This is a genomic window from Mycoplasmopsis canis PG 14, from assembly GCF_001553195.1.
Classification (GTDB): domain Bacteria; phylum Bacillota_I; class Bacilli_A; order Mycoplasmatales; family Metamycoplasmataceae; genus Mycoplasmopsis; species Mycoplasmopsis canis.
Genome location: NZ_CP014281.1, coordinates 57,672 through 519,044 on the forward strand (window position 1 = coordinate 57,672; position 461,373 = coordinate 519,044).

At 26.8% G+C, this 461,373-nt stretch carries 338 protein-coding genes, 20 tRNA genes, 2 rRNA genes, 3 other RNA genes, 1 pseudogene, 1 CRISPR repeat array and 2 riboswitches (2 of these 367 running past the window's edge); of the genes and pseudogenes, 152 read left to right on the forward strand and 212 right to left on the reverse strand.

Annotated features, from left to right (window positions below):
• From glpK to AXW82_RS00235, 5 genes are all read left to right on the forward strand, one after another.
• Positions 1–232, forward strand: partial view of a glycerol kinase GlpK gene (glpK, locus tag AXW82_RS00215; protein WP_004794209.1) — the 3' end only. 1,286 nt of this gene lie to the left of the window's left edge; only the last 232 of its 1,518 coding nucleotides appear in the window; its start codon lies beyond the left edge, outside the window; it ends in the stop codon at positions 230–232.
• An 11-nt stretch (positions 233–243) separates the two neighbouring features.
• Positions 244–984, forward strand: a complete 741-nt coding sequence (locus AXW82_RS00220) for an MIP/aquaporin family protein (protein WP_004794211.1) — start codon at positions 244–246, stop codon at positions 982–984.
• A gap of 62 nt (positions 985–1,046) precedes the next feature.
• The gene (gene dhaK, locus AXW82_RS00225) at positions 1,047–2,030 is read left to right on the forward strand and encodes a dihydroxyacetone kinase subunit DhaK (protein ID WP_004794213.1); all 984 of its coding nucleotides are present in this window, start codon (positions 1,047–1,049) and stop codon (positions 2,028–2,030) included.
• On the forward strand, positions 2,021–2,632 hold the full coding sequence (dhaL, locus tag AXW82_RS00230; protein WP_004794215.1) for a dihydroxyacetone kinase subunit DhaL: 612 nt from the start codon (positions 2,021–2,023) through the stop codon (positions 2,630–2,632). Before dhaK ends, dhaL begins: the two co-directional genes overlap by 10 nt.
• Positions 2,632–3,024, forward strand: coding sequence for a PTS-dependent dihydroxyacetone kinase phosphotransferase subunit DhaM (locus AXW82_RS00235; RefSeq protein ID WP_004794217.1), 393 nt, complete (start codon positions 2,632–2,634; stop codon positions 3,022–3,024). Before dhaL ends, AXW82_RS00235 begins: the two co-directional genes overlap by 1 nt.
• Before the next feature lie 58 nt (positions 3,025–3,082).
• Here the strand turns inward: AXW82_RS00235 and AXW82_RS00240 are convergent.
• The 3 genes from AXW82_RS00240 to tpiA form a co-directional block, all read right to left on the reverse strand.
• Positions 3,083–3,158 (reverse strand) — tRNA-His (locus tag AXW82_RS00240).
• A gap of 202 nt (positions 3,159–3,360) precedes the next feature.
• Positions 3,361–3,445, reverse strand: a tRNA-Leu gene (locus AXW82_RS00245).
• Between the two features lie 90 nt (positions 3,446–3,535).
• Positions 3,536–4,270 carry a triose-phosphate isomerase gene (tpiA, locus tag AXW82_RS00250; protein WP_004794220.1) on the reverse strand — a complete coding sequence of 245 codons (735 nt, stop codon included), beginning with the start codon at positions 4,268–4,270 and terminating at the stop codon, positions 3,536–3,538.
• Positions 4,271–4,355: 85 nt separating this feature from the next.
• Here tpiA and recU point away from each other — a divergent pair, with 85 nt between their 5' ends.
• The gene (gene recU, locus AXW82_RS00255; RefSeq protein ID WP_004794222.1) at positions 4,356–4,841 is read left to right on the forward strand and encodes a Holliday junction resolvase RecU; all 486 of its coding nucleotides are present in this window, start codon (positions 4,356–4,358) and stop codon (positions 4,839–4,841) included.
• 3 nt (positions 4,842–4,844) lie between these two features.
• Here the strand turns inward: recU and AXW82_RS00260 are convergent, their stop codons facing one another.
• Both AXW82_RS00260 and rsmG read right to left on the reverse strand, forming a co-directional pair.
• Entirely contained in the window at positions 4,845–5,135 is a 291-nt protein-coding gene (locus AXW82_RS00260; protein WP_004794224.1) for an HU family DNA-binding protein, read from the reverse strand.
• 132 nt (positions 5,136–5,267) lie between these two features.
• Positions 5,268–5,972: a 16S rRNA (guanine(527)-N(7))-methyltransferase RsmG gene (gene rsmG / locus AXW82_RS00265; RefSeq protein WP_004794226.1), complete on the reverse strand. Its 705-nt coding sequence runs from the start codon at positions 5,970–5,972 to the stop codon at positions 5,268–5,270.
• Between the two features lie 163 nt (positions 5,973–6,135).
• Here rsmG and rplU point away from each other — a divergent pair, with 163 nt between their 5' ends.
• On the forward strand, positions 6,136–6,447 hold the full coding sequence (gene rplU / locus AXW82_RS00270) for a 50S ribosomal protein L21 (protein WP_004794228.1): 312 nt from the start codon (positions 6,136–6,138) through the stop codon (positions 6,445–6,447).
• A 10-nt stretch (positions 6,448–6,457) separates the two neighbouring features.
• Positions 6,458–6,718, forward strand: a complete 261-nt coding sequence (gene rpmA / locus AXW82_RS00275; protein WP_004794230.1) for a 50S ribosomal protein L27 — start codon at positions 6,458–6,460, stop codon at positions 6,716–6,718.
• Between the two features lie 23 nt (positions 6,719–6,741).
• Here rpmA and AXW82_RS00280 read toward each other — a convergent pair whose 3' ends face one another.
• The 7 genes from AXW82_RS00280 to AXW82_RS00310 form a co-directional block, all read right to left on the reverse strand.
• Entirely contained in the window at positions 6,742–7,479 is a 738-nt protein-coding gene (locus AXW82_RS00280; RefSeq protein WP_004794233.1) for an LOG family protein, read from the reverse strand.
• A gap of 79 nt (positions 7,480–7,558) precedes the next feature.
• Positions 7,559–8,137 carry an SMC-Scp complex subunit ScpB gene (gene scpB / locus AXW82_RS00285; protein ID WP_004794236.1) on the reverse strand — a complete coding sequence of 193 codons (579 nt, stop codon included), beginning with the start codon at positions 8,135–8,137 and terminating at the stop codon, positions 7,559–7,561.
• Positions 8,127–8,891 carry a segregation/condensation protein A gene (locus tag AXW82_RS00290; protein ID WP_004794238.1) on the reverse strand — a complete coding sequence of 255 codons (765 nt, stop codon included), beginning with the start codon at positions 8,889–8,891 and terminating at the stop codon, positions 8,127–8,129. Before AXW82_RS00290 ends, scpB begins: the two co-directional genes overlap by 11 nt.
• A gap of 1 nt (position 8,892) precedes the next feature.
• A complete protein-coding gene (locus tag AXW82_RS00295; protein WP_004794240.1) occupies positions 8,893–9,648 on the reverse strand; it encodes a lysophospholipid acyltransferase family protein in 756 nt (251 codons plus the stop codon).
• A gap of 15 nt (positions 9,649–9,663) precedes the next feature.
• Positions 9,664–9,978 (reverse strand): 4'-phosphopantetheinyl transferase superfamily protein, encoded by a 315-nt coding sequence (locus tag AXW82_RS00300; protein WP_004794242.1) that lies wholly within the window; start codon positions 9,976–9,978, stop codon positions 9,664–9,666.
• Positions 9,979–10,049: 71 nt separating this feature from the next.
• Positions 10,050–11,318, reverse strand: coding sequence for a hypothetical protein (locus tag AXW82_RS00305; RefSeq protein WP_004794243.1), 1,269 nt, complete (start codon positions 11,316–11,318; stop codon positions 10,050–10,052).
• Positions 11,319–11,332: 14 nt separating this feature from the next.
• Positions 11,333–11,680 carry a S1 domain-containing protein gene (locus tag AXW82_RS00310; RefSeq protein WP_004794245.1) on the reverse strand — a complete coding sequence of 116 codons (348 nt, stop codon included), beginning with the start codon at positions 11,678–11,680 and terminating at the stop codon, positions 11,333–11,335.
• A gap of 120 nt (positions 11,681–11,800) precedes the next feature.
• Between AXW82_RS00310 and AXW82_RS00315 the strand changes: the two genes are divergently transcribed.
• From AXW82_RS00315 to pfkA, 3 genes are read left to right on the forward strand one after another with little or no spacing between them, the layout of a single operon-like run.
• The gene (locus AXW82_RS00315; protein ID WP_004794246.1) at positions 11,801–14,290 is read left to right on the forward strand and encodes a valine--tRNA ligase; all 2,490 of its coding nucleotides are present in this window, start codon (positions 11,801–11,803) and stop codon (positions 14,288–14,290) included.
• Positions 14,278–15,111 (forward strand): bifunctional 5,10-methylenetetrahydrofolate dehydrogenase/5,10-methenyltetrahydrofolate cyclohydrolase, encoded by an 834-nt coding sequence (locus AXW82_RS00320; RefSeq protein ID WP_004794250.1) that lies wholly within the window; start codon positions 14,278–14,280, stop codon positions 15,109–15,111. The genes AXW82_RS00315 and AXW82_RS00320 overlap by 13 nt, the downstream gene beginning before the upstream one ends.
• Positions 15,112–15,124: 13 nt before the next feature.
• Positions 15,125–16,102: a 6-phosphofructokinase gene (pfkA, locus tag AXW82_RS00325; protein WP_004794251.1), complete on the forward strand. Its 978-nt coding sequence runs from the start codon at positions 15,125–15,127 to the stop codon at positions 16,100–16,102.
• Positions 16,103–16,330: 228 nt separating this feature from the next.
• Here pfkA and AXW82_RS00330 read toward each other — a convergent pair whose 3' ends face one another.
• The 3 genes from AXW82_RS00330 to AXW82_RS00340 form a co-directional block, all read right to left on the reverse strand.
• On the reverse strand, positions 16,331–17,374 hold the full coding sequence (locus AXW82_RS00330; RefSeq protein WP_004794253.1) for an LLM class flavin-dependent oxidoreductase: 1,044 nt from the start codon (positions 17,372–17,374) through the stop codon (positions 16,331–16,333).
• 14 nt (positions 17,375–17,388) lie between these two features.
• The gene (locus tag AXW82_RS00335) at positions 17,389–18,429 is read right to left on the reverse strand and encodes an LLM class flavin-dependent oxidoreductase (RefSeq protein ID WP_060913302.1); all 1,041 of its coding nucleotides are present in this window, start codon (positions 18,427–18,429) and stop codon (positions 17,389–17,391) included.
• Between the two features lie 254 nt (positions 18,430–18,683).
• Positions 18,684–18,774: transfer RNA gene (locus AXW82_RS00340), tRNA-Ser, on the reverse strand.
• A gap of 177 nt (positions 18,775–18,951) precedes the next feature.
• On the opposite strand from AXW82_RS00340, the gene AXW82_RS00345 reads away from it, so the two are divergent.
• Entirely contained in the window at positions 18,952–23,820 is a 4,869-nt protein-coding gene (locus AXW82_RS00345; protein ID WP_004795103.1) for a hypothetical protein, read from the forward strand.
• Between the two features lie 39 nt (positions 23,821–23,859).
• Here the strand turns inward: AXW82_RS00345 and AXW82_RS00350 are convergent, their stop codons facing one another.
• From AXW82_RS00350 to AXW82_RS00360, 3 genes are all read right to left on the reverse strand, one after another.
• A complete protein-coding gene (locus AXW82_RS00350) occupies positions 23,860–28,479 on the reverse strand; it encodes a hypothetical protein (protein ID WP_004795101.1) in 4,620 nt (1,539 codons plus the stop codon).
• A gap of 402 nt (positions 28,480–28,881) precedes the next feature.
• Positions 28,882–30,240 carry an asparagine--tRNA ligase gene (gene asnS / locus AXW82_RS00355; protein ID WP_004795099.1) on the reverse strand — a complete coding sequence of 453 codons (1,359 nt, stop codon included), beginning with the start codon at positions 30,238–30,240 and terminating at the stop codon, positions 28,882–28,884.
• A gap of 9 nt (positions 30,241–30,249) precedes the next feature.
• The gene (locus AXW82_RS00360) at positions 30,250–30,714 is read right to left on the reverse strand and encodes a YhcH/YjgK/YiaL family protein (protein ID WP_004795097.1); all 465 of its coding nucleotides are present in this window, start codon (positions 30,712–30,714) and stop codon (positions 30,250–30,252) included.
• A gap of 103 nt (positions 30,715–30,817) precedes the next feature.
• Between AXW82_RS00360 and prfA the strand changes: the two genes are divergently transcribed.
• Both prfA and prmC read left to right on the forward strand, forming a co-directional pair.
• On the forward strand, positions 30,818–31,897 hold the full coding sequence (gene prfA / locus AXW82_RS00365; RefSeq protein ID WP_004795094.1) for a peptide chain release factor 1: 1,080 nt from the start codon (positions 30,818–30,820) through the stop codon (positions 31,895–31,897).
• Complete coding sequence (prmC, locus tag AXW82_RS00370) at positions 31,897–32,610, forward strand: peptide chain release factor N(5)-glutamine methyltransferase (RefSeq protein WP_004795092.1); 714 nt, start codon at positions 31,897–31,899, stop codon at positions 32,608–32,610. Before prfA ends, prmC begins: the two co-directional genes overlap by 1 nt.
• A gap of 18 nt (positions 32,611–32,628) precedes the next feature.
• Here the strand turns inward: prmC and AXW82_RS00375 are convergent, their stop codons facing one another.
• Complete coding sequence (locus AXW82_RS00375) at positions 32,629–32,829, reverse strand: hypothetical protein (RefSeq protein ID WP_004795090.1); 201 nt, start codon at positions 32,827–32,829, stop codon at positions 32,629–32,631.
• Positions 32,829–33,686 carry a DegV family protein gene (locus tag AXW82_RS00380; RefSeq protein WP_004795089.1) on the reverse strand — a complete coding sequence of 286 codons (858 nt, stop codon included), beginning with the start codon at positions 33,684–33,686 and terminating at the stop codon, positions 32,829–32,831. Before AXW82_RS00380 ends, AXW82_RS00375 begins: the two co-directional genes overlap by 1 nt.
• 118 nt (positions 33,687–33,804) lie before the next feature.
• On the opposite strand from AXW82_RS00380, the gene AXW82_RS00385 reads away from it, so the two are divergent.
• The 5 genes from AXW82_RS00385 to AXW82_RS00405 are packed head-to-tail and all read left to right on the forward strand — an operon-like array spanning position 33,805 to position 42,280.
• Positions 33,805–34,149, forward strand: coding sequence for a PTS sugar transporter subunit IIABC (locus AXW82_RS00385; protein WP_004795087.1), 345 nt, complete (start codon positions 33,805–33,807; stop codon positions 34,147–34,149).
• Positions 34,150–34,165: 16 nt separating this feature from the next.
• Complete coding sequence (locus AXW82_RS00390; RefSeq protein ID WP_004795085.1) at positions 34,166–38,332, forward strand: DEAD/DEAH box helicase; 4,167 nt, start codon at positions 34,166–34,168, stop codon at positions 38,330–38,332.
• Entirely contained in the window at positions 38,316–38,669 is a 354-nt protein-coding gene (locus AXW82_RS00395; protein WP_223212173.1) for a helix-turn-helix domain-containing protein, read from the forward strand. The genes AXW82_RS00390 and AXW82_RS00395 overlap by 17 nt, the downstream gene beginning before the upstream one ends.
• Complete coding sequence (locus AXW82_RS00400) at positions 38,650–40,434, forward strand: ABC transporter ATP-binding protein (RefSeq protein WP_004795081.1); 1,785 nt, start codon at positions 38,650–38,652, stop codon at positions 40,432–40,434. The genes AXW82_RS00395 and AXW82_RS00400 overlap by 20 nt, the downstream gene beginning before the upstream one ends.
• 1 nt (position 40,435) lies before the next feature.
• Positions 40,436–42,280 carry an ABC transporter ATP-binding protein gene (locus AXW82_RS00405; RefSeq protein WP_004795080.1) on the forward strand — a complete coding sequence of 615 codons (1,845 nt, stop codon included), beginning with the start codon at positions 40,436–40,438 and terminating at the stop codon, positions 42,278–42,280.
• A 36-nt stretch (positions 42,281–42,316) separates the two neighbouring features.
• On the opposite strand, the gene ychF is transcribed toward AXW82_RS00405, so the two are convergent.
• Positions 42,317–43,417 carry a redox-regulated ATPase YchF gene (ychF, locus tag AXW82_RS00410; protein ID WP_004795078.1) on the reverse strand — a complete coding sequence of 367 codons (1,101 nt, stop codon included), beginning with the start codon at positions 43,415–43,417 and terminating at the stop codon, positions 42,317–42,319.
• A 74-nt stretch (positions 43,418–43,491) separates the two neighbouring features.
• Between ychF and AXW82_RS00415 the strand changes: the two genes are divergently transcribed.
• From AXW82_RS00415 to AXW82_RS00470, 12 genes are all read left to right on the forward strand, one after another.
• Positions 43,492–45,141, forward strand: a complete 1,650-nt coding sequence (locus tag AXW82_RS00415) for an MAG5620 family putative phospho-sugar mutase (RefSeq protein WP_223212175.1) — start codon at positions 43,492–43,494, stop codon at positions 45,139–45,141.
• Positions 45,131–45,607: a hypothetical protein gene (locus tag AXW82_RS00420; RefSeq protein ID WP_004795075.1), complete on the forward strand. Its 477-nt coding sequence runs from the start codon at positions 45,131–45,133 to the stop codon at positions 45,605–45,607. Before AXW82_RS00415 ends, AXW82_RS00420 begins: the two co-directional genes overlap by 11 nt.
• Before the next feature lie 66 nt (positions 45,608–45,673).
• Entirely contained in the window at positions 45,674–47,035 is a 1,362-nt protein-coding gene (locus tag AXW82_RS00425) for a glycine--tRNA ligase (RefSeq protein WP_318023602.1), read from the forward strand.
• A gap of 7 nt (positions 47,036–47,042) precedes the next feature.
• Positions 47,043–48,923 carry a DNA primase gene (dnaG, locus tag AXW82_RS00430; RefSeq protein WP_223212176.1) on the forward strand — a complete coding sequence of 627 codons (1,881 nt, stop codon included), beginning with the start codon at positions 47,043–47,045 and terminating at the stop codon, positions 48,921–48,923.
• A gap of 10 nt (positions 48,924–48,933) precedes the next feature.
• Positions 48,934–50,424 (forward strand): RNA polymerase sigma factor, encoded by a 1,491-nt coding sequence (locus tag AXW82_RS00435; protein ID WP_004795068.1) that lies wholly within the window; start codon positions 48,934–48,936, stop codon positions 50,422–50,424.
• Between the two features lie 2 nt (positions 50,425–50,426).
• Positions 50,427–51,209 carry a Nif3-like dinuclear metal center hexameric protein gene (locus AXW82_RS00440; protein WP_004795066.1) on the forward strand — a complete coding sequence of 261 codons (783 nt, stop codon included), beginning with the start codon at positions 50,427–50,429 and terminating at the stop codon, positions 51,207–51,209.
• Positions 51,210–51,223: 14 nt separating this feature from the next.
• The gene (locus AXW82_RS00445) at positions 51,224–52,735 is read left to right on the forward strand and encodes a phospholipase D-like domain-containing protein (RefSeq protein WP_004795065.1); all 1,512 of its coding nucleotides are present in this window, start codon (positions 51,224–51,226) and stop codon (positions 52,733–52,735) included.
• A 51-nt stretch (positions 52,736–52,786) separates the two neighbouring features.
• Complete coding sequence (locus AXW82_RS00450) at positions 52,787–53,050, forward strand: HPr family phosphocarrier protein (protein ID WP_004795063.1); 264 nt, start codon at positions 52,787–52,789, stop codon at positions 53,048–53,050.
• A gap of 758 nt (positions 53,051–53,808) precedes the next feature.
• Complete coding sequence (locus tag AXW82_RS00455; protein ID WP_052746216.1) at positions 53,809–54,981, forward strand: IS30 family transposase; 1,173 nt, start codon at positions 53,809–53,811, stop codon at positions 54,979–54,981.
• A gap of 333 nt (positions 54,982–55,314) precedes the next feature.
• Complete coding sequence (locus AXW82_RS00460; RefSeq protein WP_060913303.1) at positions 55,315–57,105, forward strand: class III lanthionine synthetase LanKC N-terminal domain-containing protein; 1,791 nt, start codon at positions 55,315–55,317, stop codon at positions 57,103–57,105.
• On the forward strand, positions 57,086–58,672 hold the full coding sequence (locus AXW82_RS00465) for an ATP-binding cassette domain-containing protein (protein ID WP_060913304.1): 1,587 nt from the start codon (positions 57,086–57,088) through the stop codon (positions 58,670–58,672). The genes AXW82_RS00460 and AXW82_RS00465 overlap by 20 nt, the downstream gene beginning before the upstream one ends.
• The gene (locus AXW82_RS00470) at positions 58,647–60,266 is read left to right on the forward strand and encodes an ATP-binding cassette domain-containing protein (RefSeq protein ID WP_060913305.1); all 1,620 of its coding nucleotides are present in this window, start codon (positions 58,647–58,649) and stop codon (positions 60,264–60,266) included. Before AXW82_RS00465 ends, AXW82_RS00470 begins: the two co-directional genes overlap by 26 nt.
• 55 nt (positions 60,267–60,321) lie before the next feature.
• Here AXW82_RS00470 and AXW82_RS00475 read toward each other — a convergent pair whose 3' ends face one another.
• On the reverse strand, positions 60,322–61,506 hold the full coding sequence (locus tag AXW82_RS00475; RefSeq protein WP_004795056.1) for a phosphoglycerate kinase: 1,185 nt from the start codon (positions 61,504–61,506) through the stop codon (positions 60,322–60,324).
• A gap of 235 nt (positions 61,507–61,741) precedes the next feature.
• Between AXW82_RS00475 and AXW82_RS00480 the strand changes: the two genes are divergently transcribed.
• The 18 genes from AXW82_RS00480 (at position 61,742) to AXW82_RS00560 (ending at position 80,404) form a co-directional block, all read left to right on the forward strand.
• A complete protein-coding gene (locus tag AXW82_RS00480; RefSeq protein ID WP_004795054.1) occupies positions 61,742–62,764 on the forward strand; it encodes a glycosyltransferase in 1,023 nt (340 codons plus the stop codon).
• A gap of 2 nt (positions 62,765–62,766) precedes the next feature.
• On the forward strand, positions 62,767–63,411 hold the full coding sequence (locus AXW82_RS00485; protein ID WP_004795053.1) for an RDD family protein: 645 nt from the start codon (positions 62,767–62,769) through the stop codon (positions 63,409–63,411).
• On the forward strand, positions 63,411–65,633 hold the full coding sequence (locus tag AXW82_RS00490) for an ATP-dependent helicase (RefSeq protein ID WP_004795050.1): 2,223 nt from the start codon (positions 63,411–63,413) through the stop codon (positions 65,631–65,633). The genes AXW82_RS00485 and AXW82_RS00490 overlap by 1 nt, the downstream gene beginning before the upstream one ends.
• Before the next feature lie 2 nt (positions 65,634–65,635).
• Positions 65,636–67,264 (forward strand): MHO_4530 family protein, encoded by a 1,629-nt coding sequence (locus tag AXW82_RS00495; protein ID WP_004795048.1) that lies wholly within the window; start codon positions 65,636–65,638, stop codon positions 67,262–67,264.
• A gap of 76 nt (positions 67,265–67,340) precedes the next feature.
• The gene (gene dnaE, locus AXW82_RS00500) at positions 67,341–70,277 is read left to right on the forward strand and encodes a DNA polymerase III subunit alpha (protein WP_004795046.1); all 2,937 of its coding nucleotides are present in this window, start codon (positions 67,341–67,343) and stop codon (positions 70,275–70,277) included.
• Positions 70,270–71,169, forward strand: a complete 900-nt coding sequence (locus tag AXW82_RS00505) for a 5'-3' exonuclease (RefSeq protein WP_004795043.1) — start codon at positions 70,270–70,272, stop codon at positions 71,167–71,169. Before dnaE ends, AXW82_RS00505 begins: the two co-directional genes overlap by 8 nt.
• Position 71,170: 1 nt before the next feature.
• The gene (locus AXW82_RS00510) at positions 71,171–71,740 is read left to right on the forward strand and encodes a nucleoside/nucleotide kinase family protein (RefSeq protein WP_004795041.1); all 570 of its coding nucleotides are present in this window, start codon (positions 71,171–71,173) and stop codon (positions 71,738–71,740) included.
• Between the two features lie 33 nt (positions 71,741–71,773).
• On the forward strand, positions 71,774–72,757 hold the full coding sequence (locus AXW82_RS00515) for a replication initiation and membrane attachment family protein (protein ID WP_004795039.1): 984 nt from the start codon (positions 71,774–71,776) through the stop codon (positions 72,755–72,757).
• Positions 72,750–73,649 (forward strand): hypothetical protein, encoded by a 900-nt coding sequence (locus AXW82_RS00520; protein ID WP_004795037.1) that lies wholly within the window; start codon positions 72,750–72,752, stop codon positions 73,647–73,649. Before AXW82_RS00515 ends, AXW82_RS00520 begins: the two co-directional genes overlap by 8 nt.
• The gene (gene fmt, locus AXW82_RS00525) at positions 73,642–74,496 is read left to right on the forward strand and encodes a methionyl-tRNA formyltransferase (protein ID WP_004795036.1); all 855 of its coding nucleotides are present in this window, start codon (positions 73,642–73,644) and stop codon (positions 74,494–74,496) included. The genes AXW82_RS00520 and fmt overlap by 8 nt, the downstream gene beginning before the upstream one ends.
• Positions 74,497–74,662: 166 nt before the next feature.
• Complete coding sequence (gene gap / locus AXW82_RS00530) at positions 74,663–75,664, forward strand: type I glyceraldehyde-3-phosphate dehydrogenase (protein ID WP_004795034.1); 1,002 nt, start codon at positions 74,663–74,665, stop codon at positions 75,662–75,664.
• 132 nt (positions 75,665–75,796) lie between these two features.
• On the forward strand, positions 75,797–76,402 hold the full coding sequence (locus tag AXW82_RS00535) for an FMN-dependent NADH-azoreductase (RefSeq protein ID WP_004795032.1): 606 nt from the start codon (positions 75,797–75,799) through the stop codon (positions 76,400–76,402).
• Positions 76,403–76,534: 132 nt separating this feature from the next.
• Positions 76,535–76,687, forward strand: coding sequence for a 50S ribosomal protein L33 (gene rpmG / locus AXW82_RS03515; RefSeq protein ID WP_004795030.1), 153 nt, complete (start codon positions 76,535–76,537; stop codon positions 76,685–76,687).
• A 2-nt stretch (positions 76,688–76,689) separates the two neighbouring features.
• Positions 76,690–76,926 carry a preprotein translocase subunit SecE gene (secE, locus tag AXW82_RS00540; protein WP_004795028.1) on the forward strand — a complete coding sequence of 79 codons (237 nt, stop codon included), beginning with the start codon at positions 76,690–76,692 and terminating at the stop codon, positions 76,924–76,926.
• Positions 76,927–76,945: 19 nt separating this feature from the next.
• On the forward strand, positions 76,946–77,548 hold the full coding sequence (nusG, locus tag AXW82_RS00545; protein WP_004795026.1) for a transcription termination/antitermination protein NusG: 603 nt from the start codon (positions 76,946–76,948) through the stop codon (positions 77,546–77,548).
• A 48-nt stretch (positions 77,549–77,596) separates the two neighbouring features.
• Positions 77,597–78,142 (forward strand): 16S rRNA (guanine(966)-N(2))-methyltransferase RsmD, encoded by a 546-nt coding sequence (gene rsmD, locus AXW82_RS00550; RefSeq protein ID WP_004795024.1) that lies wholly within the window; start codon positions 77,597–77,599, stop codon positions 78,140–78,142.
• The gene (gene rlmD / locus AXW82_RS00555) at positions 78,114–79,463 is read left to right on the forward strand and encodes a 23S rRNA (uracil(1939)-C(5))-methyltransferase RlmD (RefSeq protein WP_060913306.1); all 1,350 of its coding nucleotides are present in this window, start codon (positions 78,114–78,116) and stop codon (positions 79,461–79,463) included. The genes rsmD and rlmD overlap by 29 nt, the downstream gene beginning before the upstream one ends.
• Before the next feature lie 92 nt (positions 79,464–79,555).
• Positions 79,556–80,404, forward strand: coding sequence for a GIY-YIG nuclease family protein (locus AXW82_RS00560; protein ID WP_060913307.1), 849 nt, complete (start codon positions 79,556–79,558; stop codon positions 80,402–80,404).
• Positions 80,405–80,468: 64 nt separating this feature from the next.
• On the opposite strand, the gene AXW82_RS00565 is transcribed toward AXW82_RS00560, so the two are convergent.
• Complete coding sequence (locus tag AXW82_RS00565) at positions 80,469–82,205, reverse strand: GIY-YIG nuclease family protein (protein WP_004795022.1); 1,737 nt, start codon at positions 82,203–82,205, stop codon at positions 80,469–80,471.
• Between the two features lie 146 nt (positions 82,206–82,351).
• Between AXW82_RS00565 and AXW82_RS00570 the strand changes: the two genes are divergently transcribed.
• Positions 82,352–85,201 (forward strand): HsdR family type I site-specific deoxyribonuclease, encoded by a 2,850-nt coding sequence (locus AXW82_RS00570; protein WP_223212177.1) that lies wholly within the window; start codon positions 82,352–82,354, stop codon positions 85,199–85,201.
• 207 nt (positions 85,202–85,408) lie between these two features.
• Here the strand turns inward: AXW82_RS00570 and AXW82_RS03605 are convergent, their stop codons facing one another.
• The gene (locus AXW82_RS03605) at positions 85,409–86,938 is read right to left on the reverse strand and encodes a DDE-type integrase/transposase/recombinase (protein WP_060913308.1); all 1,530 of its coding nucleotides are present in this window, start codon (positions 86,936–86,938) and stop codon (positions 85,409–85,411) included.
• 53 nt (positions 86,939–86,991) lie between these two features.
• Here AXW82_RS03605 and AXW82_RS00580 point away from each other — a divergent pair, with 53 nt between their 5' ends.
• Genes AXW82_RS00580 through AXW82_RS00590 form a run of 3 tightly spaced genes read left to right on the forward strand, consistent with a single transcriptional unit; the run spans position 86,992 to position 89,540 of the window.
• Positions 86,992–87,354, forward strand: a complete 363-nt coding sequence (locus tag AXW82_RS00580; protein WP_060913309.1) for a hypothetical protein — start codon at positions 86,992–86,994, stop codon at positions 87,352–87,354.
• 16 nt (positions 87,355–87,370) lie between these two features.
• A complete protein-coding gene (locus AXW82_RS00585; protein ID WP_044084312.1) occupies positions 87,371–89,020 on the forward strand; it encodes an HsdM family class I SAM-dependent methyltransferase in 1,650 nt (549 codons plus the stop codon).
• Positions 89,007–89,540, forward strand: coding sequence for a restriction endonuclease subunit S (locus AXW82_RS00590; RefSeq protein WP_060913310.1), 534 nt, complete (start codon positions 89,007–89,009; stop codon positions 89,538–89,540). The genes AXW82_RS00585 and AXW82_RS00590 overlap by 14 nt, the downstream gene beginning before the upstream one ends.
• Here AXW82_RS00590 and AXW82_RS00595 read toward each other — a convergent pair.
• Positions 89,509–90,270 carry a restriction endonuclease subunit S gene (locus AXW82_RS00595; protein WP_223212178.1) on the reverse strand — a complete coding sequence of 254 codons (762 nt, stop codon included), beginning with the start codon at positions 90,268–90,270 and terminating at the stop codon, positions 89,509–89,511. The two genes, AXW82_RS00590 and AXW82_RS00595, sit on opposite strands and share 32 nt — an antisense overlap.
• Before the next feature lie 64 nt (positions 90,271–90,334).
• Between AXW82_RS00595 and xerA the strand changes: the two genes are divergently transcribed.
• The 6 genes from xerA to AXW82_RS00625 all read left to right on the forward strand — a co-directional run bounded on the left by xerA (position 90,335) and on the right by AXW82_RS00625 (position 96,217).
• On the forward strand, positions 90,335–91,312 hold the full coding sequence (xerA, locus tag AXW82_RS00600) for a site-specific tyrosine recombinase/integron integrase (protein ID WP_004795013.1): 978 nt from the start codon (positions 90,335–90,337) through the stop codon (positions 91,310–91,312).
• 8 nt (positions 91,313–91,320) lie between these two features.
• Entirely contained in the window at positions 91,321–92,427 is a 1,107-nt protein-coding gene (locus tag AXW82_RS03660) for a restriction endonuclease subunit S (protein ID WP_220096403.1), read from the forward strand.
• Positions 92,428–92,500: 73 nt separating this feature from the next.
• On the forward strand, positions 92,501–93,394 hold the full coding sequence (locus tag AXW82_RS00610) for an SMODS domain-containing nucleotidyltransferase (RefSeq protein WP_004795008.1): 894 nt from the start codon (positions 92,501–92,503) through the stop codon (positions 93,392–93,394).
• Positions 93,366–93,887 carry an SLATT domain-containing protein gene (locus tag AXW82_RS00615; RefSeq protein ID WP_004795006.1) on the forward strand — a complete coding sequence of 174 codons (522 nt, stop codon included), beginning with the start codon at positions 93,366–93,368 and terminating at the stop codon, positions 93,885–93,887. Before AXW82_RS00610 ends, AXW82_RS00615 begins: the two co-directional genes overlap by 29 nt.
• Before the next feature lie 82 nt (positions 93,888–93,969).
• Positions 93,970–95,718: a DUF262 domain-containing protein gene (locus tag AXW82_RS00620; RefSeq protein WP_060913311.1), complete on the forward strand. Its 1,749-nt coding sequence runs from the start codon at positions 93,970–93,972 to the stop codon at positions 95,716–95,718.
• Positions 95,719–95,758: 40 nt separating this feature from the next.
• Positions 95,759–96,217: a hypothetical protein gene (locus tag AXW82_RS00625; protein ID WP_155637803.1), complete on the forward strand. Its 459-nt coding sequence runs from the start codon at positions 95,759–95,761 to the stop codon at positions 96,215–96,217.
• A 91-nt stretch (positions 96,218–96,308) separates the two neighbouring features.
• Here AXW82_RS00625 and obgE read toward each other — a convergent pair whose 3' ends face one another.
• Positions 96,309–97,574, reverse strand: coding sequence for a GTPase ObgE (obgE, locus tag AXW82_RS00630; RefSeq protein WP_004795005.1), 1,266 nt, complete (start codon positions 97,572–97,574; stop codon positions 96,309–96,311).
• A gap of 225 nt (positions 97,575–97,799) precedes the next feature.
• Here obgE and leuS point away from each other — a divergent pair, with 225 nt between their 5' ends.
• From leuS to AXW82_RS00645, 3 genes are all read left to right on the forward strand, one after another.
• Positions 97,800–100,187, forward strand: coding sequence for a leucine--tRNA ligase (gene leuS / locus AXW82_RS00635; RefSeq protein WP_004795002.1), 2,388 nt, complete (start codon positions 97,800–97,802; stop codon positions 100,185–100,187).
• Between the two features lie 41 nt (positions 100,188–100,228).
• Positions 100,229–100,612, forward strand: a complete 384-nt coding sequence (locus AXW82_RS00640; protein WP_060913313.1) for a hypothetical protein — start codon at positions 100,229–100,231, stop codon at positions 100,610–100,612.
• An 83-nt stretch (positions 100,613–100,695) separates the two neighbouring features.
• Positions 100,696–101,559: a hypothetical protein gene (locus tag AXW82_RS00645; RefSeq protein WP_060913314.1), complete on the forward strand. Its 864-nt coding sequence runs from the start codon at positions 100,696–100,698 to the stop codon at positions 101,557–101,559.
• A 167-nt stretch (positions 101,560–101,726) separates the two neighbouring features.
• Here the strand turns inward: AXW82_RS00645 and AXW82_RS00650 are convergent, their stop codons facing one another.
• The 6 genes from AXW82_RS00650 to AXW82_RS00670 form a co-directional block, all read right to left on the reverse strand.
• A complete protein-coding gene (locus tag AXW82_RS00650) occupies positions 101,727–101,951 on the reverse strand; it encodes a hypothetical protein (protein WP_060913315.1) in 225 nt (74 codons plus the stop codon).
• Positions 101,952–101,982: 31 nt separating this feature from the next.
• The gene (locus AXW82_RS00655; RefSeq protein WP_004794996.1) at positions 101,983–103,014 is read right to left on the reverse strand and encodes a DUF4116 domain-containing protein; all 1,032 of its coding nucleotides are present in this window, start codon (positions 103,012–103,014) and stop codon (positions 101,983–101,985) included.
• A 99-nt stretch (positions 103,015–103,113) separates the two neighbouring features.
• A riboswitch (SAM riboswitch) is annotated at positions 103,114–103,203 on the reverse strand.
• A 136-nt stretch (positions 103,204–103,339) separates the two neighbouring features.
• Positions 103,340–103,636, reverse strand: coding sequence for a hypothetical protein (locus AXW82_RS03665; RefSeq protein WP_004794994.1), 297 nt, complete (start codon positions 103,634–103,636; stop codon positions 103,340–103,342).
• A 303-nt stretch (positions 103,637–103,939) separates the two neighbouring features.
• The gene (locus tag AXW82_RS03670; protein WP_004794992.1) at positions 103,940–104,962 is read right to left on the reverse strand and encodes a hypothetical protein; all 1,023 of its coding nucleotides are present in this window, start codon (positions 104,960–104,962) and stop codon (positions 103,940–103,942) included.
• 1 nt (position 104,963) lies between these two features.
• A complete protein-coding gene (locus AXW82_RS00665) occupies positions 104,964–105,410 on the reverse strand; it encodes a hypothetical protein (RefSeq protein WP_004794989.1) in 447 nt (148 codons plus the stop codon).
• A 1-nt stretch (position 105,411) separates the two neighbouring features.
• Positions 105,412–105,768, reverse strand: a complete 357-nt coding sequence (locus AXW82_RS00670) for a hypothetical protein (RefSeq protein WP_004794987.1) — start codon at positions 105,766–105,768, stop codon at positions 105,412–105,414.
• A gap of 250 nt (positions 105,769–106,018) precedes the next feature.
• On the opposite strand from AXW82_RS00670, the gene AXW82_RS00675 reads away from it, so the two are divergent.
• A complete protein-coding gene (locus AXW82_RS00675; RefSeq protein WP_004794985.1) occupies positions 106,019–121,669 on the forward strand; it encodes a DUF1410 domain-containing protein in 15,651 nt (5,216 codons plus the stop codon).
• 35 nt (positions 121,670–121,704) lie between these two features.
• Positions 121,705–128,913 (forward strand): hypothetical protein, encoded by a 7,209-nt coding sequence (locus AXW82_RS03675; RefSeq protein WP_237076669.1) that lies wholly within the window; start codon positions 121,705–121,707, stop codon positions 128,911–128,913.
• 56 nt (positions 128,914–128,969) lie between these two features.
• On the opposite strand, the gene AXW82_RS00680 is transcribed toward AXW82_RS03675, so the two are convergent.
• The 6 genes from AXW82_RS00680 to pnuC form a co-directional block, all read right to left on the reverse strand.
• Entirely contained in the window at positions 128,970–129,716 is a 747-nt protein-coding gene (locus AXW82_RS00680; RefSeq protein WP_004794978.1) for a phosphotransferase, read from the reverse strand.
• A gap of 371 nt (positions 129,717–130,087) precedes the next feature.
• Positions 130,088–130,164: transfer RNA gene (locus AXW82_RS00685), tRNA-Arg, on the reverse strand.
• A gap of 12 nt (positions 130,165–130,176) precedes the next feature.
• Positions 130,177–130,251: transfer RNA gene (locus tag AXW82_RS00690), tRNA-Cys, on the reverse strand.
• A gap of 130 nt (positions 130,252–130,381) precedes the next feature.
• Positions 130,382–130,654: a hypothetical protein gene (locus AXW82_RS00695; RefSeq protein ID WP_004794975.1), complete on the reverse strand. Its 273-nt coding sequence runs from the start codon at positions 130,652–130,654 to the stop codon at positions 130,382–130,384.
• A 53-nt stretch (positions 130,655–130,707) separates the two neighbouring features.
• Positions 130,708–131,415 carry a YgjP-like metallopeptidase domain-containing protein gene (locus tag AXW82_RS00700; protein ID WP_004794974.1) on the reverse strand — a complete coding sequence of 236 codons (708 nt, stop codon included), beginning with the start codon at positions 131,413–131,415 and terminating at the stop codon, positions 130,708–130,710.
• Positions 131,416–131,490: 75 nt separating this feature from the next.
• Positions 131,491–132,792 (reverse strand): nicotinamide riboside transporter PnuC, encoded by a 1,302-nt coding sequence (gene pnuC, locus AXW82_RS00705; RefSeq protein ID WP_004794971.1) that lies wholly within the window; start codon positions 132,790–132,792, stop codon positions 131,491–131,493.
• 67 nt (positions 132,793–132,859) lie between these two features.
• Here pnuC and rnpB point away from each other — a divergent pair.
• The 6 genes from rnpB to AXW82_RS00730 all read left to right on the forward strand — a co-directional run bounded on the left by rnpB (position 132,860) and on the right by AXW82_RS00730 (position 137,208).
• Positions 132,860–133,130: RNase P RNA component class B (gene rnpB / locus AXW82_RS00710), an RNA gene on the forward strand.
• A gap of 94 nt (positions 133,131–133,224) precedes the next feature.
• Complete coding sequence (locus AXW82_RS03680; protein WP_223212179.1) at positions 133,225–134,259, forward strand: type 2 periplasmic-binding domain-containing protein; 1,035 nt, start codon at positions 133,225–133,227, stop codon at positions 134,257–134,259.
• Positions 134,260–134,367: 108 nt separating this feature from the next.
• Positions 134,368–135,036, forward strand: coding sequence for a hypothetical protein (locus AXW82_RS03685; RefSeq protein ID WP_223212180.1), 669 nt, complete (start codon positions 134,368–134,370; stop codon positions 135,034–135,036).
• 209 nt (positions 135,037–135,245) lie between these two features.
• On the forward strand, positions 135,246–135,773 hold the full coding sequence (locus AXW82_RS00720) for a hypothetical protein (protein WP_004794969.1): 528 nt from the start codon (positions 135,246–135,248) through the stop codon (positions 135,771–135,773).
• Positions 135,774–135,800: 27 nt separating this feature from the next.
• Entirely contained in the window at positions 135,801–136,298 is a 498-nt protein-coding gene (locus AXW82_RS00725) for an NfeD family protein (protein ID WP_004794966.1), read from the forward strand.
• Positions 136,285–137,208, forward strand: coding sequence for an SPFH domain-containing protein (locus AXW82_RS00730; protein WP_004794965.1), 924 nt, complete (start codon positions 136,285–136,287; stop codon positions 137,206–137,208). Before AXW82_RS00725 ends, AXW82_RS00730 begins: the two co-directional genes overlap by 14 nt.
• Before the next feature lie 131 nt (positions 137,209–137,339).
• Here the strand turns inward: AXW82_RS00730 and AXW82_RS00735 are convergent, their stop codons facing one another.
• Complete coding sequence (locus tag AXW82_RS00735) at positions 137,340–138,005, reverse strand: deoxynucleoside kinase (protein ID WP_004794956.1); 666 nt, start codon at positions 138,003–138,005, stop codon at positions 137,340–137,342.
• Between the two features lies 1 nt (position 138,006).
• The gene (locus tag AXW82_RS00740) at positions 138,007–138,669 is read right to left on the reverse strand and encodes a deoxynucleoside kinase (RefSeq protein ID WP_004794954.1); all 663 of its coding nucleotides are present in this window, start codon (positions 138,667–138,669) and stop codon (positions 138,007–138,009) included.
• Between the two features lie 187 nt (positions 138,670–138,856).
• Between AXW82_RS00740 and AXW82_RS00745 the strand changes: the two genes are divergently transcribed.
• Entirely contained in the window at positions 138,857–139,438 is a 582-nt protein-coding gene (locus tag AXW82_RS00745; RefSeq protein WP_004794952.1) for a thymidine kinase, read from the forward strand.
• A 329-nt stretch (positions 139,439–139,767) separates the two neighbouring features.
• Here the strand turns inward: AXW82_RS00745 and AXW82_RS03610 are convergent, their stop codons facing one another.
• A complete protein-coding gene (locus AXW82_RS03610) occupies positions 139,768–141,297 on the reverse strand; it encodes a DDE-type integrase/transposase/recombinase (RefSeq protein ID WP_060913316.1) in 1,530 nt (509 codons plus the stop codon).
• A 161-nt stretch (positions 141,298–141,458) separates the two neighbouring features.
• On the opposite strand from AXW82_RS03610, the gene AXW82_RS00755 reads away from it, so the two are divergent.
• On the forward strand, positions 141,459–142,754 hold the full coding sequence (locus AXW82_RS00755) for a glucose-6-phosphate isomerase (RefSeq protein ID WP_004794951.1): 1,296 nt from the start codon (positions 141,459–141,461) through the stop codon (positions 142,752–142,754).
• 71 nt (positions 142,755–142,825) lie between these two features.
• Here AXW82_RS00755 and AXW82_RS00760 read toward each other — a convergent pair whose 3' ends face one another.
• Complete coding sequence (locus AXW82_RS00760) at positions 142,826–143,404, reverse strand: hypothetical protein (protein WP_004794945.1); 579 nt, start codon at positions 143,402–143,404, stop codon at positions 142,826–142,828.
• Positions 143,405–143,418: 14 nt separating this feature from the next.
• Entirely contained in the window at positions 143,419–143,580 is a 162-nt protein-coding gene (locus tag AXW82_RS03585; RefSeq protein ID WP_155637804.1) for a hypothetical protein, read from the reverse strand.
• Positions 143,581–143,660: 80 nt separating this feature from the next.
• On the opposite strand from AXW82_RS03585, the gene AXW82_RS00765 reads away from it, so the two are divergent.
• The 13 genes from AXW82_RS00765 to tsf all read left to right on the forward strand — a co-directional run bounded on the left by AXW82_RS00765 (position 143,661) and on the right by tsf (position 153,964).
• A complete protein-coding gene (locus AXW82_RS00765) occupies positions 143,661–145,553 on the forward strand; it encodes a ribonuclease J (protein ID WP_004794938.1) in 1,893 nt (630 codons plus the stop codon).
• Positions 145,554–145,555: 2 nt separating this feature from the next.
• A complete protein-coding gene (locus AXW82_RS00770) occupies positions 145,556–145,786 on the forward strand; it encodes a hypothetical protein (RefSeq protein WP_004794937.1) in 231 nt (76 codons plus the stop codon).
• A 1-nt stretch (position 145,787) separates the two neighbouring features.
• A complete protein-coding gene (locus tag AXW82_RS00775; RefSeq protein ID WP_004794936.1) occupies positions 145,788–146,378 on the forward strand; it encodes a diadenylate cyclase in 591 nt (196 codons plus the stop codon).
• Between the two features lie 2 nt (positions 146,379–146,380).
• Positions 146,381–147,955, forward strand: coding sequence for a magnesium transporter (gene mgtE, locus AXW82_RS00780; protein WP_004794934.1), 1,575 nt, complete (start codon positions 146,381–146,383; stop codon positions 147,953–147,955).
• Between the two features lie 7 nt (positions 147,956–147,962).
• Positions 147,963–148,316, forward strand: coding sequence for a hypothetical protein (locus AXW82_RS00785; protein ID WP_004794932.1), 354 nt, complete (start codon positions 147,963–147,965; stop codon positions 148,314–148,316).
• A 10-nt stretch (positions 148,317–148,326) separates the two neighbouring features.
• Positions 148,327–148,836 carry a dihydrofolate reductase gene (locus AXW82_RS00790; protein ID WP_044084310.1) on the forward strand — a complete coding sequence of 170 codons (510 nt, stop codon included), beginning with the start codon at positions 148,327–148,329 and terminating at the stop codon, positions 148,834–148,836.
• A 10-nt stretch (positions 148,837–148,846) separates the two neighbouring features.
• The gene (locus AXW82_RS00795; RefSeq protein WP_004794929.1) at positions 148,847–149,488 is read left to right on the forward strand and encodes an MHJ_0274 family protein; all 642 of its coding nucleotides are present in this window, start codon (positions 148,847–148,849) and stop codon (positions 149,486–149,488) included.
• Positions 149,475–150,089, forward strand: coding sequence for a CDP-diacylglycerol--glycerol-3-phosphate 3-phosphatidyltransferase (gene pgsA / locus AXW82_RS00800; protein WP_004794926.1), 615 nt, complete (start codon positions 149,475–149,477; stop codon positions 150,087–150,089). The genes AXW82_RS00795 and pgsA overlap by 14 nt, the downstream gene beginning before the upstream one ends.
• Positions 150,090–150,177: 88 nt before the next feature.
• Positions 150,178–150,636, forward strand: a complete 459-nt coding sequence (locus AXW82_RS00805) for a hypothetical protein (RefSeq protein WP_060913317.1) — start codon at positions 150,178–150,180, stop codon at positions 150,634–150,636.
• Between the two features lie 264 nt (positions 150,637–150,900).
• Positions 150,901–151,200, forward strand: coding sequence for a hypothetical protein (locus AXW82_RS00810; RefSeq protein ID WP_060913318.1), 300 nt, complete (start codon positions 150,901–150,903; stop codon positions 151,198–151,200).
• A 280-nt stretch (positions 151,201–151,480) separates the two neighbouring features.
• Complete coding sequence (locus AXW82_RS00815; protein WP_129721220.1) at positions 151,481–151,867, forward strand: IS30 family transposase; 387 nt, start codon at positions 151,481–151,483, stop codon at positions 151,865–151,867.
• 354 nt (positions 151,868–152,221) lie between these two features.
• Positions 152,222–153,055: a 30S ribosomal protein S2 gene (rpsB, locus tag AXW82_RS00820; RefSeq protein WP_004794922.1), complete on the forward strand. Its 834-nt coding sequence runs from the start codon at positions 152,222–152,224 to the stop codon at positions 153,053–153,055.
• Between the two features lie 27 nt (positions 153,056–153,082).
• Entirely contained in the window at positions 153,083–153,964 is an 882-nt protein-coding gene (gene tsf, locus AXW82_RS00825; protein WP_004794920.1) for a translation elongation factor Ts, read from the forward strand.
• A gap of 83 nt (positions 153,965–154,047) precedes the next feature.
• Here the strand turns inward: tsf and glyA are convergent, their stop codons facing one another.
• From glyA to dcm, 7 genes are all read right to left on the reverse strand, one after another.
• Positions 154,048–155,319, reverse strand: a complete 1,272-nt coding sequence (glyA, locus tag AXW82_RS00830) for a serine hydroxymethyltransferase (RefSeq protein WP_004794917.1) — start codon at positions 155,317–155,319, stop codon at positions 154,048–154,050.
• Positions 155,320–155,327: 8 nt separating this feature from the next.
• The gene (locus tag AXW82_RS00835) at positions 155,328–157,484 is read right to left on the reverse strand and encodes a phenylalanine--tRNA ligase subunit beta (protein WP_004794915.1); all 2,157 of its coding nucleotides are present in this window, start codon (positions 157,482–157,484) and stop codon (positions 155,328–155,330) included.
• Between the two features lie 9 nt (positions 157,485–157,493).
• Positions 157,494–158,162 carry a uracil-DNA glycosylase gene (locus AXW82_RS00840; RefSeq protein ID WP_004794913.1) on the reverse strand — a complete coding sequence of 223 codons (669 nt, stop codon included), beginning with the start codon at positions 158,160–158,162 and terminating at the stop codon, positions 157,494–157,496.
• Positions 158,152–159,102 (reverse strand): phenylalanine--tRNA ligase subunit alpha, encoded by a 951-nt coding sequence (locus AXW82_RS00845; protein ID WP_044084309.1) that lies wholly within the window; start codon positions 159,100–159,102, stop codon positions 158,152–158,154. The genes AXW82_RS00840 and AXW82_RS00845 overlap by 11 nt, the downstream gene beginning before the upstream one ends.
• A gap of 11 nt (positions 159,103–159,113) precedes the next feature.
• Positions 159,114–160,343 carry a replication-associated recombination protein A gene (locus tag AXW82_RS00850; RefSeq protein WP_004794909.1) on the reverse strand — a complete coding sequence of 410 codons (1,230 nt, stop codon included), beginning with the start codon at positions 160,341–160,343 and terminating at the stop codon, positions 159,114–159,116.
• Positions 160,344–160,443: 100 nt separating this feature from the next.
• Positions 160,444–163,323, reverse strand: a complete 2,880-nt coding sequence (locus AXW82_RS00855; RefSeq protein ID WP_004794907.1) for a DUF262 domain-containing protein — start codon at positions 163,321–163,323, stop codon at positions 160,444–160,446.
• The gene (gene dcm, locus AXW82_RS00860; RefSeq protein ID WP_004794905.1) at positions 163,310–164,545 is read right to left on the reverse strand and encodes a DNA (cytosine-5-)-methyltransferase; all 1,236 of its coding nucleotides are present in this window, start codon (positions 164,543–164,545) and stop codon (positions 163,310–163,312) included. The genes AXW82_RS00855 and dcm overlap by 14 nt, the downstream gene beginning before the upstream one ends.
• Positions 164,546–164,837: 292 nt before the next feature.
• Here dcm and AXW82_RS00865 point away from each other — a divergent pair, with 292 nt between their 5' ends.
• From AXW82_RS00865 to AXW82_RS00900, 8 genes are all read left to right on the forward strand, one after another.
• The gene (locus tag AXW82_RS00865; RefSeq protein WP_004794904.1) at positions 164,838–167,543 is read left to right on the forward strand and encodes a hypothetical protein; all 2,706 of its coding nucleotides are present in this window, start codon (positions 164,838–164,840) and stop codon (positions 167,541–167,543) included.
• Between the two features lie 90 nt (positions 167,544–167,633).
• Positions 167,634–168,995 carry a hypothetical protein gene (locus AXW82_RS00870; protein WP_060913320.1) on the forward strand — a complete coding sequence of 454 codons (1,362 nt, stop codon included), beginning with the start codon at positions 167,634–167,636 and terminating at the stop codon, positions 168,993–168,995.
• 114 nt (positions 168,996–169,109) lie between these two features.
• Entirely contained in the window at positions 169,110–171,023 is a 1,914-nt protein-coding gene (locus AXW82_RS00875; protein WP_004794900.1) for an ABC transporter permease, read from the forward strand.
• Positions 171,023–171,733, forward strand: coding sequence for an ABC transporter ATP-binding protein (locus AXW82_RS00880; RefSeq protein WP_004794899.1), 711 nt, complete (start codon positions 171,023–171,025; stop codon positions 171,731–171,733). The genes AXW82_RS00875 and AXW82_RS00880 overlap by 1 nt, the downstream gene beginning before the upstream one ends.
• On the forward strand, positions 171,711–172,766 hold the full coding sequence (locus AXW82_RS00885) for an aromatic motif membrane protein (protein WP_004794897.1): 1,056 nt from the start codon (positions 171,711–171,713) through the stop codon (positions 172,764–172,766). Before AXW82_RS00880 ends, AXW82_RS00885 begins: the two co-directional genes overlap by 23 nt.
• On the forward strand, positions 172,756–173,595 hold the full coding sequence (locus AXW82_RS00890) for an aromatic motif membrane protein (protein WP_004794896.1): 840 nt from the start codon (positions 172,756–172,758) through the stop codon (positions 173,593–173,595). The genes AXW82_RS00885 and AXW82_RS00890 overlap by 11 nt, the downstream gene beginning before the upstream one ends.
• Positions 173,596–173,607: 12 nt before the next feature.
• Positions 173,608–174,552 (forward strand): aromatic motif membrane protein, encoded by a 945-nt coding sequence (locus AXW82_RS00895; protein WP_004794894.1) that lies wholly within the window; start codon positions 173,608–173,610, stop codon positions 174,550–174,552.
• Positions 174,553–174,554: 2 nt separating this feature from the next.
• Positions 174,555–175,343 (forward strand): hypothetical protein, encoded by a 789-nt coding sequence (locus AXW82_RS00900; protein ID WP_004794892.1) that lies wholly within the window; start codon positions 174,555–174,557, stop codon positions 175,341–175,343.
• Between the two features lie 43 nt (positions 175,344–175,386).
• On the opposite strand, the gene AXW82_RS00905 is transcribed toward AXW82_RS00900, so the two are convergent.
• The 13 genes from AXW82_RS00905 to AXW82_RS00965 form a co-directional block, all read right to left on the reverse strand.
• Positions 175,387–185,427, reverse strand: a complete 10,041-nt coding sequence (locus tag AXW82_RS00905) for an SGNH/GDSL hydrolase family protein (protein WP_004794890.1) — start codon at positions 185,425–185,427, stop codon at positions 175,387–175,389.
• Between the two features lie 186 nt (positions 185,428–185,613).
• A complete protein-coding gene (locus tag AXW82_RS00910; protein WP_004794888.1) occupies positions 185,614–186,834 on the reverse strand; it encodes an MAG3720 family protein in 1,221 nt (406 codons plus the stop codon).
• 21 nt (positions 186,835–186,855) lie between these two features.
• Positions 186,856–187,758 carry a 16S rRNA (cytosine(1402)-N(4))-methyltransferase RsmH gene (gene rsmH, locus AXW82_RS00915; RefSeq protein ID WP_004794886.1) on the reverse strand — a complete coding sequence of 301 codons (903 nt, stop codon included), beginning with the start codon at positions 187,756–187,758 and terminating at the stop codon, positions 186,856–186,858.
• A gap of 3 nt (positions 187,759–187,761) precedes the next feature.
• On the reverse strand, positions 187,762–188,202 hold the full coding sequence (locus AXW82_RS00920) for a division/cell wall cluster transcriptional repressor MraZ (RefSeq protein ID WP_004794884.1): 441 nt from the start codon (positions 188,200–188,202) through the stop codon (positions 187,762–187,764).
• Between the two features lie 118 nt (positions 188,203–188,320).
• Positions 188,321–188,995 (reverse strand): potassium channel family protein, encoded by a 675-nt coding sequence (locus tag AXW82_RS00925; protein ID WP_004794882.1) that lies wholly within the window; start codon positions 188,993–188,995, stop codon positions 188,321–188,323.
• 8 nt (positions 188,996–189,003) lie between these two features.
• Entirely contained in the window at positions 189,004–190,812 is a 1,809-nt protein-coding gene (locus AXW82_RS00930; protein WP_004794880.1) for a potassium transporter TrkG, read from the reverse strand.
• A 64-nt stretch (positions 190,813–190,876) separates the two neighbouring features.
• Positions 190,877–191,119 carry a YneF family protein gene (locus AXW82_RS00935; protein ID WP_004794878.1) on the reverse strand — a complete coding sequence of 81 codons (243 nt, stop codon included), beginning with the start codon at positions 191,117–191,119 and terminating at the stop codon, positions 190,877–190,879.
• Between the two features lie 91 nt (positions 191,120–191,210).
• The gene (locus AXW82_RS00940; RefSeq protein ID WP_004794877.1) at positions 191,211–192,290 is read right to left on the reverse strand and encodes a M42 family metallopeptidase; all 1,080 of its coding nucleotides are present in this window, start codon (positions 192,288–192,290) and stop codon (positions 191,211–191,213) included.
• Positions 192,291–192,298: 8 nt separating this feature from the next.
• On the reverse strand, positions 192,299–192,910 hold the full coding sequence (gene trmB, locus AXW82_RS00945) for a tRNA (guanosine(46)-N7)-methyltransferase TrmB (RefSeq protein WP_004794876.1): 612 nt from the start codon (positions 192,908–192,910) through the stop codon (positions 192,299–192,301).
• Between the two features lie 82 nt (positions 192,911–192,992).
• Entirely contained in the window at positions 192,993–195,650 is a 2,658-nt protein-coding gene (gyrA, locus tag AXW82_RS00950; protein WP_004794874.1) for a DNA gyrase subunit A, read from the reverse strand.
• A gap of 121 nt (positions 195,651–195,771) precedes the next feature.
• Positions 195,772–196,467 carry a 50S ribosomal protein L1 gene (rplA, locus tag AXW82_RS00955; protein WP_004794872.1) on the reverse strand — a complete coding sequence of 232 codons (696 nt, stop codon included), beginning with the start codon at positions 196,465–196,467 and terminating at the stop codon, positions 195,772–195,774.
• Positions 196,467–197,060 (reverse strand): 50S ribosomal protein L11, encoded by a 594-nt coding sequence (rplK, locus tag AXW82_RS00960; protein ID WP_004794870.1) that lies wholly within the window; start codon positions 197,058–197,060, stop codon positions 196,467–196,469. The genes rplA and rplK overlap by 1 nt, the downstream gene beginning before the upstream one ends.
• A gap of 191 nt (positions 197,061–197,251) precedes the next feature.
• A complete protein-coding gene (locus AXW82_RS00965; RefSeq protein WP_060913321.1) occupies positions 197,252–202,684 on the reverse strand; it encodes an MGA_1079 family surface serine endopeptidase in 5,433 nt (1,810 codons plus the stop codon).
• A 133-nt stretch (positions 202,685–202,817) separates the two neighbouring features.
• On the opposite strand from AXW82_RS00965, the gene ybeY reads away from it, so the two are divergent.
• The 3 genes from ybeY to era are packed head-to-tail and all read left to right on the forward strand — an operon-like array spanning position 202,818 to position 204,584.
• Entirely contained in the window at positions 202,818–203,309 is a 492-nt protein-coding gene (gene ybeY / locus AXW82_RS00970; protein WP_004794868.1) for an rRNA maturation RNase YbeY, read from the forward strand.
• A 4-nt stretch (positions 203,310–203,313) separates the two neighbouring features.
• The gene (gene cdd, locus AXW82_RS00975) at positions 203,314–203,706 is read left to right on the forward strand and encodes a cytidine deaminase (RefSeq protein ID WP_004794865.1); all 393 of its coding nucleotides are present in this window, start codon (positions 203,314–203,316) and stop codon (positions 203,704–203,706) included.
• Positions 203,706–204,584, forward strand: a complete 879-nt coding sequence (gene era / locus AXW82_RS00980) for a GTPase Era (RefSeq protein ID WP_004794859.1) — start codon at positions 203,706–203,708, stop codon at positions 204,582–204,584. Before cdd ends, era begins: the two co-directional genes overlap by 1 nt.
• 20 nt (positions 204,585–204,604) lie before the next feature.
• Here era and AXW82_RS00985 read toward each other — a convergent pair whose 3' ends face one another.
• From AXW82_RS00985 to trpS, 11 genes are all read right to left on the reverse strand, one after another.
• Positions 204,605–206,935: a DEAD/DEAH box helicase family protein gene (locus AXW82_RS00985; protein ID WP_004794857.1), complete on the reverse strand. Its 2,331-nt coding sequence runs from the start codon at positions 206,933–206,935 to the stop codon at positions 204,605–204,607.
• Positions 206,922–208,259 carry a site-specific DNA-methyltransferase gene (locus AXW82_RS00990; protein ID WP_060913322.1) on the reverse strand — a complete coding sequence of 446 codons (1,338 nt, stop codon included), beginning with the start codon at positions 208,257–208,259 and terminating at the stop codon, positions 206,922–206,924. Before AXW82_RS00990 ends, AXW82_RS00985 begins: the two co-directional genes overlap by 14 nt.
• A 7-nt stretch (positions 208,260–208,266) precedes the next feature.
• Entirely contained in the window at positions 208,267–208,614 is a 348-nt protein-coding gene (locus AXW82_RS03690) for a hypothetical protein (protein ID WP_004794853.1), read from the reverse strand.
• 64 nt (positions 208,615–208,678) lie between these two features.
• The gene (locus AXW82_RS01000; protein ID WP_060913323.1) at positions 208,679–209,614 is read right to left on the reverse strand and encodes a restriction endonuclease; all 936 of its coding nucleotides are present in this window, start codon (positions 209,612–209,614) and stop codon (positions 208,679–208,681) included.
• A 375-nt stretch (positions 209,615–209,989) separates the two neighbouring features.
• Entirely contained in the window at positions 209,990–210,271 is a 282-nt protein-coding gene (locus AXW82_RS03695; protein ID WP_223212181.1) for a hypothetical protein, read from the reverse strand.
• 56 nt (positions 210,272–210,327) lie between these two features.
• On the reverse strand, positions 210,328–210,690 hold the full coding sequence (locus AXW82_RS03700; protein WP_223212182.1) for a BRO family protein: 363 nt from the start codon (positions 210,688–210,690) through the stop codon (positions 210,328–210,330).
• A gap of 461 nt (positions 210,691–211,151) precedes the next feature.
• A complete protein-coding gene (locus tag AXW82_RS01010; protein WP_060913324.1) occupies positions 211,152–212,501 on the reverse strand; it encodes an ATP-binding protein in 1,350 nt (449 codons plus the stop codon).
• A 512-nt stretch (positions 212,502–213,013) separates the two neighbouring features.
• On the reverse strand, positions 213,014–217,699 hold the full coding sequence (locus AXW82_RS01015) for a DUF4011 domain-containing protein (RefSeq protein WP_004794847.1): 4,686 nt from the start codon (positions 217,697–217,699) through the stop codon (positions 213,014–213,016).
• A gap of 129 nt (positions 217,700–217,828) precedes the next feature.
• Positions 217,829–218,299: a hypothetical protein gene (locus AXW82_RS01020; RefSeq protein WP_004794845.1), complete on the reverse strand. Its 471-nt coding sequence runs from the start codon at positions 218,297–218,299 to the stop codon at positions 217,829–217,831.
• Entirely contained in the window at positions 218,299–220,044 is a 1,746-nt protein-coding gene (gene thrS, locus AXW82_RS01025) for a threonine--tRNA ligase (protein WP_004794844.1), read from the reverse strand. Before thrS ends, AXW82_RS01020 begins: the two co-directional genes overlap by 1 nt.
• Positions 220,031–221,041 (reverse strand): tryptophan--tRNA ligase, encoded by a 1,011-nt coding sequence (trpS, locus tag AXW82_RS01030; protein WP_004794842.1) that lies wholly within the window; start codon positions 221,039–221,041, stop codon positions 220,031–220,033. The genes thrS and trpS overlap by 14 nt, the downstream gene beginning before the upstream one ends.
• A gap of 94 nt (positions 221,042–221,135) precedes the next feature.
• On the opposite strand from trpS, the gene ffs reads away from it, so the two are divergent.
• Both ffs and AXW82_RS01040 read left to right on the forward strand, forming a co-directional pair.
• Positions 221,136–221,232, forward strand: an RNA gene (ffs, locus tag AXW82_RS01035) — signal recognition particle sRNA small type.
• 19 nt (positions 221,233–221,251) lie between these two features.
• A complete protein-coding gene (locus tag AXW82_RS01040) occupies positions 221,252–221,728 on the forward strand; it encodes an NUDIX hydrolase (protein WP_004794840.1) in 477 nt (158 codons plus the stop codon).
• 35 nt (positions 221,729–221,763) lie between these two features.
• Here AXW82_RS01040 and AXW82_RS01045 read toward each other — a convergent pair whose 3' ends face one another.
• Positions 221,764–226,206, reverse strand: a complete 4,443-nt coding sequence (locus AXW82_RS01045; protein WP_044084304.1) for a DNA-directed RNA polymerase subunit beta' — start codon at positions 226,204–226,206, stop codon at positions 221,764–221,766.
• A complete protein-coding gene (rpoB, locus tag AXW82_RS01050; RefSeq protein ID WP_004794836.1) occupies positions 226,196–229,825 on the reverse strand; it encodes a DNA-directed RNA polymerase subunit beta in 3,630 nt (1,209 codons plus the stop codon). The genes AXW82_RS01045 and rpoB overlap by 11 nt, the downstream gene beginning before the upstream one ends.
• Before the next feature lie 212 nt (positions 229,826–230,037).
• Between rpoB and AXW82_RS01055 the strand changes: the two genes are divergently transcribed.
• The 5 genes from AXW82_RS01055 to AXW82_RS01075 all read left to right on the forward strand — a co-directional run bounded on the left by AXW82_RS01055 (position 230,038) and on the right by AXW82_RS01075 (position 236,269).
• Positions 230,038–231,645 carry an LppA-related lipoprotein gene (locus AXW82_RS01055; RefSeq protein ID WP_235732103.1) on the forward strand — a complete coding sequence of 536 codons (1,608 nt, stop codon included), beginning with the start codon at positions 230,038–230,040 and terminating at the stop codon, positions 231,643–231,645.
• A gap of 3 nt (positions 231,646–231,648) precedes the next feature.
• The gene (locus AXW82_RS01060) at positions 231,649–232,374 is read left to right on the forward strand and encodes a class I SAM-dependent methyltransferase (protein WP_004794832.1); all 726 of its coding nucleotides are present in this window, start codon (positions 231,649–231,651) and stop codon (positions 232,372–232,374) included.
• 43 nt (positions 232,375–232,417) lie between these two features.
• Complete coding sequence (locus AXW82_RS01065) at positions 232,418–233,908, forward strand: LppA-related lipoprotein (protein ID WP_004794829.1); 1,491 nt, start codon at positions 232,418–232,420, stop codon at positions 233,906–233,908.
• A gap of 94 nt (positions 233,909–234,002) precedes the next feature.
• The gene (gene mnmG / locus AXW82_RS01070; protein ID WP_004794827.1) at positions 234,003–235,835 is read left to right on the forward strand and encodes a tRNA uridine-5-carboxymethylaminomethyl(34) synthesis enzyme MnmG; all 1,833 of its coding nucleotides are present in this window, start codon (positions 234,003–234,005) and stop codon (positions 235,833–235,835) included.
• Positions 235,835–236,269, forward strand: a complete 435-nt coding sequence (locus tag AXW82_RS01075) for a 23S rRNA (pseudouridine(1915)-N(3))-methyltransferase RlmH (protein ID WP_004794825.1) — start codon at positions 235,835–235,837, stop codon at positions 236,267–236,269. The genes mnmG and AXW82_RS01075 overlap by 1 nt, the downstream gene beginning before the upstream one ends.
• Before the next feature lie 74 nt (positions 236,270–236,343).
• On the opposite strand, the gene AXW82_RS01080 is transcribed toward AXW82_RS01075, so the two are convergent.
• The 19 genes from AXW82_RS01080 to upp form a co-directional block, all read right to left on the reverse strand.
• Positions 236,344–237,084, reverse strand: a complete 741-nt coding sequence (locus AXW82_RS01080; protein WP_060913325.1) for a hypothetical protein — start codon at positions 237,082–237,084, stop codon at positions 236,344–236,346.
• A 117-nt stretch (positions 237,085–237,201) separates the two neighbouring features.
• Positions 237,202–245,067, reverse strand: coding sequence for a GA module-containing protein (locus AXW82_RS01085; RefSeq protein ID WP_223212183.1), 7,866 nt, complete (start codon positions 245,065–245,067; stop codon positions 237,202–237,204).
• 93 nt (positions 245,068–245,160) lie between these two features.
• Entirely contained in the window at positions 245,161–247,296 is a 2,136-nt protein-coding gene (locus AXW82_RS01090) for a helix-hairpin-helix domain-containing protein (protein WP_004794813.1), read from the reverse strand.
• Positions 247,297–247,298: 2 nt separating this feature from the next.
• A complete protein-coding gene (locus AXW82_RS01095; RefSeq protein ID WP_004794810.1) occupies positions 247,299–247,997 on the reverse strand; it encodes a nuclease-related domain-containing protein in 699 nt (232 codons plus the stop codon).
• 53 nt (positions 247,998–248,050) lie between these two features.
• Positions 248,051–249,094, reverse strand: coding sequence for an aquaporin (locus tag AXW82_RS01100; protein WP_004794808.1), 1,044 nt, complete (start codon positions 249,092–249,094; stop codon positions 248,051–248,053).
• Positions 249,087–250,124, reverse strand: coding sequence for a 2-hydroxyacid dehydrogenase (locus AXW82_RS01105; RefSeq protein ID WP_004794806.1), 1,038 nt, complete (start codon positions 250,122–250,124; stop codon positions 249,087–249,089). The genes AXW82_RS01100 and AXW82_RS01105 overlap by 8 nt, the downstream gene beginning before the upstream one ends.
• 420 nt (positions 250,125–250,544) lie before the next feature.
• Positions 250,545–252,074 carry a DDE-type integrase/transposase/recombinase gene (locus AXW82_RS03615; protein WP_060913326.1) on the reverse strand — a complete coding sequence of 510 codons (1,530 nt, stop codon included), beginning with the start codon at positions 252,072–252,074 and terminating at the stop codon, positions 250,545–250,547.
• Positions 252,075–252,270: 196 nt separating this feature from the next.
• Positions 252,271–254,250: a leucine-rich repeat protein gene (locus tag AXW82_RS01115; protein ID WP_004794804.1), complete on the reverse strand. Its 1,980-nt coding sequence runs from the start codon at positions 254,248–254,250 to the stop codon at positions 252,271–252,273.
• Between the two features lie 80 nt (positions 254,251–254,330).
• Positions 254,331–256,985 (reverse strand): Ig-specific serine endopeptidase MIP, encoded by a 2,655-nt coding sequence (mip, locus tag AXW82_RS01120; RefSeq protein WP_004794802.1) that lies wholly within the window; start codon positions 256,983–256,985, stop codon positions 254,331–254,333.
• A gap of 4 nt (positions 256,986–256,989) precedes the next feature.
• The gene (locus AXW82_RS01125) at positions 256,990–258,384 is read right to left on the reverse strand and encodes an MSC_0618 family F1-like ATPase beta subunit (RefSeq protein WP_004794800.1); all 1,395 of its coding nucleotides are present in this window, start codon (positions 258,382–258,384) and stop codon (positions 256,990–256,992) included.
• The gene (locus tag AXW82_RS01130) at positions 258,384–259,913 is read right to left on the reverse strand and encodes an MSC_0619 family F1-like ATPase alpha subunit (RefSeq protein ID WP_004794798.1); all 1,530 of its coding nucleotides are present in this window, start codon (positions 259,911–259,913) and stop codon (positions 258,384–258,386) included. Before AXW82_RS01130 ends, AXW82_RS01125 begins: the two co-directional genes overlap by 1 nt.
• Position 259,914: 1 nt before the next feature.
• Positions 259,915–262,104 carry an MSC_0620 family F1-like ATPase-associated subunit gene (locus tag AXW82_RS01135; protein WP_004794797.1) on the reverse strand — a complete coding sequence of 730 codons (2,190 nt, stop codon included), beginning with the start codon at positions 262,102–262,104 and terminating at the stop codon, positions 259,915–259,917.
• Positions 262,097–262,555: an MSC_0621 family F1-like ATPase epsilon subunit gene (locus tag AXW82_RS01140; protein WP_004794795.1), complete on the reverse strand. Its 459-nt coding sequence runs from the start codon at positions 262,553–262,555 to the stop codon at positions 262,097–262,099. The genes AXW82_RS01135 and AXW82_RS01140 overlap by 8 nt, the downstream gene beginning before the upstream one ends.
• Positions 262,555–263,448 (reverse strand): MSC_0622 family F1-like ATPase gamma subunit, encoded by an 894-nt coding sequence (locus tag AXW82_RS01145; protein WP_004794793.1) that lies wholly within the window; start codon positions 263,446–263,448, stop codon positions 262,555–262,557. The genes AXW82_RS01140 and AXW82_RS01145 overlap by 1 nt, the downstream gene beginning before the upstream one ends.
• Positions 263,448–263,963 (reverse strand): MSC_0623 family F1-like ATPase-associated protein, encoded by a 516-nt coding sequence (locus AXW82_RS01150; RefSeq protein ID WP_004794792.1) that lies wholly within the window; start codon positions 263,961–263,963, stop codon positions 263,448–263,450. The genes AXW82_RS01145 and AXW82_RS01150 overlap by 1 nt, the downstream gene beginning before the upstream one ends.
• A 1-nt stretch (position 263,964) precedes the next feature.
• Positions 263,965–265,476, reverse strand: a complete 1,512-nt coding sequence (locus AXW82_RS01155; RefSeq protein ID WP_044084303.1) for an MSC_0624 family F1-like ATPase-associated membrane protein — start codon at positions 265,474–265,476, stop codon at positions 263,965–263,967.
• Positions 265,477–265,750: 274 nt separating this feature from the next.
• Complete coding sequence (locus AXW82_RS01160; protein ID WP_004794789.1) at positions 265,751–267,211, reverse strand: amino acid permease; 1,461 nt, start codon at positions 267,209–267,211, stop codon at positions 265,751–265,753.
• Positions 267,212–267,214: 3 nt separating this feature from the next.
• Positions 267,215–269,860, reverse strand: coding sequence for an endopeptidase La (gene lon, locus AXW82_RS01165; RefSeq protein WP_004794787.1), 2,646 nt, complete (start codon positions 269,858–269,860; stop codon positions 267,215–267,217).
• A gap of 9 nt (positions 269,861–269,869) precedes the next feature.
• Positions 269,870–270,496 (reverse strand): uracil phosphoribosyltransferase, encoded by a 627-nt coding sequence (upp, locus tag AXW82_RS01170; RefSeq protein ID WP_004794785.1) that lies wholly within the window; start codon positions 270,494–270,496, stop codon positions 269,870–269,872.
• Positions 270,497–270,671: 175 nt separating this feature from the next.
• Between upp and nadE the strand changes: the two genes are divergently transcribed.
• The 7 genes from nadE (at position 270,672) to AXW82_RS01205 (ending at position 278,595) form a co-directional block, all read left to right on the forward strand.
• On the forward strand, positions 270,672–271,463 hold the full coding sequence (nadE, locus tag AXW82_RS01175) for an NAD(+) synthase (RefSeq protein ID WP_004794782.1): 792 nt from the start codon (positions 270,672–270,674) through the stop codon (positions 271,461–271,463).
• Between the two features lie 9 nt (positions 271,464–271,472).
• On the forward strand, positions 271,473–272,207 hold the full coding sequence (locus AXW82_RS01180) for a YebC/PmpR family DNA-binding transcriptional regulator (protein WP_004794781.1): 735 nt from the start codon (positions 271,473–271,475) through the stop codon (positions 272,205–272,207).
• Positions 272,208–272,209: 2 nt separating this feature from the next.
• Positions 272,210–273,253, forward strand: coding sequence for a ZIP family metal transporter (locus AXW82_RS01185; protein WP_004794779.1), 1,044 nt, complete (start codon positions 272,210–272,212; stop codon positions 273,251–273,253).
• Between the two features lie 131 nt (positions 273,254–273,384).
• Positions 273,385–275,385 (forward strand): GGDEF domain-containing protein, encoded by a 2,001-nt coding sequence (locus tag AXW82_RS01190; protein ID WP_004794776.1) that lies wholly within the window; start codon positions 273,385–273,387, stop codon positions 275,383–275,385.
• Entirely contained in the window at positions 275,366–275,827 is a 462-nt protein-coding gene (gene rplI / locus AXW82_RS01195) for a 50S ribosomal protein L9 (RefSeq protein WP_004794774.1), read from the forward strand. Before AXW82_RS01190 ends, rplI begins: the two co-directional genes overlap by 20 nt.
• Positions 275,814–277,283, forward strand: a complete 1,470-nt coding sequence (locus AXW82_RS01200; protein WP_004794772.1) for a DnaB-like helicase C-terminal domain-containing protein — start codon at positions 275,814–275,816, stop codon at positions 277,281–277,283. Before rplI ends, AXW82_RS01200 begins: the two co-directional genes overlap by 14 nt.
• Positions 277,284–277,296: 13 nt before the next feature.
• Complete coding sequence (locus AXW82_RS01205; protein WP_004794771.1) at positions 277,297–278,595, forward strand: CNNM domain-containing protein; 1,299 nt, start codon at positions 277,297–277,299, stop codon at positions 278,593–278,595.
• Between the two features lie 41 nt (positions 278,596–278,636).
• On the opposite strand, the gene AXW82_RS01210 is transcribed toward AXW82_RS01205, so the two are convergent.
• Positions 278,637–281,114: an MAG1360 family OppF-related protein gene (locus tag AXW82_RS01210; RefSeq protein ID WP_004794769.1), complete on the reverse strand. Its 2,478-nt coding sequence runs from the start codon at positions 281,112–281,114 to the stop codon at positions 278,637–278,639.
• Between the two features lie 7 nt (positions 281,115–281,121).
• Positions 281,122–282,123 (reverse strand): ECF transporter S component, encoded by a 1,002-nt coding sequence (locus tag AXW82_RS01215; protein WP_004794767.1) that lies wholly within the window; start codon positions 282,121–282,123, stop codon positions 281,122–281,124.
• A gap of 181 nt (positions 282,124–282,304) precedes the next feature.
• Between AXW82_RS01215 and AXW82_RS01220 the strand changes: the two genes are divergently transcribed.
• Entirely contained in the window at positions 282,305–283,477 is a 1,173-nt protein-coding gene (locus tag AXW82_RS01220) for an IS30 family transposase (protein WP_052746216.1), read from the forward strand.
• Between the two features lie 246 nt (positions 283,478–283,723).
• Positions 283,724–283,797 (forward strand) — tRNA-Trp (locus AXW82_RS01225).
• Positions 283,798–283,849: 52 nt separating this feature from the next.
• On the opposite strand, the gene AXW82_RS01230 is transcribed toward AXW82_RS01225, so the two are convergent.
• The 10 genes from AXW82_RS01230 to pepF all read right to left on the reverse strand — a co-directional run bounded on the left by AXW82_RS01230 (position 283,850) and on the right by pepF (position 302,367).
• Complete coding sequence (locus AXW82_RS01230; RefSeq protein WP_004794765.1) at positions 283,850–285,469, reverse strand: CTP synthase; 1,620 nt, start codon at positions 285,467–285,469, stop codon at positions 283,850–283,852.
• A 55-nt stretch (positions 285,470–285,524) separates the two neighbouring features.
• The gene (gene gpmI / locus AXW82_RS01235) at positions 285,525–287,030 is read right to left on the reverse strand and encodes a 2,3-bisphosphoglycerate-independent phosphoglycerate mutase (RefSeq protein ID WP_004794763.1); all 1,506 of its coding nucleotides are present in this window, start codon (positions 287,028–287,030) and stop codon (positions 285,525–285,527) included.
• A 108-nt stretch (positions 287,031–287,138) separates the two neighbouring features.
• A complete protein-coding gene (locus AXW82_RS01240; protein WP_004794761.1) occupies positions 287,139–290,726 on the reverse strand; it encodes a family 20 glycosylhydrolase in 3,588 nt (1,195 codons plus the stop codon).
• Positions 290,727–291,198: 472 nt separating this feature from the next.
• Positions 291,199–291,654, reverse strand: a complete 456-nt coding sequence (locus tag AXW82_RS01245) for a hypothetical protein (RefSeq protein ID WP_044084307.1) — start codon at positions 291,652–291,654, stop codon at positions 291,199–291,201.
• Positions 291,647–294,097, reverse strand: coding sequence for an ATP-binding cassette domain-containing protein (locus tag AXW82_RS01250; protein WP_004794758.1), 2,451 nt, complete (start codon positions 294,095–294,097; stop codon positions 291,647–291,649). Before AXW82_RS01250 ends, AXW82_RS01245 begins: the two co-directional genes overlap by 8 nt.
• Entirely contained in the window at positions 294,090–295,154 is a 1,065-nt protein-coding gene (locus AXW82_RS01255; RefSeq protein ID WP_004794756.1) for an ABC transporter ATP-binding protein, read from the reverse strand. Before AXW82_RS01255 ends, AXW82_RS01250 begins: the two co-directional genes overlap by 8 nt.
• Before the next feature lie 9 nt (positions 295,155–295,163).
• Positions 295,164–296,477, reverse strand: a complete 1,314-nt coding sequence (locus tag AXW82_RS01260) for an ABC transporter permease (RefSeq protein ID WP_004794755.1) — start codon at positions 296,475–296,477, stop codon at positions 295,164–295,166.
• A complete protein-coding gene (locus tag AXW82_RS01265) occupies positions 296,458–297,642 on the reverse strand; it encodes an ABC transporter permease (RefSeq protein ID WP_004794752.1) in 1,185 nt (394 codons plus the stop codon). The genes AXW82_RS01260 and AXW82_RS01265 overlap by 20 nt, the downstream gene beginning before the upstream one ends.
• Before the next feature lie 64 nt (positions 297,643–297,706).
• A complete protein-coding gene (locus AXW82_RS01270; protein WP_004794751.1) occupies positions 297,707–300,517 on the reverse strand; it encodes an OppA family ABC transporter substrate-binding lipoprotein in 2,811 nt (936 codons plus the stop codon).
• Between the two features lie 23 nt (positions 300,518–300,540).
• A complete protein-coding gene (pepF, locus tag AXW82_RS01275; RefSeq protein WP_004794748.1) occupies positions 300,541–302,367 on the reverse strand; it encodes an oligoendopeptidase F in 1,827 nt (608 codons plus the stop codon).
• 119 nt (positions 302,368–302,486) lie between these two features.
• Positions 302,487–302,652, reverse strand: a riboswitch (Lysine riboswitch).
• A gap of 188 nt (positions 302,653–302,840) precedes the next feature.
• Here pepF and secA point away from each other — a divergent pair.
• The 4 genes from secA (at position 302,841) to AXW82_RS01295 (ending at position 308,200) form a co-directional block, all read left to right on the forward strand.
• Positions 302,841–305,372 carry a preprotein translocase subunit SecA gene (secA, locus tag AXW82_RS01280; RefSeq protein ID WP_004794747.1) on the forward strand — a complete coding sequence of 844 codons (2,532 nt, stop codon included), beginning with the start codon at positions 302,841–302,843 and terminating at the stop codon, positions 305,370–305,372.
• Positions 305,373–305,442: 70 nt separating this feature from the next.
• Positions 305,443–305,838, forward strand: a complete 396-nt coding sequence (locus AXW82_RS01285) for a hypothetical protein (RefSeq protein ID WP_004794744.1) — start codon at positions 305,443–305,445, stop codon at positions 305,836–305,838.
• Positions 305,839–305,903: 65 nt separating this feature from the next.
• Complete coding sequence (locus AXW82_RS01290) at positions 305,904–307,523, forward strand: ABC-F family ATP-binding cassette domain-containing protein (RefSeq protein WP_004794741.1); 1,620 nt, start codon at positions 305,904–305,906, stop codon at positions 307,521–307,523.
• Entirely contained in the window at positions 307,523–308,200 is a 678-nt protein-coding gene (locus AXW82_RS01295) for a 16S rRNA (uracil(1498)-N(3))-methyltransferase (RefSeq protein WP_004794738.1), read from the forward strand. Before AXW82_RS01290 ends, AXW82_RS01295 begins: the two co-directional genes overlap by 1 nt.
• Positions 308,201–308,236: 36 nt before the next feature.
• Positions 308,237–308,734: direct repeats of the CRISPR family, unit length 36 nt; unit sequence GTTATTGTTTACCCAAATATTGTACAACACTAAAAC.
• Between the two features lie 15 nt (positions 308,735–308,749).
• Here AXW82_RS01295 and AXW82_RS01300 read toward each other — a convergent pair.
• From AXW82_RS01300 to cas9, 4 genes are all read right to left on the reverse strand, one after another.
• Positions 308,750–309,505, reverse strand: coding sequence for a hypothetical protein (locus AXW82_RS01300; RefSeq protein WP_004794735.1), 756 nt, complete (start codon positions 309,503–309,505; stop codon positions 308,750–308,752).
• Between the two features lie 2 nt (positions 309,506–309,507).
• Positions 309,508–309,798, reverse strand: a complete 291-nt coding sequence (cas2, locus tag AXW82_RS01305; protein ID WP_081091221.1) for a CRISPR-associated endonuclease Cas2 — start codon at positions 309,796–309,798, stop codon at positions 309,508–309,510.
• Positions 309,799–309,823: 25 nt separating this feature from the next.
• Positions 309,824–310,702 (reverse strand): type II CRISPR-associated endonuclease Cas1, encoded by an 879-nt coding sequence (cas1, locus tag AXW82_RS01310; RefSeq protein ID WP_004794731.1) that lies wholly within the window; start codon positions 310,700–310,702, stop codon positions 309,824–309,826.
• A gap of 131 nt (positions 310,703–310,833) precedes the next feature.
• Positions 310,834–314,535 (reverse strand): type II CRISPR RNA-guided endonuclease Cas9, encoded by a 3,702-nt coding sequence (gene cas9 / locus AXW82_RS01315; protein ID WP_004794730.1) that lies wholly within the window; start codon positions 314,533–314,535, stop codon positions 310,834–310,836.
• A 130-nt stretch (positions 314,536–314,665) separates the two neighbouring features.
• Here cas9 and AXW82_RS01320 point away from each other — a divergent pair, with 130 nt between their 5' ends.
• Entirely contained in the window at positions 314,666–315,217 is a 552-nt protein-coding gene (locus AXW82_RS01320; protein ID WP_004794728.1) for an inorganic diphosphatase, read from the forward strand.
• Between the two features lie 88 nt (positions 315,218–315,305).
• Positions 315,306–316,370, forward strand: a complete 1,065-nt coding sequence (locus AXW82_RS01325) for a hypothetical protein (RefSeq protein WP_004794727.1) — start codon at positions 315,306–315,308, stop codon at positions 316,368–316,370.
• 29 nt (positions 316,371–316,399) lie between these two features.
• Here AXW82_RS01325 and AXW82_RS01330 read toward each other — a convergent pair whose 3' ends face one another.
• The 5 genes from AXW82_RS01330 to AXW82_RS01350 form a co-directional block, all read right to left on the reverse strand.
• Positions 316,400–317,227, reverse strand: coding sequence for a deoxyribonuclease IV (locus AXW82_RS01330; RefSeq protein ID WP_004794725.1), 828 nt, complete (start codon positions 317,225–317,227; stop codon positions 316,400–316,402).
• On the reverse strand, positions 317,220–318,320 hold the full coding sequence (locus AXW82_RS01335) for a potassium channel family protein (RefSeq protein WP_004794723.1): 1,101 nt from the start codon (positions 318,318–318,320) through the stop codon (positions 317,220–317,222). Before AXW82_RS01335 ends, AXW82_RS01330 begins: the two co-directional genes overlap by 8 nt.
• Positions 318,321–318,366: 46 nt before the next feature.
• Complete coding sequence (locus tag AXW82_RS01340; protein WP_004794721.1) at positions 318,367–319,338, reverse strand: LacI family DNA-binding transcriptional regulator; 972 nt, start codon at positions 319,336–319,338, stop codon at positions 318,367–318,369.
• A 221-nt stretch (positions 319,339–319,559) separates the two neighbouring features.
• Positions 319,560–319,748: a hypothetical protein gene (locus tag AXW82_RS01345; protein ID WP_004794720.1), complete on the reverse strand. Its 189-nt coding sequence runs from the start codon at positions 319,746–319,748 to the stop codon at positions 319,560–319,562.
• 117 nt (positions 319,749–319,865) lie between these two features.
• Positions 319,866–320,603, reverse strand: a complete 738-nt coding sequence (locus AXW82_RS01350; RefSeq protein WP_004794718.1) for an MAGa3780 family membrane protein — start codon at positions 320,601–320,603, stop codon at positions 319,866–319,868.
• A gap of 111 nt (positions 320,604–320,714) precedes the next feature.
• Between AXW82_RS01350 and lepA the strand changes: the two genes are divergently transcribed.
• From lepA to AXW82_RS01395, 9 genes are all read left to right on the forward strand, one after another.
• Positions 320,715–322,523 (forward strand): translation elongation factor 4, encoded by a 1,809-nt coding sequence (gene lepA, locus AXW82_RS01355; protein WP_004794716.1) that lies wholly within the window; start codon positions 320,715–320,717, stop codon positions 322,521–322,523.
• 9 nt (positions 322,524–322,532) lie between these two features.
• A complete protein-coding gene (locus AXW82_RS01360; protein ID WP_004794713.1) occupies positions 322,533–324,440 on the forward strand; it encodes a M13 family metallopeptidase in 1,908 nt (635 codons plus the stop codon).
• 56 nt (positions 324,441–324,496) lie between these two features.
• Entirely contained in the window at positions 324,497–325,318 is an 822-nt protein-coding gene (locus AXW82_RS01365; protein WP_004794710.1) for a hypothetical protein, read from the forward strand.
• Between the two features lie 73 nt (positions 325,319–325,391).
• Positions 325,392–326,273, forward strand: coding sequence for a MurR/RpiR family transcriptional regulator (locus AXW82_RS01370; RefSeq protein WP_004794709.1), 882 nt, complete (start codon positions 325,392–325,394; stop codon positions 326,271–326,273).
• 148 nt (positions 326,274–326,421) lie between these two features.
• Positions 326,422–326,496 (forward strand) — tRNA-Asn (locus tag AXW82_RS01375).
• A 7-nt stretch (positions 326,497–326,503) separates the two neighbouring features.
• A tRNA-Glu gene (locus AXW82_RS01380) sits at positions 326,504–326,579 on the forward strand.
• A gap of 5 nt (positions 326,580–326,584) precedes the next feature.
• A tRNA-Val gene (locus AXW82_RS01385) sits at positions 326,585–326,660 on the forward strand.
• A 1-nt stretch (position 326,661) separates the two neighbouring features.
• A tRNA-Thr gene (locus tag AXW82_RS01390) sits at positions 326,662–326,737 on the forward strand.
• A gap of 37 nt (positions 326,738–326,774) precedes the next feature.
• Positions 326,775–326,859, forward strand: a tRNA-Leu gene (locus AXW82_RS01395).
• A 446-nt stretch (positions 326,860–327,305) separates the two neighbouring features.
• Here AXW82_RS01395 and AXW82_RS01400 read toward each other — a convergent pair.
• Positions 327,306–328,028 carry an MAG0110 family membrane protein gene (locus AXW82_RS01400; RefSeq protein ID WP_044084302.1) on the reverse strand — a complete coding sequence of 241 codons (723 nt, stop codon included), beginning with the start codon at positions 328,026–328,028 and terminating at the stop codon, positions 327,306–327,308.
• Between the two features lie 143 nt (positions 328,029–328,171).
• Between AXW82_RS01400 and AXW82_RS01405 the strand changes: the two genes are divergently transcribed.
• From AXW82_RS01405 to AXW82_RS01415, 3 genes are all read left to right on the forward strand, one after another.
• Positions 328,172–329,017: a PTS glucose transporter subunit IIA gene (locus AXW82_RS01405; protein WP_004794707.1), complete on the forward strand. Its 846-nt coding sequence runs from the start codon at positions 328,172–328,174 to the stop codon at positions 329,015–329,017.
• A gap of 160 nt (positions 329,018–329,177) precedes the next feature.
• Positions 329,178–329,834 (forward strand): hypothetical protein, encoded by a 657-nt coding sequence (locus AXW82_RS01410; protein WP_004794705.1) that lies wholly within the window; start codon positions 329,178–329,180, stop codon positions 329,832–329,834.
• Entirely contained in the window at positions 329,818–330,690 is an 873-nt protein-coding gene (locus AXW82_RS01415; RefSeq protein WP_004794703.1) for an MAGa7180 family putative nuclease, read from the forward strand. Before AXW82_RS01410 ends, AXW82_RS01415 begins: the two co-directional genes overlap by 17 nt.
• A 51-nt stretch (positions 330,691–330,741) precedes the next feature.
• Here AXW82_RS01415 and AXW82_RS01420 read toward each other — a convergent pair whose 3' ends face one another.
• Positions 330,742–330,969 (reverse strand): DUF2188 domain-containing protein, encoded by a 228-nt coding sequence (locus AXW82_RS01420; RefSeq protein ID WP_004794702.1) that lies wholly within the window; start codon positions 330,967–330,969, stop codon positions 330,742–330,744.
• Positions 330,970–330,971: 2 nt separating this feature from the next.
• A complete protein-coding gene (locus AXW82_RS01425; RefSeq protein ID WP_004794700.1) occupies positions 330,972–331,418 on the reverse strand; it encodes an RpiB/LacA/LacB family sugar-phosphate isomerase in 447 nt (148 codons plus the stop codon).
• Between the two features lie 81 nt (positions 331,419–331,499).
• Here AXW82_RS01425 and AXW82_RS01430 point away from each other — a divergent pair, with 81 nt between their 5' ends.
• The gene (locus AXW82_RS01430; RefSeq protein WP_004794698.1) at positions 331,500–332,216 is read left to right on the forward strand and encodes a pseudouridine synthase; all 717 of its coding nucleotides are present in this window, start codon (positions 331,500–331,502) and stop codon (positions 332,214–332,216) included.
• A 32-nt stretch (positions 332,217–332,248) separates the two neighbouring features.
• Here the strand turns inward: AXW82_RS01430 and AXW82_RS01435 are convergent, their stop codons facing one another.
• Both AXW82_RS01435 and AXW82_RS01440 read right to left on the reverse strand, forming a co-directional pair.
• Complete coding sequence (locus AXW82_RS01435) at positions 332,249–333,946, reverse strand: PTS transporter subunit EIIC (protein ID WP_004794697.1); 1,698 nt, start codon at positions 333,944–333,946, stop codon at positions 332,249–332,251.
• Positions 333,946–334,251 carry a hypothetical protein gene (locus tag AXW82_RS01440; protein WP_237076670.1) on the reverse strand — a complete coding sequence of 102 codons (306 nt, stop codon included), beginning with the start codon at positions 334,249–334,251 and terminating at the stop codon, positions 333,946–333,948. Before AXW82_RS01440 ends, AXW82_RS01435 begins: the two co-directional genes overlap by 1 nt.
• A gap of 198 nt (positions 334,252–334,449) precedes the next feature.
• Here AXW82_RS01440 and AXW82_RS01445 point away from each other — a divergent pair, with 198 nt between their 5' ends.
• From AXW82_RS01445 to ptsP, 4 genes are all read left to right on the forward strand, one after another.
• Positions 334,450–335,310: an N-acetylmuramic acid 6-phosphate etherase gene (locus AXW82_RS01445; protein ID WP_004794693.1), complete on the forward strand. Its 861-nt coding sequence runs from the start codon at positions 334,450–334,452 to the stop codon at positions 335,308–335,310.
• Positions 335,294–336,403: an N-acetylglucosamine-6-phosphate deacetylase gene (nagA, locus tag AXW82_RS01450; protein WP_004794691.1), complete on the forward strand. Its 1,110-nt coding sequence runs from the start codon at positions 335,294–335,296 to the stop codon at positions 336,401–336,403. Before AXW82_RS01445 ends, nagA begins: the two co-directional genes overlap by 17 nt.
• A 1-nt stretch (position 336,404) precedes the next feature.
• On the forward strand, positions 336,405–337,133 hold the full coding sequence (nagB, locus tag AXW82_RS01455; RefSeq protein WP_004794689.1) for a glucosamine-6-phosphate deaminase: 729 nt from the start codon (positions 336,405–336,407) through the stop codon (positions 337,131–337,133).
• Positions 337,134–337,242: 109 nt separating this feature from the next.
• Positions 337,243–338,943, forward strand: coding sequence for a phosphoenolpyruvate--protein phosphotransferase (ptsP, locus tag AXW82_RS01460; RefSeq protein ID WP_004794686.1), 1,701 nt, complete (start codon positions 337,243–337,245; stop codon positions 338,941–338,943).
• Positions 338,944–338,965: 22 nt separating this feature from the next.
• On the opposite strand, the gene AXW82_RS01465 is transcribed toward ptsP, so the two are convergent.
• The 25 genes from AXW82_RS01465 to AXW82_RS01585 form a co-directional block, all read right to left on the reverse strand.
• On the reverse strand, positions 338,966–339,205 hold the full coding sequence (locus tag AXW82_RS01465; protein ID WP_004794685.1) for a hypothetical protein: 240 nt from the start codon (positions 339,203–339,205) through the stop codon (positions 338,966–338,968).
• A 67-nt stretch (positions 339,206–339,272) separates the two neighbouring features.
• Positions 339,273–340,556, reverse strand: coding sequence for a YitT family protein (locus AXW82_RS01470; protein WP_004794682.1), 1,284 nt, complete (start codon positions 340,554–340,556; stop codon positions 339,273–339,275).
• Between the two features lie 92 nt (positions 340,557–340,648).
• Positions 340,649–341,293, reverse strand: a complete 645-nt coding sequence (locus AXW82_RS01475) for a signal peptidase II (protein WP_004794681.1) — start codon at positions 341,291–341,293, stop codon at positions 340,649–340,651.
• Positions 341,265–343,937 carry an isoleucine--tRNA ligase gene (ileS, locus tag AXW82_RS01480; protein ID WP_004794679.1) on the reverse strand — a complete coding sequence of 891 codons (2,673 nt, stop codon included), beginning with the start codon at positions 343,935–343,937 and terminating at the stop codon, positions 341,265–341,267. The genes AXW82_RS01475 and ileS overlap by 29 nt, the downstream gene beginning before the upstream one ends.
• A 137-nt stretch (positions 343,938–344,074) precedes the next feature.
• Positions 344,075–344,150: transfer RNA gene (locus AXW82_RS01485), tRNA-Phe, on the reverse strand.
• Positions 344,151–344,154: 4 nt separating this feature from the next.
• Positions 344,155–344,231 (reverse strand) — tRNA-Asp (locus AXW82_RS01490).
• A 4-nt stretch (positions 344,232–344,235) separates the two neighbouring features.
• Positions 344,236–344,312, reverse strand: a tRNA-Met gene (locus AXW82_RS01495).
• A gap of 29 nt (positions 344,313–344,341) precedes the next feature.
• Positions 344,342–344,434, reverse strand: a tRNA-Ser gene (locus AXW82_RS01500).
• Between the two features lie 9 nt (positions 344,435–344,443).
• Positions 344,444–344,519, reverse strand: a tRNA-Ile gene (locus AXW82_RS01505).
• Between the two features lie 18 nt (positions 344,520–344,537).
• Positions 344,538–344,614, reverse strand: a tRNA-Met gene (locus AXW82_RS01510).
• 6 nt (positions 344,615–344,620) lie between these two features.
• Positions 344,621–344,697 (reverse strand) — tRNA-Ala (locus AXW82_RS01515).
• Positions 344,698–344,702: 5 nt separating this feature from the next.
• Positions 344,703–344,779: transfer RNA gene (locus tag AXW82_RS01520), tRNA-Pro, on the reverse strand.
• A gap of 210 nt (positions 344,780–344,989) precedes the next feature.
• A 23S ribosomal RNA gene (locus tag AXW82_RS01525) occupies positions 344,990–347,881 on the reverse strand.
• Positions 347,882–348,170: 289 nt separating this feature from the next.
• Positions 348,171–349,679, reverse strand: a 16S ribosomal RNA gene (locus AXW82_RS01530).
• The 16S and 23S rRNA genes sit together here with 8 tRNA genes alongside, the layout of an rRNA operon.
• Before the next feature lie 215 nt (positions 349,680–349,894).
• Positions 349,895–350,881: a DHH family phosphoesterase gene (locus AXW82_RS01535; protein ID WP_004794660.1), complete on the reverse strand. Its 987-nt coding sequence runs from the start codon at positions 350,879–350,881 to the stop codon at positions 349,895–349,897.
• A 1-nt stretch (position 350,882) separates the two neighbouring features.
• On the reverse strand, positions 350,883–351,848 hold the full coding sequence (locus tag AXW82_RS01540; protein ID WP_004794659.1) for a DHH family phosphoesterase: 966 nt from the start codon (positions 351,846–351,848) through the stop codon (positions 350,883–350,885).
• Positions 351,839–352,813, reverse strand: a complete 975-nt coding sequence (locus AXW82_RS01545; protein ID WP_004794657.1) for a DHH family phosphoesterase — start codon at positions 352,811–352,813, stop codon at positions 351,839–351,841. The genes AXW82_RS01540 and AXW82_RS01545 overlap by 10 nt, the downstream gene beginning before the upstream one ends.
• Complete coding sequence (locus AXW82_RS01550; protein ID WP_004794655.1) at positions 352,800–354,011, reverse strand: hypothetical protein; 1,212 nt, start codon at positions 354,009–354,011, stop codon at positions 352,800–352,802. The genes AXW82_RS01545 and AXW82_RS01550 overlap by 14 nt, the downstream gene beginning before the upstream one ends.
• Before the next feature lie 74 nt (positions 354,012–354,085).
• Positions 354,086–355,996: a hypothetical protein gene (locus tag AXW82_RS01555; protein ID WP_060913328.1), complete on the reverse strand. Its 1,911-nt coding sequence runs from the start codon at positions 355,994–355,996 to the stop codon at positions 354,086–354,088.
• A gap of 1 nt (position 355,997) precedes the next feature.
• On the reverse strand, positions 355,998–356,273 hold the full coding sequence (locus AXW82_RS01560; protein WP_004794646.1) for a hypothetical protein: 276 nt from the start codon (positions 356,271–356,273) through the stop codon (positions 355,998–356,000).
• Between the two features lie 2 nt (positions 356,274–356,275).
• Complete coding sequence (locus AXW82_RS01565) at positions 356,276–357,316, reverse strand: carbohydrate ABC transporter permease (protein WP_004794644.1); 1,041 nt, start codon at positions 357,314–357,316, stop codon at positions 356,276–356,278.
• On the reverse strand, positions 357,273–358,310 hold the full coding sequence (locus AXW82_RS01570; RefSeq protein WP_004794643.1) for a carbohydrate ABC transporter permease: 1,038 nt from the start codon (positions 358,308–358,310) through the stop codon (positions 357,273–357,275). The genes AXW82_RS01565 and AXW82_RS01570 overlap by 44 nt, the downstream gene beginning before the upstream one ends.
• Positions 358,294–360,381: an ATP-binding cassette domain-containing protein gene (locus AXW82_RS01575; protein WP_060913329.1), complete on the reverse strand. Its 2,088-nt coding sequence runs from the start codon at positions 360,379–360,381 to the stop codon at positions 358,294–358,296. Before AXW82_RS01575 ends, AXW82_RS01570 begins: the two co-directional genes overlap by 17 nt.
• A gap of 14 nt (positions 360,382–360,395) precedes the next feature.
• Complete coding sequence (locus tag AXW82_RS01580) at positions 360,396–361,772, reverse strand: thermonuclease family protein (RefSeq protein WP_060913330.1); 1,377 nt, start codon at positions 361,770–361,772, stop codon at positions 360,396–360,398.
• Between the two features lie 58 nt (positions 361,773–361,830).
• On the reverse strand, positions 361,831–364,299 hold the full coding sequence (locus tag AXW82_RS01585; RefSeq protein ID WP_060913331.1) for a P68 family surface lipoprotein: 2,469 nt from the start codon (positions 364,297–364,299) through the stop codon (positions 361,831–361,833).
• A gap of 234 nt (positions 364,300–364,533) precedes the next feature.
• Here AXW82_RS01585 and AXW82_RS03620 point away from each other — a divergent pair, with 234 nt between their 5' ends.
• Entirely contained in the window at positions 364,534–366,063 is a 1,530-nt protein-coding gene (locus AXW82_RS03620; protein WP_060913308.1) for a DDE-type integrase/transposase/recombinase, read from the forward strand.
• A gap of 381 nt (positions 366,064–366,444) precedes the next feature.
• Here the strand turns inward: AXW82_RS03620 and AXW82_RS01595 are convergent, their stop codons facing one another.
• Genes AXW82_RS01595 through secG form a run of 5 tightly spaced genes read right to left on the reverse strand, consistent with a single transcriptional unit; the run spans position 366,445 to position 371,518 of the window.
• The gene (locus tag AXW82_RS01595) at positions 366,445–366,729 is read right to left on the reverse strand and encodes a hypothetical protein (RefSeq protein WP_004794633.1); all 285 of its coding nucleotides are present in this window, start codon (positions 366,727–366,729) and stop codon (positions 366,445–366,447) included.
• Positions 366,730–366,733: 4 nt separating this feature from the next.
• On the reverse strand, positions 366,734–368,281 hold the full coding sequence (metG, locus tag AXW82_RS01600) for a methionine--tRNA ligase (protein ID WP_004794632.1): 1,548 nt from the start codon (positions 368,279–368,281) through the stop codon (positions 366,734–366,736).
• Positions 368,281–369,078, reverse strand: coding sequence for a tRNA1(Val) (adenine(37)-N6)-methyltransferase (locus AXW82_RS01605; RefSeq protein ID WP_004794630.1), 798 nt, complete (start codon positions 369,076–369,078; stop codon positions 368,281–368,283). Before AXW82_RS01605 ends, metG begins: the two co-directional genes overlap by 1 nt.
• Entirely contained in the window at positions 369,065–371,281 is a 2,217-nt protein-coding gene (gene rnr / locus AXW82_RS01610) for a ribonuclease R (protein ID WP_004794628.1), read from the reverse strand. The genes AXW82_RS01605 and rnr overlap by 14 nt, the downstream gene beginning before the upstream one ends.
• Positions 371,282–371,287: 6 nt before the next feature.
• Entirely contained in the window at positions 371,288–371,518 is a 231-nt protein-coding gene (gene secG / locus AXW82_RS01615; protein ID WP_004794627.1) for a preprotein translocase subunit SecG, read from the reverse strand.
• Positions 371,519–371,609: 91 nt separating this feature from the next.
• Here secG and AXW82_RS01620 point away from each other — a divergent pair, with 91 nt between their 5' ends.
• A complete protein-coding gene (locus AXW82_RS01620) occupies positions 371,610–373,448 on the forward strand; it encodes a hypothetical protein (protein ID WP_004794626.1) in 1,839 nt (612 codons plus the stop codon).
• A 19-nt stretch (positions 373,449–373,467) separates the two neighbouring features.
• Here the strand turns inward: AXW82_RS01620 and AXW82_RS01625 are convergent, their stop codons facing one another.
• Complete coding sequence (locus tag AXW82_RS01625) at positions 373,468–374,652, reverse strand: YitT family protein (RefSeq protein WP_004794624.1); 1,185 nt, start codon at positions 374,650–374,652, stop codon at positions 373,468–373,470.
• A 103-nt stretch (positions 374,653–374,755) separates the two neighbouring features.
• A complete protein-coding gene (locus tag AXW82_RS01630) occupies positions 374,756–377,476 on the reverse strand; it encodes a cation-translocating P-type ATPase (RefSeq protein WP_004794623.1) in 2,721 nt (906 codons plus the stop codon).
• A 197-nt stretch (positions 377,477–377,673) separates the two neighbouring features.
• Here AXW82_RS01630 and AXW82_RS03800 point away from each other — a divergent pair.
• Positions 377,674–380,315 (forward strand): annotated as a pseudogene (locus AXW82_RS03800) (MAG2960 family serine endopeptidase lipoprotein).
• Between the two features lie 65 nt (positions 380,316–380,380).
• On the opposite strand, the gene deoC reads toward AXW82_RS03800, so the two are convergent.
• From deoC to deoD, 3 genes are read right to left on the reverse strand one after another with little or no spacing between them, the layout of a single operon-like run.
• A complete protein-coding gene (deoC, locus tag AXW82_RS01640; RefSeq protein ID WP_004794619.1) occupies positions 380,381–381,043 on the reverse strand; it encodes a deoxyribose-phosphate aldolase in 663 nt (220 codons plus the stop codon).
• A gap of 23 nt (positions 381,044–381,066) precedes the next feature.
• Entirely contained in the window at positions 381,067–382,362 is a 1,296-nt protein-coding gene (locus tag AXW82_RS01645; RefSeq protein WP_004794618.1) for a pyrimidine-nucleoside phosphorylase, read from the reverse strand.
• A gap of 4 nt (positions 382,363–382,366) precedes the next feature.
• Positions 382,367–383,071 carry a purine-nucleoside phosphorylase gene (gene deoD / locus AXW82_RS01650; RefSeq protein WP_004794616.1) on the reverse strand — a complete coding sequence of 235 codons (705 nt, stop codon included), beginning with the start codon at positions 383,069–383,071 and terminating at the stop codon, positions 382,367–382,369.
• A gap of 185 nt (positions 383,072–383,256) precedes the next feature.
• Here deoD and mutM point away from each other — a divergent pair, with 185 nt between their 5' ends.
• Genes mutM through AXW82_RS01665 form a run of 3 tightly spaced genes read left to right on the forward strand, consistent with a single transcriptional unit; the run spans position 383,257 to position 384,972 of the window.
• Complete coding sequence (gene mutM / locus AXW82_RS01655; RefSeq protein WP_004794614.1) at positions 383,257–384,111, forward strand: bifunctional DNA-formamidopyrimidine glycosylase/DNA-(apurinic or apyrimidinic site) lyase; 855 nt, start codon at positions 383,257–383,259, stop codon at positions 384,109–384,111.
• Positions 384,104–384,649, forward strand: coding sequence for an isochorismatase family cysteine hydrolase (locus AXW82_RS01660; protein ID WP_004794613.1), 546 nt, complete (start codon positions 384,104–384,106; stop codon positions 384,647–384,649). The genes mutM and AXW82_RS01660 overlap by 8 nt, the downstream gene beginning before the upstream one ends.
• Complete coding sequence (locus AXW82_RS01665; RefSeq protein WP_004794611.1) at positions 384,640–384,972, forward strand: Smr/MutS family protein; 333 nt, start codon at positions 384,640–384,642, stop codon at positions 384,970–384,972. Before AXW82_RS01660 ends, AXW82_RS01665 begins: the two co-directional genes overlap by 10 nt.
• Before the next feature lie 37 nt (positions 384,973–385,009).
• Here the strand turns inward: AXW82_RS01665 and secDF are convergent, their stop codons facing one another.
• The 4 genes from secDF to rpmF form a co-directional block, all read right to left on the reverse strand.
• Positions 385,010–387,565 carry a protein translocase subunit SecDF gene (secDF, locus tag AXW82_RS01670; RefSeq protein WP_004794610.1) on the reverse strand — a complete coding sequence of 852 codons (2,556 nt, stop codon included), beginning with the start codon at positions 387,563–387,565 and terminating at the stop codon, positions 385,010–385,012.
• 58 nt (positions 387,566–387,623) lie between these two features.
• Positions 387,624–388,592: a Holliday junction branch migration DNA helicase RuvB gene (gene ruvB, locus AXW82_RS01675; RefSeq protein ID WP_004794609.1), complete on the reverse strand. Its 969-nt coding sequence runs from the start codon at positions 388,590–388,592 to the stop codon at positions 387,624–387,626.
• Positions 388,555–389,151: a Holliday junction branch migration protein RuvA gene (gene ruvA / locus AXW82_RS01680; RefSeq protein ID WP_004794607.1), complete on the reverse strand. Its 597-nt coding sequence runs from the start codon at positions 389,149–389,151 to the stop codon at positions 388,555–388,557. The genes ruvB and ruvA overlap by 38 nt, the downstream gene beginning before the upstream one ends.
• Positions 389,152–389,249: 98 nt before the next feature.
• A complete protein-coding gene (gene rpmF / locus AXW82_RS01685) occupies positions 389,250–389,456 on the reverse strand; it encodes a 50S ribosomal protein L32 (protein WP_004794606.1) in 207 nt (68 codons plus the stop codon).
• 159 nt (positions 389,457–389,615) lie between these two features.
• On the opposite strand from rpmF, the gene AXW82_RS01690 reads away from it, so the two are divergent.
• Positions 389,616–390,533, forward strand: a complete 918-nt coding sequence (locus AXW82_RS01690) for a nucleotidyltransferase (protein ID WP_004794605.1) — start codon at positions 389,616–389,618, stop codon at positions 390,531–390,533.
• 3 nt (positions 390,534–390,536) lie between these two features.
• Here AXW82_RS01690 and AXW82_RS01695 read toward each other — a convergent pair whose 3' ends face one another.
• The 20 genes from AXW82_RS01695 to AXW82_RS01795 form a co-directional block, all read right to left on the reverse strand.
• A complete protein-coding gene (locus AXW82_RS01695) occupies positions 390,537–391,679 on the reverse strand; it encodes a hypothetical protein (RefSeq protein WP_223212171.1) in 1,143 nt (380 codons plus the stop codon).
• A gap of 43 nt (positions 391,680–391,722) precedes the next feature.
• Positions 391,723–392,655, reverse strand: a complete 933-nt coding sequence (gene holA / locus AXW82_RS01700) for a DNA polymerase III subunit delta (RefSeq protein WP_004794601.1) — start codon at positions 392,653–392,655, stop codon at positions 391,723–391,725.
• 1,204 nt (positions 392,656–393,859) lie between these two features.
• Entirely contained in the window at positions 393,860–394,360 is a 501-nt protein-coding gene (locus AXW82_RS01710) for an MAG0490 family ComEA-like DNA-binding protein (protein ID WP_004794598.1), read from the reverse strand.
• Positions 394,361–394,424: 64 nt separating this feature from the next.
• Positions 394,425–395,546 (reverse strand): YhjD/YihY/BrkB family envelope integrity protein, encoded by a 1,122-nt coding sequence (locus AXW82_RS01715; protein ID WP_004794597.1) that lies wholly within the window; start codon positions 395,544–395,546, stop codon positions 394,425–394,427.
• Entirely contained in the window at positions 395,527–396,951 is a 1,425-nt protein-coding gene (gatB, locus tag AXW82_RS01720) for an Asp-tRNA(Asn)/Glu-tRNA(Gln) amidotransferase subunit GatB (protein WP_004794595.1), read from the reverse strand. Before gatB ends, AXW82_RS01715 begins: the two co-directional genes overlap by 20 nt.
• Positions 396,944–398,272 (reverse strand): amidase family protein, encoded by a 1,329-nt coding sequence (locus AXW82_RS01725; RefSeq protein WP_004794593.1) that lies wholly within the window; start codon positions 398,270–398,272, stop codon positions 396,944–396,946. Before AXW82_RS01725 ends, gatB begins: the two co-directional genes overlap by 8 nt.
• Positions 398,272–398,574, reverse strand: coding sequence for an Asp-tRNA(Asn)/Glu-tRNA(Gln) amidotransferase subunit GatC (locus AXW82_RS01730; RefSeq protein WP_004794592.1), 303 nt, complete (start codon positions 398,572–398,574; stop codon positions 398,272–398,274). Before AXW82_RS01730 ends, AXW82_RS01725 begins: the two co-directional genes overlap by 1 nt.
• Before the next feature lie 9 nt (positions 398,575–398,583).
• Positions 398,584–399,435 (reverse strand): pseudouridine synthase, encoded by an 852-nt coding sequence (locus AXW82_RS01735; protein ID WP_004794589.1) that lies wholly within the window; start codon positions 399,433–399,435, stop codon positions 398,584–398,586.
• A 61-nt stretch (positions 399,436–399,496) separates the two neighbouring features.
• Entirely contained in the window at positions 399,497–399,898 is a 402-nt protein-coding gene (locus AXW82_RS01740) for an MAG1140 family protein (RefSeq protein WP_004794587.1), read from the reverse strand.
• Positions 399,879–401,957, reverse strand: a complete 2,079-nt coding sequence (locus AXW82_RS01745) for an Mbov_0121 family peptidase domain-containing ABC transporter (RefSeq protein ID WP_004794585.1) — start codon at positions 401,955–401,957, stop codon at positions 399,879–399,881. Before AXW82_RS01745 ends, AXW82_RS01740 begins: the two co-directional genes overlap by 20 nt.
• A 68-nt stretch (positions 401,958–402,025) precedes the next feature.
• Positions 402,026–402,679 (reverse strand): LemA family protein, encoded by a 654-nt coding sequence (locus tag AXW82_RS01750; RefSeq protein WP_004794583.1) that lies wholly within the window; start codon positions 402,677–402,679, stop codon positions 402,026–402,028.
• 32 nt (positions 402,680–402,711) lie between these two features.
• Positions 402,712–403,134: an ATP synthase F1 subunit epsilon gene (gene atpC / locus AXW82_RS01755; RefSeq protein ID WP_004794582.1), complete on the reverse strand. Its 423-nt coding sequence runs from the start codon at positions 403,132–403,134 to the stop codon at positions 402,712–402,714.
• Entirely contained in the window at positions 403,134–404,537 is a 1,404-nt protein-coding gene (gene atpD / locus AXW82_RS01760; protein ID WP_004794579.1) for a F0F1 ATP synthase subunit beta, read from the reverse strand. The genes atpC and atpD overlap by 1 nt, the downstream gene beginning before the upstream one ends.
• A gap of 22 nt (positions 404,538–404,559) precedes the next feature.
• Positions 404,560–405,414: an ATP synthase F1 subunit gamma gene (gene atpG / locus AXW82_RS01765; RefSeq protein ID WP_004794577.1), complete on the reverse strand. Its 855-nt coding sequence runs from the start codon at positions 405,412–405,414 to the stop codon at positions 404,560–404,562.
• Positions 405,407–406,990 (reverse strand): F0F1 ATP synthase subunit alpha, encoded by a 1,584-nt coding sequence (atpA, locus tag AXW82_RS01770; protein ID WP_004794575.1) that lies wholly within the window; start codon positions 406,988–406,990, stop codon positions 405,407–405,409. Before atpA ends, atpG begins: the two co-directional genes overlap by 8 nt.
• Positions 406,990–407,538, reverse strand: coding sequence for an ATP synthase F1 subunit delta (gene atpH, locus AXW82_RS01775; protein ID WP_004794573.1), 549 nt, complete (start codon positions 407,536–407,538; stop codon positions 406,990–406,992). Before atpH ends, atpA begins: the two co-directional genes overlap by 1 nt.
• A complete protein-coding gene (gene atpF, locus AXW82_RS01780) occupies positions 407,538–408,110 on the reverse strand; it encodes a F0F1 ATP synthase subunit B (RefSeq protein ID WP_004794571.1) in 573 nt (190 codons plus the stop codon). Before atpF ends, atpH begins: the two co-directional genes overlap by 1 nt.
• 14 nt (positions 408,111–408,124) lie before the next feature.
• Positions 408,125–408,337, reverse strand: a complete 213-nt coding sequence (atpE, locus tag AXW82_RS01785) for an ATP synthase F0 subunit C (RefSeq protein ID WP_174259473.1) — start codon at positions 408,335–408,337, stop codon at positions 408,125–408,127.
• Between the two features lie 102 nt (positions 408,338–408,439).
• Positions 408,440–409,210: a F0F1 ATP synthase subunit A gene (locus AXW82_RS01790; RefSeq protein ID WP_004794567.1), complete on the reverse strand. Its 771-nt coding sequence runs from the start codon at positions 409,208–409,210 to the stop codon at positions 408,440–408,442.
• The gene (locus AXW82_RS01795; protein WP_237076665.1) at positions 409,197–409,562 is read right to left on the reverse strand and encodes a hypothetical protein; all 366 of its coding nucleotides are present in this window, start codon (positions 409,560–409,562) and stop codon (positions 409,197–409,199) included. The genes AXW82_RS01790 and AXW82_RS01795 overlap by 14 nt, the downstream gene beginning before the upstream one ends.
• 207 nt (positions 409,563–409,769) lie before the next feature.
• Between AXW82_RS01795 and rbfA the strand changes: the two genes are divergently transcribed.
• Positions 409,770–410,117, forward strand: a complete 348-nt coding sequence (rbfA, locus tag AXW82_RS01800) for a 30S ribosome-binding factor RbfA (RefSeq protein ID WP_004794564.1) — start codon at positions 409,770–409,772, stop codon at positions 410,115–410,117.
• An 11-nt stretch (positions 410,118–410,128) separates the two neighbouring features.
• On the opposite strand, the gene AXW82_RS01805 is transcribed toward rbfA, so the two are convergent.
• The 17 genes from AXW82_RS01805 to AXW82_RS01880 form a co-directional block, all read right to left on the reverse strand.
• On the reverse strand, positions 410,129–410,803 hold the full coding sequence (locus AXW82_RS01805) for a hypothetical protein (RefSeq protein ID WP_004794562.1): 675 nt from the start codon (positions 410,801–410,803) through the stop codon (positions 410,129–410,131).
• Between the two features lie 184 nt (positions 410,804–410,987).
• A complete protein-coding gene (locus tag AXW82_RS01810) occupies positions 410,988–412,364 on the reverse strand; it encodes a dihydrolipoyl dehydrogenase (protein WP_004794559.1) in 1,377 nt (458 codons plus the stop codon).
• A 160-nt stretch (positions 412,365–412,524) separates the two neighbouring features.
• Complete coding sequence (locus tag AXW82_RS01815) at positions 412,525–413,616, reverse strand: M42 family metallopeptidase (protein WP_004794558.1); 1,092 nt, start codon at positions 413,614–413,616, stop codon at positions 412,525–412,527.
• Between the two features lie 118 nt (positions 413,617–413,734).
• Positions 413,735–413,818: transfer RNA gene (locus tag AXW82_RS01820), tRNA-Leu, on the reverse strand.
• 15 nt (positions 413,819–413,833) lie between these two features.
• On the reverse strand, positions 413,834–414,334 hold the full coding sequence (locus tag AXW82_RS01825; protein ID WP_004794556.1) for a dUTP diphosphatase: 501 nt from the start codon (positions 414,332–414,334) through the stop codon (positions 413,834–413,836).
• 252 nt (positions 414,335–414,586) lie between these two features.
• Positions 414,587–416,380: a molecular chaperone DnaK gene (dnaK, locus tag AXW82_RS01830; protein WP_004794554.1), complete on the reverse strand. Its 1,794-nt coding sequence runs from the start codon at positions 416,378–416,380 to the stop codon at positions 414,587–414,589.
• Positions 416,381–416,480: 100 nt separating this feature from the next.
• A complete protein-coding gene (gene grpE / locus AXW82_RS01835) occupies positions 416,481–417,305 on the reverse strand; it encodes a nucleotide exchange factor GrpE (RefSeq protein ID WP_004794553.1) in 825 nt (274 codons plus the stop codon).
• A gap of 8 nt (positions 417,306–417,313) precedes the next feature.
• Positions 417,314–418,321, reverse strand: a complete 1,008-nt coding sequence (locus AXW82_RS01840) for a heat-inducible transcriptional repressor HrcA (protein ID WP_004794552.1) — start codon at positions 418,319–418,321, stop codon at positions 417,314–417,316.
• Between the two features lie 61 nt (positions 418,322–418,382).
• Positions 418,383–418,850 (reverse strand): hypothetical protein, encoded by a 468-nt coding sequence (locus AXW82_RS03715; RefSeq protein ID WP_004794550.1) that lies wholly within the window; start codon positions 418,848–418,850, stop codon positions 418,383–418,385.
• A gap of 15 nt (positions 418,851–418,865) precedes the next feature.
• Positions 418,866–419,483, reverse strand: a complete 618-nt coding sequence (locus tag AXW82_RS03720; protein WP_223212170.1) for a transporter — start codon at positions 419,481–419,483, stop codon at positions 418,866–418,868.
• Positions 419,484–419,498: 15 nt separating this feature from the next.
• Positions 419,499–420,866, reverse strand: coding sequence for a V-type ATP synthase subunit I domain-containing protein (locus AXW82_RS01850; RefSeq protein WP_004794545.1), 1,368 nt, complete (start codon positions 420,864–420,866; stop codon positions 419,499–419,501).
• 11 nt (positions 420,867–420,877) lie between these two features.
• Positions 420,878–422,203 (reverse strand): ABC transporter ATP-binding protein, encoded by a 1,326-nt coding sequence (locus AXW82_RS01855; RefSeq protein WP_004794544.1) that lies wholly within the window; start codon positions 422,201–422,203, stop codon positions 420,878–420,880.
• Positions 422,190–423,344: an ABC transporter ATP-binding protein gene (locus AXW82_RS03790; RefSeq protein ID WP_408633543.1), complete on the reverse strand. Its 1,155-nt coding sequence runs from the start codon at positions 423,342–423,344 to the stop codon at positions 422,190–422,192. The genes AXW82_RS01855 and AXW82_RS03790 overlap by 14 nt, the downstream gene beginning before the upstream one ends.
• A gap of 853 nt (positions 423,345–424,197) precedes the next feature.
• Positions 424,198–425,232: an ABC transporter permease gene (locus tag AXW82_RS01865; RefSeq protein WP_004794539.1), complete on the reverse strand. Its 1,035-nt coding sequence runs from the start codon at positions 425,230–425,232 to the stop codon at positions 424,198–424,200.
• Positions 425,232–426,263, reverse strand: coding sequence for an ABC transporter permease (locus tag AXW82_RS01870; protein WP_004794537.1), 1,032 nt, complete (start codon positions 426,261–426,263; stop codon positions 425,232–425,234). The genes AXW82_RS01865 and AXW82_RS01870 overlap by 1 nt, the downstream gene beginning before the upstream one ends.
• Positions 426,264–426,266: 3 nt before the next feature.
• On the reverse strand, positions 426,267–429,278 hold the full coding sequence (locus AXW82_RS01875) for an ABC transporter substrate-binding protein (protein WP_004794536.1): 3,012 nt from the start codon (positions 429,276–429,278) through the stop codon (positions 426,267–426,269).
• A gap of 7 nt (positions 429,279–429,285) precedes the next feature.
• Positions 429,286–434,721, reverse strand: a complete 5,436-nt coding sequence (locus tag AXW82_RS01880) for a PDxFFG protein (RefSeq protein WP_004794535.1) — start codon at positions 434,719–434,721, stop codon at positions 429,286–429,288.
• 163 nt (positions 434,722–434,884) lie between these two features.
• Between AXW82_RS01880 and AXW82_RS01885 the strand changes: the two genes are divergently transcribed.
• On the forward strand, positions 434,885–437,398 hold the full coding sequence (locus AXW82_RS01885) for a hypothetical protein (RefSeq protein WP_004794532.1): 2,514 nt from the start codon (positions 434,885–434,887) through the stop codon (positions 437,396–437,398).
• Between the two features lie 27 nt (positions 437,399–437,425).
• Here AXW82_RS01885 and AXW82_RS01890 read toward each other — a convergent pair whose 3' ends face one another.
• The 8 genes from AXW82_RS01890 to rpsF form a co-directional block, all read right to left on the reverse strand.
• Positions 437,426–439,495: a type 2 periplasmic-binding domain-containing protein gene (locus tag AXW82_RS01890; RefSeq protein WP_004794530.1), complete on the reverse strand. Its 2,070-nt coding sequence runs from the start codon at positions 439,493–439,495 to the stop codon at positions 437,426–437,428.
• The gene (locus tag AXW82_RS01895; protein WP_004794528.1) at positions 439,495–440,280 is read right to left on the reverse strand and encodes an ABC transporter permease; all 786 of its coding nucleotides are present in this window, start codon (positions 440,278–440,280) and stop codon (positions 439,495–439,497) included. Before AXW82_RS01895 ends, AXW82_RS01890 begins: the two co-directional genes overlap by 1 nt.
• Positions 440,273–441,106 (reverse strand): ABC transporter permease, encoded by an 834-nt coding sequence (locus AXW82_RS01900; protein WP_004794526.1) that lies wholly within the window; start codon positions 441,104–441,106, stop codon positions 440,273–440,275. Before AXW82_RS01900 ends, AXW82_RS01895 begins: the two co-directional genes overlap by 8 nt.
• A complete protein-coding gene (locus AXW82_RS01905) occupies positions 441,090–442,469 on the reverse strand; it encodes an ABC transporter ATP-binding protein (protein ID WP_004794524.1) in 1,380 nt (459 codons plus the stop codon). The genes AXW82_RS01900 and AXW82_RS01905 overlap by 17 nt, the downstream gene beginning before the upstream one ends.
• Complete coding sequence (locus tag AXW82_RS03595; protein WP_155103275.1) at positions 442,470–442,640, reverse strand: hypothetical protein; 171 nt, start codon at positions 442,638–442,640, stop codon at positions 442,470–442,472. It lies immediately after the preceding gene.
• 91 nt (positions 442,641–442,731) lie between these two features.
• Entirely contained in the window at positions 442,732–442,992 is a 261-nt protein-coding gene (gene rpsR, locus AXW82_RS01910; protein WP_004794522.1) for a 30S ribosomal protein S18, read from the reverse strand.
• Positions 442,993–443,010: 18 nt separating this feature from the next.
• The gene (locus AXW82_RS01915; protein ID WP_004794520.1) at positions 443,011–443,538 is read right to left on the reverse strand and encodes a single-stranded DNA-binding protein; all 528 of its coding nucleotides are present in this window, start codon (positions 443,536–443,538) and stop codon (positions 443,011–443,013) included.
• Between the two features lie 35 nt (positions 443,539–443,573).
• Complete coding sequence (gene rpsF / locus AXW82_RS01920) at positions 443,574–443,993, reverse strand: 30S ribosomal protein S6 (RefSeq protein WP_004794518.1); 420 nt, start codon at positions 443,991–443,993, stop codon at positions 443,574–443,576.
• A 241-nt stretch (positions 443,994–444,234) separates the two neighbouring features.
• Between rpsF and topA the strand changes: the two genes are divergently transcribed.
• Positions 444,235–446,067, forward strand: coding sequence for a type I DNA topoisomerase (topA, locus tag AXW82_RS01925; protein WP_004794516.1), 1,833 nt, complete (start codon positions 444,235–444,237; stop codon positions 446,065–446,067).
• Between the two features lie 135 nt (positions 446,068–446,202).
• Here topA and AXW82_RS01930 read toward each other — a convergent pair whose 3' ends face one another.
• From AXW82_RS01930 to AXW82_RS01950, 5 genes are all read right to left on the reverse strand, one after another.
• A complete protein-coding gene (locus AXW82_RS01930; RefSeq protein WP_004794515.1) occupies positions 446,203–447,789 on the reverse strand; it encodes a DUF2130 domain-containing protein in 1,587 nt (528 codons plus the stop codon).
• Between the two features lie 312 nt (positions 447,790–448,101).
• Positions 448,102–449,289, reverse strand: coding sequence for a phosphopentomutase (locus AXW82_RS01935; RefSeq protein ID WP_004794513.1), 1,188 nt, complete (start codon positions 449,287–449,289; stop codon positions 448,102–448,104).
• A 106-nt stretch (positions 449,290–449,395) separates the two neighbouring features.
• Positions 449,396–449,977: a hypothetical protein gene (locus AXW82_RS01940; protein ID WP_004794511.1), complete on the reverse strand. Its 582-nt coding sequence runs from the start codon at positions 449,975–449,977 to the stop codon at positions 449,396–449,398.
• Complete coding sequence (gene rlmB, locus AXW82_RS01945) at positions 449,967–450,668, reverse strand: 23S rRNA (guanosine(2251)-2'-O)-methyltransferase RlmB (RefSeq protein WP_004794509.1); 702 nt, start codon at positions 450,666–450,668, stop codon at positions 449,967–449,969. The genes AXW82_RS01940 and rlmB overlap by 11 nt, the downstream gene beginning before the upstream one ends.
• Positions 450,669–450,702: 34 nt before the next feature.
• On the reverse strand, positions 450,703–451,923 hold the full coding sequence (locus AXW82_RS01950) for a cysteine--tRNA ligase (RefSeq protein WP_004794508.1): 1,221 nt from the start codon (positions 451,921–451,923) through the stop codon (positions 450,703–450,705).
• Between the two features lie 68 nt (positions 451,924–451,991).
• Here AXW82_RS01950 and argS point away from each other — a divergent pair, with 68 nt between their 5' ends.
• From argS to AXW82_RS01975, 5 genes are all read left to right on the forward strand, one after another.
• Entirely contained in the window at positions 451,992–453,644 is a 1,653-nt protein-coding gene (gene argS, locus AXW82_RS01955; protein ID WP_004794506.1) for an arginine--tRNA ligase, read from the forward strand.
• A gap of 74 nt (positions 453,645–453,718) precedes the next feature.
• The gene (gene rpoE / locus AXW82_RS01960) at positions 453,719–453,982 is read left to right on the forward strand and encodes a DNA-directed RNA polymerase subunit delta (RefSeq protein ID WP_004794504.1); all 264 of its coding nucleotides are present in this window, start codon (positions 453,719–453,721) and stop codon (positions 453,980–453,982) included.
• A gap of 9 nt (positions 453,983–453,991) precedes the next feature.
• Positions 453,992–454,858, forward strand: coding sequence for a class II fructose-1,6-bisphosphate aldolase (gene fba, locus AXW82_RS01965; RefSeq protein WP_004794503.1), 867 nt, complete (start codon positions 453,992–453,994; stop codon positions 454,856–454,858).
• A gap of 55 nt (positions 454,859–454,913) precedes the next feature.
• On the forward strand, positions 454,914–455,501 hold the full coding sequence (locus AXW82_RS01970; RefSeq protein WP_044084301.1) for a thermonuclease family protein: 588 nt from the start codon (positions 454,914–454,916) through the stop codon (positions 455,499–455,501).
• Positions 455,502–455,582: 81 nt separating this feature from the next.
• Complete coding sequence (locus AXW82_RS01975; RefSeq protein ID WP_004794499.1) at positions 455,583–457,529, forward strand: DNA topoisomerase subunit B; 1,947 nt, start codon at positions 455,583–455,585, stop codon at positions 457,527–457,529.
• Between the two features lie 43 nt (positions 457,530–457,572).
• On the opposite strand, the gene AXW82_RS01980 is transcribed toward AXW82_RS01975, so the two are convergent.
• Positions 457,573–459,021 carry an MAG3090 family protein gene (locus AXW82_RS01980; RefSeq protein WP_004794497.1) on the reverse strand — a complete coding sequence of 483 codons (1,449 nt, stop codon included), beginning with the start codon at positions 459,019–459,021 and terminating at the stop codon, positions 457,573–457,575.
• Positions 459,022–459,312: 291 nt separating this feature from the next.
• Here AXW82_RS01980 and smpB point away from each other — a divergent pair, with 291 nt between their 5' ends.
• Positions 459,313–459,750: an SsrA-binding protein gene (gene smpB / locus AXW82_RS01985; RefSeq protein ID WP_004794495.1), complete on the forward strand. Its 438-nt coding sequence runs from the start codon at positions 459,313–459,315 to the stop codon at positions 459,748–459,750.
• Positions 459,750–460,113, forward strand: a transfer-messenger RNA (tmRNA) gene (ssrA, locus tag AXW82_RS01990). The genes smpB and ssrA overlap by 1 nt, the downstream gene beginning before the upstream one ends.
• An 85-nt stretch (positions 460,114–460,198) precedes the next feature.
• Here the strand turns inward: ssrA and AXW82_RS01995 are convergent.
• On the reverse strand, positions 460,199–461,373 hold the 3' portion of the coding sequence (locus tag AXW82_RS01995) for a hypothetical protein (RefSeq protein WP_004794493.1). Its footprint extends 745 nt past the window's final position; the window shows 1,175 of its 1,920 coding nt (coding positions 746–1,920); its start codon lies off the right edge, out of view; it ends in the stop codon at positions 460,199–460,201.

The window sequence follows — 461,373 nt, forward strand, 5'->3', positions numbered from 1 at the left end:
AGCTAATTTAAAAGTTGAAAGACCAAGAATCATCGAAACAACAGGTTTAGGTGCTTCATATTTAGCTGGATTAGCTGTTGGTTATTGAAAAGATCTTGAAGAGATTAAAACACTAAATAAAGCAGAAAAAGTTTTTGAACCAAAGTTTTCACAAGAACAAATTGACAAACTTCTAAAGGGTTGAGATTTATCAGTTAAGAAAACTTTAAACTGAACAAAAGATTTAGAATAGAAAGGTATAATATGATTTATTTATCAGAATTTATAGGAACATTATTACTTGTTTTACTAGGTAATGGTGTTGTATACAGTGTATCTGCAAAAAAAATGTTTGCAAATCAACCTGGAAAATGAGCAGTTATTGCTATAGGTTGAGGTTTAGCTGTACTTGTTGGTGTTATTGTTGCTGTTGCTTTAGGTGGACCAGCTCACTTAAATCCAGCTGTTACAGTATTTTCACTTGTTTCAAATAGTTTTAAAAATTACAGTGAATTAGCATTTATTCCGCTTCAATTTGCTGGAGCAATAGTTGCTCAACTTGTATTAAACTTCATTAATTGAAGACACATTCAAGAAACTGATTTAGGATCTGTACGTGGTTCACATGCTACAGGACCAGCTTACGATAATTTTAAAGAAAAAGGACTTTTATTTAACTTTTCATATGAATTAGTTGGAACATTAGTTCTTATCGGAGTTATCTTTGCGTTAGGAAAAACTTCATTTGGTAATTTAGGGCCTATTCCTGTTGCATTACTAGTTATGTCAATAGGTATGTCACTTGGTTCATCAACTGGTTATGCAATTAATCCGGCTAGAGATCTTGGCCCTAGAGTTGTTTATTACTTAATGGAATTAACCGTTTTATCAAACAGAAAATCAGAACATGTTGGAGCTAATTGATCATATTCATGAGTACCAGTTATTGCTCCTTTATTAGGTGGTGCTTTAATTGGTGCATTAGCACACATTCCTGCATTTTAATAAATATTAAAAATTTGTGCACTGCACAAATTTATTCATATAAAAATAATATAGAGGTAACCATGAAAAAATTTATTAACAAAAAAGAAAATATCGTAGAAGAAATGTTACAAGGTTTAGCTAAAACCAACGCTAATTTAAAAAGAGTTGAAGGATTTAATGTTTTAGTAAACAAACACTTTGATCAAAATAAAGTTGCGCTTATTTCTGGTGGTGGTTCAGGACATGAACCTGCTCACATGGGATTCATAGGTAATGGTATGTTATCAGGGGCAGTCGCTGGAGAAGTATTTACTTCACCAACTCCTGATCAAGTTGAAGCGGCTATTAATGCTTTAGACTCTAAAGCGGGTACATTACTAATAATCAAAAATTATACAGGAGATAAATTAAATTTTGAAATAGCTCAACAATTAGCACAAGCTAATGGTAAAGAAGTAGAAACAGTCTTAGTTAATGATGATGTTGCGGTTGAAAATTCAACATGAACAATCGGAAGAAGGGGTATTGCTGGTACTGTTTATGTACATAAGATTGCTGGTGCATTAGCTCATAAAGGTGCAACATTGCAAGAAGTAAAAAGAGTTGCTCAAAAAGTTATTGACAATGTGAGATCTTTTGGAGTTTCATTAAATTCAATTTATATCCCAACAACAGGTAAAAAATCTTTCGAACTGGATGAAAAAGAAATTGAATTTGGATTAGGAATTCATGGTGAACCCGGAATTAAAAGAGAAACAATTAAGTCATCAAAAGAAATTGTTCAAGAAATGATTGATTTAATTCTTAAAGACTATGATTATAATAATTCAGAAGTTGCATTAATGATTAATGGTTTAGGCGGAACTCCAGAAATGGAATTATATATCGTAGCAAATGATGCACATAACTATCTTGCTTCTAAAAATATAAAAGTTTACCAAAGTAATGTAGGAAACTTTATGACATCATTAGAAATGCAAGGTGTTTCTATTTCCCTTCTAAAACTTGATAACGAATTAAAAGAACTATTAGATGAAAAAACAGAGGTTAAATCTTGAAAATAAATATAAATAAAGCTCATGATATTGTAAAAAATATTTATGAAGAACTTAAAATAAATGAAGATTATATTTCAAGTTTAGATCAAGCAATTGGTGATGGTGATCATGGTTTTAATATTGTAAGAGGTTTTGCTGCAGTAACCGAAATTAATGTAGATAACTTAACTTTAGAATCATTCTTTTCTCAAATTGGGAGAATTCTTATGGCTAAAGTTGGTGGTGCATCAGGACCATTATATGGTATGGCATTTATGAAAGGTTCAAGTGCTTTTAAGGGCGAAGAATTTATTACATTTGACGGACTAAAAAACTTTGTTTCTAATTTTGCAGGTAGCCTAGAAATGTTGGGTAAAGTAACTTTAGGTGAAAAAACAATGTATGATGTCTGAAAACCTTTGAGTGAAAAGTTAAATTCACTTCCAGAAATATCAGAAAATACCAAAAAAGAATTAATTAATTATATTGACGAGTTAGTTAAAAAAACAGAAAATATGGTGGCAACAAAAGGCAGAGCATCATATTTAAAAGAACGTTCATTAGGTACTATTGACCCAGGTTCATTTACATCTTCAGTTATTCTTAAACATTTAATAAAGGAATTATAATGAATAAAAAGCTTTTTATTTTAATTAGCCATTATTATGAATTAGCAAAATCGGTTTCTGAATATTTGAATAAAATGTTACCAATTAACGAAGATAATGTAAAGATAGTTTTTTTAGGTGGTGTAAATAACGGACAAGAAATTGGAACTGAGCCTATGAAAATTTTAGAAACAATAGAAAGCAACCCTGAAATTAATGAAATTTTTATTTTTTCAGATTTAGGTTCAGCTTCATTAGCTGCTGAATCAATAGCATCTATGGTAGTTGATAAAAAAGTACATGTTTCTAAAGGTTCATTTGTAGAAAATACTTTCTCAGGATATGTTTTAGCCAATGCTGGTGCTTCATTCGAAGAAGTTGTTAATGCATCTGAAGAAAAGATTTTTAAATAAAATTTAAAAAATAACTTGGCTATCCAAGTTATTTTTTACTAAAAAAAGTATAAAAAAATGGGGCGGTCGACGGGATTCGAACCCGCGAATGACGGGACCACAACCCGCTGTGTTAGCCACTTCACCACGACCGCCATATAAGCTTGATTATTATATAATATTTATAGTTATTCCAAAGAAAATATATTATTTTTTATCGAATTGAAAAACCAGGTTATTTAACCTGGTTTTTCATAGTGAAACACTATGCATTACATGTGCAACTTGTACATGTACAATTGCTGCATGAACATTTTTTGTTTTTGTTTTTATCCATAAAAACTCCAATATTTTTTTTGGTGCCCAAGACAGGACTTGAACCTGCACGGATTGCTCCACTAGATCCTTAGTCTAGCGTGTCTGCCAATTTCACCACTCGGGCATGTGATAATATTTTACCACAATAAAAAAATATCAATAACATATTGAAATTGTTTTCTTTTGACTAATAAAAAAATCACATAAAGTGATTTTATTTACCAAGAGTTAATAATTGCACAAAGCTTTCTGGTTCTAATGATGCTCCACCAACTAAAAAACCATTAATATCTTTTTGAGATGATAATTCAGCTATATTTTTAGGTGAAACACTTCCTCCATATTGTACAACTAAATCACTAGATGTAATTTCGTGTATAAATTTACATACTTCTTGTGCTATTTCTGGAGTAGCGACTTTACCTGTACCTATAGCTCATACTGGTTCATAAGCAATAATAACTTTTGAATGATCTAGATCATTTAAAGAACCCTTAATTTGTTCTTCAACAACTTTTTTTGTAATCCCTTTTTCATATTCTTCTAATGTTTCACCAACACAAATAACAGGTGTTAATCCGTTGCTAAGTGCTAATTTAGCTTTTTCATAAACTAATTCATTTGATTCATTGTGGTAAGCTCTACGTTCTGAGTGGCCTAATATAACATATTGAACATCTAAGTCTTTTAACATTTCTACTGATACTTCACCAGTATAAGCACCTTTAACTTGTTTAGACATGTCTTGAGCAGCTAATTTAAGTTCTTTAACTTTGTTTTCTTTAAATGCTGCTAAATTTGTAAAAGGTGCAGCAATTCCGAATTTAATACCACTTTCAATAAGATCTCTTTTTTGATTAAATAAATTTGAAAAGTCTGATAAAAAACTTAAAGTTTCATTAAAGTTTTTGTTCATTTTTCAATTTCCAATAATAACTTGTTTTTTCATTCTTGATCCTCCGTTTTAATAATATTAATTTTATCAAAAAAAGTTTTCTTTTTGTACTTTTTTAATAAAAGAATATTAACTAAATATGATTAAAAATAGAGGAATGTTTTTAGAAAAAATTATTAATAAAACTATTAGTTATTTTTGAACCAATAATTATGCTTTCATAGAGAAAAAAACTTTAGATATAAGTTTTAACAAAGTGATACATCAGAAAAATCATTTAATAATAAATAAAGGCTATATTTCTAAAAAGTCAACAGTTGATTATATCGGAATGTTTAATGGAGCATTTGTTTGTTTTGAAGCAAAAAGTTGCAATGAAAATAGGTTTGATTTAAGTAACATAAAAGAACACCAAATACAATATCTAAACTTAATAAATAAAAATGGAGGCACAGCTTTTGTTGTACTATTTTTTAGTACTAATAATACATTTTTTAAATTGAATCTTCAATTTTTGAATAGTTGCATTAGCAAGGGTTTTAAAAGTATAAGTTATGAAGAAATAAAAAAGAATTCTAAGCAATTATTCTTAGAATTCCCTGGAATTTTAAATATTTTTGAATAAAAATTATTTAAAATCTAATAAATCACGTAAGTATTTTGAAGGTTTGTATTTAATAACACGTTTTTGTGGAACAACTTGTTCTTGTTTTGAAAATCTGTTAATAATTGTACGTTGTGGTTTAACAACAGTTGTAAAAATACCAAAGTGTGATAATCTAACTGAATCTTCAGCTAATAATTGTTCTTTAAGAACAAATAACATTGTATCAAGAACTTGGTCAACTTGTTTTGGTGATAATTTTAATGTATCTTCAGTCATTTCTGAAACTTGAGTAACAAACTCTTTTTTTGTCATATTCATCTCCTATGTATTTTATTTTAATATAACATAATTATAGTTTATTTTTTATCATATCCAAGTAAAAACACCTATAAAATAGCATTAAAAGTATAATTTGTCTATTTAATATTTAAATAATTCATTTTTTTATTTTATTTTTTCTACTTTTTTAATTTCTTTTCATTCAAAAGGAAACATTGGCGGTGTACTTCTTAATTTTTTAATTATAACAATTTTATCTTCTCTTGTTGAAAAATCTTCTTGGAATTCTTCAATATTTATAGAATGATCTATAAGTTTTAAAATAGGTTGTGCCTCTTCAATTTCTTCATAAACTTTTTTGCTTTTTAATAAAGACATTTCCCCATTTAGTTTTACTAAATGAAAGGATGACATAAGAAGCCCTCTTACACTTGAAACCGCTCTTGCTGTAACTATATCAAAAAGATTTTTATCTTCAACTTCTTCAACTCTAGTTCTTTTTATTTCAACATAATTATTTAAATTTAACTCATTTACTACTAGCTCTAAAAATAAAACTCTTTTTTGTAATGGTTCATAAATAAAAATCTTATTTTCAGGTTTTGTTAATGCATAAGGGATAGAAGGGAATCCAGCACCAGCACCAATATCTAATATGTTCAATCCATTTCTGTCTTTAACAATTTGCAACATAAAAATTAATGATTCTCAAATTCCTTCTTCTCACAATCTTTCCCCTGAGAACCCGGTTAGATTCATTACTTTGTTTTTTTCTTCAATTAAGTTAACATACTTCTCAAATAAAGAAAAGTCTCATTTATTTTTTTTACATAATGATTTCAAAATGTCTTTTTTAGAACTATTTTTCATAAAAAAATTATATCATTTAAAAGATCAATAAAATTAAAATTTTATATTATTCATTTCATATATTTTTTGTATAATATGAAAGTTACTCTTATAGTAACCGTTCCAAAAAGGTTTAAGTAGCTATGTCTCACCTCAAGGACGAGCCACTAATTGGAGGTATTGCATGTTAGCAATTATCGAAACAGGTGGGAAACAACTTCTAGTTAAAGAAGGTCAAACAATCTATATTGAAAAAGTTGAAGGACAAGAAGGATCTGAAGTTAAATTCGATAAAGTTTTACTTGTTGTTTCAGAAAAAAGTTCAAAGGTTGGTTCACCTTTAGTTAAAAATGCTGTCGTATCAGGTGTTATTGAAAAACAAGGTAGAGCGAAAAAAATCGTTGTTTACCGTCACAATGCAAAGTCTACACACAAAAGAAAACTTGGACACCGTCAACCATATACACGTGTTAAAATTACATCAATTCAAGGATAATATTTAGAAAATGGCAAAGACAAAAGCCGGTGGTTCTACCAGAAATGGTCGTGACTCCCATTCAAAACGTCTAGGTGCTAAGTTAGGTGATGGACAATTTGCAACAGCTGGTTCAATTATTTATCGTCAAAGAGGAACAAAAATTCACGCTGGCGAAAATGTTGGACGTGGTTCAGATGACACTTTATTTACATTAATCGATGGTTATGTAAAATACGAAAGCAAAAGAAATAGAAAGTATGTTTCTGTTTACACTGAAAGAAAAAATTAATAAAAACAAGCTAAGGCTTGTTTTTATATTGCAATTGTTTCTGATATATAGGTTATTAATTTAGCACCAGATTTTATTAATTCGTTATTACCGTCTCTAATGCTTGTGCCAGGAAAGCATGAAATATCTTTTCCGACGTCCAAAAAGTAATTAACTAAGTTGTGAGTTTTAGATTTTTCAGATGAAGAAAAATATATAAGTTGATCTGCAATTATTGATGCTAAATGATTATCGCTTTTAAAATAGTATTTTCTAGCATGAGTTTCGATTGGATATTGACTAATGACAACTTCATTCGCAAAATCGAAATCTTTAAAATTAAAATCATCAATTCCTGATTTAGCAATGTGAATTATTTTTCCTTTTAAATTTCTATATTCATCTATGAATTCTCTTTCAGTATCCTTATAACCGTTAGTTACTAATACGGTATTTTTAACTAATTGAGATATATTTTCTCTTACATTTTTTTGTGTATCTAAATTATGTATTTCGTTAACTAAATATACCTTATTAAAATGGTTTAAATTATCTATGTTACCTTTATAATAGATTACAAATGGTGGTTTTGAATTCATTAATAATGTAGTTGGATATTCATTATCAAGCATAGTGATAAATTTAATGCCAATCTCTTCATATTTCCTTTCTAACTCATTCATTTTATTTTCATCAACTTTATCTGTATTTTTTATTGACGTATAGATTTTATAATTCTCTCCTTTATGCAGGTTTGAAAAATAAAATAAAGTTTTATTCATTTTTACCTCCAATTATTAAATACAAAAATCATCAAAGTGAACTATAAAAAAACAATTAAATAAAAAAACTCTTTCGAGTTTAATTATCTTCACGTTGACTTGAAAATAAATCAAAGTCACTATGTTCATTTTCCAATCCATCAACATAATTAAAGTCATCCATTTTAGGTAGATCTCTTAACGAAGAGATTCTAAAGTGGTCATAAAACTTACTTGTTACACCATATAAAACTGGTCTACCTGGTGTAGGAGAAATACCTACTTCCTCGATAACCCCTTTAACTAACAAGGTATTAATAACTTGATCAGAAGCTGCGCCGCCTCTTATTTTTGTTATTTGTGATCTAGTTATTGGTTGTTTGTAAGCTATAATACCAGCAACTTCTATGGCTGCATTTGATAATCTATTTGGTCTAACTATTGTAACTAGCTTAGAAACATATTCCCTTACTGTTTCACGAGTCGCTAACTTATATATTTCATCATATACAACGACTTTAATTCCTCTATCTTCTTCATTAAATGATTTATGAAAATCTTGCATTACTTTTTTAGCTTCTGAAGTATTATTTAAATTAAATACTTGTTTAACTTGTTCAAGTGTTAACCCTTCGTCACCTTGAACATAGAGTAAAGCTTCTAAAATTTTATTTTTCATTATAATATTCCCCTCTAGTTATATAAATTGTATCAAATTGTTCATTCTGATTGATGATAAGATATTGTTGTCTTGCTAAATCAAGTAGTGCAATTAAAGTTATAACGAAATGTTGTATTGTTGGTTGATTAAACACCTCCTCAAACTCAACTCTCTCTTTTTGTGCAAGCAAACCTTTTATAAACGGAAACATCTCAGATGGCGTGATATTAAATTTTTCTAATTTAGTTTTTCTTAACTCTTTTGCATAAACTCTTTCAAACATTCTTCTTAGAGTAGTTATTAAAGTCATAGGATTTGAGTGTCCATCTAACTTAGTATCATTATTATCTTGAATGAATTCCAAAATATCGCTTTGTTTTTTTATATAAATATTATTCCTATTGTCTTGAAAGGTTTTCAAAGCTGATTGAATATTTTTGAATTGTTGATATTCAATAAGGTCTTGTAAAAAAACCTTTTTTTCTTCCTCTACCTCTTCATCAATGTTATCTGGTTCTTGAAGAATCATCTTTGCCTTTAAATTTATAAGAGTAGAAGCCATCAGAAGGTAGTCACCTGCTATATCAATTTCTGATTCTTTTATTTTATTGATTATCTCGATATATTGATTAGCTAACTCTATTAAATTTACGTCCATAATATCAATTTTTTTCTCTTTTATTAACGAAAGAAGTAAATCTAAAGGTCCATCAAATTCATTTATTCTAAAAACATAATCTGAGGAATAATCTATAGTTTGTTTTTTTGCCATTTTATTTTATTCCTTTTAATTCATTGTCTATTTTATTTTTCACCCTTTCAGCTATGGAAGCAGGTTCTTGGGTAATAACTTCCTTTGCTTTTATAATAGGCAAGAAAGAAACAATAACCTTACTTCTTCCTTTTTTAGATGATTTAAAAGAATTTAAAGTACCTTGTATAGCTACCGGAACTATAGGTAAGTATGATTGTAAAGCTATTTTAAATGCTCCTGGTTTGAATTCCCCTAAATCTTCTGTTTCAATTCTGTGTGCTTCTGGAAACACAATTCCGAATGTTTTATTTTGTCTTATAAATTCTGAAAAGTTATTCATTGCTTTTAAACTATTTCTAAAGTCATTAGGATCGATAAGAAATGTATCTAAAAGTGCTAAAGCATGTTTTGTAGTAAATGATTTATCCAAATCTTTCTTTGCGATAAAAGTAGGGATTCTTTGTTCGATTTTATCATGGTGTTCGCTTTTTTCTAAAGCCACGATTAAAGCAAGAACATCAGTGTATGATTTATGATTCGGCACTATTAAAACAGGTCCATTTTTAGGTAAGTTATCAATTCCCCTTACCTCTAAATCGATATTGTACATCTTTAAAAGTTTTTTTGAAAGTCTTAATAATTTATTGTATCTTTCAAAGTCAGGAACAAGTTCTGGAGTTTTTTTGTATTTTTTAGCAAGTTTCCTCAATGACAGAAATCTAAATAGTCACGGAATACTTAAAAAAACTTGTTTTAGTTTTATGTTTATTGTCATTTATGCCCCCTTAATTTATTTAACTAATTTTGTTACAAATGCTATTAATAAGTCGCCTTCGTGACTTATAGAAATTGAAAAATCTTTAAAAGTTCACCTTTTATTAATTTTAATAAGGTCAATAGAAGAAAAGTTAAAGTATTGATTATCAGCCTTAAAAATAGCTTCCTTTATTGCTCATGATCTTGCTAGAAATAATGATTTAGAATCAATATCACTAAGCTTTTGAAATTCTTGAAATTCATTTACTGATAAAATTTTTTTAGCAAAACTCAAAGATTTATCTTTAAACCTCGAAATTCTCGTTAGATCAACCCCATTTAATAACATATGTTTATAATTATATCATAATTATTTTTATAAATTTTTAGCAAAAACATGATAAAAAAAGTAAGAGAAACTTACTTTGTTTTGAATGGGTTGATATTATTGATTATGCCGTAAAAAATTTTAGATCAATATAGTATTGAAATAAACTCTCCAAAAACTTCCTCGCTTTGATTCTCGAAATCAATTCTTAATACGTCAGTTGCTTCGTTAAATGAAAGTAAATAATCATTAAAAGCATTTAAACTCGCATTCTTTATTTGATTCAAAGTAACGTGCTCAAAATTAGAAAGAAGATCGTCTTCATCTATAATTGATGAAGATTGAAAATCAAAATTATTTTGTTTAAATGTTAAGTATATTATTAATTTAGGTATTTTATTAGAGAGAACGGATTGACCTATTTTTGATATGTCGGTCGGAAAAAACGCATAATCTGAAAAAGTATTTTGTTTGATTGTTAAAGGATTGTAAAGATGCGAAAAAAGATTACTAGATATATTAAGAGAAGAGTCATACGAAACAAAGAGATTAATGTTTCGTAATGCATTTATTTTTCCGTTTTTACTTTTTGATATATCTTGATTTAAATAAAATGCAAGCTTTAATGCTGAATTAAAGTATAAATCATGATTTAAAACTTTTGTTGAATTGCTTTTATAACCATCAACTAATTTTTTTATATTTATCCCTTGTGTTGCTAAAATTATCAGAGAAATTTCTGAAAAAAAGGAATAATTTTCATTAATATCAGAGGATACAATAAAAATATTATTATTTGGTATTTTGTGCTTTTTCAAATGTTGAAATCATTCGTTCTTACCTATGAAATAAATCATTTTTTTAATCAAAAAGTCACTAGATTTTTCGCTAAACTTAGATAATATTAAGTTAATCATTTGATTGATTTTGCCTTCGTTTAGCTCAATGAACCCATCTAGAAAAATAATGGCTATTTTATTATTTTTATCTTCCTTGAAATACTTATCTAATTTTTGTTTTGTTATAGTTAACTTATCGTATCCATCAATAAAGTGCAATTTTATTTTGTTTTCATTATGAAAATTATTTTTTCCTAAAACAAAATCAAGACAACTATTAATTAATTTTTGAGTCGTTTGAGATGCTCATACAATTAAATGCTCTACCCCGTTTTTATATATATTGTTACAATACTTTATGATATCAACAATACCGTTTATAGAATAATTAATAGCTATGTCATCAAAATATAAGTTTTCTGAACCTTCAAAATTTAAAGATCTAATTTTTTCTATTATTTCTTTGTTTTTTAAAGGGTCATTGAAATTCTCTTCATTTCAATTAATAAAAATTTTACTCATTTTTATTCTTTCTTCTATTTATCTTCGGAATTAAACATTTTTTGAGAATGTTCATAAATATTTTTGAAGCCATTGGGCGTTTCTTTTAACCTAGTTGATATATTTTCTTTAAGTTCATTAGGGTGATTTTTTTTAAAACTTCCATATCCAATTTTTTGGTTATTTTCGGTTGTAACTTTCAATGCGATAAAATTAATAGTTTCACCAATAGAAAACATTTCATAAATATTTTTCTTTGAGAAATCAGATATTTCTCTTTTGTCAATAAAAAATGTAAAACCATCTTTTGTCTTTGTGGTAATAAACTTATTACCAGTTTTAATTACTTTTGCAATTACTACGTCTCCAATATTGTAAATCATAAATAATATTATACATTAAAACACTCTTTTTCGAATGTTATAAACACATATATGTATGAAAAAGCGAAAAACTTGATATAATTTAAACATTATTTTATTACGCTATAAGAAAGGGTTAAAATGAATAAAAATTATGATCATTTAGAAGTGGAAAAAGGAATTGAACAAAAATGAAAAGATAAAAAATATTTTATGACACATGACGAAAAATCTAAACCTTTTTCAATTTTGCTTCCACCCCCAAATGTTACTGGAAAATTACATTTAGGCCACGCATTAGATGTATATATACCCGATACAATTATCAGATACAAAAAACTAAAAGGATATGATGTGATGTGGATCCCGGGTATGGATCACGCTGGTATAGCTACGCAGTCAAAAGTTGAAGATGTTTTGTATAAAAGTACAGGACAAACAAGACACGATTTGGGTAGAGAAAAGTTTTTGGAAAAAATTTGGGAATGAAAAGAAGAATATGCATCATTATTTAGAAAGCAATGAGCTAAAGTTGGGTTAGCTCTTGATTATAGTAAAGAAAGATTTACTCTTGACGATGAAGCTAATAAAGCTGTTCAAAAAGTTTTTATAGATTTATATAACAAAGGATATATTTATAAAGATGTTAAAGCAGTGAGTTGAGATGTAAAATTGCAAACTGCAATTTCGAATATTGAAGTTAATAATGAACCAACAACTCAACTCATGTATTACATTAAATATAAGGTACAAGAAACTAATGAAGATTTAATAGTTGCAACAGTAAGAACAGAAACGCTATTAAGTGACGTGGCTATTGTTTATAACCCGAAAGATAAAAAATACTTAAAATACAAAGGCATGCATGTTATTCATCCTTTGACTAAAAAAGTTTTACCAATAATAGCTGATGAATATGTTGACCCAAATTTTGGTACTGGATTAATGAAACTTTCTGCTCATGCGGAAGCGGATATCGATATAATAAAAAAATTAGGATTAGAAATTAATGAGTCAATATCTAAGGATGGCTTAATTAACTGACCAAATTCAGAATTTCATGGTCTTGAAAGATTTGAAGCAAGAAAAAAGATTGGCGAATTTTTAAAAGAAAAGAATTTATTAGAAAAAATAGAAGAAGTGACATCAAACGTTTCTATTTCTGATAGATCAAAAACACCTGTGGAAATTTTGGTTTTACCACAATGATTTGTTAAAATGGATGATTTTAAACAACATATTTTAAATGATATGAGATCAAAGGAAAGTGTTAAATTTTATCCTAAACGCTTAAAGTTAACAATGAAACAATGGATGGATAAATTACATGATTGAAATATTTCAAGACAATTATGATGAGGTCACAGGATTCCTGCTTGATATAAAGACAATGAAATAAAGGTTCAGATAGAATCACCTGGTGAAGGATGAAAACAAGATGATGATGTTTTAGACACATGATTCTCATCAGGAATTGCTCCGTTTGTCTTTATGGGATGACCTAAAAAAACAAGCATGCTTAAACGTTATTATCCAACAAGTTTATTAGTTACTGGTTATGATATTATTTTCTTTTGAGTAGCAAGAATGTACTTTTTTGGTATTGAATTTATGAAAGAAGCTCCTTTTAAAGAACTTTTATTCCATGGCCTTATAAGGGATTCAAAGGGTGTTAAAATGTCTAAATCATTCAACAATGGTGTTGACCCAATGGATTTAATTGATCAATATGGTTCTGATTCTTTAAGATGATTTTTATTAACAAATACATCCCCTGGAATGGATATTAGATTTTCAACTGAGAAAGTAGAAACAGCTTGAAGATTAAATAATAAATTATGAAATGTGGCTAATTTTATAAATGAAATGCCAAATTATAATGTTAATACCAAAAAAACACCTTATGATTATTGAATTCTTGATAAATTGAGTAATTTAAGTAAGCAAATTACTAAATTAATGAAAAAGTATGAATTTGCAGTAATTGGTTCAGAAATATATAAATTTTTATTTAATGACTTAAGTAGTTGATATATAGAGTTTTTAAAAACAACACAAAACAAAAAAGGCGCTCTTGATGTATTGAAAAAAACTTTAATAGTATTACACCCATTTTTACCTTTTATAACAGATAGAATTTTTAAAGATGTTTTTGGTGAAGAATTATTAGAAAATAAAATGCCTAAGTTAATGAGTTATAAAAACACAAATAAAATTGATGAAATCATTAATATAATCACCGAAATCAGAAAATATCGTGAGGATATGAAAATCTCAAAGAAAATTGAAATTGAATATTTTTATACTGGTAACATAGACGAGGAATTAATTAATATCATTAAGAGAATGAGTAATTCTGCTATTTCGAAAAATAATGATTTCTTAATTTCTTTAAACACAGAAAGTTTATTTATAAAACAGTCCGATGAATTAAGGGAACAAAACAAAAAAGAATTGTTACAAAAAATAGAGCAAATAAAATTTGAAATATCAAGAGCTCAAAAAATTCTTTCAAACGAGAGATTTATCCAATCTGCCCCTGCTAATAAGGTTCAAGAAGAACGCGACAAACTTGAGAAATATACTAAAGATCTAGAAAAATATACCGAGGAGTTAAAATGAAAATACTAAGCGGAAAAGAATTAGCAAAAATCGAAACAGAAAAATTAAAAAAAGAACTTGAAGATATGCAATTGGTAAGAAAACCTATTTTATCGATTGTGCAAGTAGGAGATAATCCTGCTTCAAACAAGTATATCGCCGCAAAACTAAGGAAATGTGAAGAAGTCGGTATCGAAGGAAGGTTGCATAAATTCAAAGAAACTATTTCTCAAAATGGTCTTCTTAAAAAGTTAGATATAATCAATGAAGAGTCAGATGGAATAATAATTCAATTACCCTTACCTGATCACATTCCTACTCAAGTTATATTGGATGCAGTCCCATTTGAAAAAGATGTTGATGGTTTAACATCAAGAAATGAATTTAAATTATATAATGATTCTGATCAAAAGTATTTTGTACCCGCAACAGCGAGAGCAGTATTGGAAATAATGGATCATTACAATGTTAATTACAAAGAAAATGTTAAAGTTTGTGTTGTGGGAAGAAGTCATGTTGTTGGTAAACCGCTTGCACATATTATCAAAAAGCAAGGTGCAGACGTAGCAACTTTTAACGAAAGAACAGGTGTTAAAGGCGTTGAGTCTGGAGATGTTGTTATTGTTGCTATAGGCGTTGCAAATCACATTAAAGCCGAAAATATAAAAGAAGGCGCAGTAGTAATTGATGTAGGAACAAATCTAGATGGGAACTTATCAAAAGAACTTTATGGAGATGTTGATTTTGAGTCTGTTAAAGAAAAAGCCTCTGCAATAACGCCTGTTCCAGGCGGAGTAGGACCTATGACAGTTGTTTGTTTATTAAAAAACTTGGTAGATGCTATCAAATAAAAAAGGAGTACTTATGAAAAAAATCGCTATTTTAACTTCAGGTGGTGATGCCCCTGGTATGAATAATGCAGTACGTGCAGTAGCTAAGCATGCTAAAGCAAACGGTATTGAAGCTTTCTTAGTTTATGAAGGATACAAAGGATTATACAATGATCAAATTATACCTGCTGATTCAGTAGATTTAGATGCTTATATAAATCAAGGTGGAACATTTATTTATTCAGCACGTTTTCCAGAATTTAAAGATGAGAATATACGTAAGGTAGCTATTGATAATTTACAAAAAAGAAATATAGAAGCTCTAGTTGTAATTGGTGGAGACGGAAGTTATAAAGGTGCTCAACTACTACATGAAGCCGGAGTAAAAACAATTGGTTTACCAGGTACTATTGATAATGATATTGCTGCAAGTGATTATACAATTGGTTATGATACAGCTTTAAATACAATAGTAGATGCTATTGATAAAATAAGAGACACAGCTAAAAGTCATCAAAGAATAATGATAGTTGAAGTTATGGGTAATGGTTGTGGTGACTTGGCATTGTATTCAGGTCTTGCAACTGGTGCAGAAATTATTGCTACAAACCAATACAAATTATCAAACGAAGAAATTGTAGAAAAATCAAAAGAATTAACAAAACAACCAGGCAGAAGAAGTATTATAATAGTAGTCTCAGAGAAATGTTATGATATCAAAGAACTCGAAAAACAAATTCAAGAAGGGACAGGTTGAGATACAAGAAGCAACCCTCTTAACCATATTCAAAGAGGCGGAAGACCATCAGCTCAAGAAAGAATCTTGGCTTCATTACTTGGACAAAAAGCTGTCGACTTTTTACTAGAAGGGAAATCAGGTCTTGCTGTTGGTATTATAAAAAACGATATTGTTGGAGTACCTATTTTAGAAGCTTTATCAATGGAAAATGCATCTAAAAATAAATTTATTCAAAAAGCAATTAAATTTAATAAATTAAATCAAGCAAAATAAATAACAAAAAAACAAGAAGCTATAAAACCCTCTTGTTTTTTTGTTGCTCTTGCAATTTTTTAAAAGAATTTTGACCAAAATATGAAAATTTCCACATTTTTTTATCTTTATTATTTAGAAAGTAATTAATTTACTCAACATACAAAACATCTAATGTTTAAACAAAAAAATCATCCGGAATTGCGGAATGATTTTTTTAGTCTATTTTGATTGTTTTGCATTAATATTTTATTTATTAGCAAAATATTCTCTAACAATAGGAGCAACTTCTTCACCATAAAGTTTAATAGCTTTTAATAAATCTTCATGAGGAACTGACCCTGTTGGTAAGTGCAACATAAATCTATCAAGTTGCAATTCTTCTACAAGTTTAATAATTTTCTTAGCAACTAGTTTCGGATCACCAACTATCATTGCTCCTTGATCTGAAACCATGTACTCGTATGATCTTCTATCCATTTCTGTTCAACTTTCTCTTGTTCTTGCTATGTTATCAACAAGTTGTTTAGTAGGTCAGAAGAAATCGTTCTTAGCTTTTTCTGTTGTTTCAGCAATGTATCCTCATGAGTGAGCACCAACTTTAAGCTTGTCTTCGCTGTGACCAGCTTCTTTCCCTACTTGTTTATAAGCATTAACTAATGGTTTAAAAGCATATGGGTTACCACCAATGACAGCATAAACAATTGGAAGTCCTTTTAAAGCAATATTAATAGTTGAATGAATATTACCACCTGTAGCAACTCAGATTGGTAAATCTATAGCTCTAGGGTATACTCCCTTAGCATCTATTGATTGTGTTAATTTTCCTTTTCAAGTAACAATTTCATTATCTTTAATATGTAATAACATATCTAATTTTTCTGTAAATAATTGTTCATAATCTTTTAAATCATACCCAAAAAGAGGGAATGATTCGATAAATGATCCTCTACCAACCATAATTTCTGCGCGACCATTTGATAAAGCATCAACGTGAGCGAAGTTTTGATACACTCTAACTGGGTCATTTGATGAGAGAACTGTTACAGCACTTGTAAGTTTAATCTTTTTTGTATTTACAGCACCTGCTGCTAACATCATTTCAGGGCTAGAAATAGCAAAGTCTTCTCTGTGGTGTTCACCAACTGCATAAATATCCAATCCAACTTTATCCGCTAATTCAACTTCTTCAATCATATTTCTGATACGTTCATCATGAGAAATGGCTTTCCCTGTTTTTTCTAGTATTGTTGTTTCCCCAAATGTTGAAATTCCTAATTCAATTTTTTTCATAATTTTCTCCTAATTTATTTATTTTTAAAATATTCTCTAACTATTGGTGCTACTTTTTCACCAAATAATTTTATAGCATTTAAAACATCTTCGTGTGGTATTGAACCCACTGGTAAATGTATTAAAAATCTATCAATTCCCAATGTATCCATAACTCTAATTATTTTTTGAGCTACTGTTTCGGGATCTCCTACAAACATTGAACCATTTGGACCAATCATTTCTAAATATCTTTCACGATCTAACTCTCTTCAATGAGGTCTTTCCTGAGCTATTCTATCAACAAGTAACTTTGTTGGATAAAAGAATTGATCAATTGCTTTTTGATTATCTTCAGCAATGTATCCTCATGAGTGTGAAGCAACTTTTAATTGTTCATCACTATGCCCAGCTTCTTTTCCGATCATTCTGTACCCTTGAATTAAGCGTTTAAATCCTAGAGGATTACCACCTATAATTGCGTATGCTATTGGTAAACCTTTTTGGGCAATTGATATTGTTGACTCTATATTACCACCTGTAGCAACTCAAATCGGCATATCGATAGCTCTAGGGTATACTCCCTTAGCATCTATTGATTGTGTTAATTTTCCTTTTCAAGTAACAATTTCGTTATCTTTAATATGCAACAACATATCTAGCTTTTCGGTAAATAATTCATTATAATCTTTTAAATCATACCCAAAAAGAGGGAATGATTCGATAAATGATCCTCTACCAACCATAATTTCTGCACGACCATTTGATAAAGCATCAACGTGAGCGAAGTTTTGATACACTCTAACTGGGTCATTTGATGAGAGAACTGTTACAGCACTAGAGAGTTTAATGTTTTTTGTATTTACAGCACCTGCTGCCAAAATGATTTCAGGGCTAGAAACAGCAAAGTCGTCTCTATGGTGTTCACCAACTGCATAAACATCTAATCCAACTTTATCAGCAAGTTCAATTTCTTCAATCATATTTCTAATACGTTCATCATGTGAAATAGCTTTTCCTGTTTTTTCCAATTTTGTTGTTTCTCCGAAAGAAGAAATACCTAACTCTATTTTCATATTTTATCCTTATTGCGTTTTGTTTGCTTAATTATTATATATCAATATTCATTTTAATATTTTTTTTCAAAAAAGTTTGTAAAGTAGACAAAATTATTCGAAATAGACTTTTTTTCCTTAAATTTGATTAAAAAATACCTTTAAATTTTTGAAATTTTTTAATATCAGAACAAAAAATAAAAATACTAAAAACAAAATATAAAAAAATTAGCAATTTTATGATTAAATTGCTAATTAAAAAAGTTATAAAAAAATGGCGGAACAGAGAGGATTTGAACCTCCGCGGGAGTTGCCTCCCCTACAGTCTTAGCAGGACCGCCTCTTCAGCCTCTTGAGTACTGTTCCAATTGCTATAGAATTATACCACTTTCTTTTTTAAAACTAAAAAAAGTAAGAAAAAATGTTTTCGAATTTTTGTTATAAACATAATAGCTAATCACAAAAATAACTATAATTAAAAAACTATAACTATATTTTAGCAATTTTTAGTGGTATAATTAATATTATAAGAAGGAAGTTAAAATGAAGAATATTAAAAAAATAACATTTTTAGGAACTTTATCTTCACTTTGTTTTATTAATGTTGCTTGTGCAACAAATCAACAAACAACAATAAGTAAAGAAGCTCAGGTAACTAAAATTGATTACAACTTTGATGATGAATCAAAAACCCAAATTATATTAACAATAACAAATATTAGCACCTTTAAAAATTTAAATGATGTCCAATTAGAAGTTTCTAATATTGAAGGTATAAAAACGATTTCAAATGGCATTTTCATTAGTAAGAATAAAATTTTATTTAATTTTAATGATTTAGTAAATAATGTTGAATATCAGATTCAATCATTAACAATTAATAATAATGCTATATATTTCTCTAATAAAGTTTCAAATAAAAGTTTTATTGCTAAATTAAAAAAAGAAAAAAAGCCGGATTCTAGCGTTTTAAATATATCTAAAATTTCTATAAGTAATATTACAAGTAATTCAGCAACAATAAGTCTTGATGTTACAAATTGAGATTTTAAAAATATAATTTATTTAGTAATTGATGATAAAAAATATGATTTATATAATTTGAATGACAATACTATAACATTTAAATTAAGTAATTTAAAAAGTGATACTTTTTATGATAATTACAAAATTTTTGTGAATGAAGACTTAATTAATGTGGATAAAAATACTTTTAAACCCTTTCGCACTTTAAAAGATTCATTTCAAAAAGAACAAGGAACAGTAGTAGTTAACTCTATTGTTTTGAGCTCTTTAAGTGAAAATGCAGCAAAAATAAGGATCAATCTAAGTAAGAATGGTTTCAAAAAAGTAGATATCAAGTTTAATGATATAGATAATATCGTTGAATTTAATATCGATAATAAAAACTATATTGATATTGATTTAGTAAATTTAGTATCAAACAAAAAATATACTTTAGAAAAACTAAAGATTGATAATCAAGAAATCTTATTAACAAATGTATTTAGTTTCAATACAAATCTTGATAGATATTATATTGATGACCTTTATTTTTACAATGTAACAAAAAGTAGCGCAATTTTAAAATTTAGATTAAATGACTCAAATAATATTGATGAAAATAATGTCTCATTTACTCTCTCGAATAATAAAGAATATAAGGGTCTAATTAAAGAAAATAATTATTTCCTTTTTCACATTAAAAACCTAGAAAAAAATACAACATTCTCTATTTTAAATATTAAGTTTGGCGACAAAAATATAGAAATTTCTAAGGAATATAAAAAAGAATTTACAACTAAAAATGATGACTTATCAGATGATGAGCCTAGCAATAATTCTGGAGGAAGGTATGATTCAAGAATTAATGAAACATCTAACTTTATAGAATTTATTAACGAGGATAGAAATATTGAAATCTCTGAAAATTTTAGCGATACTTTTATAAAGTCTAAAAGTGAATGACAAGGGTATTTTAACTTTATAAATAAACAAAAAGTTGAACATTATAATGAAGATTTTGAGAAAACCAACCAAGATAATAGCTCTGAAAAGTATGCTAGAATCATTGATGTAAATATAAAAAATGATCTAATTGAATATGATATAGAAATTAACGATGAAGAAAGTTCAAGTTATAGTTTAAGAATAGAGAAAAACACAAATAATACTAAAAAAGAGGAAATAATAAATTCACAAAGTTTAGGAAATTCAAAATATCGATTTATTGTTAATAATTTAAATTCCAATGTTTTGGTAAGGGCTATTGAACTAATGAAGGGCGCAAACACAAAACTTGGTATAACGAATTTAACAACTACACCTTATAAAGTGTATGATGTTCACACTAATTCAAATGGTTTCATTTTTGAACCGACATACAATTGAGAGCTATATAGCTCTAATAGTAATTACTACTCAATAGCTTTTAATGTTTCATTAAAAAATGAAAATATAAATTGGCCAACAAGGTTTGAATTAGAATACTTTGATAATAATTTTAATATTCATAACCAACCGTTTACACTTCAAGGAAGAAATACAGAAAATAGAAGAAAAATAGAATTCTATGACCTTCCTAAAACAAAAGTTAATAAAATTTTGGGTATTAGCTTTACTAAAAATGGCAAAAAATATATTATTACAGGAATAAATCAAATTAACAAGCCTTCAGAAGATCTTAGAGATAATAATAGCAATAGTTTAGTGGTAATCAATTCAATTACAAAGGATGATAACTTTGTGACCGTTAATTTAGTTAAAAGCTTGCCGCTAAATATTTCTCATATAGATTTTAAAATAAAGAGCTTAAACCCTTTTGAGCCTTATTCAAAAATAATGGAAGCTAATATAAGTAGTGATAGATTAAGTGCTAATATTCCTATAGATTTGTTGCCTAAAAATATTAATAATTTTATTATTGTTGGAAGTAAAGTGAACAATAAAATTGAAAAATTCGGATTTCAAAATAGATTTAAATTTAGTATTAATAATTTAGAATCCAAAAATATAAGGTTAGAAAAGATTGATTTTATTAAAAATGAACACAACAAGAGGTTATTTGCTTCTGCAAGATTCAATTTTGAACAAGAAGATTTTGCTTTCTTTAAAGATAAATGGTTTCAATTTACTTTTGAACCAGAAGTCGATAAAGGTTCAAAAGAATATTATGGATTTAATTTTGTTACGGAATATAAAATTTACGTTCCATTTGAAAAAATTTGAAAATTTGGATTAAATGGTTTCTATGAAAATGTTCGGTATAAATTAAAATCAGTAAAAGTCGTTGATCCATACACATTAAATTCTTATTTTGATAATATAAGTATTTCGAGCACAATTAATAATTCGTTTGTTTATAAATTTAATTATAATGAGAATGAAAATAAATTAATTAGCCCAGAGGTTGAAGAATCTATTGATTATGAAGATAATTCGGAATTTATAAGCAGAAGAAAGGATCTTACTTTTGATGATTTAATAAATTATTGATTATCTCCTAGTGAGAAAAATAAAATACCTTATTCTCTTCAAAACCATTATGCACTTATGGAATATGAAAAATTTTATTTTTACAAAAAAGTATTAACAAATGGATTAAAAGAAAAGAAAAAATTTATTATGGTAGATGACAATGGTGAACATATAAACTACAGATTCTTAGCACCTAGAGAAATTATAGACAAAACATTTTTTAATTTTAATGCAGAAAGAACAGAGGCTACATTAACAAAAGATCTTTCTGAATATAAAAATCTCGAAAATCATGAGGAATCATTTTTTGTTCTTAGATTAGAATTAGATACTAAGAAAAGAATTCTTTCAGAACTCAGTTCAATAATACAAACTGAGTCAAAAAATGCTAAAGCTTTTGTTCAAATAGCTATCCCATATATGTTATTAAAAGAACAAGGTGAAATAGATAGTGCCACCTTCACATTTTTCCAAGCAAGGGGAAACAGAAAGATTCATGAGGTTTTAGAAAAGGAAATTGCTGATAAGTTTAAGTTCAATATTAAGTTAGATGAAAATAATAAAATGTCAATAAGGATACTATCTAAGGATAATCAAACTAGGCTTTTTGATTATCTACCAGATCATTATTTCTCATTAGAGAATTCTGCATTTATTGGTAATTCAACCTTTTTTGTTCACTGGATTCATAAAAAAGAGTCTCAAGATATCACTTTTGAAGGAAAGCCTTTGAAAAACAATTTATCAATTGACACAGATAAGTTATATATAGATAGTGAATCCAATACCGATAGATCATTATTTGATAAATATATTGATTTTTCTAAAAAAGATGGAACTAGAAGGCTATTTAAACAAGACTCAGCTCCTACAATAAATGACATAAGAAAAAGAACATTTACATTTGGAGAATACTACGGAACTTGAAGTGTTCTTGGGAAAGTTAAGCCAAGTGACGAAGAGGATCATAGATTTTATGTAATTACAAATCAACATGTTTGAGTAGATTTGAATCGTAGTGATATAAGTGAAGATGGCAATTTAACAAAATATATTAATGATGCTTCATTATTAGTGCCCATACTAGTTGATAAACCAAGTAACAATGAAACTAGTGTTATAAACCCAATATATACCTCAGAAAATAAATGAAGAGCCAAAGATATCAGGTTTTCATTAGAACTTATAACTGACTTTAATACTGAAACGAGCTTTCCTAGTCCTAAAGACATCAAAGATGGTTATGGTAATACGCTTGATCCTAAATTTGAAGTAGAAGGAAGAGCCGATATGGCTATTGCTATATTAGATTTAAGTTTCTTTTACAATAATTTTAAATCGAAGGACGAAAATAGTTGAAGTTATAATGGAAATGAATTGACAGAATACGAAAAAAGTGTAGTTAAATTCTTTTTAGGTTGAGAAAAGTTATCTATGGTCAAAGCAAGCAGAATGGTATTACACTTAAATGAATCTGTTAATCTAAACTGATATTATGGTGCTTATCCATATAATGCTTCATTTAATAAAGATAGTAGCAATGCAGATATAAAAAGATATAGAGAATATTTATTAGGTAACATACCTTCTTCTATAGGGCGTGTATCTTACTTAGGTAGCACTGTAAATAATCTTGCTATTTCATATAGTACAGAATTTGTTGATTTAGGAACAGGAGCATCTGGAACAAGTATTTATGATTCACAAGGTAATATTGTTGGATTACATGTCCAAGGAGGGAATGCTGGCGCACATCAACCAGGTTTTGGAAGCTTTTTCGTCGTTGATGGACATAAAATATCATTTATTGGTAGAGGTGATACACCACAAAACCAAGGTTCATTTTATGAGAGAATGAGACTATTGTCATATCTATATCCCGAAAAATATGACCCAATAAATTTTGCTGAAGTAAAGAAAAATTATTTTGATTAGAATTTAGAAAAAATATACACAATGCATTGTGTATATTTTTTAATCTTCATCTATATTGTAAATTTTAGGAGTTTTTAGGAAATTGGTATTTTCGTATCTTTCGGGGTATAAATAAGATAATAATCTTACCCTTTCATAGAAAGAAGCAGGGTTTTGTGGTGTTGTACCATCACCTATAAACTTATATTTATGTCCATCAACAACAAATATACCGGATACACCTTTTTCATCTTTTTTAGCACCTTTTGTTGCTTCAACTACAAACCCGGCTATTTTATTTTTTGAGTCATATACTGTTGTTCCAGATGCTCCACCAGCTATATCTACAACATCTGTGTCAAATTGCACCAAAAGATTTTTAGATGTTGCACCTAAATAACTTACAACACTAAATACATTATTTGTGTTGCCTAGTAAGTATTCACGATAACGCTTCCCTTTACGAGAATCTTTATTATTTGATGCTAAACCTGGATATGGTGCTGTAAATCAATTAAGATTGTAGTATTCACTTAAATGATGATTGAAAGAGCTGATCTCAACAAATGGTAAGTTTTTTCAGTTTAAGAAGAATTTAATAATTTCTTTTTGTCTTTCATTTAACGGAATCCCATTATATGTTGCTTGATCCAAAGTTTCTAAACTAAAGTTCTTAAAAAAGAAGCTCATATCAACTTTTGCAACAATTAAATCGGCTCTACCTAGTAGTCAAGGGTCTTTCTTGTTATTTGTTTTGATAGATTCGGCATATGTATCTTTGAAATTACTTGGATGAGGATAATAAGAGTCATCATCGAAGTCTACTATTGATTCGATTTTGAATTCAACACCATTAAGATTTCAAACATTTGAATTATCGAAATAAGGTGTAGGATTTGAATCATTTATGTTTTCAGGTTTTTCAGTAATAATAGGAACCTTGAATCAGGTATTATTTAAAATTTTATATTCATTACCATCTATAGAAACACCTGATTTTTTCGCAAAAACTTTTCAAACATGAGAATTGCTAACAACATAATAGTTGTAGTCCAAATCATCATGTGGTTTTACTTTACCCATAACACTTCATGTTCCGTTAGGTACATTTTGAAAACTAAACGAACGACTTCTGATATGTTCTGTACTTGATGTTTTATCTTCTTTATACAAACGTTTTGTGCTTTCTTGTTTGTTTTTTAAAGTTATATTTTTTTCAAATAATTTATCGTTTGCCTTGTTTTCGTTATTGATAAAAGTTTCGTTTAAACTTGTAGAAAGATTATCTTTTAAAGGAGTTGCACTAAAACTTATTTCATGATTATTATTAATTGTTTTGATTCAATGTAATGTTGTTGATACATTACCTATAAAAGTGGAATTAGCTAGCGAAAAGTAATGATCTGAAAGTTTATCAAATATTAGAACATTATCATATTTAGGTATAATTTCAAGTTTCAAGTTATTATCAACTAAACTAACTTTAAATTGAAAACGATCTTTAATTTGTTTAGAAATAACTTCATGGATTCTAATATCTCCTCGAGTTTGTAAAAATGTAAATGTCGCATCATCAATAACTTGTTTTTGTTTTATATCCTTATAACTAATAGGTATACTTATAAATGATTTAGCAGTAGTAGAAGCAGGATCTAATGGAGTTGTTTCAGATAACTTACGTTTATGATTATCTAGCTCTAGTCTAAAAATAAATATAGCCTCATTTTCTATTGAGCTTAATCCCTTATATTGATCGATGTTTTCTGTAATTGTAACTTTTTTATGGTTATCATCCAAAATAGGTACAGCATTATCTAAGATTTTACGACCAGCAATCACTCTTAGATTTACTTCATTACCTTCCTCATTAATCATTATAAAGTTCTTTCTTGGTTTAATAGAACCGGTAGCATTTTTATAAAAATGATAACGCTCATATTCAATTAATGCGTAGTGATTTTGGATAGAATATGGTATTTTAGATTTGGTTTCATTCGATAGTCAAATATTTATTAAGTCTTGTTTTTGTAAATTTAGATTTTTAGTTATTAAATCTGAATCATTAAAATTGAATTCAGAATGGACTTTATCACTTTTTATCACATAATTATTTAAAGTGTTAGGATAGTTAAACTTATAAATAAAATCCTTTTTAATATTATTCGAAATACTAATGTTTTCATAATAAGGATCTTGAGTAAATGGTTCAATAACTTTAATTGATTTTAAACTATACTTGGTATTTTCATAAAAACCATTTAGCCCGAATTTTCATAAATTTTTAAATGGCACATTAATTTTATATTTTGTAACAAAATTGAATCCATAATATTCTTTTGAACTTTCATCGACTTCTGGCTCAAAAGCAAATTGAAACCATTTATCTTCAAAGAAAGCAAAATCTTCTTGTTCAAAATTGAATCTTGCAGAAGCTAATAATTGTTTTTTGTTTTCATCTTTAATTATTCTAAAATCAAGTAAATTAAACTCTTTTTGATTATTATTAACCGCAAATTTATATTTTTCATTCAACCCATAGTCAATAACTTCGTTTTGTAATTTTGTAGCAACAATAATATACTTTGAAATATTTTTGGGAAGCATTTCTGTATTAAATGAACTAATTTTTTGATTATGGTCTACATTTGCTCTGATTATTTTTGATCAAGGTTGAAATGGATTAGTACTTTTGACTAAAAAATCAACATAATTAATTGATGATTGAATATCATTTGTATAGTTAACATTAACTATATTGTTTGTTACACTAACTGAATTAATATTAAAATTAGAAATTTTATCACCATCGTTAGCATTTGGTTTTTCTATAACATGATCAAAATTTGTTAAATCATAATATTCATTCCCATTCTTTAAAACCAAATTTAAAACTTTATTGACCTTTGATCTTTCAAAATATGCCTCAACTCTTCTTGGTTCTGCTTCGCTTCTTTTATTTACATAGTTTAAATCAATATATTCGATTTTATTTTGGTTATTTATTATTCTTAAAGCAAATGCATTGGGTCAATCTATATTAGAAACCGATCTTCATACATCTATAGCAAAACTATATTGTGATGAAGATGCCTCTCAAAGTTTTCATTCAGTTAAATTTTGAAAAGTAAATGCTCCAGATTGCTCATTTACTTTTTTATTTGATATAGAAAAGTTTTTATTTTTGAAATTATTTATTTCTTCATTATTTTGAAATAGTCCTATAATATTAATATTTTCACCGTTTTGGATATTTTGTATTTCAAACTCAGCAATATTATTTTTATTATTCTTTTGATCGATAAAACTTATATTTCCTTTTCTTTCTATTTTTAATTTTAGGTGATCATAATTGCTGTTTATTTTTATTTTAACTTTGAGTATATTGTTTGTGATTTTTAAGTCAATAATTTCACTTTGCTCTTTTCGTTCAAATTTTTCATTTGGAATATTAGACTTAGATTTTTTTATAAAATTAAAGTAATTATTAAGTTTTGGGTTGTTTTTGATATTTTCGAAATTTTGGCTATCTTTTTCAACCACATTTAACTCATCATTGTAAAAAGTTGTGTAAGAAGAAATCGATGGTTCATTTTTTTCTATATTTTGATGATCATTATTATGATTATTGTTATTATTATATTCTCTTGTAACAAAGCCAAATTGTTTTTGTATTGATAATTTGTTGCTATTCAATTTTATTTCAAGCACTCTATAATTTGTATTAGGTTTTAGGTTATTAATAACAAAATCTACATAATTTTGATCATAATTAACAACATTACTTGATTGATATTTGCCATCTGATAAAGTAATTTCAAGAAAATTTCTTTGACTTTTATCAAATAATTTTGAAAAGTACACACGTATTGTTGTTGATGTTTCAGTATCATTAATTAATTCAAAATCATTCACAAAAATATTTTTATTATCTGAATCACTTGTTGTAGGTTTATCTTGTTTGTTGTTCTGATTTTTTAAATTTTCTGGAGTTATGAATGAAACATTGTTAGAGTTATATAGAATTTCATTATTATCTAATTTAACGCCTTTTAACATGTATTTAGTTTTTGGTTTTAAATTAGTTATATTATATATTGCATAATCATCCTGGTATGACACCATTTTATATTCTAAATTAGGTTCGAACTGGAATTTAATTTTAGAAAGCAATGAATCATTTTTTGAACTATAGTTTATTTTTAATTTAGCGTTCGAATGATCAATATCATATACTTCTATATTTTTTATCAATAATTTATCATTATTAGAAATTGTTTGAAAATCCGTTTTAATTCAATTAGGTATTTCGGCTTTTTCATTATTAATTGTTAGACTCTTGATAAAGTAGCGAGAATCTTGTTGTAAGTTATTAACTGTGAAGATAATTTTATTATTATTAATACCTTCTGGTTTTGAATATATATCATAAGAATCTATAAGTCCACTAACATTAATATATGATTCTTCAGCACTAACATTAATATTATTTTTCAGTTCAATTATTATTGTCACTTTGTTTTTTGAAACTTTAAAAAACTCAATTTTTTTAACTTCATTTTTTTGAATTTTTGTTTCAGCCTTTTTGTCATAACTGCATGATGCCAGGAATGGTGTAGTTAAACCTAGAAAGGGAATTAAATTTATTTTTTTAAATATATTTTTCTTTACAGATTTTTTCATCAATACCCCGCTTTTATAAAATAAATATACTCTTCTTATTTTATATTTTACACCTTTATCAATAAGATGACTTGTTTTTTGTAATAATAAACAAATTTATGCGGGAAGAATGTTTTTAATTCAATTACATATAATTTTAATGTTTTTTAATACTAAGGTTAAAGGTGTTGGTTTTTTGTATTAATAAAATTTAATTGTAAATTTTTACATGAATTTTTCATTACTCATAATACAGTTCTTAAAAGAGGTTTGTTGAGTTTTGTTGGTTTCTCAATAATTTTTTGATTAATATTTTTCTGTTTTTTATTTTATTACTTTTTTTCTTCATACCCTTTAAATATTAATGAAATAACAAAATTTTACTTAAAATTGTAAAATATAAAAAAATAAGGCATCATTGCCCTACATTCTTATATTTCCAGTTGTTCTTGGGTATGGAATAGAATCTCTAATATTATCCATTCCAGTAACATACATAACTAATCTTTCAAAACCTATTCCGAATCCTGAAGACATCATTTGACCAAATCTACGAAGGTCTAAATATCATTGTAAATCATCTTGATCAATTTTTAGTTCATTTACTCTTTTTACAATTTTATTGTAATCGGTTTCCCTTTGACTTCCACCAATTAATTCACCGATTCCAGGAACTAATAAATCAAATGAAGCAACAGATTTATTATCATCGTTTTGCTTCATGTAAAAAGCTTTAAAATCTTTAGGGAAATTAATAACAGCTATAGGTGCATTGTACACTTTTTCTGTCAAGTATTTTTCGTGTTCGCTACCTAAATCTAAACCATATTTAATATCTTTGTTTTCAAAAATATCTTTAACTTCAGCTAATTTTTCTAATGCTTCTGTGTATTCTACTATTTTTAAAGGTGTTTCTGTGAAATGTTTTAATCTTTCAATAAGACCATTATTTGTGTATGAATCAAGAAATTCTAATTCTTTTTTGTGCTTTGCCATAGTATTTCTTATAACAACTTTTAACATATCGTCAGCTAAATTTATTGTATCTTTAAGATCATAGAAAGCCATTTCTGGTTCAATCATTCAAAACTCGGCTAAATGTCTTTTGGTATTTGATCTTTCAGCTCTAAATGTTGGCCCAAAAGTATAAATTCTATTCATACCTAATGCATAACTTTCACCATGAAGTTGTCCAGTTACCCCTAAAGTAGCTTTTTTGCCTTTTCCGAAAAATTCATCTGTAGATGAAGAATCCGCAACATTAAATGTTTCTCCGGCACCTTCCCCATCGTTACTTGTAATAATTGGACTATTTAAATAATGGAAATCATTGTTAATGAAGTATTTATGAACTTCTTGTGCAAGTGTTGATCTAATAAGCATAACAGCTCTTAATAAGGTTGTTCTATGTCTTAAATGTGGTAAATCTCTAAGAGTTTCAAGTTTCATTTCTTGAGATTGAATCGGGTAATCATCATCAACATTTTTGTATGAAACTAACTCATCTACTGACATCTCAATAGGCTGAGGTGAATTAGGTGTAGCAATTAAAGTTCCTTTTACTATAATAGCTGCTCCTGGTTTTAATTGGTCCAAAACTTCAGTATCAAATTTTTCACCTTTAAATACTGTTTGAAGATTAGAAATTGTTGAACCATCATTTATTTCTATAAAACGAATTTTTTTATTACCTCTATTTGATGCTATTCAACCCTTTATTTCAACATTTGTTCATGTGTCATAAAAATTTGGTTTTAATAAGATAGATTTAATTGAATTCATTATCGCTCCTTATGAAATTTTTACTTTAATTATAACTTTGGTAATTTCTTTTAGATTTTTATCCATTATAAGTGGACAGTGTAACTCACCAGGGAAAAACAAAGCAAACTTACCTTCATCTAAAACAATATAATTATTAGGTTTTTTTGTTTTAACAAAGATAACATCATTTTGAATACTTTCTTCTAAAATATCTTCTTTTTTTCAAATCGGATCTTCTTCAAAATGGAATAATTCATTGCTTTGACCAGCATAAATATGAATATCTACATGATCTTTATGTATTTCTCCAAAATCGATATTTTGAAACTTTTCAATGTAATTTCTTTTAACTATTTTAATTGATTCATTAATGTTGGTGATACCTAACTTCAATGAATCAAAATTGTAATTTTCAAGAATTTCAAGTGCTTTATTTAGCTCAGGATATTTAGTTCTGTACTTGTTTGCATTTTTTATTTTATCAAAAATCATTTAGTCATTCCTTAGTTTAATTTTTAAAATATTTAAATAAATTATATACATTTATTAACATCACAAGAAATATTTTTTTAATTTATGGTAAAATAAAGTAACTATGGAAAATACTATGTACAAGTCATTAACTCAGATTAAAGATAAATATGAAGAACTTGAAAAAGACTTACTAAACCCTGAGGTTATTGGAGATATTAAAAAATATACAAAAATAAATAAAGAGATAAATTCTATTAAAGATATTGTTGAAACATTTTACAAATATTTGAATGCAGAATCAAATTTAAAATCAGCTAAAGAAGTGCTTTCTAACGAGAAAGATGAGGAATTAATAGAGTTAGCAAAAATTGAAGTTCAGGAAAATGAAGACATTTTAGAAAAGTTATCTGAAGAGCTAAAAATTTTAATTTTACCAAAAGATGAAAACGATGAAAAAGATGTTATTGTAGAAATAAGAGGTGCTGCCGGCGGAGATGAAGCAAATATTTTTGCTGGAGATCTTTTTAGAATGTACAATAAATGAGCTGCTCAAAATTCTATGAAAATAACTTTATTAGATTCTACTGCTGCGGAAGCGGGAGGATTTACACTAGTTACTTTTTCGGTTAAAGGAGATAAACCGTATTCAAAATTAAAATTTGAATCAGGAGTACATAGAGTTCAACGTGTTCCAGTTACCGAAACAAAAGGAAGAGTACATACTTCAACAGCAACAGTAACTGTTATGCCTGAAATTGATGAAGATATTGATGTAGAGATAAAATCAGAAGATATAAGAATCGATGTTTTCCGTTCAAGTGGTAATGGTGGTCAATCAGTTAACACAACTGATTCAGCTGTTCGTATAACTCATTTTCCTTCAGGAATAGTTGTAAGCTGTCAAGAAGGGAAAAGTCAAATTCAAAACAAAGAAATCGCAATGAGAATTCTTAAATCAAAATTATATGACATTGAATTACAGAAAAAGCAAGAGGAAGAATCAGGGTATAGAAAACTTGCAGGTTCAGGTGCTCGTTCAGAAAAAATTAGAACATATAATTATCCACAAGATAGAGTTACAGACCATAGAATAGGACATTCAACTACACTTTCTCCTGTTATGGAAGGTAAATTAAATTCTATAATTGATGCATTACTTGTTGAAGAACAAAATGAAAAAATTAAAGAAGCCGGGATTTAATGCCAACAGTTAAAGATTTATTATTAGAAAAAAGAAGATACGGACTTGAAGAAACTGTATCTTTTTTTGAAGAAGAACAACTAAAACAAGGGATGCCAGTTCAAAAAATTATTGGTTATATAGAAATGAGAAACGTAATTATTGATATTTCTAAAAAAGTATTAATACCAAGATACGAAACAGAAGAATTAATTATTAAGGTGTTAGATGACAATAATTACAACAAAAAATTAAAAGTTTTAGATTTATGTACTGGTTCAGGATTTATTGGTTTAGCTTTAAAAAAAGCAAGACCAAATTGAGATATTTATATGAGTGACATTTCTGATGATGCCATTGAGCAAAGTAAAATAAACGCACAAAAAAACAATCTTCATGTGAACGTAATTAAAAGTGATATTTTTAGGGAAATCAAGGAAAACGACTTTGATATTTTAGTTTCAAATCCTCCTTATATTTCGTATGAAGAAACTTTATCAAATTCGGTACTAGATTTTGAGCCTCATGATGCACTATTTGCTAAAGATAATGGATTATTTTTTTATAAGCAAATTTTAAAAGATGCTAAAAAAATTATGAAGAAAAATGGATTAATATATTTTGAAATTAATCCACTTCATTTCGAGTGGTGAAATTCACTAAAAAAAGATTATAACTTAGAAATTATAAAAGATATAAATGGCAAAAATAGGATTGTTAAAATTGAATTATAAAACTACCATCAGGTAGTTTTAATTTTTAAATAAAAAGACAAATATAACTACAGTTAATACTATAATGATAAAAATAGATATTATTGCAAAAGCATATATAATACTATTTTTATAATAACTTTTTTTAGACTCTCCAGTAGTTTTGTTTTCGGTTATTATATTATTTACTAATCTTGTATATTGTTGATTTCCGGCTTTTTTTTCTTTATTATTTTTCATTATTTAATTTTTAATTCAGGCATAACTGAAAGAGCTAAAGCTTCAGGGCCTGTGTGTACAGCTACGACAGAAGGTGTTAAAAATGTTGAAGTTGGTTTAAAGTATTTATTATTTTTTACAATATTTGTCATTTCGTCTTTTATACCATGTATAAAAGTAATTACGAATTTAGAATCTTTAAGATCATTTTTTCTTTCTTCACAAAACTCAACAATATTTTCTACTGCTCATTCAACAGCTTTAGATACCGTTCTTTTTAAACTTATAGACTTAACAGTTCCATCCTCTTCATATGAAAGTACTGGTAACATTGGTATTTTTGTTAATAAAAACTTTTTAAAACTTGAAAGTCTTCCACCCTTTATCATGTAATCAATATTTTCTGGAACTATTGTTGTTATAGAAGATTCATTTATTCAGTTTAATTCTTCAAATAATTGGTCAATAGAATAATTTTTTTGCTCATATAGTTCTTTAAAGTACTCTGCTGTTCTTGTTATTTGATCACCAATTAAATGATTTTCCATAACGAACACATTACCAAGATCGGCACCTATTGTACGCACTGAATTAGCTGTGCTTGAAAGTTTAGATGAGATACCTAAAAATATAACTTCATCATATTCTTTTGACGCTTCTGTAACAACTTTTTCAATAGTTTCTAATTTAGGTAGAGAACTTAAAATTTTATTAGCCTTTGCAATTTTTTCTAAAATTTCTTTTCTATCATCTATACCATCTAAATAAACTGTGCCATCAATTTCCACCTGTAAAGGCAAGAATTTATAACCCAAGTTTTCAGCTTCTAATTTTGTTAAACATGAGAATGAGTCTACTATTATTCCTAATTTTTTCATAGGTTTATTATAACAAAAAATATTTTTAATAATAAAAATAAAATTGTGATGAGCTTGACCACTATAGATTAAAAGTTATATATTTAAGAAATATTCAAAATATTGTATCATATATAATATGATAAATAATAAGTTCAAAGTAGTTTTCCTATCTATAATTACATTTGGTTTAATTTGATTAAAATGAAGAAAAAAAATCAATCATGAAAAAAATAAAATATATCAAATTGATAGTTTACCATTTAAGATTAATGACTTGGTAGAAAACTTAGGAAAAGATAACTTTATAATAAAAAAATTAAGACCTTCTAGCGTAGAATTTGAAATAAAAGAAATTTCTATAGTTAAGTTAGAGGAAATTAAAAAAATGAAGGGAGTTAGTGGAATATTTGTAAAAAGTTCTGTTATATCCATTGTTTTTGGGGTATATTCAAGAGCTGTATATAATTTGTTAAAAAAATAAAATAAGGGGTAAATTTATGTCAAATAAACACGATAAATATAACACAATATTAAATAATTTGCTAGATGTTCAACCTAACGATTCATCTATTTTTACAAAAATTGATAATAACAATTTTTTTGACTTAAAGAATATGCTTTCAGATGATGAGTTTGAAAGCATATTAAATAACGAAAAATTCGAAATAACTTTATTAGACGGAGTTCTTTTACAATTTAAAAAACAAATCGAAAATTCATCTTCAATAGAAGAATTAAGAGATATTGTTTTTAATAAAAATACAAGAAAAATACCTCTAAAAAGATTTATTGAATCTAAAAATGATTTTCCTGAAATCAAAAGAAATATTTTAAATATTGTAGAACATAAAATCCAAAACTCTGTATCACAGTGAAAGAGTCTTGACTCAAATGCTAACTCAATATTAGAAGAAACAAACATTTGACCTTTATACATTGGTTTTATTTTTACTAGTTTGAAAATTGAAGAAAAAATAATTTATGCTCCTTTATTTTTAAAGGAAGTTTTCATTAAGTTTAAAAATGGTAAGCCATTTCTAACGAGTGAAGGTGAAATCAAGATAAATGAAAAAATAATGTTTTTCTTAAAAAACAACGGAATAGACCTACATATTGATAGTAATCTTAATGAACAAAAGATGAAATCTATTGTTGAAATACTAAAAAGTGACTGAGAAAACCTATACAGACTACCAGAAGATGTTTTTTCTGATTTTCAAGTAAAAGGTTCTGGAGAAATTGATAACGAAAATATTGTTTTCCATTCTGGGGCTGTTTTGGGTATTTTTCAACCAACTGGTGGGTACTCTAGAAATAGAATGAAAGAAATCATTGAAAAAGATGAAATTGACACAATAATAAATGTTGAAATCAATAAAAATGTTTATTGAGATACAATTAAGAAACATATTAATAACCCTAAAATTTCAATATTTAAAATAACTCCTTCAAACCTTTCTCAAGATAAAGCGGTTATATCTGCATTAAATCAACATACCATAATTTGAGGTCCACCTGGAACAGGTAAATCACAAACAATAGTTAACTTAATCACAAACATTCTTGTTTATAATAAAACAGCAATTATTGCTTCACAAAAAAAAGCAGCATTAGATGTTATTAAGGATAGACTTGGTTCATTAAGAGATTTTTGTTTATTTATGCTTAAATCAAAGAATGTTAATAAAAAAAGATTTTATGAACCTATAAGAAATTACTTAGATTTACTAGAAGGATTCAATGATCCAGTTAAATCTCAAAGCACACCTATAATAAGTTCTAATGAAATAAAATATCTTGAATTAGTAAATGATATCCTAAACAATGATAGTATACAAAACATTTTGAGAGCTTACTACTATTTATCAAAATATAGAAAGAACCCAAATTATTCTGGTGATATTGAGTTTTTAATCAATCTACCATCCGATATTTCTTACCCTGAAAATAAATTAAGTGATGAAGATATTGTTAAAGCCATGATTAAAGAAAATGGATTAAAATTTATGATATTTTTATCAAAATATAGAAAAGTTAAAAAAGTAGGTGAAGATATTAAAAATAATTTTGCTCAATTTGATGGTAACTTTTCAGATTTAGTTTCATTCTTTCATGAAATTGCTAAAAACGAGTTTAATGGTGAAATAATTAATAAAATAAATAAACTCATTGAACTATCAAATGAAATTGATTTTCAACAAATGATTTCAGATGAGAAAATTATTCACAAAATAATTTTAGAGAGAATTAACGATAAATTCAAACAAATGACTGAAGCTGAAAAGAAAGAGTATCAAGACTTTGCTCAGCATGTTAGAATTGAAAATCTTGAACCTTATAGATTTGTTAAGAAGTTTGCTAAAATAATAAAAATAATTTTCCCAATTATTGTCGCTACACCTGACACAGATTTATCACCATGATCAAAAGAAGAACTAGATTATGCTATTATGGATGAATCAAGTCAGATCTTTATTGAAAAAGGACTCCCAATTCTTTATCTTGCTAAGAAAAAAGTTCTTGCAGGAGATCCTGAACAAATGAGACCTAGTAACTGATTTGGTACAAGAAGTACCGATGACACAATATTTGGGCAAGTTGATTCGCTTTTGGATTATGCATCTTCGTTAAATGTTACGCAAATTTTATTAGATAAAAACTATCGTTCAAACCACGCTGCTTTAATGTCCTTCTCTTCAAAGCATTTTTATAAATCGCAACTAGATGTTGTCGATGCTAACGAAGAATTCGGAAGTGAACCATTAGAAGTTTTTGAAGTTGATGGCGTATGAAAAGACAGCAAAAACGAAGCAGAAGCATTAAAGGCTATAGAATTACTACAACAAAATCTTGATAAGTATAAGAAAATTATTTTGCTCGCTTTTAACATTTCACAAAGTGAATATATTAATTCCTTAATTTTAAACAAGTACCCTGACTTAGAAGAAGCGATACATTCTAAAAAACTCCTTATAAAAAATATAGAAAATATTCAAGGTGATGAAGCTGACCTTGTTATAGCAACTATATCTTATGATAAACAAACAAAATTATCTTCAACATATATTTGTAGACCCGGTGGTAGAAATGCGTTAAATGTAGCTGTATCTAGAGCGAAAGATAAAATGATAGTTATAAAAACTATTAACTCATCCGATATTCAGCTTTCTGGCACACATGCTGATGATCTTGAAACCTTTAAAGAATGATTAAGATTCCTTGAAAAATCAAATGAAGAAAAGAGAAAAGAGGTCTATGATTCATTTAATAAAACAGGAGAGTCAGTTGATGATAAAAAATTATTTAGTTTTAAAACATTTGATAAGAGCGATTATAATTTCGATCAAAACTCAATATGATTTAGAGATCTTGTTAAGAAAATTATTTTAAATTCAATTAAAAATAAAGATGGTTTTGAACTTTTTGAAAATTATAATGTAGGTTCTATTAATATTGATTTAGTTGTTACTAAAAATCAAAAACCATATAAATCATTTATCTTTGATATGCTTAGTTATGATTCTAATGAAAAATATATGAAAATAAGGGATAGATATAGATTTTTAGTATCTAAAAAATACGATGTAGAAATAATTACACCAATTTCATGAATTACACAACAAAATAAAATCAATGATTGATTTGGTGTTCTTGAAAATGAATCAAAAAACATTGCTAGTTTTCAACCTACATCTTCATACATTTTAAACAAATCAAATAACGAACAATTTCACAATAAAGAAAATCTTACTGGAATAAATGAGTTAGAAAACATAAAAGAAAATGCTGAAAAAAATATTTCTAAAGTATTAAATAATTCAGAAGAAACTTCAACAATAACTTCTAACCAACAATACAAGACTACACACGTTACCACAAAAACGCAAGTATCAAGTTTCTTTGGTTTTGATAGTAATGACAAAAATGAATTAGATAGCAAAATTGAAGAAGTTGTGATTCAAGAAAATATCAAAGATGAAGAAGTGATTCAAGAAAATTACTTTAGTGAAAACGAGAATAACGTTGCTGATAGCGACGAAGAAAAAGAGAGCGAAATTAAAATTGAGAATCTACAGGATGAAATTAGTGAAGTGGATGAAGAATTAGAAGATGTTTCTTCTTTAGTCTATCCATCAAAAATAACTTCAGATATAGAGGATGAATATTTGTTCGAAGAAAAAGATGAAGAAGATGATTCACAAGTATCGACTAACATACAAAATCGTGAACATGAATATTTTGATTTTAACTATGAAAACCAAGAGAATAAAAAAGATGTTTCACAAAATAATGATTTATTAAATGATGAAGAATTAAACGAAATAGGACATTCAACAGATTCGTTAATTAATAAAGATGATTTAATGAGTGAACTTAAAAATATTATTAAGAATCACGATGATAATGAATTTAATGATGATTTACTTAATCAAGAAGAAGATCTTGAATCAAATAGCGAAGAACTTAGCGAAAACAGTGAAGAAGATAAAAGATCTATAGATATGGAAATAACAAAATACGAAACTGATGAATTGGATCAGAATGAAGTAGAAGAAGAATATGAAATTCCTAATTTTAAAATATATGAGAATAAGAATGAGTTTACTTCAACCTGACTACTTAATGATGAGGACTTTACGGAGATAAATGATGAGGAAAAGTAGAAAGAAAGAAATTGAATTAGAAGAGACTTTATCTTTTTTATCTAAGAAGGTAAAGAAAAATATAATTATGCACTTATATACATGTCACGAGATTGAGTGTGATGTAACAGCGTTAGTTAACGTATTAAATGAAAAACAGGCAAATGTTTCTAAACATTTAAATGACTTAAAAAAGGCAAATATAATAGATGCTAATAAAGAGGGTTTATTTTCATATTACTATTTAACAGATGATTTTAAAAACAAATTTTATTTATTACTTGAAACAATTTATAAAATTGATGAGCAAAAAATTTATGAATGTAACTGCATAAATGATGGACACAAAATTAATTAAAAATAAAACAAAAAAAATAAGAATTTGAGACTTCACAAAAGGCCTAAAATTTCTTATTTTACTAACAATTTTATTAATTGCAATTCAAATATTTTTAGAAGTAATGACTCCAAGATTTGTTCAAGAAATTATCAATATTATTTCAAATGATTCGAAAGATTACACGTTGTATACCCAATCAGAAAAAGAGAATTTAGTTTATAAGAATGGTGGAATTTTATTCTTATTAATATTTTCATCCATGTCAATATCATTATTTATTCAAATCTTTCTAATATCAAAAATTACAACACAGTTCTCCGCAAATATAAAAAACAAAATTTTTGAGAAACTTCAAGAATTTTCACCTCAAGATCTAAATAAATTTACTATTGGATCCATAATGAATAGGTTAAATTCCGATGTATCAAGTATGGAAAGAACACTATCCATGATTGTTGTTTCTATTGTTAGATCAATATTTACATTTGCTAGTGCATTATACTTTGCGTTAAGCGAATCATATGAATTATCTTATATTTTTTTAGTAACTATACCACTAAGCGTAATTATGTTTATGGTTATGCTCTATGTTAAAAAAGTTATAAAAAAATTATTTAAATTTAATGATGAATTTAACCACAAATTACAAGAAAATCTAAATTCATTAAAAACAATAAAAGCAAATACGAATGAAGTTCATGAGTTAAATTCAATAAAGTCACACACTCAAAGATTAACAAAATCAAATTTAAAAATCGTACTAGCAAACTCAATTGGTGAATCATTTTTTATGACAATCATTTTTATGTCTTTAATACTTTTAGCCACAATAGGTGTAAACTTATTTTTGAGTGAAAAAATTAAGGTGGGACATATAGTTTTATTCGGTACTTACATTTGAATGATAACATCATCTTTTCTAGGTATATTAAATATTGGTTTCAATTTATTCATAGCAGTTCCTAGTTCAAAAAGATTAAAAGAACTTTTGAACCATGAAACAGAAATCAAAAACTCACATAACCCTATTACTGTTTTTGATATTGACACAATTGAATTTAGAAATGTATGATTTAAATACCCTTCAAATACACAGTTTACATTAAAAAATCTTAATTTTAAAGTTTCTAAGGATTCATCTTTCGGAATAATTTCAAAAACTGGAGAAGGTAAATCAACAATGCTTAAGTTATTTGCAAGGTTTTATGATGTTTCAGATGGTGAAGTTTTGATTAATAATATAAATATTAAAGAATATGATGTTGCCAAATTAAGGGAAAAAATTGGAATAGTCTTTCAAGAAAATATTTTATTTAACGGAACTATAGAATCAAACTTTAAACTAATGGATCCAAAAATTACTGATGAAGAAATATGAGATTCCTTAAAAAAAGCGGACATGTACGAATTTGTTCAATCTCACCCTGACAAACTAGGAATGAAGATTAACCCTAAAGGAAGCAATTTTTCAGGCGGGCAAAGACAAAGATTATCAATAGCAAGAGCTTTATTAAAGAAACCAAAACTGCTTATTCTCGATGATGCAACAAGTGCTGTCGACAGCAAGACTGAGAAATCATTAAAAACAACAATAAACAATATTGAACAATGCATAAAAATTATTGTATCCCAAAAAATTTCCACATTAAAAGACTCAGATAAAATTTTAGTTTTAGAAAATGGTGAAATATCTGATATTGATAATCACGAAAATTTACTAAAGAATAATAAGTTCTATAAAGATATTTTTGATTCACAAAATTCGGTAATAGAGGCAGATTAATATGAATAAAAAAGAAACAAGCAATTCATTAAAAAGAATTTTTGGATATTTATGAAACAACAATAAATTACTTTTAATTTCTGGTCTTATACTTTACGTTTTAGCTATTTCAGGAATGCTTTACAATCAAGTTTTTATTGGTAAAGTTATAGTCGATACAGTCCTAAAGGATTACATTTCAGAAAACAGTAGTAAAAATATTAATGATTTTGATTGGCAATTCTTCACTCTTGTTATTGTTTTATCTGCTCTTTTATTTATGCTTTCAATAATTTTTAAGTTTATTGGTAACTTTATTTTAAGTTTAATAACTTTTAGGACTATGAAAAAAATTCAAGATGATTTATATCACAAGATTCAGAATTTACCTTTAGATTATTTAAATAAAGAACTAAAAGGTTCAATAATGTCTGCTTTTAATTCCGACATAGAAACCCTAAAAAATTTCTTTAGAGATATAATACCTAATACTATTAATGCTATATTAACTTTATCAATATCATTAGTAATGATGTTTTTACTTAACTGACAACTAACATTTATAATGATTGGATTTATGTTGGTTATATTAGGAGTTTCATACTTTTTAATGAAAAAAAGTAGATCATTTTTTAAGAATGAGAGAAAAATTAATGCTGATATATCAGGATATACAGAAGAAATTTTATCAGGGTTTGAGACTACAAGAATTTTTGCAAATCCACAAGAAATTATCAATGAATATAGAAAATTAAATGAAGAGTATAGAAAAACAAACAGAAAAGTTTACACTATATCAGGACTATTTTTCCCCCTCTCTTTTAATATAGGATTAATAGGTTATGGGACAATTGCATTATTTGGTGCTATATTGTTTTTAAAAGGCGAAACAGCAGGAATCGGATTAACAATCGGTACATTAATTTCATTCACACAATTTTCTAAGAGTTTTTCAAATCCTATTTCGATTTTGATGCTAAATGCTAATGATATTTTAAGAGCAATAGCAGGTTCAAAAAGAATTTTTGGAATACTTGATGAAGAAGACGAGTTGGATGAAGGTAATATCTTCTTATTTAAAAATAGTGATGGTACTTTTGTTTGAAAAAATAGTAATAACGAAATTATCAAGAAATATGAAGGAAAAATAGATTTTAAAAACGTTTCTTTTTCATATAATAATCAACAAACTTTAAGTAATGTTAGTTTTGAAATTAAACCTGGACAAAAAGTTGCTTTAGTCGGAAAAACAGGAGCAGGAAAAACTACAATAATTAACTTATTAGGAAGGTTTTTCGAAATTTCTGAAGGCGAAATTTTGATTGATAATATTAATATCAAAGAAATAAAAAAAGCGTCATTAAGACATATGTTAGGTTATGTTTTACAAGAAGTTCAAATTTTTTCCGATACTCTTGAGAACAACATTAAATACGGTATAAATGGCACTTATGAAGAGCAAAGACTTCAAAAAGCTATAAATGATGCTAATTTACTTAAATACGTAAATAAGCTAGAGAACGGTCTTGATACTTTATTACATAATTCAGGAAGCATTTTATCACAAGGTGAAAAACAACTTGTTTCAATTGCGAGAATTAGTTATAGACAACCTCAAATCATTATTTTTGATGAAGCAACATCTAATATTGACTCATTGACAGAAAGAGAAATTCAAGATTCAATGAACCAACTTTCTAAAAAAGCAACATCTATTGTTATTGCTCATAGACTTAGCACTATAACTAATTCCGATTTAATCATTGTTATTGATAAGGGTCAAATAATAGAAAAAGGTACCCACACTGAATTAATGAATAATAAAAGTAAGTACTATGAATTAATAAACGCTTCAAAAACTAATTAAAAAAATATTCAGACATTATTCTGAATATTTTTTTAATTACTTACCAAATTTAAAGTGACAAACATCCCCATCTTTCATGATATATGTTTTACCTTCTTGACGCATTTTTCCGGCATTTTTTGCGCCCAATTCCCCGCCATATGTGACGTAATCTTCAAAACTTATTACTTCAGCTTTAATAAATTTCTTCTCAAAATCTGTATGTATAACTCCAGCACACTTTGGTGCTTCTCATCCTTTATGATAAACTCAAGCTCTAGCCTCTATTTTACCGGCTGTAAAATAAGTTTCTAAATTCAATAAGTCAAAAGCTTCTTTTGTAAGAACATCTAATCCACTTACTTCAATTCCATACATAGTTAAAAGTTCAGATTTTTCATTTTCATCATCAATTTGCGAAAGTTCTGATTCTACTTGTGCTGAAATTGGGATAATTTTTTCGTAGTCTTTAAGAGAATCTTTTAAATAATTAAATAATTTATCTTCCTTGTAGTTAGTGAATTGTTCAGCACTTAAATTAGCAACATAAATAATTGGTTTAAATGTTAATAAATGATAACCCTTAATAAATTTTAGTTCATTTTCATCTAATGAAACTTCTCTTACTGGAATATTGTTTTCTAATGCTTCTTTAACTTTTAAAGCAGCATTTTGCTCAATTATCCCATTTTTATCGCCTGATTTAGCTTTTTTAGCAACTCTATTAAGAACATTAGTAACTGTTTCTAAGTCTGCCAACATTAACTCATAATTTATAACATCTTTATCTCTTACCGGATCAACAGAATTAGCAACATGCATTATATTTTTATCTTCGAAGCATCTAACGACATGTATTATGGCATCAACTTCTCTTATGTTAGCTAAAAACTTATTACCAAGACCTTCACCTTTAGAAGCGCCTTGCACTAAGCCTGCTATATCTACGAAATCAAAGGTAGCTCAAACAATTTTGTCCGGATTAATTAAATCCGCAATTTGTTTTAATCTTGGATCAATTAATGGAACAGATGAAATATTTGGCTCAATAGTTGTGAAAGCATAGTTAGAAGCTTCTACTTGTTTTTTTGTAAGTGCACTAAATAAGGTACTCTTACCAACGTTTGGTAAACCAACAATTCCTGCTTTTAATGACATATTCCTCCTATTAATATCTTTACATTAATAATAAAATTAATTTTACTTGAAATTTGATAAAATTTTAAAAAATAATGAAAGGTTTTTTGATGAATATAGAAACATTAAAGATATGATTTAGTTTTTATAAAAATGAATCCATTTTTAGCGGCTCATTCGAAGAATTTGTAACTAATGTTAAGAAAACTTTTGTAGAAGCAGTAATTGAAAATAACAAAATATCGCCAAGTATTTATGGAATTAAATTTAAAGGTGATAATATGTACAATTTTAACCATTTAAATCCATTTACAGCAATTAGCTTGTTGAATAGTTTTTTGAAAAATTCTGGTTTAACAAAAAATTCAAAAATATTAATAGGTAGTGATTTCGATTCTGTACAGATAAATCAAATAAAAGAATATTTTTCAAGATTTCTAAATAGATACAAGATTGAAACATATGTTCATAATTCAACAATCATTAATGATTTTTTATTTTTTGAATCAATTAAAGCTTCAGGAATTCATAATGGTATTTTTGTTAGTTATGATAAAGAGAGTCAAGAGTTTTACATTAAGTTTTATAATAAAAAAAATGAAATATCAATAGAAGAACAAAGAAAAATAATATCTGATTTTCAATATATCAAAAATCCTATTATACTTTCCAAAAGTTCTCAGTCAACAGTTATTAATTTGGATAAAGTTATACAAAACTATTCGGATAAATTTCTTAAACCCTATTTATCTAGATTAGAAACGTTATCAAAGAAACCTACATTTAATGTTTATACGATAATATCAGATCCGGAAGCTGAGTATATTTTGAGTAAATTACTAGCGAAATCAGGATTTAAAGTTCATAGAATTAATTCAGCTTATAACAAAAACGCTTATTTTGAGAAATTTAATTTCAAATTTATGAAAAGTTTAAGTTTAAATTACCAAAGAGCCGACATGTTGATCATCATAAATTCAGCACATGAGATAAAAATATATGTTTGAACCAAAAATAAATACATTTTACTAACAGAAGATCAACTTATCTATTTATTTATAAATAATTATTATTTAACCTGGAAAAAGTCTGGTATCTTAGAAAAAAATAAATTGTTTATACCTTTTTATACTTCAAAAAACATTTTAAAACTTTTATCCACTTTCAAAATTCCTTTTGACTGAAATAAAAATATTTCAAGAAATCAAAACATATTATTAAGTTTTACAGATAACAAGTTTTCATCAAATATTGATAATAATTTAAATTATGTAAATTATCCGTTTATCATAAAATTATGTTTTATGCTATACAACTATAAAATTAATAACAACTTGTTTGATTATAAATATAAAAAGATGATTGAAAGCAATTCAAATATACTTTTAACAAGTAATGATATAAAAATTAGTTATAAAAACTCTCTTGAAATACTCAATTTTTATCACATAGGAGAGAGAATTCATAAAAAAATTAAGGTCTTAGAAATAAATAAAGTTGATAACGTTTCTCGTGAACAACATGATTATTTGACTATTAAATTTAGTTTTAAGAAAAAAACTTTTTACTCTTATATTTTCTACAATTTTAAAAAAAATAGCCTAGTTTTTAAGAATGAACTTGAATTAGATAATTCATTAAATAAAATAAAAATTTACTTAATAAACTTCATCTTTAAAAGGATTTCAAGAAAAATAGTGAGATATTCGAAACAATTAAAAAAAGTGGGATCTGATGAAAAATAAAAATGAATTGACTAAAAAACAAATGTGAAAATTATATTTTAGTTTTCAATTTAAATCTAAAAAAACATACCTTATACTTTTATCATTTTTATTATTATTTTGTCTAGTTATTTTATTAGATTTTTTAATAAGAAATAAGTGCGAAAATTATAAGTTTATTGATACGCTAGGAACCTCTGTTATAGTAACCTTTATATCCTCTTTACTTTTTTTGGGTATAAAAATCGGATTACTTAATAATACTATAAGTAAATTCAAAAATAATTCTTCTTCATATAGACAAAATAAAGAAGAAAAGTTGCTTAAAAATTTAAATAGTAATGAAAAAATGATTTATGAAAATAAGAAAAAACTTAACGAAGAATACAGAAATAGTTTTTATTTTAAAACCTCATTTCCTCATGTTTTAAACCTGGTTATTTGGTTCATTTTTTTCTTAATCATGATCATAATTAGCTATTCTTAAAATATTTATCTATAATCTACTTTTATTTATAAAATAAAAGTGGATTTTTTGATATAATAAAAACCTATGCAAAATAATAAGAATTTTATGGAAAACATTGTTAATCATTTAAAAAACTCAGGATTTGTTTATCAAGGTAGCGAAATTTATGGAGGTCTTTCAAATACTTGAGATTATGGTCCATTAGGAGCGCTTTTAAAAGATAATATCCGTGATTTTTGAAAAAAAGAATTTATTTTAAAAGAATCAAGTAACTTTTTAATTGATTCTAAAATTTTAATGAATCCACAAGTTTGAGTAACAAGTGGACATGTTTCGAATTTTAGTGACCCGCTAATCGAAAATAAAAAGAACGGAAAAAGATATAGAGCAGATAAGTTAATTCAAGAAATTGATGAAAATATAATACCGGAAAAAATGTCAAATAAAGAAATGGTAGATTTTCTTATTAATAATCTTCCAGAATATGATGGTTCAAAAACGGAGTGAAGTGAAATAAAACAATTTAATTTAATGTTTGAAACACATCAAGGAGTTGTTGAGGGTTCTAAGTCGAAAGTTTTCTTACGTCCAGAAACTGCGCAAGGTATCTTTGTGAACTTTAAAAACGTTTTAAGAACATCAAGACCAAAATTACCTTTCGGGATAGGACAAGTTGGAAAAAGTTTTAGAAACGAAGTTACCCCAGGAAACTTTATTTTTAGAACCAGAGAATTTGAACAAATGGAATTAGAGTTCTTTACGAAGCCAGAAGAGGCTAATCAATGATTTGATTATTATGTAAACAAATCATATGAATTTGTTCAGAAATTAGGTCTTAAAAAAGAAAATGTAAAATTAAGAAAACACGAGAAAGAAGAATTATCACATTATTCAGCCGGTACAACAGATATTGAATTTAAATTCCCGTTTGGTTGAGGTGAATTATTGGGTGTTGCTAATAGAACTGATTATGATTTAAGTTCTCACTCTAAAGCAACTGGTGAGAATCTTGATTACTTAGATCCGGAAACAAATAACAAAATAATCCCTTATGTAATTGAACCAAGTATAGGATTAGATCGTTTAATGCTTGCTGTCTTATCAGATGCATACGACGAAGAAGAAATAAGTGAAGATGATAAAAGAGTAGTTTTAAGATTACCTCTTGAAATTGCGCCTTATAAAGTAGCAATTCTTCCTTTAGTGAAAAAACTTAGTGATAAGTCAAAAGAAATTTTTGAATCCCTAATAGATAAAGGTATTTCAGTGTTGTATGATGAATCTGGTTCTATAGGAAAAAGATATAGAAGACAAGATGCTATTGGTACATATTGATGTTTAACAGTAGATTACGATACATTAGAAAATAATACTGTTACATTAAGAAATAGAGACACTATGGCACAAGTAAGAATAAATATTGACGACTTACATAAATACATTTAACCAAATTATGAATGAAATTGATTTTAAAAAAATAAATGATGATATTTTAAACAAAGCGGATATCGTTAGTATAATTTCAAATTACGTATCATTAGAGAAGAAAGGCAATAATTATATTGGGTTATGCCCCTTTCATCAAGATAATACTCCTAGTTTTACAGTTTCTCCTAGCAAAAAAATATATAAGTGTTTTGCTTGTTCAGAAAGCGGTAATGTTATTACATTTATTAAAAATCATCTGGGAAAAAATTATCTAGAAACATTGGATTATTTTTCAAAAGAATTATCACTAGATTTTGATTTAAGTCAAATGAATAAGAAGGCGGAAACAAGAAGTGAAGAGGAATTAGAAATTTTAGAAGTTTTAAAAATAACTAATTCTTTTTATAAAGTTAAAGTTTTCAACAATAAAGATGCGCAAGAATATCTTAAAAAGAGAAATTTATTGGATACCGAATTGAGAAAAACATTTAATATAGGTTTTGCTCCAGGTAATGAGCTTTACAAATATTTATCAGAATCTTCTAAATTCTCAGACGATTTAATTTATAAATCAGGTTTAATAACAAGTGATTTTAAGGAACTCTTTTGAAATAGAATAACTTTTGGAATAAAAAATTCACAAGGTGAAATAGTGGGTTTTAGCGCAAGAGCTCTTAATAATGAAATAAAACCAAAATACATCAATTCACCTGAAACTAGATTATTTAACAAATCTAAAATACTTTATAACTATGATAATGCAAGAAACTCCATCGAAAAAAACAAAGAAGTATATATTGTGGAAGGTTTCATGGATGTTATTGCACTATACAAAGCAGGTATAGAAAATGCTGTTGCATTAATGGGAACTGCTCTTACTAATGACCATGTAAGGTTGATTAATAAATATTCTGTTATTTTGTTCTTAGATAAGGATTCAGCTGGTATTAGCGCTACAATTAAGTCTATAAAAACATTGTTAGCAAATAATGTTTCAAATATATTTGTTTCAGCTAATAGTTTTGAAAAGGATGCGGATGAAATATTAGAAAAAGAAGGAAAAGAAGCATTATTTTATACTTTAAATAATAGAAAATCCTTCATTGATTTCATATATGATTTTTATACTAATACACACAATTTAAAAACTGATTTCAACTACATAAACATTAAAAAGTTCGAGAACGATCTATCTTCATTTTTGAGTTTGCTAGATTATGATCAAAAATTTTATATCTTCAATAAATTTAAATCAGACTTTGGTTATGATTTAAGTTCATTATCAAACTCAAGTAATCAACAAAATGCACAAAAGCTAAGTGATGTTAAGCAATTTATCAACACAAATTTTGAAGAATACTATGATAACCATTTAAATATTAATAAAAATATTTTTACTTATAAAGACTTTACTGATTTGATCGCAACTAATATAAGAATTAAATTTTTAATGTATTTTATTTTAAAACCTGATTTTGCTAAAAGATTTTACAGTTTAGATAACTCAAATATTCTTTATAGCAAACCAACTCAATTAGAAAAGGTTTATGAAGATATAAAAGATAAATCGTTTGGTTATTTTGATCTTTTAGGTCACCAAAAAGAACCGACAGTCAAAGAAGCCATAATTAAAATAAAAAAAGATATGCATACCAGAATTTTTGAATTAATTGCTTCGATTAAAAAAGAAGTAAATGAACAAGAATTAAGAGATTTTTATGTTAGATATATTAATGATATTATCAAGACAATTAATGATAACGGTCAAATATCTCTCAATCCAATAGTGCAAGAATTAATTGATGCTTATAAAGAGGAAAATGAGAGATTAAAGATCACACCAAATCCAAAACAAAACTCATATCTAATGAAAGAATTAAAAAGATTTAAAAACAAAAAAATATAAAAGGAGATTTATGAAAAAAGAATTTGAACCATTTATAACATTTCTAAAAAAAGAAATGAAAAGAATGAAAAGAAGCAAACTGACTCAAGAAGAAGTTATGGAAGCTTTATTAAAAAACCGTTTAGAAGTTGAAGATGAACAAATGGATGATCTATTATTTGAATTAGTTGATCTTGGCATATTGGATAATGAATTAGATTCAGGGGATACTGATGATGTAAATTTAGATGAATTACAAGAAGAAGTTTTCAAATCTCCTAAAACAACTAAGAAATCAAAAGAGCATTTTGATGATGATGATTTTGAATCAAATAATAATTCTAATTTAGATGATTTAGATGATGCTCACATGACAGATATTGATGACGATGATGATGAAGATTATGACGATAGTCTTGAAGGACTTGGTGATTGAGATGATGATTTAACTTCTCCTGAAAAATTTACCTACGATGAAAAAGATGAAGAAGATGATGAAGAAGAAGAGGAAGAAGAACAAGAAGATAGCATTTATCAGGACTTTGACGATGATGAATTCGGTATAGGTGAGGATATAAATGTTAATGATCATAATTCATCCTTATTGCTCTCTGCTGAAGATAAAAAACCAGAAAATTTATCAAATAAATTGACCGAAACAAATGACATTGTAAAATGATACATGAGATGAATAGGTAAGTATGGTAAACTTCTTACTGAAAGTGAAGAACGAGAACTTGCAAGTAGAATGATTAAAGGTGGATTTAGAGGAAAAAAAGCTAGAGATACATTAATCAATAGAAATCTTCGTTTAGTTATTAATAATGCAAAGAAATATAAAAATAGAGGTCTTTCGTTTATCGATTTAATTTCTGAAGGTAACGCAGGTATAATGAAAGCTGTTCAAAAATATGATGTTTCAAGAGGTTTTAAATTCTCTACATATGCCACATGATGAATTAGACAAGCAATAACAAGAGCCGTTGCTGATCAAGCGAGAACAATTAGAGTTCCTGTACATATGGTTGAAACAATTAATAAGGTTTCTAAAGTTGAACGTGAGTTACATCAAGAATTAGGCTACGAACCTTCAGATGAAGAGATAGCAAAGAGAATAGGGAATTCTTTTACACCTGAAAAAGTTAGATATATTAGAAAAATTAATACAGATCCTATTTCTTTAGATAAGCAAGTGGGGAAAGAGAACGATTCACAATTTAGTGATTTTGTTAAAGATGATAATATTGTTAACCCTGTAGACCACTCATCTAAAGAAGAATTAAGTGTAATTTTAAAAGAAATGCTTGCTTGATTAGAACCTGATGAAAGAGAATTGATTTGCAAGAGATTCGGTGTTGGGGAAGACGAAAATGGTAATCCATACGAAATTCATAGCCTTGAAGAATTAGCTAAAGCCAGAAATAATGTTTCAAAAGAAAGAATTAGACAAATAGAGAATAAAATTCTTAAGAAATTAAGAAACCACCCTAAATATGGTCCTATTTTAAAAAACTTTTCATAATCATGACAGTTAAAACATTTATTGAGAATCTTAAAAAATTATATCCTGAAAATAATGCTGAAATTTGGGATTATACTGGTTATAATGTAAAAAGTCAGCAAAATAAGAAGTTTTCTGGAGCTATTTTAGCTATTGACTTAACTAAAGAAGTTTTAGAAGAAGCTATTAAAAGAAAATTTAATGTAATATTAACTCACCATCCTTTTATATTTAATAAAACATGAAAAGAAGAATTTGTGCAAGCACCTTATAAAAGAGAAATTTATAAAAAATTAAAGGAACATCAAATTACATCATATTCGCTACATACAAACTTCGATTACGATTTGCATGGTACTTCATATCAAATATTTAATTTTTTAGGATTAGATAAAAAACTATTATCAAATAATTCACCAACTTATAGTGTTGTTTTTGAAAATGACCCAAGAATAAATCTTATTAGTTTAATAGAAGAAAAATTTGGGTATTCAAACGCTTTAAGACTTAATTTTAATGATCAAGAGTTATCTAAATTTAAAAAAATAGCTATCTTAAGCGGTTCAGGTTCTGTTTTACAAATCAATGAAATGCACTCAGAAATGAATATAGATTTATTTATAACAAGTGACATTAAATGAAATGAATGGATAAATTATAATCAAACAGGTATTAAAATTCTAGAAATACCACATTTAAGCGAAGATGTATTCGCGTGATCGCTTTTGCAAAAATTAAAGGATATTTATCCTTCTGAAAACTTTTATTTCAAAAAAATACAATTACCTTTTATAAACAAAAAATAAAGTAAAGGAAAAAAATGACAGTAAAATTTTCTATTAAAAGAATGATTTTATTTATACTGCAATTACTAATATCGATCGGTATTTTTAGCGGTATCATTTTTTCTACTTTATTTTTTAATTATCTTTTAATTTGGTTATTGTTAGTAGTTATTTATTTATTGAATGTTATTGTAACACTAATTATTTATAGCCAAAACAGAAATAATCAAGCTAAATTTAGTTGAATTTATTTGGTTTTATTTATTCCGGTCATTGGCCACATCCTATTTTTTATATTCGGATTAGATATTAAGAAAAAAGCTGAACTAAAATTAGATTTACTTCCTGATTACAAGATTTCTTATTATTTAGACAGTATCAAAAGTTCTGGGAAAGAAACTAAAAATCCTGTTATTCAAAAAATGATTAGAAAGAAAAGTTCTTTAACTTATGATGTAAATATTGAGCTTGAAAAAGAAGGATACAATTTTTATCAGAAGTTAATTAAGGAGCTTAAAAAAGCTAGAAAATCCATTTTTATTGTTACTTACATAATAAAAAATAGCGAGATTTCCAGAGAAATAATTAGTATATTGAAGAAAAAACAAAAAGAAGGTGTTGAAGTAAAGTGACTAATTGATGATTTTGGAGCAATTGGTAAACAAAGAAAATATTTGAAAAATCTTGTTAAGTCAAAGTCATTTAAGATTAAAATGATTGGTAAAATTTATTATCCTTTCATCAATTACTCATCATTTAGTAGAAACCACCAAAAATTCTTTATTATAGATTCCAGCAAAGTATTTTCAGGCGGGAATAATATTTCTGACGAATATGCATCACTTTCCCCTAAATATGGACATTGAATAGATATTAACTATATTATGCAAGGGCCATATATCAACGAATATATATTGCATTTCTTTAAATTGTGAAAACTTATTGCAAAAGAATCGATAGATGTTAAAAATTATCTAAATTATAGTAATCATAATTTACTAACTAATTCCCAAGCAATTTTATTAACAGACTCTCCATCATATAATCACTCAACAATAGAAGATTTCTTATTAATTGCATTTGCTAACGCAAGAAAAAGTATAAAAATAGCAACGCCTTATTTTACGATAACAAAATCACTAGAAAAACAATTAATAATTGCACTAAAAAGTGGGGTTGAAGTTACAATTTATTTTCCAGGACTTCCTGATAAACCTATGGTTTATAAAGTTGGTTTAAGTCAGTTGAACAAATTTATTCAATTTGGATTAAAGGTAAAAATTTATGACAATCACTTTTTACATTCTAAAATGGGTGTAATTGATGATGAAGTAGCTTGATTAGGTACTAACAACCTTGACCCAAGAAGTATGTTTTCTCAATACGAAACTGTAGATATACTGCAAGGAAATGTAGTTTCTGAGATAAATAATATTTTCGAAGACTACGATAAACATTCTTCTAATTTTCATAAAAAACCTTATTATGAGAGAAAATATAATAAATTTGAGAACTTCTTTTATGATTGAGTAAAAACATTAATTTAAAATTATGATATAATTTGTAAATATAGATCTATTTACACAGAAAGGCAAAATATGAAAGAATTTACATGTAAAATTATTGATCCAATCGGATTACACGCTCGTCCTACTTCATTAGTGACGGCTATTGCTGCAAAATATAAATCAGAGGCAAAATTATCATACAATGGACGTGAAGGTAATTTAAAATCAATCACGAACATTATGGCACTTGGGATTAAATATGGTGCAGAGATTACAATTAAAACATCTGGTGAAGATGAACAAGAAGCTATTGATGCTATTAGAAAGTCATTAGAAGACCACCAATTAATTTAAATTTAAAAAAATATATTAATTAGAAAAGTCATATGCAAGTTAAACGTGCATATGACTTTGTTTTTATGTATCCTTTAATAAAATAATTGTAGTGAAATAAGAAAGGATACATTAATATTATAATAAAAAATTTAGGAAAATGAATATCAATCAAAGAAAGAAAATAAATATACTCATTATGAAATTGCAAAAAATATCGATACTATTTGGAAATTCTAAAGAAAACTAGAACTAACTAGAAATTTACAGAAAAAACAAATGGATATTGACTAAATTTATAATGCATTATTTGAAATTAGTTTTACTTTTTTAAAAAAAGTAAGCAAAAAACAATGAGAAAACTTTAAAATTTTTCTATTTTCCTATATCTTTTTGTGCATTTAAAATTTAATAAAATTATTTTACAATTTCTTATTACATCCTTGCAAATAACTTTTGGAATATTCACAAAAACTTTTCTCAAGAAGCATACTATTATATTTCGGTAATATATGTTATAATAATTGACTTACTTATTAAATTAAGTAAGTAAAATTGAAAGTAGGGCAATATGTTTGAATTATATAATTACAATATGGTTGACGCCCAAACACTTCAAACATTTTCTATTTTAGAAAATAAAAATGAAGTTATGGAAGCTAAAAAAACATATTAATTAGAAAAGTCATATGCAAGTTGAACATGCATATGACTTTGTTTTTATGTATCCTGTAATAAAATAAATGTGCAAAAACAAGAAAGGATACATTAATATTATAATGAAAAATTTAGGAAAATGAATTTGTATTTTTGATCAATCAAAGAAAGAAAATAAATATACTCATTATGAAATTGCAGAAAATATTGATACTATTTGAAAGTTTCAAGGAAAATTAGAACTAACTAGAAATTTACAGAAAAAACAAATGGATATTGATTCAATTTATAATGCTTTATTTGAAATTAGCCAAGGTATATCAATTCAAAAAGCCTCTAGAAAAATAAAAAGAGATGTGAGAACAATAAAAAACAAAATTGATCTTATGACTAGTAAACATTCTAAAGATTTATTAAAATATCAAAGATTTCAATGTAACAATTGTTTTAAAAGAGTCACTAAGGTTAAAGTTATTCATTTTTCTAAAATATACGATCATTTATTGGATTATAGATACTCAAGATTGTTTTTCAGAAATACTAAGTTACAAGAAAAATGAGAACCATTTAAAGAGTATTGAAATGATATTAGACATAAATATAATAAATACAAAATCAAAAGAAATATTAAAGAAAAGATGCCAAAAACTTCTGTAAAGTTTTTGGTAAATTCTTTTAAGAAATCTCACATTGGCTTTAGCCCTTCTGTTAGTTCAGTGTATAAAAAGATGCAATCCTTACCATTTTATCTAGATTATGAACATATAATTAGAAAATCAGAAGGTAAATATATTAGGAAAACAACCAAGAAGACTAAATTAGTAACATTGAATAACGCTACCGAAATAACTAAGAGACCAAATTATATTAACGATAGATCAGAAATGGGCCATTACGAACTTGATACTGTAATGGGCAAAATTGATGATAAAAAGTGTTTAGTAACTTTGTTAGAAAGACAAACTAGAAAGTCATATGCTACAATAACCAAAAGAGGTTCAAAATATATTCATCAAGCTTTAAATAATATGATTAAAAAGTTTGGTTTAAATATTAAATCCTTAACTGTCGATAATGGTAAGGAAAATGTTTTATTACACAAAATCATTCCTAAAGACAGATTGTTCAAATGTCTTCCATATAGTTCATGGCAAAAAGGCTCCATTGAAAATATGCATAGATTAATAAGGTATTTTATTCCTAAAGGTAAAAGTCTTGACAATTATACTCAAGAAGAAATTGATTTTATGATGGAATGAATAAATAACTATAGAAAAATTATTAATCAACCTTAGATTATTTTAACCCCCCGCCCTTGATTTCAGACAAGGGAGCCTTACTTTTTGAAAAAGTAAGCAAAAGCGGCGAGAAAACTTTTAAAGTTTTCTATTTTCCTATACCTTTTTGTAAATTTAAAATTTGATAAAATTATTTTACAGTTTTTTTATTACATCCTTGCAAATGACTTTTAGAATATTCAAGCTAAAAAAACAACCATTTTATGTAAAATAATTACAGTGATTTGCTTATAATGTTTAATGTTTTTGATTTAAATCTAGAAATAAATGAAAACGATTGGAAAATAAAGGAAGATAAACACTTTACTTATTACATATACAAAAAAGAGTGTGCTTCCTATTATCGGGTGAAAAATTCACTTATCTGCTCAAAAAAATAATTACCTAAAAATACTTAAAATTGTTTTTCCATTTTTTGTAAAGCATAATATATCTTTTAAATTTATTTCGAATTATAAAACATTTAAACAAAGCATTGATTCGATAGAAATACAAAATTTGACAGGAAAATTTATAACAATTTATCCAGAAAATGAAAAAAAATCTTTTTTTATTATAAGTCAATTATTTAATTTATTAAAGACGTTCAAAGGGCCAATAACATATTCTGATAGACGATATAAAAAATCTATAATAAGTTATAGGTATGGACATTTTTTAAAACTAGACAAAATTTCTGAGAAATTTATTATTAAAAAATATAAACCAGATAATATTAAAGATCCCTTCCAAAAGGAGCAAAAGATTTCTAATAGTATTAAAGGCTTTTCTATTTTAGGATTGATTAGTTTTGATGCGTTCTCAAATATATGACTTGTTTCTGATAAAAAGAATAAATATGTAATGAAAGAAAGTAAAAAATTTTTTCTTGATAATATACCTGTTAATAATAGAAAAAATGAATATTCGATATCTTCAAAATTTATAAGCAGATTTATTCCTAAAGCAATATTTAAATTTTGAAATGATAATAGTTTTTTCTTTTTATTTGAGTTTAAAGAAGGAATATCGTTAAACAAAGTTAAAAACTTATTTAATATTTTTTTAAACAAAGATAATTCAAACGAAGATTTAATATTTTCCTTTTTAAATGAATTTAAGTTATTTATTGATTTTATACACAATGATAAAAAAATAATATTAAATGATGTTAAGTTAGACAATTTTATTTTTGATACAGAAAATAAAAAAATAAGCTTTATTGATTTAGAAAATTCTTTTTTACTTGGTAGTAAAAAAATAACAAAAGTAAAAAGTGAATATGATAATCATTTTAAAAATCATATTAAAAATGATAAAGAAAAAGTATTTTTAATGTTGCTAGATATATTTTTCGATTTTAATAAAGGTTCTAAAATAAGCTGACAAAACTACATAAATATTTTGTTTTCAGTAAAGTATAATGAATTTTATTTTAAAATACTAAATTATATACTTCAGATATTTGATAAAAAAATAAAATTAGACAAAATTAAGCTGATTACTAATTTTGAATACTTGAATTCAAAATTAGTTAAAATGTCTTCAAAAATTAAATACACAAAATGATCTGAGATTATTTATTTAATCTCAAAAGATTTAAATAAAAATAATTTTTTATTTTTCGACACTTTAGAATTGATTTTAAAATGTAATGATTTGCATATCGGCGAAGAGTTAATTCGTGAATTATTAAATATTCATGAGAAAAAAATAGATATAAATGGAGCGTATTTTAATGGACAAAATTATTCATATTATTTATTAAACGGTACAATTGGAATATTATATATAGTAATTTTATTTAGCGTGAGATTTGCTTCAAATAAATTTAAATATATTTTAGATAAATATTTCAATCATATTAAAGATGTTTATACGCGAAAAAATACTATTGGATTAGGGATGTCAGGAATTTATTTAGTAGAGTATTTTTATTATAAATTATTTTATGGTTTAAATTCAATAAATGATGAAAAACTTTATATTTTTTTATTAGGCTTTAACAAGAATAAATTTTATGATTTCAAAGGTAAAGAATTATTTAATGATTTGATAAATGGTTCCTTGGGGCTATCTATATTATTTAAAATAAATAACGACGAAAAGAAAGGGGTAATTAATGAAAAAATACTTTTCTAAAAAATTTTTACTTATTTGAATTTCGTTTTTTTATATTGTTTCAGTCTTATCATCTACATTTTTAGTTTTTTTTACAACTGAATTAATAACAAAAATCGAAAACCAAAAAACAAATATAAATATTTATTTCATTATAGTTTCATTATTGACGATAACCTTTTTATTATCCACATTATTAAGTCAATTATTAAAGAATAAATGAAATTATTATATTAATAAACAGTTGAGTAGTGATATTTTTAATAAAATATCCACAGAAAGTGCTTTAGATATTAAATTAAATAAAGAAGGTAAATATTTATCTTGAATTAAGTATAGACTTCCGGAAATTAGACAACTTATATTTAATTCTTTATTTTCGATATCTCTAAATTTCCTTATAAATATATTTACAGTTATTGCACTATTATTTATAAGTTGAAAAATTACTTTAATAGGATTATTTATATTTATAATAAGTTTTCTAACACCTTTATTTTTAAGTATATTAGCAGGAAAGATAAATCAAAAATATAATTATAATCAAGAAAAGATTATGTCATCATTATTTAATGTTTTTAAAAGTTTTAGAATGTTATATTACTTGAGTGAAGAAGAAAAAATAATAAACTTTATAGATAGAGAAATTGATGATTGAATTAGAAAGATAAATCAAACAAAGTCAAAAGTTATTGTTTTAGAAATAATAAGTAGTTCATTTCAATTATTCGCTAATGTAATATTTTTCTTTATTATAGGTGTTTTTATCTTTTATTATAATGAGCCAATTGGTATTATATTTGTAATACCAGGATTATTTATTGGGTTTGGTACTAACTTAAGAGAAATGATTTTTTTAATTCAAAATTTAGTTTCATATAAAGAATATATTAAGGAATTTTTTAAAAATGATAAATTTGAAGTTAATTCAAATTCTATTGTTATAAATGAAATTACAATTAAAAACTTATCTTTTAAATATGATGATGTTGAAATTTTCAGTAATTTTAATTTCAAATTTACAAAAGGTAAAAAATATGCAATAGTAGCACCATCTGGATTTGGTAAATCAACCTTTGCGAAAATATTAATGAAACAAATAACCGATTATGGAGGGACTATTTTAATAAATCATGAAAATTTAAATAAAATCGAAAATCACGTCTTATTCAATTCAATAACTTTTTTAGATAATAGCGAAAATTTATTTAATGATACAGTAGCAAATAATATTAGTTTATGAGAAGATGTTAATAAATCGATTATTAAAAATTGTTTAGAAAAAGCCGATTTAGAAAATTTAAAACCAGAATTTATAATAAATGATAATAATTCATTGTCAACAGGTCAAAGACAAAAAATAAATATTGCTAGACATTTTTATAGAAATAATAATGTTTTGATATGTGATGAAGCATTTTCTAATATTGATTCAGATAGTGTTAAAAAAATCTTTAATAACATTGATTTAAATGATAATATTCTATTCATCAATATTACGCATCATTTAAATGATTTAAATTACTATGATGAAGTTATAAATTTATCAGAAAGAGAAAATTATGCTAAAAATTCTAAAGAAAATTAAGGGTAAGTTTATTTGATTTATAGTATTATCCATTTTGATATCGGTATTTAATTCATTAATATCAATTACAGAATCTATTGCAATAGATTCTGTAAGTCAAACATTTTCTATAATCAATAAGAATTATTTTTTATCTTTTTCAATATTGGTTATTTTCATTTTTATTTCATATCTCATTACGTTAGTTATTAATTATTTTTACTACATGCTATATAATAAATTTATTCTTTATACAAGTAAATCAGTTGCTAATAATTTTTTTCAACAATATTTTAATGCTACATATAAAAATTTTGAAAACTACAATCCAGAAACCCCCTTTAATAATATAATCAATAATGCTAGTAATATTTATGAAATGTCTTTAGTTCCTTTGGTGAGCGTAATATCAACAGCTATTAATTTTGTGTTTATATTTAGTTACTTTAGCTATAGAAATTGAGTGCTTGGATTAATTATTTTTGGTATTCTAATTTTAAGTTCTTTTTCGAAAATATTATTTTTTAGAAAAGTTAAATTTTATACCGAAGAAAACCAAAAAAGTTTTAATAAGCTCACAAAAGAAGTTGCTTACATATTAGATAGATATTCAGTTTTATATTTTGCAAATAAACAAAAACACTTATTAGTTTTTCTGGAAGAAACTGTTAATAAATATTGCCAAGTAAATTATAAACAAATTAATATTAATATTTATGACTCAGAACTCTCATCGTCTATTTTAGAGATATTCAAAATCTTGGGATTAATATTGCTCTCGTTATTTTATTTGAATAACATGTTTTCAATATCGCTAGGATTAATATATTTATTTATCAAATTATTGTCAGAATTAAAATCTGAATTCAGTTCTCTTGTAACAGACATTCAAAAATTTTTAGCATCACTGAATTTATATAATTTACTTAACTTAAATTTAGAAAAAGAAGAAAATGGTAATTTCTTAGGTGACATTAAAGAAATTGAATTTAAAAATGTATCGATCCTTAGAGAAGACAAAAGGTTAATAGAAAACTTTTCTTTTAAATTTCTAAAAGGTAAAAAATACTTATTAATCGGTGAATCAGGCTCTGGTAAATCTACCCTTGTAAAAAGTATCATTAATTCTAAGTTAATTTCTTTTGGTGAAATTTTATTTGACTCAAAACAATCTTCATCTTTTTCTTCGAGAGAAATTGTTAAAAAAATTAATTACTTAGAACCAGAAGTTTTTGTTTTAAATAAAGGTATCAACGAAAACATAGGTTTATTAGATGAAGACAAAATTAAAATCAATGAACTATTGAGATTTGTGGAAGTATTTAACGATGTTGAAAAAGAACTTAATAACGTGAACTTTGAAGCAGATAACCAATTATCTTTGGGTCAAAAACAAAGAATTTCATTAGCAAGAACATTGTTTTCTAATAAAGACATTTTAATACTGGATGAGTCTTTATCTAATTTAGATTCTATAACAGCTAATAAAATTCTTGATAAACTACTAAAAACAGAAAAAACTATTATTTATATTTCTCATCATATAGAAAGTGACTTTGTAAAGAAATTTGATAGAGTGCTCGAATTTACTGATAAAGGAATTAAATTGCATTAATTGTTTTTGCCAAATAGTAATAAAAAATCCAGGTTAATTTAACCTAGATTTTTTATTATTTATCTTGAATAGAAGTAACACCAGGCAATTCGACACCTTGTAATAACTCTAAACTAGCACCACCACCTGTTGATACGTGTGAGAATTTGCTTTCCATTCCTAATTTTTCGACAGCAGCAACACTATCACCACCACCAACAACTGTGTATGTATCCTTTAATTCTGCTATTGATGTACATACAGCTAATGTACCGTGTTTGTAGTTTTCAAATTCCGCAACTCCCATAGGCCCATTTCAAACAACTGTTTTTGCATTTGCTAATGTTTTGTGAATTGCTTCAATTGACTTAGGACCAAGGTCTAATGCCATGTAACCATCTTTAATTGCGCCAACTTGAATTTCTGGTTTAACATCTTTAAATTCTTTTGCAACTGCATGGTCTACTGGTAAAACAACTTTATCTTTGTATTTTGCTAAGAAGTTTTTAGCTAACTCAATAAAATCGTTTTCAACCAATGAGTTACCAACGTTAATTCCTTGAGCTTTTAAGAAAGTGTAAGCCATTCCACCACCGATAATCATTTTATCAGCTATTTTTACTAAGTTTTCTAAAACTTGAATTTTATCAGATACTTTTGCACCACCAATAATAGCTACATATGGGTGTTTTGGGTTTTTAATAGCTTTTTCTAATGAAGAAACTTCTTTTTCCATTAAGTATCCTAGCGCTGATTCTTTAATGTTTTTAGCTATCCCGACATTTGAAGCATGAGCTCTATGAGCTGTACCAAAAGCATCGTTTACAAAAACATCTGCTAATGAAGCTCAATATTTTCCTAATTCATCATTATTCTTGCTTTCTGCTTTATTATTTAGGTCTTCGTAACGTGTGTTTTGCACTAAAACAACATCACCTTGTTTCATTGAGTTAACAACACTTTCTAAAATTGCTCCTCTTGTTTCTTCAACAAATTGAACAGGTTTTTGTAGTTGTCTTGCAAGTTCAATGGCAACAGGTTTTAAAGAACCTTTAGCTAAATCAGCTTCTTCTTTAACTCTTCCTAAGTGTGAAAGTAAAATAACTTTTCCACCTTCAGCAATAATCTTATTTATTGTTGGTAATGCTGCACTAATTCTTTTTGTTGAACTAATAACACCATTTTTTACTGGAACATTAAAATCAACTCTGACTAAAACTTTTTTATTATTGAATTTTAAATCGTTTATAGTTTTTTTCATTATTTCTCCTATTTTTTATTTTTTTTAATTATAAAGTATTTTTTACTATTTGTCAATAAAATTAGATTATATTCATCTTTATTCAATTTAATGCAAAATGAATTTGATTTTATAAAATTTTTTAAATATTTTTTGATAATTTAACAAATGATTTTAACTTGTAATTTTAGCTATATTAAGCCAAAAAATACAAAATTGTGGTACAATAATATTATATCAATATAGGTGGTGAATAATGAAGTTATCATTAATATCTTTAGAAACAAAAAATGTTGAAAATGTAAAAAATTATCTTGATAGTTTATTAGAACAAAATAGCGTTGATTTCGAAATTATTTTATGTTTAAATGGTAAGGAAAGTGAAAATAAACAAGTCTTAAATATTTTACCTAAGTATTATGAATTATTTGGGAATAGACTAGTTGTTGTTTATAATTCAAAAATTAATAGTTATCAGCACAATCTCTTAAGCGCCTTTAGAATTATGAGAGGTGATTATGCAGTAACTTTTAATTCAGATATTAGTTCAATTAAATATAACTATGTTGAAAAAATGATTGAAGCATCAAGCTCAAATGACGTTGAAATACTAGAGTTTAAACCAAGATTAACAGGTTCAATTTCTTGAAAACCATTAGCTAGAATAGTTGAAAGAGAAAAAATAGATTTAACTAAGAACCCGCTTCCATTTGCTTATGTATATCCTTTTATTTTTAATAAAATAATTAAAAAATCAGTTGCTCAAAGAGTGCTTAAATATAAAACAAAAAATTTAAATGATACAAAAATGAGTGTTGAAATAAATTACATTTTAATGTTAGAAGCAAAATCATACACATATTTAGATTACAGAATTTTTAGAGAAAATTTCCCTTCAGATATGTGATTAAGTTCTAAGAAAAGTTTAAATATGTTTGAAGATATTGAAAAATATTTAGTTATATCAAATAGAAAGCTCTTTGAAGAGATTAGATATGCAAAATATTATTTTATAAAATTATTAATGACGGCATTTTTGAAAGAAACCAATTTTACATATAAAAATATTTTTAAAACTAAAGATGATATTTCTGAAAAGAGAGGATTAATAACCTTCCAAAAACATGTTGAAATTTTAGGTAAATTAGAATCAATATACAAAACTGAAAACTATTTTTTAACAAATCCTTACTTTTTGAGAAATAATGAAGAAGTAACATTAATGTCAATGCCTATATCTAAACTAAAAAACACAAAAATTCTAAAAAGACTAGATTAATTATGTATAAAAACTCAGGATTCTTTAAAAGATTCATAGCTAATATTATTGATTTGTCAATAGCAATTTCATTAATATTGCTTATTTTTTATTTACTAACCAAAAACATAAATAAAGTTGCATTACCATCGGCAAGTGTTTTTTATTTTTCAAGCCTTTCTGCTATTATTGTTTCTTTATTAGTTTATTTATTCATACCTGTTTTTTTTGAGGGTAAAACAATTGGATTAATTATTTTAAAATTAAAAATAATTAATTCACATACAAAGAACTATTCATTTAGTTCAATCATAAAAAGGAATTTATTTACTTCTATATACTTTAGTGCTGTAATAATTTTTATAATGTTATTTTTGGCGCCTAATAGTTTTGTTGTTTTGGATAAAAATGGTCAAAATATATTAAGTATAAAAGACGACATTTATCACTTAATAATCATGAGAATTATTACTGTATTTTTGTCAATTGGATTTTTTATATCAATGGTTGGTTATCTTTTTGTAATTTTTAAACCTAATAGGTTGTCAATAGTTGATTGGCTTTCAGAAACAAGAATTGTTGAAAATACACTAATAGTATCTAAAGATAAAGAAATAATTTTATTTCCAGAAAATGATGATAGAAGAAAATTTATATTTAAAAAATAATGGAGGTTGTTTTTATGTTGATTAGAAAAGTTGATTTATTGAGTGATTTGAACGAAAAGCAAAAACAAGCAGTTGTTTATTTTGATAAACCGTTGCGTATAATAGCAGGAGCAGGAACTGGAAAAACAAAGGTTTTAACAAGAAAAGTGGCTTATTTAATTAATGACTTAGGTATATCACCACATTCTATATTGGCTGTTACTTTTACTAATAAAGCCGCAAAAGAAATGATTAGTCGTATTGAAAAATATTGCCAAAATAACAAAGATACCCTTAATGTGCAAACATTTCATGCATTTTGTACAAGTATTTTACGCCAAGATATTCGCCAACTCGGATATAGAAAAGATTTTTATATTATAGATGAACATGATAAAGAGCAAATTTTTAAGAAAATTTATAATAAATTAGAAATAACAGCTCATGAAATAAGTTATAAAACAACTGCTCAGTATATATCTTGAGCAAAAAATTATTCAGAAGATCCAAATGAATTTGCCAAGATATTGAATGAAGAAAATAAGCCTACAATTTTAGCTAAAATTTATCTTGAGTATTTAAATGAATTAGCGCTGCAAGGTAGTTTAGACTTTGATGATTTAATTATTCAAACACATAGATTATTCACTTTAAGACCTGATATTCTTGAAAAATATAAAAAACAATTTAAATTTATTTTAATTGATGAGTTTCAAGACACCGCCGGATTACAGTATGAAATAATAAAAATGCTTTATACAGAAAACACACATATAACAATAGTTGGTGATCCAGACCAAACAATTTATAACTGACGTGGGGCTAATGTTAATTTGATTCTTGATTTTGAAAAAGACTTTCCGGAGGCGAGAACAGTTATATTAGATATTAACTATAGGTCAACTAAGAAAATCCTAGAGGCCGCTAATAAGTTGATTAAATATAATAAAATCCGTTTTAGTAAGGATTTAGTTACCGAAAACGAAGAAGGACAAGAACCAGAATTTTTCCACAGTTTCAATGAAGAAGGTGAAGCTAGATGAGTTGTAAATAAAATAAATGAACTCAAGAAACAAAAAAACCAATTAAAATCAATTGCCATTTTGTTTAGATCAAATTATTATTCACGTGTTTTTGAGCAAACATTAATAGAGGAAAATATTCCACACAAACTAATTAATGGAGTAAAGTTTTACCAACGTTCAGAAATTAAAGATGCTATTGCATTTTTAAGAGTTTTATTTGACGGGCACGAAATTTCTTTAGAAAGAATAATAAATGTTCCAAATAGAGGTGTTGGTGAAGTTAGATTAGAGAAAATAAGAGAGTTTGCAAGAAAACACAAAAAAACAATGTTTTACGCTTTAAAAGATCACTTTAAACAATTAAATGTTAAAGAGTTAGGTAAAGAATTCATTATTAATAAACTACACCCATTTATGTTCTTGCTTATTAAATACCAAAAAATGCTTCACGCAAAGAAAAATAGAATAAGTAGATTGCTTGATTCATTTTTACAAGAAGTTGGTTTTTATGAAAGTATAGAAAATAATAAAAATTTAAGAGGAACCGCGAAAGAGAATGTAAAAGAATTAATTAAGGCTATAGAGGTTTGAGAAAAAGCTAACCCATCCGGAAATGTAGAAGATTACCTTAATATGGTAAGTTTATTAACTGTTACAGATGAATACCATAATGAAACAAATTATGTTACACTAATGACAATACACTCAGCAAAAGGTCTTGAATACGATAATGTCTTTCTTGTGGGGTTAAACAAAGGTGTTTTCCCTTCTTTAAGAATTTTTGAAAAAGGCGATTTTATAAATAATTCAAAAGATAAAAATCCAGAAGAATTAATTGAAGAGGAAAGAAGACTAGCATACGTTGCTGTAACTAGAGCAAAGAAGAATTTATTTTTATCTTCTTCAAGAGGGAAAATTATAGGAACAAATACTCCAAAAGAACCTTCGCAATTTTTAGAAGAAATGGGTATTAACACAAAAGAAAGAATTTTATTGGATGATCAATCAAAATTCGTCCCTACAACTGAAGATGACCCAGATGCATTATATAAAAATTCAAAAATAATTGTCGGAGACATTATTTCACACGTTATTTTCGGTGAAGGAGAAGTGATAGAGGTAAAATCCGCTAATGATATTATTGTTAAATTTCATAATGATGGCAAAGAAAGAACTCTTAATAAAATGCACCCATCAATAAGATTGTTGAGTAGATAACTATGAATATTTTTCATTATTTAATAATTCTTTTACTTTTTGCTTTCCTCATAGTAATATTAGTTGGTTTTCTTATTATTTCTTATTTATATTACAGATCATCATCCGGTATTATAAATTTTAAAGTTGATAAGAACAACAATAGAGTAATCAGAATAAGTAACAAATACCATTTTCTTTCTACTATTTTCGATAGTCAAAACTCTAATTTTAAAGAGTTCAACTTTCTTAGTTTAAATGATTTTTTGGATTACTTCAAAGAGGATTCAAGAGATAAAATTAGTAAACAATTTGAAGGTTTTATCCCGGAAGGAAAATCAGAAGTATTAGAAGTTTATATTAATAGTAAATATAGAAAAAACTTTTCTTTAATAGATAGAATATTAGTTGTTTTAGATAAAACTATAACAAGAACCCCTTCTTACACATTAACAATACATCAAGATAGTGCAAGTGATTATATTTGTTCTTTAAAATGATCTAAAATATCTCATAGAGTGCAAAAGTTTAGAATAAAAGAACATTCGAAAAATGCTAAATTTGAGATAAAAGAAAAAAACACCGTTGTAATAGGTGCATTAATAAAGCCTGAGTTTTATTTAAAAAACTTAAGAGTTGCTGATATTTATGAAATTTATAGCATTTTTAATTTTGCTCCTAAAAAAACATTTTATTTTAAAGAAGAAGGTATGGTTTATTTTGTTTTAAAAAACATTAAACAAAATAAGTATAAAGAGTATGTAACTATAATAAATGACCTAAATCAAAGTTCTAATATTAATAAAGTTTTTTCTACATTAACTATTTTTAAATTTCACGAAATAGTTGATGAAAAAAATAAATTAGACTTAAAAAATGTTTTAAAGTATTCTCTTTATAACATTTATTGCAGACCGCAGGAAATAGATTTATTTATTAATTTTGATCACAAAATTCTTCAAGAGAAAAAATTCATTGAATTTTCTGATATGTTAAATAAATATGATGTTTTAAACAATAGTAGCGAAAATGATTTTTTTATAAGAAAATCAGTCATTGTAAAATATAATAAAAACGAAAAAGGTAATTTGTATTTATATGAATGCCAAATAAAAAATTTAGCAATTAGTGATAGCTGGATTAGATTTTTCAAACAAATACCATATTTAGAATATAAGTATCAAAAAATTTGATACAACTATATCGCAGATTATTCAAGAGATAACACACAAAATCCAATGGTTAAAATTTCTCAAGAAGTTTTTCTTGATAAACAATTTAATGTTTCCATTGATAAACCTTTATGTTTAGTATACGCAAACAATAATGCTTTTATGTCGGAATTACTTAAAGAAAAGATATTAAAGAATTCAGAAAATAAAATATATACTGCCTTATATATCGAAACAATAGACAGAGCTCTAATAAACATTATAAATACAGTTGATAAGTTAAAAGTAATAATTATTGGAGAGAAAATTTCACAAAACCTTTCCGATTGATCAGTGGCTTATGATTGTTTAAGCATTATTTCTTTAGCGAAAACAAAAAACATACAAGTTGTTTTCGAAAATCCAAAAAAAGATTTAGATGAGTTAATAGTAGAAAAATTAAATATAAAATATGCTTTTGACTCTTCGTTAAATAATTAACTCATTAGTAAAATGAGTTTTTATTTTTTGTTTTTATTTTTTATGCATAAACATTAAATAATATAAAATTGATTTTATGAAAGAAAATATTTATTTGCACACAAATACAGAATATTCATTTTTACATTCAACAATTAGGTTAGAAGAATTATTTAAATTAGCAAAGCAAAAAAAAGTTAAATATTTAACTTTAACAGATATAGAAAATTTTCATGCGTTGCAATTTTTCTGGAATTTTAGTGAAGAATATAACTTCAAACTTATAATTGGGGTTGAATTAAAATTAATTGAAAAATTTAAAGTAATAGCAATAGCAAAAAATGATAATGGATTTTTATTTTTAAAAAAGCTAGTTCTTGAAAAAAGTTATGGCAAAGAGATATCTTATTATGATTTAGAAAATGAAGACATATATTTAATAGATCATTTTGAGGAAGGTTTTTTTAGAAATAATATAAATTTAAAAAAGATGCTTAACAACTTTTATATAAACAGCAAAGAACCCCAATTTCATCAAACTGTTTTTGCACCAACAAAAAGAATTTTAAGTTTTGATGACAATGAGTTATTACCTGTTTTAGAAAATATAGCCACAGGGAAAAGCGAAGTTAAAAAAATTTATAACGAATATTTTGATGATTCGGAATTTGAAGGATTAAATGATTCTGTATATCAAAATATGATAAACATTGTTGAAAGCATCAATATAACAAAGCCATCAAAGGAAATAAAATTAGCTAAATTTAATGAAAATTCTATAGAACTATTTCAAAAACTAATTACCGGTACAAGATACCATAATTTATTAAAAAAATATGATAAAAACTTAGTTAATGAAAGAATCAAGAAAGAATATAAAGTAATTACTAAATTAGGTTTTGTGGATTATTTCCTTATAATACATGATGTACTAGATTTCGCATCTAAAAACAATATTTTAATAGGTCCTGGAAGAGGATCTGCCGCTGGTTCGCTGATATCATATTTATTAAATATAACTTCAGTAAATCCTCTTGAATTTAATTTACTTTTTGAAAGATTTTTAAACGAAGACAGAATTAGTTTGCCAGATATAGATATTGATATTCAAGATAATAGAAGGGATGAGATATTTAGATATTTACAGGAAAAATATGGGGCTGAAAAAGTAGCATTTATTTCCACTTTCCAAACTTTAGCTTCAAAAAACTCGATAAGGGACGTTGGAAGATATTTAGATATACCAAGAACGGAAATAGATAACATATCTTCAAGCATATCTATAAAAGATGAAAATCTATTATATTCATATGCTAATAATAAAAAATATAATCTTTATGCAAATAAATACCCTAAACTACACTCTCTTGCATCAAGAATAGAAGGTTTACCAAGACAAATAGGAGTGCATGCAGCAGGGTTTATTATATCTGATCGTGATTTGAGTGAAGTTGTCCCAATGCAAGCAAGTAGTTTTGGTTTAAACCAAGTGCAAATGACCATGAATAATTTAGAAAAATATGGTTTAATTAAAATAGATTTTTTAGGACTAAAAAATTTAACCTTTATAAGTGAAATAGAAAAACTTATACCATATGAATCTAGATTTGACCAAGTAACCAATGATTCAATTTCTCTTTTTAATGATAAACGAACATTTGACTTGCTTAACTCATTAAAAACAGATGGTATTTTTCAACTTGAATCACCAGGAATGAGAAATGCTATAAAACAAGTTTCGATCGATTCATTTGATGATATTTATGCAATACTTTCTCTATTTAGACCCGGCCCAAGTGTTTATATTCCTGTTTATGCTAAAGGAAAGAAAAACCCTCTGTTAGTAGAAAAAGTGCATCCCAAATATGATGCTATCGTAAAAAATACTTTTGGTATTATCGTTTATCAAGAGCAAATTATGCAAATTGTGCAAGATGTAGCGGGTATGCCTTTTTCAAAAGCTGATTTATTCAGAAGAGCAATCTCTAAGAAAAATGAAGAAGAATTACATAAATATAAGTCAGATTTTTTTGAAGGTGGACTTAAAAATGGACTCTCAAAAGCTGATTTAGAAAAGATTTATGCAAATATCGAAAAATTCGCCGATTACGGATTTAATAAATCGCATGCAGTAGCATATGCTATAGTTAGTTATAAATTAGCGTACTATAAAGCAAGATTTCCTATGATTTTTTACAAGGTTCTTTTATCAAATGGAGCTGCAGATCAACAAAATATTAAGCTTTATGCAGAAGAAGCGGCTCTATCTGAAATAAAAATTAAAGTCCCTAATATTAATATATCTTCAAATGAGGCAGAAATATTTTTTGATGAAATATTTTTACCATTTAACACAATAAAAGGAATAGGTCACTCTGCCGTAGAAAAAATCATACAAGAAAGAAAAAGAGCAGGCGGATTTATTGATTTTGTTTCCGCTTGAATGAGATTAAGAGTCGCTGGTGTCGGAGAAAGTGTAATTGAAACATTAATAAAAGCAGGTAGTTTCAGTGACTTTGGTAACATTAACACCCTTTTAACGGCAACAGATATGTGCTTAGATTTTTATGAACTATTTAAATCAGAGACAAAAAAATCTAATAATCCTATTGAATTTTTAGATGACTTTATAGAAAAACAAAATTTTGAGAAAATCGAATTTATAAAACAAGAAGACGATATGGACTTACAAGATCAATGAGAAATTAAATTATTGGGCAGCAGATACACAAATGAAAAATGAGTTACAGAAAACAGCAAGGATGTTTTTGAAGGAAGAATTTCATTAGCAAATCTTGGCGAAGAACCATTGTGACTTAAAATTGAAATATTGGAAGCTAAAAAAGGTACAAAAGATAGACAAACAAACCTGAAAATTAAGGACGAAACAAAAGTGGTTACAGCCTATGGATGAACAAATAAAATCATGGAGCTAATTAATAGCGAAATGCCTAGAAAAATTGTTATATTAGTAGTTAAAAAAGACAATAAGTTCTATAACATTAAAGACTTTAAGGAGATCATAAATGAATAATAAAAAAAGTTTGGTAATTGATGGAAACTATATGATGTTCCAATCATTTTATGCAACATATAGAGGTGATATAAGTTCAATATTAAAAACTTCAAAAGGAATTCCAACAAATGCAGTTTCGGTTTTTTTGTCACAACTAGTTAAATTAATTAAATTTATAAATCCTGATAATTTAATGATTGCCTTTGATGCTAATTCAAAAACTAAAAGACATGAAATATTTCCGGAGTATAAATCTGGAAGAACTAAAGCACCAGTAGAGATTTTTGAACAATTTGACATAATAAAAAAACTGCTTAGCTTATTAAATATAAAATGGATTGAAAAAGCTGGGGATGAAGCAGATGATATAATCGGGACTTATTGCAAGAAAATGATTGGGAAAAAATTTATTTTTTCATCTGATAAAGATCTCTTGCAACTTGTTGATGAAGACACTTCATATATTGTAAAAAAAGGTATTGAAATATCATTAATTGATAATGATAATTTTCACAGTATTTATGAAATAAATCCTAGTCAGATAACTACTTATAAAGGTTTAAAAGGTGATTCAAGCGATAACTTACCTGGAGTCAAAGGGATTGGTGATAAAACTGCTATAAAATTAATAAATACATATGGTTATTTTGAAAATATTTATAAAAATTTAGACGAAGGAACTTTAAAAGAAACAAAAGGAACTCTAGAAAAACTAATTAAAGGTAGAAGTGAAGGTTTTTTATCTTATGAATTATCAAAAATTAACACAAACGTTTTAGAGTTACCGCTTGAAAATGATTTTTATCAAATAAACTTAAATTATGATGACGCAAAATCATATATAAAAGAGTTAGAATTACAAAAATTTGAAAAAGACTTAATAAATCTTTTAAAGAAATATAGCAAATAAAATGATAGCCATTGTAGGAAAGATATCAGCTGGTAAAACAACATTGCTGAATTGACTTGCTGACAAAGGGCACAAAACTTTAGAAGTAGATAAATTTGTTATTAATCTTTATAAAGATGCAAGTTTCGTTGAGTATGTCAAAAATAACTTAGATTATGATTTAATCACAAACAACTATGTTGACAAAGAAAAAATTAAAAAATGAATTATAGAAGACTCAAGTAATCTTAATTTAATAGGGTTTATAGTAGAAAAATTTCTTTTTCACCACTTAAAAAACAGTGATTATCATTTTGTTGAGTTTCCAACAATTTTTAAAGCATCAGAAAAAACCTTAAATTTATTTACAAAAATTTGAAATGTGGAAATAGATGAAAATTTAAGAAAAAATTATATGTGAAAAAAGTATGGGGATAACTCAATAATAAAAATACTAGATAGTGAAAATAACTATAATTGGGGATTAAAAGATCAGTTACACAACTTAAAAATTGTGAATATCTCAAGTTTAAATATAGACATTTTATATGAAAATGAAAAATATAATTGTAATTGCTCAATAAAAATTTAAAATATTTTATACAAGAAAAGCGAAGGGGAAATTATGAAACAATATTTAGAATTCGAGCATTTTGCAATCACAAGAAATGACATTATATCAAGCGATGATCTTACAAACTTGAGAAAATTATACGGGCCTATAGTTGGTGGTCTAGGTATTTTGTTATACGAGTATTTGATTGATCTTTCAAGAAATTCTGATTTTGTTGAAGTTCCTTTTAATTTTTCTTCATTAAATTTATTTCTGAATTCACATGAACATGAATTAAATAAAAGTCGTGAAGAATTGGAAGCTCTAGGATTGATCAACACTTATAAAGACGATTCAAAAGCTTTAACAATATTTGAGTTGCAAAGACCATTAAGTTCTAATGAAATAGCTAAAAATCCTTTTATTTCTAAATTACTAACTAAGAAAGTTGGTAAAACAAATTATGATAAATTGATAAAAGTTAACAATTTATTTAAGAAGAGTACTAATTTATTTGGTTTTAAAGAAATTTCTGCTAATTTCTTTAACATTTTTAGTAACACACTAAAAGATAATGATGATGTTTTAAAAACTTTTTATTTAGAAGAAGGAAGCAAAGAAATTGCGAAACCTGAATTGAAAGTTATTGCTAAAACAAAAATGATTTATACTCCGCTTGCTATTGGGAACATAAAATATTCAAATGTTTATCAAGCTATTTTAAACTTAGACAATATATCATTCTTGAAGCAAATATTGAATAAAAGCGAACTAAACGAAGAAGAAAACATGATTGCCGTTTGATCAAAGAGTATAAAAGATCAAAAAGCACTTAATATGATAATATTCTATAGTGTTAAAAGAAAGAATACTGAAAACTGATTCAAATATGTAAATAGTTTAATTTCAGAAGTTCTTTCAAAAAATATTTCTAATTTTGATGATGTTGAGAAATATCTTGATGGAAAATTTAAAAGCAATATTAGAACTAAATCTATTTATGACGAAAAAGTTTTATTGAAATCTTCATACTTATCAAATTTAAAAAATGATTAGTGTTAAAAAACCTGATTTAAGTTCTAATAAAGATTTTAATAAAATTATTAACGTTCAAATAGATGAAGAAAAAATCGTTTATAAAATAAAGAGAAATGAATTTTTAAATAGCATTATAAATAAAACTAAAATGACAGATGAAGAAATATTTTATTTTGCCCCACAGTTAATTAATCTTGTGAAAGAAAATTCTTCAAAAGAAAAGATGATTTGAGAAACTGTTGTGCTTCGTGAAAATGGAAAAATTAAATTTTTAAAAAAAATAAGAAATAATGAATTAACAAATGAATATAAAATCAAACATAATATTATTTTTCAAAATATCTCTAAACCAATCTCTACTTTTTCGTTTGATGCATCACATTTTTTAGAAAATAATGATCATCTTGAAATTTATGATTATCTTCTGGAGTTCAAAAATAATCCCTTAAATGCACATTCATTGTTTTTGAGCGGTTCTATTGAATCAAACAGAAGTTTAATACTTTCTTTAATTGCAAATGAATATGCTATCAGGGACAAGAAAGTAAGTTATATCGATATAAATAATTTAGATGATAAGATAAAAAGAAGTTTAAGCAAAGGTGATATTGATCTTGACTTTCTTATTGAAGAGTTATCTAATGTAGATATTTTGATTTTTGATGAAATTGGATACAAACAACTTTCTTTATGATTTTTAGAAAGTATTTTTGTACCAATATTGTCATATAGATACCAAAACAATTTAAAAACTTTTTTTGGTTCTTATTTTAATTTTGATGAGCTTCACATACAGTTATTTAAAAAAAATAGTAGTGAAAACTCGTTCGCTGATAGTCCGATAGCTAAAAAAATGATTTTTTTAATAAATAAAATTTCAGAAGAGAAAGCGTGGGTTGGGAATGAATAAACCGAAGGAAAAGATTGTTTTAGTGGGTACCCCAGAATTTTCGGTTCCTGTTTTTGAAGAAATTATAAGAAACTTTAATGTAGTGGCGATTATTTCACAGCCTGATAAACCGGCAAATAGAGGATACAAAATTGAACCAACACCTACTAAATTATTAGCTCAAAAATACAATATAAAAGTTTTTCAACCAGATAAAATAGGTGAGATTTACGAAGAATTAAAAGAGTTAGAGTATGATATTATGATAAGTTGTGCCTTTGGTCAATATATTCCTATGAAGGTGCTTGAATTAGCAAAAATTGCTTCAATAAATATTCATGGCTCATTGCTCCCTAAATATAGAGGAGCCGCCCCAATTCAATACAGTTTATTAAACGGTGATTCTGAAACTGGAATAACATTGATATACATGACTAAAGCCATGGATGCAGGTGATATGATATTTAGTGAAAGGATAAAAATTAGTGAATTCGACACTTCTGATTCATTATTTCAAAAAATATCTATTTTAGCAAAGAATGTTATTTCAGATTGGATTAATAGATTTATAAAAAATGATTTTATAGCTCAAAAACAAAATGAATCTGCAGTGATATTATCTCCTAAATTATTAAAAGAAGATGCATTATTAATTGATTCACTAACCACCTTCGAAGCTTTTAATAAAATAAGGGCATTTTCTTCTAATCCTGGTGCATACATTATTTTAAATGGTAAGAGAGTTAAAATTTATTATGCAACTAGAAATAAAGTTCCCAATTCAATTGAAATAAAGTTTGCTGATGGTTCTTTGTATGCAACTGACTATCAATACGAATCTAAAAAAAGAATTAACTTGCTTAAATAGCAAGTTTTTTACATGAAAATATTATCATATTTTTAGATCATATTTTTAAAATACTTATAGTATAAAATTGAAAAATTTATTATAATTATGTTGTAAAAAATCGATTTTACAAAATTTAAATATATATTTATAAATATAACTTTTTAGTTATAAATGAAAGGAAATTATGAAAAAAGTAGCAATCAACGGATTCGGTAGAATTGGTAGATTATTCTTCCGTAGACTATTAGAATCAGGATCAAACTTAGAGGTAGTTGCTGTTAATGATTTAACAGATGCAAAAACATTAGCTCACTTATTAAAATTCGATACAGCATTTGGAAGATTAAATGCAACAGTAGAAGCTAAAGAAGGCGCTATTATTGTTAATGGTAAAGAAATTAAAGTTACAGCTGAAAGAGACCCAGAAAACTTACCATGAGCAGAATTAGGAATTGACTTAGTTGTTGAATCAACAGGGTTCTTTACAAAACGTGAAGGTGCAGAAAAACACTTAAAAGCTGGTGCTAAAAAAGTTGTTGTTTCAGCTCCATCAGATAAAGATGTTAAAACAGTTGTTTACAACGTTAACCACGACATTTTAGACGGAAATGATACAGTTATTTCAGCTGCTTCATGTACAACAAACAGCTTAGCTCCTATGGTTAAAGTTTTAGTTGATGAATTCGGAATTAAATCAGGATACATGACAACAATTCACGCATACACAGGAGACCAAAGATTACAAGATGCTCCACACAAAGACTTACGTAGAGCTCGTGCAGCAGCATCAAACATGGTTCCTACATCTACAGGAGCTGCAAAAGCTATTGGATTAGTAGTTCCAGAAGCTAGCGGAAAATTAGATGGTATTGCAGTTCGTGTTCCATTATTAACAGGATCATTAGTTGACTTATCAGTATTCTTAGAAAAACAACCAACAGTTGAAGAAATTAATGCAGCTATGAAAAAAGCAGCAAACGAAACAATGAAATATGAAACAGACGAAATTGTTTCTTCAGATATTATTAATTCTACACACGGATCAATTTTCGACTCAGCATTAACAACAGTTAAACCTACACCAGAAGGAAACTTATACAAATTATTCTCATGATACGATAATGAAATGTCATACGTTTCACAATTAGTTAGAATAGTTGTTTACTTCGCTAACTTAGAAAAATAATTTCAAAAAAATAAAGCTTTTGGCTTTATTTTTTTGTTTCTAAAAATATAAAAATAGTCGTTAGTATTTGTTTATTTTAGTTTATAATTAAAACACATAAAAATTAAAAAACTTAGAAAAGGAGCTATTTTTATGAAAAAAATACTATTTTTAGATGGTTCACTAAATAATTCAGAAATTTCTTATACTACAGCTACAATGAATTACCTTGAAACATTATTTGATAAAAACGAATATTCAGTAGAAAGAGTAAATTTAAATGAATCAAAATTCGCTGATTACAGTTTAAGTGCTAAAACAAGCGGTGATTTTTGAACAAATGTTGAAAGTGATAAATGAATTAATAAACTAAAAGAAACAGATTTATTAGTTATTTCTATGTCAATGGTTAATTACGGGCCAACAGCCGTTGTTAAAAACTTCATGGATGGGGTTGCGGTAGCAAATAAAACATTCTCATACAAATATTCAACAACACAAGATGCGGTAGGTTTCTTAACAAATTTAAATGTTTTAGTAGTTGCATCACAAGGAGCTAATTTCGGTACATATCCATGAGGTGATCATATTAAATGATTAAAAGGAACATTTAAATTCTTAGGGGCTAAAACAACTCAAAGCTTTGATATTCTAGGTACAAAAGTTTCTGAAATTTCAAAACAAACTGCTTCAGAATTTGTAGAATCAAAAAAATCTGAATTAAACGAATTAATAAGTGAAATTAAATCATCATTATAATAATTATGAAATTTTAAAAAATATCTCAGCCAATTGAGATATTTTTTAATAATCAAATTAAACAACTTAATGTGTTTTTAATCCTATTTTTAGCAACTTTAAAAAATCATTTTTTATGGTAAAATAAAAACTATGAAAAATACAAATAAAGTAGCCTTATCTTGCGAAATATGTAGAAGAAAAAATTATTACACAAATAAAAGCGCAGGGAACCAAAAACGTTTACAAGTTAAAAAGTTTTGCATTCATTGTGGAATTCATTCATTACATAAAGAAGAGGTTTAATAATGGAAAATAATTTAGAAGCCAAAAATAACCAAATTAAACTTGGAAAAGAAAAAAGACCCAAGAAATATTGATTAAGAAAAGTTGTCAAAGAAATAAAAAGAGTTCGTTGACCTGACTTTAAAACTAATAAAAGAAACTTTTTAATGACTATTTTATTTGCATTTTTATTTACTGTATTTGTATCATTAGTAACCTACGGTTTCACACAACTCTGAACAGTATTAGGATTAAGTTAAAGAACAATTGGAGAATTTTATGACAAAATTAATTAGATGATATATGATTTCAACCATTAGAGGTAAAGAAGATCAAGTTCTTGAATCTTTAAACAACCGTATTCAAGCAGAAAATATGTTGCATGATTTTGATTTAAATGCAAATGATGGTTCAGCTTTTAAAATTTTTAAAAAACCAACATTATCTCAAAAAGAATTTCAAAAGAAAAATGAAGGATTGGAATATAAAGTAAAATACGTTAACCTTTACCCAGGGTATATATTTGCTAAAATGCACATGTCAGATGAGGCATGATTCTTGATACGTAACACACAATATGTTACTGGACTTATCGGGTCATCAGGAAAAGGGGCAAAACCTACTCCTTTAAGTAGTTTAGAAATTAAAAAGATGAAACAACAAGAAGAAGAATTCCAACGTTCATTCGATGCTGGGGAAAATGTTTTTGGTTACTCAGTTGGTGATGTTGTTGAAATTATTGATGGAATTTACATTGGAAAAGACGGAGAAATTCTTTCAATTAATAGCAAGGAAAATACTGTAACTTTAAAGAGTGAAGGTTATGGTAAACAAATTGAAATTATTGTTTCAATGGAAATTATTAGAAGAATAGAAGAATAATAAATAAAACACAAATTGAATAAATTTGTGTTTTATTAAGGAGAAAAAATGTTAAGAATTATAAGTGGTATTTATAGAAATAGAAAAATACAAGAACCCGATTTAAAAATTACACGCCCAACTACAGATAAAGTTAGGGAGGCGATATTTTCATCGCTTCAGTTTAAAATACAAGGTAAAAAAGTTTTAGATTTATTTTCAGGTTCAGGAGCTTTATCGATCGAAGCTGTTAGTAGAGGAGCTAGTGATGCTTACGCAATAGAAAAAAACCGTGAAGTTTTTAAAGTTTTATCTAAAAATATTTCTTCATTAAATATTACTAATATAAATACTATTAATATAGATGCTTTAGCATTTCTAGATAAAACAAGTGATAGTTTTGATTTTATTTTTATTGATGCTCCATATAATGAATATGAGTTAGTCAACCAATCTTTAGATAAAATTTTTAATAAAAATATGTTATTGGAAGATGGTGAAATTATTCTTGAAACAAATGATCCTTCAAAAATAATTATTCCTTCAGGTTTTAAAGTTTATAAAGAAAAAAGATACGGAAGGATAGATGTTTTATACATCTGTAAAGATGAATAATTTAAAAGAAAACCAAATTTTAGAAGTTGCTTGTCAAGAATTAAGTTATGAAGGTTTGGGTGTTAGCAGAATTGATAATTTTCCAATTGTTGTAAAAGACTTTTTTCCAGGAGAACTAGCTAAGGTTAAAATAGAAAAGATTTTTTCTAAGTATGCAAAAGCAACTGTTTTAGAGTATGTAAAAAAAGCTGACTATAGAAACAGCCTTGATATAAAAAATATTGATGCAATGCCACTTATAAACATGGACTATTCATGACAAATAAAATTTAAACAAAAGTATTTGGAACAGCAATTTAAAAGAAACTTTAATGATTTAAATATAAACATCAAAGATTATCAACGAAGCGATAAAATTTACAATTATAGAAATAAATCTAGATACCCACTTAGCGTTATTGATAATGTTTTAACCTTGTCAACATTTATAAGAGATAGTGATGAAATCACTGATGAAGTTTCAAATGAATTATTAAATAATGAATCAATAAATCTTTTTATAAATGAAATTTTAGAAATTATTAATGAATATTATAAAAATTCTAAAAAACAAAGTAACTTAAAATTATTTAAAAGTATTGTAGCTAGAGTTAATGAACTAAATGAAATTCAATTTGCTTTAGAAATACATTCTGATTTCGATATTCCAAAGGAATTGGAAAAACGTTTTTATTTAATAACAAACTTAGTTGAGATTTACATTATTAAAAAACATAGAACATCATTGGTATTTTCTAAAAAACCTTTCTATATTAAATTATTAGATAAAAGTTTTAAAATTAACTTAAATTCTTTTTTTCAAATAAATAGAGATGTTGCAAAAGAAATATTTAATTCAATTAAAGATTATGCTTATAATTCTAAAAAACATAAAATTTTAGATCTTTTCTGTGGTGTAGGTGTAATTTCTAACTTAATTTATTCAAAAGGACAAAAGGTGCTGGGTATTGATATTGTAAAAGATGCCATTGATGATGCTAAAAATAATTCTGCAACAAACAAAATTGATAATTTTGAATTTCATGCAATAGATGTATTTAAGTCATCTTCTATTTTAAAAAAATTCATTGATAAAGATACATTGACTATTATAGATCCTCCGCGTTCAGGTTTAAATAATCAAATAATAAAATTTATCTCTGACAATAATATTGATAATTTAGTCTATCTATCATGTAACCCAAGAACATTGATAAGAGATCTTAAAGAATTTGTTCAACAAGGTTATGATATTAATTATGTCAAAGGTTATGATATGTTTCCTAATACAAATCATATTGAAGCTTTAGTAATACTGCACAAAAACAAGTTTGATAAATAATATATTTTTCCGATATAAACAGCAAGAATCGAATTTTTATAAATAAATTTTTTTGATTAAATCTTTTATTTAAGATCAAAAAGGAGAAGCATATGATTCAATTTAAAAAATTCTTTAAAGAATTAAAAGAGCCGGAAAATACCAAGGTAAAATTCAATATGAACGCAGGCGATGACAATTTAAAAGCTTGAAATTTTTTGCGTAATGGGGAAGATGACCCTGATTGGATAAAAATGAATGCTTGAAAAAAAGTGCAAGCAAATAATAACTTGAATAAAGCAAAATATTTGTTGGCGTTTGCACAATATTATCCTTATGGTCCTGACTTTTATATTTTTGGTGGTATGTATAAGGTTGAAAAGATAGAACCAGAAGTATTTAATGGCGTAGGTTATAAATTAAAATTATTGCCAAAATTTAAAGATTATAGTAGAAGATTAATAATAAAATTGAATAAACCAATTGGTAGAGACATATATAATAAACCGTTCAAAAAAGTTCAAGAAGACTTTGACCCAATAATCTATGAATTATTGCCTGAAACAAGATTGGAATCATTTCCTGGTTATAATAATGTTTCGCTTTCTCATAGTGATCTAAAATCTGTTATTGATCAACCAGAGTGAAAAGAAGCATTGTCAAATGTTAAAGGGATCTATTGCATTACCGATAGAGCTACAGGAAAGTTATATATCGGATCTGCGTACGGGCAAGAAGGTATATTTCAAAGATGAAAATCATATAGTGATTCTAATAATTTAACTGGTGGTAATAAAACTTTTGAAGAAATAAAAAACAAAAATAAAGACTATATTAAGGAAAATTTCTTATATTCTATATTAGAAATTTTTGATGTTAAGACAAAAACAGAAGAAATTATTCGTAGAGAAGAATTTTGAAAAAAGGTATTTCAAACAGTTAAACATGGAATGAATAATTAAAATTCAAAAACTATCTATTATGAGCGTTTATTAATAGATAATCAAAAAAATAACCAATAATTGGTTATTTTTTTGTGCTTATTGCATTAAAATAGTTATGTATTTTAGTTGCTAAATCTTTATTAACTACCCTGAAAAGCTCTTCAAGAGAAGCGTTTTTTATATTTTGGATGTCATTAAAATGATTAAGAAGTTTTATTTCGGTTTTCTCACCAAGTCCTTGTATATTAAGTAATTCTGATTTCATAAGCTTATTATTTCTAGTTTTATTTAAATACTTTTTAGCATTTTTATCAACATCATGTTGGATATTTTCAAAGAATTTAAAAACCATATCACTAAAAGTTATTGAGTTATTATTGATATCAATAACTTTTTGCGTTTTATGAAATTCATTTTTAACTAAACCAATAACTTTGTTGTTAAATCCATAATTTTTTAGACCTTCGTAAATTTCTTTAATTTGGTTAACTGAACCATCAGCAATAAATAAATCTTGTTCATTAATTTTTTTCTCATGTAGTTTTAAAAATTTATGAATATTAAAATACATATATTTTAAATCATCTTCTTTATCAAAATTAGAAATTTCTTTTTCCAGAGTCCATTTATATAAAATTGGTTTTTTATAGTTTAATGAATTAATTTCTAAAACAACACCAACACCATCTTTCTTCTTTTCAAAAGAATTATCAAAAATATAAATATTTCTTAGGTTTTTAATATTTAATGTTTTTGATAATTCATCAAATATTTCATAACCTTTTTCTATGTTTAGTGATTTATACTTTTCATTTATATTTAATTCTAGATTATTAATAATAAGTGCATTAGTTCCAATTTTAGGGAATGAAATTATTTTATTTAATTCATCACTAAATTCGAGTTCTAATTCAGATATCTCTTGATTTATATATATTTGTTTAGGAATTATTTTTCCTTGATAATATGATTCTAAAAATTGTTCAATAAATTCATTAAGTAAACCATTTCATTTAAAACTTTTTAGAATAACATTAGTTACTATTCCATAGTTATATGTTTTGATTGCTATGTAAACCAATTCTTTGAATTGTTTTACATATATATAATCAACTAAAAAATATTTTTGAATATCGGTAACTTGAGGTTCTTTAGTTTTTCTAAGAAATTCTTGAGCTTTTTGATATTTTTCCGCGTTCTTGAAGTCAGTTTTAAGAGCAAAATTGACTTCTTGTTCATATAATTTATTTATAAAGTCGTTATTTTTATATTTAAAAATTTCTTTAATTTCACTAAAGATATTTAATGCTTCTTGGTAAGTTTGTTCTGTTATTAACAAACCATTTTTATATGTATAAAAACTTTTTAATACATCTATAAAGTTTTTATGAGCGTCATTATAGAATAAAGGACCGTAATAAAACTCGTTTATACTTTCTTTTTTACTAACTTTTTCACTAAAACTGAATTGTATTAAGTTCTTTTTATTTATTGAAACCTTTATATATGGACTTTTTTGGGTATTAATAAGTTTTATGTTATAAGGCGGCATATACTCTTTAATCATTTTTTCTTCAAGATGTAATGCATCTCTTTCACTTAAAGTATAAACAATATCAAAATCAGTAATTTCTAATACCATTTTTGATGTTTTATAGGAGTTTATACTCCCTGCAAAATATTGCTTCATTCTTTTTTTAAGATTTTTTGCTTTCCCGATATAAATAACCTTATTTTCTTTATTTTTTCATAAATAAATACCAGGTTTATTCGCAACAGTTTCAATTTTTAATGCTAGTATTTCGTTTTGATTATGCATATAAAAATTATATAGTATCTTTTAAAAGAGTTTTTATATTAAATATTTTGAGTTCTGCTTTATTTTGAGCCTAATAACTTAACAATTGAACAGCTTTCAATGGTATAATTTAAATATAAATATTTAAAAAATAAAAAGGGGTGGTAATGTCTTATAAAAATAACACAGAAAAAACAAGAGTACAACTGCCTGCAATGATTCATCTTTTAAGATTGGGGTATACATATTTATCGATTTCAAACAATTCTAAGAATAATATTAACATTGATAAAGAAACAAATATTGAAGTTAACATTTTCAAAAATCAATTCGAAAAATTAAACCCTAATTCAGACTTAACTACTGAAAAAATATTAAGAGATATAAAATGAAGTTTGAACAATGATGATTTAGGTAGAGATTTTTATAATAATCTTATTTCTCAAAATATTAAATTAGTTGATTTTGAAAACATAAATAATAATGTTTTTCATTTCGCAGCAGAACTCGAGTATTCTCATGATAATGAATCATTTAGGCCAGATATAACTATTTTTATTAATGGGTTACCTCTAGCGTTTATTGAGGTAAAAATTCCTAACAATAAAGATGGACAATTAGCAGAAGAAAAGAGAATGAATGACTTAAGGATTTCGAATAAGAAATTTAAAAGATTCTTTAATCTCACTCAATTAATGATATTTTCTAATAATATGGAATATTCGGATAATGGCAGCAAATCTTCTGGTTCTTTTTACTGCACAGGAGCTAACAAAAAAGTGTTTTTTAATAGATTTATAGAAGAGCCAATTAAAAACGATCCCAATTATTTTTATAATAATTTTGTATATAACGATATTCCGGTTGATATTGAAAAATCAATTCTTTCAGATTTTAATTCTAAAAATATTTTAAATACAAGTGAATACGAAACTAATAAAAGTTATTTAACAAATACAAATAAAATATTAACTTCATTATGTAGTAAGGAAAGAATTTTATTTTTTATTAAATACGGAATAGCATACTTAAACTCCGAAAGAGAAGAAGATGGCAAAAAAATAACTATTAACCAAAAACATATAGCTAGATATCAACAATTATTTGCTTGTTTAGCAGTTAAGGAAAAATTAGATAAAGGAATAAAATCAGGGATTATTTGGCATACTCAAGGAAGTGGTAAAACGGCTTTATCATATTATCTTGTTAAATTTTTAACAAATTACTTTTCAAAAAAGAATAAAGTCGCAAAATTTTACTTTATAGTAGATAGAATTGATCTATTAGAACAGGCGAAACAAGAGTTTGAAACCAGGGGATTGAGCGTTAAAACAGCTGAAAATAAAAAAGAATTGCTAGAACAATTTAGTAATTATAATGCTAGTGAAGGTAATGCTGGAAGAACCGAAATTGTTGTTGTTAATATTCAAAGGTTTAGTGAGCATGATAAAGATATAAAATTACCTCCTTATTCAACGAATTTACAAAGAGTTTTAATAATTGATGAAGCCCATAGAAGCTATAACATAAAAGGAAGTTTTTTGGCCAATTTAATAAATATTGATAAAGACTCAATAAAAATAGCATTAACAGGAACACCACTTTTAAAAGATGAATGAACTTCTATGCAAATCTTTGGTGATTATATACACACTTACTATTATGATAAATCCATTAATGATGGATATACTTTAAAAATAATTAGAGAAGATATAGATACATATTACAAAAATAACCTAAAAGAAATAAGTAAAGAATCATCTTTATATGTACAAAAGAACGAATTTAAAAAGTCTTTTTTAAAAGAAAACGACAATTATGTTAACGAACTTTTAAGGTATATAATCAAAGATTTTTATAGATTTAGAAAAGTTAACAATGATAACACATTAGGAGCAATGATAATTTGTGACTCTAGTGGGCAAGCGAAAAAAATAAATGATAAATTTGATGAAATTCAAAAAGAAATCAGTAATGAAATAGATGAAGAAGTTAATTTTAAAAAAGGACTAATTTTACACGACGTAGATGACAAAGAAACAAGAAAGAAAGTCGTTGCAGATTTTAAAAAGAATTTTAAAATTGATATATTAATTGTTTATAACATGTTATTAACTGGTTTTGATGCTCCTAGATTAAAAAGATTGTATTTTGGTAGAAAGTTAAAAGCACATAATTTGTTGCAAGCAATAACGAGAGTAAATAGACCATATAAAGATATGAAATATGGTTATGTAATAGATTTTGTTGATATAAAAGAAAATTTCGATGAAACAAATGAAAAATATTTAAATGAACTCAAAAGATTTAATACAGGATTGTCCGATGAATATAGTAATAAGTTTCAAAATATTTTTTTAAGCAAAGAGGAAATCCAGGAAAAAGTTAAAAGAGCAGAAAATGCAATATTTCCAATATACCATGGTAATTTAGAAGAGTTCAATAATTCTATATATAGAAAAGACAAAAAAGAATTGTTGGAAATAAAAGACATTTTAGAAGACGCAAAAGGATGTTATAACATAGCGAGAAGTTTTTTTGATTCTTCATTTAGAAATGAATTTAAAAATTTAGAAATAGAAGAGATTTCTCAAATGATATCACTTTTATATAAAAGAATTTCATTTATAAATTTTCAGGAAACAGAAAATAAAGGTCAAGAAATTAAACTTATAACAAATGAAATTTTATCAAATATCAAATTTAATTTTGTTTTAGCTTCGAAAGAGGAAATGAAAATTATTTCTAATGAACTAAACGATAAGATTCAAGAAATAGAAAGGTCATTATCAAATCAAGTTGATAAAAATGAACCAACGTTTATTTCGTTACAAGAATTAATCTTTTCTAAGCTTAATGAATACAAGTATAAAGAAATAAATAGTGTTCATGAATACGAAAAAATATTGAAAGATATAAGTGCATTAAACGAGAAACTAAATGATGTACAAAAGAAAGAGGAAAATTTATTAAAGTGTAGAATAACATGTATTTTGAGCTTATTTTTGAACATTTAACTCCTTATTTAGGAGTTAAATGTTTTTTCATTTTTTATTTATAGAAGTCTGCACTTTTTTGAAAAAAAGTGGCAAAAAACTTAAGCAAAAAAATTTTTTTATTTTTTTGCTTTTTTAAATTTATAAATTTACGCATTTTTTCTAAATTTCCCTACATCAAAAGAGCAATTTTTATTTTTAAAATTTTCATAAAAAATATTAAAATTATTATGCATCAATTCTTATATCATCATTGATGCTTCTGTGCAATGCTCGGAGTATGCTTAAGTATTCGGACATGATTTTATTAGCTTCAAGATTACTATCTTGCGCATTCACGGAAATACTATTAAATTTTGAGATATATAATTCAAGAGTTTTAAAAAATGAATTTGTTTTATTATAGATAAATGCTAGTTTCCCTACGGCTGGAATAGAGTAATCTAATCCTTTCTCTAAAGCTCACATTTCTGTTAAACTTAGATATTTTCCGTTAGGTTCCTTAGCAAAGTATTTTTTATCATTATATTTAAAATACAAATTATCATCCGAAGAATGCACTAATAAAACGTCAGAATTATAAGGGAAGATAATTCTTTTGTTATACATATCAAAGGCTGCGTAATTTTTACCTTGGTATCTAACAACACCATTTAAAACTTTTCTATTAATCTCTAAATCAACGGCTCAATTGCCGTTTTTCTTTCCCTCTTTTTGAAAAACATTTTGTTTAGAAATTATTTTTTTATTCCTGATATTGTAATAATTTTGAAATACTTCATTATTTTTCTTCAAATCATCAATATTTTTATATCCGTTTTCGTGAATAAGTAACGGATATTGGTCTAGTGATGTCCTAAAAGATCTTTCAACATGTGGTTTATGTTTTGGATTTGATGAACTTAGTACTTCTATTCCCTTTTTATTTAAAACTTTTTCAAAGACTGTTTGTGTGTTTTCGCTTCCTCAAAAACTTCTTCTTTTATCAGTATAGATTTTCTTTGGGAATCCATACTTTTTAAATACAATTTCTAGTAGTCTTTGATATCCTAATGTTGTTTCTTGTTCTTCGAATCATGCTGCTAACAATGTTCCTGTTGCTACATCTATTGCATGATAAAGATATAATGGTTTATCATTTTTCAAGTATGGTTCAAGTTGTGCATCAATCTCAACAATTTCGCCGAATTTTAGATTTTTCTTTAGATTTAAAACTTGTCTTTGTTTTTCGTTTTGTTTAATCTGTTGATAATAATTTTTTAATATCAATGTTATATCTTCTGAGGTTTTTTTCTTTGATAATCTTGCAACCCTTCTTCCTCTCTTGGTTGTATGTATATTAAATAAACCTAATTGATTAAATCTCTTAACTAAAGTTTTGTAAGAAATTTTTTCTCTTATAAAAGAACCATACTCAGAATTGAAGTATGTTTTAATTGAAAGTTGATTATTTGTTAGATCTCTATTCAAAATAAACTGACATGTTTCTAAATAATTTTTAAAGACTAATTCTATTTCTGCATCAGTTATTTTGTAATTTCTTTGATGATATTTATTTTTATGTGAGACAACAATTTCTTTTTTGCTTTTAATAACTTTTTTATATCTTTTTACAGTTGATAAACTAAGGTTTGTAATCAAGCTAAGATAAGATAAAGATTTTTCGATATTTTCAGCAATCAATTTTAAAGATTGTTGTTTTTTTATTTCAAATTTTGTTAAATTTTTATACTTAAATAAGTTGTGTGTTATTTTCATAAATAACTTATACCACTTTCTTGTTAAATAGGCTCATTTTATATGAGATTAATATGTGGCTCAAAATATATGTTATTACACAAAATGATGTACAAAAGAAAGAGGAAAATTTATTAAAGCGTTATGATAATGACCCAAAAATGACTTATATGCACAAATGAGTCAAGGATATTAACTCTAAAATAAATTTAGGTGAACTCATAATATCAAAAAATGATAGCGAAATTGAAGAAACCCTACTTTTAATCAAAAATTATATAGATACAAAATTAAACAATAATAATTCGCTTTTAAATCAAAGAAACGTTTTAAAAAAGATAATTATTCAGGTGATAACACGGGAAGAAATAAAAATACCTCAAGCATACAAAGAAAAGTTTGTAAATGAAATAATTGAACAATATAAGAAAAACTAAAAATAAGGAAATAAACATGAATATAGAAATTAAAAACAAGACAATAAAACTTATTGATGAACTAAAGGCTATTTGTCAGGTCTTTGGACTCGGGAATGATGGTAATGAATATAAAATAATTACTCAAATATTCTTATATAAATTTATAAATGATAAATTTGGATATGAATTAAAAAAAGAGGATGAAAATATAAGAAATGCAGAAAAATGAGATGAAGCATTTATTAATATGGATAAAAGTTCAAGAGATAAGTTATTGAATAAGCTTAATCCAGAAATACCTACACTTGAACCTGAGCACCTTATTTCTTCATTATGAAATCAACAAGATAAAGGTGACTTTTCTTCAATATTTGATAAAGTTATGTTAGAAATTTCAAGAAAAAACGAAGATATTTTTGTAACTAGAACATCACAAGGTACAAAAATACCGATTTTTGAAGAACTAACAATATACATAACTGACAGAAATGAACGTTCAAATTTTGCGAAAGCATTGATTGGTAAATTGCATAATTTTTCATTTGAAAAAGTTTTCGAAGAAAAATACGATTTCTTTTCAACAATATTCGAATATTTAATTAAAGACTATAACACAAATGGGGGCGGTAAGTATGCCGAGTATTATACCCCTCATTCAATTGCTTCCATAATGGCAAAACTTCTTGTTGGCAATGAAAAAGATTTAAAAAGCATGAATATTTATGACCCATCAGCTGGTACAGGTACATTGCTAATGGCCTTAGCCAACGAAATCGGAAATGAGAAGTGTACAATATTTGCTCAAGATATTTCTCAACGTAGTAACAAAATGTTGAAACTAAATCTTATTTTAAATGGATCAACACTTTCATTAGAAAATGTTATCCAAGGAGATACTTTAACATCTCCTAATTATTTGTGGTTTGACAAAGATGAGGAAAATGACAGAATTGAAGAATTTGACTTTGTTGTTTCTAACCCGCCTTTTAAAATGGATTTTTCAGAAACTAGAGAAAAATTAGCTAGTATGCCTTCAAGGTTTTGAGCTGGTGTGCCTAAAATACCTGCTAAGAAAAAAGAGAGCATGGCCATTTATACATTATTTATTCAACATGTAATTAATTCTATAAAAAAAGATACTGGAAAAGGTGCTATTGTTATACCTACAGGTTTTATTACATCTAAATCAGGTGTTGAAAGAAAAATATTAGAAAAAATTGTAGACGACAAAATAGTTTATGGATGTATAAGTATGCCTTCAAATGTTTTTGCTAACACTGGTACAAATGTTTCTGTTTTGTTCTTTGATAAAAAACAAAAACATGACAAAGTTATATTAATAGATGCATCTAAACTTGGCGAAGAGTACCAAGAAGGTAAAAATAAGAAAAAAAGACTAACTAACGATGATATTGATTTAATAATAAAAACTTTTAATGGTAAAGAAGTTGTTGATAATTTTTCGGTAGCCGTTACCTATGATGAAATTAAAGAAAAAAACTACTCATTATCAGCTGGTCAGTATTTTGAAATCAAAATAGACTACATAGATATGAGTGAAGAAGAATTTGAAAACAAGATGTCTGAGTATAAAAATGAATTATTATCCCTTTTCGAAGAAGGAGATAAATTACAAAAAGAGATAATGGAGCAATTAAGTAAAATAAAATATGAAAAAAGCTAAGATAATAAAATTAAAAGATATAGCAACATTTACTCCAGGTCAGTCACCGGAGTCTAAATATTATTCTGACAATAAAATGTTCACACCTTTTTTGCAGGGAAGTAGAACTTTTGGGAGATTATTTCCTGAAATACACACTTATACTTCTAAAATAACTAAAATTGCAAAAAAAGGAGATATTTTAATGAGTGTCAGAGCTCCAATTGGCGACTTAAACTTAGCTCCTATCGATTTATGCATCGGTAGAGGATTAGGAGCTATAAAAGGGATAGATATTCCTAATGAATATATTTTTTTTATTTTAAAGAATAATATCAATAATTTAATAAAAAATGCTTCCGGAACCACGTTTTCTTCTGTATCAGCAGATGAAGTATTAAATATGGATTTATTAGTTCCGATTAAAAATTTAAAAAAAATTGGAGATTTTTTATGAAAAATAGAAAGTAAAATAGAGATAAATAACAAGATAAACGATAATTTAGATGTTAATCATATATCTCGGCTTGTCCGTTTATAAGGAGTATGGTTAAAAAATCACGTAATTTTGTTAGTCTTTGATTTTCTGATAAATTCTTAACAATATTTTTTATAATTGGTTTTGTTAAGTTAGCGAACTTAATAGCTATTTCATTATTAAAGGGTATTAATAGTTCTTCTGCTTCAGTAGTGCTTAAATTAGATTGCGATGAACCGTTTGATATATTCTGTAACTTATTTCTTATTCATTCGCTTTTTAACATACAATATATGTATGAATTTAGGTTAGGGTCACTCGGTTTAACAAGAGCTACTCGTTGATTTAAAAGACAACCTTTACTATAGATAATACCTGAACGCCCAACGTTTCCTGTTAAAGATAATAATATATCATAAGGCTTTAAGTTGCAATAATCTTGCATGCCTTTTGGAGTATTGTTTATGTAATTATCAACATTTAAATTAATACCGTTCTCTTGCACATTCTTTATGGTTATTAATTTATATCTCCCTTCTTTAACATAGTCACTTTTAGAAAAAGGATATCCAGATAAAAATGATGCAATTTTAGATAAGGGTATAATTTCGAAATTTTCTGGTAAATAAGTTCTTAAAATCTCATTTTTAACCATGTTTGAACCAGAAGATTTGTAAGGTTTTTTGTTTTTATTAGGGAAATCAAATTGAAAAAACCAATATTTATAAATAAAACTCATTTGTTTCTCTAAATTATCGTTTAGTGAAATAAATAGTAAAAAAACTTCAATCAAGGGTGAAGTTATATTTTGAAAGAACATCCCTTGAATATCGTTCTTTATTAATTAGGAGAATGATATGACAAAAGAAAAAACAATAAAAAACATAATTCAAAAAATGCAAAATATTTTGAATAACAAACAATTAAAAGTGCTAGGGCATGTTCTTGAGGCTGAATTTCACACTTATTTTGGTGATAATGAAGAAAATAAAACTAACAATGAATTACTAAATATGTTTATTAGTTCCAAGAAATTAGAAGGTTGTTCAGATAACACTATAAACTATTATAAATCAACAATTGAAATGATGTTGAAATCAGTAAATAAAGAAATTGCAGAAATCGAAACTAATGATTTAAGAAATTATTTATCTAACCAACAAGAAAAAAATAATTCTAGCAAGGTCACAATAGATAATATACGAAGAATACTATCTAGCTTTTTCTCATGACTAGAAGATGAAAACTATATTGTCAAAAGTCCTGTGAGAAGAATAAAAAAAGTAAAATCACCTATTATCATTAAAGAAACATATTCAGATGAAGAATTGGAAATTATGCGGGATTATGTAGAAAATTATAGGGATATTGCTCTAATAGATATATTAGCTTCTACAGGTATGAGGGTAGGAGAATTAGTAAAATTAAACATAGAAGATATCAATTTTAACGAGAGGGAATGTATAGTGACCGGAAAAGGAAATAAAGAAAGAATGGTTTATTTTGATGCAAAAACAAAAATACATTTAAAAAACTATCTCATGTCCAGAAAAGATACTAATAAAGCTTTGTTCGTTTCTTTAAAATTTCCTTACAATAGAATTAGCATAAACGGAATCGAAACCAGGTTAAGAAAAATAGGAAAAAGTTTAAATATAAAAAAAGTTCATCCACATAAATTTAGGAGAACTCTTGCTACTATCGCAATAGATAAAGGTATGCCTATTGAACAAGTCCAAAAACTATTAGGACACGAAAAGATAGATACTACTTTAAAATATGCGATGGTTAAACAAAATAATGTAAAAACATCACACCAAAAATATATAAGTTAAGAGGTAAAATGAAAAAACTTAGGTTAAGAGATATAGCAGAAATAAATTCTCTTCTATTATTAAAAAAGGATAGAATTTTAGAAGTTAAGTATCTTGATACAAGCAATTTAACAAATAATGTAATTGAAAACTTCCAGCATTTTAATTCTGAAGAAAAAAAACTTCCTTCTAGAGCTAAAAGAAAGGTTAAGCAAAATACTATATTGTATTCAATGGTTAGACCAAATCAAAGGCACTTCGGAATACTTAAGAATTTAGATTTTTTAAAAATATTGGTTTCTACCGGATTTTGTACTATAGATGTAAATGAAAATATTGCTGATCCAGATTTTATTTACTATTTTATTACTCAAGATTTTATGATAGATAAAATGCAGAATTTAGCTGAACAAAGTACAACATCATACCCATCAATTACACCAAATGATATCAAAAATATAGAGATAAATTTACCGAATTCAGAAACACAAAAGAAGATCGGGAAATTTTTAAGTGATATAGAAAACAAAATAAAAATCAATAACAAGATAAACGATAATTTAGAAATGTACCTAAAAGCAATTTTTAATACAATTATTAGTAGTAATTCTAATAAAAAACGAATAAGACTAATAGATATAGCCGATTTATATCAACCCAATTCTTTAAATGCCAAAAATCTTGATAATAATTATCCATACTTTGTTTTTGGTGCAAATGGTATTATTGGAAAATATAAAGAATATAATCACGAAGAAAATGAGGTTGCAGTATCATGTAGGGGTACTTGCGGATTAGTTTACATGTCATTACCTAAGTCTTGAATAACGAGTAACGCCATGGTTGTAAAACCTAAAAACTTTTTTCCATATAAAGAATTTATATTTAAAACATTACAAACAAAATCTGCTTCATATCTTGCTACGGGTTCGGTCCAACCTCAGCTTACAAAAGAAAATTTATCTTTATATGAGGTTATTTTACCCGAAGAAGAAAAAATTATTTACTTCGAAAACATTGCAAAAAAAGTCAGATTAATAATTAACAAGAATATTAATGAGAATCTCAAGTTATCTAATTTACAAAAATTTTTACTTCCTTTACTTATGAACGGACAGGCTGAGATAGATGATTAACATCTAAATTATCGTTTATATTCCTGCTTTGTATAAGAAAATAAAAATTAAAATATTAAAAAAGAGGCAAAACATGAATAGAATATTTAAAATTTTTCACGACAATATTTATATGAATAAAGATGTTCGTGAAAAAATACAATTAAGAAGAGAAGAAATTACAAAAATCATAGACAATGAATATTACGAGTTTGAATTAAACTCTGCGATTTCATTTTTTTCTGGTTCATATGGACGAAATACAGAAATAAAAAGTAGTGATATTGATTTAATAGTTATACTTCCAAATAGTGTTAAGGAAAGATTTGATAAACGAATTGGAAATATACAATCTCAATTTTTGACAGAAGTTAAGGAAAAAATTGTTAAAAAATTTCCTAGATCTGAAATATCTTCAGACGGACAGGTCATAGTTATTAATTTTTCAGACAATATTAAATTTGAAGTTGTTCCTTGTTTCAAAAATGAGTTTGGTGACTTTTTATACTACGCCAACACAAATTATGGAGGGAAATGAGAAACCATGGTACCTAAAAAAGAAATTGACGCATTCAACAAAGGCCATAAGGAGAGTAATTTCATTATAAAAAAATTTTGTAGAATGATAAGATCATGAAAAGAATCTAACAATGTTCCAATAAAAGGGGAACTAATTGATGCCATGGTATTTGATTTTTTTGAAAATTACAAAGGTTTAAAATTGGAACCATTTAGCTGTTTTGATGAATATACAAAAGATTTTTTTGAATACATATATAAAAATATTGATTATAAAAGTTGATTTGTCCCAGGCAGCTATAGAATACTTAAAGTAGAAAATAAAGAATTGTTAAAGAAAAAAATATATCAAGCATTTATATATGCTAAAAAAGCAATTTCATTACCGGTAATTCTTACTAATAGTTATTATAGTAGAGAATATTTTTGAAGGGAAATATATGGAGAAAGATTTTGAAAAGTTAAATAACGATATAATTAATAATATTAATGAAATTCATGATAATGTAATTTATTCCCAGGTAACCCATGAAAAAGAGGTTGAAAGATTAATGCGGTGATGACATACGCTCAAAATTACATTAATTATTTTATCAGCCATTATTTCTAGTGCAGTTATAACTAGTATTCTTGGAAAAACCCAAATTTCAAATATTATAACAGTTATTATAGCTGCATTATCTTTAGTGTTTCACTCTATAAGCTATAATTTTGATTTAAATTCTAAAATTTCTGAGCATAAGAAAAGTGCTGATGAACTTAGATATATAAGGGACCAAATTCAAATCTTATTAGCCGAACAAAATATATGAGATTTAGAAAAAATAAGAAATGAACGAATTTTAATAATAGAAAAGCTTAATCTAATTTACTCATATGCACCAAAAACTTCCAAGAAAAGTTATAAGCTAGCAAAAATAGCATTAGAGAAAAAAAGGCAACAAAAACTATTGCAAAATTAATAATATTTAATTCAAGAGACAAACTATTTGCTTGTCTTTTTTTTTTTTTTGATTTAATTAGTAATAAATAAAGGAGATAAAAATGCCTAAAGAAAAAAGTATTTATGCAACAAATAAAAATATTGAAGAATTATTTGGTGATTTAAAAAATTCTTATTTTTTAATACCCGATTACCAAAGACCTTACTCATGAAGTGAAGATGAAGTGATTACTTTGTTTAATGATCTATGAGAATATTATATTTTTAATAACGAAAGCAATGAACGTGACCCTTACTTTTTGGGTAATATTGTTATTTTTAAAAATAGCAACAATGAATATGAAGTAATAGATGGTCAACAAAGAATAACAACCATATCACTTTTGATTAGAGCTATGTATTTTATGCTAGAAAAAAATGTTGATAGTAATAATAGAGATGTTACTATTTTGAAGCAAAAATTGGAAACTATTTTATGACAGCAAAAAGATTCGTCATATAATCCTGATTTTTCAAAATTTAAACTTTATTCTAAAGTTATAAATGATAAAAATAAATTAATATTCGAAGAAATTCTCAAAAACGGTATATATAACGAAAAATCTAAAGATAATTATTCAAAAAATTACAATGTCATTCTAGATTTAATAAAAGAAAAATCAGAAGAAACAACAACAGGCATTATAAATTTTTATAGATTTATAATAGAAAGAGTTTTAATATTAAAAATAGAATTAAATAATTTTGATACTGCTTTAAATATATTTTCTACTTTAAATAATAGAGGGTTACAACTTTCTGATGCCGATATATTTAAATCAATAATATACTCAAAAATTAAAGGATCAAATGAAAAAGATGATTTTATTAAAAATTGAAAATCTTTAGATTTAGAAATTAATGATAATAATGAAACAATGCAAAAAATATTTACTTATTGTATGTTTTATATAAGATCTTTAAATAACGACACTTCTTCAACAACCCCTAAGATAAGAGATTACTTTTTAAAACAACACGGTTCATCGTTCTTAGAATATCCTGACAAATTATTAGAATTATTAAGTAATATAAATGATTTTATGGGAGTTGTAAATAAAAGAAATACCATAGAAAATCAAGAATGATCAAAGGATATTGGCATAATTCAGAAACTTGATATTTTAAGATCTTATCCAAACGAATTTTGAAAATATCCTGTTATTAATTATTATATGTCGCATCATAAGAAAGTTGACTTTGTTTACCATTTTGATTTTTTCTTAAAAAAACTCATTATTTCTTTAATAACAAAATATATAGAAATACCTTCAGTAAATGGTATTAAAGGATCTATCTTACAAATAAATGCTAATTCTATTAATAATTTGAGCCCAAAAATGGATTTTAAAAGAAAAATAACAATCGAAAACTTAAGAAATGAATTAAAAGAACCTCATCCTAATATTTTAAAAATGATTTTAAAGTTGATTTCTTATAATGTTGAAGATGAAATGAATTTATTGCCAGAAAAGTGGGAAATAGAACATATACTCCCTAAAAATTGAGAAAAGATTTATCACACAAATGATGATATTAATTTAATTAATAAGAGTATAGAAGAACTAGGGAATAAAATACCACTAGAGAAAAAAGCGAATATATTATCCGGTGATAATTTTTTAAAAAAGAAATTAGATGAATACAAAAAATCTAATATAAAAATAGTAAAAATATTTGTTCAAGAACATAATGATCAAATTTATTGAGGAATAAATGATATCAAGAAGAGAAACGAGAAATTGATTGAAGAAATTTTAAATGTATTTGAAAAATGAAACAGTGAATATAATGTATTAAAGGAGAATTAAAATGAAACTTAGCTTCAAAATAATAATATTTATCTTAAATATGTATTGTTTAGTGATTATTCCATCATTTGTGATATTTATAATCTATAAAAAATTTAGTGAAATTTTCGAAGACACAACATCAACAATATTAGTATTGACTTCTCTTTTTGCTTATTTAATATCCGTCATCTTATCAATAAGGGTTGCTGTAATAGAGAAAAAAGAAGGGGAAAATTTATGGATATTTTTTGCAATATGTAATATTACAATAATATTATTTATTCCTTCTATGTTGATTTATTTGTTTATACTATTTGTTAATCAGATTGATCTAACTTCTTTTAAAAATCGAAATTCTTATTCAAATATTAATAGTAGAATTAACCACATAAAAAGCACAAGCAAAAGATCAGCTGCCTTATTATTGTTAAATAAAAAAAATGACAAAGAAGAAGATTTAGATCAAATCGGTAAATTGGTTGATGACATGATAAATGAAGAACGAAAAAGAAAATAAATATAAAAATTTAATAATTTCTATTTAGACTTTTTGATTAATAAATTTGCAAAGTATAAAAACTATCTATATTTAAATAGATAGTTTTTTACTATTGTTCATCTTCTCATTCGAATTCGAATCCATAGATAGAAACAGTATCTCCTCTTTGGATATCCTGTCTAATTAATTCTTCTCATACACCAATTTTCTTAAGAATATTGTTAAAACGTACTAAGTTATCATAAGTATTAATAGGTATCTTGTGGTAAAGTTCTTCAACTTTTTTACCAGTAACTTCAAAATGACCTTTATATGGCGAATTAACTACATAATCAGGTTCAAATTCAATAACTTTAACTTCTTCTTCGTCATTTTCAATAGTAGCATATTGATTTTTTTCAATTAAGTTTCATAATTTAGCTTTAACTAAATCAAGGTTATCTCTAAAAATTGCAGATATCTCAACTATTTCAACATTTGGGAATGCTTTTTTGAATTTTTTAATATTATCTTTAAAAACATCCATGTCAGATTTATTAGCTATAACCAATTGAGGTTTATTTTCTAATTTAAGACTATAACTTCTTAACTCATTATTAATAACATTGAAATCTTCAATTGGATCTTTATCTTCAGAACCAAAATCAACAATGTGAGCTATTATTCTACAACGTTCAATGTGCTTAAGGAATTGAATCCCTAATCCCTTACCTAAAGAAGCTCCTTTAATTAATCCTGGTAAGTCAGCAACTGTGAATGAATTATCATGGAATTGAACCATACCTAATTGAGGAACTAAAGTAGTGAACTCATAATCAGCTACTTTTGCATTAGCATTAGATATTGCATTAAGAAATGTTGATTTACCTGCTGAAGGTTTTCCTACAACCCCTACATCTGAAAGAATTTTAAGAACAATTTTGGCTTCATATTTTTCACCTGGCATACCGTTTTCCGCAATTTTTGGAGCTGTATTTTTGGTTGTCTTGAATTTATTATTTCCACGACCACCTTTACCACCGCTTGCGATTAAATAAGGAACATCTGGTTCGATAATATCTGCGATTAACTTTTTACCATTGTAGACTAATGTACCAATTGGAACCTTAATGTAAGTGTCCTTAGCGTTGGCTCCATAAAGGTTTTTAGGTCCACCATTAACCCCATCTTCTGCAACTATATGTTTATTTTTATAGAAGCTTAATAGCGTATTTTTTCCTAAATCACCAACAAAATAGATGTGACCACCACGACCACCATCTCCACCATCTGGACCACCTTTATCAACGTGGGCTTCACGTCTAAAGGAAATCATACCATTTCCACCTTTTCCTGCTTGTACTGATATAGTTATTTCGTCAATAAATCTTGCCATAATTCTCCTTATTTTAAATATACTCTAAATATTACCATATTTTATATTCTTTTTAAATAATTATACAAGGTAAAAGAAATAAAATTTTAATAATCTATTCTAAATAAAACTAAAATATTATTTTAGTTATTTAATGACCTAAATATTCGCTATTTAGGTCTTAAAATGCTTTTTTATTGTATTAATTATATTAATAACATAAAAATAAGTTATAATTAAATAACTATGTATAATCACAAAAAAGTTGAACAAAAATGACAAAAAATATGAGAAGAAACTAAAGCTTTTATCACTACAGACAAAAGTAATAAAAAATTTTATGCTTTAGATATGTTTCCTTATCCTTCTGCTTCTGGGTTGCATGTTGGTCATCCAGAAGGATATACTGCTACAGATATTGTTTCTAGATATAAACGTTTAAATGGTTATGATGTTTTACACCCAATTGGGTGAGATGCTTTTGGTTTACCAGCAGAGCAATATGCTTTAAAAACAGGTAATCACCCAGCACCATTTACGCAAGCAAATATAAAAACATTTAAAAAGCAACTTAAAAGTTTAGGGATGTCTTTTGATTGAGATAAAGAAGTAGATACAACTGATCCTAAATTTTATAAATGAACTCAATGAATTTTTAAAAAACTTTATGAACATGGCCTAGCAGAAATAAAAGAAATTGATGTTAATTGATGTGAAGGTTTAGGGACTGTATTAGCCAATGAAGAAGTTATTACTGATGAAAACGGTAATAGAGTTAGCGAAAGAGGTAATTTCCCTGTAATTAGAAAACCAATGAAGCAATGAGTTTTAAAAATTACAGCATATGCAGAAAAACTTTTAGAAGGACTAAATGAGGTAGAATTTTCTGAATCATTAAAAACTCTTCAAGAAAATTGAATCGGTAAATCCGAAGGACATGTAGTTAAATTTGATTTAGAAAATTCAAATGAAACTCTAGATGTATTTACCACAAGAATTGATACTTTATTTGGCGTCTCATTCTTGGTTATAGCTCCTGAACATTCATTATTAAATAATGTAAAAAATAATCATGAAATAAGCGAGTTTTTAGAATATTCTAAAACTCTAAGTGATAGAGATCGTATTTCTAATAACAAAGATAAAATAGGTGTATATACAGGAATAAATGCAATACATCCTATTACAAAAGAAATATTACCTATATGAACATCTAATTATGTTTTAAATACTTATGGAACAGGTGCTATTATGGCCGTTCCAGCAGAAGATGAGCGTGATAAAGATTTTGCCCTTAAATATAATTTAGAAATTAAGGAAATTATTTCTAAAGAAGATCAAGTATTGATTAATTCTAATCAATTTAATGGGTTAAGTATTAAAGAAGCTAAAAACGCAATTCATAATTTCCTAGCTAAAGAAAACAAATCAGAAATAGAAATATCATACAAAATAAGAGATTGAATTTTTTCAAGACAAAGATACTGAGGTGAACCATTTCCTGTATATTTTGATGAAGATAATAATATTTATATCGAAGAAAATATTGTTGAATTACCATATATGGAAAATATTAAACCTTCAACTACTGGTGAATCACCTTTAGCTAACAATAAAGAATGACTTTACTTTGAAAAAGATGGCAAAAGATTTAAAAGAGAAACAAATACAATGCCTCAGTGAGCGGGAAGTTCTTGATATTTTTTAGCTTATATAATGAAAAATGCTGACGGTTCATATCTTGACATGGATAGCAAAGAAGCATATGAAAGATTTAAAAAATGATTGCCTGTAGATTTATACATAGGTGGTCAAGAACATGCAGTAGGACATTTAATTTATTCAAGATTTTGACATAAATTTTTATATGATATTAAAGTATTACCTGTGTCTGAACCATTTTTTAAAGTTGTTAACCAAGGTATGATTTTAGGACCTGATGGTCAGAAGATGTCTAAGAGTCGTGGCAATGTTATAAACCCTGATGAAATAGTAGAAGAATATGGCGCAGATACATTAAGAGTGTATGAAATGTTTATGGGTCCATTAACTGATACAAAAGAATGAAGTGTTGATTCAATTCGTGGAATTAGAAAATGATTAGACCGTGTTGAAGTTATAATAAACAAATTTGCAAATGATTCTAGCTTAATAGATGAAAGTTATAAAGATAGTGAATTTAATTCTTTATGACAAAACACAATAAAAGAAGTAACAATAGCGATAGATACACTTAAATTTAATATTGCGATAAGTAAATTAATGGTATTTATTAACGCTTTATACAAGGTAGAAAAACTACAATCTATTAAACCTTTAATTGATTTTTCTATTATGCTCTCTACACTTGCTCCACACCTTGCAGAAGAATTGTTAGAGCAATTAAATCAAAAACAAATCAAAGAGCAAAAATGACCTGTTGTTGATGAAAAATTAATTCAAAATTCTACTGTTAAAATAGTAGTTCAAGTTAACGGTAAAGTTCGTGCTGTAATTGAAAAAGATAGTGATTTAAGTGAAGAAGAAATTTTTTCTTTAGCACTCGAACAGCCAAATGTTCAAAAATTTATAGATGGACAAGAGATTAAACGTAAGCAATATGTTAAAGATAAAATAGTAATCTTTAATGTGTAAGAATATTTGAAAAATGATTAATATTAAAAAATGGAGATTTTATGAGTGAATTAGATTACGAAAAAAATAGTGAGTCACAAATTGTTAAATTAAAATATAGTAACGTTTTAGATTTTTATGCAGATATGCGAACATTAGATAGAGTTGGAAAAAGTTATGCTATTCAAATAAAAGGTATTAAATTGTTAAAACAATATATGTTTAAAGATAATTACGGTTTTTTTGTGGCTAATAAGCCGCTAATTGGTATAAAGGGAAAAGAAATTTTTATATCAGATCCTATTGGGGATAATTCTAAAAAAAGACAATTTATTGAAAAATGAATTAAGGAAGTAAAGTCTAAAAATAACCTAGAAGGTGAATTTAGTATTCAAGATTTTGAAAAAACCGTGAATAAAGGTGAAATTTTAGTTAAATGTATTTAATTTATGTTGATATTTTTGCTCATAATAAATTATTAAGTCCTGTTGAATAAATGTAGTTTTGAGCAAAAATAAATGGAGGAAAAATGAATAATTTAGAAAAATATGAAAAATTTTTTGAATTATATGAAGTTATAGAAAAAACAAAAAAGAATGAGCAATCTGAAAAGTGATTACCCCTTTTAAATAAGAAAAATAGGGATTTTATTAATGCTGTTTTATATGTTGATTCAAACTATAATCTAGACCCTTTAGCTAAAGAGCCTGACAAAAAATTTATGTTTAAATTAAAATCGATCATAAGTGGCGAGAAAGAAGAGCTAGAAGGTTATGCTGGTTCATCATCATACTGATTCGAAAGGGTTATGAAAACTGATAAAAATGCCGAAGATGAATACAAAAAAGCGATCTTGGGATCTATAATTTCTATTGATAGAAGCAATTCAACTCATTTGGAAGCAATTAAGGGAACAAGGTTAGAAATTCTTAATAGAATAATTGAAATTGCGCCAAATAAAGAACAATTAGAAAAAGAATTAAAAAATGATGATCTAAACGAAAATCATATATTGTTTAAAATAACAGATGCAATAATTGATAATAATAATGAAAAAAACAGGTTTAACTTATCTTTTGCTTCTAAATTTTGCGCATATGCTTCGAAAATAATTCTAGGAGAAGTTAAATACCCTAAATATGACAGTGTAGTTTCTGATAATCTTTTTTATTTTTACAATAAATATGTGGACGAGAATTCTAATAAGAATAAAAATACTTATAAAATTAATCATGAAATTAGAAAAATAGATGAATATATCAATAAATATCTTTTATATACGAATGATATAAAAAAGATAGTGGAAAAAGTAAAAATGAATAATGAATTTAGTGATTTTAATATTGAAGATTTAGATCACATTATTTGATACTTTTTAAAAGGCCAAAGATAAAAACGTCTTAAAGTTTAAGCTTTTTTGCTTAAAAATTACAAAAAAACACCCATAATTTGTATGAAAATACATTAATTATGAGTGTTTTTATTATTTACAATTTTTAATCCTAAAATACTTAAAAATCTTAAATCAACCGTTTTCAATTATTATTCAAACTTTAATATTTAATCTTTACTTGTTTCAAAATACATTGCCGCTACAACAAGTTTCAACTTACTTACACTATTTAACTTTAATAGCTCAGCTGTTCTTTCTTCTTCAATTGATATAATGTTATTGTTGTGGATCTTATAAAATTGGTATCCATTTAACACACCAACAAAGTTTATCCCATATAATCTTTTTAATTCCCACATTTCATTTAAATTATCTAATCTTACCAATCTCATTTATTTTCTCCTTTAATTATTCTTGATAATATTATTTTCCTTTATAAGCATCTGCTATTCATTTAAATACATCAGGGTCATTCTTGATTTTTTTAGACACATATTCTGAATGTCTTAAAAAATAAATATCTCGCATAGATTTTTTGACTATTTCTTTGTCTCCTCTTAATCTATCTGATGAGTTTATTATTTTAGAAGGCGATAATGAAACAGCAAGTAATACAACTTCTTTATCATCTTTTAATTTATCAGACAGAAATTGTAAAGAACCAGGTCTTTTACTGATTGCTAATAATGCCAATTCTTTATCGTTTTTCAGTCTATCTGAAGCATATCTTATTGAATGTGGGTCTTTTTGTATTGCTTGTAAAACAAAATCTTTTTTATCTTTTAATCAACTTGATGCATATTTTAAATTATCGCCTTTTTTCTTAATAGCTATTGATGCAAAATCAAAATCATTTTTAAGTCGATCCGAAGCATATTTAAAGTTGTTTGGTAGTCTTTTAACTGCTAACTCCATTACTTGAGAATCATCTTTAAATTTATCAAATATATCAGTCAATATGTCTGGATTTTTTTCTATGGCATCCATTACAAATTTTTTATTATTTTTAAAATCATAACTTAACATTCCAAATAAATATCCGTGATCTATTATTTTGTTTAAAACGATATTATAATGATCTTCATTATTAATATCAAAATCAAATAAATTAAAAAAACTTCACACACCTAAAACTTGCTTAATAAATTTAGTGTCATTTAATATTTTCTTATCAACATGTTTTTTTAAAATAAGTGCAATAAAATCATTTTTTGAATCGTATCATATTTTTTTCAAAAATTTAATTATAAAATTAGGACTCTTTAAATGAGTATTTTCTAATAAATTTCATGCAGATTCAACTTTTTCATAATTCAATATAAATTCTTCTGTTGAAATTATTGAAACTATTGCATCTATTTCGTTATATTCTTTTTTTAGTTCCTCAATTTTTTGTTTTTTAATTATGTTATTTTTAATACAAATACTTGCTAATTCATCAAATATTTTTATCATTTTTTCTCCTTTTTTAATAATTAATAGTAACTAAAAAAAGAAAGAAAAAACTTCCTATAGTTATGATAGGAAGTTAATTATTTTATGAAAATTAAACCTTCACTATCATACAAGCTTTAGCACTTTGCCTTTGTTAGGTAAGTTGCTGAAGGTTCATAGAGCTTGTCTCTCCCCTTCTCTTTATAGTTACTGTAGTATTATAAAAGATTTATTAATTAATCCAAACCAGAAAATTTAATTTTGATTTAACAAACATTATAGTTTTGGATTTTTATTTAACAATTGCTATATATTATTTTATTATTTAAAATAAAATGTAAAAAAGTTAAACAAGAATTACTAGGAATAAAACTAAAAGCAAAATAGTTAATATTATTGACGAAGTTACTCCTGCAATAATGGCTCACATCATAATTTTTTTATTTTTAATTAAAATTTGTTCAGTTACTAATTTTACATATATATCTGTTTTGTCTTGATGTTTTTTGCTTTTATCGAATTTAATAAGTTTTTTTAATTTTGGCCTGTCTAAACGTGATGACGAATCTTGTAGCACTTTATTTAAATCTTTAATTACTTGCTCATTATAAATTGAGCATTTTCTCCTGTATTTAAATATCATTCCAAAAAGTATATCATCTAAAATTTTTCTTCCCTTGATAACTGTTTCGTTTTCGCTTTCTTCTATTTTTGCATTAGTAACAAGTATTACAATCTCATTTAAATGTGGAGCAGCAAAAACAAAGTTATCAAGACTTATTTTTTTATCTAAGCTTTTTAAATAGTTATAAATATTTTCTGCTATATTTAAAAATAATTCAGCAATTTTTTTAATTTCTAAAACACTTTTTCTTAATGAGGTTAAAATTTCTTGCGAAATAGTTAATCTATCTTCTTGTATATTGATAATTTCTTCCAGAAATTCTTAACCTCTTAAATCATATACACTTATTCAATAGTCAAAGTATTCTTGTTTGTTTTCTGAAAGCGCTAAGTTTAGAGTATCTTTAAATGCTTTTTTGATGTTTGAGTTATCAGCAATATCACCTTTATCTAATATATAGCGGAATATTTTTGCTGAATCACAATTACTATCTTTGAAAAATTCTAATTTAATATCTTCATTTTTAAAATATTTCGAATCTACTAACAATGCTTTAACATTGTCATATATAAAATTGTTATAAGCTTTCGAAATAAAGTTATTATATAACTCAATTCCTGCATAATATAAATCATCATAAAGAGTCTTTGTTTCATTTTTTTCATCATCATCAAACTCTAAAAAACAATCAAAACCTTTTTTAATAATTTTATATTTTTCTTCATCATTCAAGTTATTAGGGAAAAGTTTAATCATTAGCCACACTGCATAAAATAAATATTTTCTTGCATAAATAATGTATTTTTTAGAATTTGATCTTTTGCAAGCAACATAAAAATCTAAGTAAAAATCAAAATCTTCCTGCATAAAATTATTAATTTTGCCAGAACATAATTTTGTATAAGATTCTAGCATTAATAAAGTTGCATAATTTGAAGCCTTTGTCCCGCCATAGAACTTTTTTGCTAGTTTTATTGTTTCTTCATAATTAGAATTAATGAATTCTAAATTAATTTCATAAATATCTCTTAGTTCTTTGTTTAAATGAATAATTCTTTGTTTTTGTTCATTAATTTTAATTCTCATTTTATCTTTTGATGCTTTTGTAATATTAACAATATTACTTATTATTTTTGAAACTTCTTTTTCTATCTCGGAATTAGCGCTTTGGAAAGAATTTGAAATTTTTTTCTCCAATTCATGTGCCCCATATCTACTAGAATTAAACTTAAGTTGCTGAGAATTATTGGCTAATTTATTTAAAGAATTTTCAAATTTATCTAGATTATTTTCAGCTTTTTTAAGTTCTTTTAATATATTTTTAAAATCATATGTTGAAGCCATTTTATTCTCCTGCTTTTTTATTATTAATAAACTTATTTGGATCAAAATTAATTTTATGATCATTAAATGTTTGCACATTGAATGTTAAAAATTCTTGGCCTAGGTCACTTTCAATTTTAGGATAGCTTGAAAATAATCTATTTACTTCTTTTTCGTATTCATCAGCTTCTTTATTTATTGTATTATTTAATTTCTTTGAAATACTATTATCGCTATCGTTTTTGAAATAAGAAGATAATCTAATGTTGGCATTATCAACTATTTTAGTTGCGCTTGATAAAGCTTTTTCGCTTTCGTTTATATAACTATTTATTTTATTTTCAGATTCCCTCATTTTAGATCTGTATATTTCTTTGTAAATTCTTGTTTCAAGTGAAGAATACAATGTTTGGAATTCTTTTATTGCATTCTTTATTTCTTTTATATCATTTTCAGATAATGTTGACATTTTAAATACCTCCTTTGAAAAGGATTAATTCATTTAGTTTTTCGTTGTATTTGTCATCAAATTCTATTCTTGCTTCATTGATATTTTGAAGTATATTTTCTTCTATTTGTAATATATCTTTTTCGTAAGTTTTTAAGATTTCGCTTAGTACCTTTTTTAACTTTAACACATTATTATTTATATCATTATTAAAGTTTTTTAAAAGTGAGTCAATTTTCTCTTCAACACGACCATTTGCATTATCATATTTCTTTTGTAATGCTGCTAATTCTCTTTCATGTAAATTTATTTTACTTTGAATTTTGTAACTTATATCTCTTAATTGTCTTTGTTGTTCTCTTAATTCTGAATCAAACATAAGCCTCCTTTTAAAGTTATATTTTAATTATAATATACCGTATATATATTAAGAAAAAAGACTTATTTATTTACAAAAAATATGAAAATTTTTCATAAAAATTAGTAATTTTTTAAAATTTTTATTAGAAAAAATAAAGCAAAATAACTAGACAAAATGCATAATAATGCGCATCTTTTTGTCTAGTATTAAAATCATAGATTTTAGTATAATTTATGCATCTTTAAAAAAATTAAAAATGTGAGGGAATATGACAGTTAAAAATTTACCAGATGAATTTAAAAAGAAAAAAAGAAGAAGGAAGGCAGCGTTATTACTATTTCCGCTTTTAATATCAGGGACTGTAGCAGCTAGTTTAGCTGGATTGCTTTTATATCAAAATCTTAACAAGGATAATAAAAACTCATATCTAGGATATTACAGTTACAACGAAAATGGTGATATTAAATTAGAAATTTATGTATCCAAGGAAGCTTTAAACGATATTGAAGACAAAAAACTTGTGGGTATTTTTGTAGACGAGAATGGTGTTGAATATTATCTTGAGTCTACAATAACTGAACATGGTCTGATTAGTTTTGATACAAGTGTTTTACCAACACCTGGTTTTTATACATTAAACAAAATTTCTAAATCAAAAAATTCTAACGATGTAATTGTTAGTGAATCCAATTTGCCCAAAGAATTATTAACACCAATTAGAAAACCAAGTGTTATTGGTGATATCAGTACTAAAGCAAACACAATTGAAAAAGTTATTAATTGAAATGTTAACCCAGGTCTTGCTAATAGAACATTGAGATTAGAAATCCAAAATGAAGAAGGCAAAATTGTTGAACTAGAATTGAAAGTTGATAAATCATCAAACTTATTGATAGATACATCAAAACTAGAATATGGGCATAAGTGAGAGATAAAGAAAGTTATTGACATTGATAAAAAGAACCCTAACCCAGTAATTAATCTAAATGATGTAGATAAAAAATTAAAAACAATTGATTTAAGAGATTATTCAAACAATTTTGGTGTAAATAAAAACGGAGATGTAATTATATCTTCAAAAATTTCTAATGTTAATGATAAAACAAATATTGTGGCCGTTTTTACTGATAAAAATGGTAATGAATACACTGTTGACGGAATATTAGATAACAATGGAAACGCAATTTTTGATACTTCACTATTGCCTAGTGAGGGTGAGTTTATTTTAAATAAAATAGTAAACAAAGACAACAATGAAACATTAAAAAGCAATAATGATTTAACTGATTTAGAAAAAACACCAATTAAAAAACCTGAAATATCGATTTCTAAGGATGCTAAAAAAGAATTAATTCATGTATCATTCCATAACTCAAAAACAAATAAGAGAGTGGTTTTAAAATTTAAGGATGAAGATAATAAACAATACGAATTACATGGTGTGATAAATTCAGATGGCGAACTAAGTGTAAGTACAGTAAACTTGCCAACAGGACATGAATATAAATTATTTGCTATTCATGACTTAAATAATAACCCAGTTGCAAATCTAAAAAACATTGATCCAAGATCGTTATTAATCGACAAACTTGATCATGCCACAAGCTTAAGTTACGATATTAATGGTGACAAAATTATTTCACTAAATATCGGTGTAAATAACGCTAATAAAGAAGTTAGTGCCGTTTTTATCGACTCTAAGAATAAAAAATATGTCATATATGCTAGATCAGATAATGAAGGTAATCTTTTATTAAATACAAACCACTTGCACAATAATAATGAGTACAATTTATTAGAAATAATAAGTGATGACGAAGAAATAATTTTACCTAATTATAAGATAAAAAATGTTGCAAGAAGAACTGTTAGCAAACCTGGAATAGAATCAAAAGTAGTTTCTAATTTAAAAGAAGGAAGCAATTTAGAAATTTATCTTTTTAATGATCAAATTGGAAATGAGCTTAAAGCAACATTTTCTAATTCAAAAGGAGAGTTATTTGTAACTACTTCCGTTGTTGATGGTAATGGTAACTTATTACTTAATACAGCAAATATTAATATTTTTCTAAATGGCGAAAAATATACCTTAATATCTTTAACAGATTTAAATGATCAAAAAGTAATTAATTTAAATAATTCAGATCCTATTGTTATAGATAAACGAACAAATATAGATAATAATTCAAATAATTATTTAAATAAATATTCATACAATAAAAATGGTGAATTAGAACTTAATATTCCCTTAAATAATAAAACAAACAATGCATTAGTTGCCGCTTTTGTTGATGAAAACGGAAATGAACATATTATTAATGGAGAAGTGGACGAAAAAGGAAACTTAGTAATCAACACTTCATTGCTTCCTAAACCTGGTGAATATAAACTAGAAAAAATTATAGATTCTAAAAACCCAGATAATGTAATCGTTTCTAGTCAAGATTTATCAGATGAATTAAAAACCCCGATAAAGAGACCTTCAGTATCAGGTTATTTCACAGAAGATCAATACAAAAACAAGATAATACATCTTGAATTTAACCCTGGTTTAGCAAATAGAGAATTAGAAATAACATTTATAAATGAAGATGGTCATACTATCAAGAAAAACATAACAACAAATAATGATTCTAGAATTTCGTTTAATTCGATTAGTTTAGAATCAAATAGAATTTGAAAAATAGATTCAATAAAAGATAAAAATTCTAAAAATACAAATGAAGTTATTGATATTTCTGAATTAGAAAACAACGTAAGGATAATTGACAAATTAAACTATTCTAGAACTATAACAGTTAATAGAAGTGGTTCTTTAAACTTAAACATAAAATTATCTAAAGAAAATTCAAATAAAGAAGTTTTAGTAGTTTTTAAAGATCGAAATGGGCCTTATACACAACATAAAGCAACATTAGATGAAAAAGGAAAATTAGTATTTAACTCAAATCTTTTACCAAACCAAGGTGAATTTAGATTAGATAGAATTTTAGACATATATGATAAAACAATTATTAAGTCATGAGAAGAACTAAAAGAATCTGAAAAAACATTATTAAGAAGACCAGAAGCAAACTTATATAAAACTGGATCTAATCAATTGGATGCGAAAATTGTTATAGAATTTCATAATGCCAGAAACAATCAAAAAGTAAAAGCAATTTTCAGGGATTTAGATGGTGTTGAACATGAATTTGATGCTGCAATTGGTGTAAATGGAATATTAGAATTAAAATCATCTTTACTTAAAGAAGGTGGAAAATACATATTATCTGAAATAAAAGATGAATGAAATAACTCGATAATAGAACTAAACAGATTCGATAATGACATTTTAACTATTGATAAATCTAATTATTTAGATGGAAGCATAACAAGAGATTTAAATGGTAATAGATTAGTTAATCTTAAAATGCCAGAAAAATATTCAAATAAAAATCTAGTCGCTACTTTTGTAAATAAATATGGACAAGAATTTGATATTAACGCAACATCAAATGAAAATGGTGATGTTAGTTTTAATACAAAGTTTTTACCTACACCTAGCGAATTTTGATTAGATAAAATCAAAAATACCAAAGATAAAGTTATACTAAAAAACAATGAAATAAAAATATCAGCAAGAGCAAAAATCAATAAACCAGCTATAACACATAAAATTTTAGAAGATTCTAAAGGTGCAAAAGACTTAGAAATTAAGTTTCCTTTGGATTTAGTAAACCAAGAAATAAAAGCAGTCCTCCAAGATGCAGATGGCAATAAATTTGAAATATTAGCTACAGTTAATGTAAATGGAAATGCTGTTTATGATACCTCAGACAATTTAAAATTACCAAATAATAAAAAATATACATTAATCGAATTATTAAATAAAAATAACGAAAAAGTAGTTAATTTAAATGAAATTGAAGAAATCTTTATAAACAAAACTAATAAAAAATTAAATGGAATTGCAAAAACAAATGCAGATGGTTCAAAACAAATAGAATTTAATATCCCAGAAAACCTAAAAACAAATAATGCCGTAGCGGTTGTTAAAGATATTAATGATAACGTTTTTGAAATTCCGACTTTCTTAAATGAAGAGGGTAAACTGGTAGTTGATACTAGTTCGTTAGATCCTAATAAAATTTATACTTTAGACAGTGTTGTTGATCATAACTCAAACCCTGAAACAGTTATAATATCAAACGACGATATAAATAATGAAGTTAAAAGAATTAACGATACTAAAGAAAAAGCTAGAAAAATCACATTTAATAATTGAAATATTTCTGACTTGTCAACAACAAGCGCAAGTATAGAAGTGAGTTATGCGGATATCAATAATTTGATTAATCCTAATATTAATTATGTTTTAAAAATTAGAAAACAAGGCGAGAACAATGTAATAATTAGCTCAAAAATTAAAGTTGATAAAGAAAATGAAAGATTCTTTTTTGCATTTAATTCTTTAGAGAAAAATACTAATTATATTTTCGATTCAATTGAACCAGAATTTTACGATGATTCAATAAGTGTGCTAAATAATCTCGAAAACAAAGAATTTAAAACTCCTAAATATGAAGTTGCAATTTGATCAAACACCACTTTAGTAAATGCTGCTGCAAATGCGCTAGAAATAAATTTTGAAATATCAGATAATGAATCAATAAAGCTAGCTCCAAATCAACAAATTACCGGTTATTATGTAAAACTCGAAAAAGATGGTAGCGAATCCGAAGAACAAACGTTTAATATAACAAAAGAAAATTCAAGAATTACATTAAACAACTTATCAGGTAATAGCATTTATGTAATCAAAAGGTTTACCATAGAAAGAAATAATGAAGTATTGAATTTATTTAAAAATGACATTACTAAATACACTCAATCATTAAAAACAAAACCAACACCTATTTCAATAACTTTTGAACCTGAAAACGAAAATATTAACTTAATTTCATATGAACATGCACTAATAAAAATTAATTATAATGATATTGATCAAAAAATTGAAATTGGTAACCCTGTAACTATAAGTTTTAAAAAGAAAGATTCAGAAAATATCTTAACAGTTGAAGGAAGAGTAATTGAAAATAATCAAATTGCCTTCAATTTATATAACCTAGATTCAGCATCTGAATATCAAATAATTTCATTAAAAACAGCAGCTAAAAATCCCAACTCAGCATACTCATATGTATTTTCTGATTTAGATAATTCATCATTTAGAACTAAAAATGAAATTTATGACGTTATTAATGTATCTAATTTAGAGGATTATACAAATGATGTTTTATCAAGAAAAATTAGAGTTAATTTAGATAAACAAGGTAGATTGCCGGATGGTAAGAAGGCAAAAATTATTTTTAGATCTCAAAAAGACGGATCTGAAATTGAGTCTAATGCACAAATAATTCTTCACGAAACTAGAGAACTTGTATTTACTTTAGATAATTTAACAAGAAATAGAAATTACGTTTTTGATAGACTTGTATATGGCGAAGATGACAATTTTACAAATAGATTTTTAAATAGAAGTGATGTTGATTTTTCATTTACTACAAATCCTGGAATAACAAAAGTATTAAATTGAACTTTTGAAGATTTTAAATTATCTTCTAATGATTTATCAATTCAAATAAATAATCCTGATAATGCTTTTGATGAAAACACAGTTTTAGAACTAGAATATTCAAAAGTTAATGATGAAACATTTAGTCAAAAAGTAACTTCAAATCAATTAATCAAAAATGGAGAAAATTTCAATGTATTATTTGATGAAATTCCGATGGAGTTAAATCAACAATACATAGTAAAAAATATTAAAGTTAAATCCAAATTAAACAAACCTTATAGAGGGATTAATGGAACTTTAGATAATACAATATTTGATTTAACTAATACCACGGATGAACGCCATATCTTTGAAAATAAATTTAAAGTATTAGAAATTTCATCATCGGAAGTTCAAGATAAAAGAAGCAATATTACAATAAGATTTGATGAAAATAATAATTTATTTAGAAATAAATCTTTAAGACTTAAATATAACGTTAATGGAACTAATGAACCTAAATGAACAAATATTGCGATAAAAAATGATAACGAAGAAGTAACATTCCTTTTAGATGAATTAGATTCAAATAGGCAATTTACCTTCGAAAACGTTTACTTTGTAGAAAACGCTGATAACACAGCGATATTTGATGCTAGCGAAAAAGGTATTGTTCCATTAGAAAAGAACATCAAAAATATTATTACATTAGATCCGCAATTAACAAAAATAATCAAATACGAAATATTCAACCAAACTTTAGAAAGAAATTCATTAAAATTCGAAATAAATAATCCTGACAATGTCTTTGAAGAGGGTCAAAAATTTGAATTAGAGTATTTCAAATCTTCATCTCCAGAGCAAAAATTAACAAAACAAACAAGTTTAGTTATTGAAGACTCTGCATATAAATTAATTTTTAGCGAAATAGAAATGGATCTTAATGAAGAATATGTGGTTAGCGGACTTTCTATAATTGAAACACCTAATAAAGCACAATTTAAAGTAAATAATAGCAATAAGATCTATGATTTAACAGTTGATCAAATAAATTCATATAAATTTATGAATCAATTTAAAATCATTAACTATGAGACAAATTACGACCAAAACAATACTAATGCATCACTTAGTTTAAGTATTCAAAATAACAATAACTTTATAAAAAATAAAACATATAGAGCTAAATATATAGATAATAATGGCTTAGAATTATGAACATCTGTTGACTACATCGATGAGAATGGAGTCATATCTTTTGAATTACCAAATATTCTTAAAAATAGAAAATATACACTTGTCGATGTGTATTGGGTTGATGGCGAAAAAGATAGAAGCAATTTTGACATTCAAAATGCTCAAATATTACAGAAAAATTCAAATATTGAAAGTTTAATCGAAAAGAATCCAGGCGAAACACAAATTACTAATTTTATTGTTTCAGACCCAACTTTAAATAGTCTTTCTTTAGAATTTACAATTTCAAACCCTGATACAATATTATTTAACGAAGACGAAACAAAAACAATTGTTCTTGAATATGTTAAAGTATCAAAAACAAATAATTCTGAAGTATTAGAAACCTTTGAAATTGAAGCTGAAGCTATTATAAACTCTAATAATGAAATTTTTGCTAAATTTGCTGACATAAATATAAACTTGAATGATAAATACAAGGTTTCTAAATTAAAATTTAAAAACAAACCAAATATTCTTTATAACTATGTAAACTCTAACGAGGAAAATGTTATTTTTCAACACAATAACAATATTCAAGAATATGTTTTTGAAAATAAATTCATTATAGATAGTGTTCAATCAACTCTAGAAGATGATTTTTCAGTGAGTGTAAATGTATTTATCTCAAACAATAATAATGTTTTAAATAACAAAAAATTTAAAGCAAGATTTTTAGATCACAACGGCGAAAATCCTTTATGAACAAACTTATTAAGTACATCTGACGGAAATTTAAACTTTAAAATTAGCTCAGTTGACAAAAATAGACAATATACATTCGATAAACTTTATTGAATTAATGAACACGAAGATGAAGGAACTGTAAATGAAAATTCGGCTTTTGTTTCAAAATCAGAGAATATATTTAGTTCTTTTGAAACTCCTTATGGTAATACATTTATACAAAGTGATCCAGAGGTATCTAATAAAACTCTTTCATCAAACACAATAAAATTCTTAATTAATAACCCTGATAATGGAATAAATGAAGGTGACTTAGTTACTGTTGAATATTTTGTTGAAGAGAATAATTCACCTAATGATTCAACAATTATTAATACAATTGATAATTTACCTTTATCAAAAGAAGGTGATAATTATTCATTCACAATAAAAAACTTGGAAATGGAAATTAACAAAACTTATAAAATTAAAACCGTTAAGTTAAATACAAAACCAAGAAAATTATTTAGAAACGTTAACAATAACGTAAATAACGAAATTTATTCTTTAAACAATTCTAATAACAAGGAATATACATATAAAAATACATTTATTTTAAACTCTCTTTCTGCATCTAAAAATGTAAATCAAAATGGATTAGTTTTAACTACTTCATTTGGTTTTGACAATTTATTTAACGATAATAAAAAATATGCAGTTAAATACATAGATAACACTGGTTCTGAAGTATGATCTAACATAATAGATAGTATAGAGAATCCAATATTCACAATTGATAACCTTAATTCAAACAGAACATATACTTTTGATAATGTATATTGATTTGAACCTAATACAACATCAGAAACTTTAACAGTAGCTACAAAACACAGTATTCCTAAACAAAATTCAATAACTAATGTTGTAGAATTTGAACCTGGATCAACTGAAATACAATCTTTTGTAACTAGAAATAAATCACTAAATGACTTAGATTTAATCTTTAATATAAATGACCCAGATAAAGTTTTTGAAGACGGACAAGAGGTTATACTAGAATACTCAAAACAAAGCGATTCAGCAACTGGACAAACTAACGAATTAATAAGATCTAGGTTAAATAAAATTCCAAATAGCGATAATTTTGAAGTAATTTTCGAAAACATCAATATTGATTTAAATAAACAATATATTGTACAAAAGCTATACTTAGATAATAAGCCTGCTAAAGCTTGAAAAAATATAAATTCAAGCAACGATAATTCGATTTATATTAACACAAACAATAAATATACTTTTGAAAATAAATTCATATTAAAATCCGTTCAAGATTCCGATATTCAACCTACTGAGACAATTAATAAAAACATTAAAATTATTGTTGAAGCCGATCAAGAGATCATTAATAATAAATCTATAAGATTAAAATATCAAGATCAAAACAATAAAGTTATTTGATCTTCTATTGCGACAATTGTATCAGGAAATGAGATAGAATTACAATTATCAGGTCTTCAAAGAAACCGTCAATATACCTTTGTTGATGCTTTATTTGATTCTAACGATAAAACTATAGATAACTTTAACATAAATGATTTATCAAATAAAATAGAAAAAACACCTTTATTAAATCATGAATTTAATGTTGAAAAAGGTGAAACAAGATTACTTTCATTTAGCAATAGTGATTATAAATTAGGGTCTTTAGATCTTAAGTTTGTTATCAATGATCCTGATAATGCCTTTTCTAACAATGATATTTTAAAAATAAAATACTCTAATATAAATGATTCAAATGAAGTTCACGAAATTAGTGCTAATTTAATCAAAGAAAACTCTGATTTTAAAGTTGAATTTAATGATTTATTACTTGACATTAATAAAACATATATTATTGAAAAAGTTTGACTAGAAGCAAAACCTGCATTAGCTTTAGAAAACATAAATGGTAATAATGTTATTTTTGAAAAAACAACAGCAAATCTACACCAATTTGGTAATAAATTAGCTGTTAAAACCTTAAATATACAAAATAATTCTGCAACATCAAACTCAGCTTTAATTGAAGCTGAACTAGAATTTAATAATCATTTACAATTAAATAAAAAATACAAAGCTAAATTTACTGTTAATAAATCAGGTATTCCATCTACTATTTGGACTAATACAATTAATGGTTCAAGTTTAAATGAAAATAATAAATCTCTTACATTTGAGTTAAATAACCTGCCTAAAAATAGATCTTATACTTTTGAAGGCATTTACTGAGTGGATGAGTCAGCTAGTGATGACAACTTTAACGACGCCAACAATAATAAAATACAAGACTTATTTAGTGATATAAAAGAATTTTCTATTGAACCAGGAGAAACAAAAGTCGAAGAATTTATAACTTCAGATTATAAATTGGGTTCAATGGATTTAAGATTTAAATTAACTAACCCTGATGACTCATTTAACACATCTACAAGAGTGATTTTAGAATTAAGCAAAAAAGATCAAGATCAAATAATTAAGAGTGCATCAACAAATCTTTCTTATGAAAATGATGATTATTTTGCTATATTTAACGACCTAGAATTAGCAACAAATGAAACATACACAATTAAGAGTTTAAGACTTGAAACTAAGCCTAGTTCGGTTCTGCATAATATAAATTATAAGAATGAATCTCAAGCAAATAATAATCAAGAAATTAAAATTGATTCTATTCTAAATAAAGATTTAATTAATAAGTTCAAGTTATCTCAAATTACACATAATTTATCTTCAAAAAATGCATCATTAACAATTAATTTAAGCCAAAATCATGAATTGTTTAATAATAAGTCATTTGTTGCTAAATACTTAGATAATTCAAATAACGTTAAATGATCATCAATTAAGGTTGCATCAATTGATATTTCTAATGATTCAGCTACTTTATCTTTAGATCTTGCAAACTTAAAATCAAATAGAACATACACATTTAAGGATTTATACTGAATTGAAAATTCTTCAGTCACAGAAGAAGAATTGAATAGGTTAACCGCAAATAACATAGTTCCTAAAGAACCGCAAGCATCCGATATAATCCAAGTAGAACCAGGAGAAACAAAGGTTATAACATTTAATAAGGAAAATGTTACTTTGGATAAAAATGACTTAGTATTCACAATAAGCAACCCTGATGAAATTTTTGATAATTCAACAATTCTTACTTTAGAATATTCTGTTGAAGGTTCACAAGAAACGCTAACAAAAGATTCTAACCTTGTTGCTACAAATGGTGAATACAAAGTTACATTTAATGACGTTGCTACTGATATAAACAAACTATACACCATTAAAAAACTTAAAGTAAAAAGCCAAATTAATGGAACAACACATAAAATTAATAAAAGAGAAGATAATTCTATTTATGATTCATCATTAGATACAAATCAATCACTTACATTTAAAAATGATTTCTTGATAACTAGAATTTCTCAAAATGTAAATGAAACTACAAGTATTTTATCAGTTACATTAAACTACTCAGAAAATTCATTTGTATCAAACAAGAAATTTAGGGCTAAGTATACAGATAACAATAATAATGTATATCTTTCTGAAATTGTTTATATAAACTCAAGTGATGTACAGTTTTCATTCTTAAATTTAGTTAAAAATAGAGAATATACATTAGAAAACATATATTATGTTGATGATAGTGTTAATGATAATGCCTTTGATACTTTAAATGCTAAAATAGTGCCTATTGCAGAAAGCATTAGTAAACCTAAATTTGAAACAACAGTAGGACAAACACAAATAACAAACTTTATAATCGGGGACTCTACAACGAATTCTGCTAACTTAACTGTAGAAATAAACAACCCTGATAGAGCATTCTCGAATTCTGATATATTAGTTATGGAATTTGTTAAAACTTCTGATACGAACCAAAAAACAGTTGTAGAAGCATCACTTCAAGAAATTAACAATAATTTATTCAGAGCATCATTTAACAACCTTCAAATTAATTTAAATGAGCAATATTACGTAACATCATTTAAGTTAAAAGATAAACCATCACTAACAAAAAATAATGTTAATGGTAATTCTGATAATTCAATTTACACCTTTACAAATAATAAAGATTACATATTTGAAAATAATTTTAGATTAGAATCAATAAATTCTAATTTAAACTCTAATAATAATTCAGCTACTATTAATGTACAAATTAATTCAAATAACAATATTGCAACAAACAAAAAATTCGCAATAAAATATAGATCATTCAATAATTTAAACTCTGATAATGATGAAACAATAACATCAGAAATAATTAACTTTTCAAATGGTGGTAACTTAACATTTGTATTAAATAATCTAAAAGCAAATAGAAATTATGTTTTTGATCAAATTATTTATGGTGATACTGATGACGAATTATCAAATAATTCAGCTCATAACGTGAATAAAGGGTCTAATAGTAACAATATAATTACTCCTCATAAAGAAATTTCTCTTTCAGGGTTCACAAAAACTAATACAGAATCTCTTGATACAATTAGATTATCATTTAACATAAATAACCCTGAAGATTCTCTAGCTCAAGGCGATAATATAGAAATCACATATGCCAAAGTTAGTGATTTAAATTCCGAAATTAAATCAATTGGACAATTGAGTAGTGAATCAGGCAAATTAAAAGCAATTTTTGAAATCAGCGGAATTGACATAAACGAAGAATACAAAGTTAAAAAAGTTAGATTTATATCTAAACCAAAGAAAACTTATGTCAATGTAAATAATAATACTGATAACGTTGTATATAACTACGAAAATAATTCTACTGATCAATATAAATTTATCAATTCATTCATAATCAATTCGTTAAATTCAACATTAGAAAATAATAGATTATCTATAAATGTAAATATTTCATCAAATCAAGAAATTTTAGCTAATAAAAAATTCGCAATTAAATACAAATCAGTTAATGATCAAGGTGTAGAAAACGTTAATGAATCACTAATTTCGAATTCAATACAAACAACAAATGGTAGCTTACAATTTTCTTTAGAAAACTTAATACCTAACAGAAAATATGAATTTGTGGACTTATATTATGTTTCAGGAAATTTAAATGTAGACTCAAATACTACAAGTGTTGTTCCAAAACAAAGTCATAAAGATAACAAAATTACTGCACCAGGAACCACTTCATTATCAAATCTTATAATAAGTGAAACAGGTCAATTGAATACTAGAAATATCTCATTTAATTTAAATAACCCTGATAATGCTTTTGATACCACAACTGAAGTAGAATTAACTTACGTAAATGAGACGACCAATGCAGAAACAAAATTAATAAGTTCTCTTCAAAATGCTTCTGATTCTAACTTTAGCGCATCATTTAATCTAAGAGATATTGAATTAAATCAAAACTACAAGGTTAAATTAATAAAAATTGTTCAAAAACCTTCTAAAACATATGGGCAAATAAACTCAAATAATATAATTTATGACGAGATTTCAAATGCAACAAAATATAGATTTATTAATAATTTTGAAGTAACAAATATATCTTCCGAGTTAAATAGCAATAATTTAAACATTACTGCATCAATAAATGTAAATAATTTAATTTTTAATAGCAAAAAAGTTGCAATAAGATATAAATCAGTTAATGATAGAGGTAATGACAATTTAGAAACAGTTATTTCTAACTCTGTTGTCCTAAAAAATGGCGAAAACACATTTACTATAAGTAATTTAAAATCTAATAGAAGATATGTATTTGACCAAGTTATTTTCACAAATAACGATCAAGATCCTTCTTTAAGCACTAATACATTTGTTCCTAAACAATCTACAACAAATTCTGTTGATATAGATCCAAAAGAAACAATTGCTAATAATTATCAAGTAATTTCTACTGGTAAATTAGACGCAACCTCAATTTCTTTCGATGTAAATAATCCTGATGAAGCATTAAACGAAGGAGATAGTTTAGTAGTTGTTTATGCTAAAAAAGAAAGTCTTGAAACAGAATTAAACGCAACAGGTACATTGATTTCTAAAAACAATAATTATTCAGTATTGTTTAATTTGAACAATATTGAGTTAAATAAAGATTATCAAATAAAATATGTGAAGTTGGTTAATAAACCTGAAAAAACTCTATTTAATGTTAATAAAAAAGAAAATAACACTATTTATGATTATTTACAAAATACATCTGTAAAACACGAGTTTAAAAATAGTTTTATAATTAATCAATTAAATTCTAGTTTAACTTTCCCAACAATGACTATTAACGCAAATATAAATGCATCTAATAATATATTAAATGGTAAAAAGTTTGCTGTTAAATATAGAACCGTTAACGAAAGTGGTAACCCAACAGGTGAAGAAGTTATTTCAAATTCATCAACAGCAGCAGCTAATGGAGATTTAAATTTTGTAATAAATAACTTAAATAGTAATAGAAAATACGAATTTGTAAGTCTTTTATATACAGAAGATGGCTCAAATGTGAATCTTTCTGAATCTAAATCTGTGATTAATGATAATATAACAGACTCACAAATTACAAATCCAGGACAAACTGCGGTTTCTAATTATGAAGTTATCCCTACTGGCGAACTTAATTCAACAAGAATTTCATTTGTAATTAATAATCCTGATAATGCCTTAAGTTTAGACTCAAGATTAAGGTTAACTTTTGTGGAATCTAACAATGATTCAGCATCAAATGTTGTAGAAGCTAATTTAACTCAATTTGAAGATAAATTTAAAGTTACATTTGATATAAATAACATAACTCTAAATAAAGAATATAAAGTTAAATTAATTGAATTAATAAATCAACCAAGTGTTCTTTATAAAGGAATTAATGCAAATAACATAATATTTAGCAATTCTAACGATGAATATAAATTTGAAAATAAATTCAAACTTCTTGCAATTACATCTAGTTTAGTTAAAAACACATTAAATATACAAGCATCATTCGATATCTCTAATAATATTCAAAATAATAAGAAGATTGCTATTAGATATAAATCATTAAATAATGAAAATATCGATAATAATGAAAATGTAATTTCAAACTCTATTACAGCATCAAATGGAACTCTTAACTTTACAATTGATAACTTAAAAAATAATAGAAAATATGTTTTTGACCAAATATTGTATGATCAAAATGATGTTTCGATAAACGAAAGCAAAATAATTGATAAAGGTTTACAATCTAACGAACAAATAACTGCTCCAGCTAATACAGAAGTTTCAAACTATAATATTATCCCTACTGGTGAATTAAACTCTACAAGACTTTCATTTACTATCAATAACCCTGATGACTCATTTAGCAATGATACAGAAGTTGTTTTAACATACTACAGAATTAATGAAGAATCAAGATTGTTTACTTCTAATGCTCGTATAACAAATGATTCGAATGAATTAAAATTATTTTTCGATATTTCTAATGTCCAATTAAATAATGAATATAAAGTAAAGGAAATAAGAATTTTAAATAAACCTTCAGTTACTTTTGCTAACGTTAATAATCACAATAATAACGTTGTTTATGACGTTACAAATGATACAACGATTGGATTCAAATTTGAAAATAAACTTAATATAGCAGCTTTAGATTCTTCATTAAGTGGATCTAATTTAACAATAAATGCTATGTTAAATTCATCAAATAACATATTAGAGGGCAAAAAATTCATTGTTAAATATAGATCATTAAATAATGCTAATACAGAAAATGCGAGCGAATCTGTAGTTTCTGTGCCTGTTAATGCAAATAATAATTCGCTTGAATTTTCATTACAAAACTTAAACAAGAACAGAAAATATGAGTTTGTAGGAATTTGATATGCAAATCAAAATGATTTATTAGATACAACAAATTCTTTAATGGTATCAAACACATTAAATCTTACTGACTCTATTGATGTTGCACAAGGAGAAACAGTAGAAAGTGAATTTAGACAAATAAACATAAATTCTCTTTCAAAAGTTAAAATTTCATTCGAAATTAATAACCCAGATAATGCATTTGACACCACAACAAATGTAACTATTGGATACTTCAAAAAAGGTGATGAAGTAAATGTTCTAACAAAAAGTGTTAATTTAATTCAACAAAACAGCAAATATGAAGCAATTTTTGAATTAGATAATATTGAATTAAATGCAGATTATCAAGTTAAATATCTGAAAGTTACTACAAAACCAAATAAAACACTTTATAACGTAAACAAAAATGATCAAAACGAAATTTTCAACATCGAAAAAACCCCAAATAAAGTTTATACATTCAAAAACTCATTTATATTAAGCGCATTAAATGCAAACTATATAAACGATAATTTAAATGTGGAAGCGTTTATAACTTCTAATAACGATAATTTATTAAACAAAAAATTGCTATTAGATATAAATCAGTTAATAATAATGAAACAGATAATAACGAAAATATAATTTCACCAGCACAAACAACCGCTGATGGAAGATTATTGTTTAATCTAACAGGATTTAATAAAAATAGAAAATATGTTTTTGATGGAATATTATATTCAAATGATTCTAACACATTAACAACAGATAGCAAAGTTGCCTTAACTAATACAATTAGCTCTCAAAATAATTTCTTCATTATTGAACCTGGTAAAACAGTTGAAAGTAATTTTGAAAAAATAAATAATGCATCATTAAATTCTGCAAGGGTTTCATTTGATATTAATAATCCTGACAATGCTTTAAGGGCAAATGATGTAATTATTATTACTTATGCAAAATCAAATGATTTAGCTAATGAGGTCAATGTTGAAACTATTTTGCAAACAAAAGAAAATGGGTTTGTAGCTGTTTTTGATATCAACAATATTGAGTTAAATCAAGAATACAAAATCAAAACAATTAAACTTAAAAACAAACCAGAGAAAACATATTACAGAATAAACAAAGTGTCTAACAATGTTATTTACGACTATAACGTTTTAGATAAGCAGTACGTCTTTAAAAATGAATTTATTTTAGAAAACTTCATACCTTCATTTGAAAATAACAATACTTTTAGAATAAACGCAAAAGTAAGAGCAAATAATAACTTATTAAGTGGTAAAAAATTTGCTCTTAAATACAAATCACTTAATCAAAATTCAGAAGAAAATATTGATGAAAAAATAATTTCATTATCAATTGAAGCTTCACAAGATGGGGTGTTAAACTGAACAATTCCTAACTTAATTTCTAATAGAAAATACGAATTATTAGGATTATTCTATTCAAACGATAACAGTAATATTACAGTTGATAGTATTAATTCAGTTGATTTAAATGGCACAACACATTCTCAAATAACGGCCCCCGGGTCAGTTAATGAAAGTAATTTTTTAGTTTTAGATACTTCAAACTTTAATACAAGAACATTATCTTTTGAGATAAATAACCCAGATAATGCATTTGACAGAAATAATCAAATTAAACTCACTTATATTGATTTAGAAGCAAATACCAATAAAACAATTACCACTAATTTAACTAAATTAAGTGATAATAAATTTAGTGCATCATTTGCGCTAAATGATCTTGTATTAAATAAAAAATATAAAATAACGAAGTTAGAATTAGTGGAAAAACCAAATAAAACATTTACTTTAATAAATTCAAATAATATTATTTATGATTACACATCACAAGATAAACTATATGAATTTGAAAACAAATTTAAAGTAACTTCTTTAACTTCTGAATTAAACAATCAGAATCTTTCAGTAAGAATTAATTTTGATCTAAATAACTCACTAATGAATAATAAAAAAGTTGCTGTTATTTATAGATCTGAAAATAATTTCGGCTCAAACAATGACGAAAGTATTATTTCAAACTCATTACAACTAACAAATGGGGAATTAAGTTTTGAAATAAATAACTTAAAGAAAAATAGAAAATATGTTTTTGAAAAAGTTGTATTTTCAGATAATGCACAAGATTTAAATTTAAATAACAATCAAATAATCGAAGCTCAAGGAATTGCAGATTTCCATGTAACAGATAATGGTAATAGCGAAGTTTCAAACTATACTATAGTTCATAATGAATCATTGGACTCAATAAATATTTCATTTGATGTTTCTGACCCTGACGAAGCATATAAAGTTGGGGATGAGTTAATTCTCGAATATTCAAAAACTAATGAAACATTATTAACTAAGAATGTTTCAGGAAGATTAACAAGAACTTCAGACAAATTTAATGTTTCATTTAATATTAATAATTTAGATATAAATACTGAATATAAAGTGCTATCAATTAAATTTAAAAACAAGCCTAATAAGACTTTTAACAACATTAATTTAAATAACAATAACGAAGTTTATAACCATACAACAAATTCAAGCACACCATATACATTTGAAAATAAATTGATAATGAAGTCAATTAATTCAAATATTGAAGGAAATAATTTAATTGTAAATGTGACATTAGATGCTACTAGAGAAATTTTAAATAACAAGCAATTTGCCATTAAATATAAATCTCTTAATAATAATGGAGATGAGAACGTTGATGAAATAAAACTTTCAAACTCAATAACTACAGCTGATGGCAGTTTAAGATTCACTATAAGTAATTTAATTCCTAATAGAAAATATGAATTCTTTAATATTTATTTTAACAATGGAGAAGTAACTAATTCAGAAACAAAAATAGTAAATAAAAACAATTTAACTGACAATAAAATTACTTCTTTTGGAAATGTTGAAGCAACTAATTTCACAATCATTAATAATAATTTATTAAGCACAAAAACAATATCTTTTGATATTAATGATTCAGATCAAGCATTTGATCAATCAACTGAAGTACAATTAATTTATGCTAAGTTAAATGATTTAAATACTAAATACACAACTAAAACAGCAATATCAAAACAAGAAAATAGATTCAAAGCTACATTCACAATTGATAATATTGATTTAAATATTGAATATAAGGTTCTTGAAGTTAAAATTGTAAATAAACCAAATAAAACTTACACATTAACAAATAGTAACGGTACTATTTACAATTCAGAAACATCACCTACCAAGAATGATACATTTATAAATCTTTTAAGATTAAATTCAATTTCATCTGAATTAAATGATCAAAGATTAACAATTTCTACTAACTTTGAAGTAAATAATAATATTAACAATGGAAAAAAAGTTGCTTTAATATATAAATCAATAAATAGTCAAGGAAACGAAAATACTGATGAAGAAGTTATTTCTGATGCGAAAGATTTATCAAACGGAGATATTACTTTCGTTATAAATAACCTTAAGAAAAATAGAAAATATGTTTTTGATAGAATTGTTTATTCCGAAAATGGAAGCAACCCTACATTAACTGAAACAAAAACAATTTCAAGAAATAACAAAAATAACGAAAAAGAAGTTCCGCATGGAAACACTACAGCTTCAACATTTAAGATTATTCCTAATGGAACACTTGATTCAACAAGTTTCTCATTTGTTATCTCTGACCCTGATGAGGCTATAAATGTTGGAGATCAAGTTGAAGTTACTTATGCATCAACAAATGACCTTGGTACAGAGTTGAAAACAACAAGTTTAATTAATTCTGATTCTAATGGTTTATCGGTTCAATTTAATGTCAATAATATTGCTTTAAATACTGAATATAAAATTTTAAAAATTAAGTTGATTTCTAAACCCGCTAAGACACTTAAAAACGTTAATGATAACAACGAAAATATTATTTACAACTCAACAACAAATGTTTCTGAAGAATATAAATTCGAAAACAAATTTAAATTAACTAATGTTACACCTCAATTAAATGACAGAACATTAAATATTTCAGCTAACATAGAAGCAACAAATAATATTTTAAACTCAAGAAAATTTGCGATTAAATACAAATCGCTAAACAATCAAGATATCGAAAATATAGATGAGGTCCTAATTTCAGAACCAGTCAATGCAACACAAAGCGGCCAACTAAGTTTTGTTATCAATGATTTAAAACCAAATAGAAAATATGAATTTGTAGATGTTTTATTCGCAAACATAGCTGATAATATAACTAATGAGACAAATGATGTTGTAAATAAGGTGCAAATAACTAATAATGTAACTACAAATAACGCTAACACAGTTGCAAGTGATTATAGAAACTTCAACTCAACAAACGAGCTTAATAAAAAAGTTCTTGAATTTAGCATAAACGATGCTGATTCATCATTCGAAAATGGTATGACACTTCAATTAAAATATTCAAAAATGGATAATTCTAATGAAATTTCGGTAAGTTCTCAACTAATAAATAATTCAGGAATTTGAAAGGTTCAATTTGAAGCAATCAACTTAGAATTAAATACTGAATATAAAGTTAGAGAAATTAAATTTGTAACTAAACCAAGAAAAACGCTTAATAAAGTTAATAATAATGAAAATAACATTGTTTATTCTGATTCAGAAAATAATCAAGCTTATACTTTCAAAAATGAACTCATATTAACTAATTTAACTTCAAGTTACAACCAAAATTTAGTTGCTACAGCAACAGTTCAATCAAACCCTGAACTTCTAAACAATAAAAAGTTTATTATTGTTTATAAATCTTATAATGGTGATGGACAAGACAATAATGAAGATATTATTTCTAGCGTTCAAACAGCTTCTTCAAATGGTAATATAACATTTGTTTTAAGTGGACTTAAGAAAAATAGAAAATATAAATTTGACAAAATTTATTATGCAGATAACACTGATCCTAATACCAATTCAACCGAATTAATCAAATCAACTAGTTCAATAAACACAAATAATGAATTTATTGTAGGTCAAGGAAATACAGTTGTTGAATCATATCAAAAACAAGATAACGGAACCCTAGATAGTGTAAGATTATCATTTAGCTTAAATAACCCTGACGAATTATTGGATAATAATACACAAGTTGAAATTGTTTATTTTGCTACAAATAATTCATCAAATGAGTTAAAACAAACTGCCACGCTTTCTCAAAGTGGTTCTAACTTTAATGCAATATTTGATCTAAGTAATATTACATTAAACCAAGAATATAAAGTTAAATCGCTAAAACTTGTTAATAAACCATCAAAAGCATATTATGATATTAACAACAATAATAATATTATTTATTCAAGTGATGCACAAGGTGCTAAATCTTACACATTTAAAAATGATTTTGTTTTAAGTTCTATACATTCTGCATTGGAATCAAATAATAATATAAATGTAACAGCAAATATAAATGCAAACAATAATATACTAAATGGAAAATATTTTGCAGTTAAATTTAAATCATATAACAATAACGGAAACGAAAATGCAGGAGAAGAAATTATTTCTAATGCAATTGTGAGTCAAAATGGTTCTTTAACTTGAACTTTAACTAACACAAGACCAAATAGAGTTTATAAATTTGATCAAATAATTTATAAAAATAGTGATTCAATAACAAACTCTGACACAACTTTTGCAGCCAAAAATTCACTTACTTCTGAAATTACTACAACAAATAGTGCTATTAACGCTTCAAACTTCAGAAAAATTAGTTCATCAAACTTCGATCAACAAACTGTTGCTATTGATATAAATGATGGTGATTTTGCTTTTGATTCAAGCACAAGGGTAGAAATGGTTTATACAAAAATAAATGATTCTGCAGAAATTACAGCTCAAACTAGTTTAATTTCTCAAGGAACTTCATTTAGAGCTGAATTTAGTTTAAATGGTTTAGAACCAAATAAAGAATATAAAGTAAAAATCATTAGATTATTACAAAAACCAGACAAAACAGCAACAAATATAAATGGAAATAATATTATTTATTCTTCAGAAAATAATTCTAATGAATTTAAATTTATGAATGAATTTAAATTAAATTCTTTATCATCAGAATTACAATCAAATTCAACTAATTTAACAGTTACGGCAACATATGAAGAGAGCAATAATTATGCAAATGGTAAAGAATTTAGAATTAAATATATTGATCAAAATAATGAAATAAAAATTAGTAATCCAGGTAACTTGGATACAAATACAAAAAGAATTACATTTAATATTTCATTAATAAAAAATAGAGAATATACATTCTCAGGAATATATTATGATGATGTTAATGCATCAAATGAAAGCAATAAATTAATGAATTTATTAAATATAGAGGACACAAAAATAACAAGCATTGGTAATACTAATGCGATTGTTGAATCAGCACCTGTAAGTGCTATAGCTCAAGAAATAGCAACAATTAAGGTTGAAATTATTTCTGAAGATCAAGTTCTTGAAGAAGGACAACAAGTTCAAATGACCTTAGGCGAAAAAGAAAATAGAAATACTTCTAATGATAAAATTATTACCCAAGGTATAACGATAGAAAACGGAAAATACTATGCTTCATTTTCATTCTCTGGATTAATTCATGACACAGAATATAAAGTATATGACCTTAAATTTGTTTCAAACCCTAGAAAAGCTAAAAATAATATTAATAATAGTTCTACTTTCATAATTAACTTGCCAAATGAAGAAATAAAATTTAAATCTTCAATTGAACCAGCAATTGAAAATAACAGCGTTATAACACTAGCTAACTCTAATGCAAAAGATGAAACACTAAGATCAAAAGATATTATTGAAGCCTCTTATGAAGTTTTAGGTACTTGAACAAATGTTATAATACCTGAAGAATTAATAGATAATGATTATGAAAATAAAGGTTTTGTTATGACATATACAGGTACTGCCACACTAAGAAATAACGAAAATGCAACACACGTCATAACCGCCACGAACATCAATTACAATAGACAATCAAAAGTAATTAATTTCACTTTGAAAGGATTAAAAGCTGGTTATAACTATAATTTAACATCGTTTATTTTTAAACAAAAAAGAAACACAACAGCTACTTCTGATCAAAAAGTTGATAAAATAATGAATATAAATTCAGTTTTAAAATCAAATCACATCGCTAAGGGTTATGGTTGAGAATACCTTATATTTAAGCCAAATTATTCATATTGACCAATGAATAACGAACCATTGAGAAATAATACGGTATGATTAGGGTTTGATAAAGGTTTTGAGGCAAACGACTTTTTAAGATTATTTGATTATATCAAATTTAGATCCCCTATAGGTACGCACGATTATGTACAAAATAGTTCAGGAGTTAATGTTTCATTTGCTGATAAGTGAACAGAAACACTTAAACAAGTTATAAGAGGTGCTCAAACGTACGTAATGAGGCAAGGAAATAGAAAACCATTGCAAGATAGGATGTGATCAATACAGTTAGGAAGAAAATGAGAGGATACTTCAACAAGGTTTATAGATAGGATGGAACAAAATTTCACATCTCGTAACCATTCACTTGCAATAAATCATTTTTATAAACCACAACTTGGTGCATTAGACCCTAGACCCGGTAACCCTGAGTACGTACTATCTAATGGGGTAATTGAGTCAAGACAATGAAAATTTATATCTAACACAGCATACGAAAGAGCTATCGATAACATATTAGCACACGTAACAAAATTCGTTATAAGAGATGAAAGTCAAAAAGATGCTGAAGATAATACTAAACAATATCCAAATAACCCATCTTCCCCAATAGTTCCGAATGACAGAAAATTTAGTTATAATGACGGAAATCCGCTAATAAATATTAGATAACTTCTTATCAAGTGCGCATAATTATCAAAAAAACATTCGTTAAAGCGAATGTTTTTTTATCTTCTAAATAAATTATTTTGTTTTAAGTAATCATATTCCTTAATAGTTTCTTCTAATTTTTGAATGCTATATTCATCACTAAAAGGCATTACATCTTGCGCATGAATTCATAGGATGGTTAAATAATATACTAAAATTTTTTGTTGAATTAAATATTCTTCTCAATAACTGTCATATGCATCTAGAAAAATTCTTTCTTGTTCTTTTGTTAAGAATGATCCGCAAATAAAATATGCTAAATCAAAATGCTTATCACCCATTGATGCATATTCTCAATCGATAAACATAATTTTTTTAGTCTTTTTATCTAATAGAAGATTCCCAGAGTATAGATCATTATGTAGTGGACGATTATTTTCGCTGTTTGATAATATGTTATTGATTCTTCTGTAATATTTATTTAAAACTTCGATATTTATATTTTTGTTTTTTAGTATAGAACGATATTCTTTAACTCTCTGCGCATGATTGGATTTAGGAAATTTTAAGTCTGAATTATGCAATTGCAAAAAGTTGTTAGCAATTTCTTTGAGTTGTTCAGGAGTAAATTTTATTTCCTCAGATTCAACTCAAACTCATTCAATATCTTTTTCGGTATTTGAAAGCAGTTTTGGTACAAAGTCAAATTCTTCTAGTAGTTGATAGTCTATTTTATGATTAAATTTATTAAGTTTTTTGATTTGATAAAATGTTTTTCCTGTGCAAAAACTTTCGTTTGTAAAACCTTTTTTTATTCTTTCCATAATTACCTCCATTTATTTATGCAATATTATAATACTAATTTAATTTATAACTATAAAAGTAATAAAAAAACAACCCTTAGGTTGCTATTAATTGTAATACCCCAAAAATAATTGCAAGTATAATTAAAAATCCTATTAAGGCCAATCCTAGTTTGATAACTCTCAATATAAAAGAACCAATCATAAAAAGAACTACAAGTCCAATGATAACGTATAATACAGTCATAAATATACCTCTTATTCTATATATAAAATTATATAAAATACTAGACATTTTAAAATTAAATAGTGTAAAAAATAACTAGTTTATGGAATTTTTTTGCAAAAAGCAATAAAAAAAGTTTGAACAAGTCAAACCAAATTATTCTAATTGGCGCGCCCGGCAGGAGTCGAACCCGCAACCTTTAGGGCCGTAACCTAACACTCTGTCCAATTGAGCTACGGGCGCATATTTTTATAATGGAGGCACTAACGGGATTCGAACCCGTAATCAAGGTTTTGCAGACCCATGCCTTGGCCATTTGGCTATAGTGCCATTTTTAAAATTGCTTATTTATTATAATAAATTTTTTTAAAAATGGAAATAATTTATAAAAAAGATGTATATGTAATATATTAAAAAATAATCCACACAATACGCTGGATTATTTTTAATTTAATTTAAATTACATGATTTTCTTTAATACTTCTTTTTTATGCTCTATATCTTTAATCAATTCATCTTTAAATTCACGCATATCGTTTTTGATTTTTTCGTTTTCTTCATCAAATTCTGTATTAAATAATTCATTTAATTCTTTTGCTATATTTTCATATTTAGAAATCAACTCTTGACATTCGTTTCTATCTTTATCATTATTTTCTGAAGATAATAATGAATCATAATTTAAACGAATATTTTGATATTTTTTCTTAAAATTCTCTACAACTTTATTCATATTTTTTCCTCATTAAAATTATATCATTTTAAAAATTAAATTTATCAATAAGTTTATGTATAAATATTTAAATCAAGCTTTTTCTTAAAATATTTATATTTTTCTTCAGGATAATAACTAAATAACGTTTTTCAAAAAGCTTTTTTATGGTTTTTATGCTTGCAATGAGTTAGCTCATGAAAGATTATTGAATCAATTATTTCTTTAGAAAATGGAAACATACTATATTTAAAAACAATTTTTTTGCACCCATATAGTGATGAATAATAATGTTTTGCATATGCATATCTGTATGATGTATCAACAGAAACAGGGTGATTTATACGATCGCCCAACATGTTTTCTACTTCTTTAACTCTTATCTTTAAATATTCAAGAAACTTATTATTCAAGTAATCTTTTATAAATTTTTCAATGCCTGTTTGTGACCTAAAAGTTTTACTAAATACACCAATTTTTGTACAAGCTAATAAAAAAGACTTTTCTATCTTAATAGTAGTAAAAGGGATTTTTTCTCCCAAATAGTAAAAATATTTATTTTCAAAATCAATTCAGTGAGGAGCATAATTTAAATATAAATCTTTATTTTTATAAAAGAATTTTTTAATTTTTTCACTGATTTCATTATTTTCAACAGCTTCCTTTGTTGGGTATATATTTAAAATACCTTTTTTGATAAATATTGACGTTCTAGAATATTTAGGTTCGTGGATAATGTGCTTAACGTCATAATCATCTATTTTTATAATTTGATATTCCATAAGCTCCTCCTATTCATTAATCAAAATAATTTTAATAAAAAAACATGACTAAAAGAAAAATTTTGTCAAGTTTTTTTATTTATTAAAGAAAAATATTTTTTCGTAATTTTTTAGGTCTTTTTTGTTTCTTTCCTGCAATAAATTATTTCTAATTTCATTATAAGAACTTCAAAGATCATTATCTAAAAATACAATCTTTTTAGCAAATATTTTTTTATTTTTTATTTTCACATATGAATCATAGTTATCTGAATTATGAAAAACAAATATAATGTCTAATTTATTTTGCAATGATAACGATATTATGTATTTGAATTTCAAAAAGAAGATTTTTATTTTTTCTAAAAAATTCTTAGGTTTTAATTTGCTAAGGTAAAAAATTTGGTCAAGAAGATAATTAATTAATACAACATTATCCTCAAACTGAGATTTTTTAACAATCTTTAATGACTCTTTCAATTTTCGCTTTATAGAACCATAATTTCTTTCTATTTGTTTTGATAATTCAAGTTCAAAGTATTCCATTCTTGACTCTTTTAAAATTTCATTAATTTCAGTAAAGTTAATGCTATTAGAGAAAGCTATCTTAATTGTGTTTTTATTGCTTGTAACCATAAAAAGATATAATGAAATTATCATGTAAATAACATTGATTAATAAAGTAGTTATATTTAAAAAACCTACACCACCAAAAAATATAAATGAAAATATATTTTTAATAATTCATACAATTCAAGAATCCCTAAACCCTAATACCATCATAGTTAAAGCAATTATGGATAAAGCATTAATTAAAGAATTTAAGATAGAACCAACTACATAGTTTTGAAAATTACTTCCATATTCATATACTTTATCTTGTCCTAAAACTGATACAGTAATTTTGTTTAGAAGAGGGTTGGTAAAATAGAAAATAATTGTTAATATAATTGTTAAAACAACAAAAAATATCGATGAATAAATACTAGATCTGAAAGATTCAAATTTTCCTTTATCATTTTTGATTCTTGTTGTTTTATATCACATCATTATCATTATAGGGATATAAATAAAAAGATTAATAAATCCTTCTATTGATAAGCCAAAAGAAAAGGCGAATATAGCAAAAAGAACCGCATTAACAATTCCTAGTACATATGCTATATTTTTATGCATTGCAAAAAATACAACAGATAAAACACCTAATATCGAAGATAAAGAAACACTTATACCAATTATCTTTTGTCATGAAGTAATGTCATTATCTCATATTCATGTTTTATAGTCGAATGAATAAAGGGTATTGATAATCAAAATTACCATAAATAATATCATTATTAATATTTTTCATTTTTTTAAAAAATTGAAAAATAAATCATTTTCATTTATTTTTTTCATTTTTTAATTATACAACTAATAAAAAATAAATGGAATAAGCTTTTATGTTTTTGTGATATTATTTTTATGTATCGGCTGATAGCTGCAAATTGCAGAGGAAAGTCCGTGCTAGCACCGGCTGAGATGTCGGTAGTGTTCATGTTAAGCCAAATAAGCTTAAGCCTAGACGACTAGTGCCACAGAGACGAGAATTGTGAAACGCGGTAAACTCCATGAGCTAGAAACCCAAATTTGGTAGGGGAACCTTGAATAGAAAATGAACGATTTTGAGGAACATATTTTTGTATGTTAGATAAATTATCAGCACATTTAAAATGTACAGAACACGGCTTACAGATACGGAAAGAAAATGCTTAAGTATTTTCTTTTTTTATTTTTGTGTGACCAGAAATATAATAAAATTATGAAAAATAAAAAATAATAAGGAAACGGATGGAGACAATAAAAAATTTTTTCACATTTAAAAACATTAGAAACGTATTTATACTTGTATTTTCAATGATTGGAGCATTTATTGTTGCAATTATTTTAGGTTACAAATTAAACACACCTTTTAGACCTGCTTTTTTCAATTATAAATCTTATATTAGTAAGTTAAATCACGATACTATTAATGAAAAATTTGAATTTAAAACATTTAATGAAGTTGATGAATTCACAATAGCATTAAATAATAACAAAGCTATCGCTGGAATTGGTAGTGACTTTCAAGTTATAGATTTAATAAAAAGAGGTTTTATACAAAAAATTAACTTTGAAAAACTTTTAAATATAAATAAAAAAATAGAGTCTAAAGATCAATTAAAGGAAATTTTAAAAAATATTTATACACCAACAGTTTTTCATCATCTTGAAAGCTATGATCCTGAGCTACTAACTGATAGTCAAGGAAATAAATTTGATGAACCAAAACACTTATGAGAGTATTTTGTTCCATACTTTCACCAAGATGGTGTTGTAGCAATAAATCCATTAAAAACAACCAAAAAAGTTGAAAAAGAGTTTAATTCAATTTTTTCTGAAAACTATGAAGAGTTAAAGAAAACTACAAAATTGACAAACTTTAATGAAAAAGTAAAAGAACTATCTTTATTCAACATTTTAAATACAATTAGCAAAAATGGATACCAAAAACTTTTAATAACTGATGCTGTTAGGGTTAATATGCTTTATGGTTCTCCGTATCAAATTAAAAACAATGAAATTCATTCAAATTATGGTGAAATAACTACTGAAGAAAATTACAAAGTGCTTGTAGATAGTTTTGTTGATTTAATTAGCAAATCAACGGGTAATCCAATCGAAAGTGATATTTTTTCTTTTAGTGGTGATGGACAAGAAGTTTTAAGAACATTATTAGATGCAACAAGAAAAGATGTAAATGCCGCAATAATGTTTAATGGTGATGCATTAGACGCATACTATTCAGAAGATAATGGTTTGAATATAAAAAACAAAAATGGTTAAGTTATTCCAATACCTGATGGAACGATTGAAGCTTATAAATTTTCTGAAAACATAATATTCGTAGATGGTTTAGTTGTTGCTAATAACATTACAAACAATAGCGAAGATGTGCTATACGAAACACTTAGAAATAGTATTTATGCTAATTTTGCCGAAGCATATAAAAGAGGTGGTTCAACACAATTTTTAAGAAATGTTTATGATGAATATTTAACAGTTGCATTTAGAGATAAATTCTTAGATTATTTTAGCTCTAAACAACATTATAGCGAAACAGAATTTCTTGAGTTCAAAAAGGAACTCATTGACATTTATGCTTCAACTTTAAATAAAGAGTTAGATGATAATGATTTATTAAAATTTAACAATTTTGTTGCTGATAAATTGCAAAATGATGAAAATATCAAAAATGTTCTAGAAAAAATATTTGAATACGATGAAAGTAAAATGACAAAAGAAGAACTTATTTCACAGATTGCTTTCAAACTTTCTCATATAGATTTTGATGATGAGTCATTTATTAAAATATTAGAAAAGAAATATCAAAATCTTGAGAACTTTGCTTTTGTAAATTACACTCCAAGTAATATTGCTGAATATGATTTAGTAAAAAGAAATTACTTTATAAATGATGACAATACATATGACAAAAAAGCTATTGAAATATTTGAAGTAAAAGATCAACCAGGAAAAATTGAACACAAAAGACTTTCTGGTGTCAGTGAAAAAATACAGTCACTTTTAAATACATATTATTATTTAAAAATCAAACATTAATACTAAAACTTACTAGATGATACATTTCATTTAGTAAGTTTTTAGTAAAAAATATTTATAAATTAATAGAAAAATAAGTTTTATTTAAACATTTACTCATCAATTGATAATATACTTATGAAAAATTTTGCAATTTTTCTAAAAAACTTGTTTTTTTTTTTTTTTGTATGATATTTTTGTATTTTAAATAGTATAAAGAAAGGATTAACATGTCAGAAAATACAAAAAAAGATGTTGAGAAAGAAATTTTAAAAGTTACTTTCAAAGCAAAAAGAAAAAGCAATTTAAGATGAATATTCTTGGGACTAGCAATTTTATTCATGATTATAGCTATGATTACCTTCGTTATTGGTGCTTTAAATATAGACTCTAACTTGGTTAGCATCGGAGGTCTCTCTATGGGTCTTTTTGTTTTATTTTTTATGGTTTTTATATTTATTTCTAAGTGACCTAATATTGATTACACAAAACAGGAATGCACCATAACAAACAAAAGGGTTTATGGACATAAATTTAATATTAAGAATTTACCGAATGGAAAAAGACTTATTAACCAACAAAAAGACTTCTTCTCTATAAGGGTGTCTTATATCGATCACGTAATTATTGATGCAAATACAGGTGATTTAGTAATTAATTATGATGTAGATAAAAGTCTTAGATTACTGGAAGTAAATGATAAATCTACTGTATTAAAAACAATCGAAGATTTAGCACTAGAGAAAGAAACATTTTAATTTTACCCAATTAACATTAAATAAATTATGGAAATCTCAAACATAATATTTATATCAATATGATCTATTGTCATATTGATATTCTTTATTATAGAAATTCTTACATCAGGATTGTGAGCAGGATTAACATCATTTTCAGTTATACCTTCTTTATTTATTTCTATATTTGTTAAGATTTCGGTATGATCAATAGCATTACAAATACTTACATTTATAATATCGTGAGCATTGCTTTATCTAATTATATTTAAAGTTTTTAAAAATAAATTTTTAAACTATAAGTACAAAGAATCTAACTTTAATGGAATTGATAAAACTGAAATATTCATTTTAGAAGAAGATAGTTACGAGGAAAAATCTGAAAATAATCTTTATGGAACAATAAAAATTGGCGATAAAAAATTTAGGACTCTATCAATCAAAAATGAAGGGTTAATAAAAAAAGGTACACAAGTGGCTATAAAAGAAATTAGAGGCAATATTTTATATATTGCTGCCACAAAGGAGAAAGATGTCAATTACTAGTATAATTATTTTATCAATAGTGATAATTATTTTATTATTACTTTTAATTTTATCTATGATAAAAGGAATAAAAATCATTCCTCAATCAGAATTCGCTGTTGTTGAAAGAATTGGTAATTATAATAGAACATTAAAAAACGGTATCAATTTTATAATACCATTTATAGAAAAGATAGTAAGAAAAGGTAATTATAAGGAAAAAGTTATGGATTTTCCTGAGCAAGATGTAATAACAAAGGATAATGCCGGAATAAGAGTAGATACAGTGGTTTATTTATCTATAACTGATCCTAAATTATATGTTTATGGTGCGGAAAATCCTATGAAAGCTATTGAAAACCTTTCTGCAACAACATTAAGAAACTTACTAGGTGAATTAGAGTTAGATGAAACATTAACTTCAAGAGATACAATAAATTCTAAGTTAACTTTAATATTGGACGAAGCTTCAAACTCATGAGGTATAAAAGTTTATAGAGTCGAAATTAAAAACATAACACCACCTATTGATATTCAAAATGCTATGGAAAAACAAATGAGAGCAGAAAGAGAAAAAAGAGCTAACATCTTAGAAGCTGAAGGAATGAAGGCTTCTGCAATACTTATCGCAGAAGGTCAAAAAGCTTCTGATATATTAAAAGCAGAAGGTCTTAAACAAGCGAATATACTTAAAGCTGAAGCAGACAAACAATCAGAAATATTAAGAGCTGAAGGTCAGCAAAAGGCAATTGATTTATTAAAAGAATCAAAAATTTCTAAAGATGTTCTTACTCTTAAATCTATTGAAGAACTAGGTAAATTAGCTGATGGTAAAGCTACCAAAATTATAATACCTCCTAATTTGAGCAACATTGCTTCGACAATGGCTGTTGCTGGTGAAATTTTTAATGATATCAAACAAGAAAAATAAAAACCATGAATAAAAATCCGCATGTAGTATGGTCATGTGGATTTTTATTAATGAATTTTTATATTAATAAGTTTTAATCATGAATTACAAACTAATTAGTAATAGTTTTTAATTCGATTAAAGATAATTGCTTAAATTCTTTTAGAACTGCTAAATTCAAAATTATTTATTATTTCTTCAGCTTCTTCTTGAACTTCATAATCTTTTTTGTTGTTAGTATTAATGATTTTATAAGGAATGTTATAAAATAAGCATAATTTCACAAATAATTCTTTGTATAGTTCGTGCAATCTTTGAAAATATGGTTCATTTTCAGCAAAATTATCTACTTCCACTGCACGACCTCTTGCTAAAATTCTTTCTTTTATAACGTCAAAATTAGCATCTAGATAGATAGCTAAATCAGGATTATCACTTGGATCAACTATATGTTGAAATAAAGCGTCAAAAGCTTTTAAATACTTTTTATCTTTTTTTTCTAAAGTTACAATCGCAAAAATATAATGTTCTATGTTAAATCTATCAAGAAACATATATCCATTTTTATGACTACTATAAAGTTTTAAAAACTTTTTTTCTTCTTTCTTAAAAGTATCGGATAATGACTCTATTATGTAAGATTGAAACGCTATATCAATATTAGGTTCTTTTTCATAAATTCATTTTAAAAATTTATTAAATACAGGGTCTTCATCAGCAAACTCCTCAACAAGTATAGAATTTTTGTATATTACTTTCAATTCCTTTGTTAGAGTGCTTTTTCCGCTCCCTATCATTCCGCTTACTGCTATAACCATTTTATCTATCTACCTTGTTTCTATCAAAAGTATCAATAATTTCTTTAGCCTTTTCAAATACTTGTTCTTCATTTAAATTATCAGTATTTATAATTACATAATTTAAATTATATTTTTTAGCTTGTTTTTCGAACAATTCTTTGTATAAGTTATACAAGGTTTCAAAATAAGATTTATTTAATTGATAGTTATCAATTTCGACTGCACGACCTCTTTCGAAAAGTCTTTTTTCAAAAGTTTCATAACTCATATCTAAATAAATAGCTAAATCTGGTGTTTCTTCTTTTGTTATTAAATGTTCGAAAAGTGCATCATATCCCTTTAAATACGATTCTCCTTTTGGTCTTAAATTTACATTTGCAAAAATATAATGTTCAATACTAAATCTATCAAGAAAAATATGATCCTCTTTAAAGTTTTTGTTTAGTTCTTTGAATTTTTTTATAATCTCATTTAACTTTGTTGTGTGGTTTTCTACAACATATGTTTGAAACCCCATTGTTAAATTTGGTTGTTTTTCATATAATCATTCTAAAAATTGATTAAAAACAACGTTATTTTCTTCATACTCCTCTAACATTAATGATGTTTTGTAATGATTGTGCAATTTTTTTGTTAAAGTACTTTTTCCACTACTTATCATTCCGCTTATTCCTATTAACATATTTAAACTCCTTTTAATTAAATTTCACTGGTTTATTAGTATAACAAAAAAAGATATAAACAAAATATTTTTATCAAAAATTGCAGCAATTTTCATATTATTGAAAAAAATATTTTTTTGTTTGGTTTTTATCGAAAAAACTAATAAAATATTCTTTCATCAAAATAAAATTAATTAAGGAGTTAATATGACATTAAAGAAACCAGAAGGTACATTAGAAATAATTACAGGACCGATGTTTTCAGGAAAAACAGAGGAACTTTTAAAAAGAATCAAAATTTTAGAAATAACAGAAATTAATACAATGGTTTTCAAACCATCATTTGATACTAGATTTGATGCAAAAAAAATTGTAAGTAGAACAGGAGCTAAAACAAAAGCAATAGTAATTAAGAATTCAAAAGAAATTTTAGATCACTGAAACGAAGAATACAAAGCCGTTGCAATTGATGAAGTAAATTTCTTAGATGAAGGTATTTTTGAGGTAATTGATAAATTAGTCCTTAGCGGAGTTAGGGTTATTGCAAGTGGTTTAGATATGGACTTTTTAAGAAGACCATTCGGGGTTACTCCTGGTCTTTTAGCTATAGCTGATGAGGTTAAAAAGTTAAAAGCAGTTTGTTTAGTATGCAAATCAGATGCAGCTTTTTCTTTTAGAAAAGAAAATAATGAACAATTAAATGTTTTAGGTGACCAAGAATATGAAGCTCGTTGCAGAAGATGTCATATTTTAGGAGAAAACGAAAAGCATAAAATTGCACAACAATAGTTTCGCCTTATTAAACGATCATACATTATTGTATGATTTTTAAATTCTTGCACTATCAAAAAAGTGACTAGAAAATTGTGTAGAATAACATGTATTTTGAGCTTATTTTTTGAACATTTAACTCCTTATTTTGGAGTTAAATGTTTTTTCATTTTTTATTTATAGAGGTGTGCACTTTTTTTAAAAAAAAGTGGCAAAAAACTTAAGCAAAAAAATTTTTTTATTTTTTTGCTTTTTTAAATTTATAAATTTACGCATTTTTTCTAAATTTCCCTACATCAAAAGAGCAATTTTTATTTTTAAAATTTTCATAAAAAATATTAAAATTATTATGCATCAATTCTTATATCATCATTGATGCTTCTGTGCAATGCTCGGAGTATGCTTAAGTATTCGGACATGATTTTATTAGCTTCAAGATTACTATCTTGAGCATTCACGGAAATACTATTAAATTTTGAGATATATAATTCAAGAGTTTTAAAAAACGAATTTGTTTTATTATAGATAAATGCTAGTTTCCCTACGGCTGGAATAGAGTAATCTAATCCTTTCTCTAAAGCTCACATTTCTGTTAAACTTAGATATTTTCCGTTAGGTTCCTTAGCAAAGTATTTTTTATCATTATATTTAAAATACAAATTATCATCCGAAGAATGCACTAATAAAACGTCAGAATTATAAGGGAAGATAATTCTTTTGTTATACATATCAAAGGCTGCGTAATTTTTACCTTGGTATCTAACAACACCATTTAAAACTTTTCTATTAATCTCTAAATCAACGGCTCAATTGCCGTTTTTCTTTCCCTCTTTTTGAAAAACATTTTGTTTAGAAATTATTTTTTTATTCCTGATATTGTAATAATTTTGAAATACTTCATTATTTTTTTTCAAATCATCAATATTTTTATATCCGTTTTCGTGAATAAGTAACGGATATTGGTCTAGTGATGTCCTAAAAGATCTTTCAACATGTGGTTTGTGTTTTGGATTTGATGAACTTAGTACTTCTATTCCCTTTTTATTTAAAACTTTTTCAAAGACTGTTTGTGTGTTTTCGCTTCCTCAAAAACTTCTTCTTTTATCAGTATAGATTTTCTTTGGGAATCCATACTTTTTAAATACAATTTCTAGTAGTCTTTGATATCCTAATGTTGTTTCTTGTTCTTCAAATCATACTGCTAACAATGTTCCTGTTGCTACATCTATTGCATGATAAAGATATAATGGTTTATCATTTTTCAAGTATGGTTCAAGTTGTGCATCAATCTCAATAATTTCGCCGAATTTTAGATTTTTCTTTAGATTTAAAACTTGTCTTTGTTTTTCGTTTCGTTTAATCTGTTGATAATAATTTTTTAATATCAATGTTATATCTTCTGAGGTTTTTTTCTTTGATAATCTTGCAATCCTTCTTCCTCTCTTGGTTGTATGTATATTAAATAAACCTAATTGATTAAATCTCTTAACTAAAGTTTTGTAAGAAATTTTTTCTCTTATAAAAGAACCATACTCGGAATTGAAGTATGTTTTAATTGAAAGTTGATTATTTGTTAGATCTCTATTCAAAATAAACTGACATATTTCTAAATAATTTTTAAAGACTAATTCTATTTCTGCATCAGTTATTTTGTAATTTCTTTGATGATATTTATTTTTATGTGAGACAACAATTTCTTTTTTGCTTTTAATAACTTTTTTATATCTTTTTACAGTTGATAAACTAAGGTTTGTAATCAAACTAAGATAAGATAAAGATTTTTCGATATTTTCAGCAATCAATTTTAAAGATTGTTGTTTTTTTATTTCAAATTTTGTTAAATTTTTATACTTAAATAAGTTGTGTGTTATTTTCATAAATAATTTATACCACTTTCCTGTTAAATAGGCTCATTTTATATGAGATTAATATGTGGCTCAAAATATATGTTATTACACAAAATTCTTGCACTATCAAAAAAGTGACTAGAAAATTGGTAAATTATAATATAATTTACAAAATTAAACATGGAGGACAAATGCTAAAATACTTAAGTTTAGATGTTAAAAACGCATTAAAAAACAATATAAAAGATGTTGAACATTTACAAAAAAAAGTTACTCAAATTCACAATGATGTTAAAAATAAAGAAGTTGATGAGAAAGATTGATTAGGTTGATATGATTTACCTAAAAATTATAATAAAGACGAATTCATAAGAATGTATAACAAATCACAAGAATGAAAAAAAGCTGGTGTAGAAGTTGTGGTTGTTATAGGGATTGGGGGTTCATACCTAGGAGCTAAATCTGGATATGACTTCATTTATGGTCCTTATTCACAAAAACAACCAGATATGGAATTATTATTTGCAGGAAATGACATTTCAGCTGATACACTTGTTTCAAAATTACAATATGTAAAAAATAAGAAATTTGCGATTAATGTTATTTCAAAATCAGGTACTACTTTAGAACCTTCAATAGCATTTAGAGAATTTAGAAATTTACTTGAGAAAAAAGAAGGAGAAAACGCAAATAAATTAGTAGCCGCAACTACAGATAAAGCAAAAGGTGTTTTATTTGAGTTAGCAACTAAAAAAGGGTACGAAAAATTTATTATTCCAGATGATATTGGTGGTAGATTTTCTGTTTTAACTCCAGTTGGTTTATTTCCTTTTATGTGTGCAGGAATTGATGCTTTAAGAGTATTACAAGGAGCTCAAGAGACAAATGAAGAACTTTCTTCAGATAAATTAGACGAAAATCCAGCATATCTATACGCTGCGACAAGATACTTTTTACATAACGAAAAAGGTTTTGATATTGAAATGATGGTTTCTTATGAACCAAAGTTACAATATTTTTCTGAATGATGAAAACAATTATTTGGTGAATCAGAAGGTAAAGATGGAAAGGGTATATGACCAACAAGTTCTATTTTTTCAACAGATTTACACTCATTAGGGCAAATGATCCAAGAAGGAAATAAAATTTTATTTGAAACTGTATTAACTCTAAAAAACCCAAACGAAAATATTTACTTTGAAGAAGATCAAGTTGATTATGATAAATTAAATTATCTTTCAGGTAATAACTTACATAATATCAACAATGTGGCTTTTGAAGCTACAGCAAAGGCCCATACAGAAGTTGGTAATGTTCCTAATATCCATATTCTATTTGACAGATTTAACGAGGAAACATTAGGTGCTTTATTCATATTTTTTGAAAGAGCACTAACAATGAGTGCATATTTACTTGGAGTTAATCCTTTTAACCAACCTGGTGTAGAAGTATACAAAAAAAATATGTTTAGTATGCTAAAAAAATAAAAGCTAGATATATGTATTTTTCAAAAAAAAAAAAAACAAAAACAGCTATTAGTTTTTAATAGCTGTTTTTGTTAATTTTGATTATTGTCATCGATGGTTTGAGGAACATCTTTAGATGAATCTATTTCTTCAATAGTTGTCGAAAAGTTTGTTTCAAAAGGTTTATTAAAATCAAAAGTTTGAATAAATAATTTATCAGGTTCTTCATTTACCCTATACTTAATGGTAAATATTTTTTTGTCAGAGTCAAAATGAGCATCAACAAAGTTATTTTCCCCTTTATTATCGACATATTTATTGTTTAATATATTAGCTCTTCGGATTTTGTTGCTACCTTTTTTTACTAATATTTCATTATCTTCAGTATCTGTAGAATTCATCAAAATATAAACGTTTTTACTTGGTATATACTTAATCCCTGATGGATTTTGTGTTAATTTTGTAATTATTTCTTCTTGAGTAAGTCCTTTTTTAAATCTAAAAGCATTTTTGTGCCCACTTGATTGTTTCTTTTTAGGCTTTTCTGGTGAAGTATTTTGATTAGATTTTAAAGGTGTATATATTTTAGTTTCTGCATTTTCGTTGATCTCAAATTTTTGTGAGAATACTTTATTTGAATATTTACTATTAGTGTTATCAAACTGGAACAATCTGTAATTTATTGTTAGTATATTTTTTCAAACTTATAGTTCAAAACTATATTTGTTTTAGTTTTTCCGTTTTCCGCGTAAGTAGATTCTTTATCATTTATGGCTTGAAATTGATTTTGAAATTCATTTCTTTCAAGAAATGTTTGTGTTTTTATATTATGCTTTTTGCTCATCATGTTATAATTAATAATATTATTATTAATTAATTTTACTTACACAAATTTCATTAAATAATTTTTAAAAAGGAGTTTTATATATGAAAAAAAATAACAAAATACCAACTAGGCTTATTGCTTTAGGTGGATTTGAAGAAATAGGTAAATCAACTCTTCTCATTGAACACGATAATCATATTTTTATTGTTGATTCAGGAATTAAGTTTGCAGATACCTTTAACACAGGCATAAAAGGTATTATTCCAAATTTTGATTATTTAAATCAAGAAGGAAAGATCATAGAAGGATTATTCATAACACATGGACACGAAGATCATATTGGTGGAGTAGTTTACTTAGTTAAAAAAACAAACATTAGTAAAATTTTCGCACCAAGGATAGCTATACAATACTTGCAATTAAAATTTGATGAACATAACATTAAAAGGAAAATTGAGTTTATAGAAATTCAAAAAGGTGATGTTCATAAATTTGCTAATAATTGTAAAGTCGACTTTTGAACAGCTCAACATTCCATACCTGATGCTTTCGGAGTAAGAATAAGCACCCCAAATGGTAGTGTAATGTGTACAGGTGATTTTAGATTTGATTATACACCGATTGGTAACTATACGGATTTCGCAAGACTTGACGAAATTGGAAAACAAGGATTAACCGCGTTATTATCAGACTCAACAAATGCTATGAGGCCTAACCACTCACCTTCTGAAAGTGATATTTTAACTGATATTGAAAGACACATGATGTCTGCTAAGAAAAAAATTATTGTAACAGCTTTCGCATCTAACTTAACAAGAATAAAGGTAATTATAGAGTTAGCAGAAAAACTTGGAAAAAAAGTAATTACGTTTGGACGTTCAATGATTCAAGGTGTAAAAATTGGTAAAAAGTTAGGATATATAAATGTTGGTGATAATGTTTTAATTGATAAAAAAGCAGTTAAAGATGTCAAGGATTCAGATTTAGTTATTTTAACTACAGGATCTCAGGGTGAACAACTTGCTGCTTTATCAAGAATGAGTTACGGGAAACATGCAACTATAAAAATTAATAAAGGTGATATGGTAATTTTTTCTTCAAGTCCAATACCAGGAAATAGAATGGTAATTGAATTATTGGTAAATAGACTTTATAAACTTGGGGCAATAATAAAAGAAAATGGGGTTGATGGTTTCTTACATACCTCTGGGCATGCGTATAAGTGAGAACATGACAAAATTTTTCAACTAACTAAACCAAAATACTTTTTACCTTATCATGGAGAATATAGAATGAGTGTTGTTCATGGTCAAACAGCAGTAGAAAATGGGGTTGATCCAAAAAATGTTTTGATAGTAAGAAAAGGTGTTGTTTTCGAAATGCTTAATAATGAAATCAAAGAAACAAAAGAGTTAGTCGATTTTGGTCCTGTATATATTGATGGTAATTCTGTACTCAATTTTTCAGGAAAAATACTAAAAGAAAGAACACAATTAAAAGATTCAGGATTTGTTAGTATAGTATTTTTGGTTGATAAAAAACAAAATCAAATAATTGGAAGACCACAAATTATTACTAGAGGAAGTTTCTTTGTTAAAACTTCAAAAGAATTAATAGACGAAAGTAGAAGAGTTGCTCACGGCGCTGTATTGTATCATATAAAAAATAACGAAAAATGAACAAAAGAGGAACTAGAAAAATTATTAGTCGAGAGACTGTCTTCATTATTCTACAAAGAAAAAAGAAGAAATCCGATTATTGTTCCGACTATAATTTTCACAGATGAACAACCAGATAAAGAAATTTCAAAATACAAAATTAAATTTGGTAATTCAAAAACTAATGAAGAAAATAAAGAAGAATCAGAAAATAAGAAAAAACAACTAAATGCAAATATGAAAAAATTTGTCGCTAAGAAAATGAAGGAAATAGAAGAATTATCATTCGGACAAATTGATTCAGATTATGACATTGATGAAGATGACGAGGTTTAAAAATGGAAAATAAAAATTTAAAAATAGACTTTATAAAGTTTAGAAAAGATGAAATTGAATTTGCAATTCAAAAAGCTAAACATGAAGAAGAAAAGAAAGAAATTAAAGAAGAAGAAAAAAAATTACCATTAACAAAAAAAGAATTTTTCTTCAATTCTATATGAACATTTTTTATTATATTAGTTATTATAAGTCTTTTAGTAGGTGCATATTTTATAGGAAAAATTGAATAATATGAATGCAGAAATCATTTTACTAATTGTTTTAATATCAATAATTTTATTTGTATCTATAGTAATATTATTTGTTTTATTAAAACCAGTTATTTTCCCTTTCTTGAGTTCAAAACTTAGAAAAAGTAGTTATGATAAAATGGGAAAAAGCAGTCAAATCAGATTGATTAACCAACTAAGAGAATCAGTAGAATTTTTATCTAAAAATAAAATCGGAGCACTAATAACTATCGAAAACAATGATAATCTTGATAACTTAAGAACAGACGGAGTTATCTTAGATGCTAATATCTCTAGCGGTCTGTTAATTTCTATATTTAATAAGTATTCGCCACTTCATGATGGGGCTGTAGTTATTAGAAATAATAAAATTTATTATGCTTCTACATTTTATAAAATAACTCGTAGATCTGCTCCCGCTTCATATGGTTCAAGACATAGAGCTGCTATGGGAATATCAGAACAATGTGACGCTACTACAATTGTTGTTTCAGAAGAAAATGGTGGTGTTAGAATTTTAAAACATGACGTAGTTCAACTTGTAAAAATTGAGGAATTTCAAGAACAATTAATTAAGTTTCTTAAGGAGTAAATATGGAAAATAAAGTTAAAGAAATAAACCATGATCTTCTTGTAGAAAAAATAAAAAAGTTAATTGATGACAAAAGCGTTAAAGCACTAAGAGAATTGCAAGAAGAAGTTACTTATCATGAATTTGCTTTAGCAGTTGAAGATGAAATTTTAAACGATGAAGATCGTTTATATCTATTAAGGGTCTTAAGAACAGTTGAAGCCGCAGAAGTATTTAGTTATTTAGAAGACGAAACTAAAACAAGACTTGTCGGATTATTTAGTGATGAATTAGGTCAAAAAGTGCTTCAAGAACTAGAAACAGCCGAGCTTGTAGACATCTTAGAAGAATTGCCTGTTAATTTAATGAGGAAAATTCTTTCGCAAACTCCAAAAGAAAAGAGAGAAATTATTAACCAAATTCTTTTATATAAAGATGATCAGGTCGGAAGCTTCATGCAAGTTGATATTTCTATATTAAAACATTCTTGAAACCCTCAAAGAGCGTTAGCCAAAATTAAAGCTGACTATAATAACAACATGACTATGGGTCATAATTTTTACATAGTTGATAATGATGGTAAGTTAGTAGGGGATATAACTTTAGAAGAATTAATTTTTAATGGCGAAGATAAGAACTTAGAAGAATTATCTAGTCCAGTAACATTTGTTCACCCAACAGATGACAAAGAACAAGCAGCAAAAGTTTTCTCTGATAATGATAGATCATCCCTGCCTGTTGTTTCTTTAGATAATCGCCTCATTGGTATGATAACTTCAGATGATATTATTGACGTTATTAATGATGAAGCAACAGAAGATATTTATAAAATGGCCGGGATTAGCGCATCAGCATCAGAAGAAAGTTACCTAAAAACTTCAATTAAAAGCATTGTCAAATCAAGAGTCTTATGGCTAATTATTCTAATGTTATCAGCAACTCTATCACAATATATCATCCAAAAATTTACAAACATAAGCGAAGAAAGCATAAACCACTTTGGCATAGCTATATCTACAGCCGTAATTGTTTCTTTAATACCTATCATAAGTGGTTCAGCAGGTAATGCTGGTTCACAATCAACAACCACTGTTACTAGATCTTCGGCATTAGGCGAATTTGACAAATCTGATTATAAAAAAGTTATTTTTAAAGAATTAATTGTAGGAACTATCATTGGTGCAATTATGTTTTTTATAAATATAGCTAGATTATATATATACTATGCTATTCCAGTTTTTAGAAATGATGCATTCCAAAATCATCAAACAGATTGAGTTTCGCTATCTTTTATAATTTTAGCTAGTTCATTATCATTATGATTTGTTGTTATTTTTGCAAAATTTTTAGGAACGATAATACCTTTAGTTGCCATTAAATTCAAAAAAGATCCAGCTGTTATGTCAGCGCCGATTTTAACAACATTAAGCGACGCTCTTTCTACATTAATATTTTTCGGATTAAACATTTTAGTACTATACTTAACGTGAAAAACAGGGATTATAGGTAGCAACGCTATAAGTCCTAACAATTCATCTCAAACACAAGATTTAATAAATATAATTCAACAAAATATACAAACACTTAGTTTAACATAGAGGAAAAATGAAAACAGTAGCTGATATAGAGAAATTAAAACTATTAGCCGAAGAATACTTACGCCTAAGTAAGGAAGCTAAAGAAGTTAAAAAAATGATGAAAGAAATTGTGCAAGACACTGAAATCGAGATTAATGAACCTCTTTCAGAAGGTGGAAGAGTAATTTATACTAAACCAGAAGCAAAAACTGTTATAGATAGAAAATTAGTAACAGAACTACTTTTTAATATAGTTTTGGACTACAATAGTGAAACATCCGATAAAAAAATACCTTCTAACCAAGAAATTGAAGAAAAAATCAGAAACTATTGCCAAGTATTAAAAGAATATAAGTGAAAATTAACAATCAAACAAAAGTAAAATGATAAAAATGATTTTAGCAAGTACTGTATCAGGATTAATTGGTCTTAAAGACAATACACTTCCATGATATATTCCGAAAGATTTAATTTTTTTTAGCGAGCAAACTAAAAACTCAATTTTAATATTTGGAAATAATACTTTTCAAAACTTGCCAGAAAAAATGTTTATAAATAAAAAAAATAGAAAGTTTTATGTCTTATCGATAGAAAAAATTCGTCAAAATACAAATTTTATTGATAAAGAGTTTAATTCTATTAGTGAATTAGAATTATTTCTAACAGAAAATAACAATAAGAATAAAGATATTTACTTATGTGGTGGAAAATTTATTTATGAAACTTTTTTTAATCACGCTTCTGAATTATATTTAACAACTATAAAAAATAATTTAGACAAAAATTTTAAAGATGAGGAAAAAATTATTTTAGATATAAAAAAAATAAAATCTTTTTTTAAAAATAAAGAAAAAATAATTTACGAAGATTTTCAAATAAAAATTGAAAAGTACTCAAAATAAGGAGAAAAAAATGGAAATTATGTATAATGAAAAAACTGCTTCTAGCGAAAATTCTAGCATTTTTGGTGGCGATTCATCAGTTATTATTTGAATAATTCTAGGAGTTTTAATTTCTCTTCTTGTTATTTATTTTATATATTCGTGAATAAAAGACAAAATTAACAAGAAAAAAACAAGACAAGCCGCAATTCAATTAGAAAAAAATGCAGCAATTTATTGATATGAAACAACCTTAAAAATAAATGAATTAATTAGATTAAACAGAATTCAACACGAAAACTTTGTTGTAAGTATTGGTGAATTTAAAATGAGCGAAATAAATAATGCGGCTTCTGATACTATAAATGATTTAATGAATGAATATGAGTTTAAAAATTATTTACTTTCAAACGAAAAATATTCAACTTATGTATCAAATATAAAAGTGTTAAAAGATTTAAATTCAAACTTATGGGATAAAAAACTTTCTAATTCCTCTTTAAAATTTTTTGAAGATGAATTGCCTAAGTCTGAAAAGGCGGCCAGGGAAGCTATATCTACAGAGTTATCTGATTTAAAATCAACAAGTGAACTTTATGACGAAATTAAGGCAAAGTATAATGAAAAACTTGATAAAAAAGTGAATAATGAAGGTCAAAATGAACAAATTTAAAGTAAATAAAAATAATATACCAAATTTACTAACTTTATTTAGAATGGTATTAATATTGCCTTTATTAATTATTTTTCCAATAGCGTGAGCTTTATCTATAAATACAAATTTATCATCAATTAATATAGCTTTAACATCAATTATCTTAGTGATTTTTGTTATCGCTATGTTTACGGATTTCCTTGATGGTTATTTAGCAAGAAAGTGAAAAGTTGTATCTAATTTTGGAAAATTATGAGATCCTTTAGCTGATAAAGTAATGACTACTTCAGTTTTAATTTTTCTAGCATGAATGAATATTATTCCTTTTTGAATTGTTGTTATATTAGTAATAAGAGATATAGTTGTTGATGGAGCTAGAGTTGTTATGTCAAAAAATAATATAAGTATTGCGGCTAACTTATACGGAAAACTAAAAACGCTTGTATTAAGCATTGCAATCATTTTTGTAATGATTATGTATTTATCATTGGGTAATTTATTTAGCAATAATTTATATGTATTATTATTTAATATTCCAACACTAATAGGTCTTGCATTAAGTTTAATTTCTGGATTTATTTATTTAAAAACAACTTTTAAAATTAACAAAACAAAATAAGATAAATTATGTTTGTATATTTATCTTATTTTAATTTGTATAGTATAATTTATAAGAAAAAAATAATTTAATATTACAAGGAGAAATTATGAAAAAATTATATAAATTAATATTTTCAGTTTCAACATTAAGTGCAGGGCTTGTTAGTTTAACAGCTTGCAACAGCGTAAAAAATGACCAAACTGGAAAAGACACAAAAAAACCTTCAACAGAAAATAAGCCAGCAGCTCCTGCTAACGGATCACAAACAGGTAATGCTTCTGCATCTACAACTACAACAGGAACTTCATCAGAAGGAACAGCTTCTTCACAACCAGGAAGTTCAACACCAGCAGCTCCTGCTAACGGATCACAAACAGGTGATGCTTCTGCATCTACAACTACAACAGGAACTTCATCAGAAGGAACAGCTTCTTCACAACCAGGAAGTTCAACACCAGCAGCTCCTGCTAACGGATCACAAACAGGTGATGCTTCTGCATCTACAACTACAACAGGAACTTCAAGTGAAGTAGCAGAAAGTCCTTCAGCTGGATCAGGTGCTTAAATTCTATTTAATTAAAAATTTGATTATCAAATATTTAAAATAGAAAATTATTCAATTTATTAATTAAGAAAAGTCATATGCAAGTTAAATGTGCATATGACTTTATTTTTGTATATCCTGTAATAAAATAATTGTAGTAAAACAAGAAAGGACACATTAATATTATAATGAAAAAAATTAATAATATTAATTTATATTTTTGATGAATCAAAAAAATAAAAATAAATACTCTGATTATGAGATTCCAAAAAATATTGATATCATTTGAAAGTTTTAAGAAAAACAAAAAGAGATGTAAGAACAATAAAAAACGAAATTGATCTTATGACTAGTAAACATTATAAAGATTTATTTAAATATCAAAGATTTCAATACAACAATTGTTTCAAAAGAGTTGTTAAGGTTAAAGTTATTCATTTTTCTAAAATGTATGATCATTTGTTAAATTATAGATACTCAAGATTGTTTCTCAAAAATACTAAGTTACAGGAAAAATGAGAGCCATTTAAAGAAGAGTATGAAATGATGTTAGACATAAATATAATAAATATAAAATTAAAATAAATATCGAAGAAAAGGTACCAAAAACTTATGTAAAACTTTTGCTAAATTCTTTTAAGAAATCCCACATTAATTTTAACCTTAGGTTAGTTCAAAATATAAAATGGCAATCCTTACCATTTTACCTAGATTATGATAATATAATCAGAAAATCATAAGGTAAATGCATTCAGAAAACAACTAAGAAAACTAAATTAGTAACATTGGACGATGCTACGGAAATAGCTAAAAGACTAAATTCTATTAACGATAGATCCGAGATAACCATTATGAACTTGATATTGTGATAAGGAAAATTGACGATAAAAAGTGTTTAATAATCTTGTTAGAAAAACAAACCAGAAAATCATATAACACAATAACCAAAAGAGGTTCAAAATATATTCATCAAGCTTTAAATAATATGACTAAGAAATTTAATTTAAACATTAAATCCTTAAATGCTGATAATGGTAAGGAAAATTTTTTATTAAATAAAATTATGCCTAAAGAACGATTATCCGAATGTCTTTCATATAGTTCATGACAAAAAGGCTCCGCCAAAAATATGCATAGATTAATAAGGTATTTTATTCCTAAGGGTAAAAGTCTTGATAGTTATACTCAAGAAGAAATTGATTTTATGACGGAATGAATAAATAACTATAGAAAAATTATTAATCAACCTTAGATTATTTTAACCCCCCCAGCCTTGATTGCAATAAAAGGGGGCTTACTTTTTGAAAAAGTAAGTAAAAACACTAAGGAAACTTTTAAAGTTTTCTATTTTCCTATACCTTTTTGTACATCTAAAATTTGATAAAATTATTTTACAGTTTTTTATTACTTCCTTGCAAATGATTTTTGAAATATTCATAATTATTAATTTAATAAAAATAAAAAAGTGATAAAATTTAAAAGTGTTTTAAAAACACTACAAATTAACATAAAAAACAACAATGTGAATTCATTTGGGTGTGCCAAATAATCGGTGCTAGATGTTAGAAACATTGTTCAGAAAAAACAAACTAAAGGAAAAAACAAAATGACAACAGAAAACAAAAAAGTTGAGAAAAAAGTTGAAGTTAAACAAGATAGAACTCCAATTATCTCAAAAGACAAATTACTTGAAGCTGGTTCATATTTTGGACACAAGACACATGCTTGAAACCCAAAAATGAAAGAGTATTTAGTTCCAAACAAAAAAGTTAAGGGTGCTCACATTATTGATGTTTACAAAACACAAAGCCACCTTGAATATGCTTACAAATTAGTTAACAATTTGGCAGCAAAAGGAACACAATTCATTTTTGTCGGAACAAAAAAACAAGCTCGTGAAGCTGTTAAAGTTGCTGCAGAAAGAACAAACTCACTTTATGTAACAGAAAGATGATTAGGTGGAACATTAACAAATAACGAAACAATTATGCGTCGTGTTAACGCAATGGAAGACCTAGAAGCTAAAGCAGCTACAAACTTCAAAGGTTACACAAAGAAAGAAGCTTTAAACTTTACTAAAGAATTAGATAAATTACACAAAAACTTAAATGGTATTCGTACAATGAAACGTTTACCACAAGTTATGATTATTGCTGATCCTAACGAAGATGAAATTGCAGTTAAAGAGGCAAAAAGAAAAGGATTGAAAGTTATTTCAATTCTTGACTCAAATTCAAATCCTGATGCAGTTGATTTAGGTGTGCCAGGTAACGATGATTCAGCAAAATTCATTTATGTATTTATGACAATCATTGCTGATGCTATTGTTAAAGCTAAAGGTGGAGAACAAGTTTACGCTTACCAAGATGATAGCAAAATTGTTTTACCAGAATTTCAACAACCAAAAACAGCATTAGAAGCTGAAAATCAAGAAAACTAATAAATTAAAGAAGAATAGGAGTTATTTATGAGTGATAACAAAATGGAATTAATCAAAGAATTAAGAGCTAGAACTAATTCTTCATTAATTGACTGTAAAAAAGCTTTAGAAGCTTCAAATTATGATCTTGAAGGCGCAATTAATTGACTTAAAGAAAATGGTATCGTTAAAGCTGCTAAAAAAGCAGGTAGAATTGCAGCTGAAGGTGCAGTTATTGCAGTTGGTGATGATAAACACGCTGTTTTAGTAGAAATTAACTCTGAAACAGACTTTGCAGCAAAAAATGATAAATTTGTTAAATTATTAAACGAAGTTGCACAAGAAATTTTAAAAAGTAATGTTTCAACACTTGAAGAGGCATTACAAGTTAAATTATCAAATGGTACATCAGTAGAAAATGCTTTAGTTGAAGCTACTTCAGTTATTGGTGAAAAAATTTCATTACGTCGTATTAGTTCATTAAAAGCTAACGAAGGTGAAGTTTTAGGTGTATATGTACACGCAAACCAACAAGTTGCTGCGGTTGTAAAAGTAAATGGTAAAAATGTTGATGCAGCTAAAAATGTTGCAATGCATGTTTCAGCAATGAATCCAGAATTTGCTTTAGTTAGTCAAATACCTGCAGAACGTTTAGAAGCTATTAAAGCGGGATTTGAAAAACCAGCGGGATTTGAAAATAAACCAGCTAACATTCAAGAAAAAATTCAAGAAGGATGATTAGATAAACAATTATCAGAATTTGTTCTAGAAAAACAACCATTCGTAATGGAAGATTCTTTATCAGTTCAAAAATATTTAGCAAACAACAACACATCATTAGTTGAAGTTGCTAGATTTGAAGTTGGTGAAGGAATCGAAAAAGTTCAGTCAAACTTTGCAGCAGACGTTGCAAGCATGGTTGTAAAATAATTACAATAAAAAAATCAAGAATTCTCTTGATTTTTTTAATATCGCTGTTATTAAAACAAAACCGCATAAATTGCGGTTTTGTTTTAATTTAAATAATTCTTAATAATTGGTGATTCTTTTAAGAATTCTAAAACTTGTTGCTTATAAACTTCTAAAACTCTATTGGATTCTTCGTTGTCAATACTTAATGTTGAATAATTTAATAATGTATTGTGAATAATTTCAGCAAGCTCTTCTCACTTAGTGAAGTTTCTGCTTGTCATTGCTGCGGTTCCAATTCTTATACCACTACCTAAGCGTGGATTTAAAGTATCAAAAGGTATAGTATTTTTATTTAATGTGATATTAATCTTATGCAAAATATCTTCAGCTTGTTTTCCGTTTATTCCGTATGTATTAAATACATCAATCATAAATAAATGATTATCTGTACCATTACTTACTATTTTTGCTCCAAGTTTCTTAAATTTTTCAGACATTAATTTTGCGTTTTTAATAATGTTTTTTGCGTAATCTACAAATTGAGGTTGCAAGGCTTCATAAAATGCTACAGCTTTACCTGCGATAGCATGAAATAATGGCCCACCTTGATAACCTGGGAAAACTCAACGGCTTACCTTCTTTGCGATTTCCTCGTCATTCGTCATAATTATACCACCGCGTCCACCACGTAATGTTTTATGAGTCGTTGATGTTATAACATCTGCATACCCCACTGGTGATGGATGAACTTTTGCAGCTATTAAACCAGCTATATGCGCAATATCTGCCATTAATTTAGCCCCTGATTTATCAGCTATTTCTTTAAAACGTTTAAAATCTATAGTTCTCGAATAAGCTGAATATCCGCAAATAATTAAATCAGGTTTTTCTCTTAATGCCATTTCTTCAATTGCGTCATAATCTAATAATCCGTCTTGACCTAAATCATATGAAATTGAATCATAAAATATACCACTAAAATTTATTTTATAACCATGCGTTAAATGTCCACCTGAACTTAATGAAAGACCCATTATTTTTCCTCCATTAGAAATTGCTGCTGCTATTGCTGCTGCATTGGCAGTAGAACCTGAGTAAGGTTGAACGTTTGCGTACTTAACCCCAAATAATTCTTTTAATCTATCTATAGCAGCTTGTTCAACTATATCAACGTTTTCGCAACCACCATAATATCTAGCATTAGGATAACCTTCACCATATTTGTTTGTTAATACACTTCCTTGTGCTTTTAAAACATCTTCAGAAACAAAATTTTCTGAAGCTATTAACTCAACATGGTCTTCTTGTCTTTTCAGCTCACTATTTATAGCATTTTGAATTAAAGTATCTTTTAATGAAATTTTTGAATACATATTACTCCTTAATTAAAATGTTTATTGATTTCTTCAATAACGGATTCTTGATCTGTAATTCTAAGTGTTACATTATGTGTAAATTCTTTTTTATAATCATCCACAACTTTAATCTCAAAAGGTTTTTTAATTGTATTTATTTTATTTATCGCTTCTTCTATGCTTGAATTGTTATGAATTTCAAATGTCAGATCAATTGTTTTCATTGGTTCAAGGTCGATAGAAGAAAACTTAATAGCACTATTATGGTTAACTGGTACAATAAACTCAGCATAATACGCATTTGTTTCGTCATATTTAGGGTGAATTTTTCCTATTCACCCAATAACATTACCGTTGTATAAAATCTTTGCAGAAACATTTGGGTGAATTAATTCATTATTATCAAACTTTTTAAATGATAGTTCTAGATTTAAAAAGTTTATTATATCTTGTTTAATTTCTTTAAATGATTTAGTTGTTGAAGCTAAGCCATATACAAACTCTTCTGAACTAATCATTCCTTCTTCAAAAATATTGATTTGTTCAAGTTTTCTTTTTTGATTATATTCAACAACTTCTTGTAATGATGTAATTATTGATTTTCTTACTGATTCTCTTTCTTTCGAAACAAAGGTAATTAAATCGATATCTTCTTTTATTTCCAGGGGATTAAATTTATTTTTATCTTTAGAAACTAAAGTAAATGTTCTTGTTTCACTATACCCTTGATGCATTCAGAATAATTTATTTTTATCCCTCTTTTGTGTTTTTAAAGAAGTTATATTAATGCTTTGAGGCATAAATTTTTGATATGAATAAAATCTAAATAATTCTTCAATAATATCTTCAAAATAAGATACATCATATCTATAGTTAGGCACTAATACAGTATCTTTTTTAAAAATAAAGCCTAATGATTCTAATTGTTTTTTTGCTTTATCAAATACGGTTAAATCTTCAATACCTGAATAAGTCTGTAGCTTTTTATTATCAATTTTTATTTCTCTTTGATTTAAATCTGAAATTTCACCAATAATTTGCGAAATAGCTAAACTATTAGTTTTTGATCTAATATATTCTATACCTAGTTTAGCAACTTCTTGCGAAATAAATCTTGACCCTTGATTTGATGAGTTAGATGAAAGTTTAATTTCTTTAGCACCATGCCTAACTAATTTAGAATCAAATACACCAATTTCAAAAAGGTATTCATTATTTGTTGTATCTGTTTTAGTTGATTCAATACCCATAACAGAAGCTAAAGAAATTACTTTTTCATCATCATTGATTGCTAAAACATTCTTTACCTCAACTTCTTTTTTACCTAGTAATTCTAATTTACCTGAGTACATAGCGGCTTTTAGGTTTTTTGTTAATGTTTTTGCATTATAAACATGAGCAGGTGAACCTATTTCTAATAAAGTCAAGTTAGTTAAGTTAACAGCTCAATCAAATAAAGAAGAGATACCATGTTTTGCTAAAAGCATTTTTTCATAAAGACTCGTCTCGCTTTTTCCGTGAACTTCTAAAAATGATAATTCTTTCGCAATTCCTTTGTCTACTTTAAATTTAGAATCAAAATCCTTTTTATTTGTTAAAGAGAATAAAGGTTTAAACTCTGTTTCAAAATAAGCAGCAAGTTCTTTTGCCAAAAAATAATATGAATTAGCATCATTTCTATTTGCTGTTGTGCTAATTTCGATGATTGTGTCATTAATGCCTAATAATTCCATGGCATCGTCATTTATCGAAGCAAAATCATTAGGTAAAACTAATAATTGATCTTTTTCAGATAATAAGTCATATTGATAACCTATTTCTGATCAAGACGCCATCATACCTTGCGATTTAATCCCTTTTAATTCTACTTCTTTGAATTCTACACCATCTTTAGTGGCACCAACAGGAAAACAAATAACTAAATCATTGTTTTTAAGAATTCTATTATTTGTTTGGATAGTTATATTCCCATTTTTAGTACTTAATTCAACTACATCTAATCTGTCTGAATTGGGATTTTGATAAACGTTCATTACCTTTGCAAAAGTAACACCAGTTACATTTGAAAAAGGTTTAATTTCTTCAACTTCGAATCCAAGTTCATTCAATGCTTTTTCAACATCTTTTGAACTTAATTTTATATTAGGCAAATACTTATTTAAATGTTTAAGTGATAGAATCATTTTTACCTCCTATAAACTTCATTCAATCTCTTTTTGATTAAAAGAATGAAGTTTTTCATTTATTTTCTTAAATACGTTTGAATTTTCAAAACTATGTCTATAACCCAATGGAGAAGGGTGTGATAACTTAAATAAATTGTCTTTATTGTAATTTCTTAATTTCAGTGCATTTTCAACAACTTTATGTGCTTGTCCGCCTAATGCCAATATTAAAACATTAGGGTTTTCTAAAATAATGTCTTGAATAACTATTTCAACAAATTTTTCTCAACCGATATCTTTATGTGAATTTGGTTTCCCTTCTTCGACTGTTAATACTGTATTTAATAATAATACACCTTGTTTAGCTCATTTAATTAAGGAATTTGTTCCGAATTTAGCATTTGGATAATCTTTTTTAACTTCCTTAAAAATATTTTTCAAGCTTGCTGGAGTTTTGATGTGATTTGTAGAAAAAGCTAGCCCATCTGCTATGTTTATTTGGTGATAAGGATCTTGACCTAAAATAATTAGTTTTGTTTCGTTTGTTTGAAAAAACTCAAAAGGTCTAAACATATCCATTTGATGAGGGAATATTTGAATATTATTTTTTTCTGATTCCTCTAGTTTTTTTAATATATTTCGAAAATATGGTTTTTGTCCTTCTGTTTGCAAAATTCTTAGAAAACTATCTTTCATTATTGAATTGCTCCATAATTCTTAAATCATTTCTATAGAGATCTCTAATATCATTAAAACCGTATTTTATCATCGTTATTCTTTCGATACCTAATCCTGCTGCAAAACCATTCATCCCGTTATCGTATCCAGCCATTTCTAAGACTCTTGGATGCAACATTCCAGCACCTAATATTTCAATTCATCTATTTTTGTAAAATACATCTACCTCAACACTAGGTTCTGTGAAAGGGAAGTAACTTGGTCTGAGACGAATTTCCACTTCTTCTTCTAAAACATAAGAAAGCATTGATTTTAAAGTTCAAATCAAATTAGGGAAACTAACCTTTCCTACTGCAACAAAGTCTAATTGAGTAAATTGGTGTGAGTGTGTAGCATCATCTTCATCATTTCTGTAAACTTTACCAATAGCGAAGGTTCCTAATTCTTTGTTTTTATTTTCTTCTAACACAACGGCTGTAACACCTGTATTATGGGTTCTTAATAATGTTGTCGCATTTAAATATAATGAATCATGCATTGCTCTCGCCGGGTGATCTTGAGGAATATTTAACTTTTCAAAGTTATATAAATCAGATACTATTTCACTTGCGGTTTGTTGATAATAACCATGTTGTATAAATCAATCTTTAAGTCTTTCTTCCGTGATTGTTATAGGGTTTAATGAAGCCGGTTTTAATGTTGGCTCACTAACATCCACTTTTTCACTTTCTACACGTTTATTAATTTGTATATCTTTGATTTTTTGCTCAGCTTGTTTAAAAAAATCTTCATAATCTTTTTTTAGAGTATTAATTTTTTGTCCTATGATTTTTTTATCTTCAATTGAGGCATTTTTTAATTGTTGTTGCATTTTAAATATTTCACCATTTGGACCAAAAGCATCTGACTTAGCTTTCTTCAAATCTTCTAAGTTATTTATTAAATCTAAATTTCTCATATTTGCTCCTTTTATTGTTTTTTTCAATTATCTTTAATTATTTCTCAATATTTTTTTAAATCATTCTCATATTTGTTGTTACCATTAAAATAAAATTTTGCTTCTCTTAATTCTTTTGGTAAATACATTTGAGGAACTCAGTTATTTTTAAAATCATGAGGGTATTTATAACCAATCCCATCACCTAATTTACTTGCCGAATTATAGTGAGCATCTCTTAAATGATTCGGAATTCTGAAAACCTTTCCTTGACTAAGGATTATATCTTTAACTTTTTCTTTAGCTAAATAAACTGAATTGCTTTTTGGAGATAAAGATAAATCAGCTATAGCATAGGCAATAGGTAATTCGCCTTCTGGCATGCCTAATCTTTCAAACGCTTCTATTGCCGAGAGAACTCTTTGCCCCATTTGAGGATTAGCTAAACCTATATCCTCATACGCTAAAGCCAGCATTCTTCTAAAAAGACCGTCATAATCTCCTGAGGCTAAAATTAAAAAGCCATAATAAAGCGCTGCATCTATATCACTACCTCTAACTGATTTGTGAAATGCAGAAAGGTTATTGTAATGTTCTGATGAATTTTGATCACTATAAAAATTAATATTTGGAATTATTGTTTTTAAATCTTTTTCAGTTATATCAGTGTAATCAGTTTTTAATGTTGCAAGCATTTGTAAATTATTTATGCTTGATCTATAATCTCCTGATGAATAATTAGCTAGTAGTTCTAATTTAGAATCCGATATCATTAATTCAGGAAACTCATTATTCACAATTTTTCTAAGCCCCTTTACAATTTCAGGTATCTCTAACTTATAAAATTGTAAAATTTGCATTCTGCTTCTTATAGCAGGAACTACTTTAAAATAGGGGTTTTCAGTTGTAGTAGCATATACTATTATTTTGTCAAATTCTAAGTATGATAGTAATATTTCTTGTTTGTCTTTATTCAATCTATGTATTTCATCAATAATAATTATCTTATTATTTTCTAAGATATTCATTAATTCGTTTTTAGAACCGACTGAAGCATTAAAATAACCAAAAGAAAGCTTCATTTCAGTAGCTAATGCCATAGCCGCTGATGTTTTGCCAATACCACTTTCCCCAAAAAATATAAAACTTGTTGCTATTTGTTTATCGATCACTGATCTTAAAAGAGCTTTAATGTGATGTTGCCCTATTATTTCAGAAATTGATTTTGGTCTTAAATAATTTGCAAGATTTTTACTTATCATTATTAAATTATATTACATATAATTAATAATAAGTTTTTTATTCTAAATAATTTATTCTATTTAAAAAACCGCCTAATAATAAACGGCTTTTTGTATTTAATTATTTATCAAAATCATCACTAAATAAAATGTATATGTATGCATCAATTATATCTTCAGTTCTTTTGTTGATGCTTTTTTCTAACTTACAAAAACTGTCTAAACTAAAGTTGTAAATTTCTTCTTCATTTACCAAAGGCAATGAACTAATTGATATTTCTTTTTTATCGTCAAATAAAGATTTTATGCCCGGTATTTTAACGGATTGAGTTGTTATGTTTTTTATGCCATGAGTAATATAAGATTTATTTGATTTATTGCTCATTTTTGAATTATCATTCTTATTTAATAAAATACCATTACCAATTTTATAAACTAAGGAACTATACTTTGTTGTCAAATCTATATTATTTTCTTCTAATATATTTTCAAGTTCCTTATTAGGTTTTTGTGGCAGTACATGTTCGTATGAATAATTTATAAAATCGATTGAATTATTTTTCTCTTCATAACTTCTATATCCTTCAAATCAAAAAGGTTGATTACTATTATGAAACCCATTAAAAACTCTTCCTATAATAATTTTATAAAACTTGTTATTAGCGGGTGAAAAACTTTTTGAATCATCAATTTTTTCGTAATTATATGTTTCATACATTTTCTTTTTATAGGTAAGAATTCAATCGTTTTGAGCTTGATTTTTAATAGTGGGGTCTAAAATTTTGAAAAGTCTTTTATACAATTTAATTATAGTTTCATAATTTATTTCATCTTCTTTAGTTACTAATTCTTTTGAAATAGCAATTATTTGTTTGCTAAACGATTGTCCTTTAAAGCTTATTTCTCACAACGCTCCAAATTTTTCGATTTTATGTAACGCTTTACTAAACAATAACGCAACATCATTTCTAAGGTTTTTTGATTTAAAAATTTCCATTTTTTCCGCTAATGACCAAATTAATGGAGCATATATTGATTTAGATCCGCCAGAAGTTATGTGATGTATTTGAAAACTCATAAATTTTATTTCTTGAGCCCTGTCTTCAATTTCTAAAACAAAGTTCTTAAGTTCTAAACCTTCTTTTTTGAATGTTGTTTTATCGCTTTGCATAATTTTATTAACAACATCAAAAGTTCCTGTTTTTGAGTACTCGTATAAAACAACTTGTTTTCACATTTCTAAAACTATATTTTCTGATGACTCATAATGGTCTACTAGTATTTTAAATTTTTCAAAAGCTTTTGTAGTGTTGTCATAAAATTTTTCGTTTATACGATTAATATCATCAGCCCTAAAACTCTTTACTAATCACGCATCCAAAAATGCTTGTATTTCTTTTAAGTTTTCGTCAGCATCTTCTTTTTGGCTCTTTCTAAAAAATAAATTAACACTATTATTAAAAAGATTTATTAAAACTTGCTTACCTTGGGTTTTTTCGAAAATCAAGTTTCTTAAAAGGTCTAATGCCCCCAATTTCTTGCTATATTGATTTAGTTGTTGGAAAACTTTTGTTAATGCATCATCACCATTATCTCTGATTATATTAATATTAAATTTAACATTGTCAACTAAATAATGAGCAATTTGTTCTAATTCTTCAAATTTATCATCACCAATTTTCTCTTCGATAGTTCTAATGATTTCATTATAATTTTTATAAAATCTTGTATTTTTATTTAAAGATTCATTATTGACATAGAATAAATTATATAATTGCTCGTAATGCTTATTATTTTCATTAGTAAAACTCCTTAGCATTTCTGGTAACTCTTTAATATAACCATTTTCTATTAAAGCTTTTTCCGCTTGGCTATTACGCATTCCTTTAGCTTTTCTTAAAACGGATAAATAAATAATCAATAAAGAAATAATTCTTTGTTGTCCATCAACAATATTGAAATAATTATTAACATTCATTAATATGATACTGTTTAAAAATGAAAAGTTTTTAACCCCAACTTTATTAGAACCTTCATATATATTATTAAACAAACCTTTAATCATTTGTTCATCTCATGAATAAGTTCTTTGAAAAAGCGGTATTCTATAATTTAATTTAGACCAAGCGCTTAAGAATTCTCCAAATGATATAATTTCGGATATTATATCTTCATTTATTTGTGATTCTCTTAATTTCTTTACAAGTTTATTATTGTTTAATTGATTATTTAGTTCTTCTATTTTTATACTTGAGCTACTAATATCGATAAACTCATATTCTATTTCGGTAACTTTAGTAATTTTTTCAATTTCATTTACAGTTTCCACAAAGATAGATATATTTTTATCTCTTTCTGATTCAGACAAATTTTTTCCTAAAAGATTTGAAATAAAATCGTTAAAATATAGATCACTATCAATTTTTATGTTTCAATTCTTGGACAATTTACCTTCAGAATATTTTTTATCTATAATTAACAATACATTAAATCAGAATTTTGTCTCAACATGATTGATATTTCTATAATCAGTTAAATTAGATGTCTCTTCATCAATGTTTTTTAGTGGAGAAATTATGTATTTATTTAAACTTGTTTTCAAATTTTGTCTTATAAAATCATAAATAATTTCTTTATTAAGACTTTCGTCGTTATTTTTATGTTCATCAAAAAATCTTATTAAATCATGATTAACATAAAGGTAATTTTCGTTTTCTTGTACTACACCTACACTTGTTAAAACATTGATTAATTGTTTGTAAGTTGATTCTGAGTTATTATTTTGATTATTATTATAAAAAGTTACAACAGGCTTATCCTCGAAAATATACTTCTTTGAGTTTTCGTTATGATTAATTTTTTTTATTTTAGAAGTGTTTACTTTTATTACGTCTATCCATTGAACAACACTTAAATCGATATATGTAGATACACTTGTTCCAATTTTTCATATTTCATATCCATTTAATTTAAAAAAATGTTCTCATCTATTTTTGTCCATTTTCTTCTCCTAAAGATTCAATATCTTCTATAACATTAAAGACTGAGGTTATAGATTCTACCACTATAGAATTTCCTGCTTGTCTATATAAAGAATCTTTTGTTAAAATATTCTTTTCGTAAAGTGGTCTAATTTTGTTAAAATCATTTTCAGCGAACCCCATAAGCATAAAAGCTTCCTTTGGGGTAATAAATCTGTAATTTAATTTTCCTATTAAGTTATTTTCGTGTTTAATAACCCCTGTGCAAGGTATCCTATCTTGCTTGGTTGTTAAAGTATTAATTATAAAATTCGAAGATTCATTTATGATTTTTTGGCTATTAATCATTTTAACTCTTGAAGGTGTATCATTAATCAAAACACTAATATTGTCTTTTGAATTTAGATCAAAATCAAAAACTTTATTAAAGTATTTTTTTCTCCCCTCTAAATCCAACTTTCTTGTTTCATTTTTAGAATCAATATATTTTTTAAATTCTTCATCGTTATTAAATGGTGTATAAACATCTTTTAAAACGCTTAAAGCAAATACACGTTCTCTTTTTTGTATTGATCCCGCATCTATTCCGTTTATAATTGTTGTAAATGTTTTATATCCAAGCTCGCTTAAAACACCTTTTCATTTTTCATATTCTGGGGCGAACTTCTTAGATAAGAGGTTTTTAACATTTTCCATTATTAAATATTTTGGTTTTTTATTGGAATTAGACAATATTCTATATATTTGTCACACAAGACTTGAAGTAGATTCATTATCATTTATCCCCTTAGCTCTACCCATATTTGCCACAGATAAGCCTTGACAAGGAAATGAATAAGTCACAAGATCTATGTCTTTTTCTTTAAGAATATTTGGGTTTAGCTTTGTTATATCAACTTGATTATCACTTAATAATATTGATGCAGCTAAATATTTCTTAAATAAAAGGTTTTTTGATTTAATTCTTGATCCTGACTTAGAATTTAAAGAAATATTAAATTTATTTAAAAAAACATTTATATCGTGTTCTGTAACTAGTGAATTTTTTATTAATATTTCTTCATATTTTGAATTTAAATCATGATGTATAGCGGAATATGATATATTAGCTCTAGCATCTCAATCAGCTGTAGCTACAATATCAAAAATCTTTTTTCCTCTTTGAGAATTTATGTTTGTTATTGCTTTGTTTTGTGCACCTATTCCCGAAAACGTTTCTAGTATTTTTATAGTTTTTGCCATAAAAAATTAAATAAAAAAAGTTCTTAATTGAATTTAAGAATTTTTAAATTGAGAAAGTTTTCGAAATAAGTTATTTATTGATATATATATATATATATATTAGACATTAATATTTCATTATAGTGCATATGTTAATTATACACTATTTATCATAACTTTAAAAAACTGGGCACATTAAATAATCGCTTGAGTCTATTCATTTAACAAATATTAAAAAGCAAAATATAAGTCCATCATCGATTATTGTACATAGTATGTAAATAATTCTATATAATTAAAATATGGAGGGAAAATGAAAAGATATGATTTTTTAAAAATTTATAAACCATTAAATGAGCTTGTTGATGATATAGAGCTTTTTGATTCTTTAGTTAAGAATGGCTTCAGCATTGCAAAAGATATATTGAACATGGATGAATTGGAAATTCAAAGAATTTCTAAAAACAAATTAAAAGCAAAAAAATTAAAAAATATAATAAAAGAAGTATATAAAATAACCACTTTTTTAAAAGCTGACCAAAAGGCAACATATAACTTAAATAATGAATACTTTCTCGATTATGACATAATTGATTTTTATAATTTGGAAACTGTTAATCATGATTTTTTAAAAAATGAAAATATAAAAACTATATCTGATATGTATACATTCTTAGATAAACCCGTTTCTGTCCCTAAAATAAAAAGAGCGAATATTATCTTGAAAGAAATAGAAAAAATTAAAATATCGGAGTTAAATGATATAAAAAATGAGCACGTATTGTTTTTAGACTTATGAAACTCTCTTTTTAAAATATCGCCAATTATAGATAATAAGATTGAGTCATTAATTGCTAAAAACAACAGCATTGAATCCATCAAGACTCAAAAAATAGAAATAATATCACTCTACATCGAATATCATTTAAGAAAATCTAATATGCTTACTAAAATTGATGAGTTTAATGAAATCATAAAAGATTTTGAACACCTAAAAGAAGAAGTTCTCAAATTTTTATCAAACAAAATTGAATTTATAAATGAATTTATAAAATTGAAGAAACCTTCTATAAAACAAGTTGACCTCATAAATTTAGAAGATGAGGAATATAGACGTCTATACGATATTGTATTCGGTGAAAAAGAAATTGTGCCAGACATAGGTTATTACTTAAACAAATTTAAACTAATAAATAAAAAAATGAATATTTCATTTGACGAAGAATATTTTGTATATTTAAATAATACTTATGATATTAAAAATAATGAATTAAAAGATTATTTCTATTTAAACGAAATGCAAGTATATTATATTGACTCATTTTCAATTTCCAAAGCAACAAGAGCTTCAATAGATGAAGCAATAGATGATGATTTAATACCAGATGATTGAAAAAGAAAAATTGAACAAATAATTTTTAAATCAAGGCATTATTTAGATTTACCTAACGGAAAATATATAAAAAATAATAAAAGAGATATTCTTGAGTTTATAATAACAAATTTTGCACAAGATTATATCCATATTGATGAAATACATGCGCACTACCAAAGAATTGTTAATGAAAGCTCTTTGACTGATGACACAAAAGAAAAGACATTAAAAGATTTGAAATTACATGATATAGAATCTATATTACAAAGGATGGAATGCGTTATTTTAAACCTAAATAAAAAGTATAGATACTATTCGTTAATTAAATATAATTTCGATCATTTTTTAAAAGAGTTAAACTTAGAACAATATGAGGATTCAATCTTTTCAACAAGTTTTTTCATGAAAAAATTCCCAAAGCTCATGGAAGAATATGATATCAGAAATGAGTATGACCTTCACAATATATTAAAAAAAGTTCTGCAAAATAAACTTAGTAAAATTTATTTCGGGAGAATGCCTATAATTAAAATTGGTACACCCAATGAAGAAGAGCAAATATTAAACTTTCTAAGAGAATTAAAGAAATGTCATCATGACGAATTTTTTGAGAAATATAGTGAAAAATTTGGGTTTCATAAAGCATCCGCAATTTCGAACTATAGCAAGTATTTAGAGAAATATTTTTCTAATGGTTATTACTCTATTGAAAGCGGAAAAATTAATACAAATATAGATAATTTTGAATTTCAAAAATTAAAAAATGAATTGAAAAAGGATTTTTATACGAAAGAGGAATTTTTAGAAGAAGCCAAAAATATATTAAATAAAGAAATTTTAATTAATCAATACTTATGCAAACAAATTGAATTTAATGAACTAGATGGTTATTTATATAGAAGTTTTGGTTCCAAAAATATTTTAGGAGTAATACAATACCACCTAAATAATTGTGAAAAATTTGAAATAAAAAGTTATTTAGAGAGCTTGGGATTTAGTAAAGAATATTTTAAAACTAACTCTTTTAATTCTGCAATAGCTGAATTAAAAAGAAATTTCGAAATTATAAAGGTAGAAAATAAAAACATCTTTTCTTCTTTTAACACAATAAACAAGAATACAGGAATAAAAAAAGAAGAAATAATAGATTTTTGCGAAAAAGCAAAAGAATATACTAACAATGAATCATTAACTTATTATGAACTTTTAGAACATGGTTTTCAACACCCATTAATAAAATACAATATGAGCGACACTTTTTATAAGTATCTTATAGATTGAAATAATTCCTTTGGTAAAAATATAGATCTAAAAAAGAATGAAATAAAAACCAATAAAACTAACAAAGAAAGTACTATCGAAATTGAAATAAAAGAGCAAAACAACGAAATCACAAAGAACGCAAGCAATTCAAGAGAAGTATTAATATTATTAAATTTCTTAACCTCATGATTTATCAAAAATGAAGAAGAACCAATATCTATAGATTTATTAAAGAGAAATATTCAAGAACAGTTTAATATTGAAATTAATGAAAAATATATTATTGAGCTACTATCTGTTGTCCCATTCTACTACCATAATAAATTAGGATTAATTTTTAAAGATAAAAATACTTATTTAAAAATAATTAGTGAGTATTAATTTTAAAAAACAATTTTGAATAAAAAGGTTGTTTTTTTATTTTTTCATTTATAATATTACTAAACAGTAATATACTAAAAAAGAGGATATATGAAAAAGAGATATAAAAAAATATTTTTAGCACTACCTGTTGTTTCTTTACCAACGTTCCTGACTATTTCTTGTGTAAATAACGAATCGAAAGATAACCAATTTTTCAATAAGAATATAGATTTTTCAAAATCAATTGGAAAGAAAAACAGCATAATTGAAAATAATGTTGTAAACGAGCCTGAAAAACAAACAACTCCGAAATCAACATCAACAAATAACGACAGTAGTAATAAGCCAAACAAAGATAAAATTTCTGAAAGCAGTTCAAATAGTGATGCAAATCCAAAAACCAATACTAATAATGATTCTAATAAGAAAGAAAATGAACTAAGTAATGAAGGCAAAAATAATGGCGCCCCAGAAAAAGAAGACCAACTTTTAGATGGTAAAAATAATAAAGAAAAAGAAAACAATTCAAATAGTGATGCAAATCCAAAAACCAATACTAATAATGATTCTAGTAAGAAAGAAAATGAACTAGGTAATGAAGACAAAAATAATGACACCCCAGAAAAAGAAAACCAACTTTTAGATAGTGAAAATAATAAAGAAAAAGAAAACAATGATTTAAAAGTTCAAAATATTTCCATAATATATGATGATACCGGCGAATTATATAGTGTAATTTTAAATACTAATAAGAGTAATTGAAAGACTAAAGAAGCATTAAAATACTCTTTAAGTTACACATTATACAATGATGTTAAAGCTTCAGGAAAAAGAAATAAAGCTATAGGGAGTACGGATGATGACAAACCATCTTCTTTAATATTTTTCGAAGAAAATATTGAAAATTATAAAAATATTTCTATTGATTCACTTACTTACAATGGATTTGAAGTTGACTTAAGCAATCTTGTTAAAGAATTTCCTTTTCCCAAGAAACAAAATGTCGAAAATGACGCAGAACCTGCAGGTGAAGACAATAATGAAGCAACCCCTCAAGACAACCCAAATAAGGAAACAGAGGCTTCAGGTACAGAAATTGATAATAGTCATTTCGATTCAAATGCACCATTTAATATTGTTTCACTAGAATTCATAAAAGACATAGATATACCTGATGAAGTGGAATTAGTTGTTCAGCTTGATAAAGATATTGAAGATAGTATTGCGAAAACAGTTTCTATTGAATTAACTAAATATATAAATGAAACAGAAATGTCAGAGGAAAAATTAAGATTTAATGTTATACCTGTTAAAAGATTGAATAAAAACACCTTAAATTTAGATATTTACGATTTAGAACCAAGCACAAAATACAAAGTTACAAAGTTATTAACTGGCTCAAATTCTATAAATTTACCAAATTCTAATACTGAATTTATGACTCATCCCGTTACTACCACTAATGAATAATTTTTATTAAATGCCTCCTTAAAAATCCGGAGGTTTTTTTACAAAAAATATTTGTAAATTATTACTTTTAATATTATAATATTACTAAACAGTAATATATTAAAAAGGAGAAAAATGAAATCATTTTGAAATTATGTATCTTTTATTCATAAAGTTACATTAAAAAAGAAAAATACTGTAATAATTCCCGTTATATGAATGGTTGTTTCAATCATAATAACATTTGCTTTATTTTCATTTAATTTTGATGATAAAGCCAAAACATTAATATTTTATATAGTAGTTTTTGTTGAGTTATTATTAACAGCACTTTTTTCATCAATAAAATCAATAAATATATTTAAGGATCTAGAAGAAGAGGGTATAGAACTTTTAACACTGTCTAAACCAATATCAAGGCGCAAAATCGTTTGAGGTAAAACAGCAACAAACTTATTATTCGGTATCTACTGATCACTATTGATGAGCTTATCAAACTTACTTATAGTACTTTTAGGACTACATGACTATGCTAATTTTATTTTAGGATTAATTTCCCTACCTGTTTTTGTAATAGCTTATATGATTTTTGGTAGTTTTAGTTCTCTTATAGCATACAAAATGAATGCAAAGGTAGCTATAACAATACCATTAGTTGTATTTAGTCCTCTAGTTATTGGTGGTACAATTATTTCTTCTAAAAGTACATCAACAAGTAATAACGTCGCATACTATTTAAATTCCCAATATAAAAATAACCCTTCAGGAAATGTAGCGAACATTGAAACTTTTTATTTAAATGATAATAAGGATACATTTTACATAATACCAAATGGTGCGGATAAAAAAGAGTTAAGAGATGATCAAATAAATTATCTAAAAGAAGCTTTTAAATACTCAAAAAATTCCGCCACAGAATGACAAATATATTCATATTTATCACTACCATATCAATTTGTTGATTATTTTAATATACACAACATCAATATATCGGATACATTTACATCTGGGAATATAAGCAACTTAAATAACTATCTTTATTACAGGAAAAATGATAATTTTGCATATAATTATGATTTAAATACAAAAGTTAATTTAAAACAATATCATATTACAGATAGAATAGTTAAAAAACAAGACGCAGATGGAAACTTTTTAAAAGATAGTAATGGAAATGATATTTTAGAATCAAGAATCAACAAACCAGCGTATTTAGTGCCTGGTTCATTAAAATCACAAAGTAATATTCCTCATTTAATAAACACAGATATTATATATGCAAGAGAAGGTGCAGAGGATTTTGCTCAGAGATTTCCTGAAGATAAATTTGTTCATTCAGCAACTGATAATTTGGTAGGAGAATTAAAATGAGCCTACATTAAAGAACTATTAGAAAGCGAAGTTTTCGATTATTATGCTAATAAATTGGCAACAGAAATATCTGAAGACCTTAAGGAAGCATCTCTTGATAACATAAGCGAAATTAAAAGTATTATCTTTGAAGTTATATCAAGAAATCTAAAAAATGATGAATATGAATTATTAAAAATTAACGATATAAGAACAGAGGTCCTTAATAAAGCATCATTAGAAAATAGAAAAATCAAAACTGTTTCTGAAAAGAAAATTTATCTTGCTACAGCTTTTATTTATTATCTTTACTTCAAATACAATGATACTTTTATAACTGATGCAATTTTATATAACGAGTCAACAGATAATTTTGATCCTCATTCATATTCTATAGCTATTGACAATTTTAGATATAGAATTGGTGGATTTAGTAAATATGTTGCAAAGCAACAAATTGAAGAAGAAAAGATTACAGATAGCGAAGGAAACGAAAGCAAGGAAAGAAAGGTTAAAATTAGATATGATATCGAACCTTCTTCAAACTATTTATTCCAGCCGTTAGATGAAGTTTGACAAGTTTCAAGAAACAACAACCCAACCGTTAATAAAAACCTATACTTTATAATTTGAATCTCCCTTGGATTTATATTTATCTTAGCAAATAACACACTATACTTTAAAAAGGATTATAAATAATGGAACAAAATATTTTAGAAGCTAAAAATTTAACAAAAATATATTCAAATAGCAAGGAAAAAACAGGTATATTTAACTTAAATTTTAATGTACCTAAGGGTTCTTTTCATGCATTCATAGGAGAAAATGGTGCAGGTAAAACAACTACAATAAAAAGTATTATTGGTTCATATATTAATTTTGAAGGTGATGTTACTATTAACGGTATAAACATTAGAGATTATAAAAGTAGAAGGGCTCTTGGTTACATTCCTGAAAATGCTATTTTCCCAAAGGAATTAACAGTTCAAGAATATTTAAGATACCTAGGTCAATTACACGGGACACCTAAAAAAGATCTTGATAATAAAATTGATGCAATGCTTAAAGAATTTGAAATAGAAGATTTGAAATTTAAAAAACCTTTTAATTTTTCATCTGGTCAAAAAAAGAAAGTTCTTTTAATTCAAGCTCTTTTAAATAATCCTGAAATAATTATTTTAGACGAACCAGCTGCAAACTTAGATCCAACAGCAAGATTTCAATTATTTAGCTTACTTAAAAAACTGCATGAAAAAGGAATTACAATTTTTATTAGTTCACACATTTTAAGTGAAATAGATAAATTTGTAGATTCATTAACATTAATACATAAAGGTAAAATTGTTTATTCAGGCCCTAGATATACTGATCTAGAAACAATATTTTATGAAAAAGTTATTAAAGGTTAATTCAATTTTACTAGCTAGTTTTTTAAGTACTGCACCCATAATTGCGTGCAATAGTAGTTATAAACAAAATAATTCATCGTCAGAAGAATCGCCATACAAACATTTGATTGAAGAAAACTTGGTAATAAATCCTGCAATTAACGAATTTGCAAATAAGCACTTTTTTAAAGGTGATAAAAAATCGTTGAAAGAATTTTTTAATGAACAAATTCGTGTTGAAAGCAAGTTCAAAAATGAATTAAATATTTCATTAACTTTTGCTCCTTTATTCATTCCTAATATATTAAATATTGCTTCTGAATTTCAATTAAAACATGCGATAAATTCTGTGGACGTAATTTCTCAAACATTAACTCAAAGATGATTTTGATATATCCAAAATATAAAAAATTTTAGTTATGTTTTCAATAATTGAAGATCTGACTTTAAAGATTATAAAAATGCAGATAGTAAAGATGATGAATCGGATAAAAAAGTTTTCGAAGAGGTTTATAAAAAAGAAGGAAAACTTCTAAAAGTTTTTAAAGATTATTCTATTAAAGAATTTAGTAATGAATACAAAATAGAAACAATGAAAACAGATAAATTCTTTAATGTTAAAATAACATTTTTAAGACTTGTCGATAGTCATAACAATAGTATTTTAATACCTATTTTCTTATATCAAAAAACAGAAAATGGAGATACAGAAATATTAATAACAGGTGATATTTTTAATTTTGAAAATGATAATAATGATTGAAAAATAATTTATGAAAAATTAGCAAATTATATTTCAGAAGGAAGAAAATACTTTGCTCAAAAAACTATAGATTATCAAAAAAGACTTTTCGACCAAAGCAGCAACGATGAAGGCCAAAAATTTGATGAAACAAAGTTTTTAAAAGATTACAATGATGTTAAATTCTTACAAAATTATAATAAAAATAACTATATGAACGCTTTTTATTACGCTATAAATAAATTTAATAAAGAATTACAAAACGAAAATATGATTCATAGATATACATGGGGGTTTGTAAATGAAAAATAAGTTAAAAAAAGTTTATTTATCTGCACTTTTAATTTTACCAATATCAGTTTTTTCGTGCGCAAATTACTCAAATCAAGCAACTTTGAATTCTATTATTTCAAACGTTGATTCCGTAACCTCTCCTTCTAGTGATAATAAAAAGAAATCTCATGAAACAATTATTAATACCATACTTTTAAACGCATTTCGCTCAGATAGAACCAAAATTGTTGAGTATACAAAAACACAAACAGAAAATTATGAAAAGTTAATGAATGAATTTAAACTAATATCTGAAGGTTTTTTTAAGTCACAAAATAAAAAAGAATTTGCTATTAGTCAACAAGAATTTTTTAAAAAAAATTGATATTTTATACTAAATAATCTTGACAAATTTCAATTTAATTTTATTGAATTTGTTACATCTGATCTATCTAAGAATTACTCAACAAGCGAAGAATATCAACAAAAAATGAGAATTAAAGAATCTAATAATAAATATAATCCTTTCGAGTTTGAAAATACTTATTTAGAAAACATTAGAGAAGGAGCTGAATCAGCAGAACTTGGTGACGCGTTGGTTTACTATATAAGAAAAAATAAAATGATTTTTAGAATTTTAATAAATAATCTGAGAGCTGAAGGAGCTAATCCTGAAGTATTCTTGAGACCAATAAATTGAAATTTTGGGGAATCTACCGCAAACACTATTTCACCTTTATTAGTTTCTAATGTTGTACACCAGTTGTTTATTCATAACTATCCAAAGGGGCGTGAAGAATTTGAGAACGAAATGGTTAAAAAACAAAAATACGGTTCACCGAGTTTTGTTTTTCCAACAGTAAAATAAATAGGAGTCATCATGAAAAAAATATTTAAAAAAGCGTTATTGTTAAGTTCTTTTGCTTCTTTATTAACATCAACAATTGCTTGTTCAAATCTAGAAAACAAGTCAAATGAACAAAAATACCTAAATTCTTTAACATTAACCAAAAATAATGATGAAGAACTTGAATGAGAAAATTTTCTAAAAAGAGGCTATGTTGACACTATTTTAAACTCTGTCTTTAGAGATGATATCTCAGCAAGGAATGCGTATATAAAAGAACAAAGAGAATTAGGTGATGAGTATTTAGATGAATTAAGAACTTGAGTTAGATACTCAAACAATATTGTCTTTCCATATGATAAAACTCAAATTTTCAGCTTTTTATTTTCTAGTCCTAAAAGAAATTTCGCTACTTCTTACGGAAGCAAACAACTAAGTGACCTTTACAAAAAAAATTGATTATTTTTCTTATATAATTTAGATAAGTTTGTTTTCTTACAGTTTCCGAATGTCGCAACTTCTGATGAAGCTAATTCAGATTTAATTGATGAAATTGAATCAGCAAAAAGAATTTATGATGATTTTTATATATCAGAAAATAACGAAATAATTGATTATGTAGTTCAAAAATATAGCATAGAAATAGATGAAGATGATAATTCTGAAATCTATGAAGATAGAATTTTTCTATTAACAAAAGACGGTAGAATTTTGCGTTTTGATATATCAGGGAACAAAAGTAATAATTCATTATCAAAAAATAATCCGCCAGCTATACACCAATATCTATACTCTTATCCAAAAATTATCAAAAGTAATGATAAACTAAATGATTTTGATCTAAAAAAATACATTGAAGTCGTTAAAGAATGGGGTGACTTTGATTATAAATTTAGTGAATCAAAAAAAGCATTATATACAGATGAATATGGTAATAGAGAATTTAGATACACACTTATAAACATCAAGGAAAAATAATTATGAAAAAACTTTTTTGATTAGCAACACTTGCTGCGCCCATTTTACCCTTATTTGTCTCTTGTGCAAACACCAAAGAAGATGAGAAAAGCAGAGATCAAATTAATTATAAAAGCAAAAATATAACAAAAATTTCAGAACAACTAGAAATTACTGATGTAGAAGCTTCTATAAATGATATAAATTTTAAATGGAGTGACTTTATTGATGAATTTAGTAAATTATCAATTTCATCATCTAATTATTTAAAAGACTTTGAAACATTGATAAACAAAAATTGAGCGTTATTTATTTCTAACTTGGATTATTTTGTATTTAAGCAAATCCCGAATAATAAGTGATTCTTACACAAAGAAAACGAGAATGCAAAATACTCTGATTTATATAAACATAGTATTGGTTTAATAAAAATAGAAAACGAATCAGTACCACATAGTCATATAAAATTCCCTGATAAAATAGGGGGCGCAAGAAGCTTTAAAAGTTTTTCAGATGTATCAAATAAATTTATCTCAGCCAAAACAGGTAATGCAAGTGTATATGCGTCTTTAGGTAGAGTTATTATTCAAATAGAAAAACAAGGAGAAAAAATTCATTTACTTCCAAACTTACTTTACTTCGTAAACGAAACAGGGGCATATAATGGCCCTATTAATGGTAAATTATGAGATATTGTAATAAAAGTCTTAAATATAACTTCTGATGGTTTTACAGAAACATTAGGAGTAATTATTGATAAATCTACAAAAGAAATTGGCTATCCAGCGAATGTTTATATTGATAAAAAATAACATATAAAAAATCTATGTACTACTACATAGATTTTTTGTTTTTCTATCTGTGTCTTCTTAATCAACCATCACGCAATGAATCTAGAAGTGCGTCGGTCATAGATTTTCCAGAATAACGATCTCTATTACCATTTCTGTAATATACATAAGCAAATAATTGATCTGATCAATAATTACTTAATCTTGTATTTATGCTTCTATTTCCTACTATAAAATCTCAATTGTAGCTTCCGCTATATGTAGCACCTACAGCTTGTCTTTGAGATGAATTCAATCTATTAAATTGATTAGGGTATCATCCTTTTGCTGTCAAGAAAGCATCATCTAACGCTGAAACGAAAACGCTTTCAACATCGAGTGAAGTTCCATTTCAAAATGCAAATCCGCTAACTGCTTTGTCATGAATAAATCAAAGCATTAATGCTGCCATTCTGTATAAGACTTTATAATGCATGTTAGCTTGAGGGTTGCTAAAGTTGTAATTACCAGTTGATGCTGTAAGGAACATATCTCTAAATACTGGTCTAAACAATACTGAAATAAGCTTTTTAGTTCTTTCTACTACTGTGAAAATGCTTTCATCAAAACTGAATCCATATGGAGCATCTTCAGGTGATTGAGCGCCACCGCCTGATTGGTTTGAACCGCCACCGCCGCCTCCGATAAGTTGGTTTTTGATAAATGCGTAAACACCTGTCATACGTTGGCGATCACTTGTTTCAAACATCCTATGTATTAATCTCACATAGTTATTATCACCGATTCTGTCAATAAGATATTGCAAGAAGTCAAACTGTGATAAAAGTTTATGGAAAGATATATTTCTTTGATCATCAGTTAAAATAATGCTGAAGGCACCATTTGTAATAGCATTTTTTACTAATTTTATATTTTCTTTTCCGATACGTTCAAAATCAATTGATTTTACATTTTCATAAATCTTATCAATGATTGTTGATAATTCCCTTCTTTCTGATAGAGCTCTGAAAAATTGGGCAACAATACTATTCATCATACTTGCATCAGATGTAAATTCAAGCATAATACCAGCATCTCTAAATTTAGAAATTAAAACTTGTGCAACACCTTGAGTTAATCTATTATCAGGATTTGTTAAAATGCTTTTTACTCAATTTGTAAATTTAGCCTTTAACTCTCCTGATCTAGGCGTTTTCATTAAAGTATTTAATGCAGCTAATCAGCTCTCATTTTTATTATAAACGCTAGCTCTTTCTATGAAATCACTAAGAGAAATTTTTAATGCATCTCTTAAATCAGGGTTTTTAACAGCTAATACCAACATGTCATTGATTAAACTTCTATCTATATTAGTATTAGAAGAAACTAATACACTTGCTAATCCTAAATTACTAATTATGTCCCTTATTTTTTGTTCGTTGTCCAAGAAGTTTCCGATTGCTTCTAAAACAAGAGATAACATAGCAGTTTTATTTTGTTGAACTAAAGGATCGTTAAAAATCCTTTTAATTGTATTGAAGTCACTTGGTTTAACTTCGTTAAGTAAACCGTTAACAACTTCTGTGGGAATATCTCTAAAATTGTTGGTTGTTTTTAATTGATTTATAACACCAGTTAAAGCTTTTTCAAAAATCTGTTGTCTTTCTAAAAACTCTGCAAAACCATTGCTCAATTTATTTATTATATCATCCGCATATTCATTATTATTTATACCTAAAAACGTAAATGCTTTTTCTAGAATTGAACGAACAGCTTCAACTGTTCCTTGTTTTTTGAATCCGTTTTTTATTATTGTTAGCACTCTTGTTTTAAAATTATTTTGATTCGATTCTACTGATATATATACTTTAACTATATCCAAAATAGAATTAGTATTAGCGAATTGATCTTTATTTGACAGAACATATGTAGCAATATCATTAACCAATTCTCTTATGCTTGATGATTCTAAAATATCATTAAAAATACGTGTAAACTGTTGTTGTGAAATTAAATTATTTACAGTAAATGTTTTTGCGCTTTCAGGCAAACTTGACCAAATTAAGTTTCCAAAATCAATTTGATCAAATACGGTTTCAGATATATTGCCAATTATTTGTATAACATCATTTTTTCTATTTTGCACTTCATTATGATTAATAATTTCTTTAAACATTGCAGTAAATGAAGCGTCAAAATTCTCGTTATTAAAGAAGGTCTTTGCGCTGTTGCTTAAACTTTCAATAATTGTGTTTAATGAGATAGTTTCGTAGTCAATTTTGACTTTAGCATATATGTCATTAACTAAATTAGAAGAAATTAATAAATGTTTATCTATAATCTTGAAAATCGGTAATAAATTGCTAATCATTGTTTCTGGATTAGATATCCCTTTAAAGATCTTGCTATAAGAACTAGAATTTATTTCTCTAACAATTATTCTAGATAAAATCGATTTTAAGGAAGGATGATCAAGTAACTTATTTAGAATATATGATATAAGTTCTTTACCTTGTGTTTCGATTGCTGGAATATTCGAAATTCTCTTAATCAAGTCTTTAAAACTATTTGATTCCTTAAAAATATTTCAATTATCAACAAGAATTGAAAGCATATTTTTTGCTCTATTGACAAAAGTTGGATCTTTAAATATAGAATCAAACAATTGATTTAATTCCTCGTTTGATATTGAATACTTATTAGCAAATGCTAATTTAGAAATTTCTGTTGTGAAAAATGATCTTAATGTACCGTTATCAATTAGTTTGTTATATATTCTTTCAACAATATTAACAAATCCCTCTTTATCGTTTTTGATGAATTCAAAGTGGATAAAGAATTTTTTGTATAAATCAAATTCATTATATCTGATTGAATTATTTAAGTATGAACTTATTTTAGTAGATACTTCATTAAAATTGTTTGAATTAAGAATGAAATTGATTGTATTATCCAAAATATTAGGTCATAATCCTAAATCTCGTATAAATGGAATTGTATTAGTTAAAAATCCGTTTACTAAATTTGTTTTATTAATTCCGTTTAAATTCACTCCATATTTTCTAGATATGTTATCAATTAAATTTAAAACCAGTTGAGTTGTCTTGTTGTTTCTAGGTATATTTAATGATGCATTTTCTAAAAACACTTTAAACGCATCTCTTATTTTGTTGTTTGATAATAGTTTTTTAAACAATTCAAAAGGATTATTCAAGAAGTTTAATCACTCAGTGTTAGCAAGCAACTCAGGAGTAACTGAATTTATTAAAGAATTTAAATTATCTGATTCTAAAATAATATTAATAAAAAGCTTGATACTTTCCTTATCTAAAATTTGTAAGAATGGTGAAGACGGATTTATTTTGTCTATTTCAATTGAAATAACTTGCAATAAAGTACCTTTGTTTTTTAAACCGATTATTAACTGCGAAATTAATGAATTAAAAGTGTTCTTATTCTGCCTTATAAAATCAATGCTTAATATCTTATCTATAAATTCTTTAGGATTTGAAGTTACTGTAGTTTGTATAATGCTTGAAACTTCTGGAACAATGCTTGCAAAGTCTGTTGACATTTCTTCAAATGAATTTCTTGTTTTTGCAAGTTTAAGTTTTTCAAAAAACTTTGTTATTATCGGATCTATTATATTTATTTTATTAACTATTTCATTAGAGTTTTGAGCGATTAACAAAATAAACCCATCCATTTCGGTTTGATCAACATTTACACCAAGTGACCTTAATGTTTGTTTTAGTACTCTATGCAATGATGAATGAATTTCTTCTGTATTCAATAAGTCATGAATCAATCCCTTGATACTTGTTTCTAGTGTCTCGATATTAATTATTTCAAATAATTTTTTAAATAAATCTGTATATGAACTAATTGAATTTAATTCATTAATTCTTGAAAATAATGTTCTTAAGGCGTTCTCAACTATTGATTTAAAGTTACTGTTACGTAAAATGAAATTTGCTAATGTTTTTAAATCTTCTAATGGGAAAAATTCTAAAATTTTATTTTTGATATTTTCAGGAATATTATCGATAATGTTGTTAATAACGTCGGAATTGCCCAAGTTTTCAATAATATTATTAAATATAATTACTAAGTCATTTTGATCAGAAGAAAATAGATTTGACTTCGCAATATCTTTAATAAGATTAATAACTAACTCTTCAGAATTATTAGTGCTTGTTATTTTTAATTTAACAGCACTAAAAAGTGATTGAATAATAGAAGAAATATTTAACTTATATCCATTAGTTTTTAATGCTTCAAATAAAGTATCAAATAACACATTACTTAATTCAAGACGTTTGTCTAAAATATCATAAATAGATATTATATTTTCTGCCAATGTATCTTTGTTATTTACACCATTAAAATATGGCGCTAATGATTCATTATTTAAAAAGTTTAAAATTAAAGTTTTTAATCAATTTTTAAAATCAGTTCGACTTAGTTGTTCTTTAATAATTTGAACAAAATCTGATTGAATCTCACTTTTAAATCCTTCTAAACTAAAAATTGATTTTACTAGGTCATTGTATGTTGAATTTATTTTTAAAGTATCTGTATTATCCAATAATTTATTAATCATTTTTTTAAGCACATTATTCATGCTTGTAGATGAAAATATATTTATAACTAGGTCTCTAAATTGTGCAGACTCAACATTTAACGCTCTAGAAATATCGTTGAATAAACTATCAGGAATTAATTTACGAAGCTCATTTTCTTTAAGGTATTTATCTATTAACTTGATAAATACATTTTTTATTAATTCTTTTTCTTCTTTTACAAATCTCGAACTTAAAACAGCTTTCACAAATTTATAATCAGTAAAATTGATTGCTTTTATTAATTTATTGCCAAGAGTATTTGTTAAAGAGTCTAGTGAATTTATATTACTTATTTCTTCATCTGTTAATGAAAGAGTTTTATCAATGATTGAAATGTTAGAATCAAAATCATTGATTTCCAGTATAAATTCTTTGAATTTAACGAATTGACTTTGTGTTATTTTGTTTGATGAATCTAATAAATTGTTTTGAATTAAGAAATTGTTGAAAGTGTCTAATAAAAAGTCAGAATTTTGAATTATATATTTAGCTGCAAATTTTATTATTCTAAAGAAATATGCTTTATTATGAGCGAAAATATTTGAATTAAATAAGTAATTAATTAGTTCTGATGATTTTTCTGTTAATTTATTTGTAAAGCTTCCTGATCAAGAACTAATGTATTGCTTTATTGATTGAAGCAAGTCATTATAACTAGAATTACTATCTTTTGTAATTGCATCCACAAATCCATCGATAAACGAATCTTTAATCATTAGTTTTTGTTCAGCTACAAATAGATCAGAAATAAGATTTTTCATAAATGAAAGTGTTTCATTTTCATCATAAATTTCTGTATATTTTGTTTTTATGATATTAGTTAAAATTGTCGCAATTAATGTTTTATATTTATCGTCATTAAATTTGCTTATAAGTGATTTGATGAATGTCTTTAACGAATCTTTGTTCAATCCCTTAATAATTTTTAAAACTATATCACTAATGTTAGTTACATCGCTAAATCTTCCGCTAGAACTAAATAATGAACTAATCTCTGAAAATATATAATCTTTCAAACTTTCATCATTTAATAATGATAAAATGAAGGAATTTAAATCATTAAGTGATATAAATTCTTCAATTTTGCTTGAGTGTTTTTGAAATAATGGATTTGTAATAGTTGTTAAGTTTTCAATAGAACTTGTAAAATGATTGTAAATATTTTTAGTTACTTGTATTAATGAATCTTTGTTTTGTTCAAAGTATCCTGCACTTAATGACTTAATAATTCTAACAATATTAGTTTCTAATTTTGTTTCATTAAACTCTGTTAAAATTTCATCAATAATTGAGTCAGCTAACTTATTTAAATCATTATTATTTTCTAAATTGATAAATTTAGTTATACCAGAAAATATGTGTTCGATAATATTTAAATTTTGAATTTCGCCTGAAACTGCTAAATAGGTATTTTGGATAAATTTTTCTTTTTCATTAACATTATCTAAAACCCATGAGTATTTTTCGTTTTTAAAAATTGAATTTACAAAATATGTTACTAGTTTTGTAATTGTTGTGTCATTTTTAATAGTATTAATAAAAGGTGTTAAATCGTTCTTAATAGAATTTAGAAATGTATTATCACCTAGTATTATTTTAAGTCCTTCAACTGGTGTCTTAATTATTTTTAATTCATCAATCTTTACAAAAAGGTGATCAATAGAACTATTTAAAATATTATGTAAATTTTCATTCTGCGCAAGGCTGCTAAGTGTTTGATTCAATTCTGCTTTCGTTATACCTAGAGGTAATTCATCAGGAATAGAGTTTTTTATTAAATCTAAAAAGTTATTTTCTTTTAATTTTGAAATAAAAAGTTTAATAAATTCTTTTAAAAGTTCTTTGTGTTCAACAAATAAAGGTGAATTAAGAATTCATTTATATAAATTAATATCCTTTATATCAAATGCTGTTGATAAATTATTTAATAAATTCCCTGCTATTTGATCAATATTATTCGAGCTGGATAATGCATCAAAAATTGCAGATACAAAATTACTATATTTATTTGTTTTTTCCAATACTGATAATAAGCTTGGTATAACTTTTTCGATTAATGGTGAAAATTTAGATTCTACAGGAAATGCAGAATTTTTTGATAATTCTATTAATGATTTAGATAAGGTCTTATTTAAAGATATTTCATCTAATAAATCAATAAACAATTCTTTAAGATTTGTTTTAAGTAAGTCTTTTATATTTGTGTTTATTAAAAGTGAATTAACCAATTCTTTTTGATTATTAATGTTATCAAGTAATAAAGGATTTGAGATGACTGCCAGTATTGACTTTTCAATAATTTTTGAACTTTCTCCATTATTTAAGAATCTTAAAACAAATGTAATTATTTCGTCTTTATCAACATAATTTATAACCGGCTCAGATTCAAGTACTTTAGCAAGGTCATTATTAATTAAATCAACAAGTAAACCACTATTGTGTAGTTCGCTGTATAGCACTTTTGTTAAGATAGCTAAGTATGATGGATTGTTTTGAACATATTCTTTTTTTAGAATTCTTTTAATTAATTCAATTGGGTTTGTTAAGGATCTTTCTTTTAAAACTTTTATAAGCTCTGAACCTAATGTTTCTAAAGATTTAACAAAATTACTTGATGTCTTTGCATTATTTATAAATTCAAAAAACTTTGTTATTAAGGGTTCAACTATGTTTAATTCAGTAACAATTGTATTAAGATCATTAATTAATTCACTAATAAATTGATGATGAGTATCATTTATTTCAGGAATATAGTTAGATAAAAATCTTATTAATATATCCTTTACAACATTTTTAAATTCATCAGAGTTTCTTGTATTATTAACTAGAGAAATAGAATTTGTTTTTATTGAATCAAAATCTAAGCTACCCAAAACTTTTAAAATAATTTCATTTGTTGATGTAACGTTCTTGAAAGCTTCGTAATTTGTTATTGTTGAATCAATAGCACTAGTAAGTAATGATTTAGTCTCACTAAATGACATTAACTTAGAAACAAGGCTATTTAAGTTACTTTCAGTAACATACTTAGCTACTGTTTTATTGCTTAACAAGGCACTAGTTATAGCTGCAGAAAATTTAGAGATATTTTGATCTTCAAATAAATTTATAATAAGTTGCTTTAAAAGTCCATTGTGGCGTGCTGCTAGATCAGAATTTGCAAGCGTCTTAACTAACTTAACAATATTATTTTCTGTATTATCAGAACTAAATAATTCTTGCAATGAACCTAATATTGCTCCAGGTATAACGTTAGATATGTTGCCTAGTCCGTGTATTGATAATTCGTTTAATGTATTTTTTATAAATAAATTAATAATATTAAATTCTTCGTTTAAGTTTTGGGCTAATTTAAAAATATCTGCAACAGCTAAATTGATTTGTTCACTTGTAATTCCTTTAGATAAATGATTGCTTTCTAAGTAACTAAAAATTAAATTAGAAACAAAAGTTTGAACCTTTTCGTTTTGAATAATATTTTTAAGGTTATCATTAATTAATTTTGCAATTTCTGTATTATTTTGATCATTTTTGAAAAATGCTTTTATAAACTCAGTAATTGATGATAAATCCTTAAAATCATTTGAGTTAAAAATAAAGATATCAATAAATTTATCAATTAGTTGTCTAAAATCGCTTGAGGATATAATTTCTTCTAATAGATTAGAAAATTCTTCTTTGTTAAATTCAATGCCTTTTAGTTTGTCAAGAATAGGTGAAGCAATTAATGAAACAATATTAGTTTTATAATTTGCTATTATATTAGAAACTACATTTTTAAGAGCGCTTGATATTTCGTTTTTATCATTATTAATTAATTCACTTTCCGCAAGTGTATTAATAACCAAAGCAATATTATCAAGATTAATAATATTAGCGACAAAAACTTTTTTCAATGTTTCTAAATTCAAATTATTTTGATCAATTAATGCATTAATTTGGTTTTGAATATTACCTAGAATATTATTTAGGTTTTCTGAGGCAATAATCTTACTTATTATTGCGCTAAAGAATGTTCCTCCATGAGAAGATTTTTTTAATAAAATATTTTTTAACATCCCTTGAGGATCTATTGAATTGTAAAAATTATTATCAGTTAAAAACCCAAAAACTTCTTGTACATAATGGTCAAAAATTTTAGTTAAACCAGAAATTCTTTTTGCAAAATTATAAGGACTTCTTTTTGAATTGATATGATTTTCGTAATCAGTAACTTTATTCATGAAGTCCAAAGAATTTTTACCAATAACTACTTCGTCTGAATTAGTAACTTCTATTTGATACTCAGATGTATTTGAATCTGATTTTAAGTATTCCTTATTAAAATCATATTTACTATAATATTTTTCATTTAAATTTTCTTTTGTTATTTTTAAATATATGTCTGTTGCTAGTTTTTTATAACCTTTTGTTCCTGGGTGGATGTCAAAAAAGATAGAAGTAATTTCTTTTGCGTTGTTTGTTCAAAAATTAGGATTATAAGCTTGTATGTAATTTATAGAAGTAATTTCTGAAATTTGCTTTAAATTATCATTTATAACTTCTGATAAAATGTTACCTGCCTTAATGTCGATAGAATTATTAAATAATTCTTTTGAAATATATTCATTAAGAATATTAAACAACATTTGCATCGGCATTGGGTAAGATATTAAATTGATGTTTGAATGTGGTGCAACTTCTTTTAAATACTGAATGAACTTAATAAGTCTGTTTTTAATTTCAGGTAAGGTAACTTGGAAAAGTTTATTAATAAAAACTATAGCATCATTTAATACAGGCTTTTTACTTAAAAATTTATTAATAATGTTTAATGCTTTGCTATCATTAATTGTCTCAAAAAACAAACCAAAAAAGTCATTTGCACCTAGTGTAAATGTAATTAAATTTGATTCTTGTAATTTTTTAATGATATAAGCCTTTAATGAATGGTGATTAGGAAAAATCCTTTCAATAGTTTCATCAGAAGGTGTGTTAGGATATTCGATCTCAAATAATTTAATTCAATCTAACGTCCTTGAACCAGATACAGCAAAATTATCAAAAGAAGCTATCCTTTGATTTTGATTTAACATTCTAGCTAAATATGAAGCATAAGAAAGACCTGATATAGATCCATCTTTTTCTAACTTGCCTTTATAGTCTTCAGGTAAAGAACCATCAAAACCAGCTGTTATAGAATCACCGATTGCAACATACTTAATTTTAGTATTTGCAGAAATAAAGTTTTTAGATCTTTTTCTTGGAAAGTCTATTTCTGATATTTGATTTCCTGAATTATTTTGACCGCCTAAAATACCATTATTTCTTTCTACTGGTGAAATAGCTCCACTAGGTTTACCTGGTGTATTTGTATCTACCTTGTCTTTGCTAGCAACCTTTATATCGCTACCACCTGACTTTATCGGTTCTGATGAACCTGGCGCCTTACATGCTGTCACAATACTAGCACTAATTGCTAATGCCATCATTGACATCAATAAATTTTTTCTTTTTTTCATAACACCCCTTTATCTAGGTTTTTATATACGTAGTATATAATACCATAAAAAAGTTAATTCATTAGTCAAACAAAAAGGTTATAAAAAACCCACTCTGCTCTAATGAAAATGTATTTCATTAAGTAAAGTGAGTTTTTAAGTACCTAGTAATTTTAAAGATTTTAAAGTTTGAAATTTAGATAAAAATTAGAAAACTTTTTTTAAACCAAAAATATTTGATAAAAAATTTCAAAATATATTACCTGGAGATTTTTTGTCGATAACTTTATTAACAACAATTTCGGTTGTTATTGTTTTAGATGAAATTGATTGGTTTTGTCCGATTTCATCAATTAATTTAATTAAACTGATCACTTTATGGTCAATAAACTTAATTAAATTTAATGACTGATTTGCTTCAACTTCTTTTACAGAAACTTTAAAATTTAGTTTTGCGTATTTTCTTTCTAAAATCTTAGATAAAAGAAAGTTAAATTTATTCTCATTTAATACGAATTTAACTTCATTTAAGTTGAATTCGTCTTTTAATTTAATTATTGTTTCATCAACTTTGTCGGTTAATTTTTTTTGAATATTTAGCAATATCTTCTTAATATTTAAGTTTATTTCATCAAAAGTATAGCTAGTACTACTTGAAGAAATAATTTCGTTAAGAATGTATTTTACTCTGTATTTCGCTTCACATGTTTTTATTTGGAATTTTTTAGCTATTAATTCCAATATATCTTGGAAAGGAAGATTTATATATTCATTGTATAAAATAACACCATTTCTAACAATATTTACTGATATATATTCATCATTTAATTCTAATAAATAATGGGTATTCTCATTTTTGTATTCGCTAGCTAATACTTGTGATGCTGTTACTATTCTAACTGAACAACTCATTTTTTTCTTAATTTCATCGAGATCTGCAACTAGTTTTAAGAAAAATTTATCAATTTCTTCACTCCTGTCTACGTTTAGACTTGATGAAAAAACATTTAAGTACTCATAATCTGTATTTTCCGGAAATTGATTATAAGTCTTTGAAGTGCCATTATTTGTTAGTTTGAATTTATAAATATCAGAATTTAAAGTTCATGAGTTATTATTTTTTACTATTGAATTTTTATTTTTTGATAAAAATTCTTCATAAGTTGTGAATGATAATTCTTGTTTTTGAAAATAAATTTTATTAAAGAAGTTGTCTTCAAAAATAAAGTTTATAAAGAGATCATTGTATTCTTTATTAGATAAAGAATGAGTATAAGTATATATAAAATTATTTAATTCTTCAAGATTTTCGAAGGTGTTAACCTGATCTTTTTGGTGTTTTATAAAATTGTTGTTTGTTTTTAAAATTGAGGAAATTTGTAAGTTTTTTTTATTTATATTAAAAGTTATAAATAATTTTTCCTTCATATCAGCCCCCTCAAGCTTAAATTACAAACATTTTTTTATTATTCTTAATTTCGCACTTTTTGATCTTTTATTTTCTTGAATTTCTTCATTACTTGGTAGTATTTGTTTGATTTCATATTTCTTTTCTTCCTGGATTGGCATCTTATCAGGAATAGTTGAATATGTTATTTTTTTAATAAAATTTTTAACAATTCTATCTTCGATTGAATGAAAGGTTATTATTGCTATAACACCTTTCGGGTTCAAAATTTCAAGAGAATCATTAAGCATTTTTTCTAATGAACTAAGTTCATTATTTACTTCTATTCTTATTGCTTGGAAAATTGCTTTAGCTGGATTTTTTTGTCTTAAAAGAGCTGCAGGATAAGCATTTTTGATAATCTCAACTAATTCTAAAGTTCTTGTAATTGGCCTTTGAGAAATGATGGCCTTCGCAACTTTTTTATGAAGCTTTACATCAGCGTAATCACGTAAAATTTGGCTAATTTTTTCTTCAGAATACTTGTTAATCACATCAAGAGCAGAAATTTCTTGCTCTTGATCCATTCGCATATCTAATACAGCATCTTTATTATAACTAAAACCTCTATCAGCTTGGTCAACTTGTGGTGATGAGAAACCTAAATCAGCTATAATTCCATCAACTTTTTCAACATTAAGACTCTTTAATTTTGATTTTATATTTTGGAAATCACTTTTAATTAAAGTAAAATTATTGCTTATTTTTGATAATTTTTCACTCGCCATTCTTATAGCAAATTGATCTTTATCAAATGAAAATAAGTGTCCTGATGTTAGCTTCTTGAGAATTTCTGATGAATGTCCACCCATACCAAGTGTTAAATCAACATAGATTCCATCTGGTCTTACACCCAGACTGTCCACGGTTTCATTTAACATAACAGAATAATGTAGTTTATCCATTAATTATTTCCCTAAAGAAATTTCTTGAGCCATAGCCGCAATATCATCTGCGCTATATTCGCTCTCAAAATTATCATACATTTCTTTTGACCACATTTCAACAAGTGTTCCAGCACCAATAAAAATAACTTCTTTTTGGATAGCAAGTTTTTCAACAACATGTTTAGGTAAACTAATTCTATTCATGGCGTCCAATGTTACTTCGAAACTATTACCAAGAATTGATCTTGTAATAATTCTTGCTCTTTTATCAAAAGAACTTTGATCTTCTAACATTTTAATGTATTTCATGAATTCTTCTTTAGTTCTCAAATCTGCGTTTCCGTCAAATCCGATAGAAACCATGAAATTAGTCCCTAAATATTCTCTTATTGCCGGAGGAAGAATAACACGATTCTTATCATCAGCATTTCGAGAATGTAAACCATAAATTATATTTACCATTTTCTCCCACTATCCTACAATATTTTACCACTAATTTTTTAGTTCAAAAGAATTTTCATATTTTTTTCTAAAAAAAATTATAAAAAAATCAAGTGATTTTGTCTCTTGATTTTCTATTTTAGTCATTTTGATTCAATCACTCAAATGCCGCATTAACATCAGCAATTTCTCCTATTAGAGTAACTATATCATTGTGATGAATTTTTGATAATCCGTTTGGACGTATGCTTTTCCCTTTTGATTTTATTAATACTAATGTAACCCCTCTTTTATTAAAGTCAATATCTTTAAGAACTTTATTGTCAAGTGATTTATTTTGAATTACTGTTGTGCCGATAACAAAATCATCTCCAATTTCTTGTAAGTTTTCGCTGTACCTAACAAAACTCTTGTTAGCGGCAATTAGAGCAGTTCTTTTACCTGTTTCGTACTCTGGACTAACAATTGTTTCAACACCAATTTGACGTAGAACTCTTGCATGTCTTATGCTTGTAGCTCTAGCTATAATGTTTTGTGCTTTTATTTCTAACAATGCAGCAACAATTTCAATATTTTCAGGTACAGCAACTACTATAGTACCAATTTTATCTAGTTTATTGGCTTTTAATAATTTAATATCTGCTGCATCACCTATAATTAAATTTTCTATGTCTTCTTTATAAGATCTTAAGTTTTCTTCATCTTTATCTATTAGTGTTATAGTTTTACCAAGTTTTAAAAGTTGGTCTACTACAGATTGCCCAAAACGTCCTGATCCAATAACTGCTATATCATTTGTATATCTAACTTTCATTTTCTCTCCTAACCAATAACAATATCTGTTGTTATATATTCATAATTTCTTTGTGTAGATTTTTTTCTTCTTCAAACTAACAGTGATGAAGAAATACCAAATTGTCCAATAAACATAACAAAAATTAAAGTAATTTTAGAAATTATATTAAAGTCTTTAGTTAATCCGGCTGATAAACCTGTAGTTCCGAATGCACTTGCAACCTCAAATCATATATGTTCTGTTTCGTAGAATGAGTCATGGATATTTTGGCCATTTATAATAGATAATTCATCTGTATGTATCTTGCCTCCATGTATGTCAAAAGATGTAAAGCAAATTAGTGAAGAAATAATCAATATTATTAATGCAATAACTAGAACTTGTCCAGACATAAAAACTGTTCTAGGTTCAATTGCTCTTTTGAAAATTCTTACTCTATTTCTACTTAAGATTACCGAAATAACACTTAGAATGACAACTGCTAATGTTGTTGTTCTTATACCCCCACCAGTCGAAGATGGAGCAGCCCCAATAACCATCATGATTATCATAACAATTACTGAACTTCTTGTGAAATCTCTCATGTTTACCGTTGCAAAACCTGCACTTCTTGTTGATAAAGAAGAAAATAATATTGCAAAAGTTTTATCAAAATCATTTCCATACATATAACCTTTTTCTATGTAATTTTTTAATGATCCATTAAAAGTTTCTTTATTAATTAAATCAAAAAACTCTTTTGCAATAGTTGTTGTTAATTCATCTTTATTAGCAATTTTATGTAAATTTATTAGTTCATTATATATAACTTGTCCTTGGATAGTGTTATCTTGTTTATAATCTCCTACAACAGTTACTCATTTTACATAGTCATCTTGCATATTGTTTGGCACATATATCTTGTTCCATAATGAACTTGCACTATTTGATGAATACTCATAACCAAATAAAATTAAAAACCCTACAATAAATACTAGTAAATAAGTTATTGAAGAAACTTTAGTAAATAAAGAGAATCTATATTTATTTTGTTTTCTTCTTAACTTATGTTTAATAAATCTATGCACATCATAAATAACTGGGTATCCTAATCCACCTATTATTAAAAGTGTTATAAACCAAATTTGTAAAACATAATTTTGATAATAAGGCATTAATGAGTGTCCAGAAATAATATCAAATCCTGCATTATTTATTGCTGAAATGGTGTGGAAAAATCCAAATCTAAAAGATAATTCTCAATTGTGTTGCGGACTTACAAATTCGCCTATAAATTGACTAATCCCATATGTATGCGTTGGAGGCGCAAAATAAAAGTAAAATGTCATTCCGAGTCCTGATATTAATGAAACGGATAAAATAAATGTTACAGATGACTTTAAAACATGAGAAATTTTATTAACGTCTTCATGACCCCTTTCGTGTTGGATCATTTTCAATGTATTTAATAATGTTATATTTTTTCTAAAAATAAAGTTTATAACAAAAAATTTTAAAGCAAAAATACCAATACCACCAGATAAAATCAAAATAGCAATTGTAGCTTGTCCTAATACATTTCAATGTGAATAAGTATTATAGACCACTAATCCTGTATCACTAAATGCGCTCGCTGTAGTAAATAAGGCATCTACATAATTTTTTGCTGACGATCAATCAGAAGTTGGATTTTTTTGTGTTATTGGACTTCATAATAATAAACTAGAAAAAAGCACAATTAAAAAATAAACAACTAATAAATATTTTAATTTGGAAACTTTTTTTAAATAAATAAAAGCTTTATCTATTGTTTTTCCAAAAAATGTTTTTTTAAAAAATGACTTAATTTTTTTCATTTTCTCCTCTAAAAACCTCTTTAAAATAAAAAACTCATTATTTTACATAATGAATTATATTAAATTAGTTGTCCTTTGCGTTTTTCATTGAACGCATAATTTGTCTAATCTGTGATTCACTTGCTTTTCTTCCCATTTGTGAAAACATAACACGAATCATCTTTTCATTTACAGGTGGATTTTCTCTTAATTGCTTCTCAAAAAAACGTTTTGTTAAAAAGAAAGTTGTTATTGCTGCTGCTGCTGCCACACCAATAGCTACTAAAATTATCATCATAACAAAAATTCCTGTTGACATTTCAACCATAATGATTACCTCCTAATTATATATTTAATTAAATATATAATATCTATTTTAAATTATTATACTATATTTTTACAACTTTATTCTCTTTTGATTACTTGTATTTAATATTTTCGAAAACTTCTAAACTTAAGTCTTTTAAAAAGTTTATTATTAAATCTGAAGCGCTCAATAGATCACTAATTGAACAAACACCGATAGGGCTATGTAAATATCTTTGTGGTAATGAAATTGTAATTGTTGCAGCTCCACCGTTAGGTGAAAATTGCAATTCTTTTGCATCAGTACCGCCACCAGCTGCAACAAATTTATAAGCTTTAATATTATGTTTTTGCGCTGTTTTAACAAAAAACTCAACCAATTTAGGGTCCATTAAAGTTCCACCATCTTTAACTCTTAAAGCTGCGCCTTTAAATAATGCAGTTGTACCTTCTATTGTGCCAAATGTATCATGAGATGAAGTTGTGTCTAAAGCAATTGCTATATCAGGTTTGATTATGCTAACCGATGTTCTTGCTCCCCTTGTCCCTACCTCTTCCTGAACTGTTCCGACTAAATATAGGTCAACATCTAAATCATAATCCGCTATATTGTTCGCAATAGTCTCTAATACAGTTACGCCTGCACGGTTATCCATTGCTTTTCCACCGATTAAGTCAGGGTTTTTAAATTCAATAACTTCACCAGACATTTGGATTCTATCACCAATTTCTACGCCATAATTTTCTGCTTCTTCTTTACTTGCAAAACCAAAATCTACATATAATTCATCATTAGTAAGAGCTTTTGAAATCTTTTCTCTTTCCATTATATGAATACTTGTATGTCCAAAAACACCTAAAAACTCTTCATTTGTAGAAGTGATAAGTTTAGCTTTTGTTCCAATAACTGTTGAAGCTCAAATCCCGCCAATAGGCGAAACTAAAATTTGACCTTGTTTAGTTATTGACTTAACTACATAACCCACTTCATCCATGTGAGCTGCAATCATAACTTTTGGGGCATTTTTGTTTTTTGAAGGTTTGTGAAATATAATAGAACCAAACTTATCTCTAGATACTTCATAAATCTTGTTTATATTGTTTCTTAATTCTTCAGCTACGGGTTCTTCATATCTTGACATAGCCTCTATGTTCATGTACTTAATTAATCTTTCTTTAAATTTTTGTTGCATAGTTACCTCTATTTCTTATATTCTGCAATTAGGAAATTAATATTTTTACCAAGTGATGATCATTTCTCTTCATAACCTGTTCTAAAATTAGTTTCATTGTACTTTGAATCATGTAAATTAGTTGTTAAATCAATAATATTTCAATTATTTTGATTTAAAGATTCAACAGAGAACTCAAAAAGTTTATCATTATCAGTTTTGAAAAGTAATTGACCTGATTCTGTTAAAAGATTTTTATATAAATCCAAGAAAGTTTTATATGTTAATCTTCTTTTTTCGTGAGCATTCTTTGGTCATGGATCCGAGAATGTTAGCCAAATTTTATTAACTCTACCTTCAAAAATATTTGGTAGTTCATTAGCATCCTTTGCTATGATAAAAAGATTACTTAATTTAAGGTCATTAATCTTTTTTAAAATCTTATTAGCAACTGTTGGATACTTTTCAAGAGCAAAGTATCTAATATCAGGGTTAGATTTTGCTAGTTGTGAAATCATTTCTCCCTTACCAGCACCTATTTCAATAACATCAGTATCTTTAACTTTTATAGGAAAATCTTTTATGAAAAAAGTAGATTCGTTTAATTTAGTAATCGCTGTTTTGTCATGTCTTAATCTCATATTAAATATATTATAATAAAAAACTTTAATTTTAGTTATAAATTAAAGTCTATTAAAAAAGCTTGCATAAGCAAGCTCAATATTATTCATTTTCTATAGTCGTTTCTGATTGTTCTTCGTTTATATGAGTTTTTATAACTTCAACTGCAACTATTTCATCACTATCTTTGAGATTTATTATCTTAACACCTTTTGTATTTCTTGATGTTTCACTAATTTGACTAATTTTGACTCTAATTGTAGATCCACTCTTAGTTATAACTAATAATTCATCTTCTGACTTAACATAAGATGCAAAAACAAGATTTCCGGCTTTTTCAGGGTTAATTCCTGAAATACCTTTAGCTCCCCTTCTTGCGATTCTGTACTCAGATTCATCAGTAATTTTACCAAAACCTTTACTTCCTAAAGAAAGAACTAAATTTCCATCTTTATTCGAAGATGCATTTATTACATATTGATCATCAACTAGTTTTATAGCTTTAACACCCATCGCAGTTCTTCCTAATGCTCTTACATCATCAATATTAAATAATGCAATATTTTTATAATTATTTGCTACCAAAATATTATCGCCTTCTGCAGCAACAAAAGCCCTAACTAATTGATCTCCTTCTTGCAATTTAAAAGCTAATAAACCATTTCTACGAACATTACTAAATAATGATAGTGGAGTTTTTTTGAAAATACCTTTTTTAGTTATTGTAGCTAGATATAAATCATCCTCAAATGAACCTGCATCAATAATTGAAATAATTTTTTCTCCACCTTCTACATTAAGTGTTTCAATAATATTTATAAAAGGAACACCCTTGCTTTGTTTTGAGCCTTCAGGAATTTGATATCCTCTAAGAGCATAAGCCTTACCAAAGTTAGAGAATAATAATAAGTCTGTATGAGTAGATGCCTTGATAATCATTGAAATATCATCATCGCCATAAGTCTTCATACTTATGCTTCCAACTCCGCCTCTATTTTGTGTGTTGTATTCATCTAAATTAATTCTCTTAACATAACCATTAACTGAACTAGTAATAACGATTTCACTCTGAGGAATTAAATCTTCGTCATTTATTTTTCCAACCCCAAAATAATCGATATGAGTTCTTCTTTCATCAGAATACTTCTCTTTTATAACTGTTAATTCTTCGATTATTAAGTTAATTAATTTTTGCTCATCTTCTAAAACAGCTTTATATCCCGCTATTTCAATATATAAAGCATTTATTTCTTCGACCATTTTTTCATAATTTAAACCTGTTAAACGACGAAGGTTCATGTCTAGAATTGCCTTAGTTTGTCTTTCAGATAAATTAAATCTTTCTGCTAATCTTTCTTGAGCTATTTGATCTGTTTTTGAAGTTTTAATTATTTTTACTACTTCATCAATGTTTTGAACAGCAATTTTTAACCCTTCAAGAATATGCACTTTTTCTTCAGCCTTAGCCAAGTCATAATTTAATCTTCTTGTTACAACTTCTTTTTGATGATCAAGATAAACTTCTAAACCTTGTTTTAAATTTAATGTTCTTGGCTCACCCTTAACTAGAGCAACAACGTTTGAGCTATAAGAAACTTGTAAATATGATTTTTGAAATAATTGATTTAAGATAATGTGTGCATTAAATCCTTTTTTAATATCTAAAACTATTCTAATTCCATTTAAATTAGTTTCATCTCTTATGTCCGAAATACCTTCAATAACTTTATCTTTTACAAGATCCACTATTTTTTGAACAATTGTACTTGTTTTAACTGCATACGGAATTTCTGTAATAATAATCCTTGACTTTCCATTTGCATTTTCTATCACTTCAGTTTTAGAACGAACTATTATGCTTCCGCGTCCTGTTTCATACGTATCTACGATACCTTTTTTACCTAAAATAATTCCACCAGTAGGGAAATCAGGCCCTTTTACATGTTTCATTAATCCACTTATTGAAATTTCAGGATCTTGAGCTAATGCAATTGTAGCATCTATTATCTCACCTAAATTGTGTGGTGGTATTTCTGTAGCCATACCGACAGCTATACCTGAAGCTCCTGTTACGAATAAATTAGGAAATCTTGATGGAAGTACAACGGGTTCTTTTTCTGTTGAATCATAGTTATCAACAAAATCAACAGTATCTTTTCTAATACTTTCTAATAGTTCACCTGAAAGTTTTGTCATTCTTGCTTCTGTATAACGCATAGCCGCTGGTTGATCACCATCAATAGAACCAAAGTTACCGTGTCCGTCAACTAAAGGATAACGCATTGAAAAATCTTGAGCCATACGTACCATTGCATCATAAACTGATGTATCACCGTGTGGGTGATATTTACCAAGTACATCCCCTACAATACGAGCACTTTTTCTATGTTGTGAGCTTGCGGTGATACCTAATTCAAACATATCATATAAAATTCTTCTATGTACAGGTTTTAAACCATCTCTTGCATCTGGTAATGCACGAGAAACTATAACACTCATTGCGTATTCTAAAAAAGAAGTTTTCATCTCGTTATCAAGTATTACAGGATTTAATCCATCAACAGGTTCAGAGATTAATTGTGATTCTACTTGATAATCATCACTATTTTGTGGTGCCTCTTCTTCTTGTTCATCAAATTCTTTAACTTCTTTTTTCTTTTTGAATATCATTCTGCTATCTTCTTCATAATCATATTCTTGTTCTTGGTCTAAATCGTTGATTTTTTTGATTTCTTCATCTTTATTCAAATCTTTTTCCATATTTAACGCTCCAAAATATCAATATTTAATAAAATTTATTTTATTAAATAAATTATATCATAAAAATGGCTAATTTCAAGTGAATTTGGCTAATTAAAAAACCCCTTTCGAGGTTTTTTAATTATTTTTCAATTTTAATTTTAACACTTGGTCCCATTGATGCTGAAACTGTTAAGTTTAACATATATGTACCTTTAACAGCAGCTGGTTTAAGTTTTTTAATTAAAGAGATAAGTACTTTTGCGTTTTCAACTAAAGCTTCTGTAGACATTGATTTTTTACCAATTAATGAATGAACAATACCTGCTTTATCTGTACGGTAGTTTGCTTTACCTTTTTTAAGTTCTTCAACAGCTTTTTCAGGAGTTGGTGTAACTGTACCTGTTTTAGGGTTTGGCATTAAACCTTTTGGTCCTAATTTTTTACCATATTTCCCTAATAAAGGCATCATTGCAGGGTCAGCAACCATAACATCAAAATCAAAGTCATCTTCTTTGATTTTTTGTTCTAAAGCTTGTCCATCAACAACTATGTCAGCTCCTGCTTCTTTTGATAATTTTGCTTTTTCAACATTATTTGTAGCAACTAAAACTCTAACTGATTTTCCTGTACCATTTGGTAATAATACAGCACCACGTAATTGTTGGTCAGCTTTACGAACATCAAGGTTTAAGTTAAATGCAAGGTCTATTGATGCATCAAATTTAGCGTATGAAGTTTTTTTAGCTAATTCAATTGCTTCTTCTAATTCATAAGCAAGTGTTCTGTCGAATGATTCACGAGCATTTTTAAGGTTTTTTGATAAACGTTTAGCCATTATTCATCTCCTTCGTTAGCTTTTTCTTCATCACTAATTGTTTTTACTTCAATTGCTTGACCTTTTGTTTCAGCTAAATTAGCCAAGTCTGCATCTAATGCAGCGGCTTTAGCATCTGCTAAAGCAGCAGCTTTTGCAGCAGCTTTTGCAGCGGCTTTAGCTTTAAAAATATCGTCATAACCTTCAACTAAAACACCCATTTGTTTTGCTGTTCCGGCGATTGTAGCCATAGCAGCATCAACATCGTTTGTGTTTAAGTCAGGTAATTTATATTCAGCGATTTCTCTTAATTGTTCTTTAGAAATTGTTGCAACTATTGTTGTTTTAGCGTTTTTTGAACCTGATTGAATTTTAGCAGCTTGTTTAATTTTGTATGAAGCTGGTGATGTAAATAATTTGAATTCAAATGTCTTATCTTTGTAAACTGTAATTTGTACTGGAACTGGTTCGTCCCCTCTATCTCTTGTTGCATCGTTAAATGCTTTTGTAAACTCAGGCATGTTTACACCTACACCAGCAAGTGCAGGACCTGGTTTAGCTTTCCCGGCAGGGAATTGCAATTTAGCAATACGTTGTATTTCTTTTTTTGCCATGTTTGTATCCTTTCGATATTGTGGTCTAGCGATATTCTTTATATCTCCCACTAGTAAGAGGCAATATTATTTATATTGCTTTTTAATTATATTAAAAAAGTTAATTTATAAAAATGATAAATAAAATATTTAACCACTATAAGCAAGCTATAAATGATTTTTTTATAAAAAAATAGGTCTTACAACCTACTTTATTTTTCCTTTTTTATATCTCTTAAGAATCAAGGCATACTTACTTCAGATGGTTTGGTTAAATGTCATCTTATTATTTGAGCAGCAAGAGAATTAGTGTTCTTAAGATCTAATGGGTGTTCATTATCATAATTAATTCCAAAATAATTCATTGTTGAGTGTTCATTATTTCATGATTGTAAAAATGTTAATGGCGCACCAGAGTTTATTGTTGATATATATTCATTATCATCACCTAAAATACCAGTACCTGAATTACCTGCATTATAAAATGTTGGAACATATCCGTTTTGTCTAATTAAACCAACAGTAGTGGTTGATGATGCGGCTCTATTAAGATAATATCCTGATTGTTTTCCATATGGGAAACCGCTCATACCAAATCTTTTTAGGTTTTGCCCAAAGTAAACACCTTTTTTAACACCACTAAAGTCTAGTGTTGTATCTTTCAAGCTAGCTCAGTTTTCAAACCAAAGAGCAAGATCAAATTTTCCTTCTCTTCTTGCGTTTTTAATTAATTCTTTAACATCTACAGCAAAAATTGTTATGTCAACATTTTGGCCATTTACTTGTTCACCTTTTTTATTCTTTTGATCAACACCTGATCAAATAAGTTCTATAGGGATATTATTAGCTGTATTTAAACCGCCTCAATATGAAAATCCTGCATCAACATTATTTCCAAAGTTATTTGATGTTTTTGTTATATATCCAGCAGTGTGTTTATGAGCAAGTCTATCACCTTGTAACTGGCTAAAACTATCTATATGTTGTACGTGATTATTTGTAATTATATAGTATCTTAAGTCATTAGGATCTTTACTTACCTTTGCAATTTGAGTTGCTGTACCTCTATTATATGCGAAACTTCTAGCTCTTACATTATTAACTAGATCAATATTTTTTCAAGAAGAATGCATATACTCTTGGTCTTGTAAATATCCGTTATGTAATTCATAAGAAACATTTTGGTTAGGGTTGTATTCTTTTGAATTAATAACTTCTTCAGGTGTATAAAATGTTATTGGCTGATTCTCTTGATTGTAATCTAAGTGTTTATAATCGAATAAGTTAGTTTCTTGGTTAAATTCTTCGTGTTCAATAGAATTAGTATAAACAACACTAATTTGAGCACCTTCATGGTTTAAAAGAAATGCTTTTTCTTTGCTAAATTCTCCGTATCTTGTAGATAATTCTTTAGATGTTATCGCTTCTGCATACGGATTACCTAAAAAGAGTTTAAATTCTTTTTCAACCATTTCAACTTCTAACTTTATTCCTTCACCGCTAATATATTTCGCTCTTATAGTGAAATGAGGTCTAGGGTAAGAAGAATTAGTATTTTCATTGGTATATTCATATGTTTGAATAGTAGAAGTTAATGTTTCTCCATTTATCATTCTTTCGAAATCAAACTCAAATGAATATCCTTTTTCTTGCCCACTTATTCTTGTTAATCTTTTCAAATCTTGTATCAACAAATTACCAAATAATTGAACTTTAATTTTTCTGTCTCTAGAACCATTTTGCAACAAGGTTTTTCTTATATATTTCTCATCTAAAGTTCAAAATGCTTTTTCCTCGCTTTTGTTAAATGATCATAATGTGTCCTTATAATATGGTTCCAAAATTCTTTCTCTTTTTATAGAATTTTCCGAATCAAAAATGGTTTTTAAATTATTATTTTCAAATAATAAACTATTTGTTGTTTCAAATGATGTATCAGAAAATCCAGAAACTTTATACCAATTATTTCCTTTGTACACTTTATTAGATACTGGATTTAAATATTTGAATTTTATGTAAATAGAATTAGTCCCATTTGTTGAACGAACACTTTTTACTTCATCCACAGAAATGTTTTCTTTTGATAAAGAATAATTTTTGTATGATAAGGAATTTTCCTTTCAAGAAAACATAGTTTGTATTTCTTGACTATTTGATCTTACTTTTTCTGCAAATTCATTTAAGCTTAATGTTCCTGGTCTAAAAGTAAAGTCACTAATTTTAATTCTATTAAGTAAAACTTGTGGATACAAATTCTCCTTATAATCATTTCTCAAATTGATTAATTTTATAGTTTGGCCGTTTGTAAATCTTTTCTTTGTATCTTGTTTGTTTATGAATCCTAACTTAAATGATAAAGAATTATCTTGATCACTTGTGACATCATAAAAATACATAAAATAATCATTAATTAATTTTTTAAAATTACTATTACTTAACGATTCTCCATCTGCGCTTATGACATCGTTAGATGTATAAAAGTCATCATTTGATGTATTTGTATTAATTGGTTTATCATCTGCAACAGTACCCGGTTTTGTATTACTAAATGAAGAATCTTCGCTTTCTTTTGCAGAAGAATCATTTAGTTTAAGAACATAGTTAATCATTTCAAATGCTTTTTGTTCTATTATATCTTTAGGGTCAACCAATGCATATAATTTAGTTTTCTTACCGACAGATCCCTCTGTTTTTCTAAACAAGAAACTTCTACTTGTTATTGAATTAATGATATTTTTATCCTCATCAGATACTCTTGACTCAGACTCGACAAAATCATTTTGTGTAAATCACTCTGATCCCTCTAAAGGTTTAATGTCCCTAAATGATAAAGGTTTAAAATATTTGATTTTTTTAGAAAATGAACCGAAATGATATTTTTTTCTTGCGTCTTGAAATACAAGTTTGTACTTATTATACTGTTCGTTTAATGGTTGACCATCCTCAGTTATTCAAAATCTTATTTTTGCTGTCGCTCCTTCACTTGATTTTTTTGGATCGCTTGCTAGATTTGAAAATTCTTCTAATGAATGTGCATAAAGTTGAAATTTACCTTTTTTAGGTAATTCGTAGTTCTCGTTAAATACTTTAATAGCATCCTTAGAATTAAATTGATTATGAGTTTTGTTTTTATCTTTTACTTTAATAAATTCATAAAGTTTTGAAGGATCTTCTTTATCACTTGTTTCAATTAAGCTTTTTAAAAAGTTTAAATCCTTAACATCTTGATCATCAGAATTATTTAATTTTGACGTAACTGGAACTATTAATTCTCTTGGTGGTTGTCCATTTTTAACTATATTAAATTTAAATTTGGCTGAATAAAATGGTCTATCGGTTGATTCAAATATAACATTATTATCGAAATTGATTAATTCGTATGTTATCCCAGGATCAACATTGATATTAAATAATTTATTAATCATATCCGCTTTAAGACTATTCATTATGGACTTAATTTCATCAGTGGTTAAAGCGCTAGGATTATTACTTGAAGAAGTTGGTTCAATTAAGTTAACAAGTGACTCTAATGTTTTGTTTGCTAATTTTGAATTCTTATCTTTTTCTTTATTAAAAACATTTATTGTAAATCATGTGTTAAAAAGACTTCCTTGTTTAGAATGTAAAATGTAGTTATAAAAATAAAATTGATCTGGATTATTATAAAATTCTGAGCTCTTAAATTCATCACTCATTGTAATTGAAATACCTTTTCAAAAATTATCTTTTAACGAAACATTATTTAAAGTTGATAATTTTATATTTTTAAATTTTTTGTTATTAAACCAAAATTCAACATTTAAAGATATCTTATTATTCTCGAATGAAATAGTTTCATCATTAATTTTATAAGTAAAGAAACCATTTACATTGTTTAATTTTTTCTTAAAAATTTCTAATATTTCATTTTTCTTATCCACTAAATCAGACTCGAAATATTTGTTAAAATCATTATACTCAAACTCAAATAATTCGTCTAAATTTGTAAATGTAATTGCATTAACCTTTTCATTAAAGTCATTTGAAAAAAGAACTTTTTCAGTAACTTCTGTAACTAATGATTCATCAGTTTTACTTTTTGCTTTATAAACAACATTTAACTCATTGATATTATCATCAGATACATAAACATTTTTAAATTCTAGCTCAACACCATCTACTTCATTTTCAGATATAAATAAAGGTTTATTTTCAGAAGTTATAGAAGCACTGTATAGTAGATTTTCCATACCATAAGCGTTAACTCTATCGCTTATAGAGGAAGTTAATGAATTTTCAACCATTGATTTAAATTCATTGATTTTGTCGCTACTAATATCACCATTTAATTCATTTTTTAGCTCTTCTAATTTTTCTAGATCATTTTTAATATCTTCTAATTTTGAGTTAAGTTCTAAAAACTCATCATTTGTTTTTAATTTATTTTCTTCTAATAGATTTTGTATTTCAACTAATTTTGCATCAAATTCATCTTTATTTGAAGCATTATTATATTTCTGTGTTTGTTTAACTTCATTCGCTTTAGAAATAGCACTAATAATTTTATCAACTACTTGGTTATATGAACTTGCTCTATCTTTAACTTCTTTGATTGATGCCGAAATTGTCAAATCATTGATTTTTTCAGAATATTTTATTTTCAATGCATCTGATAATTTTTCCAATGATGAAACAAATGCTTTTGCTTCATTTTTTTCTTGTTCTATTGTTTTTTCTTCACCACCATCTTGTGACGGATTATTATTAACATTTCCTGAATCATTATTTGGATTTTCAGGTTTTAATGCATTATTAAAGTCACTAATCAAAATAATCATTTCTTCTAGTAATGATGAATCAGCAAATTTATCTTCCTTTACTTGGTTGCTATCGTTAAAGATATTAGCAAATTTAATCAATGCAGCATGTTGTTTTTCATTTTTTGTTTCTTTAGCCTTTATTTCATTTGCAGCGCTAATCAATTCTCTAGCTTTACTATCGATATCTATAATATTTTTTAATGAAGACTTTAAGCTTGAATTCGCTTTGTAATCATTTTTCATTGCCGTTTTGTAAGAGTCTATACTATCACTTGATATGATAGGAGGATTTTTAAATAAAATTGCTTTAATTTGATTAAAGTCTTCTTGTGAATTTTGAGTTCCTGAAGCAAATTGCCCTAACTGATTTTCTAATTCTTTGATTTTAGATTTATTATTAATTAATTCAGTAATTGAATTTGCATTTTTGTTATTTAACAATTTTTCAAGGTTATTCTTTTCTGCTTTTACATCGTTAATTTTTAAGTTATTTGCGTTTTCCAAAAATTCGATAAATTCTATATTAACTTTTTCATTTTCTAATTCTTTTGAATATTTTTCAATAACAGTTCAATTGATTAAAGATGATTTAATATCTTCAATATTTAAAGAGTTATCAAATGATTCTGATTGAGATAATTCTTGTAAATATTCTTTCATATTAGATGGAATATTTAAGTTTTTATCCGCTAATATTTCCTTTAAAGATTCTCTTTTATCTTTAACTTTATCCTTACTTAAACTTTTACTTATTGCCACACCTGTTGCTGTACCTGCAATCGCAAGACCAAGCGCCCCTAAGGCAATTCATAAAAGTTTTTTCTTGTTATTTTTTTTATCACTCATATTTGCTCCTTTGTTACTTTGTGAATATTATTAAAAATAATATTAAAACATTATACATTTTTTATTTTTTTCGGTCAAAAAAATCTTATTTTTTTATATTTTTTAATTAATATTAATTAAATAAGAAAAAAATATGTTATATAATTTTACTATGTTTAAATACCAATTAAATATTAATATCAACAACAAAATTAAGGCACCAGAAACTTTTGAAAACGAAATGGAAAAAATACTTCAAAATTTTGCTAATTATTTTAAATTAGACAGAAAAAAACAGATAATGTTAGATGTTTCAATTGTTTCGAGAAATGAAATAAGAATTTTAAACAAGGAATATCGAAATAAAGATTATATAACAGACATTTTGTCTTTTGATTTTAGAGATAATGATCTTTATTCAAAGTTGCCTTTTATCCATTTAGGTGAACTTGTTATTTCATGAGATAGAGTTAAAAGACAAGCAAAGAAATTTAATCACTCAATTAGAAGAGAATATTGCTATTTATTTACTCACGGCTTAGTTCATTTACAAGGTTTTGATCATGAAGTCGAAAACGAAAGAATCGAAATGAATAAAATGGTTGATGATATATTTAACCCATTAGGTATAACAAGAGAGGAATAAAACTATGAATATAGAAACACTAAAAAACTTATTAAAAAGATCTTATGCACCTTATTCAAATTTTCAAGTTGCTGCTATAGCAATTGATGAAGACGGAAAAGAATATCATGGTGTTAATGTCGAAAATGCCGCTTATCCATCAGGGTTATGCGCTGAAAGAAGTGCTTTATTTGGTTCAGTAGCATACGGTGGTAAAGTTGGGACATTCAAAGAAATCCATATTATTGCTAAAAAATTAGATGAAATTAGTCCATGTGCTGGATGTAGACAAGTTATGACTGAATTTATGCCTATGGATGCTTTAGTATATCAATACTCAAATGATGGATCTAAAGTAAGAATTAACAAACTTTCAGAACTTGTACCATACCCTGTTCACATGAAAGATATTCAATAATGAAAATTTGTTTTGCAAGCATATTAGGTAGACCGAATGTAGGTAAAAGTAGTTTAGTAAATGCTATTGTTGGTTATAATGTTGCTATAGTAACCGATACAGCACAAACAACAAGAGACCAAATCACAGGAATATATACAGAAGATGATTTCCAACTTATTTTTACTGATACACCTGGTATACATAAACCCGAAAATAAACTTGGTGAATCATTAAATAAATCTGCGTACGATGCAACAAAAAATGTTGATGTACTTTTATTTTTAAGTCCTGCAGATGAAAAAATAGGACCTGGTGATAGAATGATTTTAGAAAAAATTTCTAATCACCCTCATAAAATTGCTGTTGTATCTAAAGTTTCAAAGATAAAGGGTAATCCTGAAGCAATGACAAAAAAAATACAAGAATTATCTGAATATAATTTTGAACATATTGTTTCAACTGATGTTAATAATTTAAATTCAATTTATTCTTTAATTGATTTAATAAAAGATAATTATTCATATGAAGGTGAAGCACAATATGATGAGGATTATGTAACAGATAAAACAGTTAGATTTTTAGCTAAGGAAATAATTAGAGAATCAGCAATTAACGCTCTTTATGATGAACTGCCACATTCAATTGCTGTAGAGATTTTAGAATTCAACGAAGATGATCCAGACCACACGATAATTGATGGTATTATTTATGTTAAAAAAGACTCTCAAAAAGGAATGGTTATTGGAAAAAACGCTTCTAAAATCAAAGAGATTGGTAAAATTGCAAGAATTAAAATCATGCAACAATTACAAACTAAAGTTACTTTAACACTTAAAGTCAAAGTTGCAAAAAAATGAAATGATGATCCCGAGTCATTATCAAAATTTGGTTATTAAAAAGCACTAAATTGTGCTTTTTATTTATTTCAACTTAGTATTTCATTCAATGAAAAATAGTAATCACTTTTAATTTTATCGTGTAATTTTGCAGAACTACTTTTAGTTTCTTGTAACTTTTCATTTAGAGAAGTTATTGTACTTGCGCCTGCAAAATAGAAATTAGCTTCGTCATTTTTTTGTTCAACTAAACAAATACAAAGAGTTAATTTAATATTATTATTCTTATTTTGTTTTATGTAATTCAAATACTCTTGATAAAGTTTTTTAGTTTTATCTTCATCTATATCATTATTGTAGGTTTTAATTTCTAAATAAACAAAGTGATCATTACTTTTTATTAAAAAGTCCGGATATGAGTTAGCCACTTCTAGTTCACTAGTTATATATTGGAAATTTACTCCATTATTAACTGGGTTTTTTGATCAAACTTTTACATTTTTGTTGTTCCTAATGACAGTTTTAAGTTCTTTAACAAATAATTTTTCTGAATTTGAATCTAATCTAAATTCGATTTCTTCTGATAAATTATCTCTGTATGCAAATTCGCTATTTGAGTTTATTTTGCTTTCGCTACTTCCATATTCATTCATGTAAGTTGGTAAAAGATTATTTTCATCTAGTTTATAAATAATTGAATTATCTAGTATTTCTTTTTCAAATTGATCATTATATCTTTTTTTCAATAGATCACCGAATCTTTTAATGAAAATAAACCAAAATATATGTTTGTTGATTTCTTTTTTAAGATTCATTTCATAAAAGTTTCAAACAAATTCTAATATTCTGCTAGTTAAGTATTTCTTGAATTGATAAAATGATTTTTTATTATAAATTTCAAGTTCAAGTAGATTATAAATTTTGCTACTTACAAACAAGCTTTTACCATAAGTTTTAGATTCACTTATGATAAACCCATTTTCATTAAATTCATTTTTAATTGACATACTTTTTTGGATAAAAACTTCCTTATTAAAATGATTTTTATTTTGGAGTTCTTTTAGAATTTCGTTACTATAAACTTCTTCGTCAATTAGTTTGTTTTTATATTTTAATTCAATACTTCCTGAAACAAATTCCTCAGAAATAAATTTATCTTTTAAAATAAAAGATTTTGAAGATTCTTCTTTAATATTTACATTACTATATAAATAATAATTTTTTGCAACAGATGTTTCATGGAAATCAAATTCAGGAAATGGATTTCTTTTAATTCTTCCAATTGTTTGAATACTTAAATTACTTGATGAAACATGTCTTAGTTGCACTAACATACATGCTCTAGGAATATTTCATCCTGTGGCTGGACCTACCTTAAAAATAATTACATCAACTGGTGATGAATCTTTGGAAATGTCTCTTAGCGAATAATTTGATTTATGTCTTAAATTACTATCTTTGTTATTTTGATCAAAATATTTTACTCATGATAAATTATTTTTTTCTAATGTTTTTATAATTAAATCAATGTTTTGGTCAAAAATTAAACTTTTTTCTTTATCAGAGCTATCATTATCAACTTGAATAAGCATAGCAGGGTTAATTCCAACTAATCCAGGTTCATTAATATTATCATTATATTTTTCTTTTATTATTTTAAATTCTTCACATGCTTTTTGTAAAATAACTTCATTATCTAATAAACTACCGTCTTTAATATTCTTGTTGTAATATTTCTTGTTTTTTAACAACTGAACTCTATCATTAAGCAATTCATCTTCAGTTAATTCAATTAAATCATGGTCGGTTTTTGGTGTTGCAGTCATTTTAACAATAAAATGAGCAGAATTTTGCATTTTTTCTTCAAAATTCTTTTCATATTGATTAGTTTTTTTGACTTCGGCACCAATATGCGCTTCATCACGTATATAAATTAGTTTATATCCGTTTAATCTAATTTCTCCTAAAAAAGATTCTATCGATCCTTGTTCTGATAAAATAGAGTTTTTTCTAAAAGAAGCTCCACCCATTATATATAAATGATTTTCTTTAGCAAAAAATTGATAATTTTTTTCTATTTTAGAATTTTTGGCTACATTTGATGGGCTTTCAATTCTTTCAATTTGAATATCCTTGTTCAAAAGATATTCTTTATAACTTTTAAAACTCTCTTCCATTTGTTTTGGTAATTCAGCACTTGATAAGGTAACTATTACAAAAACAAGTTTTTGGTCACTCTCTAATTTACTTCATTCAATTAATTGGTCAACATAATTAAGCATCATAAAAGTTTTACCTGAACCAGTTGGTGCCTTAAAATATGTTGCATCAGGAATATTTGATTCTATACTATTAAGTGTTTTATTAACCAAAGCATTAATTACACGAGATTGAGAATTAGTTAGATTCATTATTTTCCTTTAATTGTGGTTTTAATGATAATAATGAATTTAATAAATTAGTATAATCTTTTTCACTTTCTTCACTAAGCGAATTCACTCCAAAATCTTTTAATAATTTAATTAATTCTTTTACAATTTCTTTAACATCAATATTATTAAATAAACTAATATCATAATATTTTATGTTATAAACATTTAAATTAGATTTATATGGTTCGTTTTTGTTAGTTCACTCAAAAGTTTCTCCTTTTGATCCTATCCCATGATTTATTCTGTATAGTCTTTCATAATTTACATCTATACCAATGTTGTTTTCGTTATTTGTTACAAGGGTGAATGTTCTGTTACCTCCGTCTTCTTTGTTAAGTTCTAAAACGGCGTGAGCTGTTGTTCCTGAACCAGCAAAAAAATCTAATACTTTTGCATTTTTGTTAATATGCTTTGTTAATATTCACTTTAACATTTCTGTCGATTTAGGATATTGAAATTTTTTAGAATTAAGAATATCATTAAGTATTTTGTTCCCAAATTTTCTTGTATCAAATTTTTTTATAGTTGTATCAGTAATGTAGCTTGTAAATCTATTTTTGTGATAAATTGTGTATTCCCCATTTTTATTTTTGAAAACAAGTTCTTTATCATGCTCTCTTAAAAATCTTTCCTTGCTTCAGTTCCATGGATACTGAATTTTATTTCTTATTCCTGGTCTTATAGGCACATAATTTTTAGAAATTAATTCATTATCATAATCTCTAAACTTATTATTTTGTACATCATATTCGTCTCTTAAAATAATGTCTTGTTTTAACTCATTAAAATAAATTGTATATCCTCTATTTTTATTTTGTGATAATGGCGAATTTATTGAGTCAAAACTATTTGTTATTGCATAAAAACCTTTTTCATCCCTAAATTTATATTTTTTCTCATCTATATTTATTAGTTCTTGGGCATTCAAAGATGAAACATAATGCTTTTTATAAAGAATGCAATACTCATGTTGTGTTTTAAATTTTTGAGAGTTATTTGCGCCTTGAGCTGTTTTATCAATAATAAAATTAGCAATAAAATTTTCTTCACCAAAAATTTCATCCATTAAAACTTTTAAATAAGCTTGTTCCGCATCATCAATTGATACAAAAATTACTCCATCATCTTTGAGAAGTTCTTTAGCTAGTTTTAACCGTTCATTCATTAAATTTAATCAACCATTTCGAGAGTATTTGTCTCTATAAACGAATTTGGTTGCTTGAACATTTTCTTTATCATTTGCGATGGAATTTCCATCATTTTTTGTTGCTTCTGTATTGTAAGGAGGATCAATATAGATTAAATCGTATTTAGCTGGCGCGCCAGCTCTCTCTCTCTCTCTCTATGAGCAATAAGTTCTTTAGTGCATCATAGTTCTCTCCTATTATTAAAGTATTTTCTTTTGTTTTATTTTCATCTAAAACAAAACTAAGATTGTCATCTTTTTCTAATAATGCAATAGTTTGAGAATTTGATTCAGGTGCTGAATCAAATCTAAATCCAGTTTTTATTCTTTGTGCTATAAATTGAAAAACATATTCCAAATCTTTATCTTCGAATTTTTCTAAAATCCTTATAGCTAAATCTTTTTGATCTTGGTTTAATTCTTTTGATGAAATTTCATCAATTAAACCTTTAAACTTATCAAGTAAAGTCACTATTCCTCCTTATTTACTTATTTAAAATTGTTTATATTATGTGTGAGTTTTCAATAACAAAACTCTAATCTTCGAAATAAAAATCTTGTAATTCATAAGTTGTAATTTGATCTAAAAATAATTCATATTTAATAATCAGTTTAATAAGTTCATTCCCATCAATTAATGTAATTGGAGTACCTTCTCTTGATGCTTTGCGCGCCGCATTTGTGAATCTGCTATTTGTAATAAAAACTCCATAATCAGCTTTAAATTTATTCATTGCCCCAAGAAATTGATTGATATCTGGTTCAGTTACTGGATTTTTATTAAATCTTTTACATTGAATAACTACTCTTGTTGTTCTAAAGTCTTTATCATCTTTATGATACCCAAGACCATCAATGCCTCCATCATTAGAAATTTGTATACCTTCTTTATCACTAAACTCCACGCCCATTTTAGTGAGAAGAGCTCTAGAAAATTTTTCAAATCTAGATGGTGACATTTTAGCAATTGCATCTTGTAATTTAAGACCAAGAACATCTTGATGTTCCTCTGCTGCTGTTTCTTCTTCTTCAGTTATTTCTTTTTTATTAAAATTATTTTTAGCTATTTCTTGATTATTGTAATCATTTTTTCTCTTACTTGCAAATTCTTCTCAATAAACACTTGCCTTATCTCTCACTTCTAATTTTGGATCAAAATTAGATAAATTTACCTTTGCACCAATTGCGGTTAGTGTAGTTTGTGGTTTGTATTTTATATAAAAAATAAAACCAACATATAACAACTCTTTCATTGCGATATTAAATGCAAAATCAAATTTCTTATACATATTTCCTGTTTTTTTAGAAATATACATTTTTTGTTCAAATTCTGCAATATCATCATCAATTTCGCTTATTCTATTACGTATTTCTGAACGATCTAATTGACCCCCAGCACCCTGAAGAACTTCGATAATATATTTAATTAAATGAGATATTTGTTCGTCTCTGCTTAATTTTTCATATTTCATCCTAACTCCTTTAATATATTAATTTCAAACATTTTAAAAACTATTTTACAGTTCTAATATAAATTTTAATAAGACAAAATAAAATTCTTATCATTAATAAAAAATAAACTTAATTAATTGGGGCTTTACATTTATTTAATAAATTTATCTTGTTTTATTTACTTATTTAAATTGTACCATTTTATACAAATATTTCTTCATGTTAAATATAATTGAAAAATTAATTTAAATTTTTATTTAAACTTTAAAATCTTTTTTAATTACTTTTAAAGTTATTTAATGATTTTGATACAACAGATTTTATTCAATACATAAATTGCTACTTTATTTCTTTTTTACGCTTTCTTTATCAACTACCATTTTATTTGTAGTTTTTTAAACATCTAATAATAATTTCCCTAAGTCAATAATGTTTTTAGATGTAATTACATTTTGACCTATTTCTCTTTCTATTTCTTTTCTAGCATCACCTGCAATATTACATCCACGTTTAGATACTTTTTTGTTCTCTTCTAAACCAAAAGGGTTAGTTGCATTAGTTATATCTTTTATTGCGGTTTCTGCAAGCATATTTAAGACAAGTTCAGTAGTTGTAATGTTATCTCTTAAATTTTCTTTCTTAAGTCCTTTATAATCTTTATATTCTCTAGCAGTCACACCTGATCACGCCTTCGTAATTTCATTTGTTATAATTGCACACTCTTTCCCTTCCTTTACACCGTGATCTTGTCAAGTGTCTCTGTTAATTCTTTTCTAACTTGTATAGCTTGTAATCTTTGATTAATTCATTTTCTTGTATAGCCTTTTTTAAGATAAGTTTCTAACGCTCTATCTATTATCAGTTCAGGGTAAATTATTTCGTCAATTCTTTCTTTACCAACTTTTGCAAGTCACATCTTGAATGGTTCAACTTTAGGTGATGGTATAGATTGGATAATACGAAAAATACCTTGCATGTCGGATACGTCAGTACTTCTCATTTTTCCATCTAATGCTTTCATTTTTAAACTGTTACAATTTGTAACGGTTTCATTTCCTTCATCTTTTAATCTCTTTTTTATTACTCTCCAATACACTTAGGGATTTTCGCTTTGAGTTAGCACTTTTACTACATCAACTATTGAAAAATATGACTCTTCTTTATCATTATCTCAAACTGACCGTATTTAATTCCCTTCAAACAATTTTATTTCTTTATTCATTTTTCATACTTTATATATTGTATATTTCGCTATTTTTTTCTATTAGATTGCAAAAATAAAAAATATGATATCAGTTTTAAGCGTACAAAATTTTAAGTTAAAGTCAAAATATGAATTCTATTAGGTTTTAATGCTTATAACAATTATTACATATTATTAAATAAAGAATTAGTTGAAATAAAAAAATATTTTAAATGGTAAATTAATCAAATGATTTGTTAAAAAATCATAAATTTTGTACTAAAGATAATTATTTATAAAATATCTGTTTAATTTATTGAAAGTATTTATAAAAAAATATTAACATTAATTCAAAATTAAGAAATTTAGGTTTCTTACTTGAGTTTTCAATACCCTTTTTTCGCACTACCTATATATTCTATTTTCCCTTCATTCTTTAATATAGCGAGATCTCTTTCAGTGGTTGCTTGGGATACTCTTAGCATATTTTTAATTACTGTTGAAGTTATTTGATCATTTTCTTTTATCAATTCTAAAATTCTTTCTCTTCTTTTGTGTGGTATTCTGTGTTTAACAGCTTTTCTTTTTTGACCCTCATTTTGACCCTCATTTTGACCCTCATTTTGACCCTCATTTGCACATTCATAATTACGATTAAATAATGTAACAATTACTCCATTATTTGAAACATAAAAATCTGGTTGTTTTTCAAAGTTAAGGTAATCTTCAAAAATTCTTCTCACACCAGATGCATAATTTTCTATAACATCAATTTTACTTAACGCATTAACTATTATCTTATTTCTTTTCGCAACCATTCCCATTTTTATATTTTCTAAAGTCAATCCATCAGGTAGACTTCCAGGAGAATAAATTTGTACTCTATCATCATAAAACTCTATTTTGATATCCCCAGTTAGCGTATAATCTCTATGACAATAACAATTTACTATTGCTTCTCTTAATGCTCTTTTTGGTATATCTAAATATTCATCTCTATCCGGTTTTTCAGAAATAGTAATTCTTTTTCTATTTGATAAACTTGCAAAATACAAAATTTCATCTAGCTGCTTTAAAATAGAACCTGAAAACTCTTTTTTATCAAGGAACACACTAACATCCTTACCTTGAAAAACAGCAAATTTGCTAATTGTTGGATTTTGGTCACTCAAAAGCAATGCTGCATTATTAAAAATGTTATCCTTATTAATCAATGATAAAGCATATAAATCAAATTTCAATCCCTTTTCTTTAAATCTATTTTCAATATATTTAAAACTTAAATCTTTAATGCTTATTGATTCAGATTCAAAATCATTTGCGTAGTTTTGTTTAATCATTCTTCGGATTTCTTCTAAACTTGCTAATCTTTTTGTACTACCAACCCTAATAAAAATTCCTTTGGAATTAAAACCTTCTCCTTCTTTAAAAAAATATGGTTTATTTTTTCCTTCTAATACCTTTATTTTAAAAGGTATTTCGTTCGGTAAAATTTGAATTAAATTTGTAGCATTAGGACTAAATGCATCAAATATTCAATTTGATAATTTTTGCTCCCATTCTTGTCTTTTTGCTTCTATAATTTCTTGATCTATTGTTCCATCATCCCTTACACCTAAATGTATTTCTCCTCCTTCAGTATTTAAAAATGAAACTATTTCTCCCTTTAATTTGCTTGGTTTTTCTGGTATATCAATTTTATATTCAATTTTATTATCTTCCATAATTTTACTTTTCCTTTTGTTGATAAATTTATTAAACATTACATAATAATTATTACAAAAATCAGGTTTCAATTTTTCATAATATTAGTTCTTTTTTTAGTATATTAAGCATAAAACCATTCAAAAGGTATCAAAAGGTTTTTAAGCTAAATATCCATATTACTTATTATTAATATAAGAATTTAATTGTGCTTAGTCTCAACGGGCAAAATTCTTATTAAAACTCATGAAATATTGTTTGATTTTCATTGTTATCATATCCAACATTTTTCCTTTGAGTTAGTTTGTTTAACAATTTTTGTGTATATACATTTTTGTTTTTTATTCAACTCTAATTAAATAAAATTATTTTTAGAAAAAATCTTTGCTAATTACTTATACATTAATTTGAAAAATACAATGCAATGCTTTTTAATAAATCAAAAGAAAATTTATATATTGTAGTTAATTTTGCAATTCAAAAAACTACCATTTGATTTTGGTAGTTTTTTGAATTCAAATGTTATAAAAATCTAAAGTTTAGCTTTAAATACATCTTCATCTACTTTTTGAATTATATTTTCTTCAGCCATCTCATTCAATATGTTGAGTACATAAGTTTTTTGTTGAAGAGTTGATACTTGTGATTGAATTCTGTTTGATAGTTCTCTGCAAAAGTCATTTAAGCTAATTGACATCTTTGAATTTTCTAAAATAGTTATAAATAAATCACGCAGTTCATATGGGTGAACTTCATTTAATAAACGTTTTGTTTCTTTTGTTAGACTTTCTTTAAATTTAAATTTAAAGTCTGGCGAAGTTGGGACGATAAATAAAAATTCATCCTTAACTGCGATATTTTTCGATAACCTACTTGCAAGGTATTTTATATCATTTGTTATACGTTCTTCACGCATTAATTTCTTGATAATTGCTTCATAACTTTTATAATTAATTGCTCCTACCATTGCAAATAATTCGCTTATTATTCTAGATTTTTCACCTTCATATGAGTTAATAAATTGATAACTATTTTTTGCAATGAAATCATCAATATTAGGAAATGCACCAAAAATTTCTTGTTGACTCTCTTGGTTTTCTAATTCCTTAGTGAATGACTTAACAACAATTTCATTATCGTTTTCAATATCTGCCGAATTAGGATTATTATATAGTTCTTGTAATTTATTTAAAATAATATTAACTTGTTCTTCTGGGTTTTTAAATCAATCAGTTGATCAAATTCTATGAATTTTTCAACCTCTTGCTTCTAATACTTCTTGTCTTAGTCTATCACGATCACGTGCACTTTTTGAAGAATGATAAGTTGCTCCGTCACATTCAATACCTAATATATATTTATTTGGATTATTTTTGTGAACAACTGCTAAGTCAATTCTAAATCCAGATGAACCAACTTGAGTTTTTAAAATTAATCCTTGTGATGTTAATTTATCATAAACTTGCTGTTCAAAAAATGATTCAATACCACCATTTGTTTGTTTTAGGTCTTCTAAAGTATTTATTCCATATTCTGCATTCTTCATGAATTTTTCAAGAAGCTTAACACCTCTTTGTTCACTTCTAAATCAACCAACTTCATGGCTCTTAAATGAAGAAATGAGAATTAACCCTTTTTTAGCACGTGAAATAGCAACATTAAGCCTTTTATAACCTGACTCACTATTGTTTATGGCTCCAAAATGCACACTAACTTCACCGTTGGCATTTCTCTTATTATCTAATAAAAATAATATTATATCTCTTTCATCACCCTGAACTGTTTCGATATTTTTTATAAAAAATGATTCTTCTCTATCTTCATCAAAATAGAACTTTAAGTGAGGATTATCAAAAATAAATTTATCCATTTCTTTTTCAAATTGATTTAAGATTTCTGAATTAAAGACTACAACACCAATTGAATATTTATTTTGATATTTTTCAATAATGCTTTTTATAGTCCTTTTAGCTTCTTCAAATGTTTTATTTGTCTCAGAAATTCTTTCATTAGAATTAGCGTGAATAAATCTTAGTCCTTCAAATTCTTTTGGTGATTTAGAATTAGGGAATGTTATTAAATCTGTATAGATCTCTTTATTTGAAGTATAGATTAATTCTTCAAATTTTGAACGGTAGTGTCATTTTAATCTAATTGAATTTAAGCTAGCCTCTGCTAAATTTAAAAGTGAATCATATCCATCAGAAAAGTTATCAGATGAGTCCTCTACCTCAAGAAAACCTTCTTCATTTTCTGCGGATGAGAAAAAGTTTGAAGGTGGCATTTGCTCTTTATCACCAACGACAATAACTTGCTTAGCTCTAAATAATGAACTTATTGCACTTTCAGGTCTAATTTGGGAAGCCTCATCGAATATTACGGTATCAAATGTAAAATCAACATCTTTAAAGAAGTTACTTACAGTTAATGGAGAAAGCATTAAACAAGGCTTAATATTTAAAATAAGTTCAAGTGCTTTTTCAAAAAATTGTTTAAAAGGCATAATAGCACGAGTCTTGTTACTTTCTTTTTTAAGCAACATGTATTGACTATTAGCTGCCGGGAACGATAAGCTTGATTTAATTCTTTTGTCGTTTTCTAAAACTATTTTATCTCTAGCTAAGATATTAGCTTCTTTATCTTTTTCCTTGAATAAATTAACGTTTTGGTTTAATAAAACAGAATCTAAATGTGGCATTTCATTTTCAATAATAGATTCCACTAATTTTTCATAAAATTTTCTAAGGAAGATATTTTCAAAATCACTGTCTATGCTATTTTCAAAAATTGCATTAACGAAAGAACTTTGACCTAAATTGCTAAGTCTATTTTTAGCATTTATAAAACTTATATAGCTATTTACTGAATCCATACCTGTTAATAATGTAATTATTTTAGAATTAAATTCTTCTAACGACATTCTTTTAAAATTAACAATGTTATTGTCAAATAATGAAATGAAAAATTCAATATTTTCAGAAACCTTTTTAAGGTTATTTATATGATTTTTCATTTCTTCTTTGTTTTTATGGAGCGTTTTTATATACTTATCAAATATTGGTAGTATGTTATCTTTATTTTCTTTAAGTAGTTCAAATTTTTCTAATATCTCTTTAACATGACTTATCTGCAATTCATCTAAATTGATATTTAACTCATTTACTGATTGGTTAATCTTAATATCTAATTCTTTAATTTCGGCAAATTTTTTAGCTTCATCCAATACATTTATTTCAGAAATTAATTCTGGAGAAACTAGATTTGCTTTTTTAAAGTATTTTCTATATTTTTTTCAAGTAGTAGAAAACACTTTAAAAGGATTACTCTTGTTTTTCTTTAATTTTAAATAAACTTCTATTGCATTATTATTGTCAAAAAACTCTAAATTACTTCATTTCTTAGCTTGTTGATTGAATTTATATGCTCTTTCGTTAATTGCGCTAATAATATCTTTTAATTTACTAATTTCTTGTTCAATACCAGATCCTAAATAATTAGATAAATCTTTAATGTTATTTTTTTCTATAAAATCTACAACATAGTTTAAATTCAAGGTATGTTTAACAAATTCTTCATTAAAATCTTCAGAGTACTCAGAAATATTTAAATTTTGTAATTCAATAGCAATGTTCTTTGAATTATTTTTTAAAAATAATAATCTCTCTAAAATATCATCTTTTTCATCGAATTTAATTGTTTCCTTTAATAAACCGTATCATATATGTTGCTTAAAATTAAAATCAATGTTCTTTAATGATTGTTCAAATGCTTGAATATTATTTTTAATACTTTGAAAATCTTTACTATTAATTCTTGTTATATCATTGATGATAAATCTAATATTCGGAAAATCTTGTAAACTAAAATATTTTCCAATGTATTCATAAAGATTTTTATTTTCAGGATCTCTTTTTCTTAATAAAGCTTCACCATATTTTCCTAAAAGTTCTTTACTTTTTTCGTAATTAGAAATCAAAATCTGTAAAGTGTTGTCATTAATCTCATAAAGTTTAGCTTCTTCAATTGATTTGTTAATATCTGCTAGTATTTCTTTTTTATTAACTTTAGCATCATGAATAGGGATTGCGTATTTTTCTAATTTTATTTTTTTAAGATTATTGAAAACAACTTGAAGAGCAGCATTTTTTTCAGCTACAAAAAGAATTTTCTTTCCTCTAGTTATGAGTTCTGTAATAATGTTAGTAATTGTTTGTGATTTACCTGTTCCTGGTGGACCTTGCAAAATGAAACTCTTTCCCTCAATAGCGTTTTGGATAGCAATTTCTTGTGACGAGTCTGAATTAAGGATTTTAAACTGATTTTCAATAGAAATTTTTTCATTTATATTTGTTTCATTAATACCTGAAATATCGGTTGATGGGTCAATTTCTGAACTAATCATTCTTTTGAAAAAGTCACTTTGTGAAATTTTTTCAATATTTTGCTCGATATCTTTGTAGATATTTATGTTACTGAAGTCAAATGTAGATAAATACACATCTTTTATAATTGCTCATCGTTTATCACCAATTTGACTAAGAATTTTTTCAGAGTACTCATCAAATATTTCGTTAATATTGCCATTTGAAGGCTCGTATGTAAAATCAGCGTTAAAACTATTTTTCATTTTACGAACTAAGGTCTCGTTTTGAGTAAAATCATTCTCTGTTTTTCTTGTAATTCTTCAACCTGAAGTATTGTTATCCTTTTTAATTTCTACTGGATAAAATATTAAAGGGGCATAATTAGGCTCATTTGAATCTGTAGATTCATATCATTTCAATAAACCAAATGTTAAATAAGCAATGTCAATTGAATATTCTTCTTTGAATGTTTTTGCTTTTTTCTCAATTTTTTTAATTGCATCTAAAAAAACTGATTCTCCGAATTCTGGATAAAGATAGTTTTTCTTAATATCTGTTTGTTCTTGGATGTCATCTAAGTCGTGTGAATACAGAATTTCTAAACCGAATTGGTTTTCTGCATATTTCCTTATTGAGTCATAAACACCGAATGGAAATACTTCTTTTTCAGATTTATAAAATAAGTCTAGTAATGAATAAAAATCAGGATAAATTATTTTTAGTTTATTTGGAATAGTTTTTTTCAAACCAATGCCGATATTTAGAGATTTATTCCTCAAAGATAAGTCAAGTAGCTTGCTTTTTCAATGATTAATGTTTTTTATAAGTTTTTCATTTTTTTCTTTATCGATCATGATTCTCCCTTTTTCTCTATATATTTAATATTTTAATAAATTTAATGAATTCTCACACAGTTTTTTTGCTAAAAATTATTACTCTCACAGAATTCTGTGAGAGTAAAAAAATTCCGGAAATGACCGGAATTAAGGCTTTTTGGAAATAAGTTTCCTTACTTTATTGATATAAATTTCTTTAGAAAAAGCTTTTGTTAGTGCATAAAAAATTAAATAAATAACAAAAACCGGAATAATATCATATTTATATCAAGTCCATTTTAATATTTTTTCATTTGAGCTTGAACTTGAATCAATTACATAAGTTGGGATCCAAAAAACAGTAATAACAATAGCAATTATAAAGGCTACAATTTGTAAATAAATTAACCTTAAATTATTTGTTAAAACTAAAAACAAGGCTAATAGACTAAAAATAGTTGTGAATATAAAACTAGATATTATTCTCCATGTAATAGAAAGTTCTCAATTTGTGTCTAAAAAGAATTTTCATTGAATTACTTTATCACTTAACAAAAGCATGCCCAGAGAAGATAAACCAAGTAATATAAAAAAGATTTTTTCTAAAATATTTTTTTGATAAACAGGTTTATTAAACATTATTCTTTTGATGCTTTGAGTTTTGAAATAAAATCAATAAAACTTTCAACACTCAATGTGATAGTTTCTTCTTTACCATATTCACGGTAAGAAATAGTTTTTGATAATCTTTCTTTTTCACCTAAAATTAATTGTATTTTCGATTTAGAAATTTGTGCTTCACGTATTTTTTTGCTTAATCTTTCTTCTCTTAAATCAACTTTTGATCTAAACTCTAATTCAAAAAGTTTTTGATTTATTTCTTTAGCATATTCGATGTCTTCATCGTTATTTGTTGCAGGGATAACTGTAATTTGCTTTGGTGCTAATCAAAATGGCAATACACCTTTAGTTTGCTCAATTAAAATAGCAACAAATCTTTCATATGTTCCCACTAAACCTCTGTGAATTAAAACTGGTCTTTCGTCTTCATTGTTCTTATTAGTGAAAGTCATGTTGAATTTTTGAGGTAATAAAAAGTCAAGTTGTAATGTTGAAACTGTTATTTCGTGACCTAAAGCTGTAAAAATTTGAATATCCATTTTAGGTCCATAAAACGCTGCTTCGCCTACTTTTTCTTCATATTCTACCCCAAGTTCATTAAGAACTTTTCTCAACTCATCTTCAGCTTCATTTCACATTTTGTCATCATTATAGTATTTTTCTTTGTTTTCAGGATCACGTAATGATAATGAAACATAGCTTATTTTAATTTTAAATGCCTCTAGAGTTTCTTTTATAAGTTTATACATTGATTTAAACTCTTGAGCAATTTGGTCTTTCCTTACAAATAAGTGTCCTTCTGTTAATAACATACCTCTAACACGTTCTAGACCTGTTAAGGCACCTGATTTTTCATACCTATACAATTGTGATTGTTCAGAATATCTAATTGGTAAATCTCTATAAGAACGCTTTTCTGTGTTATAACATAAAATGTGGTGTGGACATGTCATTGGACGAGGGATTAGTTTTTCATTTTCAACGATAATAGGTTTAAACATATCATCTTTATAATGAGCTAAATGACCAGAAGTCACATATAATTCTTCTTCACCAAAATGCGGAGTTAAAACCTCGGTAAATCCATATTTTCTATCCATTTTTAAAACAAGGTTTTTAATTTCGTTATGTATATACATACCATCTTCAAGTCAAAAAGGCAACCCTTGACCACCCAATTTATTAAATGTGAAAAGTTTCATTTCTTTTCCAATTTTTCTATGGTCACGTTCTTTTCTATCCTTTAAGATATTTAAAAATTCTTCTAGTTCATTAGCAGATTCTCAGCTAGTTCCGTAAATTCTAGTTAACTGAATGTTATCTGAGTTACCTCTTCAATATGCTCCTGCGAGGTTTAAAAGTTTAAAATGTTTAATGTGTTTTGTATCATTCACGTGCCCACCAGCACAAAGATCTGTGAAAATAACTTCCTTACTTAGAGGATCAATTAATGAGTAAAAGGTTATATGTTTACCTTGCGCCTTTAACTCATCATATAATTCTTTTTTGTAAGGTTTATTTTCAAAAGAATAGTTTTCTTCAGAAACTTGTGTCATAACTAAATTTCTAGAAGCTAACTTTTTCATGAACTTTTCGATTTTGCTTAGTTCAGTGTCACTTAATGGTTGCTCAAACTCAAAATCATAATAGAAACCTTCATCAGTTGCTGGCCCAAAACCTAACTTAACATTTGGATACAATTTTTCAATTGCTGCACCTAAAAGGTGTGATGTTGTATGATTTAATTCTTTATTTGCTTTCATTTTCTTCTCCATAAAGACCCATTTTTACTTGTAAATTATTTAAAACGTGTTTCGCAATTTTATGGGCTTTCTTTGCTCCTATATTAACTATTTCATTTACTTTACTCAATGATTCATTATATTTACTTTGAATATTTATTAATAAATTCTTTACTTCGGTAGCTACTGCTTCTTTAAATTCTTTGTAATTAGAGTCTTCAAATATTTCCGCTGCTTCTTCAAGTGTTTTATCGGTTAATGATGCATAAATATTTAATAAGTTCAATATACCTGGTTTGTCTTGAGAAATATAAATTTTGTTTTCAGAGTCAGTAACTGATTTTAGAATTTTATTATATGCTTGTTGCGGATCTTCTAATAAATATATTGTAGACTTGGTCCCTTTTTCGCTTTTAGACATTTTAACAGTTGGATCTGTTAGTGATTTAATTTTAGAACCAACTTTAGGAACAAGGCCTTTTGGTATTTTAAAGTTAGCTTTATAATTTTTATTTAATCTTTCAGCTATGTTTCTTGTTAATTCTAAATGTTGTATTTGATCTTCACCAACTGGTACAACATCAGGATTATATAACAATATATCTGCCGCCATTAATGTTGGGTACATTAACAATCCTGTTGGTATCTTTTCTGTTCCGTTTCCTTGCTTCAATTTTGAAGCCTTATCCTTGAATTGAGTCATTCTTTTAAGTTCCCCAAGTGTTGTTTCAGAAGTGCAAAGTCATTGCATAGCAGAGTGTTCTAAAATTTGAGACTGATAAAAAATTGCACTTTTATTAAAATCAAGTCCACAAGCTATGTAAAGTGCAACTATAGATTCTCTTTGTTTCTTTAATTCCTTAGCAATAACAGAACCTGTCGTTAAAGCATGTAAGTCAGCTACGAATATGTATGATTCGTAATCATTTTGCATTTTAATAAAATTTTTTATCGCACCAATATAATTACCAAGCGTTAACTCACCGGTAGGTTTAATTCCACTTACAAATCTTTCCATTATTCTCCTTAAAAAAGTTAATATATTATTATTAATATATTATATATAATTTTTACCTCTTTTTGTTTCGATTTTCAAGAAAATCATATTATAATATTATAGCCATCAGAACAATAACCTACTAACTTGGTCAGGATAGAGATATAGCAGCCATATGAAGAAGTGTTGTGTCTGGCGGTCTTTTTTAATCATTGTTTAAAAGGGGGATACATGGATATTTTTTTTAAAAAAGATGATAATACTTTCAAAATGAGGACTGCTTGCATAATTAAATGAGAAAATAAAATATTATTAGCTTATGATGATTCAAATTCATATAGATATTTACCTGGTGGTAAAGTTGAATTTGGTGAAAAAATTTTTGACGCTATTAAAAGGGAAATTAAAGAAGAATTAAAGGTTGATTTAAAAGAATTAAAGGAAAAATTCATTGATGAAACTTTTTACTTTTCAAAATTTTCAAACTCAAATGTTCATGAAGTTTGTTTTTATTTTGAAGGAAAAATAGAACCTATTGAACAAATGCAAAATAGCAAGTTTACATTAGTTGAAAATGGAAGAAACTTATATTTTGAATGAGTAAATATTGAAGATTTAAATAATATAGATTTTAGACCCAAAAATGTACTAAAACATATAAATAGAAGTGATTCTGGGTTATTTTTCACAAGTGAAAAAGATAATTAATATAAAAATACTGCCTCTTGGCAGTATTTTATTTTTTAAACTTCATCCCCAAAATCGTAGAATTCATTATATTCGTCATTTTGATCAAAAATTTCATCACTATATGATTCTTCTGTTATGTCATCTATTGATAATTCATCTTCTGAAATATCAAGAGTTGGTTCAACATAATTATTTGGATCGATTTTGTTAGGGAAATATGATCTAAATTCTCTAATATCATATTTACCTTTTAATTCATAATCTGAGTTTGTTCCAGCAGGAATTTTTTGCCCTAAAATAATATTTTCTTTAAGACCTTCAAGTTGATCAACTCTTTGACCAACCGATGAATTAACAAGGATTTTAGCTGTTTCTTGGAAAGAAGCCGCAGCTAAGAATGAACTAGAAAGCAATGGTATTTGTTTTGCACCAGAAATTTTAACTTTTCCGTAAGCAGGTTTTTTACCATCAGCTAATAATTTAGCATTTTCATTTTGGTAAACAAATGTATCAACCAATGCTCCACTAAAGAATCTTGAATCACCTGGATCAATAATTAAAATTTTTGAAAGCATTTGAGAAATAATAATTTCGATATATTTATCCGCAATTGTAATACCTTGTAAACGGTATAATCTTTGAATTTCTTTTAATAGGTAATTTTGAACAGTTCTAGCATCAGTTGCATTTAATAATTGATTTAAAACAATTGGACCTTCAAAGATCTTTTGACCAGGAATAACTGAATCACCAACTTTAACACGTAGTTTTTGTGATGTTCTACCTGTAACAACTTCTATATAATCATTTCCTTGATCATCTTTTGTTGCAATTGTAACTTCTGTTATATCCGTTACTTTTCCAGTATCCTTACTTACAACTTGTTCGATTTTAGCTATAACCCCATATACTTTAGAAATTTCAGCTGGTTTACCTCATGGATTGTCATAAGCATCAATTAACTCAATCAATCTTCCGAATCCACCTGTAATATCTTCAACCCCAGCAACCCCTCCAGTATGGAATGTACGCATGGTAAGCTGTGTTCCAGGTTCACCGATTGATTGAGCTGCAACAATACCAACAGCTTCACCAATATTAACTACACGGTTTGAAGCAAGATCTTTTCCATAACACACTTTACATACACCATTCTTTGTGTGACAAGATAATACTGAACGAATTTCTACTTGCTCTAGTTTTAAATCATTAACTATTTTATTAGCAATTTCTGGTGTAATTAATTGATTTGCATCAATAACAAGGTTATTATTTTCATCATAGATAGCCTTGTTTGTATATCTACCTTCAATTCTTTCTCATAATGTTTCAATAACTGTGTCAGTTTTTGTATCTTTAATTGCTTTTACAACGAAACCAAAATCTGATCCACAATCCGCTTCTCTAACTACTATACTTTGAGCAACGTCCACTAATCTACGAGTTAAGTACCCAGATTTAGCTGTGTTAAGAGCTGTATCTGTAAGACCCTTACGAGCCCCGTGGGTAGATGAATAAAATTCATATGCACTAAGTCCACGTAAGAAAGAAGATTTAACTGGAATTTCAATTGTTGAACGAACGACACGGTCGTTTTCAGCATCGGCTTTAAGAACTTTGGTGTTGTTACTCATAAGCCCACGCATACCTGCTAACTGGGTAAAGTTAGATGAATTACCACGGGCTCCAGAAGTCATCATCATAAATAATGGGTTATCTAAATCTGATTTTGTAACTTCTTTAAGTGATTTTTCAATTTTATCTTTAACTTTTGCTCATTTTTCAATTGTTAATTTATAACGTTCATCATCAGTTAAGTAACCATTTTCGAAGAATTCTTTAAGTTTGTTAATGTATTCTTCACCTTCTTTTATGTGTTCTGATGTTGAATCTAACGTTTTAACATCATTCATAGAAATTGTTGTACCTGAAATAGTAGAATATTTAAATCCTAATTCTTTAATTTTGTCTAATATTTCTGATACATAGTTTGAATATCTGAATCAAACTTTTTCAAGACCCTTTGAATATTCATTAATTGATCATTCAACTGAATCTTTTAGTGAGTCAGCGGCTTTATATGTGTAAGAAATTTTTTCAAATTCTTCTGAAATAAATTGATTAATTAATTTAGCATGTGAGTTAGGAATTAAATCACCTTTATAATCAACAAGTAATTTAAGATTATCTAATTGATCTTTAAAGTTTAATTTATTAACAGAATCTAAAACTTTCGCTATATCTTCAATTGTTATTACTGCAACATATTCTTCATATATTTTTCTAATAATTCTTGCAATATCTTTTTTAGATAAAGCTAAGTTTAATTCTGTATTAGCAATTTCTTCGCGGAAGTTTTGTCCATAATCAAGTGTATATCTTTCCAAATCATATCTTGAAGTATGAATAACTTCTTTTTCTGAAACTTTTGTTTCACCTTTTGAATTTTTCTTATATGTTTTTTCTACATATTTACCAAAAACGAATTCAAAATCTGCTGGAAGCACGCTATTTAGCAAGAATTTTCCGACAGTTGAGAATAAATATGGTTTTTTAGTAGCATTCAGTAATTGTGGTTTATTTAATGATTTAATAGGAAGAATTACTCTTGAATGTAAAGTTACCTTACCTCTTTCATAAGCTAACATTAACTCATCAAGGTTTTGGTAATAATTACCTTCACCAATAGCTTTTTCCCCTGTTTTTTCAATTGTTAAATAGTAAAGACCTAAAATAATATCCTGTGAAGGGTTAATGATAGGTTCTCCATCTTTAGGTCCTAAAATATTTTTAGAAGCAAGCATTAATTCTTGAGCTTCACGAACTGCTTTTTCAGATACTGGTACGTGAATAGCCATTTGGTCCCCGTCGAAGTCAGCGTTAAAAGCGGTTGTTACTAATGGGTGTAATTTTATAGCTTTTGAACGTATTAAGACAGGCTGAAAGGCTTGAATTGAAAGACGGTGCAATGTAGGTGCACGGTTTAAAAGAACTGGACGATTTTCGATAGCTTTTTCAACATATGGTCAAATTCTTGGATCAAGATTTTCTATTAATTTTTTAGCTGTTTTAATACTTGTAATTCCATCTTCTTTTTCTATTAAGGCTTTAATAATTCATGGTTCAAATAATTTTGCAGCAATATCACGAGGAACACCAACTTCATACATTTTTAATGAAGGTCCCCCAACAATAACACTACGCGCAGAATAGTCAACACGTTTCCCTAAAAGATTTTGACGAAAACGTCCTTTTTTTCCTGTTAGTCCATCAGAAATAGATTTAAGAGGGTGATTATCTCTTGAAGAAACTGGAGTAGGTTTCTTTCTAGCGTTATCAATTAAAGCATCAACAGCTTCTTGAATCATACGATACTCATTTTGTTTAATAAGCATCGGAGCATCTGTTTCGTTTCATTTAGCTAGACGGTTGTTTCTAATAATAATACGACGATAAAGTTCGTTAACATCACTTGTTGAGTGTCTTCCCCCATCTAATTGAACTAATGGTCTAAGATCCGCAGGAATAACAGGTAATTCGTAGATTAACATATCAGTTGGTTTTTGGCCTGATCTTATAAATGAAGAAATTATTGTTAAACGTTTATATAGTTTTTGTCTTTGTTGAATTTTTGATGTTGAAACATCACGTTGTTTATTAATTTCATTATTGATTTTATCGATTTGTTCTTGGACAATTTGTTGTTCTTTTTCAAGGTCAAGATTTTTTAATAAATATTCAATAGCTTGTGATCCAGTACCAATAATTGCATCTGAATATTCTCTAATAACATTATTATATTGATAAAAATCAATACCAAAATCTTTCCCATCTTGAGATTGAGCGTATTCCCTTAACTCATACAATGCTTCCGTAATATTTTCTAAAGCTTCTTCATCATCTTGATTGAGTTCTTTTAATTCTTCTAAAGCTTTATCATAAATATTTGCGGCTTCATTAATATCAATAATTGTATTCTTTTTAAGTGACTTTAATGAACCACTTTCAAGAACTATATGTGATTTATAATAAATAAGTTTTTCAAGATCAGATTTAGTTACTGCTTGTTTTTCGCTTCCATCTTCAATTCTAAGACCAAGTAGATTTGAAATAACTGAGTGATCTATTTTAAAGAATCAAAAATGTACAACAGGTGTGTGTAATGAAATGTGACCCATTCTACTTCTTCTTGAAATTTTCGGAAGTATCTCAGGGTTATACTTTTTACATTGTTGTGTTTTTGAACAAATAGTATTAACATCACTTTTTTTGTACTTAGTACCACAAATAGGACATTTATAGTCAATAACTGGACCGAAAATTAACTCATCAAATAAACCGTCTTTTTCAGGCTTATAAGTTTTATAATTAATTGTTTCTGGTTTAGTAACTTCACCATGTGATCAACTTTTTACATCTTCTCTAGTAGCTAATGAGAGGGTTATTTTTTTAATTTTTTCTTTATTACGCATGTTTAAAGACGAATTATTCACCATCACCTCCTGATTCAAATTGTAATACTTGGTAATCATCGTTACTATCATCGTAACTTTGTTCTAATTTCATTCCTAATCCTTTTAATTCGTAACTAAGAACATTGAATGATTCTGGTGTACCAGGTGTAGGTAATTCTTTTCCTGATACCAAAGCACTATAAAGTGCATTACGCCCAATAATGTCATCTGATTTATATGTAAGAATTTCTTGAAGAACATTTGTTGCTCCGTAAGATTCTAAGGCTCATGTTTCCATTTCCCCAAATCTTTGACCACCATTTTGAGATTTACCTCCTAATGGTTGTTGAGTGATTAATGAGTATGGACCAACTGAACGTGCATGCATCTTATCATCAACCATATGGTTAAGTTTTAACATGTACATAACACCAACTGAAACAGGTTTATCGAACTTTCTACCTGTAATAGGATCAATAAGAACTTGTTTTCCTGTCTTGTCTAATCCTGCTTCCTCTAATGCTGCTTCAATATCTGGTTTTTTAACACCATCAAATGAAGGTGAAACAAATTTAACATTTAGTTTTCTTGCAGCCATACCAAGGTGTAACTCAAGAATTTGACCAATGTTCATACGTGATGGAACCCCTTGAGGATTAAGCATAATGTCAAGTGGTGTTCCGTCTTCTAAATATGGCATATCTTCTTCTGGTAAAACGATTGAAATAACCCCTTTGTTTCCATGACGACCAGCCATCTTATCACCGACTTTGATTTTACGTTTTTGAGCGATTGAAACTTTTACTATTTTTTCAATACCTTCTTCTAAAACATCACCTTTTTCTCTTGATAAAATTTCAACATGTGTGATTGTACCACTATGTCCATTCTTAACTTTTAATGATGTATCTTTTGTAGAAGGAGATCTTTGTCCTAGAATAGCATAAAGCATTTTCTCCTCTTGTGATGGGTTTTCTTCACCCTTAGGAGAAACACGACCAACTAATATATCACCTGGATATACTTCTGATCCAACTTTAACAATTCCATCGTCATCAAGATTTCTTAATGAGTATTTTGAAGCATTTGGAACTTCTTTTGTTAGTTCGTCATCTCCGGCTCTTGATGTTCTAAATTGGATTGTTTGTTCTTCAATATGTATTGATGTATAAACATCATTTTTTACTAATCTTTCATTAATAATAACAGCATCCTCAAAGTTATAACCGTTTCATGTCGTGAAACCGACAAGAACATTCTTACCTAAGGCTAATTCACCATCTTTAAATGATGATCCGTCAGTTAAAATGTCGCCAACTTCAACTTCATCACCAATTCTTACAAGTGGTCTTTGTTGAATTAATGTTCCTTGATTACTTCTTTCAAAATTTCTTAAAGTATATTTGTCTGTTACGGTACTTTCTTTTCTTTGGATATGAATTCTTGAACCATCAACAAACGTTACTTTACCTGCATTTTTCGCAACTAAGTTATATGATGAATATTTAGCAATATCAGCTTCAATACCTGTTGCTATTAAAGGGGCTTCTGTTTGTAAAAGTGGTACTGCTTGACGTTGCATGTTTGCACCCATAAGAGCACGGTTGGCATCATCATTTTCCAAGAAAGGAATACCAGCAGCAGCAACAGAAACAATTTGTTTTGATGAAACTTCTATAAAATCAACGTCATCACTTCTACCGTTTTCGTATGTATAATTACGTCTAATTGTTAAAAATTCATCAATAATTTTATTATTTTCATCAACACGAACTGAAGATTGAGCAATTGAGTAACCAAATTCTTCAGAAGCCGTTAAGTATCTAACGTCTTCATAGTCTACAACTCCATTATTAACTTTGTAGTATGGAGTTTTTAAGAAACCTTTGTCATCAACTTTTGCATAGGTTGCAAAGTTTAAGATCAATCCAATGTTTAATCCTTCTGGAGTTTCGATTGGACAAATTCTTCCATAGTGAGTTGAGTGAACGTCACGAACTTCGAATTGAGCTGTATCACGACTAAGACCACCAGGCCCTAAAGATGTAACACGACGTTTGTTTGAAACTTCGGCTAATGGGTTTATTTGATCCATAAACTGTGAAAGTTTAGAAGTATTGAAGAAAGATTTGAATTGATTCGTAATAAGTTTATTATTTGTAACATTTTTTGCCGTTACTTTTTCAACATCTTTGGCACCAATACGCTCTTTGGTTGTTTTTTCTAATTTTGTTAATGCTAATTGTAATTGTCCTTCAATTAATTCACCAACAGAAACAATACGTTTATTTACTAATGAATCAGGATCATCATCTTGTCCCACACCATCAGTTAAGTTAAAGTAGTAGCTAATTGCAGCAACAATATCTGAAATTAATAAATGTTGTTCAACTGATTTAGGGTCATTACCAATAACGATAACTGGTTCTTTTGTTTCATCATTCATTCATTTTTTATTTGGGTAAACTTTTACTTTAACGACTTTTATTCTTTTTCTTAACTCAGGATTATTAAATAAGTTTTGAGGATTATTTTGAGTTAATTCTGGTCTATATAGTTTGAAGTAAACATGTTCAGGTTTAATGTCTTCAAGTTTTTCTGAAGCTACTATACCTAAATTAAAACTTTCTTGAATTTTTTTAGCTAATTCAAAATCAATGAAAATACCTTTTTCAAAAATAATTTCACCGTTTTTGTTTTTAATTTCTTGAGCTAAATATGTGTTTGTAATACGATCAACTAAAGAAAGTTTATTATTCAACATATAACGCCCTGTTTCAGATAAGTTATATCTTCTTCTGTCGAATAACATTCCGGGTAATAGTGATTTTTTAGCATCAGCTGTATCACGATCACCTTTTCTAATACTTCTAAAGATGTCTTCTTGTGCTTCATTTATTAATTCTTCTTTATCTTCATGTTCTTTTTCTAAGATTTTGTCTTTTTTAAGTGTTTCATCAAGTAAAGCATTTGAACCAAAAAGTTTCTTTATATTTTTTTCGTTAAATCCAAAAGATGCTAAAAAGGTTCCAAGCTGAATATTTTTGTTTTTATCAACTTTTACTTTTACAGTATCTAATGTGTTAGTTGTAACTTTATGAGAAATTTCTAATCAAGATCCGATTCTTGGCAAAATTTCTAGTTTATTGAAAAGATCATCTGATTGTTTGTTACGTACCCCAATCCCGAAATATGCACCTGGAGAACGAACTAACTGGCTAACTATAACTTTTTCACTACCATTGATAATGAAACTACCACCAGATGTCATGTAAGGGATTTCTCCCAATAATACTCTATCTGTTTTACGCTCACCAGTTAAAGTATTTTCTTTTTGAAGTTGAATGTAAATTTTTGAACTAAAGTTAATTCCTTTTGCTTTACATTTGTTGATTTCTTCTGTTTCACTTGTTATCTTTTTAAAAGGATATTCAACATCTACAGAGTTTTTAACATAATCAAGTTTAACGTTACCTGTTGTAATAGGGTAAACATCAAGCAATACTTCTTGAATACGTTTCTTCATAAAGTTATCAAAACTTTCTTTACTTGTGCTTAATATATCCGTTAATTCTAATGATTTTTTTGTTACCGAATAGTCTCTTCTTTCGGTTTTAGGACCAAACTTACGAACTACGAATTTTTTTGTGCCTTCAATCATAAACCCTCTTTCTAAAATATGTAATTAAAATAAATAAAACTTTTACAAGTAATATACTTTATAAAAGTATTTAAATTATACAATACAAAAGCAAATTCCTTAATCTAATTTTAATACCTTATTCATAATATATATAGTCTTAAAAGTTATTTTAATAAAGTTTTTTATTGACTTATTTTTTTAAAATAATAAAAAATGGTAAAATTTCGCACATGAAAATAAGGAAAAAAATATGTACTTTCTTGTGTTTGTTGAATAGTTTAACTTTACCAGTTGTCGTTATTTCCTGCTCAAATAATGAAAGCAAACAACCAATAACTAAAGAAGCAGAAATTAAGAACAAAGAAAAAACAAACGAAACCAAAAATGATAAGAAAGAAAAAGAACCTAATAAGACTACTAACAGTAGCAACATTGGAAAACAAAATAGCGTAATTAATGATGATGAAAAACAAAAGACAAAAGATAAACTCAAAGAAAAAGACAATTCTGAAGAACTAAAAAAAGATCAGAGCGCTACAACTCAAATTGATAAAGAAGAAAAAACGTCAAAAAACGATTTTGATTTTAGTGATCTAGAAGACATTCCAAATAATTTTGAAATATCTTCAAAACACTATAAAACATTTGATGCTTTTTCGTTTTTAGAGAGGGTAAAAAATACTCCAAACGAAATTAGTAATCAAATGATTTTTGATCAAAAAATCACTGAGAAATATTTTATTAATGTCTTAGAAATTCCATCAATAAAGACAAATAATGAGACCGGCATTTTAAGTAACATCAAATTGAAGTTTAGTTCTAAAAGTAATAATAATAACTTTATAGAAAAAACATTTAGCTTGAGCGGTTTTAAAACAAGAGCAAAAGAAATAAATTCTAAGAATGATTTTGTTTCAGAACAAGACGAAGAGCATTATGAAATTTATAAAAATATCTTTCCCTCTTTATTAGGAATAATGTTAATAAAAAACAAAAATAATGATGTTGAAACAAAGTTGAACGAAATAGAAAAACAAGACTCAGAATATTCAATTAGTGATATTCGAAATCATGGAATAAATGATAAAGATGACTTATTTTTTGATAAATCATTAAGATTTAATCCTTCTATGCCCAATAATTTTATAAAGATAAATGAAATTGATGAAACTAAATACACTTATAAAATAAATGGTGTTAAGGCAAATGATAATGAGGGGACTTTAGAATTAGAAGTTCTAGTATCAGATATGAACGAAACAAATTCTGGATTACCAGATGTTACTAAAACTCTTAAGTTTAATAATTTAAGAAAGCATAATACAAATAAAAAAGAGATCTATTTCAATATTGAAACAGAAGTATTTAGTTCTAAAATAAAAGAAAATAATAAAATTTCAAGCAAATTAAAAGAGATTTACGATGACAATTCACAAATAGACTCCAAAACAAGCATTAAAAATAATTTTAATGAGTTTGAAGTTGGATTACTTAAAAGGTTTATTTTTAATTCATTACAAATGATTATTACCGACAGAACCTATAGAACAAAAGAAAATGGTATTTTACTGAACAATATAAAAGCAACTAATAGTAATAACGCAATTTTCCCTTTTATAACTAAGTATAGCGAAAGTATTTTAAGTGATTTCGAAATTTTTCTTGAACCAATAGATGGGCAAAATTCACCACTTATACTAAATGTAGAAGCAAATCTTTCAATTAATTCATACGAATCTTCATCATTTATTGATATGACCGACTTAAGTTCATTGGGTCCTACGTTAAGTTTTAATGCAACCGGAACTCTATTTAAGTCAAAATTTTACAAGAGTTAAGCAATGGTTAATAAAAATGACAAAAGTGTTTTTCACAATGAAAAAACACTTTTAAAGTACGGAAACGCAACAATAAATGTTAGACTATGAAAATCTGAAGAATTCCTTATTACTAAATATATTCCAAAGCAATCAAAAATATTAGACATAGGGTGCGGATCTGGTAGAACTACGTTCTGATTATATGAAAAAGGTTGAAATAACATAACTGGCGCAGATATTTCATCATCAATGATTAAGCAATGCAATGATATAAATAATATTTTAAATTACTCAATAAACTTTTTGGTCGAAGATGCGACAAATTTAAATTTTAAAAACAATGAATTTGATTTTGTTTTCTTTTCTTTTAATGGTTGACCTGGAATACCTAGTAATTTTGGTAGAATAAAGGCTTTAAAAGAAATTTATAGAGTATTAAAACCAGGTGGAATATTTATATTCACTGCGCATGAAAGAGATGAACAAAAATATTTACAAAATTACAAAAAAAACATAGAACACTGTAAAGAATTTAAATTCGAAATTTTTGGTGATTATATATTTAAAAACGAAGAAAACGCATGCGACTTTATGCATTTATATTCAACTAATGAAATTAAAGATATCATAAAACAAAATACAAACTTTAAAGTTATCGAAATTGTAAATAGAGATAAACAATTTAATGAAAATCAACATGTATTAGACTTTTCGGATAACACTAATTTTTGAATTTTAAAGAAATAGCATAGCTATTTTTTTAAAACAAGATAAGTGATACAATTTAACAATGAAAAAATATTGAAAATTAACTTTATTAATTTCAGCTTCATTAACTAATATTAATGTGATTTCATGCTCACAAACCAAAAATGATTCAAATATGAATATTGATAAAGAAAATACAAAACCAATGAATCCTTCAACGAATAATTCAAATAAAGGAGATTTAAATAATAAGGATTCTTTTAAAAAACCTATTGAACAAGATGAAAAACTAAAAGATAATTCAAATAAAGTTCAAAATAAGAAAGATGATGATGATGAAGAAGATTTTTCTGATGTAATTAATTTTAAAACAGAATTTATAATCAATGATCAAAATATTTCCTCACAAGTAGCTTCAAAATACTTATTATCTATTTCTGATCAGTACGAGGTTATTTATAACTTGATAGAAATAGATAATAAAGTAAAAGAAAGATTTAATATTGATCTAGTTGATACGAAAAATATAATTTCAGATGATGAGGATGGAATTATTAAGAACATTCAAATAAATTTTATTTCAAAGAAATCTAAAAAGATTGTTTCAAAAAAAATTACATTGAAAGGGTTCTTGATCCCAAAACAAGAAACAATAAATGAATCCAAACAAAGTGAAATACTAATCAAGAAAAACCTTGAAGATAAATATAAAAACATATTTCCATCTTTATTGGCTTCTATGCTAATGCTTAATAAAAGCATTAACGATAGATATGAATATTATAACTCGGAAAAAAATACATCAGATAATGATGAGTCATATGGTTTTTATACTTTAGAAGACTATGCTATGGTAAATTCCTTATTTAAAAATGCAAGTGTTAGATTGAATCCATCTTTACCATTCAAATTTTTAGATATTAAAGATAGTTATATAGAAAAATATCAATATAGAATCCAAGAAATAAAAGCCAACGACTTAACGGGGCAGTTGTCTTTAAAAGTCATATTAGAACACATCGAAGAAAATGTTCCAAAAAGACCTAGTGAAGTATTTATATATAATTTTGATGGTTTTAGAAGACATAATAATTTAGAAAACTTTGAATTTTATCTTGATAGTAATGAATTTATTGAAAGAACTAAAGAAAATACAAGAATTAAAAACAAATTAAATTCTTGAGTGCAAGAAAGTAACTCGCAAGATTTAAAAAACTATTTAAACGAGCAAGAAATCCATTCCATTAAACAATTGATTTTTAAGTCTTTAAAATTAAAGGCTAAAAATGATAAAGTTTATTCAACTAATGAAAATGGTATTTCGTTAGAAAACCTGGCTTCATTAAAAAATAATATTGTTTTATATCCATTTGTTACTAGATTTGCTGAATCGATAATAGAAAATTTTGATATTACAATAGATGATAATAAAAATATTTTAATCAAAACTAAACTAAACATTCCTATTTATGCTTCTGATGATTATGATTCTTTTCTAGAAATAAATGGGTTTAATGATCAAATTCAAACTAATAACTTAGCAACTTTTAATTCTGCAGAATTGAAAAAATAATAATAAAAACAAAATAGCATTTTTGCTATTTTTTTCATAAAAACTATGTTTTTATAATAACGCAAAAAATTAAATTTGATAAAATTAAGTAACTATGAGTATAACTAAAAGAAATTTTGAAGCCATCGTTATTGGTGGTGGTCATGCAGGAGTTGAAGCAACATTTGCACTCGCTAATAAGGGGCATAAAGTAGCCTTAATATCTTTTGATTTAGGGAAATTAGCTATGATGCCTTGCAACCCTTCTATTGGTGGTCCTGCAAAAGGAATAATTACAAGAGAAATCGATGCACTCGGAGGAGTGCAAGGTTATTTCTCTGATTTAGCTATGATTCAAATTAAAATGTTAAATGAATCAAAAGGTCCAGCTGTAAGAGCTTTAAGAGCTCAAATTGATAAAGAAAAATATTCAAAAATCATTAATGAAGCTTTATCTAAACATGAAAATATAACTTTAATTGAAGCAGTTGTAGAAGAAATTATCACAGATGAAAATAACATTTTTAAAGGCGTGCAACTTGAAGGTGGAGAAATAATTGAAGCTAAAGTAGTTGTTATTACAACAGGAACATACATGAATTCTAGAATTCTAAGAGGAAGTGATATAACTATAAGTGGTCCGGATAATCAAAAAACAACACCAAAATTAAGTGTTTCTCTAGAAAAACATGGTTTAGAATTACAAAGATTAAAAACAGGTACCCCTGCTAGAGTTTTTGCTGATTCAATTGATTTTTCTAAAGTGGAAAAAGAAGTTTTGGATGATACAGCTTTAACTTTTTCAACTAGATCAGGTGTAAAATTAGCTGAGCAAATTTCTTGTTATTTGACATATACAAACGAAAAAACTCATGAAATTATTGAGAAAAATATAAATAAGTCAGCAATGTATTCAGGATTAATCGAAGGAATTGGACCTAGATATTGCCCAAGTGTCGAAGATAAGGTTATGCGTTTCAGAAATAAAAATAGGCACCAAATATTTTTTGAACCAGAAACAGCTGATGGAAGTATTATATACGTTAATGGTATGTCAACATCAATGCCAATTGAAGTGCAAGCTGAAATGCTAAAAACTATTCCTGGTCTTGAAAATGCCAGAATTCAAAAATGAGGATATGCTATTGAATATGATGCTTTAAACCCTTTACAAATTTCTGATAGCTTAGAATCTAAAGTTATAGAGAACTTATTTACTGCGGGTCAAATAAATGGTACAAGCGGATATGAAGAAGCGGCAGCTCAAGGATTAATTGCTGGTATTAATGCTGGATTAAAATTAGAAAATAAAGATGCCCTTGTTCTAAAAAGAAGTGATGCATATATTGGTGTTTTAATCGATGATTTGGTAACAAAAGGAACCAAAGAACCATATAGAATGCTCACTTCTCGTGCTGAATATAGATTATTACTTAGAAATGATAATCCTGATTTAAGATTATCAAAATATGGTTATGAAGTTGGTTTATTATCAAAAGATCAATATCAACAAGTCGTAGATAAGTATAAGTTAATTGAAGAAAAAATTAATGAATTAAGTATTCAATTTGTTTCTTCTAAAAGTGAACTAGCTAAAAAATACGGTATCGAAAATGGTGTTGCAATGATAAAGGTTTTAGCGCGTCCAGAAGTTGATGCAAGAGATGTTGTTGGGGATTTTCCTTTTAAAAATGAATTAACAACAATAGTGCGTTTAGATGGTTATATTAAAAAGCAAGAAACAATAGCACAAAAAATGGCTAAACTTGATAACTTCAAAATTCCTACTGACTTAGACTATAATAAAGTTGCAAACTTAGCTACTGAAGCAAAACAAAAGCTTGAAAAGATTAGACCAAAAACTATTGGCCAAGCTTCAAGAATATCAGGGATCAATCCTTCAGATATTCAAATGTTAATGTTTTATATCGCTTCAAACAGAAAATAATGAAATTAAATATTGTTGCAGTAGGCAGTTTATCAAAAGAATATCAACTGATATTTGATGACTATGTCAAAAAGGTTAACTTTTTTGCAAAGGTAAATGTAATTGAAGTTAAAGAGCAAAAAATTTCAAACATAGAATTAAAAAAACAAAAAGAAACTGAATTAATATTAGAAAAAATACCTAAAAATTCTTTGGTTATTTACTTATCTCTAAAAGGTAAGCAAATTGATTCTGAAGAATTTGCACAAAATATAACAAATATAGATAATATAACTTTTGTTATAGGTGGTTCTAATGGTGTTAATGAAGAAATGTTTCAAAACAAAATAAATTTTTCGAAAATGACTTTTCCTCACCAATTATTCAGAGTAATGTTAATTGAGCAAATATATAGAGCTTTTACTATTAAAAATGGTATAACTTATCATAAATAAAATGAAGTGCTATAATTCTATATTTTCAAAAATAAAAAAATCTAGACAATATTCTCTAGATTTTTTTATTTATTTTAGTTTTCAATTTGCTCTTTTATTTCATTAAATTTGTTTGTTACGATTGTTAAATGTCTTTCAAGGTCTTGTACGGTTTTTGAACGATCATTCATCATTGGTTGATGTACTTCTTCAAAAAATTCTGGTATTGTTCTTTGCATTGTTTCTTGAAGAATTCTTTGCTTATCTTCAGTAAGACTTTGATCCTCAGATTTATTGATTATATATTGTTGTAACTCGTTTCATTTTGATCTAATATTTTCTAATGCTGTTTCAATTCTTTGACGTTTATCGCTTTCTGATAAGCTTACATTATTCTCTCTCATGATATTTATAATTGTATTCTTAAAATCAAATCATTGTTCTATATCAAAATCTTCTAGTTGATAATCTGGTTGTTGAATCTTAACAAGTAATCTCTCTAAATTTATACCCATTGTAGTTAAGGTAGATTCACTTCTTGAACTTATTGCATTTTTTCAACTTTCAATATCACTTATAAGTCTTCTTATTGTACCTTTAGGATCATTTGTTTTATTAGAATCTATTACTGATTTTAATTGAACATCATTAAGCACACTAGTATTTACAGGTCTTTGCCCAAAATTAATTATGTAAGTTTTAACAATCTCTCCTGCACCATTTTTTAACCTAATTGCAACTTGTGCATAATTTACATTTTGAGATGATCCATCTTTATATGTTTTTAATAATTCTTTTTCAATAGATAATTTAGGGTTATTTTCGTTATTTATCACTAAATCAGATAAATCAAAATTATCCTTTTGGATTATATTCTCAAAATTAGTAACATCGTTTGAAATTTGGTTATTGCTTGTACCGTTGTAGTTAAATGAAATTGTGTTAATATTATTTTAAAATAGTGATGGATAAACCGTTCTATAAGCTCCAGTTTCTGTCTTATTTCTAATGGTGTATAAAATCATATCAGTAAATCCAATTAATTGTTTACCTGTTCCAGTTCTTTTTGTGGTATCTATAGCAGGAACCCATGAAACTCTAACATATTTTGCCTTAACAGGATTAAATTTAATTTTTACACTTAAAACGTTGAAAGAAACATTTAAATTACCTGTTCCTTGCCTTGCACCTGTTTCTCGTTTTAAGTCATTAGGGTTTACTGTTCCGTTAGTGTTATTAACACGTGAAAATCAATCAGTATCAAATGCATAATCTTGATTTTGAACATTTGTTCAGGTAACACCATCTAACGAAGTAGATATTCTAGTTTCTTTAGGTATAGATGTTTGAAATCCATTAGCTGAATAACCACCAAAAACAAAATAAATGTCTATTTTTCCAAAGATATCTTCTTCTTCATTTCTTTTCGCAATAGTTACATAGTTATGCTCTTGATTACCATTATAATCTGATCAATTATCTCATCTATTACCTTGATCTGCTCTTCCATCAACAATATTTTCTAGACTGTCAGGGTATAATGGCGAACTTAAATTTCTTACACTTTTTAAATTAGAATGTCCTCTTAAAGTAACGTATTCACTGTCTTGTAAACTATTTGAATTAGCTTGTTCACCGTGGATAATATATCTTCTACCAGTAGCTACACCATTGTTATATAACTCATAAGTGTTAACACCTTCTAATACTTTATCAGTATTACTTACATCTTGGGTATTGGTATTTATATTTCTATAACTATGATTGTTTTCAAGGGATGGTAAAACATTGTAAATATTTCTTGATGTATCTGCTCATGTTTTATTATCTGAATCCGATGTTTTATCTTCATTTAAATTAAATGAAATATTATTATACGACTCATCACCAACAGGTTTTCCAAATTCCAATTCCATTCTTGTATTATCTACTTTTGCAATTTCTGCAGCAATACTATCTGTTATATCATTTATATCTTGTACGTTATTTAATACAGTTTGATCTTTAAGAGAAATATCTGCAATTTGCTTCTTCTCTATTCTGAACCCGTTATCTAAAGGAAGGTCTTCAAGTTTGGTATTTAATGCTTGAATAGCTACATTTAACGATGATTCTTCAACCGCAATTGTTGCTCTTAAATTATTAATTTCATCAACAGTATCGGCATCAGCACCCTTGTTATTTAATCTTTCTTCAAGTGTTATTCTAAAATCATTTCGATCAGGTAAACGATTGTCAACATCATTTAACGCTTCTTGCAATGCGTTATCTAAATCACTTTTTAGTGTAGTTAATTCTGTATTAATTTCTTCTAGATCAGAAATTTCTCTAAGAAGTGCATTAGATAATTTGTTACCTTCAGTTGTAATTAATTCATTAATTTCAATACGTCTTGGATTTGTTTCAGGGAGTGCTTGCAATGATGTTTCAATTAAACTATATTTAATTGTGAATTCATTATTTTTCTGAATAGCTACATTTTTAATTTTTTCATTAATTTCATTAATTTCATCGTGATCAACATCTAATGAATTAAGTAAGTTTTGTAAGCGAACTCTATCTGAATTATTTTCAGGAAGTTTATTGATTTCTTCTTGAGCTAATCTAATTGCTTCCTTAATATTATTATTTAATTGAATTAATTCATCACGAAGTCTTATGAAATCAGCTTTCTCTTTAGGATGAACTTCATTACCAACATCTTGACCAGCTATTAATTTTTTAACAGTTATTTCTCTTGGATGGGTATCTTTAAGTTTTTCATCATTTAATTGCTCATTTATTGAAGCAATTAATTCTTGAATAGCATTATTTTCATTCGATATCGCATCTTTAATTGATTGAGCTTTTTCTTTTGTATTAACTAGATCACCGTAATAATTTTGTGCCATTGATGTTGCGTTTGCTGTTTTTATTGAATTACCTTCTGGAAGCATTGCATAAGTTGACCTTGCAGAATTTAAAGCCTCATCAATTAAACGTTTTTCATTATCTATTTGTGTTTTAAGATTTTTAATTTTAAGTTCTTCATTTACATCATCACCTAATGCTGATATCTCTATATTAATTTTACTTAAAATACCTGATGCAACATTATTATCTACTTTTGCATTAGAAGGTAATTGAGAATCAATGTAATCCTTAACTTCTTGTACTGCTGCAGATAATTTATTCTTTTCACTTTCTGCGTCAGTTACTAATTGTGTAACTTTTTCAATTTGATTTACTTCAGTCTTACCAGCTATTAAACCTGTTATTCTTACTTTAACAGAGTTGCCTTCCGGTAATTGGTTAACAAAACCTTGTAATTTTGCTTTTTCATCAATTCATGCTGTTGCTAATTGATCAGCAGTATTACCTAAAGCTTGAATTTTACTTACTTCGTTAGCTTCTGTACCCTTAGCATTAATTTGGTTTTTTCTTGTTTCATATTCAGCGTGATCTAAAAGCCTTTGAACTTTTTGGAGAGCTTCATTAACAGCATTTTGAATTAAATCTTTTTCATTTTGTGCAGCTAATTTTATTTCATTAATTCTTTGAATTGAGCTTTCATCATTTCCATTTAATGAATTTAATTCTTCTGTTTTTGTAACTCTTACATTATTCCCTTCAGGTAATGAATCTAATAAGTCTTTTGCTTCTTTCTTTCTATCTTCAAAATTCTTAAATGCTAATGCTGCTCTTTCTATGTCTTGAATATCAGAAACTGTTAAATCATCTTTTGGTGCTTCTTCATTATCTTTTTTAAGTTGACCAAGTAACTCAGCTTTTTCTGATGCATCTGTTAAATCATCAATAGCTGTTTTAGCTCTTGTATAAGCTGCTGCTCTTGCGTTATCTTGCTGACTTTGTTCAGATGTAATTTCATTATTTATTTCATTTAATTTTTCTACAGTTCTTTCATCTTCGTTACTGTTATTCATTAAATTATTTATTTTATCAAGAAGTTCTCTTCTTTTTTCAGGGTCTTGGATTTTTTCAGCTTTAGCTTTAAACTCAGCTGCTTTTTCTTCTAACTCGTTTTCTTTATTTACTTTAGTTAACAATTCTTTAAGTTCTGTAATTGTTTTAGTATTATCGTTAATTAAAGTTTGTAGAGCTTTTTTCTTATCTGAAAGTTCTTGACCTTCCACTTGACCTAAAGCTTCTAAAGCTTTGTTTCTTTCGGTAGCGACTGCCGCTTCAGCTTTTTGTTTTAATTGCTTTAATTTTTCTTCTGTTTGATTATCAGCATTTTCAACATCAGTGTTTAGTGATGAATGCGAAGTTTGATCTGATCCAGATGATTCTAAGCCCGCAGTTAAGGCAATAGCATCTTTTGCTGCTTTTTTGAATTCAGCAATTTTATTATTTGTTTCTGTTACAATTGCATCTAATTCGCTTAAATCAACTTCTCTATGGTCGTCACTATCAGATGGGCTAGCTGCATCTTTTCTTGAAATAAGATTATTTTTAAATTCAGAACCATCTTGAAGTTTTGCTAATGCAGCGTTAACAGCTGCCTTTTTAGTTTGAATTTCATTATCTTCTCTAGCTTTTTCAGTTTGTGCCTCATTTAATATTTCTTGAGCTTCTGACTCAGTAGTTGCTACATCTAATCTTCTTTGTAATTCTGCTTTTTTAGCTGAGTTCATAGTTCTTAATGTATTAATTACTGCTTGAGCTTCAGATTTTTTGGTTTCAAAAGCTTTTTGTGTTGAAACTTTTGTCTCTAACGCATTTGCTAATGCCGTTGCAGCTGATGGATCCTCGTTAGATTTTATTTTTTCTAATTCTGCTTCATATTCAGCTCTTTTTGTTTGATCAGTAATTTGAGCAATATTAGTTTCTAATTGTTGTTTTTTAATCTCTAGATTTTCTTTTACTCTATTTTCTTCTTGAGCAGCAGTATCAATTTTGCTTATAATTGCATCTAATGCTGCTTTTACTGCATCTTGATCTTGATTTGGAGTATTCGTAGAATTATCCCTTAAAGCTGCTTCAAGTTGTTGAACTAATTCTGATTTTTTATCTGCTGTTTTTAAAGCATCAACTCTAGCTTTAAGTTCATTATATTTATTTTTATTAGCAACTTCCTTATTTTTATATTCAAGAGCCTTAGCTCTTATAGCATCTGCTTTTTCTTTAGTGTCTGCTTGATTTAATTCTGATTTAAGTGCTGCTTTCTTAGCATCATTCTCTATACCTTCTGTTTCATCTGATGCTGACTTTTTACTATCGGTGTATTCTTTTTGTTTAACAATTTCATCTTTTTTAGCTATAACCGCATCAGCATCTTGGGCTGCTTCTAATTCTCTCTCGAATCTTTGTCTTTCTTCGTCTGAAAGGTTTGCAGCTGAAGCTAATTCTGCTTTAGCACTTTTTTTCTGTTCTTCTTTACTTTCTTCTGCTTGAGCTTGTTTTAATAATTCGTTAAATGTTGAGTAATTTGAAGTTTTATTAGCTTCTGCTTCAGATATTTTATCAAGAAGTTTTTGTTTTTCAGGATTTGAATCATCTAACTTAGCAACTTCTGCTTTTGCTTCAGATATTTTATCATTAACAAGTTTTTCAGCTTTTGCTTTTACTGTATTTCTTTCTTCTTCAGTTGAAGCGTTAATAAGTTCTGAATTTAAGTTTGAAGCTTCTGATTCAGCACCTTCTAATTTGTTAATTGCACCTTTTGCTTCATCAAGAGCAGTTTTTAATTTAGTTTCTGCGGCTCTTTTAGCTTCTGCTGCGGCTTTTTTAGCCTCTTCAATATTCGCAATTGTTCCGTTATTAATTTTGTCTAATAATGCTTGTTTTTCAGGAGAATCAGCTAATCTGTTTGCTGCTGCTAATGCTTCGTCTTTTGCAGATTGTAAATCTAATTCCTGATTTATTTTAGTTTTTTCTTCATTTATTTTATTGAATACTTCTTCACTTGAAGAATCAATGTTATTTAATGCTTCAATTAGTTCTTGTTTTTTGTTTTCTGGCAAGTTTGAATCATTAATACTTTGTTTAAGATCATCAATTCTTTTGTTAGCAAGACCTTTTGAACCTATTTGTGCTTCCAATGCTTCTTCAGCTTGTTTAGAAATTTTCTCAAGTTCTTTTGCAACTTCGGCAGCTACTGCTTTATTGTTTTCATGAGTAAGTACTTTTTCAATTTCTTCTTTGTTATCAGCAAATTGATCTAATGAAGTAGCATCATCAACTTGAGCTAGTAATTCTTCTCTTTGATCATCAGTTAAATTTGGAGCAGCATTAATTTTTTCTTTAAGAACTTCTTTTTTAGCTTCTAAAAGTTTTTCATCACCATTTGAACCAGCTTGTGATTTAATTTCGTTTTCAATAGCTTCTTCAGCGGCTTTAACATCTTTTTGAGCTTGAGTATTTAATACTTCAGACAATTTTGCTTCAGCAGCACTTAAGGCTTCTAAAGTATTAGCTGCATTGATTTTATCTTTCTCAGCTTGTTTTTCAGTGTCAGAAAGTTTTGATGCATCAATTCTTTGGTTTGCAATTTCTTTTTGTTTTGAAATTAAAACATTTGATCCTTTTTCTTCAATAATTTTATTTTCAATTTCTTTTTGGATCTTAGCTAATTCTATTTCTTTATCTTTAGCGCTTAACTCATTATTATTAACTACATCATTTAATTTTTGTTTTAATTCTTCACTTGAATTAGATGATAATGCTTCTGCAAGTTTGTCAAGTTCAGCTTTTTTAGCAACAACTTTTTCTTCAGGGGTAACAACTGCATCCGCAACTGCTTTTTTAAGTTTTGCAACTTTATCTGTGTCTTTTACTTTGTCTGCTAATCTATTTAAATCTTCTTCAATTGTAGATGAAGTGTCTGAATTTTTATTTAAAACTTTTTCAAGTTCTGCTTGTAATTCTGCTTTTTTAGCAGGATTTTGAATATCTTTTAATAATGATTCAACAAGTTTCTTCTCATTTTCGTTTTGTTTTAACTGACTTTCTTCTTTAGAATCTAAAATTAATTCTGCTTGTGAATTTATATTTTCTATATCGCTAATAGAAAGTGAATCAGGGTTTTCTAATAACTTTTCTAACTCTGATTTTTTAGGATTAGATGCATCTAAGGCACTAACAGATTCACGTGCTTTTGTTAATGCATCTTTTTTGTCTTCTGTGTTAGCTTCATTTGAAGCTTCTGCAAGAATTTTTTGAACTTCGTTTGCATTCTCACTTGAAAGTGAATTTAATTTTTCTTTTAGTTCTGATTTTTTTGGTTCTTCTAAAGTATTGATTATATTTAAAGCTTCATCTTTAGCGTTATTAAACGCAACTTCTTTATTTGTTTTATTAGTTAAGTTCTTTAAATCTTCTTCTGAAGAATTATTTAATGAGTTTACTTCAGATAATAATTTTTCTTTTTCAGATTCTGGTAAATTTGAATTCTTGATTGTATTAACCAATACTTCTTTCTTAATATCGAATGCGCTTTTATCTGAATCTTTATTTTCTGAGCTTAATTGTTCATTTATTGAAGACTCGATTGAAGCAAGAGCATCTTTAACTTTTTGTGAATTTTCTTTTGATTTTTCATTTTCTAATTGCTTTTCAATCATTTCTTTATCTGTGTTAAATTCAGATAAAGATTTAGAAGATTCAACTTCAGCTAATAATTTTTCTTTTTCAGAAGGCAATAAAGTTGAATTATTAATCTTATCTTTTAACTGATCTTTTTTAACATTTAAAATTTCTTCTGCAGTCATTGAAGCTTCTAAAGCGGCTTCAATTTCTTTTTCAACAGCCTTAATATCGTTTTGTTTTTGTGCGTTTAAAATAGCATCTGCTTTTGTTGATGCTCTATCAAATTCTTTTTCATTTCTTGTGGCATCAATTTTAGCTTTTTCAGATTTCTTAGCTTCTTCAGAAAGATTAGATGAGTCAATTCTTTCTTTAAGCATTTCTTTTTTAGCTGTTAATAATTTGTTTTCGCCATCCTCAGCTTTAATTGCTTCTTCAATTTGTTTTTGAATTTCTTCTAATTTTCTTAAAGCAGCCGCAGGGTTTTTATCTGCATTTTCAACAGCATTAGCCAATGCTTCTTTTAATTCATTTAGTTTGCTATTGCTTGATTCAAGATTTGAAGTAGCAAATTTCTCTAATTCAGCTTTTTTAGCCTGAGCTTCTTCACTTGGTGTGATAATTGCTTTTTCAATTTTTTCTTTTAAAGAATCACTTAATGTTTTATCTGAAACAATATTTGCTAATTTATTTAAATCAGCTTGTAATTCTTTAGAGTTATCTGAACTGTTTTTTAGTTCATCAAGCTTATCTTGTAATTCAGCAGCTTTAGATTTATCTTTTATTGAATTAATTAGTGAAGACAAGTAATTTTCTGTTTGATCATTTTCAGAAACACGTCTACTTCTATCAGCTTCATATTCTTTTTCTGCTTCTTTTTCAATATTTTGTATATCCTTTATTTTTAAATCACCCTTATTTAATGAATCAATTAATTTGGCTTTAAAATTATTATCAGCACCTAAACGATTTATAGCCTCTATGGCTTTTGCTTTTGCTTCTTCAACTTTTTTAGGGTCTTCTTTCCCGGCTGCTAGGTCAGCTAAAATTGCTTTTGCTTCTCTAGCTATTGCTACAAAATCTTCATAAGTCTTAGCTTTTTTAAGTTTTGCTACTAGTTCAGGCTTTTTAGAATAATCATCTGGTAATGCATTAACAGATTCATTTGCCTCACTTTTAGCTCTTTCTAATTTGGCTTTTTTGGTAAGAATAACAGCTGTAGCTGTTGCTGCAGTACCTAATAAAAGTATTCCTGCACTTGCAGCTAATATTCTTTTACGTTTTTTATCGGCCATAATTTCTCCTTTTTAAAATTTTGAATATATTCTATATTAACACTATTATATGTTTTTTTTTTTTTTCAAAAGTTTTTTAAAAAACAAAACGCACTACTGGTTTTGTATTTTACCAGTAATACGTTTTTGAATTTTGTCTATCGAAATAATGTTGGCTTTTATAGTTGATCCAGGCTCAAAAACTTCATATTGACTAGTGTTTTTGTCTAAATTTAGATCCTTAATATGAATGAAAAGGTTTTCTTTTAAACCAATATAAACAAATATACCGAAATCAGTTATATTTTCAACTGTTCCAATAACCTCTTCACCTTCACTCAAGTCTTCAAAGTTCGTTATCGAACTTTTTAAAATGAATCCTGTTTTGTCTTTTTTGATCGGTTTAACATTTGATGAAAGCGCCTTTAAAATAAGTTTTATTTCATAAATGTTAACATTATATTTTTGAGCTAAAGTATCTGCGTTTAAAGACGAAACATCAATACCTTCATCAGTTGGTATTAGCCCATTATCATTAATTATTTTTTTAGCAAGATTATATGACTCAGGGTGAATAAAAGTTTTGTCCAAATAATTATTTGTGTTAAAAATTCGTAAAAAGCCAATAGATTGCTCAAAAGTTTTTGCTCCTAACCCTTTAACTTTTTTAAGATCATTTCTATCTTTAAAATCACCGTTTTCTTGTCTATGTTTCACTATATTTTCAGCAAGTTTTGAACTAAGACCTGATATATAAGTTAAGATAGACTTTGTTGCTGAATTAACATCAACGCCGATCTCATTTACTACTTTTTGTACCTTAAAAGTAAGATAATTATCTAATTCTTTTTGATTAACATCGTGTTGATATTGACCAACACCTATTGATTTAGGGTCTATTTTTACATACTCATTGAGAGGATCTAAGAATTTTCTACCAATGTTAATTGCACTTCTTTCTTCAACAGATAAATCAGGAAATTCCTCTATAGCTACTTTTGATGCAGAATATACACTTGCACCTACTTCTGAAACAACGGTATATTTAACTGTTATTTTATTGTTTTTAATTAAGTCAGAAATAAATCTTTCTGTTTCTCTTGAGGCTGTTCCGTTTCCGATAACAATTATGTCAATATCATACTTATTAATAAGTTTTAATACTATTTCAGATGACTCTTTTATTTTTTTAAATGGTTCATGAGGGTAAATTTTATCAATAGCTAAAACATCACCATTTTTGTTCAAAGCTGCAATTTTGCACCCGTTTTTAAAACCAGGATCAATCGATAATAATCTTACATTATCGATTGCAGGAGTATTAAGTAATTTTTCTACTGAATTTGAAAAAATTTCAATTGCAGCTGTTTCAGCTTTTGCAAATAACTCATTAAAAATTTCTCTTTCAATTGATGGTAAAATCAATCTCTTTAACGAATCAATAATAGCTGGCTTAAAATTGTTTTCATTAACTTTTCTTCTATCAATCATATACAAAATATATGATATGAAATTTTCTATTTTATAGTCGAAACTTAATGAAACAATATTTAAATTAACAGCTCTATTTATGGCTAAAATATTATGATTTTTAATATATTTTATTGGAGAACTAAAATCATAATAAATTTTGAATTTCTGCCTTTCATCATTAGCGTTCTTCTTTATTTTTGTTCTTAATAATCCAAAATTATAAATTCTTTGTTTTATTTCCTCTTTTATATTAAGATCTTGAGATATTCATTGAGCTATAATATAATTCGCTTGCTCAATAGCGAATTCTACGGTTGCAACATCTTTTGTTAGATATTTTTTAGCTTCTAGTTTTATATCAAAATTGATATTTTTGTTAGTGAATATCGTTTTTGCAAGAGGTTCTAAACCAAGCTTTATTGCTTCAGTTGCTTTAGTTATTTTACCTACTTTGAAAGGTTCGTATAATGATTCTAAATCACTTTTAATATTTGTATTTTGAATCTTAACCAAAAGATCATCCGTTAAAAGATTTTTTTCTTTAAGGGTTTCAATTATTACTTCTTTTCTTTTGTTAAGTGATTCATAATATTTAAAAAACTTATCAATTTGATAAATTTGCTCTTCATTAAGACCGCCAGTAGCGCTTTGTCTATATCTAGAAATAAATGGAACAGTATCTCCATTAAAAAGCATTTCTAAAACTACTTTAACTTGCTTTTCTGTTATTTTTAATTCTTGACTAGTCGTTGTTATTGCTTGAGATTCTATATTCATAATTATTGCTTTCTATTTTTGTTTTGTGAATTTTGGATTTTATTTCTAAAATGTATTTTTTCAGGCAATGTAGTAGTTTTGAAAATTTTCATAGTTTGTTCAATATCTTCAATATTTATTGATTCAGGTAATTCTTTAGAGTAAAGAGACATGTCATTTATTTTTTCTTCTAGTTCATTTAGCTTGCAAATTATAACGTGTTCAGGAATATTGCTAATTTGAATTATTGCTTCATCAGGTAAAACAATTAATGATGCATACGGAACGTTTTTATTTAAACTTTTTATTACATTTTTGATGTGATATTCATTTTGTAAAATAGGATTATTTACAGGTATTTTTTTATTTTTCTTCTTTAAACTTAAAAAGAATTTTTTACTTCCTGCATCACCTGATATGTTTCCGTTAAAATTTTTATATTCTACAACTACTAAAAAAGAAGGTGAAACAAGAATTGAATCAACTTCATATATATGATTTTCGAATTTATAAACACCACCTTCAATATACCTAAAGTTTGTATTCTTTAAAATTTTTTTTATTCTTTCATTTGCGGCGTCTTCAAACATAAAACCTTTCTTCTTATCTTTATATCCATAAATATACTTCCATAATATATATCACACTATTAAACTTACTAAAATTAAAGTAAATAAGATCATTAATAAAATTGTTACTATTAAAAATTGTTTTTCACTCATATAAGCCCCTTTTATCTTAAAATTATAATATAAAAAATCACCTATGGTGATTTTTATTTATTTTTATCATTCATACTTGGTTTAATCATGTTTTTTGCTTTATAATTTTTAAATCCAATAACTTTAACAACAAAAGGATTAAATACTTTTTCAGTAAAACCTTGTAAGAATATATAGAATAAAGGAGCTATAAAAGTACCAATTAACATAGAAATAGTACCAGATACAACACCATTTCATGCGTATGAAGTTGCATTATTTTCAAGATTACCTAATAAATTATGTGTATATGCTTGGAAACCTTGTGTATTTGAATTTTCGAACATTAATATAGGTAATTGTTGCGCTAAACCTCTTGCTGGGTTAATAGCTGCTGTTCCACCTAAAATACCCATTCAAACACTGAATGAAATAATTGCCATAATAAATGTATCTCTATATTTACCTTCAATTCTTGGTGAAAATATAGGAACTAACAAAATTGTAGTAATTGATAATTCTACAAATACTATTCAAATTGAACCTGTAATTAATTTTGTATCAACTGAACTATTTTTAAATGGTGCAAATACTTTGTCTGCTGCTGAAATAGAGTTTATTGGCATATTTGCAACGAATTCTTGACCAACTTGACTTTTTCCAACTGCATAAATAATTAAACCAGCTAATAATGCACCAATAAATTGCATAAATATCTTAAATGAAGCATATCATCCATCATTTGTTCCATTTAAATATCTTGTTAGAGTAACTGAAGGGTTTAAATCACAACTTCATCTAAGAAATATAAATAATACTATTCCAACAGCTATAAACCCTGCGAAAAATCCTACTAAAGCAGGGTGAATTAAATATTCTTCAATAACAACTGGTTTTGCTTTCGCTAATTTAATAACTGTACTTAATCCAGCTAAAAATAATGAAAGTAAAATTGTTCCAATAACTTCTGAAAATCCGTGAATAACTCAAGTAATTAAGTCTTTTGGTTTTTCAGCATTGATTCTTGTTGATTTTTTTAAATTAAAGTAACTAAATCATGATTTAAAAAATTCTCATGAGCTTTTTAATGTAATATTGTTTTTCTGTTTGTTAACCATTTTTGATCATTCCATTTTCCATAATAATTAATGCATTGTCAAAAATACCTTTTTCTGCTGAGTCAGCATTTTCTAAAGTAACTTTTGCAATTTGTGTTAATGCTAAATCTGTTAAGAATGCTTGGTGAGATGTAATTAATACATTCGGCATCTCAATAAGTTCTTTTCATTGTGGATCTAATTTTTTAAGGTCTTCAATTCTTGCAGAAACATCTTCGTAAAATCTTCCTTCTTCTCTTTCAAGAACGTCAGTAGCAAGACCTTTAATTTTTCCTGATTTTAGCCCGTTAATAACTGCTTCTAATTCTAAAATTTCTCCACGCGCAGTATTAACAACTATGACACCATCCTTCATTTTATTTACAGCAGCTTCATCAATTAAGTACTTTGTTGAAGGCAATAAAGGACAGTGGATAGAGATAAAATCAGATTCTTCTAGCAATTTTGCTAGTGAAACAAACTCAATTCCTAATTTGTCAGCTAAATCAGGAAAATTTTCTTGTGCAAAAGCGTCAAAAACCAATACTTTAGCCCCAGTAGCTTTTGCAATTCTAATAAATGTTTGCCCAATTTTTCCTGAGCCAATAACTCCAACTACAGAGTTACCAATACATTTACCATCAAGTCCGTTTAAAGAAAAATTATATTTTTCTACTCTCTTGTTTGCTTCGATTAGATTTCTATTTAAAGCAGATAAACCTGCAAAAGCAAATTCACCAATACTTTCTGCTGAATAGTTAAAAATTCTAAAAACTTTTATACCTAATTCATTTGCGGCTGCAATATCAATTTTATTGTAACCCATTGATCTTTGGAATCAATATTTAATCCCTAATTTTGATAATACATTTAAAATTACTTTATCTCCATATGTATTAACAAATCCACAAACTGCATCAAATCCTTTTGCTAATTTTGCAGTATTCAAGTTTAAATTTTCTTTGAAAAATGTAATTTCATGTCTTCCTTCGTTATATTTTTCAAAATACTTAACATCGTAGTCTTTTGCATCAAAAAATGCTATTTTCATATTCAACTCCTAAAAAAATTATTTTAAAAATATTTTAATTTCAGCTTTTTAAAATCTTTTTATATTATATAAAAATTTACATTTTTTAATAACTGATTTTTATAATCTTAAAAATAATAAAAATTCAATAAAAAAGTTATTTACCTTATGATAAATAACTATGAAATTAGATGTAGAATAACATGTATTTTGAGCTTATTTTTGAACATTTAACTCCTTATTTAGGAGTTAAATGTTTTTTCATTTTTTATTTATAGAAGTCTGCACTTTTTTGAAAAAAAGTGGCAAAAAACTTAAGCAAAAAAATTTTTTTATTTTTTTGCTTTTTTAAATTTATAAATTTACGCATTTTTTCTAAATTTCCCTACATCAAAAGAGCAATTTTTATTTTTAAAATTTTCATAAAAAATATTAAAATTATTATGCATCAATTCTTATATCATCATTGATGCTTCTGTGCAATGCTCGGAGTATGCTTAAGTATTCGGACATGATTTTATTAGCTTCAAGATTACTATCTTGGGCATTCACGGAAATACTATTAAATTTTGAGATATATAATTCAAGAGTTTTAAAAAACGAATTTGTTTTATTATGGATAAATGCTAGTTTCCCTACGGCTGGAATAGAGTAATCTAATCCTTTCTCTAAAGCTCACATTTCTGTTAAACTTAGATATTTTCCGTTAGGTTCCTTAGCAAAGTATTTTTTATCATTATATTTAAAATACAAATTATCATCCGAAGAATGCACTAATAAAACGTCAGAATTATAAGGGAAGATAATTCTTTTGTTATACATATCAAAGGCTGCGTAATTTTTACCTTGGTATCTAACAACACCATTTAAAACTTTTCTATTAATCTCTAAATCAACGGCTCAATTGCCGTTTTTCTTTCCCTCTTTTTGAAAAACATTTTGTTTAGAAATTATTTTTTTATTCCTGATATTGTAATAATTTTGAAATACTTCATTATTTTTCTTCAAATCATCAATATTTTTATATCCGTTTTCGTGAATAAGTAACGGATATTGGTCTAGTGATGTCCTAAAAGATCTTTCAACATGTGGTTTATGTTTTGGATTTGATGAACTTAGTACTTCTATTCCCTTTTTATTTAAAACTTTTTCAAAGACTGTTTGTGTGTTTTCGCTTCCTCAAAAACTTCTTCTTTTATCAGTATAGATTTTCTTTGGGAATCCATACTTTTTAAATACAATTTCTAGTAGTCTTTGATATCCTAATGTTGTTTCTTGTTCTTCGAATCATGCTGCTAACAATGTTCCTGTTGCTACATCTATTGCATGATAAAGATATAATGGTTTATCATTTTTCAAGTATGGTTCAAGTTGTGCATCAATCTCAACAATTTCGCCGAATTTTAGATTTTTCTTTAGATTTAAAACTTGTCTTTGTTTTTCGTTTTGTTTAATCTGTTGATAATAATTTTTTAATATCAATGTTATATCTTCTGAGGTTTTTTTCTTTGATAATCTTGCAACCCTTCTTCCTCTCTTGGTTGTATGTATATTAAATAAACCTAATTGATTAAATCTCTTAACTAAAGTTTTGTAAGAAATTTTTTCTCTTATAAAAGAACCATACTCAGAATTGAAGTATGTTTTAATTGAAAGTTGATTATTTGTTAGATCTCTATTCAAAATAAACTGACATGTTTCTAAATAATTTTTAAAGACTAATTCTATTTCTGCATCAGTTATTTTGTAATTTCTTTGATGATATTTATTTTTATGTGAGACAACAATTTCTTTTTTGCTTTTAATAACTTTTTTATATCTTTTTACAGTTGATAAACTAAGGTTTGTAATCAAGCTAAGATAAGATAAAGATTTTTCGATATTTTCAGCAATCAATTTTAAAGATTGTTGTTTTTTTATTTCAAATTTTGTTAAATTTTTATACTTAAATAAGTTGTGTGTTATTTTCATAAATAACTTATACCACTTTCTTGTTAAATAGGCTCATTTTATATGAGATTAATATGTGGCTCAAAATATATGTTATTACACAGTTATTTACCTTATGATAAATAACTATGAAATTAGATATTTTTTTATATAATATTTTTGAGCCGACATCGAGATTATAAGTAACTCATTGTCAAACTACCTTCAGAAATGAAGGTTATTTTTTTACTTTATATTTAAGTTTTTCTAAAATTTTTATGACGTACTCATCCATTTTATCACTTAAATAAATCTCAAATTTATTATTTTGTACATTTGAAAAAGCGTGTTCGTCTAGCGTTTTAAGAGATGAAGGAAGAAAAATTTTCTTTAATGAAGTTAAATTATTCAAAAAGTCAGCAGGAAGATTTTCGACGCCGTCAGGTATGATAATTTCTTTAATATTTTTATTAAATGAAATATCATGCATTTTGAATTTTGTATTAGGATGGAATGTAATAGTACTATGAATTTTTTTTGGGATACTAATTATATTTGAAAAATTATTACTATAAAGGATACCTCCATAACTCTGATATCAATAATTTCCTGGTTCAACATTAATTTTTGTTAAATTATCTACATCAATTGAACCTTTTCAATCCTCAATAATTTTTACTGTTTTAGGAAGTGTAATTTCGCTATTTTCATATTTTTTTGGCACAACCAATAATGTTTGCATATCTTTTGTATATAAAACACCATCTTTAGACGCAAAGTGTTGATTTTTAGGACTTACTTCAAATCATTTAACTTTATGTGTTCCACCTGAATAATCAATTCTCTCAATATTTTCTCCTATGTAAAGTCTTTCTGTTGTATCTAAAACGTTTTGTGAAATACTTACAACTTTATGAGCTTCATCAATTGATTCAAGCGGTTTTAATAAATCTTTTTTATCTGTATCTATATTTCTAAAAGCAGAAAAACCTCTATTATATTCATATTCAAAACCTTCTATGGCCTTATGTGCATCAATTACTTGATAAGCTCTATGCCATCTTGAAAAACCTTCACCAGATCCTTTAAAGTTAACATTTCCTCCCCAAGTTGGATCAGAATGGAAAAAGCTATTAGTTTCATCATCGTAAACTAAATTTCATTGGTGATCACCATACTCTGATCAACCAATAACTACAACATTCTTAACATTTATTGAATCTAACATTGCTTTATATAAATTGCTATAACCACCACAAACAGCAAATTTTTTTTCAAAAGCCATTTTAGGATCAATCGCTGCTTGTACGTTTCCGTTATGTGCATATTTTAAATTAGAGTGAATTCAATCATATATAACTCTAATTTTTTCTATTCTGGTATTCGCTTTATCTTTTGCATTATTTAATATTTCTTGTGTTTTTTCTGCAATGAAATCCTTATGAGCTTTTTGATAATCATGCTTGTAATAATCATTAATTGAATCTACAGAAAATAAACTCATAAAATACTTTGCTTCTTCATTTATTTGAATATTTTCATTAACTCTTTGCCCATAATCATTTGGACTTGTGTTTGAATTTTTAGAACCTTCGCTAACCAATAAATCTTCCTTGGTATAACTAACATTTGCTGCCTTTTCGTAATTTGTTTTGACTTCATTAAATATTTTTTCAAGCTCTGTCTTTTGTTTTGAATAATATTCGTCTATTTTTATGTATTGTTTTGTTACAACATTGTAATATGTCTCGTTAATAATATTTTCCAATTGATCTTTATACTCTTTATATTTTAGTTCTTTTAAGTTTTTATCTATGAAAGATGAAACGGAATCTTTTAGTTCTAAATAATTTTCTTGAGGATTATTTTTTGACTCTATTTCTTTTTTCTTTTCTTCTTTGTTTGCAATATTAGTTGGTTTTTTATCATCTTTTTTATTATTTATAACTTCAGTAGGAATGGTTTTATTTTGTTTTTTGTTATCACTTGTTTTCGAAGGACTGGTTGATACTTTTGTTGGATTAATATTTTCTTGTCTTTTAGAAGTATTTTCCTTATCTGTTTCTGATTTAAGAACTGGTTGATTATTTTTTGAGGAATCATCAGTGTTTGTTTTATTTTTATCATTTTTAACAACTTCGTTATTTTGTATGTTGCAAGAAGTTACTGATAACAATGATGCTGACAATATTAAAAATCCCGCTAATTTCTTTTTCATTTTTCTCCTTAATTTAATAATAATTAATTATATATAATTTAAGAAAAAAAACAAAAAAATGGCATATTTGCCATTTTTTTCTATTTTTTGAATTTAAACTCTTCTGGATATGTATTCAATGATTGAGGGAATAAATTAGTTTTCATATTTGGATAAAGTTTTTTCAAAGCTTCACGATAAGAATTTTTTTGATTTTCGCCACCACCATAAATTAAATCATATTCTGGTAGTTTATAATCCGGTCCATATAAACCTTTATAATCAAAACCTTCTGATCTAAAAGCCGCAAACATTCCGGTTCTAGCTGCACCATTACCAGAGTGAAAAATTCCTACTAGTTCATTTTTCTGATTCCTAAATGATGATCCTGATGATCCACCATAAGGCACGTAACTTTTTGATAAGTAGTTTAGACCAAATGCAATTAACTTGTCATTTCCAGATTGGTAGAAATCATCACCGGTATGAGTTGCAGAAATGAAAGCATCTAATACTCCAGGTTTGTTAGTGAAAGTTCTATAACCTAGTTGTGAAGATAAATAATTTCCTAAATCTTTATACTCTTTTGTGTATTCATTTTTATGTCAGTAAAATTCTGGATTAGAATTAGTTCATAAAGAATTGGTTTCTCTTCTATTTCCTCACCTATCATCATTAGGTATTGGATCACCATTTTCATTTAAAAGAAAATAATCTTCAAAAGAAGCTGGATAACCTAATGCATAAAGGTTATCACCTAAATATTCTTTTTTATCACTTTCTTTTTTGAGCATTGGTCTATCTATTTGTGAATAATCACTTAAATAAGAAGTGGTTTTGAATCTTATGTGATTTTGTTCATCATTTGCATAATTATATGTTATAAATTTTGCAAATTCTGAAGGCTTATTCATAATGTCGTCATATTCGTTATCAATAACTCTCGAAGGATTATTTGATAAAGCCCATATTTGACTTGAGTTTATATTATTAAAATCAAATTCTAAAACAGCAAAATCTGCATATTCTTCTAAGTTTTTATATTTTCCTTTCTGAGTTGCTGTTAAATAATCTGAAGGCTTAGAATTAAGAAAGTCTTTTGCTTGAAAAACTTTTTTAACTAAACCTTGCCTAATTAATGGTTGATCAAAATAAAATCTTTCAATATCTTCATCATCATTAACTGTTGAAAATTCTTTATCAAAGTTAGCATCTTCTCTTATTTTAGTTATCATAACCTTAATTGTATCGTCTCTAAAAGCATCGGCAACGTGTAAATTTGTTCCAAAATATCATTTTGTAGGATATGACCCATCTTCTTTTTTCTCAAAATCTAGAATTCACATCGTTCCAAATGTACCATAAGAGTGACCATCTTTAGGATTAGTAAATTCAACACTGTATGTTTGTTTTGCTATTTTTTTATAATGATCGTTAACAAGATTTCTAGCTAACCCACTGTAACGTCATTGATTTCTACCTATAGAATCTGATCTAACAGGTGCTTTATCAACCTCTTTGCCTTCTGAAAGACTTAGTCCTTCAAATTCTCCTTGATCATTAAATTTAGGTAATGTAAAACCTTTTAGATAGCTTGACTCATATGAATCAACGCCGATTTCTTTAGCTTTTTTATCAAAATCTAAAATAGCTTTTTTAGAATTTAAATTAATATCTTTATGATAGTCAGTTGGGCTAATCCCTTTAAATTTCAAATGATTAGATAAAGCTCTTAAATAAGTAATATTTTCAATATCAAACCTGTCTTTATGAGATAAAGATGAATAAATAACATAATCTTGATCAAGAGGTTCATATGGTTCTAATTGTATATTGAAATTATGGTCAGGAGTTCCGTTTTTTGGGTTGTTTCTAAATCCGTTGAAGGTAAATTTTCTTACTATTTTACTATCAGGGTTGTTCTTATTTTCAAATTCAACAATTATACCGATAGCTCCAAGCCAATCAGATACCTTTTGGTCTTTTTGTTCGATAAAATGGTCAATTGATTTAATTGAATAATTAAAGAGACTTGAATTTCCGCCGGAAACACTAATTTGCAAATCATCCAGTTTTAATTCTGAAGGATAAATTTGTAATCTATCAGTTGTTGTTTTAGAAAAAGAAACTAAATTAGCACTTATCTCACCTAATTCATCCATTTCAAATTCAAAATCTTTTTCAACAATATTTGAATTGTATTTCTTGTCTTCTTTAGAATATGTTAATTGTATATTAATATTATCAGATTCAAGTTTTGATAATGTAAACTCACCAATAAAAAGGCCTTTTTCATTTCTTAATGAGTTAAGAGTTACTTTTTCATTTTTATTTATAATCAAATAAAAATTTGAAAGTGTTTTTATATCTATTTCTTGATTAGATGTAAATCAAAAAGTAATTTTTCTTGAATTTTTAGATAGTTGGGCAAGGCCAAAGTTGTTGAAAACATGGTCTTCTAAATTGATAGTTTCTATTTCATTAATAGATCAGTTGTTATTTATTTTAGGATTATCGCTCCCGTTTACGATATCCTTACTAGGTTTTTCAATTGGTTTGGGTTTTGGTTGCATATTTGTAGAATTATTATCAGAAGGGTTATTATTATTATTGTTGTTGTTGTTATCAGTAGAATTATTATTTGTATTGTTTGATCTCTTAACATCACAAGACACACTTACAGAAAGGGTTGTTAAAACAAAAGGCAAAGATAAAAGTCCAAAGGACTTTCAAATTTTTTTAGTATTTTTTCTCATAGAATTATTTTTCTAATTTTCCTTGATTTTCCAATTCTTCATCAGTAGGAATATCCAAGTTAGAACCTATATATTGGAAAATTTCGGGACTTTGTTTAAGGTATTTACCTTCAAGAATTCTAATAACACTATCCACAGTGTCTTCAAGTGGAACGAATACCCCAGGAGCTTTTGTAAAATGTTCAGTCATGAAAAAGTTTTGAGTGAAGAAGTTTTCAAGTTGTAATGCTTTTCTAACTGTGTTTTTACTTTCTTCATCAAGTTCATCAAATCCTAGAATTAAAATAACATCTTCTAAATCTTTGTATGCCTTTAAAACTCTCTTGGCTTCAACTATGGCATCAAAATGTTTTTTACCTAATAATTCAGCACTAACTGAGTTTGATTGACTAGCAAGAGGGTCAAAAGCTGGGAAAATATTTTTTGCTGATTGAGCACGTGAAAGAACCAAACTTCCATCAAGGTGATTAAATACAGCAACAGCAGACGGATCAGATAAATCATCCATTGGTAAGAACATTGTTTGGAATGATGTAATTGAACCATTTTCATTTTTAAATAAACGATCTTCTATGCTTGCAACATCACTTTCTAATGTAGATTGATATCCACCCACAGATGGACGTTTACCTAAAGTAGCACTAGTTTCATTTTCCGCTTGTAGAAAACGGTAAATGTTGTCAATGAATAATAAAACATCTTGTTTTTCATTATCTCTTAGATATTCTGCAGCAGTAACACCAATAGGAACAATTGACATACGCGCACCAGGTGATTCGTTCATCTTAGAAATATACATTACTGACTTGTCCATAAGATTAGATGAATCAAGTTCGTTGTAAAGTTCGATAGCTTCTCTAGAACGTTCCCCTGAACCGATAAATATATTTGATGTATTTTCACTTTGCTTATTTATGTTAAAAATCATCTCTTTCATTAAAACAGTCTTACCAACCCCAGCACCACCAAAAATACCAAGTTTGTAACCTTTAATAATTGGTATAAAGAAGTCAATTGCTTTAATTCCTGTTTCGATAAATTCGATATTATTTGATAAAAATCTTTCATTATTTATTGTTGAATTCATTTCCACTCTTGTAGGATTTGAGTATTGAGGTAATAATGCTTCACCCCTAAATGAATAAATATTATTTAATGAATCTTTACCAACTGGTACCATAAAACTGTGACCTAAATTTGTTACTTCATCATTAATTGAAATTTCTTGCGAATTATAAATAATAATAGCTCTAACTGTTGTATCATTTAAAATCCTCTTAACAAGTAAAAATGTTTTCCCGTAATGAAGAGTTAGTAAATAATTTACTTTTGGAAGATTTTCCTTGCTAAATTGAACTTCTATAACGTCAGATCATAAATTAATAATTTTTCCTGTCATTATTTATCTCCTAATCTTGTAGCCAATTCTTCTAAGTAGCTTTCTTCAAATGCCACAAAATCATGGTCTAGTGTAATATCTCATTTTAACCCAACATAATTAGAATATTGTTTTAATGCTGAGGCAAAAAATGTTCTTAATAATGCATCATCATATACTTCATTATCATCAATAATCTTATTAAATGCTGATTCAGCTTCTTCATTTGTATTAATCAATAAATCTACAAATTGTAAGGCTTTTTCTTGGTCTTTTATACCACTAAAAAGTCCTCATGAAATTAATTTCGAAGTTAATAATACTGTTCTATTTGAATAAATTGCAAAACCTTTTTGATTAAATAGTTTTTCAATTAATTTTCCTTTATTTAATAATTCTGTTGTTTCTTTATTAAAATCATAATCTAACATTGAAAGTTTTAAGTGGCGTTTGTATTTTCTAAATGCTTTACCTATCTCTGCCGCAACTTTTGTAACACTTCTACTTTGAACACTTGAACCTGTACGAGAAACAGAAAGATTAATGTTTATAGCTGGTAAAATACCTTGAGAAAATAAGTCAGAACTTGTAACTATTTGTCCATCTGTTATAGAAATAATGTTTGATGATATTAATGATGTAATATCCCCATCTACTGTTTGTAAAATAGGCAATGCTGTAATAGTTTTTCTGTTAACAAACGAACCTGAACGTTCTAATAATTGTGAATGTGAGAAGAACGTATCACCAGGCATGGCTTCTTTACCAACTGGTCTATCTGTAAGTAGGGCAATTTCACGAATAATATTTGCGTGCTTGGTTAAGTCATCAAAAACAATTAAAACATCTTCGCTATATGAAATATTTTCTGCATGTGCCATACCAATATATGGTGCTAAATATTGTTCAAAAGCACTTGTTGAAGGGGCATCAATTATGATAGTGTTTTCCATTGCGCCATATTCTTTTAGTGTGTTATAAATTCTTGAAATAGCTTCTCTTTTTTGACCTATTGCAACATATATTGACTTAATACCATCTTTTGCTTGATTGATAATTGTGTTTAATGCGATATGTGTTTTACCAGTTTGTCTATCACCTATAATTAATTCACGTTGACCTTTTCCGATAGGAATTAATAGGTCTACAGCAACAATACCAGTAAATAATTGTTCGTTTAAAGTTTTAACTGACATAAGTTCATGAGCTAATTCAAAAACTTTTGCGCCTCTTGGGGGTAGTGTTGAATAATTTTTTTCCGGAAAAGGAAGAACGATATTACCAAAAATATCAATCACATTCCCGAATAAGTTTGAAGGAGTGTCTACTCTAGCTTCGTCATTTTCTAAAATAATCTCAGAACCAATTTTAAGTTCGTTTTCTTTACTGTTAGCAATTAAAAACGCTTTTTCAGATGTAGCATTAATTAACATAAGTTTAATGCTAGGGTTATCTTTTAAATGGTAAAATTGTCTTTGCTTATAGTGGAAATTACCTGTAACTTCTACTATGTAATCAAATATAGATGTAATTATTGGATTTTTATTCATTTTAAATTCCTCCTAATCCTAAAATAATTAAAATTATTCCTGTAACTAAAATAATTCCAAAAACAGTTGCTAATAAGATTGATAATTTTTTATGTTGTTTTCATTTAGCAGAATTTATTATTTTAAATAGCGCATATGCATTTACTATGTTTCCAAGAAAACCAATTAATGACAATGCTATACCAAAATTTGTAACAATGCTATTATTTGTTTTTCTAGATTCATTGTTTAATTCTGTCATTTTTTTATAAGCTTCAGCTCTTTTTTCATCTTTGTTAGCTAATTCAATGATCTCGTTAGAAGTAGGTGTTGAAGACGAAGTCGCTTCAGCTGAATTCACTCTTGGTTCACTTTCGTTTGGTTGTTCAGGGTTTTCTGTATGTGCCGGTTTTGAAGGTTGTTTTAAACTTGGGTCATTAACAACAACTTGAAGCAATAATAACTCTTTTGATACTGTTTCTAAATTAGCTATAAATTTTGAATATCAATTTGTTACATTAAACGTTGATAAGTCTGTAGACTTTCTTAATTTATATATTTTTGTTTCGAGGTTTAGGTAAAATTTATTTAACTCATCTAAACTTCAATTATTTTTTTCAAATTCTTCTGCTAATTCCTTGTTATTTATTATTCTTCTTTTAAGACCTTCTTTTTTTCTATTTAATGCATCAACTAATGAAAAATAGTATGGAAAATTATTTATATTAGATGTTTTAAGTGAAGATAATACTAATTCTCTTAAGTTAGCATCAAACCCACTTGTTGAATTTACAATATCGTCTAATTTTAATTCATCTTTATATGCTTCAATAACTCTATTGTAATTGTTGATAAATTTTTCGGTGCTAATAAGTTGAACACTACTATTTACTATTTGGAATAATGCATCAGATAAAATTCCGCTGCCAAGCTTCTCGTAATCGATATTTTCATCTATCCCAAGACCTCTATATAGTTTTGAAAAAATATCTTTAATAACATTATATGATCTCTCTGTTAATAAAGCATTTTTCTGATCCTTATTATGCATGTAAACTTCTGTGCTATAAGTTCTTTTTGCTTGAGTATTTACTAAATCACGCAACTCAACTTTAGCAATATATTTATCACCCTCTTTTTTGACTTCTAGAACTTTATATTCATATCTAGTGTTAACAGGATTTTTAAAGAAGAATATATCTTGCTTAACACTAAATAAAGAAACTATATTTGATTCATTTAGATATTGTCATTTTAATTCTGGGGCTAAAGCAGGTATACCTTGAGAAACTTCTTCTGTTTTAACAGGGTCTTTTGCTTTATCATCTTCAGGAAGCGGCTCATCTTGTGGCTCATCCTTAGGTTGTTCTTGATTTTGAGGTTGTTCTTCATCTTTAGTCAATTTAATATTTAATTCTATATCAAAATCCGTTACCCTAGGTTTTACTTTTGAAATAATATAATCATCCCAATTATTAAATCCTTTAGGTGGCGTAATATTATAAGATTCTTTGCTATTAGCGTCATCAAAATTTAATTTAAAATCTTTGTCTAATTCAAGAACATCTTTTTCATCATAAACTAGTTTTCCAAAACCTTCGTTCAATGCTTTTGCGTACTCTGTTAAAGAAGATTCAAACTTAGCCTTGTCAAAGTGGTTTATAGCGTTTTTTTCTGTCGGATTAATTTGAGCACCTTCTCCTAGAGGTTTAACATAATCTGTAGGATCTGATAGTCCTGTTCAAACTGAATCATAATCTTTGTTATTATATTTAATTTTTGATATATTAACATTTCTGTTTCTTGATATCATTCAAGGGAAAATTAAATTTAATCCATTTTTAACGGGGTCATCGATAAATTTTTGTTTATTTTTTTTGAAATATTTATCGACAACTTTTAAGTATGTTATTTTACTTAATCTTTTTTTGTAATCTGTCTCTAATTTTTCGACTTTACTAATTTGGTCTTCTATATATGAAGGTAAGTTGTCTAAAGCAGATTTGATCATTTCTTTCAATTGTTTATCTGCTATTTCTCTAAATTTCCCAAACTCGGGGTCGTTTTTTGGTTCTTTGGGTTTTGCGGGCTTATCGGGAGTTGAAGTTCTGTTATTATTCGTATTTGTTTCTGCGGATAAAACAGATAATGGAACAAAAATTACTGAAGAAATTAATATAGATTTAAAGAGTGTTTTAATTTTTTTATTCATAATCTTCTATCTCCTCAAGTTTAAGTAATTTTCTCATTGTGAGCACAAAATTCTTGTATTCAAGATTTTCTAGTTCCATAATTTCTTCGATTGATCAACCAAAGAATTGATTAGATGTAAGTTCTAAAATTCTTTTTTTATTGGTTGATATTTCGTCATTTAGCAGAACAGGTTTTTTTGATTCTTTAAAAAAGTTCATTTCTGAAAAGGTTTTTATATCAATTTCATCATTAGTTACAACAAAATTAGCATTCTCAAGGAAAACGAAAAATACATTGTTCGATTCCTTATTCATGAATTTTAATAGCAACCTAGGGTATGAGCCAATAGTGTTGTCGCCTATTTCGACCCAACTATCTTCATCATTGTGATTGATAAAAATTTCATAACCGTGTCCTATTTCTTTCTTTTTCCCGTTTAAGAAAGTAAGTAATATTTTTTTAAAAGTCATTAGTTATTACCTTCTTCAAAAATTGTCTTTTTCTTTTTTGTAAGTAATATAATCTCTTCAATTTGTTTTTCTTGTTTAAATCTATTTACTCTTTTAGAAACAAGAAGTAAGTCTTCATCTATTTGTTTGATTTTTTTATCAATAGTTACAAGGTTATTTTTTGCTGAATAGAATGAAGATTCAATTATTAAAGAATTAACTGCATTTTCTAGAAAAACAAAAATTTGAGATTCAATAAAGTTTTCAATATTCGGATATATTTTTGTGTTATTAATGTCTAGATTATTATTTTTGTTTGTTTCAATGTTGAGTAACTTATCAACATCAAAATTTTCAAGAGGTAAAACAGTAAATGGGTCTTTATAATTTTTGTTTGAGTTTAATACAAAGTTGACTTTTGAATAATTATTTTCAACAAATAAAATTCTTATCATCTTTGTTAGGATTGTTGAAAGATTTTTAATAGATGAATTTTCGAAATACTTAATCACGTTGAGTTCGTTTTGGTCTGCGAACGTTTTAGCTCTTTCGCCAATTGTTATAAAATCAATGTTGGAATTTTTAACTCTATTAAGGATTTCTTTTTCATATCTAGAATATGAATCTGTCCCATATTTTTGCTCTTCTGTTATATAAATATATAATTCTTTTGATTTTCTAAAAAAGTTTTTAGCTTGTTCGATTTTATTTGATTGTATAAAGTTATTTTTTATATTATATTTTGTTTTTAAACTATTTAATAATTTAGAATTAAGTAGTGAATTATCAACGTAAAATGATAATTTTTTAGTTAAATTTAAAATGTTGATTAATAAAATGTTTTTATCATTGTTTACTTTTAGTTTAATATTTTCCAAGTTTTGTTTCTTTTGTAAAAGTTCTTTAATATGCATTATGCGATCTTTGAAGTAAGTTCTTTGCTAAAGAAAAGTTTTAATGAATCATAATCTTGAAAAATAACTGTATTAGGAATAATTTCTAAATAATAACCTTTTTCTAATAATTTTCTAATTTCAACATTCATATCATACATAAGACGATTCATTGTATAATCTTCATCTCTATCAAAACTATTAACATAATTATCAGAATAAAACTCTTGTTGGCTAAGTAGAGGGACCATAGTTACTGAGCTATATTTTAAGTTTAGATTAAATGTTATTGTAAAATCTGCAAACTTAATTTCCTCCCTTTTTTCAACCGCTTTTTCTAACCTATTTTTGATTTCTTTAAATTCAGAAGAATTAAATCCTAAATTATTATTTAATAACGGTTTACTCATTATTGTTTCAAAAGACAAAATCTTTGAAGATTGCTTTTCAACTATTTCATTATATTTGCTGTATAAATCAAAAAGTTGTTCTTCATTTACTGATTTTTTTCTGTTAAATAAAAATATTTTTTTCATATTAGTTTTCCTTTTCTAATTTAAGATTTTTTTCTTTCAAAATTTTTATCATTATAGTTATTTGAAGTTGAACTGTCTCGAATAAGAATAAAATAATTAATAGTGAAACGTATGTAATAGAAATAATTTTTAAAATTGAAATTGGCGTTGGTACCGATGTTAACACGTGATTATTATTACCTAATAAAACATGGTTTAAACCAAGAATCAAAATGAAAATTATTTTTGAAGCAAATAAAAGTGATAATAATGCAAATGTTGTTTTTTGAATAAACTTATTAGTTAACATATAATGAATAAATGTTACCAAAGAAAAAATACTTGCCACTAATAGGTTAATTAGATTAATATTTGAGTTATCAACGGTAATAACAGAAATCATCATAGGTATTCAGATTAATAATTGTGCAACGGCAAATCTGACGCTTAATCCTATTGGGTTTTTTGTCTTTGTAAATTTAAGATAACTTACTAAGAAATATAATAAGGTAACAAAAGCAGATAAAATGACAACAAATGAATTTTTTAAGTTGTATTTATATTCTGGGCCACTCAAAGAATATTTGATAGGTTCTTTAAAGAGAAGAGTTGATAATCAAATTATCGATACTATTAAGAAAATCACGCTTAATAAGAATCTATCTTTATCTTGTGCCTTGTAAATATTTTTCTCAGATAATCTTTGTAATTTTATTGCATTTGATCCAATTATTAAAAAGACTATGAGAGCAAATGAAGCAATTACAATTAAAAGATTTTTTAGGCTTTTAATATTGAAAATTTCTTCTATAAAATTCCAATACTTTTGTTCGTTTTGTGGTGTATCTCTAAATAATAATCCTTCTCTTGAATACTTTATTCATAAACCAAAATTAATTAATACAAACGCTAATAATAAAGTTTGAGAAGCTATTTGAATTATTAATGGAATTGAAGATTTGTATAAAATCGGATCTGATTTTCTTTTTATCAAATAATTATAAATTTCAAATAAAGTATTGACAATTGCTAATGGAATTAAAAGAAAAATTAATTGTAAGTACTGATATGGTTCATATTTTATTAAAGTACCTTGTTCATTAGTTTTTGATATAAAAGAAAAGAAAAGAGTAAATGAAATAATTGATAATGATAGATATAAAATATAGAAAATCAAGTAATGTTTTATTCTTTCTTTTTGAGTGTTTATATTAGTAAAATTTTTAAAAATACTAAATAAAAAGACGAATGATAATATTGTAAATCTAATCAAGACAATCGCATTGTTTTGTTGTTTTAATGGTGTCTCAAAAGATATGAAGTCTTGCAACGGCAAGGAACCTCTATTTGATTTGACCAAAAATTGAGGAAATAAAGAAGAATCTAATTTTAAAAATAAAGTTAAAATCCCTGAAAAAAAGAAAAGAATCAAAATAATTTTATATATAAAAATTCATTCATTTCTTGATTTAGAACTTATTTGTGAGCCATAATTAACATAGATTCTTTTTTTCTCAAATAAATCGTTAGTCATTAATTTTACCTCCTGTAAATAACAAAAATTAATTTAATTTTTTATTTACATTTTTATTTTATCACATAATCAACAATTATTTTAGGGCAAAACTTTTTGGTTTAAATAACGATTATTTTGAACTTTATGACTATATTTATAGGAAAAAAGAAGTAAAAAATTACTTTTTTTAAAATAAATAATATTTTAAATTTAAGTCTAATTTATTTAAAAAATGAAAGAATGATAAAATTTGTTAAAAAATATATATAAAAAAATCCTCTTCGAAAGAGGATTAATGTTTAAGTTTCTTTGATGTTTTTTTAAGGATTAATTTTGAATGATAGTAAGAATATAATCTAATAATAATTCCGAAAAATAGAAATGAAAAGTATCCTAAAATCGTGAATATTGTGGCATCATCTATTTTTTCACCAAAAATACTTGGGATAAAAAATGTTAGAACTAAAAATATTGCTCATAAAATACTTAGTAGATATATTATTTTTTCTCAAAAAGGTATTTTTGATATTTTCTTCATTTTTTCCAGAACAAAAGCTACAATAAATGTCATTGCATCTTCTATTAACAAAGCAATACAACTCATATTTATAACAGCATCAAAATAATCATTTCTTTTTTCTTTTGGGACCAATAATGTAACCAAAGAAAGTGTTATCATTGAAAATAATGTAAAAACAGCAACAAATATTATGGCTTTTTTATACTCATTTTTTGAATTTTTTTCTGAAAAAGCTTCGTGAATTAAATTATCTTCTGCTATTGGAACTAATTTTCTAGCGGTTGAAACAGTTTGCGTAATTTTGTAACCTATATCATTAGAAATAAACCCTACAATAAATAGAATAAGTCCAAAACCACCTAGAGTTAAACTATAATAATCATAAAATTTCCTACTCAAGTAAGTAGATTCTAATCCTAACATTATAGTATACGAAATCATGTAAAAAACAAATATCACAGCAATTGAACTTAATAAAATTACTCTAAAATTTTTGAATTTAACATCTTTTGTCATAGCTGCCATATCTTCAATGCCGGCAAACGCAAAAATAAAGAGTAATGTATTAGAAAAAATTAACTTAGTAGTTGCTTTTTTCGAAATTTCTAAACTTTGTTCATAACCATTCGCACTTATTTGAGTCATTATTAAGATTATTCCGACTGCTAAAACAGCTCACTTTATTATTGATGTTGCAAATATGACTTTTGTACTTAATTTTAGTCCAAAAGTTGAAATAACAATTAGAAAACTAAATAATAAGACAGCTAAAAACCTTATTACTCATAAAATAGTTTCTAAATTATGAGTATTGGGATCTAAAATGTCTTCAATAACTTTAGATAATAGCAAGGGAGAAATCGATGATAAAATAGGGCTTTGAATAAATTGATTTCATCCTACTAAGTAAATAAAGTTTCTTAAAAAACTTTTTTTAATCCTTGACCTAAGTCTTAGCGATGAATTAACCAACATAGAATAATTATTTTTGGCTATATCATCATCGATGTTTCTCGCAAAAGCATATGATCCGCCGTAATGATCGCTATAAACATTTGATAACCTTGAAAAAACTAAGGAGGTCCCTAAAACTGTAAAAAGAGACAAAATTATTACAAGATAACCCCAATAACCAAGTTCTAAAACACTTGTTATTGTAGTAATAAAACCAAGACCAACAATAAAATTTATCGTGAATAAAGTAAATGTCTTTGCAGAAAAATGCTTTTCCATGCTTTATTCTTTAATCTCCTTGATAGGTTTTTTATTGTTAAATATTACATCATAAATTTCTTCATAATTTTTAACAGGAATGTATGTAAGAGTTCTTTTTATTTCATCAGGTATATCTTTTAAATTCTTTACATTACCATGTGGAATAAATACTTTTTGAATGTTTTTTTGGCTCGCAGCAAAAGATTTTTCTTTTAAACCTCCGATATCAAGAACTTTACCACGTAAGGTTATTTCACCAGTCATTCCATAATAAGAAGGAACTGAAACTTTTTTGAGAGCAGAAATAAGAGCTGTAGTGAATGTTACACCAGCACTTGGTCCATCTTTAGGAACAGCACCTTCAGGAACGTGAATATGTATTGTGTTTTTATCAAAATCAAAGTCTTTAATACCGAATTTTTCTGCATTTGATCTAACATATGAAAGAGAAATTTGTGCAGACTCCTTCATAACATCTTTCAATGAACCTGTAATTTTTATTTCCTCTTTACCAGGGAAAATATTTACTTCTATTTGTAATGTTGAACCACCGGTAGAAGTATAAGCAAGTCCGTTTACTGTTCCGGGTTTTTCGTCCTCTAATTCTTGTTCTTGCTTAAATATAACTACACCAATTAAATCTTCTAAATCCTCAATTTTAACTGTAAATGATTTTAATTCTTTTTTAGAATCTAATAATTTAACAGTGATTTTTCTAGCTATTTTATCTAATATCCTTTTTAATCCACGGACACCAGCCTCAGAAGTATAGTGTTTAATTATATACTCTAAAGTTTTATCATCAATTTTGAAAAAATCTTTATTAAGACCTACTTGCTCAGCAACTTTAGGCATTAAGTGAGTTTTTGCAATATTAACTTTTTCACTCAATGTATATGATGAAAGTTCTATAACTTCAACACGATCTATAAGGGCGTGAGGAATATTTTCATAATAATTAGCAGTTGCTATAAAAATAGCTTTAGATAAATCATACTCATGTTCTAAGTAATGATCTTGGAATTTTGTGTTTTGCTCCGGATCTAAAACTTCCAACATAGCACTAGCTGGATCACCTTTATTTGTTGAAGCCATTTTATCTATTTCATCAAGTAAAATTAACGGGTTTGAAACTTCGGCCTTTAAAATGCTTTTGATAATTTTTCCAGGCATTGCACCAACATATGTTCTACGATGTCCTCTAATTTCACTTTCATCATGAACACCACCTAAAGAAATCTTTACAAATTTTCTTTGCAATGCTTCTGCAATAGCTTTAGATAATGAAGTTTTTCCTGTTCCAGGAGGACCTACTAAACAAATTATAGGAACATTATTAAATTCTGTTTTCTTATCATTGTCTTCCCTGAATAAACTTAAATCTACTTCATGATTATTATCTAAAGAAAGTTTTTTTGATTTTTGCTTTTCATTATTTTTTTGGTTTATTATTACCGCAATATATTCAATAATTCTTTCTTTAACTTTATCAAGACCATAATGATATTTATCAAGAACATCACGAGCAAACTTGATATCTAAAAACTCTTTTTGAACCTTTCTTCAAGGAAGTTTTTTAAGATTAGAAACAAAGGTTTTTGAAATTGATGCTTCAGGCGAAGCTGGCATCATTTCACTTGAACGTTTATTTTCTTCTGAAATTAACTTTTTAACTGATTCTGGATAAATTTGATTTTTAACCTTATCCTTAAGGTCTCTTGAATAATCATCTTCAACAATAGGAACATTAATGTTAGTCAATTCCTCTTGTAATACTTTTACTTTTTCACGAAGAATAAATTCTTTTTGTTGAGTTGATAACTTCTTATTCATTGTTTCTTGGATTGTCTGATTAATTTCAGCAGTTAATCCAAGTAGTTCTGAAACATTCTTGACAACTTCAATTATTTGTTTTTTACCAAAAAAGTCTATAAACTCTTTTTTATCTGCGTAATCATCTTTTAAATATGAAATAACTGTAAAAATAAATTCTTGCAATCTTAATGAATAATTTTTTGAAATACTAAATTCACTATATTTATTAATTAAAGAATCAATTCATGATATTGTAATAATCTCGTTTTTAGTAGGTATATTTTGAAAAACAATACTTTCAAAAGTTGAACTAGTTTTTGAATCGTTTTCAATTGGTTTACTCAAGCTTCTAAAGATGTCTGAATATCTATTTAATTCGTTTAAACTATCATCTGTTTCAATATTTTCAAATGCTACTAATTCATCTCTATGTCCTGCGGTACCAAAAGCAAAAGAATCGATGCTATTATATTTTTCTGCTAATTCATTAATTTGTGATTGTTCATATAACTTATTGAAAATTCCTCCTTTTTCTTTATCAAAAACTACTAAACCTAATTCTTCGGCGTCATAGAAAGATTTAACTTTAAAAACAATAGTATGTATTTGTTTAGATTTTTTTGCATCTGTTTTTTTAGATAATTCAATGAAAGAAGCTATTAAACCCCTTGGATCTAAACCATTTTTTTCTTCCTGAAATAAAATCGCAAAAGTATCACCTTTTTTATAGTTAGAGAATGTTAAATAATCATCTTTGTTTAAAAATTCTTTTTCAACAATAGCACCAGGGAATGCTATGTCTTTTTTATTCATTATTATTGTGTGTAAAATTAATTTCTTTTCTTCACTCATTTCTACTCCTTATTTTGTTCCAAATATTCTATCACCAGCATCACCAAGACCGGGTTCTATGTATCCATTTTCATTTAATTTACTATCAAGAGATGCTAAATAAATTTCGAACTCTTTTCCAAAATTCTTTTCTACATTTTCAACACCTTCATTAACACCTACCAAACAAACCAATTTTATATTGGTAAAACCGTCTTTTTTTAATCTTTTTATGGCATCAACAGCAGAATTACCTGTTGCTAACATTGGGTCTACAACAATTACCAAACTATCTTTATCAACATTTGGTATTTTGTAAAAATATTCTTTTGGTGTTAAAGTTTCTTCATCTCTATACATCCCAATGTGACCGACTCTTGACTCTGGTATAAGATTTAATAAACCGTCAGTCATTCCCAATCCAGCTCTCAATATTGGCACAAGAACTATTTCTTTGTCGTATGAAAATCCCTCAAATGATTGATTTAATGGTGTTTGCACAATATATTTTTTAGGTTTGTAATTTCTCATTATTTCATAAACCATTAATGAACCAATTTCATTTAGGTTTCTACGAAACTCATTGTGATCTGAATTTACATCCCTCATTTTAGTTAATTTAATTTTTATAAGTGGGTGTTCAATTATTTTTAGCATAATCCTCCGACATAGTTAATATATAAATTTTTTATAATTATACAACAAAAACTTGATTTTTGTGATTATCATCAAAATATAGATAATAAAAAAAGTAATATCTACAAAAAAAGGACTTTTTCATCAAATTTATTAAAAGTTTATTGTAAAATTATTGTTATATTTAAGGAGGATTATGAGCAAAATTAGTAATTACGATCAAAAAGAAGTTTTTTATGATGAAATAGTAGCCAGATCTTACATCAATAAAATACAAAAATTTTTAGTGTCAAGGATGAAAAAAGCTAATGCTAATGGCTTTATTGTAGGCATAAGCGGAGGTATTGATTCAAGTTTAGTCTATGCACTAGCAAAATCAGTTGCGCCAAAAAATACTTTAGGTATTGTTATGCCGATTAATGGTATGACTGATTCTGATTTAAAGCATATAGAAGAATTAGAAAATAATTTTGAAGATAAATTTAGAACTATAGATCTTTCTGAAACTTTTAATTCAATAAAAAAGAACTTACAAGTTCAAAATAAGTTAGCTATTTCTAACATTAAGCCAAGACTAAGAATGACAACATTGTATGCTCTAGCACAAGAAAATAATTATCTTGTTTTAGGAACAGATAACGCAGATGAGGTTTTTATTGGATATTTCACAAAGTTTGGTGATGGAGGCGCAGATTTATTACCTATTTCAAAATTAACAAAAGGAGAAGTTAAGTTCATAGCAAACTTACTTAATGTTCCAAAATCTATTATTAACAAAAAACCTTCTGCAGGATTATGAGAAGGTCAAACCGATGAAGATGAATTAGGTTTTACATATAATGATCTAGATTTTTATTTAAATAACATAGATAATCCTTCTAAACTAAAAAAATACTTAAATTCAGAAGTTATTGAGAAAATTGAATTTAAACACAAAATAACCCAACATAAAAGGGATAAAATTTATACTGTAAAAAACATTAAATAAGGAGAACGTATGGCAGGACATTCACACGCAGCCAATATAGCACACCGTAAGGGTGCACAAGATGCAGCTAGAGGAAAAATTTTCCAAAAGCTTTCAAAAGAAATTTATGTAGCAGCTTCATTAGGACCAGATCCAGATATGAACCCAGCTTTAAAATTAGCTATTGCTAAAGCTAAGTCAAAGAACATGCCAAAAGATAATATCGAAAGAGCTATCGCAAAGGCAAAAGGCTCAAAAAATTCAGAAGCCTATACAGAGTTAATTTTTAACGCAACAGTAAGTGGTGGCGCTACTTTTATAGTTATAACTCTTAGCGATAATGTTAATAGAGTTAAATCAAACATACAATCATATTTCAATAAGCAAAATGCTACTCTTGGAAAAACAGGCCAAATTCCTTTTGCATTTGATAAAAAAGGGATTATTGAGATTTCAAAAGATTTAACATCTGAAGATGAATTAACAATGGTTGCATTAGAAAATGGTGTTGAAGATATAGAAAATGAAGGTGAATCATTTGTTTTATTATGTTCACCCGAGAATTTTAGTGATTTAAAAAATGCTATTGAAAGAGACTTAAATATAGAGAATTTTATTCAATGTGAAGTAACATATTTACCAAACATGTATGTTGAATATGATGAAGAGAAAGAAAAGAAATTACTTGATTTCGTTGATAAATTAAAAGAAGATGATGATGTTCAAGAAGTTTATCACAATATTGAAATTAAATACAATTTATAGTTATGGTTTGAATAGAAACATTATATAACTCATTATTTGAAGGAACAAATAATGAAACTTTATCAAAATTATTATTAATATTGATTTTTTTAGCAGCAATGCTTTGTGTTCCGGTATTAATTGCTTTGTTTTTACCGTTTTTAAATAAATATTTAAAGAAAAATTTCAGTATATATGTGTATGCTTTTTCGACTGGATTTTTCATTGTTTTAGCAGCATTTGGATTTTTGAGGGAAAGCTTAGAAAATGCTAATTTATATGTTAGCGCCGCTTTCTTAGGGCAGTATACAAAGACGACTTTATATGGTTATAACATATTATTTGTTGTTGGTGGTTTAATCATAGGTATAATTTTTTCATTTTTTGTTAAGTTTGTTATTTCTTATAAATTTAATAAAAAACTTTTAGCATCCAAGTCACTTAGCGTATTTATCCATGAACATAGAGAAGAAGATGGGCATTCACATCATCACACACATAAACACGAAGACTTTATATTCAATTCTGAAGATATGATTGAAATTGCTGATTCTACTTTATTTAAAAAAGCAGAAGCAAAACTAAAAATAATTGCTCTATTACTATTACTAACACATAGAATACCTGAAGGGTTGCTTCTAGGTTATAACTTAAGTTTATTTGTGCCTAACGAAATTGGTGTTGTTAACTACTCAATAACAACAGCTTATTTTCTGTCATTGATACTACACCTCATACCTGAAGAAATTGTTTTCTACATAAGGTTGAAAGATGCGGGTTATACGCCTATAAAAGCATTATTATTATCATTTTTAGGATTAATTCTATTCTTACCATTTATGGTTATAGGTATGTTTGTAGGATCTTCAATAGGTTTTTCAGGAAAGGCTCTTGTTTACTCTGCTGTTGCAGGAATTTTCTTATTTACATCACTTGTTGAATTTTTCCCAGAATTCTATCACGTAAACTTTAGTAAAAATAAATGAATATTAACAATTGTAGTATTGTTTATCGGGGTTATACTTGCTGCATTTGTTTTATCATTCCATGAACACAAACATGTTTAACTAAATATCGAAATACTTTGCATTAATGTATTTCGATTTTTATTTTATAAAACTGTTTTAGTAGCAAATATTTAGAATCAAAAAACATACAAAATGATATAATTAAATATATATATTTAAAAGGAGTAAAAGTGACTAAAAATAGAAAAAAATGGTTAGTTAGTATTTCGATAGCTTTTGGAATAATTTTTATAATAATTTTTATAGGATTGTTCATTGGTTTAGAAAATGACAAAAAAGTTTCTGCTATTTTAGCTTTAGGAATTTTAATTATTTTACTTCTTGCTGTATTACTAAGTTACTATGCAATAATTGAGTTTGCGAGGTCAAGAGATTTAATTAAAAAGTCCTTTAATGGTTTCATAGAAGAAATTATGACCAACAATAATATCGGTGTGTGTATTTATGATACAAAACAAGAAATTGTTTGATCAAGTAGTTTTATAAAAAGTACTTTCGGAAAAGATTTTGTTGGTGTTAAAATAAATAACGCTCTCGCAAAAATTAATAACAAGCATCAAAAAATTAAAGACATTATACAAACACGATTTGAATTCAAATATAAAGAAAATAATTATGAAGTACAATTCTGACCACTTAGTAATTTGATAATTATTAGAGATATAACTTCAGAGTCTTTATTTAAAATACAAACAAAAGAACAAATGCCTGTTATTGGCGAGATAGAAATTGATAACTATCAATTGTACCAATCAATTTTTTCTGAAGAACAATTATTCACTATTAGTAAAACTGTTATTGATGCAATTAATGAGTATGCAGATAAATATAATTTGGTTTATAGACAATATACAAACGGAAAATTTTTGATTTTCACAAATGAACACACGATTGATAAATTAATTTCTGAAAACTTTAATTTATTTTTACAAATCAAAAATAGAATTAAGGATACTTCAATTAATAAAATATCAATAAGCGGTGGTTTTGCTTATGGGTGAACTTCTTTAAAGAAAAAAATGGAACAAGCCAAAAAAGCATTATTGCAAGCTCAATCAAGAGGTGGAGATCAAATTACAATTTATTCAAACATTCAACCTCCAATATATTTAGGATCTAATTCAGAAATTTTAAATGATAATAATAGAACAAAGATAAAAAACATTGCATCTAATTTTGAGAAAAAACTAAATGATCCAGATATTAAAAAAGTTTTTATATATGGGCATAAATTAGCTGACTTAGATGCGTTTGGTTCTGCTTATGCAGTTTGAGAAATAGCGAAAGCTTTTGATAAAGAAGCATATATAATAGCAGATACTTTTGATAACACTGTTAAGCAATTAATTTATGATAACTTCACGGATAAGAGTTCAATTATTTATAATTCAAACTTTGCATTAAGAAATACAGATGAAAAAAGCTTAGTTGTATTTGTTGACATTGCAGATCCTGAAAGAACTGATAACGTTAATGCAATAAACCAAGTTAATCGTGACAATATATTTGTTTTTGATCACCATAGACTAGCCAAATCAATTGAATTTGCACCTAAAACAAATTGTTATGTAGAAACAGGGTCTTCAAGTGCTGCGGAAATAATAACTGAGGTAATTTCATTTTTTGAACATAAAATGGCAATTTCTCAATTGGTCGCTCAATTGTTATTAAATGGTATTTATTTAGATACAAGTCAATTTTCAAAATCAGTTACTCCTCGTACGTATGATGCAGCATCATGACTAGAGTCAAAAGGCGCTAATTCATTAAAAAGTGGAGAACTTTTAAAAATAGATGAGCAAACTGAAGAAAAAATTAAGGATATGATAAAGAACATCGTTGAAATTAAAAAAGGATATTTTCTTGCATATTCTGATGTCGAGGCAACGAACGATGAAATATCAATTGCTGCAAATGAAATTTTAAAAATAAAAGGGCGTGTTGCTTCATTTGTGGTAGCTAAGTTATCTTCTTCTAAAAACACTTTTAAATTAAGTGCTAGAGGTATTGAAACAAATGTTCAAATTATTTGTGAAGCAGTTGGTGGTGGTGGTCACTTTAGTACTGCGGCCGCAACCAGCAACGAAGACTTAGAAACATTTGTTGACAATATTAAACACGCTATAGCAACAAAAGGGAGACAAATTAAAAATGAAAGTAATATTAATTAAAGATTCAAAAGACGGAAAAGCAAATACAATAATAGAAGTTTCAGCTGGTTATGGAACAAACTTTTTAATAAAAAAAGGTTTAGCTGTTGCTTATAATCCACAAACAAAAGCACAATTAGATAAAAGACTTGATGAGTTATCAGCTAACGAACATGAAAATAGATCAAATGCATTAAAGATAAAAGAAAAACTTGAAGAAATTACTTTAAACTTTACATTAACATCAAATGTTGATAAAAACGGAAATCTCAATGTTCATGGATCGGTTTCTACAAAAGATGTAGATAAAAAGTTAAAAGATTTAGGATACAACTTATCAAAGCATTCTTTACAAAAAATTCACCTTGTTTCACATGGGTCACATGAAGTTTCAGTTTTTCTTTATAAAGACATAGAAGCAAAGTTAAAAATATTTTTAACAATAACAAATGATAAAAAATAAGTTTAAGAAATTTAAAAAATACAATAATTTTGAAACTTTAAATCAACAAAACCCAGATACTCTTTTTAAAGATGATCTAATAGAGAAAACTGTTTTGAGCTTAATGATGCTAGACGAAGAAAAGCAACAAATGGCTAGTCAACATTTAAGTCCCGAACACTTTATATTCCAAGAAAACAAGCAATTATTCGAATTTATAATTGAAAAAAGAAATAAAAAAATTAACGCTGTAGGAATTTTTCATGACTTCTTCGAAATTAAAAACTTTATTGAAACCGATAAAAACAACGCTAAATATCCACTTGTCAATGTTAAATTAATTAACGAGATTAATTCATTATTTATAAATGAAGAAAATTTTTTAAGTTATATTGAACAATTAAACGAATTGAATAAAATGAGAAATCTTGAATCTTTTTATCAATCATCACTAAATTCAATATCAAACAATAAAGAATTAAATTTCGAAAATTCTATTCAAGATTTTAATACATTTTTAGAAGAAAACTTTTCAAAATCGTTAAATAACACTTCATTTGTTAGTTTTAAAAAAGCTACCGATGAATTCGAAGAATTGATTGAAAAAGGAAGAAACAACGAAATTTCTGAAGGTTTAAAAACCGGATATAACGTATTAGATAATTTAATCAAAGGATTTAAACCCGGACAGTTAATCATACTTGCGGCTAGACCAGGGGTCGGTAAAACCGCATTAGCATTAAATATAGCTAAAAATATTACACAAGAAGAGACTCTAGATAGCTATGGTCAACCAATAAGATCAAATAGTTGTGCATTTATTTCATTAGAAATGCCATACATCGAATTGACTCTTCGCCTATACTCTTCACTAAGTTCTGTATCGCTAAGCAAATTGCAAAAACCATTATTAATGGATTCTTCAGAAATAACCAGCTTAAGAACTACTATAGCCAGAAACAAAGAAATGACAAATTTATACTTAGATGATAATACATCAAGCAAAATTTCAGACATAATTTGAAAAGTTAAACAATTAAATAAAGAACTTCCTGGTGGCTTAAACTTATTAATCATTGATTACTTGCAATTGATAACAAGTAATGACTTTGCTGGTAATAGACAAAATGAAGTGGCTCAAATTTCTAGGGCATTAAAAATTCTTGCTCTTGATTTAAAAATTCCTATCATTGCCCTCTCTCAACTTTCAAGAAACGTCGAAAGTAGAGAGAATAAAAGACCACAGCTTAGCGACTTAAGAGAATCAGGGGCCATCGAACAAGATGCCGACATAGTAATATTTTTAAGCAGAAATATTTTAGAAAACAAAAAACAAAGCGAAAATCAAAGCGGAATCTACGATAACCACAGTATAACAGAGGTTACGATTGCTAAAAATCGTAATGGACAACCGGGTTATGGAGAAATGTTGTACGAAGGTAGAATAGTAACATTTTTCGAAGAAACAAAAAATTAGGAGCACATAATTCATGGACACGTATCATTATCAGTACAACTCAATTTCTAACTCAAGCCAAATCGCTCATAGCGGATCACCTATTAGTATAGAATTAATGATAGGCATAATTGCTGCATTAATAATTTTATTTTTATTAAGCTCAATTTATAGCGGCTGTGAAACAGCTTATTCATCTTTTTCAAGCGTTAAAATTCATGAAATGAAAGAGAATAACGAAAAAGGAGCAAAATTAATTGAAAAACACCACAAAAGATACAATAGAATATTAACAACCATTCTTATAGGTAATAATCTAGTGAATGTTGCATCTGCAACAATAACTTCATTTTTACTAGCGAAACTACTTGGAGAGGGTCAAATAAGTGTTATTGTATCAACGTTAGTAGTTACTCCTCTTTTAGTTATTTTTGGTGAAATAACGCCTAAATTAATTGCAAAACAATATCCAAAGAAATATTTACAGTTTTTTAGCTGATATATTGATGTTAATTATTGAATTTTTTGAATTCTTACTTGACCAATTACAAAAATATCTAAAAAAGTTTATGTAACTAATTCAGAAGAAGATTTAAAAACCATAATTAATTTAGCTCAAGAAGAAGGTGTCTTGCAAGCCGGAGAAAGTATTTTAGCTCAAAAGGCCTTAGATCTAGATTCAACAAAAGTATCATCACACTATGTAAGATTAAAAGATGTAACCTCTATTAAATTTAAAGCAAACATTAAAGAAGCATTAGAAATTTTTAAAGAAACAAACTACTCAAGATTACCGGTTGAACGAGATGGTCAATTAATAGGGATTTTATTGCTAAAAGATATTTTTCATTTACAACGCGGAAAAATTATGAACTATATGAAATTAGTTCCGACAGTTTCATCTAATTCCATATTATCTAGTGCCTTAGAAAAAATGAGGGCAGCAAGAGCTCAAATGGCTTTTGTTACAGAAAATAATAGTACTTCTGATATTATTGGAATAATAACTATAGAAGATATTATTGAAGAAATCGTTGGTGAAATTTACGATGAATATGATGATGATGAAAAGATTTATGAAATTTCTTTAGAAAAAGCGAGAATCGAAGAAAATGTTAGAATGCGTGAGCTTTTCAAGCAATTAGAAATAGATGATGAGTTGATTGAAGAAGACGAAAAAGAAATGTTGTTATATGAATGATTAAAAACCAAAATTGACAAACAGAAATTATACAAAAACTCAAGATATGTTCTTGAAGAAGAAGTTGCTTTTAAAGTTATTGAAGGCCAATCCAAAGGCAATGATCCAATTATAGAAGTTTCAAAATTATAAAAATCGGATAACATCCGATTTTTATAATTTTTGACTAATCATTAATATATATTTTCGTGTGATTCTTCGTCTTGGCTAACAGGTATATCAGCCTTTACTCACTCATTGTACTCTATTTTTAAATCATCTTTTATGTAGTTTCTAGAAGGAAAAGCTTTATTAAAATCCTCTAAGAAAAACTCATTTTCTTCAAAATATCCAGACATATCTAATAAATCTATATTCTTTGTTCTGCTTTTGGTTAGATTTGGAGTTATTTTTTGAGATAAATCACACTCATTAGTTGCATCATTATCTTTGCTAGGTTTTCATCTATTATATTCTTCTAGACTCGAAAGAATATAATGATTATCATCATTATCGACATGAATAAATCCATTGTTAATGTAATATTCATTTTTCTTGTATAAGTCTTTATTTGTCTTAATTTGTAAATTGTTTTTAACCAATTTCTTAACTAGTGGGTGAATTGGGTTTTGCATTATTTCCTTAGTATTTCCATATTCCAAAAGTTTGAAGTCATCGAAAATAAAGATTTCGTCATATGACTCTTTAAGGAATTCAAAATCATCTGAAACAAATACAAATGATGAACCAAAAATATGAGAAACATTTTTCAAAATCCTCTTTATTTCTTTCTTTCCATCATGACCAATAAATTCCTCATCATCTTGAATAAAGATAACTTTAATACCGCTTAAGAATTGTTTAATCAACTTTAATTTAAACTTATTTCTAGTCTCAAGATATTTATATGGTATAAAAAACTTTTCTATATTAATTGATAATTGCTCAAAGATTGTCATAAACTTTAGCGCTGCTAGATATTCATTTTCAAGTTTTGTTGAAACCTTAGATTTTGATGATGTGAATTTTGCTAGTGATGTGAAAAAATTAAATGCTCATTCTTTAAAAACAAACATATTTCTAAAAATATTTATTTCCCTAAATAGATTATCTGATTCAGGTGATAAGACATTATTTTTTGATATATTATCAAGAAAGTGAAAAAGGTTTTCAGAAATTTTTTTGTGGTTCTTTATTTGTCTTTCAAGTTTTGAAACTTTTAATTCTTTATTATTTAAAAATAAGTTAAATAGTTTTGCCTGTGATTCATCACTTCACTTCACTTCCGCTTCCGCTAACTTAATAGATTGTTCAAAGTTAAAAATATTAGATTTCTCATTTATAGAATCTTTTTTAGTAAAAACAAGTTTTTCGATATTATATTTTTTATTAAGAAGATTTTTTATTTCTTTATCTATTTGATCTTTGATTTTTGCAGATTCTGATGCAAAAATATCTACAGTTATTATGAATTCGAAATTAATAACCTCTTTAATTCTTTTTATTTTATATTTTAAAGGTTTTTTAATTTTTAGTATTGGATAAAAACGATTTTCAGAAAATATTTTTGCCTCTTGATTCACAAAAAGCTCAACATCTAGAATTTTATTATTCTTTAAATATAAAATTGAATTTTTTTCTTTTTTTCAAAACTTTAGAATTTTATTTTTTATTAAATAGTTTTTGTAAACCTCTAATCATTTTTCTTCGTCATCTAAATTTCTCAACTTAAGTTTTAAAATTCTTTTCTCGCCCTCTATTTTTTTAACAATCGAAGAAATAAATGACTCATTTTCATTAATCAATTTTTCTTTATAACTATAAAAGAAATTTATTTCAGAAATCAAGTCTCTTCTTTTAATATCATAAGATACTTTTTGAAGCGAAGAATTATTTATTTGCTTAATAAACTTGAGTGCTATTTGATTTTGTTCTATTATTTTTTTTGATATATTAAAATCACTTTTATCATACTCTAAAAGCAACTTAGAATGTCCTTCTCTTATATCTTTAAAAAAGTTTATTAATGATGTTGAAATTTCGTTTTTATAATTATTTATTAATTGATGAGCTAGTTTAGCTATCTCATCAATTAATGATGCTTTATCAATAGTTTTTAAAAGTTTTTTCTCATAGTCATTCTTGAAAGAATCAAATAATTTTTTATAAGTATCGCTTATTGTTTGTAAATTTTTTGAGTGAAATGAAATTTTTGAAAATAATGAATTCTTCATTATTAACTCAAAATCCTTTTGAAAAATGATTAAATCATCTTCTTTCTTAGACTTAATGACATCATTTAAGCATGCCTCTCAAATTTCATTAAAAGGCAATTTTTCATCAATATCATACTTTTCTTCTCTTAAGTTTAAAAACGAAATATTTCTTAGTATTTCATTTTTATTTGTGATGTAATTTTCTTTATTATTTGATAAATGCTTAAAAAATAAGTTTGTGCTCTTGGTATTTGTTATTGATTTTCAAATATTTTTTAAATTTAAATTCTTGTTTTCTCTAGAAATGTAAAATGCAGTACTTTTCCTATTTATAGAGAGTTCTGGTATATTTATATAATGCTCTAATTCATTATTGTCTTTTTTTCAAAATTCAATTGGTTTTCTTTCAAATTTTTCAAATATATTAGAAATAATTAAAAAGTTCTTACTTGACATATTTAACCTACTTATAAGAAAGAGCATTATTTTTATTTATTAATTTATGAACAATAGTATATGAAAAATAAATGACAAAAACATTAAATCATATTTTAACAGGACTTAAGATGACGTGTTGTGTTATTCAAATAAATATATCATCTTTATCACCACCACCAATAGAAAATAAATCAGCATACGAAAGTATTGGTACATTAACTAATTCCAAAACAGCGCTAAAAGATATAATAGGAGCAATAGCAAGGAATGTATTATTTTTAAACTTAAATCTACCAAAAATACTAAAAAACATCATTGATATAGTTCCTAAACTCATTAAAATCAAAAGAATTTTTTTGTTAGTTATAAACGATCTGTCTAGTATTTGTTGTGATGAGTTTGAAATTATACTTAAAACTATTCCAAGTACTAAGCTTAAAACAACTATTGAAACAAATAAATTAATGTTCTTAAGCATTGTATAACTATCTCTATCTTCAACATATTTTTTTCTATTGTTGTATTTAATTATTTTTAGAGCATACATATCAGCTTTTTTCTCATTGTTTAACATTTTAGCTTTATTAAACTTAATTCCTAATATTGATATTTTTTGAACTATTCTTTGGATTTTATACTCAGGACTAAATGCTGTTTTTAGTATTTGCATAAAATATAAACCAAAAATACCAGCAACTAAACCGTTAACTGCGGCAGCAACAGTATATAATGGGTGGTATCCAGCGGGTGGTATAAATAAAATTGACAAAATATCGCTAATTAATCCAACAAACATTCCTATCGCTGGCCCGAAAATAAATCCAGTAATTTTAATCGGTAGGCCAATAAACGAAATTTTAAATGATGGTATAACAGCTAAAGGCATAATTTGCACAACAACAACTGCAAAACTAACTGAAATAGCAATCAAGATAGCAACAAAAACCATCTTCTTAATGGTTCACTTTGGCAATAAATTAATTTCTTGAAAATTAAGTTTAATAATCTTATTTGCTATTTTTTTCATTTTTAAATTATAACATTTATAAAAAAAATTAATATATAAAATATATTAATGGACTTAAACTCAATTATATTATATTAATTAGAAAAGTCATATGCAAGTTGAACATGCATATGACTTTGTTTTTATGTATCCTGTAATAAAATAAATGTGCAAAAACAAGAAAGGATACATTAATATTATAATGAAAAATTTAGGAAAATGAATTTGTATTTTTGATCAATCAAAGAAAGAAAATAAATATACTCATTATGAAATTGCAGAAAATATTGATACTATTTGAAAGTTTCAAGGAAAATTAGAACTAACTAGAAATTTACAGAAAAAACAAATGGATATTGATTCAATTTATAATGCTTTATTTGAAATTAGCCAAGGTATATCAATTCAAAAAGCCTCTAGAAAAATAAAAAGAGATGTGAGAACAATAAAAAACAAAATTGATCTTATGACTAGTAAACATTCTAAAGATTTATTAAAATATCAAAGATTTCAATGTAACAATTGTTTTAAAAGAGTCACTAAGGTTAAAGTTATTCATTTTTCTAAAATATACGATCATTTATTGGATTATAGATACTCAAGATTGTTTTTCAGAAATACTAAGTTACAAGAAAAATGAGAACCATTTAAAGAGTATTGAAATGATATTAGACATAAATATAATAAATACAAAATCAAAAGAAATATTAAAGAAAAGATGCCAAAAACTTCTGTAAAGTTTTTGGTAAATTCTTTTAAGAAATCTCACATTGGCTTTAGCCCTTCTGTTAGTTCAGTGTATAAAAAGATGCAATCCTTACCATTTTATCTAGATTATGAACATATAATTAGAAAATCAGAAGGTAAATATATTAGGAAAACAACCAAGAAGACTAAATTAGTAACATTGAATAACGCTACCGAAATAACTAAGAGACCAAATTATATTAACGATAGATCAGAAATGGGCCATTACGAACTTGATACTGTAATGGGCAAAATTGATGATAAAAAGTGTTTAGTAACTTTGTTAGAAAGACAAACTAGAAAGTCATATGCTACAATAACCAAAAGAGGTTCAAAATATATTCATCAAGCTTTAAATAATATGATTAAAAAGTTTGGTTTAAATATTAAATCCTTAACTGTCGATAATGGTAAGGAAAATGTTTTATTACACAAAATCATTCCTAAAGACAGATTGTTCAAATGTCTTCCATATAGTTCATGGCAAAAAGGCTCCATTGAAAATATGCATAGATTAATAAGGTATTTTATTCCTAAAGGTAAAAGTCTTGACAATTATACTCAAGAAGAAATTGATTTTATGATGGAATGAATAAATAACTATAGAAAAATTATTAATCAACCTTAGATTATTTTAACCCCCCGCCCTTGATTTCAGACAAGGGAGCCTTACTTTTTGAAAAAGTAAGCAAAAGCGGCGAGAAAACTTTTAAAGTTTTCTATTTTCCTATACCTTTTTGTAAATTTAAAATTTGATAAAATTATTTTACAGTTTTTTTATTACATCCTTGCAAATGACTTTTAGAATATTCACTCAATTATATTATCATTATTTCTTTTAAAAATTTTGTATAATTTATATATGAATTTAAGTGGGGGTTTAGTATAGTGGTAGTGCTACAGTCTCCAAAACTGCAAGTAAGGGTTCGATTCCTTTAACCCCCGCCAAAATCTATTTAAGAAAAAAACCGGAGCATTTTTTAATGTCCGGTTTTTAAATTTATTTTAAATTTTTCTTAACTGCTGTAATAAAACTATCAAAAAGTGGGTTTGATTTCAAAACTCTTGTTGTAAATTCTGGATGATATTGAACCCCTAAGTAAAATGGGTGATCGCTAACCTCACAAATTTCAGCTACACCTGTTTCAGGATGAACACCAGAAAAACTAAAGTTTTCATCCTCTAAAGTGTTTCTATAAATTGGGTTTACTTCATATCTATGTCTATGTCTTTCGTAAAAGATTTCATTTCCGTAAATTTGGTGAGCTAAAGTTTTATTTTTAGCTATAATAGGATATTCACCAAGTCTTAAAGTTCCACCCAAAACATCTTTGTCACCATTTTCAAAGAATGGTGTTAAAACAAAGGTTTGTTTTTTGTTCTCGTCATTGAACTCCTTGCTAGTAGCGTCAATAATACCTCTTAATCTAGCGTGCGCTACCGTCATGGCTTGGAATCCTAAACAAATACCCAATGTTGGTATTTTGTGTTCTCTTGTAAATTTTGCTACTTCAACCTTAGCTTCAAAACCTCTTACTCCAAAACCTGGTAATATTAAAACACCATCATATTCTGTTAATGTCTTTTTGATATTATCTTGATTAATAAAGTCTGCATTAATTAATTTATATTCTAACTCAACATTATTATGTGCTGCTGCTATTTTCAAAGAAGTTATAATAGATAAATATGCATCTTCTAGTTCAACATATTTTCCAACAAGTAATAGCTTAATTTTTTTATTGTTATCCTTTAAATACTTATGAACAAATTCAATTCATTTTTTATAGACATTTTCCTTAATTTTTTTCTTAATATTAAAATGTTTAAATATTACCTGTAGTATGTTTTGTTCTTTTAAAAATAATGGTATTTCATAAATATTTGCTTTATCCGGTATATTTATAACATTTGAGGATTCTAAAAAAGATGCTTCGGCAATTTTGTCCACTATTCTGTTATAAACTTTTCCTTGTGATCTTAATAATAAAATATCAGGATTAAGTCCGTAAGAGCGTAAAGTCGCAATAGAAACTTGAGAAGGTTTTGATTTGTATTCATTTGAAGCACTTAAATAAGGTACAAATGCTAAATGACTTAATAACACATCATTTTTGCGCATAGATTTAAACTTTGAAATTGCATATATATACGGATTAGATTCTATATCCCCGACAGTACCACCGATCTCAATAAGCATAAAATCAGGTTGTTGTTCTTTTTCAATACTTTCGATTATTTCAATTATTTCATCAACAACATGTGGTACAATTTGCACTGTTTTTCCATTATACTCACCACGTCTTTCTTTTTCGAAAACGTGAGTTAATATTTTTCCAGTAGTATAATTACTTTTCTTTGTTAGTTTAACATCAATAAAACGCTCATAATGTCCTAAGTCAAGGTCAGTTTCACCACCATCGCTAGTTACATAAACTTCACCATGCTCAACTGGTGACATAACTCCTGGGTCAATATTTAAATAAGGGTCTAATTTCATAACAAATACACTGAATCCTTGCATTTTAAGAAGGTTTCCTATACTTGCAAGAGTAACACCTTTACCTAATCCAGATAATACTCCTCCAGTTTGAATAATAAATTTTGTTTGTTTTTTCATAAATACTCCTTTAAAAAATATATAAAAAAGGATCACTTAAAAAAGTGAGCCAAAATTATTTCACTAAAAGTGAATCTTCATTCATTTCTGTTGGTTTGTTAACTCCAATGTATTCCAAAATAGTTGGCGCAACATTTGCTAATTTACCATCCTTGAGTTTAATGTTTTTATCAGTAGAAATAAGCATAACTGGACTACTTGTATGTTTTGTAGCTGGTTTCCCATTTTCATCTTCTGTTATTTCTGCATTACCATGATCAGCTGTAATAAATACTGTAACATTATTTTCTTCTGCTCAATCTACAATACGTTTAATTTGTGTATCAAGGAAGCCAACAGCTTTAATTGTTGATTGTAAATTACCTGTATGTCCAACCATATCTGGGTTAGCAAAATTCATGATTGTTACATCATAATCAAGTCCATTTTTTAATAATTCATCAGTAATTCCTTTAGCAGACATTTCTGGTGCATCTGCATAAGATTCTACTTTTAATGAATCAACCATAATACGTTTTGAATTTTTAAATTCAATATCATTACCACCATCCATAAAGAATGTTACGTGTGCATATTTTTGAGTTTCAGCAATTCTCAATTGTTTTTTGCCTGCTAACTCAAGAACTTTTCCAATTGGCATCGGAATTTCCATTTCATCAAAAGCAATAATTGTTTCTAAACCTTCGTATTTCATCATTGAAGCAAATTTATTGATTTTAACTGGGTGATGTGGTTTAAAATCATATAATGAAGAATTAATAAATAAATGTGTAAGTTGTCTTGCTCTATCAGGACGGAAATTAAAGAATATTATAGAATCATTATCCTTAACAAAATTATCTCTATCTATGTTTGAGTTAATTGAAGGTACAAAAAATTCATCTGATAAATCTTTTGAATACTGGCTGTCAACAAAATCTACAGCACTTTCAAAAGTATTTTCTGAGTTACCTAAAATTGCATTGTATGCCTTCTCAACTCTATCAAACATTTTATCACGATCCATAGCATAAAATCTTCCTGAAATTGATGCTATATTATAACCGTATTTATTACAAATATTTTGAAGTTTTATCATTGATTCTTTGATTGATTTAGGAGCAACATCTCTCCCATCTCCGAAAACGTGTACCGAAACTTTCTTAAGACCATAAGCGTTAGCAGCATGCAATAACTCAAATAAATGATCTTCAAGTGAATGAACTCCTCCAGGAGATAAAAGTCCCATTAAGTGCAATGTAGAATTATTTTCTAATACATCTCTAAATACCTCTACAAATGCTTTGGTATTTTTGTATGAACCATCATTTAAAGCTTTTTTAATTAATGATAAACCTGTGTAAACAACTGTTCCGGCACCTATATTTAAGTGACCTACTTCTGAGTTACCCATTTGTCCTTCTGGTAATCCAACAAATTCACCAGAAGCTTGAATTATTGAATTTGGATATTCCTTAAATAACTTATCGAAAGTTGGAGTATTAGCTAAAGCAAACCCATTTCCTTGAGTTTCTTTTCTTAAACCAAGACCATCGATAACAATTAAAACTGTTTTTTTCAATTTGATCTCCTAAATTTAAATTTTCTAATCATAAATATATAAGTTAATTGTACTAAAAAAAATGATTTTATAAACTTAATAAAGAAAAAAGAGGCACATGCCCTCTTCTTATTTGTTTTTGTTCTTAAATAACAATACCCCTAGTACTAAAGATATTGAACCAAATATTGCTGCTATAGCACTAGCTATATATGTTCCTGATTTTGATGTATTTTTATCATCATTTGTTTTTTCTAACGATTTGTCAAAAGAATCTTTTGGTGTTTCTTTATTTGTTGTATTTGGTTCTTCATTCGTTTTCTTATTATCCTCGTTATTTTTAGGTTTCGGCGACTCAACAACACTATTTGATTTATTTTCTAAATCTATCATTTTGTTCTTGACTATGCTAATATTTGGGTCATTTTTATATGATAAAGTAACTTTAACAACTATTTTTTTATCATCCTTAGAAATTAATTGAACATCGCTAATTATTTTATCTTTATCAATACCTTCGACTGAAATATCACTTGCTGTAACATTATTATTTTTTAATAATTTAAGTGAAAAATCTATATCTTCTAATAAGCTCTTTTCAAATTTATTTTTGTCTACTTCATTAAGAGAATGTTCAATATTAGTTATGTATCCTTTAAATGTGTTTTTACCATCTCCAATATATTGCAAAGGAATGAAAAGTGATGAAGAATTTGTAAATGTATGTTCAACTGTATATTCACCAGTTTTTTTATCTATTCTTCTTGAACCATTTGTTCCAACGGGTTTTCCCCCTGTTTCTTTTCCATTTACAAACAATTTAGTAATTGCCACCTTTTTCGCATCGTCAAATTCACTAACTAATTCAATTTCAACCCATTTGTCATATGGTAATTCATAATCAAAAGTATAATCCATTAACTCTCTGCTGAAACCAAATTTAGTAGAATCTTTTTGTCTTGCTTTTATCGCTAATTGGCCATATGGAGTATCAGTACTAAAAATAACTTCTTCTTCTTGATCATCAGAAACTTTTTGTCTTTTAATTACAAATTTAATTCTATTATTGAAGCCTAGTAAGTCAATATTTGTGGTTGCTTTCGCTGTTTTATCAACAACCTTTAGAGAACTAATTCCTTCTTCGTTAGAAGTACTCATTCCTGAAGAAAGATTCATAATTCCAAATTTTCCCTTTTTATCTAGAAGTTTTTCGCTATCATTAGAACCTTTGAAATCATAACTAAAATAGTGAGAAGAATTTTTCTCTAACTTAATTTTGTGAGAAGGGTTTGAATTTGGAGCATCACCGATTTTTGTAATTATATTATCTCTATACTCTTCAAATGTAGAGTCTAATCCATCAGATCCGACACCTCAAACTTTAGTAGCGAAGTATGGTAGTGCATCTTTAAATCTCTCAAATAAATCATACTCATTAACACCGGTAGCCCTTACATCTAATAAGGAATCACCTCAAATAGCATACATCCCACCTAACATTTGAGATGAACCAGATGGAATATTTGAATTACCCATTATATTTGCTTCATAATTATCATATATATTTTTGTTATTTAAAAAATCTCCATACGCACTTCTTGAACCTGTTCCATTAGGAACCATATAAGTAGGACTATCAAGAGTATTAATTAATTTGTAACCTTCATCATACATCGCTGAAGGATTGGCTCAACCTAGACTCCAAATATTCATCTCCACTTTATCTTTATACTCTTCTTTTATATGCTTAGAAGCACTTCTTATATGTGTAAAACTACCCCATAACCTAACTTGAATTCCTTTATCAATAAAGTATTTAAACATTTCATTTGCAAAGTCATAATATGCATCAGGGCTATCAAAGAATTCATCACAACCTATATGTACTGTTGTTCTAGAGTTTTTATCAAAAATTTTTCCTTCATTTGTATAATCATCCAAAATTTCTTTAATAAGTTTAACCGCCTCAGGATTTGTGATATCAACATGATCAACTAATGTTCTTTTACCACCAGCGTTTGTGCCAAATTTTTTAACTGCAAATTCTTTTCAAATTTTTGTAATTGATAAAGCATGAGCTGGAAAATCTAATTCTGGAACAATATTAACACTTAAATCATTCGAATCATTCATAAATTTTTTGAACTCATCAATTGTATAGTGGTAATCTTCATTGTGTAGATATACTTTTTTACCATCTATTTCTTTATATTTTGAAGATTCAAGTCTTCAACCTGAATATGCATCAAATGATCTCTCTATATCTTTATCTTCTTTTTTATCTGATACATAATCCTCTAAGAAAATTAAATTGTCACTTAAGTGAACTTGCAGTTCATTCATTTTATATCATGACATTTCTTTAACAACAGCTTTTAAAATATCCATTGAGACCGCTTTTCTTCCTACATCAAATGAAAACCCTCTTTTCTTAAATTTTGGATAATCTTTCATTTGACCCTTTGATAGTTCAAAATTCTCATTACTTTTAAGCATTTGTAAAAGTGTTCTTGTAGATCAAAAAGCACCGATTCTATTTACAGCTTTAATTGTCACATCATTATCAATAATCATTCCATATGTTTCTTCGTCATAACCTGGAATTTGGGTTTCTGTTAAGTCAAAAACTATATTTCCATTCGTAGTATCCGAATCAGCAAAAGATTTAATTTCTATTTCTTTGTTAAAAATATCTTTAAAATCTAATTTTAATTCATTAAACATTTTGTTTAATTTTTCATCCAATTTACCTTTAACAAAAATTTTAAAATCTTTATTTAATTTAAGGTTCTCATTTGAGTTCGAATATCATTCTGCTATCTCAACAGCTACCTTTGGTTTTGGGTTTTTATTTTCTTGTTGAACAAATTTTCCAGTTACCTCTAAATTAGAAGCAGGTTTCACTTTATGTTTTTTGCCTTTTTTATCTGTATAGATAACTAGTAGTTCAACAGTTTTAGATGTGAGTGGTTTAAAAACATTACCCTTGCTATCTATTATTTGTTCATAATCAGCTTGAATTTCAATTCTAGAAGAATCAATTTCTTCAGGTAAAGTAATTTTATTACCATCTGTATTAATTGCTGGTCTTCAATCTTGAATTTTTTCTAATACATTATAAATGTTGTTTTGAAGGTCCATAGGTTCTGTGTATAATTCTAGTTCCTTCACAGAAATGTTTTTTCATTTTAATTTAGGATTTATGGTTCTACCACTTTCACTTCAATTAGTCACTTTAAGCATTACATATCTAGCATTTTCTTTAATTGAAGTAAAATTACCATAGTAAATGGTTCTTCTTAAATTTTGTTCTGACTCAGTTCATTCAAAAACTTTATTTGCATCATTGTCCAAATTTTCTTTTTGATTAGAGGCAAAAAGTTTAAATCCTGTAATATTATCTCTTTCTAAAAATAATTGAAATGAGCTAACTTTTTGTTCTGACCCTAGATCAATTATTAAAGTTTTAGCCCCATTTGAAGGATCGCTTTGATTAGTTGCTCATCTTGTATTAAAATCTCCGTCAACAGCTTTTGATCCATTAAACTCAGTACCGTTTTCGAAATCATTTTGTTCTGTAGATTTTCCTAATGCTATATTTGTGCCATTTTCAGTACCATCATTTGTTGTTGGATTAGCAGAAACTAGTGCTAATGGCAACGAGATAACACTAGACATCCCACCACAAATTAATAGAAATTTTCTTTTTAAATTCATATTCTCTCTCCTGTAATCATTTCCACATATAAAAATTATAAAAATATTTACTTAAAAATAATCGTTTTTAAATAATTCATTCAAAAAGAAAGTAAAAACTTTATATTTCCTTAATTAAAAGTGAATTATTCATTCATTTAAAAATAAGATTAATTGCAAAATCAGTGTGCATTTTATTTTGCATTTTGGGATTTTCCTTAGAATTCCCAAGTGGTATCAATATTTTCTGCAACTTTATAATCAGTATATTTATTTTCTTTTTTGATTCATCAAAAATACAAATTAATTTTTCTAAATTTGTCGTTAAAATGTTAATATATCTTTTATTATTTTTGCAAAATTATTTTATTACATGATACAAAAAAGAAAGTCATATGCACATTTAACTTGCATATGACTTTTCTAATTGTATTTACTAGTTAATTTCTTTAACTAATGCTTTAAATTAATTTTTTAAACTTAAAAAAATTTATTATACGAAAGTATGAACTAAAATAAATATAATGAATAAACTCATGAAGATAAAAGAATTTAAATAAAAAACAATATTATTTATCATAGGTTTATTAATTTTTTCTTGATTTCTTTTTCTGATCTGTTCTCTATAAAGTTTCTTTTCCTCTTCTGACATTTTTAACATTTTTCTTTCTTCTTTATATGAACCAACAGATACTTTTGATTCTTTGTATGACTTAGATATTGAGTTTCAAAAACCTACTTTTAAAAGAAGAATTATTATAAATATTAATGAAGTAACTAATGAAGCTACAAAAAGTATGCTAAAAATGTTTTTAGTTGATGAATTGGGAAACCTTACGAAATAAGCAACAACTATAAATGTGAATATAACGATTCCTAAAATAAAAAATGAATAAAAGTGTTTTTTCTTAAATTCATCTTTTATATTCGAAAAAATATTTCTAATCATTTTCTTTTTTAACTCATTTATTAAATTGTGATTTTGTACCATAAATAAAATGGTTGTTTTGGGTTGAAACCGGTTGAGTGAAAGGAATATTTGGGTATTCTTGTTCTTTCATGTAAGCTAGTTCAAATTTAACATCCTTAAATTTCTCGTTTGCATTAGAAATTTTTGGTATTGCTTTAAATAAATTGATTGTGTATGGGTGGAGAGGTTGTTTATAGATCTCGGTTGTATCCCCTGATTCGACAATTTTACCTAGGTGCATAATTTGGACTCTATCAGCTATATATTCAATCATTGATAAATCATGCGCTATAAATACCATTCCAATATTTTTTTGAATACATAAATCTTTTAGTAAGTTAACAACCTGAGCTTGAATTGAAATATCAAGTGAAGCAATTGGCTCGTCGGCAACAATAACTTTTGGTTCAGTAATTAAAGCTCTAGCAATCACAATTCTTTGACGTTGACCACCTGAAAATTCGTGTGGATAACGATAAGCAAATTGTTTTAATAACCCAACATCTTCAAGACTCTTATAAATTTTTGTTTTAATGAATAAGTTCTTAATTCTTAATAATTTTATTGGTTTATAAAGTTTATTAGCAATGTAGCTAATTAATTTATGTTGTTTTCTAGATCATAAATCAAATTTTGAATTACCAAGTAAAATATATGTATTTTCTAGGTCTTTATTTAAGTATTTTAATTCTATATCAAATGAAGCTATACCATTTCATTTATCTTTTACATTTGTATTGTATACTTTAAGATCAACTTTTGCCTGTTTTAATTCTTGTTCATTTTTTTGGAGTTGTAATTTATCTTTGTTGTTAATATTTTTTATTTTTCTTAACTCTTTATTTTTAGTTAATAATTTATTTAAATGATTTTCTTTGTAAAATTCATTGAATTTTTTATGCGTTAAATTAAATAGTTCATTGTTTGATTTTGATAAAGCTCTTAACTTTTTGAGAAGTTCTGTTTCTTTTTCAATTTCTTTATTTAATAAATTAATTCTTTGAGTAAATAAAGAAACGTATTTATTAACTTCATCTTGATTAATTTTTTTAGCTTCTTCTAATTCTTTTTTGGCTTGTAATACTGCTTCTTCGTTTTTGATTGATTTTTGGAAGAATTCTTTAATTTCTTGTTTAAAAATACTAATAAAGTTTTTTAATGATAAAAATATTTGATTTTTATAAGTTTTTTTTCTATCCGCAGAAATTCTAGTATATTCTGAAAAGTCAAATTTATATTGTTGGTTAACAATTTCTATTAATTTATTTTTATAAGATTTAATACTATTAAAATCATAAGGATTAATATTTAAATCTTTTTCAAAAATTGGAACTGATAAAGTTTCTAATTCTTTAATAAGTTTTTGCAATTCCTCAAAAGAAAGGTAATTAATTTTTCTTTTATTTGATTTGAATATTTTTTCAACTTTTTTGTTTAATAAATATAGTTTTAATTTAAAGTAATAAACTTCTAAATTTCTACCAACAAGTGACTCGTTTTTATTTAATTTTGACTCGTGTTTCAATTCTGAAATTAAATTTTTAATTGAATTTTTTGATGTTCTGTAGTCTTCAAATCAGTTTATTATAGAATCTTTCAGTTGAACGAATGATTCTTTTCTTGATTCTTTTAAATCATAAAATTTTTGAGTTTTTTTGTTTAATCTTAATGCTTTTAAATAATTTTCTTTAGCTTTATCGTAAGCTATTTCATCAAAATCAATTTCACCTTTTTCTAATTTTTCTTTATGTTCTTCATAAAGTTTAATAAGGTTATCTGAATTTGTATATAGATCATTTATTATAGTTGAATTGTTTTTATTTTTTTCCTCAAGAAATGAAAAATAAGAGTTAAATTTATCGTCAAATGATGTTTCATCATTATCAAAAGATGTTTCTGATAAAATCTTTCTTCATTTATCACTAAAAGGTTTAAGTAATGAATTTTGAATTTTTAAATTTTGTAATTTAAATTTTAAAACTGTTTCTAAAAATGTATAGTGAAAATGATCTTGAACTGATTCTCAATTTTTGTTTATTTCTTTAACTTTATTTTTAATTATTTTATTAACAATAAGAGGTTCTTTTAATATTGAAAATATAGTGTTTTGACCATTTAATGCCGCCATTGGGTCTTGAAAAATCATTTGAATATTTTTTCTCATGAATTTTCTTGTTTTTTTGGAAATTCTTTTACCAGAAATTAATTTGCCTTCTAAACGAACAAATCCGTTAAAGTCGTCATATAACCTTAATAATGAACGACCGATAGTTGTTTTACCTGATCCAGATTCGCCGATTAATCCAACAATTTCGCCTTCTTTAACATCAAAAGTAACATCATCTACAGCTTTATTAACATGTCCTTTGTTAACAAAAAACTTTTTTAAATTTGTAATTTCTAAAATTGTTTTTTTACTCATTTTCGTTAAATACCTTTCTGAAGCTTTCTAATCTTGCTTCTAATTCAGATGATAGTTGTACTTTAGGTGCATCAGGGTGCAATAATCATGATGCTGCCGCATGTGTTTCAGAAATTTGGAAAAGTGGCGCTTCTTTTATAAAATCAATCTCTAATGCATATTCATTTCTTGGGGCAAAAGCGTCACCTAGTGGTAAATTATTCATATCTGGAGGTGTACCTTTTATTGAATAAAGTCTGTCTTCTTTGTTTTCAGGAATTGCGGAAATCAGAGCTCATGTATAAGGATGTTTTGGTTCGGTAAAAATATCTTTTTTAGTTCCTTTTTCAACAATTTTTCCTGCATACATAACATAAATATAGTCACAGAATTTTGCGACAACAGAAATGTTGTGACTAATTAAAATTATTGAAATATTCATTTGCTCTCTTATTTCATCAAATAAAGCAAGAACCGAAGCTTGAACTGTAGGATCAAGAGCTGTGGTAGGTTCGTCAGCTATAATTAAACTTGGTTTTAAAGCTACAACCATTGTTATAACAACACGTTGCTTCATTCCTCCACTTAATGTATTATGTGGATACATATCAAAAACAGCTTCTGGATTTCTGATTCCAAATTTATCTAATAAACCAACAAGATATTCTCTTTTGGCCATATAAGTTTTTTTAGATCATTCTTTGTTTTTATTTAAAGCATCTAAAAGTTGTTTTCCAATTTTTCTTGTCGGATTTAAGGATGTAAGCGGATCTTGAGGAATATAACCAATTTTATGTCCGCGTACTGTTTGTCAAAATGATTCTTTTTTACTTTTTAGTAAGTCAGTATCACTAATTTGCATTTTATCTGCAGTAATCAAAGAGTTTTCGTTAATATTTAAAAACGATTTAGATGTAACAGATTTCCCTGATCCAGATTCACCAACAATACCAATTATTTCACCTTTACCAATTTGTAAATCAACACCTCTAACGATATTTATGTATTTATTTCTTTTTACTTTAAAACTAACTTTTAGATTTTTTACATCTAATAATATTTCTTTTTTATTTTCCATAAATATCTCCTATCTTGATTTAATAATTTTCGGATCTAAAGCATCATGAACACCTAATGCTATAAAGTGTAATGATACTGAAATTGAAAGTAATATTAATGAAGGTAATAATAATACTCAAACATTAACAGCAGCTTCTGCAGGAGCAGAAGATATAATTTTTCCTAAGTTTGCATTGTCAGATTGGAAGAAACCAAGGAAGGCAAGTGATGAAACTGAAAGAATAATTGAAGGTATTGAAGCAACATAACTTGTTGCAATTTTACCAATAATTGATGGTAATGCATGCTTGTAAATTAATCTTGCCTTTGAAGCACCGATTGATTGAGAAGCAGTAATAAACTCTGAATCTTTTACTGTAATTATAAATAATCTAGTTCTTCCGACAGACCCAACTCAACCAACAAACACAAGAGCAAAACCGAGTGTAAGATCAGTTGTTCCGAATAAAGTTGCGAATAATAATAATCAAATTAATGTAGGTGGAGCTGAAAAAATATCAATTAAACGCATAATCACAGTATCAATTGCAGTCCCGACATGGAACCCTAAATAAGAACCAATTGCTACACCTATAATTGTTTGTAATGTTGCGACAATTAATGCTAATCTAATCGCTCTTCAAGTTCCAATTCAACTTTGAGTTCAAATATCTATACCGCTATTTGTAGTACCTAAAAATGTTTTTAAATGTATTTGTGGATTTGCTTCTAGTGCTTGTGCATAGTATTTTTTAGCTTCTGCAGCAGTTATATTTAAAGGAATTTTAGATTCCTTAAATATAATGTTAATACTATCTACTTCATGTCATTTGTAAAAATCAATGAAACGAGTACCTGATTCAAGATTATATGAAATATATTGAGCTTGATCAAATTCTGCTCACAAATACCCTCCGTAATTGTTTGGGTTTGCTCAGAATCTTGCGTTTGCCGAAAAATCTCTATCACTTAAAACAAAATCTGAATTTATTTTACCACTTCATAATGACGGAAGAGATTTAACAAACGAAGAACCTGTTTTAGTTGATTGACCAATTTTATCCCCAATCAAATTCAATTGAATAGTATTTTCAACTGAATTATCAGCATTGTAAGGTGAATATGATGAAACAACTAAAGAAGTAATTAAAACAATAAGGAAAACTATTAAAAATAGCACTGATGGTCAACTTAAAAAGAATCTTTTAAAAATTTCAATAACAAGTTTTTTAGGCTTACCGGCAACATTTGAAAAATTGTTTGTTTTTGGAGCAAAATTAAAAGGATTTTCTATGTTATCAATATTTAATTTGTATTTCTTATTAAAGTCCTTTGTTGTCATTTTTACCTCCTTCTTGTTTTATTCTTTTGAATTCAATGTTTCTTCTATATGACATTAAAAACATTTGATAATAACTAAATCCTGATTTAGATGAATATTTAATTCTAGGATCTAAGATTGTATATGATACATCAACAACTATTGTTGTCATTACACCTAAGAATGTAAAGAATACTGTATTAAACATAATTATATTAATTTCACCGTTAGGGAATGATTGAGCAATTATCTGTGATGTCCCTGGAATTGATCAATATGTCTCAATAACTATACCACCAGTTAATAAACCTATGTATGACGGAATTAAAAGGGCAGCTAAAGGTATTGAAATATTTCTTAAAACATATTTAAAGAAAATTTCTATTGTTCCTAACCCTTTTGATTTGGCTATAAGAACATAATTTGATGTCAACACAGTAATAACTTGATTACGTGTATATGTAATATATGATGAAAGCGAACCTAAAACAATAATTAAAATAGGTGGCAATCATGAAATAAAAATTTGTCCTGAACTATAAACTTGAGAGTTTTGTTCACTATAGGGGTTGATAAAGCTAGGGGTTACATTCAGTTTTAATAGTAAAGATATTAATATAGGAGCAATAATGAATGATGGTAGTGCTATAAAAAATAATGAGAAAGCATTTATACCAGCATCAAATAAAGTTCCTCTTTTATAACCTGCAACAATTCCTAAAGCAATACCTAAGATTGCGCTTATAAAGAAAGCTGGAACAGTTATTATTACTGATAATTTTAAATATTTAAAGAATAATTCTGATATAGAGTTTGTTTGTGTTCTTTGAAATATTTTTTCATCATAAGGTATACCGAATGGATTTTCTTGATTTGTAAAAATATCAGATAGTCAATATCAAAATCTTGTTAAAGGATTAATTTTGTAACTTGTTCAAATATCCTTGAATTCATCATATCTTCCCTTTCAACTTGCAGGAAGAAAATGATACTTAACTGAATCATTAAATAGTTTTTCCAATAATTCTTTTGTCGAATTAGAATTACCACTACCTTGCGTTGAATTGTGTGCTTGCTCAACAAATGGATTAATAGCAAATTGTGCGGTTAAAACATAAACGACAAAAACAATAATTAGCAAGGTTAGAATAGCAAAGCCAATACGTTGCAAAATGTATTTAAGCATTTTATTTCCTTTCGTATAAAAACAATAAACAATTAACCCTAAAGTTAATTGTATAGTTGTTTAATTATTTTTTAACTAAGAATGAAGACATATCTTCGAATGAATGTAATATTTCAGGAACAATGTAATTTGGGTTAACAAGTGTGTTTGATACTGAGTTTTGTAATATTGCTAAGTAAGGGTTAACTGTAACTCCAACAATATTCATTGTTTCTGATGTTAATTTAATTAGTTCATCTTTTGAAAAACTATTTGCACTATCTGAATTTAATCATAATAAGAATTGTGAAGATAATTCACCAGCTGATACATATTGTTTTGTATCTTGTTCACGATCTATTTCAACTAATTCTAATGCTGTATCAGATGATCCTTCTTTTACTTTATATTCACCTAAATAGTTAGAAAAATCATATAAATATTTATTTGATAGTTTTCCTCATTTTTCAAGTGGAATTGAAAGTTCAAAGTTTTTTAATTTAATAAATTCTTTTAATTTTTGAGCAGCCTTAACTAATGTAGGGTAAGCTGATTCTAATTTAGCTTTATAACTTTCGTCTGAAGCAATATTTGCTAAGATTGGTAATAATTGGAAGTTTCATGATTTCCCATCTAATGAACCATTAAGTAGTTCATAGTCAGTTGATCATCCAACAATTTTCGTTGCAGCAGGATTATTAACGTAGTAACTTAATAATTCATCTCTATTAGCAACTTTTCTAAATTCTACTTGGAATCTTTCTGGATATAAAGAATTAAGTACATTAACTTGTTTTTCTGTTGCTAACTTAATTTTAGCGTTAAAGTTTATAAATCTTGAAATAACTGTAAATTTAATTTTTGAGTTATTAGGATCACTATCTAAGTTAGGGTTTTGTTTGTAAAATTCGTCAATAATTTCTTTGAAACGAGCTTTTAATACTTCAAATGCTGCTGATTTATATTTATCACTTGATTGAGCACCAACTGAGTTATTTTCTGATTGTCTTAATTCAGTACCTAATGATCCGCCTAAATCAACTCTTTGATTTGTATTTCTATCAACAACAAATAATTCATTCAATTCATCAGCATGATATCTTGGAGAATTTGTTGTATCATTTGCATCTTCTTTAATTTTTAAATCTGGAGCTGCACCTGTTAATCATGCATGAACCGCTTCAGGTGAACCCGCTTCTTTTGCTGATTCGTCTCAATTAATTACTGCTGATAAAATGTTTCTTACTTCAGCAGCTGCACCTGTTGTTGCATTAACTAGAACATTGTGAGCATTACCTGCTTTAACATCGTTTAATTCAGCTCCTCACATTAATTTTGAAAAAGCATTATTTACGTATTGTGCAGAGTCTTTATCGTTGTGAGCGTAATTTGGAACTAAAGCATTAAAGTAATATCCGATTGTTGACTTTGTTTCTTTGCTTTGTGATTTTGATAAACCAAAAACTTCTTTTTTAGCTCTTATTTGTGCTTGAGTATTTGGATCTAATTGTGAAAATGAAATTCTTGATGTTTCACCTGCTCTAAATGAGTTAAAATCTTCAACCTTAAATGCGTCAGCATCAACTACTGCACTTTTATAAACGTTTTCAATAACTTGTAATCTACCTGGATGATTTACATATTCTTGATCTTTGTAGTGTTTATTTAAAAGTCATTTTTCTGAAAGGTCATTAGCAGAATATCCTTTATAGTAATATCTTCCGGCATATAAAGTTGTATTATTGTTTAATCCATATCAATAAACCCCTGAGTCTTTAGCAAGATTTGTTGCTTTAGCTATTTCAGGCGCAACTGTTGATTCTTCTGAACTATTTACACCAGCAAAATTTCTTAATGAAGAAATATTTTTATTTGTTTCATCGATGTATTGACTTGGGGCAGGAACGAATTCATAATTACCATAAAGGATGTTTTTAAAGAATTCCACAAAGTTTGAAGAAAGATTTGCATCCTTTCTTTGAAATACTAAATAATTTTTTCCGTCTTCAGATTTTAATGCTTCATTTTTGTCGATAAGTTTATCAAAGTCAATATTGTATAAATTGAATAAATATTTATTTGTGTATGAATTTTCTTTTTTAAATACTGACGAATTATCAGGAATTAATTTTTTAGCTTGTTCATCAATTTCGGCGTTTCCACCATTTTTGTGACGAGCTGTTGTATCTTGTGTTAAATAAGTTCTTACAAGACCATAGTAGAAGTCTTTTGCAACAACATTATATTTTGTTTTTTCTCCGTTTGAGTTAACTCAAAATGATGTTTCATCAACCTCTACTTCAAATTTTGAAGCTTTGTCTAAGTCTGTGAAAAATTGTGGGTTGTTAATTGATTTTGCATCACTACTTGTTAAAGCAATATTTGATGATGCGTAATATTTTCCTTCAATGGTAGGAGCTCCTAAAGCATCTGTTTTATCATTATCATATACTTTTACTTCATCTCCGATTGTTAATTTAATTGATTTAGCATAATCTAATTTTCATTTGTTTGTTGAAGGTTTTACAACAAATGTTTTTGTAACTCTATCAATTTTGTTGCTTGCTAATTCTGTTTTTTCTTCAAACTCTGGCTTACCTTCTGATTCTTGTCTAAATAATAAACCATATGTTGTTATTTCAGGCCCTGCTTGTCATGATCCTGAACTATACGAAGCATCTGTTTGCCCTCTTCTTTGTGAATAAATTGAATTGTATTTAATACGATAAATTCCTCTATTTGCAAAATTTGCAAATGTACTTGTTACACCATCACCACTTTCAGAATTACTTGTATGTGATACAGCACCATTTCCACTTGGTGTACATGCGATAGCTGTAGCAGGTACAGCTAATGAAGCAAAAACGCTTCCTAATAATAAAAATTTTCTTTTCATAATTTTCTCTTTTCTTTTTCTCTCTATTTAAATATTTTCTTTCCTAATTTTGTTCATTCTTGAACAAGGTCCTCTATATATTGGAACCCTTCATCATAAAATTTGTCATCATTTAAGTCCACACCAACTTTTTTTAATATTTCAATTGGGTAATCATTCCCTCCAGCGCTTAAGAAGTTTTTAATATAATTATCTAAAGCTTCTTTACCATAATTTTTATATTGTTTAAAGAAGTATATCGCAACTAACTGTCCTATAGCATACTTATAAACATAAAAACCATAGTAGTAATGAGGGACGTAGATTGATTGAATTGTGTTTTTAATTGAATAACTGATTTTATCTTTTAAACTGTATTTTTTTGCATTTTCGAAATATGTTTTACTAATTGAATCATAACTCGAATTAATTTTTCCTTCTTGAATACCTTTATATAAGTCATATTCATAATTAGATCACATAACTTGTTTTAAGACAGTTCCGTTAAATCCGCTTATGATACTATCTAGAATATTGAATTTTAACTTATCATTCTTTGAATTTTTTAATAAATAATCAAATAACATTAATTCATTAAATATAGACGCTATTTCAGCAAGGAAAATAGGATAACTAGCATTGTTAATATCATTATGTTTATCTGAATAATATGAATGCATCGAATGACCTAATTCATGCGCAAGTGTTTCTACACTTCTTAAAGTACCATCAAAGTTCATTAAAATGTATTTTTTATCAATACCATAAGTTCCGCCGATACTATACGCTCCGCCTCTTTTGGTTTTTGTACTCATATAATCAACTCAATTTTCAGTTAAAGCTTTATTAATTTGTTCTGAATATTCTTCACCAAATGGTTTTAAAGATTCTTTAACTAATTCATTCATTTCTTCAACTGAATAACTACTTTTAACTTTAACAAGATCTCTCATGCTATCTCATTCATTAAAATCTTCTTTAAAACGTTTTTTGTAAAATATTTTGTAATTTTTTACATATTTCTTAATAATATTTCTTTTTTCTGATACTTTATTAAACAATTTTAATAATGTTTTGTCGGTTACTTTATCATCAAATGTAAGCATATCGACTGCTGATTTATATTTTCTAACTTTCGCAACTGTTACAAGCTTGTTGAAATGTTGAAACAATATTTCAGCAAAAGAGTCTTTATGTTTAATGTATCCGTCTCAAAAATTATTAAACGCTTGCTTCCTTACTTTTGAATCATCAGATTTCAAAAATTTAGTTCTATTTACTTTGTCTAATTTAACTTTCTTTCCGTTTTTAAGAGTTATATATCCAAAATCTAGTTCGCTATTACTCAAAATACTAAAAATAGAATGCGGATCAGGTTCTCCGATAGATGTTTCTAATAAAAATTCTTCTATTTTATCATCTAATTTATGGTCTTTTGATGCAATTAAATCTTCAATGTCTCTTTTATATAATTTTAGTCTTGAATCTTCTTTCCATTTTTTCATTTTTTCAATATGGATAAAAAATCTATTTGTTTCAGAACCAAATTCTTTACTTAATTCATGGCTTTTTAGTTCAAAGTCTTTACTTAATTTGATAAAGTCCGAATTTACTATATCTGTATTTTGATTATTCGATATGTAATTGTCAATTTTATTTGAAATTAGCTCTTGTTTCTCTGCTAGTTCTATATCTACCAAATACTCTTCAATTGAATTAAATTTTGAGTCCTTTATATTTATTCTTTGTTTCATTATTTTTTCATATTCATCAATTCAATAATGAATACTCTTGCCCTTAAGAATATCATCTAAATCTCATTTATATTTTGATGGCACTTCTTTATGGTTCTTATATTGCTTTACTTCCATCTTTCCTCCTTACATAAATACGAAAAAATCTTGTAGAGCACAAATCTACAAGACTTTATAAATATAATTATTAATATAGTATATAAACCTATAACTAAGAATGTAATTTATAAGGAATGTAAACCTATAGCTCCAATGGCTTTTGCCAAAGAGTAGAAATCTTTTATGATTTTCTACCAACACTTAATGTTGCCACATTAAGCATTTCGGCTTTTATACCCTTTCAATACTCTACGTATGCCTACTAAAGTATTTACTATTGTTAAAAGCTCCTCTATAGAATCATTCATAACAGATTTCTTTTAATCTGTTATGAATAACTTTTTTCAAACAGATTAATACTAAAACACACGAATGTTGATAATAAACATCGCACGGGTGATATTGGTAATAATCATGTTCTTTCTGTTTTTCATGGGAAAATTATAACACAAAATAATGAGACAAAAAATTTTTTAATATATAATTTTTATATGAAAAATTTAAGTAGATTTTTTGACTTTAAATCGACAGAAATGCGTATTGCTGAAAAAGCCTTGAATAGAATTAATAAATTAGAAAGTATTGTTTCTAAGTTTACAGATGAAGAATTAAAAGCTAAAACTTTATTTTTTAAAAGTCTTTTAAATGAAGGATATACTTTAGAAGATATTAGAGAAGATGTTTTTGCAGTAGCTCGTGAAGCAACTAAAAGAATTTTAGGAAAAAGACCATATGATGTTCAAATGTTAGGTGGTCTTTTACTTGATTTAGGTTCTGTAGCGGAAATGAAAACCGGTGAAGGAAAAACAATTACTTCTATAGCTCCAGTTTATTTAAACGCATTATTAGGAAAAGGTGCCATCGTATCAACCGTTAATGAATATTTAACAGAGCGTGATGCAAAAGAAATGGGTGAAGTTTTCCAATTCTTAGGATTAACTGTAGGTATCAATAAAGCTCAGTTAGACCCAAATGCAAAAAGAGCTGCATATGCATGTGACATAACCTATTCAGTTCACTCAGAGCTTGGATTTGATTATCTTAGAGATAACATGGTTTCTGATAAAAGAGAAAAAGTTCAAAGAGGTTTACAGTTTTGCTTAATTGATGAGGTTGATTCAATATTAATCGATGAGGCTAAAACCCCTTTGATTATTTCTGGTGGTGAACAAGAGGATGTAACGACCTATTTCTCTGCAGATCAATTTGTTAGAACTTTATCTTACCAAGACTATATCATTGATGAAGAAACTAAAGCTGTTGCATTAACACACTCCGGAATTAAAAAAGCAAATGAATTTTTTAATACACCTAATATTTACAATATTGAGAATAGTGAAAAAATACATTTAATTCAAAACGCTTTAAGAGCCCACAAAATCATGAAAATTGATGTTGAGTATATCGTAAGAGAAGGTAAGATTGAACTTGTTGATTCATTTACTGGTCGTATAATGGATGGACGTAGTTATTCAGAAGGTCTACAACAAGCAATTCAAGCTAAAGAGCAAATTGAAATAGAACCTGAAACCAAAACTCAAGCAACAATTACATATCAAAACTTTTTCAGAATGTTCAAGAAACTTTGTGGTATGACAGGAACCGGAAAAACAGAAGAACAAGAATTTATTGATATTTATAATATGCGTGTCAATGTTGTTCCTACAAATAAACCTATTGCTCGTATTGATGAACCTGATTCTATTTTTTATGATTCAGAAGATAAATGAAATGCAGTTGTTGAAAAAGTCGCTCAATTATACGTTAAAGGTCAACCAGTATTGGTTGGTACTTCACAAATTGAAGATTCTGAAATTTTACATAAATTACTACTTAAAAAAGGTGTGCCACATACAGTACTTAACGCAAAACAAAACGCTTCTGAAGCTGAAATAATTTCAAAAGCTGGGCAACCTAAAGCTGTAACAATTGCCACAAACATGGCAGGACGTGGTACCGATATAAAGCCTACACAAGAAGCAATTGCGCTTGGTGGTTTATATGTATTAGGAACCGATAAAGCTGAGTCACGTAGAATTGATAACCAATTACGTGGGCGTTCAGGTCGTCAAGGTGATGTGGGAACAAGTAAATTCTATGTTTCTTTAGAAGACCAATTAATTAAACGTTTTGCGACTTATGAAGCTTTTCAAGAAGCATATTCAGATCAAAAAGGTAAAGAAATTACAAGTAAGACCTTAAGACTTCAATTTAATCATGCTCAAAAGAAAATTGAAGGTTTTAATTACGATTCAAGAAAATCAGTTTTAAATTATGATGATGTTATTAGACAACAACGTGATTTAATTTACGCACAACGTGATTTAATATTAGCAGCAAATGATGTTGACTTTATTTTAAAAAGAATGTTTATGTCAGCTGCCAAATCTATCGTTAGAAATGGTGAATATTACTTACATAATAATTATAACTATGATGCTTTAGTAAGTTTCTTAAATGAAAATATTGGAAAATTGGTTTCTTTTGAATTTAACATATCTGATATTGTTAAAGTACACGAAAGCGATTTACCTGAATATATTGCAAACATAATTCTTTCATTATATGAAGAGTGAACAAAAAATGCAAATATAAGCAATAACAAAGAAGATATAGCATACATGCAAAAAGAACGTATATTATCTGTTTTAGACAAAAAATGACAAATACAAATTAATCGTATGGACAAATTGCGTTCAAATGTTAACTTGGTTCAATATTCACAAAAGAATCCTTACCAAGTTTATACTGAAGAAGGAACTAAATTATTCGAAGCAATGTTAGATGATATTGCATATGAAGTAATGATTTTAATTTTTAGCAATAGAATGGGTAAAAAATCATTAATAACAAAAGAAATCAAGAATGATCCTTTATTCCATACAGTTATGAGTGTATTTAACTTTAATACTAATCAAAGTATTGAGGAATACGAAAAAGAAGTTCTTGAAAAATATAAAATCGTTAGAAAAAGATATGATGAAATCGAAATAGAAAAAGCAAACAGAAAAGCTGAAAATTAATTTATTATGTTTTATTTATAAATAGAATATAATTTAAATACATTTAAATAAAACATTCCTAGGAGTTAATATGAGAAAAGATAAAAACAATTTAAGAATAGCAAGACGTCATGATATTAGTATTAAACCTGAAGAAGAAGGAATGAGATATAAAAGATTTATGGGAGATAAAATAAATATGGAAAATGTATATCGTCCAGTTGGTGGATCATGCTGCGGTGGAAATTGCGCAGCTAACAAAAATGCTAACTTACTTTTAAAACACAAACAAGCTGTTAAAATGGAAAAACCAATGGTTATTGAAAAAGAAGCTCCGGTTGTAAAACAAGAAGTTGTTATGAAACCTGCAGCTACAGTTGTAAAACCAGTTGAAAAGAAAGTTGTGCAAGAAGTTAAACCTAAATTATTAGATTTAAATGATTTAGCAAAAAAATTCGCTGACTTTTTTAATGAATTAGTTAAATAATTAAAAAACTAAAGAACCATAATAATTTCATGGTTCTTTATTTTTGATAAAAACAAGGAGAAGAAATGTTAGAAGTACAAAATTTAAGCAAAATATTTAGTGATAAAAAGCTATTCGAAGGTGTTAATTTAAAATTTACTGAAGGTAATACATATGGTGTTATCGGTGCAAATGGAGCAGGTAAATCAACATTCTTAAAAATTATTTCAGGGCAAATTGAAGCAACATCTGGACAAGTTATTAAAGAAAAAAATAAACGTATTTCTGTTTTAAGCCAAGATCATAATGCTTATGACTCATACAATGTTACTGATGTTGTTATAATGGGTAATACAGACCTTTATGAAGTTATGCAAGAAAAAGATGCCATTTATGCTAACCCAGATGCTACAATGGATGATTACACAAGAGCCGGTGAACTTGAAGAAAAATTCGGTGATCTTGGAGGATGAACGGCCGAAAATGATGCTCAAGAACTTTTAAGTAACCTTTCAATTCCAAAAGATAAATGAAATGTTCCAATGAGTGAATTAACTGCTAACCAAAAAATTAAGGTTTTATTAGCTAAAGCTTTATTTGGAAATCCAGATATTTTAATAATGGATGAGCCAACTAACCACCTTGATTTACGTTCAATTAGATGACTTGAAAACTTTTTAATTGACTATGAAAATGTTGTTATAGTAGTTAGCCACGATAGCGACTTCCTTGATGCTATTTGTACACATATAGTTGATATAGATTATAATGAAGCTAAGATTTACACAGGTAACTACTCATTCTGAAAACAATCTTCAGAATTAGCACGTGAAATGATGAAACAAAGCAACGTTAAAAAAGAAGCACAAATGGAAAAACTTAAAGAATTTATTGCTCGTTTTAGTGCTAATGCTTCTAAATCAAAACAAGCTACAAGTAGAAAAAAAGCTTTAGAAAAAATTACTCTTGATGAAATTAAGCCTTCAAACAGAAAATATCCATTTGTTAGATGAGAAATGAATAGAGATCACGGAAAGCAAATTTTAAATGTTGAGGGATTAACATTTAAGAATGAAAACGGTGATACATTATTTGAAAATGTTTCATTCTCACTTAAACCAGGAGAAAAAATGGTTATAGTAGGGGATGATGATATCGCTAAAACAAGACTTTTAGAATGTATATTCGGAGTTAGAAAGCCAACATCAGGAACAATTGAATGAGGTCAAACAATAACTCCTAGTTATTTCCCTAATGATAACTCAAAATTCTTCGAAACTGATGAAACTATTTTGGAATGAATTTCTAAATGACCATTAGAAAATAAAGAAAAAGAAAATCAAGAAAATGATGACGCTAGAATGCGTGGATTTTTAGGTAGAATGCTATTTAGTAATGATACAGTGTTCAAAAAAGTTAAGGTAACTAGCGGGGGAGAAAAAGCTCGTTTAATGTTTTCTAGAATGATGCTTCTTGAATCTAACTTCTTAATTTTAGATCAACCACTTGATCACCTAGATACAGAAAGCATTGACTCAGTAATCGAAGGGGTTAATGGATACCGTGGCGGAGTTATTTTCACAACTTATAATAGGGCATTTGTTAATCAATGTGCAGATGTAATCTTAGAATTACAATCACCTCAAAAAAGTTTTATTTTTAGAGGAACTCTCGAAGAATATGAACAAATCATGCAGGATCAATAATGAATAGATTCTTTGTAAATGAAAAACATGAAAATTATTTTATTTTAAACAAAGAAACGCTTAAACACTTAAGTGTCATAAGGATTGGTGACAATCCTTTTATTTGTGTTTATGATAAAAAATTTTATAAATGTATTTTAGAATTTGATAAAGCTAAAATAATTGATGAAATTAATGAAAACCATGAATTTAAACACGAAGTTGTTGTTGCTATTTCTTTAATTAAATACGAAAGATTTGAATGAGCACTTCAAAAACTAGTTGAATTAGGAGCTACAAAAATAATTCCCATGGTTACCGAGTATACTAATGGCGAATTATATAAATTCAATAAATTTGAAAAAAAACTAGAAAGATTTCAAGCTATTTTGCAAAATGCAGCTGAGCAATCATTCAGAAACATTATCCCTGAATTAACGAATTTACACAAATTCGAAGATGTAACAACAATGGAGGGATATAAAAAAATAATTGCTCATGAAAAGCAAGATGAATCAGCTTCGATTGAAAATAATATTGATTCTAATGTTTTATTCTTAATCGGGCCTGAAGGCGGATTTTCTAATAATGAAATAGAAACTGCCTTAAAAAGTAACGTTAATTGTGTTTCTTTAGGAAAAAGAATTTTAAGAGCAGAAACTGCGGCCATTTATATGATTTCAAAGGTTAAAATTTAAAAAACATTCAAATTAAATTGAATGTTTTTTTTAAAATTTATTGTTTATCCAAATATTGTACAACACTAAAACAAAAACTAATATGAATATGCGGATTATTCGGTTATTGTTTACCCAAATATTGTACAACACTAAAACCATTGTCCGGGATTACTTGCTTTGTTAAATGTTATTGTTTACCCAAATATTGTACAACACTAAAACCCACTTTTGGGAAAATGTGAGACTTTGAAGGTTATTGTTTACCCAAATATTGTACAACACTAAAACGCGTGTTTTTCATTAATTACAAAAAAATAAGTTATTGTTTACCCAAATATTGTACAACACTAAAACTTTTTTGGTCTTAATTTTTCATCTTTCACGGTTATTGTTTACCCAAATATTGTACAACACTAAAACAATAAAATTGAAATTAATTTTTGAATGATTGTTATTGTTTACCCAAATATTGTACAACACTAAAACCATAGAATTTTGAAATACTTCACAAAAATAGTTATTGTTTACCCAAATATTGTACAACACTAAAACCTCATTACAAAGAATTTATTTTAAAAATAAAGCTTTTTTCATATTTTCCATTGTTTCTTTTGTGTAAATAAGTTCAGGATTAACGTTATCAAACGGTTTTTGAAAATATTCTTCAATGAAATATTCAAAAACGCTCTCATTATCTATATTTTTTAACGTATATAGATTTTCATCTACAAAATTTGTTAATAATACCTCTGAAGAGCTTTTAATTATATTAAACGAATTATTGGTCATTACTATAATGTTGAAGTCATTTGAAAATTCTGTTAAAAGAGATAGACTTATATCATCCATATCTTTGATTATTATATTTTGTTTTTCTGCTTGTGATATGTTTCTTAAAAAACTGTATAACAAACTTGATGTTATAAATTCTTTTGTTTTAATATCAAACATTGACTTAAATAGTTTACTAGTTGATTCATTTATATTAACCAGATCGTAACCTATCTTTTTATTCACTTTATTGGCAATATTTTGTAAGTAATTTTTGTTAATTAATTTATCAGTATCTAAATTATGCTCGCCAATAATTTTGTTTAATATATTTTTATTTGTAAAACTATATAACGAATCTAATGTTGTTAGAGGTGAAATTATCATAAAGTCTTCTATACTAATTTCGTTACCACCTATATTAAATACCTTTCTATTATCATTCTCATATTCATAAAGTTTTCTCAAATAAGCAGTTGTATTATCTACATTTATACAAGCTACTCCCGAAAAATTTTCAATCAATTTATTGTGTATTTGTATTTTTAACATAATTATAATTCTATATATTTCTCCTTTTCATTCACAAGTTCGTTATGTGACTTTTGACCTGTTAACATATCCATTTTTTTATATTGTTCTTCAGTTAACATAAATACTCTAATATTTGCTCTATAAGGAAGTCTACTCTTAACTTTATTCATTTCATACTTGTACATAGTATGTGAGCCTATACACTTAGTATAAACCGAATATTGCAACATATAATACCCAAGTGATATCAAATGATTTCTAAATTTACTTGAACTTTCTTTATAACTATCATCATTATAAATATCGTACATTAATATTATCCTCATTTGTCTTGTTTTAACTCCATTCAATTATAAAGTCCTCGCATATAAGATTATTATTAATAACACTTTTTACTATTTTATCAATATATTCATTAACTGATAATTTTGTGTTTTTGATTGCTATTTTTTCTTCAAACATACAAAACAAATCTTTTTTGAATAAAATAAAATCCTTTTTACCATATATATAAATGTGTGTGTAAACTAGCTTATCAATTAGCGCCCTAAGAGGTTCCATTAGATCACAAGAAAGAGCAAAATGATTATTAAAACTTTTGTGAAATATCCCTATTCTATTGTCTAATCCATTTTTTATAATCGACCTAGATACATATGTCATCAATACTGTATAACCATAATCCAAAAATGTATTTATAATATTTTCATCATCTCTAGAAAAATTTGCTCCGTACAATATTTTAAAAGATAACTTTGCTGCATGACCTTCACAGTTTGATCTATCATTAATTAAAACCGATTCATAATACTTTATAAGTTTATCGATTTCTTCTTCAGAAGTTATATCTAAATAATAAATAAGCTTAGTATAATTTACTATTTTAGTTTTTATTATTTCTCTTCAAACAAAACCCTTAAAATCCTTACTTCAATTGATTTGATTTAAAAAATTTTTATTTGAATAATACCCTTGAATCGGAGAAATTTGGACAGTGGGTTTAAATTTTGAATCACATATAATAATATTTACGTTTTGTGCTACTAATTCGTTTAATAAGGGAACGGAAATGTTGCATCTTGGATTCGATACTAAAACAGTGTCAATTTGACTTATAGGTACTATTATTCTCTTTTCATTACTTTTTACTATTAAAGAATTTAAAAAATATGAAATATATTCACTTTGTGAAATTTCTAAAACTTTTTTCGACATTAAAAATAAAAAAACTGAAAGCTACGCTTTCAGCAATTACGGCAGCAATTAAGCGCCTTGATTTAGGATGTACAATATTTGGGTAAACAATAATTAATTTGTACTTAAATATTATAACACATTATTTTTGTTTATTCAAATATTTTTTTATTTATACCAAAAGGCGAAATATCTACTTGTTCATAATTATTCATTATAGATTTTATTCCAAACATTAATCTCTTTGGGGTTTTGCTAGTATCTTGGTTTTTATTTTCGTCTTTAAATTCTATTTTATTTAAAAATTTAATCTCTATAATGTCTCTAACGGTCTGAATACTTGAAATATAATAAAATTCTTTATTTTGCTTATCTAGCAAAATGGTTCCAGGGAAAATAAATGAATGAAAATTATAAGTTTTGTCAATTCCATAGATCTCTTTATATTTTTCAATTTTTTCCATGTTGTAGGTTTTAAAGTCCTCAATATCCCAATTTTTATCTCCAAAGATAGCTATTTGAGTGTTTATAGATAATGTTTTAAAATTATTTGCTGAATTCTTAAAAACTATTGCCCCAAGAGAATTAATGTTTTCGTAAAACGCCTTGGGTTCATTATTTTTGCCATTAAATTTATTTATAACTTGATTTTTTCTTATGTCATTAATTTTTACATCATTAACCAATCTTAAGAACTTAATTTTTCTAGTTGTATTTTTAGTAGGATTGTAAAGAACAAATGTTTTATTAGCGATCATTTGATTAATAAACTCTTCGCTAAACTGATCTAGTGATTTTGTTAAAGATCTCATATATTGCTTTAAATATAAATTGTAATTTATTTTGTTTTTTGTATATTTAATATTTATAGCTTCATCTCTTGATGGAATATTATTTTCTTTACCATATGACTCAATAATTTCGATTATTTGATCGATAACTTCTGGATTCGATTGATTAATAACAAATTTTTCTCTTTCCCTTAGTAATCTCAAGTATATGTCTTTGTCATCTAGAATACTGAATTTTTCTTTTTTGTAATAATTTGTTATGCCATCTTCATCTGTTTTTGTGGCTATCCCATAGATTGTTTCGTTATAAAGCTGTCTATTTGTCTTTCTTTTTGTTTTTCTAGAGAAAAATACTTCATCATCAAGATCTATCAAATACTCTTCTATTTCTTTAGCGATTTTTCTAGCTTGAACATTGTTCTTTATGCTTGTCCAATCTTCTTTCTTTAATTCCTTTATTTCACCAGTATATCTATCTTCTATAACTCAATAACCTTCACTTCTTTTACTTATAATACCATTTAATGAGGGGTCAATTAAGTTATATAGTGTTTTGGTTTTGTTTGAAAATAATGCGATTATAGCAGCATCATAAGCATGGTGAGAAAAGTCGCTTCTATCCTTAAGTCTTAATTTATTATCATAAGACATATTTTTTCTAATAAATGAAGTAACAGCACCATTCATAGCTATAACTTTAAACATTTTCTTGTTATCAATTAAATGATGCTCAGCATAATTGTTTAATTGATCTCTGAATAATATTGTTGCATATCTTGTATCATTTAAATTTCTTGCTAAGAAACCAAGTTTGTCATAACCATCATATGAAGCAGTTAGTAGATTCTCTGATTTTTTTAATCTTTCTTTTTTACTCAAAATTGAATCCACATTATTGACAAAAACTCTTTTTACATATTTCGTAAATTCGTCTCAATTTCAACCACTATGACCTTGTTTTATATATTCATATGGTAATGAATTGCTTTTTTCTTGATTTGATTGTTTGTGAACCAAAACTTTATTTGCACTTGAATCATCAAAACATAGGCTATAAGGTATTATATGGTCAATTTCAACCTTATTATTAACAATTTCATTTACCGAAATTTGAGCTCCTGTATAAGGGTCTTTAAAATCTTGAGAAATTCATAAAAATATTTTATATATAAGTTTTTCATATTTATCATTAAAAACAGATTTGTCTATATTATTTGCCTCTAATCTCTCTTCAACCAAGCTTTTTTTAGACTTCTGTGCTTTTGCAATTCCTTTAAGCGCATCATTTTCTTGGTCTTGGGTCATTTCTCTAGCTAACTCAATAACTACTTTGTCTATTTCGAAATCTTTTGAAAATTTTTGAATAATCTTATTAAAAATAAGAATTGCTTGTTGAAATGTTACTTTTACATTAGGTGGTAAAATTGCATCTTTTAAAAAGTTATCATTTAAATATTTCTTATCTTGTTTAGCCATTAAGGAACTATTATCTTCAATTTGGGATTTAATTTCTTCGTCATAGTTTTTAATAGCTTCTAGGTTTCATCCTTCATTATTATCCAGTAATTTAGGCAAGATTTCATCAATTGCTTTCTTAGATAAACTATGTGTTTTTGAATTATGATTCTCAAATTCATTACCTGCACCTAGAAGGAACTCCTTAAGTTTTAATTTTAAATTTTCAATATTAAGTGATTCATTTTTAGCAATAAATAAATCTATTGAAGAATCTTTGTTATTAGATTCTTTTTGATAAATTAAAAATAAGTATAAATTATCTAGGAGTTCAAGATTTTTGATAATATCATTTCTATCTTTAAATTCAAACTTAATTCCTACGTTATCTAAGAGATTTATCAAAACATTCAGAATTTTTAAATCTTGAAACTTAAATTTATTTTCTTTAGCACTTTCTTCAATGTTCAAACCAGATAACCCAACACCATATACATTAGGTTCTTTACCAGCTCATTCATCTTTTATCATATCAATATCTTCTACTGATATCATGATAGATTTGATAGACTCTTTTTTAACAATATCATTTATATTTGTGCTTGTTAGTTTTTTCTTCTTTTCTGAAATTGGTAAATTAAATAGATTTAATAATATATTTAACTTATCAACGCTTGATAGTTTTCATAGTGGTTGTATGTTCTTTTTATCCGTGCTATATAATCTTATATTTGCTAACTCATTTAAGAAATTAAAAATAAGTGCAGATGGTAAATATTTTGGTGCTCTCTGTTCATTTGTAAAAATTGAGCATTTTCCAATATTTTTATCCCAAATATGTTCATAACGACCGCCTTGGCCATTATCACCAAATTCTCCAAAAATACCATATGGACTAGGCATATTATCACTTCCTGGCCCTTTCGAAATATCTCTTGTAAAACTAAATATTTTTTTAAATTCTTCTATAAATGTTTCAGAAAGAATATTTTTTTGAACATTAAAAAAGTAGTTTATTTCTTTTAATCATTCTTTATTTGAAAAGTCAAAAAAGAATGCTTCTTTAAGATCTTTATTATCTTTCATTTCGCTTTCAGTTGGTTGGCTTAAAGCACCCTTAAAATATCCGTACTTTTTATAAAATTCATTTAATTTATATGAAGGCATTGATTCAACTGTTTGTTGATCAAAATCTTCTTTTGTTTCTTTTTCATCATAAAAGTATCCTCTATTTTTAAGATAGTCATGCAATATTCAAGCAATCTCATCAGGACAAACCTCCTGTGATAATGCTTTAGTTTTTAATTCAATAATATTTGGGTACTTTATTGATAATTCCCTAAATCTATTTTCGATTGCTTCTCTACTACTTAAACCAAAAACTTCAGTTCTTTTTACTAGATTATAAAATTTTTGGTTTCTGTATTTTCTACGTCTTAGAAGTCTTCTAGTACCTCTTTGAGTTCTTCTTTCTAAATTAGTATCTGGGGCATCAAATAATCTTGAACCCAATTTATAAACTTGATTTGTTTCGCTATCAACAATTGCTCATCCAACTGATGCAATACCTAAATCAAACCCTAACGTTACTTTACGCTTTTTTTCCATTTGTAATCTCCTTATATTTAAATTCTAAACGAAATTATTTTTTTAGATACAAAAAATATGAAAATAATTTCATTAAATATATTTATGGACTTTATTTTTGAATTATTTCCTTATATAATATAATTAATTTATGAAAAAAATTGATGTTAAAATTGAAATTCAAAAAAATTCAAGAATTAAATATGAATATAATAGAAAAACAAAAGAAATTGAAGTAGACAGAATTCTTAGAGGAGATTTTGTTTATCCATGTAATTACGGATTTGTTCCTGAAGCTCTTGATTGAGATGGGGATGAGTTAGATGTATTATTGTACTCAGAAGAAACATTTCAACCAGGTGTTAAATTAAGTGCGAGAATCATTGGTGCAATGAAAATGATTGATGATGGAGAAACTGATACAAAATTAATAGCGGTTCATGCAGATGATTATAGACTTGATCATATACAAAAACTAGAAGATTTACCATCTCCATTTTTAGATACAGTTAAAACATTTTTCAGCACATACAAAAACTGAAAACGTCCTGGAATTACAGTTGTTTCAGGGTTTGAAGGTATTGAATATGCCGAAAAAGAGTATGAAGAATGTGTTCACTTAATGAATGAATATGGGTCAATGGATAAAAAAGATTTCATCAAGAAAATGCAAAAAGAACACCCAGAAAAATATACATTTTAAAGAAAACTTTAGTTTATGCTACTGTTTTTTTTTTTTTTTTTTATTAAAATTAAAATGTGATATAAAATTAAAAAATAAGGAGATAAAAATGAAACTAAAATTACCTACTAAGTTGATTGCCTTATCAATAGTTCCTTCTTTAGGTTTGGTTACCAGTTGTTCTTGTTCTCAAAATAATAAAGATACTGAGAAAAAAGAAAAAGAATACAAAACATTTGAAGCTCAATTTAGTAACAATATATTATGAACAGATTGGGATTACTACAATGAATTTATAGAGAGATTAAATGAAATACCTCAGTTGCCTGATGAATATAAGCAGGTAAACGTTCGTGTATCAAAATTGCAGTTAAATGAGGTTTTTGAAAGAAAATACTTTGAAGATCAAATACTTGCAAAAATTAATAAAATTGATTTGAAATTTAAAATTGATTTGACTGAAAGAACCTTGCTTAACCTAGATCCCAAAACATCTTCCGATTTAAAAGAAGTTGAAAAATTATTACAAAAAGATTTCAATAACTATTATGTAAATGAATCATGATTTGTAGATGTGCTAAAAAACAAAATTAAATTAGCCGAATCTGGAATTAACAAAAATGACGGAAAAATAACATTAGACAGCGCACAAAAAAATAATAAACTAAATGAATATAATGAAGTTGTTAATGAGATTAAAAATTTCTTAAATGAGCATGCTAATATCAGCATAGATGATGAAATTAAAATTTCCGAAATCAATCAGGACACCGTGAAGGGATGATCTCTTATAATTAAATTAAAAAGTGGAAATTTAGAGTCTAATTCTATAAAATTAGATTTCAAAAAACCTGAAGCAGAATTGACAGATGAACAAATAAAGGATAAAAATTTATCAAATAGCATAACTAAAAAAGTAAAACTGAAAATTAATGAATACTTTGATGATTCAAAATTAGAAGGTTTTTTTAAGTTTATTAGATTTTTAGTGTTGGTCGACAAGAATGGGTTACTAAATGAAAAAATTACAGATCTTATCTATAATATTGTGCTAGATAATATTCCATACTCAGAAATACTTCCCAAATTTGTTTTAAGAGCATTAACAAGCAAATTAAGACCGCAAATCGAAAAATTTGTTGATAAAATTGTATTCTTAATGAGGGCAAAATAAAAAACAGAGATACCTCTGTTTTTTTACAATTATTTTTCTAGAAGCATTGCTATTTCTTCTTTGTAAATTGGCATGTCATCAACTCAAGGAGTTTCCAAAATAATCGGTATGTTATCAAAATCTTTATCATGGACAAATTTCTTAAGTGTTTCAAGTCCTATTGTACCCTTGCCAATATTTGCGTGTCTATCTTTTCTTGAAAAAACTTCATTCTTTGAATCGTTTAAATGAATAACTTTAACATTTTTTAATAAATCATATTTTCTTAATTCGTCTTTAAATCATTCATATTCTTGAATATCATAACCAGCATCTCATAAATGACATGTATCTAAACAAACTTGTAATCTGTCGCTTTTTACTCAATCTAATAAAAATTTTATTTGTTCAAAATTAATTCCAATCTCAGTACCTTTTCCGCTCATTGTCTCAATACAAATTACAACATCTTCTGTTTCGCTTAAAATAAATTTCAAACTATCTACAAGCTGGTCTAATGATTCCTGAATTTCAAAAGTTGTATATGCACCTGGGTGTAAAACTAGATATTTAAGGCCAAGATAATTCATTCTTTTAATTTCTTGAATCAAAAAATTATTAGAATAATCAGCTTTATCAGGGTTTGCCGGGTTTATCACGTATGGAGCATGAACCACTATATCTTCTTGAGGAATTTTATCTTTATATTTTTCTAGATACTCTTCTAAACGATAATTCTCTACCGGAACTCTTGTTGTAGTTTGTGGAGCACCTAAATAAATCATCATTGTGTTTGCTCCATTATCTAAAGATTCTTCTACTGCACCCGGTAAATAGCCGGGTTTTTTAAATGATATATGAGATCCTAATTTAATCATGCTTTACCTCTTTAATTATTTCTTCCTTTTTTGCTTCTTTAGATTTTTTCTTTGATGATACTTTTTCTTGTGTGGCTGCCAAAAATTCACTAGCAATAACCCCTGACGGAATTGCTATAATAGCTAATGCTAAAAGACTATTTATTGTCACTATTATTTTACTAATATTAGCATGTGGCAAGAAGTCTCCATAACCTATTGTTGTTAATGTTATTGACGCAAAGTAGAGTGCATCAACAAATGTTAAAACATATCCATTACTTAAATTATTATATGAATCAATATTTTGAGCTACAAGAGCCATATTCTCATTAGTTACATTACGATTAGATAATCAAGCATTTTTAAGCTCTTCATTTTCGAATGTTGTATTTTTAAAAATGTTATAAACAGCAATTCATCTTTCTTGAATTGAGTGTTCCTTTAAAAATTTTTCTTGCGCCTCAACTAGATGCGTTGCTTCAGCATTTCAAATAACCAATGCAAAAATAACTATTAAAAATAAAGATATTAATAAAACATTAATTAAAACTTTTCTTTGCTTTTTAAATACTGAAAAAATTGTTCTAAATGGAGAAAAAATTGTTAACACAGCAAAAAATCTAACTATTCTTGCTAGGTTCAAGAATTTCATTTGGTTAAATACTTTTTCTACTTCTGGATTGATGTCCCCTAATCTTGAAATAACATCTAATGAACTTAAGATACATAATAATAAAATGATTCCAGAAAAAGAAAAGATGTATTTGAGAATGCTTTTATGTGGCGTTAAATTAATATCTTTTCTAAATAAATGTTTTTTATAAGTAATCAAATGAGCAACATAATCAAAAATAAAGAAAAAGAATGAAAAAATCTGTAGAATTGAAATAGTTATATTTCATTCTCTTTCAATGCTTTGTATCGGTGTAAAAAGAGTTAAAAGAGACAATAAACATGTTATAGTAACCAAAATTAAGTATGCATTTCTAAATAATCTAAAAAATTTATATTCAATTGGATTAAAATTTTCTTTGTTTATTTTTTCATTTCAAACTATAGAAGTCATTTGATCATGCAAATATGTATAATTTTGTCTTAAATTAATTTTCATAAATTTCTCCTAATTAATTTTATTAAAAAACTAAACCAAAACAGGTTTAGTTTTTGTCAGAAATAATCATTGTGTTTAATGTTCTTTCTTGTAAGTCCCCTGTTTCTTTATTCTCGCTTATAATTCTATCTATCATCATACCAATTCTTGGATAATCAATAAAAATCTTTGCTTTGTAATTTTTTATTGTATCGTAAACGGATTGGTATCCTATATCAGTTACATTATATTCTTTTGTCCCAAGAGTTGTTGTAATAGAAACGTATGATTCATGTGTTGAACAAACAATATTTTTTATTCCTAGCATCTTTAACTTTTTACTTAATTCAACAATAGCAGCTAGATCTTTTTTTGTTTCCAAAGTTAAAACGACCCCTTCAACTCCTAAATCTCTACATGCAATCTCAAAACCATTTTGTCTTTCTGTTTTTTGACTTTCACTTAGTCTTGAGTCTATAACAAAAGCTACTTTCTTAGTATTTGCATCAACGAATTTTTCTACTAATTCACTAAATCCTGTTTTTAAATCTGGTTTAATTCAATTTAACCCTGGTACACGATGTCCATAAACAACAACAATAGTATCATTAACTTTTTTAAGAAAATCAAAAAGATCTTTGTCGTGTTGTGGAACTAAAACTACTATAGCTAAAGGCTTTCATGAAAGAGCATATCTAATAGTTTCAATATAATCTACTGTACTACTATTTGAATATGTTGTATTAACTCTTCTTTCTGATTTTGAGGCCGAAGTTATGATACCACTTATGATTGAGTTATATAAATTTTGAGTTCAAATAGGCATTACGACAAAAATTGAATTATCTTTACCTCTAATTAGTCTAGCTCCGTGATTTGGAAAGTACTCATTTTTAGTGACAATTTCTAATATTTTTTGTCTAGTTCTTTCTGATACATATCCATCATTATAATATCTACTTATAGTAGATATTGATGTTCCTGCTTGCTCAGCAATTTCTTTATAAGATATTTGTTTTTTGTTGTTGTTATTATTCATAGTTCTGTATTATATCAAAAAAAGACAAAAAAATCCAAAAAAATGGATTTTTTTGTCTGTATTATTCTTAGGAAAGGAGCGTTAATATAATTGGCTCAAGAAGTATATTTTTAAAATAATACACAGTCTTACTTTCGTAAGGATCTTAATTATTATACTATCTTTTTGAAGATACAGAAATATTTATTAGAAAAAGCAGGATTTCTGCTTTTATCTATAACTTATAATTCAAAATTCTTTTCGATTTTTTTAGCTGCGTCATCTTTTATATTAGTATCTCTAACATTCTTTATTTCTTGTTGGTATTTTTGAAATAAAGCTTCAATTGCTTGAGGATCAGTTATACCTTGTGCAGCAAGTTCTTCTTTTGCTAAACGATAAAATATTTCTTTTGCGGATGTATTATTCATGATTTACCTCCTGGTAATATTATAATATTAATTTTTACTAAAAATAGCTTAAAAAATAAATTTTTAATAAAAAAATCAACTAAATGCATAAAAATCATTTTAGTTGACTATTTAAAATTAAATTTTATTTTTTCAAACTTTTTTGTATCCCAAGTTTAAAATAAGTTTTCATACAAAAGTTAAAATTACCGGAATTAAAGCCCCTATTATAAATATTAATATATCTAACGTAACTATTAAACCGATGTTTTCAGTTTTCACAAAGAACGGTCTATAAAAGTGTAAAAATTTATAAACTACAGCTCCATTTTTAAATCCGTATTCTGCTCCAGTTCCTAAATATAAAAATAAAGCAAAGAAGAAATACAAAACAATAATTGATGAAGAGATTATTATAGACCATAAATTAATTTTTATTTCTTTTCTAAATAAGTAAAGAACAATAAAACCTAAAATAGGATTAACGGCATGTGTTACTAAAGATGTAAATACACCAAATCCATTTTTTCAATTTTGTGTTCATGAAATTAAAAATCAATAAACTAAAAAAGTTATTGTAATTGAAATTACTGAAGATAAGAAAACCGTTTTAACTTTTTCGTTTTCTGGTTTATAAGCAAGTAAAAGCATCATAAACCCTAAAAAGAAGTTTGTAATATTTGTATAAAAAAGCAAGTGAAAAGCAATTCCAACAGCACTACCAAATTTTATGTAAAAACTGTCACTGCTTTCTTTTATACCAACAATTGATGATAGCGTCATATTCGCCATAACCAAAAATCCGGTAATTAGCAAAACGAACAAACCTAATACAAATGTTGTTAATTGTAATTTTGTTTTTATATATTGTCTCATAACGTTTCAATTATACTAAAAAGTTAATTTATTCTATTTTGATTAAAAGTCTTTGTTCTAATAGTTTTATAATATAAAAATTTATATTTTTTTATATAATTTAAATCAATTATGAATAAATCAAAAATTAAAAACTTTTCAATAATAGCACACATTGATCATGGAAAAAGCACCTTAGCAGATAGAATTTTAGAAATGACAAATACTGTTAGCAATAGGGATTTAACTGATCAATTTCTAGATTCAATGGATCTTGAAAAAGAACGTGGTATAACAATAAAATTAAATGCTGTTCAAATTAAATATAAAGATTATATTTTTCATTTAATTGATACACCAGGTCATGTTGATTTTACATATGAAGTTTCAAGATCTTTAGCTGCCTCAGAAGGAGCATTGTTAATTGTTGATGCTACACAAGGTATTGAAGCGCAAACTTTAGCTAATGTTTATTTAGCGCTAGAAAATAATTTAGAAATTATTCCGGTTATAAATAAAATAGATTTACCTAGTGCAAATGTAGAAGAAGTGAAAAAAGAAATAGAAGATGTTATCGGTATCTCTACCGAAAATGCCGTATTAGTTTCTGCAAAAACTGGTCTTGGTGTTGATAAATTATTAGATGCCATAGTTGAATATATTCCTAGCCCAGTTAATGCAGATGACGAAAAACCTTTAAAAGCATTAATATTTGATAGCTACTTTGATCCTTATAGAGGGGTTGTTATGTTGGTGCGTATTTTTGAAGGAAAATTAAAAACTGGTGATAAATTCAAATTTATGTCTAGAACTGATGAAGAAAACTCATACCATGTAATTGATTTAGGGGTTAGAAATCCTCATGAATCAAAAAAAGATTATTTATCAGCTGGTGAAGTTGGGTGAGTTTCTGCCGCAATTAGAGATGCAAAAGAAGTTAACGTTGGAGATACAATAACCTTAATAGAAAGACCTACAAAGGAAGCGTTGCCTGGTTACAAAAAAATGAAACCAGTTGTTTTTACTGGTTTTTACCCTGTAGATACAAGAGATTACTCATTACTAAAAGAAAGCTTAGAAAAAATTTCTTTAAGCGACTCATCAATAACATGGGAACAAGAAACATCAAAAGCTTTAGGATTCGGATTTAGAGTTGGGTTCTTGGGTCTTTTACACATGGAAATCCTTCAAGAAAGATTAGATCGTGAATATAAAGTAGGAATCATAGCAACAAGCCCTAGTGTTGAATATAAAGTAACAATGACAAATGGTGAAGTAGAAATGATAGCAAACCCTACATTACTTCCAGATAGAACATTTATAGATAAAATTGAAGAGCCATATGTAGAAGCGCACATATTTATACCTAACGAATATATTGGTAATGTTATGGAATTATGTCAAAATAAAAGAGGTATTTATAAATCGCTAGAAATGATAGACTCGAAAAGAAGTTCTGTTGTTTATGAGTTACCTTTAGCAGAAACAATTTTCGACTTTTTTGATAGGCTTAAATCTACAACAAAAGGTTATGCAAGTTTTGAATATGAATGATTAGGTTACAGAGAAAGTGATTTAGTCAAGGTTGATATCTTATTAAATGGAGATAAGGTTGATGCCTTTTCGATGATAACCCATAGAGAAAGAGCGTACGAAAACGCAAGAGAGCTATGTCAAAAACTTAAAGAAGCAATCCCTAGACAAAACTTTGAAGTACCTGTTCAAGCAACAATTGGCGGAAAAATAATTGCCAGAGAAACAATCAAGGCTTATCGTAAGGATGTTACAGCTAAACTTTATGGTGGTGATGTAACAAGAAGACAAAAACTACTTAAAAAACAAAAAGAAGGAAAGAAAAGAATGAAAAAACTAGGAAGTATAGAAGTTCCGCAAGAAGCATTCTTATCAATTCTTAAAACAAATATTGACACAAAGAAATAGGAGTTAAAAATGAAACCAAGTTTAAAAGAGAATTATTTTGAACACATCAATCATGAATGACTAAAAGAAGCAAAAATCCCTGAAGACAGATCATCGATTGGATCTTTTGTTGAAATGGATATTAAATTAGAAAAACTTTTAAAAGAAACGATAAATAATTGATACAAAAATCCAAAGTCACTCCCTGAAGACAAATTTATGCATGAATATATCAAATTCTACTCAATGGTTATAGATAATGATAAAAGAGAAGAATTAGGTTGAAGCCCTGTAAGAAATTTTTTAAGCAAAATTGAAGAAATTAGTTCTTTCAAACAATTATTTGAATTAGATAGAGATTTTTGAATGAATTATTCTGATTTACCTTTTGATATTGATATATTTGAAGATTTTATTGATAATTCAAAAAAGATTTTATGAATATCAAATTCAACATCAAGTATTTTACCTGCAAAGGAAACTTACGCAGATGAAAAGGAATCTAATAGATTAATTGAAGCTTGAAAAAAGATGGTGTTTGATCTTTTAATAGACTATGGAAAAACAAAAGATGAAGCTAGTGATTTAGTATCTAAAGCCGTTGAATATGATTTATTTTACAAAGATTTTTTATTAAGTTCTGTTGAACAAGCTAACTTTGTTTCTTTATATAATTTGCAAAAAAGAGAGAATATCTCCAAGTTTTCATCAAAATATAATTTATTCAAGATAGTTGATTCAATCTTCAAACAAGAAGTTCAAGAAGGATCAGTTGTAAATATTAATTTCTTCAATAATTTTGACAATATTTTTGATGAATCTAGATTTGAATCTTTTAAAGCTCACATGTTTATTTTCAATTTATTAAGTGTATCTAGTCACTTAAGCGAAAAAATAAGATTAAAAGCGAATGAATTTAAAAAAGCTTTATATTCTATTGATAAATCAAGAAGTTTAGAAGATTTTGCATTCGATAAAACCAATTCATATTTCGGTATGCCTCTTGGTATGTATTATGCTAGAACATTTTTTGGCGAGGAAGCTAAAAAAGATGTAGAACACATGGTTTGAAGCATGATAGATATATACAAAAAACGTTTAGAAGCTAATACTTGATTGTCAAAAGAAACAATTAAAAAAGCGATTCAAAAACTATCAAAAATGGAAATTATGGTAGGTTATCCAGAAATAATCAGACCATACTATAGCGAGTTTAAGGTTAAAACTTATGAAGAAGGCGGAAATATTTTTGAAAACGTTAAAAAGTTTTCAAAAATAATGGGTGAATACAAGCTTTCTTTATATTTAAAAAGCGAGGACAAAAGATACTGAAGTATGTCGCCTGCAACAATAAATGCATATTATAGTCCGTTGAAAAACCATATTGTTTTCCCTGCCGCAATACTATCATGACCTTTTTATAGTTTAGATAGATCTTCATCAGCAAATTATGGAGGTATTGGTGCAGTTATTGCTCATGAAATATCACACGGATTCGATAATAATGGTTCTCAATTCGATGAAAAAGGTTCACTAAATAATTGATGAACTGATCAAGATAGAGAAGAGTTCAAGTCAAGAACAAAGGCAGCGATTGAATTATTTGATGGAAGAGAAACAAAATACGGTAAAGTAAATGGAACTCTTACAGTTTCAGAAAATATCGCTGACTTAGGAGGTTTTGCCTGCGCTTTAGAGTCAGCTGCCTTAGAAAAAGATTATTCAATTGAAGAATTCTTTAAATCATGAGCAACAATATGACGTTCTATATATAAAGAAGGCGCTGCTAAAAGAAGGCTAGAGACAGATGTTCATTCTCCAGCAGAAATTCGTGCTAACGTTATATTAGCCAATAGTGAAGAATTTGCTAAATTTTATGATATCAATGAGAACAATAAAATGTATGTAGCTCCAGAAAAAAGAGTAAAAATTTGATAAAAATGGCTTTTTTAGTCATTTTTTTATTCTTTTCTAAAAAAGAGTATAATTAAAAAATGAAAAACATCAAAGTATACTTATTTAAACATGAAAATTCCGATATTTTCCTTAATATACATAATAAAAATAATATTGATTTAAAAAATGCAGATATAAGAATTGAAAGACTAGATTTAGAAAACAATTTATTTCAAGTTTTTAAATTTACTAAAACAGTTATAGATAGAACTATTTATTACTTAAAAAGAACTAAATGAGAAAAAGTGAATAAAAAAGATTTTGAGTATCTTGATAAACTAAACAAATTTGAAGATAAATTAAGAAGTGTTTTTGAATTCGAACAATTCGAGAATATTGAAGAATTCATTTCAAAAGTTTTTTATTCTCTTTTACAAAATCCTAGATTAGTTAAATCAAATAAAAGATTTTATTTAACTTTTTTAATTGTTTATTTAAGAGCTCTTGGTTTAGATTTAATCATTTCTGATAACTTTGAAAAAGAGTTTGATTTATATTACTTCTTTATTGCTTTATCAAATGTTGAAACAAGGGAGTTATTAAGTGATTCGTTTTTTAGCTCAACACCAGATTTTGATGCTTCAGAACTTCATAAAAAACTTCAAACAACTTTAAAGTTGAAACATGAAAACTCCGATATAAACAAAAGACATGCAGACATTCTTAATGAAATTAAGATTTTTATCAAGGAAAAGACAACATTATTTGAACAAAACTTTTTAAATACTAACCAAACACTAAAAGATAGAGGAATAATAATGCCTACCGAAAAAGACATTGATGATATTATCGAAAATCTAATGAAAGAAAAGAATTGAGAAAGAATATATAACAAACTTATATTATTATCTAAAATATAACAATTTGTGAAAAAACTTCCACAAATTGTTTTTTTAATATATAGATTAGTAAAAATGTATAATATATATCCATATGAAAGCAAGAAATCAAATTTTAGAAAAAGAAATGATTGATAAATTAAAGAAAATTCCAAAAAAAGGTTCAACAAACGCTTTTTTAATTGATATGATAGAAAATCAAACGGAAGAATTTTTGTCTCATAATACCATTTCCTTGTCGAAAGCATTAAATGTAAGTCAAGCTTCAATTTCAAGATTTTCAAAAGCTCTTGACTTCTCTACATTTAATGAGCTGCAAATTTATGTATCTAAAAGATTTCAACATAAAAAAGATTATGAATTAACACTTATAGAAAATAAAGATTTATCATTGGATGATGTTATTTCAAATATAAGATCTCATTATTTATTTGCCGTCGAAAAAACAATAGAATGAATAAGATCACATAAAGAATTAAATATTTATATTGAAACATTATTAAAACACAGAAGAGTTAATATTATTTTTGGTATAGGAGAATCTGCTCTTGTTGCAAAATATTTTGCTAATAATCTAAGAAAAATTGGATTTAACGCAATTTTTCTAGATGATGTTCATGATTTTTTCTCTTTTAGTCAAATAATGAAAGAAAAAATGCATGTAACAGTTATTTCAAAGACATGTAAAACTTTAGAAATAAAAAAAATTCTAAATTACTTAGAATCTAATGATATTATTTACTCTGTCTGAACTAAAAATCAAAATATTTCAAAATATAACAAAAATATTCTTTTAATTGATAGTATTAATCAAAATTACAGAATTGGGACAATTGGGTCAAAAGTTTCCGCATTTCTTGTTGCTGATATTATATTTTCTTTTTTATCTTATAAAATCGATAAAAATAAAACTATTTTCGAAAATATAAAAAACCTTGTTGAAGATTGAAACAATTTAATTCCAGATAAAGATTAAATTGTTTTGTTTAAAAATATTTTGTGCTATAATAATCTTGCTTTTAAAAAGCAATAGCAATATATAAAAAGTTAAGATAAAAAAATATAAAAAATATTTTGACAAAAAAAATATAATGTTATAATATTCAAGCACAAGATATGATAATGCCGATTTAGCTCAGCGGTAGAGCAGCTGGCTGTTAACCAGTTGGTCATTGGTTCAATCCCAATAATCGGCGCCATTATTTTGGTCTGTTGGTGAAGCGGTTAACACACATGGTTTTCATCCATGCACGCACGGGTTCGATCCCCGTACAGACTGCCATTTATGGAAGATTAGCTCAGCTGGGAGAGCGTCGCCCTTACAAGGCGAATGTCATGGGTTCGAGTCCCTTATCTTCCACCACGCCGTCTTAGCTCAGTTGGTAGAGCAACTGACTTGTAATCAGTAGGTCGTAGGTTCGAGTCCTATAGACGGCACCATATTGTGTGCTTTTTTTATTGAAAAATCGCAGTTAGAGCGCGAATGGTGAAATTGGCAGACACGCTAGATTTAGGCTCTAGTGCCTTACGGTATGAGGGTTCGAGTCCCTCTTCGCGCACCACTTTTTTAATTTTATTTTTTAAACATTTTTATTTTATTTATATCCTTAGAGATTTAACCCCTTAAAAATCTCTAAACATAATGCAAATATTTTATATGTTTGTTCATATTTGTTATTATTTAAACGCTATTTTATTTAAATTTATAATTTAAACAATATACCCCTTATATATTGTTAATAGTTCAAAAATTCATATATAATAAAGTCCTGACAAGGGACTTTTTCTAAAAGAAATCTTTTTTATTTTAGTGTAAATTTATTTTTCTCTCCTTCTTACAACTAATTTCATTTACACAATGTTAATTACCTTTTCTTTTTTTCTTACATCTCTGGTTTAAATAATTTAATAAATTAAAAATGTATAAATTTTTGCATTTAATAACATTTATATTATATTTTTTGCATTATATATAAAAAACACTAGTCAAATATAACTAGTGTTTTTCTTATTTTCTAGAACCTCCAAAAATTTTAAAAATAATAAATAACAAATTAAAATAAATTTTAAGGAATTCAGTTCCGTAGTAAATTCCTCTAGAAATTATTTCGCTAATATCTGAAAAATATATATTTTCAGTATCTTTTTTAAGTCTTTTAAATGTAAAGATAGTTATCAAACCAAACAATACAACTTCTAATATCAATACTCAAAAATAAGCTGAATAAACAAAAATTGAAATTAATATCGTAATGAACACCATAACTAAAATCGCACTAATCAAAACGCTCAAACGAGCAATATTGAATACATTAAAGAAAGAAAGTAATCCTCCAACACCGATAATAAGCACAGGTATAAGGGCAATAAACAGTAGACTATTTGGGTCTATGTTAACTCTTCTAAATAAAGTAAAAATGACTATTGCCGCAAAAAACGCTACCCAAATAAGAATTGTAAATAAAAGAAAAAATATATTAACTCACAGAGGAGAATTAGTTTTCTCTTTTGTAAAAGTTAAAACTAACATTCCAAAAAATCATATCCCTAACAAAGTTCACCTTATGATACCTTCATTATTACTATTCATATAAGCTTTAATTATATGTAAAACTCCTGTAAGAAGTCCAAAAAACGAAAGAATACCTAGAGCAAAAATACTAAATACTATTCCTCAGAAAAAGTTAACTTTTTTCACCCTTTCTTTTTCAAAGTTTATTTCTAAATCCATACAAGAATTATATTATTTTTTATTTTTTATAAAAATCATCTTTTTAACATATTTAAATTTATAAAAAAGTTATAACAATATATTGTTATATTTGGTAAAATTTAGTAAATTAATTATAAAAAAATTTAAATCAGGAGTTAAGTATGTCAAATTTAAATAAGGAATGTAACTGCAAACAATTTTTTGGATGTGTTTGTGGTCAAGAAGTTCCACAAAATGTAATTAAAATCGTTGAAGCTTTTGGCGGAATTCATAACATTAATGGTTTTAACAACAGCGTTTCGGAATTGAGATATGATTTAAAAAACGTTAACCTTGTTAATGTTGATGAATTAAAAAAATTAGGTGCTAAAAAAGTTGTGATCTTAGAGAGTTCAAAACATGTTCAAGCAGAATTTGGTGAAATAGTTCAAGAATTAAATTTCGAGGTTAAAAAATATTCTAACTTATTAAGAACTATTGTTTCAGAAGAAATTAAATCAGCAAGTACAAACACAAAAAATAACACAAAGGAAGTACAAGCAGAAACAAACAAATCTGTTTTAGCTCCTGTTTCAGGTAAAGTGATTTCTTTTGCTGAATTAAATGATGGTATTTTTTCAGAAAATCTTGTTGGAAATGGAGTTGCAATTTTATTAAATGATAAAAACTCTACATCAAAAGTTATTGCTCCATTTGATGGTAGAATAACTATGTTACCAGCAAGTAAAAATCAATTTATTTTTAGAAGTAATTCAGGTGTTGAATTAGTTATTCTACTTGGTCAAGATAGTTTTAAACTTGATGGATTAGGAATTGAATCAAGAGTTAAACTTAATGAAGAAGTTAAAGCCGGTGATACATTGTTTGACTTAGATTTAAAAAGATTTACAACAGAAAATATCGATAAGCACATCGTTATTTCTACTACTAATTTTTCATCTTTAAAAAATATTAAAGATAGATCAACAGAAGCGATTCAAGGACAAAAATTATTTGAACTAAATTAATGAATATGAAAAATTTTCATGTTTATTTTTAGAAACTTATTAATATGTAGTTTTAAACAATTTTTGCATCGAAAATTATTTGCAAAAATTGTTTTTTTCTATTTTTTAAATAAACTTTTTATATAATAAATAAACAAAAAATACGAAAGGGAAATATATAATGAAAAAGAATAAACACATTATTGTTTTAATTAATGGAAAAAGAAGAAGTGGTAAAGGTTTATTAACAAATGCTATCAAAGAAAAATGCTTTGATAAATTTAAAGGAAATGTTCATATTCTTTCATTTGCTCAACCAATCAAAGATATAACTCAACCTATTTTAAACGAATTAAAATGAGATGGACAAAACAAGGAAGTTGTTAGACCATTATGAATTGCCATGGGTGAAGTGGGAAGAAATATAGATAATAATATATGATGTGGTAAAGTTTTTGAGAAAATCAAAAGTACAATTGAAGTATCTCAATCAGAAAACAAAAACAGTCTATATTTAATTGATGATTTGCGTTTTCCTAACGAATTAGACTACTTTTTAAGAAGTGCAAAAATATTGAACGATAATTCTGGTGAAAACTCAGAAATTAAGGTTGTATCAATAAGAATTGAAAAGTTCATGGATGCAGAAAAATTTGTAGCTGGTGTTGATGACAACTCTACAGAAATTAGTTTTGATAAATTGACTTTTACATTTAACCATATAGTTCCGCAAGATACATTAATAGATAGAAACTGAGAAGCAATCTTTCCAGCAGTTGATATTGTTGCTAAAACCGTTATTGAAAACTTTATAAAAATAGATGACAAAAGTAAATAGAAAATATTACAACAATATTCATTACACAATTGATTGAGAAAACTCAGTAATTAAATTAAAACCTGAATTCCTTTCAGAGTTGCAAACTTTTAGTAAATGAACAGGATTTAAAAAAATAGGTGGTAGTTCGGTCGGAGATATACTAATAAAAGGTGATCCCTTTAAAAGTGAGTTTAAGGCATATTGTCATATTACAAAAATTAAGATGCCAGTTTTAAGTAAAAAATATATTAATGCAGGGGTTATATTGGAACCTAAAATTTTCGATGTATTAAGACAACAATATAAAAATATTGAAATAGAAAATTTTGTTGCATCAGAAGTTGGGTATGACTACTTCCAAGGAATCGATGATGTAATTAGCGGAGTCCCTGATGGTTATATACCAAGCATGAAAGTTATACTTGAAATAAAAACCGCTGGTGAAAAAAAGTATGAAACTTGAGAAAGAGAAGGTGTTGATCCTTCTTATAGAAAACAAGCTCAATTGTACGCTTATTTAATGAGTAAAAAAACAAATTCTAAAATCGATAAATATGCTATAGTTGCAGCTTTTTTAAAGGATGATAAAGAGAATAATATCAATGATTATCTAAATCCTGAATTAGTTAACTTATACGAAAGAAGAATGAAATTATATTCATTTAATGTTAATGATTCAGAAGTTCTTGATGATATAAAATTTGTTAAAGAATGATATAAAAAATATACATCTACTGATACATCACCAAAATTTAACAGAACAATAAACGCTGATGATTTGGAATATTTAGCTTGTTCAAATGAAGAAGAATGGATTTCTTTATTAGAAAAATGAAAATCAATGGGCAAAGCTGACTTAGATGTTATGCCATAAATCTAGTAAAATAATTTAATAATTAAAAAACTGGTCAAACCAGTTTTTTAATTATTTTTCTTTGTAACCTTTTCCGTCACGAATTTTCCCATTTTCACCATGAATATAGAAAGTTCCGCTATTCTTTTTAGCTAAATCTCTAGCATATGGAATAGCTTCTTTTTGAGTGTCAAATAAGATTGTTGCTCTTTCAGCACCTTCTCTATAAACTCTTCACTTATCTTTTTCTTTATCTTTTGTAATATGTCAAACTGCTTTTAATTCTTTCTTTGCTTCCATTTTTATTCCTCATTATCTAATTGATCAATTCTTGCTTGGTGACGTCCACCTTCAAATTCTGTTTTTATATATTCGTCTACCATTTTTTTAGCTTCTTCAAGTTCAACTTGACGTCCACCAAATACCAAAACATTGGCATCATTATGTTGCTTTGCTAAATGTGCATCTTCGACTGAAACAACTCTAGCTGCTCTAATGTGTTTATGTCTATTTAATGCATATGAAATACCTAGACCAGTTCCGCACATTGCGATACCGAAATCTGGTTTTTCATCATTAATATAATTAGCTAGCTTATGTCCTTGTTCAGCGTAACTAACTGAAACTGCATCAGTTTTAGGACCTAAGTCAACAACATCGTAACCTAATGACTTAACATAGTCAATAAGTTGTTCTTTTAAATTAAATGCTGCATGATCACTTGAAAATGCTATAACTTTTTTCTTCATATTTCTCCTAATTTTATTTGTTAACTATTTAACTTTTATAATTATACTAAAATTGTAATAAAAAAGTTTTATAATTTTATCATGAATAAACAAAGATTAGATAAATTTATTTCTAATAATACAAACTATTCTAGATCGCAAGTAAAGAAAATATTAAAAGAGGAAAAAATATTTATTAATGGTGAAGTTGTCACAAAAATAGTTGATATCATTGATTCTGACATTGTGACTATTGAAAATAATATAATTAAAAATTATAAAGATATTTATATAGTTATGAATAAACCAAAAGGTTATGTTTGTGCAAATATTGACCAATTTCACAAAACGGTTTTTGAATTACTACCTGATGAAATTAAAAATTTAAAAAATCTTCATACAGTAGGTAGATTAGATTTAGATACGGAAGGTTTATTAATTATTACTAATGATGGAGAATTCACGCATAATTTAGTTTCTCCTAGAAAGCACGTTGAAAAAACTTATGATGTAGTTGTTGATAAAAATTTAAGAAATGAACTAATCAATATTTTTTCAAAAGGTGTGATTATTAATATTAATTACTTAACTAAACCAGCAAAATTAGAAATAAAAAGTCATAATAATGCACTTTTAACAATAACTGAAGGTAAGTTTCATCAAGTGAAAAATATGTTTTCTTCAGTCGGATATAATGTGAAACAATTAAAAAGAATCAAATTTGGTGATTTAGAATTAGATAATTCAATGCAACCTGGTGAAATAAAAATTTATTCCAAAGAGGAAATATCAAAATTATTAAAAAACAACAACCGCTAGGCTGTTGTTTTATTATTAGCATTATATTTTAATTATAATTCTTCACCTATATGTGAAACAATTTCATTATTTAGACTTTCTGCTTCAACTCCAATAATTGCTTGGAATGAAGTGTCAGACATTTTAGCAAGACCAAATGCACCTGCTTTTTTAATTTCTTCTTCATTTACTTTTGAACCATCTTTGACAACATATCTTAATCTTGTTGAACAATTATTGTATTCAACAATGTTATCTCACCCACCAAATCCTTTAACAATTTGTTTTCCTTTTGCAGATAATTGAGATGAACTAGTTGTTTGTGATTCTTCTTGCCCTTCTTCTTGAAGTATTACACCTGCACCTCTACCTGGTGTACTTAAGTTTAATTTTGTAATTAAAATTTTTCCAACAAAGAAGTATGTTGCAGCTGTTAAAATTCCGATAGGAATAATTCATGCTGGGTTAGCAAATACTCTTGAAGCACCTGTGAATCCTGACTCATTAATAATTGCCATTGATTTTGGAATTGATGTAATGAAGTCGATTAATCCAGCTGAGAAACCAAACCCTAATTGAATACCAAAAGCACCTGTAATAAATGCAAATATTCCTGTTAAGACTGCATGAACAAAGTATAGAAGTGGTGATGCATATAAGAATGCAAATTCAATTGGTTCTGTAATACCAGATAAGAAACTAACAAGAGCAGCTGAACCAAATAAAGCAATTACTTTTGTTTTTTGTTCTTTGCTTTCAGCAGTATATGCAAAAGCTACAACTAATGCTGGTAATCCAAACATCATCATTGGGAAAAATCCAGCTTGGAAGATTCCACCAGGGTTATTTTTAGCAACCCCACTTAAGAAAATGAAAATATCTCCATTAACTGTTTCTCCTGCTTGACCACCTTCTTTAGCTCATGATCCTAATTGGAATCAGAATAAGTTGTTTGGAATGTGGTGTAAACCAAAAGGAATTAATAAACGGTTAATAAATCCGTAAACACCCATAATTGATGCTCTAGTAAATCTAGTACCAATTGTAGCTGTTTCTCCAACAGCTGTAGCATCTGATAGAGCTTTTGAAATTGCATAAATAACATATGCAACTCATGGGAAAATGATTGCTCATCCAATTGAAAATACTGTTGCAGCAATTATTGTTAAAGCAGGAATTAATCTTTTTCCTGAGAAGAATCCTAATACTTTAGGTAATTCAACTGTATTTGTTTTATTGTAAATTCAAGCAACTAATGCTCCGACAAAAATAGAAGTTAAAATGTTTTGCCCTAAAACAGCATTAAATTTACCACCAAATATCGCTTCAAAACCTAATGTTCTTGAAACAACTTCTTTTTTGTCGTTTAAAACAACAATTTCCTCTCCTAGGTTAATTGATCCATAAATTTCTTTTACTAAAAATGGAACTAAGAAAGTTGTGATTAATACACCTATTAATCCTGCGAACGCAGCCTCTCCACGTTTATCTTTTGTAAATCCAAAAGCTAAACCAACTGCGAATATTAGGTGTAAGTTATCAAAAACGATACCTCCACCTTTAATTGTAATAGTTTGCACTACTCTTGCAAATGCTGTTGCAGTAGGGATTTCAGCCCCAATTCTTAAAAGAATAGCTGCAACTGGCAAAATAGCGATTGGGAACATTAATGTAGACCCTACTTTTGATAGGAGCTGCATAATTCTCTTGAAAAAGCTTTGTTGTGGTTGAGAATGTGTAGCTGTCATCATTATTTTTTACCTCCCGATCTAGCCATTGAACGTCTTAAACCTTTCTTTGAAAGATATAATTGAACAACAACTGTTGAAACAATTGCACTAAAGAATACAATCAAGAATAATAAAGCAACTGATGCAACAACATTTGAATGGAAAGCTTTTCCATCAACATCTGCCGGCGCTTTATATAAAGTTGATAGTAAAACAAGTGTAATTAATAAAATAGCTCATAGTGCCCATAAACCTATATAGATTCATTGAAAACTATGAATTTTTTTTAAAAAATCATTGATTTTAGACATCTTTAAACCTTTCACTTTAATTAAAGAGTGGTTCACCACTCAATATAATATTACCTTTTTTATATTTTATACCGTTAAAAAAGCATTAATCATTCACTTTAATTCGCAAAAATAGTTTAAATATATGAAAATCTTTTCATAAATAGAATTAATAATTCAATCTATTTAATTGAGTTAATTGAATATTAAAATTTAAACTGTGAAAGAGGCAAAATGGATAATTTAGATAAATTAGAAATAAAAGATTTGGTTGATATTTTTTCTGAATCAACAGCCGATGTTTATTTGGCAATCACTAAGGCTAAAAAAAATCTTGAAAAAGCAACAAAAATCATTTCTAATTCTATAAAAAATGGTGGAAAAATAATTTATGTAGGAGCAGGTTCTAGCGGAAGAATTGGTCTTGTTGATGCATTAGATGTTATTCCTACTTTTAATGAAAGAAATTGATTCTTATATTCTATGGCAGGTGGTGAACCGGCAGTTTTAGATTCATTAGAAGGATTTGAAGATGATTACGAATTAGGCGTTGCAGATGCTAAAAAAAATAAAATTAGCGAAAAAGATATTGTTGTTGGATTATCTGCTTCAGGTAATACCAAATATGTTGCAGGTTTTTTTGATTACTCAAGAAAAATGGGGGCAAAAAATATTTTAATCGAAAATAAACAAGGTGGTAGGTGTGAAAATTTAAGCGATTTAATTATTTTTATAGATACCGGACAAGAGATTATAGAGGGATCTACTCGCTTAAAATCTGCTACAGCACAAAAAATCATATTGAATATGTTTTCATCAATTGCTGCAATAAAAAATAATAAAGTATTCAATAATTTAATGATAGATGTTACTCCAATTAATGAAAAATTAGTTCAAAGGAGTATTGATATAATTTCTACAATAATGGGCTGTTCATTACATAAGGCACAACAAGCATATGAAGAATCCCAAAGAAATATTAAATTAGCTTGCATCATGATAAAATACAATTTAGATATTAAAAAAGCAAAAATTTTACTAGACAAGCACAAAAACAACTTAAGAGAGGCATTAGAAAATGGAAACGATAATTAGTAATGTAAAGATTGTAAATCATGACGAAACTATAAATAATGCTGATATTATTATCGAAAATAATTATATAAAAAGCATTATTAAAAAAAGTGGTGAAGGAACGAGGATTGCAGTACCAGGCTTTATTGACACACATATACACGGCTTATATAATTACGATGTTATGGAGGGTTCTAAAGCTCTTGAAATTATTTCCTATCAGTTAGCAAAAAATGGTACGACATCATTTATGCCTACTGCAATGACTAATTCATGAAAAAACATCCTTTCTTCACTTTCTAATATGTCAGAGAACAAAGTTTGATATTCAAGAAATCTTGGATTTCACATAGAAGGTCCATTTATCGGATTAGCAAAAAAAGGAGCGCATAAACCCGAGTATTTACTAAAGGCTAATAAATCTAAAATTCATCAGTTAGTTAAAGCAAGTAACTTCAATTTAAAGAAAATATCATTTGATCCTAAAATGATGTCTTTAAAAACATTTGACTATTTAAAAGATCAATGAAAGATAATTGGTTCTATTGGACATACTGATGCATCTTATAAAATTTCACAAGATTTTTTTGATAGAGGATGTAATATGGTTTGCCACCTTTGAAATGCTATGTCTGGTGTTGATTCAAGAAATCCAGGGCTAGCTCAAGCTGCTTTAGCGAATGATAATGTTTATACAGAAGTTATTATCGATTTAGTTCATTCATCCAAAGAGACTATTCACTTTACAATAAAAAACAAAACTGTTGATAAAGTAATTGCTGTGTCTGATGCTATAAAGCCTGCATATTATATGGATGGAGAAAATATTTCGGGAGATACTAAGGTATTTAAAAAAGGTAAATTAATTACCCTAGTAGGAACAAACACAATTGCTGGTTCAGGAATTGTCATTCATGATTCATTTGTTAATTTAGTAAAAATAGGATACTCATTAAATGATGCTGTTAAAATTACTTCATATAATGCCGCAAAACATTTAGGACACAATAAAATAGGTCAATTAAAAGAAAACTATTTTGCTGATATTGTTTTGATGAATCCAAAAAGTTTAAAAATTAAGACAGTCTATGTAGACGGAAAAAAGGTAAGATAAAATGAGAGTATTAATAAAACCAACAAAAGAAAGAGAAGCAGAATTTGCTGCTCAATTAATTAAAGAAGAAATTCTTAAAAAACCAGATTTAAAAATTTGTTTTGCAACAGGAAATTCTCCTATAAATACATATAAAAATTTAATTCAAATGCACAAAAATGGAGAATTATCATTTGCAAAAGTAACATCTTTTAATTTAGATGAGTATGTAGGTATTCCTAGAGAAAATGAATGTTCATATCACTATTTTATGCATGAAACACTTTTTAATCATATCGACATAAAAAAAGACAATATTAATTTACCAAATGGAAATGGTAATATAGTAAAAAATGCCCAAGATTATGAACAACTAATTAGAAATAAAGGCGGAATTGATTTAATGATACTTGGTATTGGTACAAATGCACACATAGCATTCAATGAACCTGGATCTCTACTAACAGAAAGAACAAGAGAAGTTAAATTAACGCAAAGCACAATTAACTCAAATAAAATATACTTTAAAAATGAAAATGATGTACCTAAAACAGCTATATCTATGGGGATTAAAACAATTTTAGAAGCTAAAAAAATAATTTTATTAGCTGATGGAGATTCAAAAGCGCAAGCTATATACGATACAATCTATGCTCAAATTGACCCGAAAACCCCTTCTAGTTTCTTGAGATTACACAATGATGTTACATTAATCATTGATGAATATGCTGCTAAAAAAATAATAAAATAATTTACTACTAATAAACATGTGGAATTGTTTGCATGTTTTTTTCTAAAAAAATAGCCTAAACAGAAAATATTAATCAAAATTATATAAAATTAAACCAAAAGAGGTAAATATGATAATAAAAGGAATCGGAGCTTCAAAAGGTGTAGCAATTGCTAAAATTTTTAAAATTGAAGAACTCCCAGTTGATGTAACACAAAAAACAAATAATGTGGAGGGTGAATTAAATCTTTATTCTTCAGCAAGAAGTAGAGTTGTAGATAAAATAGAAAAAACCAAAAAGCTCGCTAAAGACCCAGAACATGCAACTATCTTTGATGCGCATATAGGATTTGTTCTTGATCCATTTGCAATAGAAACAATTGAATCAAATATAAAAAATAATTCAGAAACAGCCGAATTTGCTGTTAAAGAATTCTATACAGGTTTTGCAGAAACATTTGCGGCATTAGATGATCCATATCTAAAAGAAAGAGCCGCAGATATTAAAGATGTATTAAAAAAATTATTATATATTTTAAACGGACTAGAAGAACCTGATTTAGCTAATATTTCTGAAGAAGTGATTATTGTCGCAGAGGACTTAAGTCCTTCTCAAACTGTTCAATTAAATAAACAATTTGTAAAAGGTTTTGCAACTAATATCGGTGGTCCAACTTCGCATACAGCCATTATGGCAAGAAGCTTAGGCATACCTTCAGTTGTGGGAGCAAATGGAATTATGAATAATTCAAAATCCGGAGACCTAGTAGCTTTGGATGGTTCAAAAGGTGAAGTTATTATAAATCCTAACAAAGAAGAACAAGAAAGATATTTAATCGAAAGAGAAAAGTACTTAAATTATCTAAAAATGTTAAAATCATTAAAAGGTAAAGAAAGCAAAACATTAGATAATCACCACGTAGAGTTAGCAGCAAATATCGGAACTCCTAAAGATTTATTTTCTGTTATAGAAAATGATGGTGAGGGCATTGGACTATTTAGATCTGAATTTCTTTACATGGACAACGATCATTGACCAACTGAAGATGAACAATTCGAAGCTTACAAAACAGTTGTCAAAGGAATGAATGGTAAAAGGGTGGTTATTAGAACATTAGATATTGGTGGTGATAAAACACTAAAATATTTCAAATTCCCAGAAGAAATGAATCCTTTCTTAGGATATAGAGCTATTAGATTTTGCTTACAAAATCCAGATATATTCAAAACCCAATTAAGAGCATTGGTAAGATCTAGTGAATTTGGTAAAGTTGCAATTATGTTTCCTATGATCACAAATGTCAAAGAATTTTTAGATGCTAAAAAAATCTTTATAGAAGCATATAATGAAGTGTACAAAATTAATAAGAATATTAAACCAATTGAAGATATCGAAGTTGGCTTAATGATGGAAACTCCTGCAGCAGCTATTTTGTCCGATAAGTTTTCAGAGCATGCTGATTTTGTTTCAATCGGTACTAATGACTTAATCCAATATTCAATGGCAGCTGATAGAATGAATGAAAATATTTCTTACTTATATCAACCATTAAATCCATCTATTTTAAGATTAATAAAACATGTTATAGACGGGGCGCACAAACACGGTAAATGAGCAGGAATGTGTGGTGAAATGGCAGGCGATAAAAGAGCAGTACCATTATTAATTGGTCTTGGTTTAGATGAATTTTCAATGAGTGCAAGTAATATTTTAGCAACAAGAGAGTTAGTTAATTCTTTAGAATATAAAAAAATGAAATCTTTAGCCGAAAAAGCAATCGAACTGAGTACAATGGAAGAAGTTCTAGAATTATTGAAAAAAGAATTATAAAAAGTTGGTTTCCCAACTTTTTTTAATATATGTTAAATTTTGAATCAGATAGGTCCTGCTTTTTCGAATTATCTCACTTAAAGGTTGTTAACTTATCTTTAATTTCTCCGTTAGTTGAAAAAGTAACCTTAAAGAAACCTACAACACTGGCTAGAGAACTCATTAGTAAGGGAACACTTGTTAATAAAGCTGTAATACCAAATCCTGTCGTTATTCTTGAATATTTTCTTTTCTCAATTTTTCTAAGATCTGATAATCTCATTTTCTCCTCCTTTCATTTTAAAAATAAGAAAAATAGAAAAGTTAATAAAAAAAACACAATTAAGTGTTTATTCCACAAAATCTGTTGTAAAACTACCAACAATTCTCGAAACATTTTGTACTGAAATCCATATTTTAGGATCTATCATTTTTAAATCTTGAATAATATGATTGGTTTCTAAAGATAACATAACGGTAGTTATTTTAAAATTTTCTTGACCAGTATATCCAGATTGAAAACTTTCAATTCTATATGAATGTCAATAATTAATTAACTTAAAATAAGCTAAAACTTTTTGAGGGTTTGTGCTTACAATTGTCATTGAAACTTTTTTGTACTTTGGATACAACAAGTTAATAACTAAATTAACAACAATTATATAAAAGAATGTACTAACTTCACGCATTCCGAAATATATTCTTGATTCTTTGTAGTTTTGAAAAAGAATTTCGTATCTCTTTGAGACTTCTTCATATGTTTGCTGAATACCTTTATAATCATGCAACTCTGCATATTCATTTTTACTTAATTTAAGAACTGCATCCACTGAAAGCGGTTCGTCTTTTAAATAATTTGGTTTAACAAAAGCAAATATAATCAAAAAGATTATAGCAGTAGCAAATCCAATAACTGATAAAACTTGACCTACACTTTTCTTTGATCTAGTAGAAAAATAATAACCAATAATATCAGTTCCACCTGTTGATCCTCCAACTTTTCATGACATTGCTATACCAACACCAATTAATGAAGCACCAATTGCAGTATATATTAAGCTACTTCAATCAGTATAAGACTCATATCTCTGAGTTAATTTAATATTTTGATGAAATCAATGAACTATTTTTTCTTGAGTGAAAAAGAAATTTGTGACAATCTGAAATATCATAAAAATAATAGTTAAAAATACAAAACTTCTCTTTATGTGGCGTCCAAATATTAAAAATAGTGGCACATTACATCCTAAATAAATTAAGGCAAAGTATGGTTCAGTTGAAGGGACTGCATATTGTATCAATGTTGGAATACCTGTTACTCCAGACGGGATGGTTTCTGCACTTTTTAAAAATATTTGAATACCTGCATTAAAAATAGTTGCTGCTAAAAATAAAATTATTACTTTAAATCAATACCTCTTGAAGAAAAGCTTAAATGAAATTTTTTCAGACTTAGAATTATACAAGTATTGTCCCATTTTATATTTCAATTTATGTACTTCAACATCAATTGAATTTAAATGTATTTCTGGATCAACTACTTCATCATTCTTTGAAACATCGTTTTTTTTAATTTTAAGAGCTTTACAACAAGCATCTTTAATAGTATTTTTTAAGTTTTTATGTGATTTCATAATTGATTAATATTTTATACTATTTTTTATTTTTTAAAGTAAGAAAATTAGCTAAGTATCAATAAAATACTTAGCTAATTTAATTTGTTATGTTAAACAATTAAATGTTGTATATTTGAAGGTTTTTTCTTAAATAATGACTGAGAAAATGAATAGATTACAAAAAGCAAAATTCCCAACATAATCTCTGCGTCAGCAATATTAAAAGTACCTCTATCTTTTATAAATGGTAAAAAGATGATATCTTTAACGTGCCCATTGAATACAAACCTATCAATCATATTACCGGATGTTCCTGCCAATACTAAACCAATTAGGAAAGCAGAGATTTTATAGTGTTTTTGCTTAAATATTAAACTTATAGGAAGAATTATTAAAAAGATTATGCTTAACCCTTGAATAAAAGTTTGATTCCTTGTTTTAAGAAATGTTACTCCTCCGTGTCATATACTTCTAATTCCAATAATCTTATAGTTAACTCAATTGTTTGGGTCACTAGGATAAATACTTTCAGCCAATACCTTTTTTCCGTTAAATAATCTAACAAATAAGTCTTGACCAATATACTCACCTTCGTTTACAGAACCATGTTCAAATAATAAAGTTTTAGAAACTTGATCGAATGCTAAAAAAAGAATAAAAGAAGTTAAAAATATTATATAAGCTACTAAAATTTTAAATTTTCTTTCTTTAACTTCTTTAAAAAATTTATTTAATATTTTTATTGATAATTCCATAACAATCTAAACATAAATCATTTTTTATTTCATCTTTAATAAAGTGATTTCAACATCTTTGACATTTTATTGAGTCAAATTTTTCTGCAAAAAACTTATCAGAATTTGTAACTTTTCCAACCGACAATAATGTTTTTAAATCTAGGTTACTATAGTCTTTAAATTTATTAAGGTCTAAAAACAATTCCAATTCATTAGATCTCTTTACCAATCCTGATTTAATAGCATTTTCAATTAAAATGTTAACACTATCTCTCAACTCAAAGAATGAGTTATATTTATTCAATACTTCCTTATTAAAACTACTTGAATTAAGTGTTTCTAGTGTTTCTAACATAACAGATTCTTGTTTATTTTCCTTAGGTAAAAATGAGTATGCTTCTTCTGAAGTTGTTGGTAATATTGGAGCTAATGCTATGATTAAAAATTCAACAATCTCATACATATTAGCTAGTGTCATTAAGCGCTCTTTATCATTGAATTCACGAATATACAAAATGTCTTTAGTAACTGATAAATAAAAACTAGATAAATCAACAATATAATTATTAATTAATTTAACAACATTTATAAATTTAAATTGATCATAAGCTACTTGAACATTATATTTTAACTCTTCCAATTGTTCTTTTATAAATGAATGAATGCCTTCTCTTTTTGTTTCTTTATTATATTTATAACCACTTAAATTCCCTAGAAGGAATCTAATTGTATTTCTTATTTTACGATATATTTCTGTATTTTGATCAAGTATTTGATCTGAAATAGTGACATCATTTGTGTACTCACTATTTGCCACTCATAACCTTAGTATGTCTGCGCCACGTTTTTTTACTACATCTAAAGGCGAAATAGTATTTCCTTTAGATTTAGACATTTTTTCGCCCTTATGATCTAAAGTAAATCCATGCGAAATTAAATTTATATATGGTGTAGTACCTTTATAAGCGACAGAATTAATAATTGACGAATTAAATCAACCACGGTATTGGTCTGATCCTTCTAAGTATGCATCATATGGAGATGAACTAAATCCATTATCAATATCAGCAGCAACAGATGATACACCTGAATCAAACCAAACATCCATTATATCCATTTCTCTTTTGAAACCTTTATTTCTAAATTTTTCAGGTAATAACTCATCAGTTTCTCTTTCTCATCAAACATCACTCCCGAATTTAGAAACTAAATCAATTACATAATCGAAAATTTCTTCATTTATTATCGGATTATCATTTTGATCATAAAAGAAAATTAAAGGTACACCTCATGAACGTTGTCTTGAAATAGTTCAATCATTTCTATTTTCAATCATTTTCATCAAACGTTTTTTTGCTCATTCTGAATGAGTCTTAACATTGTGTTCAATTTGGTATAAAATTTTATCTCTTATTTTATCAATAGAAACAAATCATTGAGGAGTTCCTCTAAAAATTATAGGTTTATGTGTTCTTCAATCATGTGGGTATGAATGTTTAAATCTTTTAAAATTCAACATTCTTTCACCAAGGAATTCAGAAATTGATTTATTAGCATCCTCATAAAACATTCCGTCAAATGATGTATTAGTGTTATAAATATACCCTTTATCAGAAATATGCATAATCATTTCAAGACTATTTAGCTTACCTATTTGGAAATCATCTTCACCAAATAAAGGGGCTATATGAACTAAACCAGAACCACTCTCGGTTGTAACGTGATGTCCTAAAACCACTGGAGCAGTTGCTTTTAAAATTGGAGTTTCATATTTAACTCCATTAATCTCTTTCCCTAAAAATGAATCAACAATTTTATATTCTTCTCAACCTATTGTTGAAGCAACATTATCAACCAAATCAGTAGCAATTAAATAAAACTTATTTTTTACTTGAACTCTTGAATAATTAATTTCACTACCAACAGCAACACCTGCATTTGCAATTAATGTTCAAGGAGTTGTTGTTCATATAATTAAGTTATCTTCTTCTTTAATTTTAGAAAATTCAGAACTTAATATTTTGAAAGAAACAAAAATAGAAGGAGATATAACATCATGATATTCAACTTCAGATTCTGCTAAAGCACTTTGCGAACTTGGAGATCAATAAACTGGCTTTAATGCCTTATAAACCAAGCCATCTAAAGTTAATTTTTTAAGAACCTTTAATTGTTCAACTTCATACTCTTTTTCCATTGTTACATAAATCTTATCCATGTTCGTGAATAATTGTAATGAAGCAAATTGTTCTTTTTGATTTTTTATTTGTTCTCTCGCATATTCTGCGGCTCTTTTTCTTAAAGTAACAGCATTTAAATCTTCTTTATTTAAATTGGCTGTTGAAAGCATTTTATGTTCAATAGGTAATCCATGAGTATCTCAACCTAAAACAAATGGTGAATAATAACCCTTAATTGTTTTGTATCTAACAATAATGTCTTTTAAAATTTTGTTTAATGCATGACCAATATGAATATCACCATTAGCGTATGGAGGTCCATCATGTAACACAAACTTTTCATTATTCTTATTTTTTAATATTGCTTTATTATAAATATTTTTCTCTTCTATTTCTTTTCTTATTTTTTCTTCTTTAGCTGTTAAATTTGCTCTCATTTCAAAGTCTGTTTGAGGCATATTCAGAGTATTTTTATAATCCATAAAGTCTCCTTCTTTTAAAGATAATTTAATTTATTAAATTATACAAAATTTATAAACTTAAATTAGTTATATTTTTTTAAAAAATAACTCTATTTTATAAAGTGACTAAATCATTTTATAAAATAGAGTTATTAATATGGTGGCCCCGGCAGGAATCGAACCAGCGACACACAGAGCTTCAATCTGTTGCTCTACCAACTGAGCTACAGGGCCATAATGGCGGTCCAGACGGGGATCGAACCCGCGTTCTCCTCCGTGACAGGGAGGCGTATTAAACCACTTTACCACTGGACCATTTTGGTTGCGGAGACAGGACTTGAACCTGTGACCTTCGGGTTATGAGCCCGACGAGCTGCCAAACTGCTCCACTCCGCGATATGAATATTAAAGCTTTTAAAAAATAATGGCGGGTGATGAGGGATTCGAACCCCCGCGGGCCGTGAAGCCCCTGCTAGTTTTCAAGACTAGTCCCTTCAGCCGGACTTGGGTAATCACCCATTATTTTTTGGTGGACCTAACAGGACTCGAACCTGTAACCAACCGGTTATGAGCCGGTTGCTCTAACCATTGAGCTATAGGTCCAAAGCCACAGCAAATTTTTGGTAGCACCGAAGAGAGTCGAACTCTTGACCTTCCGGGTATGAACCGGATGCTCTAACCAACTGAGCTACAGTGCCATAATATGGTGGAGAGTATGGGATTCGAACCCACCACCTCCTGCGTGCAAGGCAGGCGCTCTAGCCAAATGAGCTAACCCCCCATAAATGGTGAAGAAGACAGGATTTGAACCTGCGACCACTACAGCCCAAATGTAGTGCTCTACCAAGCTGAGCTACTTCTCCGTTTTCTTAAGGCTATAGTATTATACAATACTTTATAAAAATCAAAAATATTTTTTTGTTTTTTTATTTATTGCTAATATAGTATACCATAGTTTTTAAAAAATAAAATTTTTTAATAAATTTAAATTTATAAAAAAACGCTCCTAATGGAGCTTGTTCTCTGAAAACTGAATAGTAAATAATAATCTATTAAAATGTCTTGAATACATTTCTTTTAAACCTATCAATTTATTAGTAATGGTCAGCTGAATGTATTACTACACTTACACTTCCATCCTATCAACCTCGTAGTCTACAAGGAATTTCAAGGGAATACTTATCTCTGAGGAGGCTTCCCACTTAGATGCTTTCAGCGGTTATCCCTTCCGTACTTAGCTACCCAGCTATGCTCCTGGCGGAACAACTGGAACACCAGCGGTACGTCCACTCCGGTCCTCTCGTACTAAGAGCAGCTCTCATCAATATTCCAACGCCCACATCAGATAGGGACCGAACTGTCTCACGACGTTCTGAACCCAGCTCGCGTACCGCTTTAATTGGCGAACAGCCAAACCCTTGGAACCGACTCCAGCTCCAGGATGCGATGAGCCGACATCGAGGTGCCAAACCTTGCCGTCGATGTGATCTCTTGGGCAAGATAAGCCTGTTATCCCCAGGGTAACTTTTATCCGTTGAGCGACTGCCGTTCCATGACGTACAGCCGGATCACTAAGTCCTGCTTTCGCACCTGCTCGACTTGTAGGTCTCGCAGTCAAGCACACTTCTACCTTTGCGCTCTACATACGGTTTCTGACCGTATTGAGTGTACCTTTGAACGCCTCCGTTACCTTTTAGGAGGCGACCGCCCCAGTCAAACTACCCACCACGCACTGTCTCCCCGCCGGATAACGGCGGCAGGTTAGAAACTCAACATACCAAGGGTGGTATTTCAAGGTCGACTCCTCTAAGGCTAGCGCCTCAGCATCATAGTCTCCCACCTATCCTACACATGTTAGGCCAAGTTCCAATACGAAGTTGTAGTAAAGCTCCATGGGGTCTTTTCGTCTTGATGCGGGTACCCAGCGTTTTCACTGGGACCATAATTTCACCGAGTCCAATGTTGAGACAGTTGAGAGATCATTGCGCCTTTCGTGCAGGTCAGTATTTAGCCGACAAGGAATTTCGCTACCTTAGGACCGTTATAGTTACGGCCGCCGTTCACCCGGGCTTCATTTCAACGCTTCGCATAAAGCTAACGCATCCACTTAACCTTCGGGCACTGGGCAGGCTTCACCCCCTATACATCACCTTGCGGTTTAGCAGAGAGCTGTGTTTTTGATAAACAGTTGCCCCTCACAATTTACTGTGGCCAACTTTTTAGGGTTGGCACCCCTTTTCGCGAACTTACGGGGTTAATTTGCAGAGTTCCTTAACATTGGTTTTCTCGCTCGCCTTAGAATACTCATCTTGGGAACGTGTGTCCGTTCTCGGTACAGGCACCCTGACATTTAAACGTTTAGAAGCTTTTCTTGGAAGCATGAAATCACACAATTCAAACCTAAGTTCTATGCATCATAACTCCCGGTTATAGAATACGCATTTAACTATATTCACCAGTTGTTATTTACCCCTAAATCCAATAATAGGTAGTGTTATCCTTCTCCGTCACTCCATCACTATGCCAAGGTGGTACAGGAATATTAACCTGTTGTCCATCGGATACGCTTTTCAGCCTCTCCTTAGGCCCTGACTAACCCTGGGTGGACGAACCCCTTCCCCAGGAAACCTTTCCCAATAGGCGTCGTGGATTCTCACCACGAATCGTTACTCATACCGGCATTCTCACTTCTTAGCGCTCCACCAGTCCTCACGGTCTGACTTCGCCGCACTAAGAACGCTCCTCTAACGTACTTTCGTACCCGTGGCTTCGGTATTATGTTTTACTCCCGTTACATTATTGGCGCAAGATCTCTTGACTAGTGAGCTATTACGCACTCTTTAAAGGGTGGCTGCTTCTAAGCCAACCTCCTAGTTGTTTATGAAATCTCACAACCTTTCTGACTTAACATAATTTTGGGACCTTAGCCGACGATCTGGGTTGTTGCCCTCGCGAGCCGGGACGTTAGCACCCCGGTTCCGACTGCATGACAATACACAATGGTATTCGGAGTTTGATTATAGTCAGTACCGCTAGGCGCGGCCATTCCATATTCAGTGCTCTACCACCAAAGTTTAACATCACACGCTAGCCCTAAAGCTATTTCGAGGAGAACCAGCTATCTCCAAGTTCGATTGGAATTTCTCCACTATTCACAAGTCATCCGGGCACTTTTCAGCGTACTACGGTTCGGCCCTCCACTTGGTGTTATCCAAGCTTCAGCCTGCTCATGAATAGATCACATGGTTTCGGGTATATATCAACATACTAAACGCCCTATTAAGACTCGATTTCTCTACGGCTCCGCTTTTTTCTGCTTAACCTCGCATGTTAACATAACTCGCCGGTCCATACTGCAAGATGTACGCCATCAGCCATTAACGGCCTCTGACTAATTGTAAGTAAGTGGTTTCAGATTCTATTTCACTCCCCTCCCGGGGTTCTTTTCACCTTTCCCTCACGGTACTAGTTCACTATCGGTGTCTGGTTAGTATTTAGCCTTACCGGATGGTCCCGGCAGATTCAGACAGGGTTTCACGTGCCCCGCCCTACTCAGGATACTATCAGAAGTTTTTGCCATTTCGCATACGGGAGTATCACCCTCTATGCTAAAGTTTCCCAACTTTTTCTGCTATAACAAAAATTTGTAACTTCGTGTAGATAGTCCTACAACCCCATCATATAGATGGTTTGGGCTCTTCCACGTTCGCTCGCCGCTACTGATGGAATCATTATTTATTTTCTCTTCCTGTTGCTACTAAGATGTTTCAGTTCACAACGTGTCTCGCTATCAAGACTATTTATTCATCTTGATGCAGTTAGAAATTACTCTAACTAGGTTTCCCCATTCGGAAATCCCCGTATCGTAGCTTATATCCAGCTCCACGAGGCTTATCGCAGGTAATCACGTCCTTCATCGACTTCCAGACCCAAGGCATCCACCACAAACTCTTACTTATTTAAAAGATCAATATTTTCCTATTGTTGTTGATGTATTCAAAGACATTTTAATAAATTATTTAAAAAATAATTACTCGGTATCACAAAACAAATTGACTAATTTATTTTTATTGATGTCGTTGTTATATTAATTTATCTTTACTATTCAGTTTTCAAAGAACAAAGAGAGAAATTCTCTCAAAACTAGATATACTGTCGGGTTATCTCGACACATGACATTTAAAATAATAATTGATAACCATGTAAAATAGGTAATTGTTACTAAAATGAATTGTAACTTAATGTACTCCGTAGAAAGGAGGTAATCCATCCCCACGTTCTCGTAGGGATACCTTGTTACGACTTCACCCCAGTCACCGGCCCTGCCTTAGGCAGTTGTCTCCGTAGTTAACAAAACCGACTTCGGGCATTACCAGCTCCCATGGTGTGACGGGCGGTGTGTACAAGACCCGAGAACGTATTCACCGTAGCGTAGCTGATCTACGATTACTAGCGATTCCGACTTCATGTAGTCGAGTTGCAGACTACAATCCGAACTGAGAATGGTTTTTTGAGATTTGCTTGACGTCGCCGTTTTGCTTCTCTTTGTACCATCCATTGTAGCACGTGTGTTGCCCCACTCGTAAGAGGCATGATGATTTGACGTCGTCCCCACCTTCCTCCCAATTACTCGGGCAGTCTCCCTAGAAAATTAACTAAGGACAAGGGTTGCGCTCGTTGCAGGACTTAACCGAACATCTCACGACACGAGCTGACGACAACCATGCACCATCTGTCATTCCGTTAGCCTCCACTATATCTCTATAGTTTTGCGGAAGATGTCAAGAGTGGGTAAGGTTCTACGAGTATCTTCAAATTAAACCACATGCTCCACCGCTTGTGCGGATCCCCGTCAATTCCTTTAAGTTTCACTCTTGCGAGCATACTACTCAGGCGGATGATTTAATGCGTTAGCTGTGCCGATAGTTTTACTATCAGCTAATCATCATCGTTTACAGCGTGGACTACCAGGGTATCTAATCCTGTTTGCTCCCCACGCTTTCGTCTCTCAGTGTCAATATGTGCCCAGTTAGCTGCCTTCGCCATGTTGATGTTCTTCCTAATATCTACGCATTTCACCGCTTCACTAGGAATTCCGCTAACCTCTACACAATTCTAGCATGCCAGTATCCAACGCAATTTGGGGTTGAGCCCCAAGTTTTCACGCCAGACTTAACATACAACCTACAGACGCTTTACGCCCAATAATTCCGGATAACGCTTGCAACCTATGTATTACCGCGGCTGCTGGCACATAGTTAGCCGTTGCTTTCTGACAAGGTACCGTCAAGGCAATAGCATTTCCTCTACTGCTTTTTCTTCCCTTATAACAGCAGTTTACAACCCGAAGGCCTTCATCCTGCACGCTGTGTCGCTCCATCAGACTTTCGTCCATTGTGGAAAATTCCCTACTGCTGCCTCCCGTAGGAGTCTGGGCCGTATCTCAGTCCCAGTGTGGCGGATCAGTCTCTCAACCCCGCTAAACATCATCGCCTTGGTAAGCCATTACCTTACCAACTAGCTAATGTTCCGCACCCCAATCTTTTAGTGAAGCTTTAAAGGCTTCTTTTATATATAGTTCATGCGAACCATATAAGTATCCGGTATTAGCGATAATTTCTCATCGTTGTCCCAATCTAAAAGGCATGTTAAGTACGTGTTACTCACCCATTCGCCGCTAAGTTCCGAAGAACTCCGCTCGACATGCATGTATTAGGCACACAGCCAGCGTTCATCCTGAGCCAGGATCAAACTCTCGAAAAAATTGACTGTCATGTTTTGTGTATATCTAGTTTTCAAAGAACTTCATTTTTAAAATGTGCAATAGAATTATAATATAAGTTTTCAAATTACAAAATAAAAATTTAAAATAATTTTCAATAATCTAGTGCTCTTTTAAAAAGGTCTAAATTATTATATTACAAAAAAATTAAAGTAAAAATTTTATTTTAAAAAAATCAAGCTTGTTTAGCCTGATCTTATTTTTTGTTCATAGACATTTCATTTATGTATCTTTTGACTTCTAAAGCACAATCATCAATAACTTTTTCCACTAAATCAAATGAATCTATAATTGCACCCGAAGCTCTTTCGTGGCCACCGCCTCCTCATTTAATTGCTACATTTCTAACAATTGGTCCATTAGACCTGAATTCCACTCTAACTCTTCCGTCTTCCTCTTCAAGGAATTGAACTCAAAAAGGGTGATCTTTTATATTTGCTATTATATTAACTCTCATAGATGATTGAGAAGTTTTTCCATACTTTAAAGTATCTTTTAAATTATTTTGAATATATGCTACACCATCTCTGGTTTTTAAAGTAGAAAGTAATCAACTATTAAATTTAATATCTTCTAATGATGTTTTTGATAAATTTGTATGTATGTAATCCGCTTCTAAACCAGCTTCATATAATTTTGATGCAAGGTATAAAGTTCTTGATCTTACATTATTGAATAAAAATCTACCTGAATCTGTATTTATACCTAAATATAAATAATTAGCAGCTTGCGGAGTTATTTTTCATTCATTAACTACAGCAATCTCTGTTATCATTTCGTCAGCTGCTGAATATGAACTGTCAACTCACCTAATTGCTTTTTCTCCTAGATCATCATCATTAGGGTGGTGGTCAATTCTAATAACTTGTGCAAAAAGATTTTTATCTAAAACTTCTCTTTTTTCGATTCTTTCTTTATGATTTGCATCTACAACAACAGCTAAAGATTTTTTAATAATATCATCACTTGGTACTTCATCCATTGTGAAGTCTAAAAAATCGAATGTATTTTTAGCATCTCCAATGGCATATACTTTTTTATCCGGGAAATTTAATTTTATCAATTCCTTGAGCCCAAATTGTGAACCTAAACAATCCCCGTCAGGTCTTATATGGTGAAAAATTACGATACTATTGTACTTGTATAGTTCTTTTGTTACTAACTCTAAACTTCCTATTTTCATATTATCTTGCCTCTCATTCTTTTATTTCATCGTTTAATAATTTTAATACATCTGGAACTTGCTCAAATGAATCAAGAGTACATCCTGCTGCATTATCATGTCCTCCGCCATTAAATTTATTAGCTACATTATTCACTAATGGTCCATTAGATCTTAAACGAGCTCTAACTTTTCCATCTTCCATTTGAACAAATAATGCTCAACAAGAATTGTCATCAATATTTGCTAATTCATTAACGTACAAAGCAGCTCTTAATGAGTCTATTTGATGTTCTTTTAAAAAGTCTTCTTTAATTTCGTAGTAAAGAACTCTTCCTTCTTTTTTGAAATTAGAAAGTATTTGTCCAGAAATTTGTATGTCTTTCAAAGTTCTTTGATTTAGATTTCTAAGAATTTCTTGAGGGTGAAATCCGTTTTCCATCAAGAAAGCAACTAATTTATAAGTTCTTGATGATGTGTCAGGGAATAAAAATCTTCCTGAGTCAGTATTTATCCCTAAATAAATGTGAGCCGATGCTTTCTGTGTTACCTCTCATTTAGCATCAAAAGCTATTTGAGCAACCATTTCGGCTGCCGCAACAAATTTATCGTCAATATAATTATATTCATAATCTATATCAGCACCATTAGGATGATGATCGATTCTTAATCTAGCTGTTGTTTTTTTCTCATACAATAGCTCAGCACATTCAATTCTATCACCACTTGAAGCATCAACAACAATTGCTAATGAATTATTAAAATCAATTGTATCTATTTGATCATAATGGTAATTCATAAAGTCAAAAGTTTTTTGATTATTACCAACTGTATAAACTTTTTTGTTTGGATAATTTGTCTTAATCAATTCAGCTAAACCAGCTTGAGATCCTAAACAATCACCGTCAGGTCTTATATGATGAAAAATTATAATATTTTCATATTTTTCAATTGCATCAATTGCAACTTTTGAGTTACCTATTTTCATTTACTATCCTCTCATTCTTTTATTGATAAATTAAGTTTACTAATAACATTTTGTATTTCTGAAGGTTCATTAATATTAAATCCCCCTCTATCATCATGGCCTCCGCCACCAAAATATTTTGCAACGGGTATCATAGACGGTCCATTAGACCTTATCCTTGTTCTAATTCCACCGTTTTCTAAATCAATAAATAACACTCAACAATTATTATCTTCGATATTTCCTAAAACATTCACAAATTGTGATGCTTCAAAAGAATTTAAATTAAATTGCTTTAAAAATTCTTTATTAGCATAAAAGTATAAAACTCTTCCTTCTTTTTTGAAATTAGAAAGTATATATCCAGAAACCTTAATATCGTGAAGATTTCTTTTATTCAAGTTTCTCAAAATTTGTTGTGGGTGAAATCCGTTTTCCATTAAGAAAGCAACTAATTTATAAGTTCTTGATGATGTGTCCGGAAGGGAAAAGCGAGCTGAGTCTGTATTTATTCCGAGATAAATAAATTCCGATGCCTCTTTAGTGATATTTCATTTTGCGTCAAAAGCTATTTGAGCAACCATTTCAGCAGCCGCTACAAACTTTTCATCAACATAAATGTAATCATAATTTATATCACTCTCATTTGGGTGATGGTCAATTCTTAATTTTGCTGTTGTTAGATTCTTGTACAAAATTTCTGAGTTTTGAATTCTATCACCACTTGAAGCATCAACAACAATTGCTAATGAATTTTCAAAATTTATTTCATTTTCGTTTTGAAAGTCTCAACTCATAAAAGGAAAAATTCCTTCATTACTTCCTACTTTATAAACTTTTTTGTTTGGATAATTTGTCTTAATCAATTCAGCTAAACCAGCTTGAGATCCTAAACAATCACCGTCAGGTCTTATATGATGAAAAATTATAATATTTTCATATTTTTCAATTGCATCAATTGCAACTTTTGAGTTACCTATTTTCATTTTTCTCCTCCTTCTTGTTTTCCTTAATATATTTTTCAATTTCTAACTTTGACTCTTCAAAATACTTATCATCTGTTATTGAATTTTTTATCTTGTTCAGAATTTTATTAAACAAGGAATCTAAGTCTTTTTGTTCATTATACTCATTAGTAAAAGCATTGTATTCTTCTTCTGAAAAGTAATTATCTTTTAAAATTTTTATAAGTTCAAATAAAGAAGTTTTGTTTTTAAATACCTTAAATGAGAATATTTCATTAATCATTTGCACAATTATTTTGCTTTGATTCTCTATAAACTTAATTCAATACTCGAAAATATAACTCTCTAAAATTGGATTAATTTGTAAAGTTTCAAAGTATGTTCTTTTAATATCTTCAATTATTTGAAAATATTTTTCATAAACATTCTCAAATAATAATGAGATTTCTTTAAAGTTTTCTTCAATTGAATTAAAAGTGTTCTTTATACTAGAGTATCTTTTATTATCAACTTTTAATAATTCTTCAATTCTTTTTGTTGCCTCTTTATAGTAATTTTCGGAATATAATTCAATGTTTCTAATTTCATTGACAGGTCCTTCTAAATCGAAGTTTTTATATGCTTCATAAATATTCTCTGTTGTTTCATAAAAATTGTTTAACTCTTTAGATGAAGAATCCGTAAACACTGAATCCACTTGTTTTAAAAAATTGTTTAAAATAAGTGTTTTCGAAAATCTTGACCACCATTGTAATATTCCATAACTCTTTACAAAAGATTTAAAAGATGTAAATTCATTTTCTGTGAGTCCGTGAATTGTAAAATATATATTTAAAAATTTATCGGATCTTATTCCTTCGGTTTTATCATTTATTTTATTCTCAGGTATTGCTTGCAATAAATTCTTTATATTTTGATAAAATTGCGTATTAGCAATAATTTGAGCATTAAGATTGTTTCATTGAGATTCAGAAAAATAGTATCCTTGCGCTTTTTGTGCTTCTAAAAATCCATTGAGTGAAGCTGTTTTATAAGATATAACAGGTTTAAAAAACTTAAATCTCGGGTCGTCGTCTTTATTTAGGTTTTTTGAAAACTTGTTTAAATCATCTATGGATTTTTGTGTTCTATTTTCAGCTGTACACGAAACAGAAAATGCAATTATTGGTGCAATAGACATCGAAAGAAAAAATAATTTAAAATTAAATTTCTTTTTCATAATTTAATTTTACTAAATTCTACAAAAATAAAAAACACATCTAGATTTTTCTAAATGTGTTTTAGTTTCTTATTTTATTTAACGTTAGCATTATTTACATAATGTTCATCAATTTTTAAGTTACCTATTGATTGAGAAATATAATCATCAATATTTACTTTTTCAGTATTAGTTGATTGCTGACTTTTTAGCATTTTATAAACATCAAAAATATATCATTTACCGTTTTCTTCGAATTCAACTCAATATTTATATATTTTTCTAGGTTCTAAAGTACTATTATCTGTTACTCTGTCATTAGTTAAAACCGGTTCTATTTCATAACCTTTTATAACTTGGGTTTTATATACACCATTTAAAAATAATAAATTAGAAAATAAATTAGCTAAACTGAAATGAGAAGTCTGTGAAATTTCAATTCCTTCTTCTAATCTCTTAGTAACTGTTTCAATATCTTTCTTAAATGGTTCCTTGATTTTTTCTAATTTAGATTTTAAGTCGCTTGAATCAGGAGACTTCTTAAGTTGTCCCAAAACAAGTGCAGCATCTTTTCTGAACTTATCAACAGATAGCAATTTATTTTCTGCATTTTTTATTGCTCTTTCTTCTCTTCTGATTTCAGATTTTCAATTGTTGATTTGTTTTTTATCCTTAGAATTACTAATTTGTTTTTTTAGTCCATCTATATTAGATTTTCTTTTTTGAATTTCAATTAAAACATTGTGTTCTTTTTCTTCTAAAAAGACTTTATCAATGTTCATTTCTAAATACTTCATTGGGTTTTGAAGAAACTCAGGAGTTTCCTCGTTTGATAAAGCCTCGTTAAAGACTTTGAATTTATCGTCTTTATTTCCAGTTGCGCTATTAACACCTTTTGCTAGGTGTATTGGACCAAACCCACTTGTAATACCTTGATCAGTACTTTCGATTAAATCTGATTTTACATTGTATGAAGGCGCAATTTTTATAAATTCATCTCAAACGGTTCTTAAAACTTCTTTAGATTCTGTTTTCTTAATTTTGTTTGCGAATTTATTTTGTACTTTGTCTCTTATTATTTGAAAAATTGAACTTGGAATTCCGTTATTAATAATAAGAGGCGAAAATTCAATAATATATGATAAAGAAGCTTTATCAAATGTAAGCATATCAGCTATAGGCTTATATGAAGATTTATCTGTTGCGGTTTTTTCGTGTTTAAATCAAAAGTAGTATGCAGCTCATGGGGTATTTTTAACAAAGTTTTCTAATATTTCTTCTATTTGATCATGGGTAATAACTAAATCTAATTTTTCTAATGAAAGATCATAAACATTTACATTTAATATTGAAGATAAATTACTTTTTATAAATTTTTCGTTTTTAATAGCTTCTGTTTCTTCACGATCTTCAGAATCTAATTTTAAGATTTCTTTGAGGGTTTTTGTACCTTTATTTTTATTATAGTATTCGTTAATTTTTTCTTTAACTAATTCTACTTTTTTATCGAAGTCATTTAATACTAGATCATTTTCATTTAAAAGTAATTTTATATCATTAGTATTTTGTTCATTTCTCGAAGGATTGTTTGTTAAATATTTTTGGTAATCTTCTTTGCCTTGCTTAACCATTCTTTGTAATTCAGAATACTTGCTTTGTATTATAGAAATAGATTTATCTTTAATATCTAACAAGTTTTCTAATTTTGTTGATAAATGTTTATTATTAATTTCTATTCTATTAAATTTAAATCTTAAATTAATACTTGAGAAATCATAAGTTAAAAAGTTGGTTGTGTATAAATTATTTTCAAATTCAACAAGAACTTTATTATTTTTATTAGCAACTCTCTCTTTATCTAGAAAACCATTTTCTTTAATGAAAGACTTAGCATATACTACTGTTTTATCATTCTCATATAAACATGAAACAGCTGTAAAAGGTATTGATGCAGCCAAAATTGAACTAGTAAATAAAAACTTAAATTTTTTATTAATTTTAAACATATTAACTAAACATTTCTACATATTTTCATGATTTAATTCCTGCATAGGAAATAATAAGTCCCATCATGAAAATTATGCAAGCGAATGCTAAACCTCCTATAGTATATGATCTTGCAAAGTTGTAAGTATCGATAATTTTTTGATCTAAAGTTACGTGTTCATGAAGCTCAAGAACTCCACCTAATCTAGATAAAAAGATTGAAAGAATAATGATTGAAATAAATGCAATAATAGTGATAATTGTTCATGTAATAACTTTTCTTTTGTATCCTGTCATATCTATCCTTTAATTGTAGATCCTTGTCTACTAATTGCATTCATAATTCTTTTTCTAAATAATAAGTAAATAATAAACATAGGTAAAATAACAATAATAGCTGCAGCCATTCTTATATTTAATTGAACATTAGCTCCGGCAGTTACATCTCTTTCGTCTAAACCAGCTTTGAATAATCAAACAGAAATTAATTGTCAATCTTTGTTATCGCTATTAACAATTGAAGGTCATAAGTAAGCATTTCATGAGGCTAGGGCTGTAAGAATAACTATTGTTAGTGTTGTTGGAACAACCATAGGAAAAGCAACTTTAAATAAGTATTTCATCCCTCCGGCTCCATCAACTAATGAAACTTCTTTAATTCTACCAGGAATAGCTTCAAAAGCATTTTTATACATAACTGTATTGAAAATACTTGCTGAGAATGGTAGAACCATAGCTAATAAAACAGTAAACAATGAAGATCTTAAGTTTGTTTTAACCACAACTGTATATTGCCCAGAAAGTAAGGCAACTTCTGGTAATACAAGTAATGCTAAAGCTAAAAATCATATAAGACCTTTAAAACGTCAATTTCTTAATGAAAATGCATATCCCATCAAGAAAGTAATAAATATTTTAAAGAAAACTGAAAGTAAAACATTAACTGAAGTAACCATTAATGATTGTCAATAACCTGAACTAATGGCTCTATCATATGTATTTTGAACAACTTCTGCTCAAGGTTTAATTTCAAAACCTCCAGTAGAATTTGGGTCAGTTTGAACGAAATAAGTTTTACCTAAAGTGAAATCTGATGCGAATTGGAAAGTTCTTTTCAACCCTTCAGCTTCATCATCTGTCATTAACGAAATATTAATCATGAAGATAAAAGGAAAAATAATAACTAATCCAAAAAATGAAAGTAAAAATAATTTTAATAAAACACTAGCTACAACATTTATTAGGTTCTTTTCAGTTACTTGAGATGAAACTGTTTCTTGATTTCTTCTAAGCTTCTTAGCTATTAGAAGTTTTTGTAGCTTTAACTTTAACTCAAACATTTCTTTCTCCTAAATTATTTAATGCTAATTGAACCATAAAGAACCCTCCTCTTATAACTGATGAGTAGCTTACTCCAATAATAAATAATGAAATAGCTGATGCACCAGCAAGAGCAAAATTACCATTCTTTGTAACTAAATAAACATATAACATTAATGTTCCACCACCATAAGCAAAAGCATTTTCAGGTTTATTGTTAAATAATGCTAATGGGAAAACTTTTAATCCACCTATTATCCCAAGAGTAATTAAAAAGTTAATTGTTCCTTTAATAGATGGTAATGTTATTTTGAAAAATTGTTTAATTTCTCCGCAACCATCAATTGATGCAGATTTGTATAAGTTTTTATCAACACCAAGCATTGCTGTTGTAAAAATTAAAATATTGAACGCTAGACCGCTTCAAATTCCGTTGATGAACATTGCAAGTAAAGCATTAAAAGTAAATTGATCACTCGTTTCTAATCATGGGGTTTTTGAACCTAATACAAGGTTTAAAAGTCCATTTGAGCTAAATAATTGGATGAAAGCTGTAGAAACAGCAACAGCATTTGTTATATAAGGTAAAAAGAATACTGTTTGTCAAAATCCTTTAGCTCATTTTCTATGTAATTTAGCTATAACAGATGAAATAGTTAACGAAATTGCCATAACAAATGGTAAAACAGCTAGACCATATATGAATGAGTTTCTGACTCCGACAGCAAATCTAGGATCGGTAAAAGTACTAATGTAATTGTCCAATGATAATTGACCTTCTGAGTTAAATAAAGACTCTTTTAAATTCAAGAACAATGGAACAATTGTAAACATAAATATAAGAATTGCACCTGGTAACAGGAATAATAAAGGCATTCAAAGAGGTGTTCTTCTATCTAAAATGGAATGTGATAATGCAGCTTTTTTTCTTGATTGACTTTTTAATGATCAATTAAGTAAAAAAGGTAAATTTCTAGAAATGAATAAGTGTAATTTATTATTCAGAGAATTCATATGAAATTCTTTCTTCAGAAGCTGCATCAAAAATATGTAATTTATGAATTGGTAAATCAAAGTAAATTGAATCACCTACTTTATAATTTTCAGAATTATCTAGTAAGAAGTTAATACGTCCAACATTTTCAATTTTTACGACAAGTTTACTTTCTTTACCAAAGTTTTCTTGTACGATAACTTCACCCTTGAACATATATTTATCAGTTGATTTCTTAATAATGTAGTCTTCTGAACGAACCCCTACATTTAATGAAGAGTTTGATTTTTCTGGTAATGAAACATTTTTCATTTCAAAACCAGCAACAAACAATTTACCATCTTTTAGTTCTGAAGGGAATAACCCCATTTCTGGCATACCTAAGAAACGAGCAACAAATTGATTCTTAGGTTTATTGTATAGTTCAAGAGGTGAACCAAGTTGTTGAACTTTAGCAGTTGACATACAAACAATAATGTCAGAAATAGACATAGCTTCCTCTTGATCGTGAGTAACAAAAACAGTTGTTATACCTAATGATTGTTGGATTTCTCTTATTCATTGACGAGTTGAGATACGTAATTTAGCATCTAAGTTTGATAAAGGCTCGTCCATTAAAAGAATTTCTGGTTTTTTAACAATAGCTCTTGCTATTGAAACACGTTGCTGTTGCCCACCTGAAAGTCTTGTTGGTTTCTTTTGGAGAATTTTTACAATTTCAACACGATTAGCAACTTCCATAACTTCATTGTGAATTGCTTTTTTAAGTGAGATATTGTCTCTTGATAATTCTTTTAATTTAACCTTTTCATCTTCATTTAAAACTGAAGGAATTTCGCCTTTACGCTCTTTTTGAAGTGTTTCTTTTAATTTATATTTATTTTCAAATGAAGAAACAAGAGTGTAAAAGTGTTTTTTAGCAATTAAAGGTAATGTCAATGCATCCTTTTTAAGTTCATTGTATTCCTTATCAGATTTTAGTGTATTGCTAAATTCTTTTTTAGCTAAGTTATAAGCAGCTTGTTTTTCTTTCTTTAAAATTGCGTATTCTTCAATAATTTCTTTTTGTTTTTCAATAAATTTATATCTTGTTAAAAGTTTTAAAACTTTTTCTTCTAGTTTAACAACTAATTTTCTATCTTTCAATACAAGATCATCTAAATCGATGCTCATTAACTCTGCGGCAAAAGAATTTAATTCGGTTGTTCTTTCGGAAATTTTTTCATGCGCTAATGATTCATATTTAATAAATTTAGATGGTACATTTTTCAATATTTCAGCTTCTTTTAAGTTAGCTCTTAAAAGATTATTCTTAAGGTCTGAATTGTATTTTTCAGTAATTCTTGCCAACTTTTCTTTGGAATCTTTACGAAGTTTTTCATTTGTTTTTAGAACATTTTTTGTTAAAAGTGATATTTTTGAAGTTTCATGTACACCAGCTAGTTTAAATTCGGTATGAGCTTTTTCGTATGAATCAACCAAACGAGCATATTCTTTATTTAATTTGTGCGGTAAATCTTCTGAAATTAATTCTCACTTTGAAAATGCGCTTCTTAATTCAGATATTTCCTCTTTAGTAGCGCCCAACTTCTCTAGATACATAATTCTAATTTCATTTCTTGCTTTTTCTCTTTTTAAGAATGTTTTAAATTGTCAATTGTAATCATTTTTTAAAGGGAAAGCAATGTTCGCATAAACACTTAAATGTGGGTATAATGCATAGTTTTGAAAAACAAAACCAATTTTTCTTTTTTGAGGTGTAAAGTCCGTTACATCTTTTCCTTTAAATAGGATTTTACCTGATGTCACAGTTAAAAGACCTGCAATAGCATTTAATGTTGTTGTTTTTCCTGAACCTGAAGGACCTAAAAGAGTTACTAATTTTCCTTCAGGTATTTTAAAACTAACATTGTCAACAGCTAATGTTTCACCAAAATCAATATTCAAGTTTTTTAATTCAATCGCAGGAACCTCTTCTTGGCTTGCTACATTAAATTCATCAAAGTATTGATTAATCTTTTTAAGTGATAATTCATCAACTTTAACAGAACTTTCTTTTAACTTGTTAATAAGTTTTTTTAAGATTATCATATTTATCCTTTCTTTTATTTTTTAAGGTAATCTCTTACAATTTCTTCATTACTTGTTCTTTCTCAATAAAAAGGACTTCATTTGTTATTACTTTTTATTAAATAAACAAAAGATGATACATCACCTGGGTAATCAAAATAATTGAATAATCCTCTATTATTTTTTATTGCCTCTTCGAAAGCATCCGCAATAAAAGGATATAAATTATATTCATATGAAGTAGTATCTTTTTCTTGTAATTTTAATTTTCAAATATCATTGCTATATGGTAAAGTGTGACCAGATCTAACAATTTCTGATATATAAGAATATTTATAGTTTTCTCCAAAAAATACATCAGCTGTTATTCTATCATAGGAATCTTTACCACTTACAAAGCCTATCATGACATCGTTTTTATATTTTTCGTTATCTATTACTTTCTTTGCAAAGTTTGTTGCATGAATAGCAAATGAATATTCGAAAGGAGATGCTGATACATATTTAGATCCGTTACCAACCCCTTTTTCAGGAGTATCAATACCAGAAAGTCTTACTTTATATGATTTACCTTCTTCTATAGTAACTCCTCCTTTTAAAGTCTTACTTTCTAATGCAATAATCGAAAATGTATCTCCATCAGAAACTGATTCAATTTTAGCCCTAAATGATGCTTTCTTTATAGTTTCGTTTTCGAAAGAAATGTTTGTAGGTTTAAAATTATTTGGGCTAGAATTTATAGTCAAATCTTTTAATAGTGGATTTAACTTAACTTCATCTTTAATATTTATATTTATATTATCTAAACCTAGTAAATTTTTACTCTTGTAGAAGGGTTTATATGTTATTGAATATAAAACTGAAATATTCTCAATTTTTTGTGCAGCTTCTTGTTCAGTTTTATTTTGACCTTTTTCTCCTAGTTTTCCATAATTAATTGTTTTATTATAACTAGATAAATTAAGCTGAACATCTTTATTATTTATCTTAATGTAAATTTCTTTAGGGGCACCACTAATTTGTTTTACATCGACAAAAATTTTATTACCTTTTTTGGCAGGTAGTTTTATGTCTTTTAAGTAAACATTATTAATATGCTCATTTATCAAATCAACTACATATGAAATTGCTTTATTAAATTTATCTTTTTTAACAGAATCACTTTTAATTCCTTTTGTTCATAGTCCGTAGGTTCCGTCATCATTTTTTGTTATATTTGAATTACTAATATTTACAGATAGAATTGATTTCTTCGAATTTTCTTCAACAAAACTAGAAACCTTAAATTCCTCAACATTCTTTTCTTTTTTATTTGTAATTCTAACTTGATCATTAGAACATGAAGCAACAATACTTGTTAGTGGTATTAAAGATATAGCACTTAAAACAAAAAGTTTATTCTTGATTTTCATAAATTAAATTAATAAATAATAAATATAATTTGTTTCCAAATTATATTTATTTGTATTTTTATCCTTTAATACCTTGTGTCATATCTTTCACAAAATCAGCAAAACTCTTCTTAGTTTCAGTTTTGTTTACATAACCTGATTGAACTGTTTCCCATGCAGTACCGATATTTTTTCTAAATGAATCTGAACCGCTTCCAGCAGGTTCTTCAAAAACAATATAGTTTTCATCTTTAGAAGTTTTGGCAAATTCTTCATATGCAATTTTTAAGTATTTATTTTGTCCATAAATTTTTGCGGCTTCTGTATCTGTTTTTTCGCTAATTCCTTTAAGGGCAGATATATAACTAGCAGCTTTTTGCACTTCAACTAATGGTATACTTTTTTTGGTTTCTGAAATTGAAATTTCTTTTTCAGATGTTACTAATCACTTTACAAATGCTTTTGTAGCAGCTTCATCTTCGTCGTTAGATTTAATTCCTATTAAAGAAGGCCCTTGTGCAAATAAAACTTTTTTAGCGCTATCTGATTTTCATTTGCCTGGAGTAGGTATTGAAATTAATTCTGATTCATTTAAAAGATTTGTATCTTTAAGAACTTTTACATTATGTTCTGAAAATTGATCGTTAACAAATTCTAATTTATTAGGTTTTAATACATTTTTAAATGCATAAACAACATATTCCTTACTATCTGATTTTTTAATAATACTATATTTTTCAAATGATAGTGTAGATGCTTTTGAATCTAAAAATTTAATATATTCGGCTAGTTTTCCGCTTTTTGCTTTTTCAGCTTCAAAAAATAAATTAAGGGTTTGATTTTTGTTTTCTAACGCAAATAAAGTTTTTATTTTATCTTCATCTTCTTTTGTTTTAGCATAGTAATCGTATTGTCCTGCTTTTTCAGATTGTTCAAATCCCATAATAGCATTTGCTCTTCCCCCAACATAAGCTATTGCGTTTTGAGTTTTACCTTTTTCTTTAAATTCATTTGCACCTGAAAAATTATTTAAATCATATTCATACCCATTAGCTGATACTGTTATGACAGATGAATTCCCTTTTTTGAAATTATGGAAATACCCGGCTGTTGAACCAATTGAAAATGCAAATTTATGTTTTGTTTGATCGTTAGAAGAATATTGTCCAGAAGGGAAAGCATATACTGCACCTTTTTCAAATGCAGAAGTAAATGTGCTAAAAATTTCTTGTGATTTTATATAAGCAGCACCAGTAGTGTTTTTAATAGCATTAAAATCAACTACTGTTTTACCATTATTTTTAGAAACAGATTGAAGCATGTTTGATTTATTTCCGTCTAAAGCAGAGAATAATGCTTGTTCGTAAACTCCCGTCATATCATCAATACCAAATACATGAACTGGTGATTCTACACCGGTAGTTGAGTTTTGGAATAATAATTGTGCAATTGTTGAAAATTTAACTAATTCATCATATGAATCGAAAACGCTTTTTGATAATTTAAATCCTTCTTTTTTATATTCAGATAAAACAGTTTCATAAGAAGCTACTTTTTCTCCCCATAATGCTTGAACACTCGATCTATCTGCAGAACCTGCACTTATAATTTCTTCAAAAAACTCTTTTGAATCATCAGCAAACACAACTCCATTTTGTTTCATTGTATCTAAAATGTATCCTAATACAGGCGCGTTAATAGCAAGAACTTGTGTACTCTTAAATAAAGGTAATACATAAGTTGAATCTGATTCAACATTCTCGATTTCGTTATTTACCGCTGAAAAACCACTATCAAATAATGATGTATCAACATCTAAATCCTTATCTAGTGAGTTAAAACTTAGTAACATTCCTGGCTCTAATTCACCATTTGAATTCACTGTTCTCTCAGCTAATTTAGCAGCTACTGTTGAATAGTTTAGAATAATATTAAAGAAATTATCTTTGTCACCTGATGAAAGTGCTAATCTTACTTTTTCAGCACCTGCTGGATAACCTGAACCAATAACTTGGTGTTTAACTTTTTTAGCTAATGGCGAAATACCAAGCTCTTTATATTTAACAGCTTTTTCAGCGTCTGTCATATTTGATTCTTTTACTTTTAACATTTCATCAACTAATGCATTATAGGCTTTTAAAACACTTTCAAGAGCCTTAGCTTGAGCACCAGTTTCTGAAAATGTTGTAGCTAATATAATTTCATTTTTTACTTTTTGAGCAAATTTTCTATTTGTTGATTTAGAAGATTTTAATCTCTCGAAGTAACCTGGGTTATTTTTATCAACAGATTCTTTAATTTTTTCTTCCAAAGCTTCTAAATCTTCTGGTGTTGTAGCTGCTTCAACACTAGCTTTTAAAGATACTTTATCATCTTCTACAGCAAAGTTAATGTATGCGTTCAAATCGTCTTTACGTGATTCAAGATCATCAACTGTTGAAACGCTATCACTTTCACCTGTTCCACACGCTACTGTAGCCATTAGTGCTGATGCAGAAATTAAACTTCCACCAACACCTAATAAATATTTTTTAAGTTTATTTGACATAACTTAAATCTCCTTATAATATGTAAAAAATTTAAAAATTTTTGTTAAGATTAATTTATTTATTTTTAAAAAACCAGAAATTATAAATGTACTTCACAATTTCTAATACAATTATATAAAAATAAAAAAATAAAGTTAATATAAAGGATAATTGTGTAATAACATATATTTTGAGCCACATATTAATCTCATATAAAATGAGCCTATTTAACAAGAAAGTGGTATAAGTTATTTATGAAAATAACACACAACTTATTTAAGTATAAAAATTTAACAAAATTTGAAATAAAAAAACAACAATCTTTAAAATTGATTGCTGAAAATATCGAAAAATCTTTATCTTATCTTAGCTTGATTACAAACCTTAGTTTATCAACTGTAAAAAGATATAAAAAAGTTATTAAAAGCAAAAAAGAAATTGTTGTCTCACATAAAAATAAATATCATCAAAGAAATTACAAAATAACTGATGCAGAAATAGAATTAGTCTTTAAAAATTATTTAGAAACATGTCAGTTTATTTTGAATAGAGATCTAACAAATAATCAACTTTCAATTAAAACATACTTCAATTCTGAGTATGGTTCTTTTATAAGAGAAAAAATTTCTTACAAAACTTTAGTTAAGAGATTTAATCAATTAGGTTTATTTAATATACATACAACCAAGAGAGGAAGAAGGGTTGCAAGATTATCAAAGAAAAAAACCTCAGAAGATATAACATTGATATTAAAAAATTATTATCAACAGATTAAACAAAACGAAAAACAAAGACAAGTTTTAAATCTAAAGAAAAATCTAAAATTCGGCGAAATTGTTGAGATTGATGCACAACTTGAACCATACTTGAAAAATGATAAACCATTATATCTTTATCATGCAATAGATGTAGCAACAGGAACATTGTTAGCAGCATGATTCGAAGAACAAGAAACAACATTAGGATATCAAAGACTACTAGAAATTGTATTTAAAAAGTATGGATTCCCAAAGAAAATCTATACTGATAAAAGAAGAAGTTTTTGAGGAAGCGAAAACACACAAACAGTCTTTGAAAAAGTTTTAAATAAAAAGGGAATAGAAGTACTAAGTTCATCAAATCCAAAACATAAACCACATGTTGAAAGATCTTTTAGGACATCACTAGACCAATATCCGTTACTTATTCACGAAAACGGATATAAAAATATTGATGATTTGAAGAAAAATAATGAAGTATTTCAAAATTATTACAATATCAGGAATAAAAAAATAATTTCTAAACAAAATGTTTTTCAAAAAGAGGGAAAGAAAAACGGCAATTGAGCCGTTGATTTAGAGATTAATAGAAAAGTTTTAAATGGTGTTGTTAGATACCAAGGTAAAAATTACGCAGCCTTTGATATGTATAACAAAAGAATTATCTTCCCTTATAATTCTGACGTTTTATTAGTGCATTCTTCGGATGATAATTTGTATTTTAAATATAATGATAAAAAATACTTTGCTAAGGAACCTAACGGAAAATATCTAAGTTTAACAGAAATGTGAGCTTTAGAGAAAGGATTAGATTACTCTATTCCAGCCGTAGGGAAACTAGCATTTATCTATAATAAAACAAATTCATTTTTTAAAACTCTTGAATTATATATCTCAAAATTTAATAGTATTTCCGTGAATGCGCAAGATAGTAATCTTGAAGCTAATAAAATCATGTCCGAATACTTAAGCATACTCCGAGCATTGCACAGAAGCATCAATGATGATATAAGAATTGATGCATAATAATTTTAATATTTTTTATGAAAATTTTAAAAATAAAAATTGCTCTTTTGATGTAGGGAAATTTAGAAAAAATGCGTAAATTTATAAATTTAAAAAAGCAAAAAAATAAAAAAATTTTTTTGCTTAAGTTTTTTGCCACTTTTTTTCAAAAAAGTGCAGACTTCTATAAATAAAAAATGAAAAAACATTTAACTCCTAAATAAGGAGTTAAATGTTCAAAAATAAGCTCAAAATACATGTTATTCTACAAAAATAAAGTTAATATAAAGGATAATAAAATTGAAAAATTGTGGAAATTTTCCACAATTTTTCAGTAATTTTATTTTTATTTTTTAAAAAAATTTAAAAATGCTCTAAAATATTTAGTTCCTATGCACTTTTTTAGCGTTCAAATTCTAGATCGTACAACTTATCCACTCTTTTAGACATTTGATCAAGGGTTTCGAGTTCTTTTTTAAATTCAGGATTATTAGCAAATTCATCATAATTTTGCTTTGTTGATCATCTTTGTTGAATAATTATCTTGTCCTTGCTTTCTAAACCATACTCAAAAGATAAATTAGTTTCTAACATTCTTGCTTTTTGAGTAAATATATAAAGGTAATCAACAAAACCTTTTATTTTTTCAGGATTAATAATATATCTATCAGCTTTTGAATAAATCATTTTTTTACCTCTTAATTCTTTCAAACAACATAAATTCATTTTGTTGTTTTTTATTTTCGAACTTATTAAAGTCCTCTATGTTTTTTATGTTTAGTTCTTCTACACCAAGAGCAATACGAACTTCATCCATTTTTTTAGGTAAGACTACTTGCAACATTGTAGCAACTGCATAAATTCCATTCAATAATCTAATAAGAACTTCTTCAAGTCTGCCTAACTCTTCTTTCAAAGTTCATGGTTTTGTTAAATCGATGTATTTGTTTAATGAATCACTTAGTAAAATAGCTGCTTTTAAGGCTTTATCAACTTTATAATCTTCAAACTCATCAATGAATAGATTTTTAAATTCTGAAATCTTTCCTTCAATTTCGATATCGATTTCATTTTTATTTTTAAAATATTTTAATGATTGATTATTAAATGAGTTAGATTTCATTTTCAATGTTCTTGAAACCAAATTACCAAAGTTATTAATTAAATCAGAATTTACTATATCAATAAATCTTTTTTCATCAAATAAGCCATCTTCTCCAAAACTTATTTGTGAAGCAAAGAAATATTTTATCATTTCTGGGTGGTACTTAGATAAAAGATCATATGGATCAACAACATTATTCAATGATTTTGACATCTTTCTTCCTTGATCATCTAAAATTCATCCGTGAGATTGTATTCTAGTAGGTTGCTTAATTTCTAATGCTTTTAAAAAAATTGGTCAATAAATCATATGGAATCTAGTTATTTCTTTACCTACTAAATGCACTACCTCAACATTATCAGAATTTCAAAATTCGTAAAAATCTTTCGAATCTCTATCGTTAGTATCGAAATCTAAAGCAGTAATATAATTACACAATGCATCCAATCAAACATATAATGTGTGTTTAGGGTCTTCTAGAACTTTTATACCTCAAGATATGTTAGTTCTTGTAACAGAAAGATTTTCTAAACCTACATTAATAAAGTTGGATAAAATTTCATTTTTAGTTTTTATTGGCATTAATCATTTTTCATTTTCTTCAATATAATCAACAAGTCATGGTACGAACTTTTTCATATCAAAAAAGTAACTTTCTTCAGAAATTCATTCAAGTTCTTTATGACTTACTGGGTGGTAAAATTTTCCATCTTTTTTAATTGCTTGAGTTTCTGTCAAGAACTCTTCATCACTAACGGAATATAAACCTTTATATTCTCCTTTATAAATATAACCTTTTTCTAGAAAAAAACTAAAAATCTTCTGAACTCTTTTTTTATGATCAGGATTGCTCGTTCTTCAAAAATAGTGATAATCAATATCGAAGTCTTTTCACATTTGAATAAATTTAGTCGATAATTCATCCACTAGTTCTTGAGGATCTTTATTCATTTCTTCTGCTTTTTGTTGAATTTTTAATCCATGCTCATCACTACCAGTTAGCATCCTTACGTCATAACCCATAAGTTTTTTAAAATTCGCTATAGTCCATGCTAATGTAGTGGTATATAAGTGACCTATATGTAAATTACCACTTGCATAATAAATTGGTGTAGTTATGTAAAACTTTTTCATTATTCTCCTTCAACTTTTATGGGTTTATAAATTTTCTTTACCTCTGGTAAATAATCATGATTGGTTTTATTATTGTGATCATGTAAGTAAATATTTTTTAAAAAGTGTGCGCCTGACCCAGTTTGGTATCTCGCTTCAATAAGAGCGAATTTAGGTTTTTCGGTGAGTCTTGTAAAAACATATTGAATTCTTTTAGGCTCAAATTTGTATTTACGCATTAGTACAAAAGCGTCTATTGATCTTTCAATAGGCAAAACTAAACTTAAAAATCCCTTTTGCTCAATTATTTTTGAACACCCTTGAATAAGTTGTTCAAGCGTTAAAGAAATTTCGTGAGTTGCGGTTAAAATTTCATTAGAAACATTTGATTTTACTTTTGTCTTATCAAATTCATAAAAAGGAGGATTACAAAAAATTGTTTGATACTTTCTATGATTATTTTTATTATGTAAAACTCAAAAATTATTAAAATCTTCATTAATAATTTTTATTTGCTCTTCCATTTTATTTAGCTTGATATTCTCTTTCGCTAATTCGGCAGCTTTTGTTTGAATCTCTAGAGCGTCAATTTTTAATTTTTTATTTCTTGCGGCAACAAAAATTGACAAAGCTCCATTATTTGCGCCGATTTCTAAGGCATTTGTAATCTTGTTGTTCAAATAAATAAAATTTCCAAGCAGAATTGTGTCAACTGAGTAATTAAACATATCTTTATCTTGATAAACATATAAATCGCTATCAAAGCCTAATGAGTTCTTTACAAGATTTCTACCTTCAAATTCTTTACTTTTTAACATAGTTTTTTTGCTTCTTGTTATTTTTTTCTTGTTTTTTAACTTCTAAATTTTTCTTTTTATTATTAATGAACTCTTCATATAAATCTTCAAGGACACAATCTACTTTTCCCTCTACTAAATCTGTGTTAAGAATAACAACATTAACATAATCTCCGATTGTGAATGTTCTTTTTTCGCTAGATAATTTAGTTAATAATTCGTTAGCTTCATAAGTTCCGTCTACTAAAGTGCTTTTGTGCACTAATCCACTAGCTTTAAAATCAAACTCAACAAAGAAACCAAATGGTAAAATACTTAAAATTTGCGCTTTATAAGTTTTACCAACATTGTTTTTTAAATATTCAGCAAACTTAAGATCATTAACATTTCTTTCGATTTGCACGGCTTTTTGTTCTGACTTTGTATTCAAATCACCATATACCGCCATATTTTCGGTGAACTTATCAATTAAATTATAATTCTTGTTAAATACTAATTCCCTAATTGTTCTGTGTATCACTAAATCTGGATACCTTCTTATCGGGCTTGTAAAATGACAATAAAATTCAGATGCTAAACCAAAGTGACCGATGTTATTATTTGAATATACAGCTTTTTGCATTGTTCTTAAAAACATTAATTTAATAAAATCATCATCTCTTGTTTTCTTTATTTCATTTACAAAGGAAGCAAATTTTAATGGAGTTATCGTGTTTGCTTTTAGTGATACATTTTTTATGCCAACTGCACTTAGTGAGTTTTTTAAATTACTAATTTTCATTTCATCAGGTAACTCATGAACTCTATATAATGCTGGAAATTTCTTATCAAATAAAAATTTTGCAACCGTTTCATTAGCTCTAACCATAAAGTCTTCTATTAATACTTCAGAAAAGCCTCTTTGATTTATGATTATTTCTTTTACAGAACCATTCTCATCTAATTTGATTTTAGGTTCTGTTATTTCAAAGTCGACATATCCTTCTTTGACTTTGTAATCATGAAGTATTAAACTTAACTCTTTAGCTTTATCCAACATTTGAGTTAATTCTTGAACGTCTTGTCTAGTGACATCTAACGAAATATCACCTTCATTGAAATACTTATCAACTTGTTTATAAGTCAACCTAAATCTACTTTCTATAATTCCTTCAAAAATGTTTACATTGACATTTTTTCCAAACTTATCGATTTCCATTTCACAAGCAATTACAAATCTTTTCTCGTTTGGATTCAAAGAACAAATACCATTAGAAAGTTCAACTGGCAACATAGGTATTACTCTATCAACTAAATAGATGCTTGTCCCTCTTTTAAGAGCTTCCTCATCAATTGCAGTTCCTTCTTTAACATAATAAGAAACATCAGCTATATAAACACCTAAAAGAAAATTTCCGTTATCTAATTTTTCGACATAAATCGCATCGTCAAAATCCTTTGTATCATCGCCATCAATAGTGACAATCATTTTTTTAGTCAAATCTACTCTTTTTGTTTTATCTTCAAATTCAATATTTTTAGGTATTGCCGAAATCTCTTCATCCATCGAAGAAGGAAAATTGCTTGGCGCTTTTATATTTTCAAGATAATATTTTACATAAACCATAGGATCTGCTTCGTTAGTTATTACCCTATCTAATTCTATAAAAATATTTTTTTGATCATATTTGATAATCTTAGCAACAACTAAATCATTTAATTTAGGTTGAATTTTACTAGATGTTATTGTTCATGTCAAACTCTGGAATCTAGCATCAACTGGAACAAAGTAATTTATAGAATTTTTTTGTTTTATAAATCCTTGAATTTCTTCATTATTTCTTTGAACAATTTCGGTTACTACACCATCTATAGAACTTCCTTCAATTTTTGTATTTTGATATAAGTTAACCTTAACTAAATCACTGTGTAAAGCTCCATTAAAATTAAAATTTTTTATATAAGCACTTTTTTTTGTATTATTTTCTAAATCAATATCATAATCAACAAAACCAAAACTTCCTTTTGCTGATACCGATAAAACACCTTCAATTGTCCCAATTAAATCAACAGTATAATATTCATCCTTAGAATTCTTGAAAACCTTGTAATCCTTTTGAAGAACTGAAAGCAGTGAAGTTAATTCTCTATTATTTGAAGGAGAAATCCTAAAATGTTTAGCAATTTCTAAAAAAGTTCTTGATTTTGCTTGGCTAATAAAATTTATTACTTTTTTCGCATCCATAACTAACTAAAGAAAAACTCTTAAAATTAATGATCCACCTAAAAGAATAAATCCAAAAATCATCATTGAATATTTAAGAACTTTTTTAACTCCTCTCTCTTTTGAAACTTTAAATAAATCTAAATCACCACTTCCTACTAACGCACCAGAAAATCCATTTGAATCAGGTGACATCAAGAACGAAATGATAATTATAAAAAAGCTAATTATAATTAAAATAATTGTTAGTAAACTCATATTAACCTCATTATATTCTTTTAATAAATATATTTATTAAATAATACCATATTTTTGAACTTCTTTTTCACAAAAAATATATAATTAAAAAATGAAAATAAAAACAAAAATTTTACTTACTACAAGTTTAGTTGGATTAATTGTGCCAACAATATCTTGCACAAATACTCAAAAAAATCATTCAAAAGATTCTGAAAATTCTAATAACATCGATAATTCAGAAAATTTAAGCGAATTGAATAACGCTAAATATGATATAGAAACTATTTCGTACAATTTAGTAGATGCTATTTTAGAGTTTTCAAGAGAAGATTTAAAGCCGGAAATTGACAAATTTTTAAATAACAATGAGAATGTTGAAACTATCGAAAAAATTAAAAATACCGAAGTTTTTAATCTTATCCAAAATCTCCATAATGATGATAAGTTTAAAAGCTTTAAAAAAGATGTGCTAGATAACTTTGCAAAAGGAATTAAGCAATCGCTAAATGATTATGAAGCTGTTGTGACTGTATTAGATCAAGTTGCTAAAGGGTGAATTAGTGTATTATCACAAAGTTTGATACCTACTTTAAAATTAAATAATCTAGAGTTAACTAAAATAAAAGAGTTTTTTTCAGATTACGGAAAATTTATTTCTTTTTACCATAATAAAGAACGGTTAATTAGAATTAGCAACATTCCTAATAATATAAATGTTTCATCTAAATACATTCAATATGGCCAAGAAATAAAGAAAATGATTAGCGACTTTGAAGGTGCAAATCAAAATATTTTTAAAAATTTTTCATTTAAAGAATTTTCAAAAAATCATAGCAAAATAAGCGATACTTTAAATAGTTTTTTAGAACTTTCTAACTCCATGATCGATAAATTTGATAAGGATTTATGAGGTGATTTTATTAATTTAAATAAAAAAGAAACTAAAACTTTTAGTATAATGAGCACTAATATTATTGATTATGTTGAATCTTCAAATAATGTTGAAAAAATTATAGAAGCTTCTAAAAAAACAGTTGATAATAGGGAATTATTCACAAAGATTAAATCAGATGAAGATAGAATTTTAATTAAAGAATTTTTTAAAGAAAATCAAAATGAAGCCTTCAAAAACTATGATTTTGATTTAAAAGCAAGTCATTTTGTTGAAGTTTCATTAATTAATAATAACGAGAATATTCCTATCAATATTTCTTTATTTAACAGGGATGAAAAAACTAATTCATTCGAATTATTAGATGATTTTGAAGAAAACAATGAAACAACAAAAATATCTTCCATTGTTCCAAAACATATAAATCACTTAGTAAAAATTAATTTACACTTTAATCAAAGTGTTTTAAGAAAATTAAGACTACATAATGCAGAGAATCCTAATCTTGAAAAAATTAATAAATCTTTTGAAGAAAAATTCAAGGAAAATAAAAATATTGAAAACTTATTCTTTTTGTTTCAATATAAATTTAACAATTTAATTGCTAAATCTGCAGAGTTAAAAGATGAAAACACTTTAGAAATTGAGACAGCAATTTCAGCTAATCGCCAGAATTTATATGAATATATTGATTTAGATGCAAATTCAGCAGTTGCATCTCCAAAACATTTTTTTGTATCAACTCTTACACTTGGTGAGAAAGATCAAAACAAATTCTCTTTAGAGGCTAACTTATCATTTGACATAACTTTCGGTATTTCTGAAGAAGTTTATGAAAAGCTTTTTGGAAAAAGATTTAAAAAACTTGGAGAAGAGCCGAAAAATGTATCAACAAACAAATACGTTAGCGAAGAGAAAATAGTTAATGGTAAAAAAATAACTCAAGTATCAAGTAAATATACTAATGACGAAAAAGAAACTTTTTCCGCACAATATGATCAGTATTTAGATAAAAAGAAAAAAATATTTAATGAAATTAAAATATTAATAAAATAAAAAAAGAGTAATTTTATAATTACTCCTCAATAAACATGTATCCATCGCCTTTTTTAATATCAATTATAGAAATAAATAGATCACTATTTATTTTTTTTGTAACTTCAAAAAGTCCTGCTGCATCTAGATATTGCGTATTAGTGCTAATCATAAATTGTACTTGTCTAGAGTAACCACCGTACACTTTATGAACGGAAAAAGTATAAATTCTATGAGATTTCTCATTAATTTTTTCAATCAACTCAAAAGGATCATTACAATAAATTTGGGTTTGTACAAGTTTGTATTTCGGATAAGTTAAGTTTACAAAAATAGCATTAACTAGTATCAAAAATATACCTGCAATTAAATTTGGATTAAAAAATAAATCAAATCCTCATGGTGAATTTAAAGAAATCAATGTTCTTATGTTTTCTTTTATTTCAGGATTCTCTTTTAAAAAACCTGAAATTGCTAATGAAGAAGGTATATAAGTACCTATAACATTAGCAATGAATAATGAGACAAAATTAAGAATAAAGAAAACAGAAGCAATATCTCTAGATTTCACTTTAGCTTCATACATTCCGTATATATCAAATCCTCCAGTAGATCCCCCAATAATTAATGTTGCAACTATTGCAAAGCTTTGAATTAGCGAAGAAGATATTGCATAAAGGAATATTGAAACCTGCTTAAAATTATCGGTTGGGTTGTTTCACAAAACAACTTTAATATTATTCTTGCCTAAAAAATCAAAAACATTTTCTATACCATTAACTGCTGCAGGGTTAGAATCTAAATTAGCAAATACAAATATTTTGTCAAAGCCAGGTATTGAAGCAAAAGCTAAACCAGAAAAAGAATAAATAAAGATAAAATATATATTCCAATAAGTAAATGATTTGCTAATTTTAAAATAAGAAAGAATAAATAACGGTATATTTAATAGAAAGAAAATAACTCAAAAGGCTATATCGAAAAGTAATTTATTTCCAGAAAGATAATAAATTAAGTTTCCAATTGCTTGTCCTAAAGATTCGACTCCTAAAGCATACAAACCAACGTTCTGCAAGAAAAGAACTCCTAAAAAAGATGCTATAAAAGCTATAAAAGCTAATGCCATCATTTTTTGATATGGTTTATGAATTTTATATAAAAATCCAAGTATTAAAATAGAAGTTTTAATTCGCCTACGTGAATATTTTGCAGTTTTTGATTTCATAAAAGAATTATACCACAGGCGCATTAGCCATTTTTCATATAATTTTTTATTATTTTAAAAATAAAAATTTAGGCTCAATTTTGAACCTAAATTTTGACTTTAACTATTTTTTTAAAATATTTTTATAAAACTTAACTATCTCGTTGTAAATAACTAGTGTTGTTCCTAACAAAATAGGAACTAATCAATAAACATAAGTGTAGTTTTCTATTAAAGAAATTTCAGCCATTTTAAACACATCTCTAACGCCAGGGACAAAAGCAGCAAATAATACGCATATTGTTGAGAAAATACTTGCTAAGTAAACTAATTTATATTTCTTAATGCTTGAAATAAAAATCGAATTCTTAGTCATTAAATTAAGCGAATTTAAACTAGCTCCTACACCTAGTGTTATAAACATAGCTGTTGATGTTAGTCTTATAAAATTATCTCCATTAATGTTTTGACTTTGCGCATATAATCCTATGAATAAATAAGATAATACAGAAGCTACACTCAATACAAGACTTTGTATAATTAATTGAATCCCCATACCTCTTGAGAAAATACTTTCAAATTTTGAAAATGGTTTTCTATTCATAACCGGGACATCATTCGGTGTCATTCCTAATGCTATGGCTGGTAGACCGTGAGTTAGTAAATTAATTCATAATAACTGTGAGGCAGAAAGAATTATTAAATCTTTACCTTTTATTGAATCTTTAAATATAAAAGATAAAACAAATAAACCAAAAAGCATAACAATAATTTCGGTTAAAGATGAAACTAATAAGTTTAATATAACCGACTTAATCCTGTCAAATGTCTCTCTTCCGCTTTTAATACCTTTAACAATTGTTGTAAAGTTATCATCTGTTAAAATAACATCAGCAGCTTGTTTAGAAACGTCTGTTCCTGTTATCCCCATAGCTAAACCAACGTCACTTGCTTTAAGAGCTGGAGCATCATTTACACCATCACCTGTCATAGCAACAACTTGTTTATGTGATTGTCAAGACTTAACAATTCTTAATTTATCTGATGGATTAACTCTTGCATAAACAGATATTTTTTCAACAGTATTAAAGAGCTCTTCATCACTCATTTTAGACAATTGGGCACCTGTAATTGCCAAATCACCTTCTTTGTAAATCCCTAATTCCTTAGCAATTGCAACCGCTGTAGTTAAATGATCACCAGTAATCATAATTGGTTTGATTCCTGCACCTAATGCTTCGTCAATGCTTTCTTTAACACCGCTTCTAGCAGGGTCTATCATACCAATAATGCCTAAAAATGTTAAATTATTTTCATCATCAATTTCGAGAGTCTTTTTATCTTTTGAAACCTCTTTATATGCTACAGCTATAACCCTATATGCATTATTTGATCATTTTTCAACTTTTTGCATATATTCAGGTTTTACATTATTAGACTTAGATAAAATAACATCCGGAGCACCCTTTACAATAATAATGTTATTTTCTTTCTCGTAAGAGTCAACCAAAATAGACATAGCTTTTCTATCGCTATCAAATGGAATTGAATCTAATTTATTGTGTGAAAGATAAAAATCATTTGCAGAATTTTGATTTTGTAATCCATAAACAAGAATACCTGTTTCTGTTGGGTCCCCAACTTCTGCGTACTCTCCATTTTCCTTTAAGGTTACTGAAGCGTCACAACACGCAACTAAATAAGATAAAGCTTTCGAAGTTTCTGGTTCACTTTCAGTTTCAACATCCCAAAATTTAACAACAGTCATCTTGTTTTCTGTTAATGTTCCTGTTTTATCAGAACAAATTATACTTGTTGATCCAAGTGTCTCTACCGCTGGAAAAGCTTTTATAATAACATTTTCTTTAGTCATTTTAGAAACACCTATAGCAAGTAAAACTGTTGTAAATGTTATTAAGCCCTCAGGTATTGCGGCCACAGCTAAAGAAATACCGACTATAAGAGCGCTTGAATATGTGTTTGGAGAACTTCAACCTCCCTCAATTAATAATGTGTTAGTAATAATTAGCTGTGATATTGTAGTTAAGAATAATAGTATAACACCAGTAATTCCAAAGATCTTACTTAATTTATTTAATTTAATTTGTAAAGGAGTCATTTGAACATCTTGTGTTTCAATCATTTTGTTGATTTTACCAATTTCGGTATTCAATCCAGTTTCAGTGACTAAAACAATACCTCTACCATTAGTTATATGTGTTCCAGAGAATAAATAATTATATCTTTCTCCTAATGATAAATTGCTAATTTCAAGATTTAAATCTACTTTTTTATCAATTGGTAATGATTCTCCCGTTAATGCTGATTCAACGGCTTGTAACGAAAAAGCTTCAATTAAAATTCCATCGGCACTAACCGAATCTCCGGCTTCAACTATTAAAAGATCACCCGGAACTACATCAAGAGATGGGATAGAAATTATTTTTCCATCTCTTATTACTTTTGCATTTAGTTGATTATTTTTTTCAAGTGCCTTTACTGCTTGATCACTTTTTATTTCTTGATAAGTACCAAGACACGAATTCAAAATTATAACTATTAAAATTATAAATGGTTCAACGAAACTAATGATAATGTCTTTTGTTTCTGGTTTATGACTTGTACCAAATGTCTCGTAAAATGCAACACTCAAACTAAAAATGGCAGCAATTAAAAGTAAAATAATCATAAAGTCTTTAAATTGTGAAAAAAAGACTTTGAAAATATTGATTTTCTTATCACTTTTAATTTTGTTTGGTCCGTATATTTCAAGTGCTTTTTTAAATTCATCACTTGTAAGGCCTATACGATTTTTTACGTATTCATCATTTAATTTATTTGTCATTTTTTCCTTTCATCTATATTTTAAATTATTTTTTATTTATAATAAAAATATAATATAAAAAGTATTTAATGATTAATTAAGATATTCGTACATTAATCAAATTTCTGGCCTAATATTTATTTTGCTTATTATACAAAAAATCCAAAGAGTATAATATACTTATATATTACAAAATATAATTAAGAATAGAGAAACTTATGAAAACAAGGAAAAAAATTTTTTTAACAATTAATTCCTCAGTGTGAATGACAGCATTTTTTGGGTTAATTTCTTGTGCAAAAACAGAAATAACAAAAAACGATGATAATAACCAAACAAAGATTAAAAATCCTAAACCCATTAAAGAAGAAAAAAAGAACCCCGATTTATCTATTGTAAAAAATAAACTAAATTTACTTTCAGAAACAAATCCTCTTAAAAGAGAACTACAAAAACAATTAGATAATAGTGAAATAAATTACGAAAAAATTAACTCAATAATTGACACGGTGAATAATTTTTTAACTTCTCTAAAAAATGATGCAATTAAGAAGTTAAATTTAATTAAATTTGACGCTGATTACGATAAATTAAACAAAAAACTAAGTAAGGAGAATTTATCAGAAGATAATATTAATAAACTAATAATTAATATCAAAAATAAAATTGACTCAAAAGATAATGATAATCCCAAAAATAAAGAAACAATTAATAGAGAAAAGTTACTAAACGAAATTAATGATACAATCGAAAATGCTAATTCTTTATTTAGTTATACCGATAATAAGGATTTAGATTCAATGAAATTTTTGTTAGCGAAAAAAATTAAAAACGTAAGTGAAGTTGTGCAAAAAGAGTTAGATTATCCTCACTACCATATAAGTGACTTGAGCACTGAATTGGTACAGTTAAAAACAATCATTTCTGAATTTAAAGAAAGAGCAAGACTAGTTGAAGAACAAGCAATAAAAGAGCAAATAATTACAAATATAAACACCAAAACTAGAAGTGATGCCACTAATTTAAAGCATTCTCTTGGATTTGATTTAATTTTCGATAAATCTTCTAATGAGTTTTTTGATGCAAATAGTATTATTACAAAAAATCCAATTTATATCAAGAAAGTAAGACATTTCATTAATTATTTAAAAAGTGCAAACAACGGAAATGGAGTAGATTTATCTAGTTATAAAACTGATAATGAATATTTGCGACTCTTAAAAGAAATTGGAGTATACGGAGAATATGGCGATACACCATTAGAAAAAATTAAGTACTTTTATAATGGTTATGATAAAAGTCCATGATGAAGCCGCTTTTTCTAGATAATTTTATTGATAATGAAAATCAAAATTCTATCATCTTAAATAGCGATCACATTATTTCAAGTAAAATTAAAGGAATTATAAATAAAAATCCTTTTGGATTATTGCCCTCAAATCTAAGTCAATTTTTTTATTATATCGATTTAAACACCTTGTCGCAAATGATAAGTTTAAATGAGCCCATTCTAGAGATAAAGGCTAATTATAATGATGAATACGGTTTAATTAAGTTATTTATCAAAACAAATAGCAATAAGTATCTTTTAAAATTAAACCAAAATAATTCACCTCTAAAAAGAAATGCAGATTTTTATCAATACATATATGATAGATCTTTCTCTCTAGGGTATAGCGGAGTCAAAACTATTGAAAATTTTGGTGTAAAATCATATAACATTAGTACTTCGGTTTCTGGAACCGCTTGAATATTGGATAGACTTATAACGGATAATGACGCAAATAAAGATGAATATGAGTTTCTTGTAGCTACAAATATGCATGTAGTTTCTCTAACACATATTTTTGATAGAAGCTTAATTTTTAATCAATATACAGGGTATAAAGATAAAGAAAGATTTATAGGTCGGTTAAATAAAAATTTTATATTCGGAAAGAAAAGTTATGAAGTTGATGAAAATAATAATTTTATCTTAGATTATTCAAGATACTTTCTTAAAGAAATTGATAAGACCCAAGGAACTCTTACATCTAACCAATATTTAGATTGGTTGGTTTATACTCCTAAATTCAAATCAAATGATGTTAAAGCTTTCAGAAATGTTAAAAACTTTATGAACGAAATTACCGATGAAGAGAATAGAATTGGGAATGTAAATAACTCAGGAACTGATTTTGTTGTTATAAAACTAAAGTTTACAAAGTCTCAAGTTCAAAAATTATTCCCTACCTTATATGATGTCTTAGGCACCCCAATGGAAAAGGAATGGTATGTAGGATTAGGGAATGAAAAAAGTGATAATAAGGTTTATGAATCACCTATTAGTACACATTTTGTGCTTGGTTTCCCATATGAAAATGGTAGATTTGTAATGAATAAAACTAAATCTCAAGGCGGTTATATCGAAACCAAAAATAGAATTGTTGATAATGACAAAAATGGAAGAAATAACTTTAACAGTTTATGAATAAGATACAATGACAAGGAAAATAAAAAAAATAATATTCTAAATAATTGGTGAACCGAATACGAAAACCCTTTTGGTAATCCAGATAAACACGGAATGAAACTAGAATTGTTAAACCAAATGAGTACTATCTACTTAGACAACCAAGATAATAATGCGCTTGATAGTGGTAGCAGTGGTTCAATGATGATTGATTCCAAGTTTAATGTTGTTGGTATAAATTTTAAACATGTTGAACAAAATGGATCTGATAACAAAGGAAATCAAGCTGTTTTATTTAAAGGGTATAGCGAATATAATTCTGAAGAATTTTCGGGTGACATGAAAGAAGATTTAATAAAAACATTAAAAAACAAAAAGATAAAAACAGTTAAATTAAATTCTAATTAATAACAAAAAATATTCGGAGCTAACCGAATATTTTTTGTTATTAATTAATATAAAGGTTTTTGTTATTAGTATCCACCTTTTGATTCTTGTCCTTCAACAATCGCAACTGAACGACTAGTACCAAATCTTGTAGCTCCGGCTTCGTACATAGCCTTTAAATCATCCATATTACTAATACCACCAGCGGCTTTAATTAATAATGTGTCACCACATACACTTTTCATTGTTTTAACATCGTCAAGATTTGCTCCTCTAAAGCTAAATCCTGTTGAAGTTTTAATAAATTCAGCACCTGATTTCATAACTATTTCAGTTGCTTTTTTAATTTCATCAGTAGATAATAAAGCTGTTTCAATAATAACTTTCAATACATGTGATCCACATGCTTCTTTAACTTTTTTGATGTCATTTAGAACATATTCATAATCACCTTGTTTAAAACGACCAATATTAATAACCATATCTATTTCATTAGCACCATGATCAATAGCAAGTTTTGTTTCATGTGCTTTTGCTTGAGTGATCATTGCTCCTAAAGGGAAACCAACAACACTTGTAATTTCTACATCACTTCCCTTTAATTTTTCAGAAGCGTATTTAACTCATGAAGAGTTTACACACACTGTTTTAAAACCGTATTTCTTTGCTTCATCGATTAATTTATCAATATCTTTTTCTGTTGCTTCAGGTTTTAAATATGTATGATCTATCATTTTATTGTAATTCATTTTTATCTCCTAATTAAGTTTATTTATTTAAGTTTATCAATGATAATTTTATTTTCAACTTGTTTATCATTAAATTTATATGCAATTGATAATTCTTCCACTAATTTAACATCAATTGGGTTTGATGAGTATAAAGTAAATAATACATCACCTTTTTCAACATATTCATTTGTTTTTTTGTTCAAGGTAATTCCTGCTTCAAAATCTAATGAATCTTCTTTTGTTTGTCTTCCTGCACCTAACTTCATTGAAACAAGTCCAAAAGTTAAACTATCAAAAATTTCTAAGAAACCTTCTTTGTCAGATTTTACTTCTAATTTGTGTTTTGGGTTTCAGAAATTATTTCCTTTAAGAATTTCAGCATCACCACCTTGTAAAGTTACAAATTCATAGAATTTTTCAAGCGCTTTTCCATTTTCAATAACTTCTTTAACCATTTTTTCGGCTTCTTCATGATTTTTAGCGATTTTAGCTTGTTCAAGAATTGTTGCACATGAAGAATAAACTAATTCATTAAAATCAGCAGGACCTTCACCTTTTAATGTTTTTATAGCTTCAATAACTTCGTTTTTATTACCTATTTCTCTACCAATTGGTCTATTCATATTTGTTATTTCTGCTCTAACATCAACATTTAATTCTTTACCAATATTTATCATTGTTCTTGCAAGGTGTGTAGCACTTTCAACATCTTTCATGAAAGCACCATTCCCACATTTAACATCTAATAAAATAGCATTTGAACCTGTTGCCAATTTCTTAGACATAATTGAAGAAGCAATAAGAGGAATAGAGTCAACTGTTGCAGTAACATCTCTTAAAGCATATAATTTTTTATCAGCAGGAACTAATTGCCCACTTTGACCAATAACTGAGATACCGTGTTTTTTTACTTGTTCAATAAATTGTCTTTCTGTTAATTCAACGTTAAATCCTGGTATAGATTCAAGTTTATCAATGGTTCCTCCTGTTTGAGCAAGTCCACGACCACTCATTTTCGCAACAGGTGCACCGCAAGCAGCAACAATTGGAGCAACTGCTAATGTTGTCTTGTCCCCAACACCACCTGTAGAGTGTTTATCTACCTTAATACCAGGTATTTCAGAAAGGTCAATAACATCACCTGAATGCATCATATATTTGGTCATTGATGCAATTTCTCTTGATGACATAGAATTAAAAACAACCGTCATCAAAAATGCACTCATTTGGTAATCAGGTGTTTTACCTGAAACATATGAATTAATTAAGAACTTAATTTCTTCATCAGTTAATTCATGATTTCTTTTTTTCTTTTCAATAATATCAACTACACGCATTTTGTTATTTTGCTAAATTTAAAGCAATCTCCATCATTTTTGTGAATGCTGTTTGACGTTCTTCAGCAGTTGTTTCTTCATGTGTAATTAGGTTATCACTAATTGTTAATAAACAAGCAGCTTCTTTTCCTGTTGCTTCAGCATTAGTAAATAAAGCATATGATTCCATTTCAACACAAACAGCTTGAGTGTCATTAATTCTTTTTTCAAGCGGAACAACTGAATAGAATACATCAGATGAATGAACTCTTCCTACTGTTAATTTGTGACCTAAATCTTTTGCAATGCTTTCAATTTCTGCATTTAATTTCGCAGAAGGAGTAGCAACAGTCCCTTCTTTTCCTAAGGCTATTCTTCTAAATGCGTCTGAATCCGCAACTGCTTCAGATGCTAAAACAACTTCATATAATCCTAAATCTTTTTGATATGATCCAGCTGATCCAATTCTTATGATTCTATCAACATCGTAGAATTTAAATAATTCGTATGAATAAATCCCTATTGATGGACATCCCATACCGCTACCAGCAACTGTAACTGGTTTTCCTTTGTATGTTCCTGTAAACATAAACATATTTCTAACTGAATTAACTTGTTTAAACCCTGGGTCTAAGAATGTTTCAGCTATATATTTAGCTCTTAATGGATCTCCTGGCATAATAACTGTTTTAGCTATTTCACCTTTTTTTGCATTAATGTGTGGTGTCATAATTCCTCCAAATTGACTATTTTAAATTATTTATTTTATAAAAATTAAGGTTACTTGTTCTTAAAACAATAACCTATAAAAATTTTACCACTAATATTTTTTTTTAAATGTATTTTCATGTTTTTCACATATATAAAAGATTTATTTTTTTAAATAAATTAAAAATAATATAATTATTATTAATTATGCCAGAATATCCAGAAGTAACTGTTGTACAAAGGTCCTTAAATACGTTTGTACAAATGAAAAGAATAACTAAAGTTGAAGTTAAAGTTGAAAAACTGATAAAAAATACAGATGTGAAAGGATTTACTGTATTTTTAAAAGATAAAAAAATAATAAATGTCGAGAATTTCGGGAAATTTTTAGTGTTTAATTTTAGTGATGGGTCTAGAATGATTTCTCATTTAAGGATGTCAGGAAAATACTTTATGAGAGATGCGAAAGATCCTAACCTATATGCTTATAAACATGATTGCGTTTATTTTTCGCTAGATAACGATATAGTTATGGTTTATAATGATTCTAGAATGTTTGGATCTTTAGAAATTATTGAAAAAAGTGATAATAGAACTATTTTCGAAATTAAAAAGTTAGCAAAATTGCCCGGTGAACTAGACAAAGAAGAGTTATACAACAAAATAAAAAATAAGAGTATTAGCATAAAAAAAATCTTACTAGATCAATCATTGGTGTTAGGTATTGGAAATATTTATGCCGACGAATCTTTATTTGCTGCCAGAATTTATCCAATGACTAAAGCAAAAGATGTATCATTTAAAAAACTATCAGAAGTTCTTGACCATGCTCAAAAAATAATGGACAAAAGTATATTGCTTGGTGGTAGTACCGTTAACAGTTACAGCTCTGTTAATGGGATATCAGGAAAATTTCAAAACAATCTTTTAGTATATGGAAGAAGCGGTCAGAAATGCTTAGTTTGCAACACAGGGATTATACAAAAAGTTAAGTTAGACTTTACAGAAAATGGAAGAGGAACTTCGTTCTGTGATGTTTGTCAGAAAGGTATTAATGAATAAAGTTGTTTTTGTTATAGATTTAATAAAAGGGTTTACAGTTAAGGGCGATTTATCAGATAAAAGGATTAATTCAGTTATACCTGTTGTTAAGGATATCCTTAATAATCAAAAAGAAAATATTTATTTTATTTGTGACTCGCATTCAGAAAATGATATAGAGATGCAACAATACCCAATTCACTGCATCTCTAATACTGAAGAATCAGAAGTTGTTGATGAATTAAAGCCTTTTGTTTTAAAAAATGAGTCCAATATAATTAAAAAAAATACAACAAATGGATTTCATGAAGTCAAGAAAAGCTTACTAAGAAAATTTGATGAATTTGTGCTAGTGGGTTGTTGTACTGATATTTGCGTTATGCAATTTGCTTTATCACTAAGGACATGATTAAATAAATTTCATTTAGACAAAAATGTTGTAGTATACGAAAATGGTGTAAACACTTTTGATTCTCCGGAACATAATGGTGATGAATTTCACGAATTTGCTTTAAAGATAATGCGTAACGCAGGTATTATTATTAAAGAATGAAAATAATAGTAGATTTACATGGACTAGAATCTAAGGATGCTATAATAACTATCCAAAAACACTTATTTGATCTTGAAAGTAATAAAATTCATGAAATAGACTTCATAACAGGGAAGGGGTCCGGAATTCTCAAAGTTTCATTAGAGGATTTTATAAATAAACACAACGAACATAGTGAATTTAAAATTAAACTTACACAAGTAAACGAAGGTTTATACAAAATTTGAATAGATCAAATCTCTTCTTCCTATATTGCTAAAGGGTATCAAGAGTTTGAAATCACTCAAGAAGAGGTTAATGAAATATTTGAATCATTTAACAAAAAATAGAACCCAATAGCTTTAATAGCGGGTTCTATTTTTTGTTTTAAATATAATCATTAATTCCATTAAAGGTTTGTTCTTCGATTTTATTAATCTTTCAGTATCCGTTATTAATTCTTTTTTGTTTTCTTTTTTCACTCAGTGAATATATTTTTGTTCAAATATTAATCATTATATAAGATGAAAAAATTAATAGAACAGGTAATGTAATAATTAATAATATAGAATTTAATAAGTTAATATTCGTAGATACTATTATTGCTCCAATTCCAAAAATTACTAAAGAAATAAATGAAATAATTGTTCTTTTAAGTTTTCTGGAAATAGAAATATTTGCAATATTTATAATTTCTTCTTTATCAAGAATTTGTTTATGATACTTAAATTTAATATTTTCTTTAATTTCACTAAATATAATCATTTTTTCATTTACTGATCAAAGGAATATAGAAGCTATAACTAAGAAGATAAAATTATTTATTTCAATTCTGGTAAGGACCAAAATAATAAAAATAATTAACGATTCAATAACAAAAATAATCAAAAAAGATAAAGCAAAAGAAAGTCCAAATCTAATAAAGTAATATATTATTATTACCAAAAGAGAAGATGAAATTGCAATCATCATTCATTTAAGTGAATAAATGCTAGAAGAATTTATAATTTCATAATTTTCAATTTGTAAAATGCCATTGCTAAATTCGTTAGATAATTTAGTCAACTCATTTAGAATATTTTCGTTTATTGAATTAACTTCAAATGTAACCCCTTTAATATTCTTAAACTCATTTATCGAATAAGCATAAATATGATTAAATTGATTATTTAACGAACTTTGAAGCGATACATAATTCATGAATTTTTGTGTTTTTAAATCATCAAAAAGAAAAGCATTATTATCGCTTGAATAAACATTAATAACATAATAATTCTTAAAATCTTTAGATGTATTAATTCCGGATGAAAAGTCTTTATTTATTCCTGCAAATATTGAAAATACAATTACGGAAATAATTATTAAACAAATAAATAAAATATTAATTACTTTTGAGTATTTTAGATAATTTAATTCTTTTTGAATAAATGATGTAAAAAACCTCTTATCATAGTTATTTATTCCAAATAATTTCTCTCTATTCACTAATTTAGATCACGTAGCTAAAGATGTTGTTATTCATTTTAAAAATAATAGCGAACCAAAAAGAGAAATGATAACTCAAAATACAGATAAAGAGGCGAAGTTTTTGATTTCATTACCACCTAAATAAAACATAATTAACATAGAAATGAAAATTACAAAGCTACTATCAATAATTCTAACGGAATTATATCTTAAAGTATTGATAAATGACTTTTTGATAGAATCACCGTTTAAATATCTTTCTTTAAATTTTTCAAACCAAATTACAGAACTATCAAATTGAATCAACATACCTAAAAGGATTGCTGTTATTGTTGCCGGTGAATATTCTCCTCTTACAGCAGTAAAAATAATTAATGTTAATAATATATATAAAGCAATCGAAATAGAAGTAACCGCACCTAAAATACCATAGTTAACAATTTGAATAATAGAAAGAATAACGAATACAGATAAAGTAGCAATCATAGCATATAAAAATGCTTTATTCTCATTAACATATTCTTTTTTAGTTGATAAAACTTGCAAATCATAATCACTTAATGAGAAGTTAATTTTTTCAACAAGTGCCCTTGCTTGAGAATTGGTTAAGTTATTACTATTAATATATACTTCAGGTCCGTTGTGAACATAATTTATTGTAGATCTAAATACTAAGTATCTAGACTCTATATTTAATTCTTTTTCTTTAAAAGCATTTTCTACTTTTTGTCCATCTTGTTTAGTTGTATATACGGTGTTTCCTACATGTACAAAATTTCATAAGTCTTTATTTGCTTGATCTCAATCATTCGGATAGTCTGAAATGGCTTTATCACGCAATTCTTTTAAATCTAATCAAAAAAGTATTTCTTTAGACTCTGAATTATTTAATAAATATTCTGTAGCCTTAGAATATTCTGTTTCGCCTTCGATACCATTTAATGAAATTTTAATACTATTAAACCCGTTTCTTTCAATGTATTCAGCACCCTCTTCTTTAAAAGGAATTGTATTTAAATATAAATTATCATAGTCTAAATTGCTATTATCATTAAATTTTCTGTTCGAAAATAAAGGCTTCAAACTAGTTGTGGTAGCTATGAAGCTAGGTTTAATAACCACTTCATTTATAAGACTTTCTAAATCTTTATCGTTTAAATGACCACTTTTTGTGATTATAATTTTATCACTAGAATATGGCTCCGCTGTTATTCCTGAAATACCAGAACTTTCTTTTAATCTTTCGCTTAAAGATTTAGAAATTTTTAGAGTCTCTGGTGAGTCAATTTTTTTATTTGACTTTATCCCAATAACGATCTTTGTTCCGCCGGAATAATTGTTTGAGTTATTTATATTTTTGCCTAAATAAAAAACACTTCCAAAAGCAATTGACAATATTGCTGCTATAAGAATCAAAGCGCTAATTATAAGTCTTTTTCATGAAGTTAACTTGAAAATTTTACTTAATAATTTCATATATAAAATATACCACAAAAATCCTATTTTTTAAATTGCTTTTAGTCCTTATTTTAAATTAAATTTTTTGTCTCAATATATAATCAATACCTTTAGTTGTAATTCTTCTTCCTCTCGAATTTTTTTCTATCAAATTATAAAAAAGCAATATTGGTTCGATTTCTAAAATTATATTTTCTTTATCGGTTTTTATAAGGCCGGAAATGGTCAATAAAGAAGCGTATTTTTCGTAAAAGTTTTCTTTCAAAATTTCTAAGTATTCTATATGATCCTTAGTTAAACCAAATTCATATAGACCTAAATATTTAAAAGTTTTATTAATGATTTTAGAATTTATCTCTCCGTTGTTTAATGATAAGGCAAAGTCATTAACCCTTTGCAAAAGGTTGTTAGCAATTCTGGGTGTTTTCCTAGAGTAACTCGCTATTCTATCTACATTATCATTATTTATATCTATATTCAGTTTTTTTGCAGATATTTTTATAATTTTACAAACTTCTTCTTTTTCATAATTTACTAGTCTTCCAATGTAACCAAACCTATCTTTCAGTGGTTGTGTTATTTCATTTATTTTTGTTGTAGCCCCTACTAAGGTGAATTTTTTTATTTTCATACGCATTGGTCTCGAATTTCCTTCAACTCCTATAATTAAATCAAAAACAAAATCTTCCATTGCGCTATATAAAAACTCTATAACATTTTTGTTTATACTATGTATTTCATCAATGAAAACGATATCTCCTTCATTTATAACAGATAAAACATTGATTAAGTCACTTTTCTTTTCGATATTAGCACCCTGTATAAAATGAATCTGACATTTTACTTCGTTTCCTATAAGGGAAACTAAGGTCGTTTTACCCATTCCAGGGCTCCCATAAAATAGAATATGTGGTAAAACTTTATGTTGAAGTTTGGAACTTTTTATTAAAGCTTGTAAAGTTTTAATTAAGTTTTTTTGTCCTACAAAATCATCAAAACTTTTAGGCCTAAGTTCTAATTGTTGTTTCATTTTTATTGTTTGCAATTAAAGTGATACTTTCTTCAATCATTTTATCAAAATCATTGTTCTCCTTAATATTTTCTAAAGCATAATCGATTTGGTTCTTCTTGAAACCTAAAGAACTTAAGGTTTGAGTTAAGTCATTAAGTTTACTTATTTTTAAATCTTCTTTTTTCACATCTATTTCCATCAACTTACTTCATTTATTTTTTAACTCTACACAAATATATTTTGCTGTTTTCTCAGAAACAAAGTTAATTTTAGATAATTCTTTTCAATTTTCGGTAATAATTAGCTTTGCTATTTTTTCTCACCCCTGGTCTAAAATAATCATAGCTATTTTAGGGCCAACTTTTTCGACGGTAATTAAGTCTGTAAACAAAAGCCTTTCTTTAAATTCTTTAAATCCATAAGTATTTTTATAGAACTCAGTATTTTGTTCATATAGATATATTTTACATTTCATTCCTACTTCAAACCTCTTTATATCTGGTACATTAACTATGTATCCATCTCCTTTATTTTCAAAAATAATATTTGTTTTGTTTTTATAAACAATTTCTCCAATTTTATATAAAATCATTTTTCCCTCCAATATTAAAATATAATATTAACTGGTTGTGAACAAAAAATAAAAAAAAGACAGAAAATTTCTGTCTATATATTAATATGTATTAAAAATTAATTATTTCTAATACGATCATTTAAAGCAACATAGTTTTTAACTTTTGCGCCTTTATAAAAACCACAAAACTTACATGTAACGTGTTGTTCGATCATATTTGAACAATTTGAACATTTTACTAAATTAGGTGTTTCTAAAGCACTGTGAGTTTGTCTTTTGTGTTTACGTTGTTTAGATGTTTTCCGTTTTGGAACAATAGCCATGGTGTTACCTCCTTGTGGTCTTTTTAAGCTTTAAAAAATTTATTCTTTATTAGCATAAACAATTATAATATAAAATCATTTTTTTGGTATAACATTTTTAAACTTTTTATATTAATTTTTATCTAATGAAACTTGTTTAATTATTTTATAATATTTTTAATGAAAAATAAAGAAAAAAAAATAAAAATAGGAATAGTTGTAGAATATAATCCATTCCATAATGGACATATTCATCAATTAAACTTTATCAAGAATAAGTTTCCTAATTCAAAAATATATGTGGCCATGAGTCATAAGTTTTCGCAAAGAGGTGAATATATTTGCGCCAGTTGAAACAAAAGAAAAAGAATAGCTAAAAAATATGGAGTTGATTCTTTTGTAAAGTTAAGGTCAAATATATCAACGCAAGCTGCACACATTTTCGCCAATGAAGCAGTAAAATTATTGAATAAAAGAAGAGTTGATTATTTAGTTTTTGGTTCAGAAACAGATGATATAACAGTTTTTTTAAAAATTGCTTATATTTTAAAACACAAAAAAGACCAATATGACTCTTTAGTTAAGAAATTTTTAAAAAAAGGTGGAAACAGTTTTCCAAAAGCTTCAAATCTTGCTGTAAGTGAGTTGACAAATTTTTCTATAACAACCCCAAATGATATATTAGGCATAGAATATGTTAAAAGTATTGTTAATAATAACTTCAATATCAAACCAATATGCATAAAAAGGACTGTTGGGTTTCATTCTGATATTACAAACCAAAACTTTGCATCTGCCACTAAATTAAGACAAATGATAGAAAATGGTGAAGATATTTCTGATTTTTCCCCAATGAAAATTAAGAAAATCAAAAAAATAGATGAAACTTATGAAAAATTTCAAAGGTTTATTAGAAAAAGTTCGCTAATGAAAATTAAAAAATATAAATTAGTTGAAGAAGGCATAGAAAACTTATTTAAAAAAAATATTGAACACAAAAGTTACTCAGAATTTATTGATTCGTGCGTTAGTAAAAGGTATACAAGAAATAGGATCAAAAGAACTTATCTCTCTATATTATTAAAAGAAAAGAAATAGAAACTATTTCTTTTCTTTTAACAACTGGGAAAAAGGTAACAAAGTAGTTTCTTTTGTTCTAAATATTTTTCCACAGAAATTTATTTCTTGAGTATATAATACATGGTCTATTCAAATATTTTTAATTAATATTCCTTTAAACATTTTTTTAAAAGAATAACTAGTCTTTACCAAATTCGCTAGAGGTATTTTTAAAAATAAATTCTTATTGATAATCGAATTTATTATGGTCTTATTTAATTCTTCTAAGAATTTAAATTCATATAATACACCATTCTCTTTTAATTTGCCAAAGTAAGAATCAGGTATAAAATTAATTCCTATTATATTTTTATTTAGAATTGATTCGTTAATCAAGGTTTTACATTGCTCAAACACAAAAATATGTTCATCATTTGCCATATTAATATATTTTAAAAAATCAATATTAGCGACACATTTATCATCTGCAGAGATTGATAATAAATTTTTTAAAAATGTTTTTTTGAATTCAAAATCAATAATTGTATGGTCTAAAAAATTTATATTTTGAAGTAATTTATTTTTAAAATTATTACCAATTTTGCCATATATCTTAATTTTATTTTCTGATTTAAAAACGTTAAATATATTGTTAAGTAATTTTATGTTTGAAAGGATTTCTTTTTTTGGCAAGCTAAAAATGAATTCATCAATTCCCTCAAAAACGACTCCTGAAATATTATATTTTTCAATAAAAAATGAAGAAACTATAACCATATCTTTATAAACTATAGTTTCTTTTTCTTTTATTCTTTCTTCAATAATAACCTTTTTTGTAAAAACCATTTTATTAAAATCAATATTAATTGTTTCTTCGGAATAATCTTCTTCCTCAGTGGCATTTATTTTTTTTGATATTTCATATGCTAAATAACTTAAATTTTTAAAATTTATTGTTTGAAAAATTTCAACAAATTTAAATTCTCTTAATTTGCCCAAAAATTCTGTTAGTGTCTTTTTATTTTTATTTATTTTTGCAATAAATTCATCTGTTTCATTCATAAAAGAATAAAACGAATCTGGTAAAACAACTTGAAATTTAATAGATTGATTTTCAAGAATTTTCAAATAATTATATATTTTATCTAAAAATAAATAAAAATCATTTGTAGAAAAATTTTCCATTAAAGAATTATTAATAAAAAATATATAAGTATTTTCATAAGGTCTAAAAGTTTTTGATAAGAAACATTTCAAATAATTCATTAGATTCTACTCCTGTGGTTTTTGTTTGGATATCTATTTTCGCAAGTTCTTTTGTTATTTTTTTGATTTTTGAAAAGCTTAAATTCCTTAGTATTCCACTTATTTTTTTTACTTTTCAATCAGGTTGTTTTAGTTTTTTACTTATTTCAACATTATTCATACCTAATTTAGACATATAATAATAGGCTATACAATCGTTAAAAATTGAACCTAATTGCCCTATTAAAATAAGCGGATCATCACCCTCAGATACCCTTTCTAGATATTTAGAATAGATGTGTTTTAAATCGTAAGTCTCGATAGAGGCCAAAAAAGAAAACACATCGTTTTTAGCGTACTTAGAAATGATATCTTCTATAATTTCGAAAGTAATCTCATTATAATTGCTTACTAAATTATTGAATTCATTCATTATTATTTGCAAATCATTTGGCATTTTTTCTAAAAATACATTGATATTAGTGTATGAGAACTTAACATTTTTTTCTTGAACCAAAATGGTTAATTGATTTATCAAGTCTTTCTTTTCCATTTTTTTGCACTCTATATTAACAAAGTTATTTATAAGAAAATCTATAAGCAAATTGCTTGATAACTTATTAGTTTCATTAACAAATACGATTTCATTATCTTTTTCATTTGATAATACATAAATTAATTTTTTTATTATACTTTCTTCTTTTTTAGTTAATTTAGAAGAGTTTAATATCTCAATATTGTTCAAAATTATTAGTTTTTTTTGATCAAAAAGCGATTTTGTTGAGATAGACTCGATTATTTCATTTAAATCAGAATTTGATTCAAAAATAACTATAGACTCATCTGGAAATTGGTTCTTAATTTTGTTTATGTTTTTGTTAATGAAAAATTTTTCAGGGCCATAAATAAATTTCATAATCGAATTATAGTTTATTTTCTATTTTTCTTTAAAAAATGTGCAAAAAACAATAATACACTTATTAAGGAAAAAAAGACTTGTATTCATCAAATATTATAAATAACAATGCTATTATTAGAAATTATAGTAAGTATAAATTCACAAGTTAAATAAAGAAATTTTAATATTGGAGGAAAAATCACAAATATATTTGCCATTAAGAATAAAAACTCAAATAATGGTGTAACAAAAATAGATATAAACCAAGAAATAATATATATTTCATTTTTTCAAAAAAGTTGGATACTTGTTGAAATGCACCAAAAAACAAAATAATTAGTAAAAATACTTTTTCAATTTACATTATTATCAGAAGAAGAAACAATTAGATATAAAACAAAGCTCAATCAATATCCAGGCTTAAAAATATCTAAGTTGCCTGTTATTAATATAGTAAAGCCAAATATAAACAAAAATTGGGTTTTTTGATCTTTTACTCACTTACTTAATATAAACTTAACGAAAACAGTAATAAAAGCCCTATTAACTGAGACTGTCTTAAAACACATCAATCAATATAAGAATAATATTGAATAAGTTATTCAAATAAGTTTCCTTTTAAATACTTTTTGCAAGAATAAAAATAAAATTTGGAAGTGTAGTCCACTAATAATTAATAAATGTATAATTCCGGAATTACTTGCATTCTTAAAAATATGATTTTCATAATTTATATTAACCCCATATAAAATGGGAAAAATAAAATTTTTATATATTTTATCCCAATTAATCATAAGGTTAAAAATATAATATCTTGGATCTCAATTATTCATTATCCTTAATTTAGTAATTTCAGTAAATACATTATTTCTTATTATTCCTTCTAGGTTTATTTTTTCAAATATCTTTAGTTTTTCAATATTATTATTGTTAATTAAAAAAAATTTTATATTAAAACTATTTATGATTGTATACCCTTTATCATTTATTTCTAAAACTCAATAAGTATTGTGATTAAGCAATAGTATTTGATTATAAATATAATTTTTAATCATAAATAAAAAAATTAATATAAGTATATAAAAAAGTGTTCGAAAAAAATTCTTTAAAGATATTAATAAAGTAAGTACAATCAAAAATACTATAGGTATTGTTCAAATATGATTGCTTGTTATCAAAAACAAAATAGTAAACGATACAAGAAAAAATGTTAAAAAATTAATTATTTCAGGTCTAAAAAGTTCTTCAATTTTTCCAAGGTTTTCGGACCAATTCCGGGTAAACGTTCTATTTCACTTCATGTTATAGAAAACCTTTCTTTTCTCAAGCTTAAAAGAGAATTTGAAATCTTATTTGATAATTTAAGGGGTTCAAGTTGTTTTATATTTTCAAAATTTATCCATTTTAACTTAAAGTTTGCATAGGGTACATATATTTTTTCATTATTAGGTACAAAATTATTTAACCTAAACCTAGATATATCTGCTAATTCATTTATTTTTACATTAAAAAATAATTCTCTATAAGTTAATTGTTTCAATGATTTATATATTCCGTTGTGCTTAACTGCCCCTGAAACATAATATACATATATCTCATTCTTTATGTTTTTATCACTTTGTACAAGGTTATTAACGTTATATTGTTGAATTATAAAAATAGTACTAGAAACAATGGCAATAAATAAAACGCTAAAAATAAATTTTCAAAAACCCTTTTTCACAAAATAATAATAAGATTATTTAATAAGTGTAATAAAAATAAAAAAAATAGATGTTAATAAACATCTATAAAAATGCATAAACTTTTTTAGGTATTGTTCTTGAGCTAACATAATTTTTATAATAAGCATTATTAAAAATAATTCCCAAAAACATAAAGTAAATATATCAGTTAATAAAGAAGCCGACAGAAAAGAAAAATCCCACTGCTGAGCCAAATTTATCATAAGAAATTAATTTATATAAATATGTATAAATAACAACTAATATAAATGTTGGTAAAGTAGAAATTAATGAACCTCTAAATGAGTCTTTAAATTTCATCTTGAATGAAGGTGTAATCTTAAAAAGAATTAAAAATAAGAAAAATAAAAATAAGAAAGCAAATAATAAATAAAGCAAATCTGATAACCATTTATTATTCTCACCGTAAGTATTTCATAAGCTTGTTTGAGCAAAAATATTTACGGTACTAAAAACTCAAAGGAGAATAGAAACTGTTATAACTATTCCTAATCCCTTTATTTTATTCCCTCAATAAGAACCTATTTTGTTATGCGAAAAAATATAATTATATGCAGATATTAATTTTCCGTACCCGCCACTAGAAATATATAGTGAAGGAATAGCTATAAATGAACCCGGAATTAGTGCATAAATTTTGCCCAATGTCCCTAATTCTTGTTTTGCTTCTGTTATAAAATATGAATTACCACCAGGAATAAATCTTTCAAACACTAGTGCATTAAATAAACTCTGAAAAATATTTTCAGTTGAATTAGGAAACTTAGTTTTAACTAAAGGATTTACATAAGAAACAAATGAAGGTATTGAATCATTTATTGTTAAGTTTAAAAAACTAACAATATAAATTACTGGCACAAATGATATTAATATATAAAATATAGTTGAAAGTCAAATGAAATTAAATTCTTTTGAATCATAACTACTGTATACTTGATGAACAACTTTATTTCTTTTAGTTTTATCATTTTGGCTTCTTGCAAAAATTAGAAATGAAGCAAAAAATGAAATAATTCCCTTCATTATGTTTTCATAAATTTTATTAATAAAAACAAATTTATCTGGGTAAATAATGTTTGAATAAAAAGATCTCAAATGTGACTTTTTATATTTTAATTTAAGAAGCTTTTTGTAGTTGTTTTTTTTAATGTTTAAATTTATCATTCAATACCCTTAAAACAATATCGTTTGATAATATAGGATTAACTTGCCCGCCAGTTTCTTTCATTAAGGCTCCTAGGACAAATTTTATTACTTTGTCTGGTCTTTCATTATATTCACTTACTAACGAATCATTCTCGTTTATTATCTTGTTAATGTAATTAGTTATTAATTCTGGATTGGAAATTTGTTCTAAATTATGTTCTTTAAGTAAATTCTTGATTTCGCCATTAAAACCAACTAAAAGAGGAATCATTTTTTTGAGTGACTTACCTGAAATAATTCCTTCATCCATCAACGAAATTGACTCACTAATGTATTTAGGTGAAATGTTTAAATTATATGCTTTAGTTCCTTTTAAATTAGCTAATGAAACAACTTCTGCAAAAAAGATTTTTGACAACTTATCTTTATCTCTATATTCAATGCTATCGAAAAATTTTGATAACTCTATATCATCTATCAAACTTTGAATATAAATATTTTGAATTCCTTCTTTATTATACCTTTCTTCTTTTTCTAATGGCATCTCAGAAATTTTTACTGAATCAATGAATTCTCTTGATAATTTAATAAATGGTATATTTGGTTCCGGAAAGTACTTATAATCAACGGTTCCGGTTTTTACACGCATTGTTACGTTTTGGTTCTTTTGATCATCAAACCTTTTTGTTTCCTGAAGAATCTCAACACCTGTTAATATTTTTTCTGCTTGGATTTTTATTTCATTTTCTATAGCCTTCTCAATATTTGAAAGGGAATTAAGATTTTTAATCTCTACCTTTGTTCCAAACCCTTCGAATCCAACTGGTCTTAATGAAATATTAATATCAGCTCTTAGTGTCCCTTGTTCTAATTTACCTTCCGAAATTTCAAGACTTTGAACTGTTTTCTTAATCATATCAACATATGCTGAAGCTTCTTTTGCACTTCTTATCACTGGATATGTAACGATTTCAATCAAAGGGATACCCGCTCTATTGTAGTCTAATTTTGTAATATCACCATCATGATGTTGTCTTGCTGTATCTTCTTCGAGATGTATTCTTTCTATTTTTATTTTTTTAACTTCATCATTAACCTTGATGTCTATTTCACCATTTTTTCCAATAGGTCTATAAAATTGTGTTATTTGAAACCCTTTAGGTAAATCTGGATAGAAATAATTCTTTCTATCAAAGTGTAACTCATCATCAATTTCCATTTTAAGAGCTTTTGCTAAAGATACACCATATTTTACAGCTTGTTTATTCAATAGAGGTAATGTGCCAGGATAAGCTAAATCTATTTGGTTCGCCTTTGTATTCGGCTCTGCAGAATAGTCAATTTCTGATGAAGAAAACATCTTTGTTTTTGTTTTTAATTCAACATGAATTTCAATACCTATTACAACTTCAAAATTATTCACTATTACCTCCTTTGATAACTTCTTCTATATACTCCGCAATTCCTAAAAGTTTTTTATCACTATATATTTTAGAATCAAGCGCAATACTATATGAAAGACTTTCTTTTTTGTCTAAAGGAATTGTGATTGAAGGGCTACCAATAAGATTTGAACCAGTTAAAATATAATCTAACACGCCATGTTTTGAATTATCAGAAAATTTAGGTGCTATGCCGTGTGTTGCTGGGTAAAGAATTATGTCAGCTTTGTTCAATAATTCCTCATAATAATTTTTGATTAATCTTCTAGCTTTTTGTGCTTTTATAAAAATTTCTTGTTGATTCTCTTCGTATAAAAAGTAACTTCCTAATGATAGTCTTTCCTGTACCATTTTCCCAAATTTTTCTGATCTTGTGTTTTTTATAATTTGATCTCATGAATCGCCATTACTTCTAGAACCAAAAGCGATACCATTTAGATTCGAAAGGTTAGAGCTTGCTTCTGAAAATGAAATTATCCTATAAACAGGTTGTATTAATCTCAAAATTTTTCTATCAGGTTTAATTAATTCAATTTCAATATTTTGATCTTGTAATTTCTTTAATAAGTTTTTATAAGAATTTGTAAAATAATCAGATAAATCATTTTCAAAATCGAAAGCAATAATTTTTGTTGGCTTTATTTTTTTAGTATTTTTAATATCTACATCAATTGATGTCATATCTCTATTATCTTTACCATATAGAGACTCTGAAATGATTATAATATCATTAACATTATGAGCAAAATATGCAACTGTATCCAACGAAGAAGCGTAAGCAAATAAGCCATATCTACTAATTGCTCCATATGATGGTTTAAACCCGACTTTGCCAATAAATGAAGCAGGTAATCTTACACTATCCCCTGTATCGCTACCAATAGAAAAAGTGATATCCTCTGTTAATGTAGAAGCCGAACCTGATGATGACCCACCTACGTACCTAGAATTATCAAAAGGATTTTTAATAAGTCCATACGCACTATGTGCTCCCGTTCCTCCAAGAGCCAATTCATCCATATGAACTTTACCCACAATATTAACTCCAGCTTTTTTTAATTTTTCCACTATATGAGCATCATATCCAGGATTAAACGTTTCTAATATTTTACTTGAACCCTTTGTTTCTAAATTCTTCATTGCGTAATTGTCTTTTATAGTAGCAATGGTTTTATTTAAAGGGTGACTAGGATTTTCTTGTATTTCTAAATTATCTAATAATAGTGCTACAGAATTATTTTTGTCGCTTTTAAGCATCTTTATTGCATTTTCAAAATTACCAAAATTCTTTATTTTCCTCATTATTTAACCACCTTTGTTAAAATTACATAGTCAGAATCTTTTTCTTTAGCGTTTTCTAAAATTGTTTCTTTATCTATTGAATAAGACGAATCCACAATGTCTTCTCTAAAAAAATCTATATTATAATCTTCGTTTATATGGGTTAATGGTTTTAACTCTGATAGGTCAACATAATTAAAATACTCTAGACTATCTTGAAGATCTTTTCAATTACTCAAAATATTTTGAAGAACCTCCTCAGTTGGATTAAACATTAATGAATTCACAATTTCAACTAATTTATTTTTATCAATATTTTTCATTATACCTCTCTATCACTTAGGTTTTTTAGTTCAAAACTCTTTCTTATTAAGATATTTTAAATCACCCTTTAATCCATTTAATTGTAAGTAAAATGAATGCAACATTAGTCTATTATCCTTTTTACCTGAATATTTTCTATCACCATAAATTGGTTTTTGCAAGAATTTTAAAGTAGCTCTAATTTGGTGTTTTCTTCCTGTCTTTATTTCTGCTATCTTATCATTTCCTTCTAAGTAAAATATTGTTTCTGCAAGTTTTGAATTAATAACTTCTTTTGAATAAGCTTTCATTCTTTTGTTTTCAACATCTTTAGAAATATAAACTTTTATATGTAATTTTTCTTCGGATAATGATATATCACTCTTAAAAAGATACTTTTTGATAAAGCTATCATTTGCATTATTTATTTCTACTAATGTTTTATAGTTCTTTGCATATAAAATAAGGCCACTAGTCTCTTTATCAAGTCTACCTACATGGCTAGGTTTAAAACTATCTTCTTTTTTAAATTTTAGATAAGAAAGAACTTGATTATCAAGAGAATTATCTTCTCCGTGCACAACAACACCACCTTCTTTATCTATTAATAAAATATTTTCATCTTCATAAATTACATTTAAATTGTGTTTAACACGAATTATTTCCTCTTCTTTTTGTGGTTCAAAAATCCCATAAATCACAACCCTATCATCTTCTACAATTTTAATTGATTTATCATTAGTTCTTTTGCCATTTAATTTAACGTCTTTTTTTCTAAAGATTTTTTCTAATCTTGATTTAGAGATATTGGTTAAATACTTTTCTAATAGCTTGTATAAAGTTCTTCCCTCATCGTTTTTAGTTGCTAAAATTTCAAACATACTTACCTTTCAATTTAATTAATAATGTAATTATACATTATTATTAAAAATAAACTGAGTCTTAATTATTTGTTATTGTTTTAATTAGGTTTAAAATTCTTGACATGAATATTTCTTTTTCAACTGAGATATAGGCTTGAATAGAATAAATGTTATTTTTTTCTAACGAATTGATTAATGGTAAGCTTTTAATCAGAATCCCATCTTCAGTAAGTTTATTATCTATTAAAATTTCATATCTAGATAGCTTATCATCAACATTAATAAATAGGTTCACTTTTTTGTCAAGAATTTTATCTAGATTAATATTAGAAATATAAATCTCATCCCTTTCTTTCTTGACAATGACAGCAAAGTAATCGTAAGTTCTAAGTTGTGTAATAAAAAACAAGAATAATCCAAAAGATATTAGCAAAAGAATTATTAAAATGAAATTAGCAAAATTATTTTTCAATATTTTCATGATTCAAAGTTATTGCTTTTGCTATTTCTTCAAAAATAAACTTTTTGCTATGGCTAATTTCAATTACTAATTTGTTCGATAGTTCTGATTGTAGGACTTTAGAGTACTCATTAAATATATTTTCATCGATATTTTCAAACGTTTCGTCGAATATAACTACATCATAATCAGCTAAAAATATTTTTAACGTTTTAATATACGAAGTTTGTCCCTTTGATAAAGATGAAAAATCTAAATCTAAGAAATTCTCTTTTGGTAAATTCATTAAAGTATTTAAGTTAAGAAGATTTTTTCGTTTTAATAAATCAAAAAACATGTCTTCATCTAAAACCCCTAAAAATTCTTTTATACTAATTTGCAATGAACTTAAGTCTGAATTAACATAATAAATTTTTTCTTTTAGTGGCAAATTGTAAAAAAGATTTGATATCTTTTCATTTACGAAAATTTCACCTTTATTTAGTTTTATACTTCCAGATAATATCTTAGCTAACGTACTTTTTCCTGTTCCATTAGCTCCTTTAATTATGTTTTTATCTTTAAAAACTAGTCTATCAACATTAATCAATGGAACTTTATTCAAAGAATATCCAAATTCAGCATAAGATAATTGTATCGAATCAATTCTTTCATTTTTAAAGTTTGGGTATTCTTGATTTGACTTATCAAACATTTCAAAAATATCTAAAGTTTTTGCCTTCTTATTAAAAGTTAAGTAGTTGTTAAAATTACTAAATAGTCCTTTTATAGGTTTTATGAATAAATTAATTGAAGTCAAAAAGTATACAAAATTAGATATTTCTAACCTTTGATTTCAAACTTCTATTACACCTACAACACTAACTAAAAGTGGAGTGTAAATTTCAAAAAGATTTTCAAGATAATCTATTTGATTAATATTATTTTCGTAATTGTTTAAGGTTTTTTCAAAGTTATCTTTTTTTATGTTTCACTTATTCAAAATATTATTAACTAAAAATGTATTATGAAATTCTTTTAAAGAGTTTATATAAGTCTCCATGTTTTTGTCCAATAAATATGAATCATTAATTAATTTTAAATAATTTTTATCAATTATTATTTTTTTAAGATAATTGATAATTAAAATGATGCAAATAATAACGAATAACAGAATTAATAACTGTGTGTTGATTGCTTTCAGTACCAAAAACGATATACAAAAGGATATTAAGTTAATTAATAAATTCGGCAGAAATGTTTGTGAAATATAAATAACTTCAAATAAGTTAGCTAAGCGATTCTTGATTTCTATATTAGGCATGTTTAATATTAATAAAGTATTAGAATTTTGAAATGATTGTAAGATTTTAAAAATTTCATTGCTGGTTTCCTTTAAATAAAATTTTTTAGATATTTTAAAGGCAACTTTCTGGATTAGATAAATAAATAAAATTGAAGTAATAAGAATGCTAGAAATTAAAATTAATTCATTTTTCAATTTGTATAAAATAATTATATTAATTATCCTTTTATTAATAAATGGTATAGATATTAAAAAGAGCAGTTCAAATAATAATATTGTAAAACAAATAATTTTATATTTATCAATTTTGAAAATATTGTTTAAAGAAAATGTTTTCTTTTGAAAAACAAGGTTTTTCTCTTTTTCATTATAAAAATTTTCTTTAATGAATTCAATACAAACATTTTCATAAACTTTTTTAAATTCCTCAACATCTTTCTTTATAACGGTGCCATAATTTGGGTCATAATATCATAATGTCTTTTTATCAATTTTTAAAACTAAGACCATATGCTTGTCGGTATCGTTTATTTTAATTATTGATGCAAACGGAAATTCATTACCATCAATAGAATGTAATTCCTCTATTTTTACAGAATAAACGTTTATTTTGAACCCATAATAATTTATTAAACTTTCAAAATTCTTTAGTTCAATGCCTTTTTCATTATATATTGACTTAAACTTCAATTCTTCTATCGGTATCTCATCATATTTTTTTATGCTTAAATACTTGTTAAAAACGTATAATGAGCAATCTCATGGCGACAATTGTATTTGATATTTATTTTCCATACTTTTTAATTAATTTTTATTTAAAAATGAACAATAAAAAAACTAACACTTAAATAGTGCATAGTTTTTTATAAGTTTTTCATTGAAACATATTCTCTTTGTTTATTAGAAGCTTGGAAAAGTGGGAAAGTAGATAAATGCATTGATGAAGCAACTACACTTGCTGGAAGTGTAAAAATTTCGGAATTAAATGCAGTAACATTTGAGTTATATAATCTACGTGCTGCAGCAATTTCTCTTTCTAGATAAACTATTTGCTCCATTAGATTTTTGTATGATTCTGATGATTTGAGTTCAGGGTAATTTTCTGAAACTGCAATTAATCTACCTAAAACAGAGCTATTAAGTTGTTCAAGCTCTTGTCTTTGTGCATTTGAGTAATTCCCTGACATTTGCATAGTTCTAAGTTTTGCAATTTCTGAGAATGTTTCTTTTTCAAATTCTTTATGTGATTTAACAACGTCATAAAGTTTGATTAATGTATCTGATCTTTTAGCTAACTGAACATCAATCGATGAAGCAGCTTCATTAATATAGTTCTGTGATCTTAAAAATTTATTTCTTTTAACTAAAAAGTATATTCCTGAAAAAATTATAAGTCCAAATATTCAAAAGACAACAGTAGTTAATACAGATGTTTTAACATTAATTTGTGTATTATCCACAAAAGGATTAAATCCTTCTGGATTTTGGTTTTCTCTATTATTATATAAGTTCGCCATTTTATTCCTTTCATATAATATTTTATATTATTTTATTTGTTATTCAAATAAGTGCATGCTTCAATTCTGAATAATGTTTTTTTAAGTTTTGTTTCTAATTTAGCAATATCAACATTATCTTTGTTAGATTCAGAAATAGCTTTTTCTAATGCAGCTTTTTCCTCTTGTGCTCTTTTTAAATCAATATCCGAAACTTTTATTATATCATCTGTAATAATATTGATTTTAGAGCCGCCTGCATAAACTAATCCGCCTCCAATATAGTATTTTTCAGAATTTTCATCATTATTTCAACCAATAGTTAGAGTCCCTAAGTCTATACTTGAAAAAATAGGTGATTTATTAGCTTGAATACCCATATAACCGGTAGCGGTTTTTAAGGTAACAATTTCAACATCACCCTCATAAAAGATGCCGCTTGGAATAGTGATTATTAAATGTGTTTTATTTGCCATTAGCGAGTTTCTTTTGTTTTATCATATCTTTCAATAACATCTTCAATGCTTCCTGCGTATCTAAACAAGTCTTCTGGATATTCATCAAAGTCACCTGAAAGAATTAATTTAAAACTTCTAATTGTATCCGCAATAGGAACATATGCACCTTTGATACCAGAGAATTTTTCAGCAACCGTGAAAGGCTGTGATAAAAAGTTTCTAATTCTACGAGCTCTAGCAACAATGTTTTTATCTTCTTCACTAAGTTCACCCATACCTAATATTGCAATAATATCTTGCAACTCTTTAAATCTTTGCAAAATAGAAATAACAGCTTGTGCTACATCATAGTGTTCAGCACCAACAACTAATGGATCCAATAATCTTGAAGAAGAGTTTAATGGATCAATAGCTGGATAAATACCTAATGATGCAATACCTCTATCAAGAACCGTTTTTGCATCTAAGTGAGTAAATGTTGTTGCGGGAGCAGGGTCTGTTAAATCATCGGCAGGAACATATACAGCCTGAACAGAAGTAATAGATCCACGACGTGTTGATGTAATTCTTTCTTGTAATGCCCCCATTTCGGTTGCTAGAGTAGGTTGATAACCCACAGCTGATGGCATACGACCTAGTAAAGCAGAAACTTCTGAACCAGCTTGTGTAAATCTGAATATATTATCAATAAATAATAAAACATCTTGATTTTGTTTATCTCTAAAATATTCAGCCATAGTTAATCCACTAAGAGCAACTCTCATACGAGCCCCAGGAGATTCATTCATTTGTCCGAAAACTAATGCTGTTTTATCTAAAACTCCTGCTGATTTCATTTCATGGTATAAATCGTTTCCTTCTCTAGTTCTTTCACCAACACCAGCGAAAACCGATAAACCATTGTGCTGAGTTGCTATATTATTAATCAACTCTTGAACTAAAACAGTTTTTCCAACACCAGCACCACCGAAAAGACCAATTTTACCACCCTTTGCATATGGGATTAATAAATCTATAACTTTAATTCCTGTTTCTAAAATCTCTGATGATGTTTTTTGTTCTTCATATGATGGAGATGGTGCGTGAATTGAAGATCTAGGAACATCAGAGTCAATTGGCATTTCATCAATTGGGTTACCTAAAACATCAAACATTCTTCCTAAAACAGCTTCACCCACTGGAACTTTAATTGGAGCGCCTGTGTCGAGAACAACTAGCCCTCTTTGTAAACCATTCACATCACCCATAGCTATTGTTCTTGCAGTATCATCACCAATATGTTGAGCAACTTCAAATGTGTAAGTTTTTCCATCAAAATCTACTGTAAGTGCATTTAATAGTTTAGGTAGTTTACCCTCTTGGAAACGCACATCTACAACTGGTCCTAATATTTGAACAATTGTACCTTCATTTCTAATCATAAAATTACTCCTTTTTTGTTTTTTAAGTTGCGTCAGCTCCAGAAACTATCTCAGTTATTTCTTGTGTAATAATTCCTTGACGTTCTCTATTAAATTCGAGTTTAAGTTCTTTTATAAGTTCAGAAGCATTATTTGTTGCGTTTTCCATGGCATTTCTTCTTGAAGCCATTTCAGAAATTTTTGAACTAAAACTTAAACTATAAAGTGTGCTTGTAAGGAAAAGCGGAACTGAATTAAGTAAAACTGTTTCAGCATCAGGTTCGAATTCTAATACTTGATTATTTTTCTTTGCTTCTTTATTTTTTTTAATTTCGAATGGGAATATTTTTTTAGAAACAGCTTCTTGTGTTAAATTGTTTATAAATTCTGTGTAAATTAAATTTATCTCACTTATTTTATTATCTAAATATAAATCTAGTGCAGTTTTAATTAAAGATGAACTAATATCATATGATAATTTATCACCAATATTAGAAATAGATTTAATAACTTGTTCTTTTAATTTTGATGTTTTCACTAGCCCAACACCCTTTGACCCTACAATAATAATTTTGTCTTCTTTAGTTATAGTTTCATTTAATAACTTAAATAGATTGTGATTATATGAACCACAAAGACCTAAATCACTTGTTATAACAATAAATAATTTTGACTTTGAATTATTTTTCGGAAATATTGAATGAAACTTATTTATTTCAATGTTATTCATTAAATCATCAAAAATATTAGAAAGAGTGTTTTGATATGACTGAATATTTAAAAACTCATTTCTTAATCTTCTAAGTTTTGATGTAGAAACAAGTTCCATTGCATTCGTTATTTTTTCAGTGTTTGAAATTACTTGAATTCTATTTTTTAATCCATTTAGATTAGGCATTATCATTTCCTAGGTACTTCTTAGGCAATGGTTTATACAATCTTGCATCGTAATTAGGGATAACAGAAATAATTGATTTAACAAATTGTACAAGTTGTTGTTCGATCACTGCATAATCTTCTTGTGATATATTACCATTTTCTTTTATTCTAGACGCAATACTAAACCCAACACTATCTCTTGTTGCTCATTCAATTATTTGATCTCTAAATGCAATAATTTTATCAATCGGAAGTGGGTTAATTATTCTTTCCTTAACACCTACTAAAATAATTGCTTGAATATTTTGAGCAATAGGGAAATATTGTTCTTGTTTAAGTAATCTGTACACCTTAGATCCATGATCTAATATTGATTTTGTTGAATCATCTAAGTCTGATCCAAATTGTGCAAAAGCTTGCATTTCATTATATTGAGCTAATTCCAATTTAAGTGAACCAACCACTTGTTTCATAGCTTTTGTTTGTGCAGCAGAACCAACACGAGAAACTGAGAACCCTATATCTACAGCGGGTCTTTGTCCTGAATTGAAAAGACTTTCTTTTGTGAAGATTTGTCCATCTGTTATTGAAATAACATTTGTTGGGATATATGCACTTATATCACCTTGCTGTGTTTCTATGATTGGTAAAGCAGTTATTGATCCACCACCATATTGTTCATTAAGCCTTGCTGCACGTTCTAATAGTTGAGAATGAAGGTAAAAAACGTCACCAGGATAAGCTTCTCTGCCAGGAGGTCTTCTTATAAGTAATGATAGAGTTCTATATGCAATAGCATGTTTAGAAAGGTCATCATAAACAATTAAAACATCTTGACCTTTTTTCATTCACTCTTCAGCAATTGTTATCCCTGTATATGGGGCAATATATTGTTGCGGAGCTAATTCACTAGCACCCGCCACTACTATGGTTGTATATTCAAGCGCTTGTGTATCTGATAATTTTTGAACAATTTGAGCCACTGTAGAATTTTTTTGACCTATTGCAACATATACACACTTAACGTTTTTACCTTTTTGGTTGATTATTGTATCAATGGCGATAGCTGTTTTACCTGTTTGTCTATCACCAATAATTAATTCACGTTGACCCTTTCCAATAGGAATCATTGTGTCAATTGCTAAAATACCCGTTTCTAAAGGTTGGTTAACCTCTTTTCTAGACATAACACCAGAAGCTGTTTTAAAAATTTCTGAAGTTTTGTTAGTGTTTATAGAACCTTTACCGTCAATAGCTATACCGAGCGCATCTACAACACGTCCAAGCATTTCATCTCCGACAGGCACCGAAATAACTTGTCCAGTTCTAGAAACCGTGTCACCTTCTGAAACTGAGTATGCATCTCCTAATAGAGCGACACCAACTGTTTCTTCTTCTAAGTTTAATGCTATACCATAAACACCAGTGCCAAAGCTTACTACTTCGCTATATTTTACTTTTTCAAGACCTGAAACAATTGCGATACCATCACCAACTGAGACTACACGCCCAATTTCAGAACGATCAACTTTATTACCTATGTTTTTAATACGTTCTTTAATGATTTCAGAAATATCATCTAGTTTTATAGACATTATACCTCCTCTTTTTTTCAAATAATTTGATTTTTAAGTTTTTCTAACTCTTTATTGTAGTTTAATTCAAGAACCTCTGTTCTTGAAACAATTTTAAATCCACTAATCAATGATTTATCAATGTGATTGGTGATTTTAATAGTTCTCCGTGTTGTTTTTTGAAGTTTGTCTTTAATTTGTTCTAACTGAGTATTAGTTAATGGAAATGCTGAAATAACATCGATATATCTGATTTTTAATTCTTTATTAGATAATTTTAAATACTCAATGATTATTTTTTTTAAAAAGCTTGTTGCCTTTCTTTGAACTATTACTTTCAAACTATTGATAACTATTCAATCAAAGTCTTTAAATGCTAAATCGATAGTTTCTAATCTTGCACTTTCCGGAATAGTATCATTTTTTAAATAATCTATAAATTCTGGTTGATTATTAATTAAATCTTTTAATAATTCAAACTCAGATTCCAATTTAGCAAATTTATTCTCTTCTTGAACTAAATCAAATATTGCAACAGCATATGCTGATGCATGAGTTTTTCGTAACATTATAGTTCCTCAACTGTCTTATCTGAATTTAAATATTCAAGTATTAAAGAGTCTTGAGTTTCTTTGCTAATTTCTTTTTTTAGAATTTTTTTTGCCATTTCTGTCGCAATTTGAACGACATATTTTTTAGAGTTAAAATCAAATTGTCTTTGTTGATTAGCTATGTCAACTGCTGTTTCATCTAAAATACGTTTTGATTCAACTTTAGCATTATGAACATAAACTTCAGCAACTTTTTCTGCTTTAATTTTTGCTTGAGTAATAATTTGATCTGCTTGTGTATGAGCATTTTTTAAACTTGCATTTGCATCATTTAATCTTGCGATACTATCTTCTTTATTTTTAATAGAATCGTCAATATTATTTTGAATAAAATCTTGACGATCTTTCATTAATTTCTTTATAGGTTTATAAACAAAGTAGAATAATGATATAAAAACAATTATAAAAGCAATAATAGTCGCTATCATCATCGGTATACTTGGAAATAAACCTTTAAAAAGTTCTTCAAATTTTGTTCCAAATTGTTGGCTCACACTTGAAGATGAACTAGCTTCATTAAAATAAATCATTATTTTCTCTTTAATTATTTAGCAAATAAGATTATTAAGGCAATAAGTAATGCATAAATAGCAGTAGTTTCGGCAATACCAGCACCGATAATTAGCATTGTACGAATTTTAGATTCAGCTTCAGGGTTTCTACCAACTGCTTCACAAGCTTTACCGGCCGCATATCCTTGACCAACTCCGGCTCCTAAAACTCCTATTGCCGCAATACCGGCTCCTACAGCTAATAATCCAACATTATTTTCTGCAGCTTGTTTAGCTGTTTCTGTTGTTGTTGAACTTGTCGCTGTTTCTTGTAATAAATTTGAAATTTCTGTAAACATAATTTTCTCCTAATAAATAGCTTCTACTTTTTTTCTTGATCAGTTTTTAAATAAAACTTTTTTGTTTGAATTTGTTTTTTTGGATGGGGCTTCTGAAACTTCAGAAACTCAATAAACAGATGTTAGCAACGCAAAAATAAATGCTTGCAATGTAGATCCGAATATATCGAAATAAAAATGTAAAAATGGTGTAAGAATAATTGCAAGAAAATGCCATTCATTTCCTGGTGCAACTGAAAATATTTTTTGTCAAAGAATACCACCAGTTATATAAGCAATTGCTAAAATTGACGAACCACCTATAATGTTTCCATAAATACGAAAACTTAAAGAAACAATAATAGAAAATTTTCCAACTAATTCAGTAGGTAAAAGAAGATTTCTATAAAATTTTCATTTACCGTATATGCTACCGATAACCATAACACCCATTCATGTCAATAAAGCCAAAGTAAAAGGTATTGAATATGATGTTGCGATTGGTTCTAAACCAAACATAGCTACCGCATTACCTACAAGTAAAAATGTACCTAATGTCAAAATGTAAAATCTTGTTATTTTTAACTTTTCTGGACCTGCTACAGCTTCAAAAGTTTTTTCTACAGATCCTACGTAAGCTTCAGCAATTTGAACAATTCCTTTTGAAGCCTCATTGGCTTTTGTCTTCTTAACTTTGAAGTAAACTAACAGGGAAATAACAAAAACAATCAAAACAGTTACAATTAAAGAAATTAATTGTGGCTGTCTTCATTCTCACAATGATTTGTTAAGTTCATTCATGGGCCCTCCTGTATTTTTTAAATATTTTTATTTTATCTATTATTTTATGGCTTAATATAATGAGACCTGAAAAAGAAAGGGAAAATGCAAACGTTATAAAATTAATTCTTCCGTTAACTCAACTTACATTTTCGTTTTTTAGGTGAGTAACATTAATTTCTTTTATAAAAAATGTAATTCCACTTAATAAAATAAAAAAAATAAGCATTTTAAAAGGAACAAGAATAAGATAAATTTTCTTTTTTTCCTTAAACAATTTAAAATAGCTTATAGCAGTCATTTTAAATAAAACATAAGATAATAGTGAGCCTATCGCAAAACCAAGAAAAAGATTAATTCCTATTATTTCCAATATAATAAATAGTAGACTAATAATAAGAAATAAAAACCAAAATAGTATTTCGTATTTCTTTAAAAATTGAGTCATAAAATTTCTCCTATGTGCTTTGCTATATATTATTGTATTACTTTTTTATTCTTATAATAGAAAAAAATATTTAAATTTAAATAGCAATTTTTTATATCTTTAAATGAATAAAAATGCGTGTATAATTAATGTATGAATCAAATTACTTTAAGAAAAAAAGAAACACAAATTCAACAACTAATAGCTAGTGTTTTGGCTCACGATTTAAATAATGTTAATGTTATTGATCCTGTAGTAATGGATGTAAAATTATCATCGGATTTAGGTTTAGTAAAAGTTTTTGTCACTTTATCCGGTAATGAACAAAAAGGAATTATCGCTTTAAATAATGCCTCATCATATGTTAGAAAAGTTTTAGCAAAATCTTTAGATTGAAGAAAGGTTCCTGAAGTAAGATTTTACATTGATGAAGTTACAGAGACAGGGTCAAAAATTGATCAAATCTTAAGACAATTAAGTGAAGAAAATGATAAAAAATAAAGGTTAAACCTTTATTTTTTATTTTCTATTTTAATGTTTTGGGTAAAAACTTGTGATCCTACTTTATATTGAATTTCTAAAATTCTTGTTTCACTATTAAAAGTAGCCTCAAAATGTTTTTCTTCATCACTTGTTCATTTTAAATCTCTTGGTTCTATTTCTTTTTTAATAAATAAGATTGCGTGATTTTCTTTAGCAACGCCTTTTTTATAACTTCTTTCTACGGCTAGATAAATATTTTCTCTAACATCTTTAGTAGGATCCGTTCTTAACCCATATATTTGCATTTTTAAAGAATTGTTAGTTAAACCATTTTTATACTTAACCTTTATTTGATTATCAAATAAATCACCAACTTTTTCGCTTGTGGATAAAATAAATGCATTTTCATATTTTGTATAATCTATCGAAACTTTATTTTCTTCGTTATTTATAACTTCTTTTTCATTATTTTCAATATTATGATTATTTGTTTCTTCTTTTGGTGTCTCATTTGTTTTGTTGTCTTTAGCAACTTTTTCAGTACTACCATCGTTAGAAACAATAGAGCTATCCTTTGATTCCTCATTTGTTTTGTTCTCAGCTTCTTTTTTATTTACATTTGTTGCTTTCGAAGTTGTGCAAGATACTGAAAAAGTTATAGGTAATAAACTTCCAAGTAACATTATTTTTTTAATATTTTTCATTTAATTTCCTTTCAGTTTGTAGATGAAAATTATATATTCAAAATGATGAAAAAAATAGGTAAAAAGTGCTGAATCTTGAGCATCAAGATATTTGTTTGTGGAATTAAACTTTCCATATATAATAAGATATTTTTATTCATTTTTTATAAAAATAGCAGGTAATTATTGCCTGCTATTTTTGAATTTACTTTTTCGAAAATACATAATTTCTTGAACCGTAATAAACTGCTTCAGCTACAGTCGGGTGAGTAAATGGATTTTTTTGCAAATCCATAAACGAAATCTTGTTTGAAATAGCTAGTGCTATTTCGTTAATAATTAAATGTGAACCTTCTGCAAACATAAATGAACCTAGTATTTGGCCATCGTTTTTAGAAACCAAAAATTTAATGAATCCAAGTTCTTTTTCTAAGTTATCTGCATAAGCTCTTGGAAGTGCTGATGTAGGTATTTTTATAATATTAAATTCAATATTTCTTGATTTTAATTCTTGTTCAGTAAATCCAACACCCGAGAATTCCGGATTTAAATAAACTGATCAAGGAATTTGCTTTGCTTCGAATATTTCACCTTCTGAATTTTGTTTTAAAATTTCCTTCGCAATAATATCAGCTGTTTTATAAGCAACCGTTGAAAGCATTAAAATTCCGGTTACATCACCTAAAGCATATACACCTTTAACACTAGTTTCCATTTTATTGTTAACTTTTACAGAACCATTTTTGTTTAGTTCTAAATTAAGTGATTTAAACGAATCATTATTAGCTACTCTTCCTGCGGCAACAAGAATTTTTTCTGATAACAATGATCCTTTTTTGCCATTAACTTCAAATTCAATATTATTTCCAATAAATTTTTCTATTTTCGCATTTTCAATTATATTAACATTTCTTTTTATGAAGTATGACTTAACAGTTTCTTGAAGATCAATGTCAAAGTTATTCATAAATTTTCCTGCTTCTAAAATTGTCACTTTTGAACCTAAAGTAGAATAAAAGTATGCGAACTCAAGTCCAACTGGACCTGAACCTATTATTGTAAATGATTCAGGTTTTTTGTTTAAATATAAAGCATCAGTTGAGTCAATAATAAACCCTTTAGATTTAGAATCTTTATATCCTTCGATGTCCAAATCTCTACTTCTTGCGCCTGTAGCTAATACAAGTTTATCTGTTTTAATCATTTCTCCATTAACTGATAAAGTATTTTTGTCAATAACTTCACCTTCACCAAAGAAAATTTCAACACCTGCATTTTCAATTGAGGCTTTAATTGCTCCATTCAAAATTTCTTTATTTACTTGTCTTCTGTTTTGAATTTCTTGTAAATCAAAATCTGCATCCTTAGTTAAAATACCGTATTCTTTTGAATGTTTCAATGTTTCTAAAACTTTTGCACTTTTAATTAATGTTTTTGTTGAAATACATCCTTCATTAACACACGTTCCACCAAAATGTTTTCTTTCAATTAATGCAACTTTTTTTCCATTTGAAGATAGAATATTTGCTAAACTGTATCCACCAGGACCAGCACCCAAAACTACAACGTCAAATTCTTTCATATTTCTCCTTAAATATATTGTTTATTAATTTGTTTAGACAGGAAAATTATACATAAAAAAGTAAAAAGTTATAAAAATAAACAAAAATAGATAAAAAAATAACTTTTTAATATTTTTGTTTATTTATGAATAATAAAAAACATAGGAAAACCTATGTTAATTATTTATAAGAAATTTTTTCTTTATATGTCTCTGGTGTTAAATCCTTTATAAATTCTGACATTAAATCAATTGTTGCTTGAATATCTAATAACGAAGCCACACCAATTGGGCTATGTAAATATCTTTGAGGTATTGAGATAGTCATTACAGATGATCCACCGGGAGCATATTGTAATTCAGCTGCATCAGTACCGCCACCAGCTGCTACGTATTTGTATGCTGGAATATTTTTATTTTTAGATATTTCAAATAAATAATTAATTAGTTTAGGATCAGGTAATGTGCCACCATCTTTTACTAATATACTTACTCCCTTACCTAAAACAGGTGTACCTTCTATTGCGCCAGTAGTATCGTGTGCTGCCCCGGTATCTACAGCAAAAGCAATATCTGGATTAATTATTTGAACAGATGTTCTAGCTCCTCTTGTTCCTACTTCTTCTTGCACAGTTCCTACTAAATAAACATCACAACCTAGATCAATATCAGCAATATTATTAGCAATAAACTCTAAAGCTGTTACACCAGCTCTATTATCCATTGCTTTTCCGCCAATAAGATTATTTTTTAACTCAATAGTTTCTCCGCTCATAAAAATCTTATCACCAATATTGATTTTGTTTTCTTCAACTTCCTTTTTTGAAGAAAACCCTAAATCTACGTATAATTCATCGTTTTTCATTGCTGATTTATATTTCTCATCAGAAATAATATGTATACTTGTGTGACCAAATACACCATAAAATCTTTCATTTGTTTCTGATGAAACTACGGTTGCTTTTGTTCCAATAACAGTTGAAGGTCAAATTCCACCTATTGGTGTCACCATTAAATTACCATTATCCTTGATTGTTCTAACCATATAACCAACTTCATCCATGTGAGCTGCCAGCATAACTTTTGGAGCATTAGCTTTTTTAGATTTTTTATAAAAAATTATTGATCCTAATTTATCTCTTGAAATTTCAAAGGCCCCATTTTTAATACCATTTCTTAAACTTTCTGCAACAGGTTCTTCAAATCTTGATATAGCTTCGATTGACATATAATGATCTAATCTTTTAGCTAATTTTTCGTATTTTTTATCCATTTTACTCCTTTACTATTTCTGAATACTAAGTGATTATATTTTAATCTTTTTTTTAGAAAATAAAAGACCTAAATGCAGAAAGAAATAAAAAAATACACAATAGTGTATCATTAAATTTTGGTGCCTTAGACAGGACTTGAACCTGCACGGATTTCTCCAGCGGATTTTGAGTCCGCAGCGTCTACCATTCCACCACTAAGGCATAAATGTATAACAATTAATAATTGCTATACAATCTTTTATAGTTTGTTTGATTCTTTAAAAAATAAGCTTGAAATAATTCACCATAATTATAACCCAACATCAAAAAACTTCCAAGCGCAATTTCAAAAGCTTTTTTAATAGTTTCTTTATTAGTATCCTTCATTATGTCAGTTATACTTATAAATAAATTTTTAAATTGAATATTGATATCGTTGTATTCATTCTTTATAGGTGTAAATTGTGGTGATACATTATGTTCATAAGATAAAGTTATAAAAAAATGTAATAAGTCAGCAAATTCTTCAAGTATCTTTCGTTTAACTTGATTCTTGTTTTGTTTTCAATATTTAAAAGATTGAACTTCGTTTATAAATTCTCCTGCCTCAACTATTAAAGCAATTAATCTTTGCAATATAATTTCTTTTTTATTCAAGTTAGGGCATATGTTTTCTCTTTTTTTATCAATTTCTTTATCAAGTCTTTTTTGCATTTCGAATAATTCAATCAAATTCATTATGTTTATATTATAATATTTTTTTGCTAATTATAAAACTATAGATTTTTTTGTAGTTGCATGGTGATGCACAGAGACAATTACAAGATTATAATTACGGTTCTGAAAAAGAAATTATTTTTATTGATCACTTATATTTTATATAAAAAGATTTTGTGATAAAAAAGATGAAAATATTTCCTAAATAATTATGTATTGACATTATAAAAAAACATATACAAATAAATGTATATGTTTGAAAATTATTAAATTTTATTCTTCTACAACTGTTGCAGTTTCTTCCTCAGGTGATGAATTATTTTCATTTTTTGCATTTTGTTGAGCGGCGTAGTTCGCAAAATTATGCATCATATTCTCTACTTCATCTAGTTTTGTTTTTAATGCTGGAATATCTTTTTTATTAATTAGTTCTTGTAATTCATTTATCAATTTTTCTGATTCTTCTTTTGATTTAGGATCAAGTTTATCACCTTGTTCAGCATTAGCTTTTTTAATTTGATCAATTAATGATTCAGCTCTAACTAAAGTTTCTGCTTCTTCTTTACGTTTTGCGTCAGCTTCTTTATTAGCTTCAGCTTCTTTTATCATTTTTTGAATTTCATCTTCTGATAATTTTGATGAGTTTGAAATTGTTATAGTTGCATCTTTGTTTGTTTTTAAATCTTTTGCTGTTACAGTAGTAATACCGTTAACATCAATTGAAAAACTAACTTCAATTTGAGGTTCACCCCTACGAGCAGGCTCAATTCCGCCTAAATTAAATTGCCCAAGTAATTTATTATCTGAAGCCATTTGTCTTTCACCTTGCACAACTCTAATTGTAACCTCTGTTTGGTTATCTGCTGCTGTTGAGAAAATTTGACTTTTTGTAACAGGTATTGTAGTATTTCTAGCGATTAATGGTGTTGCGATTCCTCCCATTGTTTCAATCCCTAATGTTAAAGGTGTAACATCTAGTAATAAAATATCATCAATGTCACCAGCTAAAACAGCACCTTGTATAGCTGCTCCAATTGAAACAACTTCGTCAGGGTTAATTGAACGGTTTGGTTCTTTTCCTAAAGTTCTTTTTACCATGTCTTGAACTGCAGGCATTCTTGTTGAACCACCTACTAATAATACTTCATGCAAGTCTTTTGATGTAATCCCTGCTTCTCTTAATGCATCTTCAATTGGTTTTCTTGTTCTGTCCAATAAGTGTGAAGTCATAGATTCAAATTCACTACGTTTTAATTCTAGTTCAACATTTAGTGGTCCGTTTTCTGTAACAGCCAAGAATGGTAAGTTTATTGTTGCAACTGATTGACTTGAAAGATCTATCTTAGCTTTTTCAGCAGCTTCTTTTAATCTTGCTTTAGCCATTTTATCATTTGAAACATCGTAATTGTGTTCTTTCTTGATTTGATTTGAAATTCATTTAACAATTTCATTATCTCAATCATCTCCACCTAGGTGGTTATCACCACTTGTAGAAAGTACTTCAAATGTTCCGTCTTCTAATTCTAATACAGAAACGTCAAATGTTCCACCACCAAGATCATATACTAAAACCTTCATTGATTTGTCTGTTTTTTCCAAACCAAATGCTAAGGCAGCTGCCGTTGGTTCATTAATAATTCTTAAAACATCTAATCCAGCAATTTTACCTGCTATTTTTGTCGCTTCACGTTCTGCGTTATCGAAGTAAGCTGGAACAGTAATAACTGCTTTAGTAACTTTTTGTCCTAATTTTGCTTCAGCATATTCTTTCATATATGAAAGTATCATTGCTGAAACTTCTTCCGGTTTATAATCTTTATTATTTGCGTGAACTGTTTTATCAGTACCCATCAATCTCTTGATTGAACTAATTGTGTTAGGGTTTGTTTCAACTTGACGTTTTGCCACATCCCCAACTATTATTTCTCCATTTTTAAACCCAACTACTGATGGAGTTGTTCTTTTTCCATTTGGATTTTCTAAAACAACTGGATTTTTACCTTCTATAATTGATACTACTGAGTTTGTAGTACCTAAATCAATTCCTAATACTATTTCTTTTGCCATTTCATTCTCCTTATTAAAAAATATTAAAACTTTCTAAATTATTAAGTTGCTTTACTTGCAACTAATATAATTATAACATAATTTTTAGCAGTCAAAACATTTAATTGCTAATTTTTTTAGATAAAACTACTGATGAAGGTACTATTACTCTTCCATTCAAAGAAAATCCGTATCTAATAACTTTAATTATTTTATTGTTAGATTCCTCAGATTCTTTAAAATCAACAACTTCTTGGAGAGCAGGATCAAATTCTGAATTTATTTCAGGTTTAATTAACTGGATATTATTATCATTCAACAAACTTTCAAATTGTTTTGCGACAATATTAAATCCGTAGACATAATTATTTACCTCTGCACTTTGAGAATTTTCACCAGCCTTTATTGCACTAATAAAATTATTATACGGTATCGCAAAGTCCTCTGCAAAACTTTGTAAAGCATATTTTTTGATCTCTTTTTTTTCTTGATCTAACTTTTCTTTATATTCATTAGTAATTTGTTCGATTTTTTCTTGTGTTTTAGAACCAAACTCATTTGCTTTTGATTTATATGCTTCAGATAATTTTATAATTTCTAATTCTTTTAATGATAATTTCGCTTCAAGTTCAGCTATTTTTTTCTTTAATTCATCATCATTTGTTTTTGATGAATTATTTTCTAATAAAACAATTTCTGATATCTCGACAATTGCTTTTTTACCAGCAAAATCTCTTATTGAATAGTTTTTAGGAAAACTGAATTTAATTTCTAAATTGTCTTTTATTTTTCTTCCATTAAGATAATCATCAAAACCAGGTAAATATTCATTTTTCCCAACAACTATCTCATATTTATTTGAATATTCACTAATAATAGCATCCTCGATAATTAATTTAAAATTTGCTTTTAAAATGTCATTGTGTTTAATCTTTATATTAGTCATGTTTTCTCCTATTTATTATTTATTTCTTTCAAAATTTTATCAAGTACATTTATAGCAGTTTTCATTGCATCAAAATCCGAATTCATTGCTCCAACAACAGATATTTCTGTTATTTTTGAATCACTTTCAATTCTTTTTGACATATATGTACCAGATGAATCTACTGCAATTTTAATATTCTCGTTTTTATCAGCTTGTTCTTGAATTTTTTCTCACACTGAATGTTTTTCAACTAATTGAATAAGATTATTTAAGTCTTCTCTTTGTATTTGATCACTTAAAATAATGTTATTTTTTCCATATATTTTTTTATTGTTTCTTTCTTGTTTAAGATAGCTATTAAACACTTGATTTACTATAGAATCAAGTATAGATTGATAATTGTTTACTGATTGAGCCAAAATATCTTTGAGTAAAATAACTCTATCTGATAATTCTTTTAAAGGCGAATCTATCAATCTTTCTTTAAAAATTCTAACAGCCACTTTTAAGTCATTCCCATCAATTTCTTTGGCAAAAGAAATTATTTTTGAAAAAACTTCACCTGTTGAAATAACCAAAACAACTGTAGCTTTATTTCTTTCGAAAGGAACTATATCAATGCTTTTTAATAGTGCATCTTTTGTAATCTCGTTCGTTACTAAAGTAATTCCAGTAATCTCTGTTATTATATTAGCAGCTGTTTCAACTGTATTATCTATTTCTGAGTGTTTCTGTTTTAAAACTTCATTTATTTTATGTCTCATTTTATCTTCTCAAGATTTAGATAAAAACTTTGCATAATAATTAAGGCCTTGCACAGTTGGTGTTCTACCGCTTGAATTATGTGATTTTTGTAAAAAACCTAATTGTTCAAGCTCATTCATTATGTATCTTATTTTTGCACTTGAACATTGTATTTCATTACTATACTTATTTATTAAGTTAGAACTACTAATAGGAAGCCCATCTTCTATATATGAAAGAACAGTTCATTTTAAAATAGGTTCTATTTTCTTATTCAATCTTTGTTGCATATATAAATTATAGCATAATAATAAAAAAATTAGCAACATTATAATTTTGTTGCTAATTTTTTTACAATTCTATTAAAACATCTGTTCTTGTTGCTCTTTTTAAATCAAAACTGTATGTTGATTCATTGTTAGTTAAAGTAAGGCTTACAAGCAAGACATCTTTACCATTATTTTTACTTCTAAATTCTTGAGTTAAATCAATTTCTAATATATTCGAATTAATTTCTTGATCTTTTTTTGTTTTAAATGTATTGACTACATTATCTTTATTGACTCTTGAGTTAAAATTGAAAGGATCATATTGAGCCCCTCTTTCAACAAGCGAAACTAAAATGTTATTTAATTCAAATTTAGATAAGTCATTATTAAATTCAATATACAATTTATTATCTTTTTTGTATGTATCAACCATTTTCAAAGCTGAATTCAAAAAATCATTTACAACTATTTTTCTAGGATTTTGAATTTCTAATCAGTTGCCTTTTATTTCAACATGAGTAACAGTATATTCCTTTACGTTTTTAATCACTTTATTATTATCTTTTTATGATGTAAAAAGTGTAGGGCGCAAATTCGGGTCTTCTGATGGTGAAAATACCAAATTACCATCATTATTTTTTTTAACAATTAGTTTTAAACCTGCATTATTCGGTATATTTCCTGTCTCTATTGTAACTGGATTAGATTCATCATCTTTAAATATTACTGAATATCTAAACTTTACAGCAAGCTCATCGTTATTGTTCGCTAAGTCCACTTGATTTTCGCCTAGCAAAGCAATACCAGAAAAACCTATTTTACTTTTTCGAGAATTTTTAGTTCTTTCTTTATCACCTCTTGGTTCAGGAAGTTCGATTATTTCTTTTGTCTCATTTGTTGATTGATTATTTTCGCCAGAAGGCTCTACAGGTTGGTCACTAGGTTGTGCAGGTTGTGTGCTTGGTTGTGCAGGTTGGTCACTAGGTTGTGCAGGTTGTGTGCTTGGTTGTGCAGGTTGTGTGCTTGGTTGTGCAGGTTGGTCACTAGGTTGTGCAGGTTGTGTGCTTGGCTGTGCAGGTTGTGTGCTTGGCTGTGATGGCTGCTCTGGCTTTGCACAAGCTACAATACCAATCGGAGCCATTGCAATTGGTAAACTTAAAAATATTTTTTTATAGATTTTCATTTTTATTTCCTTTTTTTATTTTATTCTCTCATATAAGTTTTTATAACTTCTAAATACCTCATTTGGGTTAAATCCTGAATTTGAACCTTCTATATTTTCATAAACATCTTGAAAGAAATATCCTTCAATGATAACTTTATCAATTGTATATAAAAGTATAGAGATCATTTTTTTTATAGCTTCATCTGAGACATTTACTTTTTGATTAAATAAATATTCTTCTTGATTTGTTCCTGGATGAGTTTGTAACTTAAAGAAACTACTTATAACTTCTCGTCTTAACTCTCTAAATTTAAATTTTAACTCATTTTCTTCATTAGTTAATTTATAAGTACTTAAAGTTTCCGGAGCTTTACTAGAAATTTTGACGAAATTATTTTGACCACGAAACTGTAACACATTAACAGGGTTTGATTTATTTTCAGAAGTTGTTTCGGAGTTAACTATAGTTGAAGGGTATGGATCTTTTTGAGCAAATATTCAATAATTACTTGGCCTATCAGGTTTATATTTTCTCACTTCTGTAAGTAACTCATTTTTTATGCTATTGAAATTTGATTCATTTGAATTAATGACTTTTAATTTATATTCATTTGCTGTAATTGGGTTTCTTGATTGTAAAAAATTTAGTTGAAATGTTAATTCTGTATCTTTTTTCAATCTAATTAGACTATTTAAAACTTTATTTTCAAAAACATATATTTCAGTAAATTTATTTTCTTTACTTTCTAATTCTGATAAAAGTTCGCTTCTTTTTTCTTCAGCAATATGTGTATTAATAATATTTTTTACGTTATTCTTAAGTAAATTAATTTCGTTTTCTTTTTCTTTATTAAGAAGATTCTTTATCTCATTATTTATTAATGACTTTTCAGAAACTTTATTGAGGTTTCTTATCATTTTATCGATTTGTTCTTTGGATTCATTACTTAGCAATAAAAAGAAATTATCATTTTTAATATAAGATATTTCTTCAGCTATTTTTTCCTTTATTGTAATCTTGAATTCGTTTAAATTTTCTCATTTTTTTAATAGCTTTAAATTGGTTATTAGTAAACCTTCAACATCTTTATCAAATTCTGCGTACTTAATTTTTTCTAAAATTACTTTCTCGTATTTGTTAATTAAAGAATCTCTATAACTTAGTAATTCCTCAGCTGTTTTCTTAGAATCAATGTCTTTTTTGTATTCTTTTTGCTTTTCTTTATCAGAAATTTCGTTTACAAAATTGTTTAAAATATCTAATTTTAAAGCTGTTACTTCTTTACTTTCTTTGTTCTCAACATTATTTTGTACTTGATTTGGTGAACAAGAAACAATAGTTAATCCAAAAGAAGATGAAAGAAGACTAGACAATAATAAATGTTTTTTAATTTTTTTCATAAAACCTCCTTTTAGTATTTTCCATTTTTTCAATCATTAATTTCTTGCTGTGTGCCAAGAACATAATGATCATCATTAATTTTTATTCATTCAGGTTGATTATCAGATGTATAATTGTGCATTCTTATGTTATATACATAACCAATCAAACTACCTTTTTTGCCTTTTATAGAAGGAACAGCATCTAATAAGCTTTTTGTGTAGGGATGTAATGAATGGTTCATAATTTCTTCTGTTTTACCAACTTCCAATAATCTACCTTTGTTCATTACCGCAATTCTGTCTGAAATATATTCAACCATACGCAAGTCATGTGCAATAAAAAGTATTGTAAGATTAAACTTTTCTTTTAGTTCATTAAATATATTTACTACCTGCGCTTGAATTGACACATCAAGAGCTGAAATAGGTTCATCAGCAACAAGTAATTGTGGTCTTAATACAACGGCTCTAGAAATACCTATACGTTGTTGTTGTCCCCCCGAAAACTCTAGAGGGTATCTTCTTAAAACAGATTCATCTAATCCAACTGAAATTAAGATGTCTCTTACAAGTAATTTTCTAGCATCTTTTTCAGCTAAGGATTGCATTTTATCACGTTCAATTTTATAATTCTCTAATAATACTTTTATTTCTAATAAATTAAGTTCTTTTAAATAATTAAAGAATTCAATATAAAGGGCATTATAGGCAATATCGCTATTTATAGCGATATTTTTATTCAATTTATCCACATATTCATTTAATGATTCTTCAGAAAGTGCACTTTCATTAATTTTATTGAGAATATCATTCAAAACGTTTTGGTCGAAGTTGTATAATCAAATTTCTTTTGCGTTTTTAGTGTTCATTAACCCTTCTGAAACAACTGATTCTACATTTGCGTGTGGATTTAGTGAGTTTGCAGGGTCTTGGAAAATCATTTGTACTTTATTAACTAAAAAGTTTTCAATCGCTTTATACTCTTTTAATGATTTTCCAAACTTAAGACCTCTTGACATTTTTTTAGGTAATACTTTATCAAGAAGTTTTATTTCACCAAAACTATATGGGACAAGTCCTACAAGTGTTTTTCCTATTGTGCTCTTACCTGAACCAGACTCGCCCACTAGGCCAAGAACTTCACCTTCATAAATGTTTAAATTTAAATCAGTAACAGCCCTAAATGATTTCATACCTGAGCCATATGTGATATCAACATTTCGTAGTGTTGCTAGAATTTTTTCATTGTGCTTTGGCATCAACATGTCTTCTACACCACGGGTTTGATATCTTACGTGTTTTACTTTTCTAAAAGGAAATTTCTTTTCAACATATTCAATCTTATTTCTTTCCATGTTTATCTAAATATTCCTTTCATAATTCTTGAATTAGTTTTGGAGCATAATATTTTTGCGCTTTATCATCAAGTAATGCAGATTTAACTCTGTGTGTTTCTGATATTCAATAAAAGTCAGGTTCTAAATCAAAATCTTTACCTAATGCATAATCATTTCTAACAGCAAATGCATCACCCTTAATTTTATTAAGGTTTGAAGGTACGCTACCTCTTATCGTTGCTAATCTGCTTCCTTTGTTAACATCTGGCATACTTGAAATTAGTCCTCAAGTATAAGGATGTTGAGGATAATTAAGAATTTCTTCTGCAGTACCTTCTTCAATTATTTGTCCAGCATACATAATAGAAATATAGTCAGCTATAGAAGCAACTACTCCTAGGTCATGCGTAATAAATACTATAGATAGTTTTAATTTTTCTTGTAAGTCTTTGATTACATCCAAAACAAGAGCTTGGACAGTTGGATCAAGAGCAGTTGTTGGTTCATCCATAACTAATATTTTAGGCTCTAAAGCAACAATTGCAGCAATAACAACACGTTGTATCATTCCACCTGACATTTCGTGCGGGTAAAGTTTCATCACAGCTTCTGGATCGTTAATTTTTGTTAACTTCAGAAATTCTACAGCTCTTAAGTATGCTTCTTTTTTATTTTTAACAACTTTATTAAGAAGCATACCCTCCATAATTTGAGCTCCAACTTTCATTGTTGGGTTTAAAGTAGACATTGGATTTTGGAAAACTGCCGAAACAACCCTTCCTCTATAGTGTGATTTTTCTCAGTCATTAAAGTTAAAATTCTCTACATTATTATTATAAAGTTTAATTTCTCCAGAATCTATAACAGAATTATCTCCTGTTAAACCGTATAATAGTGATGTTATAACTGATTTACCTGAACCAGATTCACCAATTATTGCGTGAACTTTACCTTCGTAAACTTCAAGAGATGGTCCTCTTAAAACTTTATTCTTTTCTCCTGGTCTAGCTGGATTAGTGAATGATAAATGGATATCATTGATTTCTGCAGCTATTTTAATTCTTGAACCATCACTAAACTCTTTATATTTAACGTTCTTTGAAAATTCTTCAAAATCAAATAACGGTTGCTTTTCTTTTGAAAATAATTTTTTAACTAATCTTCAAACAGTTTCTTTATTTGTGTGTTGGCGTGAGCAATTGCAGTGATAAATTCTTCCGAAATATTTTTCAATGTTGCAAATTTTAATTATTGTTTTTGATATATTTTCATCAAATTTTTTTGATTTTTGAACTCTAATAACCTTTGGTTTATGATAAAAACCTTTTTCGCCGTAATATGAATCGTTTGACAAATTCTCTTCTATAGTTTCTTCGTTTATTGGACCTGTGTATATGTCTTCTTCAAGAATTGTTTTTAAAATTTTAGATGAGTAATGTTTTTTAGGTTTTAAAGTTTCAAATTCGGTTTCTTCGTTTATTGGTCCTGTGTATATGTCGTGGTTTTGAATTATGTAATTCTTAATTTCTTTAGTATTTTTTTCTTTTAGATCTAAATTGTTAAAAATTGTTTCTTCGTTTATTGGCCCTGTATATATTTCTTCTTCAAGAATAGTTTTTCTTGTTGATTTTCTAGGTTTTTTATTTGAACTAGCTACCTTTGTGGTTGATTTTGTTTTTGTGGCCGTTTTTTTCTTAGCTTGTTTTTTAGGTTTTACAGTTTCGAATTCAGTTTCTTCGTTTATTGGTCCTGTGTATATGTCATCGCTAATAATGGGTTTTTTTGTTGATTTTCTAGGTTTTTTTTCTTTTTGTTTACTAGAAACTTGAGCTTTTTTCTCTTCTTTTGCTTTAACAATTCTTTTTTTAGGTTCTTTAATTTCTTGCGTTGGTTTAATTTGTTCTTCAACTTTTATGTGCAATAATTCGTCTTGTTTATTTTTGATAGTTGTTTTTAATTTTTTAGGTTTTTGGAACTTATATTTTTTTGAATACTTTTTCACATCTACCTTCCTATCTTTGTCTTCTTAAAGCATCTTGCAAACTAGCACCAATCAATTGAACACTAGTTGTAATTAAAATTAAAATTGAAGATGGTACAAAAACATATCTTAAATAAGTTGGAAATTGTTTTTGCCCTTCAGAAATTAAATTACCTAATGTTGAAGCATCATCAATTGCTAACCCAATGAAAGCTAATGATGTTTCAGATAATACTACACCAGGAATCGTAAAAACTAATTGAGTAATTAGAATTGGTAAAATAACTGGTATGTAGTTGAATAAAATTTTATACATAGGAGTTCCAAGAACTTTTGAAGCTGAAACTCATTCAAAGTGTTTTGCTCTTTTAACTTGAGCTCTTATTTGGTTAGCCATACCTGTTCAAGAAGTTAGTGATAATGAAAACGCAATAACTCAGAAACTTGGACTAACAACAATAGTCATAAGAATTAAAATTAAGATAGTCGGTACAACAGAAATAATTTTAATTATAAATGTAAATACTCTGTCAACTCTTTCGAATTGTCCCATCATAATACCTATCGTTAATCCTATCATAACTTCTATAATAGTTACTACTATAGCTAAAGATAATGAGTATCTCAATCCGTGTCAAAGTCTAGCCCATAAGTCACGACCAAGGTGATCAGTACCTAAAATATGATGTGTACCACTACTATCTGTTGAATTAAATGTTAAATATCTATTATTAACATCAGTTAATTGCGGATCTAAAGTTGTGAAAGGTATTATTAACGCTAATATAATTAAAACAACAAGCAAAACAAAACCTAAAACACCACCAAAATTTTTAGAATATCTATAAACGAATTCTTTAAAGGGCTTAGCTTCCTGATTCATATGTTGATTGATCGAAAAATCTATAGACTTTCCAATGATTTTTCAAGCTTGATATTGAAAAGGCGCTAAAAGAGGGTTAGGTGCGGTATCTAAATTAGCTAAATTTGTTTCGCCCAATTCGTTTCTATTCTTTAATCTAGAAACATAATTATCAAATCTATCTTTAATACTTTTTTTAGACATTAAGCCCCCTTTCTTCTAACTCTAGGGTCAATAACTTCATAAAGTATATCCCTTGTAGCATATGAAACAATTGTTAATAAAGCGAACATAACAATTAAAAATAAAATAATATTGTAATCCTTGGTTTGTATAGCTTGTAATAATAAAGCACCTGAACCTGGAATAAAGAATATTTGTTCTATAAAAATACTTCCAATAAATGAGCCAAAAATAACAGCAGGGAAAAATGTAGCTATAGGGAATAAGGCTGGTTTTAAGGCATGCTTCCAAACAAATCTGTTCTTTGATAAGCCTTTCAAGTATGCGAATTTTGCATGAACAGAATTTAATTCTCTATTTAGTTCTGTTCTAATGTATTTAATATAAACGATTATACTCCCTAATGAAAGAGCCAGTCCAGGAAGAATGTATGTTAAAAGATTTTTATCATTAAAAATGTATGGTAGCCCAACTAATCTCCCGATGAAAACTAAAACTAATGCAAAAATAATTGAAGGTACTGATGAAAAAATACTTACTATGACTGTTGAAATATTATCAACTCATCCACCAGGGTTTTTTCCGACCCAAATACCTACTGAAATACCGATTGTTACCGTTAAAAATACAGCAAAAATTCCTACAAGAAATGATTTATAAAATCTGACTCATACAAAATCTTGAATTTCTCTTCCAGGAAATAATGAAATCGAAATACCAAATTCTCCTCTAAATAGGCCGGCTATATAATTTAAATATCTTTGAAAAATTGGTAAATTTAATCCGTATTTAGCTTCTATTGCTTTACGAGCAGCTTCATCAAGACCTGCAGTCAATGAATTTGACCCAGGTACCGCATTAATTAAAAAGAAAGTGATTGTAATTACTATTAATCCAATAATAAAGAACTCTAAAATTATCTTAGAAAATCTAATTAATGATTTTGATAAAGCAGAATCAAAAGAAAATAATTTTTGAAAAATTGTAAAATCTTTGTTTCTTTTATTAACAAAGAAAATTTCGTTCAAATCTATATTTTTGTTTTTAGACATTTACTATCTCTCCTTTCCTCTTGGCAATCCTGGTCTTGGTGGTCTTGTATAATCGTATGCATATTGTAATGAAAATCTATAAAGAGAATCTGTTCCACCAACTCTTGTTATTTCTCAGTTAGTATCAACTTCCATAAGAGGAATAATAAATGCTCCGTCTCTAACTATTTTCTCTAGCTCTCCAATAAATACATAAATATATTCTTGTGTTCATCCTTCTTTAAATTCACTAGTTGTAAAGTTAGAAGAAAAGAAGGCACTTAATCTATCGCTATATTCTGTTAATGATTCATTATTTTTAATAAACGAAAGCTCAATAAATTTCTTTCAAAAATCAAAACTAAGCTTATCACTTGATTGTATTGACTGTTGAATGTTTAATCTTTCTTTTGTTTCTTTTGTTTTCTCGGCTATTTCTTCGATAGACATCGTGTTAAATACATAACGTTTATACGCATTTTTAACTTTTGAAAATTTTATGTTTGAATTTTTGACCAATAAATATTCAAGTATGTAAGAAACAAAATCATTAGTGTATAAAGCGCCTAAATTCTCTGCAAAAACTTTTGAATATTTTTTGACAAAAGTATTAATTTCTGTATTTGTTGTTGCTTTTTTAAATTCTTCTTGTGCGTTAGTATTAATTTGATTCTTAATTGAATTTATTTGTTCATTTAATAATGAGACAAATGTTTCGAGATTGTTATTTAATCCTTGTTTTTCTAATAGTAAATCAATAATATAATCACTATAAACAAATGAACCAACTGGGTTGTTTTTAAAACCAATTGTTTTTTGTGACAATGAATCTATCCCATCATTTTTGAAGAATGTTGAAACATAGTCATCAGCACCGTTACCACCTATTTTGTCATAGTTTTGGTAAATAATGTCATACTGCCCTTCTTCTATGAATGCAGCAAAAGTGTTTTCTGGCAAGCTCTTTAGCTCCAAGTCGATGAAATCACCAAAAGCTACCTGTAAGGCTTCACGCAAGAAAAGACCTGCATTTTTTTGTTCATCACTAGAATTGTTTAGATATCTTAATGAAACTTTTTTCAAACCTGGATATTTTGCTTTAAATTTATTCATGTAAAACTTAGCTGTTTCCAAATTATATGCGATATCTTTTCTTACTGTCTTTTCAAAAGTAAATGATTTTGCTAAGTGAACAACGAAGTCATAATTTTGTAATGGATATTCCTTGTTATCCTTAGTTTTTGAAGATAAATCACTAAAATATGTTTCAATATTTCTTCCATTTTCTGTTTTATATTGACCATATGAGGTAAATGTATTTACAGGGAATGAAAAATCTCAACCAACAAACTTAATTATGTTTTCACGATTAATAGCAAAATACATAGCGTTTCTTAAATCCTGATCTTGTAAGTAACTATCACCATTTGTTTCATTGTCTAAATTAAACCCATAAGCAATTGTGCCGTAACCAGAGTTTTTATTTAAATAACCTTTATAATCTTTGTTTGATCAATATTTGTTAATTTTTGTTGCGGGAATATAGGTTTGTGAAATATATCCATCTTCAAAAAATGTTGTATTAATATTTCTATCTGATGAAAAATAAATTTTAATTTTGTTTGAGATGGTACTTTTAGCATCAAAATATTCATTGTTCTTTGTTAAAACTATTTGTCCTTGAGGACCTAAAACTACATCACTTGGATCCATTAAAAACGGACCGCTTGTTAAGAATAATTTTGGATCTGATCCATACTTATCAATACCTTCAGCTACTGTTTCAACATACTTTCTATTAATTGGATAAATATTTGTAATAATATGCGATACTAAAAATACTAAATTAGGCGTTTTGTTTGCATCGAATATCATTGAAAATGAATTTTCAGAATTTGATATTTGATTGTATGTAGACACAATTTTTGAACCTTCTATATTAAAATCTTGATATGGATTTAAAAATTCATTCTTTTTTAAAGTAACGCTTTTTTTAACGCCGTTCTTCTGGATAATAAATTCTTGTATATCTTTATCTAAACTGAATCCAGGATTATGAACTAAATTTTCTTCAATCAATTCATTTGTATAATCTAAAAAGATTTGACCTGTATAAAATCCAAATGATAAAGCTGCTTCCTTGATTTTATCAACATCTTCTTGATCAATGTAATTGCCATTTTCGCCTTTAATTTGAGGTTGTCAAACCAATTGATTAGGGTCTTGCACATATTCTCCAAAAGAATTTTGTATATATCTTCTACGTCCGAATGGGTTTATATAATTTTTATTATATTTAGCAAGATATTCTTTTTGTGCATTAATAAATTTTTCAGCACCTCTTATTCCGAATTTTAATATTTGGTCTAATTTTTGAGATCCGGTATTTAGATCCAATATGTATTCAAAATAATCTCTTAAATCTTGTGCGTTAATATAATCTCCATTACTTCAACGATTTAATTTATTGTTTAAAAATCCAGTTAAAGCCATGTAATTACTTGAATTTTTAGGGTTTCTAAAAGCGTAAATTGTAGATGTTTTAACAACATCTGAAGTAGAAGTAGCTTTACCTAACCCTCCAACTAAGTTAAAGTTAGTTAAGTCAAAGTAAGATGTAGTTGTTAAACCAAAACCATCTTCTTGGGCTAAATCATTTTTTTGTTTTCAAAAGTCATCAAATGATGAAGATATTTCATTTTGATCATTAACAGTTTTTGATGTATCTACCATTAGCATTGTAAAAGGATTTGTCTTTATTAATCTTTTTAAAGTATTATCAGGTCCATCTTTTATAAATGAATCAACCAGGGATGGCAAAATTTTATCTACTGATTTATATTTTACGTAATTTAAGTTATTAATTGGCTCTGTTGCTAATCCTAAATCATAATCAATTGATGCAACTTTTCTTGATGAATTTTCACTATCTGTTACAGAACTATTAGGAGTACATGAAACAACACCTATAACAGAAGATGTCATAGATGATATCGCTAATAATGTTAATAATTTTCTAATCTTTTGTCTTTTCATAAAACTCCTATCCTGTGATATTGAATTGAAAATCAATTGAAATAATTGTTTTTCCTGTTTTTTCATCATTTGTATTAAGTTGATTTAGAACTTTTATAGGTGCTTGTGAGCTTGTTTTACCATTTTCTGCTAAGGATTCTAATGATCCTAATTTAAAATCTTCAACAAATTGTTTTTCTGAATCAACAAATTCCATAATATAACTATGTTTTGGTTTTAATAAAGTATCTCTATATTTTCCCATAATTGCAAAATCAGAAACTCATGAAGTGTATCCCAAGTCTTCTACAGTAACTTTTGAATTAACATCTCCTTGCTTTTGTAAATAGAAAATATTATTTGTTTTTTCAATATTTATTGGCAGGTATGATACTTCTTTAGTTTGTGTATCTGTAAATTTAATAAATTTAATTTTTTTAGCTAAGTCATTTGAGAAATATCCGTACATAGCCACCGCATCTTTTTCTTTATTCCTGAAAATTCCTGCAATGTTTCTAGTTCCAACACCGTAATTTAATAATTGAGAAATAAAGAATGCTTTTGGTCTTGAAGTAATTTGTTTTCCTTCAAAATCCTTCAATCTAATATTACTATCTTGCTTTTCTGTACCATCATCATTGTATAATTCCATACCAATTTCTTTTTTCTGGAATCTATCCTTAAAGTAACCATTGTTTCTTGTGATTAAATTTGAAAAATATGATGAGTTTCTGGTTTCTGTACTTGACATGGTTCTTCTTTGAGTACCTAGTAAATCTCCATAAATTCTTGATCTAATTGCACCTGTTTTATTATTTCTTAACGATGTTTCTTCGGTAATTGTTCTTATATATTCACTTCTTAATTTTTCGTATTTTGATTTTTCACCTGCTTCAAAAGGTACTCTTTTACCGTCCACTAATTTACCATTATTTCTTAATGCGTCATTAACTCTTCTATAATCATTTTCATAAAGCTTTTTACTTTCATAAAAATCATAGAAAATCTGTTTTGATTTTGGTAAGTATTCATCATATCTTTTGGCTCTTATTGTTTGATATACAGCTGTGTTTATGTGGGTTTGATTATTTACTCTATCATTTCAGAATTTAAGTTCAGTAGCATCAACAACGTAATCTAAACCAGTTTGGGCTTCATTAACACCAGATATAAATGAAGGCAATCCTTCAAAATCATTTCAATTAGGTACATAAGTAGTTTGAACATAATCTCTTGTTAATGTTTCAGCTATGTTATAAATGTAATCGGTAAATTTATCATTTAATAAAGGTTCAACTCTTGTTAAGTTGTAATTTATTACATCACTTGAAGGTTGACCGTTACTAAATCCTGGAACGTAGATATCAAAACCTGTATTATCTCTAGTACCATGAGCGTCAAATCACATTAAGTTACCAGTTAATCTATAAAGATCTTGAGTATTTAAACTATCAATTATTCCTTGTACTTTGTCACCGTGATTTTCGTTGAATACTCTTCTTACAAAATCAACTAATTCATTTTGAAGGTCATTAACATCGAATTTAAACCTTCTTGTTGCCTCGTCAGGAATTAAGTTTTTATCAAAAACAAATGCTTCTTTAAATCCTTTATCATCAAATGCAACTCCATATTCAGAAGAGAAAATAGCCATATTTTCAACAAGATTTTTGGCAGGATTAAAGTCTTTAACAAAAATAAAGTGTTTTGATTTAATAAAACGCTCCATAATCTCATTAGCTAATGCTTGTTCATTGTCTAAAATTTTTGCTAATTGAATTTCTAAAATATCTAAAAATGGTTTAGAAGCCTCTTTGAATTCATCAAAATCAATTTTTGTCTTTACATAATTAATATCTCAATTGAATTTTGCAACTACTTTTCCATCAACAAATTCTTTGCTTGCTAATGAAGCTTTTGAGTAGTCTACTGAAGTATATTCAAAGAAATCTTCCAATTTACTGAATGCAGGGTACTTGAGAGTATTATTACCTCTTTTCACTTCAGCAAATTTACCAGACGGATATGCATTATATAATGGTTTTGTACCATCCAATCCTCTATTTATATTGCTTAATGCAATTTTTTTAATATTAGCTTCTAAAGTTGCTTTATTAGTTGTTGAATTTGAAAATAATCTTTCCGATTGTACTTCGTTATTATCATTTAAAAATACAATATCTTGACGTGAACCACGTACGGGTAAAATGCTTGTTAAATCTGTTCAAAATGCGGAATGAAAACTATTTTGGAATGATGCATCTACTTCAATGCCTGCTCCCCTAAGGTTGTCAAGAATTTGCTGATTTTTGGCAGTTAGTGAATTTGGTATACCAGCATGGTTAGTTTTTGGCACAGAATATGATTCCGCCTTTGAATAATTATTATTTGTACCATTAACAAATAATAAAGTATTGTTTGTTTGTGATAATTCGTAATTATTTAACGTGTGAGTTTCACTTGGTGTTGAAGCAAAACCTGAATTTAGAATATCAATAATTTGATCTACTAATGAAGATTCTTTTTTGATAGCTGTATATTCAAAAGCTTTTCTTGTGTTTCCACCTGTTCTAACTATATTGTTTTGACTTGGATCAATTTCTGAAGCATCATTTCTATATAGAAGATTATCAATAAAATATTTATCGTTAGTTGTTTGTAATATTGAAATAACGCCCATTTGTATTTTACCGCCAAGTGTTGAATTTGGTGTGTTTCACCCTGATTCTGAAACTTGCCGTTTAATTACTTCAATAAAACTTTGTCTAATAAGTTCAATTTTTTCATCTATATATTTCAATTCTTCCTCTGTTAAAGTTTGATTTAAAGGTACAGCAATAACAGGGTTCCCATCACGATCACGCATGTTGATTTTTACAACTTGTCTATCATCAACTTCACCATTACCTGGTTTTGGTTTGTTAAATGTAACAGGATTAATTGTAAATAAATTATCACTGTTAGAATTAAATACTAATGCTTCACTATCTAAATTTAAATTTGATCCATCTTTGATAAAACTAAGAAGTCTTTTGGCATTTACTTTTTCAAATGAATAATTATCTTTTTTTCCTGAGAATGACTCAAGAACTCCACGAATAAATGGATTAAGCGTACCAGATTCTTCATCGAATGAGTTTGCAATGAATAAATCACCAAGATGTACATTTCTTAAATTAGCAGCTTCTTTTAACCCTTCGAAAGTTTGTAAAAATCTTCTTTTTGGATTATCTAAAATTTTGTAAATATCATTTCTTAATCCATCACCATTTCCTCAAATATCAGATTTTGTCTCAACTTCTTTTGTGCCATCTTTTTTGATATAAGTAAATTTTACAAAGCTTCCTTTGTCACTTTCCTTACCTAAAGAATTAACTCTTGTTACTTCTAAATTAGTTCTAGCATCAAGATAGTTTTTAAGAGCATCTATTGAATAATATGAGGATTCATTTAATCCTCCCCTTGTAGAAAGACCTCCTACAACAACGGCTCTACCATTATCATTTAATGCCTGACTTTGATCTAAAGTATAATGGTGACCATATTCATGAGCACCAACGTATTTTAAGAAATCAGTTGATAGTCCATTAAATCCAGGAATGCTTGCGGATAACAATAAAGGAAGACCAATTCTATCTGTATCATTTAGGCCATAGTATTCACCTTCTTCAATTGAGTATTCATAAACGAAATCTTTATTAATTCTCTTTACAATATGAGGTCCATTTCTTTTTATTCTTAAATGAGGGAACTTTCTTAAAACTTTATCAACTAAACCATCATATGTTTCAACAAAAACTTGATACTTTCTGCTATCTAATCCTGTAATTTTCGCACCATTTTCATCAACTAAAGATACATCCTCAGGGCCTGCTTGAAGAGCTATAGGTGTAATAGAACCTTTATATCCTAGAGCAAACTTAAATTCAGCAAATTCATCAAAATCATTTTCGCTCATATTTTTTGCATCAAAACTCTTTGTTATATTTTTAGAAAATGTAGCGGTAAAAACACCGTTCTCAACATTTAATGATTCTACTTTAACGTCTACTAAAATTTCGTCTTGTTCAGCTTTTGATAATTTTGTAAATTTTTCAAAATTAATTTCTTTTTTATTCAAATCTAATGCTTCTGTTTTAGATTTGTAGAATTTATAACCATTCTTAGATTTGTAAGCTCATAAAGTTTTTTTTGTACCATCTTCAGCAAGTTCATAAGATTTGTAATCATAAAAATCTAAAAAGTTTTTTATTTTACTATCTAAAATATTTTTATAAGCACCGAATGCTGAATATCAAATCGGATCAACCTCACCCTCAAACATTGAAAAAGCATGATTTTTAGGTTCATCTTCAAATGAGAATTCAACTGTTAATCTCGGATTTCCATCATTATTATCAACTGATGCCTTAACCACCTTTGCTTTTTTAAACTGTCTTTGCGAATTTGAACCTTTAAATGAGTTTTTAAAAATATTTAAGTATAAGTCGGATTCTGATTTATCCTCAAAATTCTCGTTTAAGTATTTTTCAAAGTCTTCTAATGAAGTATTTACAGGTAAAACGAATGTTCCTTTACCTCTATTTTTTTCTCTAATTGTTTCAAAATATTCGTTTTCTTGTATTGGTTCGTTCTTTAAAACTAAAAACTCACTTCCAACTAATTTATGAGGATTAATTAATGATAAGAAAACAGAACCAGAGTTATTATTTCTGGCATTTTTCAAAGAAGTAGAAATAGCTATAGTTGATAAAAAGTCATCCACATTTTTCTTTGCGGTTCTATCCTGAAATAACGAATAAGATAAAGCATCTCTAGCATTTCCGGATCCTGATGCCCCAGAATAAATAGGCATAGACCCAAAGAAAGCGTCTGGGAAAAACTTAATTTCACTTGACTCTTTATGTGTTGTAGAGTGAGATCCTAATGTTATAGCATTACCGTTTTGTTCAACACCTGGAACAATTCTAAAGCTTTCTAATGTTAATAAATCAGGCCCTCAAGACACGTTGTTAAAAAATCATTTTGTAAATTCGATGAACTGTGCAGGTTTAACAGCCATTACATACTCGTTATAAAAACTAAATGAACCGTATTTAACTTCTAAAATAAAACTTTCTTGATATATCTCAAAATATTTTTTAAAAAATTCATCAAAGTTATATTCACTATTAGGGTTGTTTAAAAAGCTAAATTTATCAAATGTAGAATTAATACTTCCAACAATTCTTTTTTTAGATGGATCTAAAATAGCTATTTCTGGTTTTAAGTTTGATTGTTCATCTCTTATTGAAGAAAAATCATTTCTAAGATCTTCAGGTTTTAAGTTTGAATAAGTACCATTTACTTCATCTGAATGCTTTGCAAATAAAAACATTGATCCTATTGCAGAACCAGAAACCAAGGCTATTAGCCCTAATGATAATAAAACTTTTGTTTTTAAACTTAGTTTTTTTCTTTTCATAAGTACCTCATTTTTTACATTTATTTATATAAATAAATAATAAATTAAATAATAATTTAAATTTTATCATAAATAGGTATTTTTTTGAATTAGAAATTATCATTTAAAAATATTGTTTTTGTCCATAATTTAAGCTTTTTTATTCTATTTTTGGAGGTAAAAAATGACAAAAAGATTAAAAAATATGTTAAGGTTTGGTGCACTTTTGTGTTTGTTTAGCGCAAGCACATTTATACCATTATCTGTCTATGTTTTTAGGGATAATAAAGTGCAAAAAGATATAAAAAAAATCCAAATAAACAAACAATTATTGTCACAAAACTTAAACTTAGCTATCCAAAAAATAGATAAAATAAAGCAAAATGAAGAAGATTTGGAGACATTAAAAAAAATAGAAACATTAAAATATAGCCTTGAGCAAAATGAAGAAAAGATTAAATTTTTAAAAAATAAAGAAGAAATATTATTAAAGCATGATAAGTTAATTTATGAGATAAGCATTTTAGAAAAAAGCTTGTTAAGCAATTTAAATAATCTATTTTACAGTAATGAAAGGCTAGTAAAATATTTTTCAAATAGCGCTATAAATAGTGAAGAAATTGACAAAATAAAAAATCAAATTTCAATTAGAAAATCATCCATAGATAGCTTACTTGCTAGTTTAAAAAATATTAGCAATCAATTGGTGAACCTCATAAAAAATAACAAGGAAGTTTTTAAGGATAACGAAATTAATTTAAGAAAAATAAATTTTTTAGAAAGATATACTAACAATTTAGAAGATCATATATCAACTCTAACTAATGAAAAATCAGAATTTTATTTTAATAATTTTAAAAAATTTTTTTCAGATTATTCTAAATGGATCGATGAATCTAGAGAACATTTCTTTATTAATGAATATGACGGTACATCAATTAGTTTTGAATGAAATTTATTGAATTTTAATTCAAGAAAAATAAACAATGAAATAAAAGTGCTTTCGAATATTTTAAAATTTGAAAAAAACTTTTCTCTAAAAATAAATGAAATAAGTGAACATATCAGGAAAGAATTAAATAATATTAATAATATTATTAAACAAAAAAGTGACATTGCTTATTCAGAATATATGGGTTTTTACAACAAAATTTTTGCTTTTTATGAATCGCTTATATCTCAAAACTTAAATGTAATTAATGATTTAAAAAGTAATTTTAGTGATACAAGCGAGCTAGAAAAAGTATTAAACGAATATATAAAAGACTTTAATGAAATTAATAAGAAACATAATAACAAACTTAATGGAGAAAAAATTGAAAATCAATTTTTATTAATTACAAACTTTATTATTGATAACCAAAATATCTTCAATAAAATTTTTATAAAGTTTCAAAAAGATGTATATAAATCACTATTAAATAAACATAAATATGTGAATGATTCATTTAATAATATAGAAAAACTTAATAATAAGTATAAAGAATTAAATAAAACAATATGAAAACTTAGTGATGAAAAAAGGATTTTAGAAGAAGAAGTTAAAAACTTGAATATTGAGAAAGATTCGATTGATGAATACCTAAAAATCAACAAAAATGCACCTGATATAAATATCAAGATTGAAGCGAGAAATAGTATTATTGAAGATATTCAAAATAAAGAAATAAAAGTCAATGAAATTGAAGCCTCAATACAAGACAGCAGGAATAAAATGAATGATCTAAAACTCAAAATTAATAATGCTTTAACTAAGAATGAAGAGTTAGTTTTAGATAAAAATTCTTTATTAGTTTACAATAATCTTATTGAATCCATTTTAAACAAGAAGGATATTAAAATTTCTAATCTTATTAAAGAAATGGAAATTATAAGTTTGGAAAACAAGTTGCACATTAAAAAAGAAGAGCAAATAGAAAGATTGTTAACTAGAAGAAATAACGAGCAAGAAGAATTAAAAAAGAGTATTACAATTTTAGAAAATAATATAACTGAAAAAAATAGTGAAATTAAATTTTTGAATGATGAAATTTTAAGACTAAATAATGAGCTTATTGAAAAAAATAAGAATATCGAAACTCTAAATGAAAAAATTAATGAAAACGAACAAAAAATTATTAAACTCCAAAACGAAATTATTGAGTTAAATAACAATATAAATGAGTTAAAAATAACATTGAATGAGAAAGATGCCCTAATACAAGAACTAAGAAATAATAATGAAAATTTAAAGAATAATTTATTAGAAAAAAATAAAATAATAAATAATTTAAACGAATTAAATCTTAATAACAATAATAGGATTGACTCACTAAATAATGAATTAAAGGAAAAAATTAAAAAAAATAATGAATTACTAGCTGAAAACTTAACAAAAGAAGAAAAAATAAATGAGTTTAAAATTAGAATAAATACACTAGTAAGAGAAATAGAATCATGAAAATCAACAAATCAGTCAAAGGATCAAGAAATAATTAGCCTTAAACAAAAAATAAGAAGTGTTGTGGCGAAAATCAAAGAAATAAAAAATGATTTAGATAACTTTAGAACTTCCACAAACATAGATACTTCTGGAAGTTATGTTAATTACAGGCCTTTAAGTCCTACTACAAACTATGCAAAATCATTTAGCGATTTGAACAACTTGAGAATCAAGATTTTAGCTATAATAAACAACTTGTTAAGCACTTTAGAGTAAAAAATATAGGCTTAAACGGCCTATATTTTATGATTTTGTTTTATTAAAATAATATGTTGTTAATTTACTTTGTAACTCATCAGACACGGGTTGGATATTTTCATGAACAATCCCGTTTGCATTTGTTATTTCAAACAAGGAAATAGCATTTGCATCATGCCCTTCAATTGGGTCTAAAAAGTAATTTTGTAAAACTTGCTCATAATCAGAAATATTTGTTGGGACATAATTAACAAAATCAAAATTAGTAAAATTATGTTTATCTTCTAGTGATGAAATATCAATAAACGAAATTTTTCTTGCTATATATGTAGTGAAAAAGCTAACTAATTCAGATTTATCATTAAGTTCAGAAATAAAACTTAAAATATTCTCTCTATCTTTATCTAATCAAGCAGAAAATAAATTAGTTTCAATCGTTCTTTCTGATAATGAATCAATCTTGAAATCTTCTTTTTTAAAGTTATCACTAATAAAATCAATAAATGATGATAGATTTTTTGATATATAATCAGAAAAGAACTTAACAAAAATATTTATTCTATCATCATATTCATAATTTTCATTATTTTTATATTTCTTTTGAACTTCAAAGTATTCTTGCAACTTATCAGAATTATCTAAAGAAGAAAGATCTATTATGCTTGAATATTTATTGATTAATACTTCAATATTATCATCAGCTTCATCAATTTCTTTTGATATTTCTACTTTTTTAGCCTCAGATCAATTTGATAATATTCTCTTAAAAGCAACCTTAGTTTGAATTTTATTGAAATTAGAATCAGATGTGTTTGAAGAAATTTTTTCTTCAAGGAGTTTTTTTTCCACTAATTCTTTGTAACTATCAATAATCTCTTTATTTCCTTGAAAAATAGTATTTGATACTGCTTTTGTATACTGTTTAGCGTTTTCTCGTGAAGCTCCAGAAGAAACAACAAATCCGTCTAATAATAAGATATTATTTTTTGGCTTTATAGCCCTAATCTCACCGTCTTCAACAACATCAGGAAAGTTATCTGAACCATAATAAGAATCAATTGCATCACCATTATACATAATCGCAACATTTACATCAGGGCGCCCTGGATTAATTAAGTCATTGACAATTTCTAAACCATCACCTTTAAATGTTATGTGTTTATTATTTTTAATGTCATAACCAGTTCCATCATGTATTAAATCAGCAAAAGCATCTATTAATATTTTATATGTTTGATTTCCATAATCTTCCGAATCAGAAACTTTTCCTGTAAAATTGTTTTCCGTTCTTCCATTAGGTAATGGTCAATAAGAAGATCCATATAACATATTGTCCCTAACAGCATCAGTTATATATCACTTGTCAAAGTTATTTTTTGACATAATTTTTAATACATTAATTAAGGACAAGGGGTCTTGAATATCTGTGTTCTTAAATGAGTTTTTATAAACATCAATATTGATTCCTCCATCTTCGTTTTGAACCTCTTTATCCAAAGGAATCTTCTTAATATTGTATCCTATAACCATATCTTGCGAGAAGTATGGATAGAAATATTCCCAAAGTTCATCGCCATTTTCTAATTTATACTTAGATAAGTGGTCTCATATTTCGCTACGAAGTGTTAGCTGAACATATTTTCTAGCTAAATCTCTTTTTTGTTTAGCTTCTTTAAAAAGTTTTTTAAAATTATTTTTTTGACTTTCATGATAATTTTCAAAGTCATCAGAATTTATAATAGATTTTAATTTGTTAAACTCTAAAAATCCCTCAATTTCCGGTAAGTTTAACAAACTTGCATAATCAATTTTTCCAATCAATTGTTTTCTTATTAGTTCAACCGCAAGAAATTCAGAACCGATTCCTGCAACGGCTTTATTGTTGATTAATGCATTACTAAATTGATTTACTTCATCAAATTCTTTATAATCAAAAGTGTTATTTATTTCTTTAATATTATCTTCTGACATATAAGATTTGTAATTGTAAAAACTAGGTTTGAATTTTTTTGTAAACTTCATGCCTAAAACAAAAGTTAAAAGACTCAAACCGGCCAATACACCAAAACTTAGTAAAAATTTATTTTTATTTCTTTTAAAGAAAGAATTTTTCATTATCTTTTTGATTTATAAATTGCATATGCAATATTAGAAATCAATACAATAAACAGAACTATTGAACCAAGAACAAGACCTCATGGCTCAAAAGCCCCTTCATAAAGTTTGGTACCAAGTGTTGATGTATTCGAAACTGTTCTAGTTATTATAAAGTCGTCAAAACTAAAAACTGAACTAACAACCAAAACTGTAATAATTGATGGAAGCATGTAAACAAGGTAAGTTCTAATTCATGATCTAAATTTTGAATATCCTAAATCTTGTGATGCTTCATATAAGTTGTTATTAAATTTCTCGCTTCTAGGAAGCATTAATAAAATTCCGTATGGTAATGTCATTATAGTATGACCAATAATAACACGACCAAATCCCTCATCATCAACTGAAACTATTCCGAAAAAAGCACTAAAAACAAGTACTAAACCAATAGCCGTTATATTATCCGGATTTATCAATGGAACGTTTGAAGTTGTTGATAATGTTGTTTTTAATAATTTATTTTTTTGTCTATAAACTGAATAAACAGTTATTAAACTTAAGACTATAACTAATGTGCTAACAATTAATGCTAGTAACAATGTATTAACTAAACTTAAATCACGACCAGCATCAAATAAACTTCTTCAATTATTTAATGTGCTTCCTGTTCAAGTAGGATTAAATTCTCCTTTTGGAGTAGGTTGATTAAAACTAAAAATCACACCAAATACTAAAGGAACATAAATGAAAGCTAATATTATGTATATGTAGCTACTTCTTAAAAAACTAGTGAACTTACTCATAATGTGCCCCTTTCTTTAATTTAAATATAATTTTAGGAACAATTAATAATAGTGAATAAATTCCGATAAATATTGCTGAAACTACAATAACAAGCATTGAACCACTACTTAAATCATATTTGTTTCCAGGATTGATTTTTGAGTTAATAACAATACCTATTAATTGATTTTGAGATCCATCTGGTAGTAGTTTTGCACTAACAATAAATGTAGTTGCACTTGAAAGGAAAATAATTCCTAGACCACTCAATATCGCTTTTGTCCCATATGGTATAACTACTTTAAAAATTGTCTCTACATTCCCAAAACCCAAATCATGGCTAGCTTCAATAATGTTTTTAGGCATATCTTTAAAAACTGTATATAAAGGCATAACCATTAAAGGTATATTTAAGTAAGTTAATCCAAAAATTATAAAGAATTCATTGTTTAGCGATTTTGGATTTGAAGCAAATATTGCTAATGCAAGACCTTTTATAGAATAAATACGTGCAACAGTAAAAATTGCTAAAGGACTTATCATTAAACTTAAAGCGAATATCTTAAATAACTTAGATTTTGATCTAGAAACAAAATAAGCATAAGGAAATCCTATGAATAAACATAATAATGCTGATACTATACCTATTCATAAAGATCTACCAATAATATTTCAAGTGTTTGAATCCTTTATTAAAACATAAGCGTCAAAATCTTTTGTTGAAAAAGCGCTTATAACAATCATTAAAATTGGTAATAATATAAGAAAAATTGCTAAGAATAAATAAGGAATAAATAAATACGCTTTTTTATCAAAGGTAAAAAGTGATTTAATTTTGGAATTCATTTTGACTGTAATCTCACTTTGTATCTTTTTTCATTAAGTGAATTGAATCAATAGTTCAACTTAAGTAAACCATTTCATCAATATCAAATTTCTTAGCTGTTTCTACATGGAATATATTACCTTCATCTGATTCAATTGTTAAGTAGTAATAACTACCTCTGTATGAAATCTCTTTAACTCAACCAATAATTTTTCCGTCTTTTGAGGTAGTATTATTAGTAATATCAATATCCTCGGGCCTTATTAAAACATCCACTTCCATATTTTTTTCAAATTCATCTTCTTCGTGTATTGTTTTATATTCTCTTCCGAATAACTTGACATTACCATCCTGTACCATCTTACCATTGAAAATATTTGAATCACCGATAAATTTGGCTACTCATATATTTACAGGGTAATCGTAAATGTTTTTAGGTGTATCGTATTGTTCAATGATACCATCTCTCATAATAGCAATTCTATCAGATAATTCTAAAGCCTCATCTTGGTCGTGTGTTACAAAAATGAATGTAAGACCTAATTCTTGTTGAACTGTTCTCAATAAAATTTGCATCTTTTGACGAATTTTTGCATCTAATGCACTAAGCGGTTCGTCTAAAAGTAAAATTTCAGGTTCAATAACTAAGCTTCTTGCTAGCGCAACACGTTGTTTCATTCCACCTGATAATTCTGATATGGCTTTTGTTTCGTTTCCTGATAACCCAACTATATCAATAATTCTTTTTGCTTTTGCTTTAAGCTCGTCTTTAGTCATTTTACGTTTAAAATACTTGTTCTCATAATCTTGAACTTTTAATTCAACGAAATTTTCTCAGTATGAGTATTTAAAATCAGAATCATCTAGTCATCTTTGGCGTTTATTGTATTGATATGTTCCTGGTTTTAACTTTTGTAATTCATTAATAAATTTTTCTTGAATATCATCAAGCTTCTTCATTTCTTGTTTAGCTTTATTTTCTCATTTAGTTTTTTTGATCTCAAGGTTACTAATGTATTTTTGATTAATTTCTTCTTTTTGCACTCTTTTAATTTTTAATCCGTAAAGAATATTTCCCTCAACATTTAGATGCGGGAATAGTGCATAATCTTGAAAGATTGTAGAAACATTTCTCTTGTGTGGAGATAAATCTTTAATGTCTCTTCCATTAAATTTAATTTCTCCACGTGTAGCTCATTCAAAACCACCAATTAATCTCAATATCGTTGTTTTTCCTGAACCAGAAGGTCCTAAAAGGGTAACAAATTCCCCTCTATTAATCTTTAAGTCGATGTTGTTTAAAACAGTCTTGTTATCAAAAGTTTTAACAATATTTTTTAACTCTATAATATGTTTTTGATTTTTCTTATTGTTTTTATTCATTTAAAATCTCCTTTCTAATTTTTTCAAAAAAATTAAAGTGGAGACAGTATCAAAAAGATTCTCGCAATATTGTTCAACATTACAAGAAATACTTGGATAATCAATTTCGCTAAAAATATTTAGTATATTTTTAATTTCTAAAATTTGTATTAAAAGTTGTTTCTTTTTCATTAATTTAAATTATATAAAAAAAATACTAAAAACTATGTTTTTATATATATTTTTTTAATATTTTTAATAAAAAAATTACTCCTAAGAGTAATTATTTTGAAATTGAACGTGTACGCACAATTGTGTAAGGAATTAAAGCGATAAATCTAGCTCTTTTTACTGCATTTGCAACTTTTCTTTGGTGTTTTGCACATGTTCCAGTAATGCTTTTTGGCTTAATTTGACCTGTTGATGAAATAAATTTATTTAATAATTCTGTGTCTTTGTAGTCAACATAGTGAATGTTATCTTCACAAAATGAACAAACCTTTTTTCTTCCAACAAAAGCTTTTTTACGTTTAATGTATGACATATTTTAATCTCCTAATATTTAATTTTCCTTAATGAATAAAGAATCATCATTATCATCATCAAAAACTGAGATCCCAATTTCATGTAATGAGTTAAATGAGGTATCTTCATTATAAAGATTCTTTAATTCTTCATCGGGTTTTATGTTATTTTTTTCAGGTTGTTGATACTGAGTTTCTCTTTTTGACACCCCTTCAGTAGTAATGCCGGTTCTTTGAACAACTGATGATCTTGATTCTAATAATTTTATTTCGAAAACAGTAACATCTGTTGTTCTTTGTAATTGATTAGATTGATTAGTGTATTGATTAACATGCAATTCACCTTCAACATATACTAAAGTACCTTTTTTTAGAAAGTTTTTAGCAAACTCTGCTTGAGTTCTTCATAAAACTATTGGTATAAAATCAGTTTGTTTTTCTGATGAACTACTAATTCTTTTTCTTTCAACAGCAAGAGAAAGTCTTGTGTAAGGAATCCCTTGCTTTGTAAATGTTAACTCCACATCATGTGTAGTTCTTCCGATAAGAGAAACTTTATTTAACATTTCAACTCCTTGTAAAAATTTAAATTAAAAATATTTTATTCTTCAACTACTTTTTTAGCTCTTGGAGCTCTTGGAGCTCTAGTTTGTTTTTCAGAATTTTCAGTTGAGTTTTCTCTTGGTTTTCTTTCAAAAACTCTTTTTGCTCTAACAGGTTTTTTAGAAGCCTTTTTAGATGATAGGCCTTTTTCGCTATCTAAGTTGATAACAAGTGATCTTCAAACTTCCTTAATAATATTTGTACGACGTGTAAATTCAGAAATATTTGAACCTTCAGTTTCAACATTAGCTAAAACATATTGTCCAAATTCTGATTTTTTAATTTTGTATGCTAAACGATTGTTTTCAAGTTTTTCAGCTTTTTGAACACCTTTTCCAAAAACTTCAGATAATAAGTCAAAAGCAACTTTAACATCAGCTTTTGGATCAACAATCATCATAATTTCGTATTTGCTCATTATTCTCCTTATGGTCTTTCTGGGCTATTGAGTTTTTAATAGCCAAGGAGTATTCTTAATTAAATATTTATACTCGTTATCTATTATAATACCTAACAAAATATTATGAAATCATTATTTTTGTTTTTTATGCCTAAACTATGGACTAATTCGGAAAAAACAAAATAAATATATTAATATTTATAAATATAATTTGCTTTTTTTAGTTGAAAATCATTAAAATAAATGTATATTATTCATTATGAAAAATTTAGTAATTGTCGAGTCACCAAATAAGGTATCAACAATAAAAAAATATTTAGGTGATGAGTATAATGTTGTTGCCTCTGTCGGTCATTTTTTAAAGATGAAAACAGATGGTGAATATGGGTTTGGAATCGATTTAAACGAATGAGAACCTAGATACTCTTTAGATTCAACTAAGAGAAAAGTTGTCAACGAAATTAAAGAAGCATTAAAGGATGTTGATAATGTATATATTGCAACTGATCCCGATCGCGAAGGTGAAGGTATTGGTCAACATTTGGTTACATATTTTAAAATTAAAAATTTTAAAAGAATTAAATATAACGAAATTACAAAAGACGCAATTTTAAAGGCTATAAACAATCCAGGAGAATTAAATAACGGTCTTGTTGATGCGCAAAAATCAAGAAGAATGCTAGACAGAATTATTGGTTTTAGATTAAGTAATTTAATGAAATTAAAATTTAGGAATGCTCCCGGGATACCAACTGCCGGCAGAGTGCAATCTATTGCCTTAAAATTAGTTGTCGATAGAGAAAGAGAAATTCAAAATTTTGTTCCTGAAAGTTTTTTTAAATTAAGTGCAAAAATTGAAAATAATGAAGTTTTAGCTTATTATTTTAACCCAAAGGCAGATGATAGAAAAGATTGAATTTACAGCGAAGAAGTGGATAAAATAAAAAAATATTTTGAGACTTCGAAAAAAGAATTATTAGTAAAAAATATTACTATTTCAAAAAGAAAAGTGCCAGCTATAACACCCTTTAAACAGTCTGCTTTGTATAAAAAGAGTCCATTATCTTCTTCATCAACACAAGGAATTCTTCAAAAACTTTATGAAGGTTTTGGTGATGGTGGTTTAATTAGTTACCCAAGAACTGATAGCACAAGACTTTCAAGCGATTTTGTAAATAACGCAAAATTATACATAGAAAACAAATGAGGAAAAGATTATGTCGCTTCTGAAGTAAAAGGTTTTAGTGGAGATCAAGATGCCCATGAAGCAATTAGGCCAACAGACATTTCGCTAACACCTGAGTTAGCTGAAAAAAAATATCCTGAATTAAATGAATATGACTTAAAAATTTATAAATTAATTTACCAAAATACGCTCATGGCACTAATAACGCAGCCTATTAGAGAAAGTAAATTATATGAATTTTCAAATGGTGAGTACGAATTTAGACAATCATTTTCTAAAATTATTTTTGATGGTTACTACGTAGTTACCGGAAAAGAAGAACAACAATTTGATCCTGAATACACACATGGCCAAATTGTTGCAGTTGAAGAATTTAATTTTGAAAGTCATGAAACTAAACCTTTGCCAAGATACAATGAAGGGTCATTGATTGAAATGCTTGATAATATAAAGGTAGGTAGGCCTTCTACGTTTGCAACCACTGTAAACATAATAAAAGATAGAAAATTTGTAGTTAATGAATCTTCACAATTAGTCCCAACAGAATTTGGTATTGCGTTATGTGATTCATTAATAGCTGGATTTCCTAATATTATTAATGAAAGTTATACCGCAAAAGTAGAAGAAGAACTAGATAAAATAGCTGAAAATACTTTATTCAAAAATGATGTACTTCAAGACTTTTGAAATAGATTTCAAGAAGAAGTTAAAACCGCTTCAGAAAAAATGAATATTTATCATTTTTCAACACCAGAACTTGAAAGAGCTTGTCCAGCATGTGGCGGTACTTTGTTAATAAGAAACAATAAAAAAGGACAAAAATTTATTGGTTGCGCTAACTTTCCTAAGTGTAAACATACAGAAAGTTACGAAGAAAAAGAAGAAAACCAATCAAATTTAGATTAATCTAAATTTCGAATTTAAAGTTAAATATTATAATTAAAACCTACTTTTTACTCAAAAGATTAGTATTAATTAGAAAAGTCATATGCATGTTTAACTTGCATATGACTTTTCTAATTAACAATATATTGACTTTTTTTATTCTTCAGTTACTTCTTCAGAAATATCTTTAATATTTCCGATTTGATTTTGTGCTACTTGATTAACATCAAGCAAAAAGCTTTGTTTATAAAATTTTTCTTGGAAAGCTTTATCAATTTTTTTAATTGTATTTTCTTCTATATTTCTAATTTTGTCTTTAATTTTTTCTGACTCTAGCTTGATTGTATCCGCAAATTTAGAAATATCTGATAATCTTTCTTGTAGTCTTTCAAAATTTTCTCTAATGTTTTTATCAAAGAATTCTTCAAACTCTTTTATTATTCTTTCTTTTTGTTTAAAATTCATTTCTTTATACGAAATTTCAGTTTCTTTTTCAAAAAGCATTCTTAACATTTTAACTAAAGAAATAAATGTTACATCTCTAACAACAAAAATATTATTATAGTTTCTTGCAAAATTTATGAATATAGACTCATCAGGGTTCAATTCTGTAACCAATATTCCAAAATTAGCACCGTAATTTTTGACATCTTTGGCTAATTTGTCATAAAATTCCTCATTTTTCTTTGAACCGTCTTCCGTTAATTTTGCCTTTGCTTCTATCACTAGTTTCCCGATTACGTTATCTTCATTTTTTTTATCTAGAAACTCTATAACAATATCCGGCATTCTACCATTTATTGCTTGTGTTGCTTTATTAAATCTAATACTTGTATCCATACTAAAAGCATCTTCAAGCATATTTAATAAATGATCTTCAAATTCGTTACCGATTGTCTTAATATTATTGTTTTTCCAACTTGATTTTGATCTTGCTTCAATTAATTGTCCATTTAATTTGTTAATTTCTGCAACTTTATCATTAATAATATTATCTTTATTATTTTTTTCTTCCTCGAGGAATTTTATTTTTTCATCTTTGTATAATGAATTTGCATTTAACATATTTATTTTATCTTCAAGCTCTTTACGAAGAGATAAAAGAGCCATTTCTTTTTCTTGTTTATGATTTGAAACTTGAGCTTTTCATATATTTATTTCTGTTTTAAACTTTGAAATTTCTTCTTGCATTTCGAGTTGTTTATTTAAATTAAATATTTTTTGATTCTCATCATTTTCCTTTTTTAATAAAGAAACTTTTTCATCAAATTCTTTATCTTTGCGAGAAAGTAATTCTGCTTGAATTTTTATCTTGTTTTGAATATCTTTAAATTCGAGTTCTTTTTGAGTAGCTATAAGTTCTCTTTCTTTTCTTAAAGCTTCATTTAAATCTGTATTGAACTTTGTTGATAATAATTTTGTATTTTTTTCAATTTCTTCTTTTAATAAAGATTGATGCTTTTCTAATAACTTATTTTTTTCTGATTCAAATTTAATGATTAAATCATTATATTCTTTTGATTCAGTAACTTTTTTTGAAAAGTGCTCTTGTGCTCTATTATATATTTCTTCTTCTTTGGCTCTTGAAATAATATTTGAAGCTTTAGATATATAACTAGTTATTTCTTTTGAACCAGCATCTAAAATTTCTTTTAATGAAATAAAATCACCAGGTTGCGCATTTTCAAGAAGTTCAAATTCCATTTCATCTAAATTTTTAATTTTTATGAGTATTTTTTTCATGTTAATTCCTTTCGTTTTTTTGATAATTTAATTATATACTTTTTGAAAATCAAAAACCCAAAAAACAAGTAAATCTTCTTTTTTATTAGAGTAAAATATGCGAGAATTCTATCATGGAAAAATTAACTTTTATCTCTATATAATAGTAATAAAAGTTTTATTGATAATTTAGTTTTTATACTTTATCAACTAATTTAAATACTGTTTTTACAGGACATTTTTAAAAATTTTTTTCTTGCAAAAAAACTAAATTAATAAAAAAGTTATTTTTTGACAAAAAATAAAAAAACAAGCAAAATGCTTGTTTAATTGTTAAACTAGTTGATCAAAAATATCATCACCTGTTTCAGAAACAATATCAACACCAAAGTTTCTAGCAACAATATTTCCTAAAGTACCTAATCCTTCGAAATTTGGAAGCACTTTTGGATTTTTAAATGATTTTGAGTAAATAGTTGCTGGTAAAAATTCTCTTGTGTGATTAAATCCAGGGTATAATGGGTCATTACCATGATCTGATGTCATAATTAATAAGTCATCTTCATTCATTGCATTAATCAACTTACCAATTTTATCATCTAAACTAGCTATATTAGAAGCGTAACCTCTAACATTTCTTCTATGTCCATAATGAGAATCAAATTGAACTAAGTTGGTAAAAATAAATTTATTTTCACCACCTTTTGTTGCTAAATCAATAGTAATGTCCATTCCGTTTGCATCACCTTCACTTGGGAAATGAGTTGTTATACCTTGCCCAACAAAAATATCATTAATTTTTCCAATTGAAATAACTTCAACGCCTTTTTCTTGAAGACGATTTAAAATCATTTCTTGTGGTTTGTTAGCATAGTCATGACGATTAAATGTTCTTGTAAAATTACCAAAATCACCAATATATGGACGAGCAATAATACGACCAACATTTCATTCAGGACGTGATGAACAAATTTCACGTGCAGCTTTTGCATATCTATATAAATTGTCAAGACCTGTTCATTCTTCATGTGCACAAATTTGTAAAACAGAGTCATTTGAAGTATAAACTATAATTGCGCCACGTTCTTTTTCTTCGTGAGCCAATTCATTAATAATGTCTGTACCAGAAGATGATTTATTACCAACAATAGGTCTACCATCTCAAGCCTTTGATAATGCATCAATTAATTCTTGTGGAAATCCATTTTCAGTAAAAGTAGGAAAAGGAACAAGTGTTTTAATACCCATCATTTCTCAGTGCCCTGCAAGTGTATCTTTAGCGTTTGATACTTCTTGGACTTTAGCCATATATGCAGCAGGTTTTGAAACATGATAGTTACCATTTAAATCAGTTATATTGCCAATTCCCAATTTCTTTCAATTATCAATTTTAAATTCTTCAACCATTGAAGCAGATCTAATAGTATTTGCACCATGGTCACCAAAAGCTTTTTGATCTCTATCAGGACCAATACCCAATCCATCTGTTACAATCATAAAAATTCTTTTAAATTTTGCCATATAATCTCCTAATTATTTATTCTAATTTTTAAGTAGTAAACTTAATTATATTTTACTCCTTTAATTTTATTTCTAAAACATTTAAAAGAGTTATATAAAAAAATCACTAAATAAGAGAATTTAGTGATAATTTTTGCTTTATTGAATTTAACATTTCTTTCTGTTTTCAAGAAGAAAATTTAGGCTTAATAAAATTCAACCTACAATATAATAATTCATATTCATCAATAGATATAAATTTCTTTATTTTTTCTAAAGATATTTGCTCAGAATCAAAAATAGAATACTCTCTTTGCATCTTTGTATTCAAAGAATGCAAATTTGTTTGATTGTATCCAACCAATGATTCAAAAGTATATTGCGAATTATGTAATTTATTAAAATAATTTTGAGTTCTTAATTTTAATGTATTTCAAAATCATCCTTCAAAATTTTCGTTATTTTTCCAATTATTCTCATTAACTAGATCCCAAAAACTAATTAAAATTTGGTTTTTTATCTCATCATGATCAAGATTATATTTATTATATAATCAATATAATTTTCAAGTTAAGCTTTTAATCTTTTCGAAATAGATTGATTCGAATTTATTAAACAAATAATTTGGTGTAACTTCTTTTTTATTTTCAATATTTAGAAACTTTTTAAGATTGATATTTCATTTCTCGATATTAATTTTATTCTTCATTTTTTCTTAAAAAATCAAAAAGCACAATACCTGTGGCTACAGAAACATTCATAGATTGCACAGTTCCTTTTTGTGGAATATATATTTTAGAATCGCAAACAGATAAAACGCTTTTAGAAACTCCATCTCCTTCATTACCAACAACAATAATTGATGGCTTATTATAATTAACATGTGCAAGAGAAACAGCTTCTTTATCCAATGCTGTTGCGTAACTTCAATATCCCGCTTTTTTTAGTTTGGTTATTGTTGCCGATAAACTATTCACTCTATAAAAATTAATTCCTACAAAACCGCCTGAAGAGACTTTCAGCGAAGTAGCATTAATAGATGCAGAATTTTCTTTAGGGAGCACAATATTTGTCACACCTGTTGCATTAGCTGTTCTTATTATTGCTCCTAAATTATGTGGATCTTGTATTTTATCTAACATTAAAACAATTTCAGGTTTATTTTTTATCAAGTACTCAATATCTCTATAAACAATATCGTTCATTATCGCTATAAACCCTTGATGATTTTCTTTTGTCAGTTTATTCAAAAAGCTAACATCTTGAATTTCTATTTGCAATCTTGAATTATCAAATAATTTAATATTCTCTTTGTTTGAAATAATTATTTTTTTAACTCCTAAATTATTTTTTACAGCATCTAAAACAGAATTTTTCCCGCACACAATTAATTCTCTCATAAAATCCAATCCTTTTTTTCATATTTTTTGTACACTATAATAGTTTTTCGTTTTGTAAAATCGCTCTTAGTAAATCGGCTTTTTCATAATTTTTATCGCCGACAAGAGTTTGTCACTCTTTATAAATGCCTATGTATTTTAAATAATCAAACTTATCAAAATCAAAACCTAAAGTGTTAAAAATCTTAATTAGAGTATTTACTAAAATAGGATCTTTATTTTGATTAATTTCTTTAATTAAGTCGTTTATACTTTTGTTAAAGTCAGAAAATTTAAGTTCATAAATGTTATTCATAGTACTCTTAAATAATTCTGTATTCATTTCATTATTTTGAAAAAACTCTAATTCTTTAATGAAAAATATTTTCTTAATTTTTTTAAAAATTACTTCAATGTTATTTAATAAATTTTCATCAATATTAATTATTGATGTCACACCATTTAAAAGAATAGCCATTTTTAAGTAATCTGGCGTATATTTCTCTATAAAATCTCTTCCTAAGATAACATTTTGTAATGATTTAGACATCTTTATGTTATTTAAGTTAATTTGACCAGTTCTAATTCATTTCTTCGCTAAATTCTTATTTGCAACACTATAAAACTGTATGTTTTCGTTTTCATGATGAGGAAAAGTTAGATCCATACCACCACCATGAATATCAACACCTTCATTACCAAAATGTTTGTAAATCATAGCTACACATTCGGTGTGTCAACCTGGCCTACCTAAACCAAAGTCAGAATCGTATCTAATCCCTAATTCAGTTTTTTTTCATAAAGCAAAATCAGCCGGATGTTTTTTATTCAAGGTCTTATCTTCATATGCCATACTATCTATATTTTGTCCTGATACAGCACCATAATTCTTTTTATTTTTATTTATATTAAATCAAACATTGCCATCAATAACATAAGCATCTTCATTTAAAACCATTTTTTTTACTAAAGAATTCATCTCATTTAAATTTTGAGTAACGAATTCAAATGATGAAACTGTATCTACATTAAATTTTTTTAAAAGATCAAAATAATCTTCTGAGTATTTTTTTGCAATCATCTCCTCAGAAGTATTTTCAAGCATTGCTTGATTAATTATCTTATCATCAATATCCGTTATATTGTGAATGAATTTAAAATCAATTTTTAAGGATCTTGCAGCTTTAAGCATCAAATCATAAGTTATTATTGGTCTTAAATTACCAATATGAACGTAATTATAAACAGTTGGCCCACATACATAAATTTTTAACATATTTATATTATAAATATTTTTTTAATTTTATACAATTTATATATAAAGAAAGATTTTTAAGGAGCGGTATGAACTTAAAACAAAAAATTAAAAGTATATTAATAGATTCAATTGAAGAAATTAAAAAAGAAAATTATTTTGATGATAATTTTGAAACAAAGGATTTAAACTTTCTTTTATCTGAACCAAATATACCTGAGAATAAAAACGAAAATGCGATTAATTTTGATTTTTCATCAAATATAGCTTTTATTTTAAAAAAATACAAAAAATCTTCACCTATAGATATTGCTAATAAAATAAAAGAAAAACTAGAAAAAAATGATGCATTCAAATTTATTTCAGTTAGTGCGCCAGGTTTTTTAAATTTTGTTATTAACAATAATTTATTTTCAAATGTACTGAAACAAATAATTACCGAAGGGAATGAATATGGTTCAAATTTTGTTGAAACCAAAAAAATAAATGTTGAATTCGTTTCGGCTAATCCTACTGGTTTTTTACATGTTGGACATGTTAGAGGTGCTGTATTCGGAGATTCTTTAATAAGGATTTTAAGACATGCAGGATACAATGTTGAAGCTGAATATTATGTAAATGACGCAGGAAATCAAATAAATATATTAGCGGATTCTATAATCATTAGATATAAAGAATTATTTGGTATTAATGAAGAAATGCCTGAAGATTCATATAAAGGAACTGATATCATTTGAGCTGCCAACAAAATTAAAGAAAAATTCGGAGACTACTTTTTAACAAACTTTAATGAGAAAAAGGAAGAACTAAAAACTGTTGCAACCGAAATATTACTAAACAAAATAAAAGACGATTTAGGAAAAATAAATGTTTCGTTTGATACATTCTCAAGCGAAAAAAAATTAACCGAAAACAACTTGATTGAACCTGTGTTGGAAAAACTTAAGAAACATACATTCACTAAGGATGGGGCACTATTTCTTAACACCACAAAATTCGGGGATGATAAAGATAGAGTTCTAGTAAAAAGTGATGGCGCTTATACTTATTTAACGCCTGATATAGCGTATCACGAAACTAAACTGCAAAAATGCGATGCGCTAATTAATATTTGAGGAGCAGATCATTCAGGATATATTGATAGAATGAGAATAGCAATTGAATCACTTGGATATGATTCAAAAAATCTACAATTTCTTGTAATTCAACTCGTTAGATTAATTAAAAACGGGGAAGAATTTAAAATGTCAAAAAGAGCTGGTACAAGCGTAACATTGGCAGACTTACTAGATAATACTTCATCAGATGCAATAAGATTCATGATGTTAACACGTGAAATTAATACTAAATATGATTTTAATATTGATGATGCCAATTCGAAAGATGCAAGCAATCCAGTATTTAATGTTCAATACTCACACGCAAGAACAGTTTCCTTACTAAAAAACCTAAAACCTTATAAACTCTTAGAAAATTTTGAAATAACTAATAAAGCTAAGAAAGTAATTTTATCATTAGATGAATTCCCTAATTTATTAGAATCAATCGTAACAACTTCTAAGGTAAATTTATTAAGTCAATACTTATTAAATCTTTCAAATTTATTCAATAGTTTTTACGCTGAAACAAAATTAAAAGATCATGAATACGAAGAATACTACTCTGCAATGGTATTAGCTGTCCAAACAATATTTAAAATCGGACTAAATTTAATAGGCGTTAGTGCGCCAGAAGTTATGTAATAAGCAAAAATTGATTAAAATTTTTAATTTTAATATATAATTAATAAAAATTAAAGTACTTGGAAGGTATTAAAATGAAAAATACAACAATGCTAGAAGTAGCAAGTGAATTTATTTTAAATGAACCAAATAGGTCATTTACTTTTGATGAAATTTTTCAAAAAGTTGAAAATGAATTAAAAGATATTTGAGTAAAAAGATTCTTAATCCCTGGTGAAGATGAATCTTATGAAAAAATTAGAGAAAAAAGAATGGGAGAACTTTACCGTCTATTAACTGTTGATAAAAAGTTTTTTAGAAACGAAGACGGAACTTGAAGTTCTAAATATAAAAATTAGGAGATAGATATGGCATTAGTAAACGCAAAAGAAATATTAAAAAAAGCAAAAGCAGGAAAATACGCTGTTCCTCACATTAATATCAATAACTTAGAATGAGCAAAAGCTGCATTATTAACAGCAGAAAAAGAAAAATCACCAATTATTATTGCAACTAGTGAAGGTGCAATTAAATATATGGGAGGATTCAATGTTGTTAGTGGTATGGTTTTAGGTTTAATAAACGACTTAAATATTACTGTACCAGTTGCGCTTCACCTTGACCACGGTTCATACGAAGGGGCTAAAAAAGCAATTGAAACAGATGGTTATACATCATTAATGTTTGACGGTTCACATTTTCCTTTCGAAGAAAATTACACAAAAACAAGAGAATTAGTAGAATTAGCAAACGCAAAGAACATGTCATTTGAAGCTGAAGTTGGTACAATCGGTGGTGAAGAAGATGGTATCGTTGGCAATGGGGAATTCGCTGACCCTGAAGAAGCTAAGAAAATTGCAAGTTTAGGAATCGATGTTCTTGCAGCAGGAATTGGAAATATTCACGGCCCATACCCAGCTAGTTGAAAATCATTAAATTTTGAAAAATTACAAGAAATTTCAGCAGCTGCCGGAATTGGAATTGTTTTACATGGTGGAAGCGGAATTCCTACAGAACAAATTAAAAAAGCTATTAGTCTTGGTGTAACTAAAATTAACGTTAATACAGAATTACAACAATCAAACCACAAGGCTCTTAGAGAATTCATAATAAGTGGTAAAGACTTAGAAGGAAAAAACTTTGACCCTCGTAAATTATATAAACCAGGTTTTGAAGCTATGTGCGAAACAGTTAAAGAAAAAATTCATGAATTTGGTTCAAATAATAAAGCATAATAAGCACTATTGTGCTTTTTTTGTGCTTTTTTCAGAAAAAAATATCAATATTATGATGTTAAATTTTAAAAAAATATTGAGTTTTTGCTTTTTTGTAACAATAATATTCTTAAATACTTCATGTTCATATTTAAATTCTAATAATATAAGTTTAATTAAAGTTATAAAGGTAATTGATGGTGATACAATTAAAGTTTTAAATAAAGATAATAATCTTGAAATAATTAGGCTTTATGGAATTGATGCTCCTGAAACATTAAAGGAAAGATATAATGAGGATTCATTGGCACCAAAAGAAAATTTTTATGCACAAATTTCTAAAAAATATCTTTTAAATAAAATTAAAGAAGCAAATTTTAAACTTTATGTCAAAAAAATTACTTATGACAAATATAGACGATCAGTATCAATTTTATTTACTGATAAAAGTTTTAAAGAATCCTTAAATATAAAAATGATCAAAGAAGGACTTGCAAGAGTAGCCTTTATCCAAGGTGAAAACCCAAAGAAGCCATACTATACAACAACTGATTATCAATTTAATTTTTATAAAAAATTAATAGAAAATGAAAGAGTTGCAAAAGTTCTAAATAAAGGATTTTGAAAGTATTCCGAAAATTTAATTTTCTTTAAAAAACTTTAAGAATATGTCCAGTAAATACTTATATATGATATAATTTATACATATTACATAGTAATATGTAAATAGTATTTTGGAGGGGAAATGTCAGAAAAACAACACAGCTATGATGCATCTAATATTACTTTTTTAGAAGGATTAGAACACGTTAGAAAACGTCCTGGAATGTACATTGGTTCTACATCAAAATCAGGATTGCATCACATGGTCTGAGAAATTGTGGATAACTCAGTGGATGAAGCAATGGCAGGTTTTGCAAATAAAATAGAAATAACAATAACAGAAAATAATGAAATCATTGTAGAAGATAATGGTAGAGGTATTCCTGTTGGAACACACGCTAAATTTGGTATTAGTGCACTTGAAGTTGTATTAACTAAATTAAATGCAGGTGGTAAATTTGAATCCGATGCTTATAAAGTTAGTGGTGGTTTACACGGGGTTGGTGCTAGTGTTGTAAACGCTTTAAGCCAATCAATGAAAGCTTGAGTAAAAAGAGATGGTAATATTTATCACGCTGAATTCCATAACGGTGGTAAAACATTAAAATCAACGGAAATTATAGGATCATACACAGAGGGTGGATCAGGTACAAAAATTCAATTTTTACCAGATTATACAATAATGGAAAAAATGCCGTTTGATAAGGAATTAATTGCCGACCATGCTAAACAAATAGCTTACCTTAACAAAGGTTTATTTGTTAGCGTAAGAGACTTAAGAGATAATACATATAGTGAATTTAAATACGAAAATGGTATTGTAGACTATGTAACAGAATTGAATAAAGGATCTTTACCAATCAATAACATTATTTATGCAAGTGGAAATTACTCTTACAAGCATGACATAACAGGGAAAGATGTTGTTATTGGTGTTGAAGTCGCAGCACAGTATCTAAATGACTTTTATAGATCGAACTTAATCACTTACACAAACAACATATCGACACATGAAGGTGGAACACACCTAACTGGATTTTATGACGCAATAATGCGTTTAGTTAATAATTATGCAATTGAAAAAAGTTTTATAAAAAATGAAAATGATAAATTCACTAGAGATGACTTAATTGAGGGTTTAGTTGCTGTTATTTCTATTAAACACCCTGAACCACAATTTGAAGGACAAACAAAAGGAAAATTAGGTTCTAAAGACGCAAGAAAGGCTGTTAATGAAGTTTATTCAGAAATATTTGAAAGATTTCTTAACGAAAACCCTGAAGTAGCTAAAAAGATTATAGAAAAAGCTATTTCAGCAAGAAGAAGTAGAATAGCATCAAACGCAGCAAGAGATAATGAACGCAAGAAACTACCTTTTGAAAGTGGATCAATGCCCGGAAAATTAGCTCCTTGTTCATCAAAAAATGCTGAAATTTGTGAGTTATTTATAGTTGAAGGGCAATCAGCTGGTGGTTCAGCTAAAATGGGGAGAGATAAAGTCTTTCAAGCTATTTTGCCTTTAAAAGGAAAAATTTTAAATACCGAAAAAGCAAAACGTGATAAGATCTTTATGAATGAAGAAATAATGTCTCTAATTAACGCTATGGGTGCTGGTTTAGAAGAGTCATTCAATATTAATAAATTAAGATATCATAAAATTATTATAATGACTGATGCTGACGTTGATGGAGCACACATTAGAACTCTTTTATTAACGTTCTTTTATAGATATTTTAAACCATTAATAGAGTATGGATTTATTTATATTGCCCAACCTCCGCTTTATAAAATTCAACAAAACAAAAATGTTTTATATGCATTCAATGAAAAAGAAAAAGATGAAATATTATCAAACCTAAATCCTAATACAAAAATAACAATACAACGTTATAAAGGGCTTGGTGAAATGGATGCACAACAATTAAAAGAAACAACTATGATGCCTGAAAAAAGAAAAATGTTACAGGTTCAAATAGAAGATGCATACAGGGCAGATAGAATATTCGAAACATTGATGGGTGATAACGTTGAACCAAGAAAAGAATTTATTTCAAACAACGCTAAATACGTTAAAAATATTGATTTATAAGATTATTAAAAAATCAAGCACAAAGCTTGATTTTTTAATAATACTATAATCCCCCGAAGTATGCTATTGCTAATATTATTACTAAAGCTAATAATATTACATAAGCTAATCCGTATAAAATTATTGCTCAGAATGTGTATGCTCATGATGCTTTAACATCTTTTTCAACAACAACTTCTGTTTTTGTTGTTGAAATAGCTTTATTTTCTAAACCTTCAAAAACTAAGAAATGTGAATTACTTCTTGAAGGAGAAGCAAAAATCGCATATTTATAATCATTTTCTTTTACGAATCCTATGTGTTTATTTTCGTATGAAACAAATGATAGTACTTGAGCTAATCTTAAATTTTCTTTTTCATTTAATTCGTAGTAAACAAATTTTGAAGGAACATATTCAACTTCTGATGAACCTTTAATAGATTTAGATAATTTATTAACTGACTGTGATAATGATTTAGCTACTAATTTAAGTAAGTGACGTTCATCATTGTTTTTTAATTCAAGAGATAAGTCTTTCTCGGCCTTTAATACTCTTTCTAACTCAACTTTAATCTCATTAAAATCTTTCTCAGATGTAATCACTTCTTTATCATATTTTGAAGCAATAAGCTCTAATTGTTTTGCATAAATAGCTAAAGCTTCTAATTTTGTATTAGTATTTAATTTATCAAAAAATTCATATTTTACAGTTTCTTCTTTAGCTACAATTACTTCTTTTTTATCTTTGCTTTCTACATAAACTTCTTTAATTACTTCTTTAATTACTTCTTTTTCAATATAAACAGGTACTTCTCTAACTACTTCTTTAACAACTTCAACTTCTTTAACGACTTCAACTTTTTCTGCTTCTTTTGATTGTTCGATAGATTCAGAAACAATTTTCTTTCTTAATGACTCAATTTCTTTAAGTAGAGCTTCTTTATCAGCATTACTATCTTGAAGTTTCAATTTTAGTTCTTCAATTTCTTTTGAGTACTTTCCGCTTGAATCTTTAAGAAGTTCGTCTAATTCACTAATTTCTTGTGTTAATTTTTCAATTTGAATATCTTTTGCAGATTTTCTAACTGGTGGAATAAAGTCATCATTAGCAGGGAAGTATGTTTTGTGGTCTTTTAATATTTTAAAATCAACATTCTCTCTTAAATTATTTACAAATTTAGATGAAGCCTTATCGTCTACAAGATTTGTTTTTGTTGACATAAAAATTTCTTCAGCAACATCTGAATAAACTAATTTACCATCGTATTTTTCAACATCGATTTCGTGCTCGAAAACCATTTTTTCGTTTTGTATAGATAAAATGTGACCACCTCAAATTCTTTTACTTGTTTGAAATTGTGTTCAACATTCGTATCCTAATGATAAAAATCAGTTTAAAGCATCTTTACGTGTTTTAAATATCGCTAATGCTGAAGAAACTTTTGGGTGTTTTAAAGCTCAAGGAAATTCCTTGTTTAAGCTTGGTTTGTATTCACAAAATATACGTTTCATATTTTTCCTTTTTTAATGTTTTGTTTTAATATGTTATCATTTCTATATAACTTGTAAATATTATATAGATAAAAAAATATTTATAAAATATTTAAAATTGTTCTAAAAGTACCTATATATAGACGTAAAAGTATTTTCTTGGTATTTTTTTCATATAATTATTATAAAAATTCATAAAAAAACTTGTTTTTTACTTTTAATACTTGACACAAGCTTTAAAAGTGTTTTTTTAAATAATTTTAAGTAAGATTAAATTTTTAAAGGGAAAATTATAGTAAAATTATATTGCTTATGAAGATCATTTCTAATAATAAAATTGCCCATAAAGATTATGAGGTACTCGAAAAATATGAAGCCGGAATATCATTGGAAGGTTGAGAAGTAAAAAGTTCTAGATCTTCTGGCGTTTCATTAACAAATGCTTTTTGTTCTATATACAAAAATGAATTGTGATTAAAGGAATCTTTTTTTAAACAGTATATGAATGTTAAAGGTGATGAAACAAGAGATAGAAAACTTTTAATGAATAAAAATGAAATTCGTAAGTTAAAATTCAAATTAGAAGCACAACAATTGACTCTAATCCCTTTAAAAATATATTTTAATAACAAATCCTTTATTAAAGTAGAAATTGCTTTAGCTAAAGGATTGAAAAAATATGATAAAAGAGAAAAAATAGCTAAAGAAGAAGTTAGAAAAAAAATTATAAAAACTTTAGCAACATATTAGGGGATATAATGGTTTCGACATGTGTAGGATGCTAAACATGGCAGTAGTGTGGAAGACTATAATTTCTACTAGGCTTTCTTAAACGGAAAATCAAATAAATTTGCATCATTTATGTATGCACAAAACTCAAATCTTGCATTTGCATAATTAATTAGCAACAAGTTGTTTTTATTACATTCCTTAGGTATAAAAACAGGTTTTTAAGGATAGTTATTAAATTTGCGACTTAATAATGAAATTAGCAAAATAATATTAGTTGTTTTTGTTATTTTTAGCTAATATTATTATCAAAATAACATAAACTGTAGAAGTGTTAAGTGATTTTACATGTGGACACGGGTTCGACTCCCGTTATCTCCACCAAAATTTAAGTTTGGTTTATATCAAACTTTTTTTATATTTTTTTTACAAAAAAACATATTCGAAAAAGAATATGTTTTTTTCTTTTTTAACTTGTTTTTTCCTTTATTAATCTTTCAATTTCTGATAGTAAATTAATATTTTCACTTGTGTTTAACTCTTCTTGTGACTCAAGAGAACCTAACTTTTCTTTTAAGGATTGATAGTTAGAATCATTTTCTGTAAAGAATAATCCAAATTTAACATATAATGATTTTAATTTTAGTTTAAGTGAATAATTTGAATTAACATCAGCATCATTTGGGACGTCTAATTCGAATGAAAAATCATTTTTAGTTGTAACTTTAATTTTTCCATCTTTAAATAAGTATTCTAAATCATTAATTTTTGTAGGTAAATCTTGAATAAGTTTAACCGTTTTATCTTCTAAGTTATATGAATAAATTTTTTGTTTACTATTTGAATTCTTTATGATAAAAATAACATTCTTATAACTTATTAGGAGATTCTCTAAATTATCGTTCTCTAAACCTGAAAAGGTTATTTCTTTTAATTCTCTCGCCTTATTCTTCGTTTCTAACGAAACAAGTTTTCCGTTTTTAACAAAGTAAGCATGGCCTTTATAAAAATGATAGTCTGACTCACTTTGAGGATCTATAAAATTGTTAAAAATAGATTCGCTTTCTTCTTTTGAAATATTATTATTGACTTCATTTAATAAACTTGCGTCCAAACCATTAATGTTTGTGTCCCAATTTAAATGCTTTTCGTATTTAAACATTGTTTTAAAATTAGAAATTAATTTTGCACTACCTTGAAAAACAGGTGGATAATCGACATCAACTTTTCCGGGATCTAAGTGTGTTGGGTCAACAATAAATCATTTGCCATCTTCATTTTTGAATGTAAATCAAATATGTTGTTCACCAGTTATTATTCTAAATTCTAATCCTGCAATTGAATATAATATCGCAGCTTGTTCTACATACTCTTTGCAAACACCTCAAAACTTTGTGTATGCATCATTTAAACCTTCTGATTTAAACATGTAATTAAGTTTATCATCTACAAATCTTGTTAACACAAAAACTTTATCATACACGCTCATCCCTTCACTCAATAACAATATTGCTTCATCCACATAGTTTGCCATTGACTTCTTTGATTCATGAGTTAACTTATTTGATGATGCAGAAAAAGTGAAAAGGTTATTGTTTTTTGTGCTAAAATTCACGGTTGCAGCTGACCCTACCGAAAGATATG